426 protein-coding genes, 8 tRNA genes and 2 riboswitches (2 of these 436 only partly in view) are annotated in these 461,373 nt (G+C 71.3%); of the genes, 172 read left to right on the forward strand and 262 right to left on the reverse strand.

Features of this window, described 5'->3' with window-relative positions; translation table 11 throughout:
• Positions 1–97 carry the 3' end of a hypothetical protein gene (locus tag EDF24_RS10570; RefSeq protein WP_132050389.1) on the forward strand. 1,094 nt of this gene lie to the left of the window's left edge, so 97 of the gene's 1,191 nt are visible here — the last part of the coding sequence; its start codon lies beyond the left edge, outside the window; the stop codon is at positions 95–97.
• 33 nt (positions 98–130) lie between these two features.
• On the opposite strand, the gene EDF24_RS10575 is transcribed toward EDF24_RS10570, so the two are convergent.
• The 5 genes from EDF24_RS10575 to EDF24_RS10595 form a co-directional block, all read right to left on the reverse strand.
• The gene (locus EDF24_RS10575) at positions 131–1,051 is read right to left on the reverse strand and encodes an FAD:protein FMN transferase (protein ID WP_123702788.1); all 921 of its coding nucleotides are present in this window, start codon (positions 1,049–1,051) and stop codon (positions 131–133) included.
• A gap of 2 nt (positions 1,052–1,053) precedes the next feature.
• Positions 1,054–1,320: a hypothetical protein gene (locus tag EDF24_RS10580; RefSeq protein ID WP_123702790.1), complete on the reverse strand. Its 267-nt coding sequence runs from the start codon at positions 1,318–1,320 to the stop codon at positions 1,054–1,056.
• A gap of 112 nt (positions 1,321–1,432) precedes the next feature.
• Entirely contained in the window at positions 1,433–2,056 is a 624-nt protein-coding gene (locus EDF24_RS10585) for a CE1759 family FMN reductase (protein ID WP_123653907.1), read from the reverse strand.
• A gap of 154 nt (positions 2,057–2,210) precedes the next feature.
• Positions 2,211–2,480 carry a 30S ribosomal protein S15 gene (gene rpsO, locus EDF24_RS10590; protein WP_123653908.1) on the reverse strand — a complete coding sequence of 90 codons (270 nt, stop codon included), beginning with the start codon at positions 2,478–2,480 and terminating at the stop codon, positions 2,211–2,213.
• A 119-nt stretch (positions 2,481–2,599) separates the two neighbouring features.
• Positions 2,600–3,046 (reverse strand): VanZ family protein, encoded by a 447-nt coding sequence (locus tag EDF24_RS10595; RefSeq protein WP_165931566.1) that lies wholly within the window; start codon positions 3,044–3,046, stop codon positions 2,600–2,602.
• Positions 3,047–3,156: 110 nt separating this feature from the next.
• Between EDF24_RS10595 and EDF24_RS10600 the strand changes: the two genes are divergently transcribed.
• From EDF24_RS10600 to EDF24_RS10610, 3 genes are all read left to right on the forward strand, one after another.
• Positions 3,157–4,218 (forward strand): glycoside hydrolase family 6 protein, encoded by a 1,062-nt coding sequence (locus tag EDF24_RS10600; protein WP_123702793.1) that lies wholly within the window; start codon positions 3,157–3,159, stop codon positions 4,216–4,218.
• 63 nt (positions 4,219–4,281) lie between these two features.
• Positions 4,282–5,334: a M4 family metallopeptidase gene (locus EDF24_RS10605; protein ID WP_123703457.1), complete on the forward strand. Its 1,053-nt coding sequence runs from the start codon at positions 4,282–4,284 to the stop codon at positions 5,332–5,334.
• Positions 5,335–5,354: 20 nt separating this feature from the next.
• Positions 5,355–5,627 carry a protealysin inhibitor emfourin gene (locus EDF24_RS10610; RefSeq protein ID WP_123653912.1) on the forward strand — a complete coding sequence of 91 codons (273 nt, stop codon included), beginning with the start codon at positions 5,355–5,357 and terminating at the stop codon, positions 5,625–5,627.
• A gap of 135 nt (positions 5,628–5,762) precedes the next feature.
• On the opposite strand, the gene EDF24_RS10615 is transcribed toward EDF24_RS10610, so the two are convergent.
• From EDF24_RS10615 to EDF24_RS10625, 3 genes are read right to left on the reverse strand one after another with little or no spacing between them, the layout of a single operon-like run.
• On the reverse strand, positions 5,763–8,006 hold the full coding sequence (locus EDF24_RS10615; protein WP_123702796.1) for an ATP-binding domain-containing protein: 2,244 nt from the start codon (positions 8,004–8,006) through the stop codon (positions 5,763–5,765).
• Positions 8,007–8,065: 59 nt separating this feature from the next.
• Positions 8,066–8,920, reverse strand: a complete 855-nt coding sequence (locus EDF24_RS10620; protein WP_123702798.1) for an aldo/keto reductase — start codon at positions 8,918–8,920, stop codon at positions 8,066–8,068.
• Complete coding sequence (locus EDF24_RS10625) at positions 8,920–9,291, reverse strand: FKBP-type peptidyl-prolyl cis-trans isomerase (protein WP_123653915.1); 372 nt, start codon at positions 9,289–9,291, stop codon at positions 8,920–8,922. Before EDF24_RS10625 ends, EDF24_RS10620 begins: the two co-directional genes overlap by 1 nt.
• A gap of 48 nt (positions 9,292–9,339) precedes the next feature.
• Here EDF24_RS10625 and EDF24_RS10630 point away from each other — a divergent pair, with 48 nt between their 5' ends.
• Both EDF24_RS10630 and EDF24_RS10635 read left to right on the forward strand, forming a co-directional pair.
• The gene (locus EDF24_RS10630) at positions 9,340–10,656 is read left to right on the forward strand and encodes an MFS transporter (protein ID WP_123702800.1); all 1,317 of its coding nucleotides are present in this window, start codon (positions 9,340–9,342) and stop codon (positions 10,654–10,656) included.
• A 136-nt stretch (positions 10,657–10,792) separates the two neighbouring features.
• Entirely contained in the window at positions 10,793–11,872 is a 1,080-nt protein-coding gene (locus tag EDF24_RS10635) for a YihY/virulence factor BrkB family protein (protein WP_185021638.1), read from the forward strand.
• Between the two features lie 4 nt (positions 11,873–11,876).
• On the opposite strand, the gene EDF24_RS10640 is transcribed toward EDF24_RS10635, so the two are convergent.
• The 3 genes from EDF24_RS10640 to EDF24_RS10650 form a co-directional block, all read right to left on the reverse strand.
• Entirely contained in the window at positions 11,877–13,364 is a 1,488-nt protein-coding gene (locus EDF24_RS10640; protein WP_123653918.1) for an aspartate ammonia-lyase, read from the reverse strand.
• A gap of 141 nt (positions 13,365–13,505) precedes the next feature.
• Entirely contained in the window at positions 13,506–13,802 is a 297-nt protein-coding gene (locus EDF24_RS10645; protein ID WP_123653919.1) for a hypothetical protein, read from the reverse strand.
• Entirely contained in the window at positions 13,802–15,058 is a 1,257-nt protein-coding gene (locus EDF24_RS10650) for an inorganic phosphate transporter (RefSeq protein WP_123653920.1), read from the reverse strand. Before EDF24_RS10650 ends, EDF24_RS10645 begins: the two co-directional genes overlap by 1 nt.
• A 117-nt stretch (positions 15,059–15,175) precedes the next feature.
• On the opposite strand from EDF24_RS10650, the gene EDF24_RS10655 reads away from it, so the two are divergent.
• The 3 genes from EDF24_RS10655 to EDF24_RS10665 all read left to right on the forward strand — a co-directional run bounded on the left by EDF24_RS10655 (position 15,176) and on the right by EDF24_RS10665 (position 18,775).
• The gene (locus EDF24_RS10655) at positions 15,176–16,864 is read left to right on the forward strand and encodes a sodium:proton antiporter (RefSeq protein WP_123653921.1); all 1,689 of its coding nucleotides are present in this window, start codon (positions 15,176–15,178) and stop codon (positions 16,862–16,864) included.
• Between the two features lie 116 nt (positions 16,865–16,980).
• On the forward strand, positions 16,981–18,471 hold the full coding sequence (locus tag EDF24_RS10660; protein WP_123653922.1) for an ABC transporter permease: 1,491 nt from the start codon (positions 16,981–16,983) through the stop codon (positions 18,469–18,471).
• 19 nt (positions 18,472–18,490) lie between these two features.
• The gene (locus tag EDF24_RS10665; RefSeq protein WP_123702804.1) at positions 18,491–18,775 is read left to right on the forward strand and encodes a hypothetical protein; all 285 of its coding nucleotides are present in this window, start codon (positions 18,491–18,493) and stop codon (positions 18,773–18,775) included.
• Between the two features lie 332 nt (positions 18,776–19,107).
• On the opposite strand, the gene EDF24_RS10670 is transcribed toward EDF24_RS10665, so the two are convergent.
• Together EDF24_RS10670 and EDF24_RS10675 are read right to left on the reverse strand one after the other, a co-directional pair.
• Positions 19,108–21,879, reverse strand: coding sequence for a non-ribosomal peptide synthetase (locus tag EDF24_RS10670; protein ID WP_123702806.1), 2,772 nt, complete (start codon positions 21,877–21,879; stop codon positions 19,108–19,110).
• A gap of 138 nt (positions 21,880–22,017) precedes the next feature.
• Positions 22,018–22,533 (reverse strand): 8-oxo-dGTP diphosphatase, encoded by a 516-nt coding sequence (locus EDF24_RS10675; protein WP_165931564.1) that lies wholly within the window; start codon positions 22,531–22,533, stop codon positions 22,018–22,020.
• 64 nt (positions 22,534–22,597) lie between these two features.
• Between EDF24_RS10675 and EDF24_RS10680 the strand changes: the two genes are divergently transcribed.
• Positions 22,598–22,948: a tryptophan synthase subunit alpha gene (locus EDF24_RS10680; protein WP_123653926.1), complete on the forward strand. Its 351-nt coding sequence runs from the start codon at positions 22,598–22,600 to the stop codon at positions 22,946–22,948.
• Between the two features lie 19 nt (positions 22,949–22,967).
• A complete protein-coding gene (locus tag EDF24_RS10685; protein WP_123653927.1) occupies positions 22,968–23,858 on the forward strand; it encodes an aminodeoxychorismate lyase in 891 nt (296 codons plus the stop codon).
• 29 nt (positions 23,859–23,887) lie between these two features.
• Here EDF24_RS10685 and EDF24_RS10690 read toward each other — a convergent pair whose 3' ends face one another.
• Positions 23,888–25,087, reverse strand: a complete 1,200-nt coding sequence (locus EDF24_RS10690; RefSeq protein WP_123703461.1) for an amidohydrolase — start codon at positions 25,085–25,087, stop codon at positions 23,888–23,890.
• 206 nt (positions 25,088–25,293) lie between these two features.
• Here EDF24_RS10690 and EDF24_RS10695 point away from each other — a divergent pair, with 206 nt between their 5' ends.
• Entirely contained in the window at positions 25,294–26,382 is a 1,089-nt protein-coding gene (locus tag EDF24_RS10695) for a Fic family protein (RefSeq protein WP_260233417.1), read from the forward strand.
• A gap of 9 nt (positions 26,383–26,391) precedes the next feature.
• On the forward strand, positions 26,392–28,563 hold the full coding sequence (locus EDF24_RS10700; RefSeq protein WP_123702810.1) for a S9 family peptidase: 2,172 nt from the start codon (positions 26,392–26,394) through the stop codon (positions 28,561–28,563).
• Positions 28,564–28,706: 143 nt separating this feature from the next.
• On the opposite strand, the gene EDF24_RS10705 is transcribed toward EDF24_RS10700, so the two are convergent.
• The gene (locus EDF24_RS10705; protein WP_123702812.1) at positions 28,707–30,236 is read right to left on the reverse strand and encodes a CYTH domain-containing protein; all 1,530 of its coding nucleotides are present in this window, start codon (positions 30,234–30,236) and stop codon (positions 28,707–28,709) included.
• A 59-nt stretch (positions 30,237–30,295) separates the two neighbouring features.
• Here EDF24_RS10705 and EDF24_RS10710 point away from each other — a divergent pair, with 59 nt between their 5' ends.
• Positions 30,296–30,568: a mycoredoxin gene (locus EDF24_RS10710; protein WP_123653932.1), complete on the forward strand. Its 273-nt coding sequence runs from the start codon at positions 30,296–30,298 to the stop codon at positions 30,566–30,568.
• A gap of 172 nt (positions 30,569–30,740) precedes the next feature.
• Here the strand turns inward: EDF24_RS10710 and EDF24_RS10715 are convergent, their stop codons facing one another.
• Together EDF24_RS10715 and EDF24_RS10720 are read right to left on the reverse strand one after the other, a co-directional pair.
• On the reverse strand, positions 30,741–32,867 hold the full coding sequence (locus EDF24_RS10715) for a DEAD/DEAH box helicase (protein ID WP_123702814.1): 2,127 nt from the start codon (positions 32,865–32,867) through the stop codon (positions 30,741–30,743).
• 514 nt (positions 32,868–33,381) lie between these two features.
• Complete coding sequence (locus EDF24_RS10720) at positions 33,382–34,626, reverse strand: aminoglycoside phosphotransferase family protein (protein WP_123702816.1); 1,245 nt, start codon at positions 34,624–34,626, stop codon at positions 33,382–33,384.
• Positions 34,627–34,706: 80 nt separating this feature from the next.
• On the opposite strand from EDF24_RS10720, the gene EDF24_RS10725 reads away from it, so the two are divergent.
• Positions 34,707–35,816, forward strand: a complete 1,110-nt coding sequence (locus EDF24_RS10725; protein ID WP_123702818.1) for an aromatic acid exporter family protein — start codon at positions 34,707–34,709, stop codon at positions 35,814–35,816.
• A 269-nt stretch (positions 35,817–36,085) separates the two neighbouring features.
• Here the strand turns inward: EDF24_RS10725 and EDF24_RS10730 are convergent, their stop codons facing one another.
• Positions 36,086–36,409: a hypothetical protein gene (locus EDF24_RS10730; protein WP_123653936.1), complete on the reverse strand. Its 324-nt coding sequence runs from the start codon at positions 36,407–36,409 to the stop codon at positions 36,086–36,088.
• A gap of 227 nt (positions 36,410–36,636) precedes the next feature.
• Here EDF24_RS10730 and EDF24_RS10735 point away from each other — a divergent pair, with 227 nt between their 5' ends.
• The gene (locus tag EDF24_RS10735) at positions 36,637–37,314 is read left to right on the forward strand and encodes a response regulator transcription factor (protein WP_123653937.1); all 678 of its coding nucleotides are present in this window, start codon (positions 36,637–36,639) and stop codon (positions 37,312–37,314) included.
• Positions 37,315–37,334: 20 nt separating this feature from the next.
• Entirely contained in the window at positions 37,335–38,804 is a 1,470-nt protein-coding gene (locus tag EDF24_RS10740; protein WP_123702820.1) for a HAMP domain-containing sensor histidine kinase, read from the forward strand.
• A 25-nt stretch (positions 38,805–38,829) separates the two neighbouring features.
• Here the strand turns inward: EDF24_RS10740 and EDF24_RS10745 are convergent, their stop codons facing one another.
• The 15 genes from EDF24_RS10745 to rplU form a co-directional block, all read right to left on the reverse strand.
• Positions 38,830–42,285, reverse strand: a complete 3,456-nt coding sequence (locus tag EDF24_RS10745; RefSeq protein ID WP_123702823.1) for an error-prone DNA polymerase — start codon at positions 42,283–42,285, stop codon at positions 38,830–38,832.
• Positions 42,286–42,298: 13 nt separating this feature from the next.
• Complete coding sequence (locus EDF24_RS10750; RefSeq protein WP_123702825.1) at positions 42,299–43,918, reverse strand: DNA polymerase Y family protein; 1,620 nt, start codon at positions 43,916–43,918, stop codon at positions 42,299–42,301.
• Positions 43,915–44,736 (reverse strand): hypothetical protein, encoded by an 822-nt coding sequence (locus EDF24_RS10755; RefSeq protein ID WP_260233418.1) that lies wholly within the window; start codon positions 44,734–44,736, stop codon positions 43,915–43,917. Before EDF24_RS10755 ends, EDF24_RS10750 begins: the two co-directional genes overlap by 4 nt.
• 70 nt (positions 44,737–44,806) lie before the next feature.
• Complete coding sequence (locus EDF24_RS10760) at positions 44,807–46,348, reverse strand: anthranilate synthase component I family protein (protein ID WP_123702827.1); 1,542 nt, start codon at positions 46,346–46,348, stop codon at positions 44,807–44,809.
• Complete coding sequence (locus tag EDF24_RS10765) at positions 46,327–47,247, reverse strand: aldose 1-epimerase family protein (protein WP_185021639.1); 921 nt, start codon at positions 47,245–47,247, stop codon at positions 46,327–46,329. The genes EDF24_RS10760 and EDF24_RS10765 overlap by 22 nt, the downstream gene beginning before the upstream one ends.
• Before the next feature lie 80 nt (positions 47,248–47,327).
• Positions 47,328–47,403, reverse strand: a tRNA-Ala gene (locus EDF24_RS10770).
• A gap of 108 nt (positions 47,404–47,511) precedes the next feature.
• Positions 47,512–47,901, reverse strand: coding sequence for a ribosome silencing factor (gene rsfS, locus EDF24_RS10775; protein WP_123703464.1), 390 nt, complete (start codon positions 47,899–47,901; stop codon positions 47,512–47,514).
• Between the two features lie 116 nt (positions 47,902–48,017).
• Entirely contained in the window at positions 48,018–49,583 is a 1,566-nt protein-coding gene (locus tag EDF24_RS10780) for a hypothetical protein (protein WP_123702831.1), read from the reverse strand.
• Positions 49,580–50,179 (reverse strand): nicotinate-nucleotide adenylyltransferase, encoded by a 600-nt coding sequence (gene nadD, locus EDF24_RS10785; protein WP_123653945.1) that lies wholly within the window; start codon positions 50,177–50,179, stop codon positions 49,580–49,582. The genes EDF24_RS10780 and nadD overlap by 4 nt, the downstream gene beginning before the upstream one ends.
• A gap of 11 nt (positions 50,180–50,190) precedes the next feature.
• Positions 50,191–50,391 (reverse strand): hypothetical protein, encoded by a 201-nt coding sequence (locus EDF24_RS10790; protein ID WP_123653946.1) that lies wholly within the window; start codon positions 50,389–50,391, stop codon positions 50,191–50,193.
• Positions 50,392–50,432: 41 nt separating this feature from the next.
• Positions 50,433–51,698 carry a glutamate-5-semialdehyde dehydrogenase gene (locus EDF24_RS10795; protein ID WP_123702833.1) on the reverse strand — a complete coding sequence of 422 codons (1,266 nt, stop codon included), beginning with the start codon at positions 51,696–51,698 and terminating at the stop codon, positions 50,433–50,435.
• A gap of 49 nt (positions 51,699–51,747) precedes the next feature.
• Positions 51,748–52,566 carry a glutamate 5-kinase gene (proB, locus tag EDF24_RS10800; RefSeq protein ID WP_123653948.1) on the reverse strand — a complete coding sequence of 273 codons (819 nt, stop codon included), beginning with the start codon at positions 52,564–52,566 and terminating at the stop codon, positions 51,748–51,750.
• A 7-nt stretch (positions 52,567–52,573) separates the two neighbouring features.
• On the reverse strand, positions 52,574–54,133 hold the full coding sequence (gene obgE, locus EDF24_RS10805; protein ID WP_123653949.1) for a GTPase ObgE: 1,560 nt from the start codon (positions 54,131–54,133) through the stop codon (positions 52,574–52,576).
• An 86-nt stretch (positions 54,134–54,219) separates the two neighbouring features.
• Positions 54,220–54,471 (reverse strand): 50S ribosomal protein L27, encoded by a 252-nt coding sequence (gene rpmA / locus EDF24_RS10810; protein WP_071298800.1) that lies wholly within the window; start codon positions 54,469–54,471, stop codon positions 54,220–54,222.
• 14 nt (positions 54,472–54,485) lie between these two features.
• Positions 54,486–54,794 carry a 50S ribosomal protein L21 gene (gene rplU / locus EDF24_RS10815; RefSeq protein ID WP_123653950.1) on the reverse strand — a complete coding sequence of 103 codons (309 nt, stop codon included), beginning with the start codon at positions 54,792–54,794 and terminating at the stop codon, positions 54,486–54,488.
• Between the two features lie 190 nt (positions 54,795–54,984).
• Here rplU and EDF24_RS10820 point away from each other — a divergent pair, with 190 nt between their 5' ends.
• On the forward strand, positions 54,985–55,257 hold the full coding sequence (locus EDF24_RS10820; protein ID WP_123702835.1) for a DUF4031 domain-containing protein: 273 nt from the start codon (positions 54,985–54,987) through the stop codon (positions 55,255–55,257).
• Positions 55,258–55,364: 107 nt separating this feature from the next.
• On the opposite strand, the gene EDF24_RS10825 is transcribed toward EDF24_RS10820, so the two are convergent.
• On the reverse strand, positions 55,365–56,204 hold the full coding sequence (locus EDF24_RS10825; protein ID WP_123702837.1) for a hypothetical protein: 840 nt from the start codon (positions 56,202–56,204) through the stop codon (positions 55,365–55,367).
• A gap of 2 nt (positions 56,205–56,206) precedes the next feature.
• Positions 56,207–59,131: an Rne/Rng family ribonuclease gene (locus EDF24_RS10830; protein ID WP_123702839.1), complete on the reverse strand. Its 2,925-nt coding sequence runs from the start codon at positions 59,129–59,131 to the stop codon at positions 56,207–56,209.
• A 336-nt stretch (positions 59,132–59,467) separates the two neighbouring features.
• Between EDF24_RS10830 and EDF24_RS10835 the strand changes: the two genes are divergently transcribed.
• Entirely contained in the window at positions 59,468–60,067 is a 600-nt protein-coding gene (locus EDF24_RS10835; protein WP_243698419.1) for a vitamin K epoxide reductase family protein, read from the forward strand.
• A 94-nt stretch (positions 60,068–60,161) separates the two neighbouring features.
• Entirely contained in the window at positions 60,162–61,016 is an 855-nt protein-coding gene (locus EDF24_RS10840) for a thioredoxin domain-containing protein (protein WP_123702841.1), read from the forward strand.
• Positions 61,017–61,370: 354 nt separating this feature from the next.
• Here EDF24_RS10840 and ndk read toward each other — a convergent pair whose 3' ends face one another.
• From ndk to ileS, 4 genes are read right to left on the reverse strand one after another with little or no spacing between them, the layout of a single operon-like run.
• Positions 61,371–61,790, reverse strand: coding sequence for a nucleoside-diphosphate kinase (gene ndk / locus EDF24_RS10845; RefSeq protein WP_123702843.1), 420 nt, complete (start codon positions 61,788–61,790; stop codon positions 61,371–61,373).
• A 34-nt stretch (positions 61,791–61,824) separates the two neighbouring features.
• Positions 61,825–62,229, reverse strand: coding sequence for a DUF4233 domain-containing protein (locus EDF24_RS10850; protein WP_123653956.1), 405 nt, complete (start codon positions 62,227–62,229; stop codon positions 61,825–61,827).
• Positions 62,226–63,704, reverse strand: coding sequence for a folylpolyglutamate synthase/dihydrofolate synthase family protein (locus tag EDF24_RS10855; RefSeq protein WP_123702845.1), 1,479 nt, complete (start codon positions 63,702–63,704; stop codon positions 62,226–62,228). Before EDF24_RS10855 ends, EDF24_RS10850 begins: the two co-directional genes overlap by 4 nt.
• A complete protein-coding gene (ileS, locus tag EDF24_RS10860; RefSeq protein WP_123702847.1) occupies positions 63,701–66,967 on the reverse strand; it encodes an isoleucine--tRNA ligase in 3,267 nt (1,088 codons plus the stop codon). The genes EDF24_RS10855 and ileS overlap by 4 nt, the downstream gene beginning before the upstream one ends.
• 238 nt (positions 66,968–67,205) lie before the next feature.
• On the opposite strand from ileS, the gene EDF24_RS10865 reads away from it, so the two are divergent.
• A complete protein-coding gene (locus EDF24_RS10865; RefSeq protein WP_123702849.1) occupies positions 67,206–68,237 on the forward strand; it encodes a cation diffusion facilitator family transporter in 1,032 nt (343 codons plus the stop codon).
• Between the two features lie 191 nt (positions 68,238–68,428).
• Here EDF24_RS10865 and EDF24_RS10870 read toward each other — a convergent pair whose 3' ends face one another.
• Positions 68,429–69,028, reverse strand: coding sequence for a TetR family transcriptional regulator (locus EDF24_RS10870; RefSeq protein WP_123702851.1), 600 nt, complete (start codon positions 69,026–69,028; stop codon positions 68,429–68,431).
• Positions 69,029–69,060: 32 nt separating this feature from the next.
• On the opposite strand from EDF24_RS10870, the gene EDF24_RS10875 reads away from it, so the two are divergent.
• The 4 genes from EDF24_RS10875 to EDF24_RS10890 are packed head-to-tail and all read left to right on the forward strand — an operon-like array spanning position 69,061 to position 74,160.
• Positions 69,061–70,692, forward strand: coding sequence for an ABC transporter substrate-binding protein (locus tag EDF24_RS10875; protein WP_123702853.1), 1,632 nt, complete (start codon positions 69,061–69,063; stop codon positions 70,690–70,692).
• On the forward strand, positions 70,677–71,648 hold the full coding sequence (locus tag EDF24_RS10880; RefSeq protein WP_260233419.1) for an ABC transporter permease: 972 nt from the start codon (positions 70,677–70,679) through the stop codon (positions 71,646–71,648). The genes EDF24_RS10875 and EDF24_RS10880 overlap by 16 nt, the downstream gene beginning before the upstream one ends.
• The gene (locus EDF24_RS10885; RefSeq protein ID WP_123702855.1) at positions 71,645–72,520 is read left to right on the forward strand and encodes an ABC transporter permease; all 876 of its coding nucleotides are present in this window, start codon (positions 71,645–71,647) and stop codon (positions 72,518–72,520) included. The genes EDF24_RS10880 and EDF24_RS10885 overlap by 4 nt, the downstream gene beginning before the upstream one ends.
• Positions 72,517–74,160, forward strand: a complete 1,644-nt coding sequence (locus tag EDF24_RS10890) for an ABC transporter ATP-binding protein (protein ID WP_123702857.1) — start codon at positions 72,517–72,519, stop codon at positions 74,158–74,160. The genes EDF24_RS10885 and EDF24_RS10890 overlap by 4 nt, the downstream gene beginning before the upstream one ends.
• A gap of 157 nt (positions 74,161–74,317) precedes the next feature.
• Here the strand turns inward: EDF24_RS10890 and proP are convergent, their stop codons facing one another.
• On the reverse strand, positions 74,318–75,898 hold the full coding sequence (gene proP, locus EDF24_RS10895; RefSeq protein ID WP_123702859.1) for a glycine betaine/L-proline transporter ProP: 1,581 nt from the start codon (positions 75,896–75,898) through the stop codon (positions 74,318–74,320).
• Positions 75,899–76,180: 282 nt separating this feature from the next.
• Here proP and valS point away from each other — a divergent pair, with 282 nt between their 5' ends.
• Positions 76,181–78,775, forward strand: a complete 2,595-nt coding sequence (gene valS, locus EDF24_RS10900) for a valine--tRNA ligase (RefSeq protein WP_123702861.1) — start codon at positions 76,181–76,183, stop codon at positions 78,773–78,775.
• 44 nt (positions 78,776–78,819) lie between these two features.
• Positions 78,820–79,071, forward strand: coding sequence for a hypothetical protein (locus EDF24_RS10905; protein WP_123702863.1), 252 nt, complete (start codon positions 78,820–78,822; stop codon positions 79,069–79,071).
• Between the two features lie 141 nt (positions 79,072–79,212).
• On the opposite strand, the gene EDF24_RS10910 is transcribed toward EDF24_RS10905, so the two are convergent.
• Positions 79,213–80,052, reverse strand: a complete 840-nt coding sequence (locus EDF24_RS10910; RefSeq protein ID WP_123653967.1) for an alpha/beta fold hydrolase — start codon at positions 80,050–80,052, stop codon at positions 79,213–79,215.
• A 129-nt stretch (positions 80,053–80,181) separates the two neighbouring features.
• Here EDF24_RS10910 and EDF24_RS10915 point away from each other — a divergent pair, with 129 nt between their 5' ends.
• Complete coding sequence (locus EDF24_RS10915; protein WP_123703466.1) at positions 80,182–80,760, forward strand: TetR/AcrR family transcriptional regulator; 579 nt, start codon at positions 80,182–80,184, stop codon at positions 80,758–80,760.
• Positions 80,761–80,773: 13 nt separating this feature from the next.
• Entirely contained in the window at positions 80,774–82,798 is a 2,025-nt protein-coding gene (locus EDF24_RS10920) for a M3 family metallopeptidase (protein WP_123702865.1), read from the forward strand.
• A gap of 310 nt (positions 82,799–83,108) precedes the next feature.
• Here the strand turns inward: EDF24_RS10920 and clpX are convergent, their stop codons facing one another.
• Positions 83,109–84,389, reverse strand: a complete 1,281-nt coding sequence (gene clpX / locus EDF24_RS10925; RefSeq protein WP_123653970.1) for an ATP-dependent Clp protease ATP-binding subunit ClpX — start codon at positions 84,387–84,389, stop codon at positions 83,109–83,111.
• A gap of 202 nt (positions 84,390–84,591) precedes the next feature.
• Between clpX and EDF24_RS10930 the strand changes: the two genes are divergently transcribed.
• Positions 84,592–85,323 (forward strand): YcnI family protein, encoded by a 732-nt coding sequence (locus EDF24_RS10930; protein ID WP_123653971.1) that lies wholly within the window; start codon positions 84,592–84,594, stop codon positions 85,321–85,323.
• Positions 85,324–85,388: 65 nt separating this feature from the next.
• Positions 85,389–85,985 carry a copper resistance protein CopC gene (locus tag EDF24_RS10935; protein ID WP_123653972.1) on the forward strand — a complete coding sequence of 199 codons (597 nt, stop codon included), beginning with the start codon at positions 85,389–85,391 and terminating at the stop codon, positions 85,983–85,985.
• A 178-nt stretch (positions 85,986–86,163) separates the two neighbouring features.
• On the opposite strand, the gene EDF24_RS10940 is transcribed toward EDF24_RS10935, so the two are convergent.
• The 5 genes from EDF24_RS10940 to EDF24_RS10960 form a co-directional block, all read right to left on the reverse strand.
• The gene (locus tag EDF24_RS10940) at positions 86,164–86,823 is read right to left on the reverse strand and encodes an ATP-dependent Clp protease proteolytic subunit (RefSeq protein WP_071298779.1); all 660 of its coding nucleotides are present in this window, start codon (positions 86,821–86,823) and stop codon (positions 86,164–86,166) included.
• A gap of 26 nt (positions 86,824–86,849) precedes the next feature.
• Positions 86,850–87,479, reverse strand: a complete 630-nt coding sequence (locus tag EDF24_RS10945) for an ATP-dependent Clp protease proteolytic subunit (RefSeq protein WP_123653973.1) — start codon at positions 87,477–87,479, stop codon at positions 86,850–86,852.
• A gap of 179 nt (positions 87,480–87,658) precedes the next feature.
• A complete protein-coding gene (gene tig, locus EDF24_RS10950) occupies positions 87,659–88,966 on the reverse strand; it encodes a trigger factor (protein WP_165931435.1) in 1,308 nt (435 codons plus the stop codon).
• A 37-nt stretch (positions 88,967–89,003) separates the two neighbouring features.
• Positions 89,004–89,080 (reverse strand) — tRNA-Pro (locus tag EDF24_RS10955).
• A gap of 57 nt (positions 89,081–89,137) precedes the next feature.
• Positions 89,138–89,452, reverse strand: coding sequence for a hypothetical protein (locus EDF24_RS10960; RefSeq protein WP_148070877.1), 315 nt, complete (start codon positions 89,450–89,452; stop codon positions 89,138–89,140).
• 47 nt (positions 89,453–89,499) lie between these two features.
• On the opposite strand from EDF24_RS10960, the gene EDF24_RS10965 reads away from it, so the two are divergent.
• A tRNA-Gly gene (locus EDF24_RS10965) sits at positions 89,500–89,573 on the forward strand.
• Here the strand turns inward: EDF24_RS10965 and EDF24_RS10970 are convergent.
• Complete coding sequence (locus EDF24_RS10970) at positions 89,562–90,464, reverse strand: phosphotransferase (protein ID WP_148070878.1); 903 nt, start codon at positions 90,462–90,464, stop codon at positions 89,562–89,564. The genes EDF24_RS10965 and EDF24_RS10970 overlap by 12 nt on opposite strands.
• Before the next feature lie 140 nt (positions 90,465–90,604).
• Here EDF24_RS10970 and EDF24_RS10975 point away from each other — a divergent pair, with 140 nt between their 5' ends.
• Complete coding sequence (locus EDF24_RS10975) at positions 90,605–90,928, forward strand: hypothetical protein (protein WP_123653976.1); 324 nt, start codon at positions 90,605–90,607, stop codon at positions 90,926–90,928.
• A 115-nt stretch (positions 90,929–91,043) separates the two neighbouring features.
• Entirely contained in the window at positions 91,044–91,196 is a 153-nt protein-coding gene (locus EDF24_RS19175; protein ID WP_165931436.1) for a hypothetical protein, read from the forward strand.
• Here EDF24_RS19175 and EDF24_RS10980 read toward each other — a convergent pair.
• From EDF24_RS10980 to EDF24_RS10995, 4 genes are all read right to left on the reverse strand, one after another.
• A complete protein-coding gene (locus EDF24_RS10980; protein WP_123702871.1) occupies positions 91,169–92,017 on the reverse strand; it encodes a DMT family transporter in 849 nt (282 codons plus the stop codon). The two genes, EDF24_RS19175 and EDF24_RS10980, sit on opposite strands and share 28 nt — an antisense overlap.
• Entirely contained in the window at positions 92,014–92,676 is a 663-nt protein-coding gene (locus tag EDF24_RS10985) for a response regulator transcription factor (protein ID WP_123702873.1), read from the reverse strand. Before EDF24_RS10985 ends, EDF24_RS10980 begins: the two co-directional genes overlap by 4 nt.
• 28 nt (positions 92,677–92,704) lie before the next feature.
• A complete protein-coding gene (locus EDF24_RS10990; RefSeq protein WP_123653979.1) occupies positions 92,705–93,106 on the reverse strand; it encodes a hypothetical protein in 402 nt (133 codons plus the stop codon).
• 92 nt (positions 93,107–93,198) lie between these two features.
• The gene (locus EDF24_RS10995; protein WP_123653980.1) at positions 93,199–94,620 is read right to left on the reverse strand and encodes a sensor histidine kinase; all 1,422 of its coding nucleotides are present in this window, start codon (positions 94,618–94,620) and stop codon (positions 93,199–93,201) included.
• Between the two features lie 83 nt (positions 94,621–94,703).
• On the opposite strand from EDF24_RS10995, the gene EDF24_RS11000 reads away from it, so the two are divergent.
• Together EDF24_RS11000 and EDF24_RS11005 are read left to right on the forward strand one after the other, a co-directional pair.
• Positions 94,704–95,297, forward strand: coding sequence for a hypothetical protein (locus EDF24_RS11000; protein ID WP_123653981.1), 594 nt, complete (start codon positions 94,704–94,706; stop codon positions 95,295–95,297).
• A 9-nt stretch (positions 95,298–95,306) separates the two neighbouring features.
• A complete protein-coding gene (locus tag EDF24_RS11005) occupies positions 95,307–96,167 on the forward strand; it encodes a helix-turn-helix domain-containing protein (protein ID WP_123702877.1) in 861 nt (286 codons plus the stop codon).
• A 268-nt stretch (positions 96,168–96,435) separates the two neighbouring features.
• Here EDF24_RS11005 and EDF24_RS11010 read toward each other — a convergent pair whose 3' ends face one another.
• The 7 genes from EDF24_RS11010 to EDF24_RS11040 are packed head-to-tail and all read right to left on the reverse strand — an operon-like array spanning position 96,436 to position 104,969.
• Positions 96,436–98,097, reverse strand: coding sequence for an ABC transporter ATP-binding protein (locus EDF24_RS11010; protein ID WP_123653983.1), 1,662 nt, complete (start codon positions 98,095–98,097; stop codon positions 96,436–96,438).
• 1 nt (position 98,098) lies between these two features.
• Positions 98,099–98,659: a GbsR/MarR family transcriptional regulator gene (locus EDF24_RS11015; protein WP_243698287.1), complete on the reverse strand. Its 561-nt coding sequence runs from the start codon at positions 98,657–98,659 to the stop codon at positions 98,099–98,101.
• Positions 98,656–100,074 carry a serine hydrolase gene (locus tag EDF24_RS11020; RefSeq protein WP_260233420.1) on the reverse strand — a complete coding sequence of 473 codons (1,419 nt, stop codon included), beginning with the start codon at positions 100,072–100,074 and terminating at the stop codon, positions 98,656–98,658. Before EDF24_RS11020 ends, EDF24_RS11015 begins: the two co-directional genes overlap by 4 nt.
• Positions 100,075–100,126: 52 nt before the next feature.
• Positions 100,127–101,017, reverse strand: a complete 891-nt coding sequence (locus tag EDF24_RS11025) for an ABC transporter permease (RefSeq protein ID WP_123653985.1) — start codon at positions 101,015–101,017, stop codon at positions 100,127–100,129.
• Positions 101,014–101,955 carry an ABC transporter permease gene (locus EDF24_RS11030; protein ID WP_123702882.1) on the reverse strand — a complete coding sequence of 314 codons (942 nt, stop codon included), beginning with the start codon at positions 101,953–101,955 and terminating at the stop codon, positions 101,014–101,016. Before EDF24_RS11030 ends, EDF24_RS11025 begins: the two co-directional genes overlap by 4 nt.
• Complete coding sequence (locus EDF24_RS11035; protein ID WP_123702884.1) at positions 101,955–103,358, reverse strand: M14 family zinc carboxypeptidase; 1,404 nt, start codon at positions 103,356–103,358, stop codon at positions 101,955–101,957. The genes EDF24_RS11030 and EDF24_RS11035 overlap by 1 nt, the downstream gene beginning before the upstream one ends.
• 18 nt (positions 103,359–103,376) lie before the next feature.
• A complete protein-coding gene (locus EDF24_RS11040; protein WP_260233421.1) occupies positions 103,377–104,969 on the reverse strand; it encodes an ABC transporter substrate-binding protein in 1,593 nt (530 codons plus the stop codon).
• A gap of 158 nt (positions 104,970–105,127) precedes the next feature.
• Between EDF24_RS11040 and EDF24_RS11045 the strand changes: the two genes are divergently transcribed.
• Entirely contained in the window at positions 105,128–105,778 is a 651-nt protein-coding gene (locus EDF24_RS11045; RefSeq protein ID WP_123702886.1) for an FMN-binding negative transcriptional regulator, read from the forward strand.
• Positions 105,775–107,244, forward strand: a complete 1,470-nt coding sequence (locus tag EDF24_RS11050) for an amidohydrolase (RefSeq protein ID WP_123653989.1) — start codon at positions 105,775–105,777, stop codon at positions 107,242–107,244. Before EDF24_RS11045 ends, EDF24_RS11050 begins: the two co-directional genes overlap by 4 nt.
• A gap of 9 nt (positions 107,245–107,253) precedes the next feature.
• Here EDF24_RS11050 and EDF24_RS11055 read toward each other — a convergent pair whose 3' ends face one another.
• From EDF24_RS11055 to EDF24_RS11065, 3 genes are read right to left on the reverse strand one after another with little or no spacing between them, the layout of a single operon-like run.
• Positions 107,254–108,183 carry an Fpg/Nei family DNA glycosylase gene (locus tag EDF24_RS11055; RefSeq protein ID WP_123702888.1) on the reverse strand — a complete coding sequence of 310 codons (930 nt, stop codon included), beginning with the start codon at positions 108,181–108,183 and terminating at the stop codon, positions 107,254–107,256.
• Positions 108,184–108,206: 23 nt separating this feature from the next.
• A complete protein-coding gene (locus EDF24_RS11060) occupies positions 108,207–108,695 on the reverse strand; it encodes a ribose-5-phosphate isomerase (RefSeq protein ID WP_123653991.1) in 489 nt (162 codons plus the stop codon).
• A 10-nt stretch (positions 108,696–108,705) separates the two neighbouring features.
• On the reverse strand, positions 108,706–109,314 hold the full coding sequence (locus EDF24_RS11065) for an XRE family transcriptional regulator (protein ID WP_123653992.1): 609 nt from the start codon (positions 109,312–109,314) through the stop codon (positions 108,706–108,708).
• Between EDF24_RS11065 and EDF24_RS11070 the strand changes: the two genes are divergently transcribed.
• Complete coding sequence (locus tag EDF24_RS11070) at positions 109,313–109,849, forward strand: GNAT family N-acetyltransferase (protein WP_123653993.1); 537 nt, start codon at positions 109,313–109,315, stop codon at positions 109,847–109,849. The two genes, EDF24_RS11065 and EDF24_RS11070, sit on opposite strands and share 2 nt — an antisense overlap.
• A gap of 42 nt (positions 109,850–109,891) precedes the next feature.
• On the opposite strand, the gene EDF24_RS11075 is transcribed toward EDF24_RS11070, so the two are convergent.
• The 3 genes from EDF24_RS11075 to EDF24_RS11085 all read right to left on the reverse strand — a co-directional run bounded on the left by EDF24_RS11075 (position 109,892) and on the right by EDF24_RS11085 (position 112,145).
• Entirely contained in the window at positions 109,892–110,350 is a 459-nt protein-coding gene (locus tag EDF24_RS11075) for a hypothetical protein (protein ID WP_123702890.1), read from the reverse strand.
• A 240-nt stretch (positions 110,351–110,590) separates the two neighbouring features.
• Positions 110,591–111,376 carry a hypothetical protein gene (locus EDF24_RS11080; RefSeq protein ID WP_123702892.1) on the reverse strand — a complete coding sequence of 262 codons (786 nt, stop codon included), beginning with the start codon at positions 111,374–111,376 and terminating at the stop codon, positions 110,591–110,593.
• 115 nt (positions 111,377–111,491) lie between these two features.
• Complete coding sequence (locus EDF24_RS11085; protein WP_243698290.1) at positions 111,492–112,145, reverse strand: DsbA family protein; 654 nt, start codon at positions 112,143–112,145, stop codon at positions 111,492–111,494.
• A gap of 119 nt (positions 112,146–112,264) precedes the next feature.
• Here EDF24_RS11085 and pepN point away from each other — a divergent pair, with 119 nt between their 5' ends.
• The 3 genes from pepN (at position 112,265) to EDF24_RS11100 (ending at position 116,447) form a co-directional block, all read left to right on the forward strand.
• Positions 112,265–114,844: an aminopeptidase N gene (gene pepN / locus EDF24_RS11090; protein ID WP_123653994.1), complete on the forward strand. Its 2,580-nt coding sequence runs from the start codon at positions 112,265–112,267 to the stop codon at positions 114,842–114,844.
• A 74-nt stretch (positions 114,845–114,918) separates the two neighbouring features.
• Positions 114,919–115,980 carry a mechanosensitive ion channel family protein gene (locus tag EDF24_RS11095; RefSeq protein ID WP_123702896.1) on the forward strand — a complete coding sequence of 354 codons (1,062 nt, stop codon included), beginning with the start codon at positions 114,919–114,921 and terminating at the stop codon, positions 115,978–115,980.
• A complete protein-coding gene (locus EDF24_RS11100) occupies positions 115,977–116,447 on the forward strand; it encodes a globin (protein ID WP_395867903.1) in 471 nt (156 codons plus the stop codon). The genes EDF24_RS11095 and EDF24_RS11100 overlap by 4 nt, the downstream gene beginning before the upstream one ends.
• 206 nt (positions 116,448–116,653) lie before the next feature.
• Here the strand turns inward: EDF24_RS11100 and EDF24_RS11105 are convergent, their stop codons facing one another.
• Entirely contained in the window at positions 116,654–117,496 is an 843-nt protein-coding gene (locus EDF24_RS11105) for an NAD(P)H-binding protein (protein ID WP_123702900.1), read from the reverse strand.
• Between the two features lie 135 nt (positions 117,497–117,631).
• Positions 117,632–118,333 (reverse strand): hypothetical protein, encoded by a 702-nt coding sequence (locus EDF24_RS11110; protein WP_123702902.1) that lies wholly within the window; start codon positions 118,331–118,333, stop codon positions 117,632–117,634.
• An 81-nt stretch (positions 118,334–118,414) separates the two neighbouring features.
• Between EDF24_RS11110 and EDF24_RS11115 the strand changes: the two genes are divergently transcribed.
• Positions 118,415–119,272, forward strand: a complete 858-nt coding sequence (locus tag EDF24_RS11115; protein WP_123703472.1) for an acyl-CoA thioesterase II — start codon at positions 118,415–118,417, stop codon at positions 119,270–119,272.
• Between the two features lie 64 nt (positions 119,273–119,336).
• Here the strand turns inward: EDF24_RS11115 and EDF24_RS11120 are convergent, their stop codons facing one another.
• Positions 119,337–119,819, reverse strand: a complete 483-nt coding sequence (locus EDF24_RS11120; protein WP_123653999.1) for a thioesterase family protein — start codon at positions 119,817–119,819, stop codon at positions 119,337–119,339.
• A 4-nt stretch (positions 119,820–119,823) separates the two neighbouring features.
• Positions 119,824–121,509, reverse strand: a complete 1,686-nt coding sequence (ettA, locus tag EDF24_RS11125; RefSeq protein WP_123654000.1) for an energy-dependent translational throttle protein EttA — start codon at positions 121,507–121,509, stop codon at positions 119,824–119,826.
• Positions 121,510–121,736: 227 nt separating this feature from the next.
• Between ettA and EDF24_RS11130 the strand changes: the two genes are divergently transcribed.
• Positions 121,737–122,459 (forward strand): hypothetical protein, encoded by a 723-nt coding sequence (locus EDF24_RS11130; RefSeq protein ID WP_123654001.1) that lies wholly within the window; start codon positions 121,737–121,739, stop codon positions 122,457–122,459.
• 125 nt (positions 122,460–122,584) lie between these two features.
• On the opposite strand, the gene EDF24_RS11135 is transcribed toward EDF24_RS11130, so the two are convergent.
• The 3 genes from EDF24_RS11135 to msrA form a co-directional block, all read right to left on the reverse strand.
• On the reverse strand, positions 122,585–123,223 hold the full coding sequence (locus EDF24_RS11135) for a single-stranded DNA-binding protein (RefSeq protein WP_123702904.1): 639 nt from the start codon (positions 123,221–123,223) through the stop codon (positions 122,585–122,587).
• Between the two features lie 143 nt (positions 123,224–123,366).
• Complete coding sequence (locus EDF24_RS11140; RefSeq protein ID WP_123654003.1) at positions 123,367–123,603, reverse strand: methyltransferase; 237 nt, start codon at positions 123,601–123,603, stop codon at positions 123,367–123,369.
• 37 nt (positions 123,604–123,640) lie between these two features.
• Complete coding sequence (msrA, locus tag EDF24_RS11145) at positions 123,641–124,168, reverse strand: peptide-methionine (S)-S-oxide reductase MsrA (RefSeq protein WP_123702906.1); 528 nt, start codon at positions 124,166–124,168, stop codon at positions 123,641–123,643.
• Positions 124,169–124,381: 213 nt separating this feature from the next.
• On the opposite strand from msrA, the gene EDF24_RS11150 reads away from it, so the two are divergent.
• On the forward strand, positions 124,382–124,648 hold the full coding sequence (locus tag EDF24_RS11150) for a hypothetical protein (RefSeq protein WP_123654005.1): 267 nt from the start codon (positions 124,382–124,384) through the stop codon (positions 124,646–124,648).
• Positions 124,649–124,757: 109 nt separating this feature from the next.
• The gene (locus EDF24_RS11155) at positions 124,758–125,903 is read left to right on the forward strand and encodes a hypothetical protein (RefSeq protein WP_123702908.1); all 1,146 of its coding nucleotides are present in this window, start codon (positions 124,758–124,760) and stop codon (positions 125,901–125,903) included.
• 62 nt (positions 125,904–125,965) lie between these two features.
• Here the strand turns inward: EDF24_RS11155 and EDF24_RS11160 are convergent.
• The 4 genes from EDF24_RS11160 to EDF24_RS11175 all read right to left on the reverse strand — a co-directional run bounded on the left by EDF24_RS11160 (position 125,966) and on the right by EDF24_RS11175 (position 127,599).
• A tRNA-Arg gene (locus EDF24_RS11160) sits at positions 125,966–126,038 on the reverse strand.
• 14 nt (positions 126,039–126,052) lie between these two features.
• The gene (locus tag EDF24_RS11165; RefSeq protein ID WP_123702909.1) at positions 126,053–126,613 is read right to left on the reverse strand and encodes an AAA family ATPase; all 561 of its coding nucleotides are present in this window, start codon (positions 126,611–126,613) and stop codon (positions 126,053–126,055) included.
• A gap of 402 nt (positions 126,614–127,015) precedes the next feature.
• Positions 127,016–127,279, reverse strand: a complete 264-nt coding sequence (locus tag EDF24_RS11170) for a thioredoxin (RefSeq protein ID WP_123702911.1) — start codon at positions 127,277–127,279, stop codon at positions 127,016–127,018.
• A gap of 29 nt (positions 127,280–127,308) precedes the next feature.
• Positions 127,309–127,599 carry an oligoribonuclease gene (locus tag EDF24_RS11175; RefSeq protein ID WP_123702913.1) on the reverse strand — a complete coding sequence of 97 codons (291 nt, stop codon included), beginning with the start codon at positions 127,597–127,599 and terminating at the stop codon, positions 127,309–127,311.
• 61 nt (positions 127,600–127,660) lie between these two features.
• Here EDF24_RS11175 and EDF24_RS11180 point away from each other — a divergent pair, with 61 nt between their 5' ends.
• The 5 genes from EDF24_RS11180 to EDF24_RS11200 all read left to right on the forward strand — a co-directional run bounded on the left by EDF24_RS11180 (position 127,661) and on the right by EDF24_RS11200 (position 131,047).
• Positions 127,661–128,095 (forward strand): MarR family winged helix-turn-helix transcriptional regulator, encoded by a 435-nt coding sequence (locus EDF24_RS11180; RefSeq protein WP_123702915.1) that lies wholly within the window; start codon positions 127,661–127,663, stop codon positions 128,093–128,095.
• Positions 128,092–129,342 carry an MFS transporter gene (locus EDF24_RS11185; RefSeq protein WP_123654011.1) on the forward strand — a complete coding sequence of 417 codons (1,251 nt, stop codon included), beginning with the start codon at positions 128,092–128,094 and terminating at the stop codon, positions 129,340–129,342. The genes EDF24_RS11180 and EDF24_RS11185 overlap by 4 nt, the downstream gene beginning before the upstream one ends.
• A 408-nt stretch (positions 129,343–129,750) precedes the next feature.
• On the forward strand, positions 129,751–130,458 hold the full coding sequence (gene orn, locus EDF24_RS11190; protein WP_260233422.1) for an oligoribonuclease: 708 nt from the start codon (positions 129,751–129,753) through the stop codon (positions 130,456–130,458).
• A gap of 64 nt (positions 130,459–130,522) precedes the next feature.
• A tRNA-His gene (locus EDF24_RS11195) sits at positions 130,523–130,598 on the forward strand.
• Between the two features lie 104 nt (positions 130,599–130,702).
• Positions 130,703–131,047, forward strand: coding sequence for a metallopeptidase family protein (locus EDF24_RS11200; RefSeq protein WP_123702917.1), 345 nt, complete (start codon positions 130,703–130,705; stop codon positions 131,045–131,047).
• A gap of 32 nt (positions 131,048–131,079) precedes the next feature.
• On the opposite strand, the gene EDF24_RS11205 is transcribed toward EDF24_RS11200, so the two are convergent.
• The 5 genes from EDF24_RS11205 to EDF24_RS11225 all read right to left on the reverse strand — a co-directional run bounded on the left by EDF24_RS11205 (position 131,080) and on the right by EDF24_RS11225 (position 135,414).
• Positions 131,080–131,712: an ATP-binding protein gene (locus EDF24_RS11205; RefSeq protein WP_260233423.1), complete on the reverse strand. Its 633-nt coding sequence runs from the start codon at positions 131,710–131,712 to the stop codon at positions 131,080–131,082.
• Positions 131,705–132,424 carry an energy-coupling factor transporter transmembrane protein EcfT gene (locus EDF24_RS11210; protein WP_243698292.1) on the reverse strand — a complete coding sequence of 240 codons (720 nt, stop codon included), beginning with the start codon at positions 132,422–132,424 and terminating at the stop codon, positions 131,705–131,707. The genes EDF24_RS11205 and EDF24_RS11210 overlap by 8 nt, the downstream gene beginning before the upstream one ends.
• 83 nt (positions 132,425–132,507) lie before the next feature.
• Positions 132,508–134,295 (reverse strand): ABC transporter ATP-binding protein, encoded by a 1,788-nt coding sequence (locus EDF24_RS11215; protein ID WP_123702921.1) that lies wholly within the window; start codon positions 134,293–134,295, stop codon positions 132,508–132,510.
• Positions 134,292–134,948, reverse strand: a complete 657-nt coding sequence (locus tag EDF24_RS11220) for an ECF transporter S component (protein WP_123702923.1) — start codon at positions 134,946–134,948, stop codon at positions 134,292–134,294. Before EDF24_RS11220 ends, EDF24_RS11215 begins: the two co-directional genes overlap by 4 nt.
• Positions 134,945–135,054, reverse strand: a riboswitch (TPP riboswitch). Its footprint overlaps the gene before it by 4 nt.
• Positions 135,055–135,090: 36 nt before the next feature.
• Positions 135,091–135,414, reverse strand: a complete 324-nt coding sequence (locus EDF24_RS11225) for a hypothetical protein (RefSeq protein ID WP_123654016.1) — start codon at positions 135,412–135,414, stop codon at positions 135,091–135,093.
• Between the two features lie 115 nt (positions 135,415–135,529).
• On the opposite strand from EDF24_RS11225, the gene glgX reads away from it, so the two are divergent.
• From glgX to treZ, 3 genes are read left to right on the forward strand one after another with little or no spacing between them, the layout of a single operon-like run.
• Positions 135,530–137,776, forward strand: a complete 2,247-nt coding sequence (gene glgX, locus EDF24_RS11230; RefSeq protein WP_123702925.1) for a glycogen debranching protein GlgX — start codon at positions 135,530–135,532, stop codon at positions 137,774–137,776.
• A complete protein-coding gene (gene treY, locus EDF24_RS11235) occupies positions 137,773–140,280 on the forward strand; it encodes a malto-oligosyltrehalose synthase (RefSeq protein ID WP_123702927.1) in 2,508 nt (835 codons plus the stop codon). The genes glgX and treY overlap by 4 nt, the downstream gene beginning before the upstream one ends.
• On the forward strand, positions 140,277–142,031 hold the full coding sequence (gene treZ / locus EDF24_RS11240) for a malto-oligosyltrehalose trehalohydrolase (RefSeq protein WP_123702929.1): 1,755 nt from the start codon (positions 140,277–140,279) through the stop codon (positions 142,029–142,031). The genes treY and treZ overlap by 4 nt, the downstream gene beginning before the upstream one ends.
• Before the next feature lie 153 nt (positions 142,032–142,184).
• Here treZ and EDF24_RS11245 read toward each other — a convergent pair whose 3' ends face one another.
• The 8 genes from EDF24_RS11245 to EDF24_RS11280 all read right to left on the reverse strand — a co-directional run bounded on the left by EDF24_RS11245 (position 142,185) and on the right by EDF24_RS11280 (position 151,256).
• The gene (locus EDF24_RS11245) at positions 142,185–142,979 is read right to left on the reverse strand and encodes a polyprenol monophosphomannose synthase (RefSeq protein ID WP_123654020.1); all 795 of its coding nucleotides are present in this window, start codon (positions 142,977–142,979) and stop codon (positions 142,185–142,187) included.
• A 46-nt stretch (positions 142,980–143,025) separates the two neighbouring features.
• On the reverse strand, positions 143,026–143,706 hold the full coding sequence (locus tag EDF24_RS11250) for a class F sortase (protein ID WP_185021640.1): 681 nt from the start codon (positions 143,704–143,706) through the stop codon (positions 143,026–143,028).
• Between the two features lie 65 nt (positions 143,707–143,771).
• Positions 143,772–144,929 carry a glycosyl hydrolase family 8 gene (locus EDF24_RS11255; protein ID WP_123702933.1) on the reverse strand — a complete coding sequence of 386 codons (1,158 nt, stop codon included), beginning with the start codon at positions 144,927–144,929 and terminating at the stop codon, positions 143,772–143,774.
• Between the two features lie 132 nt (positions 144,930–145,061).
• A complete protein-coding gene (locus EDF24_RS11260; RefSeq protein WP_123654023.1) occupies positions 145,062–145,886 on the reverse strand; it encodes a DUF4397 domain-containing protein in 825 nt (274 codons plus the stop codon).
• Between the two features lie 195 nt (positions 145,887–146,081).
• A complete protein-coding gene (locus EDF24_RS11265) occupies positions 146,082–148,070 on the reverse strand; it encodes a glycosyltransferase family 39 protein (protein ID WP_123702935.1) in 1,989 nt (662 codons plus the stop codon).
• Positions 148,067–149,563: a glycosyltransferase family 2 protein gene (locus tag EDF24_RS11270; protein WP_123654025.1), complete on the reverse strand. Its 1,497-nt coding sequence runs from the start codon at positions 149,561–149,563 to the stop codon at positions 148,067–148,069. Before EDF24_RS11270 ends, EDF24_RS11265 begins: the two co-directional genes overlap by 4 nt.
• Positions 149,560–150,075, reverse strand: coding sequence for a GtrA family protein (locus tag EDF24_RS11275; RefSeq protein ID WP_123702937.1), 516 nt, complete (start codon positions 150,073–150,075; stop codon positions 149,560–149,562). The genes EDF24_RS11270 and EDF24_RS11275 overlap by 4 nt, the downstream gene beginning before the upstream one ends.
• Positions 150,076–150,251: 176 nt before the next feature.
• Positions 150,252–151,256: an aldo/keto reductase family protein gene (locus EDF24_RS11280; protein WP_123654027.1), complete on the reverse strand. Its 1,005-nt coding sequence runs from the start codon at positions 151,254–151,256 to the stop codon at positions 150,252–150,254.
• 323 nt (positions 151,257–151,579) lie between these two features.
• Here EDF24_RS11280 and EDF24_RS11285 point away from each other — a divergent pair, with 323 nt between their 5' ends.
• From EDF24_RS11285 to EDF24_RS11300, 4 genes are all read left to right on the forward strand, one after another.
• A complete protein-coding gene (locus EDF24_RS11285; RefSeq protein ID WP_123654028.1) occupies positions 151,580–152,512 on the forward strand; it encodes a hypothetical protein in 933 nt (310 codons plus the stop codon).
• 129 nt (positions 152,513–152,641) lie between these two features.
• On the forward strand, positions 152,642–153,202 hold the full coding sequence (locus tag EDF24_RS11290) for a YceI family protein (protein WP_123654029.1): 561 nt from the start codon (positions 152,642–152,644) through the stop codon (positions 153,200–153,202).
• A gap of 716 nt (positions 153,203–153,918) precedes the next feature.
• Positions 153,919–154,485, forward strand: coding sequence for a TIGR03086 family metal-binding protein (locus EDF24_RS11295; RefSeq protein ID WP_123702942.1), 567 nt, complete (start codon positions 153,919–153,921; stop codon positions 154,483–154,485).
• A 2-nt stretch (positions 154,486–154,487) separates the two neighbouring features.
• Positions 154,488–155,471 carry an aldo/keto reductase gene (locus tag EDF24_RS11300; protein WP_123703477.1) on the forward strand — a complete coding sequence of 328 codons (984 nt, stop codon included), beginning with the start codon at positions 154,488–154,490 and terminating at the stop codon, positions 155,469–155,471.
• Positions 155,472–155,543: 72 nt separating this feature from the next.
• Here the strand turns inward: EDF24_RS11300 and EDF24_RS11305 are convergent, their stop codons facing one another.
• Positions 155,544–156,479: an oxygenase MpaB family protein gene (locus tag EDF24_RS11305; protein WP_123702944.1), complete on the reverse strand. Its 936-nt coding sequence runs from the start codon at positions 156,477–156,479 to the stop codon at positions 155,544–155,546.
• 59 nt (positions 156,480–156,538) lie between these two features.
• Here EDF24_RS11305 and EDF24_RS11310 point away from each other — a divergent pair, with 59 nt between their 5' ends.
• A complete protein-coding gene (locus tag EDF24_RS11310; RefSeq protein WP_123702947.1) occupies positions 156,539–158,224 on the forward strand; it encodes a long-chain-fatty-acid--CoA ligase in 1,686 nt (561 codons plus the stop codon).
• A 31-nt stretch (positions 158,225–158,255) separates the two neighbouring features.
• Here the strand turns inward: EDF24_RS11310 and EDF24_RS11315 are convergent, their stop codons facing one another.
• The 4 genes from EDF24_RS11315 to EDF24_RS11330 form a co-directional block, all read right to left on the reverse strand.
• Positions 158,256–159,230: an EamA family transporter gene (locus tag EDF24_RS11315; protein WP_123702949.1), complete on the reverse strand. Its 975-nt coding sequence runs from the start codon at positions 159,228–159,230 to the stop codon at positions 158,256–158,258.
• The gene (locus tag EDF24_RS11320) at positions 159,227–161,128 is read right to left on the reverse strand and encodes an amino acid transporter (protein ID WP_395868108.1); all 1,902 of its coding nucleotides are present in this window, start codon (positions 161,126–161,128) and stop codon (positions 159,227–159,229) included. Before EDF24_RS11320 ends, EDF24_RS11315 begins: the two co-directional genes overlap by 4 nt.
• Positions 161,129–161,293: 165 nt before the next feature.
• Complete coding sequence (locus tag EDF24_RS11325) at positions 161,294–161,566, reverse strand: hypothetical protein (protein WP_123702951.1); 273 nt, start codon at positions 161,564–161,566, stop codon at positions 161,294–161,296.
• 11 nt (positions 161,567–161,577) lie between these two features.
• Complete coding sequence (locus EDF24_RS11330; protein ID WP_123702953.1) at positions 161,578–162,915, reverse strand: PspC domain-containing protein; 1,338 nt, start codon at positions 162,913–162,915, stop codon at positions 161,578–161,580.
• A 114-nt stretch (positions 162,916–163,029) separates the two neighbouring features.
• On the opposite strand from EDF24_RS11330, the gene EDF24_RS11335 reads away from it, so the two are divergent.
• Together EDF24_RS11335 and EDF24_RS11340 are read left to right on the forward strand one after the other, a co-directional pair.
• Positions 163,030–164,271 carry an ATP-binding protein gene (locus tag EDF24_RS11335; RefSeq protein ID WP_123702955.1) on the forward strand — a complete coding sequence of 414 codons (1,242 nt, stop codon included), beginning with the start codon at positions 163,030–163,032 and terminating at the stop codon, positions 164,269–164,271.
• The gene (locus EDF24_RS11340; protein ID WP_123654038.1) at positions 164,268–164,933 is read left to right on the forward strand and encodes a response regulator transcription factor; all 666 of its coding nucleotides are present in this window, start codon (positions 164,268–164,270) and stop codon (positions 164,931–164,933) included. Before EDF24_RS11335 ends, EDF24_RS11340 begins: the two co-directional genes overlap by 4 nt.
• A 3-nt stretch (positions 164,934–164,936) precedes the next feature.
• Here EDF24_RS11340 and EDF24_RS11345 read toward each other — a convergent pair whose 3' ends face one another.
• Genes EDF24_RS11345 through EDF24_RS11355 form a run of 3 tightly spaced genes read right to left on the reverse strand, consistent with a single transcriptional unit; the run spans position 164,937 to position 167,580 of the window.
• Positions 164,937–165,785 (reverse strand): ABC transporter permease, encoded by an 849-nt coding sequence (locus EDF24_RS11345; protein ID WP_123654039.1) that lies wholly within the window; start codon positions 165,783–165,785, stop codon positions 164,937–164,939.
• A complete protein-coding gene (locus EDF24_RS11350; RefSeq protein WP_123654040.1) occupies positions 165,782–166,789 on the reverse strand; it encodes an ATP-binding cassette domain-containing protein in 1,008 nt (335 codons plus the stop codon). The genes EDF24_RS11345 and EDF24_RS11350 overlap by 4 nt, the downstream gene beginning before the upstream one ends.
• 59 nt (positions 166,790–166,848) lie before the next feature.
• Entirely contained in the window at positions 166,849–167,580 is a 732-nt protein-coding gene (locus EDF24_RS11355; RefSeq protein ID WP_123702957.1) for a hypothetical protein, read from the reverse strand.
• Between the two features lie 134 nt (positions 167,581–167,714).
• Here EDF24_RS11355 and EDF24_RS11360 point away from each other — a divergent pair, with 134 nt between their 5' ends.
• Both EDF24_RS11360 and EDF24_RS11365 read left to right on the forward strand, forming a co-directional pair.
• Complete coding sequence (locus tag EDF24_RS11360; RefSeq protein WP_123702959.1) at positions 167,715–168,146, forward strand: helix-turn-helix transcriptional regulator; 432 nt, start codon at positions 167,715–167,717, stop codon at positions 168,144–168,146.
• 10 nt (positions 168,147–168,156) lie between these two features.
• A complete protein-coding gene (locus EDF24_RS11365; protein WP_123702961.1) occupies positions 168,157–168,561 on the forward strand; it encodes a VOC family protein in 405 nt (134 codons plus the stop codon).
• Between the two features lie 85 nt (positions 168,562–168,646).
• Here the strand turns inward: EDF24_RS11365 and EDF24_RS11370 are convergent, their stop codons facing one another.
• The 5 genes from EDF24_RS11370 to EDF24_RS11390 are packed head-to-tail and all read right to left on the reverse strand — an operon-like array spanning position 168,647 to position 174,315.
• On the reverse strand, positions 168,647–170,218 hold the full coding sequence (locus EDF24_RS11370) for an inositol monophosphatase family protein (RefSeq protein WP_123702963.1): 1,572 nt from the start codon (positions 170,216–170,218) through the stop codon (positions 168,647–168,649).
• Complete coding sequence (locus EDF24_RS11375; RefSeq protein WP_260233424.1) at positions 170,215–171,276, reverse strand: ABC transporter ATP-binding protein; 1,062 nt, start codon at positions 171,274–171,276, stop codon at positions 170,215–170,217. The genes EDF24_RS11370 and EDF24_RS11375 overlap by 4 nt, the downstream gene beginning before the upstream one ends.
• Positions 171,277–171,302: 26 nt before the next feature.
• Positions 171,303–172,115, reverse strand: coding sequence for an ABC transporter permease (locus tag EDF24_RS11380; protein WP_123702967.1), 813 nt, complete (start codon positions 172,113–172,115; stop codon positions 171,303–171,305).
• Positions 172,112–173,161, reverse strand: a complete 1,050-nt coding sequence (locus tag EDF24_RS11385) for an ABC transporter permease (protein WP_243698294.1) — start codon at positions 173,159–173,161, stop codon at positions 172,112–172,114. The genes EDF24_RS11380 and EDF24_RS11385 overlap by 4 nt, the downstream gene beginning before the upstream one ends.
• Positions 173,158–174,315 (reverse strand): extracellular solute-binding protein, encoded by a 1,158-nt coding sequence (locus EDF24_RS11390; RefSeq protein WP_123702969.1) that lies wholly within the window; start codon positions 174,313–174,315, stop codon positions 173,158–173,160. The genes EDF24_RS11385 and EDF24_RS11390 overlap by 4 nt, the downstream gene beginning before the upstream one ends.
• Positions 174,316–174,503: 188 nt before the next feature.
• Here EDF24_RS11390 and EDF24_RS11395 point away from each other — a divergent pair, with 188 nt between their 5' ends.
• Complete coding sequence (locus EDF24_RS11395; protein WP_123702971.1) at positions 174,504–174,986, forward strand: DUF3054 domain-containing protein; 483 nt, start codon at positions 174,504–174,506, stop codon at positions 174,984–174,986.
• Positions 174,983–175,996 carry a LacI family DNA-binding transcriptional regulator gene (locus EDF24_RS11400; protein WP_123702973.1) on the forward strand — a complete coding sequence of 338 codons (1,014 nt, stop codon included), beginning with the start codon at positions 174,983–174,985 and terminating at the stop codon, positions 175,994–175,996. Before EDF24_RS11395 ends, EDF24_RS11400 begins: the two co-directional genes overlap by 4 nt.
• 33 nt (positions 175,997–176,029) lie before the next feature.
• Here EDF24_RS11400 and EDF24_RS11405 read toward each other — a convergent pair whose 3' ends face one another.
• Together EDF24_RS11405 and EDF24_RS11410 are read right to left on the reverse strand one after the other, a co-directional pair.
• Positions 176,030–176,677: a spermidine/putrescine ABC transporter substrate-binding protein gene (locus EDF24_RS11405; RefSeq protein ID WP_123702975.1), complete on the reverse strand. Its 648-nt coding sequence runs from the start codon at positions 176,675–176,677 to the stop codon at positions 176,030–176,032.
• 35 nt (positions 176,678–176,712) lie between these two features.
• Positions 176,713–177,627 carry a DUF3097 domain-containing protein gene (locus EDF24_RS11410; RefSeq protein WP_123702977.1) on the reverse strand — a complete coding sequence of 305 codons (915 nt, stop codon included), beginning with the start codon at positions 177,625–177,627 and terminating at the stop codon, positions 176,713–176,715.
• A gap of 93 nt (positions 177,628–177,720) precedes the next feature.
• Here EDF24_RS11410 and EDF24_RS11415 point away from each other — a divergent pair, with 93 nt between their 5' ends.
• The 7 genes from EDF24_RS11415 (at position 177,721) to EDF24_RS11445 (ending at position 186,121) form a co-directional block, all read left to right on the forward strand.
• The gene (locus EDF24_RS11415; RefSeq protein ID WP_123702979.1) at positions 177,721–178,770 is read left to right on the forward strand and encodes a zinc-binding dehydrogenase; all 1,050 of its coding nucleotides are present in this window, start codon (positions 177,721–177,723) and stop codon (positions 178,768–178,770) included.
• A 235-nt stretch (positions 178,771–179,005) separates the two neighbouring features.
• A complete protein-coding gene (locus tag EDF24_RS11420; protein WP_123654053.1) occupies positions 179,006–180,247 on the forward strand; it encodes an ROK family transcriptional regulator in 1,242 nt (413 codons plus the stop codon).
• 157 nt (positions 180,248–180,404) lie between these two features.
• Complete coding sequence (locus EDF24_RS11425; protein WP_243698295.1) at positions 180,405–181,745, forward strand: extracellular solute-binding protein; 1,341 nt, start codon at positions 180,405–180,407, stop codon at positions 181,743–181,745.
• The gene (locus EDF24_RS11430) at positions 181,745–182,788 is read left to right on the forward strand and encodes a carbohydrate ABC transporter permease (RefSeq protein WP_207909605.1); all 1,044 of its coding nucleotides are present in this window, start codon (positions 181,745–181,747) and stop codon (positions 182,786–182,788) included. The genes EDF24_RS11425 and EDF24_RS11430 overlap by 1 nt, the downstream gene beginning before the upstream one ends.
• Positions 182,788–183,681 (forward strand): carbohydrate ABC transporter permease, encoded by an 894-nt coding sequence (locus tag EDF24_RS11435; protein ID WP_123702981.1) that lies wholly within the window; start codon positions 182,788–182,790, stop codon positions 183,679–183,681. The genes EDF24_RS11430 and EDF24_RS11435 overlap by 1 nt, the downstream gene beginning before the upstream one ends.
• Before the next feature lie 8 nt (positions 183,682–183,689).
• Positions 183,690–184,991 carry a 6-phospho-beta-glucosidase gene (locus EDF24_RS11440; protein ID WP_123654056.1) on the forward strand — a complete coding sequence of 434 codons (1,302 nt, stop codon included), beginning with the start codon at positions 183,690–183,692 and terminating at the stop codon, positions 184,989–184,991.
• Positions 184,979–186,121: an N-acetylglucosamine kinase gene (locus EDF24_RS11445; RefSeq protein WP_260233425.1), complete on the forward strand. Its 1,143-nt coding sequence runs from the start codon at positions 184,979–184,981 to the stop codon at positions 186,119–186,121. The genes EDF24_RS11440 and EDF24_RS11445 overlap by 13 nt, the downstream gene beginning before the upstream one ends.
• 81 nt (positions 186,122–186,202) lie before the next feature.
• On the opposite strand, the gene gap is transcribed toward EDF24_RS11445, so the two are convergent.
• The 11 genes from gap to mnmA all read right to left on the reverse strand — a co-directional run bounded on the left by gap (position 186,203) and on the right by mnmA (position 201,119).
• Positions 186,203–187,234 (reverse strand): type I glyceraldehyde-3-phosphate dehydrogenase, encoded by a 1,032-nt coding sequence (gene gap / locus EDF24_RS11450; RefSeq protein ID WP_123702983.1) that lies wholly within the window; start codon positions 187,232–187,234, stop codon positions 186,203–186,205.
• Between the two features lie 116 nt (positions 187,235–187,350).
• A complete protein-coding gene (locus EDF24_RS11455; RefSeq protein ID WP_123654058.1) occupies positions 187,351–188,301 on the reverse strand; it encodes a GlxA family transcriptional regulator in 951 nt (316 codons plus the stop codon).
• A gap of 117 nt (positions 188,302–188,418) precedes the next feature.
• Complete coding sequence (locus EDF24_RS11460; protein ID WP_260233426.1) at positions 188,419–189,141, reverse strand: methyltransferase domain-containing protein; 723 nt, start codon at positions 189,139–189,141, stop codon at positions 188,419–188,421.
• Positions 189,138–190,265: a type III polyketide synthase gene (locus tag EDF24_RS11465; protein ID WP_123654059.1), complete on the reverse strand. Its 1,128-nt coding sequence runs from the start codon at positions 190,263–190,265 to the stop codon at positions 189,138–189,140. Before EDF24_RS11465 ends, EDF24_RS11460 begins: the two co-directional genes overlap by 4 nt.
• 92 nt (positions 190,266–190,357) lie before the next feature.
• Complete coding sequence (gatB, locus tag EDF24_RS11470; RefSeq protein WP_123702985.1) at positions 190,358–191,860, reverse strand: Asp-tRNA(Asn)/Glu-tRNA(Gln) amidotransferase subunit GatB; 1,503 nt, start codon at positions 191,858–191,860, stop codon at positions 190,358–190,360.
• Complete coding sequence (gene gatA, locus EDF24_RS11475; RefSeq protein ID WP_123702988.1) at positions 191,860–193,407, reverse strand: Asp-tRNA(Asn)/Glu-tRNA(Gln) amidotransferase subunit GatA; 1,548 nt, start codon at positions 193,405–193,407, stop codon at positions 191,860–191,862. Before gatA ends, gatB begins: the two co-directional genes overlap by 1 nt.
• A complete protein-coding gene (gene gatC / locus EDF24_RS11480; protein WP_123654062.1) occupies positions 193,404–193,703 on the reverse strand; it encodes an Asp-tRNA(Asn)/Glu-tRNA(Gln) amidotransferase subunit GatC in 300 nt (99 codons plus the stop codon). Before gatC ends, gatA begins: the two co-directional genes overlap by 4 nt.
• A gap of 22 nt (positions 193,704–193,725) precedes the next feature.
• Positions 193,726–195,996 (reverse strand): transglycosylase domain-containing protein, encoded by a 2,271-nt coding sequence (locus EDF24_RS11485; protein WP_123702990.1) that lies wholly within the window; start codon positions 195,994–195,996, stop codon positions 193,726–193,728.
• A 78-nt stretch (positions 195,997–196,074) separates the two neighbouring features.
• On the reverse strand, positions 196,075–197,442 hold the full coding sequence (locus EDF24_RS11490; protein WP_123702992.1) for an alpha/beta hydrolase: 1,368 nt from the start codon (positions 197,440–197,442) through the stop codon (positions 196,075–196,077).
• 182 nt (positions 197,443–197,624) lie between these two features.
• Complete coding sequence (gene ligA / locus EDF24_RS11495; protein ID WP_123702994.1) at positions 197,625–199,976, reverse strand: NAD-dependent DNA ligase LigA; 2,352 nt, start codon at positions 199,974–199,976, stop codon at positions 197,625–197,627.
• A 36-nt stretch (positions 199,977–200,012) separates the two neighbouring features.
• Positions 200,013–201,119 carry a tRNA 2-thiouridine(34) synthase MnmA gene (gene mnmA, locus EDF24_RS11500; protein WP_123702996.1) on the reverse strand — a complete coding sequence of 369 codons (1,107 nt, stop codon included), beginning with the start codon at positions 201,117–201,119 and terminating at the stop codon, positions 200,013–200,015.
• A gap of 56 nt (positions 201,120–201,175) precedes the next feature.
• On the opposite strand from mnmA, the gene EDF24_RS11505 reads away from it, so the two are divergent.
• From EDF24_RS11505 to EDF24_RS11515, 3 genes are all read left to right on the forward strand, one after another.
• Positions 201,176–202,456: an MFS transporter gene (locus tag EDF24_RS11505; protein WP_123702998.1), complete on the forward strand. Its 1,281-nt coding sequence runs from the start codon at positions 201,176–201,178 to the stop codon at positions 202,454–202,456.
• A 94-nt stretch (positions 202,457–202,550) separates the two neighbouring features.
• Positions 202,551–202,631 (forward strand) — tRNA-Leu (locus EDF24_RS11510).
• Between the two features lie 168 nt (positions 202,632–202,799).
• Positions 202,800–203,471 (forward strand): DedA family protein, encoded by a 672-nt coding sequence (locus EDF24_RS11515; protein WP_123654068.1) that lies wholly within the window; start codon positions 202,800–202,802, stop codon positions 203,469–203,471.
• A 129-nt stretch (positions 203,472–203,600) separates the two neighbouring features.
• Here the strand turns inward: EDF24_RS11515 and rdgB are convergent, their stop codons facing one another.
• Genes rdgB through murI form a run of 3 tightly spaced genes read right to left on the reverse strand, consistent with a single transcriptional unit; the run spans position 203,601 to position 205,833 of the window.
• Positions 203,601–204,191 carry an RdgB/HAM1 family non-canonical purine NTP pyrophosphatase gene (gene rdgB, locus EDF24_RS11520; protein ID WP_123703000.1) on the reverse strand — a complete coding sequence of 197 codons (591 nt, stop codon included), beginning with the start codon at positions 204,189–204,191 and terminating at the stop codon, positions 203,601–203,603.
• Positions 204,188–204,919 carry a ribonuclease PH gene (gene rph / locus EDF24_RS11525; protein ID WP_123654070.1) on the reverse strand — a complete coding sequence of 244 codons (732 nt, stop codon included), beginning with the start codon at positions 204,917–204,919 and terminating at the stop codon, positions 204,188–204,190. Before rph ends, rdgB begins: the two co-directional genes overlap by 4 nt.
• 50 nt (positions 204,920–204,969) lie before the next feature.
• Positions 204,970–205,833: a glutamate racemase gene (gene murI / locus EDF24_RS11530; RefSeq protein ID WP_123703002.1), complete on the reverse strand. Its 864-nt coding sequence runs from the start codon at positions 205,831–205,833 to the stop codon at positions 204,970–204,972.
• Between the two features lie 79 nt (positions 205,834–205,912).
• On the opposite strand from murI, the gene EDF24_RS11535 reads away from it, so the two are divergent.
• Positions 205,913–207,199, forward strand: a complete 1,287-nt coding sequence (locus EDF24_RS11535) for a nicotinate phosphoribosyltransferase (RefSeq protein ID WP_123654072.1) — start codon at positions 205,913–205,915, stop codon at positions 207,197–207,199.
• Positions 207,200–207,203: 4 nt separating this feature from the next.
• Here EDF24_RS11535 and EDF24_RS11540 read toward each other — a convergent pair whose 3' ends face one another.
• The 3 genes from EDF24_RS11540 to EDF24_RS11550 all read right to left on the reverse strand — a co-directional run bounded on the left by EDF24_RS11540 (position 207,204) and on the right by EDF24_RS11550 (position 210,574).
• Entirely contained in the window at positions 207,204–207,467 is a 264-nt protein-coding gene (locus tag EDF24_RS11540) for a DUF3039 domain-containing protein (protein WP_071299074.1), read from the reverse strand.
• A gap of 120 nt (positions 207,468–207,587) precedes the next feature.
• Positions 207,588–209,162: an ABC transporter permease gene (locus EDF24_RS19180; protein ID WP_185021643.1), complete on the reverse strand. Its 1,575-nt coding sequence runs from the start codon at positions 209,160–209,162 to the stop codon at positions 207,588–207,590.
• Positions 209,138–210,574 (reverse strand): ABC transporter ATP-binding protein, encoded by a 1,437-nt coding sequence (locus EDF24_RS11550; RefSeq protein ID WP_260233427.1) that lies wholly within the window; start codon positions 210,572–210,574, stop codon positions 209,138–209,140. Before EDF24_RS11550 ends, EDF24_RS19180 begins: the two co-directional genes overlap by 25 nt.
• A gap of 298 nt (positions 210,575–210,872) precedes the next feature.
• Here EDF24_RS11550 and EDF24_RS11555 point away from each other — a divergent pair, with 298 nt between their 5' ends.
• The 4 genes from EDF24_RS11555 to EDF24_RS11570 all read left to right on the forward strand — a co-directional run bounded on the left by EDF24_RS11555 (position 210,873) and on the right by EDF24_RS11570 (position 213,624).
• A complete protein-coding gene (locus EDF24_RS11555) occupies positions 210,873–211,568 on the forward strand; it encodes an NTP transferase domain-containing protein (RefSeq protein WP_123654074.1) in 696 nt (231 codons plus the stop codon).
• 41 nt (positions 211,569–211,609) lie between these two features.
• Positions 211,610–212,434: an ABC transporter permease gene (locus EDF24_RS11560; protein ID WP_123703004.1), complete on the forward strand. Its 825-nt coding sequence runs from the start codon at positions 211,610–211,612 to the stop codon at positions 212,432–212,434.
• Positions 212,434–213,204: an ABC transporter ATP-binding protein gene (locus EDF24_RS11565; protein WP_185017179.1), complete on the forward strand. Its 771-nt coding sequence runs from the start codon at positions 212,434–212,436 to the stop codon at positions 213,202–213,204. Before EDF24_RS11560 ends, EDF24_RS11565 begins: the two co-directional genes overlap by 1 nt.
• A 117-nt stretch (positions 213,205–213,321) precedes the next feature.
• Positions 213,322–213,624 (forward strand): hypothetical protein, encoded by a 303-nt coding sequence (locus EDF24_RS11570; protein WP_123703006.1) that lies wholly within the window; start codon positions 213,322–213,324, stop codon positions 213,622–213,624.
• 13 nt (positions 213,625–213,637) lie between these two features.
• Here EDF24_RS11570 and EDF24_RS11575 read toward each other — a convergent pair whose 3' ends face one another.
• From EDF24_RS11575 to EDF24_RS19520, 5 genes are all read right to left on the reverse strand, one after another.
• A complete protein-coding gene (locus EDF24_RS11575; RefSeq protein WP_123703008.1) occupies positions 213,638–214,870 on the reverse strand; it encodes a CDP-glycerol glycerophosphotransferase family protein in 1,233 nt (410 codons plus the stop codon).
• A gap of 25 nt (positions 214,871–214,895) precedes the next feature.
• On the reverse strand, positions 214,896–215,804 hold the full coding sequence (locus tag EDF24_RS11580) for a glycosyltransferase family 2 protein (protein ID WP_123703010.1): 909 nt from the start codon (positions 215,802–215,804) through the stop codon (positions 214,896–214,898).
• Positions 215,801–216,628 carry a CDP-alcohol phosphatidyltransferase family protein gene (locus EDF24_RS11585; protein ID WP_123654079.1) on the reverse strand — a complete coding sequence of 276 codons (828 nt, stop codon included), beginning with the start codon at positions 216,626–216,628 and terminating at the stop codon, positions 215,801–215,803. Before EDF24_RS11585 ends, EDF24_RS11580 begins: the two co-directional genes overlap by 4 nt.
• A gap of 5 nt (positions 216,629–216,633) precedes the next feature.
• Positions 216,634–217,677: a glycosyltransferase family 2 protein gene (locus tag EDF24_RS11590; protein WP_123703012.1), complete on the reverse strand. Its 1,044-nt coding sequence runs from the start codon at positions 217,675–217,677 to the stop codon at positions 216,634–216,636.
• 516 nt (positions 217,678–218,193) lie between these two features.
• Positions 218,194–220,206, reverse strand: coding sequence for a S1C family serine protease (locus tag EDF24_RS19520; protein ID WP_123703014.1), 2,013 nt, complete (start codon positions 220,204–220,206; stop codon positions 218,194–218,196).
• 182 nt (positions 220,207–220,388) lie between these two features.
• Between EDF24_RS19520 and EDF24_RS11600 the strand changes: the two genes are divergently transcribed.
• Positions 220,389–221,615: an aminotransferase class I/II-fold pyridoxal phosphate-dependent enzyme gene (locus EDF24_RS11600; protein ID WP_123703016.1), complete on the forward strand. Its 1,227-nt coding sequence runs from the start codon at positions 220,389–220,391 to the stop codon at positions 221,613–221,615.
• Positions 221,616–221,661: 46 nt separating this feature from the next.
• On the opposite strand, the gene EDF24_RS11605 is transcribed toward EDF24_RS11600, so the two are convergent.
• Positions 221,662–222,465: a carbon-nitrogen hydrolase family protein gene (locus EDF24_RS11605; protein ID WP_123703018.1), complete on the reverse strand. Its 804-nt coding sequence runs from the start codon at positions 222,463–222,465 to the stop codon at positions 221,662–221,664.
• A gap of 37 nt (positions 222,466–222,502) precedes the next feature.
• Positions 222,503–223,111 (reverse strand): TetR/AcrR family transcriptional regulator, encoded by a 609-nt coding sequence (locus EDF24_RS11610; protein ID WP_123703020.1) that lies wholly within the window; start codon positions 223,109–223,111, stop codon positions 222,503–222,505.
• Positions 223,112–223,217: 106 nt separating this feature from the next.
• Between EDF24_RS11610 and EDF24_RS11615 the strand changes: the two genes are divergently transcribed.
• A complete protein-coding gene (locus EDF24_RS11615; protein ID WP_123703022.1) occupies positions 223,218–224,156 on the forward strand; it encodes an aldo/keto reductase in 939 nt (312 codons plus the stop codon).
• Positions 224,157–224,780: 624 nt separating this feature from the next.
• On the opposite strand, the gene EDF24_RS11620 is transcribed toward EDF24_RS11615, so the two are convergent.
• From EDF24_RS11620 to EDF24_RS11630, 3 genes are all read right to left on the reverse strand, one after another.
• Positions 224,781–224,857 (reverse strand) — tRNA-Met (locus tag EDF24_RS11620).
• 61 nt (positions 224,858–224,918) lie between these two features.
• Entirely contained in the window at positions 224,919–227,993 is a 3,075-nt protein-coding gene (locus EDF24_RS11625; RefSeq protein WP_395867942.1) for a UPF0182 family protein, read from the reverse strand.
• Positions 227,994–228,172: 179 nt separating this feature from the next.
• Complete coding sequence (locus EDF24_RS11630) at positions 228,173–229,282, reverse strand: PDZ domain-containing protein (protein ID WP_260233428.1); 1,110 nt, start codon at positions 229,280–229,282, stop codon at positions 228,173–228,175.
• 151 nt (positions 229,283–229,433) lie between these two features.
• On the opposite strand from EDF24_RS11630, the gene EDF24_RS11635 reads away from it, so the two are divergent.
• Together EDF24_RS11635 and EDF24_RS11640 are read left to right on the forward strand one after the other, a co-directional pair.
• Positions 229,434–230,840 carry a zinc-dependent metalloprotease gene (locus EDF24_RS11635; RefSeq protein WP_123703026.1) on the forward strand — a complete coding sequence of 469 codons (1,407 nt, stop codon included), beginning with the start codon at positions 229,434–229,436 and terminating at the stop codon, positions 230,838–230,840.
• A gap of 231 nt (positions 230,841–231,071) precedes the next feature.
• A complete protein-coding gene (locus EDF24_RS11640) occupies positions 231,072–231,929 on the forward strand; it encodes a TOMM precursor leader peptide-binding protein (protein WP_123703028.1) in 858 nt (285 codons plus the stop codon).
• Here the strand turns inward: EDF24_RS11640 and EDF24_RS11645 are convergent.
• Positions 231,814–233,559: an ATP-dependent helicase gene (locus EDF24_RS11645; RefSeq protein WP_123654089.1), complete on the reverse strand. Its 1,746-nt coding sequence runs from the start codon at positions 233,557–233,559 to the stop codon at positions 231,814–231,816. The genes EDF24_RS11640 and EDF24_RS11645 overlap by 116 nt on opposite strands.
• Positions 233,556–234,491, reverse strand: coding sequence for an NAD(+) diphosphatase (nudC, locus tag EDF24_RS11650; protein ID WP_123703030.1), 936 nt, complete (start codon positions 234,489–234,491; stop codon positions 233,556–233,558). Before nudC ends, EDF24_RS11645 begins: the two co-directional genes overlap by 4 nt.
• An 87-nt stretch (positions 234,492–234,578) precedes the next feature.
• On the opposite strand from nudC, the gene EDF24_RS11655 reads away from it, so the two are divergent.
• Complete coding sequence (locus EDF24_RS11655) at positions 234,579–235,577, forward strand: phosphotransferase (protein ID WP_123703032.1); 999 nt, start codon at positions 234,579–234,581, stop codon at positions 235,575–235,577.
• A gap of 96 nt (positions 235,578–235,673) precedes the next feature.
• Here EDF24_RS11655 and EDF24_RS11660 read toward each other — a convergent pair whose 3' ends face one another.
• Together EDF24_RS11660 and EDF24_RS11665 are read right to left on the reverse strand one after the other, a co-directional pair.
• Positions 235,674–238,925 (reverse strand): ATP-dependent DNA helicase, encoded by a 3,252-nt coding sequence (locus EDF24_RS11660; protein WP_260233429.1) that lies wholly within the window; start codon positions 238,923–238,925, stop codon positions 235,674–235,676.
• On the reverse strand, positions 238,922–242,077 hold the full coding sequence (locus tag EDF24_RS11665; RefSeq protein WP_185021645.1) for a UrvD/REP family ATP-dependent DNA helicase: 3,156 nt from the start codon (positions 242,075–242,077) through the stop codon (positions 238,922–238,924). The genes EDF24_RS11660 and EDF24_RS11665 overlap by 4 nt, the downstream gene beginning before the upstream one ends.
• 153 nt (positions 242,078–242,230) lie before the next feature.
• Here EDF24_RS11665 and EDF24_RS11670 point away from each other — a divergent pair, with 153 nt between their 5' ends.
• Positions 242,231–242,452 carry a DUF3107 domain-containing protein gene (locus EDF24_RS11670; protein ID WP_123654093.1) on the forward strand — a complete coding sequence of 74 codons (222 nt, stop codon included), beginning with the start codon at positions 242,231–242,233 and terminating at the stop codon, positions 242,450–242,452.
• A 7-nt stretch (positions 242,453–242,459) separates the two neighbouring features.
• Complete coding sequence (locus tag EDF24_RS11675; RefSeq protein WP_123703036.1) at positions 242,460–242,777, forward strand: hypothetical protein; 318 nt, start codon at positions 242,460–242,462, stop codon at positions 242,775–242,777.
• 45 nt (positions 242,778–242,822) lie between these two features.
• Here EDF24_RS11675 and EDF24_RS11680 read toward each other — a convergent pair whose 3' ends face one another.
• Positions 242,823–243,539 carry a ferritin-like domain-containing protein gene (locus EDF24_RS11680; protein WP_260233430.1) on the reverse strand — a complete coding sequence of 239 codons (717 nt, stop codon included), beginning with the start codon at positions 243,537–243,539 and terminating at the stop codon, positions 242,823–242,825.
• Positions 243,540–243,622: 83 nt separating this feature from the next.
• Here EDF24_RS11680 and EDF24_RS11685 point away from each other — a divergent pair, with 83 nt between their 5' ends.
• Positions 243,623–245,116: a DEAD/DEAH box helicase gene (locus EDF24_RS11685; protein ID WP_123654095.1), complete on the forward strand. Its 1,494-nt coding sequence runs from the start codon at positions 243,623–243,625 to the stop codon at positions 245,114–245,116.
• Between the two features lie 93 nt (positions 245,117–245,209).
• Here EDF24_RS11685 and EDF24_RS11690 read toward each other — a convergent pair whose 3' ends face one another.
• Positions 245,210–246,082, reverse strand: a complete 873-nt coding sequence (locus EDF24_RS11690) for a PHP domain-containing protein (protein WP_123654096.1) — start codon at positions 246,080–246,082, stop codon at positions 245,210–245,212.
• 68 nt (positions 246,083–246,150) lie between these two features.
• On the opposite strand from EDF24_RS11690, the gene EDF24_RS11695 reads away from it, so the two are divergent.
• Positions 246,151–247,635, forward strand: coding sequence for an aminopeptidase P family protein (locus EDF24_RS11695; protein ID WP_123654097.1), 1,485 nt, complete (start codon positions 246,151–246,153; stop codon positions 247,633–247,635).
• Between the two features lie 9 nt (positions 247,636–247,644).
• A complete protein-coding gene (locus EDF24_RS11700; protein WP_311316800.1) occupies positions 247,645–248,136 on the forward strand; it encodes a GNAT family N-acetyltransferase in 492 nt (163 codons plus the stop codon).
• 626 nt (positions 248,137–248,762) lie between these two features.
• On the opposite strand, the gene EDF24_RS11710 is transcribed toward EDF24_RS11700, so the two are convergent.
• Positions 248,763–249,686 carry a general stress protein gene (locus EDF24_RS11710; protein WP_123703040.1) on the reverse strand — a complete coding sequence of 308 codons (924 nt, stop codon included), beginning with the start codon at positions 249,684–249,686 and terminating at the stop codon, positions 248,763–248,765.
• 149 nt (positions 249,687–249,835) lie between these two features.
• On the opposite strand from EDF24_RS11710, the gene EDF24_RS11715 reads away from it, so the two are divergent.
• The 4 genes from EDF24_RS11715 to EDF24_RS19635 all read left to right on the forward strand — a co-directional run bounded on the left by EDF24_RS11715 (position 249,836) and on the right by EDF24_RS19635 (position 254,313).
• Positions 249,836–251,152 carry a magnesium transporter MgtE N-terminal domain-containing protein gene (locus tag EDF24_RS11715; protein ID WP_123654099.1) on the forward strand — a complete coding sequence of 439 codons (1,317 nt, stop codon included), beginning with the start codon at positions 249,836–249,838 and terminating at the stop codon, positions 251,150–251,152.
• Complete coding sequence (locus EDF24_RS11720; RefSeq protein WP_123654100.1) at positions 251,136–251,678, forward strand: DUF1003 domain-containing protein; 543 nt, start codon at positions 251,136–251,138, stop codon at positions 251,676–251,678. The genes EDF24_RS11715 and EDF24_RS11720 overlap by 17 nt, the downstream gene beginning before the upstream one ends.
• 13 nt (positions 251,679–251,691) lie before the next feature.
• Positions 251,692–252,837: an Mrp/NBP35 family ATP-binding protein gene (locus tag EDF24_RS11725; protein WP_123703491.1), complete on the forward strand. Its 1,146-nt coding sequence runs from the start codon at positions 251,692–251,694 to the stop codon at positions 252,835–252,837.
• A 171-nt stretch (positions 252,838–253,008) separates the two neighbouring features.
• Positions 253,009–254,313: a carbohydrate-binding protein gene (locus tag EDF24_RS19635; RefSeq protein ID WP_221181375.1), complete on the forward strand. Its 1,305-nt coding sequence runs from the start codon at positions 253,009–253,011 to the stop codon at positions 254,311–254,313.
• A 95-nt stretch (positions 254,314–254,408) separates the two neighbouring features.
• Here EDF24_RS19635 and EDF24_RS11735 read toward each other — a convergent pair whose 3' ends face one another.
• The gene (locus tag EDF24_RS11735; protein ID WP_123703044.1) at positions 254,409–254,777 is read right to left on the reverse strand and encodes a twin-arginine translocase TatA/TatE family subunit; all 369 of its coding nucleotides are present in this window, start codon (positions 254,775–254,777) and stop codon (positions 254,409–254,411) included.
• Between the two features lie 61 nt (positions 254,778–254,838).
• On the opposite strand from EDF24_RS11735, the gene EDF24_RS11740 reads away from it, so the two are divergent.
• On the forward strand, positions 254,839–255,471 hold the full coding sequence (locus tag EDF24_RS11740; protein WP_123703493.1) for an O-methyltransferase: 633 nt from the start codon (positions 254,839–254,841) through the stop codon (positions 255,469–255,471).
• Here EDF24_RS11740 and EDF24_RS11745 read toward each other — a convergent pair.
• Entirely contained in the window at positions 255,468–256,196 is a 729-nt protein-coding gene (locus tag EDF24_RS11745) for an AAA family ATPase (protein WP_243698303.1), read from the reverse strand. The two genes, EDF24_RS11740 and EDF24_RS11745, sit on opposite strands and share 4 nt — an antisense overlap.
• A 104-nt stretch (positions 256,197–256,300) precedes the next feature.
• Positions 256,301–256,471: a DUF3117 domain-containing protein gene (locus EDF24_RS11750; protein WP_017887054.1), complete on the reverse strand. Its 171-nt coding sequence runs from the start codon at positions 256,469–256,471 to the stop codon at positions 256,301–256,303.
• A gap of 127 nt (positions 256,472–256,598) precedes the next feature.
• Between EDF24_RS11750 and EDF24_RS11755 the strand changes: the two genes are divergently transcribed.
• A complete protein-coding gene (locus tag EDF24_RS11755; RefSeq protein ID WP_185021646.1) occupies positions 256,599–257,750 on the forward strand; it encodes an AI-2E family transporter in 1,152 nt (383 codons plus the stop codon).
• Here the strand turns inward: EDF24_RS11755 and EDF24_RS11760 are convergent.
• Both EDF24_RS11760 and dapE read right to left on the reverse strand, forming a co-directional pair.
• Positions 257,729–258,997 (reverse strand): hypothetical protein, encoded by a 1,269-nt coding sequence (locus EDF24_RS11760; RefSeq protein WP_123654105.1) that lies wholly within the window; start codon positions 258,995–258,997, stop codon positions 257,729–257,731. The genes EDF24_RS11755 and EDF24_RS11760 overlap by 22 nt on opposite strands.
• Positions 258,982–260,064 carry a succinyl-diaminopimelate desuccinylase gene (dapE, locus tag EDF24_RS11765; RefSeq protein WP_123703048.1) on the reverse strand — a complete coding sequence of 361 codons (1,083 nt, stop codon included), beginning with the start codon at positions 260,062–260,064 and terminating at the stop codon, positions 258,982–258,984. The genes EDF24_RS11760 and dapE overlap by 16 nt, the downstream gene beginning before the upstream one ends.
• Positions 260,065–260,189: 125 nt before the next feature.
• Here dapE and dapD point away from each other — a divergent pair, with 125 nt between their 5' ends.
• Positions 260,190–261,158 (forward strand): 2,3,4,5-tetrahydropyridine-2,6-dicarboxylate N-succinyltransferase, encoded by a 969-nt coding sequence (gene dapD, locus EDF24_RS11770; protein ID WP_123703050.1) that lies wholly within the window; start codon positions 260,190–260,192, stop codon positions 261,156–261,158.
• Positions 261,159–261,320: 162 nt separating this feature from the next.
• Here the strand turns inward: dapD and EDF24_RS11775 are convergent, their stop codons facing one another.
• The 6 genes from EDF24_RS11775 to EDF24_RS11800 form a co-directional block, all read right to left on the reverse strand.
• Positions 261,321–262,619, reverse strand: a complete 1,299-nt coding sequence (locus EDF24_RS11775; protein WP_123654108.1) for a citrate synthase — start codon at positions 262,617–262,619, stop codon at positions 261,321–261,323.
• A 169-nt stretch (positions 262,620–262,788) separates the two neighbouring features.
• Positions 262,789–263,907: a succinyldiaminopimelate transaminase gene (gene dapC / locus EDF24_RS11780; RefSeq protein WP_123703052.1), complete on the reverse strand. Its 1,119-nt coding sequence runs from the start codon at positions 263,905–263,907 to the stop codon at positions 262,789–262,791.
• 13 nt (positions 263,908–263,920) lie between these two features.
• Positions 263,921–264,238 (reverse strand): ferredoxin, encoded by a 318-nt coding sequence (gene fdxA / locus EDF24_RS11785; RefSeq protein ID WP_123654110.1) that lies wholly within the window; start codon positions 264,236–264,238, stop codon positions 263,921–263,923.
• 37 nt (positions 264,239–264,275) lie between these two features.
• Entirely contained in the window at positions 264,276–265,508 is a 1,233-nt protein-coding gene (locus tag EDF24_RS11790) for a PIG-L deacetylase family protein (protein WP_123703054.1), read from the reverse strand.
• Between the two features lie 33 nt (positions 265,509–265,541).
• Positions 265,542–266,087: a hypothetical protein gene (locus EDF24_RS11795; RefSeq protein WP_123703056.1), complete on the reverse strand. Its 546-nt coding sequence runs from the start codon at positions 266,085–266,087 to the stop codon at positions 265,542–265,544.
• A 142-nt stretch (positions 266,088–266,229) separates the two neighbouring features.
• Entirely contained in the window at positions 266,230–267,423 is a 1,194-nt protein-coding gene (locus EDF24_RS11800) for an amidohydrolase (RefSeq protein ID WP_185021647.1), read from the reverse strand.
• A gap of 109 nt (positions 267,424–267,532) precedes the next feature.
• Between EDF24_RS11800 and EDF24_RS11805 the strand changes: the two genes are divergently transcribed.
• Positions 267,533–268,396, forward strand: a complete 864-nt coding sequence (locus tag EDF24_RS11805) for a hypothetical protein (RefSeq protein ID WP_123703060.1) — start codon at positions 267,533–267,535, stop codon at positions 268,394–268,396.
• 79 nt (positions 268,397–268,475) lie between these two features.
• Here the strand turns inward: EDF24_RS11805 and typA are convergent, their stop codons facing one another.
• Positions 268,476–270,398 carry a translational GTPase TypA gene (gene typA, locus EDF24_RS11810; protein ID WP_123654115.1) on the reverse strand — a complete coding sequence of 641 codons (1,923 nt, stop codon included), beginning with the start codon at positions 270,396–270,398 and terminating at the stop codon, positions 268,476–268,478.
• 122 nt (positions 270,399–270,520) lie between these two features.
• Between typA and EDF24_RS11815 the strand changes: the two genes are divergently transcribed.
• From EDF24_RS11815 to EDF24_RS11825, 3 genes are all read left to right on the forward strand, one after another.
• On the forward strand, positions 270,521–271,270 hold the full coding sequence (locus EDF24_RS11815; protein ID WP_123703062.1) for a CPBP family intramembrane glutamic endopeptidase: 750 nt from the start codon (positions 270,521–270,523) through the stop codon (positions 271,268–271,270).
• Between the two features lie 64 nt (positions 271,271–271,334).
• Positions 271,335–271,814: a peroxiredoxin gene (locus EDF24_RS11820; RefSeq protein ID WP_123703064.1), complete on the forward strand. Its 480-nt coding sequence runs from the start codon at positions 271,335–271,337 to the stop codon at positions 271,812–271,814.
• A 234-nt stretch (positions 271,815–272,048) separates the two neighbouring features.
• Entirely contained in the window at positions 272,049–272,618 is a 570-nt protein-coding gene (locus tag EDF24_RS11825) for a PH domain-containing protein (RefSeq protein WP_123703066.1), read from the forward strand.
• A gap of 335 nt (positions 272,619–272,953) precedes the next feature.
• Here the strand turns inward: EDF24_RS11825 and EDF24_RS11830 are convergent, their stop codons facing one another.
• Positions 272,954–274,666, reverse strand: coding sequence for an ABC transporter family substrate-binding protein (locus tag EDF24_RS11830; protein WP_185017187.1), 1,713 nt, complete (start codon positions 274,664–274,666; stop codon positions 272,954–272,956).
• A 259-nt stretch (positions 274,667–274,925) separates the two neighbouring features.
• Here EDF24_RS11830 and EDF24_RS11835 point away from each other — a divergent pair, with 259 nt between their 5' ends.
• The 3 genes from EDF24_RS11835 to EDF24_RS11845 are packed head-to-tail and all read left to right on the forward strand — an operon-like array spanning position 274,926 to position 279,015.
• Positions 274,926–275,909, forward strand: a complete 984-nt coding sequence (locus tag EDF24_RS11835; protein ID WP_123654120.1) for an ABC transporter permease — start codon at positions 274,926–274,928, stop codon at positions 275,907–275,909.
• Between the two features lie 3 nt (positions 275,910–275,912).
• Complete coding sequence (locus EDF24_RS11840; protein ID WP_123654121.1) at positions 275,913–276,851, forward strand: ABC transporter permease; 939 nt, start codon at positions 275,913–275,915, stop codon at positions 276,849–276,851.
• Entirely contained in the window at positions 276,844–279,015 is a 2,172-nt protein-coding gene (locus tag EDF24_RS11845) for an ABC transporter ATP-binding protein (protein WP_123703068.1), read from the forward strand. The genes EDF24_RS11840 and EDF24_RS11845 overlap by 8 nt, the downstream gene beginning before the upstream one ends.
• A gap of 93 nt (positions 279,016–279,108) precedes the next feature.
• On the opposite strand, the gene EDF24_RS11850 is transcribed toward EDF24_RS11845, so the two are convergent.
• From EDF24_RS11850 to gcvT, 8 genes are all read right to left on the reverse strand, one after another.
• The gene (locus EDF24_RS11850) at positions 279,109–279,603 is read right to left on the reverse strand and encodes a PH domain-containing protein (RefSeq protein ID WP_123703070.1); all 495 of its coding nucleotides are present in this window, start codon (positions 279,601–279,603) and stop codon (positions 279,109–279,111) included.
• Positions 279,604–279,665: 62 nt separating this feature from the next.
• Positions 279,666–281,408 (reverse strand): ABC transporter ATP-binding protein, encoded by a 1,743-nt coding sequence (locus EDF24_RS11855; RefSeq protein ID WP_123703072.1) that lies wholly within the window; start codon positions 281,406–281,408, stop codon positions 279,666–279,668.
• Positions 281,405–282,355 carry an ABC transporter permease gene (locus EDF24_RS11860; RefSeq protein WP_123654125.1) on the reverse strand — a complete coding sequence of 317 codons (951 nt, stop codon included), beginning with the start codon at positions 282,353–282,355 and terminating at the stop codon, positions 281,405–281,407. The genes EDF24_RS11855 and EDF24_RS11860 overlap by 4 nt, the downstream gene beginning before the upstream one ends.
• Entirely contained in the window at positions 282,345–283,274 is a 930-nt protein-coding gene (locus EDF24_RS11865; protein ID WP_123703074.1) for an ABC transporter permease, read from the reverse strand. Before EDF24_RS11865 ends, EDF24_RS11860 begins: the two co-directional genes overlap by 11 nt.
• A gap of 213 nt (positions 283,275–283,487) precedes the next feature.
• Positions 283,488–285,125 carry an ABC transporter substrate-binding protein gene (locus EDF24_RS11870; protein ID WP_185017189.1) on the reverse strand — a complete coding sequence of 546 codons (1,638 nt, stop codon included), beginning with the start codon at positions 285,123–285,125 and terminating at the stop codon, positions 283,488–283,490.
• 723 nt (positions 285,126–285,848) lie between these two features.
• A complete protein-coding gene (gene gcvP / locus EDF24_RS11880; protein ID WP_123703078.1) occupies positions 285,849–288,767 on the reverse strand; it encodes an aminomethyl-transferring glycine dehydrogenase in 2,919 nt (972 codons plus the stop codon).
• Complete coding sequence (gcvH, locus tag EDF24_RS11885) at positions 288,764–289,141, reverse strand: glycine cleavage system protein GcvH (RefSeq protein WP_123654129.1); 378 nt, start codon at positions 289,139–289,141, stop codon at positions 288,764–288,766. The genes gcvP and gcvH overlap by 4 nt, the downstream gene beginning before the upstream one ends.
• Positions 289,142–289,146: 5 nt before the next feature.
• The gene (gcvT, locus tag EDF24_RS11890) at positions 289,147–290,262 is read right to left on the reverse strand and encodes a glycine cleavage system aminomethyltransferase GcvT (RefSeq protein WP_123703080.1); all 1,116 of its coding nucleotides are present in this window, start codon (positions 290,260–290,262) and stop codon (positions 289,147–289,149) included.
• A gap of 70 nt (positions 290,263–290,332) precedes the next feature.
• A riboswitch (glycine riboswitch) is annotated at positions 290,333–290,453 on the reverse strand.
• Positions 290,454–290,652: 199 nt separating this feature from the next.
• Here gcvT and EDF24_RS11895 point away from each other — a divergent pair.
• From EDF24_RS11895 to EDF24_RS11910, 4 genes are read left to right on the forward strand one after another with little or no spacing between them, the layout of a single operon-like run.
• Positions 290,653–291,027, forward strand: a complete 375-nt coding sequence (locus EDF24_RS11895; protein ID WP_123654131.1) for a BlaI/MecI/CopY family transcriptional regulator — start codon at positions 290,653–290,655, stop codon at positions 291,025–291,027.
• Positions 291,028–291,040: 13 nt separating this feature from the next.
• Entirely contained in the window at positions 291,041–291,778 is a 738-nt protein-coding gene (locus tag EDF24_RS11900) for a M56 family metallopeptidase (RefSeq protein ID WP_123703083.1), read from the forward strand.
• 40 nt (positions 291,779–291,818) lie between these two features.
• Positions 291,819–292,301, forward strand: a complete 483-nt coding sequence (locus EDF24_RS11905) for an FBP domain-containing protein (RefSeq protein WP_123654133.1) — start codon at positions 291,819–291,821, stop codon at positions 292,299–292,301.
• The gene (locus tag EDF24_RS11910; RefSeq protein WP_123703085.1) at positions 292,298–292,552 is read left to right on the forward strand and encodes a hypothetical protein; all 255 of its coding nucleotides are present in this window, start codon (positions 292,298–292,300) and stop codon (positions 292,550–292,552) included. The genes EDF24_RS11905 and EDF24_RS11910 overlap by 4 nt, the downstream gene beginning before the upstream one ends.
• Positions 292,553–292,601: 49 nt before the next feature.
• Here EDF24_RS11910 and EDF24_RS11915 read toward each other — a convergent pair whose 3' ends face one another.
• A complete protein-coding gene (locus tag EDF24_RS11915; RefSeq protein ID WP_123703087.1) occupies positions 292,602–293,483 on the reverse strand; it encodes a LysR substrate-binding domain-containing protein in 882 nt (293 codons plus the stop codon).
• A gap of 68 nt (positions 293,484–293,551) precedes the next feature.
• Between EDF24_RS11915 and EDF24_RS11920 the strand changes: the two genes are divergently transcribed.
• From EDF24_RS11920 to EDF24_RS11935, 4 genes are all read left to right on the forward strand, one after another.
• The gene (locus tag EDF24_RS11920) at positions 293,552–294,040 is read left to right on the forward strand and encodes a GNAT family N-acetyltransferase (protein ID WP_123703089.1); all 489 of its coding nucleotides are present in this window, start codon (positions 293,552–293,554) and stop codon (positions 294,038–294,040) included.
• Positions 294,041–294,110: 70 nt separating this feature from the next.
• Entirely contained in the window at positions 294,111–294,455 is a 345-nt protein-coding gene (locus EDF24_RS11925) for a hypothetical protein (protein WP_123654137.1), read from the forward strand.
• 4 nt (positions 294,456–294,459) lie between these two features.
• Complete coding sequence (locus EDF24_RS11930; RefSeq protein ID WP_123703091.1) at positions 294,460–294,915, forward strand: GNAT family N-acetyltransferase; 456 nt, start codon at positions 294,460–294,462, stop codon at positions 294,913–294,915.
• Positions 294,916–294,948: 33 nt separating this feature from the next.
• The gene (locus EDF24_RS11935; protein ID WP_123703093.1) at positions 294,949–295,152 is read left to right on the forward strand and encodes a hypothetical protein; all 204 of its coding nucleotides are present in this window, start codon (positions 294,949–294,951) and stop codon (positions 295,150–295,152) included.
• Positions 295,153–295,181: 29 nt separating this feature from the next.
• Here EDF24_RS11935 and EDF24_RS11940 read toward each other — a convergent pair whose 3' ends face one another.
• The gene (locus tag EDF24_RS11940; RefSeq protein WP_123654140.1) at positions 295,182–296,369 is read right to left on the reverse strand and encodes a MalY/PatB family protein; all 1,188 of its coding nucleotides are present in this window, start codon (positions 296,367–296,369) and stop codon (positions 295,182–295,184) included.
• Between the two features lie 111 nt (positions 296,370–296,480).
• Between EDF24_RS11940 and EDF24_RS11945 the strand changes: the two genes are divergently transcribed.
• From EDF24_RS11945 to EDF24_RS11955, 3 genes are all read left to right on the forward strand, one after another.
• Complete coding sequence (locus EDF24_RS11945; RefSeq protein WP_123703095.1) at positions 296,481–297,272, forward strand: isocitrate lyase/phosphoenolpyruvate mutase family protein; 792 nt, start codon at positions 296,481–296,483, stop codon at positions 297,270–297,272.
• A 77-nt stretch (positions 297,273–297,349) separates the two neighbouring features.
• Entirely contained in the window at positions 297,350–297,967 is a 618-nt protein-coding gene (locus EDF24_RS19185) for an HD domain-containing protein (protein WP_185021648.1), read from the forward strand.
• A 240-nt stretch (positions 297,968–298,207) separates the two neighbouring features.
• Positions 298,208–298,495 (forward strand): hypothetical protein, encoded by a 288-nt coding sequence (locus EDF24_RS11955; RefSeq protein WP_123654142.1) that lies wholly within the window; start codon positions 298,208–298,210, stop codon positions 298,493–298,495.
• Between the two features lie 114 nt (positions 298,496–298,609).
• On the opposite strand, the gene EDF24_RS11960 is transcribed toward EDF24_RS11955, so the two are convergent.
• Positions 298,610–298,939: a hypothetical protein gene (locus tag EDF24_RS11960; RefSeq protein WP_123654143.1), complete on the reverse strand. Its 330-nt coding sequence runs from the start codon at positions 298,937–298,939 to the stop codon at positions 298,610–298,612.
• 387 nt (positions 298,940–299,326) lie between these two features.
• On the opposite strand from EDF24_RS11960, the gene EDF24_RS11965 reads away from it, so the two are divergent.
• Both EDF24_RS11965 and EDF24_RS19190 read left to right on the forward strand, forming a co-directional pair.
• Positions 299,327–299,791: a helix-turn-helix domain-containing protein gene (locus EDF24_RS11965; RefSeq protein WP_123703097.1), complete on the forward strand. Its 465-nt coding sequence runs from the start codon at positions 299,327–299,329 to the stop codon at positions 299,789–299,791.
• Positions 299,792–299,877: 86 nt separating this feature from the next.
• Positions 299,878–300,168: a HepT-like ribonuclease domain-containing protein gene (locus EDF24_RS19190; protein ID WP_185021649.1), complete on the forward strand. Its 291-nt coding sequence runs from the start codon at positions 299,878–299,880 to the stop codon at positions 300,166–300,168.
• 3 nt (positions 300,169–300,171) lie between these two features.
• On the opposite strand, the gene EDF24_RS11975 is transcribed toward EDF24_RS19190, so the two are convergent.
• On the reverse strand, positions 300,172–300,438 hold the full coding sequence (locus tag EDF24_RS11975; protein WP_123703101.1) for a helix-turn-helix domain-containing protein: 267 nt from the start codon (positions 300,436–300,438) through the stop codon (positions 300,172–300,174).
• A gap of 68 nt (positions 300,439–300,506) precedes the next feature.
• Between EDF24_RS11975 and map the strand changes: the two genes are divergently transcribed.
• A complete protein-coding gene (map, locus tag EDF24_RS11980; RefSeq protein WP_123703103.1) occupies positions 300,507–301,277 on the forward strand; it encodes a type I methionyl aminopeptidase in 771 nt (256 codons plus the stop codon).
• 18 nt (positions 301,278–301,295) lie between these two features.
• Here map and EDF24_RS11985 read toward each other — a convergent pair whose 3' ends face one another.
• Positions 301,296–301,757 (reverse strand): phage tail protein, encoded by a 462-nt coding sequence (locus EDF24_RS11985; RefSeq protein ID WP_123703105.1) that lies wholly within the window; start codon positions 301,755–301,757, stop codon positions 301,296–301,298.
• Between the two features lie 352 nt (positions 301,758–302,109).
• Between EDF24_RS11985 and EDF24_RS11990 the strand changes: the two genes are divergently transcribed.
• Positions 302,110–302,427: a hypothetical protein gene (locus tag EDF24_RS11990; protein WP_123654149.1), complete on the forward strand. Its 318-nt coding sequence runs from the start codon at positions 302,110–302,112 to the stop codon at positions 302,425–302,427.
• On the opposite strand, the gene EDF24_RS11995 is transcribed toward EDF24_RS11990, so the two are convergent.
• From EDF24_RS11995 to EDF24_RS12055, 13 genes are all read right to left on the reverse strand, one after another.
• Entirely contained in the window at positions 302,424–302,816 is a 393-nt protein-coding gene (locus EDF24_RS11995; protein ID WP_123654150.1) for a DUF2746 domain-containing protein, read from the reverse strand. The two genes, EDF24_RS11990 and EDF24_RS11995, sit on opposite strands and share 4 nt — an antisense overlap.
• A 2-nt stretch (positions 302,817–302,818) precedes the next feature.
• Positions 302,819–303,436 (reverse strand): hypothetical protein, encoded by a 618-nt coding sequence (locus EDF24_RS12000; protein ID WP_123654151.1) that lies wholly within the window; start codon positions 303,434–303,436, stop codon positions 302,819–302,821.
• Positions 303,437–303,445: 9 nt separating this feature from the next.
• Complete coding sequence (locus EDF24_RS12005) at positions 303,446–305,191, reverse strand: hypothetical protein (protein WP_123703107.1); 1,746 nt, start codon at positions 305,189–305,191, stop codon at positions 303,446–303,448.
• Complete coding sequence (locus EDF24_RS12010; protein WP_123703109.1) at positions 305,188–306,147, reverse strand: carbohydrate binding domain-containing protein; 960 nt, start codon at positions 306,145–306,147, stop codon at positions 305,188–305,190. Before EDF24_RS12010 ends, EDF24_RS12005 begins: the two co-directional genes overlap by 4 nt.
• On the reverse strand, positions 306,144–306,380 hold the full coding sequence (locus EDF24_RS12015) for a hypothetical protein (protein ID WP_148070880.1): 237 nt from the start codon (positions 306,378–306,380) through the stop codon (positions 306,144–306,146). Before EDF24_RS12015 ends, EDF24_RS12010 begins: the two co-directional genes overlap by 4 nt.
• Before the next feature lie 20 nt (positions 306,381–306,400).
• The gene (locus EDF24_RS12020; protein ID WP_123703113.1) at positions 306,401–306,703 is read right to left on the reverse strand and encodes a hypothetical protein; all 303 of its coding nucleotides are present in this window, start codon (positions 306,701–306,703) and stop codon (positions 306,401–306,403) included.
• On the reverse strand, positions 306,700–307,038 hold the full coding sequence (locus EDF24_RS12025; protein ID WP_123654161.1) for a hypothetical protein: 339 nt from the start codon (positions 307,036–307,038) through the stop codon (positions 306,700–306,702). The genes EDF24_RS12020 and EDF24_RS12025 overlap by 4 nt, the downstream gene beginning before the upstream one ends.
• A 355-nt stretch (positions 307,039–307,393) precedes the next feature.
• Entirely contained in the window at positions 307,394–308,656 is a 1,263-nt protein-coding gene (locus EDF24_RS12030; RefSeq protein WP_123654162.1) for an AAA family ATPase, read from the reverse strand.
• The gene (locus EDF24_RS12035; RefSeq protein WP_123654163.1) at positions 308,653–308,919 is read right to left on the reverse strand and encodes a hypothetical protein; all 267 of its coding nucleotides are present in this window, start codon (positions 308,917–308,919) and stop codon (positions 308,653–308,655) included. The genes EDF24_RS12030 and EDF24_RS12035 overlap by 4 nt, the downstream gene beginning before the upstream one ends.
• Positions 308,916–309,260, reverse strand: a complete 345-nt coding sequence (locus EDF24_RS12040) for a hypothetical protein (protein WP_123654164.1) — start codon at positions 309,258–309,260, stop codon at positions 308,916–308,918. Before EDF24_RS12040 ends, EDF24_RS12035 begins: the two co-directional genes overlap by 4 nt.
• Before the next feature lie 195 nt (positions 309,261–309,455).
• Complete coding sequence (locus EDF24_RS12045) at positions 309,456–310,724, reverse strand: recombinase family protein (RefSeq protein WP_185017197.1); 1,269 nt, start codon at positions 310,722–310,724, stop codon at positions 309,456–309,458.
• A gap of 16 nt (positions 310,725–310,740) precedes the next feature.
• Positions 310,741–311,811 (reverse strand): redox-regulated ATPase YchF, encoded by a 1,071-nt coding sequence (gene ychF, locus EDF24_RS12050; RefSeq protein WP_123654166.1) that lies wholly within the window; start codon positions 311,809–311,811, stop codon positions 310,741–310,743.
• 11 nt (positions 311,812–311,822) lie between these two features.
• Positions 311,823–312,365 carry a hypothetical protein gene (locus tag EDF24_RS12055; protein ID WP_123703118.1) on the reverse strand — a complete coding sequence of 181 codons (543 nt, stop codon included), beginning with the start codon at positions 312,363–312,365 and terminating at the stop codon, positions 311,823–311,825.
• Positions 312,366–312,394: 29 nt separating this feature from the next.
• Between EDF24_RS12055 and EDF24_RS12060 the strand changes: the two genes are divergently transcribed.
• The 4 genes from EDF24_RS12060 to EDF24_RS12075 all read left to right on the forward strand — a co-directional run bounded on the left by EDF24_RS12060 (position 312,395) and on the right by EDF24_RS12075 (position 314,984).
• The gene (locus EDF24_RS12060) at positions 312,395–312,856 is read left to right on the forward strand and encodes a hypothetical protein (RefSeq protein WP_123703120.1); all 462 of its coding nucleotides are present in this window, start codon (positions 312,395–312,397) and stop codon (positions 312,854–312,856) included.
• 82 nt (positions 312,857–312,938) lie between these two features.
• Positions 312,939–313,574 carry an exonuclease domain-containing protein gene (locus EDF24_RS12065; RefSeq protein ID WP_243698304.1) on the forward strand — a complete coding sequence of 212 codons (636 nt, stop codon included), beginning with the start codon at positions 312,939–312,941 and terminating at the stop codon, positions 313,572–313,574.
• A gap of 94 nt (positions 313,575–313,668) precedes the next feature.
• Positions 313,669–314,145: an SRPBCC family protein gene (locus EDF24_RS12070; protein WP_123703122.1), complete on the forward strand. Its 477-nt coding sequence runs from the start codon at positions 313,669–313,671 to the stop codon at positions 314,143–314,145.
• Positions 314,146–314,225: 80 nt separating this feature from the next.
• On the forward strand, positions 314,226–314,984 hold the full coding sequence (locus EDF24_RS12075) for a GntR family transcriptional regulator (RefSeq protein WP_123703125.1): 759 nt from the start codon (positions 314,226–314,228) through the stop codon (positions 314,982–314,984).
• Between the two features lie 18 nt (positions 314,985–315,002).
• Here EDF24_RS12075 and EDF24_RS12080 read toward each other — a convergent pair whose 3' ends face one another.
• From EDF24_RS12080 to iolC, 10 genes are all read right to left on the reverse strand, one after another.
• Complete coding sequence (locus EDF24_RS12080; protein WP_123654172.1) at positions 315,003–315,410, reverse strand: tautomerase family protein; 408 nt, start codon at positions 315,408–315,410, stop codon at positions 315,003–315,005.
• Between the two features lie 137 nt (positions 315,411–315,547).
• Complete coding sequence (locus EDF24_RS12085; RefSeq protein WP_207909608.1) at positions 315,548–316,660, reverse strand: transaldolase family protein; 1,113 nt, start codon at positions 316,658–316,660, stop codon at positions 315,548–315,550.
• The gene (locus tag EDF24_RS12090; protein ID WP_123654173.1) at positions 316,657–317,526 is read right to left on the reverse strand and encodes a sugar phosphate isomerase/epimerase; all 870 of its coding nucleotides are present in this window, start codon (positions 317,524–317,526) and stop codon (positions 316,657–316,659) included. The genes EDF24_RS12085 and EDF24_RS12090 overlap by 4 nt, the downstream gene beginning before the upstream one ends.
• A complete protein-coding gene (locus EDF24_RS12095) occupies positions 317,526–318,578 on the reverse strand; it encodes a Gfo/Idh/MocA family protein (protein ID WP_123703127.1) in 1,053 nt (350 codons plus the stop codon). Before EDF24_RS12095 ends, EDF24_RS12090 begins: the two co-directional genes overlap by 1 nt.
• 40 nt (positions 318,579–318,618) lie before the next feature.
• On the reverse strand, positions 318,619–319,572 hold the full coding sequence (locus EDF24_RS12100) for a sugar phosphate isomerase/epimerase (protein WP_123703129.1): 954 nt from the start codon (positions 319,570–319,572) through the stop codon (positions 318,619–318,621).
• 31 nt (positions 319,573–319,603) lie between these two features.
• Complete coding sequence (iolD, locus tag EDF24_RS12105; RefSeq protein WP_123703131.1) at positions 319,604–321,508, reverse strand: 3D-(3,5/4)-trihydroxycyclohexane-1,2-dione acylhydrolase (decyclizing); 1,905 nt, start codon at positions 321,506–321,508, stop codon at positions 319,604–319,606.
• Positions 321,505–322,419, reverse strand: coding sequence for a 5-deoxy-glucuronate isomerase (iolB, locus tag EDF24_RS12110; protein WP_123703133.1), 915 nt, complete (start codon positions 322,417–322,419; stop codon positions 321,505–321,507). Before iolB ends, iolD begins: the two co-directional genes overlap by 4 nt.
• 14 nt (positions 322,420–322,433) lie before the next feature.
• Positions 322,434–323,945: a CoA-acylating methylmalonate-semialdehyde dehydrogenase gene (locus tag EDF24_RS12115; RefSeq protein ID WP_123703135.1), complete on the reverse strand. Its 1,512-nt coding sequence runs from the start codon at positions 323,943–323,945 to the stop codon at positions 322,434–322,436.
• A complete protein-coding gene (locus EDF24_RS12120; RefSeq protein ID WP_165931447.1) occupies positions 323,942–324,886 on the reverse strand; it encodes a class I fructose-bisphosphate aldolase in 945 nt (314 codons plus the stop codon). Before EDF24_RS12120 ends, EDF24_RS12115 begins: the two co-directional genes overlap by 4 nt.
• Positions 324,879–325,871 (reverse strand): 5-dehydro-2-deoxygluconokinase, encoded by a 993-nt coding sequence (iolC, locus tag EDF24_RS12125; RefSeq protein ID WP_123703137.1) that lies wholly within the window; start codon positions 325,869–325,871, stop codon positions 324,879–324,881. The genes EDF24_RS12120 and iolC overlap by 8 nt, the downstream gene beginning before the upstream one ends.
• Positions 325,872–326,047: 176 nt before the next feature.
• On the opposite strand from iolC, the gene EDF24_RS12130 reads away from it, so the two are divergent.
• Entirely contained in the window at positions 326,048–327,298 is a 1,251-nt protein-coding gene (locus EDF24_RS12130) for a DNA recombination protein RmuC (protein WP_123703147.1), read from the forward strand.
• A 157-nt stretch (positions 327,299–327,455) separates the two neighbouring features.
• Here EDF24_RS12130 and glpX read toward each other — a convergent pair whose 3' ends face one another.
• On the reverse strand, positions 327,456–328,445 hold the full coding sequence (gene glpX, locus EDF24_RS12135; protein ID WP_123654181.1) for a class II fructose-bisphosphatase: 990 nt from the start codon (positions 328,443–328,445) through the stop codon (positions 327,456–327,458).
• A 90-nt stretch (positions 328,446–328,535) separates the two neighbouring features.
• Here glpX and fbaA point away from each other — a divergent pair, with 90 nt between their 5' ends.
• Both fbaA and EDF24_RS12145 read left to right on the forward strand, forming a co-directional pair.
• Positions 328,536–329,564, forward strand: a complete 1,029-nt coding sequence (fbaA, locus tag EDF24_RS12140) for a class II fructose-bisphosphate aldolase (RefSeq protein ID WP_123654182.1) — start codon at positions 328,536–328,538, stop codon at positions 329,562–329,564.
• Between the two features lie 67 nt (positions 329,565–329,631).
• On the forward strand, positions 329,632–330,894 hold the full coding sequence (locus EDF24_RS12145; protein WP_123703150.1) for a M18 family aminopeptidase: 1,263 nt from the start codon (positions 329,632–329,634) through the stop codon (positions 330,892–330,894).
• A 99-nt stretch (positions 330,895–330,993) separates the two neighbouring features.
• Here the strand turns inward: EDF24_RS12145 and EDF24_RS12150 are convergent, their stop codons facing one another.
• Entirely contained in the window at positions 330,994–331,662 is a 669-nt protein-coding gene (locus EDF24_RS12150; RefSeq protein ID WP_123654184.1) for a DUF6264 family protein, read from the reverse strand.
• Positions 331,659–332,723: a 4-hydroxy-3-methylbut-2-enyl diphosphate reductase gene (locus tag EDF24_RS12155; protein ID WP_395868008.1), complete on the reverse strand. Its 1,065-nt coding sequence runs from the start codon at positions 332,721–332,723 to the stop codon at positions 331,659–331,661. Before EDF24_RS12155 ends, EDF24_RS12150 begins: the two co-directional genes overlap by 4 nt.
• 90 nt (positions 332,724–332,813) lie before the next feature.
• On the opposite strand from EDF24_RS12155, the gene xseA reads away from it, so the two are divergent.
• From xseA to EDF24_RS12180, 5 genes are read left to right on the forward strand one after another with little or no spacing between them, the layout of a single operon-like run.
• Positions 332,814–334,052: an exodeoxyribonuclease VII large subunit gene (gene xseA, locus EDF24_RS12160; RefSeq protein WP_123654185.1), complete on the forward strand. Its 1,239-nt coding sequence runs from the start codon at positions 332,814–332,816 to the stop codon at positions 334,050–334,052.
• Between the two features lie 36 nt (positions 334,053–334,088).
• Complete coding sequence (locus EDF24_RS12165) at positions 334,089–334,322, forward strand: exodeoxyribonuclease VII small subunit (protein WP_123654186.1); 234 nt, start codon at positions 334,089–334,091, stop codon at positions 334,320–334,322.
• Entirely contained in the window at positions 334,319–334,957 is a 639-nt protein-coding gene (locus EDF24_RS12170) for a DUF4245 domain-containing protein (RefSeq protein ID WP_165931448.1), read from the forward strand. Before EDF24_RS12165 ends, EDF24_RS12170 begins: the two co-directional genes overlap by 4 nt.
• Before the next feature lie 37 nt (positions 334,958–334,994).
• Positions 334,995–335,609: a carbonic anhydrase gene (locus EDF24_RS12175; protein WP_123703152.1), complete on the forward strand. Its 615-nt coding sequence runs from the start codon at positions 334,995–334,997 to the stop codon at positions 335,607–335,609.
• A gap of 38 nt (positions 335,610–335,647) precedes the next feature.
• Positions 335,648–337,060, forward strand: coding sequence for a class II fumarate hydratase (locus EDF24_RS12180; protein WP_123703154.1), 1,413 nt, complete (start codon positions 335,648–335,650; stop codon positions 337,058–337,060).
• A gap of 253 nt (positions 337,061–337,313) precedes the next feature.
• On the opposite strand, the gene EDF24_RS12185 is transcribed toward EDF24_RS12180, so the two are convergent.
• From EDF24_RS12185 to EDF24_RS12195, 3 genes are all read right to left on the reverse strand, one after another.
• Positions 337,314–338,636 (reverse strand): PhoH family protein, encoded by a 1,323-nt coding sequence (locus EDF24_RS12185; protein WP_243698327.1) that lies wholly within the window; start codon positions 338,634–338,636, stop codon positions 337,314–337,316.
• A gap of 301 nt (positions 338,637–338,937) precedes the next feature.
• The gene (locus EDF24_RS12190; protein ID WP_123654190.1) at positions 338,938–340,071 is read right to left on the reverse strand and encodes an aminotransferase class V-fold PLP-dependent enzyme; all 1,134 of its coding nucleotides are present in this window, start codon (positions 340,069–340,071) and stop codon (positions 338,938–338,940) included.
• A 107-nt stretch (positions 340,072–340,178) separates the two neighbouring features.
• On the reverse strand, positions 340,179–340,964 hold the full coding sequence (locus EDF24_RS12195; RefSeq protein ID WP_185017199.1) for an isoprenyl transferase: 786 nt from the start codon (positions 340,962–340,964) through the stop codon (positions 340,179–340,181).
• Between the two features lie 75 nt (positions 340,965–341,039).
• Here EDF24_RS12195 and EDF24_RS12200 point away from each other — a divergent pair, with 75 nt between their 5' ends.
• Complete coding sequence (locus tag EDF24_RS12200; RefSeq protein ID WP_123654191.1) at positions 341,040–341,744, forward strand: hemolysin III family protein; 705 nt, start codon at positions 341,040–341,042, stop codon at positions 341,742–341,744.
• Between the two features lie 360 nt (positions 341,745–342,104).
• Here EDF24_RS12200 and EDF24_RS12205 read toward each other — a convergent pair whose 3' ends face one another.
• Both EDF24_RS12205 and mca read right to left on the reverse strand, forming a co-directional pair.
• A complete protein-coding gene (locus tag EDF24_RS12205; protein WP_123654192.1) occupies positions 342,105–342,383 on the reverse strand; it encodes a hypothetical protein in 279 nt (92 codons plus the stop codon).
• Complete coding sequence (gene mca / locus EDF24_RS12210) at positions 342,380–343,270, reverse strand: mycothiol conjugate amidase Mca (protein ID WP_123654193.1); 891 nt, start codon at positions 343,268–343,270, stop codon at positions 342,380–342,382. Before mca ends, EDF24_RS12205 begins: the two co-directional genes overlap by 4 nt.
• A 33-nt stretch (positions 343,271–343,303) precedes the next feature.
• Between mca and EDF24_RS12215 the strand changes: the two genes are divergently transcribed.
• Positions 343,304–343,795 (forward strand): DUF4307 domain-containing protein, encoded by a 492-nt coding sequence (locus tag EDF24_RS12215; RefSeq protein WP_123654194.1) that lies wholly within the window; start codon positions 343,304–343,306, stop codon positions 343,793–343,795.
• A 74-nt stretch (positions 343,796–343,869) separates the two neighbouring features.
• Positions 343,870–344,358, forward strand: coding sequence for a transcription elongation factor GreA (gene greA, locus EDF24_RS12220; RefSeq protein WP_123654195.1), 489 nt, complete (start codon positions 343,870–343,872; stop codon positions 344,356–344,358).
• An 80-nt stretch (positions 344,359–344,438) separates the two neighbouring features.
• Here greA and ilvA read toward each other — a convergent pair whose 3' ends face one another.
• Both ilvA and EDF24_RS12230 read right to left on the reverse strand, forming a co-directional pair.
• A complete protein-coding gene (gene ilvA / locus EDF24_RS12225; protein WP_123654196.1) occupies positions 344,439–345,683 on the reverse strand; it encodes a threonine ammonia-lyase in 1,245 nt (414 codons plus the stop codon).
• Positions 345,684–345,728: 45 nt separating this feature from the next.
• Positions 345,729–347,018: an AI-2E family transporter gene (locus tag EDF24_RS12230; RefSeq protein ID WP_243698305.1), complete on the reverse strand. Its 1,290-nt coding sequence runs from the start codon at positions 347,016–347,018 to the stop codon at positions 345,729–345,731.
• A gap of 92 nt (positions 347,019–347,110) precedes the next feature.
• Here EDF24_RS12230 and EDF24_RS12235 point away from each other — a divergent pair, with 92 nt between their 5' ends.
• A complete protein-coding gene (locus EDF24_RS12235; protein WP_123703156.1) occupies positions 347,111–348,418 on the forward strand; it encodes a winged helix-turn-helix domain-containing protein in 1,308 nt (435 codons plus the stop codon).
• Here the strand turns inward: EDF24_RS12235 and EDF24_RS12240 are convergent.
• Together EDF24_RS12240 and EDF24_RS12245 are read right to left on the reverse strand one after the other, a co-directional pair.
• Positions 348,415–349,317 carry a M48 family metalloprotease gene (locus EDF24_RS12240; RefSeq protein WP_123703158.1) on the reverse strand — a complete coding sequence of 301 codons (903 nt, stop codon included), beginning with the start codon at positions 349,315–349,317 and terminating at the stop codon, positions 348,415–348,417. The two genes, EDF24_RS12235 and EDF24_RS12240, sit on opposite strands and share 4 nt — an antisense overlap.
• Positions 349,318–349,339: 22 nt before the next feature.
• Positions 349,340–349,906: a LemA family protein gene (locus tag EDF24_RS12245; protein ID WP_123654707.1), complete on the reverse strand. Its 567-nt coding sequence runs from the start codon at positions 349,904–349,906 to the stop codon at positions 349,340–349,342.
• 221 nt (positions 349,907–350,127) lie between these two features.
• Between EDF24_RS12245 and EDF24_RS19195 the strand changes: the two genes are divergently transcribed.
• Together EDF24_RS19195 and EDF24_RS12255 are read left to right on the forward strand one after the other, a co-directional pair.
• Positions 350,128–352,494 carry an Ig-like domain-containing protein gene (locus EDF24_RS19195; protein WP_185021650.1) on the forward strand — a complete coding sequence of 789 codons (2,367 nt, stop codon included), beginning with the start codon at positions 350,128–350,130 and terminating at the stop codon, positions 352,492–352,494.
• A 200-nt stretch (positions 352,495–352,694) separates the two neighbouring features.
• A complete protein-coding gene (locus tag EDF24_RS12255) occupies positions 352,695–354,374 on the forward strand; it encodes a class I adenylate-forming enzyme family protein (protein ID WP_123703160.1) in 1,680 nt (559 codons plus the stop codon).
• A 42-nt stretch (positions 354,375–354,416) separates the two neighbouring features.
• Here EDF24_RS12255 and EDF24_RS12260 read toward each other — a convergent pair whose 3' ends face one another.
• Together EDF24_RS12260 and EDF24_RS12265 are read right to left on the reverse strand one after the other, a co-directional pair.
• Entirely contained in the window at positions 354,417–355,736 is a 1,320-nt protein-coding gene (locus tag EDF24_RS12260) for a threonine/serine exporter family protein (protein ID WP_260233432.1), read from the reverse strand.
• Positions 355,737–355,784: 48 nt separating this feature from the next.
• Positions 355,785–356,066 (reverse strand): hypothetical protein, encoded by a 282-nt coding sequence (locus EDF24_RS12265; protein ID WP_123654201.1) that lies wholly within the window; start codon positions 356,064–356,066, stop codon positions 355,785–355,787.
• A 169-nt stretch (positions 356,067–356,235) separates the two neighbouring features.
• Between EDF24_RS12265 and EDF24_RS12270 the strand changes: the two genes are divergently transcribed.
• Positions 356,236–357,339: an acyl-CoA desaturase gene (locus EDF24_RS12270; RefSeq protein ID WP_123654202.1), complete on the forward strand. Its 1,104-nt coding sequence runs from the start codon at positions 356,236–356,238 to the stop codon at positions 357,337–357,339.
• Positions 357,340–357,439: 100 nt separating this feature from the next.
• Here EDF24_RS12270 and EDF24_RS12275 read toward each other — a convergent pair.
• The 7 genes from EDF24_RS12275 to EDF24_RS12305 form a co-directional block, all read right to left on the reverse strand.
• A tRNA-Leu gene (locus tag EDF24_RS12275) sits at positions 357,440–357,513 on the reverse strand.
• A gap of 116 nt (positions 357,514–357,629) precedes the next feature.
• On the reverse strand, positions 357,630–359,108 hold the full coding sequence (locus tag EDF24_RS12280) for an NAD(P)/FAD-dependent oxidoreductase (RefSeq protein ID WP_123654203.1): 1,479 nt from the start codon (positions 359,106–359,108) through the stop codon (positions 357,630–357,632).
• A gap of 44 nt (positions 359,109–359,152) precedes the next feature.
• Entirely contained in the window at positions 359,153–359,701 is a 549-nt protein-coding gene (locus EDF24_RS12285) for a DUF501 domain-containing protein (RefSeq protein ID WP_123703162.1), read from the reverse strand.
• A gap of 56 nt (positions 359,702–359,757) precedes the next feature.
• On the reverse strand, positions 359,758–360,294 hold the full coding sequence (locus tag EDF24_RS12290) for a septum formation initiator family protein (RefSeq protein ID WP_185017203.1): 537 nt from the start codon (positions 360,292–360,294) through the stop codon (positions 359,758–359,760).
• 192 nt (positions 360,295–360,486) lie between these two features.
• Positions 360,487–361,770, reverse strand: coding sequence for a phosphopyruvate hydratase (gene eno / locus EDF24_RS12295; protein WP_123654205.1), 1,284 nt, complete (start codon positions 361,768–361,770; stop codon positions 360,487–360,489).
• A gap of 99 nt (positions 361,771–361,869) precedes the next feature.
• Positions 361,870–363,114 carry a histidine--tRNA ligase gene (gene hisS / locus EDF24_RS12300; RefSeq protein WP_123703164.1) on the reverse strand — a complete coding sequence of 415 codons (1,245 nt, stop codon included), beginning with the start codon at positions 363,112–363,114 and terminating at the stop codon, positions 361,870–361,872.
• A gap of 292 nt (positions 363,115–363,406) precedes the next feature.
• The gene (locus EDF24_RS12305; RefSeq protein ID WP_123703166.1) at positions 363,407–364,090 is read right to left on the reverse strand and encodes a MazG family protein; all 684 of its coding nucleotides are present in this window, start codon (positions 364,088–364,090) and stop codon (positions 363,407–363,409) included.
• A gap of 83 nt (positions 364,091–364,173) precedes the next feature.
• On the opposite strand from EDF24_RS12305, the gene nhaA reads away from it, so the two are divergent.
• Complete coding sequence (gene nhaA / locus EDF24_RS12310; RefSeq protein ID WP_185021651.1) at positions 364,174–365,352, forward strand: Na+/H+ antiporter NhaA; 1,179 nt, start codon at positions 364,174–364,176, stop codon at positions 365,350–365,352.
• Between the two features lie 310 nt (positions 365,353–365,662).
• On the opposite strand, the gene mfd is transcribed toward nhaA, so the two are convergent.
• From mfd to EDF24_RS12390, 16 genes are all read right to left on the reverse strand, one after another.
• Entirely contained in the window at positions 365,663–369,256 is a 3,594-nt protein-coding gene (gene mfd, locus EDF24_RS12315) for a transcription-repair coupling factor (protein ID WP_123703168.1), read from the reverse strand.
• A 77-nt stretch (positions 369,257–369,333) separates the two neighbouring features.
• Entirely contained in the window at positions 369,334–369,918 is a 585-nt protein-coding gene (gene pth / locus EDF24_RS12320) for an aminoacyl-tRNA hydrolase (protein ID WP_123703170.1), read from the reverse strand.
• Between the two features lie 30 nt (positions 369,919–369,948).
• Positions 369,949–370,578 (reverse strand): 50S ribosomal protein L25/general stress protein Ctc, encoded by a 630-nt coding sequence (locus EDF24_RS12325; protein WP_123654210.1) that lies wholly within the window; start codon positions 370,576–370,578, stop codon positions 369,949–369,951.
• Between the two features lie 389 nt (positions 370,579–370,967).
• Positions 370,968–372,368 carry an RbtT/DalT/CsbX family MFS transporter gene (locus EDF24_RS12330; RefSeq protein ID WP_123703172.1) on the reverse strand — a complete coding sequence of 467 codons (1,401 nt, stop codon included), beginning with the start codon at positions 372,366–372,368 and terminating at the stop codon, positions 370,968–370,970.
• Positions 372,369–372,971: 603 nt separating this feature from the next.
• Positions 372,972–373,937 carry a hypothetical protein gene (locus tag EDF24_RS12335; protein ID WP_123703174.1) on the reverse strand — a complete coding sequence of 322 codons (966 nt, stop codon included), beginning with the start codon at positions 373,935–373,937 and terminating at the stop codon, positions 372,972–372,974.
• Positions 373,938–373,945: 8 nt separating this feature from the next.
• A complete protein-coding gene (locus tag EDF24_RS12340; protein WP_123703176.1) occupies positions 373,946–374,596 on the reverse strand; it encodes a response regulator transcription factor in 651 nt (216 codons plus the stop codon).
• Positions 374,593–375,822, reverse strand: a complete 1,230-nt coding sequence (locus EDF24_RS12345) for a sensor histidine kinase (RefSeq protein WP_123703178.1) — start codon at positions 375,820–375,822, stop codon at positions 374,593–374,595. The genes EDF24_RS12340 and EDF24_RS12345 overlap by 4 nt, the downstream gene beginning before the upstream one ends.
• A 76-nt stretch (positions 375,823–375,898) precedes the next feature.
• Complete coding sequence (locus EDF24_RS12350) at positions 375,899–376,810, reverse strand: hypothetical protein (protein ID WP_123703180.1); 912 nt, start codon at positions 376,808–376,810, stop codon at positions 375,899–375,901.
• Between the two features lie 24 nt (positions 376,811–376,834).
• Positions 376,835–378,202, reverse strand: coding sequence for a D-mannonate dehydratase ManD (manD, locus tag EDF24_RS12355; RefSeq protein ID WP_260233433.1), 1,368 nt, complete (start codon positions 378,200–378,202; stop codon positions 376,835–376,837).
• A complete protein-coding gene (locus EDF24_RS12360; protein ID WP_123703182.1) occupies positions 378,199–379,470 on the reverse strand; it encodes a mannitol dehydrogenase family protein in 1,272 nt (423 codons plus the stop codon). The genes manD and EDF24_RS12360 overlap by 4 nt, the downstream gene beginning before the upstream one ends.
• On the reverse strand, positions 379,467–380,354 hold the full coding sequence (locus tag EDF24_RS12365; protein WP_123654217.1) for a sugar phosphate isomerase/epimerase: 888 nt from the start codon (positions 380,352–380,354) through the stop codon (positions 379,467–379,469). Before EDF24_RS12365 ends, EDF24_RS12360 begins: the two co-directional genes overlap by 4 nt.
• On the reverse strand, positions 380,351–381,556 hold the full coding sequence (locus EDF24_RS12370) for a Gfo/Idh/MocA family protein (RefSeq protein WP_123703184.1): 1,206 nt from the start codon (positions 381,554–381,556) through the stop codon (positions 380,351–380,353). The genes EDF24_RS12365 and EDF24_RS12370 overlap by 4 nt, the downstream gene beginning before the upstream one ends.
• Positions 381,553–382,389: a sugar phosphate isomerase/epimerase gene (locus EDF24_RS12375; RefSeq protein WP_123703186.1), complete on the reverse strand. Its 837-nt coding sequence runs from the start codon at positions 382,387–382,389 to the stop codon at positions 381,553–381,555. The genes EDF24_RS12370 and EDF24_RS12375 overlap by 4 nt, the downstream gene beginning before the upstream one ends.
• Before the next feature lie 128 nt (positions 382,390–382,517).
• Positions 382,518–383,468: a carbohydrate ABC transporter permease gene (locus tag EDF24_RS12380; RefSeq protein WP_243698308.1), complete on the reverse strand. Its 951-nt coding sequence runs from the start codon at positions 383,466–383,468 to the stop codon at positions 382,518–382,520.
• Positions 383,465–384,472 carry a carbohydrate ABC transporter permease gene (locus EDF24_RS12385; RefSeq protein ID WP_123654220.1) on the reverse strand — a complete coding sequence of 336 codons (1,008 nt, stop codon included), beginning with the start codon at positions 384,470–384,472 and terminating at the stop codon, positions 383,465–383,467. The genes EDF24_RS12380 and EDF24_RS12385 overlap by 4 nt, the downstream gene beginning before the upstream one ends.
• Positions 384,472–385,812, reverse strand: a complete 1,341-nt coding sequence (locus EDF24_RS12390; protein WP_123703188.1) for an ABC transporter substrate-binding protein — start codon at positions 385,810–385,812, stop codon at positions 384,472–384,474. Before EDF24_RS12390 ends, EDF24_RS12385 begins: the two co-directional genes overlap by 1 nt.
• 171 nt (positions 385,813–385,983) lie before the next feature.
• On the opposite strand from EDF24_RS12390, the gene EDF24_RS12395 reads away from it, so the two are divergent.
• Together EDF24_RS12395 and uxaC are read left to right on the forward strand one after the other, a co-directional pair.
• Entirely contained in the window at positions 385,984–387,027 is a 1,044-nt protein-coding gene (locus EDF24_RS12395) for a LacI family DNA-binding transcriptional regulator (protein WP_123654221.1), read from the forward strand.
• Between the two features lie 80 nt (positions 387,028–387,107).
• On the forward strand, positions 387,108–388,538 hold the full coding sequence (gene uxaC, locus EDF24_RS12400) for a glucuronate isomerase (protein ID WP_123703190.1): 1,431 nt from the start codon (positions 387,108–387,110) through the stop codon (positions 388,536–388,538).
• Here the strand turns inward: uxaC and EDF24_RS12405 are convergent.
• From EDF24_RS12405 to EDF24_RS12420, 4 genes are all read right to left on the reverse strand, one after another.
• Positions 388,535–389,413 carry a sugar phosphate isomerase/epimerase gene (locus EDF24_RS12405; protein WP_123703192.1) on the reverse strand — a complete coding sequence of 293 codons (879 nt, stop codon included), beginning with the start codon at positions 389,411–389,413 and terminating at the stop codon, positions 388,535–388,537. The two genes, uxaC and EDF24_RS12405, sit on opposite strands and share 4 nt — an antisense overlap.
• Positions 389,414–389,486: 73 nt before the next feature.
• A complete protein-coding gene (locus EDF24_RS12410) occupies positions 389,487–389,864 on the reverse strand; it encodes a type II toxin-antitoxin system death-on-curing family toxin (RefSeq protein ID WP_123703194.1) in 378 nt (125 codons plus the stop codon).
• A gap of 46 nt (positions 389,865–389,910) precedes the next feature.
• Positions 389,911–390,618 (reverse strand): response regulator transcription factor, encoded by a 708-nt coding sequence (locus EDF24_RS12415; RefSeq protein ID WP_123703196.1) that lies wholly within the window; start codon positions 390,616–390,618, stop codon positions 389,911–389,913.
• The gene (locus EDF24_RS12420; protein ID WP_123703198.1) at positions 390,615–391,892 is read right to left on the reverse strand and encodes a sensor histidine kinase; all 1,278 of its coding nucleotides are present in this window, start codon (positions 391,890–391,892) and stop codon (positions 390,615–390,617) included. Before EDF24_RS12420 ends, EDF24_RS12415 begins: the two co-directional genes overlap by 4 nt.
• Positions 391,893–392,107: 215 nt before the next feature.
• On the opposite strand from EDF24_RS12420, the gene EDF24_RS12425 reads away from it, so the two are divergent.
• Positions 392,108–392,347 (forward strand): SHOCT domain-containing protein, encoded by a 240-nt coding sequence (locus EDF24_RS12425; protein WP_123703200.1) that lies wholly within the window; start codon positions 392,108–392,110, stop codon positions 392,345–392,347.
• A 3-nt stretch (positions 392,348–392,350) separates the two neighbouring features.
• Here the strand turns inward: EDF24_RS12425 and EDF24_RS12430 are convergent, their stop codons facing one another.
• The gene (locus EDF24_RS12430; protein WP_123703202.1) at positions 392,351–392,878 is read right to left on the reverse strand and encodes a gluconokinase; all 528 of its coding nucleotides are present in this window, start codon (positions 392,876–392,878) and stop codon (positions 392,351–392,353) included.
• A gap of 112 nt (positions 392,879–392,990) precedes the next feature.
• Here EDF24_RS12430 and gndA point away from each other — a divergent pair, with 112 nt between their 5' ends.
• The gene (gene gndA, locus EDF24_RS12435; RefSeq protein WP_123703508.1) at positions 392,991–394,448 is read left to right on the forward strand and encodes an NADP-dependent phosphogluconate dehydrogenase; all 1,458 of its coding nucleotides are present in this window, start codon (positions 392,991–392,993) and stop codon (positions 394,446–394,448) included.
• Between the two features lie 302 nt (positions 394,449–394,750).
• Here gndA and EDF24_RS12440 read toward each other — a convergent pair whose 3' ends face one another.
• Positions 394,751–395,434, reverse strand: a complete 684-nt coding sequence (locus EDF24_RS12440; RefSeq protein WP_123654230.1) for a hypothetical protein — start codon at positions 395,432–395,434, stop codon at positions 394,751–394,753.
• A gap of 159 nt (positions 395,435–395,593) precedes the next feature.
• Here EDF24_RS12440 and EDF24_RS12445 point away from each other — a divergent pair, with 159 nt between their 5' ends.
• Complete coding sequence (locus EDF24_RS12445; protein ID WP_123703510.1) at positions 395,594–397,096, forward strand: molybdopterin-dependent oxidoreductase; 1,503 nt, start codon at positions 395,594–395,596, stop codon at positions 397,094–397,096.
• A gap of 41 nt (positions 397,097–397,137) precedes the next feature.
• On the opposite strand, the gene EDF24_RS12450 is transcribed toward EDF24_RS12445, so the two are convergent.
• From EDF24_RS12450 to EDF24_RS12495, 10 genes are all read right to left on the reverse strand, one after another.
• Positions 397,138–397,917 (reverse strand): putative protein N(5)-glutamine methyltransferase, encoded by a 780-nt coding sequence (locus tag EDF24_RS12450; RefSeq protein ID WP_123703204.1) that lies wholly within the window; start codon positions 397,915–397,917, stop codon positions 397,138–397,140.
• 8 nt (positions 397,918–397,925) lie between these two features.
• Entirely contained in the window at positions 397,926–398,903 is a 978-nt protein-coding gene (locus EDF24_RS12455; RefSeq protein WP_123654232.1) for a ribose-phosphate diphosphokinase, read from the reverse strand.
• A gap of 91 nt (positions 398,904–398,994) precedes the next feature.
• Entirely contained in the window at positions 398,995–400,422 is a 1,428-nt protein-coding gene (gene glmU / locus EDF24_RS12460) for a bifunctional UDP-N-acetylglucosamine diphosphorylase/glucosamine-1-phosphate N-acetyltransferase GlmU (protein ID WP_123703206.1), read from the reverse strand.
• A 259-nt stretch (positions 400,423–400,681) separates the two neighbouring features.
• On the reverse strand, positions 400,682–402,052 hold the full coding sequence (locus EDF24_RS12465) for an MFS transporter (protein WP_123654234.1): 1,371 nt from the start codon (positions 402,050–402,052) through the stop codon (positions 400,682–400,684).
• Positions 402,053–402,194: 142 nt separating this feature from the next.
• The gene (locus EDF24_RS12470) at positions 402,195–403,262 is read right to left on the reverse strand and encodes an NAD(P)-dependent alcohol dehydrogenase (protein WP_123703208.1); all 1,068 of its coding nucleotides are present in this window, start codon (positions 403,260–403,262) and stop codon (positions 402,195–402,197) included.
• Complete coding sequence (locus tag EDF24_RS12475; RefSeq protein WP_260233434.1) at positions 403,259–404,419, reverse strand: ROK family transcriptional regulator; 1,161 nt, start codon at positions 404,417–404,419, stop codon at positions 403,259–403,261. Before EDF24_RS12475 ends, EDF24_RS12470 begins: the two co-directional genes overlap by 4 nt.
• Positions 404,420–404,556: 137 nt before the next feature.
• Positions 404,557–405,582: a sugar phosphate isomerase/epimerase gene (locus EDF24_RS12480; RefSeq protein ID WP_123703210.1), complete on the reverse strand. Its 1,026-nt coding sequence runs from the start codon at positions 405,580–405,582 to the stop codon at positions 404,557–404,559.
• Positions 405,583–405,637: 55 nt separating this feature from the next.
• Positions 405,638–406,741, reverse strand: coding sequence for a Gfo/Idh/MocA family protein (locus EDF24_RS12485; RefSeq protein ID WP_123703514.1), 1,104 nt, complete (start codon positions 406,739–406,741; stop codon positions 405,638–405,640).
• Positions 406,738–407,433, reverse strand: coding sequence for a ThuA domain-containing protein (locus EDF24_RS12490; protein WP_123703516.1), 696 nt, complete (start codon positions 407,431–407,433; stop codon positions 406,738–406,740). The genes EDF24_RS12485 and EDF24_RS12490 overlap by 4 nt, the downstream gene beginning before the upstream one ends.
• Positions 407,434–407,453: 20 nt before the next feature.
• Complete coding sequence (locus EDF24_RS12495) at positions 407,454–408,635, reverse strand: Gfo/Idh/MocA family protein (protein WP_123703212.1); 1,182 nt, start codon at positions 408,633–408,635, stop codon at positions 407,454–407,456.
• A 97-nt stretch (positions 408,636–408,732) separates the two neighbouring features.
• Between EDF24_RS12495 and xylA the strand changes: the two genes are divergently transcribed.
• The 3 genes from xylA (at position 408,733) to EDF24_RS12510 (ending at position 412,457) form a co-directional block, all read left to right on the forward strand.
• Positions 408,733–409,926 (forward strand): xylose isomerase, encoded by a 1,194-nt coding sequence (gene xylA, locus EDF24_RS12500; protein ID WP_123654240.1) that lies wholly within the window; start codon positions 408,733–408,735, stop codon positions 409,924–409,926.
• Positions 409,927–409,987: 61 nt separating this feature from the next.
• Positions 409,988–411,451 (forward strand): xylulokinase, encoded by a 1,464-nt coding sequence (xylB, locus tag EDF24_RS12505; protein ID WP_123703214.1) that lies wholly within the window; start codon positions 409,988–409,990, stop codon positions 411,449–411,451.
• A 13-nt stretch (positions 411,452–411,464) separates the two neighbouring features.
• Complete coding sequence (locus EDF24_RS12510; protein WP_123703216.1) at positions 411,465–412,457, forward strand: acetylxylan esterase; 993 nt, start codon at positions 411,465–411,467, stop codon at positions 412,455–412,457.
• Between the two features lie 3 nt (positions 412,458–412,460).
• Here the strand turns inward: EDF24_RS12510 and EDF24_RS12515 are convergent, their stop codons facing one another.
• A complete protein-coding gene (locus EDF24_RS12515) occupies positions 412,461–413,069 on the reverse strand; it encodes a DUF308 domain-containing protein (protein ID WP_123654243.1) in 609 nt (202 codons plus the stop codon).
• A 137-nt stretch (positions 413,070–413,206) separates the two neighbouring features.
• On the opposite strand from EDF24_RS12515, the gene EDF24_RS12520 reads away from it, so the two are divergent.
• The 7 genes from EDF24_RS12520 to EDF24_RS12550 all read left to right on the forward strand — a co-directional run bounded on the left by EDF24_RS12520 (position 413,207) and on the right by EDF24_RS12550 (position 420,264).
• Positions 413,207–413,803, forward strand: coding sequence for a DUF308 domain-containing protein (locus tag EDF24_RS12520; RefSeq protein ID WP_185021652.1), 597 nt, complete (start codon positions 413,207–413,209; stop codon positions 413,801–413,803).
• Positions 413,800–415,287: a basic amino acid/polyamine antiporter gene (locus EDF24_RS12525; RefSeq protein WP_123654245.1), complete on the forward strand. Its 1,488-nt coding sequence runs from the start codon at positions 413,800–413,802 to the stop codon at positions 415,285–415,287. The genes EDF24_RS12520 and EDF24_RS12525 overlap by 4 nt, the downstream gene beginning before the upstream one ends.
• 34 nt (positions 415,288–415,321) lie before the next feature.
• A complete protein-coding gene (locus EDF24_RS12530; RefSeq protein WP_123703220.1) occupies positions 415,322–416,602 on the forward strand; it encodes an arginine deiminase in 1,281 nt (426 codons plus the stop codon).
• Positions 416,599–417,702 carry a S1C family serine protease gene (locus tag EDF24_RS12535; RefSeq protein WP_123703222.1) on the forward strand — a complete coding sequence of 368 codons (1,104 nt, stop codon included), beginning with the start codon at positions 416,599–416,601 and terminating at the stop codon, positions 417,700–417,702. The genes EDF24_RS12530 and EDF24_RS12535 overlap by 4 nt, the downstream gene beginning before the upstream one ends.
• A 36-nt stretch (positions 417,703–417,738) precedes the next feature.
• A complete protein-coding gene (locus EDF24_RS12540) occupies positions 417,739–418,611 on the forward strand; it encodes a universal stress protein (RefSeq protein WP_123654248.1) in 873 nt (290 codons plus the stop codon).
• A complete protein-coding gene (locus EDF24_RS12545; RefSeq protein ID WP_123703224.1) occupies positions 418,608–419,354 on the forward strand; it encodes a hypothetical protein in 747 nt (248 codons plus the stop codon). Before EDF24_RS12540 ends, EDF24_RS12545 begins: the two co-directional genes overlap by 4 nt.
• 70 nt (positions 419,355–419,424) lie before the next feature.
• Positions 419,425–420,264 (forward strand): leucyl/phenylalanyl-tRNA--protein transferase, encoded by an 840-nt coding sequence (locus EDF24_RS12550; protein WP_123703225.1) that lies wholly within the window; start codon positions 419,425–419,427, stop codon positions 420,262–420,264.
• Positions 420,265–420,580: 316 nt separating this feature from the next.
• Here the strand turns inward: EDF24_RS12550 and EDF24_RS12555 are convergent, their stop codons facing one another.
• The 9 genes from EDF24_RS12555 to EDF24_RS12600 form a co-directional block, all read right to left on the reverse strand.
• Positions 420,581–421,087: a hypothetical protein gene (locus tag EDF24_RS12555; RefSeq protein ID WP_148070881.1), complete on the reverse strand. Its 507-nt coding sequence runs from the start codon at positions 421,085–421,087 to the stop codon at positions 420,581–420,583.
• 95 nt (positions 421,088–421,182) lie between these two features.
• Positions 421,183–421,482 (reverse strand): hypothetical protein, encoded by a 300-nt coding sequence (locus EDF24_RS12560; protein ID WP_148070882.1) that lies wholly within the window; start codon positions 421,480–421,482, stop codon positions 421,183–421,185.
• A gap of 38 nt (positions 421,483–421,520) precedes the next feature.
• A complete protein-coding gene (locus EDF24_RS12565; protein WP_148070883.1) occupies positions 421,521–422,018 on the reverse strand; it encodes a hypothetical protein in 498 nt (165 codons plus the stop codon).
• Between the two features lie 101 nt (positions 422,019–422,119).
• Positions 422,120–424,021, reverse strand: coding sequence for an alpha/beta hydrolase (locus tag EDF24_RS12575; protein WP_123703230.1), 1,902 nt, complete (start codon positions 424,019–424,021; stop codon positions 422,120–422,122).
• Positions 424,018–424,350, reverse strand: a complete 333-nt coding sequence (locus EDF24_RS12580; RefSeq protein WP_123703231.1) for a hypothetical protein — start codon at positions 424,348–424,350, stop codon at positions 424,018–424,020. Before EDF24_RS12580 ends, EDF24_RS12575 begins: the two co-directional genes overlap by 4 nt.
• Positions 424,351–424,438: 88 nt before the next feature.
• Positions 424,439–426,898: a glycoside hydrolase family 3 N-terminal domain-containing protein gene (locus EDF24_RS12585; protein WP_123703232.1), complete on the reverse strand. Its 2,460-nt coding sequence runs from the start codon at positions 426,896–426,898 to the stop codon at positions 424,439–424,441.
• Positions 426,895–427,779, reverse strand: coding sequence for a carbohydrate ABC transporter permease (locus tag EDF24_RS12590; RefSeq protein WP_123654257.1), 885 nt, complete (start codon positions 427,777–427,779; stop codon positions 426,895–426,897). The genes EDF24_RS12585 and EDF24_RS12590 overlap by 4 nt, the downstream gene beginning before the upstream one ends.
• Positions 427,776–428,798 carry a carbohydrate ABC transporter permease gene (locus EDF24_RS12595; RefSeq protein WP_123703233.1) on the reverse strand — a complete coding sequence of 341 codons (1,023 nt, stop codon included), beginning with the start codon at positions 428,796–428,798 and terminating at the stop codon, positions 427,776–427,778. Before EDF24_RS12595 ends, EDF24_RS12590 begins: the two co-directional genes overlap by 4 nt.
• Positions 428,799–428,806: 8 nt before the next feature.
• Positions 428,807–430,102, reverse strand: coding sequence for an ABC transporter substrate-binding protein (locus EDF24_RS12600; protein WP_123654259.1), 1,296 nt, complete (start codon positions 430,100–430,102; stop codon positions 428,807–428,809).
• 159 nt (positions 430,103–430,261) lie between these two features.
• Here EDF24_RS12600 and EDF24_RS12605 point away from each other — a divergent pair, with 159 nt between their 5' ends.
• Complete coding sequence (locus EDF24_RS12605; protein WP_123654260.1) at positions 430,262–431,290, forward strand: LacI family DNA-binding transcriptional regulator; 1,029 nt, start codon at positions 430,262–430,264, stop codon at positions 431,288–431,290.
• A 185-nt stretch (positions 431,291–431,475) separates the two neighbouring features.
• Here EDF24_RS12605 and EDF24_RS12610 read toward each other — a convergent pair whose 3' ends face one another.
• Entirely contained in the window at positions 431,476–432,417 is a 942-nt protein-coding gene (locus EDF24_RS12610) for a helix-turn-helix transcriptional regulator (RefSeq protein WP_185021653.1), read from the reverse strand.
• 119 nt (positions 432,418–432,536) lie between these two features.
• On the opposite strand from EDF24_RS12610, the gene EDF24_RS12615 reads away from it, so the two are divergent.
• Positions 432,537–432,995: a MarR family winged helix-turn-helix transcriptional regulator gene (locus EDF24_RS12615; RefSeq protein WP_123703235.1), complete on the forward strand. Its 459-nt coding sequence runs from the start codon at positions 432,537–432,539 to the stop codon at positions 432,993–432,995.
• A 155-nt stretch (positions 432,996–433,150) separates the two neighbouring features.
• Positions 433,151–433,300, forward strand: a complete 150-nt coding sequence (locus tag EDF24_RS19200; protein ID WP_185017210.1) for a hypothetical protein — start codon at positions 433,151–433,153, stop codon at positions 433,298–433,300.
• 139 nt (positions 433,301–433,439) lie between these two features.
• On the opposite strand, the gene EDF24_RS12620 is transcribed toward EDF24_RS19200, so the two are convergent.
• Positions 433,440–434,456 (reverse strand): LacI family DNA-binding transcriptional regulator, encoded by a 1,017-nt coding sequence (locus EDF24_RS12620; RefSeq protein WP_260233435.1) that lies wholly within the window; start codon positions 434,454–434,456, stop codon positions 433,440–433,442.
• Positions 434,457–434,589: 133 nt separating this feature from the next.
• Here EDF24_RS12620 and EDF24_RS12625 point away from each other — a divergent pair, with 133 nt between their 5' ends.
• Genes EDF24_RS12625 through EDF24_RS12645 form a run of 5 tightly spaced genes read left to right on the forward strand, consistent with a single transcriptional unit; the run spans position 434,590 to position 439,660 of the window.
• Positions 434,590–435,825, forward strand: coding sequence for an ABC transporter substrate-binding protein (locus EDF24_RS12625; RefSeq protein ID WP_123703236.1), 1,236 nt, complete (start codon positions 434,590–434,592; stop codon positions 435,823–435,825).
• Positions 435,826–435,827: 2 nt separating this feature from the next.
• Positions 435,828–436,811 (forward strand): carbohydrate ABC transporter permease, encoded by a 984-nt coding sequence (locus tag EDF24_RS12630; RefSeq protein ID WP_123703237.1) that lies wholly within the window; start codon positions 435,828–435,830, stop codon positions 436,809–436,811.
• The gene (locus EDF24_RS12635; RefSeq protein WP_123703238.1) at positions 436,804–437,685 is read left to right on the forward strand and encodes a carbohydrate ABC transporter permease; all 882 of its coding nucleotides are present in this window, start codon (positions 436,804–436,806) and stop codon (positions 437,683–437,685) included. Before EDF24_RS12630 ends, EDF24_RS12635 begins: the two co-directional genes overlap by 8 nt.
• A gap of 35 nt (positions 437,686–437,720) precedes the next feature.
• Positions 437,721–438,557: a ThuA domain-containing protein gene (locus EDF24_RS12640; protein WP_260233436.1), complete on the forward strand. Its 837-nt coding sequence runs from the start codon at positions 437,721–437,723 to the stop codon at positions 438,555–438,557.
• 35 nt (positions 438,558–438,592) lie between these two features.
• On the forward strand, positions 438,593–439,660 hold the full coding sequence (locus EDF24_RS12645; RefSeq protein WP_123703520.1) for a Gfo/Idh/MocA family protein: 1,068 nt from the start codon (positions 438,593–438,595) through the stop codon (positions 439,658–439,660).
• 148 nt (positions 439,661–439,808) lie between these two features.
• Here EDF24_RS12645 and EDF24_RS12650 read toward each other — a convergent pair whose 3' ends face one another.
• The gene (locus EDF24_RS12650) at positions 439,809–440,273 is read right to left on the reverse strand and encodes a MarR family winged helix-turn-helix transcriptional regulator (protein WP_165931453.1); all 465 of its coding nucleotides are present in this window, start codon (positions 440,271–440,273) and stop codon (positions 439,809–439,811) included.
• Between the two features lie 166 nt (positions 440,274–440,439).
• On the opposite strand from EDF24_RS12650, the gene EDF24_RS12655 reads away from it, so the two are divergent.
• Together EDF24_RS12655 and EDF24_RS12660 are read left to right on the forward strand one after the other, a co-directional pair.
• Positions 440,440–442,593, forward strand: a complete 2,154-nt coding sequence (locus tag EDF24_RS12655; protein ID WP_185021654.1) for an MDR family MFS transporter — start codon at positions 440,440–440,442, stop codon at positions 442,591–442,593.
• Between the two features lie 4 nt (positions 442,594–442,597).
• Complete coding sequence (locus tag EDF24_RS12660; protein ID WP_123654268.1) at positions 442,598–443,179, forward strand: TetR/AcrR family transcriptional regulator; 582 nt, start codon at positions 442,598–442,600, stop codon at positions 443,177–443,179.
• A 45-nt stretch (positions 443,180–443,224) separates the two neighbouring features.
• Here EDF24_RS12660 and opgC read toward each other — a convergent pair whose 3' ends face one another.
• The 4 genes from opgC to EDF24_RS12680 form a co-directional block, all read right to left on the reverse strand.
• Complete coding sequence (opgC, locus tag EDF24_RS12665) at positions 443,225–445,720, reverse strand: OpgC domain-containing protein (RefSeq protein ID WP_123703239.1); 2,496 nt, start codon at positions 445,718–445,720, stop codon at positions 443,225–443,227.
• Complete coding sequence (locus tag EDF24_RS12670) at positions 445,708–446,124, reverse strand: ATP-binding protein (protein WP_165931455.1); 417 nt, start codon at positions 446,122–446,124, stop codon at positions 445,708–445,710. The genes opgC and EDF24_RS12670 overlap by 13 nt, the downstream gene beginning before the upstream one ends.
• On the reverse strand, positions 446,121–448,076 hold the full coding sequence (locus EDF24_RS12675; RefSeq protein ID WP_260233446.1) for a glycosyltransferase: 1,956 nt from the start codon (positions 448,074–448,076) through the stop codon (positions 446,121–446,123). The genes EDF24_RS12670 and EDF24_RS12675 overlap by 4 nt, the downstream gene beginning before the upstream one ends.
• Positions 448,077–448,284: 208 nt before the next feature.
• Positions 448,285–449,031 (reverse strand): TetR/AcrR family transcriptional regulator, encoded by a 747-nt coding sequence (locus EDF24_RS12680; protein ID WP_123654272.1) that lies wholly within the window; start codon positions 449,029–449,031, stop codon positions 448,285–448,287.
• 129 nt (positions 449,032–449,160) lie between these two features.
• Here EDF24_RS12680 and EDF24_RS12685 point away from each other — a divergent pair, with 129 nt between their 5' ends.
• Positions 449,161–450,099: an NAD-dependent epimerase/dehydratase family protein gene (locus EDF24_RS12685; protein ID WP_123703241.1), complete on the forward strand. Its 939-nt coding sequence runs from the start codon at positions 449,161–449,163 to the stop codon at positions 450,097–450,099.
• A gap of 191 nt (positions 450,100–450,290) precedes the next feature.
• On the opposite strand, the gene EDF24_RS12690 is transcribed toward EDF24_RS12685, so the two are convergent.
• On the reverse strand, positions 450,291–452,054 hold the full coding sequence (locus tag EDF24_RS12690) for a DEAD/DEAH box helicase (RefSeq protein WP_123654274.1): 1,764 nt from the start codon (positions 452,052–452,054) through the stop codon (positions 450,291–450,293).
• A gap of 77 nt (positions 452,055–452,131) precedes the next feature.
• Here EDF24_RS12690 and EDF24_RS12695 point away from each other — a divergent pair, with 77 nt between their 5' ends.
• From EDF24_RS12695 to EDF24_RS12710, 4 genes are all read left to right on the forward strand, one after another.
• Positions 452,132–452,761: a GntR family transcriptional regulator gene (locus EDF24_RS12695; RefSeq protein WP_123654275.1), complete on the forward strand. Its 630-nt coding sequence runs from the start codon at positions 452,132–452,134 to the stop codon at positions 452,759–452,761.
• Between the two features lie 183 nt (positions 452,762–452,944).
• On the forward strand, positions 452,945–454,378 hold the full coding sequence (locus EDF24_RS12700) for an MFS transporter (protein ID WP_243698310.1): 1,434 nt from the start codon (positions 452,945–452,947) through the stop codon (positions 454,376–454,378).
• A gap of 82 nt (positions 454,379–454,460) precedes the next feature.
• Positions 454,461–455,363, forward strand: a complete 903-nt coding sequence (locus EDF24_RS12705; protein ID WP_185021655.1) for an ABC transporter substrate-binding protein — start codon at positions 454,461–454,463, stop codon at positions 455,361–455,363.
• A complete protein-coding gene (locus EDF24_RS12710) occupies positions 455,360–456,385 on the forward strand; it encodes an ornithine cyclodeaminase family protein (RefSeq protein ID WP_123703243.1) in 1,026 nt (341 codons plus the stop codon). Before EDF24_RS12705 ends, EDF24_RS12710 begins: the two co-directional genes overlap by 4 nt.
• A gap of 33 nt (positions 456,386–456,418) precedes the next feature.
• Here EDF24_RS12710 and EDF24_RS19640 read toward each other — a convergent pair whose 3' ends face one another.
• Positions 456,419–457,471: a helix-turn-helix transcriptional regulator gene (locus tag EDF24_RS19640; protein WP_123703244.1), complete on the reverse strand. Its 1,053-nt coding sequence runs from the start codon at positions 457,469–457,471 to the stop codon at positions 456,419–456,421.
• A gap of 191 nt (positions 457,472–457,662) precedes the next feature.
• Between EDF24_RS19640 and EDF24_RS12720 the strand changes: the two genes are divergently transcribed.
• The 3 genes from EDF24_RS12720 to EDF24_RS12730 are packed head-to-tail and all read left to right on the forward strand — an operon-like array spanning position 457,663 to position 459,894.
• Positions 457,663–458,478, forward strand: coding sequence for an AraC family transcriptional regulator (locus tag EDF24_RS12720; RefSeq protein WP_123703245.1), 816 nt, complete (start codon positions 457,663–457,665; stop codon positions 458,476–458,478).
• Complete coding sequence (locus EDF24_RS12725; RefSeq protein WP_123703246.1) at positions 458,471–459,184, forward strand: GAF and ANTAR domain-containing protein; 714 nt, start codon at positions 458,471–458,473, stop codon at positions 459,182–459,184. Before EDF24_RS12720 ends, EDF24_RS12725 begins: the two co-directional genes overlap by 8 nt.
• Complete coding sequence (locus EDF24_RS12730; RefSeq protein WP_123654281.1) at positions 459,181–459,894, forward strand: GAF and ANTAR domain-containing protein; 714 nt, start codon at positions 459,181–459,183, stop codon at positions 459,892–459,894. Before EDF24_RS12725 ends, EDF24_RS12730 begins: the two co-directional genes overlap by 4 nt.
• Here the strand turns inward: EDF24_RS12730 and EDF24_RS12735 are convergent, their stop codons facing one another.
• Both EDF24_RS12735 and EDF24_RS12740 read right to left on the reverse strand, forming a co-directional pair.
• Positions 459,895–460,848 carry a manganese catalase family protein gene (locus tag EDF24_RS12735; protein ID WP_123654282.1) on the reverse strand — a complete coding sequence of 318 codons (954 nt, stop codon included), beginning with the start codon at positions 460,846–460,848 and terminating at the stop codon, positions 459,895–459,897.
• A 263-nt stretch (positions 460,849–461,111) separates the two neighbouring features.
• Positions 461,112–461,373, reverse strand: partial view of a hypothetical protein gene (locus EDF24_RS12740; protein ID WP_123703247.1) — the 3' end only. 335 nt of this gene lie beyond the right edge of the window; only the last 262 of its 597 coding nucleotides appear in the window; the start codon falls outside the window, past its right edge — the gene reads right to left on this strand; the stop codon is at positions 461,112–461,114.

Consider the following 461,373-nt stretch of genomic DNA (forward strand, 5'->3'; position numbering starts at 1 on the left):
CCAGATCAACTGGGGCCTGGCCTACATCAAGAGCTCCTACGGCAGCCCGTGCGGCGCGTGGAACCACGAGATGAGCGTCAACCCGCACTGGTACTGAGCGACAGCGCCCGAGCGGCCGCCAGCGCCTCGTTCAGGCGACCTCGCGCTCCTCGGGCCAGCCGCCCACCCGGATGACCTCGCCGTCCGCGGCGACGAGCCGGGCGGCGACACCGTGCTCGCGGAGCATCGGCAGCGCCCGGTGCCCACGGACCACGGCCGCGGTGGTCATCGTGTTCGCGGCGACACAGGACGGCGCGACGACCGTGACGCTCCGCCACACCGGGTCCGCCGGCAGTCCCCAGCGCGGGTCGAGGATGTGGTGCCGGGCCGTCCCGTCCTGCTCCCACCGGCGCTTCTGCGTGCTCGAGGTCGCCACGGACCAGCCGGCACCGAGGGTGATCCGGTCCTCGGGGTCGTCGTCCAGGTCCCGCACGCGCACCTGCCACCCGCCGCGCGGCTCCGGGCCGGCGGTGGCGACGTCCCCGCCGAGCGCGACGAGCACGCCGACGCCGAGCCGGGCGGTGACGCTCGCGGCGGCCAGGTCGGCGGCCACGGCCTTCGCCGTCGCGCCGAGGTCGAGGACGACGCCGTGCGGCACCCGCAGGAAGGTCCCGGAGAGCAGCACCCGTCGCCACGCCGGACGTCCGTCGAGCGCCGCCGCGAGTTCGGCGGGCTCCGGGACGACCCGGGCGTCGGCGAACGCGGCGTCGTAGCCGAGCGACACCATCCGGGCGCCGAGCGTCGGGTCGACGTCGCCGGACGTGGTCTCGGCTGCGTCGAGCGCCTGGTGGACGAGGCTGGCGAGGAGCGGGCTGACCACGGCGCCGCGCTCGAGCTCCCCGGCCCGCGCGAGCAGTTCCGAGTCCGGCCGGAACCGGCTGCACGCGGCCTCGACGGCTGCGGTGACCTCGCGCACGCAGGACTCGGCGGCGGCGAGGTGGCGGCGGTCCCGGTGGTCGAGGACGACCGAGGCGGTGGTGGTCCAGAGGTCCCACGACGTGCTGGCGCGCATGGTCACGACCCCGTCGTCATCGCGTCGGAGTTGCCGGCACGGCCCGGGGCGACACCCGAGTCGGCGGCCGCCAGGGTCACAGTCGCCTGAGTCGCAGTCGCCTGAGTCGCGTCCGCCAGGGTCGCAGTCGCCTGAGTCGCGTCCGCCAGGGTCGCGTCCGCCTGGTGCCCGACCCAGAACCCGCCACCGGTGACGAGCGCCACCGCGAGCCCGCCCGCGCCGACGATCGCCGTCGTGGTCCGTCCGGACCGTTTGCCGTTGGTGTCCATCGTTCCTCCTCGCCGTCACCACGAGGTTGGCAGCCGGGACGATGGATTCCCCGGGCGGGTGCTGCACCCGGGCCCGGGGATCCCTGTGTCGGCGATGAGAGCGCCGGTCGGACTAGTGCCCGAGTCCGCCGAGCAGGCTCGCGAAGTCCGCCACCTCCGGCAGGGCGTCCGCCTCCTGTGGGTTCCGACGGGAGGCTCCGATCGCCCAGGCCAGGTCGGCCCCGGCCCGGCGGATGCGTCCGTCGAGTGCCGCCTGGTCACCTCGGGTGCCCCAGTCGTCGGTCGCGGCGAACACGCCGGTGGGCACGACGGCTGCGCGGAGGTACGCGAACACGGGACGCATCGCGTGCTCGATCGCCAGCGAGTGGCGGGAGGTGCCACCGGTCGCCGCCAGGAGGACCGGCATGTCGGCGAGGGCGTCCTTGTCCATCACGTCGAGGAACGACTTCGCGAGCCCGCTCATCCCCGCGGTGAAGATCGGCGAGACGAACACGAGCGCGTCGGCCTCGACGACCGCGGCGGTGGCCGCTGCCAGTGCCGGCGCCTGGAACCCGGTGAGCATCGCGTCGGTGATCTCGTGGGCCAGCGGACGCAGGTCGACGTGCACGACGCGGGGCGAGCCTCCCGTCCCGGTCGTCTCGATGGCGGCGACGGCGGACTCGGCCAGCCGGTCGGCGAGCAGTCGGGTCGACGACGGCTCGGAGAGCCCGGCGGAGACGACGGCGATGGTGGTCATGGTGACTCCCGATCTTTCAATGCGTTTGCATGAACATCGTAGCCAACCGAGGAGGGAACGCAAGCATTCCCGGCAACGGAGAACGCCCCGGTCCTCAGCGAAGAGGACCGGGGCGTTCGATCAAGCCGTGTGTTCGTCGACGAGCGGCGATGCCTTAGCGGCGCAGGCCGAGGCGCTCGATGAGCGCACGGTAGCGAGCGATGTCGACGTTGGAGAGGTAGCCGAGGAGACGGCGACGCTGACCGACCATGAGCAGCAGACCACGACGCGAGTGGTGGTCGTGCTTGTGCTCCTTGAGGTGCTCGTTCAGGTCGTTGATACGACGCGTCAGAACGGCGACCTGGACCTCGGGGGATCCGGTGTCGCCCGGGTGGGTCGCGTACTCTTCGATGATCTCCTGCTTGACCTGTGCGTCAAGTGCCATTGGTGATCCCCTTTCGATCCGTTGCGCGGTGCTCATGCCTGATGCATGGGCGCTCTTTGTCCGCGGCCGTTCTACGGCAACCGCACAAGACTACCAGAGCGCGAGCGGCACCAGGGGCGTCAGACGGTCCGTGCCCGCAGGCGTCGCCGCCGGGGTGCTGGCATCAGGCTGCGCACGAGGCCGACGAGCGTGGCGCCGAGCAGGCCGCCCATGCCGTTCGACAGGACGTCGCGCGGGTCCGAGACACGGTTCGGCAGCAGTGCGCCCTGCGCGAGCTCGATGCCGCCGGACAGGCCGACCGCGATCAGCACGCCGAGGAACCACCAGCGGCGCGGGAGCCACATCGCGGCGATCATCCCGACGGGCACGAACATGGCGATGTTGGCGAGGAACTCGGTGCGGTCGTAGGTCAGCCACGAGCCGTGCGGCAGGTGCTGCGCCCAGGCGAGCGCGTGCAGGACGAGGGAGTTCTCGGCGGACGTGAACACGTGCGGCGTCAACGTCATCCGCCAGATCACCCAGGCGTACGCCGCCGTGAGGGCGAGCAGGAGGAGTTTCCGGAACATCCCGACAGTGTGGGTCATCTGCCTGCCAGAGTCCTGGAGCGCTCCTGGGGAGATCCGTACGATGGTGACGACGAGCCCGACGGGACACGGTCAGATCAGGAGCACCGCCGATGCCGGACCAGGACACGACGAAGCACCGACATCGACGACGGCTGTCGAGCGCTGCACGCCAGTGGGTGCTCATCGGCGCGGTCGCCGTCGTCGTGGCCGCGGTCGTCGTGACCGTCTCGGTGTGGCTGCCGAACCGCCCGAACGGGCCCGACGGGCGCCGGATCGTCGAGCGGGCGACGGCCGCGCAGGCCTTCCCCGGCGGCCTCGCCCGGCAGCCGGCGAGCGAGAACCAGCCCGGCATGCGCGAACGGGTGGCGCGCCAGGACGGCGAGGACACCACCGCCGACCGCATCGCCGAGATCGCGGACCAGCCGATCGCGACCTGGCTGACGAACACCTCGGTCACGAAGACCCGCGCCACGATCCGGCAGGTGGTCGCGAACGCGGCGTCGCAGGACAAGACGCCGGTGTTCGTGCTCTACAACGTGCCCGACCGCGACTGCGGCAGCTACTCCAAGGGCGGCACGACGGCGTCGGAGTACCTGCCCTGGGTGCGCTCGGCCGTGCGTGCGATGGCGGGGTCGCACGCCGTGGTCCTCGTGGAGCCCGACGCCATCGCGCAGATCCAGGTCTGCAAGCGCCTGCTCGACTCGCGGCTGCCGCTGCTCCGGAAGGCGGTCGGTGAACTCTCCGGACACGGGCTCACGGTGTACCTCGACGGCGGGAACGAGAACCGTGTCCCCACCGCGAAGATGGCCGGCTGGCTGCGGAAGGCCGGGATCGACCAGACCCAGGGCTTCTTCACCAACGTCTCGAACTTCTACCGGGTGGACCAGGAGCGGACGTACGCGGACGGCCTCGCGGACGCGATCGGCGGCGACCCGCACTTCGTCATCGACGTCTCCCGGAACGGCCAGGGCTGGCGCGGCACGTGGTGCAACCCCGACGGCGCGGGGCTCGGCCAGGATCCGCACGTGGCCGCGGGGTCGTCCCGGCTGGACGCGCTGCTCTGGGTGAAGACCCCAGGGCTCAGCGACGGCACCTGCAACGGCGGCCCGGCCGCGGGTCAGTGGTGGGAGTCGTACGCGCTCGCGCTGGTCGAGAACCGCAAGGGCAGCTGAGGACATCCGATCGGGAGGCTGAACCGGCGTCCGATGTCGGTGCCCGGGGGTTGCATGGGCACCATGACCGCCGCCCAGCTCCGATCCGTCGTCCCGCCGTACCTGCTGCGCGCCATCGCGGACGCGCCCACCGACGCGTTCCCCCGCGCCACCCCGGCGGCGCGCACGGCGCTCGCCTCCCTCGAGACCGTCCAGGCACCCAAGCGCGAAGCCCGGCTCGGCGTGCGTCACCCGGCCACGGCGCCGGACCGCTCACCACAGCGGAGCATCTTCGACGCGAAGGGGTCCACCACGCTGCCGGGCACGCTCGTCCGGAGCGAAGGGGGCCCCGACTCCGGCGACGCCGCCGTGGACGAGGCGTACGCCGGCCTCGGGGCGACGCACGCGTTCTGGCTCGACGTGTTCGGCCGGGTGTCGATCGACGGCGCCGGGCTCCCGCTCGACGCCAGCGTGCACTACGGGCAGGACTACGACAACGCGTACTGGGACGGAACCCGGATGGTCTTCGGCGACGGTGACGGCGAGGTGTTCAACCGCTTCACGATCGCGCTCGACGTGATCGGCCACGAGCTCACGCACGGCGTCACCCAGTACACCGCGGACCTGACGTACCAGGGGCAGTCCGGCGCGCTCAACGAGTCGATCAGCGACGTGTTCGGTTCCCTGGTCGCGCAGTACACCGCGGGGCAGACCGCCGAGCAGGCGACGTGGCTGATCGGCGAGGGGCTGTTCACCGCCGCGGTGCACGGCGTGGCGCTGCGGTCCATGAAGGCCCCGGGGACCGCGTACGACGACCCGGTGCTCGGGAAGGACCCGCAGCCGGGGACGATGGCCGGGTACGTGGAGACCACCGACGACTCCGGCGGCGTGCACACGAACTCGGGCATCCCGAACCACGCCTTCTCCCTTGCGGCGACCGCGATCGGCGGGGACGCGTGGGACGGCGCCGGGGCCGTCTGGTGGGACGCCCTGACCTCGCCGGACGTCACCGCGTCGATCGACTTCGCCGGCTTCGCGCGGGTCACGGTCGCCGCGGCGGACACCCGCTTCGGGTCCGGCTCGTCGCAGTCGGCCGCGGTGACCGAGGCATGGCGGAACGTCGGCGTCCTGGCCTGAGAGCGCGTATTTTCGGGAGCATGCACATCGTCGTCCGCCGCAGTGGTGGCTTCGCCGGCCTCACCAGGGGCTGGCGTGTGGACACCGACGCGTGCGACGACCCCGACGGCTGGTACGACCTGGTGGGGTCACTCCCCCGCGAGTCGCCGCCGCGCCGCCGGAACTCCGTGCCCGACGACTTCGAGTGGACGATCACCGTCGCCCGCACCACCGTGCGGATGCCGGGCAGCCAGCTCGACGGACCGTGGGCCGCGCTCGTGGACCGGGTGCGCGCCGAGGGCGAGCCGACCTGACGGACGGGCTCCGCGCCTCCCGTCCGGTCGTGACGCGACGCCGCTGCCGGATCGCGCCCCCGCAGCGGCATCGCGCCCCGGCATGACGGGGCGCGACGTTCGCACGAGAGCGCAACCGGAACTGCGCGCGCCCGGTCAGGTGACGTCGATGACCGTCAGGCGACGGGTGGGGCGTGTCATCGCGACGTAGACCGCCGCGGCGGCACGGGCCGCGTCGGCACCGACGCCGTCGGGGTCGACGAGCAGGACGCCGTCGAACTCGAGTCCCTTCGCGTCCGCACCCGTGAGGACCGTCACGGAGCCCGGCCGCGGCGATCCGAGCGACCGGACGTCCACGTCGGCTCCCGCCAGTCGCTGTCGGACCGCCTCGACCTGCGCGTCCGGGACGATCACGCCGGTGGTCCCCGCACCGATGTGCTCGCGCTCGCGCACGACGGTCGCCGCGATGGCGTCGAGCACGCCGGCACGTGGCACCCGGAGGCGCACGACGGGGTCGCCGTCGCGGACCGCCTGGTTCGCGGTCACCGTGAGCCCCGCGGCCGCGGCGAACTCGCCGGCTGCCTCGACGATGGAGCGCGGCGTGCGGTAGTTGACGGTGAGTTCCTCGACGCGGTGGTCGAGCGGGACCTGGGGCGCACGGCCACGACGGCGGCGTGCGAGCGCCCCGATGACGTCGTCCCACGTGCGCGCGGCGCCGGGCGACGAGCCCTGCGCCATGTCCCCGACGATCGTGAACGACCGGAGCGGGTTGCGGCGGGCGAGCACGCGCCACTGCATCGGCGAGAGCTCCTGCGCCTCGTCGACGACGATGTGACCGTACGTCCACTCGCGGTCCTCGGCGGCACGCTCGGCCGTCGTGCGCGGGTCCCCGCCCTCGGCGAAGGCCCCGGCGACCTGCTCGGCGGAGACGATGCCCTCGACACCCATGTTCTCGATGGCCTGGCGGGCGTTCTCGATGTCACGGTTCCGGCTGGCCTTCGCCTGCCGCTTCGCCGCGCCGCCCGTCGGGTCGAAGGTGCCGAGGAGCTCGGCGGCCTCGTCGAGGAGCGGGACGTCCTCGACGGTGAAGCCCGCACCGCGCTCACGGGTGAGCAGCGCCCGGCGCTCCGGGGACCAGTTCGGGGTGAGCGACGCCAGCCAGTTCGGGCGGGCGTAGAGGTCCTCGATGAGCTTCTCCGCGGGCAGCGGGAGCCACGCGGTGTTCAGCAGCACGCGGGCGTCGTACGAGGACCGGATGTCCTCGCGGAGGACCTTGATGTCGGCGTCGTCGACCGTCGTGCCACGCTGGCGCAGCTGCTCGGCGAGGAGCTTCGTCATCGCGTCGAGCGCGGACTTGTTGAACGAGACGCGGGCGGCGTTGTGCGGCTTCCCACGGTCCTGCGCACGGTGCATCGCGTCGGCGACGAGCTGCGGCGGGACGACGAGCCGCTCGCCCTCGACGTCGAGCGTGACGGACTCGGTCGGCACGACCTGGCGTGAGCGGACCGCACGGCGCAGCAGGTCGGCCATCTCCGCCGAGCCCTTCACCGCGGCGACGTCCCGGCGGTCGTGCCTCGCGGTGTCGATCCCCGGGTACAGCGATCCGAGGGACGCCATCACGACGCCGGTCTCGCCGAGGGACGGCAGGACCTGCTCGATGTAGGTGAGGAACGCCGGCGACGGACCGACGACGAGCACGCCGGAGCCCCGGAGGCGCTCGCGGTAGGAGTAGAGCAGGTACGCGGCCCGGTGCAGCGCCACGGCGGTCTTGCCGGTGCCGGGACCGCCCTGCACGATGAGCACACCCTCGAGCGGGGAGCGGATGATGCGGTCCTGTTCGCCCTGGATCGTCGCGACGATGTCGGTCATCCGACCGGTGCGCTCCGCGGTGACGGCGGCGAGCAGTGCGCCCTCGCCCTGCAGGTGGGTGCGCTCGTCGTCGTAGAGGGTCGCGTCGAAGACCTCGTCCTCGACACCGACGACGCTGCGGCCCTCGAGCGAGAGGTGGCGACGGGCGCGCATCCCCATCGGGTGCGCCGCGGTCGCCTGGTAGAAGGCGCTCGCACCGGGGACGCGCCAGTCCAGCAGGAGCGGGCGGTGCTCGGCGTCCCGCAGGCCGACGCGGCCGATGTAGCGGAAGGCGTCCTCACCGGCGGGCGGGTCGGCGACCTCGAGCCGGCCGAAGACCAGACGGTCCCCGACACGCTCCAGCGTCTGGATCGTGTCCTCGTACAGCTTCGCGAACGCGTCGCGCTCACTGCGGCTCTGGTGGTTCCCGCCGACCGCCTGACGACGGGTCTCGGCGAGACGCTGCTCGGCCTCGGCGGTCAGTTCGTCGAGTCGGGCGAAGAGCCCGTCGACGTACGCACGCTCACGGTCGATCTCGGTCGGTTCGGACACACGCCACCCTTCGGGACAGGGGTATCCAGTGTAGTCCCCTGTCCCTCCGGGCGATGCCGCTACATCTCTTCGTGCGTGTCCGGGTCGCCGTCCCACAGCCGTCCGCGCTCGAGGCCGGAGATCGCCGCCACCTCTTCCTCGGTCAGCGTGAACCCGAACACGTCGAGGTTCTCGCGCTGCCGGTCCGCGTCGCCGGACTTCGGCACCGGGATCGCACCGAGCTGGGTGTGCCAGCGGAGCACGACCTGCCCCGGGGTGACCCCGTGGGCGGCGGCCGCGGCGGTGATCGGCTGCTCGGTGAGGAGCTCCGAGCGCTTCGCGAGCGGGCTCCAGCTCTCGGTGACGATGCCGAGGTCCTGGTGCACCTGACGGAGCGCACCCTGCGGGAAGTACGGGTGCAGTTCGACCTGGTTCACGGCCGGGGCGACCCCGGTCGCCTCGATGATCCGGTCGAGGTGCGCCGGCGTGAAGTTCGAGACACCGATCGAGCGGACCTTGCCGCTGTCCCGGAGGTCGACGAACGCCTTCCAGGTGTCCACGAACTTGTCCACCGAGGGGTTCGGCCAGTGGATCAGGTAGAGGTCGACGTAGTCGAGGCCGAGGTTCCCCAGGGTCTCGTCGATCGACCGGTGCGCCTCGTCCCAGCCGTGGTGGCGACCCGGGAGCTTCGACGTGACGAAGAGCTCCTCGCGCGGCACGTCCGAGTCGCGCACGGCACGGCCGACCGCGTCCTCGTTGCCGTAGTTGAGCGCGGTGTCGAGCAGCCGGTAGCCGCTCGCGATCGCGGTGCCGATCGCCGCGGCGCCCTCGTCGCCGTCGAGCGAGTAGGTGCCGAGACCGAGGACGGGCATCTGGTGCCCGTCGTTCAGCTCGACGGTCGGAGCGGTCGGGACGCTCGGTTCGCCGGTCGGCATCAGCGCACGCCCAGCAGGTCGATCACGAAGATCAGGGTCTTGCCGGAGAGGAAGTGGCCGCCGCCGGCCGGGCCGTAGGCGAGCTCCGGCGGGACGACGAGCTTGCGGCGCCCGCCGACCTTCATGCCGGGGATGCCCTCCTGCCAGCCGCGGACGAGCGCCGCGAGCGGGAAGTCGATCGGCTCGCCACGGTTCCAGGAGCTGTCGAACTCCTCACCGGTCTCGTACTCGACGCCGGCGTAGTGCACCTTCACGGTCGAACCGGCGCTCGCTTCGTCGCCGGAACCCTCGACGATGTCGGTGATGACGAGGTCGGTGGGCGCGGGGCCCTCGGGAGCGTCGAACTCGGGCTTGCTGTTCAGGTCAGTCATGCCGCAAGTCAACCAGAGACGGCGGACAGGCCCCAGAATGGTTCCACCGTGACACGATCCCCCCAGCAGCAACGCCGCCGTCTCTTCGCCGACCTCACCCCGCTCCGCCGCTCCCCCGCGTTCGCACGGCTCTGGGCCGGCACCGCGATCGCCGGCATCGGCACGCAGATGACCACCGTCGCGGTCGGCCTCGAGGTGTACGAGATCACGCACTCCACCTTCGCCGTGGCCCTCGTCGGCGTGATCGCGCTGCTGCCGATGGTCGTCGCCGGGCTCTACGGCGGGATGCTCGCCGACGCATTCGACCGCCGGACGGTGGCACTGGTGTCGAGCATCGTGGCGTGGGCCGCGGTCGCCCTGATCGCCACGCACTCCTGGCTCGGGCTGCACAGCGTCGCACTGCTCTACGTCCTCGCCACGGTCAACGCCGTGGCCGCGACCGTCAGCAACGCCTCCCGCTCGGCGATCGTCCCCCGCCTGGTCGGCACCGACCTCCTGCCGGCGGCGAGCGCCCTCGGCGGGATCGCGTCCGGCTTCCAGGTCACCGTCGGCCCCGCGATCGCCGGTGTCCTCATCGCGAGCGTCGGGTTCGCCGCGACCTACACGATCGACGTGGTGCTCTTCACGTTCGCGTTCGCCGGGGTGTTCACCCTGCCGCGGATGGCCGCCGACCACGACGCCCTCCGGCCGGGGCTCAGCTCGCTGATCGAGGGTGCCCGGTTCCTCCGGCGCTCGCGGAACATCACGATGACCTTCGTGCTCGACATCATCGCGATGACGTTCGGGCAGCCGCGCGTGCTCTTCCCCGCGATCGGCGCGCTCGTGATCGGCGGCGGGGCGATCACCGTCGGCACGCTCACCGCCGCGTACGCGATCGGGGCGCTCCTCTCGAGCGTGTTCTCCGGACCACTCGGCCACGTCCGTCGCCAGGGCGAGGCCGTCGGCTGGGCGATCACGGCCTACGGCGCCGCGATCGCCGCGTTCGGCGTGGTCGTCGCGCTCGCACACGTGCTCGGCGGTCGCGCCGGAGAGTCGTTCAGCACGGCGATCCTGCCGGCACTGGGCTTCGCTTCGCTGTTCCTGGCGCTCGCGGGCGGCGCCGACAACGTCAGCTCGGTGTTCCGCAACACGATCCTGCAGGCGGCGTCCCCGGACGGGATGCGCGGACGGTTGCAGGGGATCTTCATCGTCGTGGTCACGGGCGGCCCGCGCCTCGGCGACCTCTACGCCGGTCTCGCCGTCGCGGTCGGGTTCGCGTTCCCGCCGATCCTCGGTGGCATCGCGATCATCGGCCTCGTCGCACTGCTCCTGCGGCTCGTCCCCTCCTTCCGCCGCTACGACGCCCTGCACCCGCACGCGAACTGACGGGCGCACCACGCGCCGTGGTCGCGACCACGACCGGACGGGAGGAGCGGTGCCAGCCCGACCCGGGCCTCCCGTCCGGCACCGAACCGGCCCACCGCGCGCCGGGAGACGACAGGTGACCGGTAGATTCATGTGCATGCCGGAACGTGGGACGCGCGACCTCCAGCGGACCGGGGTCCGCGCCGTCGCGCGTCGTACCTACCACTCGGTGATCCGGCACCGCGTCGTGGACGCCGCCGCGTCGCTGACGTTCTTCGCACTACTGACCGTGTTCCCGACCGCGCTGACCGTCGTGTCCGGCCTGTCGATCGTGGACCGGCAGGGCGACAGCCTGTCGGACATCATCGAGATCCTCGGGTTCATCGTCCGCCCGGAGACCGCGGCGCACCTGGAACAGCCGCTCCGCCAGCTGCTGACCCTCGACAACCCGGGCCTCGGGTTCGCGATCGGGATGGTGCTGACCCTCTGGTCGCTCTCCGGCTACGCGACCGCGTTCGGCCGCGCGATGAACACCGCGTACGAGGTCGAGGAGGGACGCCGGATCTGGAAGTTCCGCAGCATGATGCTCCTCGTCACGCTGCTCGTCATGGCGGGCGGTGCGATCGCGATCGTCATCCTGCTCGGCACCCCGACGATCGCCGCGGCCGTGGTCTACCAGCTCGGCTGGGCGAACTGGATCGACGACCTCTGGAACATCGCGAAGTGGCCCGTCCTGGCGGTGGACCTCGTCGTGATGGTCGCGGTGCTGTACTACGCGACGCCGAACGTGAAGGCCCCACAGCTCCGCTGGGTCTCCGCGGGCGCGGGCTTCGCCATCGGCACGTGGGCGGTCGCGACGTTCGGCTTCGCGCTGTACGTGGAGACGATCGGCGGCGGCAACAAGGCATACGGGTGGCTCGGCGGCGCGCTCCTGCTGCTCGTCTACCTCTACATCTCGAACTTCGTGCTCGTCGTCGGCGGTGAGCTCGACTCCGAGGTGATCCGGATGCGGCAGCTCCTCGCCGGGATCGACGCGGACGAGGCGATCCGGCTGCCGCTCCGCGACGTGACCCGCAACTTCACGCTCGCCCGGTGGCGGGACGCCGACGTGGCGGCCGCGCACGCCGTCCGGACGGCGGCGCAGGAGCTCCCGCGGGAGGAACCGCCCACACCGCGCGAGGAGCATCTGCGCGACGTGGCCACGCAGGTGCGCGTCGGCGAGCCGCCGCTCCCCTGAGCGGTCAGCGCTTGCGGTTCGCCTCGGCGTCCAACATCTCCTCGGTGATCACCGGGATCGCGCCCGTCGCGAGCTCGATGCCGGACAGCCGCGCCGGGCTCAGCACGCGCTGCACCTGGTCCTCGTCCATCAGTCCCGCCGCGGTGACGAGCGTCGAGATCGGCGTCGAGGTCGTCAGCGCCGTGTGCGCGATCGAGGCGGCGGCCGCGTAGCCGATGTACGGCGTCAGGGCGGTGACGACGCCGACGTTCGTGTCGACCTGCGCGGCGAGCTTGGCCTCGTTCGCCTCGATGCCGGTGATGCAGTGCTCTCGGAGCGTGGCGCAGCCCCGGGTCATCCACTGCAGCGACTGCATGATCGAGTGCGCGATGATCGGCTCGAAGGCGTTCAGCTGGAGCTGCCCGGCCTCGGCCGCCATCGTGACGGTGGTGTCCGCGCCGGCGACCGCGAACGCGATCTGGTTCACCACCTCCGGGATCACCGGGTTCACCTTGCCCGGCATGATCGACGACCCGGCCTGTCGCGCCGGGAGCGTGATCTCACCGAACCCGGCCTGCGGCCCGGACGCGAGGAGCCGGAGGTCGTTGCAGATCTTCGAGAGCTTCGCGGCGCTGCGCTTCACCGTGCCGGAGAGGGTCATGAACGAGCCGGCGTCGCTCGTCGCCTCGATGAGGTCCGGCGCGGTGACGACGTCGATGCCGCTGGCGTCCTGCAGCTGCCGACGGACCTCGTCGCGGTACAGCGGGTCCGCGGTGATGCCGGTGCCGATCGCCGTCGCGCCGAGGTTCATCTCCGCGAGCAACGGCGTGACGCGGCGGAGCAGCACCGCGTCTTCCTGGATGGTGTGCGAGAAGCCGGTGAACTCCTGCCCGAGGGTCATCGGGACGGCGTCCTGCAGCTGGGTGCGCCCGACCTTCAGCACGTCGGCGAACGCGGCACCGCGCTCGGCGAAGGCCTCGGAGAGCTGCTCGAGCTGGTCGATGAGCCGCCGGACGCCGAAGATCATCGCGAGCTTCACGCTCGTCGGGTACGTGTCGTTCGTGGACTGGCTGCGGTTCACGTGGTCGATCGGGTGCAGGTACGCGTAGTCGCCCTTCTCGCGCCCGAGCAGCTCGAGGGCCCGGTTCGCGAGCACCTCGTTCGTGTTCATGTTCGTGCTGGTGCCGGCGCCGCCCTGGACGACGTCGACCACGAACTGGTCACGGAGGGCACCGTCGCGGACTTCCTGCGCGGCACGGTCGATGGCGTCGGCGCGCTCCTCGTCGAGCACGCCGATGGCCTTGTTCGCACGGGCGGCGGCCTGCTTTACGGTGACGAGGGCCTCGATGAGGTCCGGGTACACCGCGATCGGGACGGACGTGATCGGGAAGTTCTCCAGCGCCCGGAGGGTGTTGATCCCCCAGTAGGCGTCCGCCGGCACCTCCCTCGAGCCCAGGGAATCGGTCTCGGTGCGGGTACCAGCACTCACGTGCGCCTCCTCGTCGTGGTTCACGTGACGAGGCTAGCCCAGTCCGTCTGGCCGGTCCGGGAGCGCGCGGTGCGCGACGCGGGTGGCGCCGGACGGGAGGCACGGGTCAGCACCGACCCGAGCCTCCCGTCCGGTCCGGAACCGGCCCGGCGTCGACGGGACGTCTCAGTGGAACTGCGGGACGATCAGGTAGATGCCGTAGAGGACGACCGCACCGCAGACCGCGAAACACAGGACTGCGAGCGAGCGGAACGCCCGGACCGCGGCGGTCGCGCCCTGCGGGTTCGGGAACCCGACGGTCGCCGGGCCGATCGTGCCGTCGTCCTTCACGGTGAACTTGCCGGCGCGGGTGTCGGCGGCGCTCCAGAAGCGGAGGCCGACCGAGTACACGGCGACGACGAAGCACGAGGAGACCACGGCGACGAGCGCCACGGTGACGAATGCGAGCCAGTCGATGCCCATCAGCGACGGCCTCCCTTGCGTGCGGCCATGCGCCGCAGTGTGCGCTCGCGGCTCAGTTCGGCGCGGCGCGCTGCGACGTTCTCGGCGCGCTTCTTGCGCTGCAGGTCGCGCAGCTCCTTGCGGGTGTACACCGCGTTCGCGGCGACGTCGATCTCGATCGCGGCGGCCTGCTCGTGCGGCTTCCGGAGGGACCAGAGGTAGAGGCCGAGGATCACGACGGCACCGATGACGGCGTCGAGGACCAGGCCGACGATGCCGAAGCGGGCGAGTCCGGACGCGACCGCGCCGACCGCGGCCGAGGCCGGCAGGGTGATGAACCAGGCGATGACGATCTTGCCGGCGGTGGACCACTGGATCTTCGAGCCGCGGCGTCCGAGGCCGGCACCGATGATCGAGCCGGACGACACCTGCGTGGTCGACAGCGCGAAGCCGAGGTGGCTCGACGCCAGGATCGTGGCGGCGGTGGAGGCTTCTGCGGCGAAGCCCTGCGTCGCGCGGATCTCGGTGATGCCCGAGCCGAGCGTGCGGATGATGCGCCAGCCACCGGTGTACGTGCCGAGGGCGATCGCGAGCGCACAGGCGACGACGACCCAGAGCTGCACACCGCTGTTCGAGCTCTGCGCGCCGGACGCGATGAGCGTCAGCGTGATGACGCCCATCGTCTTCTGCGCGTCGTTCGTGCCGTGTGCGAGCGACACCATCGACGAGGTGAAGATCTGGCCGATGCGGAAGCCGCCGCGCTCGTTCGGGAACACCGGGCGCTTCGTGATCCGGTACGCGATGCGCGTCGACAGGAACGACACGAACGCCGCGATGACCGGGGACAGGAACGCCGGGATGATCACGACGGTCATCAGCGCGAGGTAGTTCACCGAGTCGAACCCGGCACCGACGATCGCGGCGCCGATCAGCCCGCCGAACAGCGCGTGCGAGGACGACGACGGCAGCCCGCGCAGCCACGTGATCATGTTCCAGACCACCGCACCGATCAGCCCGGCGAAGATCATCTCGGGGCTGATGGCGACGCCACCCGGCCCCTCGTTGATCAGGCCGTGCGAGATCGACGTCGCGACGGCGGTGCTGAGGAACGCACCGACGAGGTTGAGCACCGCGGCGACCGTGACCGCCACCTTGGGCTTCATGGCCCCGGTTGCGATCGGTGTCGCCATCGCGTTGGCGGTGTCGTGAAAACCGTTTGTGAAGTCGAAGAAGAGGGCCAACGCGATGACCAGGACGACTATGAGTGTGATGTCCACCGCGGGCCAGTGTTCCGCATCCGGGGGCTTCCGAGCAAACCTGATCGAGAACTCGTCCCGGGCTCCCCCTGCAGACTCGTTCAGTTTCGGAAGCATGCCGATGGGAGAATGGGTCCCATGGACACCGTGGAGCTCCTCATCCTGCTGATCGGATCGCTCGCGGTGACCGGGTTCGCGCGGGCCAAGGGCCTCCCGGCACCGCTGCTCGTCACCGCGGTCGCGCTCGCGGCGTCCTTCCTGCCGGGGCTGCCGCACATCGAGATCGACTCGGAGATCATCCTGACGGTGGTCCTCCCGCCGCTGCTCTACTCGGCGGCGCTCGACGTCTCGTGGCAGAGCTTCCAGACCTCCATCAAGCAGATCCGCCGCCTCGGCATCCTGCTCGTGATCGTCACCGCGCTCGCGGTCGGCGCCGCCGCCTACTTCCTCATCCCGGACATGACCTGGCCGGCCGCGATCCTGCTCGGCGCGATCGTCGCCCCGCCGGACGCCGTGTCCGCTGCCGCCATCGGGCGGAAGCTCGGGCTCCCCCGCCGGGTGATGACGGTGCTGTCCGGGGAGAGCCTGATCAACGACGCCGCATCGCTGACGCTGGTCCGGGTGTTCACCCTGATCATCGCCGGTGCCTCGTTGACCATCTGGCAGGACCTCGGGATCTTCGCGCTCGCGATCGGCGTCGGGCTCGTCGTGGGCATCGTGCTCGGCGTCCTCGTGCACTGGATCCGGATGCGGATCAACGACCCCGTGGTCGAGACGATCATGAGCATCCTGCTGCCGTTCGTCGCCTACGTCCTCGCCGAGGACCTCTCCGGCTCCGGCGTGATCGCGGTCGTCACCGCCGGGCTCTACATCGGCTACAACTCGCCGAAGGAGGGCTACGCCACCCGGCTGCAGGAGCGCCCGCTCTGGACGAGCATCGACGTCATCCTCGAGGGGTTCGTCTTCGCGCTCATCGGGCTGCAGCTCAACAGCGTCGTGCAGGACCTGGTCGAGAGCGAGCGCAGTCTCGGGCAGGTCGTCACGGCAGCGGCCGTGGTCCTCGCGGTGGTGATCCTGGTGCGGCCGGCGTTCGTGTTCGAGTCCTACGTGCGCAACCGCTTCAACGGCCGATGGCTCAGACCGCTCCGGATCAAGCTCTCCCGCGGGCATCGGTCACTGCGGTGGATGCGTGGTTCGGCGGAACCCAAGCTGAACTGGCGCGAGCTCACCGTCATCTCGTGGACGGGGATGCGCGGCGTGGTGACGCTCGCGGCCGCGGTGTCGGTCGTCGCGAGCCCGACGAAGATCCCGGCGCAGGACACCATCTTCGTGATCGCGTTCTTCGTCACGGTCGGCACGCTGCTGCTGCAGGGCCTCACGCTGCCGTTCGTCATCCGCGCCCTCAAGGTGCAGGACCCGGCCGAGGGCGAAGAGGACATCCGGAGCGAGATGCGTCTCAACCAGCGCACCACCGAAGCGGCGATCGAGCTGCTCGACAAGCGCCGCCCGGACTGGGCGCAGCAGTTCGGGCAAGAGGCGGTCGACACCGTCGTCAACCGCTTGAAGCTCCGGCTCGAGCGCCAGGCCGAGACCTTCCGGCGCGACGCCGAGGAAGAGGAGTCCGAGGAACGGAACGCCCCCGTGCGGCTCCGCGGCTCGCAGATCCAGGACATCCGGCGCGAGCTGCTCGACCGGCGGCGCGAGATCGTCCTCGAGGAGCGTGAGCGCGGCAACCTCGACGAAGAGGTGATGCGCCGCGTGCTCGTGACGCTCGACGCGGAGGAGCTCGCGATGGACTCCGCGCAGGCCTCCCGCAGCCGCTCGTAGCGGGCTCCGGGCAGCGCCGATCAGCGCCTGCCCGGGCGTGCGCTCCCCCGGACCGCGGTCAGTCGTGCGGCGTATCCTCGACTGACCCGACACGAGAACCAGGAGCACAGCGCCGAGTGAGCACGCCGCGGAACGACGTCCCGAAGCACACCGACACCCCGGAACGTCCCGGGTCGTCGGCACCGAAGTCCGCGCCGAAGCAGCGCAGCACCAGGCCGTCGGCCCGCGGGACGAAGCCCCGTCGCGGCGCGAAGGTCGCTGGCTCGAGCCGTCCGACGCCCCGCCGGCAGGCCCCGGTCCCCGCACCGCAGAAGATCAGCGCGTACCGCCGCTGGTACGGCACCCTGCACCCGTCGCTGCAGCTCATCGGGCTGCAGCTCTGGATGCCGCTCTTCTTCATCGTCGGCTTCTGCCTCTGCTACGTCTTCGCGTTCCACGCCCCGCACCCGCACGACGTCCCGATCGCCCTGGTCGGCAGCGACCCGACGTTCATCGCCGCGGTGCAGAAGGCCCTCCCCGGGGAGTTCGTGTTCCACACGTACGACTCGCTGATCGCGGCCAAGCGTGACGTGCTCGCCGGGTCGATGGCGGTCGCGTACGACCCGTCGACGAACGAGTTCTTCAAGGCGAGCGCGCACCAGTTCCAGGTCGCGAGCCTGGTCCCGGCGACCCTGTCCGCGGTGCTCACCGGCATCGGCGTCGCGACGCCGAAGGTCACCGAGCTCGCGGCACTGCCCTCGTACGACGAGTACGGCACCGTGGCGATGTACGTGATGCTCGCCTGGTGCATCGGCGGCTACATGGTCGCGATGTTCATCGGCATCATGGGCGGCCCGCTCCGGCACCGCACCCGCATGACGGTGATCGTCGTCGGCGGCCTGGTCATCTCCCTCATCACGAACACCCTCGCCGGCCCGGTCGTCGGTGCGATCCACGGGCACTGGATCGAACTGGTCCTCATCGCGTGGGGCTGGATCGTCGCGATCGGCCTCGCCGTGAACGGCCTGAGCTACTTCGTCGGCCGGTTCATCGCCGCGCCCGCGATGATCTGCTTCGTCTTCCTGTCGATGCCGTCCTCCGGCGGCGCGTACCCGAAGTGGTTCATGCCGGAGCCCTTCGCCTGGCTCAACAACGTCGTCGTCGGGTCGAGCATGGTCGACATGATCAAGCACCAGATCTACGGCGTCGGCCCCGGCCCTGCCCGTGGGCTGATCACGATGGCCTGCTACGCCGGCGCCGGCCTGGTGCTGATGTACTTCGGCAAGATGTGGTGGGAGCGCCGCCGCATCCGCGCGATCGTCACCGGGCGCACCACGATGTTCCAGGACGCCCAGACGGCGAACCGCGAGTTCCTCGGCAGCCAGCGCGACGCCGAGCTCGAGCGGCACGGGCTCTCGTCGACCGAGACGGGGACGCTGCAGGTCCTGCGCGAGTCCGACTGGGAGGACGAACGCGCCGGCGGGGACGTCTTCACGGGCGGTCGCGACGGCCTCGAGAACGAGCCGCTGACGACCGGCCGGATCCCGGTGATCCGCCAGCAGCCGCCGCAGCGCTCCACCGAGCAGCGTTCCACGGAGAAGCCGCACAGTCGGCACGCCGCACGCTGAGCGGTATCCTGGGCCGATCATGACCCGTTCCGCCTGGCACCGCCTGCTCATCACCCTCGTCGTCGTCCTGCTGGCGCTGACCGTGGTGCTCTACGTCGCGAGCGTCGTGCTCGCACCGGCGGACGGCCGCAACACCGCCGGGCTCTTCGTCGGCTGGGCGATGTTCGCGATGGTCGGCGCGATCGTGTTCGGGATCATCGACTTCTTCGTGCGCCCGCTCGGTGGGCGAAGCGGCGACGCCGACGTGATGGCCGCCGCCGAACAGGCGCGAACGGGCAGCACGCGCACCCAGCAGCCCCGCTAGAGCCGGCGCGCGGGCTCGCGCGCGCCCGCTCGCGGGCTCGCGCCCGACGAGACGCCGCTCGGTGCGCGAGACGCCGCCGCTTCCGGCGGCGTCTCGCGCGTCGAGCGGCGTCTCGGGGACTCAGCGGCGTCTCGCGCCGCACCACGGGACGGACGGGAGGCCCGGTGCCAGCTGGCACCGGGCCTCCCGTCCGTTCCTTCCCATGACGACCGCGCTGGGAAGGTGATTCGCGCGCGGGAGGTGGAAACTTCCGACCCACTACGCGCGAAACGACTCCCTACGCGCGTTTCGACAGGCGCAGGCGCGCCGGGCGGGCGCGCGAACGCGGCGCGCTAGCGCGACAGCGCGGCCGCGACGTCGGCGACGTGCGGTTCGCGGAGCACCGAGCTGTGCTCGGAGTGCACACGGACCTCGTCGACGGCGCCGGTCAGGAACGGCGCCCACCGTGCCGCGCCGGTCTCGTTGCCGTCCGCGATCACGAGCGTGACGTCCCCGGCGTAGACCGTCGGGCGGTGCCGGCGGGACACGACGAGCGCGTGGTCGAAGAACGCCCGGAACTGGCGCTGCCCCTTCCAGCTGAAGACCCCCGCTCCGTAGGCACGTGCGTGACGTCCGAGCTGGGCAACGGGCGTGACGGCCCGCTTCCGGAACGCCGCGGTCCGGTCGGCGAGCGCCTTCCCGATGCCGGGGAAGGCACGCCGCGTCGACTGGCCGAGGTCCAGCTCGCCGAACTCGACGCGGTCCGCCTGCTCCGCGGACTGCTCCGGCAGGTAGGTGTCCAGGAGCACCACGCGGCGCACCTCCTGCCCGGCCGCGGTGAGGATCGCGGCCATCTCGATCGCGACGAGACCACCGAAGGAGTGCCCGATCAGGGTGTACGGGCCGCGGGGCTGCACGACGCGCATGAGCTCGACGTAGCGGCGGGCCATCGCGTCGATGCTCCAGTCCGGGACGGACCGGCGCTCGAGGCCGTGCTGCTGGAACGCGTACACGGCACGGCCGCCGAGCCGACGGGTCAGCGGGACGTAGGTCAGGCCGAGCGCGCCGGCGCCGGCGACGCAGAACAGCGCCTCCTCGGTGCTGTCCGCGCCGTCCGAGAGCGTCACGATGTCGGGGTGACTCGGGACGGCGGCGGCGCCACGACGCGTGCGGGCGGCGAAGGTGCGGACCGTCGGGTCCTCCAGGAGCGCGGAGGACGGCAGGTCCGCCCCGAGGCGGTCCTGCACGGCGGCGAGCATCTCCTCCGCGGAGAGCGAGTCGCCGCCGAGTGCCGCGAAGTCGTTGTCGAGCCCGACGGCGGGGAGCCCGAGCGGGCCGACTGCGGGGAGCCCGAGCACCTCGGACCAGATCTGTGCGACGGCGAGCTCCCACTGGTCGTAGGTGTCCTCGTCGATCCCGGCACCGCCGTCGGCGCCGATGGTCATCGCGAGCGACGGCGCCTCCGGGAGCTTCGCCCGGTCGACCTTGCCACGCTCGTTGCGGGGCAGCACGGTCATCGGCACGATCGCGGTCGGGACCATGTAGTCCGGCAGCAGGTCGCGCAGTGCCTTGCGGATCGCTGCGGGCGACGGGGCACGGCGCCCCGGCCGGGTGACGAAGTACGCGACGAGGCGTGTCGGCGCCGGCGGTGCCTTCACCGCGATGACCGCGGCTTCCTGCACCGCGTCGACGGTGCGGAGCGCGGCTTCCACCTCGCTCGGCTCGACCAGGTACCCGCGCACCTTCACGGCGTCGTCGGCCCGGCCGAGGAGCGTGAGCCGTCCGTCCTCGTCGAAGCGGCCGAGGTCGCCCACCGACCACGTGGGAGTGCCGTCCTCGGTGACCCCGGCGCGCGCCGCGGTGACCTCGGGCGCACCCCAGTAGCCGGTCGTCAGGGCGTCGGAGACACAGACGATCTCGCCGGTCTCGCCGACGTCGGCGACGGTGCCGTCGGGTCGGCGGAGCACGACGCGCTTGCCGGCCACGATGCGGCCGGACGGGATGTTCCGCTCCGGGATCGGGTCGCCGGCGGCGATCTCGTTGACGGCGTAGACGTTCGTCTCGCTCGAACCGGTCCAGTTGAAGAACGACGCGGTCGACCCGAGGAGCGGTCGGAGGGCGGCGATGTCCGCGCCGGTGATGGCCTCGCCGACGGTCGCGACCATCCGCAGGCCGTGCAGGCGGGTGTCGGCGGGGTCGAGTGCTGCCACCACCGACCGCACCAGGTGCGGCGTGGTGTGCAGCGTCGTCAGCCGGGCGTTCTCGATCCAGGCGAGCAGACGGTCGATCCCGGTCCGTCGGGGGTCGACGACGTGCACGGACGCTCCGGTGAGGAGCGTGGAGAGGACGAGCATGAACCCCGCCGCGAACCCGTGCGGGAGCACCGAGGCGATCCGGTCCTCCGGCACGAGGCGGAAGAGCTCACGTTCCGCCACCGTGTCGACGAGCGCCTGTCGGTGCGTCGTCACGACCCCCTTCGGGGCACCGGTGGAGCCGGAGGTGAAGATGATGTCGAGTGCGTCACGCCCGCCGCGTTCCGCAGCGCCGGGCACCGCGGGGATCGCCGCGTCGGTCGCCGCGACGGCGCGGGCCTCGGTGAGCAGGGCGCCGAACGGGAGGACCGTCCCCGGCTCCGTCACCAGGGCCTCGGCCTGCGCGGTGTGCGTCTCGTCCGCGATCACGTCGACGATGCCGGCCAGCGTCATCACGTGGTGGAGCCGCGCCTCCGGCAGGAACGGGTCGAGGGCGACGATGATCCGCCCGGCGTGCACGAGCCCGAGCAGTGCGACCACGGACCCCACCCCGTGCGAGACCATCACGCCGACCGGGACGGAGGCGCCGTGCTGTTCGGCTCCCACCCCGCGGCCGCTGTGGTCGTCCGGAGTCAGCCGGTCGTGCAGGAGCGCCCCCAGCGCCCGTGTCACGCGGTCGAACTCCCGGTGCGTCATCTCGGTGTGCTCGTCGGCGACGGCGAGTGCGTCCGGCGTGCGCGAAGCGACTGCGGCGAGCCCGGCGAGCAGCGACGACGGCGGGACCGGTGCCCCGGCGTGGTCCGAGCGCGCGGCCGTGTACGGCGTCGTGGGCGGCGTCGCGACGACGGGAATGGATTCGGTCGAGCTGAGCACGTGGTCCCCTTACCATGCTGGACTTTGATCTGCACCAGACGGTAACTCGGGTCCTCTGCGGGTCGGCGCGCAGGCAGGGGCACCTGCGGGAACCCGCGCGACTCCTGCGACAAGCCGCAGGTGCCCCGTGCGGTGCCGCTACGGTGCGTCGACCCCGACCCCGGTGAAGCCGGCGACGGTCGCGTCGTCCTCGGCGAACGTGAAGCGCGCGTCCACCGTGCCGCCGTCCAGCACGGCCGGCAGCCAGTACTTCGCGTCGTCCCACATCGCCGCGTAGGGCACCGCGTCGACGGGGATCCACCGCGGCTCGAGCTCGTCGCTCGCCGTCGGGGTGCCGGACCAGTGCCGGCAGACGAACACGTCCGAGACCTGGGACCAGGACGGCCGGTACGGGAACCGGTAGTCCAACGTGCCACGAGCCTCCAGATCGGCCGGGTCGAGCCGCAGGCCGACCTCTTCAGCCACCTCGCGCACGGCGGTCTCGACCGCCGCCTCCCCCGGCTCACGCTTGCCGCCGGGCCCCACCAGCCGACCGGTCCCGAGCCCGCGGCGCTTCTCGCCGAGCAGGACCTCAGGGCCCTCGGCGCCGTCCCGCAGCAGGTACACGACGACCACGCGGGGGTGCTGGTTCTTCGTCTCGTCGCGCTCGCTCACGTGTCCAGTGTGGCCGATCATCTGGCGTACGCTCGTTCCATGGCAGGCGTGCTGCGGGGGCACCATGGCTGAGCACCGGCGATTCGGGCGCAGCCTCGAAGTGCTGCGCGCGGAGGCCGCCGAGGAGATCTCGATGATCGTCGAGCACCGCTCCCGGCAGGGCGACGACCCGTGGGACTTCATGCCGATGCTGCCGACCGTCGACGAGCAGGTCGTGCTCATCCTCCGCGCCGAGGCACTCGAACTCGACGCGGCGATCGGCCAGCGCAGCGCGCAGTGGTCGATGCACCCCGCGTCCGGACACGGCACCCAGCTCGGCGAGGAGTACCACCGCCTGCGCCGCATCGCGCTCCAGCACCCGGAGCTCACCGAGGCGGTCTGGAAACTGATGGGCGCCCTGCCGAAGCAGCAGTGACGTGGGGTTGGATGGGTGCATGACCGAAACCGTGCTCGCCGTCCTCAACCAGCCCTCCCGTGACGCCGCGCCGCACGACCCGTCCGCCGACGCGTTCACCTTCGCCGCCCCGCTCGAGGAACACGTGCAGGTGCAGGACCTCGGGATCATCCGCGGCGACGGGGTCTTCGAGACGATCACGGTCGTCGACGGCCGGCCGCAGGCACTCGAGGCGCACCTCGACCGGTTCGTCCGCTCCGCACGCATGCTCGACCTGCCGCTGCCCGACCTCGACGCCTGGCGCCGCGCGATCGAAGCCGTCTGCGCCGAACTGGACCCCGTGCACGAGGCGTTCGCGAAGACCGTGCTGACCCGCGGCGTCGAGGGTTCGGACCGGCCGACGGGCTGGGTGTACGCGGCCGCGTCCGGGGACTCCACCGCGGCACGGACCCGCGGGATCTCCGTCGTCACGCTCGACCGCGGGTACCGGCACGACGTCGAGCGGACCTCCCCGTGGCTGCTGCAGGGCGCGAAGACGCTGTCCTACGCGGTGAACATGGCCGCCCTCCGCGAAGCGGTCCGTCGCGGGGCGGAGGACGCCCTGTTCGTCTCGACCGACGGCTACGTGCTCGAAGGGACCCGGGCGAACCTGATCCTGTCGGTCGGTGGCCGGCTCGTGACGCCGCGGACCGACATCGGGATCCTCGCCGGGACGACCCAGGCGGACGTGTTCCGCTTCGCCGAGACCGAGGGCATCGAGACCGCCTACGAGCTCGTCACGCTCGACGACCTCCGGGCCGCTGACGCCCTGTGGCTGGTGTCGAGCGTGCGGCAGGCGGCGCCGATCCGGCTCGTGAACGGGGACGAGCGGGCGATGGACCTGCCGCTCACGGAGCGGATCAACGAGTTCCTGCTGTCGCGCGAGTCCTGACGGGGCGCGGGGTGCGGGTGCGGGCGCCGCTACCAGCGCGGGGTGGTGACGCCGACGCCGTCGGCCCACTCGAACACCTGCCGGCCGTCGATCCACACGCGGTTCGCGCGGCTCGTCGCGTCGAGCGGATCGCCGGACCAGAGCACGAGGTCCGCGTCGTACCCGGCCTCGAGCCGGCCGACGCGGTCCCCGAACCCGAGGAACGTCGCCGGGTTCGTCGTGAGCGCTTCGAGCGCCGTCTGACGCGGGAGTCCGTCCCGCACGGCCATGGTCGCCTGGGTGACGAGCATGGCGATCGGGACGACGGGTGCGTCGGTCGTGATCGCCACCCGCACCCCGGCTGCGGCGAGCGCCGCGAGGTGCGGGATCCCGCGGTCCCGGAGCTCGACCTTCGACCGGCTCGTGAACAGCGGGCCGTAGATCACCGGGATGTCCTTCGCCGCCAGCACGTCGGCGATCTTGTGCGCCTCGGTGCCGTGGTTCACGACGAGGCGGTAGCCGAACTCCTCGGACAGGCGGATCGCGGTCGCGATGTCGTCGTGGCGGTGGGTGTGCTGGTCCCAGGCGAGCTCGCCGTCGAGCACGCGGGCGAGCGTCTCCTTCGTGAGGTCACGCTCGAACGGCTCGCCCTTCGACTCCGCTGCGGCGCGGGCCTTCCGGTAGTGGTCGGCGGCCGCGAACGCCTCTCGGATGACCTTCGCGACGCCGAGCCGTGTGGACGGTGTCTGGCCCTTGTCGCCGTAGACGCGCTTCGGGTTCTCGCCGAGGGCGCTCTTCACGCTGACGGCGTCGGAGATCAGCTGCTCGTCGATCGTGCGGCCGCCCCACGTCTTGATCGCGACGGACTGCCCGCCGATGGGGTTGCCCGAGCCCGGCTTCACGACGATGGCCGTGATGCCGCCGGACAGGGCGTCCCGGAAGCCCTCGTCGTCGATGTCCACGGCGTCGATCGCGCGGACGGCCGCCTGGTTCGGGCCGGTGAGCTCGTTCGTGTCGTTGCCGGCCGGGCCGTTCGCTTCCTCGTGGATGCCGACGTGCCCGTGCGCCTCGACGAAGCCGGGCAGGAGCCACGCGCCGGCGGCGTCCACCACGGGGACGCCGGGCGGCGGGACCACGTCGGGCCCGAGCGCGGTGATGCGACCGTCCTCGACGACGACCGCTCCGCCGTCGAACTCCGGAGAGGTGACGGGGACGACGTGGGCACCGGTGATCGCGAAGGAGTTCGTCATGTCGTCCACCGTATCGAGGGGATCCGACACGGAGCCGGAATGCGAAATACAGACCGTTGGCGCCCCGCGCTCGTTCGTGCCTACGGTTCTGGGAACAGGAGGCGGACATGGACCGGACCGGACACGATCGACTGGCAGAGGTGCCACGACACACCACGACCGAGCGACCCTGGCGAAGCGCGCTCCGGGGACCGCGGGCCGACCGGATGACGACGTCCGTCACGGCGTCGGTCCCACCCCGGATCGCCGAGCTCGTGGTCGCGCCGCTGCCGGACGACCTCGCCCTGCTCGACCGCGCGGCCGATGCGCTCCGGACCCTGGACGACGACCACGGCGCCCGGCTCGCGCCACTCGCCGGCCTGCTCGCCCGCACCGAAGCGGTGGCGTCCTCCCGGATCGAGGACGAGCTCGCGGATCTCGACGACTACGCCCGCGCCGTCGTGGGCATCCGCGCGAACACGAGCGCCACCCTGATGGTCGCCGCGACCGCGGCCGTTCGTCGGCTGAGCGCGGACGCCGGGCGCGGCGCCATCACCGAGCGATCGATCCTCGCCGCACACCACGAGCTCATGCGGGACGACCCGGTGGACGGCCGGGCTGCGGGCTCCTACCGGACGGTGCAGAACTGGATCGGCGGTGGCAGCACCCCGCGGCTCGCGACCTACGTCCCGCCGCCTCCGGAGCTCGTCAGCGACGCGATGGCCGACCTGCTCGCGTTCCTCGCCCGCGATGACGTGCACCCCATCGCACAGGCAGCGATCGCGCACGCCCAGTTCGAGTCGATCCACCCCTTCACCGACGGCAACGGGCGGATCGGCCGGGCGCTGATGGGCGCAGTCTTCCGCCGGCGCGGGCTGACGACCACGTTGACGGCACCGGTCGCGACGGCGTTGGTCGCCGACCGGGCGCGGTACTTCGACCACCTGGTGCGGTACCGCTTCGGGTCCGTGCACGACTTCGTCGCCGACCTGGCGATCGCGGTCGGCACCGCCTGCGACGAAGCATCGGTCACGGCGCTGCTCCTCGGCGAGCACACGTCGGACGACGGCGGGGACGGCCTGCTCGACGACCCGGTCCTCACCGAGGACCGGGCGCTCGAACTCGCTGCGGCGGCCGGCGTGACGACCGACGACCACGTCGACCGTCTCATCCGTGCCGGCGTCATCCGTCCGGTGACCACCCGACGCCGCAACCGCGCGTGGCTGGTCACCGGCGTCGCGACAGAGCTCGACGCGTTCGCCGAGCGGGTGCGCGCAGCGGTGCTGCGCGGGGAGCCGTACGGGGATGCGGCCTAGGCTGGACCGGTGAGCAGCGAGCACGAAGCGACCACCCCGCCGACCGCCGAGAAGCGTCCGGTGACCCGAACGCACCACGACATCGACTTCGTCGACGACTACGAGTGGCTGCGTGACAAGGAGTCCCCGGACACCATCGCGTACCTCGAAGCGGAGAACGCCCACACCGAGGCGTCGACGAAGCACCTCGCCGCACTGCGGGAGCGCATCTTCGGGGAGGTCAAGGGCCGCGTGCAGGAGACCGACCTCTCCGTTCCGGTGCGCATGGGCGAGTGGTGGTACTTCACCCGCACCAGCGAAGGCAGCCAGTACGGGGTCCAGTGCCGCGCACCGATCAGCGGCCCGGACGACTGGACACCGCCGACGCTCGACGACGGCGCGGCGACGCTCCCCGGCGAGCAGGTCGTCCTCGACGGCAACGCACTCGCCGACGGCCACGACTTCTTCTCGCTCGGCTCCTACGACATCACCGACGACGGCACCCGGCTGGTGTACGGCGTCGACGTCGCCGGTGACGAGCGGTACACCCTGCACATCCGTGACCTCACCACCGGCAACGACCTCCCCGACGTGGTCGAGAACACCGGCTCCGGTGCCACGTTCGACCCCTCCGGCCGGTTCGTGTTCTACCCGACGGTGGACGAGTCCTGGCGCCCGGACCGGATCTGGCGGCACACGGTCGGCACCGCGGCGACGGAGGACGTCGTCGTGTTCGACGAGCCGGACGACCGCTACTGGGTCGGTGTCGGCGTGACCCGGTCCTCGCAGTACATCGTCATCGAGCTGGGCTCGAAGATCACCTCCGAAGCGTGGATCCTCGACGCGGCCGACCCCACCGGTGAGTTCCAGGTCGTCTGGCCCCGCCGGGACGGCGTCGAGTACGAGATCGAGCACGCCATCGTCGGTGGCAGCGACCGGCTGCTCATCCTGCACAACGACGGCGCCGAGAACTTCGAGCTCGTGGACGTCCCCGCCGACGACCCGACCTCCGAGACCGACCGCCGCATCGTCGTCGCGCACCACACCGAGCGCCGCATCGAGTCGGTGGACGCGTTCGCCGGGCACCTCGCGCTCGAGTACCGGGCCGAGGCGCTCCCCCGCGTCGCGATCATCCCGATCGACGGTGACGGCTACGGCGACGCGAACGAGGTCCACTTCGACGAGGCGCTGTTCTCCGCCGGCCTCGGCGGCAACCCGGAGTGGGAGCAGCCCACGCTCCGCATCGGGTTCACCTCGTTCGTCACGCCGTCGGAAGTGAGCGACCTCGACCTCGCGACGGGCGAGGTCACGGTGCTGAAGCGCCAGCCCGTGCTCGGCGGCTACGACCCGGCCGACTACGTGCAGGAGCGGGACTGGGCCACGGCGGAGGACGGCACCCGCGTGCCGGTCTCCCTCGTCTGGCGCCGTGACGCCGTCGATGCCGACGCACCGTCACCGCTGCACCTGTACGGGTACGGCTCGTACGAGCACTCCATCGACCCGGGCTTCAGCGTGATGCGCCTGTCGCTGCTCGACCGCGGCGTCGTGTTCGCGGTCGCGCACGTCCGCGGCGGCGGCGAGATGGGCCGGCACTGGTACGAGAACGGCAAGACCCTCACGAAGAAGAACACCTTCACGGACTTCGTCGCGGTCGCCGACCACCTCATCGCCACCGGCCGCACCACCGCGAACCGGCTCGTGGCCGAGGGCGGCAGCGCCGGCGGACTCCTGATGGGCGCCGTCGCGAACATCGCCCCCGACCGGTTCGCGGGCATCGTGGCGGCAGTCCCCTTCGTCGACGCGCTGACGAGCATCCTCGACCCGGACCTGCCCCTCACGGTCATCGAGTGGGACGAGTGGGGCGACCCCCTGCACGACGCCGAGGTCTACCGGTACATGAGCGAGTACACGCCGTACGAGAACGTGCGCGACGACGTCCGGTACCCCGCGATCCTCGCCGTCACGTCGATCAACGACACCCGGGTGCTCTACGTCGAGCCGGCGAAGTGGACCGCCAAGCTGCGGGAGGTCGGGGCGCCCGTGCTCCTGAAGACCGAGATGGCTGCCGGCCACGGTGGTGTCAGCGGCCGGTACGCATCGTGGCGGGAGCGGGCCTTCGAGCTCGCGTGGATCCTCGACACGCTCGGGCTGGCCGAGGTCTCCCCCGCGGCGGCCACGGCAGCCCCGATCGCCGCCGGCTGAGCCGGGCCAGGCCCGGGCCCGGCCTGGCCCGGGCGGGCGGGCGCGGTCGAGTGCGCAGAAATGGGCTCCCAGCACCCCTTCGCGCGCATCGTCTGCGCACTCGATCGACCGGCGACCCGCGCCCGCGGCCCGGGGCCCCGCCGTCACACGCGGTTGAGCGCGTGCACCGCCTCGTCGTAGGACTCCTCGGCGAGACGCACGCGGTCCCCCGCGAGCACCCCGTACCCGAACGTGCCCTCGCCACCACGCTCCGCGATCCCGGCGTTCGTCCGCAGCGCGTCGAGCGCGTACAGGGACCGCACCCGCTCGGTGAGCACGTCCGCCGCGGTCCCGATGCGCTTCCAGAGCGCGTGCGGGAACGCGTCGTCCCCGAGCACGTCCATCGCGAGCCGCGCCCGCATCGTGCCCTGCCACGCACGCTCGGTGGCCTCGCGATCGGCGGTCTCGCGCTCGGCGGCCGTGTCCGAGGTGTCGTCGGCGACGGCGTCGCGGACGAGCTCCCGCACGTGCGGCTTCACCGTCGCGGAGACGTCCTGCGCGACCTTCTTCGGCGACCGCAGCGCCCACTCCGTCGGCGCGGGACGCTCGACCGCGTCGTCGAGGGCGTCGAGCAGCTCCAGGAACGGCTCGCCGTGCAGGGCCGCTACGACGTCGCGCACGGCCTGGTCGCGCCGTTCGCGCGTGGCCGCGAGGATCCGCTCACGCGTCATCGCGTCGACGAGTGCGTCCTGCGCCGGGGTCGAGGCACGCGGCAGCCGCTCGATCAGGTACTCGGCGAGGGCGGCGCGAGCGGTGACCCCGGCGAGGTCGTCCGCCGCTGCCGCTGCACGGTCCACTGCTTCGGTCGTGGGGAACGCCGGACGGTACGCACCGAGGATCGCGGCGATCTCGAGGGTGGTCGCGGCCGTCTGCCGGAGTTCCGCGTTCTCACCGGACCGCAGCCGGGCCTCCTGGCCGAGCAGCGCGGAGCGCAGCTTCCGGAGTCGCTTCGTGAGGATCCGTGCGGTCGTGCCCTTCTCGGGTCGGTCGACCGTCTGGAGGCGCGGTGCCGGTGCTCCTGCCAGCCCACGTGCCAGCTTGGACGCGACGGCGGCGGGGCCGGCCCCCACGGCCTGGAAGCGGCCGTCCAGCGATGCGAAGAACTCGTGGGCGATCTGCGGGTCGACGCCCTCGACCGTCTCCACCTCGACCTCGCGCCAGGTGCGCGGGTCGGCGGGGGCGTCGTCGTCGAGGCGCTGCGCGCTGACGCGGTCGTCGGCGAGCTCGGCGATCTGGTCGCCGTCCTCGTCGAGGAGCCTGGTGACGGTCCGGGTCGTGGTGATCCGGACGACGGGGCGGAGGCCACGGCCGCGGCGTTCGGTGAACAGCGCGGCGAGGACGTCCACCGGCACGGTGTCCGGGTCGTCGGTCAGCGGGAAGTGCTGCTCGTGCCGGACCGTGTCCGACTCGGCGCGCTTGATGTGCCACCCGGCGTCGGGTCCACCGGTCCGGCGCCGCACGGTCACCCGGGAGGCGACGAGGTCGTACCGCTCGGTGTCCCAGTAGGTGGCGTCGAGCTCGAAGGGCTCCTGGCGGTCGAGTTGCAGGATCCCTCCGGCGCCGATCAGGTCGGGGAGGTCGGCCCCGTCGGGCAGGTCGTACGTGCGCTCGATCTCGAGGTGCGTGTCCGTCACACGCTCTTGTCTACCAGGCCGTGCGGGGAGCTCCGAACCACGCGGGTTAGCCTGAGCGCATGAGCGAGACGATCACCCGCGACGCGTTCGTGCCGGAGGCCGGCGCCGTCACGATGTTCACGACCACCTGGTGCGGCTACTGCGCCCGCCTGAAGAACCAGATGTCGAAGGCCGGCGTGCCCTTCCGGGAGGTCGACATCGAAGCGACCCCCGGCACCGCCGAGCTCGTCGCCGAGGTCAACGGCGGCAACCAGACCGTGCCGACCCTGGTGTTCCCGGACGGCAGCACCGCGACGAACCCGTCCCTCGCCGAGGTGCAGTCCCGCATCTGACGCGGCGGCGCCCGCGGGACGCCGACGCCGGCGCCCGGCCATTGCACAACAGAAAGCAGTCCGCACCACGCGATCACGTGGTGCGGACTGCTTTTGGTTGTGCGGGAGCGAACGGCACCGGGCACCGGCGCGGGCGCCGGCGCAGCACGCCGGCGCCGGCGCGGCCGCCGGGTCAGCCGCCGAGCGCCTCCGTCAGCATCGCCGCCATCGCGTCGAGCTGGATGTCGCCGGAGTCGACGAGTTCCTCGTCGGAGCCGTCGAGCGCACGCGCTGCCAGCCCGGCCTTGGAGTCGATGAGCTCCGCGATCTTCGTGTCGATCGTCTGCGCGGCGATGATCCGCCACGCGGTGACGGGCTCTTCCTGCCCGATGCGGTGCACGCGGTCGATCGCCTGCGTCTGCTCGGCGCTCGTCCACGACAGCTCGGCCAGGACGACGTTGGACGCCACCTGCAGGTTGAGGCCGACGCCCGCCGCGGTCAGCGAGCAGACGATGACGGCCACGTCCGGGTCGTTCACGAACGAGTCGATCTCGGCGGTGCGCTGTGCGGGCGTCTGGTCGCCGCGGACCGTCGCGGTGCGGAGGCCCCGGCGTGCGAAGACCTCTTCCGCCTGGTCCATCACGTCGAGGTGCTTCGCGAAGAACACGACCTTGCCGACGTTCGAGGCGAGCTGCGCGGCGTAGTCCGCCGCGAGCTGGGCCTTGGCGCGGCCGATGCGCCGGACCATCGAGAACACGTTCTCGCCGGTCGACGATGCGTCCTGGTCCTCGAGCTCCCAGCGGGCGACCTGCCGGACGAGCCGGTGGTCGATGCCCTCGACCGGGTCCTGCCCGGTGCGGGCGTCGAGCGCCTGGTGGTAGCGCTTGACCAGCTTCGCGGTGAGCTCGCGCTCGGCGTCGCGGATCGAGCGGCCCTCTTCGCCGTCGAGCTCGACGGGGATGTCGGCGATCCGACGGGCGGGGATGTCCGCCGCGACGTCGACCTTGCGGCGTCGGACGATGCCCATGTCGATCACGGCGCGCCGGGCCTCGACGAAGAAGCCCTGGTCGGCCGGGGTGAGCCCGATGTCCTCGAGCTCGTTCATGAGCTTCGCACGGGGCTTCTTGTCGTCGATCCAGCCGAGGTACTCCCAGATGGTGCGGAAGTCCTCGACGGAGTTGATCAGCGGGGTACCGGTCAGCGCCATCAGGAGCGGCGACGAGGACCGCGAGCGGATCTTCTCCGCGAGCTGCAGCACGAACTTCGATCGCTGCGAGTCCTTGTTCTTGATGAAGTGCGCCTCGTCGACGACCATGCCCTTGAACCCGAAGGCACCGAGCCAGCCGAAGTGCCGGTCGAGGATCTCGTAGTTCACGATGACGATGTCGGCGAACCCGTCGAGGTCGTCCCCGTCGCCGTGGATCACGGTCGCGCGGCGGTTCGGCACCCAGCGCTCGGCTTCCCGTGCCCAGTTCGTCTTGACGACGTTCGGGACCACGACGAGCAGCGGGTACGCGCCGGCGGCCTCGGCGGCGAGCAGCGACTGCGCCGTCTTGCCGAGTCCGGGCTCGTCGGCGAGCAGGAACGTCCGGTGCCCCTGTGCGGCCGCCGCGACGAGCTCCGCCTGGTGCTGCATGAGGTTGGTGCCGGACAGCGTGCTGAGCGTCGACGGGTCGGGCAGCGGCATCGTCGCCGCGCCACCACCGGCGCCGTACTCGAACGACTTGAACAGCGGGCCGAAGAGCTCCCAGTTCGCCAGGCGCCGCGGGTGTGCGACGGGCTGGTCCGCGAGCGCGAAGTCCGGCGGCAGGAACGGGTTCGCGAGCTGCCGCTGCACGACGGCCTGCGGGACGACCGCGCGTTCCTGCGTGGCGGCGACCGGTGCGGGCTCGGCTGCGATGACGAGGTCCTGCGGCTGCATCTCCATGCCGCCGGCGATCATCATGTCCCGCTTGACGGTGCGCGTCGCCTCGGAGACGGACGCTTCCTCGGCGAGCAGCTGGATCACGCTGGTGTCGCGCGCCGCCGTCTTCGCGAGGATCTGCGCCACACCGTCGAGCCGCTTCATCTGCTCGGCGCGCTGCGCGTCGGTGAGCTCCGTGTCGGCCTTCACCCGGGCGCGTTCCTCGCGCATGAGCAGGGCGACCGCCTGGAACTTCGTGCGGTTCGTCGTCTTCAGCGGTCCGCGTTGCGCGGCCGCCTCGACCTCGCGCACGGCGCGGGCGAGCACCGGGATGACACCGTCGTTGTCGAGCGGCCGGGTCCGGCGCGACGCGGTCCGCGTCCCACCGGCTGCACGCCGCGTGCCTGATCGAGCCAAGGCTCCTCCTGTTCCACCCCGCGACCGGGGCGAGCCGCCCGTGCGGGCGGAAGTCTCGTCGGTGCGTCCGTCGCACCGTTCGCCGGCGGCGGGCCACCGTGGCCCGCCGATCCCCGCGACGTGGTGTGCGACCGTTCGCATCGGAGACACCCGGGTGGTGTCCGTGGCCGATGCCGTGGTCTGCGCGGAGGATCCGGCGCCGTCGCACGCACGCGATGCTCGGGACTGTGTCGTCCCAGGGCGGTCGCGGACCCGGTGCTCGCGTCCTTCAAGTGAACGACTGTCGTGTCCGGAATCGACGCGACGCGCGAGCACGCGGTGCGTGCGCGCCCAGTTTACTCCCGGACCACCGACGGAGGCGAGTCGGCGCACCCCGCGCGAGTCGAGCCTCCCGTCCGGTCCGTGGGTTGCTCCGTGTATGGGTTGCCGAAACGCGCGTTGGTGGTCCTTCCTTCCGGCCCCCGACGCGCGATCCCGCTTTCCAGCGCGCGTGGCATGGGCTGGAACGGACGCCTCAGACGCGCGGTGCGGACCGCGGACGGGCCGCTGGGTCGGACGGGAGGCTCGGTGCCGGTTCCACGAGCGCGGCACGTGTCGCCGCCAGCAGCTGTTCCGCGGTGGCGATCCCGTTCGCGGAGCCGGTGGTGGCCTGGCCACCGGCGTGCGCCAGCAGCTGGGCGCCGATCGCCGGTCCGAGGCGCTCGGTCTCAGCCGGGTTGCGAGCCGCCCAGTCCCGGGCGATCGCGTCGGCGAGCCGCTCCGCGGCGGCCCCACGGTCCGCATCGCCGCGGGACCGGTGCCAGAGTCCGGTCACCACCAGGTGCGCGACGACCGCTCCGATGTCCCGGACGGGGTAGCCCCAGCCGGCGGTGTCGATGTCGAGGAGCCCGGAGATGCGCCACGGCTCGGCCTCGTCGACGAAGACCTGCTCGAGGTGCAGGTCCCCGTGCACGACCTGCTTCGTCGCCGCGGCCCACCCGATCGACCGGCGGCCGATCGCGTCGTAGAGCTCGTCGATCTGCTGCGCGTCCTGCGGGAGCGCGGCGACGAGCGTCTTCCGGTGCCAGTCCGCGTGGTCCATCGCGTCCGCGCGGGCCTGCCGCGTCATCGGGACCGTCGCGATGCGCCCCGTGAGCGCCGCGAGCGAGGCGACGAACCGCGGGTCGTCGGCGATCTCGAGGATGCGGCTGCCCGCCGGCACGCCGCGGATCCGCTCGAGGACGAGCAGCCCGTCCCCACGGCTCGACAGCACGCGCGGCACCGGGAGCCCGGCGGCGACGAACTGCTCGTGGGTCTTCACGATCGGCGCGACCCGGTGCGGACGGACGACCTTGAGGAACAGGGTCCCCTCCGGCGCGTCCACACGGACGACCGCGCGCTTGCCCGGCCGGTACGCCGCGACCGTCAGGGTCGGGTTCGTGACGGGCATGCCGAGGGTGGTGAGGAGCTCGGCGACCGCGTCACGGTAGGTGACCTGCGGCAGCACCGGCAGGCCCGGGTCGTTCGGGTACGCCCACACCGAGACCGGCTCGTGCGTCGCCGGGTCGGTGACGAGCGCGCTGTTCTGGTCGTGGGTCCCGCCGGTGTCCACGTAGGTCAGGACGGTGGCGCGCTGGCCGTTCCGGTCGACGGTGTCGACCTCGTACCCGTAGAGGTAGCCGTTGCCCGACGGTTCCACCGAGTGGGCGCGTGCGGCCACGACGGTGGTCCCGGAGCCGACGAAGGCCTCCGGGATGACTCGCTCGTGATTCGGCCACACGACACCAGTCAACCGTGTCCACGGGCTTTCGTCGCCTTCGTGCACGGCTCGGCGTGCGTCCGGTGGCTAGCGTTGACGACGTGAACCCGGTCGCGCGCCTCCGCAGTTCGAGCCGCACGCCGTTGCTGCAGGTCGTGAAGACCGCGGTGGCGGTCGTGGCGGCCGTGCTGCTGTGCCAGGTGGTGATCAACGGGCCGTTCCCGACCTTCGCGGCGATCGCCGCGCTGCTGGTCGTGCAGCCGAGCATCAACCAGTCGTTCGTGAAGGGGCTCGAGCGGAGCGCCGGGGTCGTCCTCGGGGTGCTGCTCGCGACCGGGCTGCACTTCCTGCTCGGCGACTCGGTGTGGGTCGTGCTGCTCGTCATCGTCGTCGCGATCCTCATCGCGTGGGCGCTCCGCCTCACCCCGACCTCCGCGACGCAGGTCGGCATCAGCGGGATGCTCGTCCTCACCGCCGGGGTCGTCACCCCGAACTACTCGGCGGACCGGATCCTCGAGACCGTGCTCGGCGCCGCAGTGGCGCTCGTCGTGAACGCCGTGATCGTCCCGCCGGTGCTGCTCCGGCCCGCGCACCTCGCCGTCGCGCGGCTCGCCCGGGACACCGCGGTGGCCTTCGAGCGGGTCGCGATCGGCCTCACCGAGGGGTGGGACCACGACCGCTGGCACGACGCCCTCGTCCGCGCCAGGGCCCTGCGGCAGCAGCATGCGAAGGCGGAGGCGGCGCTCACCTCGGCGCAGGAGTCCCTCACCATGAACCCCCGCGGCGGGCGGCACCGGACGATCCTCGAGCGGGACGTCGTCGTCGCGGAGCACCTGCGGGTCCTCGTGACGCGGGTCACGGGCATGACGCGGGCGATCCGGGACAACACCGCGCCGGACCTCCGGGCTGATCCGATGGTGGGGCGGATCGCGACGGAGGTGGCTCGTATCGGGGCGGACCTGCGGGCGCTCGGGGCGCGGGTGGAGGCGCCGGCGAACGGTGGTCCCGGCGTCCTGGACGCGGGTCCCGGCCCCGGGCCGGATGCCGGCGCGGGTCCGGGGTCGGGTTCGGGTTCGGGTCTCGACGCCGAGCCCGCGCTCACCGCGCCGCTCGAGGTCATCCGGCCGAACTCACGGCACTGGATCCTGATCGGCGCGCTGCTCGAGGACATCCGGCGCGTCCGTGAGGAGCTGCTCGGCGAGGACGACTGACGCGCGGCTCCCCCGCCGCCCGCGCGCGCTGCTCCTTCGGTGCGTGTTCCTCCGCCGTTGCGCGTTCCCCCGCCCCTGCGCGTACGTCCGCCGCTGCGCGATCCTTCCCACACCGCACGCTGTGGAAAGTGGTTCCGCGCGTGGGAGGTCCTTTCTTCGGGCCCCCTACGCGCGATTCGACTGCCGACGCACGATTCGACTCGCCTGCCACGGGCAGGCGCAGGCGCGCGCGGGCGCAGGCGCGCACGGGCCAGAGCAGGCGCGCGCGGTCAGGCGCAGGCGGAGGCGGGGGCGGCCGCCGCGGCCTCGGCAGCCGTGCCGATGATCTCGCCCCAGATCGTCCGGGTCGGGACCGCGGGGTCCGAGGTGACCACGTCCGCATCCGCGAACCGTGCGATCTCGGCGACCACGGCCTCCTGTCCGGCCTCGCGCGCGGCGCGGCTGGCGACGTCCGGGACGGCCGCGCGGAGTTCGGCGACGATCCGGTCGCGGCGGTCACGGTCCATCTGTCCCAGGGCGCCGATGCCCTTCCACGCGGCGTCGAGTTCGGCGCGCAGGCGGATGATGGCCGGGTGGTCCGGCTGGTCGTTCATGGGTCCCCCAGAGACAGGACGTTCTGTCGGGTACAGCGTCCGGCCGGGAGCCTATCAACGAAGCAAGCAGTGCTCATGTCCCTAGATCACGGGCCACGGGCGGTGCGCCCGGGCGCGTCCGACGTGCCGAGCCAGCCGCGCTCGCTGTGACGAGATTCAGTCAGGATGCCCGTCGGTGCACCCTCCGGGCGTGGTTCGATGCCACGATGGGTCGCAGGAGGTCCACTATGCGGTTGTTGGTGGTCGAGGACGACGACGAGATGCGCGCGCTCATGGAGCGCGGACTCGCGGCCGAGGGGTACCGCGTCACCGCGGTCGAGAACGGTGTCGAGGCGCTCATCGCGCTCGGAGAACAGGCGTTCGACCTCGCGGTCGTCGACGTGATGATGCCCGGCATGTCCGGCTTCGAGCTCGCCCGGCGGATCCGCGAGCGTGAGGACCCCGTTCGCATCCTGCTCGTCACCGCGCGCGACGCCGTCGACGACCGGGTCTTCGGGCTCGACGCCGGTGCGGACGACTACCTCACGAAGCCCTTCGCCTTCGCCGAACTCACCGCCCGCCTGCGTGCACTCGGCCGGCGCGAGGCCACCGGTGCCCCCCGCACGATCGAGGTCGGGGACGTCTCCATCGACTCCGAAGCCCGCCGGGTCTCGATCCAGGGTCAGCGCGTCGCCGTCAGCCCGACCGAGTTCGCGCTCCTCCGGCTGCTCGCCCGCTCCGTCGGCACCGTCGTCGACCGTCCCAAGATCCTCGAAGAGGTCTGGGACGGGTCGCAGCACGTCGACCCCAACGTCGTGGAGCAGTACATCTCGTACCTCCGCAAGAAGCTGACGGCGCACGACGCGACCGTCGCCATCGCCACCGTGCGTGGCCGGGGCTACCGCCTCGACCTGCTCGGCTCCTGACGCCGGGGCCCGTCGTACCGATGCGCTTCTTCAGGCCGCTCCGGCTGCTCTCGCTCCGGTCGCGGATCACGATCGGGTCGACGGCGATCGCCGCGGTCGTCATCGTGCTGCTCGTCCTGGTGATGCGGTTCCAGGTCGTGAGCGTCGTCGCGTCGGCCACCAGGACCCTGCTCGACGCCGATGCCGACCCGTACGTCGCGACGCTCGAGGTCGACAGCGACCCGGACCTGTCGCCGCCCGGCAACGCGCAGCTCGTCGCGGTGGTCTCCCCCGCCGGCGACATCGTGCTCTCCACGATGCCGACCCGGGTCGAGCGGGCACTCGGCAGCCTGACGACGACCTCGGCCGGCACGAGCGTCATCGACGTGTCCGGCTCCCAGTACCGCGTCGTCGTGGAGCACCCGGTGAACGGTGCCGGTCGCTGGACGGTGGTGGCCGCCCGCAACTCGCAGGCCGAGGCGATCGTCGTCGACGACCTCACCACGACCCTCTCGATCACCGGCCTGGCCATCCTGGTCGCGTTCGGCATCGCGTCGTGGGTCCTGGCGACCGCCGCGCTCCGCCCCGTGAACCGGATGCGCCGCGAGGCTGAGCGCCTCTCCGTCGCACCCGAGCGCGCCGAACTGCCCGTCGGACCGGCCCAGGACGAGCTGGCGTCCCTTGCGACCACCCTCAACGCGTTCCTCGCCAGGACCCGCCAGGCGACGGAGCGGGAACGCCAGATGGTCTCCGACGCCAGCCACGAGCTCCGCACACCCCTGGCGATCCTCACCACCCAGCTCGACCTGGCATCGCTCGACGCCGACGACGCCGCAGCCCTCGCCGGCCACATCGAACGAGCGAAGAACAACGTGGCGCGCCTGTCCCGCCTGGCGAACGACCTGCTCACGCTGTCACGCATCGAGGAGTCCGAACGGCGCTCCGAAGACGGCGACCAGCGGCCGCTCACCGCGTGGTCGGACCTCGGTGACGAGGTGATGGCCGCCGTCGACCGCGTCCGGCTCATCGCGAGCGCGAAGGACATCACCGTCGACTTCGACCTCGAGCCGCCCGTCGCCGTCGGCGGTTCCGGTCCGGGCATCGGCGGCGGGACCGTCGAGCCGCGGTACCGGCTCGACACCGGTGGCATGGCACAGCTCGTGACGAACATCGCCGGCAACGCCGTCGCCGCGCTGCCTCGGGGCGGCGGGATCCTGGTGACGTGGCGGACGGCCGGGAACGCCGGGGAGCTGCAGGTCACCGACGACGGCCCCGGGGTGCCGGAGTCGTTCGTGCCCGTCGCGTTCGACCGCTTCACCCGGCCCGACGAGGCCCGGAAGTCGCGACCGAACCCCGACCCGGCGACCGGCGGGATCCCGGTGCCGGGTGGCTCCGGCCTCGGGCTCGCGATCGTGCGGGCGGTCGCGGAACGCGCGGGAGGCACGGCGTCCCTCCGCAACGTCCGCTCCGGTGGCCTCGAGGTCACCGTGCGCATCCCCGAGGCGCAGTAGCGCTGGCACGCGCCGCCCGCCGCGCTCACTGGAAGTCCCGGGAGCGGGTCCGGACGGACAGGGACAGGTGCTCGATGCGGTCCGCGACCACGTTCACCACGCCGTCCGGCGACCGCTCGAGGATCCCCCGCACGATCACCGCCGGCGACTCGCGCGCCACCCGCCGGTAGCGCCCCCACACCCCGACACTGCAGATCACGTTCACCAGACCGGTCTCGTCCTCGACGTTCATGAACGTGATGCCCGACGCCGTCGCCGGTCGCTGGCGGTGCGTCACGATGCCGCCGACCTCGATCCGCCGCCCGGTCTCCGCCGTCGCGAGGTCCCCCACGCTCAACACCCGCTTCGCGACGAGCCGGCCCCGCACGTGGCGCACCGGGTGGTCATCCGTCGTCATGCCCGTCGACCACATGTCCGCGATGAGGACGTCGCCGCTGGTCATCTGCCCGAACAGCGGCGGCTGCACGACCACCTGCGTGTCCGGGAGCTGGTCGGCCCGTTCCGCAGCTGCCTGCGCGGCGGACCACATGCCGCCGCGGCGGTCCACACCGAACGGCGCGAACGCATCGGCGGCGGCGAGTGCCTCGAGCTGCGCCGTCGTCAGGCCGACCCGGCGGGCGAGGTCGGACATGTCCACGAACGGGCCGTTCGCGTCGCGCTCGGCGACGATCCGCTCGGCGCTCTTCCGGCCGAGGGACGCGACCTCGGCAAGGCCGAGGCGGACCGCGAAGGCCCCGTCGCGACGGTGCCGGGCGGTGTCGTCGGGCAGCGCCTTGTCGAAGGGCAGCACGGGGTCCTGCTCGGTGGCGAGACAGGCGTCGTCCCCGAACCCGTGTCCGTGCCCGTCCGCGTGCCCGTCCGCGACGGGATCGGCACCGGCAGGCGCCCCGGCCGGTTCGAGCGTCGCGTCCACGCCGGAACGCAGGATGTCCGGCCGGAGCACCGTCACCCCGTGCCGCCGGGCGTCGGCGACGAGCGTCTGCGGCGAGTAGAAGCCCATCGGCTGCGCCCGGAGCAGCGCCGCGAGGAACGCCCCCGGGTAGTGCAACCGCATCCACGCGCTGGCGTAGACGATGAGCGCGAAGCTGATCGAGTGGCTCTCCGCGAAGCCGAAGTTCGCGAACGCCTGGATCTTCGCGTAGATCGCGTCCGCGTCCTCGCCGTGGATGCCGTTGTCGGCCATCCCCGCGTAGAGCTTGTCCCGGAGCCGGTCGATCTTCTCGTGACCGCGCTTGGACCCCATCGCCCGCCGGAGCAGGTCGGCGTCGTCGCCGGAGCAGTTGCCGACCGCGATCGCCATCTGCATGAGCTGCTCCTGGAACAGGGGCACCCCGAGGGTCCGTTCGAGCACGGGTTCGAGCGACGGGTGCATGTACGTGATCGGCTCTTCGCCGGTGCGCCGACGGATGTACGGGTGCACCGCGCCACCCTGGATCGGCCCCGGGCGGACCAGCGCCACCTCGATCACGAGGTCGTAGAACCGCCGCGGGAGCAGCCGGGGCAGCGTGCCCATCTGCGCGCGCGACTCCACCTGGAACACCCCGATCGTGTCCGCCCGGCAGAGCTGGTCGTAGACGCCCTGTTCCTCCTTCGGGATGGAGTGCATCTCCCAGCGCTCCCCGCAGTGCTCCGCGGCGAGGTCGAAGGAGTACTGCAGCGCCGCGAGCATCCCGAGCCCGAGCATGTCGAACTTCACGAGCCCCATGTAGGCGCAGTCGTCCTTGTCCCACTGCAGCACGGTGCGGCCGTCCATCCGGGCGTGCTCGATCGGCACGACTTCCCCCACGGGGCGGTCGGTGAGCACCATGCCGCCGGAGTGGATGCCGAGGTGCCGCGGGAAGCCGAGGACGTCGCTGGCGAGCCCGACGACACCCGCCGGGATGTCGTGGTCCTCGCTCTCGGTCACGGAGCCCCACCGCTCGACCTGCTTCGACCAGGCGTCCTGCTGCCCGGGGCTGTGGCCGAGCGCCTTCGCCATGTCCCGCACGGCGCCCTTCGGCCGGTAGGTGATGACGTTCGCGACCTGTGCGGCGTTGTACCGGCCGTACTTGTCGTAGACGTACTGGATCACTTCTTCCCGCCGGTCGGAGTCGAAGTCGACGTCGATGTCGGGTTCTTCGTCGCGCATCGCGGAGAGGAACCGCTCGAACGGCAGCCCGTACCGGATCGAGTCCACCGCGGTGATCTCCAGCAGGTAGCAGACCGCCGAGTTCGCCGCGGACCCCCGGCCCTGGCAGAGGATCCCCCGCCCGCGGGCGTACTGCACCATGTCCCGCACGATGAGGAAGTACCCGGGGAAGTTCTTCTCCTGGATCACCGACAGTTCGCGTTCGATGCGCTCCCGCTTGTGTGGGTCGACGCCGTCGGCGCTGCCCGGGTACAGCCGTCGCGCACCGTCCCAGGTGAGTTCGCGCAGCCACGACATCGCGGTGTGCCCGTCCGGCACGTCGAGGTCGGGCAACCCGGGCTTGACGGTCTTCAGCTGGAACCCGAGCTCGTCGGCGAGCGTGACGGTGTGCTCGATCGCCCCCGGGTACCGCGCGAACCGCCGTGCCATCTCGGCGCCGGAGCGCAGGTGCGCGGTGTCCGCCGCCGGCAACCAGCCGTCGATCTCGTCGAGGCTCCGCCTGGCCCGGACCGCGGCCAGCGCCGTCGCCACCGGGAACCGGTCCGGGGTGGCGTAGTGCACGTTCCCCGTCGCCACGACCGGCAGCGTGTGCTGCGCCGCGAGGGCCGCGAGGACGTCGTTCCGGGCGCTGTCGAGCGGATCACCGTGGTCGAGCAGCTCGACGATGACGTTCCCGGTGCCGAAGCGGTCGAGCAGCGCGCGGAGGGCGGTCTCCGCCGCGGACTCCCCGCCCTGCTCGAGGGCACGGCGGACGGTACCCTTCCGACACCCCGTGAGCACCCGCCAGTGTCCGCCCGCCCGTGCGGCGAGGTCGTCGAGGTCGTACCGCGGCCGGCCCTTCTCGGACCCGGCGGCGAGGTGCGCGCTCGTCACCGCCCCCGCGAGCCGGTGGTAGCCGTCCTGGCCGTCGGCGAGCAGGAGCAGGTGCGAGCCCTCGGGGTCGGGGACGCCGTTCTGTGGCTCCGTCAGCCCGAGGGAGAGCTCGGTGCCGTAGACCGTGCCCACGCTCGGGTAGGCCTCTGCCACCTCTGCCATCCGGGCGGCACCGTAGAAGCCGTCGTGGTCGGTGAGCGCGAGGGAGTGCAGCCGCAGCCGTGCCGCTTCTTCGAACAGGTGCTCCGGCTGGCTGGCGCCGTCGAGGAAGCTGAAGGTCGAGTGCGCGTGCAGCTCGGCGTACGGGACCACCGGCCCGGTGTCACCGTCCGGCAGTCCTGCGGGCTGGTACGGCGCACGCTTCCGCGACCACGCCGGACTGTCACCGCCGTCGCCGTCCGTCGCCGTCCCCGGGCTCCGCTTGTCGGAGAGGGCACGCTCGAACTGGGACCACGGGATGGGTGGGTTGCTGTAGCCCATCAGGCTGCTCCGTTCACGTCGCCACGGCTTCCGCCCACCACCGGTGGTCCGCGAGCACCAGGTACCAGGCCCGCCCGTCGGCGTCGACGAGCTGCAGGCGGTGCAGTCGTCGGCCGCCGGCATCCCACCACCGCACGACGAGGGGCCACGGGCCCGCCCACGCCGTGACCGCGGCGAACCGGCCGCCACGGTCACCATCGGCGCGGAACCGCTCCGGCGCCCCGGAGAGCACCCCGCGGTCGTCGACGTCCACGCTGCCGCCGTCCCCGGCGACGACGTCCACCGGCCGCGGGCGTTCGAGCACCGTGGCCGGCGGCGGCCCCGGGAGCTTGCCGGGCCACGGGCGGTCGCGCACCGCGGCGAGGTCGGCGGGTGGGGCGTCACCCCACGGCACGAGCACCATCCGCTCGGACAGCGTGCGTCCGCCGCCGATGCGCGGGGTCACGACGCCGTCGTGGCCGACCATGCCCTGCACCCGGGCGAGACCGTGGTGCACGCGTTCGTCCGGCCCCGAGCCCCAGAGCCCGCGCTCGTGGTTCGCCATGTCGTCGACCGCGACGGGCTCGAGCACGACCGAGGTCACCGGCGCTTCGAGGCCGGTCGGGTCGACCCCGCCGGCGAGCTGCCAGCGCACCCGGTCGACCACGTCGGCGGCGTCGAACCAGCGCGGGTGCGTCCAGGTGCGTTCGAGCAGGATGTCCCGCTCGTCGACGATCCCCACCCGGATGCTCGTCGCGACGAGCCCCGCGGCACGGAGCCGTGCGGCGAAGTCGTCGGCCGAGCGGCGGAACGCGAACGCGATCTGGTCGGCACGGTCGAGTGGCGGCTCGAAGGAGGCTTCGATCCGGAGTTCCGGCGGCACGTCGCGCGCGGAGATCTCCCGCGGGTCGCGTCCGCTCGCCAGCCGGTGCAGGAACGCCCCGGCGACGCCGAACCGGTCACGGACCTGTTCGTCGCCGAGCGCGGCGAACTGCCCCAGCGTGACGATGCCGAGGCGGTCGAGCACCGATGCGAGGTCGGGGTCCCCGAGCACCCCGAGCGGCAGCCGCGCGAGGAAGTCCGCCGAGCCCGACACCGGCACGATGCGCACCCGCTCCCCCGGGCGCACCGGCCGGGCACGTGCTGCCTGCTCCGCCGCGAACGGGGTGTCCGCCACCCCGGCCCGCACTTCCGGGGCGCCGTGGTCGGCGGCGATCCCTGCGAGGGTCGCCGCGGCGGCGCGTTCACCGCCGTAGTACCGCGCCGGCCCCCTGGACCGCAGCGCGAGGGTGCCGGGCCGCACGACTTCGACCCCGGGGACCGCGGCTTCCACCGCGCGGATGACCGGCTCGAACGCCCGGTGGTCGAGGGCGTCGTCGTAGGGCTGCACGACGAGTCCCGGGCAGCGTGCCTGGGCTTCCCGGACGCGGAGCCCGCGGGCGACGCCGTCCTGCCGCGCGGACGCCGAGCACGCGAACACCAGCCCCTTCACGATCAGGGCGAACGGCTGTTCCGGCGGCGCACCGGCGGCCCGGGCCGCGGCGATCACCGGCCAGTCCGGGCACCAGAGCACGATGGTCCGGGTGGGCGGTGGCTCGGGCAGCGCACCGCCCCGGGCGACCGCGTCCGCACGGACGCGCCCCGACGCGATCACGACGCCACCGCCACGGGACGGAGGTCCCTGCGGAACCCGTGGCCGTCGCCCGGCAGCTGGACCGGCACCGGCGACGCTGCCCGGACCGCGCCGTCCGCAGCGGGCAGCAGCAGCTCGGCGGTCGTCGGGCGCACCGCACCGGCACGTCCGGTCGCCGTCACGGTCGCCCGACGCTCGGTCAGGTGCCCGTGTCCCTGCCCGATCCCGCTCCACTCCGACGCGGTGACCCGCAGCGTGACGTCGGCCCCCGGCCAGGAGCCGAGCGCCACGAGGGCACCGCCGCGCTGCCGCAGCCGGGCCGAGAGCCGTGCGACGTCGCCGGGGACGACCCGGCCGAGGGGCCGGGTGAGGACGATCTGGGCGACGTCGGCCATCGCCGCCGTCACCGCGAGCCACTGGTCGCCCGGGTCCGGCACCAGCACGAGCCGCTCGAGGTCGATGCCGGCCGCCGCCGCGGCTTCCACCCCGAAGGACGGCACCCCGACCACCGCGCACCACGCCCCCGCCGCCGAGGCCGCCTGCAGCATGGTCATCGCGAGCAGCACGGACTCCGGGACGGCGTAGGTGCCCCCGACGCGGATCGCGCCACCGGGCAGCAGGGGTTCCAGCGCGGGCGCCGTGGGGAGCCCGGCGGTGTCCACCCGGGTCGACTCCATGTCGGCGACCCGGGAGCGCAGCGACGTGATCCGGTCGAGCGCAGCACGGGCGTCACCGATGTGGTCGGTACCGGCAGCGCGCGCACCGGGTGTCCGCCCGACCCGATCCGGGCCGGACGACCGGAGTGCCGTCGCCGTCTGCATCCCCTCATATTCGAACATGTGTTCGATGATGTCAATCGGCACCGACATCGCGTGGACAACCGGGTCGAACACCCGTTCGATCCACAGGTCACCAGCGGGCGACGGCCCCCAGACTGCCGAGCACCGAGCGCGTCTTCGTCTCGACCTCGGTCGCCTCGTCCGCCGGCACCGACGACCACGTCACTGCCCCACCGGCCCCGAGCGTCCGCGAACGGACCACGGCACCAGCACCAGCACCAGCATCAGCATCAGCATCAGCATCAGGCCCGACCACCGTCACCAGTGTGCGGATCACCACCGACAGATCGACCGCCCCGCTCGCCGAGAAGTACCCGATCACCCCCGAGTAGACCCCGCGCGGTGCCCCCTCGAGCCGGTCCGCGATCGCCATCGCACTGATCTTCGGCGCTCCCGTCATCGACCCCGGCGGGAACGCCGCCCGCACGACGTCGGCACGGGAGACCCCCGGCGGCAGCGACGCACCGATCGTCGACACCATCTGGTGCACGCTCGCGTAGGTCTCCACGTCGCACAGCCGGTCGACGTGCACCGATCCGGGCACCGCCGTCCGGAGCAGGTCGTTCCGCAGCAGGTCGACGATCATCACGTTCTCCGCGCGGTCCTTGACGCTCGCCGCGAGTTCGTCCCGGACCGCCGCGTCAGCCGCAGCGTCGGCGAGTCGTCGCCTGGTCCCCTTGATCGGTTCGGCGAGGACGGACCCGTCCGCGTCGATCCGCAGGAACCGCTCCGGCGACCGGCTCGCCACGCGGAGCGGTCCGAGCCGCAGGTACGCACCGAACGGGACGGGGTCCGTCGCGCGCATCCGCAGGTACTCGTCGAGCTGCGGGTCCGCACCGGGGCCGACCCGAGCCTCCCGTCCGGTGCCGGGGAGGGCGAAGGCGGTGGTGAGGCAGACCTGGAACGCGTTGCCGTCGCGGATCTCCGCACGGCACGCGTCGACCGCGGACTCGTGGGCGGCTCGCGTGACGCGTCCGGTCGCCTCCACGCCGGACGGGAGGCTCGGGGACACGTCGCGGACGTCGGTGGCCGCTGCCAGGGTGGCCACCGAGTCGAGCCACGCCCGGTTCGCGGACGACGCGTCCGGTTCCGTGTCCACCACGAGCGCCAGCGCCCACGACGCCCCGTCGTCACGGACCACGACGGCCCGGTCGACGAACCGCACGTCGGCGTCCGCGTGGCCGTCGGCGGTCCGGTCGGGGCCGCCGGACTCCCGACCGAGTTCGTACCCGAGGAACCCGACCCAGCCGAGTGCGAACCCGAGCCCCTCGATCGGTCCGTCCAGTGCCGGGGTGGCGGCGAGGAGCTCGGCGAGCACGGTGAAGGCCGGTTCGTCCGCAGCACGACTCGCGCCGAACCATGCCCGTGCGGGCATGGACACGTCCAGGACGGCTCGCCGGTCCTCGTGCCGGAACCGGGCCGCGAACGGGCCGTCGCACGGTGTGAGGATCGACCACCGGGCCCGCGCGTGCGCAGCCGACGGAGCACCGTGCGGCACGGCCGAGTCGAGCCAGACGAACTCGTCCCGTTGCGCTCGTGCGAGCCGGCGCAGGTCGATCCCGTCCAGCCGGCGGGACTCGATCCGCGGGGTCAGACCGCCTGGATCGTCCACGATGCGGGGAACGAGGCACCCGGGTCGAGCACGACGAGTCCACGCTCGGCACCCGCGTTGAAGGCGTCTGGGGCGCACGTCATCGGCTCGACCGCGAGCCCGGCGCGGTGGTACTCCGGCACGACGTGGTCGGCGGTGTGGACCTGCGCCCAGGCGCATTCGTCGCCGAAGACCATCCGGACACCGTGACCGTCGGCCGCGGTGAGGGTGATCGCCGCGGTGCCGTCCGCGCGGTCGAAGCCGGTGAACGCATGGTCGATGAACCGCGCACCGATCAGCGTCGGCGTGCGGAGGTCGAACTCGTCGTGCACGGGCACGAGCGCCGTGGGGACCAGCCGGTCCTCGGTGACCTCGAGCACCTCGGCCGCAGGCAGGGTCAGCGTCCAGTCGTCCACGGTCCCGGCGCCGGCGGAGAGGTACGGGTGCGGGCCGGTCCCCCACGGAGCCGGCCGGTCCCCGGTGTTCGTGCCGGTGACCGTCGTGTGCAGCCCCTGCTCGTCGACGCGGTACTCCACGCGCACGACCACACGGAACGGGTATCCCTCCTGCGCCGCGATCGTCGTCGTCAGGACGACACGGTCCGGCGCGACGGACTCGACGTCGAAGTCGGTCCAGCCGACGAGCCCGTGCAGGGCGTGGGAGCGCTTCGGTTCGGTGAGCGCGAGCTCGTGGTCCTGGCCGTCGAACGTGTAGCGACCGTCGACGACGCGGTTCGGCCACGGGGCGAGGACGGCGCCGCGGAACACCGGGCGGACCTCGTCGGCGGCGAACGGCACGACGAGGTCACGGTCCTGGTGCTGCAGGCTCCGGAGCGTGGCCCCGACGGTCGCGATCTCGGCCGTGTAGCCGGCCGCGGCGATGGTCAGTTGCGTTCCGGACAGCGGGGCGTCGTTGCTCATGCGCTCAGCGTAGCGAACCGCTCGAATCGATCGGCGGACACGGAAAAGCCCCGCCCTTCCGGAGAAGAGCGGGGCTTCGTTGGTGGATCTGAGGGGACTCGAACCCCTGACCCCCTGCATGCCATGCAGGTGCGCTACCAGCTGCGCCACAGACCCAGGTCGTTGCTGCTTTCGCGACTCCGGCTTCCCGGAGGCACCATAGAAGCGTACACCATCGCCGACCCGGGGAACGAAATCGAACCCGCACCCCGGGCGCGTCGGGGCTTACGCCGAGTGCTCGGCTGCGGCCGCCGCAGCAGCGACGTCGAGCGGGATGGTCGGGCAGTCCGACCAGAGGCGCTCGAGCGAGTAGTACTGGCGGTCTTCTTCGTGGAAGACGTGCACGACGACGTCACCGAAGTCGATGAGGACCCAGCGGCCTTCGCTCCGACCTTCACGACGGAGGGTCTTCGCGCCCGCCTGGAGCATGCGGTCCTCGACCTCGTCGGCGATGGCCATCACGTTGCGCTCGTTGCGCCCCGTGGCGAGCAGGAACACGTCGGTGAGCTGCAGGGGGCCGGTCACGTCGAGGGCGACGAGGTCTTCGGCCTGCTTGGCGTCGGCCGCACCAGCGGCGACCTGCACGAGTTCCAGTGCGCGTGTGGAGGCGGTCACGGAGTCCTTCCGGTTGTCATCCAGCACGGTGCCGGATCGGACACGATCATAAGCCACGCCACCGACGGCGGCGAGGGCGGGGCGCGACGGGGAGTCGGCCCCTCGGGAGAGCGGGGTCAGCCGCCGAAGAAGTTCGTCGACACCAGGGCGACGACGATCACGGCGGCCGCGGCGACGCAGACGCTGCCGACGGTCACGGCGAGCACGACGGGTACACGCGATTCCTTCGGCTTCGCGGCGGCGAGCACCACCTGCCGGGTCGAGGTGTGGCTCGACACGGCACGACTGGCACGCACGGGGCTGGCGTCGGTCTCGGGCTGCTCGTCGTGCTGCTCGAGGAGGCGGTCGACCTCGGCGCCGTCGATCGGCCGGTGCGACCCGGTCGAGGACAGCGAGGCGGGCAGGTCGATCGATCCGGTGAGGATGACCTCGCCGGTGGCGTTCAGCGCGCCCGTGGGGTCGGCCAGGGCGGAGTTCGGCAGGATGATCGCGTTCGTCCGGGTCTCGGCGATCCGGCGCGTGCCGGTCTCCTCGTCGTGGACCTCGGTGTCGTGCGAGTCGTGCGCCTGCGTGGACCAGTGCCCCACCGGCGGTTCGAAGGCGGTCGTCAGCGGCTTCGGCTCGGGCGTGCGGCGGAACGCGACACCGGGAGCGTCGTCCGCCGGCTGCGGGGCGCTCTGGACGGGGACCTCGTTGGTGTCGTCGTCCTCGGCGTCGAGCGAGAGCGGGAACACCCCGGGGGTGGCTGCGGCAGCGGCGGTCGGAGCCGGCGGGACCGTGGCGATCGGCGCAACGTCAGCAGGCGCTGCGTCGACCGGCGCTTCGTCGGCAGGCGCTGCGTCGGCCGGTGCGGCATCGGCCGGTGCGGCATCGTTCGTCGCAGGTTCTGCAACGGGGGTCGGCTGCTCGACGGCGGACTGGTCGTCTGCGGACTGGGGCGCCCACGTCGAACGGTGCCGGCGCGGTTCCTCGGCGTGCGCGGCTGCTTCCTCGAGCGGCTCGAGCGCATCCGGTGACCCGTCGGCGGAGGTCGCCTGTTCGACCGCGGCCTCGTCGAGCCGTGTGGTCTCGGGGGTGGGTTCCTGCCAGTCCGACGGCGCGGCGTGCGGCTCGGGAGCGGACACCGGCGCACCGGATGCGGGCGACCCGACCGATGCGGCAGCGGGCCCGGCAGCAGGCGCAGGCGCGGGCGTGCTCGGACCGGCGAACCCGGACGGGGCGGTCGGCGGGGTGGTCTGCTCGTCGTCGTCCTCCAGCGACGCGACGGTCCCGAGGACGTCCTGCACGGTGCGGTCCGAGGACTGCGGCGTGGGGTTCTGGAGCGGGACCGGTCGGACACCCTGCCCCTCGGCCTCGCGCATCTGCCGGATCTGGCGACGGGTGAGTCCACCGGTGCCCGGGACGATCTCGGTCGCGGATGCCGGCGGCTGCTCGGGCACACCACCGGCGGGGAACTGCACCGGCACGGACCCGGGCGCGGATGCGATCGGCGCAGCGGACTGCGCCGGCGCGGGTGCAGCCGGCGCGACGTGCGAACCGGGTCGGCGACGAGCGCCGGGCTCCGGGGTGGTGGAGGGGACGGTCGGCGGCGGGGTCACGGGCTGCGCGCCGCCCGAGGCGGCGCGCTCGCGCTCGCGCGCCTGACGCCGCGACAGTGGCGGCTGCGCGTCGGACGGACTCATGCAACGCTCCGATACAGATGGTGCTTGGTGATGTACTGGACGACACCGTCGGGGACCAAGTACCACACGGGATTCCCGCGTTTCACCCGGTCGCGGCAGTCGGTCGACGATATGGCCAGCGCGGGGACTTCGAGCAAGCTTACGTCGCGCTCGGGCAATCCGGTGATGCTCAAGTTGTGCCCTGGGCGGGTCACGGCGACGAAGTGCGCGAGGTCCCAGAGGCCATCATGGTCTTTCCAGTCGACAATCTGCTGGACAGCGTCTGCGCCGGAGATGAAGACGAGCTGTGCGTCGGGGCGCTGATCGTGCAGGTCCCGGAGCGTGTCCACCGTGTAGGTCGGGCCGGGACGGTCGATGTCCACGCGGCTGACGGTGAACATCGGGTTCGATGCGGTCGCGATGACCGTCATCAGGTAGCGGTGCTCCGCGTCGGTCACACCGGACTTCATGTACGGCTGTCCGGTGGGGACGAAGACCACTTCGTCGAGGTCGAACGACTTCGCGACTTCGGACGCGGCCACGAGGTGACCGTGGTGGATGGGGTCGAACGTCCCGCCCATCACACCGATGCGCGGTCGCCCCGAGCTCTCGAGCATCGAGCAGTGCGTCAGATCTTGGTGTGGCCGAACTCGTCCACACCGGTCTCGTGGGTGCGGGTGGCTTCGAACTTGTTCGAGTGGCGGTACGCGACGTCACGGAAGGACCACGTGACGAACCCGAGGAACGCGAAGAACGCGGCAGCCACGACCGGGAAGATGAACGCGGGGACCGACGAGGCGTGCTCGGCGGCTTCAGCGAGGAGGGTCATGGTGCGATGCTCCGATCGGTCGAGGAAGGCTGCGGACCAGTCTAGCCGCGGATCTGGCCCTGTCCGCGCACGACCCACTTCGTGCTGGTCAGTTCGGGCAGCCCCATCGGCCCCCTGGCGTGCAACTTCTGCGTGGAGATGCCGACCTCGGCGCCGAAGCCGAACTCGCCGCCGTCGGTGAAACGCGTCGACGCGTTCACCATCACGACCGCCGAGTCGACCGCGGCGAGGAACCGCTCCGCCGTGTCGACGTCGTTCGTGACGATGGACTCGGTGTGGTGCGTGGACCACTGCGCGATGTGCGCCATCGCGGCGTCGACGTCCGGCACGACGCGGATCGACAGGTCGAGGTCCATCGACTCCGTGGCCCAGTCGACGTCCGTGGCCCGGAGCACGCCCGGCACGATCGCCCGGGTCTCGTCGTCCCCGCGGAGCGTCACGCCCGCGGCACGGAGCCGGGCGGCGAGCGTCGGGAGGAGCCGTTCCGCGGCGGACCGGTGCACCAGCAGCGTCTCGAGGGCGTTGCACACGCTCGGGCGCTGCACCTTGCTGTTCAGCACGATGTCGACGGAGCGGTCGAGCGGCGCGGACTCGTCGAGGAAGACGTGCACGACGCCGGCGCCGGTCTCGATCACGGGGACCTGCGACTCGGTGACCACCGTCTGGATGAGCGACGCGCTGCCCCGCGGGATGAGCACGTCGACCAGCCCGCGGGCACGCATCAGTTCGGTCGCGCCCTGCCGCCCGAACTCGTCGATCGTCTGCACGACCGCCCGCGGGAGCCCGACGGACTCGACGGCGTCCTGCAGCCGGGCGACGAGCACCGCGTTCGTGCGCTCGGCAGCGGACCCGCCGCGGAGCACGACCGCGTTGCCGCTCTTCAGGGCGAGGCTGGCGATGTCCACCGTGACGTTCGGACGCGCTTCGTAGATCGCACCGACGACCCCGAACGGGACCCGGACCTGGGAGAGCTGCAGGCCGTTCGGCAGGACGGACCCGCGGACCGACTGCCCGACCGGGTCGGTGAGACCGACCACGTGCTCCACCGCGACCGCGAGCGCTTCGATCCGGGCGGGGTCGAGCCGCAGCCGGTCGAGCAGGCCACCGGAGAGCCCGCTGTCCTCACCGGCGACGAGGTCACCGTGGTTCGCGGCGACGATCTCGTCGGTCGCGGCCCGGACCGCTCGGGCGATGGCTCGGAGCGCGCTGTCCTTGACCGCGGTGGTCGCCGTCGCGAGTGCGGCGGCCGCAGCGCGTGACGCGACGAGCTTGTCCGTGAGGGTCGGTGCGGGTGCGGTCAGCGACATGGCTCGATTGTAGGTCGGCCACCAGCACCGTGACGGTGCGCGACGCCCGTCAGGGACGTGGGGCCGCGTGGAACCAGGTGCCGACGGGCTCGCCCGCCAGTGCCTGCTCCACGAGCGCGGTCGCCGTCACGAGGACCGACGTGCCCGCCTCCGCGGCGAGCCGGGCCGCGGCGACCTTCGTGCCGGCTCCCCCGGTGCCGACCCCGGACTTGCCCACCGATCCGAACGTGACCCCGGCGAGCTCGTCGCCGAACGGGACCTCGTCGATGCGGGTGGCCCCCGGCAGCTCCGGCGGCCGCGTGTACAGGGCTTCGACGTCGGAGAGCAGCACGAGCGCGTCGGCGCCGAGCAGCCGCGCCACCAGGGCCGCGAGCCGGTCGTTGTCGCCGAAGCGGATCTCGTGCGTGGCGACCGTGTCGTTCTCGTTGACGATCGGGAGCACCCGGAGCGCGAGCAGCCGGTCGATCGCACGCTGCGCGTTCACCCGGTGCGTGGGGTTCTGCAGGTCCCCCGCGGTCAGCAGGATCTGCGCCGCGACGACGTCGTGCCGGTCGAGCTGCTGCTGGTACCGGAACATCAGGACGTTCTGCCCGGTGGCCGCCGCCGCCTGCTGGGTGGCGAGGTCGTCGGGTCGGCCCTCGAGCCCGAGGAACGGGAACCCGGTCGCGATCGCCCCCGAGGAGACGAGCACGACCTCGGTCCCCCGCCCGTACGCTGCGGCCAGGGCGTCGACGAGGGCACCGATCTGCCCGGTGTTCTCACCGCTGACCGACGAGGAACCGACCTTCACGACGATCCGGCGGGCGCGCGGGATGTCCGAGCGCTCCCGGACGGTGCCGAGCGCGGTGCGGTTCGTCGTGTCGGTCATGCCCGGATCAGTCCCTGCTGTCGCTGCCGTCGTCGCCGGCCGCGCTGCCGCTGGCCGCGCTGTCTCCGTCGTCCGCCCAGAGCCCGGAGACGCGCTCCTGCTCGAGCTCGGCACGTGCTGCGGCCTTGGCGTCCATGCGCTCGAAGTACTCTTCGCGACGCTGGTTGCGGGTCGGGCGCATGTTCATGTCGACACGGGCATCCGTTCCGCGGGCGCTCGTGATGAGCTCCGCGGTGGACGTGAGCGTCGGCTCCCAGTCGAAGATCATGCCGCCGTCGCCGCCGATGACGACGGTCGACCCCGCGACGGCGCCGGCCTTGAACAGGCCGTCCTCGACGCCGAGCTTGGCGAGCCGGTCGGCGAGGTAGCCGATCGCCTCTTCGTTCTCGAAGTCGGTCTGCTGCACCCAGCGCTCCGGCTTCGACCCGCGGACGCGGTAGAAGCGGTGCTCCTCGCCACCCTCGGCCTTGACCGTGAACCCGCCCTTGGCATCGACGGCCTTCGGACGGATGATGATGCGCTCGGCTGCGGGCTCGGACGCCTTCGCCGCGCGGGCCTGCTCGACGATGCCACCCAGCGCGAACGAGAGCTCGCGGAGGCCCTGGTGGGACGCGGTCGAGATCGCGAAGACGCGGTAGCCGCGGGCTTCGAGCTCGGGGGTGACGAACGCGGCGAGTTCCGCGGCGTCCGGGACGTCGATCTTGTTGAGCGCGATGAGCTGGGGGCGCTCGAGGAGCGGCACCTGCCCCTCCGGCACCGGGTACCGCTCGAGCTCGCGGAGCAGCACGTCGAGGTCGCTGATCGGGTCGCGGCCCGGGTCGAGCGTGGCGCAGTCGATGACGTGCAGGAGCACCTCGCAGCGCTCGACGTGGCGGAGGAACTCGAGGCCGAGGCCCTTGCCCTCCGATGCGCCCTCGATCAGCCCGGGGACGTCGGCGACGGTGAAGCGCACCTCACCGGACTCGACGACGCCGAGGTTCGGGGTGAGGGTCGTGAACGGGTAGTCCGCGATCTTCGGCTTCGCGGCGGAGATCGCGGCGATGAGCGAGGACTTGCCGGCGCTCGGGTACCCGACGAGTGCGACGTCGGCGATGGTCTTCAGCTCGAGCCGGACGTCGCCGCCTTCGCCTTCGGTGCCGAGGAGCGCGAACCCGGGGGCCTTGCGCTTCGTGGTCGCGAGTGCGGCGTTGCCGAGACCACCCTGACCGCCCTGGGCCACGACGACGCGCATGCCGGGCTCGGTCATGTCGGCGAGCAGGTCGCCGTTGTCCTCGTACACCACGGTGCCGACGGGCACGGGCAGCTCGAGGACCTCACCGGAGACCCCGCTGCGCATGTCGCCCATGCCGGGCTGACCGTTCTTGCTGGAGCGGTGCGGCGACCGGTGGTAGCCGAGCAGGGTCGTGACCTGGGGGTCGGCGACGAGGACGATGTCCCCACCGTCACCGCCGTTGCCGCCGTCCGGGCCGGCAAGCGGCTTGAACTTCTCGCGACGAACGGACACGCAGCCGTTGCCGCCGTTCCCCGCGCTGAGGTGCAGGATCACGTCGTCGACGAACGTCGCCATCGGGTGTCACTCTTTCGTAGAAATGGGAAGGAGGGGCAGGCACTCGGCCTGCCCCTCCTCCTGAAGTACTGCGTCGTCAGTGGTGCTTACGCGTTGACGATGTTGATGACCTTGCGGCCACCCTTGGTGCCGAACTCGACCGAGCCGGCTGCGAGGGCGAACAGCGTGTCGTCGCCACCGCGACCGACGTTCGCGCCCGGGTGGAAGTGCGTGCCGCGCTGGCGGACGATGATCTCACCGGCGTTGACGACTTCGCCACCGAACCGCTTCACGCCGAGGCGCTGTGCGTTCGAGTCGCGACCGTTGCGAGTGGAACTCGCACCCTTCTTGTGTGCCATTGTCTACTCCCGCCTTACGCGATCTTCGTGACCTTGACGCGCGTGAGTTCCGCGCGGAAGCCCTGGCGCTTCTTGTAACCGGTCTTGTTCTTGAACTTCTGGATGATGACCTTCTTGCCGCGGAGGTCCTCGAGCACCTCGGCGGTGACGGTCACCTTGGCCAGGTCGGTCGCGGCGGAGGTGATGTTGTCACCGTCCACGAGGAGCACGGGCGCGAGCTCGATGTTGCCCTTGTCATCGGCCTTGGCGCGATCGATGGTGATGATCGTGCCGACCTCGACCTTCTCCTGACGGCCGCCGGCGCGCACTACTGCGTAAACCACGTGGAAATCCTTACGTAACTCTGCTTGAGGGAAGTCTCGGGTGCCCAGGCGCGATCTGGCCGGTGGGAACCGGTGATCGGCGACACAGGCAGCAGGGCCGATTGACCAGACCGCACAGTGACACCAGGGATCGAGAATACTCGATGGGCATGGGTCCGGTCAAACGGCGACACGCACGTAGCATGTCTGAGTGACCGTGTTGATCGACCCGCCGACGTGGCCCGCACACGAAACCGTGTGGTCGCACCTCGTCAGTGACCTATCGTACGCGGAACTCCACGACTTCGCGGCACGTGCCGGTGTGCCACGCCGTGCGTTCGACCACGACCACTACGACGTGCCCCTCGCGCGCTACGAGGAACTCGTGTCGCTGGGGGCCACGCCGGTCACCGGGCGCGAGCTGGTCCTGCGGCTCATCGCCAGTGGGCTGCGGGTCGCGCAGCGCGACAAGCGCGCGCACTGACGGCGCGCGTACTGACGACCGGCCTGGAGGCGCGGCTCGGCCCCGGCTCGCGGGTGCGGGCCGGGAGACGGCGGGTCGACCGCCGCGCTCCGGCCCCCGCGGTGCGCTCAGCGCGCGGCCGGCGGTCCCCACGGGTTCGCGGGCGGCGCGGACTGCTGCGGCGCCTGGGGTGCCTGCTGCTGCTGCGTCTGCTGCTGCGCCTGCTGCTGCTGCGGGGGCGCGAAGCTCGTCGCAGGCACCGCGTCCGCCGGGCGGACCGTGCCCGGGGTGCCGGGAGCGCCGGCACCGGGACGACCACCACGAGGGCGGCCGAGCCACAGCCACGCCACGGTGGCCGTCGCGAGGAGCATCACGGTCAGCGGGATGCCGCGCTGCACCGGGGAGGTGAGGACGTCGATGACGAGCCGCTTCGGCCCGGACCCGATCGCCCCGTACGCCCCCGTGAAGACCCCCACGAGCGCCAGCGCGACGGTCCCCGCGGCACCGCCGAGCACGGCGCGGAGCAGCACGACGGGCAGCGGGCTGCGTCGGGTGATCGGCGTCAGGAAGGCCAGCCCGAGGAAGGCCCCCGCGTAGAACGGGAAGGGGCTGAGGAACACCGCGGTCGCGAAGCCGAGCACCACGCTCTGGCCGCCGTAGGACCCGAACGGCCCGATGTACAGGCTCGTCCCGATCATCCCGACGAGCCCGGAGGCGGCCTGGACCGCCAGGACCGCGACGACGGCGATCGCCGCACCGGCAGCGGCGGATGCCGAGGCTCCCGGCGCGAACACCGTGGTCGGGCTCCCCGGCGCACGCGGCGTGCGGGGCGGCCGCGGGGGTGCGTACGGCCCGGTGCCGTACCCACCACCCTGCGGCTGCTGTGCGGGCGGCTGCTGCGGCTGCTGCTGCCACCCGGCGCCGTAGTACCCCCGGTCGTCCCCCGGACGCTGCTCCGGACCGCTCACGCTCAGTTCCCCAGGATCACGGGGCCGTCGTCGGTCGGGGTCTCCCCCGAGGTCGCCGGAGCGCTGATGCTGCCGGACGACACCCGACGCGAGCGTGCTCGGCCCTGACCGGGCTGCTTGGGCTCCGGGAGCGCCTGCAGCACCGAGTCGAGGAGCGAGTCGGCGTCGGGCGCCTTGCGGGGCTCGCGCTTCGTCACCGCGACCGGGATGTCGAGGATCGCGACGGTGGTGTCCGTCGGGGTGACCGGCGCCGAGGACGAGACACGACGGCGCGTCGGCGCTGCCGGGGCCGTGGCCTCGGGCGCGACCGCCGGCGTGGCGGCAGCAGCCGGCGCGGCGGCCGGAGCAGCGGCGGCCGGAGCAGCAGCAGGCGCGGCAGCCGGTGCGGACACCGTCAGGATGCCGTCGTCGGTCGTCGGCGCGGACTGCTCGGAGCTCGCACGGCCACCACGACGGCGGCGGCGCTTCGACCCACCGGAGGACTCCCCCTGCGGCTCGGACGCCTCGGGCGACGACGAGGAGGGCGCTGACACCGGGGACTCGACCGTGGCCGGGGACGAGGGCGCCGAAGCGGCGGCCTCTTCCTCGTGCGCGAGGGTGGACGCGGCGATCCGGGACAGCGCGTTCTTCACGTCGTCCGTGATCTGGTGCGCCTGTGCCGACTTCGACTCGCCACCGTTGTGGCCGCCGGCCCCGGACCCGCCGTTGCCGCGCGAGGCGTTCCCGTTGGAGCCGTTCCCGTTCCCGGTGGAACCGTTGCCGTTCGACCCGTTGCCGTTCGACCCGTTGTCGGACCCGTTGCCACGACCCTTGCGGCGACCCTTCGAGGGGCCGGCGTCCGCGTTGTTGTCGTTGACCTTGGCGTTGACCTCGTCGAGCGACTCGCGGAGCCCGACGCCGATCTTCTTGCGGGTCATCTGCACGAGGCCGAGCGAGGTGACCTCGGCGACCTGGTGCTTGGTGCGGTCGCGGCTGAGGCACTCGACGAGACGACGGAGCACGAGGTCCCGGTTCGTCTCGAGCACCATGTCGATGAAGTCGACGACGATGATGCCGCCGATGTCGCGCAGGCGGAGCTGACGGACGATCTCCTCGGCGGCCTCGAGGTTGTTCTTCGTGACGGTCTCCTCGAGGTTGCCCCCGGAGCCGACGAACTTGCCCGTGTTGACGTCGATGACCGTCATGGCCTCGGTGCGGTCGATGACGAGCGAACCACCGGAGGGCAGCCAGACCTTGCGGTCGAGCGCCTTCTCGATCTGCTCGTTGAGGCGGTACTCCTCGAATGAGTCCGGGCCGTCGTACAGCTCGACGCGGTCCTTGAGGTCCGGCGCCACGGCGGTGAGGTACTCGTCGATGGTCTCGCGCGCGGCGTCGCCGTCGATGATCAGCTTCGTGAAGTCCTCGTTGAAGACGTCGCGCACGATCTTGACGAGAAGGTCCGGCTCCGAGTGGAGCATGACCGGCGCGTGACCGTTCTCGACCTTCTTCTGGATGGCTTCCCACTGCGCGGTGAGGCGCTGGACGTCGCGGGTGAGCTGCTCCTCGGTCGCACCTTCGGCAGCGGTGCGGACGATGACGCCCGCGTGCTCCGGCAGCACTTCCTTGAGGATCTTCTTCAGGCGGGCACGCTCGGTGTCCGGGAGCTTCCGCGAGATGCCGTTCATCGAGCCGTTCGGCACGTACACCAGGTACCGGCCGGGCAGCGAGACCTGGCTGGTCAGCCGGGCGCCCTTGTGGCCGACCGGGTCCTTCGTGACCTGCACGAGGACCTTGTCACCCGGCTTCAGCGCGGCTTCGATGCGACGACCGTGGTTGCCGGTCTCGACGGAGTTCCAGTCGACCTCACCGGCGTAGAGCACGGCGTTCCGGCCGCGGCCGATGTCGACGAACGCGGCTTCCATCGACGGCAGGACGTTCTGCACCTTGCCGAGGTAGACGTTGCCGATGAGCGAGACGTTGTGCGACTTGGTGACGTAGTGCTCGGCGAGGACGTTGTCCTCGATGACACCGATCTCGATCTTCTGCGCGCTCGAGCGGACGATCATCTGGCGGTCGACGCTCTCGCGGCGGGCGAGGAACTCGTCCTCGGTCACGACCTGGCGCCGGCGTCCGGCATCGCGGCCGTCACGGCGGCGCTGCTTCTTCGCCTCGAGGCGGGTGGAGCCCTTGATGCGCTGCGGCTCGGTGATGAGCTCGACCTCGCGGCGGCGCGGCTCCTGGTGGTCACGGGGCTCGCGGTGGTCGCGCGGTTCGCGGTCGGCGCTCGAGCCACGACGGCGGGTCCGGCGACGGCTGCCGCCCTGGACGTCGTCGTCCTCGTCGTCCCAGCGGTCGTCGCGCTCTGGGCGGGCGGCGCGGGTGGGCAGCTCCGGCAGGACCGGCGCGTGGAAGATCAGGCTGAGCGTCGAGGTCGCCTTCGGCGTTTCCGGCTCGGGCGCCGCGGGCGTCTCGTCCGGCTGCTCGGCGACCTCGGCCTCGGCCTCGGTGTCCTGCGCGGCGGACTCGGCGACGGCGGTCGCCTCGGCAGCAGCGGCGGCGCCGGCATCAGCGGCACCGGCGTCATCGGGCTCGGCCTCACCGGGCTCGGCGACGACCGGCAAGTCACCGGTCAGTGTGCTGACGTCGCTCGGCGCGTCCGTCGTCGCGGTCGCGACCGACACCTCGACGGAGACCGTCGCGTCGGTCGCGGTGCCGTCCTCGACCGGACGGGAGGCACTGCTCGCCTCGGGCGTCGCGGTCTGGTCGGTCTGCGCGACCGTCTCGGTGCCCTGGTCGGTGACCGTGTCGACCGCGTCGGTCGACTCGGTCGACCCGCCACGGGCCTCCTGGCCGGACCGGGCGCGGCGACCGCCGAACAGGCGGCCCCGTCGCTTCGGTGCGGCGTCGTCGTGGTTGTTCGTTCCGTTGTTCTCGTTCTGCTCCACCATGGACTGGTGCACTCCTCGGCCCCGCTCCCACCCCGAGGGGCGGCGGGAATTCTGTAGTTGTGGCGGGCGGCGGCGACGCCACCCACACTCGCTGGTCAGTGACCGTCCGGCGTCGACATCTTGTGCGGTCCGCGCTCGTTCCGTGCGGAGCACCCGGCCCCGCTCGGCTCGGCGTCGGAGTGACGCGTCGTCCGGTCACGGCACGCTCTCACCGTGCCTGATCGTCCGGGCTGGTGCCCGGAAAGCTCTCGTCGTCGGGTGGATCTCCCACCCGACCCTGTGATTATCGCACGCGACGCCCGGGAAGGCGCGGAGCCGTCGTGTCATGATGACGCTGTGAGTACGACTGCACCAGCCACCCGTCGCCCGGTCGCCATCGCGGTCCTGCTGCTCGTGACCGGCGCGGTCGCCTTGTACGCGGCGTTCCGGCTGGTGCTCGACGAGTTCGAGAAGTACGCGAACCCGGACGCGGTCCTCAGTTGTGACGCCAGTCCGTTCATCAGTTGCTCGGACGTGATGGCGAGCTCGCAGGGGCACCTGTTCGGCTTCCCGAACCCGCTGCTCGGGCTGATGGGCTTCGTCGCGCCGATCGCCGTCGGGGTGGTCCTGCTCGCGGGCTTCCGCGGGACGCGGTGGTTCTGGATCGTGTTCAACGCGGGCGTGTTCCTGGCCTGGGTGTTCGTCACGTGGCTCTTCACACAGACCGTCTGGTCCATCGGCGCGCTCTGCCCCTGGTGCATGCTCGTCTGGGCGATGACGATCCCGATGTTCTGGGTCTTCACGGTCTGGAACATGTCCCGCGGCACGTTCGGTGCCCGCGGTCAGCGCATCGGGAAGGCACTGTTGCCGTTCTGCTGGGCGATCCCGCTCGCGAACTACCTGGTCATCGTGGTGGTCGTCCTGATCATGTTCCCGACGGTGCTGACCTCGCTCTGAGCCGCCGCAGTTCGGTGACACGTCACCTGATTCCTGGACTCTTCTCAGCCAGGAGGGCCCGTCGGCGCGTCGTCAGCCGTTACGCTCGTTCCCGATGAGCGACAACGAGAGCAGCAAGAAGGCTCGCCGGAACGCCGCACGGGAACGTGCCGCCGCCCAGCGCGAGAAGGAGAAGTCCCGCCGGCGCCGCAACCGCACCCTGACGATCAGCGGCATCATCGTCGGTGGTCTCGCCGTGATCGCGGTCGTCGTGCTGGTGATCGCCAACTCGATCCAGCCCGCGGGCCCCGGACCGAAGAACATGGCGAGCGACGGCATCCTCTTCCAGGGCGAGAACAGCCAGATCGTCCCCGTGACGACGAAGGCCATCCCCGAGGGCGGCAAGCCGACCGCCACGAAGCAGGACGACTCCCTCGCGAACATCACCGTGTACGAGGACTACATGTGCCCGTACTGCAACCAGTTCGAGACCGCGCAGATGACGCAGATCAAGCAGTGGGTCCAGAGCGGGTCCGCCACGCTCGAGATGCACCCCTTCAACCTGCTCGACCGCTCCTCGCTCGGCTCGAAGTACTCCACCCGGGCCGCTGCGGCCGCCGCGTGTGTCGCGAACTACCAGCCCGACGCCTTCCTCGACGTGAACGCCGCGTTCTACGAGAACCAGCCGTCGGAGAACACCCGCGGTCTCTCGAACGCGAAGCTCGCCTCGATCGCGAAGAAGGCCGGCGCGACGGACAAGGACATCGCGTCCTGCATCACCGACCAGAAGTTCGCCGGGTGGGTCGGTGACGCCACGAACCGGGCGCTCACCGAGAAGATCCCGAACTCGTCGCTCGACAAGCTCACCGGCACCCCGCTCGTGCTCGTCAACGGCAAGCAGTACAGCGGCACACTGACCGACACCGACGCGTTCGCCGCGTTCGTCGAGCAGAACGTGAGCGCCAGCTAGCGCGAGCGAGCGAGCGCCAGCGTCCGCGGCGCGAACGCGCGCCGCACAACCAAAGACGGCCCGCACCACGAGATCACGTGGTGCGGGCCGTCTTCCGTTGTGCGGATCCAGACGGAACCGCCTGGAGGCCCGGTGCCGGTCCGGCGGACCGGCACCGCGCCTCCAGGCGGTCACCGACGCGGCCACGCGCGGGCGCGGGCGGGCGCGCGGGCGCGCGCGCGGGCGGCCTGCACCGGCGCACAACCGAGAGCAGCCCGCACCACGGGAATCCATGGTGCGGGCTGCTCTCGGTTGTGCGGACCGCCAGCGGCCGCGGGCCGCGGGCCGCAGGCGGTGCGGGTCAGGCGGCGCGGGTCACGCGAACCAGAGCGCGAGTTCGCGTGCAGCGGACTCGGGGCTGTCCGAGCCGTGCACCAGGTTCTGCTGGACCTTGAGGCCCCAGTCGCGACCGAGGTCACCACGGATGGTGCCCGGCGCGGCCGAGGTCGGGTCGGTGGTGCCGGCGAGCGAGCGGAAGCCCGCGATCGCCGCGTTGCCGGCGACGCGCACGGCGACGACCGGACCGGACTGCATGAACTCGACGAGCGGCTCGAAGAACGGCTTGCCCTGGTGCTCCTCGTAGTGCGCGTCGAGCAGGTCGCGCGGCGCGGTGATCATCTTCAGGTCGACGATCTCGTAGCCCTTGGCCTCGATCCGGCGGAGGATCTCACCGGTGAGCTGGCGGGCGACGCCGTCGGGCTTGACGAGGACGAGGGTCTCTTCGAAGTCGGACACAGCGGTACTCCCTGAGGTTCGGGGGTGGATGTGGTCAGTCCTCGGCAGCGGCGCGACGGGCGGCGTTCTGGCGGTCGAGCTGACCGCCCTTGACGAAGCAGAAGATCCACAGCGCCAGGAACACCAGGCCCACCACGAACATGAACGGCTCGATGAAGCCGGTGGCGAGGATGGCCGCCTGCAGCAGCCACCCGAACCATACACCGGCGCGGGTACCGGTCAGACGCGACGCGAGCGCCAGCACGATCATCGCGCCGATGCCCCCGCCGAACGCCCACCCGGCGGGCAGCGTGTGCTTGCCGAAGACGACGAGCATCGGGAAGAAGAACATGATCGCCTCGAGCACGAGGGCGATCGAGGTCAGGCTCTCCTGCGCGCCACGCTCACGTCGCTGCCGCGGCTGACGACCCGGCCTGGAGGCTCCGCGCGCGTCCGTCACTTCGCCTCACCCTCTCCGTGGACCAGGTCCATGACCGCACCCACCATCACGATGGAGCCGGCGACGAGCACCATGGCGTCCTCGGCTTCCGCCTCGTCGGCCAGGTCGCGCGCTTCCTGCAGCGCCTGGGTGAGCGAGGGCTCGACGACCACGCGGTCGTTCCCGACCTCGTCGACGACGATCCGGGCGAACTCGTCCGCGTCGAGCGCACGCTCCCCCGGCGGCTGCGTGACCACGAACGTCGCGATCGTGTCCTTGAGCGCGCGGACGAACCCGCGGGCGTCCTTGTCGGCGAGGATCCCGACGACACCGACGACGTGCTCCGACGGGAACGCGACGGGCAGCGCGTCGGCCAGGGCCTTCGCGCCGTGCGGGTTGTGTGCGGCGTCGACGACCACGGTCGGGTCCTGCGCGATGGGCTGCAGGCGGCCGGGGCTCGTGGCACCGGCGAGGCCCTCGCTGAGGACGTCCTCGTCGAGGGCCTGGGTCCCGCGGCCGATGAAGGACTCGACGGCGGCGATCGCGACCGCGGCGTTGTGGGCCTGGTGCACGCCGAACAGCGGGAGGAACAGGTCGTCGTAGCGACCGGCAACACCCTGGACGGTGATGAGCTGTCCACCGACGGCCGGGGTCACGTCGACCACGGAGAACCCGGTGCCCTCGACGGCGAGCGTCGACTCGGTGAGCTCAGCGGCACGCACGAGTTCGGCGAGCGCCTCGGGGACCTGCGCGCTCGACACGACGGCCGAGGACGGCTTGATGATCCCGGACTTGGTGCGGGCGATCTCGGCGACGGTGTTGCCGAGCTGCTTCGCGTGGTCGATCGCGATCGGGGTCAGCACCGCGACCTGGCTCTGCACGACGTTCGTGGAGTCCCACTCGCCGCCCATGCCCACCTCGATCACGGCGACGTCGACGGGCGCCTCGGCGAAGCACGCCAGCGCGAGCACCGTGAGCGCCTCGAAGAACGTCAGCGGGAGTTCGCCCTTGTCGGCGAGCTCCTGGTCGGTCATCGCCAGGATCGGGGTGATGTCGTCCCAGTTCTCCACGAACCGGTCCGGAGCGATCGGCTGCCCGTCGATGACGATGCGCTCCCGGATGGACACCAGGTGCGGGCTCGTCATGAGTCCGGTGCGCAGGCCGTGCGCGCGGACGATGCTCTCGGTCATCCGGGCGGTCGACGTCTTGCCGTTCGTCCCCGTGACGTGGATCACCGGGTACGCCAGGTGCGGGTCGCCGAGGAGCTCGACGGCACGACGGGTCGCGGTCAGGCGGTGCTCGGGTGACTGCTCGCCGATCCGGGCGTACAGGGCGGCCTCGACGCGGCGGACCTCGTCGTCGTCGCCCCCGTAGGGCACGGCGTCGCCGGGGTCGGTGTCCCCGGCCGGTCCGACCGGGATCTCGATCCCGTCCGGCGTGGTCTCCCCGAACTCGTCGCGGTCGTCGCGGTCGTTGCTGTCGTAGCTGTCGCTCATGCGCGCTCCACCTCCACGGTCACCTTGGCACCGTCGCCGACCTCGGTGGCCGGGTCTTCCTTCGCGAACACCGCTGCCACGAGCTGCAGGGTCGTCGCCAGGGTCTCGTTCGCGATGAGCTCCTGGTGCGCCTGCACCGCTGCCTCGGCCGTCTCGTCGGCACGGAGCGTCAGGACGATGCGGTCGCTGACGTCCAGGTCGGCGTCACGGCGGGCCTGCTGGACGGCACGGACGACGTCACGGGCCAGCCCCTCGGCCTCCAGCTCGGGCGTGGTCACGGTGTCGAGCACCACGAAGCCGCCGCCGTCGAGGAAGGCCACGGCGTTCGACGCGTCGGCCACGGTGAGGTCGAGCGTGAACTCGCCCTCGACGAGGTCGATCCCGCCGACGGTGACGCCGGTCTCCGTCGCCGCCCAGTCGCCACGCTTGGCGGCCGGGATGACCTGCTGCACGGCCTTGCCGATGCGGGGTCCGGCGGCGCGGGCGTTCACGGTGAGCTTCCGCTCGATGCCGTACTGCGCCAGGGACTCCTCGGCCTGGGTCTCCAGGACGACGCGCTTCACGTTGAGCTCGTCGCGGAGGATGTCCGCGAACGGCTCGACGGCGGCGGTGTCCGGCACGACGAGCGTCAGCGTCGCGAGCGGCAGCCGGACGCGCTTGCCGGTGGCCTTGCGGAGCGCGAGCCCCTTCGACGCCACGTCACGCACGCGGTCCATCGCGGCGACGAGGGCGTCGTCCGCGGGGAACTCCTCCGGGCTCGGGAAGTCCGTCAGGTGCACGCTGCGGTCGCCGGTGAGACCCTTCCAGACCTCCTCCGAGACGAGCGGTGCGAGCGGTGCGGCGACCCGGGCGAGGGTCTCGAGCACGGTGTACAGCGTGTCGAACGCGGCCTTCGCCGAGTCGCTCGACTCGGCGCCGAGCCAGAACTTGTCCCGCGAGCGTCGGACGTACCAGTTCGTCAGCACGTCGGCGAAGTCGCGGATCGCCTGGGCGGCGAGCGGGGTGTCGAGCGCGTCGAGGTGCGTCGTCACGTCGGTCACGAGCACGCGGGTCTTCGCGAGCAGGTACCGGTCGAGCACGTCGGTCGAGTCCGTCCGGCGCGACGCCTGGTAGCCATCGGGCCCCGACGCATTCGCGTACAGCGTGAAGAAGTAGTACGTCGACCAGAACGGCAGCAGGAACTCGCGGACGCCCTGGCGGATGCCCTCTTCGGTGACGACGAGGTTGCCGCCACGGATCACCGACGAGGACATCAGGAACCAGCGCATCGCGTCGGCACCGTCGCGGTCGAACACCTCGGAGACGTCGGGGTAGTTCCGGAGCGACTTCGACATCTTCTGCCCGTCGGAGCCGAGGACGATGCCGTGGCTGATCACGTTCGTGAACGCGGGCCGGTCGAACAGCGCGGTGGAGAGCACGTGCATGACGTAGAACCAGCCGCGGGTCTGCCCGATGTACTCGACGATGAAGTCGGCCGGGTTGTGGCTGTCGAACCACTCCCGGTTCTCGAACGGGTAGTGCACCTGCGCGTACGGCATCGACCCGGAGTCGAACCAGACGTCGAACACGTCGGAGATCCGGCGCATCGTGGACTTCCCGGTGGGGTCGTCCGGGTTCGGGCGGGTCAGGTCGTCGATGAACGGACGGTGCAGGTCGACCTCACCGTCGCCGTTCAGCGGCAGCCGGCCGAAGTCGCGCTCGATGTCCGCGAGCGAGCCGTACACGTCGGTGCGCGGGTACTCGGGGTCGTCGGAGACCCAGACCGGGATCGGCGTGCCGAAGTAGCGGTTGCGCGACACCGACCAGTCGATGGCGTTGCCGACCCACTTGCCGAACTGGCCGTCCTTGACGTTCTCCGGCACCCAGGTGATGTCCTCGTTGAGCTCGCCCATCCGGTCGCGGAACTCGGTGACCCGGACGAACCAGGACGACACGGCCTTGTAGATGAGGGGCCTGCGGCAGCGCCAGCAGTGCGGGTAGCTGTGCTCGTACGAGGCCTGGCGGAGGAGCCGTCCGGCGTCCTTCACGGCCTTCGTCAGCGGCTTGTTCGCGTCCGACCAGAGCTGCCCGGCGACGAGCGGGAACTGCGACGTGAAGACACCGCCCTCGTCGAGGGAGAGCACGACCGGGATGCCGGCCGCCGCGCAGACCACCTGGTCGTCGGCGCCGTACGCCGGGGCCTGGTGCACGATGCCGGTGCCCTCGCCCGTCTCGACGTAGTCGGCGACGAGGATCTGCCAGGCGTGCTCCATGCCCTCGGTCTCGGCGAGGAAGTCGAACAGGCGCTCGTACCGGACGCCGTCGAGCTCGGAGCCCTGCAGCTCGCGCGTGACCGCCGCGACAGCGGCCTCCGCCGATTCGTAGCCGAGGTCCTTCGCGTAGGCCGCCACGGTGTCGGCGGCGAGCATGTAGGAGACGGAGCCGGCGGCGCCACCGTCAGCCGAGCCTCCCGGCCCGGCGGGCAGCACCACGTACGAGACCGCGGGCCCGACGGCCAACGCGGCGTTCGTCGGGAGCGTCCAGGGGGTCGTCGTCCAGGCGAGCGCACGCACGCCGTCGAGCCCCAGCTCCGCAGCGCGCGCGCCCTCGAGCGGGAACGAGACCGTCACGGACTGGTCCTGACGCATCTGGTAGACGTCGTCGTCCATGCGCAGCTCGTGGTTCGACAGCGGGGTCTGGTCGTTCCAGCAGTACGGCAGGACCCGGAAGCCCTCGTACGCCAGGCCCTTGTCCCACAGCTGCTTCCACGCCCAGAGGACGCTCTCCATGAAGGTCACGTCGAGGGTCTTGTAGTCGTCCTCGAAGTCCACCCAGCGCGCCTGGCGGGTGACGTACTGCTGCCACTCGTCGGTGTACTGCAGCACGGACTTCTTCGCGGCGGCGTTGAAGACGTCGACGCCCATCTCGTCGATCTGGTGCTTCTCGGTGATGCCGAGCTGGCGCATCGCCTCGAGCTCGGCGGGCAGCCCGTGGGTGTCCCAGCCGAAGCGACGGTGCACCTGCTTGCCGCGCATCGTCTGGTAGCGCGGGAAGACGTCCTTCGCGTACCCGGTCAGCAGGTGCCCGTAGTGCGGCAGGCCGTTCGCGAACGGCGGGCCGTCGTAGAAGACCCACTCGTCGCAGCCGTCACGGCGGTCGATCGACGCCTGGAAGGTGTCGTCGCCCTTCCAGAAGGCGAGGATGCCCTGCTCGACGTCAGGGAAGGACGGCGAGGGGGTGACGCCGGCAGCGTCGACTGCATCGCGGTTCAGTGGGTATCGCACCGGTTGCTCCTGTGGGTTCGGTTGCTCTCCACGAGGACGGAGCACGCTCCGCGGTACCACCTCGCTTGCCGCACACGCCGGTGCGACCGCTCGTCGTCGGGGATGGTGACGGTCCCGAACCCGTCCGGCTCTACTGACGATCCGCTCGCGCGTCCCGCGTTCTTCCGGAAGCTCCCCGGTGATGGCCGGATCGGTGCTCTTGGAACACGAGTTTAGCGGACGAGAGCATGCTTGAGAGATGCCCTCGTCTGAACAGCAGGACCGTCCCGAGTCCTCCCTCACCGTCGTCATCGCGTTCGGCGCGAACCTGCTCGTCGCGATCGCCAAGACCATCGCCTCGATGCTGTCCGGATCCGCGTCGATGGTCGCGGAGGCGGCGCACTCGTGGGCCGACACCGGGAACGAGGTCTTCCTGCTCGTGGCCGAACGACGCGGTGCCCGGAAGCGGGACAGCGCGCACCCGCTCGGGTACGGGCGGGAGACCTACATCTGGTCGATGTTCGCGGCGTTCGGGCTGTTCACCGCTGGCGCGATCGTGTCGATCTACCACGGCATCAGCGAGCTCGGGGACACCGGGCCCGCCGACGACGTCCTGCTGAACTACATCGTGCTCGCGCTGTCGTTCTGCCTCGAGGGGACGAGCTTCCTGCAGGCGTACCGGCAGGCCCACGGCGCCGCCCGGAAGCGCCGGGTGCCGGTGCTCCGGCAGGTGCTGCAGTCGTCGAACCCGACGCTCCGGGCCGTGTTCGCCGAGGACGCCGCCGCGCTGATCGGTCTCGTGGTCGCGTTCCTCGGGGTGTTCCTCCACCAGATCACGGGGCTGGCGGTGTTCGACGCGATCGGCTCCATCGCGATCGGTGTCCTGCTCGGGGTCGTGGCGATCATCCTGATCGACCGCAACCGCCGGTTCCTGCTCGGCGAGAGCACGTCGCCGGAGCTGGAGAACGCGGTGCTCGTCGAGCTGCTCGGGCGCCCGCAGATCGACCGCGTCACGTACCTGCACCTGGAGTTCGTCGGGCCGTCCCGGGTGTACCTCGTCGCGGCGATCGACCTCATCGGCAACGAGGACGAGTCGCACGTCGCGGTCCGCCTGCGCGAGGTCGAGAAGTCCCTCGAGGAGAGCCAGTACATCGAGGAGGCCGTCCTCACCCTGAGCCTGCCGGGCGACGAGTCGCTGATGCCGACCGACGGCGACGTGCCCGAGGTCGTGCGGGACGGCACCGTGGAGGACGTGGCGTCCGGCGGGGCCGGCACGCTCCGCACCGACTAGCGCGGCGGCGCGGCCGCCCGCGGTGTCGCACGGCGCAGCACAACGGAAACCGGCTCGAACCACGCACGTCCGCGGTTCGAGCCGGTTTCCGTTGTGCGACGCCGGTCCGCACCGCGGAGCGCGGGCGCCGCGTCAGCGGGCGGGAGCGGGCGGGAGCGGGCGGGAGCGGGCGGGAGCGCGCGGGCGTCGCGTCAGCGGGCGTCGAGTCCGGCAGCCACCGGGGTCAGCGCGGCGCCGACGTACTCGACGAGCGGCCGGCGGGCCACCCCGTCGGCGACCCACACCCCGAACGCCGCAGCGGCCGCGCCGAGCATCGCGCCCGACACCGTCTGCGGCCAGAGCGACCCCGGGTACTCCCCCGTGCGGCGCGCGACGAACGCGGCGACCGCGTCGTGCTGCGCCGTCACCCGCGCGGCGACGCTCGCGACGAGCTCCTGCCCGATGCCCATCACCTCGGCCTGTGCGACCGCCCACGGCACGCGCTCCGGATCGTGGGCGCGGGCGGCGGCGAGGAGCGCCTCCTCGACGGCGCGCACGGCCGACGGCTCGGCGGATTCCGCCAGCAGGGCCGGCAGCGCGGCGACGGCGGCGTCGAGCTCGAGCCACATCACGTCCGACTTCGCCGGGAAGTAGTTGAAGAACGTCGCCCGGCTGACCCCGGCGCGCGCGGCGATGTGGTCCACGGTGGTGCCGGCGTAGCCCTGCTCGAGGAACAGCTCCGCGGCGGCGTCCGCGAGCACCTCGGCACTCGAGCGTCGCGGCCGTCCCCCGCGGCGGATCGGTTCGTCCATGGTCCCCAGTAAACAGCTAGACTCGTCCAGCCATGATCTTGGACCCAGTACAGAAACGCCGTACCCGAGCCGCGGGCCTCGTCGCGGGTGCCACCGCGCTCCTCCTCGCCCTGACCGCGTGCACCGGCGCCGGCACGAGCACGACGAGCAGCTCGCCCGTCACCGGCGGCACGCTGACGTACGCGTCCGGTGACGCCGAACCGACCTGCCTCGACCCGCACGTCGGCGGCAACTACCCGCAGGCGCTGCTGTCGACCCAGTACATCGAGGAACTCGTCGGACTCGACGACGGCAAGCCGACCCCGTCCCTCGCCACGAAGTGGACGACGAGCGACGACGGGAAGACCCTGACGTTCACGCTCCGCGACGACGTCACGTTCACCGACGGCACCCCGTTCGACGCCGCCGCGGTCGTGGCGAACATCGAGCACGTGCAGGACCCGGCGACGGCGTCGAGCACGGGGTACCTCGCCCTGCAGTCCATCGAGAAGGCCACCGCGACCGACGACCACACCGTCACGCTGTCGCTCAGCCGTCCGGACAGTGCGCTCCTCGAGTCGTTCTCGCAGCCGTGGGTGGGCATGGAGTCCCCGAAGGCGCTCCAGCGCACGCAGGCGGTGAACTGCGAGTCGCCCGTCGGCACCGGCCCCTTCACGATCACGAACTGGAAGCACGGCGACCGCGTCACCCTCGCGGAGAACGACGACTACTGGGGCACGACGAAGCCGCGGCTGTCCGGCATCACGTGGCGCTTCCTCCCCGACTCGACGTCCCGGTACGCGGCGCTGCAGTCCGGGCAGGTCGACGTCATCGACAACGCCCAGCCCGACCAGCTCAAGGCCGCGTCGGCGAAGTCCACGATCCGCGACCTCGACGCCCCGCGCCCCGGCGCCTCGAACCGCCTCGAGCTGAACTCCGGCCACGGCGTGTTCCAGGACGAAGCCGTGCGCAAGGCGTTCATCGCCGGCGCGGAGATCAACCCGGGCGTGCAGTCGCTGTTCCTCGGCACCGCGAAGCGCTCGTACTCGGCGCTCTCCAGCGTCGAACCGTTCGGGTACTCCGACAAGAGCCTGTTCCGGTACAGCCCGAGCACGGCGGAGCAGCTCCTCGACGACGCCGGCTGGAAGGTCGGCTCGGACGGCATCCGGCAGAAGGACGGCAAGCAGCTCACGGTGACGTTCCCGGTGTCGACCAACCAGTCGGTGCCGGCCGAGCGCAGCCTGTTCCAGCAGATCCAGGCATCGGAGGCGAAGGTCGGCATCAAGGTCCAGCTCGAGGAACTCGACCTGTCCAGCTGGTACGCCGCCCTCGCGAAGAACCAGTACGACGTCGTCAGTGCCCCGTACACGAAGGTCGGGGCTGACGTGCTCCGGATCCTCTACGACTCCGCGAGCATCACCCCGGCGCCGTCGGGGTACTTCGCGAACCTCGCCCAGCTCGACGACCCGAAGGTCGACGCGCTGCTGGAGCAGGCGGCGCAGACGTCCGACACCAGCACACGCGGCAGCCTCTACGAGGAAGCGCAGCAGCGGATCCTGGAATCCCGGACGGTGCTGCCGCTCTACGACCAGCAGAACCACTTCCTGTACCGCTCGGCCGTGCACGGGATCCGGACGACCGCCGTCTCGACGCCGTGGTTCGGCACCGCATGGATCGACCGCTGAGCTGGGTCTGGTGGGCACTCCGCCGACTGCTCGGCGGCATCGGGGTGCTCTGGGCCGTCGCGACGATCGTGTTCGTCGCGATCCGGCTCATCCCCGGCGACCCCGCGCTCGCGGTCCTCGGCGGCCCCGGGTCGCAGGCCTCGGCCGCGGCGGTCGCCCAGGTCCGCGCGGACTACGGGTTCGACCGACCCGTCATCGTGCAGTACGCGGTGTTCCTCGGACGCCTGGCGACCGGACAGCTCGGTGACTCGTACGCCTTCCGGACCCCGGTCGCGACGCTGCTCGGCCAGCAGCTGCCGGTCACGCTGACGCTCGCGGTCGCCGGGCTCGTCGTCGCCTGGGTGCTCGCGATCGTCGCCGCGTGGTGGTCGACCCAGCGCGGCAGGGTCGCCGCGACCCTGACCAGCGCGATCTCCGTGACCGCGAGCGTCACCCCGCACTTCTGGCTCGGCAGCGTCCTCATCGTGGTGTTCGCGAGCGCGCTCGGCTGGGTGCCCGCGGTCAGCGACGGCAGCGTCCGCGGATGGGTCCTGCCCGTGCTGACGGTCGCGGTCCCGGTCGCCGGCTACCTCGCCGAGACCGTCCGGGACGGCGTGGTGGACGCCCAACGCTCGGCGTTCGCGCTCGCCGCCCGCGGCCGTGGCGAGACCCGCGCGGGGCTCTTCGGCCGGCACCTGCTCCGGCACGCCGCGCTCCCCGGGATCGCGCTGTCCGCCTGGGCCTTCGGGTCGCTCGTGTCCGGCGCCGTCGTCGTCGAGTCGGTCTTCGCGCTGCCCGGCATCGGCCGGGCGCTCGTGACCGCCGTCACCCAGCGGGACATGCCCCTGGTTGCCGGGATCGCACTCGTCTCCGCGGCGGCCTACGTCGTGGTGCTCGCGGTCGCCGACCTCGTCGAGCGCGCCGTCGACCCGCGCACGAGCCAGCGCGGTCCCGGCCACGGGGCGGACGCGCGATGAGCGGGATCGCCGAGCCGAGCCTCCAGGCCGGTGCGACCGCGGCAGACCCGCCGACGCGACCCGGACGCACCCGCGCCCTCGGCCCCGCCGGCACCGTCGCCGCCGCCGTCGTGGCGCTCGCCGTCGTCGCAGCCGCGTGGCCGGCGCTCCTCGGCGGCGCACACCCGCTGGCGGTGCACCCGGCCGAGGCGCTCCTGCCACCCGGCGCCGGGCACCTCTTCGGCACCGACGAGTCCGGCCGGGACGTCCTGGCCCGGGTCGTCGCCGGCACCCGCGCGAGCCTCCTGGTCGGCGTCGTCGCCACCCTCGTCGGCGGAGGCGTCGGCATCGTGCTCGGCGTCGTCGCCGGACTCGGGGGCCGCATGGTCGACGCCGTCGTCGGCCGCGTGACCGAGGTCGCGTTCGCCCTCCCGCTGCTCCTCGTGGCGCTCGTCGTCATCGCCGTGACCGGCCCCGGTCCGGTGCCCGCGATGCTCGCCGTCGGGTTCGCGACCGCTCCCGGCTACGCGCGCATCGTCCGCGGGCTGGTGCGGACCGCGCGGTCCTCGCAGGTGGTCGAGACCGCCGTGCTGCAGGGTCGCTCCCCCGCGCGCATCGTCCTCCGGCACGTCCTGCCCGCCGCGCTCTGGCCGATCGTCGCCGTGGGCACACTCGGCGTCGGCCAGGCGATCGTCTGGGCCTCCGCCCTCAGCTACCTCGGCGTCGGCACGCCACCACCGGCCCCGGAGTGGGGCGCGATGCTCGCCGACGGCCGGACCTACCTGCAGACAGCACCCTGGATGAGCACCTTCCCCGGCCTCGCGATCGTCGTGCTCGCGACCGCGGTGACGGTGCTCGGCCGGGCCCTCCGACCCACTGGAGCAACCCGATGAACGTCGTCGAAGCACGAGGACTCTCCGTGGCGGTCGGCGGCACACCGCTCGTCCGGGACGTCGCCCTCGCCGTCGCCGCCGGCGAGTGCGTCGCCCTGGTCGGCGCGTCCGGCTCGGGCAAGACCGTCACCGTCCGCGCGCTCCTCGGCCTGTCCGCGCCCGGTTCCGCCGTCCGCGCCGACGGGCTCGAGGTCGCCGGCCTCGACGTGCGCGCGTTCTCCGACCGACGGTGGCGTTCGGTGCGCGGCGCACGTGTCGGATACGTCGGACAGGAGGCCCTCGGCGCGTTGGACCCGCTCCGTCCCGTCGGGCGCGAGGTCGACGACACCCTCCGGCTGCACACCGCGATGAGCGCACGTGAGCGCGTGGACGCCGTGCGCTCCGCGCTCGCCGGGGTCGGTCTCGACCCGGCGATCGCGTCCGACGGACGGCTCGCGGGGACGCTCTCCGGGGGGATGCGGCAGCGGGCACTCATCGCCGCCGCCACGATCGGGTCCCCGGCGCTCGTGATCGCGGACGAGCCGACGACGGCGCTCGACGCGGGGATCGCCGTGCGGGTGATGGAGCAGCTGCGGGCGGCGCAGGAGCGCGGCGCGGGGCTGCTCGTCGTGACGCACGACCTGGGGCTCGTCGCGGGGTGGGCGGACCGCGTCGTGGTGATGGACGCGGGGCGCGTCGTGGAGGAAGGAGCCGTCGCGGCGGTCCTGCGGTCCCCGGTGCACGCGGCGACGCGGGCGCTGGTCGCGGCGGCCGGCGCAGGTGCCGGGTCGCACGGTGCGAGGGGCGCCGCGGGTGCCGGGTCGCACGGTGCGAGCGCGGGCGCGGGCGCGGGTGCCGGGTCGCACGGTGCGAGGTCGGGCCACGCGGTGCTCGAGGCGCGGGAGCTGTCGAAGTCGTACGACCGGGTGGACGCCGTCACGGGCGTGTCGTTCACGCTCGAGCGTGGCCGCTCGCTCGGCGTCGTCGGCGCGTCCGGCTCCGGCAAGACCACCCTCGTCCGGATGCTGCTCGGCCTCGAGGCGCCCGACGCCGGCACGGTCACGCTCGACGGCGAACCGTGGGCGCCGCTCCCCGAACGGGACCGCCGTGCCCGCCGCACCCGGGTGTCCGCCGTGGTGCAGGACCCCGGCGCGACCTTCGACGAGCGCTGGAGCGTGGAGCGGGTACTCGCGGACGCGTTCACCGACGGCAACGCCCGGCGGGCGACGGGCGAGCTCGGGGACCGGGTGGACGCCGCGCTCCGGCAGGTCGACCTCGACCCGGCGCTCCGCGACCGGTCACCGCTGACGCTCTCCGGCGGGCAGCGGCAGCGACTCGCGATCGCCAGGGCGCTGGCGACCGACCCCGCGGTGCTGGTGCTCGACGAACCCGTGACGGCACTCGACGCCACCGTGCAGGACGCGGTGCTGACGCTGCTCGAACGGCTCAGGGACACCACCGGGGTGGCGATGGTGTTCGTGTCGCACGATCTCCGTGCGGTGCGGCGCATCGCCGACGACGTGCTGGTGATGCACGAGGGCGCGGCCATCGAGCACGGACCCGCCGCCGACGTGTTCGCACACCCGGAGCACCCGGTGACGGCGGAGCTCCTCCGCGCCGCCGAACGGCTGTCGGCTGGCCCGGCCGCGGCCGCGGCGTAGCGACGGCGCGCAGCGCGCGACCGCGCTCCGCGCGAGACGCCGCGCTCCCCGCGAGACGCCCCACTCACCGCGAGACGCCGCCACCTCCCGCGGTGTCTCGCGGGGGTGACGGCGTCCCGTGTGGTGAGTCGGGCCTCCAGGCCGGTGCCGGAGCCGGTCAGCTGCCGGACGTGGCCTTGTCGTTGTCCGACGAGGCGCTCGCCGAACTGGAGATCACCGGGATCTCGCTCGTCGAGAACTCCTTCGCCCAGTCCGACTGCGCGAACTCCGACGACGGGTCGTTGTACTCGTCGATGACCTGGGCGACCTCTGCCTCCGAGGCGACCGTCGGGCCGGAGCCCATGAGCGGCGTGCTCGCGGTCTCCTTCGTGAAGTACACCGCCACGAGCCCGATGAGCGCTGCGGCCATCAGGTAGAACGCGGGGATGTCCTCGGCCCAGCCGAAGCCCGCGTCCTTCGCGCCGTTGATCAGCGCGGCGGTCGCGAGCGGGGTCGTCCCACCGAAGAGCGACACCGACACGTTGAACGCGATCGCCAGGGCGCCGTAGCGGATGATCGTCGGGAACAGCGCGGGGAGCGTCGAGGGCATCGTCGAGGTGAACGTGACGAGCACGACACCGAGGATCAGCAGGCCGAAGAACACGCCGACGCCGGTACCGGTCTGCACGAGCTGCAGAGCCGGCCACGAGAACAGGAAGAAGCCGATGCAGCCGGCGGCGAGCACCGGACGACGCCCGAACTTGTCGGACAGCCGGCCGCCGAAGGTGATCACGACCATCATCAGGATCATCACGATGACGATGAGGATCAGCCCGAACGTGGCGTTCTGCCCGAGGTTCTGCTCGAGGTAGGTCGGCATGTACGACAGCAGCATGTAGTCGGTCACGTTGAAGACCAGGACCAGGCCGATGCAGATGATGAGCGCACGCCAGTTCTCCGCGAAGAGCTTGAGGAACGGCGTCTTCTGCGACTCGCGCTCGGCCGCTTCTTCCTGCTGCTTCTGGAAGGCCGGGGTCTCCTCGAGCTTCAGACGCAGGTAGAGCCCGATCAGACCGAGCGGGCCGGCGATGATGAACGGGATGCGCCAGCCCCAGCTGAGCAGGGCGTCCTCGGAGAGGCCGAACTGCAGGCCGGTGACGATGGAGGCACCGAGCACGTACCCGGCGAGCGTGCCGAACTCGAGCCAGGAGCCCATGAACCCGCGGCGCTTGTCCGGGGAGTACTCGGCGATGAACGTCGCGGCGCCGCCGTACTCACCACCAGTCGAGAAGCCCTGCACGAAGCGGGCGACGAGGAGCAGCACCGGTGCCCAGAACCCGATCGAGCTGTACGACGGGATCAGACCGATCATGAGCGTGCCGGCGGCCATCAGGATCATCGTCAGCGCGAGGACCTTCTGGCGGCCGATCTTGTCGCCGATCGGGCCGAACACCGCGCCGCCGATCGGACGGACGATGAAGGCCGCGGCGAAGAAGCCGAACGTGGCGACGAGGTTCGCGGCCGGGTCGCCCTCGGGCAGGAACACCTTCGAGATGGTGACCGTCAGGTACGCGAAGATGCCGAAGTCGAACCACTCCATCGCGTTGCCGAGCGCTGCTGCGGCGACGGCGCGCTTGAGGAGCGACTCCTCGACGACGGTGACGTCGCCCGTGGTGAGCTTGCGGCGTGCGCGCTTCGCGGCGCCCTTCGACCGGACCGGCCGGTCGCCGTGCGGGTGGGGTGCGTTGTTCGGTGCCAAATCGTCCTCCGGTTGCTGTGGCTGCCTTCGGGAGTCCGACGAGAAGAGCGACATCGCAGGACTGCGAACACCGACGGCTCGCCGAACAAACTCCGACAGACTACCAGCTGCCCGCTCTTCATGGAATATCAGGTGTGATCCGCCTTGTCCGCATCCCGCGAACAGGCCGACCCACGCCGGATCCAGCCGCCCGGTACGATTGCTGCACCGCGCGTCACGCGTGGACACTCAGGCACCTCATCACGGACTCGGTGCCGCACATAGCGATCGAAAGGCGCAGCCATGACCAAGCCCATGCCCGACAAGCCCACCGTCGACGGACTCGAGCAGGTCTGGGGCCCCGTCTGGGACCAGGACGGCACCTACCGCTTCGATCGCTCCGCCGCCGCGGACCGCAGCCAGGTCTACTCGATCGACACGCCGCCGCCCACCGCCTCCGGCTCGCTGCACATCGGGCACGTGTTCTCGTACACGCACACCGACCTCAAGGCCCGGTTCGAGCGCATGCGCGGCAAGCACGTCTTCTACCCGATGGGCTGGGACGACAACGGTCTCCCCACCGAGCGTCGCGTGCAGAACTACTACGGCGTCCGCTGCGACCCGCAGCTCCCCTACGACGGCACGTTCGTCCCGCCGTTCGAAGGCGGCGACAACAAGTCGAGCAAGGCGGCCGACCAGGTCCCGATCTCGCGCCGCAACTTCATCGAGCTGTGCGAGCGCCTGACGGTGCAGGACGAGCAGCAGTTCGAGCACCTCTTCCGCACGCTCGGCCTGTCGGTCGACTGGACGCAGTCGTACCGCACCATCGACGACACCTCCCGCGCGAGCGCCCAGCGCGCCTTCCTGCGGAACCTCGAGCGCGGCGAGGCCTACCAGGCCGACGCCCCGACGCTCTGGGACGTCACCTTCCGCACCGCGGTGGCGCAGGCCGAGCTCGAGGACAAGGAGATGCCCGGCGCGTACCACGGCATCGCGTTCCACAAGTCGGACGGCAGCGGTGACATCGTCATCCAGACCACCCGCCCCGAGCTCCTCCCCGCCTGCGTCGCCCTCGTCGCGCACCCGGACGACGAGCGCTTCCAGGACCTCTTCGGCACCACGGTCCGCTCCCCCCTGTTCGACGTCGAGGTCCCGGTGCTCGCTCACCACCTCGCGCAGAAGGACAAGGGCGCCGGCATCGCGATGGTCTGCACCTTCGGTGACACCACCGACGTCGTGTGGTGGCGCGAGCTGCAGCTGCCGAACCGCGCCATCATCGGCTTCGACGGCCGCGTCCGCTCGGACGAGCCGTCGTGGATCGAGTCCGAGGGCGGCAAGGCCCTCTACGCCGAGCTCGCCGGCAAGACCGTGTTCTCCGCGAAGAAGGTCGTCGTCGACGCCCTCACCGCGTCCGGCGAGCTCGTCGGCGACGTGAAGACGATCCAGCACCCGGTGAAGTTCTTCGAGAAGGGCGACAAGCCGCTCGAGATCGTCTCGACCCGCCAGTGGTACATCGTCAACGGCGCCCGCGACGAGTCGCTCAAGGCCACGCTCCGGCAGCGCGGCGAGGAGATCGCCTTCCACCCGGACTTCATGCGGGTCCGCTACGACAACTGGGTCGGCGGCCTGTCCGGCGACTGGCTGATCTCCCGCCAGCGCTTCTTCGGCGTGCCGCTGCCGGTCTGGTACCCGCTCGACGCCGACGGCAACCCGGTCTTCGACCAGCCGATCGTCCCGACCGAAACGCAGCTCCCCGTCGACCCGGCGTCCGAGCCCGCCCCCGGCTACACCGAGGACCAGCGCGGCGTCCCCGGCGGATTCCAGGGCGAACTCGACGTGATGGACACCTGGGCGACCTCGTCCCTGACCCCGCAGCTCGCGGGCAAGTGGGAGACCGACCCGGAGCTCTACGGCCTCGTCTACCCGTACGACGTCCGCCCGCAGGCCCAGGACATCATCCGCACGTGGCTCTTCACGACGGTCCTCCGCAGCCAGCTCGAGGCCGACGTCGTGCCGTGGAAGCACGCCTCGATCTCCGGCTTCATCGTGGACCCGGACCGCAAGAAGATGTCGAAGTCGAAGGGCAACGTCGTCACGCCGCTCGCGATCCTCGAGCAGCACGGCGCCGACGCGGTCCGCTACTGGGCCGCATCGTCCAAGCTCGGCACCGACGCGGCCTTCGACCCGCAGAACCCGAAGCAGATCAAGGTCGGCCGCCGTCTGGCGATCAAGGTCCTCAACGCGGCGAAGTTCGTCTACGGCTTCGAGCTGCCCTCCGGCGCCACGCGCGTCACCGAGGCGCTCGACATCGACATGCTCGCCGCGCTCCGCACCACGCTCGAGCAGGCCACCACCGCGTTCGAGGGCTTCGACCACGCCCGCGCACTCGAGGTCACGGAGCGGTTCTTCTGGACCTTCTGCGACGACTACCTCGAGCTCGTCAAGGAGCGTGCGTACGGCACCGCGCCGGACTCGACGCACGAGACCCAGGCGAGCGCCGTCCTGGCGCTGCGCGCCGCCATCGACGTGCTGCTCCGTCTCCTGGCACCGTTCCTGCCGTTCGCGACGGAGGAAGTGTGGGCGTGGACCCACGACACCAGCGTGCACCGGGCCTCCTGGCCGACCGCTGCCGACCTGCCGGTCGACGCGGCCGAGACCGGTCTGCTCGCCGCCGTCGGGCAGGCGCTCATCGGGATCCGTGGCGCCAAGACGGCCGCCAAGGCGTCCCAGAAGACGCCGGTGACGCGTGCCGTCGTCGCGGCCCCGGCCACGACCCGCGAGCTCGTCGAGCGCGCGGCGGTCGACCTGGCGGCCGTCGGCCGCATCCAGGACCTGTCGTTCGTGGACGGTGACGTGCTCGAGGTGACCGAGATCGAGCTGGCCGAGCAGCCCGCGTAGGGTCGCGTTCGTCTCGGTTCACCATCGACGGCCAGGAGGCTCGGATGCAGTTGGGTACGCGCTGGAACGTGGGTGCGTCGGCACCATCACGGCTCGATGCAGCGTTGGTCGTGGCGGTGCGGTCCGTCGAGGACGAGTTGGCCGCGGAGTCGGTCGACACGACGGGGTGGGGGTGGACGCTCACCTACCTGGAGGGCAAGCCCCGGGTCGAGCTGGACGACGGCACGTCGATCCACCTCGACGACGCCGGGCACGCCCAGGTGACGAACCCGGACGACGCCCCCGAAGAGGACTGAGGCGCGCGGCGGCGCGCGCGCGGCGGCGCTCGCTCGCGCGCTGGCCCGCTCGCGCGGCGGCGGTGCCGCTCGGCGGCGCACAACGAAAACCGGCTCGAACCACGGAGTTCCGCGGTTCGAGCCGGTTTCGGTTGTGCGGGGTCAGGCCTGGGCGAGCCAGCCGAGCAGGACCTCGTTCACCTCGGCGGTGTGCGTGGTGAGCAGGCCGTGGGGTGCACCCTCGATCTCGACGTACTGCGCGTGCGGCAGGGCCTTCGTGAAGCGGCGGCCGGTGGCGTCGATCGGCAGGATGTTGTCCGCCGTGCCGTGCACGATGAGCGCCGGGACGGTGACCTTCGGGATGTCCTGACGGAAGTCCGTCGGCCAGGTCAGGGGTGCTGCAGCGGATGCGATCGCACCGGAGCCAGCGGCGACGTTCCACGCGTTGCGGACGGCTTCCTCGGAGATCCGGCTGCCGAGGTTCTCCGACAGGTTGAAGAAGTCCTGGTAGAAGTTCGTGAAGTACGCGTACCGGTCCTTCTCCACATCCGCGGAGACGCCCTCGAAGAACGACATCGGCGCGCCACCGTCGGGGTTGTCGTCCGTGATCGCCAGGTACGGCTCGAGGGAAGCCAGGAACGCGACCTTCGCGATCCGGTCCTCACCGTGGCGGCCGATGTAGCGGGCGATCTCGCCGGTGCCCATCGAGAAGCCGACCAGGATCACGTCGTGCAGGTCGAGGGTCTCGAGGACCGTGTGCAGGTCGTCGGCGAACGTGTCGTAGTCGTACCCGGTCGACGGCTGCGAGGACTGGCCGAACCCGCGACGGTCGTAGGTGATCACGCGGTAGCCGGCGTCGAGGAGCGGCGGGACCTGGCCTTCCCACGAGTTGCCGTCGAGCGGGAAGCCGTGGATCAGCACGATCGGCTGCCCGGTGCCCTTGTCCTCGTAGTGCAGCTGGATGTCGACGCTGTTCTCGGTCCCGACGGTGATCTCGCCCATGGTCTTGCCTTCCTTCGGCATTCGTTCCGGTCGGAGAACGGTCGTTCTCCACGGTGTCCGCTACACTAGAGAACGATCGTTCCCAGCGCAAGTCGGCGCGGTGGACGGGCAGTGGAGAAGGGATGCACCATGGCAGTCACCATCGAACCGGACACCCGGGCGCACATCGTCGACGTCGCGGACGAGCTCTTCTACACGCGCGGGATCCAGTCCGTCGGCATGGACGAGATCCGGACCGGCGCGGGCGTCTCGCTGAAGAAGCTCTACGCCGCCTTCCCCGGCAAGGACTCCCTCATCGCCGCGGTGCTCGCCGGCCGGCACGAGTACTGGGAGCACGGCCTGGCCCAGGCGGTCGACGCCGCGACGACCCCGCGCGACAAGCTCCTCGCGATGTACGACTTCCTCGAGTCCTGGTTCGGCGACGCCACCTTCCGCGGGTGCGGCTTCATCAACGCCTTCGGGGAGCTCGGCGCGACCTCCCCAGCGGTCGCGGAGATCGCCCGCGCACACAAGGAGTCATTCCAGCACTACGTCGCCGGACTCACGCGGACGGCGGTGTCGGATCCGGCCCTCGCCGAGGAGCTCGCCGCGCAGCTGGCCCTGCTGGCCGAGGGGGCGCAGACCACGGCGGCCATCGCCGGAGACGCGGCCCCCGCCCGGCACGCACGGCGCGCGGCGGCCACGCTGATCGACGCCGCAACCGCGTAGCTAGGGTGGGGTGATGACGACGCCGTTCGACGAACCGAGCACCCTCCCCTACGCACTCCCCCCGTTCGACCAGGTCCGGCTCGAGCACCACCGTCCGGGCTTCGACGCCGGGATCCGAGCGCAGCGTGCCGAGGTCGAGGCGATCGCCACGAACCCGGACGCCCCGACGTTCGAGAACACGCTCGTGGCGCTCGAGCGGACCGGGCAGCTGCTCTCCCGCGTGAGCATGGTGTTCTTCACGCTCTCCTCGGCGGACTCCACGCCGGAGCTGCACGACATCGAGGCCGAGGTCTCACCGCTCCTCGCAGCCCACCGCGACGCGATCACCCTCGACTCCCGGCTCTACGAGCGCGTCGGGGCCGTGCGCGACAGCGCCCCCGAGACCGGGCTCGAGGGAGAGGACCTGCGCCTCGTGGAGCGCACCTTCACCGAGATGACCCTGGCGGGCGCCGGCCTCGACGACGCCGGCAAGGAGCGCCTCACCGCGATCAACCAGGAGCTCTCCACCCTCACGACCACGTTCGAGCGCAACCTGCTCGACGAGACGAACGACCTCGCGGTGCACGTCACGTCGGAGGAGTCGCTCACCGGCCTCGACGACGGCGCCAAGTCCGCCGCCGCCGGTGCCGCAGCCGACCGCGGCCTGGACGGCTGGCTCATCACGTTGCCGCTCTACACCGGCCACCCGTGGCTGGCGTCCCTGGCCGACCGCGACCTCCGCGAACGCATCATGCGCGCCTCGCTCTCCCGCGGTCGCCGTGGCAACGAGCACGACAACCGGGACGTCCTGCTCCGCATCGTCCGGCTCCGTGCCGAGCGTGCCGAACTGCTCGGCTTCCCGAACCACGCCGCCGTGGTCACCGCCGACGAGACCGCCGGCACTCCCGAGGCCGTCGACGGGCTGCTGTCCTCGCTGGTCGGTGCCGCTGCGGCGAACGCCGACGACGAGCGTGCCGTCCGCTCCCAGACCGTCGGCTTCGACGTCGAGGCGTGGGACTGGGCGTACGCGACGGAGATCCTCCGCGGCGAGCAGTTCGCGGCGGACAGCTCGGCCACCCGCCCCTACCTCGAGGCGGACCGGGTCCTGCACGACGGCGTCTTCTTCGCCGCGAACGCGCTCTACGGGCTGAAGTTCGCCGAGCGCCCGGACCTCCACGGGTACAACGACGAGGTCCGCGTGTTCGAGGTCACCGACGAGGACGACACCCCCGTCGGCCTGTACCTGCTCGACCTCTACACGCGGGACGGCAAGCGCGGTGGCGCCTGGATGAACCCGGTCGTCGAGCAGTCGGCACTGATGGGCACGCTGCCCGTCGTCGTGAACAACCTCAACGTCGCCAAGCCCGCGGCCGGTTCCCCGACGCTCCTCATCCAGGACGAGGTCGAGACGCTCTTCCACGAGTTCGGCCACGCGCTGCACGGTCTCATCGCCCGGACGACCTACCCGCGCTTCTCGGGCACGAACGTCGAGCGGGACTTCGTCGAGTTCCCGAGCCAGGTCAACGAGATGTGGGTCTCCTGGCCGGAGGTCCTGGCGAACTACGCCAAGCACCACGAGACCGGTGAGCCGATGCCGCCGGAGCTCGTCCTCGGGCTGAGCGACTCGGCGGGCTTCAACGAGGGGTTCGGCACCACCGAGTACCTCGCCGCGGCTCTGCTCGACCAAGCCTGGCACCGGCTCTCCAAGGCTGAGGCCGACGCCGTGACCGACGTCGAGGCCTTCGAGCGCCAGGCCCTCGCGGACGCCGGCATCGACGTCGCCGCGGTCCCGCCGCGCTACTCGTCGACGTACTTCGCCCACACGTTCTCCGGCGGGTACGACGCCGGCTACTACGGGTACATCTGGAGCGAGGTGCTCGACGCCGACACCGTGGAGTGGTTCCGCGACCACGGTGGACTCGACCGCGCTGCCGGGCGTCGCTTCGCCACGATGGTGCTCGGAGTCGGCGGGTCGAAGGACCCGATCGAGGCCTTCCGCGAGTTCCGCGGCCGCGACGCCGAGGTCGGCCCCCTGCTCCGCCGCCGCGGCCTGCAGTAGCGCGGGCGCGGGGGCGGGGCAGTTCCCCGCGTAGGAAGTTCACCGCGTGGGCAGTTCCCCGCGTAGGCAGTCGAATCGCGCGTAGGCGGTCAGAAGTTCTGGCCCCCTACGCGCGATTCGCCTTCCCACAGCGGGCGTGATGGGAAGGAACGCACGCGAACCCCGCGGTCGGCACCGCGCGCGAACCCCGCGCCCGGCACCGCGCACGCGAACCCCGCGCCCGCCGCCGGCACCGCGCACGCGCACCCGCGCCACACAGCAGAAGGGCCCACACCGACACGGTGCGGGCCCTTCGTGCGTGGCGGAACGCCTACGCGGACTTCTCGACGCGCTTCGCCCGCGGCCGCGGCACGATCGTCGGCGCCGCGTTCTCGAGCACCGACTCGCGCGTGACGACCACCCGGGCGACGTCGTCGTCCGAGGGCACGTCGAACATGATCGGCCCGAGCACTTCTTCCATGATCGCGCGGAGACCACGAGCACCGGTCTGCCGCAGCACGGCCAGGTCGGCGATCGCTTCGAGCGCGCCCTGGTCGAACTCCAGCTCGACGCCGTCGATCTGGAACATCCGCTGGTACTGGCGGACGAGCGCGTTCTTCGGCTCGGTGAGGATCTGCATGAGCGCGGACTGGTCGAGCTGCGACACCGTGGTGACGACGGGGAGACGACCGATGAACTCGGGGATGAGCCCGAACTTGTGGAGGTCTTCCGGCAGCACGTCGGCGTAGAGGTCCTGCTGGTCGAGCGGGCTGTGCAGCTGCGCACCGAACCCGATGCCGCGCTTGCCCACGCGGGAGGACACGATCTCTTCGAGCCCCGCGAACGCACCGGCCACGATGAACAGCACGTTCGTCGTGTCGATCTGGATGAACTCCTGGTGCGGGTGCTTCCGGCCACCCTGCGGCGGCACTGAGGCGACCGTGCCTTCGAGGATCTTGAGCAGCGCCTGCTGCACGCCTTCGCCGGAGACGTCGCGCGTGATCGACGGGTTCTCCGCCTTGCGCGCGATCTTGTCGACCTCGTCGATGTAGATGATGCCCGTCTCGGCCCGCTTGACGTCGTAGTCCGCGGCCTGGATGAGCTTGAGGAGGATGTTCTCGACGTCTTCGCCGACGTACCCGGCTTCGGTCAGGGCGGTGGCGTCAGCGACCGCGAACGGCACGTTGAGGCGCTTGGCGAGGGTCTGCGCGAGGTAGGTCTTCCCGCAGCCGGTCGGCCCGATGAGCAGGATGTTCGACTTGGCGATCTCGACGTCGTCGCGGTCTTCGGCTGCGGTGATCTGCCCCTGTGCGCGGATGCGCTTGTAGTGGTTGTAGACCGCCACCGCCAGGGCGCGCTTCGCCGGGTCCTGCCCGATGACGTACTCCTGCAGGAAGTCGAAGATCTCGCGCGGCTTGGGGAGTTCGAACTCACCGCTGCCGGTCTCGTCGCTGGCTTCCGCCAGACGCTCTTCGATGATCTCGTTGCAGAGTTCGACGCATTCGTCACAGATGTAGACGCCGGGACCGGCGATCAGCTGTTGTACCTGCTTCTGGCTCTTGCCACAGAAGGAGCACTTGAGGAGGTCAGCGCTCTCTCCGATGCGTGCCATGCTCCGGCCTTCCCTGGTCGACGTGCACGCCGGTTCGCGTCCACGAGGTCGTCGTGTTGTCGAGCCTAACCGCAACCGGCGACACTCACGGCGACGCCGGGCGCGTTTCCGGCGGCGCGTTCGCCCAGGGCGTTCGGTCCTGCTAAGTTGTCCTCGGATCTTCTACAAGTTGTAGAGCACGCGTCCCGGAAGGAACCACCCCATGCAGAAGCGTCTCGCCGTCGGCGGAGCAGCGACCCTCGGCGTCGTGGCCGCCATCGTCCTCGGCACCGCCGCATCCGCGAGCGCCCACGTCGAGGCGACGAGCACCTCCACCGCGGCGGGCTCCTACACGACGGCCACGTTCTCCGTCCCGCACGGCTGCGACGGCTCCCCCACCACGACGCTGCAGTTCCACGTCCCGTCCTCCGTGATCGAGGTCACGCCGACGGTCAACCCGAACTGGGACCTCACGAAGACCACGGAGCCGTACACGAGCCCGTCCGCCTCGGCCGACGACGAGTCCGCCGAGGACGCCGGTGAGCGCGTCACGAGCGTCACCTACACGGCGAAGACCCCGCTCCCCGCCGACGAGCGCGACACCTTCTCGCTCTCCTTCTCACTGCCGGACGGCAAGGCCGGTGACGTCGTCGCCCTCCCCGTCACGCAGACGTGCGAGAAGGGCTCCACCGAGTGGGACCAGGTGCAGAAGGCCGGTCAGGCCGAGCCCGAGCACCCGGCGCCCTCGATCACGCTGACCGCCGCGTCCACCGCCGCCGACGGCGACGACGAGCCGGCAGCAGCCAGCGACGCGGCGACCACCGCCGCGGCCGCCCCCTCCACCGGCACGCAGCCCGACCTGGTCGGCCGCTTCCTCGGTCTCGGCGGCCTGGTCCTCGGCGCTGCCGGTCTGGTCGTCGCGGTGGCGGCGACCCGCCGGCGCAGCACCAAGTGACGGCCGCTCGGGGACGGGTGACGTCCCGTCCGGACCGGCGCCGGCCCCACCCGGCCTGGAGGCTCGTGGCCGCGTCCGCCACGACCCTCGCCATCGCGGGTGGTGCCGTCCTCGGGCTCGCCGGCCCGGCCAGCGCGCACAACTACATGATCGCGTCGACGCCGAAGGTCGACGGCACACTGACGTCCCTGCCGGACGCGTTCGAGATCACCACGAACGACAAGCTCCTCGACATCGGCGGCTCCGGGTCGGGCTTCGCCTTCCGGATCGTCGGGCCCGACAAGCGGTACTACGAGAACGGCTGCGTCGACATCGACGGCCCCTCGATGACCACGAAGGCCGCCCTCGGCGCCTCGGGGAAGTACGAGGTCGAGTGGCAGATCGTCTCCGCCGACGGGCACACCGTCTCGGACGAGTACGCCTTCACGTGGAAGGCCCCGGCCGGGTTCACCGCCGCGAAGGGCTCCGCGACCCCGCCGACCTGCGCCACGAGCGGTTCAGCGAGCGAGGCGGCCACGACGGGCACGGCCTCGGGCGACACCGACTCGTCGACCTCCGACGCGATCTGGATCGGTGCCGGCGGCCTGGTCGTCGTCGCCGCGATCGTCGCGGTCCTGCTCCTGGTCCGCCGCCGTCCCGCCGAGGACCCCGACGACGAGTGATGCGCTCCCGGCGAGGTCCGTCCTGCCGGTGAGATCGCAGCTCGTGTCGCTCCACGTGACCCGATGTGACACCGAATGCGATCTCACGGACGCGATGCGACGCCCCGGACCCCGACGAGCACTAGCCGGAACGACGAAGGGCCCCACACCATCCGGTGTGGGGCCCTTCGCGTGTGCGCTACTTGACGAGGGCCGGGAGGTTCTTCCGGCTCGTCAGCACCTGGTCGATCAGGCCGTACTCCACGGCTTCCGCAGCGGACATGATCTTGTCGCGCTCGATGTCGTGGTTGACCTGCTCGGCCGTCTTGTTGGAGTGCTTCGACAGCGTCTCCTCGAGCCAGGTGCGCATGCGGAGGATCTCCGCCGCCTGGATCTCGATGTCGGACGCCTGACCGCCACCCTGCTGGGTCGCGGGCTGGTGGATGAGCACACGGGCGTTCGGCAGCGCGAGACGCTTGCCCGGCGTGCCGGCGGCGAGGAGCACCGACGCGGCCGAAGCGGCCTGGCCGAGGCACACCGTCTGGATCTGCGGGCGGATGTACTGCATCGTGTCGTAGATCGCCGTCATCGCGGTGAACGAGCCACCGGGCGAGTTGATGTACATCACGATGTCGCGGTCCGGGTCCATCGACTCGAGCACGAGCAGCTGGGCCATGACGTCGTCGGCCGACGCGTCGTCGACCTGGACGCCGAGGAACACGATGCGGTCCTCGAACAGCTTCGCGTACGGGTCCTGACGCTTGTAGCCGTAGGCCGTGCGCTCTTCGAAGCTCGGGAGGATGTACCGATCAGTGGGAGCCGGGACGTTCTGCGCGCCACCGAGCATGGGGAGATGCATTCTCGTTTCCTTTTCTTCGGTGGGGATCAGGACTGGGCGTCGGGGTCGGCGGCCGGCGTGGGGGTCTCGCCGTCGTTGACGGTCCCGCCACCACCGATGACCTCGGCCGACGACGCACGGAGGTGGTCGACGAAGCCGTAGTCCAGGGCTTCCTGCGCCGTGAACCAGTTGTCGCGGTCGTTGTCCTTGAGGACCTGCTCGATCGACTTGCCGGTCTGCTCGGCGGTCAGCTCGGCCATGCGCTGCTTCATGTCGAGGATGACCTTCGCCTGCGTCTGGATGTCCGCGGCGGTCCCGCCGAAGCCACCGGACGGCTGGTGCAGGAGCACACGGGCGTTCGGGGTGATGTAGCGCTTGCCGGGCGTGCCCGACGAGAGCAGGAACTGCCCCATCGAGGCGGCGAGGCCGATGCCCACGGTGACGATGTCGTTCGGCACGAACTGCATCGTGTCGTAGATCGCCATGCCCGCGGTGATCGAGCCACCGGGCGAGTTGATGTAGAGGTAGATGTCCTTCTCAGGGTCCTCGGCGGCGAGCAGCAGCAGCTTGGCTGCGATCTCGTTCGAGTTGTCGTCGCGGACCTCGGAGCCGAGCCACACGATCCGGTCTCTCAGAAGGCGGTCAAAAACACTGGGGTTCAGTGTTGCTTCGGCCATGGAAAAGCTCCCGTTCAGTTGTCGCTTGATGTCGAACTTATCGGTTGCAACGCAGCAGTTCGCGCCTGTTCGCTGTCGGCAATGCGGGTCGCGGTGAACGAGGCAGAAACGGACGGGAGGCACGGTGCCGACTGGCACCGTGCCTCCCGTCCGAGACGCTGCTCGCGTCGACTGCCGGACTACTCCGCGTCGACCGTGGCCGGCTGGGCGACACCCGCGGTGAACGCGGACAGGTCGACCGGCTCGCCGTTGGAGTCCTTCACCGTGACCTGCGCGAGGACCGTGGCGACGGCCTTCGAGCGGGCGACCTCGCCGACCATGCCGGGGATCTGCCCGTTCTGGTCGATGACCTTGATGAACTCGCCCGGCTCCATGCCGTACTGCGCGGCAGCCTGGATCAGGTACTGCGTGAGCTCTTCCTGCGAGACCTGGATCGACTCCTTCTCGGCGATGGAGTCGAGGAGGATCTGCGAGCGGAAGGCCTTCTCGCTGGACTCGGCGACCTCGGCGCGGTGCTCGTCGTCCTCGAGGCGGTTCTCCTGCTCGAGGTGACGGTGCACCTCGTCCTCGATGAGCTTCTCCGAGATCGGGATGTCCACGTCCTCGAGGAGCTTCTCGACGAGCTTGTCGCGAGCAGCGGCGCCCTGACCGAAGGTCTTGGACTTCGCGATCTGCTCCTTCAGGTCCGCCTTGAGCTCGTCGATGGTGTCGAACTGGCTGGCGATCTGCGCGAACTCGTCGTCGGCCTCGGGGAGCTCGCGCTCCTTGACGGCGGTGACGGTCACGGCGATCTGAGCGGTCTCGCCTTCGCGGTCGCCACCGACGAGCTTGGACTCGAAGGTGGTGGACTCGCCGGCGGTGAGGGACTCGAGCGCCTCGTCGATGCCCTCGAGCAGGTCGCCCGAGCCGAGCTCGTAGGAGACACCCGTGGCGGAGTCGACCTCGTCGTCACCGATGGTGGCGGTGAGGTCGATCTGGGCGAAGTCGCCCTTCGTCGCCGGGCGGTCGACCGTGACGAGCGTGCCGAAGCGGGTGCGCAGGTTCTGCAGCTCCTCCTCGATCTCCTCGTCGGAGACCTCGACCGCGTCGACGGTCAGCTCGTAGGAGCTGTAGTCGGGGAGGTCGAACTCGGGACGCACGTCCACCTCGAAGGTGAGGACGAGGTCGCCGGTGAAGTCGTTGACGTTCGGCAGCTCGGAGACGTCGGCCTCGGCACGGCCGAGGATGCGCAGCTCCTGCTCTTCGACCGCCTGGCGGTAGAAGGTGTCGATGGCGTCACCGACGGCGTGGTTCAGGACCTCGCCGCGGCCGACACGCTGGTCGACGATCGCCGGCGGGACCTTGCCCTTGCGGAAGCCGGGGATGTTGATCTGCTCTGCGATGTGCTTGTACGCGTGGTCGATGCTCGGCTTGAGCTCTTCCGGCGTCACGTTCACCGTGAGCTTGACGCGGGTCTCGCTCACCTTGTCGACGGTGCTGTTGGCCAAGGGGGATTCTCCTGATGGTTGGCGGTGGTGTGGGTCCTGGTCGGGGCGACAGGAGTTGAACCTGCGACCTCCCGCTCCCAAAGCGGGCGCTCTACCAAGCTGAGCTACGCCCCGTTTGCATGGGCCAGGGTGCTCGCGCACACCGGTGGGGCGCATGCGACGCCGATGAGTCTAGCGGTCCGCGGGTGTCCGGTTCCCGGGAGCTTCACCGGTCTGTCGCAAGCCGCGGCGCCACTGCACCCCGACGAGGACCTGGACACCGAGCGCGGCGAGCGCCAGCACGATGCCGAGGACGATCCGCCACACGTGCAGGAGCGCGTGCCACGGCTGTGCCTGCGGGTCCCCGAACAGGTCCGGACGCAGGGAGAGGACGACCGCGGCGAGGGCGACGAGCACGTACGAGAGAACCCGTGAGCGCTTGATCGTGCGCTGCGACGACTCGTCCGGTCGCGGCAGGATCACGAGGGCTGGTCCGTCCGCTTGCATGTCGTTCGTCCGCTACAGTGGTGGGGCTGCGCCTCGAGCGCAGGCGCGGGGATGTAGCTCAATGGTAGAGCCCCAGTCTTCCAAACTGGCTACGCGGGTTCGATTCCCGTCATCCCCTCCACGATTCCAGACCGGCGCTGCGTCGATCCTCGATTCCCGTCATCCCCTCCACGAGGGTCTCGAGCCACTCCCGCGGAGCGCTCCGGTAGCTCTCGGGCATCTCGTCCCCCGACGCGTCGATCGCCCGCTGCCAGCTCAGCACCCGGGACACGACCCCGAGCGTCGTCGCGAGCCCCACGATGTGCTGCACGTCCGGGTCGTCCGCCGCGCCCGGTTCGCCGAAGAACGTCTCGAGGTACGCCTCGACCCCACCAGGCGCACCGTCACGCCCCGCGACGAGCAGGCTGAGGAACGGGTGCGACACGCAGGCATCGCCCCAGTCGAACGGGACGGCTCCGCGCACGAACGCGTTGCCCACGTGCAGGTCGCCGTGCTCGAGCGTCGTCATCGGCATGAGCTCGTCGAGCTCGACGGCCGCGTCGGTGAGCAGCGGCACGATCCCCCGGTGCTCCGGCGCCCAGCGCGCGACGAGTTCGGCGGCGACGCCGGGCAGCACCGGCAGCCGGAGGTCCGGGACGCCGGCCACCACGAGGTCCGCGGCCGCGGCGGGCTCGGTCGCCCACTGGACCTCGGCGTAGTGGCGCATCACGTCGAGCCACACGGTGTCGCGGTCCGCGGCGAGCCGGACGATCGGTCCGCCGTCGGGCAGGAGCACGTGCCGCCCCGCCGCCGCGACCGGACGCTGCACGTGCGGGACGCCGTGGAGTGCGAGGACGTCGAGCAGCGCCGGCTCGGCCGCGACCCCGTCCGGCGCGGTCTTCAGGAAGAGGTCGCCGTCCGCGGTGGACACGCGCCAGATCGTGCTCCACGCGCGTCGTCGGACCTCCTCGACCCCGAGGACGTCCGTGCCCCGCTCCGCGAGGACCGACCGCGCCCATGCCACCGCATCCATCCCGTCACCGTACGGCAGCGGGCGGAGCCGACCCGAGCCTCCAGGCCGGGTCGCACGACACGCGGACCCGTGCCGACGCGACCGGCGCAGCCGTCCGGCGGACTTGACGAACCATTCGAACACACGTTCGAATACGTCTCGTGGGACGGCGTCGCGAGAACCGGTGGCAGCCCCCGGAACACCCGGAGGTCGAACGTCCGCGCGCCTACTCACTGTCCGAGGACGCCCGCGGCCCGGACGTCTGCCACGCGGTCACCCCGATGGCCGTCTGGGCATGGATCCAGTTCCCGACCTTCCACGTGCGGGTGAAGGCCTTCGCGAAGAGCTGGACGCGCGACGCGGTGCTCGTCGAGTGGGCGCAGTTCGGGCAGCAGGCCGAGGCGTGGGTGTGGCGATCGGCCGTCAAGCACCGGGTCCTGCGCGCGGAACGAGCGGACCGGGACCGCACGGGGCAGTCCAGATGACGCATCCGATTGACTCTCGACGACCGGCACGAGATCGTTCAATGAGTCCCGGTCCACGAAGAAACTCGACAATCAAGACATCCGTCCGCGAGTGTCACAACCGGAAGGAGGCACCATGAAAGCCCATGACGTGCCGTCCTGGGTGGCACACGTGCTCACCCCGCCCGAGGTCATCGCCGCCTACGTCGATCGACGTGTGAACGACCCGTCACTGCTGTCGGGCGACCAGCACGAACCCACCTACGCGGACTTCCTCCGCGAGGAGTAGACCGTCACCCCGACGCTCGCGGCGGTCACGCACGCGAGCGCCACCACCTCGACGAGCGACAGCGCCTCGTGCAGGACCAGGAGTCCGGCGAGTGCAGCGACGGCCGGGCCGAGACTCTGCAGCACGCCGAACACCCGCGTCGGCATCCGGCGGAGCGCGAGCATCTCGAGGGCGTACGGCAGCACGCTCGAGAGCACGGCGACGGCGCCGAACACGATCAGGAGCGTCGGGTCCGCCACGACCCCGGCGACCGCGGTGCGCAGCCCGAACGGCAGCGAGACCAGCATCGCCACGAGCATCGACACCGCGAGCCCGTCGACGCCCGGGATGATCGCACCGACGTGGCGGTTCATCACGATGTAGCCGGCCCAGCACACGGCAGCGGCCACGGCGAACGCGACGCCGCCGAGTTCGGTCACCGCGGACGGGCCGATCCCGAGCAGCACGACGCCGGCCAGCGCGAGTGCCGCCCAGAGCGCGTCGCGCCACCGGCGCGTGTGCGCGAGGGAGAGGGCGAGCGGCCCGAGGAACTCGATCGTCACGGCGACACCGATCGGGATCGACGCGAAGGCCAGGTAGATGAAGACGTTCATCCCGCCGAGCGCGAGCCCCAGTCCGATCGCGCCGGACCACTGCGCACGGTGCCAGTGCCGGACACGAGGACGGACCACCAGCGCCAGCACGAGCGCGCCGATCACGAGCCGGAGCGTCGCGGCCCCGACGGAGCCGACCTCGTCGAAGCGGGTCTTCGCGATCGCGGCGCCGAGCTGCACGGAGACGATCGCGGCGAGCGCCAGGAGCGGCGCGGGGACACGCGTCATCCGAGGTACGCGAGGACGGCGAGCACGCGGCGGTGGTCCTCGCCGGTGTCCTCGAGCGCGAGCTTGGCGAAGATGCTCGAGACGTGCTTCTCGACGGCGCCGGTACCGATCACGAGCGCGCGGGCGATCGCCGCGTTCGTCCGGCCCTCGGCCATCAGCCCGAGGACCTCACGCTCGCGGGGTGTCAGCGCCGCGAGCGGGTCGCGGCGGCGGCTCATCAGCTGCGTCACGACCTCGGGGTCGAGCACGGTCCCGCCCGAGGCGACGCGGCGGACGGCGTCGTCGATCTCCTCGAGCCGGGTCACGCGGTCCTTGAGGAGGTACCCGACACCGGAGGACCCGGACGCGAGGAGGTCCTCGGCGTAGGTCGCCTCGACGTACTGCGAGAGCAGGAGCACGCCGGTGCCCGGTGCGAGTCGGCGGGTCTCGACGGCGGCGCGGACGCCTTCGTCGGTGAAGGTCGGCGGCATCCGGACGTCCATGATGACGACGTCAGGCGCCCCCGCGGGCAGGGTCGCCAGGAACGAGACGGCGTCGGCGTGCTGCCCGACCACCTCGATCCCGGCTTCGCGCAGGACGCGGGCGAGCCCTTCGCGGAGCAGGACCGCGTCGTCGACGACGACGGCCCGGATGCGTGCTGCATCCGGGCCGTCGCTCATGCCCACAAGACTAGTGCGGGCGGGGGGCTCACACGTCGGGCAGCATCACCCAGACGTCGACCGTCTCGGAGTCGATGCCGTCCATGAACTGCGTCACGTGCACCTTGCTGATCGCGGACGGCAGGTCCTTGACGGTGCCGGACCAGTTGCCGTCGGCATCGGCGAAGACGACGGACCCGGCACCGGTCTCCGCGATGGTGAGGTCGATGGCGGCACCGGGGGTGGCCGTCCCGGAGAGCACCGCGGTGCGCGCTTCCGTGTCGACCGAGTCGACGTTCACCGTGAGTGGCGACTGCGCCGCGGTCGAGCTGGCGGAGGCGGCGGTGGTGACGGGTGCCGCGTTCGCGGCCACCGTCCCGAACCCGATGCCACCGATGATGGTCGCGGCGGCGACTGCGGTCGCCGCGGCGGTTGCGAGCTTCTTCTGCATGTTCGTGTTCTCTCTTCTCGAAGGATCACTGTCAGGTGCACGGCCGTACGAGAAGAACGTAGCACTCGTATTTCACATACGGAACATTGACATCATCGAGTCGTCGGGACCCCGTTGAGGGCGCCGAGCGGGATCCGAGCGGTCGCTTCGGTCGGGCCTCCCGTCGGGCTCGACACCGTGAGCTCTCCGTCGAGCGCCCGCATCCTGCCCATCAGCCCCTCGATCCCGTGGCCCTCCTGCACGCTGGCACCCCCGATGCCGTCGTCGGTGACGCTCACGGTGAGGTACCAGACCGAGGAGGCGTCCACGACGAGCCCGAGGTAGACCCCCGCGGCCCGGGCGCCGGCGTGCTTCGTGGTGTTCGTGAGGAGCTCGGAGACCGTGAAGTACACGTTGCGCTGGATCTCGGTCGCGAGTTCGAGGCCGTCCGGCAGGCGGATCTCCAGCCCGACCGGGATCGGCGTGCGGGCGACGAGGGCCTCGAGCGCGGCGACGAGTCCCCGGTCGAGCAGGATCGGCGGCGCGAACCCGCGGGACAGGGCACGGAGTTCGTCGAGGGCGTCCTTCGCGTGCTCGGACGCTTCCCCGATGAGCTGCTTCGCCGCCGCCGGGTCCTTCTCGAACGCTCGCTCGGCCGCCGACAGGTCCATCCGGAGCCGGACGAGGCGCTGCTGCGGACCGTCGTGCAGGTCGCGTTCGATCTGTCGGAGCGCCTGCCCCTCGGCCGTGACCGCCCCGGCACGGGAGGCCTGCAGCCCCGCCACGCGCTGCTCGAGCACCTCGGCGCGGAACCCACCGAGCAGCCCGAAGTCGATCCAGTAGTGCGCGATCACCGAGCCGCGCGCCCAGAGCGGGAACAGCACGACCGAGGCCGCCATGCTCACTGCGCAGGCGAGCGCCCCGAGGATCCACGCCCAGTTCGAGTCGATGCTGTTGAGCATCAGCCACTCGTTGATCTGCCAGCCCCAGCGGAGCGCGGTGAACCCGGCGACGATCGGCCCGAAGAACCCGGCGATGAGGACCGCGCCGGCCCCGACCGTGACGAGCGCGGCGAGCGGGTAGACCACGGCTGCGTGCAGCAGGTACAGCCAGTAGTGCGGGTTCGCCACGGCCGAGCCGGTGCGCGCCCACCAGTTCTGCTGCCAGCGCGGCGTCCAGTCGACGGGGCGGATCGGCCGCGGGTCGGCCCACGAGATGCGGAGCCGCTCGAACTGGCCGAGCCACCGAGCGACGAACAGCGCGATGAAGAACATCAGCAGGACGAACGGGTTGAACAGGTCGCGGAACCCACCGCCGAGCACCGCGGCCGGGAACGCGAAGTACAGCGTGCAGAGGAGCACCGCCGTCAGCGCCATGTACCCGAAGTCCCGCGGCAGGCGCTTCCACGCGTCGCGGTAGAACTCGCCCGCGGTCGGGGTCGGCGGCTGCGCGGGCATGGGCGTCGTGGCTCCTGGCGGTACTGCGTCGTCCAGCGGCACGGTGGGTGCCTGGTCGAGACGGTCGGTGTCGGTCATGACTCAAGCCTCGTGAACACGGGACTTCTCCCCAATACTGCCCGCTCCCGGATCGGGGGTGGGGTTACCCCTACCCTGAACCCATGGACGCTGCTGTCAGGGATCGATGGATCGCACTCGCCGCGGTGGTCGCCGCGCTGGCACCAGCGCTCGGCCCGGTCGCCGGACAGGTGGTGCTGACGCAGTGGGATCCGGGACAACCGGTCCTCGTCGGAGCCGCCGTCGTGGGCGGGCTGGCGGCGGTCGTGGTGGCCGTGTCCGCATGGCGCCGCGGTGACCGCACCTCGCTCGGGTTCGCACTGTCCGCGCTCTGCTCCGCGCTGTCCTGGGCACCGCTCGGTCCGCTCTCGTTCCCGATCACGACGATCCTGCTCATCACCTCGGAAGCCCTGCTCATCACCTTCGGCGTCATGGTGCTCCGCCGCGGCACCGGCGCCTCGCGAGTCGCGGGCTGGGTCATCGCGGTCGGCGCGTTCGTCTGGCTGTTCGGCGGCCTCGCGATCTGGCTGGGCACCCTGCCCGGGACCCCGCAGAGCATGCTCACCGTGCTCTTCGCCATCCCCGCGATCGGCCAGTTCGCCGCGTTCGTGGCCGCGGCGCTGCTCTTCGTCGGACCACTGCTCCGTCCGGTCCGCGCGGGCGCGCGGTACCTCTGGTCCACCGCCGACGTGCGCTGACGGTGGCCGGTGGGTGACGCGCTCCGCGCGATGTACGGTGCGGTCGGCATGCGGGTCACCTACGGCGCCGGACTGGAGGCCGATCTCGCCTCCGCCTGGACCCACGACTTCCCGACGGGCCGGGTCCACCACACGTGGATCGCCACGGAGATCGAGCGCGTCTGGGTGGGACGCGGCGACGTCGACGAGGTCCTCGAACCCGGCGGCGTCGCGGTCCTCGCCGGCTGCGCACCGATCTGGGTCGGCACCCGCAGTGCGCGGAACCCGCCGCCCCGTGTCGACGACCCACTGTTCCCGGCGGTCGGGGTGCACCACGGCGAGGTCGCGTTCGGCCCGCTGATGCCCGAGGTGCTCGGCCTCCCGGAGCTGCTCACCACGATGCAGCCGCAGGACAACGGCTGGGACACCGGCTCCGACGTCGTCCTGACCCTCCGGCACCTCGGCTCCCTCGTCGGGCAGCGGTGGCCCGGCCCGCCCCAGGACGCGCTGGCCGAGATGGTCGTGACGACGGCGCTCAGCACCTGGCGGCCGCCCGTGCTCCGTGACAACAGCCTGACCCGCTGCATCAACGCGATCGCCGACCCCGGGCCACCCCCGACGGTCCCCGAGCTCGCGGCCCTCGCGAACACCTCGGAACGCACGCTCCGGCGCCGTTTCCGCACCGAGACCGGACTCGGTCCCGACGAGTTCTCGCGGTGGTTCCGCACCCTGCCGGTCCGCCGGGACCTGCTGGCCGGCGCCGATCCGGCCGAGGTGGCGGCCGGCTCCGGGTTCCCCTCCGTCCGGGCGATGCGTCGGACCCTCGATCGCGTCGAGTCGTCCCTGCCGCGCCTGCGGGGCACGGAGACACGTTTTCGGATTCTCGATTGACCGATCCGGTGCACGAACCCCGGGGTTCGTGAACCGGATCGGCCAAATTGGAAAACGAAAACGTCCTCGCCGCGGACCGGCGGGGGGGGCGGCGAGCCCGGTCAGCCTGGCGCCGGTGAACGGGGTCGGCTGGTGGGCGGCTGTGTGGGGGGCGGGATCCGGTTGTGAACGGCGGGACGGAGTCCGGAGGCGGCGGGACGGCGGGACGGCGGGACGGGCCAGGCGGCGCGGCGGCGGGACGGGCCAGGCGGCGCGGCGGCGGGACGGGTCAGGCGGCGCGTGTCGCGAGGCGCGCGGCGCGGCGGGTGGCCTGCTCCTCGGGGTCGGGGACCGGGGCCGCCTGGATGAGTCGGCGGGTGTACGGGTCCTGCGGGGCGCGGAGGATCGCGTCGCACGTGCCCTGCTCGGCGACGCGGCCCTGGTGCAGGACGACGACGCGGTCACAGAGGGTGTCCACGACGGCGAGGTCGTGGGTGACGAAGAGGCACGCGAACCCGAGGCGCTCCTGGAGCTCGCGGAACACGTCGAGCACGCGGGCCTGGACCGACACGTCGAGGGCGCTCGTCGGCTCGTCCGCGATGAGGAGCGCCGGGTCGAGTGCCACGGCGCGGGCGATGGCGACGCGTTGGCGTTGGCCTCCGGAGAGTTCGTGCGGGAAACGCTCCCGGTACCCGCCGTCGAGGCCGACGTCGGCGAGCAACCGCTCGACGCGTTCGCCCGTCTCCGCGGCGGAGAGCCGGAGGATCTGGCGGAGCGGCTCGGCCACCGTCTGCCCCACCGTGTAGCGCGGGTTGAGGGAACGGAGCGGGTTCTGGAAGACGACCCCGACGCGGCGGCGCATCGTGCGGCGGTCGGCACGGCTCGCGCCGGACACGTCCGTGCCGTCGACGGCGATCGTGCCCGCGGTGATCGGGGCGAGGCCGACGGCTGCCCGCCCGATGGTCGTCTTGCCGCTGCCGGACTCCCCCACGAGGCCGACGATCTCGCCGCGTCCGACCGTGAACGACACGTCGTCGACCGCGCGGAACCGGCGACGCAACGCACCGCCGTACTCGACCACGAGGCCCTGGACGTCGAGGACCGTCGACGGGCGCGGCGTCGCGGGGGCGAGCCGGTCCTCCGACCCGTGCGGGGTCATGCGTGGGACCGCAGCGAGCAGTTCCCGCGTGTAGTCCGCGTCCGGGGCCGCGAAGACGGCGCTCGCGGTGCCGGACTCGACGACCTGGCCGCGGCGCATCACGACGACGCGGTCCGCGATGTCCGCGACGACACCCATGTCGTGGGTGATCAGGAGGATCGCGGTGCCGGTGCGCTCCCGGAGCGCGCGGAGGACGTCGAGGACCTCGGCCTGGACGGTGACGTCGAGGGCGGTCGTCGGCTCGTCGGCGATGAGGAGCTCGGGGTCGGCGGCGAGCGCCATCGCGATCATCACGCGCTGGCACTGCCCGCCGGAGAGCTCGTGCGGGTACTGGCCGAGCCGCCGTTCGGGCTCGGGGACCTCGACCGCGCGGAGGAGGTCGAGGGAGCGCTCGCGGACGGCCGAGCGGTCGAGGGACGCGTCGGCGCGCCGGACGGCCTCGGCGAGCTGGAAGCCGATCGTGAACACCGGGTTGAGGGCCGCGGACGGGTCCTGGAAGATCATCGAGACGCGGCGGCCGCGGACCTCGCGGAGACGCTGCTCCCCCGCGGTGAGGACGTCTACGCCGGCGAGGCGGATCGTGCCGGACGCCCGCGCTCCCTCCGGGGCGATGCCCATCGCCGTCATGGCCGTCATGCTCTTGCCCGAGCCGGACTCGCCGACGACGGCGACGACCTCACCGCGCCCCACGGTGAAGGACGCGTCGTCGACGGCGCGGACGACCTCACCCTCGACGTCGAACGTCACGGTGAGGTGGTCGACCACGAGGACGTGCTCGCGCGGCTCGGTCATGTCAGTCCGTCCCTGGTGCGTCGTCGCCCGTGTCCCGGGCGGCCTTGAACGCCTCCCAGTCCTCGAGCATCTTCCGGTGGTGGCCGTTGAGCCACTGCATGTAGTCGCGGCCGTTGCGGAGGCGCTCACGGACCGGGGCGTCGACGTCGCCGTCGCCGGTGTGGCCGTCCTGCTCGACGACCGCGAGCCCGCGGGCGATGATGTCCCGCTGCCGGTCGAGGTACTTCCGCTCCCCGGCCAGCCAGCTGCCCCACACGTCGGTCTCGGCGCGGAAGAAGTGGCTCCGCTCCCCCGGCACCGTGACGCGCTTCACGAACCCGGCGTCCGCGAGCCGCCTGGTCGCCGTCGACACCGAGCCAGAGCTCGCGCCGAGCGCGGCCTGCAGATCCGCGGACGACGAGGACGGCGCGCGGGTCATGATCAGGTAGCCGAGCACCCGAGCGTCCGTCAACGGCATGCCCGCACCGTCGGCGAGCATGATCGCGAACTCCTCGACGAACGCCTGGCGCTCCGGTTCGAGGTGCAGGTCGTCGCGCGCGTCCCCCGCCTGCGTGGTGCTCACGCCAGGCCTGCCGCGACGTCGGGGGTCTCCTCCGGGATCGACCACGGCTCCTCGCTCATCCCGCCGCTGCCGCGGATGCCGGTGACGGCGCCCTCGGCGTCGCGGGTGAACGTGATGTCCTCGTCGACGGAGCCGAACCGGTTGCCGTGCGTCATCCGGAGGGTGTCGGCGTCGACGGGCTCGAGGCGCGTCGGGGACTCCAGCGGGTCCGGGCCGGACGGGTCGATCGCGAGGAGACGGTCCCCGACGCGGGCGACGTCGGTGACGCCCCACGGGTTCGCGTACCGACCGGTGTAGCGCGCGGCGACGGCGTCCTCCGTGACGGCCGCCCCGGGTGCCGCGGTGTCGGCCGCGGCGTCGAGGAGGTGCAGGATGCCGGTGGCGAGGAGCGTCGCGGGGCCGGCGGCCGAACTCGTCATCACGGACACGACCAGCGAGGACGCCGGGTCGAACAGGGACTGGGTGATGTGCCCGGGGAAGCCGCCCGAGTGGCCGCGGACCTCGCGGCCGTCGATGCGGTCGACGATGAAGCCGGCACCGTAGCCGCGGGCTGCCGGGTCCTCCTCGGTCGCGCTCCACGACTTCCGCTGCGCGAGGCGCTTCGAGTGGTCGCTGAGCAGGTCGCCCTGTCCGAGGACGTGGGCGGAGAAGTACCGGACCAGGTCGGACGCGGTGCCGTGGAAGCCGGTCGCCGCGGCCATCGCGCGGGTGTCGACGTGCGCGATCCGCTGCCGGGTGCGCGCCACGTGGAAGCCGGAGTACCCGATGACGAAGTCGTCCTCGCGCGATGGGTCCCAGTCCGGGCCGGTGTTCCGGAGGCCGAGGGGTTCGACGATCGCCTCGCGGACGAACTCGTTGTACGTCCGCCCGGTGACCGCGGCGATGACGAGCCCGAGGAGCGAGTACCCGAGGTTGGAGTAGTTGAACGAGGACCCGGCTGGGACCTTCTGTCCGCGGTCGAGCACGAGCGCCAGGAGTTCGGACTCGTCCGGGAACGGCCGCTTCAGGGACCAGTAGTCACCGTCGTGCCCGTCACGGATCACACCGGCACCCATCTCCATGAGCTCCCGGATGGTGGCGTCCGCGATCGGGGACCCGCCGTCGACGAGCGCCGGGACGTACGTGCCCACGGTGTCGTCGAGGCGCAGGGACCCACGCTCGGCGAGGAGCAGCAGCGCGGTCGACGTGAACGTCTTCGAGTGCGAGGCGATCCGGAACAGGTCGTTCGTCGTCAGGCGGCGGCCGGCCTCGACGTCGGCGTAGCCCCACGCCTCGGAGAACAGCTCCTCGCCCTGGAACCCGATCGCGACCTGCACGCCGGGCACCCGCAGTTGCCACACCTTGTACGCCACCCAGTCACGGATGTAGGGCAGGGTCTTCCGGTACGCGTCGAGCGCGACGGCGGTGTCGGTCACAGGGTGTCCTTTCGAGAACGGGTCACAGGGGTCACAGGGGTCAAGACTGCCGTCAGCGTCGACGCGGGTCGAGTGCGGCGCGCAGGGTGTCGCCGAGCGCGATCACCGCGAGGACGGTCACGGCGAGGAACGTCGCCGGGGCGATGAGCATGTGCGGTGCACGCAGGAACTGCGACGTCGCCGCGGAGAGCTGCAGCCCCCAGGAGATCGCCGGGCTCTCCAGCCCGATGCCGAGGTACGTCAGCGACGACTCGGAGACGATCACGCCACCGACGGTGATCGTGGCGAGGACGAGCAGCGGCGAGACCGACGACGGCAGCACGTACCTGGTCGTGATCCGCCACGTGGAGAGCCCCATCGTGCGGGCGGCCAGCACGAACTCGGCGTTCCGGACGCCCCGGACGCTCGAGCGCACGAGCCGCGCCATCGTCGGCCAGCCGAACAGCGCCAGCACGAGGGACACCGTCAGCACCGAGCGCTCGCCGACGCTGTTGAGGACGACGACGGCGCCGAGGAGGAACGGGAACCCGAGGAACACGTCGGTGAGGCGGGCGAGCACCGCGTCGACCCACCCGCCGACCATGCCCGCGACGGTCCCGACCACGAGGGCGACCATCCCGGCGAGCACCGTGGTGAGCACCGCGACCGAGATGGACGACCGCGTGCCGTAGATCACGTTCGCGTACACGTCGCACCCCTGCAGGTCGAACCCGAACGGGTGCCCGGCGGACGCGGGGTCCCCGCTCCGGCCGAGGTCGCACACCCGGGGGTCGCCGTGCCCGAACAGCCCCGCGAAGAGCTGCGGGAACGCGGCGATCGCCAGGATGACGACGAGCACCGCTGCCGGCACCCAGAAGCCGGGCGTCCGGGCCGCGGCGGCGAGCGGGCGACGCCGGGCGGCGATGACGGGTTCGACGGTGGCGCCGATGGCGGAGGTGGTCATGCGGCGGCTCCCGATCGGACGCGCGGGTCGAGGGCGGCGTGCAGCAGGTCGACGAGCACGCTCGTGACGAGGAACACCAGGATGAGGGCGGTCGAGATCCCGACGACCACGGCTCCCTCGTGCGACCGGATGCCCTGGAACAGCAGGTTCCCGACACCCGGCAGGTTGAAGATGCCCTCGATGATGACGGTGCCGCCCATCAGGTACCCGAGGTCGGTCGCCAGGTAGGTGGCGGTGGGGATGAGCGAGTTGCGCATCACGTGCACACCGACGACCCGGCCGGGCGTGAGCCCCTTCGCGCGGGCGGTCCGGACGTAGTCGGCGTCGAGCGTCTCGATCATCGACGTCCTGGTCAGCCGGGACACCGCGGCGAGGCCGAACAGTGCGATCACGAACGCGGGCAGGACGTACGCGGTCGGCCACCCCGCGGTGGCGCCCGCGACCGGGAACCAGTGCAGCCGGACGGAGAACACGAGCTGGAGGGCGACGCCGAGGACGAACACCGGGACCGCTCCGACGACGATCGTGCCGACGAGGACGGTCTTGTCGAGCACGGTGCCGCGCTTCAGCGCCGAGAACACCCCGAACCCGATGCCGAGGACGATCTCCAGCGCCCACGCGGTCAGCGCGAGGGTGATCGTGACCGGCCACCGCGACGCCATCTGCGCGCCGACGGACTGGCCGTTGAAGTCGGTGCCGAAGTCGCCGCGGAACAGTCCACCGAGGTACTGCACGTACTGCAGCCACAGCGGCTGGTCGAGGTGGTACTCGGCGCGGAGTGCCCGCACCACCGACTCGGTGAGCGGCCGGTCCCCGCCGAGCGCCCGGATCGGGTCGCCTGGCAGCGCGAAAGTCATCGCGTAGATGAGGAACGTGACCCCGAGGAACACGATCGCCAGGCCGCCGATCCGGCGGCCGACGGCGAGCGCCGGACGCATCACGAGCCTCCCGGCTGGTTCGTGGTGACCAGACGCGGACGGGAGGCGCGGGTCGGCTCCGCGACGTGGCTCGCGCAGGCGAGGATCGCCCCGTACTGCACCCCCACCAGCTTGCGCACCGGGATCGGTGCGGCGTCGCTCACCGCGTCCGCCTGCCAGAGCGCGTACCGCTCGGCCAGCCGGTCGCGGAGGCGCCGGAGCGGCGCGGACGCCGTGCCGGCGGTCGTCTCCGCCTCGAGCGCCCGGAGCAGCATGCCGCCGTAGCGGAGCCGGAAGCAGCGGACGAGGTCCTCGCAGCCGAAGCGTTCGGCGACGGTGGCCATCCGGTCGGCGGGTTCCCGGTCGGCCCGGGCGTGGTCCGTCTCCGGCGTCGACACGAGCATCGGGATGAAGGCGCGGGAGCCCTCGAGGAACGGCGTCTCGATGGTCAGCATCGGCGACGCGGTGTCGAGGATCTCCTGCAGCTCCGTCCCCGACGCCCCGAGCTCGTCGGCGCACCGGCGGAGCAGGTCGGCGTACGACTCGTCCGTCGGGGTCTGGTCGTCGGCGTCCGGGTGACTCCAGTACGGCAGCTCCGCGACCATGCACAGTGCGCCGTGCCGGAGCGCCCACGATGCGCTCGACGCCCCGTGGATGTGCTCCCCCGGGTCGACGCCGAGCTCCTCGAGGTAGTCGTACGCCTCCTCGATCCCGTCCATCGCGAACACCGCCGGGGCGAGCTCGCGGAGGAAGGGCGACTCCGGCTCCCCGGTGTCGAGGGGCAGCCCGAGCGCGGCCGGCACCGCGTGCAGGACGTCGATCACGTCCGGCAGGTCCTCGGAGAGGTAGTAGTAGACGCCGCCCATCTCGCCGTTGTGCAGCGAGACGAGGAGGTCCGGTTCGGTGTCGTCGATGAGCCGCATGAACGCGAGCGTCTCCGGCAGCACCTGGTCGAAGTACACCGACTTGTAGCTGTTCGGGAACGTCCACTCCACCTGGCTGTCCGGGGCCGGCCGGTAGAAGTGCCGCGAGTAGAACACCCGGTCGTGCGGGTCGTGGAACCACGCCTCGTTGAGCCGCATGCCGTCCGGGTCGATCGTCGGCACGATGTGCCACGTCGTGTCGAGTGCCGCCGCAGTGTCCGGGTCCTCGGCCATCGTGGTGGCGAGGTGGAGCGCGGTCCACGAGCCGATCGGTTCGTTGGGGTGCACGCCCCCGACGATCACGGCCGTGTGCGACCCCGCCCCGACGCGGTACGCGTTGAGGGGTTCCCCGAGCCGGCTGGTCCCGATCCGGGTCACGGTGACCCGGTCGGGGTGCGCTGCGGCGAGCGCGTCGAACCGTGCGTGCAGGTCGTCGACGAGCGGGAAGCCGTCGTGGTCGGGGACCTCGGCGACGAGCCGGAGGATGGTGTCCTTGTCCATGCGGTGGTGCCCCTGCCCCTACTTCACGGCGATCTTGGCGATGACCGGGCTGCCGGCGACCGCGGGGAGCTTCGTGACCTTGTCGCTCGTGACGTAGGAGTACTTGTCGAAGAACGTCGGGACGATCGGGAAGTCCTTGAGCACGGCCTCCTGCGTCTGGTTGTAGTACTCGTTCGCCTCGGACTGCGACCCGGCCGAGTCCGCCTTCGCGAGCAGCGAGTCGACGGTGTCGTCCTGGTAGTAGCCCGTGCAGGCGGCGCAGCCACCGGCGGTGGTGAACAGGGCGCGGAGGGTGTTCTGCTGGCTGATGTAGAGCGCACCCCAGTGGCCGAAGTGCGGGCCCTCGATCTTCTTGTCGGTCAGCTCGGAGTAGTACGAGGCCCAGTCGGTGGTGGCCTTCGCCTCGGCGTCGACCCCGAGGTTCTGGCGGATCTGGTTGGCGTACGCCTCGTACAGCGAGTCGAGGCCGTTGCCGCCCGGGTAGACGAGGGTGATGGTGCCGTCGAAGCCGCCGGCGCTGGCCAGGAGCTTCTTCGCGGCTGCCGGGTCGAACTCGCACGCGTCACCGCAGATGCCCTCCTGCGTGCCGGACATCGACGGCGGCGTGAGGGCGGTGGCGGGGTCGTACAGGCCGCCGTAGATCGCCTTGTTCACCTGCTCGCGGTTGATCGACATCGAGATCGCTCGACGCACGTCGGCGTTGGAGTAACGCTCGTCCCAGAGCGGGAAGCCGATGTAGTCGATGCCGGGGGCGTCGAAGGAGTGCAGCTTGTCGCCGAAGTCCGACTTCGCGCTCGTCATCTTGTCGGTCGGCAGGAAGAGCACGTCCGCGTTCCCGGCGAGGACGTCGGTGTAGGCGGTGTTCATGTCGGAGTAGCTGCGGAAGGTGACGTTCGTGGTCGTGGGCTTCGTGCCCTCGTAGCCCTTCCACGCGGTGACGGTGAACTCCTGGTTCGCCTTCCACGCCTTCGTCATCTCGTACGGGCCGTTGCCGATCGGCTTCTTGTCGTACGCCTTGATGTCGTCGTACGCGGCCGCGGGCATCGGGTAGAACGCGGTCTGCGCCTGGCTGAGCTGCAGCGGGAACTGGCTGTCCGCGTGGGTGAGGGTGACCGTGAAGGTGTCGTCGCCGGTGACCTTCAGCCCGGACATCTCCTTCGTCGTCGGGGTGCCCTTCGCCGGGTTGAGGTCCGAGTACCCGACGATCGACGCGAGCTGGCCGCTGTTCTCCCACGCGTTCGGGCCGTAGGCGACGTAGTTCCACGCCTTCACGTAGCTCTCCGGCGTGACCTCCTCGCCGTTCTGGAACTTCCACCCGTCGCGGAGCGTGATCGTCCACGTGGTGGCGTCGTCGCTCTCGACGCTCTTCGCGGCGACGTCGTGGAGCGTGCCCTTCGCGTCGGTCTGGGTGAGCGGGGCGAACAGGCTCATCACCTGGTCGAACGCGACCGTCTGGCGGCCGGGCGTGAGGTGGTCGGGCTCGCCGGTGGCGTACACGAGCGTGCTGCCCGAACCGGAGGCGGAGTCGGCGTTCCCGCTCGAGGAACACCCCGTCGCCACCAGTGCCAGCGTGGCCGCTGCGGCCAACGCGGCCATCGTCCTGCGTCGCATGATCTCTCCTCGGGTCGTCGTTGAGAAGTGAAGCTAGGCCCGCTCGGTGCTCCGAGGCAATAGTTCTTTCAATGCGCTCTGAAACATTTACCGTTCCGAAACACCGGGGAAACGGCAGCCCTCGCGCTCGCCGGAGGTCCTGTGCCACGCTGACGTGCATGCGACACACGCCCCACTTCCTGATGACCGAGGCCGACGAGGTCAAGCGCCTCGTGGACGGCAACCCGTGGGCCACGATCGTGTCGCACACCGCCGCGGGGATCGTCGCGTCGCACTACCCGTTCCTCCTCGAGACGACCACGGACGACGAGATCGTCCTCGTCTCGCACGTCGGCCGGCCCGACGAACTCGCGCACGAACTCGGCCAGCACGAGGTGCTCGTCATCGTGCAGGGACCGCACGGCTACGTCTCCCCCGCCTGGTACCCGGCGTCGCAGTTCGTGCCGACCTGGAACCACGTCACCGCGCACCTCTGGGGCGTCCCGGAGATCCTCACCGACGAGGAGAACTTCCGGGTCCTCGGCGAACTCGTCGACCACTTCGAGCGGGAGATGCCCGAGCCGGTGTCCCTCGACGTCGACGAGGACACCGCCAGGCGGATCGCGAAGGGCACCGTGGGGATCCGCATCCGGGTCACCCGGTTCGACGCCCGCGCGAAGCTGTCCCAGAACAAGGCCCCCGAGGTGGTCGACGACGTCATCGCGGGCCTCCGCGGGGACGGCCCGTACGCGTCGCCGGCGCTCGCCGACGAGATGGAGCGGGTCCGGTCCGCCTCCCCCGACGACCAGGGCGGACGGGAGGCCTGGTGACCGAGATCCTGCTGCGCACCGTCCGGCGGGTGGGCACCTCAGGGGCCCCTGCCGACGTGCTGGTCCGGGACGGTGTCGTCGTCGAGGTCGCACCGGCCGGCACGCTCGACGCGTCCGGTCCCGACACCGACGTCGTCGAGGCCGACGGGGCCTGGCTCGGCCCGGCCCTCCGCGACCACCACACCCACTTCGACCAGTGGGCGCTCGTCCGCCGCCGGGTCGACGTCTCCGCGTGCGACTCCGCCGAGGCCACGGCAGCCCTGCTGGCCGAGGTGGCGCGCACCGGTGTCTCGGATCCGGTCCTCATCGGACACGGCTACCGGGACGGTCTGTGGCCGACCCCCGCCCGACGTGCGCTGCTCGACGGGGCCGCACCGGGCCTCCCGGCGGTCGTCATCAGCGGCGACCTGCACGCCGTCTGGTGCAACGCGCTCGCCCTCGCGCACTTCTCCGGGATCCTCGGCCGCCCGCTCGCCGCCGGCGAGGACGGCGTCCTCCGCGAACAGGACGCGTTCGACGTGACCGGTGCCCTCTCGCAGGTCCCGGACGCGGTGCTCGACGGCTACGTCGCCGACGCGGTCGAGGCGGGCGCCGCCCGGGGCCTCGGGAGCATCGTCGACCTGGAGATGCGCTTCGGGCTGGACCGGTGGGTCCGCCGGATCCACGGCGGCACAGACGCGCTCCGGGTGTCCTCCGGGGTGTACCCGGCGGAGCTCGACGCCGCGATCGACCGTGGGTTGCGCACCGGGGACGTCATCGACGGCACCAGGGGACTCCTCACGATGGGGCCGTTCAAGGTCGTCACCGACGGGTCGCTCGGCACCAGGACCGCGGCACTGCACTCCGGCGAGGGCGTGCTCGCCTGGCCGTTCGAGGACCTCGTCGCCATCACGCGCCGGGCCGTCCTCGCCGGGCTCACCCCCGCGATCCACGCCATCGGCGACCGGGCCAACACCCTGGCGCTCGACGTCTTCGAGGCCGTCGGCACCCGGGGCACCATCGAGCACGCGCAGCTCCTCGTCGACACCGACGTCGAGCGGTTCGCGCGACTCGGGGTCGCGGCGTCGGTGCAGCCGGAGCACGCGATGGACGACCGGGACATCGCCGACCGCCACTGGGCGGGGAACACCGACCGGGCGTTCGCGTTCGCGTCGCTCGCCCGGGCCGGGGCCCGCGTGCTCCTCGGGTCCGACGCCCCGGTGGCGCCGCTCGACCCGTGGGTGTCGCTCGCCGCGGCGGTCGGGCGCGACCGGGACGGGCGCGAGCCGTGGCACCCGGCGGAGCGGCTCTCCGCGCTCACCGCGTGGACGGGGTCGACCGACGGACGGGTCGGCGTGTCCGTCGGGGACGTCGCGGACCTGGTGCTCGTCGCGGCCGACCCGCTCGCTGCGTCCTCGGCGTCGCTCCGGACGATGCCGGTGCTGGCGACGGCGGTCGCGGGGCGGTGGACGTACCGGGACCTGTAGGCGCCGCGGCTACTTCTGGTCCTTGGGGCACCAGTAGAGCTTCCGGCCGGCCATCTCCGCCATCCGGATCTCGGTGCCGCACACCCGGCAGGGCTCGCCGGTGCGGTGGTAGACCCAGTGCCGGTCCTTCCGGGACTTCTGCGCCTTCTTGTACTCCGCCTCGGACAGCCCGTCCATCGTCATCATCAGGCCGTCCCGGACTCCGTCGTGCAGGAGCTTCGACCAGTCCGCCCAGAGCGCCTTCGCCTGCTTGACGGTGATCTTCTTGCCGACCTTGTACGGGTCGATCCGCTGCCGGAACAGCAGCTCGGCGCGGTAGATGTTGCCGATGCCGCTCACCACGGCCTGGTCCATGAGCAGCTGCCCGATTGCGACGTTCCGCTTCCGGACGTTGTCCACGAAGATCTTCTCGGCCTCCGGACCGTCGTCGTTGATCGGATCGGGGCCGAGCTTGTCGAGCGCCTGCTGCACCTCGGTCGGGTTCTCGACCACGCACGCGGTCGGGCCGCGGAGGTCGGCGACGGTGTCCTCGGTGAGGAGCCGCACGCGCACCTGGCCCACCGGGTCCGGCGGGAACGCTTCGATCGGGTCCTCGACCTTCTCCTGCTCGGCCATCCGGTACCGCGCCAGGCGGGGTGCGCCGATCGAGGTCAACGACTCCTCGCCGTCGGCGTCGGAGGACAGCGCGGTCGCCGTCGAGAGGTCCCCCGCGAAGTCCCACGCCCCGTAGAGCCCGAGGTGGACGCGGAGGAACAGGTCGCCCTCGAACTCGAGGAACATCTGCTTGCCGACCGCGCGGGCCGCGATCATGCGCTTGCCGTCGAGCTGCGCGGCGCCCGCGGCGAACCGGCCCTGCGGACTCGACACCTCGCAACGCTTGCCGACGAAGTGCCGGGTGAACTGGTTGGCGATGCGGTGGACGGAGTGACCCTCGGGCATGGGACCTGTGTACTCGTCGTGCCTTACGCGTCGATCTGCTTGCCGGCGATGACACCGGTCTGCTCGTACTCGGCGAGCTGCGCGATCCGGCGGGCGTGGCGCTCCTCACCCGAGAACGGCTCGGCGATGAACAGGTCGACGAAGTCGATGACCTCGGCCTCGGTGTGCTGGCGCGCACCGATCGAGATGACGTTCGCGTCGTTGTGCTGGCGGGCCAGGAGCGCGGTGGACTCGTTCCACACCAGTGCGGCCCGGATGCCGGTGACCTTGTTCGCGGCGATCTGCTCGCCGTTGCCCGAACCGCCGAACACGACGCCGAGCGCCTGGACGCCGGCCAGCTGGTCCTGCACGACGGCGTGCGCGGCGTTGATGCAGAACGAGGGGTAGTCGTCGAGCGCGTCGTACTCGGTCGGACCGTGGTCCACGACGTCGTGACCGGCGTCGGTCAGGTGGGCGGCGAGGGTCTTGCTGAACTCGAGGCCGGCGTGGTCCGTTCCGAGGTGGATGCGCATGGTCCCGATCCTATTCCCGACCGCGGGTGCCCCTGGCCACGATGACGACGTACCGGCAGTCGTCGTCGCCGGGGTTCCGGTAGGTCACCTCCGCCGGGTCCCCCAGCTCGATGCGGTCCCCCGCTGCGAGCGCGACGGGTTCCCCGCCGACGACGAGCTCCAGCTCGCCCTCGACCACCCAGATGCAGTGCCGCAGGAACGCGTACGCGGACGCCGGGTACGTCACGGAACGACCGGCCGGGAGGCGCACCTCGGTCACGTCCACGGGGAAGTCCGCGCTCGACACGGGACGGCGGCGGTACCCGGTCTCGGGATCGGTCCAGTGGTCGGCGGTCGCGCCGCGCTGGACGCCGGTCGCGTCCTCGGGGGTTCCCGGCTCCGTGTCGCGGTGGTGCCCCTGGCCCTCGTCGAGCAGTTGCGAGATGGTCATCCCGAAGGCACCCGAGAGGCGTCCGAGGATCGTCGCCGTGGGGCTCGAGACACCGCGTTCGACGCGGTTGATCATCGCGCGGGAGACGCCGGACTCCTCGGCGAGCTCGGTGAGGCTCCACCCGCGTTCGGTGCGGAGGGACTGGAGCCGTTCGCCGAGCAGCCGCTCATCGTCTACGATCTGAGACATGGCGACAGCATATGCGACGAATGGTCGGTCCTCGGAGCCGGACGTGCTCGTGCGCGACTGCGAGCCGCGCGACCTCGACGTCGTCCACGCGCTGCACGTCGATGCCGTCCTGCACACCACCGCGATCTGGCAGGACGTCCCGAACCCCCGCCCCTGGTTCGACACCTGGCTCGCGGACCGTCGCGCCGCGGGACTGCCGGTGTACGTCGCCGAGGTCGACGGGGTCGTCGCCGGCTACGTGACGTACGGCCCGTTCCGGCCGCACCCGGGGTACCGGCACACCGTCGAGCACAGCGTGTACGTGGTCCCGGCGTTCCGCGGGCGCGGGATCGCCTCGGTGCTCATGCGCGCGCTCGTGGAACACGCCCGGGCGCAGGACCTGCACGTGATGATGGCCGGGATCTGCAGCGCCAACACCGGGTCGATCGCGCTGCACGAGCGGCTCGGGTTCGAGGTCGTTGCCGTGCTGCCGGAGGTCGGGCGGAAGTTCGACCGGTGGCTCGACCTGACGTTGATGCGGTTGCCGCTGGACTGACCGCGCCGGGGCCGCGGACGCGGGTCGGCGCGGGCTTTGGCGTCAGAGCACGATCTCGTCGCCGTGCGCCTCGATGACGTTGCCGTCCTGGTCCCAGATACCGTCGTCCCTCGCCATGGGATCGAGACCGGCAGCGATCCGACGGGCGCGCTCGGATTCGAACAGGGCATCGCCCTTCGGGGTGTCCATGATGTAGCAGGGCCAGAACGGCACCTCGACTTCCCCCGTCTCCAGGGTGTAGATCGCAGCGACTCGTTCGACGATCTCGTCAGGAGTGCCCTGCCATTCGTCCCAGCCTGCACGTCCGGGTCCGTCCGGCTCGTAGTTGCCCACGGACACGAGCCCCTCAGCGAGCAGATCACGAAGGTTGTCGAGGATCCATTCGCGCGTCTCTTCGCGGGGCCGGTGTCGCTCGATCTCGAAGGTTGCCGTCCAACCCCAGAGGTTCTCGCCCGTACCACTGTGGGTCGTCGCAAGGACGTAGTAGGTCAGTTCGTTCAATCGAGTCCCTCTGGTTTCGCGTCATCGGGCAGATCGTGGGCGTCCGCCCCCTTGGGCATGTGCAGTTTGACGGGCTTCGCGCCATGGCGCTGGACTTCGACGACCGGACCACCGGACCTGCTGTCTCGTCGATACTGGACGCGAGTCCCGTCCGGAAGCACCACTGCGATGCGATCCGGCGTGGAGTCCGCTGCGACCTTCCCCCCGCGGCTGATGTCACGCCAGGCCTGCACGACTTCTTCAGGCGTGTCCACCTCTCGGTGGGGAGCGCTGTCCCCGTTTCGTGTCACCGCTGAGTCCGAACAGGATGCCCAACGGACCCAGCGCCGAGAGACCGCCGGCAGCGCTCCCCGTGCCCGCAGCAGCGCCGCCGGCTGCACCGAGCCACGGCCACGGGAACTGGAACGGCGTTGACGGGAAGCCCGGAAGGGGGATCGGCGCCACGAGGCTCGCGGTCCGGACGTCGGTCCCGTCCGTTGCGAGACCGGCAGTCGTCTCTCCCCCGGCGATGCGCCGGACACGAGAGGCGAGGCGTTGCTGCCAGTCACGCCAGTGCTCGTTCCACGAGTCAACGGCATGGGTCAGGGCAGCGTTCTCGACTGCGAGCGCCTCTACCTGTGGCCAAGGCGTGGGTACGACCGGCGACTCTGGCAGAGCTCCGTCGTGGTGAGCCACGGCGGAGCCCACCTCGGACGTGAACGACTCGATCCGCTCGACGAGCGCAGCCCGCCTGCTCTTGAGCTCGGTGAACTCGAACGACGCGGCGTCGAGCACTCCGTGCAGGGAGTCTGCGCTGTCCGCGAGCGCCGCGGCGACCGCCGACGAGCGACGAGTCATCAACGGCATCGCACTGCTGACGCCGGGCATGTCGAAGCCTGCCGGCATGGTGGACCACGAACGATCGCCTTCCTCCGAGCCCGTGGCGACCTCACCCGCCGCGGCGCGGAGCGCATCGGCGGCCGCGAGCAGCGCGCCCATGTCCAGGCGGACCTCGTCGAGCGCCGCGGGCGAGACGAGCGAGCTCATCCGTACGTCCGATCGGTGTTCGCGGCCCCTGATACTTCACCGGACGGGAGGAACACTACCAGGGCGCGGAGGACGCTTCCGCAGGGTGTCTGCCGGACGGGCGCCGGGCCTCCCGTCAGTCGACGGTGTCGAAGACCGGGCCGACCGTGCGCGAGCGCTTGAGTTCGAAGAAGCCCGGGTAGCGGGCGGCGGCGACGACGCCGTCCCAGAGGTCGAGGGCCTGCTGGCCCTTCGGGGCCGGCGAGATGACCGGACCGAAGAAGGCCGTGCCCTCGACGGCGATGACGGGGGTGCCGACGTCCTGGCCGACGCGCTCGATGCCGTCGCGGTGGCTCGCACGTGTCGCCGCGTCGACCTCGTCGCTCCACGCGTACTCGGCGAGGTCGGCGTCCAGGCCGAGTTCGGCGAGGACGGCCGGGACGACCTCCTCCGGGTTCTTCTCCTGGCGGTGGTGGATGTGCTCGCCGAGCGCGTCGTAGAGCGGCTTGACGATGCCGTCGCCGAGCCGGAGCTTCGCCGCGGTCACGAGGCGCGGGTAGACCTGGCCGGCGGCCAGGCGCTCCTGGTACTCCGGCGGGACGTCCTGGTCCTCGTTGAGGACGAAGAGGCTCATCACCTTCCAGGTCACGTCGAGCGGACGCTGCGCCTCGACCTCGCCGACCCAGCGGCTCGTCATCCAGGCCCACGGGCAGTTCGGGTCGAACCAGAACTCCACAGGGGTCGTCGTCGGGCTGGTCGCGGTCGGGTTGTCCACAGTCGTCTCGGTCACGGTGCGAGCGTACGCGCGCTCGCTAGGCTGGCTCTCACACGTCCCGCCGGTGCACGACGCCATGCGGGAACACCGATGCGCGGACATCGACCGTCCGCGCCAGCAACCATGGAGCGTCCGTGCCAGGAGAGAACCTCACCCGTATCGAAGCCCAGGAACGTGCCGCGATCGTCGACGTGCAGTCGTACGACGTCGAGCTCGACCTCACCCGTGGGGCCGAGTCCTTCGGCAGCACCACCCGGGTGCGCTTCACCGCGACGCCCGGTGCGTCGACCTTCATCGACGCGATCACGAAGGCCGTGCACTCCGTCGAACTGAACGGCACCGCGCTCGACGTCGCGGCCGTGAACGACGGCGTCCGCATCCAGCTCGCCGACCTGCAGGCCGAGAACGAGCTCGTGGTCGTGGCCGACGCCCTCTACACGAACACCGGTGAGGGCCTCCACCGCTTCGTGGACCCCGTCGACGACGAGGTCTACCTGTACTCCCAGTTCGAGGTGCCCGACTCCCGCCGGATGTTCGCGGTGTTCGAGCAGCCCGACCTCAAGGCCGAGTTCACCTTCACCGTCACCGCACCGTCGCGCTGGCAGGTCGTCTCGAACTCCCCCACGCCCGAGCCCCGCGTCGACGGCGAGATCGCCACGTGGGCCTTCCCGCCCACCACCCGGATCTCGAGCTACATCACCGCGCTCGTCGCCGGTCCGTACGAAGTCGTCCGCAGTGAGCTGACCTCGAGCGACGGCCGCACCATCCCCCTCGGCATCTTCGCGCGGAAGTCGCTCGCCGGGTACCTGGACCCCGAGTACGTGTTCGACATCACGCGCAAGGGCTTCACCTACTACGAGGACAAGTTCGACGTCCCGTACCCGTTCGAGAAGTACGACCAGCTGTTCGTGCCCGAGTTCAACGCGGGTGCGATGGAGAACGCCGGCGCGGTGACCTTCACCGAGACCTACGTCTTCCGCTCGAAGGTCACGGACGCCATCAAGGAGCGCCGGGTCGTCACGATCCTGCACGAGCTCGCGCACATGTGGTTCGGCGACCTCGTCACGATGAAGTGGTGGAACGACCTCTGGCTGAACGAGTCCTTCGCCGAGTGGGCGTCGACGATCGCCACCGCTGAGGCCACCGAGTGGACCGAGGCCTGGACGACGTTCCAGGCGATGGAGAAGTCCTGGGCCTACCGCCAGGACCAGCTCCCCTCGACCCACCCGATCGTCGCGACGATCAACGACCTCGAAGACGTGCAGGTCAACTTCGACGGCATCACGTACGCCAAGGGCGGCTCCGTCCTGAAGCAGCTCGTGGCGTGGGTCGGCATCGACGCGTTCTTCGCCGGGGTGTCCGCGTACTTCAAGAAGCACCACCACTCCAACACCGAGCTCAAGGACCTGCTCGTCGAGCTCGAGACCACGAGCGGCCGTGAGCTCACCGAGTGGTCGAAGCTGTGGCTCGAGACCGCCGGGGTGAACACGCTCCGCCCGGAGATCGAGACCGACGAGTCCGGCGTGATCACGTCGTTCGCGGTGCTGCAGGAAGCACCGGCGGACTACCCGACGCTCCGCCCGCACCGCCTCGCGATCGGCGTTTACACGTTCCAGCAGGACGCCGACGCACCGTTCGGCGCTGACACCGCGTCCTCCGGCGGCAAGCTCGAGCGCATCCACCGCGTCGAGATCGACGTCGACGGTGCCCGCACCGAAGTCCCCGAGCTCGTCGGCCAGCACCGCGGCGACCTCGTGCTCCTCAACGACGACGACCTGGCGTACGCCAAGATCCGTCTCGACGAGCAGTCCCGCCGCACCGCGATCGAGCACCTCGCCTCGATCGCGAACCCGCTCGCGCGTTCGATCGTGTGGGGCGCGATGTGGGACGCCACCCGCGACGCCGAGTCCCCCGCCAGCGACTACGTCCGCCTCGTGCTCGGCAACATCGCGACCGAGACCGAGTCGACGACGATCCGCACGACGCTCTCGCAGCTGCTCCTCACCGCACGGAACTACGTCGCACCGGCGAAGGCCGACGCCACGATCCGCACCGTGGGCGAGACGCTCTGGCAGCTCGCGGCCTCGGCCGAGGCCGGCTCGGACGCACAGTTCCAGTTCGTGAAGTTCTTCGCGCAGATCGCCTCCACGCCGGAACACGTCGCGACGCTGTCCGGGCTCCGCGACGGCTCGGTCACGCTGAGCGGGCTCGAGATCGACACCGACCTGCGCTGGGAGCTCCTCGAGGGCCTTGTCCTCGCGGGTGCCGCCGGCGACGCCGAGGTGGATGCCGAGCTCGCGGCGGATCGCACCGCCTCGGGCGAGCAGGCCGCCGCTCGGGCACGCGCGACGATCCCCACCGCCGAGGGCAAGCTCGCGGCGTTCTCCTCGCTCGTCGACTCGGACGCGCTGCCGAACGCGATCGTGCGCCAGACGACGGTCGGGTTCCAGCACGCGAACTCGCCGGTCGTGCTCGAGGGCCTCGTCGCGAAGTACTTCGACGTGCTGACGCGCATCTGGGCCGAGCGGAGCTACCACATCGCCGACACGATCGTCACCGGGCTCTACCCGGCGCCGCTCGCATCGGTCGAGCTCCGTGACGCCGCGACCGCATGGCTCGACGCGCACCCGGAGACCCCGGCGCTCCGTCGCATCGTGACCGAGAACCTGGCGGGCACCGAGCGTGCCCTGCGGGTCCAGGCCGCGGACGCCTGAGTCTGAACCCGATCGGCGGGGCCTTGGCGTTCATCCAGGAGCGCCAAGGCCCCGCCCTTTAGCATCGACCGGATATGACCTCCGCTGCAGACGACACCTCGAAGCTCATCTCGAACGCGTTCACCCAGTTCGTGGAGACCTGGCACGTCCCGATCGTGATCGTCATCACGATCCTCGCGGCGATCATCCTCCGGGTGATCCTCCGGCACTCGATCAAGGGCATCGTCGACCGCGTCGTGAACGGCGTGAAGAAGCGCCAGGGAGCGACGGACACGCAGGCGCTCATCGCCTCGCCCGTCCAGACCGCGCGTGTCGTCCAGCGCACCCGGACGCTCGGCAGTGTGCTGGAGAACCTCGCGACCGTGATCGTGGTCGTCATCGCGCTCGTCATCATCATCCCGCAGGTGATCCCGAACGCCGCGGTCGGCATCGTCGGCGGTGCCTCCCTCGTCGCCGCGGGTCTGGCCGTCGGTGCGCAGTCGATCGTGAAGGACCTGCTCTCCGGGATCTTCATGATCCTCGAGGACCAGGCCGGCGTCGGCGACGTCGTCGACACCGGGCAGGCGACCGGCGTGGTCGAGAACGTCGGGCTGCGGGTCATGCAGATCCGTGACGTGAACGGCATCCTGTGGTTCGTCCCGAACGGGCAGATCCTGCGCGTCGGCAACCTCTCGCAGGGTTGGTCGCGGGTGCTCGTCGACATCACCGTGCCCTACGACACCGACGTCGACGCGGTGCAGGACGCCCTGCTCGCGGCGGCCGTCCGGATGTCCCAGGAGCCCCGCTGGCGGCAGCGCATCGTCGAGAAGCCCGAGATCTGGGGGCTGCAGTCCATCAGCGACACGGGCATGGTGTTCCGCCTGGTCGTGAAGACCCGCGCGTCCGAGCTCGACGTCGTCGGCCGTGAACTCCGCATCCGCCTGAAGCAGGCGGTCGACGAGATCGGCATCACCCTCCCCGCGATGGCGATGATCATGCCCCAGGGCTGGGAGAACGCGACCTCCATCAACGGGTTGCGCGCCGTCAGGACCCAGCCGACGCCGGCACCGACGAAGCCCCGGCGCGGCAAGAAGACGAACGTGTACGGGCAGCCGATCGAGACCGACCGGACCGAGCCCCGGAAGGACGACCGATGACCGACACTCCTGCCCCGGGTCTGCCAACCGGCCCCGGCGGCGTGCCCGCACAGCCGATCACCCTCCGGGTGGGGATGGGCGGCGCGTCGGCGACCGGATCCCTCTTCGAGCGCATCGGCGGTGCCCCGACGTTCGACCGCCTGGTGCGCCGCTTCTACGACGGCGTCCAGACCGACGACGTGATCTGGCCGATGTACCCACAGGACGACCTCGAGGGCGCGATCTCACGCCTGTCGCTCTTCCTGCAGCAGTACTGGGGCGGCCCCGGCACCTACAGCGAGGAGCGCGGCCACCCGCGCCTGCGCATGCGGCACATGCCGTTCCGCATCACCTCGGAGGCGCGGGAGCGCTGGCTGCACCACATGCGCGAAGCGGTCGAGTCCCTGGGGCTCGCGCCGCTCGACGAGGCGGAGCTGTGGGCGTACCTCGACCGCGCCGCGCACGCGATGACCAACGCGTTCGACTGACGGACGATCCGGGCGCACGCCCGCAGGGACGGGAGGCCCGGTGCCAGCTGGCACCGGGCCTCCCGTCCGTCATCCGGTCACGTCCACGGTGCCGCACCCGCGTCGAGACGCCGCCCCGCCTGCGATGCGCCGTTCTGTGGCCGAGACGCCGCCTGATCCGGCGGCGTCTCGCCGAGTGTGCGGCGTCTCGCCGCGAGTGCGGTGTGTCAGCGCGCGTAGGAGCCCGTGGCCAGGTCCTCGAGCAGGCTCGGACGCGTCGGCTGCCAGCCGTAGGCGGCACGCGCATGTGCGCCCGAGCACTCCTGGTGCATGAGGAGCGCGTCCGCGTACTCGGTACCGAGCCGCGCACGCGACTCGTCGACGCTCTCCGCCACCACCGGCGAGCCGTGCGCCGCCGCCTCGGCGATCTCCCGGACCGTCGGGTTGTCGCCCGTCGCCGCCAGGACGTAGCCGTCCTGCTCACCGCGCTCGAGCGCGAGCACGTAGAGCGCGCCGAGGTCGTCCGTGTGCACCGTCGCCCACCGCTCGGAGCCGTCCCCGACCAGGCGGACCTCGTGCTCGCCGTCGCCGACGAACATCGCCGGGATGCCCGCACCGTGCCCGTACACGATGCCGGGAGCGACGATCGTGGTGCGCACGGAGCTCGCGCGGACCACGGCCTCGTTCGCACCGCGCCACGCCGTCATCGCGGGCGGTGACGCCGGGGACTGCTCGGAGATGTCGGTCGAGTTGCCGAAGGTGAAGATGCCACCCGTGTGGACGAAGGGCTTCGGGGTACCCTCCAACGCGCCGAGCACGGTGGCGATGAAGGCCTCGTCGACGTCCTTCGCACTCGCGGTGTGCACGACGGCGTCGGCCTCGTGCGCGAGCCGCTCGACCACGTCGGTGTCGGTGACGTCCTCGACGAGCGCCCGGCCGCCGGCGTCACGGACTGCCTGCGCCTTCTGGTCGGAGCGGACGATCGCGGTGACGTCGTGCCCACGGGCGACGAGTGCGCGGAGGACGGAGGACCCGATGTAGCCGGACGCGCCGGTCAGGAAGACGTGCATGGTCCCAGCCAACCACGCGCTGGTCCGGCGCTGGTGGGTGCTCGGCGGTCGGTGCTCGCCGGTCGCTGGTCAGTGCTCGCCGGTCGCTTGTCGCCGGTCGGTGCTCGTCGGTCGCTGGTCGGTGCTCGGTGCTCGTTAGGAGGCGAGGGTCCAGGCGCGACGCTTCACCAGGACGTGGCCCCGCGACGTCGTCAGGCGGCTCCACGGGCCGGTCTCGAACAACCGCACCGGGTCGTGCCCGAGGAACCCGAGGCTCTCCCCCGCGAAGCCCGCACCGGCCGGGACGTGCTCGATGCCCGGGATGGGCGCACCCCAGACCTCGGAACGGACCTTGCGGACGATCGCTTCTCCGGCATTGGTCGGGACGGCGTCGGCGACCTCGGCGATGCCGGCCTTCGCGGCACGGCGGAGGAGCTCGGCCGAGATGTCCGGCAGCGGGATCCAGCCGCCGCGGGGCGGGGAGATCGCCGCCCAGGTGACCGTGTGGACCTCGTGCGGGAGCTCGACCTCGATCGGGGTGGCACGGGTGGGGTCCGCGCCTTCGGCGTGCTCGGCGTCCTGCGCCTCGGCGAGCAGCCGGAGCCGTTCCTGGAACGACGCCAGCGGCACGACCGCGTCGATGGACGCGGGCTGCGTCAGCGAGAAGGTGCGCAGGCCGAGGACGGTCGGGAGCTCGTCGAGCAGGCCGATCGGGTACATGATCGCCGTGTAGACCGCGAGCACCCCCGAGTCGGCGATGAGTCGGACGGAGCCGTCCTCGACGCGCGCAGCACGTCCGAGGTACGTGCGGAGGTCTCCCAAGGAGGCGGCGTCGGGCAGCGTGAACGAGGTGCTCATGTCGTCGCCGATCCTACCGGGACGCGCTGTCAGCTCGGGGTCCGCGCGGCGCGACCCGGTCGTTCGTAGACTGCGGGAGTGGTGAACGGCGAACCGGACTTCCTGCGGACCCTGCGACTCGAGGACACGGGCGCGTCGACGCGCGAGACGATCCTGACCGGGGCGAGCCACTGGTCCCCCGGCGGACGGGTCTTCGGCGGGCAGGTCCTGGCACAGTGCATCGTCGCGGCGCAGTCCACCATCGAGGACCGGGCCATCCACTCGGTCCACGGGTACTTCCTCCGCCCGGGCGACATCGAGACGCCGATCACGTTCGGCGTCGAGCGCATCCACGACGGCCGCTCCTTCGCCGCACGTCGAGCGCAGGCGTACCAGAACGGTGTGCCGATCTTCTCGATGATCGCGTCGTTCCAGACCGAGGACGACGGGGTCGAGCACCAGGACCCGTTCCCCGTCGACACGCCGTCACCGGAGTCGCTCCCCTCGGCCGCGTCGATCCTGTCCGCGATCGACCACCCCGTCGCCCGTGCCTGGGCCGAACGGTCGATCGACCTCCGGCACGTCGAGGGCCCGGTCTTCGTCGACGTCCAGGGCGAACACGTGCCGCACCAGGCCGTCTGGTTCCGGGTGCAGGGCGACCTCCCCGCGGACCCGGCACTGCACCGAGCGGTCCTGGCCTACGCGAGCGACCTGTCGATCCTCGAGCCGATCATGCGCCGGCACGGCGTCGCCTGGGGAACTCCGGGGGTCAAGAGCGCGAGCCTCGACCACGCGATGTGGTGGCACCGGGACGGCCGGGCCGACGAGTGGATCCTGTACACGCAGGAGTCCCCGAGCGCGCAGGGCGGCCGGGGACTCGCGTTCGGTCGGATGTTCTCCCGCGACGGACGCCTGCTGGCGAGTGTCGCGCAGGAGGGGATGATGCGCATCCCGCGCTGAGGCACGGGATTGCTCCGCCGTTCTACGGACGGGAGAAGACCACCGGGTCCTCGCTCCGGCCGTTCTACGGACGGGAGAAGACCACCGGGTCCTCGACGTACGGCTCACACGCTGCACGCTCGGCCGGGGTGAGTCGCCGCGGGCGGTTCGTCGTCGCGTCCACCATCACCAGCGCCGTCGTCGCCCGCGTGTACAGCTCCGCGGGCTCGTGACCCGCAGGGGACCAGACCTCGTACGAGATGTCGAGGCTCGCGCCCCCGATCCGCCCGATCCACAGCTGGATGTCCAGCGGACGCCGGAAGTACGGGGTCGACGCGAGGTACTCGAGCCGCTGCGCCGCGATCACGGTCATCGTGCCCGAGCCGGGGCGCCCGTCGATGATCGGCTCCGGCGCGGACCCCGACTCGTCGACCTCGTCGGGGTCCGGCGCCCAGAACGCGAGCACACGGGCTTCTTCGAGCAGGCGCAGCATCGCCGAGTTGTTCACGTGCCCGTAGGCGTCGATGTCACTCCAGCGGATGCGGACCGGCGCGTGCAGCCTCGCCACGGGGTCAGTCCCGCGTGAGCTTGCGGTACGTCGCGCGACCCGGCTTCGCGGCGTCGGCGCCGAGACGCTCGATCTTGTTCTCCTCGTACGCCTCGAAGTTGCCCTCGAACCAGTACCAGTTCGGCGTGCCGTCCTCGTTCAGGCCTTCCCACGCGAGGATGTGGGTCGCGATGCGGTCGAGGAACCACCGGTCGTGCGTGATCACCACGGCACAACCGGGGTACTCCAGGAGCGCGTTCTCGAGGCTGCCGAGGGTCTCGACGTCCAGGTCGTTGGTCGGTTCGTCGAGGAGCAGCAGGTTGCCGCCCTGCTTGAGCGTGAGCGCGAGGTTCAGACGGTTGCGCTCACCACCCGAGAGGATGCCCGCACGCTTCTGCTGGTCCGGACCCTTGAACCCGAACTGCGACACGTAGGCGCGAGAGGGGATCTCGGTCTTCCCGACCTGGATGTAGTCGAGCCCGTCGGACACGACCTCCCACAGGTTCTTGTTCGGGTCGATGCCGCCACGGCTCTGGTCGACGTAGGAGATGTCGACCGTCTCGCCGATCTTCAGCGTGCCGCCGTCGAGCGGCTCGAGGCCCACGATCGTCTTGAACAGGGTCGTCTTGCCGACGCCGTTCGGGCCGATCACCCCGACGATGCCGTTGCGGGGCAGCGTGAACGACAGGTCGTCGATGATGACGCGCTCACCGAACTGCTTGTGCAGCTTCTCGGCGTCGATGACCTGCGAGCCGAGTCGGGGGCCGACCGGGATCACGATCTCCTCGAAGTCGAGCTTCCGCGTGCGCTCGGCCTCGGTCACCATCTCCTCGTAGCGGGCGAGACGGGCCTTGGACTTCGCCTGGCGGCCCTTCGTGTTGCTGCGCACCCAGTCGAGTTCGGAGGACAGGCGCTTCGCCAGCTTGGCGTCCTTCTTGCCCTGGACTTCGAGGCGGGCACGCTTCTTCTCGAGGTAGGTCGAGTAGTTGCCCTCGTACGGGTACAGGCGACCGCGGTCGACCTCGGCGATCCACTGCGCGACGTGGTCGAGGAAGTACCGGTCGTGGGTCACGGCCAGGACGGCACCGTGGTACTGCTGCAGGTGCTGCTCGAGCCACTGCACGCTCTCGGCGTCGAGGTGGTTGGTGGGCTCGTCGAGGAGGAGCAGGTCGGGCTTCTGGAGCAGGAGCTTGCAGAGCGCGACGCGGCGCTTCTCACCACCGGAGAGGTGCGTGACGAGCTCGTCCCCCGGGGGGCACTGGAGCGCGGCCATGGCCTGCTCGAGCTGCGAGTCGAGGTCCCACGCGTCAGCGGCGTCGATCTCTTCCTGCAGGGTGCCCATCTCGGCGAGGAGCGCGTCGAAGTCGGCATCCGGCTCGGCCATCAACGCGGAGATCTCGTTGAAGCGGTCGAGCTTGTCCTTGATCGGGCCGACGCCTTCCTGGACGTTCTCGAGGACCGTCTTGGTCTCGTCGAGCTCGGGCTCCTGCATGAGGATGCCGACGGTGAAGCCCGGCGTGAGCTTGGCCTCACCGTTGGAGGGGGTGTCGAGCCCCGCCATGATCTTGAGGATCGTCGACTTACCGGCACCGTTCGGTCCCACGACGCCGATCTTGGCACCGGGGAGGAACGACATCGTGACGTCGTCGAGGATCAGCTTGTCGCCGACCGCCTTGCGGGCGCGGACCATCTGGTAGATGTACTCAGCCAAAACGTGAAAACCCAATCCTGTTCGTCGAGCGACTCAGCGGACCAGCCTACCGGCCGTAGTGCCCTGTCCGCTCAGCGCCGTGTCGCGCCGACGGGGGGTGTTCATCTCGCGGTGATCGACGTAGCGTGACTTCGCCCTGCTCCGTGAGACCCACCCCCTCGCGGCCGGACGACCCCCAGGAACCTCGTCCGGCACACCCGACGCGAACTGACCGAAGGAACACGTTCATGTCGACCACTCGACTTCGTCGCATCGTCCTGCCCGCCGTCGGGGCACTCGCCCTCTTCGTCGGTCTCGTCGTCCCCGGTGGCGCGTCCGCGTCCGCCGCCACCGTCGCCCCGCACGGGACGCCGTACATGGTGTACTCCGCCAACATCTCGGAGAACGGCTCCGGGACCGGGTACTCGTCGTACATCAACGTGCACGACGCCCACAACAACGCCTTCGCGGTGGGGATCCAGTCCGACAAGGGCTCGGCCACGAGCAAGGGCAACCCGCGCTACATCTGGGAGCGCGTGCAGAACGGGAAGTTCACGTACGGGTACCTGGGCGCGGCGTCCCACAACCTCACCCCGGTGCAGATGCGGTGGTACCAGAACGACGTCGCCACGTTCCTGGTGAACGGGCACACGATCGCTGCGGTGTCGATGAAGCTGCAGGGCCGGTTCTTCTTCAACGCCGAGGGCAACGCGCGGCTCAACGGGGACGTCGTGCACTCGTCGATCCGCGACGTGAAGATCACGGTCGGCGCGCACCCGGGCCAGATCGGTCTCGCCGGGACCTGGAACACCGGGTTCTCGTTCCACGGGCTGAAGGCGCGGCAGTTCAACTCCGCGAAGAACCAGGGTGCGAGCTTCTGGATCGACGGCCGGGTCACCGGGCTGCCGAAGGGCGGCAACTGGGACACGACCGAGGTGGCCGGCATCGCGATGATCGCGCAGGCGTACTAGGAACGGGCGGTCCGCTCCGCGGATCAGTCCGCGCATCAGTCCGCGGAGCGGTCCGCGGAGCAGCGCCCCGAGCAGCCCGCTGCATGCGAGCAACCTGCGCCCCAGCGTGACCGCCGACCCGACGCTCATGCGACGTCGAGGTCGGCGGGCGGCGCGAAGACGGGATGCACGTCGTCGCCGTGCAGTGCCTCCGTTGCGGCAGCTGCCGCAGCGGCTTCGGGCAGTTCGTCGTGATGGCCTCCGCCGAGGTGCGCGTCGGCATCGCGCTGCGCGTCGGCATCGCGCTGCGCATCGGCATCCCGCGATCCGACCTCGGCACGCGGTCCGGCGTCGGCTCCGCCGACCTCTCCCGTGGCGAGGTTCACCCGCGGACTACTCCCCGGCGCCGCCGATGCTTCCGAGGCGTGGCGCGGGACCCGGATCCAGTTGCTGATCCCCCACGCCAGGTCGTGCCCGAGGCCCTCGGCGTCGATCTCGATCGAGGTCCCGCCGCGGCCGTCGCGTTCCCACGTCCGGATGCGGACCCGCCCGGTCACGATGATGCGGTCGCCCTTCTTCAGCGACTTGTGCGCGTTCGCGGCGAGGGACCGGAAGGCCGTGACGGTGAACCAGTTGGTCGGACCGTTGGTCCAGGTGGCGTTGGCACGGTCCCAGCGACGGGACGGCGATGCCAGACGCATGCTCGTGATGGCGATGCCGGTCTCGGTGACGAGGTGACGCGGCTCGGTCGCGACGATGCCGCAGATGGTGATGGTGTCGTTCATGCACCGATCGTCATCGAGCCCCGGACCGCCGAGGCGGGCCGAGGCTCGATGTGTGGGGTGTTGACCCGATCAGGTGACCTGTGGAGGAGGAGTCCCCCGAGCCTCCAGGCCGGTCCTGCCGGGACGCACCGGACCGTCACCGGTCAGTGCGCGTGGAACTCCGGACGCGACGCGAGCGGTCCGAGTGCCGCGTGGACCGCGCCCTTCGCCGTCTCCAGGGTCGGGTACGTCCCGCTCCTGGCGCCACGGTGACCGTAGAGCTCGACCCGGAAACCGTCCGGCGCGCGATGGATGCTGCCCACCGCGCCCGCCGGTCCGACCGCGACCCACGTCCCTGCCGTCGTCGTGTCGTTCGTCGTCGTCGTCGTGTTGTTCGTCATCGTGCGACCACCTCCTTGTGGCCCCGACGCCCGTGGTTCAGGACGCCAGGATGTACTGACTGTAGGCCTTGCGGACCTTGTTCACCTTCGGCAGCGCCACCGCGAGGCAGTAGCCCTGGCCGGGGTTCTTCGCGAAGAAGTCCTGGTGGTAGTCCTCCGCCGGGAAGAACGTCGTGAGCGGCTCGATCGTCGTGACGATCCCGCCGTCCCAGATGTCCGACGCGCGCTCGATCGCCTTCTCGAACAGTGCGCGCTGCTCGTCGTCCGCGGGGAACATCGCCGAGCGGTACTGCGTGCCGACGTCGGCACCCTGCCGGTTGAGCTGGCGCGGGTCGTGGAGCGTGAAGAAGACGTCGAGGATGACGTCAGCGGGGATGACCGACTCGTCGAAGGTCACTGCGACGGCTTCGGCGTGCCCGGTCCTGCCGGTGCACACCAGCTCGTACGAGGGGTCATCGACGGTCCCTCCGATGTAGCCGGACACGACGTCCTGCACACCCTGGAGCGTGCGGTACACGGCGTCGAGACACCAGAAACATCCACCTGCGAGCACGAACGTGGTCATGGGCACAACCTAGCCTTCCTGGGCTCCGGAGAGCTCCGAGTTGGGGGACACCTCCTCCACAACACACTTCGGGTCCGCACTGTTCCCCGGTCGTCCAGCTGACCTCCAGCGTGTCAGTGGTCGCCCGTACCGTCGTCACCACACCGACCCGAACGTCACCGACCTCGGCGTCGACGACACGAACGTCACCGACACGGAACAGGAGGCACCACGATGCAGACCACGATCGAACCCAGCCTGCGCATCCGCACTGCGCACCCCGTCGCCCGCTCCCGCGGCGACCTCCGGATCCTCGACGTGCGGGACGACCTCGCCCGCGTCACCCGTGCGAACGGCGAGATCGTCGGCTACGTCGACCGCGTCGACGTCGCAGGCGACACCGCCTACCGGGCGCGTCGGTACGTCGCTGCCGAACGCCGCTTCGTCGAACTCCCCAACGTGTGGTCCGCGGACGACGCTGTGGACTGCCTCCGCTGGTGATCCTGACGCCTCTCGCATGATGTTCCACATTGGAATCAAGTGCGACCGGATGGACGGAACGCCGCCCGATCTCCCCTGGAACCGACCCACACGTGGATATGGTGCGCGCATGGACTGGTGGAACGACTTCATCGACTGGACCGCGTCGGACACGGGCTGGCGCGTGATCTCCGGAGCGCTGATCCCCTTCGTGGCGATCATCGTGGCCGGTGTCGTCGCGGCGCTCATCGGCCGCGGCGCCACCAAGCGCGTCGTGTCGCTGCAGGAGCGTGAATCGAAGAACGCGGCGGTCGCCGCGATCATCTCCGCCGCGCGCAAGGCCGCGACGTGGGGCACGCTCGGGCACGACGAGCGGAACTACGCCGACCACCTCGCCGAGGACGCCGACATCCGTCTCCGACTCCTGCCGATCGCCGGCGCGCCGCTCGCGGCGAACTGGGCGCAGCACGAGATCGCCGACATCAAGAAGAACTCCTCGACCTTCAGCTTCCAGGCGGAGCAGTCGCTCGCGGAGTTCCGTGACCGCCTCCTCGACTGGCAGGCCCGTCCCGGTCGCGCCCGCAAGCTGTTCAAGAGCGACCTCGAGCGCTGGAAGTTCGAGTCGCCCGACCCGGATGCCGACCTGATCAAGCGTCAGCAGGACTGGAGCGCCGACCAGACGGACGCCAAGCGTCCGGCAGCGGCACCGACGACGCCCGCCCCGACTCCCACGACGACGTCGCTCCGCCCCGCTGCACCCCGCCCGGGAGGCACTCCCTCCCCCGCCCCGCAGGGCACCCCCGCAGCCGCCGCGTCCACGGCCGCGGTCGCGCCGGCCGGGGCCGCTGCGTTCAGTGCCACCCGGAACGCCGACACCCCGGTCCGGACGACGGATCCGAACGCGACCACTCCGATCTCGGACGGTCAGACGCGGTCGTACGGCGACGGGGTGACGCGTCCCTACGGCGACGACCAGACCCCGGTGCGCCCGGCGCTCGGGTCCCCCCGGTCCCCGGCTCCCACGTCGAACCAGTCGGATGACGACAACACCGATGTGGTGGACGACGCGCCCCGCAACGACGTACGAGGCGACGAGCCGGGCAAGCTCACCGCGGGCCCCATCGACGCCGCCGCAACGCCGAACACCACCTCGGTGCCGACTCGGATCGCGGACGCGCCCGTCGAGCCCGCCGATTCGAACGAGACCTCCGAAGCGACGCACACGCAGCCGATCAGCGCGAACGAGCTGCGTCGCCGCGCGGAGGACGACGAGTAGTCGATCCGTTCCAGCTCGACACGAGGGCCGCCATCCGATCGGATGGCGGCCCTCGTCGTCGGTGCCCCCGGCAGGAATCGAACCCGCGGCACGGTGGGTAGAAACCACCTGCTCTATCCACTGAGCTACGGAGGCGGACGCCCACGATTCTATTCCGACGGGCGCGGCAGGCGATCGACCCACGCGTCGACGTCCGCTCGGGAGCGGAGCCGCACGATGCGCAGGTGCGGTGCCGTCCGTTCCACCGCCGGGACCATCTGCTGCATCTTCCGCCGTGTGCGCATCCCCCAGCGGATGATGTGGTCGCGGTTCGTGAAGAAGGTCCAGAGCGGGGGCTCGACGTTCCCGTTCCACAGCTCGATCCGGCGGACCCGACGACGGACCGTCCGCCGCAGCAGCCGCCAGAACGCCACCGGGACCGGCAGGTCGAGCCAGACGAGGGTGTCGGCCCGGGCTGCCAGCATCGCCCGTACCTGGCTGTACTGCCACTCGGTGACCCAGGCAGGTTCGGCGGAGTAGGCGTCGACGTCCGCCTCGAACGTCGGACGCGGCTCCCAGTCCGGTCCGTGGAAGAGGCTGTCGATCTCGGTGTGCGGGATGCCGAGCGCCCGAGCGATCCGCCCCGCTGTGGTCGTCTTGCCGACGCCGGTGGTCCCGGCCACGAGCACACGCCGCGGCGGTGGGTCGAGGACGTCTTCCGCTCCGAGCACCTGACGACCCTACCGATCGAGCCGCGCTCCCCGCGGTGAGCTCGCACACCGTTACTCCGCCGACCTCGGACCCGCCCGCCCCGTCGAGCGGGCGAAACACCCTGGTCGCCCCGGCCGCGGACCCGGGCATTTCGCCCGCTCGACCGGCGCACGCGCGACCCGCGCTCACCCCTGTCGCGAACCGGGTGATTCGCCCGTTCGGTCGAGCGGGCGAAACACCCTGGTCACCCCGGCCGCGGACCCGGGCATTTCGCCCGCTCGACCGGCGCACCCGCGCACGCGCGCACGGCGACGGTCACGCGCTCGCGGTGACCACCGTCGGGCGGTCAGCGCGTGGGAAAGGTGATCCGAGCCTCCCGTCCGGCCCGTTTGGAACGCAACCAGCCGCGACCAGCCGAGCCGTCAGTCGACGGCGCGCGCGACCGCCATCAGCAGCTGATCGCGCGAAGGGACCCCGGGAGAACGGAAGACCTCGGCTCCGTCCGCCCGCCGCACGATGATCGTGGGGGTGGACCGGATGCCGAGGTCTTCTGCGTCGTCCGGGTGTGCCGCGACGTCACGCTCGACGACGTCGAGCCCCGGGACGAGCCGCGCTGCGTCGGCTGCCACCCGGCGGGCGGCGGCGCACGGCGCACAGAAGGCGGAAGTCCAGAGGTCGAGCTGCATGTCGTCCTGCAACGTCGGGGCGGGTCGGACTACTCCCGGTCGAACTCGCCGCTGCGGTCGCCGCGGTCCTGCAGGTCGTCGACCGGGTCGGACTCGCTCGGGACCCAGGTGTAGTCGACGGAGGTCTGGTCGAGGACCTGACGGGTGTGCGTGGCCTTGTAGGTGAAGGCGGTCTGCAGGCCTTCGACGTCCGCGAACACCGTGACCTCGTCCTCGACCGCGTCGCCGGTGGCGGTGCGGGTGTCCGTCGTCCCGTCGAAGGGGCCCTGGTGGAAGATGGCGGTGTACTCGTCGCCCTCGTGGATGGTGATGTCGCTCATGCCTCTTGTCTACCAGGGGCGACCTGTTGCCTGATTCATAGCAACGCTATATAGTTCTGCTATGGAAACATCGCGCGAGCAGACGATCGAGACGCTCCTGGTGTCCGTGAACCGCCTGATCCGCACCGCCGTCCAGTCCACGGGGAACACGACGTCCCCCGCGGTGTGGCGCACGCTCGGCATCCTCGAGACCGACCAGCCGCTCCGGCTCGGCGAACTCGCGAAGGCGTCCCGCGTGTCCCAGCCCACCATGACCCGCCTCGTCGCCGGCATGCTCGCCGACGACCTCGTCTCACGGTCCGTCGACCCCGGGGACTCCCGCGGCCAGCTCATCGAGATCACCGACGCGGGGATCGCCCGCCTGGCGGAGTGGCGCGTCACCCTGACGCGCACCGTCGGCCCGGTGTTCGCGGACCTCGACGACGACCAGTGGGACGTCCTGCACGAAGCATCGGCCCTCATCGCATCGAGGACCAGAACGGAGATCACCGCGTGAACGCGCACGCCCCTGCCCACGCTCCTTCGCAGAAGGGCAGCATCCTGAAGCAGTCCAAGGCGGTCTGGGCGATCGCGTTCGCCTGCGTCGTCGCCTTCATGGGCATCGGCCTGGTGGACCCGATCCTCCCGGCGATCGCGGCGTCCCTCAAGGCGACCCCGGCACAGACCGAGCTCCTGTTCACCAGCTACCTCGCCGTCACCGGCGTCGCGATGTTCTTCACCAGCTGGGTGTCGAGCCGCATCGGCGCGAAGAAGACCCTGATGATCGGGCTCGCCCTCATCGTGGTGTTCTCGGTGCTCGCCGCGGTGTCGAACGACGTGTGGACGATCATCGACTTCCGCGCCGGCTGGGGACTCGGGAACGCGCTGTTCATCTCCACCGCGCTCGCCACCATCGTCGGCGCCGCTTCCGGCGGCACGGCCTCCGCGATCATCCTGTACGAGGCCGCGCTCGGCCTCGGCATCGCGATCGGCCCGCTCGTCGGCGGCCTGCTCGGCTCGATCAGCTGGCGCGGTCCGTTCTTCGGCGTCACGACCCTGATGGCCGTCGCGTTCATCGCCATCGTCGTCCTGCTGAAGTCCTCCGGCCTCGAGAAGCCCACCCCGACGAAGCTCTCCGCGCCGTTCCGTGCCCTCGCCCGGCCGGCACTCGCCGCACTCGCCGCGACCGCGCTGTTCTACAACATCGGGTTCTTCGTCCTGCTCGCCTACACGCCCTTCCCGCTCGGATTCGGGGCGCTCGGGATCGGGTTCACGTTCTTCGGCTGGGGCGTCGGCCTGGCGATCACCTCGGTCTGGGTCGCGCCGATGCTCACCGCCCGGCTCCGTCGGACGACGGTGCTGCGGATCGCGCTGCCCCTGCTCGCGCTGGACCTCTTCGCCGCCGCGATCGTCGTGCGGTCGCAGGTCGGGCTCATCATCTGCGTGGTCATCGGCGGACTCGTGCTCGGTGTCCTCAACACGGTGCTCACGGAGTGCGTGATGGAGGCGACGGACCTCCCCCGCTCCGTCGCATCGAGCGCGTACTCGGCCGTCCGCTTCATCGGTGGCGCGATCGCCCCGCCGGTCGCCACGCTCCTCGCTGACGCGTACTCACCCTCGGCTGCCTACGTGTTCGCCGGGGCGTCGGTCACGGTCGCGTTCGTCGTCACGCTGGTGACCGCTCGGGTGCTGCGGCGGGTCGACGACGGCGCGGAGGCGGAGCCCGTCGAGGCCGAGGCCATCGGCGCGGGCGAGATGGCGTAGGGCGCGGGCGGGCGGCGCGGCGCGGGCGCGGGCGCGGGCGCGGTGCCACGTTCGGGTCCCGTCCGAACCGCGTGAGCGCGCGTTCCGTCCAACGGGCGAAATGCCCGGGTCCACCACGAGGTCGACTCGGGCATTTCGCCCGTTCGTCGTCCCGGAGGACGCGATCGGCCCGGGGCGCGAGCGCTGCTGGCGGGCGGGCGCACGAGCGGGCGAAATGCCCGGGTCCGCCGAGCGGGCCACCCGGGCATTTCGCCCGTTCGACGAGGCGGGCGGGCGAGCGCAGCCGGGCCGCAGGCCCGGCAGCGGGGCGGCGACCGCCTGGAGGCCCGGGCGGGCGCGGCGGGCCGACACCGGGCCTCCAGGCGGTCGGGTCCAGGGCCGCGCCCGGCCGGGAATAGGATCGATGCCATGGCAACCGCGAATGACCGCCTCGTCTGGATCGACTGCGAGATGACGGGCCTCGACATCGAGGTCGACGAACTCGTGGAGGTGGCCGTGGTCATCACCGACTTCGACCTGAACCCCGTGCACCCCGGGTTCGACATCGTGATCAAGCCGGACCAGTCGGCGCTCGACAACATGAACGAGTTCGTGACGAACATGCACGTCAAGTCGGGCCTCATCGAGGAGATCCCGAACGGCGTGTCCCTGGCGGACGCCGAGTACCAGGTGCTCGAGTACATCCTCGCCCACGTCCCCGCCGAGGGCTCAGCACCCCTGGCCGGCAACACCATCGGGACCGACCGTGCCTTCCTCGCGAAGTACATGCCGCGGGTCGACGGGCACCTGCACTACCGCAGCGTCGACGTGTCGAGCATCAAGGAGCTCTGCCGCCGCTGGTTCCCACGCGTGTACTTCAACGCGCCGGAGAAGCACGGTGGGCACCGGGCGCTCGCGGACATCCTCGAGTCGATCCGCGAGCTCGAGTACTACCGCCGCGCCGGGTTCGTCGCGGAGCCCGGGCCGACCACGGAGGACGTGAAGGCGATCTCGGCCGAGGTGGTGGAGTCGTGGGCACCCCGCCTGGCGCCGCAGACCGCGGACGCCAGCGCGGAGCAGAGCGCGGACACGAGCGCACAGACCGCGGACGCCGGCGCGGAGCAGACCGCCGAGTAGTGTCCCGAGGACCCTCCTGCGTGTACTACTATTGAGTGGTTGCCCGGCACGCCGGGCGGACATGGTGGGTATAGCTCAGCTGGTAGAGCGCCTGGTTGTGGTCTAGGAGGTCGCGGGTTCGAGCCCCGTTACTCACCCCAATGTTCATGAGCACGACCGAAGTGCATGAACACGCCCGAAGGCCCTCGTCGCGAGACGGGGGCCTTCGTCGTCGTCCAGGCGGATGTGCCACGATCGTGCCGTGATGGAGATGTCCGCCGACGCGTTCGAGGCCCTCGTGACCGACGAGCTCGACCTGCTCCCCGACGAGATGGTCGACGGCCTCGACAACGTGGTGTTCGTGGTCGAGGACGAACCGGAGGACGGCTCGGAGCTGTTCGGCATCTACGACGGCGTCGCCCAGACCGAGCGCGGGCAGTACGGCTTCGGCGAGCTGCCCGACCGGATCGTGGTGTTCCGGAAGCAGCACCTGGCGGAGTGCGACACCGAGGAAGAACTCCGCGACGAGGTGCACACCACCCTCGTCCACGAGATCGGCCACTGGTACGGCATCGACGACGAGCGCCTGCACGAGCTCGGCTGGGCGTAGCGAGCCAACCAGACCGCAACGCCACCGGACCGCTACGTCCCGAGCACCACGTCCGCCGATGCGCGCGGGTCCTCCGCCGCGATGAACGCGTCCTCCTGGAGTGCCCACCGCTCCCACTCCGCCGCGAACACCGCGCCGTCCCGGTCGAGCGCCCGCCGCTTGCGCAGCCCGTCCTCGGCGGTCATCCACACCCGGAGCGTGGCGAGCGGTGCCGAGGCGCGGGACAGGGACCCGCACCCCTCGATGACGAGCGGCGCGCCGGGTTCGAGCGACACCCACCCCGCGGGCGCCGACGTCTCCCAGTCCCACCGCCGGTACCCCGACGGCGGTCCGAGGACGTCGCGGACCACGGCCTCGGCAGCGTCGGCGAGGCCGTCCCAGCCCGGGTAGAGGTCGTCCAGGTGCACGACCCGGCATCCGAGCGCGTCGCCCAGGGCGTTCCCGAGCGTGGTCTTCCCGGTCCCGGAGCGCCCGTCGACCAGGACGACGGACCGGCGGCCGGATGCCCGAGCAGCCGACCGTGCGCGCGAGGCGAGTTCCGTTGCGGGGTCGGGGCGAGCCTCCAGGCCGGTGTGGACGGGGCAGACGGGCCCGACGGGACCGACGGGGCCGACGGGGCCGGTGCGGCCGGTGCGGCCGGTGCCGCCCTCGCGCGATTCAGCCACGCCACGTCCCCGCAGCGACCGACACCGCGATCGACACCAGGCCGATCCCGACCAGGACCGCGATCATCGCCCACTCGCGCCCGCCGAACCCGGCTGGCCTGGCCCACGTCCGACGACCGGGCGCACCGAACCCGCGCGACTCCATCGCGACCGCCAGGGTCGTCGCCCGTCGCAACGCCAGCACCAGCAGCGCGAACGCCATCGAGGCACCACGCCGCAGCCGCCCGGTGTCCGCCAGTCCCCGTGCCCGCCGGGCCATCGCGAGCTGCCGCCAGTCGTCGACCAGGAGCGTCATCATCCGGATCGCCGCCAGCGCTCCGAGCACGAAGCGGGCCGGCAGCCGCAGGATCTGTGCCAGCCCGTCCGCGAGGTCCGTGGGATCCACCCGGATGAACAGCGCGATGCTCGGCACCCCCACCGCGAGCACACGGAGCATCGTCGCGACCGCGAGCAGCAGGGACCCGTCGGTGACGTGGACGAAGCCGAGGTCGAGCCACTCCCGTCCGGAGGCCCGCCCGTAGAGCGCGATGCTCACGCCGGTCAGGGGGACCGCGAGGAGCACCGGAGACGTCCGGAGGAGCAGCGTCCGCACCGGGATGCGGAGGATCGGCAGCAGGGCGAGCTCGAGTCCCAGCGCGACCGCGGCGGACACCACGTCGAGGCTCAGCACCAGGCACAGGCCGAGGCCGAGCACGCCGAGGAGCGTGGCCACCGGTTGGACGGCGCGCACGCCTCGGACGGGCCGGACGGGAGGCTCGGCTCGGCTCGACGGGGCCGCCTGCGTCGCGGGGGCGGTCACCGCGGGACCTCGGACCGGGGTCGGGTGGGCGCGGTCGCGGTCGTCGCGGTCGTCGCGCTCGTCGCGCTCGTCGCGCCCGTCGCGCCCGTCGCGCCCGTCGCGCTCGTCGCGCCCGTCGCGCTCAGGACGAGTTCGTCCGCGTCCAGGGCCCGGACCAGGTCGCGGTCGTGGGTCACGGCGACCACCGCTGTCCCGGCGTCCGCAAGGGCTCCGAGCCGGTCGACCACCGCCTGCCACGTCGCGCGGTCCTGCCCCGAGGTCGGTTCGTCGAGCACGATGACCGGGGGCCTCGTCGCGACGACGGTGCCGATCGCGAGGCGCCGAGCCTCCCCACCCGAGAGCGTGAAGGGGTTCGCGTCCGCGAGGTGCCGGAGCCCGAACGCGTCGAGCAGTTCGTCCACGCGCTGGTCCGTGTCCGGCATGCCGAGGGCCCTCGGGCCGGCGGCGAGTTCCTCGCGGACGGTGCGGGCGACGAACTGGTGCTCGGGGTCCTGGAAGACGGTGCCGATGCGGGCGGCGAGCTCGCGGCTGGACCAGGCGTGCGGAGCGGTCGTGGCGGTGGTGGTGCTCAGGGCCTCGGTCGCACGGAGGGTGCCGTCGGCGGGGCGGAGGAGTCCGGCGAGCGTGAGGCCGAGCGTGGACTTGCCGACGCCGTTCGGCCCGGTGATCGCGAGGACCCGGCCGGCGCGGACCCGGAGGTCGATGCCGCTCCCGACGCGCTGCCGTTTGCCCCGCGCGGTCCCGAGTCGCTCCGCGACGAGGAGCGCCGCGTCGGGCGCTTCGCGCGGGCCGCCCTCGTCCTGCGGGCCGCCCTCGGCGAGCGGGCCGCCCCCGTCGAGCGGGCGAAATGCCCGGGCGGGGGCCTCGGCGGACGCCGGTATTTCGCCCGCTCGACCGGGCGCGGACTCGAGCGGGCGAAATGCCCGGGTGAGGGCCGCGGCGGACCCGGGTGTTTCGCCCGCTCGACCCGGAGTGCGAGCGGGTGTGCGCGCGGAACCCCTCGCGGGTTCGGCACCGGGGACCCACACGCCGGCCGCGGTCAGGGCGGCGCCGTGGGCCACGAGCACCTCGGCGGGCGGCCCGTCGGCGACCACACCTCCGCCGGGCTCGAGGAGCACGAGACGGTCGACCAGGTCGAGCCAGGTGCCGATCCGGTGCTCAACCACGAGGAGGGTCGCGCCGGTGTCGGCGAGCAGGGCCTCCACGGCGTCGTGCACCTGGGTGACGCCCGCGGGGTCGAGGTTCGCGCACGGCTCGTCGAGGACGAGGGCACCCGGGCGCATCGCGAGCACCCCGGCGAGCGCAAGCCGTTGCCGCTGCCCGCCGGAGAGCATGGTGGTGGACCGGTCGAGCGCCAGGTCGAGCCCGACGACGTCGAGTGCCGACCGGACCCGCTCCCACGTCTCGCCACGCGGGACGCCGGTGTTCTCGCACCCGAACGCCACGTCGTCGCCGACGCGGGACATCACGGTGTGCGCCTCGGGGTCCTGCATCACGAGTCCCACGCGGCCGCGGACGGACTCGGGTGCCGCTCCGTCGACGAGCACGGTGCCCTGCGCGGCGGCGGCGGTGTCGTCCTCGGGGTCCGGCTCGTCCGGCAGCACCGCGGCGACGGCCCGGAGGAGCGTCGACTTCCCGGCGCCGGAGGGGCCGACGATCGCGACGCGCTCCCCCGGCTCGACGACGAGGTCGACGCCGCGGACGGCCCAGGCGTCGCGGTCGGCGTACCGCCAGCCCCAGTCGTGGAACGCGATCCGGGCCGGGTGCACGCCCGGCGTGCTCACGCTGCCGAGGAGCCGGGACGGCGTCGGGTGTGCTCGCGACCGACCGCGAAGGAGGACAGCACCCCGGTGCGCGCGAGTGCCCGGACGATCAGCCACGACCCGATGCCGGCGATCACGGCACCCGAGATCGTGCCGCAGACGATGTAGACGGTCTTGAACGCGGCGTCGTACCCCGCGTACCAGAGCACCGAGTCGTTGATGCCCATCGCGAGGCCGGCTGCGGCTCCGGCGAGGACGACCACCGGGAGGCGGTACACGCGGTACAGGAACAGCGCGAGCACGATCTCGGCGCCGAGGCCCTGCACGAGGCCCGCTTCGAGGGTGCTCCAGCCCCACTGCGTCCCGAGGAGCGCCTCGACGCTGGCCGCGACGATCTCGGCGAAGAGCGCGGCGCCGGGCTTCCGGACGACGAGCGCGACGATGGGTCCGGCGAGGAGCCAGACGCCGCCGAAGAGCGCCTGGGTCCCGGGGAGCAGCAGGGCGACCGCTGCGGAGAGGGGCTCGTAGCCGAACTCCCAGAGCTTGAAGACGACGCCGACCGCGACGGCGAGCACGCTCGCCACGACGATGTCGACGACCCGCCAGCGGAGCGACCGCTTCGGCGCGGCGGACGTGGGGGTGGTTCGGACGGTGGACGGCGTGCTCGTAGGCATCTGTCAGGACTCCTCCCTGCGCCGGCATGACCCGGATCAGGTTCGACGGTCGGAGCGCTGCTCGCTCCCTCTCAGCCCGGCGATCCCGGACTCCCGTGTGTGTCCTGGCAGTGTACCGCTGCCCTCGGCCCTGTGACGGGGGCTACTTCTTCAGGACGCGGACGAGCTTCCGGAGCACCGTGCCGGTCACCCAGACCAGCGGGATGCTGACGGCGACGAGCGAGATGAGGTTGGGCTCGAACTCGAGGTCCTTGCCCGGGCGACGGATGTACGCGCCGATCGGCACGGAGACGCCGCCGCCCCCGCCGCCACCGTTGTCGTCGCCGTCCCCGCCGCCCCCGAAGCCGAACCACCCGAGGGACACCGGGATGAGTGTCTGGTCGCCGACCTCGACCGGTTCCCCGTAGTTCGTGGAGACGCCGATGGGACGGACCTTGTCTGCGATCTGCGTGACGATGTTGGCCATGCCGGCGACGCTACTCCGCTGTGGATGGACGCCGTTCGCCCACAGACCTGCGTGCGCGGCGGACAGCACAGGGACCCGTCGATACCTTTGGCAGGACCCATCTCAGGAGGATCGTTTGCACACCTGGCCCGGCAACCCCTACCCGCTCGGCGCGACCTACGACGGCAGCGGCACGAACTTCGCGCTGTTCAGCGAGGTCGCAGAGCGCGTGGAGCTCTGTCTCTTCGACGAGGACGGCAACGAGGAACGCGTTCCCCTCGTCGAGGTCGACGCGTACGTCTGGCACGCCTACCTGCCGAACGTCGGCCCCGGACAGCTCTACGGCTTCCGCGTCACCGGTCCGTACGACCCGGCGACCGGCGCACGCTGCAACCCGGAGAAGCTCCTCCTCGACCCGTACGCGAAGGCGACGAGCGGCGAGATCGACTGGGACCAGTCCCTCTTCTCGTACACGTTCGGCGACCCGGACTCCCGGAACGACGAGGACTCCGCGGCGCACATGGTCAAGGGCGTGGTGATCAACCCGTTCTTCGACTGGCAGGGCGACCGCGCACCGCGCACCCCGTACGGCGAGACCGTGATCTACGAGGCCCATGTGAAGGGCCTCACCGAGACGCACCCGGCAGTTCCGGAAGACCAGCGCGGCACCTACGCCGGCGTCTCCCACCCGGCGGTCATCGAGCACCTGCAGCGACTCGGGATCACGACGCTCGAACTGATGCCCGTGCACCAGTTCGTGAACGACTCGACGCTGCAGGACAAGGGCCTCTCGAACTACTGGGGCTACAACACCATCGGGTTCTTCGCGCCGCACTCGCACTACTCGTCCTCGGGCGACCAGGGCCAGCAGGTGCAGGAGTTCAAGACGATGGTGCGCGAGCTCCACCGTGCGGGGATCGAGGTCGTCCTCGACGTGGTCTACAACCACACCGCCGAGGGCAACCACATGGGCCCGACCCTGTCGTTCCGCGGCATCGACAACGCCGCGTACTACCGCTTGATGGACGACGACAAGCGCTACTACATGGACTACACGGGCACCGGCAACTCGCTCAACGTGGGACACCCGCACTCGCTGCAGCTCATCATGGACTCGCTCCGGTACTGGGTGACCGAGATGCACGTCGACGGCTTCCGCTTCGACCTCGCGTCGGCGCTGGCCCGTGAGTTCTACGAGGTCGACCGGCTCTCGGCCTTCTTCGAACTCGTCCAGCAGGACCCGATCGTGTCCCAGGTGAAGCTGATCGCCGAGCCGTGGGACGTCGGCCCCGGTGGCTACCAGGTCGGCAACTTCCCGCCGCAGTGGTCGGAGTGGAACGGCAAGTACCGCGACACCGTGCGCGACTTCTGGCGGGGCGAGTCCTCGACCCTCGGCGAGTTCGCCTCCCGGATCTCCGGCTCCGCCGACCTCTACGAGCACGACGGCCGCACCCCCAAGGCGAGCATCAACTTCATCACCGCGCACGACGGCTTCACGCTGTACGACCTCGTCGCCTACAACGAGAAGCACAACGAAGCCAACGGCGAGGACAACAACGACGGCGAGAGCCACAACCGGTCGTGGAACTCCGGGGTGGAGGGCCCGACGGACGACGAAGCGGTGAACGCGCTCCGGCTGCAGCGTCGCCGGAACTTCATCGCGACGCTGCTCCTCAGCCAGGGCGTCCCGATGATCGCCCACGGTGACGAACTCGGCCGCTCGCAGTCCGGCAACAACAACGTCTACGCGCAGGACTCCGAGCTGAGCTGGATCGACTGGGACACCGCGGACGACGACCTCATCCAGTTCACGGCCGACGTCACGAAGCTCCGGCACGACCACCCGACGTTCCGTCGCACCCGGTACTTCAACGGGCGCCCGGTGCGCCGCGGGCAGGACGAGCCGCTGCCGGACGTCGTGTGGCTGACCCCGTCGGGTGACGCGATGGAGCCCGAGGACTGGGACTCCGGATTCGGCAAGAGCGTCGGCATGTACCTGAACGGCGAGGGCATCCGCGGACGTGACTCCCGCGGGGACCGGGTGACCGACGTCGCGTTCATCACGTACTTCAACGCCCACGACGACGTCGTGACGTTCACGCTGCCCCCGGAGGAGTACTCGCCGGGTTGGACCGTGCGGATCGACACCGCCGACCCCGGTGCCCGCGAGGAAGTCCTCGGCGCCGGCACGCCGCTCGACGTCCCGGCCCGCTCGATGATCGTGCTCCGCGCCGAGCCCGACCACGAGGTCACGGTCACCCCCGCGGAGACCCAGACGGCCGGCGCCCCGGCACCGCGCGCACCGCAGGACGCGGTGACCCCGGCGAACCCGGCCGGTTCGACGGCTCCGAGCGGCACCGCGCAGGGTGGGACGACCCGATGACCAGCCGTGTGCCGGTGTCGACGTACCGGCTCCAGGTCTCGCCCGACTTCGACCTGGCCGCGGCGGCCGACGTCGTCGATTACGTGCGGGACCTCGGCGCCGACTGGCTCTACCTCTCCCCCGTGCTGCAGGCGGAGCCCGGTTCGAACCACGGCTACGACGTGGTCGACCACACCCGGATCGACGCCGAGCGCGGCGGGGACGACGCCTTCCGCGCGCTGACCGAGGCGGCCCACGCGGCGGGCCTCGGCGTGCTGGTGGACGTCGTCCCGAACCACGTCGGCGTCGCGACGCCGGAGAGCAACCCGTGGTGGTGGTCCCTGCTCGAACAGGGCCAGGGCTCCCCGGTCGCGCCGGCGTTCGACGTCGACTGGCAGGCCGGCGACGGCAAGATCCGGATCCCGGTGCTCGACGACCGGCTGCTGGATGCCGTCACGCTCGACACGACCCGGCAGCCCGCCGTGCTCCTCGTCGGCACGACCGCGTACCCGACCGCACCCGGGACGGTGCACGACGACGACAGCGGCCCGGACGCCGTCGCCGCGGTGCACGCCCGGCAGCACTACGAGTTCGTGCACTGGAAGCGCGCCGACCACGACCTGAACTACCGCCGGTTCTTCGCGGTGAACACCCTCGCCGCGATCCGCGTCGAGGACCCCGAGGTCTTCGCGGCCTCGCACGTCCTCGTCGGGGAGTGGTTCCGGGACGGCCTCGTCGACGGCCTCCGGATCGACCACCCGGACGGGCTGTACGACCCGGCCGGCTACCTCCAGGACCTCCACGAACTGACCGACGGTGCCTACACGCTCGTCGAGAAGATCCTCGAGCCGGGTGAGGAGCTCCCGGCGAGCTGGCCGGTGGACGGCACCACCGGCTACGACGCGCTCGGCATCGTCGACCGGCTGTTCGTCGACCCCCGTGGTGAGGAACCGCTCTGGGCGACCGTGGACGCCGAGCCCGCCGACTGGCAGGCGCTGACGCACGACACCCGGCGCGGGATCGCCGAGGGCATCCTCGGCAGTGAGGTCGAGCGGCTCGCGCGGCTCCTCGAAGCGGACGGCACGGCGCAGGACCTCGACCACGCCCGCGTCGTCGATGCCCTCGCCGAGGTCATCGCGTCGTTCGACGTCTACCGCACCTACCTCCCCGAGGGCGCGCACCACCTCCTCACCGCCCTCGAGCTCGCCGCCGAGACCCGCCCCGACCTCGACGACGTCATCGACCGGATCGCCCCGGCGCTCGTCGACCCGTCGAACGCCGCCGCGATCCGGCTCCAGCAGACCAGCGGCATGGTGATGGCGAAGGGCGTCGAGGACACCGCCTTCTACCGCACCGCGAAGCTCAGCTCCCTGAGCGAGGTGGGCGGCGACCCGAGCATCTTCTCGGTCGGTCCGGACGAGTTCCACGCCGCGCAGCGCGAGCGCCTCGCCAGCTGGCCCCACACGATGACGACGCTCACCACCCACGACACGAAGCGCAGCGAGGACACCCGCGCCCGGATCGCGGTGCTCGCCGAGCTCGGCGACGAGTGGACGGAGACCTTCCAGCGACTGCACGCCCTCGCCCCGCTCGAGGACGAGGTCTTCGCGAACCTGCTCTGGCAGGCGATCGTCGGCGCCCGTCCGGCCTCGCGCGAACGACTGCACGCCTACGCCGAGAAGGCCGCGCGCGAAGCGGGGAACAGCACGACCTGGACGGAACCGGACGAGGACTTCGAGGGCCGCATGCACGCGCTCGTCGATGCGTCCTTCGACGATCCCGCCGTGGTCGCACTGCTCGACGACCTGGACCAGCGGATCGATGCTGCCGGCTGGTCGAACGGCCTCGGCGTGAAGCTCGTCCAGCTCACCGCGCCCGGCGTCCCGGACGTCTACCAGGGCACCGAGCTCTGGGACCGCTCCCTCGTCGACCCGGACAACCGGCGCCCGGTGGACTACGCCGAACGCCGGCACCTCCTCGCCGAACTCGACGGCCCCGACGACGACGGGCCCGAGGTCCTGCCGTCCATCGGCATCGACGGCGCCGCGAAGCTCCTGGTCACCAGCCGTGCCCTGCGCCTCCGCCGTGACCGGCCGGAGCTGTTCACCCGGTACCTCCCGATCGAGGCCACCGGCAGCGCGGCCGACCACGTCGTCGCGTTCGACCGCGGCGGCGCCGTCACGGTCGCCACCCGACTCCCGATCGGGCTGGCACGGGTCGGCGGGTGGGGCGACACGCTCATCCACCCGGCTCCCGTCGACCGCGTCGACCTCCTGACCGGGAGGCCCGTCCCGGCCTCCAGGGGCATCGCACTGTCCGAGCTGCTCACCACCTACCCCGTGGCCCTGCTGGTCCCGGCGGCGGACGTGGACGAGACCGGCCACGTCGCCGACGCGGCGACCGGGGCGGACGCGGGGCGCGCCTCCCGTCCGGCTGAGACCGCACCGACGCCGGATCCGAGCCGGACCGACTCGACCGAGACGCCCGAACAGGCGGAGATCGACATCCTGGAGGGCCACGCATGACCGCACCCGACCGCTACGCCGTGTGGGCGCCGGACCCCGAGCGGGTCCGCCTGGTCGTCGACGGCACCGAGTACCCGCTGACCCGGGGCGACGACGACTGGTGGCGCACCGACGAGATCGTCCCCGTGGTCGGTGCCCGGTACGGGTTCCGCATCGGCGACGACGACGCCGTCCGCTCCGATCCCCGCAGCCGGTACCAGCCGGACGGCGTACACGGTCCGTCGGAGGTCGTGGACCCGGCGCGGTTCGCGTGGACCGACGAGTCGTGGACCGGTCGGCCGGCCCGCGGCGCGGTGATCTACGAGATGCACGTCGGCACCTTCACCCCCGAGGGCACGCTCGACGCAGCCGCCGAACAGCTCGACCACCTCGTGGAGCTCGGTGTCGAGTTCGTCGAGCTCCTGCCGGTGAACGGCGTCAACGGCGAGTGGAACTGGGGCTACGACGGCGTCGCCTGGTACGCGGTGCACGCACCGTACGGCGGCCCGGACGCCTACGACCGCTTCGTCGACACCGCGCACGCGCTGGGCCTCGGCGTCATCCAGGACGTCGTCTACAACCACCTCGGACCGAGCGGCAACTACCTGCCGCTGTACGGGCCGTACCTGGTGCAGGGGCTCGCGAACACGTGGGGTGACTCGGTGAACGTCGAGCACCCGGAGGTCCGTCGGTACGTCCTCGACAACGTGCGGATGTGGTTCCGGGACCACCACGTCGACGGGCTCCGGCTCGACGCGGTGCACGCGATCCGGGACACCTCCCGGCCGCACGTGCTGGCCGACATGGCGTCGGAGACGGATGCGTACGCGTCCTTCGTCGGCAAGCCGCTCTCGCTCATCGCGGAGTCGGACCTCAACGACCCGGTCATGTTCCGGCCTCGCGAAGCCGCGGGGTACGGGCTCGTGGGGCAGTGGTCCGACGACTTCCACCACGCCGTGCACGTGGCGCTGACCGGGGAGACGAACGGCTACTACGCCGACTTCGCCCCGCTGTCGGCGCTCGCGAAGGTACTGCGGGACGGCTTCTTCCACGACGGCACGTGGTCCTCGTTCCGCGGCAAGCGGCACGGGCGGCCCATCGACCGCGGCACCTCCCCCGCGACGGCACTCGTCGTCGCGAACCAGAACCACGACCAGATCGGCAACCGCGCGGCCGGCGATCGTCTCGCCGCATCGTTGTCCGACGAGGGCCTGGTCATCGCGGCGGCCCTGACGCTGCTCGGCCCGTTCACGCCGATGCTCTTCATGGGCGAGGAGTTCGCCGCGACGACCCCGTGGCAGTTCTTCACCTCGCACCCCGAGCCGGAACTCGGCAAGGCCACCGCAGAAGGACGGATCGCGGAGTTCGCGGAGCACGGCTGGGACGAGTCGGTCGTGCCGGACCCCCAGGACCCGTCGACGTTCCAGAACTCGAAGCTCGACTGGTCCGACGTGACGTCGGACCGGGGCACGGCGATCCTCCGCGCCTACCGGGTCCTCGTCGCGCTGCGGCGTACCGACGAGGCCTTCGTCGACGACCGCCACGAGGCGAACGCCGTCCGCATCAGTGAGGAACGGCGCTGGCTCGTCCTCACGCGCGGGCTCCTCGGGCCGACCGCAGCACCGGTGCACGTCGTGGTGAACTTCCTCGACGACGCGGCCGAGGTCCCGGTGCCCGGCGCGACCGGAGAGGTCCTGTACGCGTTCGGTGAGGCCTCGGTCGCGACCGACTGCGTCCGGTTCACCGGCCGCGGGGTGGTCGTGCTGCGGTAGTCACGCTCCGTGCCGCTCGAGCGAGGGGCCGGAGTGGTGCGCGAAAGCGACAGTGCTCGACCGGAATCCGGCCGAGCACTGTCGCTTTCCGGGACCACTCCGGCGGAAACTCCGCAGCGCGAGCGCAGCGCGAGCGCCAGCGCCGCGCGCTCGTCAGTGGATCGGGTTGGACACCGCGTGCGCGTTGCGGCGCACCGACGGCAGCGGCTTGTGCTCCTTGGCGAGCGCCCGGGCCTCGCGGAGGCGCCGGTCGATGCCCCACTTCGTGACCAGGGTCAGGCTCTCCCGGACGATGTTCCCGCTCATCTTCGAGACGCCGAACTCCCGCTCGGTGAAGGTGATCGGGGTCTCGACGACCTGGAGCCCGGCCTCGAGGGCGCGCCAGCACAGGTCGACCTGGAAGCAGTACCCCTTCGAGGCGATGCCGTCGAGGTCGATCCGCCGGAGCGCCTCGGACGTGAACACCCGGAACCCACCGGTGGCGTCCCGGACCGCGATGCCGAGTGCGAGTCGTGTGTAGAGGTTGCCGCCGCGGGACAGGAGCTCCCGGTACCAGGGCCAGTTCTCGACCTCGCCGCCCTTGATCCAGCGGGACCCGAGGACGAGGTCGTTCGTGTCCGCCAGCTCGATCAGCCACGGCAGGTACTCCGGGTGGTGCGAGCCGTCGGCGTCCATCTCGACGAGCTTGTCGTACCCGTGTTCGAGGCCCCACGCGAAGCCGGACAGGTACGCGCCGCCGAGGCCGTCCTTGACGGTGCGGTGCAGCACGTGGACACGATCGGTCGAGGCGGCGATCGAGTCCGCGATGTCGCCGGTGCCGTCGGGCGAGTTGTCGTCGACGACGAGCACGTGAACCGTGTCGTCGGTCGCTGCAAGGGTACGCGACACGATGGGGCGGACGTTCTCCGCCTCGTCGTAGGTCGGGATGATGACCAGGGTCTCGCTCATGGTGCTCCTCGAAGTTCCGTGTCGAAGGTATCGGTCGGGTGCTGGATCAGCTGTCGGACAGGGATGCGAACACGATCAGGTTGTCCGTGTAGTGCCCGGTGGCCGTGTCGAACGTGCCGTCGCACGTGATCAGGCGGAGTTGCGGGGTGGGGGTGGTGCCGTAGACGTCGCTCGTCGGGAAGGCGGACTTCGAGGCCCGCTCGGTGTCCTGGACGGTGAAGGTCCGGGTGCTGCCGTCGGACATCGCGACGTGGATCTCGTCGCCGGACACGAGTTCGTCGAGGCGGAAGAACACCGCGGCGCTCGTGGGGCTGTCCACGTGTCCGGCGATGACCGCGGGGCCGACCTCGCCGGGGACGATCCCGTCGCTGAACCACCCGGCGTTGTCCCAGCCCTTCGGCGGGTCCAGTTCGCCGGCGGATCCGCGGTGCAGGTCCTCGAGCGAGGCGTCCACGCCGATCGCCGGGATCGTCACGCGGGTCGGGGTGGCGTCGGACTTCGCTGCGGGTGCGGCCGGGTCCTGGAACCCGGTCGTGTCCCGGTCCCCCGCGGCAGCCGAGGCCGACGAACCGGACGACCCGGCCCCAGACGACCCGGCCCCAGACGACGCCGACGACGACGACGCCGCCGACGCACCCGCGACCGGGCCGGAACCCGATCCGGAGGCGAACGCGACCCCCGTCACGACGGCCCCCGCGATGACGACCGCAGCAGCGGCAGCCCCCACGGCCACCCACCGACGCCGAAGACCGCGAACCGGACCAGCAGGCCCACGCGCCGACCGCCGCCCGGTCACGACGCGCCTCCGGCCGAGGTCGCGCACCCGCCGAGCACGTCGGAGGTGAGCATCGTCGCCCCGAGCGCCGCCCACGCGTCGCCGTAGTACGTCGGCGTCGTCGCAGCGGTCCGGTCGGCCCGGTCGACGTCCTTCGCGGCCGCAGCGGTGGAGCCGGCGGCCTGCTCGGCAGCGGCACGCGCGACGTACGCCAGCGCACTCCTGTCCCCGGTCACGGCCGTGCCGCCCAGGTCGAGCTGCGCCGCGAGCTGCGTCGTCCGGCGGAGCGTCGGCGCGATCGACGCCGCGAGGGAACGGTCGGCGCTCGTGCACGCCTCGGCGTACCGGAGCGGCATCCGCATCGCGTCGTAGCCGTACAGCACCCGGGCGTCGTTCCCGGTCGCCGGCATCGGGTCGACGCTGCCGTCGGCGTGCACCTGCGACCAGTCGCTCGGCAGGTCGGACTTCTCGAGCACGGCCTTCGTGACGGCCCGGGAGCCCGCTTCGAGCCCCTTCCAGCGGTCGTCCCCGGTGGCGGATGCGAGCACCCGGTAGGCGGCGGGCGACGCGTACGAGGCGTCGTACCGGTACGGCTCCGAGTCCGCCCACGGCCCGGGCAGCAGGATCCGCCCGAGGTCCGTCGTCGCGGTCTCGTGCTCGAGCACGGCGGCGGCCATCCGCTTGCCGGCCTTCGTGTAGGTGTCGTTCCCCCACGACGACCCGGCGAGCACGAGGGCCCGGGCGGTGTCGAGGTCGGCGTCGCTCGCGGACTGCCCGTCGGCGATGCCGCCGTCGGTCGTCCAGCGCCATGCGAGCAGGTCGTCGTCGGTGAGCATGTGCTTCGCCGTCCACTTCCAGATGTCACCGAAGCGCTCACGGTCACCCGAGGCGTAGGCGATGAGCAGGCCGTACGCCTGCCCCTCGCTGACCGTGTCGTCGCCCTGGTCGGTGCGGACGATGCGGCCGTCCTGCTCGTACCGGTCGAGGAACGCGGCACGCAGCTCGGCGGCGGAGCGGGTGCCGTCCGGCGCGGTGGTCGAGGTCGGGGTCGACGCGCCACCGGCGTCCGATGCGGGGTCCGACCAGGGTCGGACCGCCGCGACGGCGATGCCGCCGGCGACGAGGACCGCGGCGAGGCCGACGGCGGTGACGGGGATCCAGTTCCTGCGGGTCATGCTGGCCTGCTCTCTGCTGGTTGACGTGGACGACGGGCTGGTCGCCGTGGACGACGGGCTGGCTGGGGCAGCGGACGGGAGGCTCGGATCACGTCAGCGGATCGGCGGCGGCGATCCGGGCCTCCGTCCGGATCAGTGGAACAGTCCGCGGAACACGCGCACCACCGCGTGCAGGAACCCCGTTGCCGGGCGGTCGGCGGCCGTGCCGCCACCGCCGGTCTGGACCCCGCCCTTCGGCGTCGCCGCGGTGGCAGCAGCGTCGGTCACGGGCACGATCGTCAGGTCGCCCGCGCTGTTGTCGAGGACGAACAGGGTGGAGACGGTGTTGCCCTTGAGGTCGACGTCCGCGGTGCCGGTCTGGCCGCTCCCCGCGATGTCGAGGTCCCACTTGCCGGCGTCCACGGTGGCGTACTCGGTGGCGGTACCGAACGCGGCGTTCGTGGCGACGTCGGTGCCGTCCGCGGTGACGTCGACCTTCTTCGCCGTGGTCGCGGCCTGGACGAGCCGGAGCTTCGCCTTGCCGTCACCGGGCTGGGCGAGGTCGTCGGAGAACGCCGCGGTCTTCAGCGACTTGTTCTTGCCGTACGCGACGACGGTGCTCGCGTCGCCGCCCTGCACCGTGACGTCGGTGGAGATCACCGGGGTCGAGTCCGGTGCGTCCGAGGCGCGCATCGAGAGCACGTAGGTGCCGGCGGCGAGCTCCTGGTACGGGCTCACCTGGCCGTAGGTGACGTCGTCGAGCTCGAAGACCTTCTTGCCGCCGGACAGGCTCGACAGTTCGACGTCGACGCCCTTCGTGTCCGGGGAGAGGTGGCCGACGCGGAGCCAGCCCTCGTCGGCGGTCGCGGCGCTGGCGGCCTGGGGTGCGGCGAGGCCGACGGTCGCGGCGACGAGGGTCGCGGCCAGGGCGCCGACGACGGCGACGCGACGGCGGGAGGTGCGTGCGGTGGCGTTCATGGTGGTGCTCCTTCGGGTCGGGTGGTGCTGGTCGTTCCGGGTCAGGGCCGCGCGCGCTCCGCGAGCGGGCGAAATGCCGGGGTGGTCGTGCCGCCGACCGTGGTGTTTCGCCCGCTCACGGGAGCCCGCGCACGGGGCTAGTGCACGGGAGCCCGCTCACGGGGCTCGTGCACGGGACGCACACGGGGGCGGCGGTCACGATGCGCTGACCGCGGTGCTCGTCGGGTCGGTCGTCGGGAAGACGATCGTCAGGGTGTCGCCGTCGCGTTCGACCGAGGTCGGGCGGAAGGCGCTGGACATGGCCTCGAGGGTCTGCTCGGTCCGGCTCGCGGTCTGTGTGCTCGACGCGTGCAGGACCACGCGGCGGAAGGCCTGGCCGGTCTCGCCGGTCATCGGGGTGAAGCGGTCGACCCGCACGGACCGGTCGGCGAGGACCTGGCCGAGCGCGATCATCGCCCGGGAGTCGACCTGGCCGGCGCGGAACTGCGACTTCGTCCCGGAGTCGGCCTCGAGTGCCGGGTTCTCGGCGAGCTGCGTGCCGAGCGTCTTCCGCTGGTCGGTGGCCTTCGTGATCTCCTGCTTCGCGGTGGTCTCGCCCTGCGGGTGGATCTGCCGGACGTCGACGGCCTGGTTGCCGGTACCGAAGGTCGCGACGCTCGTGGAGTTCGCGATCGCCTGACGGACGTCCGAGGACGAGTTCCCGCCGGTGCGCATCGAGTCCGTCGTGACGACGTAGTCGGAGTCCTTCCAGCCGTTGGGCGACTGCTTCTCCACGGCTCCGTCGGTGTCGAGCTTGTAGTACCAGACCACGTTGTTCCGGGCGAAGCCGTCGTTCACCAGGTCGACCCACATCGCGTCGTCGACGAGCATCCGGGAGCGCTTGTCGACGTTGTCGCCGATCCAGTTCTCCGCCTGCGCCATCGGCTTGTCGAGGTCGGTGACGAGGAACCCGCGGAGCTGCGAGCCCCAGAGCGGCACGGCGGCCACGAGCGCGGCGACGGTGACGAGCGCCCACGCACCGCCGAGGGCGCGACGCGAGACCCCGCGGAAGCGGGTCCGGGCGCGGAAGGCGGTGATCCCGCTCAGGGCGAGGACGGCCCGCTCGCCGACGTAGGCGACGAGGAGCGCGGCGAACGGCACGAGCATGATCACGTACGGCACGGGCAGGTACCCGTTCGGACGGAACATCATCGCGAGGAGGAACACGAGCATCGCGGCGATCGGGCGGACGCGGCGCAGGAAGACCCCGACGATCGCGGCGGCCGAGCCGAGCACGATGAACACCGGGTCGAGCGCCCACCACTGCGACGCCGCCTCGTTCGCCAGGCTGCCGCCGGTGAAGAGCGACCCGCTCGCCTCGCGGCTGCCGAGCTGGTAGGTCACGCCCTCGAGCAGGCTGACCTTGCCGGCGCTCGGCAGGAGCTCGCCCTTCACCGCGGCGAGCAGGATGTACCCGCCACCGATCACGGCGAGGACCGCGCCGGCGACGCTGAGCGTGTACCGGCGGGTGCTCGGGTCGGCACGGCGGAACGCCATCCAGACCAGGAACGGCAGCGCCAGCAGGTAGGTCTCCTTGCTGAGCACCGCGACGCCGAGGCAGGCGGCCGCGCCGACGAAGCCCGCGAGCTGCTGCCGGCGGCTGAGCACCAGCACGAACGCGGCGAGGAGCCACGGGGTCGCGACGTTGTCGATGTAGACCGTGCGGTGGTACTGCAGCGCGAGCGGCGACAGGCCGAAGACGAGCACCGCGATCGCGGCGGTCGGACGGGCGGTGCCGAGGCGTCGGGCCAGCACGAACACCAGCACCGCGGAGACGGCGGCGAAGAACACCATCGCCTCACGCGCGGCCTCGACCGCGAACGGGTACCGCGCGAACGCTCCCGTCAGCGACGTGTAGCCGGCGATCTGGATCCAGCCGAGCGGCGGGTGGTCGTACCAGTACGTGTAGTGGGTCAGTTCGCCGAGGTGGGTGATCGCCCACGCCTGGGCGGTGTACGTGCCCTCGTCGTCGATGCGCTGCGGGATGCCGCCCATGTTCCAGGCCTGCACCACCGCGGCGATCGCCACGACGGGGAGGAGCCACGCGAGGCTCCGGGCGTGCACCTGGAACCAGAGGCGCACACCGGTGGCGGTGGTGGTCCCCCGGACCGGGATGCCGGTCGTGTGGGTGATGCTGGCGGTCATCGGGTACCTCCGGCGCTGGTCGACGAGCCGGCGGTCGCGAAGACCGGCTCGGGGCTGGTGACGGCGGACGGGAAGCCGACCACCTCGGGCTGCTGCACCGGGGTGCGGTGCTGCCCGGTGTGCTCCGTCTTCTCCCAGCCGTTCTGCTTCCGGGCGTGCCGGATCACGGCTCGGACGGCCGCCGCGGCGAGGAAGACCTGGTACGGGATCAGGCCGAGGACGAGCTTCACGTAGTCGCGGATCCGGACCTTCTCCTTGTAGAGACGCCCGAACTCGCCGAGCCCGGCGATCTCCACCGCCAGGAGCATCAGCGTCGGGGCGAGCGGGATGAACGAGACCAGGGCGATCGCCGTCGGGACCTTCACGAACGCGATCATGACCACGCTGAGCGGGATGAGCAGCCCGGTCGCCGCCTGGATGAACGGCATCGTGAGCAGGTAGCGGGCGAAGAAGCGCTGCTTCAGCGTCGGGAGCTTCTTCCACTCCCCCTTCTCCAGGACCTGCAGGAAGCCCTGGTTCCAGCGGGTGCGCTGCTTCAGGAGGGACGCGAAGGTCGGCGGGGTCTCCTCGCGGGTGACCGCCTCCGGGCTGTACGCCACGACGACCTTGGCGCCGTCGGCGGAGAGCCGGACTCCGAGCTCGCAGTCCTCGGCGAGGCAGTGCGCGTCCCAGCCGTTCGACCAGTCCAGGCGCTCCTTCGTCACGAAGACGGTGTTGCCGCCGAGCGGGATGAACTTCGACTCGGCGTGGAAGTGCAGACGCGAGCGGAACCAGAAGTAGTACTCGAGGACGTTCCGGAGCGACCACCAGCTGGACTTGAAGTTCATCAGCTGCACGCCGCCCTGCACGACGTCGGCGCCGGTCTCCTGGAACCGGGAGTCGACCAGGGTGAGCAGGTGCGGGTACACCTCGTCCTCCGCGTCGAACACGCCCACGACGTCACCGGTGGCGTGCTGCAGCGCCAGGTTCATCGCCTTCGGCTTGTTCTTCGGCAGGGTGTCGTCGACGACCACCTTGATCAGCCCGGGGTGGCGGGCAGCGGCCTCGCGGACGACCCGATCGGTGCCGGGGTCGTCCTCGCCGACGATCGCGATGATCTCGAAGTCGGGGTGGTCCTGCGTGGCGAGCATGTCGAGCGTCTGCCCCATCACGTCCTCCTCGTGCCGGCCGGGCACCAGGAGCGTGAAGCGGTGCGCCGCGGGACGCGGCGTCTGGCTGAAGCTCGTCGCGCGGAGCGCGGAGCGCGAACGCCAGGCGTGCAGCATCCACCACAGGGTGGACAGCGCGACCAGCGTGAGCAGGACGGAGATGGCGATGAGGGCGCTGTAGCCGATCCACTCGCCCACCGACCAGGCGGCGTGCGGGACCTGACCCGAGCCTCCCGTCGGGACGTCCGTGGTGCCCCGGTTCGGGACGTTCCCCGACGTGCCGGACTGGTCCTTCGGCTGCAGCAGTGGCCCCGCAGCGATGGTCAACGTGCTCAGCGGTGTCATTCGAGGATCTCCTTCGTGCGACGTGCGTCCCGGGAACGGAAGACGAGTGCCTTGTACGCGGCGAACCGGAACGCGGTGCCGAGGACCAGGCCGACCCCGTTGCCGGCGACGTTGTCGGCGAGGGTGGAGGTGAATCCGAGGAGGTAGTGCGAGACGTAGAGGCACCCGGCGGCGATGCCGAGGCCGATCAGGTTCGTGAGCGCGAACAGCAGGCCCTCGCGGATCGTCTCCCGACGTCCGGTGGTGCGCTCGGCGCGGAACGTGATGAAGCGGTTGAGGACGTACGCGACGGCCGTCGAGACGACGGCCGAGGCGACCTTCGCGCCGATCGGCTTGTCGTCGAGCACCGTGGCGCGCAGCAGGTTGTAGACGCCGAGGTCGACGAGGAAGCAGAACGCGCCGATGGCGCCGAAGGACACGAGTTGGCGGGCGGTCGCGATCAGGGTCGCGAACCGGCCTGCGGGTGTCACCCGTTCAGGTGGCACCACAACGAGGGTGTCGGTCGAGGTCATGCCCCCGATTCGGGGGGCTTCTCGTCTGGGTTTGGGCGGGGTACGTACTTACCCAGGGGTCTGCCAGACGCGCGACACGCATTGTTCATCCGGGGTACGCGTGGTGCGGTCCGCAACTGCGGACGGGAGGCACGGTGCCAGCTGGCACCGTGCCTCCCGTCTGCAGTGGGTCGCGTCTACGCGGGGCGCGAGGTCGGGCTCACGCTCTTCGAGGAGTCGCGTTCCGGGATGTCGCCGAGCGCTTCGTCGATGGCACGCAGTGCATCGGCGTCGAGCGTCACGCCCGCGGCCTTGACGTTGTCCGTGACCTGCGACGGACGGGAGGCCCCGACGATCGCGCTGGCCACGTTCTCGTTCTGCAGCGTCCACGCGATCGCGAGCTGGGCGAGGGTCAGGCCGGCCTGGTCGGCGACCGGCTGCAGGCGCTGCACGGCCTCGAGGACCTCGTCGCGCATGAACCGCTTGATCATGTCCGCGCCGCCCTTCTCGTCCGTGGCGCGGGAGCCCTCGGGCAGCGGCTGGCCGGGCTTGTACTTGCCCGTCAGCACACCCTGCGCGATCGGCGACCAGACGATCTGGGACAGGCCGAGCTCCTTCGAGGTGGGGACGACCTCGCCCTCGATGACCCGCCAGAGCATCGAGTACTGCGGCTGGTTCGAGATGAGCTGGAAGCCGAGCTCCTTCGCGAGCGACGCGCCCGCGCGGATCTGCTCCGCGGTCCACTCGGAGACGCCGATGTAGAGCGCCTTGCCCTGTCGCACCACGTCGGCGAAGGCCTGCATGGTCTCTTCGAGCGGGGTCTCGTAGTCGTAGCGGTGCGCCTGGTAGAGGTCGACGTAGTCCGTCTGGAGGCGGGTCAGCGAGCCGTTGATCGACTCCATGATGTGCTTGCGGGAGAGGCCGACGTCGTTGTGCTGCTTCGGGCCGGTGGGCCAGTAGACCTTCGTGAAGACCTCGAGGCCGGCACGACGCTCCCCCTTGAGCGCTTCGCCGAGGACCGTCTCCGCCGCCGTGTTGGCGTATGTGTCCGCGGTGTCGAACGTGGTGATGCCGGCGTCGAGCGCTGCCCGGACACACTGGGTGGCGACGTCGTTCTCGACCTGCGAGCCGTGGGTGAGCCAGTTGCCGTACGTGATCTCGGAGATCTTGAGGCCGGAGTTGCCGAGGTACCTGAATTCCATGCTCCGACGCTACCGCGCGCGCCCGGCGCCGCGGGAGGCCCCCGCGGGGCCTCCCGCGGGGCGCGCCGCGCGGCCGCGCCGCGCGCCGCGGCCGCGCTCCCGCGGGAGGGGGAGGTCGAGCGGGAGGGACGGGGGAGGTCGAGCGGGAGGGACGGGGGGGAGGTCGAGCGGGCGAAATACCCGGGTCCGTCCGCCGTCGGACACTGGCATTCCGCCCGCTCGACTTCCGGGGCGCCTCCTCCACAAGCGAGTGACGGTCTCGACGATCCACCGTGGAGGCTCGACTCACCACCTCGACTGCAGTCCCCCACGAGCATGTGGAGATGACCGCCAGACGTCGACTCCCGTCGGCACTCCGCAATGCCTCGTTCCGCGTACGCAACGCACTCCACCGAGGGGTTCCCCGAGGCCGACTCGACGCGCGAGACCTCGTCCGTCCGTACCACGGGGTGCGCTCCCCGGCGCCGCCAGGAACCACCGAGGAACGTGCTCGAGCGCTCGCCCCGCGGCTGCGAGCAGACCAGGTCTTCAGCCATGTCACCGCTGCGGCGATCATCGGCGTCCCGCTCCCCCGACGGATCGAACGGGATCTCCGGCTGCACGTCACGACGATCGGCGTCGACCAGGCACTCCGCGTCCGTGGTGCCGTCGGACACCGCGCGCGGTACGGCACGGTGCGCTGGTCACACGCGCGCGGGGTGCCGATCAGTCATCCGGCCGACACGTTCGTCGCGCTCGCGACCCTCCTCACCCTCGACGAGCTCATCGTCGCCGGCGATGCACTCGTGGGCTGGCTCGGATGGCTGACCGTCGACGAGTTGACCGCAGCGGTTCGGCGCCGTCGACGGATCAGGGGCATCGTGAAACTGCGCGCGGCGCTCCTCGAGATCCGGGTGGGATCGCGGTCCCCAGGAGAGACCAGAACGCGACTCGCACTCGTTCGCCGTGGACTCCCCGAACCGGCCCTGAACCACGACGTCGTGGTCGACGGAGTCTGGATCGCCTGCGTCGATCTCGCGTACCCGGAAGCCCGAGTGGCGATCGAGTACGAGAGCGACCTCCACCGAACCGATCCAGGCACGTTCAAGAAGGACCTCACCCGTGGTGAACACCTGAAGGACGTCGACTGGTGGCTGGTCCGATCGACCGCGGACGACCTCGGACGGAACGTGGACCGCTTCGTCTGGCGCATCCGTCGGCTGCTCGACGTCGGTACCGCTGGACGCCACGACACGCGGTCGACGGCGCTCCGATGAACATTGGTTGACGCTTCAACCAATTGGGTGCACAATGGCGTAGCATCAACTTCGATGCGGGCGCATGGATCGGGGCTCCGGTTCGCTCGCGTCGCACCACGAACTCCGTCGTCCCGGAAGGACACCACCATGACGCTCACCGCTGACACCGTTCCCGGCTACCAGACCGGCACCTGGAAGATCGACCCGACCCACTCCGAGGTCACCTTCTCCGTCCGCCACCTGGCGATCAGCAAGGTGAAGGGCAAGTTCGAGAACTTCGACGCGACCGTCGTCACCGCTGAGAACCCGCTCGAGTCGACCGTCGAGGCGAACATCGACGTCGCGTCCATCAACACGGGCCAGGAGCAGCGCGACCAGCACCTCAAGACGAGCGACTTCTTCCTCACGGAGGAGCACCCGCAGCTCACCTTCCGTTCCACCGGCATCGAGGCCAAGGGCGACAACCTGCACATCGCCGGTGACCTGACCCTCCGCGGCGTCACCAAGCCGGTCGTCCTCAAGGCCGAGCTCGGCGGCTTCACGACCGACGGCTACGGCCAGGTCAAGTTCGGCGCCGAGGCGACGACCAAGATCGACCGGACCGAGTTCGGCGTGAACTGGAACGCAGCGCTCGAGGCCGGCGGCTTCACCCTCGGCAACGACGTCACCATCAACCTCGACGTCCAGTTCGTCCTCCAGGCGGCCTGACCCTCGAACGACAACCGCTGCCTGACTGCGGCCCCGAGCCGCACGGCAGCCCTCCCCCTAGTCGAAGCCCCGACGCCATCCCGGCGCCGGGGCTTCGTCGTGCCCGGCGTCCGCAACGCACGCCCACTCGAGCGGGCGAAACACCCGGGCCGCCCGCCCCGTGCACCGCGGCATTTCGCCCGCTCGGCACCCCCGGCGCCCCCGGCGCGCGCGGGCGGTCGGACGAGGACGCCGCTCGACTCCGCATCCACTCGAGCGGGCGAAACACCCGGGCCGCCCGCGCGATGCACCGCGGCATTTCGCCCGCTCGGCGCCCCCGGCGCCCCCGGCGCGCGCGCGGGCGGTCGGACGAGGGCGCCGCTCGACTCCGCATCCGCTCGAGCGGGCGAAACACCCGGGCCGCCCGCCCCGTGCACCGCGGCATTTCGCCCGCTCGTGCACGGTGGGGCGGGCCGCGGGGCGGGGCGCGCAGCGCGTACGGTGGGCAGCACGGCGGCACGCCGGGAATCCCGGGCATCGTGCGCCGGTTCACGCACAGCACCAGCACGCACGCAGCGCACAGCACCAGCACGCACGCAGCACACAGCACCAGCACGCACGCACGCACGCAGCACGCACGCACGCCCGCACGCCCGCACGCACGCACGCACGAGCACCCAGCACGCGCAGCACGCACGCAGCACACACGCACGCCCCCTCGAACAAGGAGCACCACCATGGCCACCGACTGGATCGCGTTGCAGGCCCTCGCCGCAGCCGAGTTCGGCCGCCGCGTCGCCGCCGTCACCGAATGGGACGCGCCGACGCCCGACTCCGAGTGGACCACCAGGGACCTCGTCGCCCACGTGGTCGACGAGCAGCGCTGGATCCCGCTCCTCCTCACCGGGTGCGACTACGCCCAGGCCGAGGCCGACCTGGAACCGATCGGCGACGACCTCGTGACGGAGTGGCAGCGCTTCGCCGGCGCCGCCACCGAGGCCTGGCAGCGCGCCCCGAAGGACACCCCGGTGCACCTCGCGACGGACGTCGTGACCGCGGGCGAGTACCTCGCGGAGCAGACGAGCGACATCACGATCCACACGTGGGACCTCGCCCGTGCCACCGGGAGCGACGACGCGCTGCCCGACGAACTCGTCGAAGCCGTCTGGAGGCACTTCGAACCGCAGATCGAGTCCCTCGCGGCCACCGGCCTCTACGCGGCCCCCGTCGAGGTCGGCGAGGACGCACCGCTGCAGGTCCGCCTGCTCGCCGTCACAGGCCGCGATGCCAGAGTGGCTGCATGAGCATCAGCACGACCCGCCTCAGTGGCACCGGCCTCGAGATCAGCAACGTCGTCCTCGGGATGATGTCCTACGGCGACCCGACGAAGGGCTCCCACGAGTGGAGCGTCGGCATCGACGAGGCCCGCCCGTTCGTCCGTCGGGCCTTCGACGCCGGCATCACGACCTTCGACACCGCCAACGTCTACTCCGACGGCTCCAGCGAGGAGATCACCGGCACGCTGCTCCGCGAGCTCGGCCCGCGCGAGGACGTCCAGGTCCTCACGAAGGTCTTCAACCGGATGCGTCCCGGCCGAAACGGTGCCGGGCTCTCCCGCGTCGCGATCATGCACGAGATCGACGCGTCCCTGACCCGCCTCGGCACCGACTACGTCGACGTCTACCAGATCCACCGCTTCGACCCGAACACCCCGGTCGAGGAGACGATGGAAGCGCTCCACGACGTCGTCAAGTCGGGCAAGGCGCGCTACATCGGCGCGAGCAGCATGTGGGCGTGGCAGTTCGCCGAGATGCAGCACACCGCCGAGCTGCACGGGTGGACGAAGTTCGTGTCCATGCAGGACCAGTACAACCTGCTCGAGCGCGAGGAAGAGCGCGAGATGCACCCGTTCTGCGAGCACACCGGTGTCGGGGTGATCCCGTGGAGCCCCCTCGCCCGCGGCAAGGTCACCCGCCCGTGGGACGCGCAGGGCTCGGGTTCCCGTGCCGACACCGACCAGTTCGGCAAGACCCTTTACCGCCAGGACGAGGACGCCAACCGCGCGATCGTCGGCACGGTCGAGCAGATCGCCACGGACCGCGGCGTGAGCATGGCCCAGATCGCCCTCGCGTGGGTGGCCGGCAAGAGCGCCGTGTCCGCGCCGATCGTCGGCGCGACGAAGGAGCACCACATCGACGACGCCGTCGCAGCCGCGTCGATCGACCTCACCGAGGACGAGGTGACGCGGCTCGAGTCCGCGTACACGCCCCGGGTGCCGTCCGGTTTCTGACGTCACCACGTGACGGACGGGAGGCCCGGTGCCAGCTGGCACCGGGCCTCCCGTCCGGTCGTGAGCCGGGTCCTACCCCACCGGGTCCGCTGGTGACGCGGCCGAGCGCTCCAGCCGCGCGATGCGCACGAGCGCTGCGCGCTCGCTGCCGGTCTGGTTGCCGAGCACCGCGCCGATGCCGTCGAGGACGAGGCCCGTCGTCCGCCCGACCGGGAACTCGAGGGGGCCGAGCGAGGGCGCTCGCAGCCCGAGCATCGACCGGTGCCGCGGGTCGAGCGTCGACGCGGCGCCCTGGAACAGCGCCTGGTAGCCCGGCCGGAGCATGCGCGCGAGCGGCGGGTTCCTGATGAAGCGGACGACGTCCCGGGTGCGCGGCGTCACGGCGAGCTCCCCGCGGTCGAGGTACCCGTTCATCTGGCCGCGGAGCTCCGCCTCGGACTCCGGCGGGTCCTCGACACGCATGAGCCGTCCGGCGATGGCCCATTCCCGGACGTAGGCGTCGGCGCCGCCCGGGATGGGGTCGCCCCACTGCTCGGCGGCTCGGAGGAAGGCGTCGGTGAAGGCGAGGTGCACCCAGCGGGCCAGGTCGGGGTCGTTCGCGGTGTAGTCACGCGTGACACCGTGGCCGTCGACGTACTGCCCCCGGACCTTCTCGTGCAGGCGCAGGACCCACTCGCTCGCGCCACGGGCCGTCGCGGTGTCGCCGTGGGAGACGGTGTAGATCCAGCGGATCGTGCCGGCGAGGCGGCCGAAGGGGTCCTCGCGGTAGCGGGAGTGGTCGGCGACGCCGGCGAGCGCACCCGGGTGCAGCGCCTGGACGAGGAGCGCCCGGACGCCCGCGACGATCGTCTGCTTGCCGCCGTGCACCGCCCAGGTCGCGGAGCCGGGGCCGAAGAAGCCCGCGTCGTCGCCCTGTTCGAGTTCGTCCACCCACGCGGGACGCTCGGTCGCGCCGCCGGTGAACGTGGTGTTGAGCCGGGAGCGGAAGGCGTCGGTGACGAAGGACATGCGCCCATCGTCCGTCGTGCTCCTGACATTGCCCCGGGCACGCCAGCTAGGTTGGACGGGTGAGCATCGACACGCCCCGTCCCTGGCTTGCCGCCTACGCCCCCGGCGTCCCCCACGACATCGAGGAGCCGACCGGTTCGCTCGTCGACCTGGTGGAGCAGTCGGCGAAGCGGTTCCCGAAGAAGGTCGCCCTCGAGTTCTTCAAGCGCACGACGACGTACGCCGAACTCGAGGACCAGATCGTCCGCGCGGCGAACGGGCTCCGGAAGCTCGGCGTCACGGCCGGTGACCGCGTGGCCCTGGTGCTGCCGAACTGCCCGCAGCACGTCGTGGCGTTCTACGCGGTCCTGCGGCTCGGCGCGATCGTCGTCGAGCACAACCCGCTGTACACGCCGCGGGAGCTCCGCCACCAGTTCGAGGACCACGGCGCCCGGGTCGTCATCGCGTGGGACAAGTCCGTCGCCACGCTGCAGGAGTTCCCGTCCGACGTCCGGCTCGACGCGATCGTGTCGGTCGACCTGACGAAGGCGATGCCGCGGAGCACCCGGCTCGCGCTGACCCTGCCCGTTGCGAAGGCCCGGGAGTCCCGCGCGAAGCTCACGACGAAGGTCCGTGGCACCACGAAGTGGGACGACCTCGTCGCGTCGCGGCGGCTGCCCCGGAAGCACCCGCGTCCGGCGACGACGGACACCGCGCTCATCCAGTACACCTCCGGCACGATGGGCACCCCGAAGGGCGCCGTGCTCACGCACCGGAACCTCATCGCGAACGCCGCGCAGGCCCGGGCCTGGGTGCCGCAGATCCAGCCCGGCGACGGCAGCGTCGTCTACGCGATCCTGCCGATGTTCCACGCGTACGGGCTGACGCTCTGCCTGACCTTCGCGATGAGCATGGCCTCCCGGCTGGTGCTGTTCCCGGCGTTCGACCCGGACCTCGTGCTCACCGCCATGAAGCAGCACCCGCCGACGTTCCTGCCGGCCGTGCCGCCGATCTACGCCCGGCTCCAGCACGCCGCCGACTCGAAGAAGGTCTCCCTGCAGGGGATCGAGATCGGGATCTCCGGCGCGATGCCGCTGTCGCAGGACATCGTCGAGCCGTGGGAGGCGCGCACCGGCGGGTACCTCGTCGAGGGCTACGGGCTCTCCGAGTGCTCCCCGGTCATCATGGCGAACCCGGTGTCCGACGCCCGGCGGCTCGGGACGATCGGGCTGCCGTTCCCCTCGACCGAGGCCCGCGTCGCCGACCCGGACGACGCCACCCGGGTCCTCGGCGTCGACGAGTCCGGCGAGCTGCAGGTGCGCGGGCCGCAGGTGTTCAGCGGGTACTGGGGCAAGGCCGAGGCCACCGACGAGGTCTTCACCCCGGACGGCTGGTTCCGCACCGGGGACATCGTCGCGATCGACGCGGACGGGTACGTGCGGATCGTGGACCGGCTCAAGGAGCTCATCATCACGGGCGGCTTCAACGTCTCGCCGTCCGAGGTCGAGGACGCCCTGGTCAAGCACCCGAGCGTCCGGGAGGTCGCGGTCGTCGGCATCACCCAGGCGGGCAACGAGCAGGTCGTCGCCGCGGTGGTGCCGCGTGACCCGGCCTCGTTCGACGCCGACGCGCTGCGGGCCTACGCCCGGGAGCACCTGGCGGCGTACAAGGTGCCGCGCCGGGTCGTCGTCGTGGAGGACCTCCCCCGCTCGATGATCGGCAAGGTGCTGCGCCGCAAGGTGCGCGACGCGATCCTCGAGGGGTAGCGCGCGCGGGTCCGTCTGCAGCGTGCGCGCGTCAGCGCCGCGCGCGCCGCGCGGGCAGCGCCAGCAGCGCGAGCCCGAGCACGACGAGCACGATGCCCGCCCAGCCCACGGCACCGAGGTGCTCGCCGACCACGAGCACGGCGAGCACCGCGGCCACGACGGGCTCGAGCAACGACAGCAGCGTCGCGCCCGAAGCGCTGACCGTCCGGAGCCCGAGCGCGTACAGCGAGTGCCCGAGGACCGTCGGCACGAGCGCGAGGTACAGGAACACCGGCCAGTTCCCGGCGACCACGAGCGCGTCGTGCCCGACCACCACCGCGAGCACCACGAGCGGGACCGCGGCGAGCCCGAACACCGCGCCGACGAGGCCCTGCTCGCTCGGCCGCGCCCGCTCCGCGATCTCGACGCCCGGCCCACCGGGAAGCGTCCCGACGGCACCCGACGCCGCGCCCATCCCCCGTGCGATCGCCCACGAGTACAGCGCGTACGTGAGGCCGGCCACGAGCGCGCACGCCAGCCCGACCGGCAGCGCCCCCGAGGCGCCGTTGCCCCCGGGCCGCGCGAGCGTCACGACGACCATCCCGACCACGCTCACGAGCGTCGCCACACCCCAGCGCAGCGTCGGCCGCCGGTGCTCCGCCGCCCACTCGACGAGTCCCGCGAACACCGGCGACGACCCGATCGCGACCGTCGTGCCGAGCGCCACCCCCGCGTCGGCCAGCGCCGCGTAGAACGTCACCGCGTACACGGCGAGTGAGGCCGCCCCGAGCCATGCCCAGCCCCTGGTGCCGCTCGCGGTGAGGGCGCGGATCGTGCCACGCCCGGCCGCGGCGGCGAGCACGAGGCCGCCGAGCCCGAACGTCACGGCGCCGAACACGGACGCCGGCACGCCCGGCGCGAAGTGGGTCGCGGTCCCGGTGGTCCCCCAGACGACGGCGGCGACCGCGATCGCGGTCACGCCGGCGAGCGGACGGGAGGCTCGGCTCGCCTCGACCGCGCCGGTCACGACACGTGGACGCTCGGTCGCCGCGTCACCTCGGGTTCCGCTTCGCGCAGGACCTCGCGGGTCACCGGTGCGACGTCCCCGACGCCCGTGAACACGAAGCGGATCGCGTTCCGGATCGGGGAGCCCTCGTTCCACTCGAAGTAGATGCTCGGGACGACCCCGGCGATGTCCCGGATCGCGAGGAGGGTCGAGGCGATCGTGTTCGGGACGTTCCCGGAGCGCACCTTGAGCACGCGGAACCCGTGGATGACGTGCCCCTCGACGACGAGGTCCTCCTCGAAGTCCGACGAGTCGGCGGGCAGCACCTCGAGGAACATCGTCGGGACCCGGGCGGGGATGCCGGAGTCGCGACGTTCCTCGCGCCCCTTCGACCGGTACGCCTCGGCGGTCCCGGCGCCCGGCTCGTTCGCGATGATGCACACGGCGCTGAACTGGTCGGCGTCGGCCTCGACGAACTGCCGGGCGGTGGCGTCCAGCTCGATGGAGGACGCGCGGAGTTCGAACGACCGCCGGACCCGGGACACCAGGGACACGACGACGATCGCGACGATGAACACCGTGGCGATCCGCACGCCGTCGGGCCGCTCGAAGACGTTCGCGATGGTCGTGTAGATGAACACCAGCGCGATCACGGCGTACGCGACCATCCGCTTCCGCTGCTGCCGGCGTCGGGCGGAGAGGGTCACCGCGACCGCGGCGCTCGTGATGAGGACGAGCACCCCCGTGGCGTACGCGCCGCCCTGCGCGTCGACGTTCGCCTGGAAGATGATCGTGATGAGGAAGGCGATGAGCGTGAAGATGATGACGAGGGGCCGGGTCGCCCTGGCCCACTGCGGCGCCATGCCGTAGCGCGGCAGGAACCGGGGCACCAGGTTCAGCAGCCCGGCCATCGCACTCGCGCCCGCGAACCACAGGATCGCGACCGTCGAGAAGTCGTACACCGACCCGAACACGCCCCCGAGGTACTCGTGCGCCAGGTACGCCAGCGCACGACCGTTCGCACCGCCGCCCGGCTGGAACTCGTGCTGGGGGATGAGGAAGGTCGTGACGATCGAGGAGGTGATGAGGAACGTGCTCATGATCACCGCCGCGACGGTGAGCAGCCGTTTGGTCCCGCGGATGCGGCCCTCCGGTCGGGGGCCGGTGGCGTCGTCGGCGTCGCCCCGCACCTGCGGCATCACCGCGACACCGGTCTCGAACCCGGACAGGCCGAGCGCGAGCTTCGGGAACACGACGAGCGCGATCCCGATCATCACGAGGGGGTTGCTGTGCTCGGCCGTCAGGCCGCTCCACCAGTCGCTCGCCACGGTCGGTCGCTCGAACACGTGCCAGAGCGCGACGACCACGACGACCGCGTTGAGCACCAGGTAGACGGCGACCAGTCCGACGGCGATGCCGATCGCCTCCTTGAAACCGCGGAGGAACACGACGCCGAGCAGGAGCAGCAGCGCCAGGGTCAGCGGCACCGGGATCTCGGTGAACCAGTGCGGCGTGAACGGGTTCTCGGCGATGTGCGCCGTGGCGTCCGCGGCGGAGAGGGTCATCGTGATCATGAAGTCCGTCACGGCGAACCCGAGCAGCACCAGCACGAACAGCTTGCCCGCCCACCACGGCAGCAGCTTCTCGAGCATCATGATCGATCCGGCACCGCGGAAGCTGTCCTGGGCGACGCGGCGGTAGACCGGCAGCGCACCGAACAGCGTGACGAGCACGAGCACGATGGTCGCGATCGGTGACAGGAGTCCCGCGGCGAGCGCCGCGATGGCGGGCTGGTACCCGAGCGTGGAGAAGTAGTCGACGCCGGTGAGGCACATGACCCGCCACCACGAGTGGGTCTTCTCCACCTCGACCTGGTGCGGCCCCTGGTGGGACGCACCCTGTTCGGAGCCGTGGAGCATCCAGCGGCGCATGCGAGTGCCGCGGTCCGGGGCGGGGCCAGTCGCGTCGCGTTCCGCGGCTCGCTCGGCGTCTGTCGCGGTCACGGTCACGATGGTAGGCCGTGGCGCATCGATCCGCGTGCCGGCTGGACGATCAGCGCTCGGTCGACCGGCGCGGCCGGTCGATCAGCGCTTCGGCCTGGCGATCACCGATGCGATGCCGGCGACCACGAGCAGCACCCCCGCGGCGATGCAGGCGCCCAGCGCGAGCGTCGTCGGGTCCACCGAGAACCACGGGAGCGCCGTGACCGCCATCGCCGCGGCGAAGACGAGGAGCAGGACGCCCCAGAAGATCGTCCCGAAGCGTGCCGAGGGTCGGGGTCGCGGTGCCGGGACCGGGGTGGACGTGGTCGGGTCGTCGTTCGTCAAGTGCTCGTTCGTCATGTGCTCGTTCGTCATGTGCTCGTTCCTCACTGGTCCACTCGGACGGCGCGGGGCACGTCGACGCCCCCGCCGACGATCCACACCTGCACGGTCGTGACGTCGGCGGCCGCCGCCGTCCGCGCCGCCCGGTTCTCGACGGTCGTGGTCCCGAGGACGCCGCCCAGGTCGTCGTCCCCGTCCCCGTCCGTGTCGGTGTCGGTGTCGGTGTCGACGCCGTAGCCGACGCCGCTCACGTGCACCCGCACCGGGGCGTCGGCCGGCAGCAGGACCTCGGCTCCCCCGGCTCCGAGCCACAGGGTGACCCGCCCGCCCCCGTCGGCCTCGTCCAGCCCGCGCAGGTCGAGCGTCGGACCACCGACGAGCATCGCGTAGTTCCGCTCGACGCCCTGCCCGACGTCGTCGACCCGCCAGGTCGTCCCACCGATCACCGTGACCTGCGTGCCTCCGGGCAGGATCCCGGTGACGACCAGCGCCACGACGCCGACGGTGGAGAAGAACCCGAGCCCGCCGCTCTCCCGTCCGCGGACGCCGGCGACGATCGTCGCGACGGCGAGCACGGCGACCGCGGCGGCGATGCCGAGCACGGCGATCGGCAGGTCCGTCTGCTGGGCCCAGACCGCGACCCCGGCACCGGCCACCAGGGCGATGCCGATGCTCACGGCGACGAACGGTGCGCCCGGCTGGCGCTCCGCACGCTCCGTGCGCCGCTCCGCCGCTCGCGCCCGCTCGGCCCGCACCCGTTCCTGGTGCTGACGGCTCCGGTCCGCCTCGGTGGCGGGCGCGGTCCACCGCCAGGAGGCATCGCTCGCGTCCGCCGTGGACGGCTCGTCGGCGCTGGTCCAGATGTCGCGTCGCGTGGCGGCTCCGGCGGTGTCCTGTCCGTCCGGTGGCCGTGGGCCACGACGGGCGAGCACCACGACGAGCCACACCGCGCCACCGACCAGGACGATCGTCCACGCGGTGCCGAGGGTCGCCGAGAGCCAGTCGGGCATGCCCCACGCCACCGGGACGCCCTGCCACCAGATGCCCTGCACGGCCGGCACGAAGGTCAGCACCACGAGGACGCCGATCGCGACGACGGCGGGGTCGAACACCCCGCGGACCAGTCGCTCGGCGTGGATCCGTCCCTCGGTGTCGGGCAGGAGCGCCCAGCCCGCGGCGTAGGCGAGGAACACCGGTCCGCCGAGCAGCGCGACGACGATCGCGACGCCACGCACGACGAGCGGGTCGAGCCCGGTGCGCTGGGCGACGGCGCCGCAGACGCCGGCGAGCCAGCGGTCGTCCGAGCGGACGACGTGGACGCCCCGGATCCAGTCGAAGAAACGTGTCGCCGACGCGGGGCCGCCGGTCTCCTGCTGTGTCATGGGCACCAGCCTCGTGCCACCGGGACGTCGACGCCATCGGGGTTCGCCCTGATCGTCCCCTGATCCCTGCCCCGAGGACGACGGTCCCGGTGCCCGTGGTGCCAGGATTGCCCCATGCCGACCGCCAGCATGTCCCGACCGGCCCTCCGGGTCGTCGGTGGCGTCTGCGCCGGGTTCGCCGCGCACACCGGGATCCCGGTCGGCACGGTGCGCCTGGCCACGGCCGTGCTCGCGGTGTGCGGCGGCGCGGGGGTCCTGCTCTACGCGTGGCTCTGGGCGACGACCCCGACGCAGGGACCGGCGACACCGACGGCCCGCACGGCGATGCTGACCGAGCCGGCGACGGCCGCTGATGCGCACCGACGACGGGCACCGGTGGTGGAGATCCTGCTCGGCGCCGCCCTCCTCGCCGCCGGCGGGGCGATGGTCGCTGCCCGGCTCGGTGTGGACGTGCCGCTGGAGTTCGTCGTGCCCGGGATCGTCGTCGCGACCGGTGCCGCGCTCGCCTGGCGGCAGCTCGACGCCCTCCGGGACGTCCGCTCGGCGGGGTCCTCCGCGGTCGTCGTCCGGGCCCTCGGCGCGCTCGTGCTCGTCGTGCTCGGCATCCTGCTCTTCTTCACCTCGAGCACGCACCCGAACGTGTGGACGGTGCTGACCGCCGCCACCGCCGTCCTGCTCGGTGTCGCCGTGGTGGTCGCACCGTGGGTGGTCCGACTGGTCAGGGACCTCGCGGAGGAACGCGCGGGCCGCGTTCGCGAGGTCGAACGCGCCGAGATGGCCGCGCACCTGCACGACTCGGTGCTCCAGACGCTGGCGCTCATCCAGCAGCGGGCCGAGCCGGGCTCCGACGCCGCTCGACTCGCCAGGGCCCAGGAACGCGAGCTGCGCTCCTGGCTGTTCACGGACCAGGAAGAGCCGACGAGCGACCTCGGCGCGCAGCTCCGCGCGGTCGGCGCCGAGATCGAGACCGAGTACCCGGTGCGCGTCGAGGTGATCGCGATCGGGCCCGCCCGCTCCGACCTGCCGGACGGGCTCGTCGCCGCCGCGCGCGAAGCCGTGCTGAACGCCGCTCGGCACGCGGGCGGCACCGTGAGCGTGTACGCCGAGACCGCGGCCGACCGCGTCGAGGTCAGTGTCGGCGACCGCGGACCGGGGTTCGACGCGACGGCGATCCCGGAGGGCCGGTACGGCGTCCGTGAGTCGATCATCGGTCGGATGCGCCGGCTGGGCGGGACGGCGACCATCGGGCCGGGTCCTGGACGCACCGGGGCCGAGGTCCGGCTCACGCTGCCACTCCCCCACGGCGATGTGCGCGCCCACCCCGCCGAGGACCGTGCGACGAAGGAGACCCCGTGACCGAGCACGCCAGCCCGCTGACCGTCGCGATCGTCGACGACCACTCCATCTTCCGAGCCGGCGTGCGCGCCGGACTGCCACCGAGCCTCCAGGTCGTCGGTGAGGCCGCGACGGTCGACGAGGCGGTCGACCTCGTCGCCACGACCGCGCCGCGCGTCGTCCTCCTCGACGTCCACCTGCCCGGCGGAGCGGGCGGTGGCGGCGCCGAGGTGATCACGCGGTCCGCGCCGGGGCACCCGGACACCCGGTTCCTCGCCCTGAGCGTCTCCGACGCGGCCGAGGACGTCGTGCGGGTGATCCGAGCCGGAGCCCGCGGCTACATCACGAAGAGCTCCTCGAGCACCGACGTCGCCGAGGCGGTCCGCCGGATCGCCGAGGGGGACGCCGTGTTCTCGCCGCGGCTCGCCGGGTTCGTCCTCGACGCGTTCGGCGCGGTGAGCGGGGAGACCGCGCAGGTCGACTCCGAGCTCGACCGGTTGTCGGCGCGGGAACAGGAGGTGATGCGGCTGATCGCCCGCGGCTACGCGTACAAGGAGGTCGCCGGAGACCTGTTCATCTCCGTGAAGACCGTCGAGACGCACGTCTCGAAGGTCCTGCGGAAGCTCCAGCTGTCCAACCGCCACGAGCTGACGGCGTGGGCACTCCAGCGGAAGCTGCTCTGAGCACTACTTCGAGCTGATCCGCGTGTACTTGTTCACCGACCACGGCACGAAGACGACGAGCATCACCGCGATGCCGATGAGCACCGTCGTGATCGGGTGCTGCATCGTCCAGATGTCCGGCACGGGGGCCGATCCGACGTTGCCGAACAGCTGTCGAGCCGCCTGCACCAGGGAGGACACCGGGTTCCACTCGGCGAACACGCGGAGCACCAGCGGCAGCGTGTCGCTCGGCACGAACGCGTTCGAGATGAACGTCAGCGGGAACAGGATCATGAACGACGCGTTGTTGATCACCTCCGGTGTCTTCACGCTCATGCCGAGCAGCGCCATCACCCAGCTGAAGGCGTAGCTGAAGAGCAGCAGCAGTGCGACGCCGGCGAGGAACTCCAGCGGCGACGAGTTCACGCGCCACCCGACCGCCACGCCGGTGAGCATCATGATGACCATCGAGATCGTGTTGAGCACGAGGTCGCTGTTGGTCCGGCCGACGAGCACCGCGGACGAGGACATCGGCAGGGTGCGGAACCGGTCGATGAGCCCTTCCTTGAGGTCCTGCGCCATCGCGGAGCCGGAGAACGTGGCGCCGAAGACGACCGTCTGGGCGAAGATCCCCGCCATCAGGAACTGCGTGTAGTCGGTGCCCTCGACCGAGATCGCGCCGCCGTACACCTGGCTGAAGAGCAGGACGAACATGATCGGCTGCAGGACCGCGAACACGAGCATGTCCGGCGACCGCTTGAGCTTGATCAGGTTCCGCTTCGTGACGGTCCAGCCGTCCTCGAACCAGACGGCGACCGGTGAGGTGACGACGACGGGCAGCTGTCGGCCCGGCGCGGTGATCGTGGCGGTCATCGTGCCGCCTCCTTCTGCTTCGACTGCTTCGCGGGGGCGGCGTCGCCGTCGTCTTCCGTCGCGGCGTGCCCGGTGAGCCGGAGGAACACGTCGTCGAGGGTCGGCCGGCGCATCCCGGCGTCGTGGAGGTCGATGCCCGCGTCGCCGAGGTCGGCGAGCACGCGCTGCAGCGCCGACGGACCGGCGTCGACCGCGATGGCACGGGTGCGGCCGTCGCCGGAGATCTCCACCTCGCCGACGCCGTAGCGGCGGAGGACCGTCGTGGTGGCGTCGCCGTCGCTGTCGTCGACGAGCGTGACCACGACCCGGTGCCCGCCGACCTGGGCCTTGAGGTGGTCGGAGGTGCCCTCGGCGATCACCGTCCCGTCGTCGATCACCGCGATGTCGTCGGCCAGCCGGTCGGCTTCCTCGAGGTACTGCGTGGTCAGCAGCACGGTTGCTCCCTCGGCGACGAGGTCCTCGATGATGCCCCACAGCGCCAAGCGGCTCCGCGGGTCGAGTCCGGTCGTCGGTTCGTCGAGGAAGAGCACGCTCGGGTTCATCACGAGCGCGCCCGCGAGGTCGATCCGTCGCCGCATGCCGCCGGAGAAGCCCTTCACGGGACGGTCGCCGGCCTCGGACAGGTCGAACACGTCGATGAGTTCGCGGGCCCGCTGCCGGGAGGCCTTGCCACCGAGGTGGTAGAGCCGGCCGATCATCTCGAGGTTCTCGAACCCGGTGAGGTTCTCGTCGACCGCGGCGTACTGCCCCGAGACACCGATCGAGCGCCGGGTGGCCTGCGGGTCCGCGACGACGTCGATCCCCGCGATGGACGCCGAACCGCTGTCCGGCTTGATGAGCGTCGTGAGCACCTTGACCGTCGTGGTCTTGCCGGCCCCGTTCGGTCCGAGCAGCGCCTTCACGGTGCCCTGCGGCACCGAGAGGTCGAGTCCGGCGAGCGCGTGGACGGGTCCCGACTTCGATCGGTAGGTCTTGGTCAGCCCTGAGGCTTCGATGATGGCCATGCCGCTCCCTTGTCGAACATGGAATGTATCAGTATTCCGGTTCGGAGCAGACCGCGGGATCAGACGTCGAAGCCGCCGCCGAAGTCACCACCGAAGTCGTCGAAACCACCACCGCCACCGCCACCGAAGTCAGAGCCGGAGCCGCTGTCGTCCCACGACGCGTTCTCGGCCCCAGTGTCCCCCGAACCACCGTCACTCGCATCCCCCGATGCGTCCGTACCACCGTCGAAGGAGGACGGATCGGGCAGGAAGGCGCTCATCAGGGTCGACCCGATGACGTAGCCGGCCACGGTGCCGAGGATCGAGGCGCCGATCATGCTGCCGAACGACGGCCCCTGACGCTGCCCGAAGCCGCCGCCCATGCCACCGTTCGTCCCGCCGTTCATCCCGCCGAGCGACCGTTCCATGAACCCGGGCTGGCGGATCTCCGAACGGGTCGCCGACTGCGCGAGCGAGCGGGCGTCGTCACCACGGGGCGCGTCACCGGGCGGCGCGGTGCGGGTGAACTCGTCGTAGACCATCCGGCGCTGCTCGGGGGTGAGTCGCTCGAAGGCCTCGGCGTGCACTTCCTCGATGCGCTCGGGCGGGGCCGTCCGGAGCAGGTAGCGGTACCGGTCCACGGCCTGCTGGTCCTCGGGGCGAGCCCCGGCACCACCCCCGGCCGGCGCGGCGTCGTACGACTGCTGCCCGTACCGGTAGCCCTGCGGCTGCTGCGCGTTCCAGCCCTGCTGCTGCTGCTGCTGCTGCTGCGATCGGTCTTCACGGCCGAGCAGACGGTCGAGGAATCCCATGGTGATGCTCCTTCGGGTGCGGGCACGATGTCCGTGGCTGCCACAGTAGGGTCGCCGATCGACGGGTGACTGAGTGCCCGCACAGAGTTCGCCCCAGAACACGAGGGCCACGCCACGAGGAGGAGGATGCCACCATGACCGCCGACGTCGAGGAGCTCCGTCGCCTGCGCCGTGCCCGCAGCCGGATGGACCGCGAGTACGCCGAACCGCTCGACGTCCCCGCGCTCGCCGCCGGGGCGTTCATGTCGACCGCGCACTTCAGCCGCCGCTTCCGCGACGCGTACGGCGAGACCCCCTACGCGTACCTGATGACCCGACGGATCGAACGCGCCCAGGCACTCCTCCGCGCCGGGGACATGAGCGTCACCGACGTCTGCGTGGCCGTGGGCTGTACGAGTCTCGGGTCGTTCTCGTCCCGGTTCGCGGAGCTCGTCGGCATGACGCCGACCGAGTACCGCGCCGCCGACCACTCCGACCTCGCCGGGGTGTGGAGCTGCCACGCGATGGTCGTCACCCGGCCGGTCCGAGCAGTTCTGGAGAAGCGCGCCGCCCCCGCCGGGACCTAGTGTCGCTCGCATGACGATCCAGATCAGCGGCGTGCACGTGCTCGCCGACGACATCGACGCCGCCGTCGCCTTCTACCGCGACGCGATCGGCTTCTCCGTCCGCAACGAGGTCGAGAACGGCGGGTTCCGCTGGGTGACCCTCGTGAGCGACACGCACCCGGACCTCGAGCTGGTGCTCTCCGAACCGCACGCCGGCCGGTCCCAGGCGGACGGCGACGCGATCGCCGCGCTCCTGGCGAAGGGGGCGCTGTCGATGCTGCAGCTCCGCGTCACGGACCTCGACGCGGTCTTCGACCGGATCACGGCGAGCGCCGACGCCGAGGTGCTGCAGGAACCCACCGAGCAGTTCTGGGGTGTCCGCGACGCCGCGGTCCGCGACCCCGCCGGCAACATGGTGCGGATCGCCCAGGCCTGACCGCCCCGCCGCCGCAGCGGCCGGTCACCCGCCGCCGCAGCGCCCGGTCACCCGCGGCCGGTCACCCGCCGCCGCGGCGCCCGGGTCACCCGCGCAGCGCGTCCACCCACACGGCGTGCAGCTCGTCGGCCGCCCCGGGGTGCGCCACCAGGAACGGCACCCCGACCGGCGGGAACCCGTCGACCGGGCCGTCCGCCGTCATCACGACGCCGCCGGCCTCGTGCACGAGGAGCACCGCGGCCCCGTGGTCGACCGGGTCGAACGCCGACACGCACCCGCCGATCCCCCGGCCCGCCGCGACCTGCGCGATCGTGAGCGTCCCGGAGCCGAGCACCCGGAGCGTGCAGGAGCGGGCGGCGAGCGCATCGAGGAACGTCCCGAAGCCCGGCCACGGCAGGTGCCCGTCGAGTTCGGTCCCGACGACGGCGCCGGCGAGCGGCCGCGGGGTGTCGTCGAGCCGGAGCTGCCGGTCCCGGATCGTGGCACCGCGTCCACGCCGTGCTTCGAGCACCTCGCCGCGCCACGGGTCCGCGACGACGCCGACGACCGGGTGCCCGCTCCGCGTGAGGCAGAGCGACATGCTGGTCCACGGGATGCCGTTCGCCAGGTTCGTCGTGCCGTCGACGGGGTCGAGGTACCACCGGTGCTTGTCCCCGGGCGCCGCGCCGTACTCCTCCCCGGTGAAGCCGTGCGTCGGGAACACCGCGCGGACCCGGCCGCGGACGTGCTGTTCGACGAGCCGGTCGACGTCGGTGACCAGGTCCGCGACGTGCGCCTTCGTGGTCACGGAGCCGACGGGGTGCTCCCGTGTGAACGCGATCACCTCGTGCGCGATCCGGTGGGCGAGCGCCTGCGCGCGCGACGCCACCTCGGCCTCGGTCGGCTCGCGGACGGCGTCCGGCCACCCGTCTCGCTCGGCCGCCTCGAGCGCGGCCCGCACCGGGCCGACGTCGTTCGTCGTGATCGAGTCGACACCGAGCCGCGCCGCCCAGATCGCCGGCTCGACGTCGTCGACGGTCCACACGGACACCTGCAGACCGAGCTCGTGCGCCGCCCGCACGGTGGCCGGGGTGAGGAACGCCACGTCGAGGTTCAGCGTCGCCGGCGCGAGCCCGACCATGTCCGCCGGCGTCGGCGGGTCGAGCGACTCCCACGCCAGCCACACGTCGGCGTCCGGCAGCACCGACCGGACCGCGATCATCGCCTCGGGCGCACCGCACCACGCCACCGACACGGCGCCGGCGAACGCAGCGACGGTGTTCGCCGCCACCAGCGCGTCCGCCGCCGAGGTCAGGTCGACGAGGAGCGTCGACCGGCATCCGTCGAGGCGCTCCAGCACGGCGTCGAGCCGCGGGATCCGGTCGAGGCCGTTCCCGAGCCGCGCCACGTCGCACCAGGACACGTCCGCGATGCGCCGCGCGTCGCCCCACATCCGGCCGAGGGTCTCGTCGTGCAGGAGCACCGCGACCCCGTCGGCGGTGCGCCGGACGTCGACCTCGATCGCGTCGGCGCCGAGCGCCTCGGCGACCGCGACGGCGGGCAGCGTGTTCTCCCGGCGGACCCGCGGCGCACCGCGGTGCGCGACGAGCCGTGGCGGACGCACACCGGGCCTCCCGTCCGGGGTGACGGCGACCGCCTGCACGACCTCCGCGCTCATCGCGTGCCCCCGACCAGGACGCCGGAGCGGTAGACGAGGACGGCACCGATCCGGACACCGGTGGTGCTGCCGACCACCGGTGGCGGGCCGGTGACGAAGGAGCGGAGCTCCGCCTCGCCGGCCGTGAGGACGACCTCGGCGAAGTGGCCGCGCATGAGCACCCGGGACACCGTCGCGGTGACGGGGCCGTCCGCGACCAACGTCACTGCTTCCGGGCGGACCAGGACCTCGTCGCCCGCGGCGGACGGCGTCGTGACCGCGGCGAGGAACGCGCCGGAGACCGTGCTGGTCGAGCCGATGAACGACGCGACGAAGCGCGTCGCCGGAGCCGCGTAGAGGTCCGCCGGCGCCGCGACCTGCTCGATCCGTCCGTCGTGCATCACCGCGATCCGGTCCGAGACACTGAGCGCCTCGTCCTGGTCGTGGGTGACGATCACGGTCGTGATGCCGAGGCGCTGCTGGATGCGCCGGATCTCGTCGCGCACGCTCACCCGGAGCTTCGCGTCGAGGTTCGACAGCGGCTCGTCGAGGAGCAGCACGTCCGGCTCCTGGACGATCGCACGAGCGAGCGCGACGCGCTGCTGCTCGCCGCCGGAGATCGCCGTCGGCTTCGAGGTCGCGTGGTGCGTCAGCCCGACGAGGTCGAGCGCCGCTCGCACCCGGTCCGCGATCTGCGCCTTCGGCACACGACGGGTCCGGAGCGGGAAGGCCACGTTCTGGGTCACCGTCATGTGCGGCCACAGCGCGTAGTTCTGGAACACCATCGCGCTCGGACGGCGTTCCGGCCCGAGCGGGGTGACGTCGCGGCCGCCCATGGCGACCGTGCCGCCGTCCACGGCGAGGAAGCCGGCCACCATGCGGAGCGTGGTCGTCTTGCCGCAGCCGGACGGCCCGAGGAGCGAGACCAGCTCGCCCTTCGCGACGTCGAGGTCGATCCCGGCGACCACGTCGCGGCCGCCGAGTGTCTTCCGCAGACCGCGCAGCGCCAGTCCGTCGGTGGTCGGGATGTCGGTCTGGAGGCTCGGTGCGGGTTCCGCGACGAGCGTCGTGTCCGTCATGGGGTCGCCTTTCGTGCTGGTGAGGGTCATCGGATCTGGAAGCCGTCCGCGAGGCGGCCGCCCATGATGTGCTTCCGGGCGAGCGTCATGAGCACCACCGACGGGATGCTCAGCGCGATCGCGAAGACCGCCGAGACCTGTCGTGGCGAGTTCAGGACGAGGGAGTACATCGCGGTCGGCATCGTCATGTAGGTCGGGGCGCCGACGAGGTACGTGCCCTGGGCCTCGTCGAAGGACGCCAGGAACGACATCACCGCGGCGACGAGGATCCCGGGCCAGGCGATCGGGAAGGTCACGCTCCAGAACGTCCGCCAACGGCTCGCCCCGGCGTCGCGAGCCGCTTCCTCGAGCGACCGCGGAACCGCCGAGAACGCCGCGGCGGGCAGCCACGTCATGAACACCACGCACCCGAGGACGTGCACGATCAGGATGCCGGTGACGGTGTTCATCAGGTTCAGGGCCGTGAACATCGCGGACATCGTCACGAAGAGCCCCATCTTCGGGAACGCGTTCGTCGCGAACAGCCCGACGAGGACGATCCGCCGCCCCGGGAACTCGATGCGGCTGATCGCCCAGGCCGCGGGGAGGCAGATCACCGCGGCGATGAGGACCGTCAGCGGCGCGAGCACGAGCGAGTTCTGCACCGCGACGCCGAGGGACGGGTCCTCGAAGACCGTCCCCCACCACTGCATGGTCCAGCCGTCCGGCAACAGGTTCGGGTACGTCCACGACGTGGCGAACGCGCGCGCGGCGAGCCACAGCAGGGGGCCGGCGATGAACACCGCGAGCACGACCGCGGTCGCCCAGACCAGGGTGGTGCCGGTGAGTCGCTTGATCACGAAGGCTCCTTCTGCAGTTCGCCCGCGTTCGAACGCACCGTCGAGCGGAGGTAGAAGACGCTGGCCGCCGCGGCGAACGCGAACACGATGAAGGCCATCGCGGTCGACTGCTGCGGTCGGTTGTACGCCTGGAAGTACTTGGAGATGTCGACACCGAGCATCGTCGGGGCGTTCGGGCCGGTGAAGTACGGCACCGTGAACGAGCCGAGGACCCCGATGACGGTGAAGGTCACGGCGATGACGATCGGCGTCGTCGCCATCGGCAGGAGCACCTGCCAGACCACCCGCCACGTGCTCGCGCCGGCGTCCTTCGCGGCCTCGATGAGGGCGTCCGGCGTCCCCTGGAGGGCACCGGCGATCATCAGCACCGCGAACGGCAGGCTCGTCCAGACGCTGCCGAAGACGACGGCGACGAGGGTGTACCCCCAGACCGGGAAGTCCATCCCGAACTGCGCCGCGATGCTCCGGAGGAAGCCCTGCGCGTCGGTGAACGTCAGGATCGACCAGCTCGCGATGACGACCGGGACGAAGATCGGCACGACGGCCAGCACGCTGAGCGTCTTCCCGACGACGCCGCCGCGGAGCCGCAGGATCACCGCGACGACGACCGCCAGCGCGATCGTCAGGCCGGTGGACAGCGCGGTGACGCCGAGCGTGGCGGCGAGGTCACGGAGGAACACCGGGTTGCCGAGCAGCGTGCCGTAGACCGCGAGCGAGAAGCCGTGCACGGTGTCCTGGCCGATGTCCGCGAGTGCCTGGTTCAGGCCGCCGGTGAACCCGAGGCTGAAGAGCGCGGCGTTCACCACCGGGACGCCGACGAACAGGACCACGACGAGGACCGGCGCGGCGACGAGGGCGATGCCCTGGACCCGCCGACGGCGGCCGGTCCGCTCCTCGGCCCGGCCCGGCTGTCCGGGCGTGCTCCGGCCGGGCTGCCCGGGCGTGCGCTGGCTCGGCTGCCCGGGCGTGCCCTCGACGCGAGCGGGGACGGGCGGGAGGCCCGTGGCGGAGTCGCCGCGGGCCTCCCGGTCGGTGATCTGCGTCACTGCGGGACCTTCGCGTCCCACGCCGCGTTCATGTCGGCGGCGAAGTCGCTCTGGAACCCGAGGCGGAGCTTCGACGGGTTCGCGTCCGCGAACTGGTCCGCGACCGACTTCGGCAGCGAGTCGAGCGGGATGACCGGGTAACCGGAGACGGCACTCGCGACGAGCTGCTGGCCCTTCGAGCTCAGGACGAAGTCGGCGAGTTCTTCGGCAGCGGCCTTCTTCGCCGCCGGCTCCGTCTTCGGGATGCCGAGGAAGCTCGCGCTGCCGGTGAACGACGGGTCGGCGATCTGGATCGCCTTGACCGTCTTCGGGATCACGCCGGTCTTCTGCGAGGTGATGAACTGGTCGCTCCAGACCGGCGCCATCGAGATCTGGCCGCTGCCGAGGAGCTGCACGACCTGGTCGTTGCCGTTCGGGTAGACGCCCTTCTGGTACATCGAGGAGCCGAGGGCCTCGAGCTTCGCGAAGCCCTCGTCCCACTTCGACTCGAGCGACTTGTCGTACGTCGTCTGCATCGTCTCCTGCTCGGACGCCGACAGGTACTTCGCGAGGACCGTGGCGACGAACGAGCCGCCGGAGCCACCCGAGGACGGGGAGTTGTACGCGAACTGGCCCGGGTTGGCCTTGATCCAGGCGAGGAGGTCGTCGAGGGTCTCCGGGGCGTCCGTGACCTTCGTCGAGTCGTAGGCGAGCAGCACGCTCGAGGCCCGGTACGGGATCGCGCTCGTGCCGCCCTGCTCCTTCGTCGCCTCGGGGACGTCCTCGAGGTTCGGGATGCTGCTGTCGCTGACCTTCGCCATCAGGCCGGCCTTGCCCGCGGTGGTGACGAAGCCGGCGTCGACCAGGTCGTACGCGACGGACTTACCGGCCTTGACGGCGGTCGCGAGGTTCGCCTGGGTCTGGGCGTCGTGCTCGCCGTGCAGGTCGATGCTCGTGCTGACGTGGATCTTCGGGTTCGCCTTCTCGAAGGCGGGGATGAGCGACTTCTCCCAGAGGTCCTGGACGTTCGTGTCGCCGCTGATGAACACGGTGAGGTTGACTGTGCCGCTGCTGGAGTCGGCGGCGTTCGAGGCGTTGGCGCTCTGCACGCAGCCCGACAGTGCGACGGTCGCGGCGGCCGCGATCGCGAGGCCGGCGAGGACTCGGGTCTTCACGTCGATGTTCTCCCTGGTTCGTGGGGTGGGGGTGATGTGGTGCGGGTGGTGGTGCGGTGTGGTGCGGGAACGTTCCCGCACCGTGGTCGAGTGTGGCGCTGCCCGGTGAACGGCGGGTGCCCCGCCCGTGCAGCCCCGGTGAACGCTGCGGTGCGCGCTACGTCGAGGAGGGCTGCGAGAATGGCGTCGTGACCGATCGCACCTGGGGCTGGCTCGCAGCCGTCATCGACGTCGTGCTCATCGTGGTGTTCGCCCTCATCGGGCGTTCCTCGCACGGGGAGACGAACTCCATCGGCGCGCTGTGGACCACCGCGTACCCGTTCCTCGCCGGCTGGGCGATCGCCTACGTCACGAGCGGGGCATGGGCTCGACCGCTGAAGACCTGGCCGACCGGGGTCGTCGCGTGGATCCTGACCGTCTTCGTCGGCATGGCGATCCGGGTCGCGACGGGACAGGGCGTCGTGGACGGCAACCCGCTCCCGATCTCGTTCCTCATCGTCGCCACGGTCGTCCTCGGGATCTTCCTGCTCGGTTGGCGGCTCGTCGCCCGCGGCGTCCTGCGCGCGGTGGCCGCACGGAGGAGCACATCCGCCCCCGCCCTCGGCGACCCGACGAAGGGCGACCCGGCAGCGGACCCGTCGAACAGCCCGGGCGTCACTCCCGGCACGTGAACGGCACACGGGGAACGCAACCGACGATCCTCGACGTCGCGGCACGAGCCGGCGTGTCGAAGTCCGCAGTGAGCCGCGTGCTGTCCGGTTCCGGCCGGTTCTCCGACGAGACCCGTGAACGTGTCGAGCGCGCGGTCGCCGAGCTCGGCTACGTCGCGAACGCGATGGCCAGGGGTCTCGTCAGCGGACGGACCAACACCATCGGCATGCTCGTCCGTGACGCCTCCTCGATGCTCTACACCGCCCTGCACGCGGTCATGGAACAACGGGCCTCCGAGCTCGGGTACCGCGTCGTCACCACCACCGGTGTCGGACGCGTCGAGGACGAGAAGTCGGCGCTCGCAGCCCTGGTGTCGATGCGGGTCGACGGGCTCGTCGTCTGCAGCGGCCTGCTGCCCTCGTCTGACATCGCCGAGTTCGCACCACGGATCGCGACCGTGGTGGCCGGTCGACCGGAGCTCCATCCGGCCCTGTCGAGCGTGTACTGCGACGAGGCCGACGGTGGCGCACGGATCGCCGATGCCGTTGCCGACGCCGGACACCGGAAGGTCGTCGTGCTCACCGTCCCCATCGACAACGCACTCACGCAGCATGCTCGTTCCCGCGCGATGGTCGGACGGTTGCGCGAACGCGGCATCGCGACGGTCGACATCGACGCGAGCTTCGTCCGTCCCGCCGACGACATCGCGGCTGACGTCATCGAGACGATGGAACTCTCCGGCACGACCGCGGTGATGTGCCCGACGGACCGGATGATGCTCGACGTGTGCGATGCCCTCGCGAAGCGCGGCATCGACGTCCCCGGTGACGTCTCGGTGACCGGTTTCGACGGCGTCTACCCGCTCGCGAACGACTGGATCGGGTTCACGACGCTGCAGCAACCCGTCGACCGCATCGGGCGGGAGGCCATCGACCTCGTCATCGGCCGCATCGACGACCCGACACGGCCGGTGGAGCACCGCTCCCTCCGAGGAACGGTCGTCCCGGGACGGACGCTCGTCCGCCGGTAGCCACGAACGGCGGGCACGACGCGCGGCCCTCCGTCAGAACAGGCCTCCGCGCGACCCCTCCCCGTCGAGCCCGCGGAACATGTCCGACACCAGTGCTTCGATCTGCGGCTCGACGAGACGCTCCACGGCCTCGGTGATCCGCGGTCTGTGGTCGATCAGCGCGAGGCACACGGCAGTGCCGGTCGACCGTGCGCACTCGTCGGAGAGGTCGATCTCGTGACGGAGCGCCGCCTTCGCCTCGTCCGACAGCGGTTCGCGCGGCGCGGCCTGTGACGCCCCGGTGCCCGCGAGCCCCTCGAGCGTGAAGAGGAACGGCGCTCCCTCTTGCGGCTGCGGATCGACGTCGAGCCCCTGGAACTCGGGCGAGAGCCCCTCCGCCGGCTGGTACCCCTCGTGCCGCTTCCGTGCTGCGGCGCGCTCGAGCTCACGCTGCAGCAGCGGCAGGTTCTTCGCGGTGTAGTCGTCGACCGAGTCCTCGATGATGGTCGAGATGCGGCCGATCAGGGCGTGCTGCACGGGGTGCGGCACGTCCGGTCCGAACCCCGCGGCGCTGGCGATCGGCGACCCGGTGCACTTCCGGCAGATGCGGGTGCGCGGTCGGGCGGTGCCGATCTGCCACCGTGGGAGCCACCGCAGCCAGACGTCGACGGCGTTCCGCACGCGCCCGTCGATGCCGTCCATGGTCCAACGATACGGACTGCGCGCCCGGAGCGGCGCTATGCGGTCGGCTCGGTGACGAAGTCGATGAGCTCCTCGACGCGCCCGAGCAGCGCCGGCTCCAGGTCGGCGAAGGTCCGCACCTGCCCGAGGATCCGCTGCCAGGCCCTGGCGATGTCGGCCTGCTCGGCGTTCGGCCACCCGAGCGCCTGGCAGATCCCCTTCTTCCACTCGATCGACCGCGGGATCGTCGGCCAGGCCGTCAGCCCCACCCGCGCGGGCTTGACCGACTGCCAGACGTCCACGAAGGGGTGCCCCACGACGAGCACGTGGGCTCCCCACTTCCCGCGCATCACGGCGTCCGCGAACCGGGACTCCTTCGACCCGGGGACCAGGTGGTCGACGAGCACCCCGACGCGACGCTCCCGTGACGGCCGGAACTCGTCGAGCACCTCCGCCAGGTTGTCGACGCCGGACAGTTCCTCGACGACGACGCCCTCGACGCGGAGGTCCGCTCCCCAGACCTTCTCCACCAGTTCGGCGTCGTGCTTGCCCTCGACCATGATCCGGGAGGGCAGCGCGATCCGCGCGCGCTGCGACTCGACCGCGAAGGAACCCGAGGCGGTCCGGAGCCGACCACCGTCGGACGCATGTCTGACCGTGGGACCGGCACCGGGCCTCCTGGCCGGCGGAGCAGCTGCGGCAGACCGCCCGACCGGCGCCTGCGGCCGACCCAGCGTGACGAGCTCGCCCTCGAGCAGGAACTGCCCGTCGAAGGGGAAGGCGCGGGTGCGGCCCTTCCAGTCCTCGAGGAAGACGTTGCCGGCCTCGAGCCCGACGACGGCGCCGGCCCACCCGGATGCCGGGTCCTCCAGCACCATGTCGCGTTCGAGCGGCACCTGCCGCACCTTGTTCACGCCCTTCGAGCGCCAGTCGCCCGAGAGCACGTCGCTGCCGTACCGGTCGTCGTCCACCCGCACGAGGGTACTGTCGAGTGGTCCCGCAACGGCGCTGGCGGACGGCGCGTTCCCGCGCCCGAACGAACCACAGAACGGAAAGGCACGCCCGTGCGCGCAGCAGTCATCCACGCCCCTCGCGACATCCGCGTCGAGGACCTCGACCAGCCCGAGCTGATCAGCCAGCGCGACGTCGTCGTCAAGGTCGCCGCAGCCTGCGTGTGCGGGTCGGACCTCTGGCCCTACCGCGGAGTCACCGAGACCAAGCACGCCCGACCGATCGGCCACGAGATGGTCGGCGAGGTCACCGCGGTCGGGGCCGAGGTCACCGGCATCGCGGTCGGCGACTTCGTGATCTCCCCCTTCACCATGAACGAGGGCACCTGCCAGGCGTGCCGCAACGGCATGACCTCCGGCTGCGAGCACCTCTCCGGCTTCGGCGGGAAGGACGCCTACGGCGACCCGGTCGGCGGCGCGCAGGCGGAGTACGTCCGCGTCCCCGACGCCTCGGCGACCCTGGTCGTCGTCCCCGGACCGGTCGACCCAGCGCTCGTCCCGTCGCTCCTGACGCTGTCCGACGTGTTCTCCACCGGGCACCACGCCGCGGTCTCCGCGGGCGTCGGCCCCGGCAAGACCGTCGTCGTGGTCGGTGACGGCGCCGTCGGGCTCTGCGCGGTCCTCGCGGCGAAGCGCCTCGGCGCCGAGCGCATCATCGCGATGAGCCGGCACGCGGACCGGCAGGCGCTCGCACGGGAGTTCGGTGCGACCGACATCGTCGAGACCCGCGGCGACGAGGGCGTGCAGGCGGTCCGGGACCTGCTCGGCGGCGACCTGGCGGACTGCGCGGTCGAGGCGGTCGGCACCGAGCAGAGCATGGACCAGGCACTGCACGTCGTCCGGCCCGGTGGCGCGCTCGGCTTCGTCGGCGTCCCGCACGGGGTGCCGACCATCGGGATGCGGTACCTCTTCGACACGAACATCACCGTCGGCGGCGGGATGGCCCCGGCGCGGGCGTACATCCCGGAGCTGCTGCCGGACGTCCTGTCCGGCGCGATCGACCCCGGCAAGGTCTTCGACCTGGAGCTCCCGCTCGACGAGGCCGCTGAGGCCTACGCCGCGATGGACGAGCGCCGCGCGATCAAGGTGCTGCTGCGCCCGTAGGTGCACCGCGCGTTCTCACCCATGACGCTTGCGGTGGGAAGGTGAATCGCGCGTGGGAGGTCGGAACTTCCGACCGCCTACGCGCGATTCGACTCACCACGCGCGATTCGACCCGCTGACCCCGCCACGCCACGCCCCGCCCCGGACCCCCGGCGTGTTTCGCGGAACGGAACGCGTGTTTCGGAACTGTGAACAAACCTTTCAGTAAAGAAGGTTGTCCGTTACAGTCCTCGACATGACCACACGAGGACGCACCCCCGGGCAGCCCGCCCTGCTGCGCGTGCTCAACGACCGCGCCGCCCTCGGCATGCTCCTCGACGACGGCCCGATGACCCGGAACGAGATCGCGCAGCGCACCGGGCTGAGCAAGCCGACCGCCGCCGAGATCATCCGCCGGCTCGAAGCGGCCGGGCTGATCCACGAAGCCGGCACCGAGACCCAGACCGGCCGCCGCGGCCCGAGCGCCGTCGTGTACGGCGCGACGACCGACCGGGACCTCGCCGTCGCCGTGGACGTCCAGCTCGTCGACGTCCGCTCCACCGTGGTCGACGCCACCGGGCGCACCTACCCCGTGGCCGAGCACCGGATGAGCGACGCGGAGGTGCGCGCCCCCGGCGAGGACATCGTCGCCGCCGCGGTCGGCCGCGCCGCAGCAGCCGCCGGCGTCGACCCGGACCTGGTCACCGCCGTCGCCGTGGGCGTCCAGGCGTCCGTCGACCACGCCACCGACACCCTCATCTTCACCGACGGGCTGCCCGGCTGGCCGCGCGAACAGGTGTCGGCCACGCTCTCCAGGGCGCTCGGTGTGCAGGTCGTCGTGGAGAACGACGCGAACCTCGCCGCGATCGCCGAACGGAACATGGGCGCCGGCCGCGCGCTCGGCTCCTTCGCCCTGCTGTGGATGGCGGAGGGCCTCGGCATGGCCCTCGACCTCGGCGGCCGCCTGCACGCCGGAGCATCCGGCGCCGCGGGTGAGATCGGCTACCTGAGCGTGCCCGCCGACGCGCTCCCCCTCGACCCGACGGCCACGATCGTCGCGGACCTCATCTCCGAGACCGCGATCACCGCGCTCGCCGCCGAACACGGGATCACCGCACCGGACGGCACCGCTGCCGACTGGCGCCAGGTGCTCCCGCAGCTGCCCGGCCTCCCCGAGCAGCACCCCTTCACGACCGCCCTCGGCGAGCGCGTCGGGCACAACGTGCTCCCCGCGCTCGCCGTCGCCGATCCCGAGACGGTCGTCCTGCACGGCCCGACCGGGATCGCGGGCGGTCCCGCCCTGGCCGCCGCCGTGACCGCCTGGCTCCGGACCCGCTCCCGCTGGTCCACCGCCGTGGTGGCGCCCGGTGTCCCCGACACACCCGTCCTGCACGGCGCACGTCACGTCCTCATCGACGTCGTGCGCACCGCGCTCGCGGACCGGCTCGACCGCATCAGTGACGATGCGACCGAACCGGATCCCGTCCAGCGCGCCTGAGCCAGCACCAACCGCCAGCTCCACCTCCTGTACCGGCACCACTCGAGCCACACCCCAGCCCTGCCAGAGGGCTCTTCGGCGCGCCCGGAACCGGCGCCGCACGTCCGTGCGGCGTCCACCGGACGCCTCGGAGCGAGACCAGAGAGCGAGTCATCCCGTGTCACTCCCCCGCACGCACCTCAGGCGGATCCTCACCGCCACCGCCGTCGCCGCCACCGGCGCGCTCGTCGTCGCCGGCTGCAGTTCCGGCAGCAGCGCGGCGTCCATCGACGAGAGCGCCCCGAAGACCCTCAAGGGCACCGTGTCCCTGTGGCACTTCTTCACCGGCCGTGAAGCCGGCGTCGTCAAGAAGGCCGTCGCCGGCTTCGAGAAGGCGAACCCCGACGTCACGGTCGACATCCACGCCGGCCAGGACGACGAGAAGCTGCAGAAGGCGATCTCGTCCGGGCAGAACATCGACGTCGGCCTGTCCTACTCGACCGCGATCGTCGGGAGCTTCTGCTCCTCGGGCGCCTTCCGCGACCTGTCGCCGTACATCAAGCGCGACAAGGTGGACCTGTCCGACATCCCGAAGGCCGTGCAGGGCTACACCGAGTACAAGGGCACCCGGTGCACGCTCCCGGCCCTCGCCGACGTCAGCGCGCTGATGTACAACAAGCCCGCCATGCAGGCCGCCGGCATCAGCACGCCGCCGAAGACGCTCGACGAGCTCAAGACCGACGCGCTGAAGATGACGACGTACAACGCGGACGGCTCGATCAAGCAGCTCGGCTTCAACCCGCTCATCGACTTCTACGAGAACTCGCCCGAGCACTGGGCACCGATGATCGACGGCACCTGGCTGGACAGCAAGGGCAACAGCGAGATCGGCACCTCCGCCGCCTGGAAGAAGCTCATCGAGTGGCAGAAGGGCTTCGTCGACGCGATCGGCTACGACAAGCTCAAGGCGTTCACGTCCGGCCTCGGCCAGGAGTTCGCCGCGGACAACGCGTTCCAGACCGGGCAGGTCGCGATGCAGATCGACGGTGAGTACCGCACCGCGTTCATCAAGGACCAGAAGCCGGACCTGGACTACGGCACCGCGCCGACCCCGGTGATGGACGGGCTCGGCAACTACGGCTCGACGTACATCGCGGGCAACGTCGCGGGCATCGCGAAGGGCTCGAAGAACCCGGAGCTCGCCTGGGCGCTGCTGGAGTACCTGTCCACGAACACGGACGCGCAGGTCACGATGGGCAACGGGCTGAAGAACATCCCGACCCTCACCTCCGCGCTGACCTCCCCCGACCTCGAGGTCGACGCCAACTACAAGACCTTCGTCGACGTCGCCGGGAACAAGGACACGATGACCTCGCCCGCCACGGCGGACGGCGCCGCGTACATCGGCACCTTCACGAAGTTCTGGCAGGCGTACCAGGAGAACGGCGGCGACCTCGACGCCAAGCTCAAGAAGCTGGACTCCGACATCGACAACGCGAACCAGCTGGCTGGTCCGTGATGAGCGTCCCCACCAAGACCGTCTCCGGCCGGGAGGCGCGGCTCGCCCGTTCCTCCCGGCCCGCGGGCCCGACGGGGTCGGGTCCGGTGCCCGCCACGGCTCCGCCCCGTCGGCGCCGCTCCGCCGACTCCCGCCGCCGACTCGTCGCGCTGACGATGCTCGCGCCGGCTCTGCTGGGCCTCGTGGTGTTCTTCGCGTACCCGCTGGTGGCGTCGATCTTCTACTCGTTCACCCGCTACAACCAGCTGCAGGAGCCGCAGTTCGTCGGCCTGCTGAACTACCGGTTCCTGTTCACCCAGGACCCGCAGGTCGGCGCAGCGGCCCTGAACACGCTCTGGTTCGTCGTCATCCTGGTGCCCGTGCGGATCGTGTGCGGGCTCCTCGTCGCCGGGCTGCTCAGCCGGGCGAAGACCGCGACGGGGTTCTGGCGGACGCTGTTCTACCTGCCCGCCCTGGTCCCGCCGGTCGCGAGCGTCGTGGCGTTCGTGTTCCTGTTCAACCCCGGCACCGGGCCGGTCAACCAGATCCTCCGGGTGTTCGGCATCGACGGTCCGCTGTGGTTCAACGACCCGTCGTGGTCGAAGCCCTCGCTCGTGATCATGGGCGTCTGGGTGATGGGCGACATCATGATCATCTTCCTGGCGTCGCTCCTCGACGTGCCGCGCGACCTCTACGAGGCGGCGTCGCTCGACGGGGCGAACGGCGTCCAGCAGGTGCGGCACATCACGCTGCCGACGATCGCCCCGGTGATCGGCTTCGCTGCGGTGACGGGGGTGATCGCGGCGCTGCAGTACTTCACGGAGGCCGCGGTCGCCTCGGGTGTCGCGAGTGGCAAGGCCACGATCGGCGGTGGGACGGCGGCGCAGCTCGGGTACCCGGGCACGTCGCTGCTGACCTACACCGAGCTGCTCTACCAGCACGGGTTCGCGAACTTCCAGTTCGGCTACGCGTCCGCGATGGCCGTCGTGCTGTTCGTGATCACCGCGATCGTGCTCGTGTTCACGATGCGCCGGATCAGTGTGTTCCGGCCGGAGGAGTCCTGATGACCGCCGTCTCCCAGTCGCCGCTCGCCCGGGCACCCCGTGGCGCAGCGCCCGGAGCAGCCCGCGGGCCGCGTCGCAGCCTGCTGCTCTGGATCGCCGAGCACGCCGCACTCGTCGCGCTCGGTGTCGTCACCCTCGCCCCGATCGTCTTCGTGATCCTGACCTCGCTGATGTCGAGCAACCAGGCGCTGACGGCGTCGATCCTGCCGCGGCCGTTCGACTTCTCGAACTACGCCAGGGTCTTCACCGAACTGCCGCTCGCGCAGTGGTTCGGCAACTCGGCCCTCTACGCCGTGCTCGCGACCGCGTTCATGCTCGTCAGCTCGGTGCCGGCCGCGTACGCGCTGGCGCAGATCAAGTTCAAGGGCGCGAACCTGATCTTCACGGTGATCATCGTCGCGATGCTCCTGCCCCCGCAGGTCACCGCGGTGCCGGTCTACGTGATGTGGTCGCACCTGCACCTGACGGGCACGCTCTGGCCGCTGATCCTGCCGAACCTGCTCGGGGACGCGTTCAGCATCTTCCTGCTCCGGCAGTTCTTCATGACGATCCCGAAGGAGTACGGCGACGCCGCACGGATCGACGGCTGCGGTGAGTGGCGCGTGCTCTGGCGCATCATCGTGCCGATGGCCCGGCCCGGCATCGCATCAGCGGCGATCTTCATGTTCTTCAACTCGTGGAACGACTACTACGGCCCGCTCCTCTACGCGTCCGAGAACCAGGCCGCCTGGCCGGTGGCGTACGGGCTCGCCACGTTCCGCGGGCAGCACGGTACCGACTGGTCGATGACGATGGCGATGACCGTCGTCGTCATGGTCCCGGTCGTCGTCATCTTCTTCTTCGCACAGAAGGCATTCGTCGAGGGCATCGCGCTCACCGGCGTGAAGGGATAAGCACCACAGTGAAACTCGCAGTCATCGGTGGCGGTTCCACCTACACCCCCGAACTCGTGGACGGCTTCGCCCGGCTCCGCGACCAGCTCCCCATCGACGAGCTCTGGCTCGTCGACCCCGACCCCGTCCGCCGCGAACTCGTCGGCGGTGTGGCGAAGCGCATGTTCGCACACGCCGGGCACCCCGGCACCGTGCACGTCACCGACGACGTCGTCGCCGGGGTCAGCGACGCCGACGCCGTGATGTTCCAACTCCGCATCGGCGGGCAGGCTGCACGGCAGCAGGACGAGACCTGGCCGCACGAGGCCTGCTGCATCGGACAGGAGACGACGGGGCCGGGCGGGTTCGCCAAGGCGCTCCGCACCGTGCCCGTGGTCCTGGAGTACGCCGAACTCGTCCGGAAGCACGCCAAGCCGGACGCCTGGATCGTCGACTTCACGAACCCGGTCGGCATCGTCACCCGCGCGCTCCTCGAGGCCGGGCACCGCGCCGTCGGGCTCTGCAACGTCGCGATCGGCTTCCAGCGCCGGTTCGCCGCGGAGTTCCAGGTCGCACCGTCCGCGGTCCGGCTCGACCACGTCGGGCTGAACCACCTGACGTGGGAGCGCGGCGTGCACGTCACCGACGCCGACGGCCGGACCCGTGACGTCCTCGACGACCTGCTCGGCGCCGACGCCCTCGACCGCACCGCCGAGAGCGTGCACATGCACCCGGACCTGCTCCGCCTGCAGCACGCGATCCCGTCGTACTACCTGCGCTACTTCTACAGCCACGACATCGTGCTCGAGGAACAGCTCCACGAGCCGACCCGCGCCGAGGCCGTGATGGCGACCGAGCGTGCCCTGCTCGCGAAGTACGCCGACGAGTCCGTGGTCACGAAGCCCGCCGAGCTCGAGCAGCGCGGCGGTGCGTACTACTCGGAGGCGGCGATCGACGTGCTGTCCTCGATCCTCGGCGACCGCGGTGACGTGCAGGTGCTCAACGTCCGGAACGACGGCACCTTCCCGTTCCTGCCCGACGACCACGTGATCGAGGTCCCGGCCCGCGTGACCCGGCAGGCGATCACCCCCCTGCCGGTCGCGCCGCTCGACGCGGACATGGTCGGGCTCGTGTCGCACGTCGCCGGGTACGAGCGGCTCGCGCTCGACGCGGCCGTGCACGGCGGACGCGACCGCGTGCTCCGCGCGATGTGGGCGCACCCCCTCGTCGGACAGGTGGACAAGGCCGAGAAGCTGACCGACCTGCTGCTGGCCGCGAACGCGGAACACCTGCCGTGGACGCGATCGGAGCAGGTGACGTGGGCGGGCTGAGCCGCGGCGGCGGGGCGAGGGTGACCCCGGCCTCCAGGCCGACCCGCGACACGACGGACGCGAGCGGCCCGTCGGACGTGGGCCGTGCGCCGGACGGGGGCGCCACGGACGCCGGCCGTGCGCCGGACGTGGTGCTCGCCGTGGACGGCGGCGGCAGCAAGACCGACGTCGTCGCGATCGCCCTCGACGGCACCCTCGTCGGCCACGCCCGCGGGCCCGGGTCGAACCCGCAGACCCGCGGGTGGGAGCTCGCCGGACCGATCCTCGACGACGTCCGCGGGCGGGTCGTCCACGCGCTCGACGGTGCGCGCGTCCTGACCACGCACGTGTACCTCGCGGGGCTCGACCTGCCCGACGAGATCACCGCGGCCACGGCGGCGCTGCAGCACTGGGCGCAGGACGGCGGGGCGCCGGACGTCCTCGACAACGACCTGTTCGCGCTGCTCCGCGCCGGCACCCTGTCGCCGGACGCCGCCGCGGTGGTGTGCGGCACCGGCATCAACGCGCTCGCGGTGCGGGCCGACGGTGCGACCTCGCGGTTCCCGGCGATCGGGGACGTGTCCGGCGACTGGGGCGGTGGCGCGTACCTCGGCAACCGGGCGCTCTGGCACGCGGCCCGGGCGGAGGACGGCCGCGGACCGGCGACGGCGCTGACGGCTGCGGTCCCGGCAGCACTCGGGCTCGGCACCGTCCGCGAGGTCACCGAGGCCGTCCACTTCGGCCGCCTCGACCAGAGCGTGTTCAACCGGCTCTGCCCCGTGCTCTTCGAGGTCGCCGCCACGGGCGACCCGGTCGCCGCCGGGGTCGTGGCGCGGCAGGCGGAGGAGATCGTGCTGCTGGCGTCGGTCGCCCTCGGGCGGCTCGGCCTCGGCGCCGCCGGTTCGTCGGTCCCCGTCGTCCTCGGCGGGGGCGTGCTCGCCGCCCGGCACCCGCTGCTCGTCGACGCGGTCGTCGGCGGGTTGGCGGCCCGCGTGCCGGGCGCGGTGCCCACGTGGGTGACCGCTCCCCCGGTGCTCGGTGCGGGGCTCGCGGCGCTGGAGTCCGTCGGCGCGGAGCCCGCGGCGCTCGAGCGGTACCGGGCCGCGGTGCTGTCGCGGTCCTTCGCGTCCACGACGGCGCGCATCGCGTAGCCGCGGCCGGTCTGGTCGCGGAAAGCGACAGTGCTCGCCCCGGAGACGGGCGAGCACTGTCGCTTTGCGCGACCGCTCCGGCTAGACCGCCGCCGCCGGCGCGCCCGCGCCCGCGCGCGCGAGCATCCCGAGCGTGTCGACGACCCGGTTCGAGAAGCCCCACTCGTTGTCGTACCAGGCGACGACCTTCACGTGCCGCCCGCCGTCGACCCGGGTGAGCAGGGAGTCGAACACGCTCGACTCACTCCGCCCGGTGATGTCCGTCGACACGATCGGGTCCGCCGTGAACGCCAGCACCCCGGCGAGCGGCCCGGCAGCAGCGGCCCGGTACGCCTCGTTCACCTGCTCGACGGTGACGTCCCGCGCGACGACGGTGTTCAGCTCGACGATCGACCCGACGGGCACCGGCACGCGGATGGCGTCCCCGGACAGCTTGCCGTCGAGTCGCGGGAGCACCAGACCGATCGCCTTCGCGGCACCGGTGGTGGTCGGCACGATGTTCACCCCGGCCGCACGGGCACGGCGCAGGTCGCGGTGCGGTCCGTCCTGCAGGTTCTGCTCCTGCGTGTACGCGTGCACGGTCGTCATGAACCCGTGCTCGATGCCGGCGAGGTCGTCGAGCACCGACGCCAGCGGTGCGAGCGCGTTCGTGGTGCAGCTCGCGTTGCTGATCACGGTGTGGACCGCCGGGTCGAAGGTGTCCGAGTTCACGCCGTAGGCGATCGTCGCGTCCGCACCGGTCGCGGGCGCGCTGATCAGCACCCGCTGCGCGCCGGCCGTCAGGTGCGCGGCGGCGGCGTCCCGGGCCGTGAAGCGGCCGGTGGACTCGAGGACGACCTCGACGCCGAGGTCACCCCACGGCAGGTCGGCGGGCTCGCGGGAGGCGAGGACGCGGATCCGTCGGCCGTCGATCACGAGGGCGTCGCCGTCGACCTCGACGGTGCCGTCGAAGGGTCCGAGCGCGGAGTCGTAGCGGAACAGGTGAGCGAGGGTCTCCGGTGCGGTCAGGTCGTTGACGGCGACGACGTCGAGGTCGTCACCGCCCCGGGCGATGAGTGCGCGGAGGGTGTTGCGGCCGATCCGGCCGAAGCCGTTGATCCCGATGCGGGTCATGGGGGTTCCTTTCGTTCCGCTGACCATGCTCACGGGCCTGGAGGCACGGCTCCAGTGGCAGGACAGCCAGGGTCCGCAAGGATCTCGCCACCATCTCCGAGGCCCTGGCGGGTGCGTCAGTCCTGGAACGTGCGCCGGTACTCCGTCGGCGAGGTCCCGAGCACGCGGCGGAAGTGGGTCCGCAGGTTCGCGTCGGACCCGAGCCCGGCCCGCGCCGCGACCTGGTCCACCCCGAGGTCGGTGCGCTCCAGCAGCTCGCGCGCCAGGTCGACCCGCGCCCGCAGCACCCACTGCATCGGCGTGTACCCGGTGTCGTCCACGAAGCGGCGTGAGAACGTGCGCGGCGACACCGTGGCGTTCCGGGCGAGGACATCGAGCGTGAGCGGGTCGGCGAGGTGACGGAGTGCCCACTCCCGGGTCTCCGCGAAGACGTCCCCGAGGGGTTCCGGGACGCTCCGCGGGACGTACTGCGCCTGCCCGCCGCTCCGGTACGGGGCGCTGACCAGCCGCCGGGCGACGTGGTTCGACAGCGCGACGCCGTGGTCCCGCCGCACCAGGTGCAGGCACAGGTCGATCCCGCTCGCGGCGCCCGCGCTCGTCAGGACCGTGCCGGCGTCGACGAAGAGCACGTTCTCGTCGACCTCGACGGCGGGGTACCGGTCGCGGAGGACGCGGGTGTAGTGCCAGTGCGTCGTCGCCCGGCGCCCGTCGAGCAGCCCCGCGGCCGCGAGTGCGAACGCTCCCGTGGAGATCGCCGCGATCCGGGTCCCGCGCTCGTGCGCCCGGACGAGTGCCGCGACGACGGAGTCGGGTGGCGGCGTGTCGGCCGGGTACCGGTAGCCGGGCACGAACACGGTGTCCGCCCAGTCGAACGCCTCGAGCCCGTGGTCGACGGCGTACGCCATGCCGTCCCCTCCGGCGACCCGACCGGCACGCGGACCGCACACCCGGACCTCGTACGGCATGCTCGGCCGGTTCGAGAACACCTGCGCCGGGATCCCGACGTCGAGCGGCTTCGCTCCGTCGAGCACGAGCACCGCGACCCGGTGGAGGCGAGGGGACACCATGCCCCGACGCTAGCCGACCCGCACCCCCATGAGTTCTCCACAGGTCAGCGGCTGCCGACCTCCACGCCGAGCTCGTGCGCCAGGCGGTGCCGAACGGGCCTGACCAGCGTCCGCCCCTCAGGCGTCGCGGATCGCGAGCACCCGGTGCGGTGCCGCCGCCTCCGCCCGCCACCCCGTGGGCAGCGCCGCGTGCAGCTCCGGCAGCGTGAAGCTCCGCCGGATCGAGCGGAGCCCGTCCACGCGCACGAAGGTCCCTGCGGCCACCAGGGCCGACCCGAGCGCGTACGCCCGGTAGGCCGCGGGCGACCGCCGGATGTCCGAGTGCAGGCTCCGCGTCGTCGCGAGCCGCTCGGAGTCGGCCAGGAACCCCGCACGCTCCTCGTCGCCGAGGTGGTGCAGCACGTGGTTCGAGACCACCACGTCGAACCGCTCCCCGGCCGCGACGAGGTCGCCGCTCGACTGCTCGCGGAAGGTCACTCCGCGCGGCGTCGAGCGCGTCGCCGCGGCGATGGCACGGGGATCGGGGTCGATGCCGACCACCTCGACGTCGAACCCGTCGCTCGCCGCCCAGCGCACCAGCGCGCGGGCGAGGTCGCCGCCGCCACAACCGAGGTCGAGCACACGGCCGCGCCCGTTCGCCGGCAGCGCCGGGACGACGTGGGTCCGCCACGCGGCCCGCCATCCGCTGACGAGCGAGTTCACGACGGCGAACCGCCGGAACGTCCGCGCGAGGGCGCGCGGGTCACAGTCCGGGTCGTCCATCAGCTCCCGCAGCTCCAGGTCGCGGGTGCGCAGGTCGACGGCCGGGAGGCCCGGTCCGGCCTCGGTGCGTCGCCTCACCGGTACTCCACGGCCAGGTCCGGAGCCGCGATCGCCTCGGCGACACGGGTCCCGACGGCGGTCAGGCGGGCGCTCTCGACGGTGAGGCCCGGCCCGAAGGCGAGCGCGACGACAGAGGCCCCGTCCTCGATCCCGGCGTCGAACGCGTCCCGCAGCACGAAGAGCACGGTGGCGCTCGACATGTTCCCGTGGTCACGGAGGACGGCACGGCTGCTCGCCATCGCGGCGTCGGGCAGGGCGAGGGCGTCCTGCGTCCGGTCGAGGATGGCGCGTCCGCCCGGGTGCACGGCCCAGATCGGGACGTCCGCGGCTGGTCCGTCGAGGAGCGGTGCGACGGCCTCCGCGACGGTGGCGCCGACGAGCTTGGGGACGGCGGTGCTGAGGACCATCTCGAAGCCCTCGTCGCCGATGTTCCACGCCATCTCCGACGCCCCCTCGGGGACGACCGTGGTCGCGAACCGGTCGAGCCGGAGCCCGGGGCCCTCCGCCGTGACGACCGCCGCGGCCGCGCCGTCACCGAAGACGCTGTTCGCGACGATCTGGTCCGGGTCGTCCGACGCCCGGACGTGCAGCGTGCAGAGCTCGGCGCAGACCACGAGCACGACGGCGGTCGGGTCGGACTCGGCGAACGCGGCAGCGATGCGGAGGGCGGGGAACGCGGCGAAGCAGCCCATGAAGCCGACGTGCTGCCGGAACACCGTGCGGCGCAGGCCGAGTTCCTCGACGATCGCCAGGTCCGGGCCCGGTTGCGTGAACCCCGTGCAGGACACGGTCACGACGTGGGTGACCTCGGCCGGGTCCACCCCGGAGCGCTCGAGGGCGTCCCGGGCGGAGGCGACGAACAGCGGCGGCGCGAGCTCGCGGTACCGGTCGTTGCGGGTCCCGGTCGACGGCGAGTGCAGGACCCCGTCGGCGTCGCGGAACGCGCCGGGCGCTCCGGCGGGGTCGAGGTCCGTCAGGACGGTGTGCCGGTGCTCCACCGCCGAGGCGTCGAAGGCCGCTGGGACGATGCGGCGACCGAGCCGACCGAGGTCGGGCTGCGCGGTGAACAGGTCGCGCACGGCGGCCTGGTCGAGCGTCGTCGGGGGGACGGCGGTGCCGATGGCACGGATCGTTGCGGACACGCCTCATCCTGTCACCGGGCCGTGGACGTGTCCCCAGGAACGACGGGAGGCACGGTGCGGACCCGCACCGTGCCTCCCGTCCGCTCTGGTCGCTACGCCTGCGCGCGCTCCAGGACCAGCTCACGGACGCGCGCCGCGTCCGCCTGGCCCTCCATCGACTTCATGACCGCACCGATGATCGCGCCGGCGGCCTGGACCTTCCCGTCGCGGATCTTCGCGAGCACGTCCGGCTGCGCCGCCAGTGCCTCGTCGACGGCGACGGTGAGGGCGGAGTCGTCCGAGACGACCTTGAGTCCGCGCGACTCGACGACGGCTGCGGGCGAACCCTCTCCGGCGATGACGCCCTCGAGCACCTGGCGGGCCAGACGGTCGGTCAGCTCGCCGGACTCCACGAGGGTGATGAGTTCGGCGACGTGTGCGGGCGACACCAGGTCGCCGGGGGCGGCGTCCTGCGTGTTCGCGACGCGGCTGATCTCGCCGGTCCACCACTTGCGCGCGGCCTGGGCCGGGGCGCCGGCGGCGACCGTGGCCTCGACCTCGTCGAGGAGCCCGCCGTTCACGACGTCCTGGAACTCGAGGTCCGCGAACCCGAACTCGCCCTTGAGGCGACGACGACGGGCGACAGGGGCCTCCGGCAGGGACGCGCGGAGCTCCTCGATCATCGCCTTGTCCGGGATCACGGGCAGCAGGTCCGGCTCCGGGAAGTACCGGTAGTCGTCGGCGTCCGACTTCGGACGGCCGGCCGACGTGCGACCGGTGTCCTCGTGCCAGTGCCGGGTCTCCTGCGTGATCGTGCCGCCGTCCGCGAGGATCGCGGCCTGACGCTGGATCTCGTAGCGGATGGCACGCTCGACGGCGCGGAACGAGTTGACGTTCTTCGTCTCGGTGCGGGTGCCGAGCTTCTCCTGGCCCCACGGGCGGAGCGAGATGTTCGCGTCGCAGCGCAGGTTGCCACGCTCCATGCGGGCCTCGGAGACGCCGAGCGCCCGGACCAGGTCACGGATGACCTGGACGTAGGCGGCACCGAGCTCGGGGGCACGGTGCGCGGCGCCGAAGATCGGCTTCGTGACGATCTCGACGAGCGGGACCCCGGCGCGGTTGTAGTCCACCAGGGAGTACTCGGCGCCCTGGATGCGACCGGTCGCACCGCCGACGTGCGTCAGCTTGCCCGCGTCCTCTTCCATGTGGGCACGCTCGATCGGCACCTGGAACAGGGTGCCGTCGGCGAGCTCGACCTCGACCTCCCCCTCGAAGGCGATGGGCTCGTCGTACTGCGAGATCTGGTAGTTCTTCGGGTTGTCCGGGTAGTAGTAGTTCTTCCGGGCGAACCGCGAGGACTCGGCGATCGAGCAGCCGAGCGCGAGCCCGAGGTTGATCGAGAAGCGCACGGCCTGCTCGTTCACCACGGGGAGCGACCCGGGCAGCCCGAGGTCCACCGGGGTGACGTTCGTGTTGGGCTCGCCGCCGAAGAAGTTCGGGGCGTCGGAGAACATCTTCGTCTTCGTCGCGAGCTCGACGTGCACCTCGAAGCCGAGGACCGGCTCGAAGCGCTCGAGCGCCTCGTCGAAGTCCATGAGTGCGTCCTTGGCGGCCATCAGACCACGCCTTCCTCTGCTGCCGACTGCTGACTTGCGTCGAGGTCCGGGATCCGTTCGATGAGCGGGGCACCCCACTGCTGCTCGAGCAGGCGCTCCAGCGCCGCGCCGTAGCGGTACAGGCGGGCGTCCTCGCGCTGCGGCGCCATCAGCTGCACGCCGGTCGGCAGGCCGTCCTCGGGCGCGAGGCCGTTCGGGATGCTCATGCCGGGCACGCCGGCGAGGTTCGCCGGGATCGTGGTGAGGTCGTTGAGGTACATCGCCAACGGGTCGTCGAGCCGCTCGCCGAGGGGGAACGCGGTCGTCGGGGCCGACGGGCTGATGAGCAGGTCGACACGCTCGAACGCCTTGTCGAAGTCCCGCTGCACGAGCGTCCGGACCTTCTGCGCGCTGCCGTAGTAGGCGTCGTAGTAGCCGGCGCTGAGCGCGTAGGTGCCGAGGATGATGCGGCGCTTGACCTCCGGCCCGAAGCCGGCTTCGCGCGTCGCGGCCATCACGTCCTCGACGGTCGCACCGCCCTCGGGCGTGACGCGGAGGCCGAACCGGACCGAGTCGAACTTCGCGAGGTTCGAGGACGCTTCTGCCGGCAGGATCAGGTAGTACGCGCTGATCGCGTAGGCGAAGGAGGGGGCATCGATCTCGACGACCACCGCACCGGCGGCCTCGAGGATCGCGACCGTCTCCTGGAAGCGCTGCGTGACGCCGGCCTGGAAGCCGTCCCCACCCGCGAGCTCCTTGACCACGCCGACGCGCAGGCCCTTCAGCGTGTCCGCCTGCAGGCCGTCACGGGCGGCTGCCGCGAACGACGGCCACGCCTCCGGGATGGACGTGGAGTCCTTCGGGTCGTGCCCACCGATGACGTCGTGCAGGAGCGCGGCGTCGAGGACGGTGCGGGCGACCGGGCCGACCTGGTCGAGGCTCGACGCCAGCGCGATCGCGCCGTAGCGGCTGACCCCGCCGTACGTCGGCTTCACGCCGACGGTGCCCGTCACGGCACCCGGCTGACGGATCGAGCCGCCCGTGTCGGAGCCGAGGGCGAGCGGTGCTTCGAACGCGGCGACGGCAGCGGCAGAGCCACCACCGGAGCCGCCGGGGATCCGGCCGAGGTCCCACGGGTTGTGCGTCGGGCCGTACGCCGAGAACTCGGTCGTCGAGCCCATCGCGAACTCGTCCATGTTGGTCTTGCCGAGCGGCACCATGCCGGCCCGACGGAGCTTCAGCACCGTGGTGGCGTCGTACGGCGGCACCCAGCCCTCGAGGATCTTCGAGCCGGAGGTCGACGGCATGTCGATGGTGCAGAGGACGTCCTTGATGGCGACCGGCACACCGGCGAGCGCGCCGAGGTCGTCGCCGGCCGCACGACGGGAGTCGATCGACTTCGCGACGCCGATGGCGTTCTCGTTGACGTGCAGGAACGCGTGCACGTCGGGGTCGACGGCCGCGATGCGGTCCAGGTGCGCCTGGGTCGCCTCGACGCTGGAGACGTCGCGCGCCACCAGGGCGTCGGCGAGCGCGGCCGCGCTGAGGCGGGTGATGTCGTCGGTCACTGCTCTTCTCCCAGGATCGCCGTCACGCGGAACCGTTCGCCGTCCGTGTCGGGCGCCCCGGAGAGCGCCTGCTCCTGCGTCAGCGTCGCGCCGACCACGTCGGGTCGGAGGACGTTCGCGAGGGCGACCGGGTGGCTGGTGGCGGGGACGTCCGGCGTGGCGACCTCGGTCACCTTCGCGACGCTGTCGACGATGTGCGACAGCTCCCCGGTCAGCTTCTCGATCTCGGCGGGCGTGAGGGCGATACGTGCGAGGTTCGCCAGGTGGGCGACCTGCTCGCTCGTGATGTCAGGCATGCCGACCAGTCTACCGAGCGCGTCACTTGCCGCTGTCGCCGCCGCTGGTGCCGCCGCTCGTGCCGCCGCTCTTCGTGGTGCTGCCGCCGCTGTTCGTCCCGGTGGCGCCGCCGGTGGTGCTGCCGCTCGTGGTGCTGCTGGTGCTGCTGCTGCTCTTCGACGACGCGCCGATCATCGACTGGCTCGGTGTCGGCAGCGCATCGCCGCCGTACTGCGCGTCGAGGTAGGTCATCATCGACTTCCCCACCCCGAACTTCGCGCTGTACCCGGTCGTCCCCTGCAGGAACGGCCAGTTCGCGAGGCGCACGTTGCCCTGCACGTTGCCGATCCAGGTCGCGTTCGTGTACTTCGTCGACGACGCGACGAGCCAGTTCTGCACGTCGCCGTCGGTGGTGCCCGTCTTGGCGAACTTCGGCGTCGCGTCGCCGGGGTTCGCGCTCGCGGCCGTCCCCGCACCGGTCAGCACGGACTGCAGCGCGTAGTCGACCGTGCCCGCGACGTCGGAGTCCACGCCGCGCGTGCAGGACGCGGGCGTCGGGGTGATCTTCGTGCCGTCCGCCTCGGTGACGGAGTCGATCGCGGTCGGGGTGCACACGATGCCGCCGTTCGCGAAGCCCGCGTAGGCCTCGGCGAGGTCGATCGGCGACAGGTTGTTCGTGCCGAGGATCATCGACGGCACGGAGCTGATCGCCTTCCCCGCCGCGGTGTGGATGCCCATCGACTCGGCGAGGTTCGCGATCTCGCAGAGGTCGAGCTGCTTGCCCATCGCCGCGAACGCGGTGTTGATGGACTCGGCGGTGGCGGCCTGCACCGTCATCGAGGCCGGCACCGACTCGGCGTTCGCCACCGACCAGTCCGGGCCGGCGATGTTCGCGCACGAGTTCGTGAACTCGGACGTCGGGTAGTCGTGCTGACTCGTCGCCACCGACTGGGAGAGGGTGTGCCCGGTGGCGAGCCACTCGGCGAGGGTGAACACCTTGAACGTGGACCCGGTCTGGAACCCGCCGGAGTTGCCGTACGCGGTGTCCGCGCTGTAGTTCACCGCCGTCGTGCCGGCCGCGGTGCTGTCGCCCTGTGTGTACGTGGTGTTCTGCACCATCGACATGATCCGGCCGGTGCCGGGCTCGACCGTCACGTTCGAGCCGCCCGCGTCGACGCCGGCCATCGAGGTCGGCACGTACGACGACAGCGCGTTCTGCGCCTGGGACTGCAGGTCGAGGTCGAGCGAGGTGTGGATCTCCAGGCCCTTGGTGTCGAGGGTGGCGATGCGCTCCGCGGAGGTCTTGCCGAACGCCGGGTCCTGCAGCACCTGGTCGCGCACGTAGTCGCAGAAGTAGCCGGCGTCGTAGTTCGTCGCGGCGGAGGAGCAGCCGTTCGCCGTCTCGGTGATCTTCGGCTGCACCGGGGTCGCGATCGCCGCGGTCTCGTCGGCCTTCGTGATGGAGTGGTGCGCGTACATCCGCTGGAGGACGTAGTCACGACGGGCCTTCGTCGCCGCGTACCCGTTCGCCGTGCCGTTGTCGGCGTTGCTCGGCTGGTCGATGCGCAGGTTCGAGGGGTTGTTGAGGATCGCGACGAGCGTCGCCGACTGCACGAGCGACAGGTCCTTCGCGTGGACGCCGAAGTAGTACTCCGCCCCGGCCTCGGCGCCGTAGACCCGGCCGCCGAGCCCGACGATGTTGAGGTAGCCGGTGAGGATCTCCGACTTGGAGTACTTCTTGTTCACGGCGATCGCGTACCGCATCTCCTGGAGCTTGCGCTGCGGGGTGACCCCGGCGGCGTCCTCGTAGCAGGCCGCGATCTTGGCCTTCGTCGCTGCGGCGTCCTTGCCGGTGAGCTGCTCGCACTGCTGCACGAGGACGTTCTTGACGTACTGCTGCGTGATGCTCGACCCGCCCTGGACGTCGCCGCCGACGACCGTCGCGGCCGCGCCGCGCAGGGTGCCGATGACGTCGATGCCGCCCTCGTCGTAGTACCGCGGGTCCTCGGTGTCGATCGCCGCCTGCTTCAGGGTCGTGGCGATCGCGCTCGAGTCGACGTTCGTGCGGTTCTCGGCGTAGAAGGACGCGATCTTGACGTCCTTGCCGCCCTGCTTCGCGTAGACGGTGGAGACCTGCTGCGGGGTCTGCACGTCGAGGTAGCTCGGCAGGTCCTCGAAGAACGCGGCGGCACCGGAGGCCCCCTCCCCGGCCACGGCGACGGCCGGGGTCACGGCGACGGCGACGAGGAGCCCGGCGAGCACGGACATCACGACGAACATCAGGAGGGCGCCGGGCCACCGCACTACACGCATGGGAGCACGGTAGGGAGCCGCCCTGGGTCGAGACCGCTCCGACCGCCGCAGAAGCTGCACCGGTCCTCAGGTTCACACTCAGTCGCGTGGCTGCAGGTCCTGCGGTCGGACGAGGTACATGTCCGGGGACGCCCCGACGACGCCCTCGCCGCGGCCGTTGCCCTGGCGGATCCCGTCGCGAACCATGTCGCCACGGCCGACCGCGATCAGCGCCACGTCGTGGAGCGACGCGGTGCCGGGCTTCAGGTAGTCGTTGTGCCCGACCGGTCGGCGGAACAGGTCCCCGGCGTCCTCCGGGTCGACACCGCCGGCGAGGTCGAGGACCGTCGAGCCGAAGCCGGCGACGCCCGGGTCGGTGCCGAAGTACCCGGAACCGGCGATCGGGTCCCAGTGCGCGCCCCCGACGAACACCTCGCCCGAGGACACCGCGAGCTCGGAGGCGTTCGTGACGTCGCTGCCCGGTGACCCGAGCACCGTCAGGCTGTCCGCGCTCATGTGCCCGGACGCCAGGGCCATCAGCGCCGTCGTCGAGCCGTAGGAGTGCGCGACGATCCCGAGCCGCGGCTGCTGACCGTCACGGAGTTCGCGGATGCCGTCGACGGTGCGCTCGAGCCGGGCCGCACCGGTCTTCGCGAGGTCGAGCGAGAGGATGTTCGACAGGTCCGGCGTGCGGTACCCCATCCAGGCGACCACCGCGACACCCGTCCCCGACGCCGGTGCGGCGACCGGCGCGAGCGTCGCCTGCTCCGCGTACAGGTCCCCGGCGGTCGCGGTGAAGTCGACCATCTGCCCGGTGACCGTGAAGAACATCCCCGGGACGACGACCGTCACGTCCGCCGCGGTGTCGAGGTCGCCGATAGCGATCGCGGCGCGACCGGCGCCGCGGGTGTCGAGCGTGATCAGCGACTTCGGCGGGGTGTCGGCGACGCGGCGGAGGGACTCCCGGACCTGCCCGAGCATCGCGGATTCCGACGCCGCGGTGTGCGGGTCCGCGAGCCCGGCGGCGAGCACCGCCCGGTTGACGTGGTCGCGCACCGTGTACGGCACGCCGTCCAGGTTGCCGACGACCACCGGGGCGTCCCGTTCGAGCCGTGCGCGATCCGCGGACGCGAGACCGGACCACCAGGTCGTGACCTCGGCGGCGGTCGGCGGGTGGTCCATCGCCGTCGCGACCACGTCCGCCTCCGTGGCCGCGTGCGCCAGGCGGTCCGGGGCGATGGCGACGAGGTCGTCGAGGAACGTCCGCCCCCTGGCCGCCCGGAGATCGGCGGTGTCGACCGTGTCCTGTCCCCCGGTCATGACCGGTCGGGAGGCCGTGGCGGGGTCGTGGACGATCGCGGCGGTCCGGACGATCGCGACGGATGTGGTCGCGGGCGCGACCGGCGACTCGACCACTCCGAGCGAGTGCATCGAGGCGGTGATCAGAGCAGCGGCGACGAGCAGCAAACCGGTCTCCCCCGGGAAGGCCTTCCCATCGTCCCCCTGCAGACGACAGGTGATGCTCTGTCGAGTGTAAGGAAGACGGGCCGGAACCGGTCGTGCTCGATGCAACTTGCCCCCTGAACTGGGTGCAAGGAGCAGCGAGTCGCGGTGTGCGGACAGACCGTCGGCGTGCTCATGGACCGGTGTCAGTCCGCGGCCGGCGCCTCCGGCGCATCGGCCGTCGCCGTCGGTGGCTCGGGCAGGGCGTCCGGTCCCTCGGTCACGAGGAGCCGGAACTGCTCGGCGTCGATGATCCGCACGCCGAGCTGCTCGGCCTTCGTCAGCTTCGATCCGGCACCGGGACCGGCCGCAACGAAGTCGGTCTTCTTGCTGACGCTCGATGCCGCCTTGCCGCCGGCGGCGATGATGGCCTCCTGCGCACCTTCCCGGCTGTACCCCTCCAGCGAGCCGGTCGCGACCACCGTGAGGCCGCTGAGGACACCGCCCTCGGTGCTCGCCGCGCCCGGCCCCGGGTGCCCCGGGGTCGTGAACTGCACACCCGCCGCGGTCCAGCGGTCGATGATCTCGCGGTGCCAGTCGACCTCGAACCAGTCGAGGAGGGCGTCCGCGATGATCCTGCCGACCCCGTCCACCGCCGCCAGGTCCTCACGCGACGCGGACCGGATCGCGTCGAGGGAACCGAAGTGGTTCGCGAGCGCCCGCGCGGCGACGGGCCCGACGTGGCGGATGCTCAGGCCGACCAGGATGCGCCAGAGCGGCTTCGTCTTCGCGGCGTCGATGTTCGCGAGCATCTCGAACGCGTTCTTCGACGGGTACCGGCTCGGTTCGCCGGTGTACTCGGCCCCACGGGCAGCGGCGTCGAAGGGCGGGTCGGTCTTCTTGCGCGCCCGGCTGAACGGCGTCACGCGCTTCGGGGTGCCGTCGTCGTCGGTCTTCTCCATGCCGGTCTCGGCGTCGCGGACGATCACCTCGATCGGGACGATGTCCTCCATCGTCAGGTCGAACAACCCCGCTTCGGTGACGAGCGGCGGGACCTCCGGGTGGAGCGGTTGGGTGAGGGCTGCCGCGGCGACCTCACCGAGGCCCTCGATGTCGAGCGACCCGCGGGAGGCGATGTGCTCGACGCGCCCCCGGACCTGGGCGGGGCAGCTGCGGGCGTTCGGGCAGCGGAGGTCGATGTCTCCTTCCTTGGCGGGGGCGAGCGTGGTGCCGCACTCCGGGCACGCGGTCGGCATCACGAACTCGCGTTCGCTGCCGTCCCGCAGTTCCACCACCGGGCCGAGCACCTCGGGGATGACGTCCCCGGCCTTCCGGAGGACGACGGTGTCCCCGATGAGCACGCCCTTCGCCTTCACGACCTGCTGGTTGTGCAGCGTCGCCTGCCGCACCACCGACCCGGCCACCTCGGCCGGGGCCATCACGGCGAACGGCGTGGCCCGACCGGTCCGCCCGACGCTCACGACGATGTCGAGGAGCTTCGTGTGCACTTCTTCCGGCGGGTACTTGTACGCGATCGCCCACCGTGGTGCGCGGGACGTCGAGCCGAGTTCCTCGTGCAGGCCGAGGTCGTCGACCTTGATGACGATGCCGTCGATCTGGTGCTCGACGGACGCGCGGCGCTCCCCGTAGTCCTTGACGAAGCCGAGCACGTCGTCGATGGTGTCGAACACCCGGTGGTGGGTCCCGGTCGGCAGCCCCCAGGTGTGCAGGAGCTCGTAGACCTCGGACTGGGAGCGCACGTCGGTGTCGCGCTCGAGTTCGCGCACCGGCCACGCACCGATGCCGTGCACGAGCATCCGCAGGCGCCGCAGCCGGTCGACCATGAGTTCACGCTTGGCGGCGGACTTGCCCTCTTCCTTCTGCCGGAGGGAGCCCGCTGCGGCGTTCCGCGGGTTGGCGAAGAGGCGCTCCCCCGCTGCGAGCTGCTTGGCGTTCAGCTCGTCGAACTGCTCGACCGGGAAGAAGATCTCGCCCCGCACCTCCACCAGGGGCGGGTGGCCGGAGCCGGACAGACGGTCCGGGATGGTGCCCATCGTGCGGACGTTGCCGGTGACGTCTTCCCCGACGACACCGTCACCGCGGGTGGCCGCCGTGACGAGGCGCCCGTTCTCGTAGCGGAGGTTGATCGCGAGACCGTCGATCTTCAGCTCGGTGAGGAACCGGACACGCTCGGCCCCCGCGTCCCGCTGGACCTTGATCGCCCAGTCGGTGAGTTCTTCCGGCGAGAAGACGTTGTCGAGCGAGAGCATGCGCTCCGCGTGCTCGACCGGGGCGAACTGCGTGGTCTCGGCCTGCCCGCCCACCGTCTGCGTCGGGCTGTCCTCGGTGAGGAGTTCCGGGAAGCGCCGCTCGATCGCGTCGAGACGGTGCACGAACGCGTCGTACTCGGCGTCCGAGGCGGTCGAGGCGTTCCCCTCGTAGTAGCCGTGCCGGAGTTCGTTGATCGTCGAGCGCAGGCGGTCGACCTCACGCGCGGCCTGGGCGGCGTCGAGCCCCTCGGGGTCGATGGTCTCGAACGTGGCGTCGGTCTCGCTCATACCCACAGTTCTACCGTGGACCACCGACCCGGGACGTCAGGCGTCGACCGGGACCGCGCTGACCGTGGTGTCGATGGTGCACTGCCCGAGGACCCGGGTCCCGACGTACACGACGGCCGTCTGCCCGGGTGCGACACCGTGCAGCGGCTCGTCGACGTCGATCACGAGCGTGCCGTCGGTCACCCGGGCCGTCGCGGGCACCGGGTCGGCGTGCGCGCGGATCTGCACGTCGCAGGAGAACGGCGTGGCGGGGTCGGCCGGGGCCGCACCCGCCCAGGTGAACCGCGACCCGGACATCGAGGAGACGGCGAGCGCCTCCTTCGGTCCGACGACGACGGTGTTGTCCTTCGGGCGGATCTCGAGCACGAAGCGCGGCTTGCCGTCCGGTGCCGGGCGGCCGAGTGCGAGTCCGCGGCGCTGCCCGACGGTGTAGCCGGTCGCGCCCTCGTGCGTGCCGACGACCGTGCCGTCGCGCTCGACGACCTCACCCGGGGCGGTGCCCACGCGGTCGGCCAGCCACCCGCGGGTGTCGCCGTCCGGGATGAAGCAGATGTCGTAGGAGTCCGGCTTCTGCGCGACGGTCAGTCCGCGTGCAGCGGCCTCGGCGCGGACCTCGTCCTTGGAGGGGGTGGCCCCGAGCGGGAACATCGCGTGCTGGAGCTGCTCGGCGGTGAGCACGCCGAGCACGTACGACTGGTCCTTCGCCCACGCGGCCGAGCGGTGGAGCTCCCGCGAGCCGTCCGCCAGGGTGACGATCGAGGCGTAGTGCCCGGTGCAGACCGCGTCGAACCCGAGGGCGAGCGCCTTCTCGAGGAGCGCGGCGAACTTGATGCGCTCGTTGCACCGCATGCAGGGGTTCGGGGTCCGGCCGGCCTGGTACTCGGCCACGAAGTCGTCGACGACGTCTTCCTTGAACCGGGCCGAGAAGTCCCACACGTAGTACGGGATGCCGAGGGCCGAGGCCGCGCGCTGGGCGTCCATCGAGTCCTCGATGGTGCAGCACCCGCGGCTGCCGGTGCGGAGGGTCCCGGGCATCCGGCTCAGCGCCAGGTGCACCCCGACCACGTCGTGGCCGGCGTCGACCGCCCTGGCCGCGGCCACCGCCGAGTCGACACCACCGCTCATCGCCGCCAGAACACGCATGCGTCAAGGGTAACCCGCCGTGCAACCGGTACCGCTGGCGTACGGTTGATCGCGCGATGGCCACGACCGAGAACGACTCATTCGACTTCCGGTCCGTCCTGTTGTCCGGGTTCCTGCCTGCTGCGCTCTTCGCCATCGGCGAGGGCGCCATCATCCCGATCATCCCGATCGCCGCGGACTCGCTCGGTGCGAGCCTGGCGATCGCCGGGTTCGTCGCGTCGCTGATCCTCGTCGGGGAGCTCATCGGCGACGTGCCCTCCGGCGTGGTCGTCGCCCGGATCGGCGAGCGCAACGCGATGATCGGCGCCGCACTGGTCTCGGTCGTCGGCCTGCTGGTGTGCACGGCGGCGCCGAACCCGGTGGTGCTCGCGATCGGCGTCTTCCTGGTCGGTGTCTCCACCGCGGTGTTCGCGCTCGCCCGGCACGCCTACATGACCACCGCGATCCCGGTCCGCATCCGGGCCCGCGCGCTCTCCAGCCTCGGCGGCGTGTTCCGCTTCGGGTACTTCGTCGGCCCCTTCATCGCCGCGGGCGTCGTGCACCTGACCGGCACGACGCAGAGCGCCTTCTGGATCCACATCGTCTGCTGCATCGCGGCGGCGGTGACCCTCGTCGTGCTGCGCGACCCCGCGACGGGCGTCCGCGGTCTGCGGTGGCCGAGCCGGGCCTCCCGTCCGGACGGCGACGCCGTCGACGCGACCGACACCGGCGCGATCCTCGTGCAGCAGGAGTCGCACGGCCTCTTCCGCACGATCCGGGCGAACCGGAGCGTGCTGCTCCGACTCGGGAGCGGCGCCGGCCTGATCGGCGCGATGCGCGCCGGGCGACAGGTCATCCTGCCGCTCTGGGCGGTGAGCGTCGGCCTCGACGACGCCACGGCCGCGTTGATCATCGGCATCGCCGGCGCCGTCGACTTCGCGCTCTTCTACACGAGCGGCCAGATCATGGACCGCTGGGGACGGCTCGCGAGTGCGCTCCCCTGCATGCTCGGGCTCAGCGTCAGCTACTTCCTGCTCGCGTGGAGCGGGCACCTGGACGCCCGCGTCGGCTGGTTCGTCGGGATCGCGATGGGCATGTCGCTGGCGAACGGCGTCGGGTCCGGGATCCTGATGACGCTCGGGGCGGACCTCGCACCACGGGACGACCCGGCGCCGTTCCTCGGCGCGTGGCGGTTCACCGGCGACTTCGGGCAGGCGGCGGCACCGCTCGTCATCTCCGGCATCACCGCGGTGGCGTCGATCGCGATCGCCAGCGGGGTGATGGGCGTCCTCGGCCTCGTCGGCGCCGGCGTCCTCATCCGCTACGTTCCCCGGTACCTGCCCCGCCGCTTGCGCTGAGCGCGCGGCGCTGCGCGGTTCACGGCCGGGAGGCCGGGGGCGCCCCCGCCACGCACGCCGCGGTGGCGGGGCGGCCGGTACGATGTCGGTGCTCGCGGGAGTGGTGGAATCGGTAGACACGCAGGATTTAGGTTCCTGTGCCCCAGGCGTGAGGGTTCGAGTCCCTCCTTCCGCACCGAGGACGCACGCACACTCGCACGCTGGCCGCCACACGCAGGCCGCCGCACCGAGCCTGCGTGCTCGCGCATGTCATACCGCCGGAGGACGGCCCGTCCGGACCCGCACGGTACTCTCGTCGTGCGGGTGACCTTCCCGTCACCGCACCAGCACGACCGGAAGAAGCATGCACTCCGTCGCACTCGCCCTGATCCCCTGGCTGGATCCGCAGTACATCCTCGACCACTTCGGGGCCGTCGCCGTGCTCGTCGTGTGCGCGATCGTCTTCGCCGAGACCGGCCTGCTGATCGGCTTCATCTTCCCCGGCGACAGCCTGCTCGTGATCACGGGCCTCTTCGCGTTCGACCGCGGCGGGGAGATCGGCGGCATCCCTGTCTGGGTCGCAGCGCTGATGATCGGCGCCGCGGCGTTCCTCGGCGGCGAGCTCGGGTACTACATCGGGAAGAAGGCCGGTCCGCCGATCTTCGAGCGCAAGGAGAGCGGTCTGTTCTCCAAGGCGAACGTCGACCGCACAAACGCCTTCTTCCACCGGTTCGGCGCCCTCGCCGTCATCCTCGCCCGCTTCGTGCCGGTCGTGCGCACCTTCGCGCCGATCGCCGCGGGTGTCGGCCGGATGGACTACAAGAAGTACTCGCTCTACAACGCCATCGGCGCCGTGGTCTGGGGCGTCGGCGTGACGTTCCTCGGCTACTTCATCGGGCACATCCCCTTCGTGGCGCACATCGTCCGCGAGTACATCGACGTCATCCTGCTGCTCGCGGTCGTCGTGACCGTCGTGCCGATGGCGCTGACGTACCTCCGCAACGCCCGCAAGGCGAAGAAGCAGTCCGCCGAGTAGCCACCTCGGCCAGGAGCCGACGCCCCGCACAACCGAAAGCACCTCGCACCACGGGATCCCGCGGCGCGAGGTGCTCTTGGTTGTGCGGGAGCAAGCCGCACCGCGGGCGGCCGCACGGGCGACCCCGCGCTACGCGCCGAAGTACTCGCGCACGATCGGGGCGATCCCGCGGAACGCCTTCGCACGGTGCGACAGCGCGTTCTTCTCCGCGCGCGTCAACTCCGCCGACGACCGATCGGCGTCGTCCGGCTTGAAGACCGGGTCGTACCCGTGGCCACCGTCACCGCGACGCTCGGTCAGCACCTCGCCGTTCCACACGGCCTCGACCACGTGCTCCACACCGGCGGGCGTCACGAACGCGGCCGCGCACACGAACGCCGCGGTCCGCTCCACGACACCGTCCAGGTTCCGCAGCAGCAGGTCGATGTTGTCCGCGTCCACCCGGGTCCCCGCGTAGCGCGCGGAGTTGATGCCGGGGGCGCCGCCGAGCACGTCGACCGCGATCCCGGAGTCGTCCGCGAGTGCCGGCAGCCCGGTGTGCACCACCGCCGCACGCGCCTTGATGAGCGCGTTCGCCGCGTAGGTGTCGCCGTCCTCGACGGGCTCGGGGCCGTCGTAGCCCTGCAGCTCCACACCGGATCCGAGGGCGTCGCCGAGGATCTCCCGCAGTTCGACCACCTTCCCCTTGTTGTGGGTCGCCAGGACGACGGTGCCGGTCACGCGAGCCCCAGTGCGTCGCGCTGGATCGCCGCCAACGAGGCGTTGCCGGCGAGCCCGAGGTCGAGCAGCACGTTCAGCTCGTCGCGGTCGAACGGCGCGTGCTCGGCGGTGCCCTGCACCTCGATGAACTTGCCGGAGCCGGTCGTGACGATGTTCATGTCGGTGTCGGCGGCGGAGTCCTCGGTGTACGCCAGGTCGAGCATCGGCACACCCCCGACGATGCCGACCGAGATCGCCTGCACGCTGTCGACCAGCGGCGTGGCCTTCTTCGCGATGAAGCCCTTGCCACGGCCCCACTCGATCGCGTCCGCCATCGCGACGTACGCGCCGGTGATGGACGCCGTGCGGGTGCCGCCGTCGGCCTGCAGCACGTCGCAGTCGAGCACCAGGGTGTTCTCGCCGAGGCCCTTCATGTCCACGACGGCACGGAGCGAGCGCCCGATCAGGCGGGAGATCTCGTGCGTGCGACCGCCGACCTTGCCCTTGATCGACTCGCGCTGCATGCGCTCGTTCGTGGAGCGCGGGAGCATCGAGTACTCGGCGGTGACCCAGCCGGTGCCCTTGCCGGCCATCCAGCGCGGGACGCCGTTGGTGAAGGACGCGGTGCAGAGCACCTTCGTGTTGCCGAAGGAGATGAGGGCGCTGCCCTCGGCCTGGGTGCTCCAGCCACGTTCGATGGTGACGGGACGGTGGTCGGTGGTCGTGCGACCGTCGATGCGGGTGGTCATGGGGTCCTTTCGATCCGGCCTGGAGGCTCGGTGCGGGTTGTCGGAGCTGGTCACGCCGAGCGGCTGGTCGCCGCGGGGTCGTGGGGACGTGGCAACGTGATGGCGCCGGTCTCGAGGTGGCCGACGCTGACGATCTCGGGGCCGAGGAACCGGCGGGCGAGCCGGAGGAACCCGGCCTTGTCGTCGCCGGTCGCCTCGAACGCGTAGGTCGGGGGTTCGGTGGTGGTCCGTTCGAGGCCGTGCTCGACGAGCCGGCGGTAGACGTCGCTCGCCGTTTCCTCCGCGCTGGACACCAGCGTGATGTCCGGGCCCATCACGTACTGGATCGCCGCGGACATCAACGGGTAGTGCGTGCACCCGAGGACGAGCGTGTCGACGTCGGCGGCCCGGATCGGCGCGAGGTACCCGGCGGCGATCTCACGGAGCTCGGGTGAGGAGGTGTCCCCGGCCTCGACGAACTCCACGAACCGCGGGCACGCGGCGAGCGTCAGCGACACGTCGGAGGCCACGGCGAAGGCGTCCTCGTAGGAGCGCGACCCGATCGTGCCGACCGTGCCGATCACCCCGATCCGCCCGGTCCTGGTCTGCTTGACGGCCGCGCGGGCGGCGGGCTGGATGACCTCGACCACCGGGATGCCGTACGCCTGTTCGTAGCGTTCGCGGGCGTCCCGGAGCACGGCGGAGGACGCGGTGTTGCACGCGATGACGAGGGCCTTGACGCCCTGCTCGACGAGGTCGTCCATCACCTGCAACGCGTAGCGGCGGACGTCCGCGATGGGCTTCGGGCCGTACGGCGAGTGCACGGTGTCGCCGACGTACCGGATGCTCTCGCGCGGCAGCTGGTCGATGATCGCCCGGGCGACCGTCAGGCCGCCGACGCCGCTGTCGAAGACTCCGATCGGTGCATCCGTCACGGGACCAGCGTACCGACGCACGCCGACAGGTCCACGTCAGCACAGCCTCCAGGCCGGTGCCCTGACTAGTGTCGGAGACGTGACCAGCGCGCTCCTGACGGACCAGTACGAACTCACCATGGTCGACGCGGCCCTGAAGGACGGCACCGCCGACCGCCGCTGCGTGTTCGAGGTGTTCACCCGACGGCTGCCGGACGGGCGCCGCTACGGCGTCGCTGCCGGGCTCGGCCGCTTCCTCACCGCCCTCACCGACTTCCGCTTCGGGGACGAGGAGATCGGGTTCCTGCGGGACCGCGGCGTCATCGACGCCGGTACCGCGACCTGGCTCGCCGACTACCGGTTCACCGGCGACGTCCGCGCGTACCGCGAGGGCGAGGTCTTCTTCCCGAACTCCCCCGTGCTGCAGATCGAGGGCACCTTCGCCGAAGCCGTCGTCCTCGAGACCCTGGCCCTGTCGATCTTCAACGCCGACTCCGCGATCGCCTCGGCGGCTGCACGGATGGTGTCCGCCGCCGACCACCGCCCGCTCGCCGAGATGGGCTCCCGCCGCACGGGTGAGTGGAACGCGGTCGCCGCTGCCCGCGCCGCGTACATCGCCGGGTTCGGCGCGACGAGCAACCTCGAGGCGGGCCGCAGCTGGGGCATCCCGACGATGGGCACCGCAGCGCACGCCTTCACGCTCCTGCACGACTCCGAGGAAGCGGCGTTCCGCTCGCAGCTCGACGCGCTCGGCGACGGCACCACGCTCCTCGTCGACACGTACGACATCGAGGCCGCCGTCGACACCGCCGTGCGGCTGACGAACGGCAAGCTCGGCGCGGTCCGCATCGACAGCGGCGACCTGCCGTCCGTCGTCGCCTCGGTCCGCGGCCAGCTCGACCGGCTCGGCGCGACGAACACCAAGATCACCGTGACGAACGACCTCGACGAGTACACGATCGCGGCACTCCGCGCGGCCCCCGTCGACTCCTACGGTGTCGGCACGTCCGTCGTCTCCGGGTCCGGACACCCGGCCGCCGGCATGGTCTTCAAGCTCGTCGCCCACCACACCGCCGCCGGCGAGTGGGTGTCGGTGGCGAAGAAGTCCGCCGACAAGGCGTCGATCGGCGGCCGGAAGGACGCCGGGCGTCGCCTGCGCAACGGGATCGCCACGGCGGAGGTCGTGCGGACCTCCGGCTCGGTCGGGCCGGACGAGCGGCCGCTGCTGGTGCCCGTCGTCACCCACGGCGAGGTCGACCCGGCGTTCCTCGGGGTCCGCGGGGTCGAGGCCGCACGCGCACACCACAAGGGCGCCAAGGCCGAGCTGCCGGCGGACGCGTCGCGGATCGGGCGGGGCGACCCGGCGATCCCGACGCTCATCGTGTGAGCGGCTACTCGGCCTTCATCTTCTCGTAGATGGCCTTGCAGTCCGGGCAGACCGGGAACTTCTCCGGGTCACGGCCCGGGATCCACTTCTTGCCGCACAGGGCCTTCACCGGCTTGCCGCTCAGCGCGGACTGCAGGATCTTGTCCTTCTTGACGTAGTGCGAGAAGCGCTCGTGGTCGCCGGGCTCGATCGCCTCTTCCTCGAGGAGCTTCTCGAGCTCGCGGTCCATCACGTCGAGTCCGCCGCCACCGGGTTCCGTCATGCTCATGACACCAGGGTACGTCGGGTCCGGCTCCCTTGCGTGCTGCTCGCTGCGTGCTGCTCGCGTCTCGTTCCGCTGCGCCGCGGCGGTGCGCGTCTTGTTCCGCTGCGCCGCGGCGGTGCGCGTCTAGTTCCGCTGCGCCGCGGCCAGCAGGTCCGGCCCGTGCCGGTCGAAGAGCTTCCCGCCCGCGACCACGCCGATGCCGAGCACCACGATGCCGACACCCGCGCCGACCACCAGCGTCAGGACCGCCCACGGCTCCGCACCGTCGGAGAGCGCCAGCACCCCGAGCCAGCCCGCCGGGACCGAGAACAGCAGGATCCCGATGATCGTCGTGGACTGCGACACGGTGGAGACCACCCCGGCGGCCTGCGGCTGCTGGAACGGCCGGTCCCCCGGGCGGACGGTCGGGTAGGGCAGCAGCACGGACACGACGCTGGAGATGCCGAGTCCGGCGAAGAGCGCGGCCACGCAGACGCCGATGAGCACCGGGAACGCGACCCAGTCGCCGAACAGCCACGCGGACAGCGCCGACCCCGCGACGATCGCGGGGACGCCGACGACGATCACCGGGGTCAGCCGGCCGAGACGGTCGCTCCACCCGGGCGCACCGGACGCGACGTGCAGCCACACCGCGGTGTTGTCGTACGAGACGTCGTTGTGCGGGAGGAACCCGGCGATGACGGCCATCAGCGGCAGCGGGATGAGCGCCGTCCAGTGCCACGGCACCCCGGCGACCCCGAGCGGGACGACCACGATCGGCACGAACAGCAGGATCAGGTACGAGGTGCGGTACCGCGGGTCACGCCCCCAGTAGGTCAGCGCACGGGCGGCGACCGCGGCGACCGGGGTCGCCCCGAGCCGGTCGAACCAGCCGAGCGTCCGGTAGCTCCGCACCGCGGTGCGGTCGTCGACGGTGACGAGCATCCGGCCGACGAGTCCCCACCACGCGGCGACGAGGAGCCCGAGGACCACCAGCGCGAGGAGCAGCTTCACGATGCCCTCACCGGTGTGCCCGGAGGCGACGTCGGCGGGGACCGCCCACGCGGCACCCCACGGGGTCCACCCGGCGATGTCCGCGATCCGCTGGAGCTCGGCGCTCCGGGGGTTCAGCCAGTCGACACGGAGCAGCAGCGAGACGGTCGGGATGACGAGCACGACGACGACCAGGGCGACGAGCCAGCCGGCGTCACGGCTCGGCCGGTGTGACCCGATCAGCCACGAGCCGACCGTGCAGCCGACGCGGACGAGCAGCCCACAGGTGGCGATCACGATCAGCGCCGCGACGACGCCGAGCACACCCGTGCCGGCACCGCGCATCCACGCCACGGACTGGGACACCGCGACGATCGCGACCCCGACGACCGGGACCCCGACCAGCCCTGCCACGGCGAGACCGATCGCCAGGTCGCGGCGACCGACGCCGAACACCGCGAACCGTCGCGGGTCGAACTGGTCCGCACCGCCGACGGCGAGCGGGATGATCGTGAACCCGACCGTGATCAGGGTGCCGACCGGGACGATGGCGGCGCGCGCCACCGCGGGATCGGCCGTGCGCAGGGACGACATCGCGATTCCGATGAGCACCGCGGCGACGAGTCCGGCCAGACTGCCGACGACGACGAGGACCGAACGCCTGGCGCTCCCGCGGACCTCGCCCGCGAGCAGGTCGGCCCTCAGCCGGAGAAGCTGTGCAACCATTCCATGCTCTCCGCGACGACGCGGCCACCCGCGAGTTCGACGAACTTGTCCTCGAGGCTCTTGCGGCCACGGACCTGGGCCATGGTGCCCGACGCGAGCACCTTGCCCCCGACGATGATGGCGACCGAGTCGCAGGTGCGCTGGACGAGCTCCATCGAGTGACTCGACAGCACGACCGTGCCACCGCCCTGCGTGTAGCGGCGGAGGATCTCGGTGATGGTCGCCGCGCTGACCGGGTCGACGGACTCGAACGGTTCGTCGAGCACGAGCACGCGCGGCGAGTGGATCAGCGTGGCGGCGAGGGCGATCTTCTTCGCCATGCCGACGGAGTAGTCCGCGACCGGACGGCCGAGCGCGTCGCCCAGCCCGAACGCCTCGGCGAGGTCGGAGCTGCGGGCCCTGGCGGTCTTGCCGTCGATCCCGCGGAGCGTCGCCGAGTAGAAGAGCAGCTGCGCGCCGGTGAGCCGGTCGAACAGCCGCAGCCGGTCGGGCAGCACCCCCATGGACCGCTTCGCCGCGGCGGGGTCCGCCCAGACGTCGTGGTCGAGCACCGTCGCCGTGCCGGCGTCCGGGCGCAGGAGGCCGGTGAGCATCGACAGGGTCGTGGTCTTGCCGGCGCCGTTCGGGCCGACGACGCCGAAGATCGAGCCCTGGCGGATCTCGAGGTCGACCTCGTCGGCGGCGAGCGTCTGCCCGTACCGCTTCACGAGGCCGCTCGCACGGAGGACCACCGGCTGCTGCTTCGGGGCCTGCTTGGGCGCCGTGGTGCGGGCCTTCTTCTTCGGTGCCGGCTTGGTCTGCGTGGTCGCGTCGGCGCGGGGCTCGGCGGTGCGGGGCTCGGCGGTGCGGGGCTCGGCGGTGCGGGGCTCGGCAGTGCCTGTTCCGTCGGCACGGACGGGAGGCTCGGTGTCCGTCACGACGTCACCCTGCGTCGTGTCGCTGGTCGCGCTGGTCGTCTTGTCCGTGCCGGCCGTTCCCGCGGCCGCGGCGCCCTGCGGGCGTGTCGCGCGGCTCGGGCGTTTGGCGCGGGGCTTCTTCGCCGTGCTCGGCTTCGTCGTGGTCGACGCTGCGGCCGCAGGCAGAGCTCCCGTCCCCTCGGTCGCTCGCGCGTCGTCGCCGGTCGAGGTGTCGTCGACCCTCGTCCGGTCGTCGGTCCTGGTGGTGCTGTCGTCCGTCATGCCGTCCTGGTCGGGGCGGTCGTCCGCATCGCTGTCCCCCGTGTCGCGGTGTGTCGAGACGCCGGCCGTGTCGTCGGCCGTGTCGTCCCCGTCGTCCTGGTCGTCCTGGTCGTCCTGGTCGTCTTGATCGGTGTCGTCGAGCTCGTCGAGCTCGTCCACCTCGTCGTCGACCTCGGTGAGCCACGCAGCGTCGGACGTGGCGTACACGTCCTCGTCGTCCCCTGCTGCAGCCACGGCCCAACCGTACCAACGCGGTGGGGACATCGGCGGGGGCGGACACCCAGTGTCACGAAATGACTACGAACCCGCTCAGCACGTACCCCGGCGCGGGGTCGTTCCGTATGATTCACCGGGACACGACGGAGTGTTCACCACTTGGAAACCTGCTCGGACCGTGCACACGGCCGGGGTTCTCCGCCGTCCACGACGTGACGGTGGCGCGACTCTCGGCTGATTCGGATCGACTGCGAGCAGACTCGACGTGGCCTGTCCGTGCCCAAGGGCGCGCGGGCGGACACCGGAAGGGACCAGTATGACCACGCAGATCGTCATCCTCGCAGCGGGGATGGGCAGCCGCCTCGGGCGCAGCCTGCCGAAGCCGCTCACCGAGCTCAGCGACGGCCGCACCATCATGCAGCAGCAGTTCGAGAACATCCGGGCCGCGTTCGGTTCGAGCGCCCGCATCACGGTCGTCGTCGGCTACAAGTCGGAGTACATCGTCGAGGCGTTCCCGGAAGCGAACTTCGTCTACAACGAGTCCTACGACTCCACCAACACCTCGAAGAGCCTCCTCCGTGCGCTGAAGGCCACGGGCAAGGGCGGGGTCCTCTGGATGAACGGCGACGTCGTCTTCGACCCCCGTGCGCTCGTCCGTGCGGCCGACATGATGGACCAGGACCGGTCCTTCGTGAGCGTCAACACCGAGAAGGTGTCCGACGAAGAAGTCAAGTACACCGTCGACGCGGAGGGCTTCATCCACAAGCTCTCGAAGCAGGTCGTCGGCGGCCTCGGCGAAGCGGTCGGCATCAACTACGTCTCCTCGGCCGACAAGCAGGCCCTGATCCGTCAGCTCGGTCGCGTCGACGACCAGGAGTACTTCGAGGGCGGCATCGAGGCTGCCATCGGTGAGGACGGGCTACGCTGGACGCCGATCGACATCTCCGACCTGTACGCGGTCGAGATCGACTTCGCCGAGGACCTCGAGCGCGCGAACAACCTGTTCGCCTGAGCAGCCGGTCTCCTCTCGGCGATCCAGGCCGGAAGGACCCCATGACGACAGCGAGTGCGCCGACCGCGCCCGTGGCCGCCGCACCAGCGGCGACCCGGAGCTCCGGTCGGCGCTATCGTCATGCGCTCTGGTTGCTGACCAAGCGCGACCTGCGGGTGCGGTACTCGACCTCGGTGCTCGGCTACTTCTGGTCGATCCTCGACCCGCTGGTGATGTCGGCGATCTACTGGTTCGTCTTCACCCAGGTCTTCCACCGTGGATCGGTCGGCGAAGAGCCCTACATCGTCTTCCTCCTCGCGGCACTCCTGCCGTGGATGTGGTTCACCGGCGCGGTCTCCGACTCGACCCGGGCCTTCATCAAGGAGTCGAAGCTCATCCGGTCGACCACGATCCCCCGGAGCATCTGGGTCCTGCGGATCGACGCGTCGAAGGGCATCGAGTTCCTCCTGAGCATCCCGGTCCTCGCGATCTTCGTGATCGCGACCGGAGCACAGGTGCACTGGCAGGTCGTGCTCTACCCGTTCGCGATCGTGCTGCAGGCGGCGCTGGTCTACGGCATCGGCCTCATCGTCGCCCCGCTCGTGGTGTTCTTCCGCGACCTCGAACGCGCCGTGAAGCTGGTGCTCCGCTTCGCCTTCTACGCGTCCCCGATCATCTACGGCCCGAGCGCGCTGCCGGACACCCTCCACGACCTGGCGGCGATCAACCCGCTGACGGGCATCTTCGGCATCTACCGCTCCGCGTTCTTCCCGAGCCAGCTCGACTGGTTCCAGGTCCTCGCCTCCGTCGTGACCACGGCCATCGTGGTCACCGTCGGGCTCCTGGTGTTCCAGCGCAGCGAGCACCGCGTCCTCAAGGAGCTCTGATGACCGCCACGCAGTCGACCGGTCAGACGAAGACCGTGGCCCCGGTGATCTCCGTCACGGACGCCGGCATCCGGTTCAAGCGGAACCGGCGTGCCAGTCGCAGCTTCAAGGACCTGTTCGCCGGCAGCAACCGCCGGAAGCGCGGCGACGAGTTCTGGGCCCTGCGGCACGTCTCGTTCGACGTCCGCCCCGGAGAGGCCATCGGCGTCGTCGGGCGGAACGGCCAGGGCAAGTCGACGCTCCTGAAGCTCGTCGCCCAGGTGATGCTCCCCGACGAAGGCCGGGTCCGCGTCGGCGCGGGCGTCGCTCCGCTCATCGAGATCACCGGCGGGTTCGTCGGCGACCTGACCGTCCGGGACAACGTCTACCTGACCGCCGGGCTGCACGGGATGTCCCGAGCGGAGATCCGCGACAGCTTCGACGAGATCATCGACTTCGCCGAGATCGGCGACTTCGTCGACACCCCCTACAAGCACCTCTCCAGCGGCATGAAGGTCCGGATCGCGTTCGCGGTGATCTCGCGCCTCGACGAGCCGGTGATCCTCGTCGACGAGGTCCTGGCGGTCGGCGACAAGGCCTTCCGCGAGAAGTGCTACAAGCGCATCGAGGAGCTCCTCGCGGGCGGTCGGACGCTCTTCTTCGTCTCCCACAACGACAAGGACCTGCGCCGGTTCTGCCAGCGCGGCCTGTACCTCGACAAGGGCCGGTTGCAGCTCGACGGGCCCATCGAGGAAGCCCTGAAGCGGTACAACGCGGAGTACGGCGTCTGACCCCGGGGTGTCCCCGTCCCACCACAACCACGCCCGCCAGGACCCCCCTCCACAGGCCGAGGTCCCCCGGGCGAATCCCGGCCCCCAGCGTCGGACCCTCCCCCTAACGTTCCCCCCATGCACCCAACACCCACCGCCTACGCGGTCCCCTTCGCGGTCGACCGTACCCATGCGCCACACCGATACGACCTCGTCAACATCAGCGATGAACCGATCGACGGCCTGAGCCTCACGCACCTCGGGACGGGCTACTGTCCGCCGCTCGTCGTCCGCCACCTCGACCCCGGACGCAGCATCGCGATCGCGGTCTTCGGCGTCTCCTTGGAAGAGACGGGCGTCGTCATCGTCCGCTGGCGCCGTCCGGATCGATCCGAGTACCTCTGGCGGATGTCCCTCGCCGGCCCCGGTCTCGCCCCGTGACGTCCCGCCGACCTCAGCGCCCCTGACGCTCCCGGGCGACCTCGTGCCAGCGCGCGAGCAGCCGCTCGATCGCGTCGTGGAAGCGGGCCGTGGCCGTTCCCGGTGTCGTGTCGCCGAAGTACCGCGTCGCCCAGTGCTGCAGCTGCGCCAGTTCATCGGCGTCGTGCGCCGCCGCGTCCACCCGGGCGACCACGTCGTCGGCGTCGGGTGCCAGCAGCCAGTTCGCGGCTGCCAGGTACCCTCGCTCGTCGACGTCCGCCTCGGGGGCGACCGGCCGGGTCACGATGAGCGGCTTGCCCACGGCCAGGCGGTCGTAGATCATGGCGCTGATGTCGGTGATGGCGACGTCGGCGTCGGCGAGCTGCCAGCCGAGTTCCGCCCCGTCGTCGAACACGTGGTGCGCGGACGGATCGGCCGTGTTCGCCGCAGCGATGGCGGCGACGATGCGCTCGTGGGCGGCCTTGTACTCCGCATCCCGAACGCCGCTCCGCGGGTGCGGCCGGTACACCAGTCGGTGCCGGGGCGACGCGAGCACGCGCTCCGCGATGGTGGTGCCGTGGCTCGCGATCGACCCGTAGGCCGCGGCAGCGCGGTCTCCCTCCCACGTCGGCGCGTAGAGCACCACTGTGCGATCGTCGTGCGGGTACGGCGGTTCCCCGGCGAAGTGGTCGGCCTGCGGACGGCCGATCGCGATCGCGCGCCGATCCAGGTCGTAGTCCCACAGGGCCTCGTCCAAGCGGTCACGAGCGGCGTCACCAGCGATCAGGGCGTAGTCGTACGCCTTGAACTGGTTCGTCGTCATGTACATCTTGTCGCTCTCGCCGTGGTTGACGAAGACGTGCCACATCCGCCCGTACCGCATCATCTGGAAGTTGCGGGCGTTCTGGTTGACGTAGAGCACCACCTTGGGTGCCTGCTCGTCCACGAACTGCTCGAGGTCGACCACCTGACGGGCGTACACCGACCGCACGGGTGCTTCGTCGAGCAGCGTCAGCATGGTGCCGGGGCTGCGCGAGACGATCGCGACCGGGTGCGTGCGGGACAGCTCGGCGAGCGGTGCGTACCACTGCCGGACCTGGTACATGTTCACGGGGCCGTCGGCGAAGTACACCGCGATCTCGATGCTGCCGGGTACCAGGGGCTGCTCCGCCGACAGGCGCCGGGTCAGCTGGCGTCGCTGGCTGCGCGAGCGCAGGAGCCGACGGGCGAGGCGGAACGCCGTGCGGACGTCGTTGGTGATCGGCATGCGGACCTCTCTCTCGTGGTGGGGCTCAGACGATCGGCGGGCGACCGGCGATGGTCATCCGGCCGATCGTCAGCCAGCCCATGGGCGTCGCCGGACCGCAGTCGGTGCTCCAGCCTTCGCGGACGCCACCGATCCAGACCCGCAACCGTGCCGGGTGCCGCCACCAGCGGGCGGTCTGGATCGCGGCCCACGAGCCGACGTAGAGCGGGCGCAGCAGCGGTGGCAGGTTGCGGCGGGCCAGCCAGACCCGGTTCCGGGCGTTCAGACGGTAGTACTCGGTGTGCCGTGCCGGGTCGATCGCGGGGTGGTGCGCGATGAGGTCCCCGGCGTACCAGGCCCGTCGTCCGGCGTCCCACACCCGCCATGCGAGCTCGATGCCCTCGTGCGCGTAGAAGTACGGCGCTCCCCAGCCGCCGACGACGCGGTACACGTCCATCGGCAGCACGACCGCGCCCTCCCACACCGAGAAGACCGGCGACGACTCCGTCGGGTCGCCCTTGCGGATCCGGGGCACCCAGCGGAGCGGACTCGCGGCGCCGGACGGATCGACCACGCGGGGCTGCACCAACCCGAGGGACGGGTCCCGCTCGAACAGGGCGATCGCGTCGCGCAGGAACGTGTCCGAGGGGACGGACGCGTCGTCGTCGAGGAAGAACACGTAGTCGCCGTCGACGACCGCAGCGCCTGCGTTCCGACCGGCGGGGATGCCGACGTTCTCCGGCAGCGCCAGGGCCCGGACACCCTCGGGCAGGCCGACGGGCTCCCAGCCGTTGCCGACGCAGACGACGTCGAGCTCGACGTCGCGCTGTGCGAGGACGCTCTCCAGCCCGCGGCGCAGGTCTTCCGGACGCGTCCCCTGGGTCAGGCTCACGACGGCGACGCGCGGGCGCTCTCGGTGCGGGACCGCGTTCCGGCGGACCGTGCCCGGCGTCATGCCCGCACCCGCTTGGAGGAGATGATCGCCAGGAAGTGCCCGACGGTCGCGATCACGGCCAGCGGCAGCAGGACCCCGACGAGGATCCGGTCTGCCAGGGGATCGCCGATGACGAGCCCGAGCAGCGCGAACACGAAGGCGAGCATCGAGAGCTCGACGGAGTGGTACAGACGGTGGAACGGCAGGAAGCGCGCGATCCGTCGCAGGGAGGCCAGGCGTCGACCGGACGGTGCGGTCGAGGCGTCCCGACGATCGACGAGCTTGTCGAGCCCGGAGTTCGCGCGAGCCACGTGGACCATGTCGTTCAGCGCCTTGTTCCAGACGATCACCAGGCCGAGTGCGCAGCCGATCGTGGTCCACATCCAGTCCGCGTCGTGGATCGGCCAGGTGGCCGCCCGGATGCCGAGCGCGACCGGGATGAGTCCCTCGGTCGTGTAGTGCCCGACCTTGTCGAGGAAGACCCCGGCCGGCGAACGGGTCCCGCGCCACCGCGCGACCTCGCCGTCGGAGCAGTCGACGAGCATCTGGAGCTGCCCGAGCACGAGCGCGAGCGCCGCACCCCAGATCCCCGGGATGAGCAGCGCCGCGGCGACGGACCACCCGACCAGGATCATCAGGCCGGTGACCTGGTTCGCGCTGATCCGGGTCTTCAGGAGCACCCACGTCAGGTACGGGGAGATGTCCCGCAGGTACAGCGACGCCGTCCAGTGCTCCGCGTTGGCGCGGGACCGGACCTCGTCCGGCTGTGCCACGGCACGGAGCTCGGCGATCGAGGTCGGGTGGGCGTAGCCGCGCTCGGCGGGTTCGGGCTGGAGGTCGGGCAAGGAGGTCACCGTCCGGTGTGGGTCGTCAGCTCGGAGGTCCGCGTCAGGAACCCGACGATGAACCCGACCCCCCAGCCGATGTGGATGCAGGGCAGCACGACGAGCAGCCAGCCCAGTGTGGCGGCGTCGGATCGCCGCGAGACCGCGACGGTGCCCACGACGACGAAGAGCAGGTAGACCGCTGGCACCGCGAACCCGAGCATCGCCCAGGCGGCACCGCTGTGGAACAGGGCGCCGATCACGCCGACGATCCCGGCGACCAGGCCGAGTCCGACCGCGGCCACCATGGCCGGCGGGACGAAGTACCGGAGGCCGTTGTTCGCGGGGAACCGTCGAGCCAGTTCACCCCGCCAGAGGCCGGTCGCCACGAACTGCCGGATCAGGCGTTTGAGGCTCGGCCGCGGGCGGTAGGTCACGACGAGTTCCGGCGTGAACCACACCGTGCCGCCGGTCGTGCGCAGCCGCCGGTTGAGTTCCCAGTCCTGGCCGCGCTTGATGCCCTCGTCGAAGAGACCGACCGCGAAGAGCCGGTCTCGGCGGAATACGCCGAGGTACGCGGTCTCGGCCGGTCCCGCCTGTCCGCCGACGTGGTGCGGGGTGCCGCCGAGGCCGACGCGGCTACCGTACGCGAGCGCCACGGCCTTCTCGAACGGCGTGCGGCCCTCGGCGCGCATGATGCCGCCGACGTTGTCCGCACCGGACTCCGTCAGGGTCCGCACCGCGATCCGCGTGTACTCCTTGGGCAGCACCGAGTGCGCGTCGACACGGACCACGATCGGGTGCTCGGACGCGCGGATCGCCACGTTCAGGCCGGCCGGCGTCGAGCCGACGGGGTTCTCGACGGCGCGGATCCGGGGGTCGGCGGCACTCATCTCGGCGACGAGTTCGTTCGTGCCGTCGATCGAGGGTCCGAGTGCGAGGACGACCTCGAACGGCCCGGCGTAGTCCTGCTCGAGCAGACTCGCGACGGCGGCCCGGACCTCGGTGACCTCGTTGAGGACGGGCATCACGTACGAGACGCCCGGCAGGGGCTGTCCGTCTGTCTGCATGCGTTCCTCGGGGTCCTGGCGGTGAGCGACTCGCAGCCTATCAAGAGGCCGAGCGCCCCACCTGCGCGCTCCCCCACCACCGCCCGCCCCCGCCGAGCGGGCGAAACACCACGGTCCGCCCCGCACCCCACCCGGGCATTTCACCCGCTCACCACACACACGAACGCCCACTCCGCCGAGCGGGCGAAACACCACGGTCCACCCCGCACCCCACCCGGGCATTTCGCCCACTCACCACACACACGAACGCCCGCCCCGCCGAGCGGGCGAAACACCACGGTCCGCCCCGCACCCCACCCGGGCATTTCGCCCGCTCACCACACACACCACCGCCCGCCCCGCCGAGCGGGCGAAACACCACGGTCCGCCCCGCGCCCCACCCGGGCATTTCGCCCGCTCGTGCGAGAGCGAGCGAGCGCGCGGGGCGGGGTCGGCGGGGCGGTGCTGCGGGGCTGACGACGGACGGGAGGCCCGGTGCCGACTGGCACCGAGCCTCCCGTCCGATCTGGGGTTGCGTCAGCTCTTGCTGTCGTAGGTCCCGAGGGTCACGTCAGCCTCGTGGGACTGGCCGTTGCGCACGTAGGTGATCGTCGTCTTCGCGCCACCGGCGAAGTACCGCACCTGCGCCGTGAGGTCGGTCGCGTCCGAGACGGTCGCGTTGCCGATCTTCGTGACGACGTCGCCCTTCTGCAGGCCCGCTCCGGAAGCCGCGCCGCCGGAGGACACCGACTTGATGAGCGCACCCATCTGGGTGGCCTTGGCGTCCTCGTTCGCGTCGCCGACCGTCGCTCCGAGCAGACCGTGCGTCGCCGAGCCGTTGTCGATGATCTCGTTCGCGACCCGCTTCACCAGGTTCGCCGGGATCGAGAAGCCGACGCCGATGCTGCCCGACTGGGAGTCGGACGAGTCCGTGCTGCCGGCACTCGCGATCGCGACGTTGATGCCGATCAGCTTGCCCTTGGAGTCGAGCAGCGCGCCGCCCGAGTTCCCCGGGTTGATGGACGCGTCGGTCTGGATGACCGGGAGCGACACCGTGGCGGTGGTGCCGGTGCTCGAGCCGTTGTCGCCGTTGCCCCAGAAGTCGAACGGGCCGTTGCCGTTGTTGCCCTGGCCCTCGTTCGAGTCGCCGCCGGCGTTCGGGTCGCTCGAGGTGACCTGGATGCTGCGGTTCAGGGTCGACACGATGCCGTCGGTGACGGTGTTCGACAGACCGAGCGGAGCGCCGATCGCGACCGCGGTGTCGCCGACGTTGAGCTTCGAGGAGTCCGCGAACGACATCGGCTTCAGGTCGCTCGCGTCGATCTTGATCACCGCGAGGTCGACCGTCGGGTCGGTGCCGACGAGCTTGCCGGCGTAGATCTTGCCGTCCGACGTGGTGACCTGGATGGTCCCCGTCGAGCTGTCGCCGTCGAGCGTCACCACGTGGGTGTTCGTGACGATGTAGCCGTCCTTGCTGAGGACCACGCCGGAGCCGGTGCCGGCCTCGCTCGAGGACGACACGTTGATCGTCACGACCGAGGGAGTGGCCTGCGCGGCGACCGCGGTGACGACCGTCGCCGAGTTGTAGTCGTTGACCGTCAGGTTGCCACCACTGGAGCTCGAGGAGCTCGAGGAGGTGCCGCCGTTCGAGGTCGCCGCCACCCAGCCACCACCGGCAGCCCCGCCGACGAGCGCGCCGACGATGAGGCCGCCCACGAGGGGCAGGACGATGCGGGAACGCGTGGACTTCGGCTTCGTGGCGGTGTCCGTGGCAGCGCCTGCACCCGCTCCGGTCGCTGCTGCGCCGGAGAAGTAGTAGCCGTTGGTGCGGTCGGAGCCGTCGGGTCGCTGGTCGTCGCCGAAGGAGGACGAGGGAGCCTGGGCGGACTGGCCGTACTGCTGCTGGCCGGCGGGCTGGGAGTACGACTGCTGTCCGTAGGACTGCTGGCCGTACTGCTGCTGCCCGTACTGCTGCTGGCCGTAGGCGGACTGGTCGTACTGTGGCTGCCCGGAGGGCTGCTGTCCGTAGGCGGACTGTTCGCTCGCGGACCCCGGCGCCTGCGACGACGCCGGCTGCGCGTACTCGCCGTACCGAGGACGGTCCTGCTGGCCGTACTGGCTGGTCTGGCCGTACTGGCTGGTCTGGCCGTACTGGCTGGTCTGGCCGTACTGACTCGTTTGGCCGTACTGACTCGTCTGGCCGTAGTCGCTCGCCTGGCCGGACCCTGCGCCGTAGGGCGAGTGGTCCTGGCCGTAGCCGCCCTGCTGGCCCTGGCCCTGGTCTTGGTCGTACTGCGTCGTGGGGTACGGCGCCGTGTACTGGTTCGTCTCGTTCGCCGGCACCGGATCGATCACGTCGGTGTGGTCGGCATCAGCGTGACGCGCGTGCTCGTCGGGGCTCCCCGTCCCGGTCGCGGTGGTCTCGGAGTCGCTCGGCGTCGACGCACCAGCGTCGCCCGCCTGCTGCGCGGCATCGTCGGCGGCGACCTCGGGGGTCGTGTCGTCCGGACGGTTGTCGTCGCCGTGCCCGTTGGGCGTGGTGTCGGTCATGCTGGACGTGCTCCTTTCAAGCTCGTGCAGTCTGTCGCACGCACCTGGGCAGTGCTCCTGACGGCCCTGCGAGTGCACTATGGCGATCTTATGCGTCGGCTGTGGATCGACTCCCGGGCCCGCGCGTCGGCACGCACTAAGTTGGGGTCCGTTCAGCGTGAGCGCTCGTCGGAGGGAACCACATGCGGCAGTCAGGACCCTGGTTGCGCGCCGCGGAGGGCGCGATGCTCCTCGGCCCGGACGGCGTCCCCGCGCCGACGGTGTTCGCCGAGATGAGTGCCCTGGCAGCGCGTACCGGCGCGATCAACCTCGGGCAGGGCTTCCCCGACGAGGACGGCCCCGCCGAGGTCCTCGACGCTGCTGTGCGCGCGATCCGCGACGGCGTGAACCAGTACCCGCCAGGGCGCGGTACTCCCGATCTGCGCCTGGCGATCGCAGAGCACCAACGCCGGTGGTACGGCATCGAGGTCGATCCCGATCGAGAGGTCCTCGTGACCGCCGGTGCGACCGAAGCACTCGCCGCGACGCTCCTCGCCCTCGTCGAACCCGGCGACGAGGTGATCACGTTCGAGCCCTTCTACGACGCGTACGGGGCGCTGATCAGCCTCGCGGGCGGCACACACGTCACCGTCCCGCTCACCGCACCCGACTTCCTGCCCGACGACGACACGCTCCGTGCGGCGTTCTCGGACCGGACACGCGCCGTCCTCGTCAACACCCCGCACAACCCGACCGGCCGCATCCTCCCCACCGAGGTGCTCCGGAGGGTCGTCGAGCTCGCGGCACGGTACGACGCCCTGGTCATCACCGACGAGGTCTACGAGCACCTGACCTTCGACGTCCCGCATGTCCCCATCGCCACGCTCCCGGGTGCTCGGGAACGGACCGTGACGATCTCGAGCGCTGGGAAGACCTTCAGCACCACGGGCTGGAAGATCGGCTGGCTCACGGCTCCTCCGGCCCTGGTCGACGCGATCACATCGGTGAAGCAGTTCCTGACGTTCGTCAACGGCGCCCCGTTCCAGCCCGCGGTCGCGGCCGGACTGCGTCTCCCTGACGAGGTGTTCGCCGGGATCGCGGCGGATCTCGCGGCGAAGCACCGGGTGCTGGCCGCGGGGCTGACCGCCGCGGGCTTCGAGGTGATGCGCCCCGACGGCGGGTACTTCGTCATCGCCGACACAGCGCCCCTCGGGTACGAGGACGCGCGGGCGTTCTGCCTCGAACTCCCCACCCTCGCCGGGGTCGTCGGTGTGCCGGTCTCCGCCTTCGTCCGACCCGACCACGCCGCCGGGTACCGCTCGCTCGTGCGCTTCGCGTTCTGCAAGCGTCGATCGGTGCTCGAGGACGCGGCCGGCCGGCTCGCGGGGCTCGGCGCCCGTCACCTGACCGGCGGCTCGCAGCGCTCCTGACGGACCGGGCCCGATGCCCGTGACCTGATGGCTGGCCCGGGTGGCCTCAGCGCTCCGTGACGTCGTAGCGACGCAGTGACAACGAGGGGTTGACCCGCCGGACCTCGTCGGTGACGGCCGTGTCCACCGTCGCGACGAGCATGCCGGGGGCCGCACCGAGTGCCGCGGTGGCCACGCCAGCCGGGTCCAGCACCACCGATCCCCCGATCCCCACCGGCGGTGCCTGCCCGACGCCGACGACCCAGATCGTGTTCTCGATCGCCCTGGCCGTCAGCAGCGTGCGCCAGTGGTGCTCCTTGCCCGGACCGCGGACCCATTCAGCGGGGAGCAGCACCACGTCCACCGACGCCGCGGCCAGTCGCCGTGTGACCTCCGGGAAACGGAGGTCGTAGCACGTCTCCAGCCCGATCCGCACGCCGCCGAGTTCGAACACGGGGAGCTGTGACGGGTCGCCGGGCTCGATGCGGTCGGACTCTCGGGAGCCGAACGCGTCGTAGAGGTGCACCTTCCGGTACGTCTGCAGGACGGCTCCGTCTGCACCGATCGCGACGAGGGTGTTCCGGAAGCGCTCCGGTCGGTCCGTGGCCTCCGCGGTGCCGACGACGAGCGCGACGCCGGTGTCCCGGGCGACCTGTCGGAGGCCGGTCACGAACGGGCCGTCCATCGGCTGGGCAGCAGCCACGAAGTCGTCGTCGATCTCCGCGGTGAAGTACGACGTGTACTCGGGTGTGACGAGCAGGTCGGCGCCACGTGCTGCGGCCTCGACCGCGGCGTTGCGAACCGTCTCGAGGTTCGCCACCGGGTCGTCGACGGGGGCGAACTGCTCGGCTGCGATCGTCAGGGTCGTCACGGAGCAAGGCTAACCGGCCGACACCGGACCGGCCCGGTCAGCTCCGTCGGACGTCCAGAACGTCGAACGCCCGCCGCAGGATGCCGACCACATCGTCGTCGGCCTCGGTCGCCCACGTGGTGATCGCGACGTCGAAGCACCCCAGCGCTGCCTGCACGATCGTCCGCGCACGCAGGTCGAGGTCATCGTCCGTGCCGTCGATGCGCCGGGCGACCAACGGTGTGAGGACGTCCGCCCATGCCTGGTGCTTCTCGAGGTTCCTGGCTCGGAGGGACGGCGCGCTCGTCATCACACGGACGGAACGTCGCCCCGTCTCGGAGTCCTCACCGCCACGAGCGACCATCTGCACGAACGCTTCACGGAGCGCGGTCCACACCGGCTCGTCCGACGGTCGTGCGCGGAACGCCTCGGCGAGGGCTCCGCGATGGCGCGCCGGGTCGCCGATGACAGCGTCCTCCTTCGCGGGGAAGTACCGGTGGAAGCTCCGCGCGGAGATCCCGGCTTCGGCAGCGATCTGTTCCACGGTGACGCGCTCGAACCCGTCGGCGTCGAACCGGGCGATCGCGACGGCTGCGATACGCGCGCGCACGGCGTCGCGGGTGATGTCCCGCAGACCAGGGCGCGGTTCCGTGCTCGTGTCGCTCACGCTTCGAGTCTAGCGACCTGGCAGCAAACGCCAGTTGTGTCACCCTCTGCCATTTCCGGCGTACAGTGCCACCTGTACCGCTCTCCATGTCTCGAAAGGACAGCACATGCAGCAACGCACCCTCGGCCAGCAGGGGCTCGTCGTCGGCTCGATCGGCTACGGCGCCATGGGCACGACGTACGCCTACGGGCCGGGCGACGACACCGAGTCGATCGCTGCCATCCGCCGCGCCCACGAACTCGGGGTCACCCACTTCGACACCGCCGAGCTCTACGGATGGGGAACCGGTGAGCAGCTCCTCGGCACGGCCCTGGCACCGATCCGTGACGAGGTCACCATCGCGACAAAGTTCGGGTTCACCCCGGAGACCTACGCGCCGAACTCGCAGCTCGACCACATCCGCGAGGTCGTCGACACGAGCCTCCGCAACCTCGGCACGGACTCGATCGACCTGCTCTACCAGCACATCCACGACCCCGCGGTCCCGATCGAGGACGTCGTCGGCGTCATGCAGGAGTACGTCCAGGCCGGCAAGGTCCGGTTCCTCGGGCTCTCCAACACCGACGCCGAGAGCATCCGACGCGCGAACGCCGTGCACCCGATCTCGGTGCTGCAGACGGAGTACTCGATCTTCTCGCGCGAGTCCGAGGACCTGTTCCCCGTCGTCGACGAACTCGGGGTCGGCCTGGTCGCGTACTCACCCCTGGCACGTGGGTTCCTCAGCGGCGCGGTCGGACCGCGGAGCGCGTACGCCCCGGACGACATCCGTCAGTTCCTCGACTGGTGGGCGCCGGAACACTACGACGCGAACGCCGGCGTCGTCGCCGGACTGACCGAGCTCGCGGCCGCGAAGGGGATCTCGCTCTCCCAGCTTGCCCTCGCGTGGATCCTCGCGCAGCGAGATGACATCGTCCCGATCCCGGGATCGCGGAACCCCGGACGCGTGGCCGAGAACGTCGCCGCCGCCGACGTGACCTTCACGCCGGAGGAACTGGCCCGGATCGACGCACTCGGCCACGGTGTCCGTGGCAAGCGCGCCGGCTGATCGCGACCGCATCCGGACGGGAGGCCCGGCGCACGCCCGCCCCGGGCCTCCCGCCCGCCCCGCCCCGCGCCTCGCAGCGCCGCGCCTCGCAGCCGAGCGGGCGAAATGCCCGCGTTCCCCGCGAGCCCACCCCGCCATTTCGCCCGCTCGACCCGCGAGCCGCCGAGCCCACGACCCGACGAGCCGACGAGCGGGCGAAAGACCAGGCCCCGCCGGGCGGACACCGCGGCATTCCGCCCGCTCAACCACCCGGGGGCCGAGCGGGCGAAAGACCAGGGTCCCGGCGCATGGGCACTCTGGCACTTCGCCCGCTCGGCGCAGGCAGGGCCGAGCGGGCGAAATGCCCGGGCCCCCGCGGTGGGTACCGCGGCATTTCGCCCGCTCAACGCAGCCGGGCCCGAGCGGGACTGGGACGGGCGCGGCACGGGCGGACGGAGCGGCGCGACGACTCCGGTACCGGCGGTGCGGCGGCGGCGTCTGCGGACTCGGCGACGGCGGGCGGCGGCGGCGGCGGCGGCACCAGGCACCAGGCGGCGGGCACCAGGCGACGCCAGGCGACGGGCACCAGGCGCCGGGCACACGAAGAAGCCCCGGTCCGTGAGGACCGGGGCTTCTGTGTCGCGTTGGTTGCGGGGGCAGGATTTGAACCTACGACCTCTGGGTTATGAGCCCAGCGAGCTACCGAACTGCTCCACCCCGCGGCACGTTGATAAGCCTACACGGGTACGGGCGGGGCGCCAAATCGAGCGCCCCGCCCGTGTGTCAGTTGCCCGAGCTGCTGTCACCCTCGGCGTCGATCGCGGCCTGGATGGCCTCCTGCAGACGCTTGTCCGCCTCCGCCGCGGCGACGAGGTCGTTGTCCGCGTAGGCCTGCGTCCGGTCCTGCAGCGCAGCGTTCGCGTCCGACAGGGCCTGCTGCAGCGCCGGGCTCGGCGTGGTGCCCGTGCCCGTCGAACCGGAGGACCCGGAGGACCCGGAGGACCCGGTCGACCCGGAGTCGGTCGACCCGGAGCCGGAGCCGCTGTCCGAGGACCCGGAGTCGGAACCGGAGCCCGAGGACCCGGACCCGTTCGCCGCGCCCTGGTCACCCGCGGCCGCACCGGAGTCACCACCGAAGAGCTGGTTCAGCGCCTCGTCGAGGGTGTCCTCGAACGCGATCTTGTCACCGAAGGCCACGAGGACCTTCTGCAGCAGCGGGTACGAGCCACTCGACGTCGACTGGACGTAGACGGGCTGGACGTAGAGGAACCCGCCACCGACCGGCAGCGTGAGCAGGTTGCCCTGCTTCACGGTGCTGTTCCCGCGTTTCAGGATGTTCAGCTCCTGCGACACGGTGGTGTCGGAGTTGAACAGGTTCTGCACCTGGAGCGGGCCGGGGATGTTGTCCGTCTTCGGGATCGTCAGCAGTGTGAGCTTCCCGTAGCCGGACGAGCGTTTGCCCTTGCCGGCCCCTCCGGCGTCGGAGTCGACGGCGAGGTACCCGGTCAGCACGTTCCGCGCGTTCGACCCCGTCTGCTGGGGTATGTACGTCGTGTAGAGCGTGTAGGCGGTCCCCTGCCCCGGTACCTTCATCGTCAGGTAGTACGGGTCCTGTTGGTCGGCCTTGGCGGTCGTCGTCTGGGTCCCGAGCGCGTTGGTCGTCGTCGTGGAGTCGGTCGCGGTGGTGTCGCTGTCGTTCGACCCGCTGGTGGGGTCGGACGGTGTCGTCCACGCGTCGTCTCCGGAGTAGAACGAGTTCGCGTTGGTGACGTGGTACGTCCCGAGGATCGACCGCTGCACCTTGAAGAGGTCGGTCGGGTAGCGCACGTGGTCGAGGAGCTCGGCGCTCATCGAGGACACGGACTTCATCGACGTCGGGAAGATCTTCTGCCACGTCTTCAGCACCGGGTCCTTGGTGTCCCACGTGTAGAGGGTGACCTTGCCCGTGTAGGCGTCGACGGTGGCCTTGACCGAGTTCCGGATGTAGTTGACCTGGTCGGTGCGGTAGGTCGAGGACTCGGTGCCGTTGATGCTGTCCGACAGGCTCTGGCTCTGCGAGTACGGGTACGCGTCACTGGTCGTGTAGCCGTCCACGATCCACTGCAGCCGGTGGTCGACGATCGCCGGGTAGGCGTCGCTGTCCAGCGTCAGGTACGGCGCGACCTTCTTCACGCGGGTGATCGGGTCACGGTCGTAGAGGATCTGCGAGTCCTGGTTCACCGCGTTCGAGAGCAGGATCTGCTCCGACTGGAACTTCGCCGCGTAGACGAGCCGGTTGAAGAAGTTCCCGATGCTCGGGCCGCCGTTGCCCTGGTAGGTGGTGGTCGCGTTGCCGCCGTTGGCGTCGTTCGAGTCGTCGGAGCCGGACGGGTAGTCGAGCTCGACGTTCTTCGAGCCCTTCGGCGCACCGACGATCGAGTACGGCGGCGAGGTCTCACCGAAGTACACGCGCTGCTGGTAGTCGCCGAGGGCACCGGTGGTCGGGATGCCCGACTCGAGGAACACCGGCTTGCCGTCGCTGGCGCGCTGGTTGCCGTAGGCCGCCGTGACGCCGAAGCCGTGGGTGTAGACGAACGTGCGGTTGTACTGCGTGTTCGCCGCGGCGCTGAGGCCGTCGAGGTCGATGTCGCGGACCGCGATGACGGTGTCCTCGGTCTGGCCCTTGATGTCGTAGCGGTCGACGTCGAGCTCGTCCGGGAACTGGTAGTACTGCCGCGACTGCTGCAGCTGGCTGAACGTGTCCGACACGATCTTCGGGTCGATCAGGCGGATGTTCGTCGTGGTCTGGGCGTCTTCCGCCAGGGCGCCGGTGGCCGTCTCAGTGGTGGCGTCGTAGTTCGACTCCTTGACGCCGGCGACCCCGTAGGCGTCACGGGTGGCGTCGATGTTCCGCTGGATGTACGCGGACTCGAACGAGCGCTCCGACGGCGCGACCTGCAGACGCTGGACGATCCACGGGTAGATGCCGCCGATCACGATGGCGGAGACCAGGAGCAGCCCGGTGCCGACGATGGAGATCCGCCAGCGGCCGATGATCGCGGTGACGATGAACAGGAGCGCGACGATCGCGGCGATGCCCGCCATGATCTCGCGGCCCGGGATGGTGGCGTTGACCTCGGTGTACTGCGCACCGGTGATCAGCGAGTTGCTCTTCGTGAGGGCCGCGTACTGGTCGAGCCAGAGACTGACGGCCTGCAGCGCGATGTAGACGGCGGCGGTGATCGCGAGCTGGACGCGGGCGGCGCGCGAGATGCGGACCTCTCGCCCACCGAAGCGCATGGCGCCGTAGAGGTAGCACGCGGCGAGTGCGGCGAGGCCGGCGATCAGCACGACCGCGGACGAGTACGCCACGACCGAGCGCCAGAACGGCAGCTCGAAGACGTAGAACCCGATGTCGAGTCCGAACTGCGGGTCCTTCTGGCCGAACGGGGTCCGGTTGAAGTACTCGAGCACCATGCTCCAGCGCGGCGCCGTCGCGAGCCCGGCGAAGATGCCGAGGACGACCGGGATGCCGATCATCACGACGCGGCGGAGCGGCTCGATGACCTGCTGGTAGCGGTCCAGCTGCGAGCCGAGCTTCGCGTAGACCGGCCGGAACCGGAACGCCAGCAGGATGCTCAGGTACACCGGGACGGCCATGCCGAGGAACCCGGCGAAGAACATCGCCGTCCCTGCGATCCACCTGGTGGTCAGGACCTGCTGGAACCCGAGCTGCGCGAACCACGCGTAGTCGGTGTACAGGCTGGCGAAGATGAAGAAGGCGATCACCAGTGCAGCGAGCACGATGATCGTGACCACGATCGGGACACGCGGCGAACGCCGTCCCGCGGTGGACGAGGTGGACGAGGCAGTCGTCACGTGATGTGCTCCAGACGTGTCGGACCGGCGGCCCGGCGCACCGGGCCGTCAGTGCTCACGATCCTATTGGACCGGACCGACTGCGAACCTGTACCCGATCTCAGGATGACGGCCAGGGCCTCCCGTCCGGTGCGGTGACGACCACCCCGGGAACGCGAGCCGGGTCGACGCCGACCGTCTCAGGAGCCGCAGGTGGCGAGACCGGCCGTGCTCTTCCCGCTCGCGATCGTGTCGAGGTCGGTGACCGCCTGGTCCAGCGTCTTCACGGCGTAGACGTCGAGCCCGTCCGGGACGTGCCCGACGACCTCGTCACAGTTCGACGCCGGCGCGAGGAAGACGGTCGCTCCCGCGTCCTTCGCGCCGTACAGCTTCTGCCGGATCCCGCCGATGGCCCCGACCTCGCCGTCCGCGGTGATGGTGCCGGTGCCGGCCACGTGCTTGCCGCCGTTGAGCTTGCCCGGTGTGATCTCGTCGATGATCCCGAGCGCGAACATCATGCCGGCGGAGGGTCCGCCGACGTCCTGCAGCTTGATCGAGACGTCGAACGGGAAGTCGTAGTGCTCGACGACCCCGACGCCGAGGAGCGCGGTGCCGCTCTGCTCGCGCGGCGTGACCTGGACGTCCTCGGACTTCCCGTCACGGGTGATCGTCACGGTCGCCGGCGACGAGGTGCCGTGCTTGCCGACCAGGTCGCGGAGCGTCGTCGCGTCCGCGTTCGTCGTCAGCGAGGTGCCGTCGAACGCCGTGATCACGTCGCCCTTCTCGATCACGCCGTCGGCCGCGGTGTCCTTGCCGACCGTCCCCACCTCGAGCTCCGTGGGGATCGTCGTCCCCTGCTGGATCAGGGCAGCGGCCACGGCGGACTGCTGCGAGTTCGTCATGTCGGCGGCGTCCTGCTCGTTCACCTGCTCGGTCGTGGTGCCGGGTGGGTAGATCGCCGAGGCGGGGACGACGGCCTGCGACTTGGTGAACAGCGCGCGGATCACGCTCGTCCACGCCGGACGCTGTGTGGCCGTGCCCTCGACGCTCACGGTGAGCATGTCGAGCGCGCCGGACGTCGGGTACGTCGGGTGCCCGTCGACCTGGATCAGCTTGACGTCCTTCGCGTCCTTGCCGGTCCCCTGCTGCTGCGTGCCGATCGTGTTGAACACGGGGCCGGGCAGCTCGATGACGTACGGGCTCGGCAGGACGCTGGCGATGATCGCGAGCACGACGGCCCCGATCACGAAGGCCCAGCCAACGGTCCGGGTGCGGGAGCGACGACGGGGCGCGGGCGCGAAGAGGGTCAACGGGGTCCTTCCGGAGGGACGCATGCGGGCCGACCGCCCACCTGCTCGCCCTTCCTGCCGGAGGGGCTGTTCGCCCTCGGCGCAGCCGGATGGGCGTTCCCACGGGGCCGTCCCAGGTCCGGTCCCACGAGCGGGGATTAGCGTAGTCGGCATGCCTGATGAACCGCAGCCGGGGCCGGACGACGACTTCCAGGAGATGCTCCGCAAGCTCCTCGCCGGCGAGGGGCAGATCGACCCGTCACAGCTCGCCGGTGCCGCCGGTCTGCCCAACGACCCCGCCTTCGTCGCGAACCTGATGAGCCAGCTCCAGCAGGCCGCCCAGAACGGCGGCGACGGCATCGACTTCTCGGTGACCGCCGAGCGCGCGGTCGCGATCGCCAAGGACGGCGCGCACGGTGTCGACCCGGCGACGAGCCAGGCGAGCGACCAGGCGTTCCAGGTCGCGGCGCTCTGGCTGGACGAGGTCACGAGCGTCGCCGAGCTCACCGCGACGCCGAGCCTGTACACGCGGGAGCAGTGGGCGAAGGCGACCGCGCCGGTCTGGTCGCAGATCGCCGAGCCGGTCGCGGCGAGCATCGCCGACGCCCTCACCGAGGCGATCGACCAGCGCGCGCCGGAAGAGCTGAAGGCCATGCTCGGTGACGTCTCGAAGGCGATGCGCGGCGTGGGCGGCGCACTCTTCGCGATCCAGCTCGGCCAGGTCGTCGGGCAGCTCTCGAAGGAGGTCGTGTCCGGCGGCGACGTCGGGATCCCGCTCCTCGACGAGCAGGTCGCGGCGCTCCTGCCGCAGAACGTCGCCGAGTTCGCCGAGGGCCTCGACGTCCCCGTGGACGAGGTCCGGATCTACCTCGCGGTGCGCGAGCTCGCGCACGCCCGGCTGTTCCGGTCGGCGCGCTGGCTGCGGCTGCACATCATCTCCTCGATCACCGAGTACGCCCGCGGCATCCACATCCCGTTCGACCGGGTCGAGGAACTCGCGGCCGACATCGACCCCACCGACCAGGAGCAGCTCCGCGACGCCCTGGCGTCCGGTGCGCTGATCCCGCCGCGCACCCCCGAGCAGGACGCCGCGCTCGCCCGCCTCGAGACGATGCTCGCGCTCGTCGAGGGCTGGGTCGACACCGTCACCGCCGCCGCCACCGCGCGGCTCCCCCGGTCCGGTGCGATCGCCGAGACCGTCCGCCGCCGCCGTGCCGCCGGTGGCCCCGCCGAGTCCGCGTTCGCGACGCTCGTCGGGCTGGAGCTGCGCCCCCGCCGTCTCCGTGAGGCCGCGGCGATGTGGCAACGGGTCACCGACGAGCTCGGTGCCGAGCAGCGCGACGCGCTCTGGGAGCACTTCGACCTGGTGCCCGTCTCCGATGACATCGACGCACCGGACGCACTGGTGGCGCGGCTCCGGAACCCGGGGCAGACGCCGGAGGACGACGAGTTCGACCGTGCGCTCGAGGACCTGCTGAACGACTCGACGGGGTCGCGTCCGCGGGAGGACGAGTCGGGCGGGGTGTCCGACGATGACGGTCCCGACGCCGGTCCGGCTCCCGAGGACGGCCCCCGCTAGTCCCGTCCGGCCGACGGGCCGCGGTGGTGGTCCCGTCCGGCCGACAGGTCGCGGTGGTGGTCCCGTCCGGCCGACGGGCCGCGGTGGTGGTCCCGTCCGGCCGACGGGCCGCGGTGGTCCGGCCTGGAGGCTCGGATCGCCGCCGGCACCCGACCGGCTGTGGGCAACGTGGTTGTCCACAGATCCGACGGTCGCGCCCCGACGCCCGGTCCCGTCCGCCACGGTGGACCCATGGGCATCCGCATCGATCCGACGCTCGAGTTCGTCTGGCGTGACCCGGTCACCGTGCAGCTCGGCGTCGACCCGCCGCGCGCCGTGGTCGGCGTCCCCACCACGGCCGAGGAACGCTTCCTCCTCGCACTCCGGCGCGAGACCGGCCGGGACGCCCTCGCCGGGGTCGCGGGCAGCGTCGGGTGCCGGCCAGAGGTCGCGGCACGGGTCCTCGGCGCGGCGAGCCCGGCGGTGCTCGACATGCTCCCGGAACCCCTGGTCCGCGTCGAGGTCCACGGGGTCGGCGCACTGCCCGACACGCTCGACACGTTCCTGACCGGGGAAGGTGTGACCGTGGTCCGGACCACGGCCCGGCGCGGCGGTCCGGTCACGGTGCCGGACCCGGAACCGAAGACCGCGGTCGTGGTGGCCGACCACGTCGTCGACCCGGCGCTCCGTTCGGCGTGGACCCGTCGCGGCACCCCGCACCTGCCGGTGGTCGTGAGCGACGGGCGCATCCGGGTCGGCCCGTTCCTGGTCCCCGGCGCGGGGCCGTGCATGCAGTGTCTCGAGTACGCGCACGTCGACGACGACCCGACCTGGCCGGCGATCGCCGCGCAGGTGTGGGGGCGGCCGGCCGCGCCGCTCTCGCCGTACCGGGTCGGCGCGGTGGCCGCAGCGGTCACCCGTCTCGTCGTCGAGCGGTTGCCGCGGCGCGCCTCCGTCCCCGGCGACGACCAGCTCGTCTTCGACCGCGACGACCTCAGCGTGTCGCGTCGGCCGGCGCGGCCGCACCCCCGGTGTGCGTGTCGATCGCTGCCAGGAACCGGCTCGGAGCGCGCGCTCCGCCCCGAGTGGACCCCTGTCGTGACCACGTGATCGTGACCGTCCGGCGGGCTCGGGTGAGTCCGACGTAGAACAGCCGGCGCTCTTCGTCGACCTCGGCGTCGGTGGTGGCGTGCGAGATCGGGAGCAGGCCCTCGGCGGCACCGGCGATGACGACGTTCGGCCACTCCAGGCCCTTGGACGAGTGCAGCGTCGCGAGTGTGACGGCGTCGAGTTCGGGCTCGTGGTGGGTCGCTGCCCGGTCGACCAGGTCCTGGGTGAACTGCTGCATCGTCGTGCCCGCGGGGGCGTCCTCGGCGAGGCCCATGATCGCCTGCAGCGCGTCCCACTGCTCGCGGACCGCGCCGGTGCCCTCCGGCGGGGTCGGGGTCCACCCACTGACCTGCAGCACCAGGCCCACGCGCCGGGTCAGTTCGTCGTCGGTCTGCCGGATCGCCTCACCGCGCATGTGGTGCACGGCGAGCTTCACCTCGGGACGGTCGAAGAACCGGGTGCCGCCCTGCACCCGGTACGGGATCCCGGACCGGCCGAGGGCCGCCTCGAGCGCTGCGGACTGGGCGCCGACACGGAACAGGACGGCGCAGTCGCCGTAGGCACCGCCCTCGCTGACCAGGTCCGTGATCCGGCGTGCGATCGTCGCAGCCTCGTCGCCGTCGTGCACGCAGGGCACCACGACGGGCTCGGGGCCGGGCACCGGGTCCTGCGCCGCGAGGTCGAGTGCTCCGGGTCGGCCGCGCATCAACGCGTTGGCGGCGTTGACGACCTCTCGCGTGGACCGGTAGTTCCGCTCGAGCCGCAGCACGGACCCCCGCGGGAACTCCGACCCGAAGCCGAGCAGGTACTTGCTGGACGCGCCCGCGAAGGAGTAGATCGTCTGGCTTGCGTCGCCGACGACGCAGAGGTCCTGCCGATCGCCCAGCCACGCCCGGAGCAGGTCGTGCTGGACGGGCGAGACGTCCTGGTACTCGTCGACCACGAAGAACCGGTACTGCTGCCGGACGTAGCTGGCGACGCGCGGTTCGGTCTCGACCATGCCGAGGGTGGCGAGCAGGACGTCCTCGAAGTCCATCTGCCGGCGGTCGTCCTTGAGCCGCTCGTACGCGCGCATCAGGTCGATGACGCGCGCCGGACTGGTCTCGCGCGGCATCACCCGGTCGACGGCCGCCGCCTCGTACTCGTCGAGGGTGAGCCGCTGGACCTTCCGCCACTCCACCTCGGCCGCGAGGTCCCGGAGCACCGGCTTGTCGACGTGCATCCCGATCGTGTCCGCGGCGTGCGCGATCATCCGCGCCTTGGACTCGACGATCTTCGGCGCGTGGCCGCCGACGGTGTCCGGCCAGAAGTAGCTCAGCTGCGACATCGCGGCGGCGTGGAAGGTCCGCGCCTGCACGCTCCCGGCGCCGAGCGCGCGGAGGCGGGACCGGAGTTCACCGGCCGCCCGGGTGGTGAACGTCAGTGCGAGGACGTGCGCCGGCGAGTAGGTGCCGGTGGCGACGCCGTAGGCGATCCGGTGCGTGATGGCCCGCGTCTTGCCGGTCCCGGCGCCGGCGAGGACGGCAACGGGGCCGAGGAGGGTCGTCGCGACGGTGCGCTGCTCCGCGTCGAGCGCTGCGAGCAGCGCCTCCGGGGAGGGTGGTGTCGGCCCGGCCGGGGTGGTGCTCACGGCAGGTCCAGCGGGCCGCCGTACCACTCCTCGATGATCGCCCGGGCGATCGACGTCCGTCCGGGCAGGAGCAGGGTGTCGCCGGCACGCTCGCGGATGTCCTCACGAGAGAACCAGCGGACGTCGAGGATCTCCACGCCGTCCGGGCGGGCGGTCGACGGGTCGCCGTCCACCGCACGGGCACGGAACCCGACCATCAGCGACGCCGGGAACGGCCACGGCTGGGATCCGAGGTACTCAGGCTCCTCGACGTGCACGCCGGACTCCTCGAACACCTCGCGGCGGACGGCGTCCTCGAGCGACTCCCCGGGCTCGACGAACCCGGCGAGCAGCGAGTACCGGTCCTGGTCCCACGCGGCGTTCGACCCGAGCAGGATGCGGTCGTCGGCGTCGACGACACCCACGATGATCGCGGCGTCGGTGCGGGGGAAGAGCTCGTGGCCCTGGTCGTCGCGGCGGACCCAGCCGCCGGTGACCACCTCCGTGCTCGAGCCGGTGCGGGGCGAGAAGCCGTGCACCGCGTGCCAGTTCGCCATCGCCACGGCCTCGACCGCGAGGCCCTGGTCACGCGGGGACAGCTCGGTGCCGAACATCCGGAGGCTCTCCCAGGCGGCGTCCTCGGGCTCGATCCGCGCGGCGGTGTCGGCGTCGACGAGGACCGCGGCGAACCGGGTGCCGGCCGGAGCGTCGGCGGCGTCGGACACGGAACGGCCGAGGTAGACCAACGGTGCCCCCTCGGGCACGTCGGCCGCGGCGACGAACCGCAGCGTGCCGTCCGGGTTCCGGAGCATCGCGGCGCCGTGCACCGGCAGGAAGCGGGTCGCCTCGTCGTCGCGCAGCACCCGTCCGAGGCCGGGCGTGCTGCGGTACTCGGCATCACGGTCGAGCTCGTTGCGGGCGAGCGGCAGCCGGGCGGCGAACTCCACGGTCACGGATGACTCCTCGGGTCGGTGTCGTGTCGGGACCGGACCAGCGTGGCGCGCACCGATCCAGACGTCGGCGGACCTACCCTGTGGGGCATGGCGGGATCCCAGTTCACTCTAGCGGCGTTGGCGACGACGGCCGTGCCCGGACTCGTCGTCACGGGCACGCGCACCCTCGGCTCGGTCGCGGCCGGTGACTACGAGTCGGCGGTCCTCCGCGACTCGGACGGCATCGAGTCGGCGATCCGCCGCCCCCGGAACCAGCGGGCCGAAGCGCGGCAGTCGGCCGACCTCCTCGCGATCCGTGCGCTGAGCGCCGGGATCAGGTCGCGCCTCCCGTTCGCGGTCCCCGAGTACCGCGGTCAGGCGCCGATCGGCTCGACCCGCGCCATCGTGACCGGGTTCGTCCCCGGCAGCCACCCGTCGCTCGGCGCCCTCGGCGAGCGTCCGGACCTCGCCACCAGCGTCGGTCGTGCCATCGCGGCGATCCACCTGCTGCCGACCAGCTTCGTGACCGACGCCGGCCTGCCCTCCCTCACCCCCTTCGAGGTCCTCCGTTCCGCCGTGTCCGTGATGGACCGTGCCGTCGCGACCAAGCTCGTGCCGGCCGCGCTGCAGGACCGCTGGGAGGGCGCCGCGCGCGACCAGCAGCTGTGGCAGTTCACGCCGACCGTCGTGCACGGTGCACTCGGCCCAGACGTCCTGCTCGTGCAGGGCGACGACGTCACCGGTGTCCTCGGCTGGGGCGAGCTCCGACTCGGCGACCCGGCGAAGGACCTGGCGTGGGTGCTCGCCGGCCGTCGCGACGCCTTCGACACCGTGCTCAGCGCCTACGAGGCGAACGGTGGCGGCCGAGACCGCCAGCTCGCCCAGCGGGCCCGGGTCTACCACGAGCTCGAGACGGCGCAGTGGCTCCTGCACGGCGTGCAGGCGAAGAGCACCTCGGTCGTCGACGACGCCGTCGCGATGATGCACCGTCTCGTCGACGCGGTGCACGCACCGTCGGCAGCGCCGCTGCAGTCGGTGTCACCGGAGACGATGGAGATCGGCGAGGTCGAGCAGCTGCTGTCGTCGACCGAACGTCGGCACGGCTGACGCGGCCGTTCCGGCATTCTCGGCTTCTCCGGCTTTTCCGGCTTTTCCGGCATTCGCGGCCTGGAGGCACGGTGCGGGTCCGTCCCGCACGTCGCGTCAGCCGATCGCGGCGTCCCAGGCACGTTCGAGCCCCGCACGGTCGAGCAGCTCCGCCGGCCGGATCTCCAGGTCGTCCGCCACGAAGTAGAACACCGCGTCGACGTCCGCGATCGGGCGCCCGGTGAACTCGGCGTAGGCGACGCGGTACAGCGCGAGCTGCAGCTGCCGGCGTTCCAGGTCGGTCGCTCCGGACGGTGCCTTGCCGGTCTTCCAGTCGACCACCTCGATCCGCCCGTCGATCTCGTAGACGGCGTCGAGCTTGCAGACCACGCTGTGCCCGAGGAACGGGATGTGGATCTCCCGCTCGACCTCGACCGGGGTCAGACCCGCCCAGCGTGACCGGGCGAACGTCTCCTGGAACTCGCCGAGACGCCGCGCGTCGTCGTCGCTGACCGCCGCATCGGGAGCGGCCGACTCGTCCGGGTCGGCGTCGAGCTCGCCGTCCCACACGTCGAGCAGTTCCGGCGATCCGAGCGTCTCGAGCGCCCCACCGGAGCGCGCACGGAGCTCGACCCACTGGTGGAACAGGGTGCCGAGCCGGGTGGCGCGGTAGGGGCGCTCGGGCATCGGCCGGCGCAGGCGTTCCGCGACGGCGTCGGGCTCGGTGAGGTAGTCCTTGAACCCGGACGCCGGCACCCGGTGCGGGACCACCACGCGGTGCTTCGCGGACCGGGCAGCGCGGCGCTCCGCGAGCAGCAGGTCGATGTCCGCGGCGAAGCGTCCGGCCGCACCGGGGTTCGCGTTCCGGACCCGGTCGGCCGCGGCGGCGACGCGCGGCGCACGGTTCCCGAACGGGACGTGCGGCCACTCCTGGGTCGCGCCGGCGTCGCCGAGGGGGTTCTCCTCGTGCTCGGTGGTCTCCGGGATCCGGTCGGCCGCGACCACGCCGGCGTCGACGAGGTCCGCGAGGTACCGGCTCGGCTGCATCGGCTTCACCCCGCCGGCCCAGAACGAGCCACTCACCAGCAGCTCGTGACGTGACCGGGTCAGCGCGACGTACGTCAGCCGGCGCTCCTCTTCCTCGTTGCGGGCCTTCACCTCGTCCTTGAATGCCTCGATCGCGAGCGTGACGTCCTTCTGGGCGTCGTGCCCCCGCCAGTCCAGGCGCGGGAGCTCGTCCGCGTCACCGCGGAACTCGTACGGGAGGCGTCCGAACCCGATCCACCCCGATGACCCTTCCTGCGGGCGGGCGGGCAGCGCACCCTCGACCATCCGGGGCACCGCGACCGCGTCCCACTCGAGCCCCTTCGAGCCGTGGATCGTCAGGATCTGCACGGTCCCGGCCTCGGGCTCCTCGGATCGGGGACCCATGTCGTCACGGCGCGCTGCGGCGTCGATCCAGCCGAGGAACGCGCCGAGGTCCGCGCGGTCGTCCGTCCCCACGAACCCGGCGAGTTCGTCGACGAAGGCGTCGAGGTACGCACCGCTCCCCTGCTCGTGCGCGGCGACCTCGATGTCGAGGTGCATCTCCTGGATCACCAGGGTGACGAAGTCGACCAGGTCCCCGGCGGCACGGGACCGGAGCGCGGCGAGCTGCTGCCCGAGGCGGCGCATCCGGTCGCGGCCGGCCGGGGTGATCCCCTGCAGGGCGCCGTGCTCGTCCGGCGCGACCGCGACGAAGTCCAGGGCGTCCACGACCGAGCCGTGCTCGCCGACCGCGACCGACGCGCGGAAGGCGGCGGTCACCTCGTCGTCGAGGCGCTGCTGCGTGTGGTCCCGCTTGAACAGCCACTGCGCCAGGCCGTGCAGCGCGACGACGTCCGCCGCACCCACCCGCCAGCGGGCCCCGGCGAGGAGCCGGATCAGGTCGTTGCCGGCGGCCGGGTCGTGGAGCACCCGGAGGCACGCCACAAGGTCGACGATCTCCGGACGCTGGAGCAGTCCCCCGGTGCCGAGCACGTGGTACGGCACTCCCCGCTGCCCGAGTGCCCCGGTGAAGGCCGCGAGGTCCTTCCGGGCACGGAGGAGCAGCGCCATCGAGCCGCCCGGGTTCCGGCGGCGGTGGTCCTCGAACCAGGCGGCCACGGCGGCCGCTTCTTCGGGCAGGGTCTCGGTGAAGACGGCGTGCACGACACCGGCGTCGGCGCCGGGCCGTGGTGACAGGCGCTCCACGTCGACCTCGGACGCCTCGGACAGGGGCGCGACGACGGCGTTGGCCCCGGCGAGGACGTCGACCGGGTTCCGCCAGCTCGTCGAGAGGGCGAACGTGCGCGGAGCGGCGGCGCCAGCGTCGCCAGCGTCGCCAGCGCGTCCGAAGTCCCGCGGGAACCGGGCCAGGTTCGCCGCGCTCGCGCCGCGGAACCCGTAGATCGATTGGTGCGGGTCCCCGACGGCCATCACCGGGTGGTCGTGGAACAGCCGTGCCAGGAACCGGGTCTGCACCACGGAGGTGTCCTGGTACTCGTCGAGGAGGACCACCCTGAACCGCCCCCGGAGGTCGTCGACCACGCGCGGTGCGGCCTCGGCGGCGGCGAGGGCCAGCGCGATCTGGTCGGAGAACTCCACGAAGCCGCGGTCGACCTTCTGGCGGCGGAACTCCTCGACCAGGTCGGTCAGCGGCTCCAGTGCCCCGATCGCCGCCACGGCCGCGGTGATCGCGGCGTACGGCTTCCCGCGGTTGCCGGGGAGCTCGAGCAGCTCGGAGAACTCGATCGCGAAGCGCCGCAGCCGCTCGGGCTCGACGAGGTGCTCCGACGCTGCTCCGGCGAGCGCGACGACGGCCGCGGTGATCGTGTCGACGTTGCGGTCGAGGCCGGCGAGCCGGTCGTCCCGGGCGGCGACCACGACCCGGCGTGCCAGCTGCCACGCGGACGGTTCGGTGAGCACCTGGGACTCGCCGTCGCGCCCGACCAGCAGCGCGTTCTCGCGGAAGACACTGTTCGCGAAGGCGTTGTAGGTGGACACGGTCGGGGCTTCGAAGGCGTCGCCGGCAGTGATCAGGCCGGCGTCCTCGAGCGCCCGGATCCGGTCGTTGATCCGGATCGAGAGCTCCCCCGCCGCCTTGCGGGTGAAGGTGAGTCCGAGGATCTCGTCCGGGCGCACGTGGCCGTTGGCGAGCAGCCAGACGACCCGCGACGCCATGGTCTCGGTCTTGCCGCTGCCGGCGCCGGCGACGACGAGGGCCGGTGCGAGGGGTGACTCGATGACGGCGCGCTGCTGCTCGGTCGGGCGCGGACGGCCGAGTGCGTCGGCGATCGCATCCGCGCCGTGCCGGACCAGGACGTCGTCCTCGAGCAGTTCGTCGGTCACCACGTCACCTCTCCCACCACGTGGATCCGGCACTCGACACCGGTGCGTGCCTTCTCGCAGTGGTCGTCGACGTTGGCGACGAACGTGCGGCCGGCCATGCCCCTGGCGACCTCGTGCAGCCGTTCCCGGTAGGACTCGCGCGCGTCGGGGTCGAACGCGTGCTGGGTCCGCTCCGAGTAGGCGTGCCCGCCCTTCGGGTTCTGCACGAAGACGAGCCGGGCATCGGTCATCGGCGACCCGGCCGGGACGCCCTCGACCGCGCCGTCCTCCACCGCGAGCTGGTAGGCACCGAGCTGCGGGTGCTCGGGCATGTCGTTCTTCTCGCTCGGCATGCTCCGGCCGGTCTTCAGGTCGACGACGCTGACGCGGCCGTCGGGGTCGATCTCGATGCGGTCGATGCTGCCGCGCACCCGTGCCGGGCCGGTGACGAGGGCGAACGAGGTCTCGGCGCCGAGCAGCTGCCGTCCGGCGCTGGCGAACGTGCGCAGGTAGTCGCTGAGCCCCTCGATCATCCGACGCGTCCTGGCGCGTTCACGGTCGCCGATCCACGGGGACTCGAACGTCAGCTCACCCCACCGGGACTCGACCCGTTCCCACAGCGACTCGACGTCGATCTCGGTCGCGTGCTCCATCGCCTCGTGCACGATCGTGCCGATGCCCATCGCCGGGCTCGGTGCGCCGCCACCGAACGTCTGCACGAACCAGTGCACGGGGCACTCCTCGAAGGTGCCGATCCGCGACGGGGAGACCCCGACGGTGGGCGGGACGAGCTCGCCGCTGACCGGGTCCTCGACGGCGGCTCCGTCCAGGTCGACGAGCGGGTCTTCCGTCGTCGGCTCGGCGGTGCCGTACCAGTCGTCGGGCGATGCGCCGGGGACCTCGGCCTCGGCCAGGCGCGCGAGTGCGGAGGCCGCCTCGTGGTCACCGGTCGCCACCACCCGACGGCGGAGCGAACCCGCGAGTCCCCGGAGTGAGAGCGGGTGCGCGGTGGGCTGGCGGTCCGGCGGCACGGGCACGAGCCGGACGAACGGGGACGGGGACTCGTCGTCGTTGGCGATCGTCCCGATGACCACCTGGGTCGTGGCGCGGGAGACCGCCCGGGCGAACAGCCGGAGCTCGTCGGCGATCACGGCGGCGCGGTCGTCCACGACGTCGTGGTCGGTCCCGGCAGCGGCGCGGACCAGTCCGTCCGGGTCGAGGAGGCTGCCCCGGACCCGGGTGTTCGGCCACACGCCGTCCTGCAGGCCGAGCACCACGACGACGTCGCACTCGAGCCCGATCGTCGCGGACGGGGTGAGCACGCGGACACGCCCGGCGGTCCGGTCCGGGCCGATGCTGTCCTCGGGCAGGTCGGCTCCGAGCAGGTCGTCGACGAAGACCCGCGCGGGGGCGTCCGGCGTGCGCTCGACGAAGCGCTTCGCCGCGGTGAACAGCCCGACCACGGCGTCGAGGTGCCGGTCGGCCTCGCCGGCACCGACACCACCCGCGAGCGACTGGCCGCCCCAGATGCCGGCGAGACCGCTGCGCTCCCAGAGGCCCCAGAGGATCTCCTCGATGCTGGCACCGGACTCGGCGTCGGCGCGGGCCTGGACGAGGCTCCGGGCGAGGCGGGTGGCACGGCGGGCGAAGGCGGCGTCGACGGTGACGAGCCGCTCCGGAGCCCCGAGCGCGTCGACGAGCAGTTCGTCCGCGGTGCGGGTGCCGCCGCCGGCCAGTTCTTCACGCCGGAGCGCGAGCCGGAGCCGCCGCATCGCGAGCGTGTCGAGCCCGCCGAGGGGCCCGGTCGCGAACGCGGTCGCGAGGTCGGCGTCGAGCGGCAGCACCCCCAGCGAGACCGCCGCGGCGTCGATCAACGACCGGGCGGCGGAGTCGTCGCGGGGTCGGGTCGGCGCGGCACCCGCGGTGGCGGGGACCTCGGCGACGGAGAGGGCACGGACGAGTTCGGGGATGGCCGCGCCACTGCGCGTCACGACCACCATGCGGTGCCACGGGACGCCGTCCATCAGGTGGTGCTCGCGCAGCCGACGGGCGACGGCGACCACGAGCGCGGAACGACTGCCGCCCTCGAGGTGCAGCACGGAGTCCGGCCGGCCGTCGGTGTCGCGGGCGAGCGCGGTCCGCTGCCGCCCCGCCGCGGCGGCCCCGACGCGTCCGGTGATCCCGCTGACGAGCGCCCGGATCGGCGCGGGGTGCCGGTGCACGGTCCCGAGCACGACGTCCTGCACGTGCGCGACACCGAGCCGGGACGCGAGCCGGCCGAGGACGTCGGGCTCCGCACCGCGGAAGGCCGACGCCGCGATGTCCGGATCGCCGAACGCGACGACCTGGACGCCGGAGCGAGCCAGCGCACCGAGGAGCGCGATCTCCCCCTCGACGAGTTCCTGCGTGTCGTCGACGACCACGAGCCGCAGTGCGGCCACCGCGGGCGGGAGCTCCCCGCGGAGCACGGCGGCGGTGGCGAAGGCGACGAGCTCCGCGGCGTCGAGGCTCGTCGTCCGGAAGGCGGTCAACGCGGCCCGGTACTCGTCCACGAGGTCACCGACCGCCCGCCACTCCGGCCGGCCCTTCTCGTCCGCGAGCTCGCGCATGTCGTCCGGTTCGACGCCGGCGGCGACCGCGCGCATCATCACGTCGCGGAGTGCGGTCCGGAACCCGGCGCGTTCCCGGACGACGGCGGTGATCGGCTGCGGCCAGTCCGGGCCGGTGCCGTCGGTCTCGTGGCCGGCGAGCAGGTCGGCGAGGATCCGGTCCTGTTCGCCACCGGTGAGGAGGGTCGGCGCGGACTGACCCTGGGCGGCCGCGGCGAACGCGACGATCTGGAAGGCCAGGGAGTTCACGGTGCGGGCGAGCGCGCCGGGCGTGACCCGCTCGACCGTCACCGCGAGGTGGTCGCGGAGCGCGGTCGCCGCGGTGCGCGAGGAGGTCAGGGCGAGCACCGTCGCGTGGCCGTCGGGGGTGATCGCGTCGGGACGCCGGAGCCGGGTGGCGACGAGGCGGGCGAGCGTCGAGGTCTTGCCGGTTCCGGGTGCGCCGATCACCGCTGCGTGCACACCGTCGGGCAGCGCGAGGACCGCTGCCTGCCCGGGGTCCGCGACCAGCGCGCGGGACCCCTGCGTCGGCGCGGGTGCTGGCGTCAGCGTGGTCGTGGGCACGTCCGTACCGTACCGAGGGCGACCGACATCTCCGGTGACCGACCGGCGGTGCGCCGGACGCCGCACTCCGCACGCCGCGCGCCGGACGCCGTGCGCCGTGCGCCCAAGGCGAACGGAGGGTCCCGCCGAACACGGCTCGGATATGGTGAGCACGTGGACATCAAGATCGGCATCATCAACAGCCCGCGCGAGATCGCCTTCGAGACGAAGCAGACCGCGGAAGAGATCGAGAAGGCCGTCTCCGAGGCGCTCGCATCCCAGACGCACCTCGCACTGCAGGACGAGAAGGGCCGCAAGTACGTGGTCGCCGCCGCAGCGCTGGCCTACGTCGAGTTCGGCTCCGAAGAAGCCCGCCGCATCGGCTTCGTCGCGTAGCACCGGCGTGGAACTCCTCTTCGCGATCCTCGGCGGCCTGATCTGCGGTGCCATCGCGCACGTGCTGCTGCCGTTGCGCTCGACGCGTGGTCAGCTGCTCGGCCCGACGGTCGGCGGGATCACCGCCGCCGTCCTCTGGGAAGTGCTGACCTGGGCCGGCTGGCAGTACGACGCCACCTGGATCTGGGTCGTCGCACTCGTCGGCGCGGGGGTCGTCGCTCTCGCCGCGGAGTGGCTGCTCGGCCGACGCCGCACCGCGAACGACGCCGCCTTCTACGAGTCGGTCAAGAACCGCGGCGGCGCCGGAGCGACACGCCGCGCCTGAGCAGGCCGGACACTGCCCGCGGCGCTGCCAGCAGCAGCGCTGCCCTCAGGCCGTGAGCCCGAGGGCGTCCATCCGCCGGGTGTGCGTCGCGATCAGCTCGGTCCAGACCGGCTCCAGCCGCGATTGGTCCTCGCGCGCGTGCGACGCCAGCGCCGACCGTGCGACGAGCAACGTGTCACCCACGAGCCGTCGTCCCCACATCGCCAGCCGGGACGACACCTGCGGTTCCTCGTCGATGCGCGCGCTGAGCTCCTCGACGACGGCCGCTTCTTCGCGCGCGTCGAACACGCCCTGCAGCCGCTGCTGCACGTCGTTCGGCAGTGAGCGCAGCAGGTTCGCGAAGAGGTCGTTGAGGATGCCGGCGGTGACGTAGCCCGTCAGCATCGACTCGTACCAGTCCGCACCGCTCGTCCGGTCGAGGAACAGGTCGATGGCTTCCCGGTGCGGCGCCATCAGCTCGGCCGGGTCGGCTCCGGTCCGCTCGATCTCGGCGACGATCGACCGGTGCCGGTCGAGCGCGGTCGTGGCGAGCACGCCGGTGACCAGCCGTCCGGACAGGGTCGGCGCCGACGCTCCGGCGCGGCCCATCGTCTCGTACAGCGAGAGCTGGAGGTAGGCGGCCTGCCCGAGGTAGACGTCGAGCTCGGGGCTGACGTCGTCGAGCTGCAGGCGCTCCACCTGCGCGGGGTTCTTCGGGTTCCGCGACGCGAGCCATGCTGCTGCGAGCTGCGCCGCGCGCTTCCGGTTCCACCACGACACCACGCCTCCAGCATAGGGGGAAGGACCCGTCCGCTCCGCGCGCCGGTAGACTGGTTCGGACTCCCCGATAGGACAGGGTGACCTTTTTGACTTTCTCAGACCTCAACATCGAGCAGGACATCGTCGATGCGCTCGCCGGCAAGGGCATCATCGAGCCCTTCCCGATCCAGGAGCAGACGATCCCGCTCGCCCTCACCGGCCAGGACATCATCGGCCAGGCCAAGACCGGGACCGGCAAGACCTTCGGGTTCGGCCTCCCCCTCATCCAGCGTCTCGGCGCCGACCCCGCGCACGGCGTGAAGGCCCTCGTGGTCGTCCCGACCCGTGAACTCGCGGTCCAGGTGACCGAGGACCTCGAACTCGCGACCTCGAACCGCTCCACCACGATCGTCTCGATCTACGGCGGCAAGGCGTACGAAGGCCAGATCGAACAGCTCAAGGCTGGCGCGCAGATCGTCGTCGGCACCCCCGGGCGCCTGATCGACCTGCAGCGTCAGCGACTGCTCGACCTCTCCCACGTGCAGGAAGTCGTCCTCGACGAGGCCGACCGCATGCTCGACCTCGGGTTCCTCTCGGACATCGAGCGGATCTTCCAGGCCGTGCCCGACGTGCGCCACACGATGCTGTTCTCGGCGACCATGCCGGCGCCGATCGTCGCGCTCGCCCGTCGCTTCATGTCGCGTCCGGTGCACATCCGCGCCACGGACCCGGACGAGGGCCTCATGCAGGCCAACATCAAGCACCTCATCTACCGCGCGCACTCGCTCGACAAGGACGAGGTCATCGCCCGCATCCTGCAGGCGAACGGCCGCGGCAAGACCGTGATCTTCACCCGCACCAAGCGTGCGGCGGCGAAGCTGGTCGAGGAACTGAAGGACCGCGGGTTCAACGCCGCAGCGGTGCACGGCGACCTCAACCAGGAGCAGCGCGAGCGCGCGATGGCGGCGTTCAAGGCCGGCAAGCGCGACGTGCTCATCGCCACCGACGTCGCGGCCCGCGGCATCGACGTGGACGACGTCACGCACGTGATCAACCACACGATCCCGGACGACCCGGACACGTACCTGCACCGCGCCGGTCGTACCGGTCGCGCGGGCAAGACGGGCATCGCGGTCACGTTCGTGGACTGGGACGACCTGCACAAGTGGACGCTGATCGACAAGGCCCTCGAGTTCGGCATCCCCGAGCCCGTCGAGACCTACTCGTCGTCGCCGCACCTGTTCGAGGAACTCGACATCCCGCAGGGCACCAAGGGCCGTCTGCCCGGCTCGTCGTCGCACGCCGCCACGGCGGGTGCGCCGGAGCGCAGCAGCTCACGGCCTCCGCGCCAGCCGCGCCAGTCGGACGGCTCCGGTGAGTCCGGCGACTCGCGTCCGCGTCGTCGCACCCGGACCGGAGGCTCGGATCGCCCGGCAGCGCAGGCGGCGGACTCCGCGCCCAAGGTCGAGAGCACGGGTCCGGACAGCACCGACGGTGACGGTGCCGCGACCAAGCGTCGTCGTCGTCGCCGTCGTCGCGGGGCCGGCACCGGGGGCGAAGCGACCGCCTCGTCGCCGCAGCCGGCGTCGGACGGCGAGTAGCGCCTCCCGTCCGGTCATCCGGAAGGACTTCGTGAACGCGACAGTGCCCGTGGGTCTCACCCACGGGCACTGTCGCGTTCCGGCAGCAGTCGGTCAGGCCAGGCGCGAGCCGGGGCCGACGACCGGGGCGCTGCCGGTGGCCTGCGCGAGGATCTCGTCGAAGGCGCGCCGGGACGTCCGGTGCTCGCCGAGCCGGTTCGGCTTGCCGGTGCCGTGGTAGTCGCTGGAACCCGTGACGAACAGGTCGTAGCGGTCCGCCCACTCGAGCAGGGTGCGCTTGCCGTGGGCGAGGTTCTCGCGGTGGTCGACCTCGAGGCCACCGAGCCCGGCGTCGACGAGCTCCCGGAGGGCGGCTTCGTCGATGACGATGCCCCGTGAGGTCGCTGCCGGGTGCGCGATCACGGGCACGCCGCCGGCGCCGCGGATGAGTTCGACGCCCCGGAGCGGGGTCGGAGCCTCGTGCGGTTCGTAGTAGCCGGAGGCCGGGTGCAGGATCCCGCGGAACGCCGCACTGCGGTCGGACTCGAGGCCGCGTGCGACGAGCGCGTCGGCGATGTGTGGCCGGCCGATCGTCGCACCGGGGCTGGCCTGCGCGATGACGTCGTCCCAGGTGATCGGGTGGTCCTGGCCGATGCGCTCGACCATGCGACGCGCGCGGGCGAGCCGTCCGTCCCGGATGCGGGTGGTCTCCGCGACGAGCGCGGGGTCCTCGGGGTCGACGAGGTACCCGAGGACGTGCACGCTCCGGTACCCGACACGGGTGCTCAGCTCGAGGCCGGGGACGAGCGTCAGCGGGAGCTCGCGCGCGGCGGCCGTCGCCTCGGCCCAGCCCGACGTGGTGTCGTGGTCGGTCAGCGCGACGGCGTCGAGGCCGGCAGCGGCTGCGGCCCGGACGAGCGCGGCGGGCGGCTCGGTGCCGTCGGAGACACTCGAGTGCGCGTGCAGGTCGATGAACGGGTCGGGCACGGCACAATGCTATCCACAGGTGAGCGGGTGCACAGGCCGAGGGGCTGGCGCGGTGCGATGATGGGGGCATGGCCGACACGACTCCCCGCGCGACGAGCAACCGCTCCACCACCCCCGGCTCCTCGACCTTCAAGGACTTCATCGGGTCCCAGTGGGCCGAGCGGGACCGCCCCGTACCCGCTGCACGCGAGCAGGCGACGTTCGCCGCCGCACGCCGGGCACGCATCTCCGAGCTGCACCCCGGACGCACGATCGTGGTGCCCGCCGGGCAGGCGAAGGTCCGCTCGAACGACTGCGACTACCCGTTCCGCCCGCACTCCGCGTTCGCGCACCTGACCGGGTGGGGCACCGACACCGTCGTCGGTTCCGTCCTCGTGATGACCCCGAACGACTCCGGGCACGACGCCACCCTGTACTTCCGCGCCACCGCCGGGCGCGACTCGGAAGAGTTCTACGCGAACCCCGAGATCGGCGAGTTCTGGGTCGGGCCGCGTCCGTCGCTGGCCGAAGTCGCTGCGGACCTCGGTCTCGCGACGGCCGACCTCGGTGACTTCGCGGGTGTCTCGGACGCCCTCGACGACTCCGTGCTGGTCGTCCGCGACGCCGACGCCGACCTCACCCGCGCGCTCGACGACCGGATCGGCTCCCCTGTCGGTGGCCTGGCCGAGTCCGACGACGCTCCCGCTTCCGACGACGTCCTGGCCCGCGACCTCTCCGAGCTCCGTCTCGTGAAGGACCCGTTCGAGGTCAACGAGCTCCGCAAGGCAGTCGACGCGACCAAGCACGGCTTCGACGACGTCATCGCCGACTTCGACGCGGTGCTCGCCCACCCCCGTGGGGAACGCATCGTCGAGGGAACGTTCAACCGCCGAGCACGCGCCGACGGCAACACAGTGGGGTACGACACGATCGCCGCGTCCGGGCACCACGCCTGCATCCTGCACTGGACCCGGAACGACGGCGCCGTCCAGCCCGGCGACCTGATCCTCATCGACGCCGGCGTCGAGGTCGACTCGTTCTACACGGCCGACATCACCCGCACGCTCCCGGTCAGCGGGACGTTCACCGACGTGCAGCGCCTGGTCTACGACGCCGTGCTCGAAGCCGCCGACGCCGCGTTCGCGATCGTCAAGCCGGGCATCACCTTCCGGCAGGTGCACGCCACCGCGATGGACGTCATCGCGCGGAAGACCGCCGAGTGGGGCTTCCTGCCGGTCTCCGCGGAAGAGTCGCTGCAGCCGGACAACCAGTTCCACCGCCGTTACATGGTGCACGGCACGAGCCACCACCTCGGCCTCGACGTCCACGACTGTGCGAAGGCCCGTCGTGAGATGTACATCGACGGCGTCATCGAGCCCGGCATGGTGTTCACGATCGAGCCCGGTCTGTACTTCCAGCAGGACGACCTGACCGTCCCCGAGGAGTTCCGCGGCATCGGCATCCGCATCGAGGACGACATCCTCGTGACCGCCGACGGTGCCGAGAACCTGTCGATCGGCATCCCCAGGACCCCCTCGGAAGTGGAGGGGTGGATCGCCCGCACCGGGCGCTAGCCTGAGCGGGTGAGCACACCCGAGGCGACACCGCAGAGCACCTCCCCGCAGCAGATCGCGATCGACGTCGAGCACTTCGACTCACCGGACGCCATGCGGCTGCGCGCTGCCCAGCGCATCGAGATCGACAGCACCTACGGCGGGGACACCGAGCCGGGTGCGAAGCCGACCGCGGAGTCCATCGCGGTGTTCTTCGTTGCGCGGGACGCCGACGGCACACCGCTCGGGTGCGGGGGCCTGCGCGTCGTCGAGGACGGCGTGACCGAGATCAAGCGGATGTACGTGCGGCGGGAGTCCCGCGGTGCGGGTGTCGCGACGGGGATCCTCCGGCGCCTGGAAGAAGCGGCGCTCGACCTCGGGTCACCGGCGCTCGTGCTCGAGACCGGCACGGAGCAGAAGCGCGCGATCCGGTTCTACGAGCGCGAGGGGTTCACCCGCATCGCGAACTTCGGCCCCTACGTCGGCGCCCCGCTCTCCGCCTGCTACTCGAAGGTCCTCTAGCGCCGGCCGCTTCGCCGATCCCGTGCCCCTGCCGACCGGTCGCAACACCCCGCGCTCCCCTTGCCGACCGGTCGTGAACCATCGACCAGCACCCACGCGCAGGACGACTCGTGACCACTCGGCGGTCGGCTCCGGGGTGTCGTGACCGCTCGAACTCGCGGGCCGTCCCGCACCCGCCGTCTCGTACGCGCCACAGCGCACGTGAGATCGCACTCCGCGTCGGGTCCCCGAAGGGGAAGCGACACGGAGTGCGATCTCGGCGGGAGCGCGGAGCGCGGAGCGCGGAGCGCGGAGCGCGGGCGTCGCGGGGCGCCGTCAGCGCCACAGCGCACGTGAGATCGCACTCCGTGTCGGGTCCCCGAGGGGGAAGAGACACGGAGTGCGATCTCGGCGGGAGCGCCAAGCGCGGGGCGCGGAGCGCGGGGCGCGGGCGTCGCGGGGCGCCGTCAGCACCCCAGCGCACATGAGATCGCACTCCGTGTCGGGTCCCCGAGGGGGAAGCGACACGGAGTGCGATCTCGGCGGGAGCGCGGCGCGGGGCGCGGAGCGCGGAGCGCGGAGCGCGGAGCGCGGAGCGCGGAGCGCGGAGCGCGGAGCGCGGAGCGCGGAGCGCGGAGCGCGCCGCGTCAGCGCTTGTCGTCGGGGGACGGGGCCTCGGGCGCGGAAGCGCCGGGCGCCTGCGCGTCGGGGGACGACGCCGGCGCCGGAGGCGTCGCGCCCGGGACCCGCTCCCCGTAGCGCGGGGGCTCGTCGGCACGCGGTGCGGACGGCGCAGCCGGCTGCTGCGACGCGACCGGCTGGGCGGCCTGGCCGGGCTGACCCGGCTGCGCGACCTCGCCGTAGCGCGGACCGTCGTTGGTGCCGTAGCGCGGCTGCGCACCCGTGGCGGGGGCGGCGGGGCCGGACTGCGCCGGGCCTCCAGGCTGGTTGTGGGGTGTGGAGTGCCCACCGTAGGGCGACCCCTGGGGCGGACCCGGACGCCACGACTGCTGCTGCGGCGGTCCCTGGAACTGCGACCCGGGAGCACCCGACTGCTGCCCCGGGTTCCACGCGGCGTGCGGCGTCGCACCGGACTGGCCGAGGATCCGCTGCGCCTGCCCGACGAGCTGCGGGTCGACGATGATCTGGTAGTTCGTGGCGAGCACCTGGTGCACGCTCGTGAAGTCCCGCTGCCGCTTCGTGATCGCGAAGGAGACGATGCCGTAGAGCATGCCGAACGCGGCGCCGATGATGGCCGCGGCGAGGATGAGGCCGCCGGCCGTCGGTGAGAACAGCGTCAGCACGATGCCGAAGAAGATGCCGAGCCAGAGCCCGGACAGTGCACCGGCCAGGGCGGCACGGCCGTAGGTCATCTTACCGGTGACGCGCTCGACGGTCTTGAGGTCGTTGCCGACGATCGAGAGCTTGTTCACCGGGAAGTCGGACTCGGCGAGCTTCGCCACCACCGCCTGCGCTTCGGGGTAGCTGTCGAAGGTGCCGAGGACGTCTCCGCGGGGCAGCGTGGGGAAGACCTGCGCCGTGCGACCGCGGAAGGGGCTCTGAGTGCTCACACAGTCATCATCCACCGTCCCCCTTGCGATCGCACGAGAACCACCGGGGAACCGGCCGGGCCACCGCCAGGGAACCGGCCGGGCCACCACCGGGGAACCGGCCGGGCCACCGCCAGGGAACGGACCGGGTGACCGACTACGCTGAGATCGTGAGCGCCACGAAGGTCTTCGTCGCCCGCCTGGCCGGGTGCTCCGTCTTCGACCCCGCGGGCGATCGCGTCGGCAGGGTCCGGGACGTCCTCGTCGTCTACCGGCGGGCCGATCCTCCGCACGTCGTGGGGTTGATCGTCGAGGTCCCCGGCAAGCGCCGCATCTTCGTCAGCGTCGGCCGGATCACCTCGATCGGCGCCGGGCAGGTGATCACGACCGGCCTGGTCAACATGCGCCGCTTCGAGCAGCGCGGCGGCGAGGTCCGGGTGATCGCGGAGATGCTCGGGCGCAAGGTGCTCATCACGAAGGACCGCATCCGCGCCACGATCGAGGACATCGCGATCGAGGACCGTGGCCAGGGCGACTGGGAGGTGTCGCAGCTCTTCCTCCGCAAGCCGAAGACGACGCCGTCGCCGTTCGGCAAGGGCCCGACGACGTTCGCCACCTGGAACGAGGTCACCGAGGACGAGCTCCCCGGTGAGTCCCAGTCCGCCGAGCACGTCATCGCCGCGTACTCGGACCTGGTGCCGGCCGACCTCGCGTCGACGCTGCTCGACCTGCCGGCGGAGCGCCGGTTCGAGGTGGCGGAGGAACTCCCCGACGACCGGCTCGCCGACGTGCTCGAGGAGATGCCGGACGCCGAGCGGGTGGCGATCCTGTCCTCGCTCGAGGACGCCCGCGCCGCCGACGTCCTCGACCAGATGCAGCCGGACGACGCCGCCGACCTGCTGGCCGAGCTCTCCGACGAGCGGAGCGAAGCGCTCCTGCAGCTCATGGAGCCGGAAGAGGCGCAGGACGTCCGGATGCTGCTCGAGTACGAGCCGGACACCGCGGGTGGCCTCATGACGACGGAGCCGGTGATCGTCTCCGCGGACGCCACCGTGGCCGAGGGGCTCGCGTTGATCCGCCGGCACGAGCTCGCACCGGCGCTCGGCGCGAGCGTCTGCGTCACGCTCCCGCCGTACGAACCGCCGACCGGCCGGTTCCTCGGGCTGGTGCACTTCCAGCGCATGCTCCGCTACCCGCCGAACGAACGCCTCGGCACGCTCATCGACCAGCAGACCGAACCGGTCCGTGTCGATGCCAGTGCGGCGGAGGTCACGCGTGTGATGGCGACCTACAACCTCGTGTCCGTCCCCGTGGTCGACGACGCCCACCGTCTGGTCGGGGTGGTGACGATCGACGACGTGCTCGACCACGTCCTGCCGGACGACTGGCGAAGTCAGGGCGACGGTGAACCCGCACGCCCCCGCACCAAGAGCCGTAGGACCCCCGTGAGCGCGGGGAGGAGGACCACACGTGGCACGAACGGATGAGAACACCCGTCTCGACTCCCCCAAGGGCATGCGCACGCGCGTCCTGCCGACCCGTCGGCGCTCGGGCCGCGGTGACGCGTTCGGTCGCGCGACCGAAGGCATCGCACGCGCAATGGGAACGCCCTGGTTCCTGGTCGGCCTGACCCTCTTCTGCGTCGTCTGGATGGCCTGGAACGTCTTCACGCCGAAGCAGCTGCAGTTCGACTCCGCGGCCATCGGCTTCACGGCGCTGACGCTGGTGCTGTCGCTGCAGGCCTCGTACGCGGCGCCGCTGATCCTCCTCGCGCAGAACCGGCAGGACGACCGCGACCGGGTGCAGTTCGAGCAGGACCGGCAGCGCGCCGAGCGGAACCTGGCGGACACCGAGTACCTCGCCCGAGAGGTCGTCGCGCTCCGCCTGGCGATGCGGGACATGGCCTCGAAGGACTTCATCCGCGCGGAGCTGCGCTCGCTGCTCGAGGAACTGGACCGTCGCGACGCGATCGACGACGGCGACCCGGAGCGCGCGGTGGACGTCCGTGGCTGACGCCACGCACCCGGTGGACGACGAGGCGCTCGGCGCGCGGGTCCTCACCGCGCTCGGGCGCGTCATCGACCCGGAGATCCGCCGGCCCGTCACGGAGCTCGACATGATCCGTGGTGTCGACGTCCAGCCGGGAGGCACGGTGCGCGTCGACCTGCAGCTCACGATCGTCGGGTGCCCGGCCGCCGACACGATCGAACGCGACGTCCGCACCGCCGCCGGTTCGGTGGACGGGGTGTCGTCGGTGTCCGTGGACGTGTCGGTGATGGACCCGGCGGTCCGTGCGGCCCTGACGGCGCGGCTCCGCGAGGGCCGGCCGAAGGGTGTCCAGTTCACCCCGGACTCGCTCACCCGCGTGATCGCGGTGACGAGCGGCAAGGGCGGCGTCGGCAAGTCCACCGTCACGGTGAACCTGGCCGTCGCGCTCGCCCGTCGCGGGCTCCGGGTCGGGATCGTCGACGTCGACGTGCACGGGTTCAGCGTCCCCGGGTTGATGGGCCTCACGGACGAGCGCGGCGTCGCACCGCGCCCGACCCGGGTGGACAGCATGATCCTGCCGCCGGTCGCCCACGACGTGAAGGTCGTCTCGATCGGGATGTTCGTCGACGACGCCTCCACCGCGGTGTCCTGGCGCGGGCCGATGCTGCACCGCACCGTGAACCAGTTCCTCACCGACGTGTGGTTCGGCGACCTCGACGTGCTGCTCCTCGACATGCCGCCCGGCACCGGGGACGTGGCGATCTCCGTCGGGCAGCTCCTGCCGCACGCCGAGGTGCTCGTCGTGACGACCCCACAGGCCGCGGCGGCGGACGTCGCCGAGCGGAGCGGCATCGTGGCGCGACAGACCGGGCAGCGGGTCATCGGCGTCGTGGAGAACATGGCAGGGCTCGTGCAGCCCGACGGCACCGTGCTGCACCTGTTCGGTGAAGGCGGCGGTGCGGAGACCGCGGCCCGGCTCTCCCGCGGGCAGGACTCCCCCGTGCCGGTGCTCGGCAGCGTGCCGCTCTCGGTGCCGCTCCGGCAGGGTGGCGACGCCGGCGAACCCGTGGTGCTCGGTGCCCCGGACGACCCGGCCGCCGTGGCGCTGACCGGGATCGCCGACCGGATCGTGGCGCTCGGACGCGGGCTGTCCGGCCGGAAGCTGGGACTCTCCCTGTCCTGAGCCGAGTGCTCCGGCCCCGCTCCGCTTCCCGCTCCCTGTACGTCTCTTCATGGACGCCGACTGTTGTCGAGAGCAATATGCAGGGACATTCCACAATGCTCCTGCGGAATCAGGGCGCAGGGGCATCCACCGTGCCGACATCGACGTCGGCCGAAGAACTGGAGCACTCAGGTGAACAGGAACACCAGGATCCGGATCGGCGTGATCGGCGCCGTGGCAGCAGCGGTCGTCGGGGGAACACTCGCGGCCGTCCCCGCCACCGCCGCGACCACCACCACCTGCGCGACCGCGTGGGCATCGGGGACCGCCTACAACGGCGGCGCCACCGTCAGCGAGAACGGCACGAACTACACCGCGAACTGGTGGACGCAGGGGGACGACCCCGCGACCCACTCGGGCGCGACCGGCAGCGGGCAGCCGTGGACCTCGACGGGCGCCTGCACGGGCGGCAGCACCGGGGGCGGCGGCACGGGCGGTGGGACCGGCGGCGGGACCACGACGCCCGGCAACGGCAGCACGGGCACGGCGAGCGGGCTGGTCTTCAGCCCGTACAAGGACGTCACGGTGAACCTCGACTGGAACACGAACGTGATGAACACCGCCGTCACCGGCACCCGCATCCCCGTCGTCGGCTCGTCGAACAGCCTCGTCTCGACCAAGGAGCCCGGCCTGAAGGCCATCACCCTCGCCTTCGCGACCGGGACCTGCGGCAGCGAGAACTGGGGCGGGGTCGCCGCGGACGCGTTCGCGAGCGCCAACATCCCGAAGCTCGACGCCGCCGGGGTGAACTACATCGTCAGTACCGGCGGGGCGGCCGGGTCGTTCAAGTGCTCCGGCACCGCACTGCAGAGCTTCATCGCGCGGTACGCCAGCCCCCACATGATCGGCGTCGACTTCGACATCGAGAGCGGGCAGTCCGCGGCCGACGTGCAGAACCTCGTGAGCGCGGCGGCACTGGCCCAGGCGAAGTACCCGGGCCTGCGCTTCTCCTTCACGCTGGCGACCCTCGCCGCGTCGGACGGCAGCTTCGGCGGGCTCAACAGCACCGGGGACGCCACGGTGAAGGCGATCACGGCCTCGACGCTGACGAACTACACCGTCAACCTCATGACGATGGACTTCGGACGCGCCACCACCGCGAACTGCGTGGTCGTCGGCTCCACCTGCGAGATGGGACAGTCCACGATCCAGGCGGTGACGAACCTGCAGCACACCTACGGGATCGCGGCGTCGAAGATCGAGGTCACGCCGATGCTCGGCGTGAACGACGCCTCCGACGAGGTCTTCACACTGGCCGACGCCGACACGGTCTCCTCGTACGCGAAGGCGCACGGACTCGCCGGGGTGCACACCTGGTCGCTCGACCGCGACACCCCCTGCGCCACCCCGACGAGCACCGCGTCCGCCACGTGCAGCTCGGTGACGGGGACGGCCGCCCTGGCCTGGACCGACCGCTTCCTGGCCGACCTTCGGTAGTCGGGACCCGCTGCACGACGGGAGGCCCGGTGCCAGCTGGCACCGGGCCTCCCGTCCGTCGTCCTGGCCGCGTGTCGGGCCGGAACGGATCGTTCCTAGGTGGACTCGGCGTCGTACGGCGCCTGCTCGCCTGCAGCGAGCGGGACCACCGGCGCCGACGCCCGCACCTTCGACGCGGTGACCTGGACCGTCTCTGCCGCTCCCGCACCGGTGGCGGAGTCGAGCAGCGCGTCACGGATGATCCGGCGCGGGTCGTACTGGCGCGGATCGAGCTTCTGCCAGTCGACGTCGTCGAAGTCCGGCCCCATCTCCTCGCGCATCCGGTCCTTCGCGGTGTCCGCGAACCGTCGGACGGCCTTCACGAACTCGGCGAGCTTCTGCGCGTACATCGGCAGGCGCTGCGGGCCGAGCAGGAGCACGGCAATGATCCCGATGATCAGGATCTTGTCGAGCGGGATGTTCACGGAGCGAGCCTAACCCGAACCGACCGTGCTGCGGCCTAGAGTTGTCGTCCGAGGAGTGTGCGTGTCAGAGAAAGAGTCGAACTGGAAGTTCGCGGAGGACATCGTCTCCGAGTCCGAGGTGATCGCTCGCGCGCGTGAGCACTCCCTGGAACTCGGCGTCGAGGCGATCTCGCCAGCGATCGGTGCCCAGATCGGTGTCGTCGCCGCAGCATCCCGAGCCACCGCGATCATCGAGATCGGGACGGGGCTCGGCGTGTCCGGGCTGTACCTGCTCGGCGGCGCGCCGAAAGCCACCCTCACCACGATCGACATCGAGGTGGACCACCAGCAGTACGCCCGCGACGCCTACATCGCCGCCGGCACCGCACCGTCCCGGGTGCGGCTCATCCCCGGACGCGCGAACCAGGTGCTCCCGCGGATGAACGAGGCGTCCTACGACGTCGTGCTCGTCGACGCGGACCCCGAGCACGTGATCGAGTACGTCGAACACGGGCTGCGCCTGGCACGGCTCGGTGGGACCGTCCTCGTCCCGCACGCGCTCTGGCGCGGACGCGTCGCGGACCCGGTGAAGCGGGACCGTGCCACCACCGACTTCCGGCTGCTCCTGACCGAGGTCTCGACGTCCGGTGCCGTCATCAGCGCGCTGTCCCCGGCCGGCGACGGGCTGCTGCAGATGACCAAGGTCACGAACTAGTCCGCTCCGAGGTGGCGCAGGTAGCGCTCCGGGGACGCCAGGAACGACCGCTGATTCCGCACCAGGTCGAGGTCGTCCCAGGAGCTGCGACGGATGCCCCACTCCCCCACCTCGTGGATCGTGGCGCCGGGGAACGCCGCGAGCACCGGTGAGTGCGTCGACAGCACCACCTGCCCGAGGCCGTCGTCGATGATCGCCTGCAGCAGCCCGATCAGCGTCAGGCACCCCTGGAACGACAGCGCCGACTCCGGTTCGTCGAGGATCCAGAGGCCTGGCCACTGCGACCGGTCGATCACGAAGTCGAGGAACGACTCGCCGTGGCTGCGCTCGTGGAACACGGGCTCCGGGCGGGCACCCGGGTGCTCCTCGAGGTACGTGAAGAACCCGTGCATCGTCTCCGCACGGAGGAAGAACCCGCCCTTCGGCGCACCAGGCTCACGGTGCAGGGCGATGTGCTCCCAGAGCTGCGACTCACTCGGTCGGGTGCTGTGCCCCGAGTTCGTCGACCCGCCCTCTGGGCTCATGCCGTAGGCGAGCGCGATGGCCTCGACCAGGGTCGACTTGCCGGCACCGTTCTCGCCGACGAAGACCGTGACGGTGTCCAGGTCGATCCCCTCGTCGAGGAGCTGCCGGACCGGGGCGAGCGTCGACGGCCAGACGTCGCGGGGCATCGGGTCGGCCGGGTACTCCTCGACGCGACGGACGGGGCGGCGGGATCGTGGCACGGGGCCATCATGCCGACGACCCCCGACAGCACCCGGGACGACAGCAGGCCCGGGACGAGTATCCCGGGCCTGCTGGCTGGTGCCTGTTGTGGTGCGTCGACGAACTAGGCCGAGACGACCTCGGCGAGAGCGTCGTGGAGTTCCTTCGCCTCGGCATCGTTGACCGAGACGACAAGGCGGCCTCCACCTTCGAGCGGAACCCGCACGATGATGAGTCGACCCTCCTTAACAGCCTCCATCGGCCCGTCACCGGTCCTCGGCTTCATGGCTGCCATCAGATGTCCCCTTTCGTGCAGTATGTGCACGCCCATTATCCCGTACCAGGGGGCGAACTGCGAAACCGCCCAGGTTGGGGGGTGCGGATCCCGTCGTCTTCGCGGCTCGGATTCCTAGTCTGTGGACGTGCCGACCGTTCCCTCCACGCGCCGTCCGAGCCCGCCGGACCCCTCAGCCGACCCCGTAGCCGACGCCGTCCCCGTCGGTCTCCGCATCGCCGGTGCGTTCTCCTGGCGGCTGCTCATCGTCGCCGCAGCACTCGCCGTCGTGATCGCGCTCGTGGTGGTGCTGCAGGACATCATCGTGCCGTTCCTCATCGCGCTGCTGCTCTGCGCGCTGCTCGCCCCGATGTCCTCGTTCCTGCAGCGGCACCGGTGGCCGAAGTGGACGGCGGTGCTCTCGAGCCTGGTGTGCGTCGCGCTGGCGATCGGCGCGCTCGCGCTCGTGGTGACGGCGCAGATCCGGTACGACCTGCCGTCGCTCGAACGGCGCCTGCACCACAGCGTCCGGTCGCTGCAGACCCTGCTCGACAGCGAACCGTTCGGGATCACGGCCAAGGACGTCAACGGGTGGATCTCGGACGGCTTCGACTACCTGCAGTCGCACGTGGCATCGATCCTGTCCGGGTTCCAGGCAGCGGGGACCGGTGCGGTGCACGTCCTCGAGGGCCTGTTCATCGTCGTCTTCACGACCCTCTTCGTGCTCATCGACGGCCGCCGGATCTGGACCTGGGTCCTCCGGCTCTTCCCCCGGCGTGCCCGGCCGCGGATCGGCGTCGCAGGCGAGGCGGGCTGGCACACCCTGACCAGCTTCATCCGGGTGCAGCTCGTCGTCGCGATCACGGACGCGCTCGGCGTGGTGGTCGGTGCGCTGATCCTGCAGGTGCCGCTGGCGATCCCGATCGGCGTGGTCGTGTTCCTCGGCGCGTTCGTCCCCGTGGTCGGCGCGATCGTCGCCGGGAGCGTCGCGGTGCTCATCGCGTTGGTGTTCAACGGATGGGTGCCGGCGCTGTTCATGCTCGGCATCGTGGTGCTCGTGCAGCAGCTCGAGAGCCACGTCCTGCACCCGTTCCTCACCGGCAGCGCCGTGAAGGTGCACCCGCTCGGCGTCGCACTCGGCGTCGTCGCGGGCACCACGATCGCCGGGGTCGTCGGGGCGTTCTTCGCGGTGCCGTTCATCGCGACGGTGAACGCGATGGTGCTCGCAGCGGCGAACTGGCGGCCCGACGTGCCACCGTCCGCGTCAGCCGATGCCGATCACGGTGGGGTCCAGTCGTAGCCGTCGACCCACCAGCAGTAGTACATCCACACCCACTGCAGCACCACGCAGAGCACCACCACGAGCACGCGGTAGGCGCGGGACCTGGGCAGCGCCACGATCCCGAGCAGCGGCGCGATCGGCAGCAGGATGCGCCACGTGCTCGACTGCGGGAAGAAGACCGCGAGCAGGTAGACGAGGTACGCGACGGCCCACAGCCGGAGCTCGAGGCCGATCCGGCGTGCGGGCGGCATGAACACGAACGCCGCGAAGCCGATCAGCACGACCACGAGCAGCACCGACCCCGCGGGCTGCCGGAACCACCACCCGAACCCCTGGATCCACGGGGCGAAGGGCACGAGGTCCTTCCATCCGATGTACGACGAGCGCCATGCGAGCTCGGTGTCCGTGTACGCCCGCGGCACTCCGGTGACCGCCCACGCGACGGCGGGCCACGCGAGCCCCACCAGGCCGGACACCACCGCGACGACAGCCGGTGCGACGAGCTGTCGGATGCTGCCCAGCGGCGCGAGCCGGATCCATGCGGGGCGGACGACCCACACCGCGATGACCATCACCATCAGGAGCGCGAACGCCAGCCCGGTCGGCCGCGTCATGCCGAGCAGCAGCACGACGGGGAGCATCGTCCAGAACCGACGCTCGACGAGGAGCAGCAGCGCGACGAGGAGCAGGCACAGCCCCATCGACTCCGCGTAGGCGACCTGGAACATCACCGAGAGGGGGGCGACACAGAGCAGCACCGTGGCGAACGTCGCCCGGGCCGGGTCGAGGAAGCGCCCCATCAGCCGCCGGAACACCAGCGCCGACCCCCAGCCGAAGAGCAGTGACACCGAGATCGCCACGAGCTCGAACGACGCCCCGGTCAGGGTCATCAGCGCCCGGACGAGGAACGGGTACGCCGGCATGAACGCCCACGCGTTCTCCGTCACGTGCCCGGCGGCGTCGACCGGCAGCGTCGACGGGTACCCGTTCGCAGCGATCACCCGGTACCAGGCGCCGTCCCAGATGGACGCGAACGACAGGTAGTGCGGGTGCTGCAGGGTGAACGAGTTCGCCGACTGGATGCGCGCGAACGACATGAGCAGCGCGCCCGTGACGATCCGGGCGAGCACGTACACGACCGTGATCCGCAGCCACCACGGGACCACCCGGTAGCGCGCACGCCACCGAGCCGCACCCGGGCGGGGCCGGCGCACCGGCACGGCGCCGGTGTCCCGGGACGAGCCGGTCGTCAGGCCGTCAGCCACCGACGCAGACCGTCCTCCACCGCGGTGATCTGCGCCACGGGGACCTGCTCGTCGTCGTGGTGCGCGAAGACCGGCTCGCCGGGGCCGTAGTTGACCGCGGGCACGCCGAGCGCGGAGAACCGTGCGACGTCGGTCCAGCCGTACTTCGGGCGAGGGGCCGGGCCGCCGACGGCCTCGACGAAGTGCTGCGCGAGCGGGGCGTCGAGCCCGGGGCGGGCGCCGGCGGCGAGGTCGACGATGTCCACCTGGTAGCCGTCGAAGAGCTCGCGGATGTGGGCGACCGCTTCCTCGGCGGAGCGGGACGGTGCGAACCGGTAGTTCACGTGCACCATCACCTCGTCGGGGATGATGTTCCCCGCGATCCCGCCCGTGATGCCGACCGCGTTGAGGCCCTCGCGGTACTCGAGCCCGTCGACCTCGACGGTGCGCGGCTCGTACGCCGCCAGGGTGGCCAGGATCGGGGCTGCCTTGTGGATCGCGTTGTCGCCGATCCAGCTGCGAGCGCTGTGGGAGCGCTTGCCGAACGCCCGGACCTCGGCGCGGAGGTTGCCGTTGCAGCCGCCCTCGATCTGGGCGCCGGACGGCTCGCCGAGGATCGCGAAGTCCCCGGTCAGGAGCTCGGGACGGGTGCGGGCGAGGCGGCCGAGGCCGTTCAGCGCGTCGGACACCTCCTCGTGGTCGTACCAGACCCACGTGACGTCGACCGACGGGTCGGTGAGGTCGTACGCGAGCTTCAGCTGGACGGCGCACCCGGCCTTCATGTCGACGGTCCCACGACCCCAGAGGATCTCGGTGCCGTCCTCGGCCGTCCGGAACTCCGTCGGCAGGTTGTCGTTGAGCGGCACGGTGTCGATGTGCCCGGCGATGACGACGCGGCGGTCACGGCCGAGATGCGTCCGCGCGACGATCGCGTCGCCGTCGCGGATCACCTCGAGGTGCGGCAGCGGCGCGAGCACCGCCTCGATCGCGTCGGCGAGGGCCTTCTCGTTGCCCGACACCGACTCGATGTCGCAGATGGCACGGGTGATGTCGATGGACGAGGCGGTGAGGTCGAGCGGCTCCGGCATGCCGAAAGCCTACCGGCCGCCGCACGCCGGGACCCGGGCGCCGCACGCCGGGACCCGGGCGCCGCACGCCGGGACCCGGCCGCCGTACGCCGAAACCCGGGCGCACCCCTCGCTACCCTGGAACCGTGACCGAGACGACCGACACCACCGACCGCCCCACCTCCGCCTGGGGCCACGGCCTCGCGACCGTCGCCGCCGACGGCACCGAGCTCGACACCTGGTTCCCGGAGACCCATCTCGGCGCACTGCCCGCCGACGCGGCCTTCCCACTCGAACTCCAGGAGCACATCGGCGAGGACCCCCGCCGCGGCGTCAGGATCGAGGCCGTCACGGTCGAGATCGACATCGATGCGGCACCCGCGAGCACCCCGGACGCCTACCTCCGCCTGCACCTGCTCAGCCACCTGCACGTGCGCCCGAACACGATCAACCTCGACGGCGTCTTCGGGCACCTGCCCATCGTCGCGTGGACGAACGCCGGGCCCGTGCTCCCCGCCGACCTGACGCGCCTGCGCCCGTCCCTGCAGCGCGCGGGCATCGCGGTGCACGCGATCGACAAGTTCCCCCGCCTGCTCGACTACGTGACGCCCGAGCGGGTCCGCATCGCGGACGCGAACCGGGTCCGGCTCGGCGCGCACCTCGCGCCGGGCACCACGGTCATGCACGAGGGCTTCGTCAACTTCAACGCGGGCACCCTCGGCGACGCGATGATCGAGGGCCGCGTCTCCCAGGGCGTCGTCGTCGGCAACGGCACCGACATCGGTGGCGGCGCGTCGATCATGGGCACGCTCTCCGGCGGCGGCACGCACCGGGTGTCCCTCGGGGAGCGCGCGCTCCTCGGGGCGAACGCCGGCCTCGGCATCTCACTCGGCGACGACTCCGTCATCGAGGCGGGGCTCTACGTCACCGCCGGCACGAAGGTCGTGCTCGTCGGGGCCGCGCCGAACCCGGACGGCACCCCCAGGACGGTGAAGGCCGCCGAGCTCTCCGGGGCCCCGAACGTCCTGTTCCGCCGCAACAGCCTGACGGGTGCCGTCGAGGCGCTGCAGCGCAAGGGCGAGGGCATCCAGCTCAACACCGCGCTGCACGCGTAGCGCCACCGCGGCCCGCCGCCGGCCCTCGGTCCGCCCGCCGGTTGCGCCTCCGCCCGTCCGGACCCCGCACAACCGAAAGCACCCCGAACCACGTGATCGCGTGGTGCGGGGTGCTTTCGGTTGTGCGAAGGACGCCCTCGCGCCGGGGCGCCCGCCGCAGCGTCAGCGCTCGGGCAGGTCCCGCTTCGGCGAGCCGACGTAGAGCTGCTGCGGGCGACCGATCTTGTTGAGCGGGTCGTTGTTGAGCTCGCGCCACTGGGCGATCCAGCCCGGCAGCCGCCCGATCGCGAACAGCACGGTGAACATCCGCGGCGGGAAGCCCATCGCCTTGTAGATGATCCCCGTGTAGAAGTCGACGTTCGGGTAGAGCTTGCGCTCGATGAAGTACTCGTCGGAGAGTGCGATCTGCTCGAGCTCCTTGGCGATGTCGAGCAGGTCGTCCTGCACGCCCAGGGACTCGAGGACCTCGTCCGCCGACTCCTTCACGAGCTTGGCGCGGGGGTCGTAGTTCTTGTAGACGCGGTGCCCGAAGCCCATCAGCTTCACCCCGCGCTCCTTGTTCTTCACCCGCTCGACGAAGCGCTGCACGGGCTCGCCGGAGTCCTTGATCTGCTGCAGCATCTCGAGCACGGCTTCGTTCGCACCGCCGTGCAGCGGGCCGTACAGGGCGTTGATGCCGGCCGAGATCGAGGCGAACATGTTCGCCTTCGTCGAGCCGACCAGCCGGACGGTGGCGGTGGACGCGTTCTGCTCGTGGTCTTCGTGCAGGATCAGCAGGCGGTCCAGCGCCTTCGAGAGCACCGGGTTCGGCTCGTAGGTCTCGGCCATGGTGCCGAAGTTCAGCCGCAGGAAGTTGTCGACGAACGACAGGGAGTTGTCCGGGTAGAGGAACGCCTGACCGATGGACTTCTTGTGCGCGTACGCGGCGATGACCGGGAGCTTCGCGAGGAGCCGCACGGTCTGCAGCTCGACCTTCTCCGGGTCGTCGACGTCCATGTCGTCCTCGTAGTACGTCGACAGGGCGCTGACGGCGCTGGAGAGGACGGACATCGGGTGCGCCGAGTGCGGGAGGGCGTCGAACAGGCGACGGAGGTCCTCGTGCAACAGCGTGTGCCGGCGGATGCGCGCGTCGAAGTCGGCGAGCTCGGCGTCGTTCGGGAGCTCGCCGTAGATCAGGAGCCAGGCGACTTCGAGGAAGGTGCAGTTCGAGGCCACCTGGTCGATCGGGTACCCGCGGTAGCGCAGGATGCCCTGGTCGCCGTCGATGTAGGTGATCGCGCTCTTGGTGGACCCGGTGTTCACGAACCCGTAGTCGAGCGTGTTCATCCCGGTCTGCTTCTTGAACGTCGAGATGTCGACCGTGGACGCACCGTCGACGCTCGGCAGGATCGGGAACTCCGCCTGGCCGCCCGGGTACGTCAGCGTCGCGGTCTCCGTCGCCTGCTCGGCTTCGGGACTCACGGGGACGGGCGTCGTTGGCGGTGTGGCCGTCGTCTGAGCGTCATTGGCAGTGTCAGTCACACCAACAGCCTAATCGCGCCGTCTGTCGCTCGTGCACACCCAGGTCCCTCGAACTTGGTGGGAGTCACGACTAGCGGTCGACCGGTTCGGTGGTCGGCGCTCCGGTGGTTCAGGACGAAGCGAGCCGGTGACCGCTGGTCAGACGCTGCGCCGCCGCCGCGATCCGCTCGTCGGTCGCGGTGAGCGCGATCCGCACGTGCTGCCCGCCGGCCGCGCCGTAGAAGGTCCCCGGGGCGACGAGGATGCCCCGGTCCGCGAGCCACGCGACGGTGTCGAGTGCCGGTTCGCCGCGCGTTGCCCAGAGGTACAGGCCCGCTTCGCTGTGGTCGACCCGGAAGCCGGCGCCCTCGAGCGCACGGCGGAGCATGCCGCGACGGGCACGGTACAGCGCCTTCTGCTGCTGCACGTGCGCGGTGTCCTCGAGCGCCACGATCATCGCCTGCTGCACCGGCAGCGGCGGCATCATGCCGGTGTGCTTGCGGACGGCGAGCACCTCGGCGAGGACCGCGGCGTCACCGGCGACGAAGGCGGCCCGGTAGCCGGCGAGGTTCGACTGCTTCGAGAGCGAGTACACGCTGAGCACACCGTCCAGCGAGTCCCCCCCCACGCGGGAGTCGAGGATGGTCGGCGTCGGCGTGACGTCGTAGGGCGGCTCCCAGCCGAGCTCGGCGTAGCACTCGTCCCCGACGATGACCGCGCCGAGTTCCCGGGCGCGGGCGACGGCGACGCGGAGTTCCTCGACGGAGAGGACGCGGCCGTCGGGGTTGCCCGGCGAGTTCAGCCAGATGAGCTTCGTGCCGACGGGCCACGCGGCGGGGTCGTCCGAGGCCAGCGCGGTGGCACCGACGAGCGCGGCGCCGAGTTCGTACGTCGGGTACGCGGCGGCCGGGAACACGACGGTGTCGCCGCGGCCGATGCCGAGCCAGAGCGCGAGCCCGGCGATGAACTCCTTCGAGCCGATCGTCGGCAGGGTCTGGTCCTCCCGCAGCGCGACCCCGTGCCGGCGGCCGTACCAGTCGGCGATCGCCTGACGGAGCGCGGGGGTCCCGGCGACCTGCGGGTAGGCGTGTGCGTCGGTGGCCTCGGCGAGGGCGGCGCGGACGAGCGCGGGCGTCGGGTCCACCGGCGAGCCGACGCTCAGGTCGACGATTCCGCCCTCGTGCTCCGCTGCGCGCTGCTTGAACGGGACGAGCTGGTCCCAGGGGAAGTCGGGGAGGTCGAGGGCCACGTGCGTGTCCGGCTCAGCCGCGCGGCGGTTCGGCCGCGACGACGGGGTGGTCCTTGTGGATCACGCCGACCTTCGCCGCTCCGCCGGGGGAACCGACCTCGTCGAAGAACTCGACGTTGGCCTTGTAGTAGTCGGCCCACTGGTCCGGGAGGTCGTCCTCGTAGTAGATCGCCTCGACCGGGCAGACCGGTTCGCACGCACCGCAGTCCACGCATTCATCCGGGTGGATGTAGAGCGAGCGGTCACCCTCGTAGATGCAGTCCACGGGGCATTCGTCGATGCACGCGCGGTCCTTGACGTCGACACAGGGCTGGGCGATCACGTAGGTCACGGTCGGGGTGCTCCCTTCGGAAACGAGCGCTTCGAGTCTACTCGCGGGGTGCGGCCGACCCTGACCGTCCGGCGACACCCGTCGCCGCGTCGCCCGCGGCTGGGCGCGCCGCCCGCAGTCCGGACAGGTCCGGCCAGGCGAGCGCGAGCATCGCGACGATCGCCGGCCCGAACGTCCACACGTACCCGGCGGCGTTCGCGAGCACCAGCGGGGAGCTCTGCCCACCGACGGACACCAGGACCTGCGTGGCGACGATCACCCCGATGCCGACCGCCGCGACCATCGCGCGGGACCGGTAGAGCAGCCGCACGCCGACGACCAGGCCGACCACGATGAGCGTGGTGAGGACGATGCCGATCGGGAACGCCCCGAGCGTCTGCTGGTGGGTGATCGTCCCGAGGCCACCGGCGAGCAGCCCGACGACGAGGGCGACCACGACCGCGGTGACCTTGCCCGCCGGGGACATGTCCGCGTACGTCTCGGGAGCGGCCGCGGCGGGCGGCTCGTCGTGCCGGAAGCCCTCGGTCGCCGCCGCGTGCTGCCGGACACCGTGCGGCATCACCCAGGACAGCGCGGTCGGGTCGGCGGGGTCCACCGGGTCGACGGCGACCTGCGAGCGGTACTGCTCGATCGCCGCGCGGACCTTCGCCCGCACGGGCAGGACGTCGACGGTGACGTCCGCCTCACCGGAGTCGGGGTCGACGATCATCGAGAACGGCACGTCCTCGGCCTTCGCCGCGTACCGGGCGGCGTTGTGCACCCGCACGTGGTCCGGGTGGCCGTAGCCGCCGTCGTCCGCGTAGCTGATCACCGCGTCGGCGCGGGTCGACCGGATCGCGGCGCGGACGTCGTCGACGACCTCGCCGAGGTCGGCCATGGTCAGCGAGTCGGCCGGGGCGTCGTCCGCCGCGACGGCGCGGCCGTCCGGGCCCCACTGCATGCCGGAGTCGGAGTAGCGCCGCTCGGGCAGGTCGGTCGGACGGGCTCCCGGCCCGCCGAGCCACAGGTGGGCCGGACGCCCGAGCGCGGCCAGCGCGCCGGCGATCTCGGTCTCCCGGTGCGCGGCGACGCGGCGACCGTCACCGAACAGCGGCGCGAGTTCCGGCGTGAGCATCTCGCCGCGCTCGCCCCGGGTCGCCGTGAGGACGGTGACCTCGGCGCCGAGCTCGAGGAGCGTGGCGATGGTCCCACCGGACGACAGGGTCTCGTCGTCGGGGTGGGCGTGCACGAAGAGGACGCGCTCGGGGCGGGTCGCGGGGGCCTTGGACATCGTCTCCCAGGGTACGGGACGCGCCTCGGTCGGCTACCGCGGGGTGACGATGTACGTCGCGGTCGCGCCGGCGTCGGACTTCGAGAACGTGAGCACCACGCGGTGGTCGTCGCTCCGGAAGATCCCGAACGCGCTCGAGGAGTCCGCACGCTTCGCCGACTCGGTGAACCCGGCGTCCGTGAGCTGCTGTGCCGCGGTCCCGAAGTCGTCCACCGATGATGCCTGCACCTGCACGACCCAGCCGGAGCCGTTCGGGCCGGAGCCGCCACCCAGGACCGTGCCGTCCACGAGCGGGACGGCCGACGTCGGGAAGCCGTCGGGCACCTTGCCGTCCGAGGTCACGTTCGTGCCCTTGAGGGCGGTGTCCAGCGCACCGTCGATGCCACCGGCGATGCTCGACATGCCCTCGCTGATCGCCGATCCGTCGATGCCCTTGACGCTCTCGCTGACGTCCGAGGCCACCGAGGACCCGAGGTCCGTGGCCTGCTTGACGGCGTCCGAGGAGCAGCCGGTGAGACCGGCCAGGGCGATGCCCGCTGCCACGGCGGCGATGAGCGGGGAACGGAGGGCGTTGCGCATGCGGGCACCGTAACCGACCAGCCGGGAGGCTCGACGCGAGTTCCCTGGGAGTCTCACCTGTCCGCCGGGCCCGGCCAGGGCCTCCAGGCCGTCATGCGCGTCAGCGCACGTCCGTCAGCGCACGTCCGTCAGCGCAGGTCCGTCAGCGCAGGTACGCGCGCACCGCCGCGACGAGCGCGTCGACGCCGACCGGGATCGCCGTCTCCGCCTGCGGCGCGTAGAAGGGCGAGTGGTTGCTCGGGATCTCCTCGCCCCGGCGGAACAGCTCCGGGTCCGTGATGCCGGTGAACCAGTAGACGATCGGCACACCGGCGGCGGTGGCGAGCTGCCCGACGTCCTCGGACGCCATCGCGAGCCCCGACTCGAGGTCGACGGCCTTCGGCACCGCGGCGGCGATCGCCTCGAGGACACGCGCGGCGTGCTCGGGGTCGTTCACCAGGACGTCGGCACCGGGCCAGCGCTCGATCGTGGGTTCCGGGAGTCCGCCCGCGTCGCTCTCGGCACGGACGATGCGCTCGATGGAGGCGATGATCCGGTTCCGGGTCTCCTCGTTGCGGGCCCGGGTGGAGATCTCGATGACGGCCTTGTCCGGGATGATGTTCGCCCGGGTGCCCGCGTGGAAGCTGCCGATGGTGACGACGCCCGCGTCGCTCGGCGACACCTCTCTCGAGACGATCGTCTGCAGCCGGACGACCGCGGACGCCGCGGTGACGACCGGGTCGAGCGAGGCCTGCGGCGCCGAACCGTGCGCGCCCCGGCCGTTGAACGTGATCGTGAACCGGTCGCTCGACGCCATCACGGGGCCGGAGCCGACCGCGACCATGCCGACCGGGGCCGGGGCGGAGTGCTGTCCGAGGACGATCTCGGGCTTCGGGAACCGGTCGACCAGGCCGTCCTCGACCATCGCGCGGGCGCCGGAGATCACCTCTTCCGCTGGCTGGAAGACCGCGACGACGGTGCCGGACCAGGCGTCGCGGGTGGCGAGGAGGCGCTCGAGGGTGCCGAGCAACCACGTGACGTGGATGTCGTGGCCGCACGCGTGCATCGTCGGGACGTCGGTGCCGGTCTCGTCGGTGCCGCGGTGCTCGCTGGCGTAGGGCAGGCCGGTCCGTTCCTCCACCGGGAGGCCGTCCATGTCCGCGCGGAGCCAGATCACCGGGCCGTCGCCGTTCGTCAGCACCCCGACGACACCGGTGCCGCCGACGCCTTCGGTCACGTCGATGCCGCCCAGTTCGTGCAGCTTCGCGGTGATGACACCGGCGGTGCGGTGCTCCTGGAACCCGAGTTCCGGGTGGGCGTGGAGGTCCTGGTACAGCGAGAGGAGGTCGAGGGTCACACACACCACGGTAGCGCCGCCTGTTCACATGTGCGCCATGCGCGTGCAGCACACGGCGACTAGAACTGGGTGCATGACATTTCACACAACGGTTTCCAGAGTCCTCCTCGTGCTCGGTTCGACCGCCCTCATCGCGGTCCCCGCGGAGCAGGCGGCCGCCGCACCTCCCGCACACTCGTCGCCGACACCCTCGGCGCAGGACATGCCGTCGGTCACCAGGACCGTTTCCTGCTCGGCGGGCGGGATGACGGGCGAAGCAGTCCTCAGCCTGGCGAGCGACGGGACGCGATGGCGCACGACGGTCGAGCGCTACAAGATCTCCGCGAACGGACGGAGCAAGGGCAACGTCAACCCCTACGTCTGGGGTCAGAACTTCGTCGGCCAGGTGACCCTCGACGAGCGCGTCTCGTCCAGGGACGCCATGGTCCAGGACGGGCAGTGGCACGATCTCGGCCTGCAGCTGAACCGATCGAGCCTGCCCTGGGCGGCGATGTCCCAGGCGTCGAGCACCGGGGTCGAGTTCGTGTTCGACAAGTCCGGCTCGGATCCTCGCTGCTCGGCGGGGATCTCGTCGAGCAACCCACGACGGACCGTCCAGCACCTCGCAACCACCCCTGGCCGGATCGACAAGCTCCACCCGCTGGCTTCGTGCTACGTCCTCAGCGACGGGGTCACGTGCAGCATCGCGGAGTCCAGGACAGCGACGAGCTCGGTCAACCTGACCGGCGCGGTCACGCCGACGGGAGAATCGCTCAAGTGGATCACGGGCAACATCAACGCGTCGTGGACGGCCTCGCGGACCGTCGACGTCCGGTGCACGTCACCGGTCATGCGCAAGGGCGAACTCTTCGTCGCGTACCCGACGGGTGTCGACACACAGTTCCGGGTTCAGGTCGACGCGTTCGGCGTGCACATCGACGGGCCCGGCACGGCGTTCGAGGTCGCGAACGGCATCGCCTGCGAGGTCTCCTGAACGCGAAGGACGAACCGCGAACGGCCCGGCCACCTCGACGAGGTGACCGGGCCGTTCGACGAACGCGGGAACTGACCCGTTACGCGTCCTGGCGCTTCAGGCGAGCGTAGGAGCGCTGGCGGGCCTGCGCGTCGAGCTCGACCTTGCGGATGCGGACGGCGGCGGGGGTGACCTCGACGCACTCGTCCTCACGCGCGAACTCCAGGCACTCCTCGAGGGAGAGCTGGCGCGACGGCGTCATCGACTCGAAGGAGTCGGCGTTCGCCGAACGCATGTTCGTGAGCTTCTTCTCCTTGGTGATGTTCACGTCCATGTCGTCGGCGCGCGAGTTCTCGCCGATGACCATGCCCTCGTAGACCTCTTCGGTGGGGTTGACGAAGAACGTCATCCGCTCCTGGAGGTTCGTGATGGCGAACGGCGTGACCACACCGGAACGGTCGGAGACGATCGAGCCGTTGATGCGGGTCTGGATCGGGCCGGCCCACTCGTCGTAGCCGTGCGAGATCGCGTTGGCGATGCCGGTGCCGCGGGTCTCGGTGAGGAACGACGTGCGGAAGCCGATCAGGCCGCGCGACGGGACGATGAACTCCATGCGCACCCAGCCGGTGCCGTGGTTCGTCATGTTCTCCATGCGGCCCTTGCGGGCGGCCATGAGCTGCGTGATCGCGCCGAGGTACTCCTCCGGCGTGTCGATCGTCATGTGCTCGTAGGGCTCCTGGAGCTTGCCGTTCTCGTCACGCTTGGTGACGACCTGCGGCTTGCCCACGGTGAGCTCGAAGCCCTCGCGACGCATCTGCTCGACCAGGATGGCGAGCGCGAGCTCACCACGGCCCTGGACTTCCCACGCGTCGGGGCGCCCGATGTCGAGGACCTTGAGCGAGACGTTGCCGACGAGCTCGCGGTCGAGGCGCTCCTTGACCATGCGGGCGGTCAGCTTGTGGCCCTTGACCTTGCCGACGAGCGGCGACGTGTTCGTGCCGATCGTCATCGAGATCGCCGGGTCGTCGACCGTGATGGTCGGCAGCGGACGGACGTCCTCCGGGTCGGTGAGGGTCTCACCGATGGTGATCGTGTCGAAGCCGGCGACGGCGACGATGTCGCCGGGGCCCGCGGACTCGGCCGGGTAGCGGTCGAGCGCCTTGGTGATGAGGAGCTCGGTGATGCGGGCGTTGACGACGGTGCCGTCGTGCTTGACCCACGCGACCGTCTGGCCCTTCTTCATGGTGCCGTGGAAGATGCGCAGGAGCGCGAGGCGACCGAGGAACGGCGAGGCGTCGAGGTTCGTGACGTGCGCCTGCAGCGGGTGCTCGTCGTCGTACTTCGGGGCCGGGACGTGCTGGAGGATCGCTTCGAAGAGCGGCTCGAGGTCGTCGTTGTCGGGCAGCTCGCCGTCGTTCGGCTTGTTGCGCGACGCGGCGCCGTTGCGGCCAGAGGCGTAGACCACCGGGACGTCGAGGATCGCGTCGAGGTCGAGGTCGTCGACCTCGTCGGAGAGGTCGGACGCGAGGCCGAGGAGGAGGTCCTGCGACTCGGAGACGACCTCGTCGATGCGGGAGTCCGGGCGGTCCGTCTTGTTGACGAGCAGGATCACCGGGAGCTTGGCGGCGAGCGCCTTGCGGAGCACGAAGCGGGTCTGGGGCAGCGGGCCTTCCGACGCGTCGACGAGCAGCACGACACCGTCGACCATGGAGAGGCCGCGCTCGACCTCACCGCCGAAGTCGGCGTGGCCGGGGGTGTCGATCACGTTGATGGTGATGGGGCCGTCCGAGCCGAACTCGGTCGCGTGCTTGCCGTTGTAGAGCACCGACGTGTTCTTCGCGAGGATGGTGATGCCCTTCTCGCGCTCGAGGTCGTTCGAGTCCATCATGCGGTCTTCGCCCTCGAAGTGGGCGTCGAACGAGTTGGTCTGCGTGAGCATCGCGTCGACGAGCGTGGTCTTGCCGTGGTCGACGTGTGCCACGATGGCGACGTTGCGCAGGTCGGACCGGGTGGCGAGCGCCATACAGGACATCCTTCAAATTCTGGGAGAGTGTCGGGCCAGTGTTTTTGACGGCACCGCACCCGTGGGCAGAACGCCCGACACACCAGTCTACCGGTAGTTCGCAACCGACAGGAGTACAGCGCATGAGCCGACGGCGAACGTGGGTCGAGATCACGATCGTGCTCATGCTCTCGCTCGGCGGCAGCGCGCTCTACTCGGTGCTGCAGATCATCGACGACCTGTCGCAGACCACCCCGCTCGGCCAGCAGTCCACCGCGCTCAACTCCTCGACCACGACCGTCCAGTACGTGGACCTCGCCCGGCAGCTCGTCGGCATCGCGGTGGACCTGGCCCCGGTCGCGCTGGTCTGCTACCTGCTGTGGTCGACCACCCGCCCGCACCTGGCCCGGCTCGGCATCGACCGGTTCCGGGTGAAGCCGGACCTCGGCGGTCCGGTGCTCATCGCGCTGTGCATCGGGATCCCCGGGCTCGCGCTCTACTTCACGGGCCGCGCGCTCGGGTTCACCGTGAACGTGAACCCGGCGGCGCTCGACTCCTACTGGTGGACGATCCCGGTGCTGCTGCTCTCGGCGATCCGGTCCGGGCTGCAGGAGGAGGTGATCGTGGTCGGCTACCTGTACGCCCGCCTCGGCGAGATCGGGTGGGGCCGGTGGCAGATCATCCTCTCCACCGCGGTGCTCCGCGGCAGCTACCACCTCTACCAGGGCTTCGGCGCGTTCGTCGGCAACGCCGTGATGGGCATCGCGTTCGGCTGGATCTACACGAAGTGGGGACGGCTGATGCCCCTGATCGTCACGCACTGCCTGCTCGACGCCGCGGTGTTCGTGGGCTACCCGTGGGTCGCCCACGCGTTCCCGCAGCTGTTCTCCTGATTCCCACAGCCACCACACAGCGCGGCGAGGGTCGGCTCCCCTCCCCCGGCCCTACCGTGAGCACATGAGCATCCCCGCGGTCCGCGATCCGGCACCGAGGTTCACCCTGCCGGGCATGATCGTCCGCGACGGGGTGCGGACCGACGGCGAGTACGCGATCGACTCCGAGATCGGCCGGACGGTCGTGCTCGCCTTCTACCCGGGCGACGCCACCCCGGTCTGCACCGCCCAGCTCTGCAGCTACCAGGAAGAGCTCGACGAGTTCGGGGACCTCGGTGCCGTGGTGTGGGGCATCAGCCCGCAGGCGCTCGACTCGCACGAGGCCTTCGCCCGCGGTTCCTCACTCACCTTCCCGCTGCTCAGCGACACCGCCGGCTCCGTCATCCGCGACTACGGCGTGAACGCCCCGGGCATCGGCCTCCGCCGGTCCGTGTTCGTGATCGGTCCCGACGGGATCGTCCGCTGGCGGCACGTCGGACTGGTCGGATTGCGCTTCCCGAAGGCCGAGGTCATCCGCGAACAGATCGAACTGCTCGTCGGATAGGTGCATACGCATATTTCTTGTTCGTCCACGGCGTGTCGATTCTCGTTTTTTCTTCCCGTGGGGTATTGACTCTCGAAGCGGAGTCCGGGACGCTTTGTGTACGAGAGATCCTGATGGATCGGCCTCCCCGGGAAATCGGGTCGTCAGCTGGTACGCGCAAGGCGTTTCACGTCCGCTCAGCCGACGTTCCCGGGGAGGCACTCTCGCATCTCTCGCTCTCCTACGATTGAGCGCATGAGCGACTCCCCCACGCCCGAGCCCGCACGGATCGTCGCTCCCGGCATGCGGACGCTCGCGGTCGTGCTCTGGGTCGTCGCGGTCGTGCTGGTCGTGCTCGGGTTCGTGGGCCGCGGGGACACGTCCGCGTGGCTCGTCCCGGTGCCGAGCGTCTTCGTCGCGTTCGTCGCGTGGGCCGTGCTCTGGCGTCCGCGGCTCGAGCTCACCGCGGACGCACTCGTGGTCGTCGACGTCCGCCGCACCTCCACCTACGCCTGGCCGCGGGTCACCGGGGTGCGGACGAAGTACGGCCTGGAGATCCAGTCGAACGAGCCCGACCGGCGCACGTGGATCGCGCCGCGTCCCACGGCACGCCTGCGCGTCGACCGGCCGGGAGGCTCGGTGCCGGTCAGCGTCGACGCCGCGGCCGCCGAGGTGCTCGCGTTCGTCCCCGAGGCCGCCCCGCAGGACGGCCCGCCCCCGGCGTCCGTGGCCCGGCAGCCGATCACGCACCGGGTGCACGGGTGGTCCGTCCTCGCGATGATCGTCCTCGGCATCGCCGCGTCGCTCTCCGCCGCCCGCCTCTGACCCGCCCGCCGCTGGCCCGCGGGACGCGACCCCGCACCGGTCGGAGGCACGGGCCGGTGCCGCGGTGGGCACTGTGACGCGACCCCACACCGGTCCGGAGGCTCGTGGCGGCGCCGCTACGAGCCTCCCGTCCGCTGCCCACGCACGTTCCCACCCATCTCACGCGCGTTGGAAAGGCGAATCGCGCGTACCGGGTCGAAAGAACCGACCCCCTACGCGCGATTCGACTCCCTCCGCGCGATTCGACCCGCTGCACGGGACGGGGGCGGAGCAGGGAACACGGACGACGAAGGGGCGCGTCACCGTGGTGACGCGCCCCTCGCTGGTGGTGCTGGTTACTTCTTGTAGCCCACGTCCTGCCACTTGACCGAGTACTGCTGGAACTGTGCCGGACCGTAGTTCACGAGGTCCTTCCGCACACCCCAGGCGTAGGGCTCGGCGAACAGCGGGATGGTGCCGGCGACCTTGACGATCTTCTTGTCGATCGCGTTCGCGTCGGCGATGCGCTTCGTGGCGTCGAGCTCGGCGTTCGCCTTGTCCCACGCGGCACCGAGCGACGAGTCCGTCACGCCGGAGTAGTTCTGACCGGCGTCGGCCGGGTAGTAGATCGACTTCAGCGAGGACACCGGGAACGGCGTGCCCTGCCAGGCGAAGTACGTGGCGTCGAAGTCGCGGCCGTCCGTGGTGATGTACTTCGTGAAGAAGTCATCGGTCGGGACGGTGTCGATCGTCACCTTGAAGCCGGCGGCCTTCGTCTGCTGCTGCACGAGCTGCGCGATGTTGGCCGAGTTCGGGTTGTCCGAGGGGATCACGAACCGGACCTCGAGCGTCTTGCCGCCCTTGGTCGCGTAGCCGTCGGAGCCGATCTTGTACCCGGCGTCCTCGAGCTTCGACTTCGCCTTGGCGGTGCTGTAGCCGTACACGCTGGTCGCGTGGTCGGTGTAGCCCTTCTGGCCGGGCAGGTAGGTGAGGCTGTTCAGCACGCCACCCGGGCTCTTCACCGGCGAGAGGATCGCCTGCGAGAGGACCTTGCGGTTGATCGCCTGCGCGAACGCCTGACGGACGTCCTGGTCCTTGAACACGTCGGCGGTGCCGTTCAGCGTGATCTGGCGCTGCGTGGTGCCGAGCGAGCGCTCGATCTTCGAGTCCGAGCGGGAGTTCGCGGTCTTGTAGTTGTCCGCGCTGCCGTTCAGGTTGAAGGCGTCGAGCTCCTTGTTGGCGTACGCCTGGGCGACGCCGTCACGGGAGACCGTCTTGAAGATGATCGTGTCGAGCTTCGGCGCGTCACCCCACCACTTCGGGTTCTTCGCGAAGGTCACGACGCCACCGTTGGCGTCGAAGGACTTGACGATGTACGGACCACCGGAGACGTAGGTCTTGCCGTCGGCCGCGTACGGGCCCTTGGCCCACGCCTTGTTGAAGTGGTCGGGGGTGTCGACCGCCCAGGAGGGGTAGATCGAGGAGAACACCGACGGCCAGTCCGCGTTCACCTTCGAGAAGGTGATGAGGACGTCCTGCGCGCTGGAGCCCTGCTTCACCGAGTCGACGTCTTCCCAGACGTTGGTGGCGAGCGGCGCGAAGGCCGGGTCGGTGCCGTTGAGCGCCTTCCAGTTCGCCGCGACGTCCTTCTCGGTGATCGGGGTGCCGTCGGACCAGACCGCCTTGGGGTTGATCTTGATCTCGACCGTCTGGGGCGAGTCCTTCGTCAGCTTGATCGAGTCGACGTAGTCCTTGTTCGCCTCCCACTCACCGTTCTCCTTGAACTGGATGAAGCTCGGGAGGTAGGTGCCGGCGATCGTCTGGTCGTCGACGGTGCCGGAGTCCAGGTTGCTGATCTGCCAGTTGGCGGGCGCCGAGTCGATCGGCAGCGTGAGCGAGCCGCCGTCCTTGACCGAGGCGCGATCGGCGGTGCTCCACCCGGTCGACTTCAGTGACGACGACGCGACCGCCGAGCTGTCGTCACCAGCCGTCCCGCCGCCGGAGCAGCCCGCGAGCACGATGGCCGAAGCCGCCGCGACGGCGAACACGGCTGTTGCTTTGATCCTCATTCGCATGGCGAGGATTCCCTTTCGTTGTTTCGCGCGGATCGCGCTGAACACGGCGACCCCCGTCGCCGTGGCTGTTGGGAGTTGACCCTAGCCACACCTTGGCCGTTGCCGTGAATGGTCGTACGGAATCGAAACAAGTCCGTAACAGTCGTTGTCTAGCGTTGCGCCCGTCGTCCTGAGCATGACTCCGGGGCGGCTACGCTGTCCCCACCGACAGCGCCGTCCGGCCGGACGGTCAATCGACCCCTGGGAACCGCCAATGCTCGCATTCATCGCGAAACGGATCGTCAACTACGTGATCCTGACGATCGTCGCGACGACGCTGGGATACATCCTGGCCAGCACGACGCTCAATCCGGCAGCTCGCTTCTACGGACGGAACCCCCCGGTCCCGCAGAACACGATCGACGCGTCGCTCGCGAAGATCGGCGCCGACCCCGGGGTGCCCGTCCTGGTGCGGACCTGGAACTGGTGGGTCGACCTCGTCACCCACGGGTCGCTCGGGATCAGCACGCGGAACACCGAGGTGACGGCGGACATCATCGCCCGCTCCGGCACGAGCCTCCGGCTGCTCATCATCGGCGCGCTGCTCGGCGCGATCCTCGGTGTCCTGCTCGGCGTGTGGAACGCGGTGCGGCAGTACAAGACCTCCGACCAGGTGTCCACGTACCTCTCGTTCGCGGTGCTCGCGACGCCGGTGTTCGTCATCGCGGTCGTGCTGATGATCCTCGCGACCGGGCTGAACAGCGCCGTCGGGTCGCAGGTGATCCGCTTCACGGGCGAGTACACGCCCGGCTACGGAGGCGGCTTCTTCGCCAACCTCGGCGACCGGCTCGTCCACCTGCTGCTCCCGACGATCTCGCTCACCATCGGCGCGATCGCCAGCTACTCGCGGTACCAGCGGTCCGCGATGCTCGACGTCCTGTCGAACGACTTCATCCGCACCGCCCGCTCGAAGGGCCGCACCCGCGGCTCCGCGATCATGCGGCACGGTGTCCGGGTCGCGCTCATCCCGATGTCCACGTTCTTCGCGTACTCCTTCGGTCTGATCCTGACCGGCGCGAGCGTCACCGAGCTCGTGTTCAGCTGGCACGGGATGGGCGAGTACTTCGTCACCAGCATCACCAACAACGACATCAACGCAGCGGCCGGGACGATCCTGTTCACGGCGATCCTGGTGCTCATCGCCGGGACGCTCGCCGATCTCCTGTACGCGGCGCTCGACCCGCGAGTGAGGGTGTGACCCGTGTCGCTTCTCGACCCCACCACCACGACCACCGCCGGTGACCCGGGCGACGGCAACGCCGGGGTGCCCGCGCACGTCGTCGACGCCACCAGCCGACGGACGCCGTTCTGGCGGAAGGTGCTCAGCACCTGGCGCGCCCGGATCGGTGCGACGGCGCTGCTGCTCATCATCCTGTGGGCCTTCGTCGGCCCGCTGCTCTACCACTGGAACTCGGTGGACTCCGACGGGCTCGCGTTCGGCATGGGCCCGAGCGCGTCGCACTGGTTCGGCACGAACGACATCGGCCAGGACATCTACGCGCAGACCCTCGTCGGCCTGCAGAAGTCGCTGCTGATCGGCCTCATCGCCGGCCCCGGTTCGACGCTGATCGCCGGCATCGTCGGTGCGATCGCGGGGTACTTCGGCGGGTTCGCCGACCGGGCGATCGTCTGGGCGATCGACCTGCTGCTCGTGATCCCGTCGTTCTACGCGCTCGTGCTCCTCAGCCCGGTGTTCAAGAACCTCACCTGGGTGGCGCTCATCGTCGGCCTGGCGATCTTCAACTGGATGATCATGGCCCGCGTGATCCGCGGGCAGACGATGTCGCTGCGGGAGCGCGACTACGTCAAGGCAGCTCGGTTCATGGGCGTCCCGTCGTCCACGATCATCCGCCGGCACATCCTGCCGAACGTCGCCTCGCTGCTGATCATCGACGCCACGCTCGGCGTCGGCGCGATGATCCTGGCGGAGAGCACGCTGAGCTTCTTCGGCTTCGGCATCCAGGTGCCGGACGTCTCGCTCGGCACGCTGCTCGCCGCCGGCAGCCAGTCGGCGGTGACCCGGCCGTGGCTGTTCGTCCTCCCCGCCGCGACCCTCGTCGCCACCGTCCTGTCCACGAGCCTGCTCGGCGACGCCCTGCGCGACGCCATCGACCCCACCTCCGGAGCCAACCGTGACTGACCCCCTGCTCTCCGTCTCGGACCTCTCCGTCACGTTCAACGCGAACTCGCGCCCCGTGTACGCCGTCCGCGGCGTCGACTACGAGGTCCGCCAGGGCGAGTTCCTCGGCATCGTCGGCGAGTCGGGCTCCGGCAAGTCGGTGTCCTCGATGGCCGTGATGGGTCTGCTGCCCTCCTCGGCGCAGGTCGGGGGCAGCATCAAGTACGACGGGCAGGAGCTCGTCGGCCTGAACGACCGCGAGATGTCGAAGCTCCGCGGCCGGGACATCGCGATGGTGTTCCAGGACCCGCTGTCCGCGCTCACGCCGGTGTACACGATCGGGCAGCAGATCGTCGAGGGGCTCCGCCTGCACGACCGGTCGCTCACCGCGCACGCCGCCCGGACCCGCGCCGAGGAGCTCCTCCGCGTCGTCGGCATCCCGAACGCCGCCCGGCGGCTCGACGCGTTCCCGCACGAGTTCTCCGGCGGCATGCGGCAGCGCGCGATGATCGCCATCGCGATCGCGAACGACCCGAAGCTCATCATCGCGGACGAGCCGACCACCGCGCTCGACGTGACGATCCAGGCGCAGATCCTCGACGTGCTGCAGACCGCGAAGGACATGACCGGCGCCGCCGTGGTGCTGATCACCCACGACCTCGGGGTCGTCGCGGGCAACGCCGACCGGGTCGCCGTGATGTACGCCGGCCGGATCGTCGAGACGGCGCCCGTGCAGACCCTGTTCCGCGAACCGGTGATGCCGTACACGATCGGCCTGCTCCGGTCGATGCCGAACATGTCGGCGCCCCGCACGGAGCGGCTCGTGCCGCTCGAGGGCCGCCCGCCGCTCCTCACGCAGCAGCCGACGGGGTGTCCGTTCGCCGACCGCTGCCCGGCCGCGATCGACGCCTGCCGTGACGGCGAACCGGCACTCCTGGCGCCGAGCATCACGAACGCCGGCGCCGGTACCGTCGGGGAGACCGTCCCCGGCTCCGTCGCCGACCTGGCCACCGGCGCGACGGTCGCCGCCCCCGCCGTACTGCCCGACCACACCGCCGCGTGCATCCGCCGCGACGAGATCGCCGCGGGCACCCTCGAGCGCTCCGAGATCTTCCCCCGCCCGGACGACATCGAAGAGGCCGCGACGGACCACGGCGACGACGTGGTCCTGCGACTCGACGACGTCGTGAAGACCTTCCCGCTCACCAAGGGCGCGGTCTTCCGTCGGCGGATCGGCGAGGTCCACGCGGTCGACGGCATCTCGCTCGAGCTCAAGCGCGGCAAGGTCCTCGGCCTGGTCGGCGAGTCCGGCTGCGGCAAGACGACGACGATCATGGAGATCCTCGAGCTCGCGGGCGCCCAGCAGGGCTCCATCACCGTGAACGGCGTCGACACCGCCACGCTGAGCAAGCGCGACCGTCTCGCGCTGCGGAGCGACATCCAGGTCGTCTTCCAGGACCCGATGGCGTCGCTCGACCCCCGGCTCGACATCGGCTCGGTGATCGGGGAACCGCTCACCGTGCAGGGTGTCCCGAAGGCCGAGATCCGCCAGCGTGTGCAGGACTCCCTGGCGCTGGTGGGCCTCGAGCCGAGCTACATCGACCGGTTCCCGCACGAGTTCTCCGGCGGCCAGCGGCAGCGCATCGGCATCGCCCGGGCGCTCATCGTCGAGCCGAAGATCCTGGTGCTCGACGAACCCGTCTCCGCGCTCGACGTCTCGGTGCAGGCCGGTGTCATCAACCTCCTCGAGGACCTGAAGCACCGCCTGGGCCTGTCGTACCTGTTCGTGGCGCACGACCTGTCGGTCGTCCGGCACATCGCCGACGACGTCGCGGTGATGTACCTCGGTCGCATCGTCGAGTACGGCGAGGGCGACCTGGTCTTCGACGACCCGCAGCACCCCTACACGCGCGCGCTGCTGTCCGCGGTGCCCGTCCCGGACCCCGACGCCGAGGCCGCACGCGGCCGGATCCTGCTCGAGGGCGACCTGCCGTCGCCGACCGAGCGGGTCGACGGGTGCCGGTTCCGCACCCGGTGCCCGCTCTACCAGCTCCTCGACGAGACCCGGCAGGAGCAGTGCCGCAGCATCGACCCGTCCCTGCAGGCCGTGCACGGCCGTGGCGTGGCGTGCATCCAGACCGACCAGAACGACCTGCTCACGCAGCGCGCGGTGGCGGCCGTGTAGCGGCGGTCACGTCTCCACCTGACGGACGGGAGGCTCCGCACCGGACCGGTGCGGAGCCTCCCGTCCGTCAGCTGCTGACGTGACGTGCCCCGGTCAGGCGACCAGGGCGAGGACCAGCAGGAGCACCGCGACCACGCCGGAGACGACGGCCGTACGGTCCCAGGACCGGACCACTTCGCCGTCGGCCGCGCCACGGTCGCGTGCGAGCGCCCAGGCGTCGAGGACGACCGAGAGCTCGGCGGAGGTCGGCATCACGGGCCGCTCGCCGCGCCGGGCGGGCTTCGGCCGGGGCAGGGTCGGACCGCCCCAGCAGGTCAGCTTCCGCGGCTCGGTGGTCTCGACGACGATCTGGTACCGCAGCCGGACGTCCGCGACCGCGCCCCACGGCACCACCGTCACCCGGAGCGGGTTGACCACCGTCAGGCGGTCGGCGGTGACCCGGACGGACGGCTGGACCATGAGCACCCAGACGCCCCAGACGATGACCGCGATCGGTCCGACGGCGTGCAGGACCACGTCCCAGCTGCCCCGGACCGCCGCGTCGACGAGCAGGGCGAGCCCCAGGAACGCGACGAGGCCGGACGACACCAGTCCCCCGCGGCCACCGCGGAGGACGATCGGTCGTCCGGCCTCGTCGTTCGTCAGGTCGATCAGCGCCCGAACTCGAAGGACGCACCCGGGATCGCCGCGAGGAGGTCCCTGGTGTACTGCTCGCGCGGGTTGGCGAAGACCTCGTCGGTCGTCGCCTTCTCCACGATCTGGCCCTTGCGCATCACGCACACGTTGTCCGCGACGAGGCGGACGACCGCGAGGTCGTGCGTGATGAACAGGTAGGTCAGGCCGAGCTCCGACTGCAGCTCCGTGAGCAGGTCGAGGATCTGGCCCTGGACGAGCACGTCGAGGGCGGAGACCGCCTCGTCGAGCACGATGACCTCGGGCTTGAGCGCCAGCGCACGGGCGACGGCGATGCGCTGTCGCTGACCGCCGGAGAGCTCGTTCGGGTAGCGGTTCACCATCGATGCCGGCAGGGCCACCTGGTCGAGGAGCTCACGCACCCGGGCACGGCGCGAGGCCTTGTCCCCGATGCGGTGCGTGACGAGCGGCTCGGCGATGGTGTTCCCGACGTTGTACATCGGGTCCAGCGACCCGTACGGGTCCTGGAACACCGGCTGCACGCGACGGCGGAAGTCGAAGAGCTCCTTGCCCTTCAGCGCCCCGATGTCGATGCCGTCGAACTGCACGCTGCCGCTCGTGATGTCCTCGAGCTGGAGCACGAGCTTGGCGACCGTGGACTTGCCCGAGCCGGACTCGCCGACGAGCGCCATGGTGGTGCCCTTCGGGATCGAGAACGACACGTCGTCGACGGCCTTCAGCTCACGGCTCGCGAGGTTCTTGCCGCGCAGCTTGTAGACCTTCTCGAGGTTCTTCACCACGATGAGGTCCTTCGCCGGCTGGTGCTCGCGCTCCTGGGCGCGGGCGATCAGCTCGGCGTCGTCGCTGCCGGCGTCGGCGATGTCGACGTGCGCGTGCTGCACCTTGGACTGGATGCGACGGCTCGCCAGCGACGGCGCCGCGGCGACCAGGCGCTGCGTGTACGGGTGCTGCGGGTTGCCGAGGATCTCCTTCGACGGACCCGCCTCGACGACCTGGCCCTTGTACATCACGACGAGCTTCTCGGCGCGCTCGGCGGCGAGGCCGAGGTCGTGCGTGATGAAGAGGACGCTGGTGCCGAAGTCACGAGTCAGCGTCTCGAGGTGGTCGAGGATGACGCGCTGCACGGTGACGTCCAGGGCGCTGGTCGGCTCGTCCGCGATGAGCAGCTGCGGGCGGCTCGACAGGCCGATGCCGATGAGCACGCGCTGGCGCATGCCGCCGGAGAACTCGTGCGGGTACTGCTTGAGGCGGTTCGCGGCGTCGCCGAGGCCCGCTTCCTTCAGGACCTCGATCGCACGCTCGCGGACGGCCTTCTTGCCGACGGCCATGCCGTTCGCACGGATCGCCTCCTCGACCTGGAACCCGATGGTCCACAGCGGGTTGAGGTTCGACATCGGGTCCTGCGGGACGTAGCCGATCTCCTTGCCGCGGATATCGGACATCTCCTTGTCGGAGAGACCGACGAGCTCGCGACCGTTGAACTTGATCGACCCGCCGGTCACCTGGCCGGCGCCGGGCAGGAGCTTGATGATCGCCTGGGCGCTCGTCGACTTGCCGGAGCCGGACTCGCCCACGATCGCGAGGCGTTCGCCCTGCTCGAGGGTGAAGTCGACGCCACGGACGGCCTGCACGAAGCCGCTCTGGGTCTTGAAGCCGATCTGGAGCCCGGAGATCTCGAGGAGCGGGGCACCGCTGTTGCCGGCGCGACGGGCCGTCGTCTCGGTCAGAGTCTCGCTCATCGGCGGGCCCTCGCCTTCGGGTCGAGTGCGTCGCGGACCACGTCACCGAGGAGGAGGAACGCGAGCACGGTGATGGACAGGGCGGCGGACGGCCAGAAGATCGTCGCCGGGTTGGTCCGGATGGAGGACTGCGCGGCGCCGATGTCGAGGCCCCAGCTCAGTGCCGACGGCGGCAGACCGATGCCGAGGAAGGACAGCGTGGCCTCCGCGACGATGAACGTGCCGAGGGACACCGTCGCGACGACGATGACCGGTGCGAGCGAGTTCGGGATGACGTGGCGCACGAGCGTCTTGACCCGGCTGACCCCGAGCGCCGCCGAGGCGGTGACGTAGTCGGCCTGCTTCGCACTGAGCACCGCACCGCGCATGATGCGGGCGATCTGCGGCCAGGCGAAGGCCGCGAGCACCAGCGACACCGTGAGGGCGTTGCGGGCCGGGATCACGGACATGATCACGATCGCACCGAGGACGGTGGGGATCGAGAAGAAGATGTCACCGATGCGGGACACGATCGTGTCCAGCCAGCCGCCGAAGAACCCGGCCAGGGCGCCGATCACGATGCCGACGACCGAGACCAGGACGGTCGCGACGATGCCGACGATCAGCGAGTTGCGGGCACCCCAGATCACGCGGGCGTACGTGTCGTAGCCCTGACGCGTGAAGCCGAGGATGTGCCCGGCGCGCGGGCCCTCGTCGCTGTTGTTGAGGTTCGACGCACGGGGGTCGATGTGCGTGAAGAGCCCGGGGAACACCGCGACGACGATGATCAGCACGATCAGGATCGACGAGACCCAGAAGGTCGGACGGGTGCGCATGGACTCCCAGGCGTCGGTCCAGAGCGACCGTGCCTTCTCGTCCTCGTTGACGTTGTCGATCGCCTGGAGCGGCGTCTCCTCGAGCGGCGCGACGTAGTGCGTCGCCGAGCGCGATTCGGTGTTACTTGGCATAGCGGATCCTCGGGTCCAGGACGGCGTACAGCAGGTCGACCAGGAGGTTGGCGAGCATGAAGATGATGACCATGACGGCGACGAAGGACACCACGGTGGGGCCCTGGCCGAGCTTGACGGCCTGGTAGACCGTGCCGCCGACGCCGTGGATGTTGAAGATGCCCTCGGTCACGATCGCGCCGACCATCAGGTTGCCGATGTCGATGCCGAGGTACGTCACCACCGGGATGAGCGAGTTCCGGAAGATGTGCACACCGATCACGCGGCGACGCGGGAGGCCCTTCGCCGTCGCGGTGCGGACGAAGTCGGCACTCATGTTCTCCGCGATGCTCGCCCGGGTCAGGCGGACGATGTACGCGAACGACACCGATGCCAGCACGATCGCCGGGAGCACGAGCTCGGACCACGGCGCGTCACCGGAGACCGTCACGCGGAACAGCCCCAGGTTGATGCCGAAGACGTACTGCAGCACGAAGCCGACGACGAAGGTCGGGACCGAGATGAGCAGCAGCGACACGACGAGCGCGGTGGCGTCGAACCACTTGCCCTTCTTGAGGCCGGCGATGACACCGACGACGATGCCGGCGACGGCCTCGAAGACGAGCGACAGGATCGCGAGCCGGGCCGTGATCGGGAAGGCCTGCGCGAGCTGCTGGCTGACCGGGATGCCCGAGTAGGTCACCCCGAGGTCGCCGCGGAACACGCCGCCGATCCAGAGCAGGTACTGGATGATGAACGGCTTGTCGAGGTTGTACTGCGCGCGGATCTGTTCGATCACCTGCGGCGACGGCTGGTGGTCGCCGAAGAGCGCTGCGATGGGGTCCCCGGGGAGGGAGAACACCATGAAGTAGATGAGGAACGTGGCACCGAAGAACACGGGGATCAGCTGCAGGAGGCGCTTCCCGAGGTACCAGAGCATCAGATCTCCGCCTGGTTCGGAGCGAGCATGTGGATCACAGTCATTTCGTCAGGGTGGACGTTCCGTGCGGTGACACGGTTGCCCGACGCGGGGGCGGCGCCCGCTGTGGGTTGTGGGGAGGTGGTGCCGCCGCGGTACGGGGGCTCGGGAACCTGTGGCTCCCGAACCCCCGTCCGGTGGTGCTGCTGAGGCAGGATACCTGCTCTCAGTTGGTTACTTCTTGACCTCGACGTCGTAGTACAGCGGCACCGAGTCCCAGCCGAACTTGACGTTCGACACGTTGTCGGCAGACCAGACACCGGTCACGTTCGAGTACCAGAGCGGGATCTCCGGCAGGTCCTTGAGCAGGAGCTCCTGGGCCTGGTCGAAGATCTTGTTGCCGGCATCGACGCTGCTGGCCGACTGACCCTTCTTGAGCAGGTCGTTGTACTCGGTCGACGCGTAGCGCGAGTAGTTGTTCGACGAACCGGCACCCATGGTCGGGCCGAGGAAGTTGTACAGCGACGGGTAGTCGGCCTGCCAACCGGTGCGGCTACCGCCCGTGAGCTTGTCGTTCGTCTGGACGTCCAGCGCTTCCTGGAAGGTCGGGTACGCCTTGCCCTCGGCCTTGATGCCCAGCGTGTTCGAGATGCTGTTCGTGACCGCGGTCACCCACGCCTCGTGTCCGCCGTCGGCGTTGTACGAGATGGTGAGGGTGTCGTTGTACGGCGAGATCTTGTCGGCCTCGGCCCAGAGCTTCTTGGCTTCGGACTTGTTGTACTTGAGGACGTCAGCGCCGTCGAGGTTCTTCGACCAGCCGTCGATGACCGGCGAGGTGAAGTCGCTGGCCGCGGTGCGGGTGCCGTCGAAGATCTTCGAGGTGATCTGCTTGCGGTTGATCGACATCGAAACGGCCTGGCGGCGGAGTTCGCCTTCCTTGCCCTTCCAGTGGTCGAGGTAGTAGGGCAGGTAGATGCCCTGGAAGATCGCCGCAGGCTGGTTCACGTTCGAGTCGGGGAAGTCCGACTTGTAGTTCGCGAAGGCCGAGTCCGGCACGGCGTCGAGAATGTCGAGGTTGCCACCCTGCGCGTCGGAGTACGCGGTGTCCTGCGAGGTGTAGAACGTGATCGTCAGACCACCGTTCTTCGGCTTGCGCTTGCCCTCGTAGTCCTTGTTGGTGACGAGCTTGATGTCCGTGTTGTGCGTCCAGGCGCTCTTGCCGTCGAGCTTGTACGGACCGTTGCCGATCGGGTTCTCACCGAAGGCCTTGGTGTCGTCGTAGAAGACGGAGGGCAGCGGGACGAACGCCGAGTAGCCGAGCGACAGCGGGAAGTCCGACTGCGCCGCCTTCAGCGTCACCGTGAACTCGGTGTCGCTGACCGTCTTGAGGCCCGTGAGCTTCGCGTCGGCGTCGGCGTTGTAGCCCTCGATGTTCTCGAAGTAGTAGCTCGCGCCCTGGGCGTTCGACTTCTGCGCCGCCCAGTTCCACGCCTTCGTGAACGACTCGGACGTGATCTTCTCACCGTTGGTGAAGGTCCAGCCCGAGTTGAGCTTGATGTCGAACGTCTTGGAGTCGTCCGTGGTGATGCTCTTCGCGACCTCGTTCACCGGCTTGCCGTCGGCGTCGTAGGAGCGGAGGCCCTCGAAGATCGAGTTGATGATCTTGCCACCACCGGTCTCGGTGGTGTTCGAGGGGATGAGCGGGTTCTGGGGCTCGCTGCCGTTCGTGGTGACGATGCCGCTCGCGTTCGTCGAGCCGGAGCTCGAGTCACTGCTGCTGCTGCTGCCACTGTTGCTGGAGCAGCCGGCCAGGGCGATTGCTGTGGCCCCGAGCACGGCGAGGGCTGCGAGCCCAGCGCGCTTCTTGATCAAAGGTTCCTCCTGGTGCATGGGACGCGCCGGGCACAGAGGTGTCGCCAGGCGCGTTTGACCTTTGCACTGTAGGCAGTGGGCTGAGAACCCACCAAACCCTGGGCCGAACGGTTACACGCTGGTAACCAACTTGCATGATCCTTGCGAGATGCTGCAAGATACCCGCGTTTCACCACGCAACATGCTGTTTTGTTGCATGCGCATGGGTTTCGTTGCACCCCTGGAGAGTTCTTCGCAGTGTGCCACCCCTTCGGGGGTCGTGTCACGCGGGCGCGCTGCCGCGCCGTCACTGGCGTGACTCGCCCGGTGCAGTGGGTGGGCTGTGCGGTCGCTGGACGCAACGATCCATCCCCTGGACGAAACGGACCGCTCCACTGGCGCGGGGCGGGGCGGGCGGGGCGGGCGCGGGCGGCGCGGGGCGGGCGGCGCGGGCGGGGCGGGCGGCGGGGCGGGCGGCGGGCGGACTCGAAACGACGACCTCGCTGTCGTACGACAACGACCATGTCGTCCGAACGCGCACGCAAGTACCGGCGGGCACAACCGGTGACGAAGTGGTCGTCGTACGACAGCGACCATGTCGTTCGGGGTCGGCGGGCGCCGGAAGCCCGGGCTGCGCAGCGACATCGGCGGCCCGCACCGGGCGCGCGGAAGGCCCGGAGCCGAGGGGCTCCGGGCCTTCCGTGGTCGTGCGGCTGCGGCTGCGGCTGCGGCTGCGGCTGCGGCCTACGCGAACGCCTCGATCGGCGGGCACGCGCAGACCAGGTTGCGGTCCCCGTACGCCTGGTCGATGCGGCGCACCGGCGGCCAGTACTTCCGCTCCGCGATGCCCGGCAGCGGGTACACCGCCTGCTCCCGCGTGTAGGCGTGCGTCCACTCCCCCGAGATCACCGACGCGGCCGTGTGCGGCGCCCCGACGAGCGGGTTGTCGTCCGCGGGCCATTCCCCGCGTTCGACGGCGGCGGCCTCGGCGCGGATGGCGAGCATCGCGTCGACGAAGCGGTCGAGTTCGGCGAGGTCTTCGCTCTCGGTCGGCTCCACCATCAGCGTGCCGGCGACCGGGAACGACATGGTCGGCGCGTGGAAGCCGTAGTCCACCAGGCGCTTCGCGACGTCGTCCACGGTGATGCCGGTGGCGTCGCGGAGCGGCCGGAGGTCGAGGATGCACTCGTGCGCGACGAGGCCGGACTCCCCCGTGTAGAGCACCGGGAAGGCGTCACGGAGTCGTGCGGCGATGTAGTTCGCCCCGAGCACCGCGGTCTCCGTCGCACGGGTCAGGCCGTCGAGCCCCATCATGCGGACGTAGGTCCAGGTGATCGGGAGGATGCTCGGGCTGCCGTACGGCGCCGCCGAGACGGGACCGCCGGCGTGCGCCAAGCGCCCGCCCGAGGTCGACCCCGGCCGGCGGTCCTCGTCCTGGGCCATCGGGTGACCGGGCAGGAACGGCGCGAGGTGCGCCTTCGCCGCGACCGGACCGACGCCCGGGCCGCCGCCGCCGTGCGGGATGCAGAACGTCTTGTGCAGGTTGAGGTGCGAGACGTCGCCGCCGAAGTCCCCGAACCGCGCGTGCCCGAGGAGTGCGTTGAGGTTCGCCCCGTCGACGTAGACCTGACCGCCCGCGTCGTGCACCGCGTCGCAGATCTCGCGGATGTCGTGCTCGTACACGCCGTGGGTCGACGGGTACGTGATCATCAGCGCGGCGAGTGCGTCGGCGTGCTCGGCCACGCGGGCGCGGAGGTCCGCGAGCTCGACGTTGCCGTTCTCGTCGCAGGCGACCACGACGACCTTCATGCCGGCGAGCACCGCCGACGCGGCGTTCGTGCCGTGCGCGCTCGACGGGATGAGGCAGACCGTTCGGGCCTCGTCGCCACGGGACCGGTGGTACCCGCGGATCGCGAGGAGCCCCGCGAGCTCGCCCTGGCTTCCGGCGTTCGGCTGGACGGAGACGGTGTCGTACCCGGTGACCTCGGCGAGCCAGGTCTCGAGGTCGCTGATCATGCCGAGGTAGCCCTCGACGTCGGAGCGCGGGGCGAACGGGTGGATGTTCGCGAACTCCGGCCAGGTCACCGCCGCCATCTCGGTCGCGGCGTTGAGCTTCATCGTGCAGCTGCCGAGCGGGATCATGCCGCGGTCGAGCGCGTAGTCCTTGTCGGCGAGGTGCTTGAGGTAGCGCATCATCCGGGTCTCGCTCCGGTGGGAGCTGAACACGGGGTGCGTCAGGTACTCGCTCTGCCGCAGCAGGTCGGACGGGAGGCTCGGGGTCGCGTCCGCCACGGCGGTCTCGACCGCACGCTGGTCCGGACCGGTGCCACCGGCGAGGAGGCTCGCCAGCACACGGACGTCGTCGGGCGTGGTCGTCTCGTCGACGGAGACCAGCACGGTGTCGGCGTCGACGAGGTGGAGCAGGTAGCCGGCGTCGTGGGCAGCGCTGACGACCGCCTCGGCCCGCCCGGGCATGCTGAGCGTGACGGTGTCGAAGAACGCGTCGTGGACGACACGCACGTCGGCGGCACGAGCGGCATCGGCGAGCGCCGTCGCCGTGCGGGCCACGCGGTTCGCGATGAACCGCAGCCCTTCGGGCCCGTGGTAGACCGCGTACATCGAGGCCATCACGGCGAGGAGCACCTGCGCGGTGCAGATGTTCGAGGTCGCCTTCTCACGGCGGATGTGCTGCTCGCGGGTCTGCAGGCTGAGCCGGTAGGCCATCCCGCCGGCAGCGTCGAAGGACACCCCGACGAGGCGGCCGGGCAGCTGGCGCTCGAGCCCGGCGCGCACGGCGAGGTACCCGGCGTGTGGGCCGCCGAAGCCGAGCGGGACGCCGAAGCGCTGTGACGTGCCGACGGCGACGTCCGCGCCGAGGTCGCCCGGGCTCGCGAGGAGCGTCATCGCGAGGAGGTCCGCCGCGACCACAGCGATCCCGCCGCCCGCGTGGACGCGCTCGATGGTCGAGGACGGGTCGACGACGTGTCCGGAGGCGCCCGGGTACTGCAGCACCACGCCGAACGCCCCGTCGAGCTGGTCGTCGGACGGTCCGGCGACGGCGTCGAACGCACGCAGGGTGATGCCGACGGCCCCCGCGCGGTGTTCGAGCAGCGCGCGCGTCTGCGGCAGCAGGTCGGTGTCGACGAGGAACGCGTCGCCCTTCACCTTGGACGCGCGCCGGGCGAGGAGCATGCCCTCGACCACGGCCGTGCCCTCGTCGAGCATCGAGGCGCCGGCCGTGGCCATGCCGGTCAGGTCGGCGACCATCGTCTGGAAGTTGATGAGCGCTTCGAGGCGCCCCTGCGAGATCTCCGGCTGGTACGGCGTGTAGGCCGTGTACCAGCTCGGGTTCTCGAGCACGTTGCGCTGGATCACGGCGGGCGTGTGGGTGCCGTAGTACCCGAGGCCGATCATCGCGCGGTGGACGGTGTTCCGGGACGCTGCCGTGCGGAGTTCGGCGAGCGCCTCGGTCTCGCCGATCGCCGCCGGGATCGACGACGACGCGACGGGTGCCGCGTGGATCGCGGCCGGGATCGCGGCGCGGACGAGTTCATCGAGCGAGCTGTGCCCGACGGTCTCGAGCATGACGCGCTGGTCGGCCGGGGTGGTCCCGATGTGCCGGTCCGCGAACGTGGTCTGGAGGTTCAGGTCGGTGTCCGTCATGCGATGGACGCCCGGTACGCGTCGTGGTCCATCAGGTCCTCGGGGAAGGAAGTGCCCTCGACCTTGATCTTCACGAGCCAGCCGGCGCCGAACGGGTCCTGGTTGACCGTGTCGGGGGCGTCGACGACGGCGTCGTTGACCTCGATGACCTCGCCCTCGATGGGGGCGAAGAGCTCACCGACGCTCTTGGTCGACTCGATCTCACCGAGCTGGTCCCCGGCGGTCGCGGTGGTGCCGACGGCGGGCAGCTCGACGTAGACGACGTCACCGAGCTGCTCGGCGGCGTGGTCGGTGATGCCGACGGTGACGACGTCACCCTCGACGAGGAGCCACTCGTGGTCCTTGGTGTACTGCAGAGCGGTCTGGTCGGTCATGGGGATCAGCCTTTCGCGGGGCGGCGGTAGAAGGGGAACGCGGTGACGGTGGCGGGGATGGCCGTTCCGCGGACGTCGATGTGGAGGAGTTGTCCCCCGGTGGCCGCGGACGGGTCGACGAACGCCATCGCGACGGGGTGCCCGAGCGTCGGCGAGAGCGCGCCGGAGGTCACGGAGCCGACGACCGTGCCGTCGAGCAGTACCGGGTACCCGGCGCGGGCGGCACGGCGGCCCTCCATCACGAGGCCGACGAGCACGGGGGCGTCGTCCGCGGGTTCGACACCCGACGAACCGACGAACGCCCCGTCCTTCGCGACGACCCGGCCGAGTCCGGCCTGCGCCGGGCGGGTGGACACCGTGAGCTCGTGCCCGTAGAGCGGCATCCCGGCCTCGAGGCGCAGGGTGTCGCGCGCGGCGAGCCCGGCGGGCACCACGCCACGCGGCGCACCGGCGTCGAGCAGCGCGTCCCAGATCGCCGGCGCGACGTCGGGGTCGCTGTAGATCTCGAAGCCGTCCTCGCCGGTGTACCCGGTCCGGGCGACGAGCACCTCGGCGCCGTCGAACATCGCGTGCAGCACCCGGTAGTAGCGGAGCTCGTCGAGCGGCGACTCGGGCTGCAGCCGGTCCTCCACCACGAGTTCGTCGAGCGTCCCGGCCGCCGCGGGGCCCTGGATCGCGACGAGCGCGGTGGTGTCGGAGTCGTCGCTGACCTGCACGTCGAAGCCCGCGGCGCGTTCCTGCAGCGCGGACACGGCGACGGCACGGTTGGCGGCGTTCGCGACGACGAGGTACGAGTGCTCGGACACCCGGTAGACGACGAGGTCGTCGAGGATCCCGCCCGTCTCCTCGAGCAGGAGCGAGTACTTCGCGCGGCCGACGGTCATCGCGCCGAACGCCCCGGCGAGCGCGTGGTCGAGGAAGGCCACGGCGTCGGGGCCGGTGACGCCGATCTCCGCCATGTGCGAGAGGTCGAAGACACCCGCGGCCTGGCGGACGGCGTGGTGCTCGGCGAGGTCGGACGAGTACCGGACCGGCATGCGGTAGCCGGCGAAGTCGGTGAACGTGGCACCGGCCGACTCGTGCGCCGCTTCGAGCGGGGACGAACGGAGGGATGAGGACATTGCGGAGTTCTCCTGGCGTGCGCAGGGCCCGGCCAGCGCCGGGCGGCACCCGACGACGATCGCCGGGTGGAACTCCCCCTCTGTCATGGGCCTGAGAGTTTCACCGCGGCCCGTGAGGTCCGCGGCTTTCACCGTGGGCGAGACGACCGGCCCCGATGGAGCACGGGCGTCTGCTTTTCAGAGTGGCCTGTCCGCTGCGGTGTTGGACCTGAGAGATTGGCGGGGAGGATGCTCCTTCGGTGCCGCTCGGCCGTCGGCGAGCGACGGCGGGCGGCGTCTCCCGCGGCGGGTGATCGGCCTCGATGTTCTGTTGTCCGCGGAGATCTTACCGAGATCGCGTTACGGGCATGTGAACCGTGCCACCGGTTCGACATCTCGTAGAGTGGCCACGTGGCAGGACAGAGACAGCGCCCCCGCGGGCAGCTCGAGCAGGCGGTGCTCGATGCGCTCTGGTCCGCCGACGGCGGACTGACGGCACGACAGGTGCTGGATGCCTTCCCGGAACCCCGTCCCGCACTCACGACCGTCCTCACCGTGCTCGACCGCCTGGGCCGCAAGGGCGCGGTGGAACGGCAGGAGCACGCGGACGCCGCACTGACGTTCCGTGCCACCCACTCGCGTGAAGAGCAGACCGCGTCGTTGATGTCGACCGCTCTGGCGGCCGCCTCCGACCGGGAAGCCGCACTCCTCCAGTTCACGGGTTCGCTGGCCTCGGACGACCTCGACGTCCTCCGCCGCGCCCTCGACGCCCGCGCCCGCTCCTGACGGTCCCCCTCCCGTGGTGGTCACCGGCGTCGTCCTCATCGTGCTCGCGCTGGCGGTCGTCGCCCTCGCGCCACGGATCCTGACGAGGTCCGCCTGGACGATCGACCGGCCGCGCACCGCGCTGGTCTCGTGGTCGCTCGCGGTCGTCCTCGGCGCGCTCGGGTTCGTCGCGGGCATCACGCTCGTGGTGACGGCGAACCGGCCGGTCACCGATCCGTTCGCGCTCGGCGACTCCCCCTCGCACGGCCTGAACATCGGGGTCGCGCTCATCGCAGTCCTGGCGTTCGTCATCGCCGTGCGGGTCCGCCCCGGTTCCGAGCACCGGGCCGTCAAGGAGGCGATGCGCTCCGGTGCCGCCCCGCACCGGGAGATCGACGGCACCCTCGTCGCCGTGGTGGAGGCCGAACACGCCCTGGCCTGCGCAGTGCCGGGGCGAAGTGGTGGCGTCCTCGTCAGCTCCGGTCTCGCAGACCGGTTGCGGACGGACGAACTGGAGGCCGTGGTCGCCCACGAACGAGCGCACCTGCACCAGCGCCACGCGGCCGTCGTCGCGGTCGCGGAGTCGATCGAGCGCGCGGTCCCGTGGATCCCGGGTGCACGCGCCATGGCGCGCTCGACGCGCGTCCTCGTCGAGTTCGCGGCCGACGACGCGGCCGCACGCCGCATCGGACGTGACGCGGTGCGTCGGGCCGTGCTGGTGGCGGACGAGACGAGCGCGCTCGCGGCGATCCGAGCCTCCCGGCTGAGGTGAACGGACACCTGTCGGAGGCGAGGCATATGGTGTTCTCACCGTGAAGCCACTGACCGAAGCAGACATCCGTTCGTCGTTCGTCAACGCCACCCAGGACGAACTCGCGCAGCTCCCGATCCCCGGACTCCACGAGATGCTCTGGGACGACCGCGAGTTCCTCGGCTGGCGGGACCCGCAGGCCGCGCGCCGCGGGTACATCGTGTCCTGGATCGACGGACGAGCCGTCGGCATCGTCGTGCGCTCCGCCGGTGGATCGCTCCGCCCCGGGATCGCCGCGATGTGCTCGTTCTGCCACTCCCCGCAGCCCGCGACCCAGGTGCGCCTGTTCTCCGCGGCGCGTGCCGGTGAGTCCGGCCGGAACGGCAACACGATCGGCACCTACATCTGCGAGGACCTCGGCTGCCCGCTCCTCATCCGCACCGCGCCGCCCCACCTGAACCCGCCGGCGACGATCGCGATGCGCGGCGAGGCCCTGCTGCAGCGTGTCCAGAACTTCACGGCCGACATCATGAAGACGGCGTGACCGGACGCTTCAGCACGGCACGCTGGGTCGTCGTCGAGGAACAGGGTGACGGGCGCTGGCGCCTCGCCCTGCACGATGAGGCCGATGATGAACTCGGGGCGTTCGGGATCGGGGTCGAAGGGCCGTGGGACCCGGACGTCGAGCCGCACGTGTCGTTCGCGCTGACGCAGCTCGGGCTCGCGCTCACCGGGGCACGACCGTGGCGCGTCGACGAGCTCGGCGACCACCGCGCACCGGTCCTGCCGGTGTAGCCGGGGCGCCGGTCAGCCGGTCCGCCGGTCGGCCGGTCCGCGGTGCCGCTCAGTCCGCCGCGGCGACGAAGTTACGGAGGATCTCGCGGTCGTCGTCGGCACGCGCCGCCCAGCAGAGTTCGCTGCGGTGCTCCCCCGTGAGCGGCAGGAGCACGACCGTCTCGGGCGCGGCCAGGGTCGCACTCGCCGGAGCAACTGTGACGCCGAGACCAGCGCCGACCAGGTGGAGCACCGTCGCCCAGGTCGTTGCCTCCTGCACGACATCGGGCACCCGGCCGTCCCGGACCACCGGCGCCAGGTTCCGCTCGGTCGCGACGGCCCCGGCCTCGGCGGGGAAGAACACGAACGGGTCGTCGAGCAGTTCCCACCCCGCGATCGAGGCCCGGTGGGCGAACCGGTGCCCGAGCGGGACCGCGGCGACGAACGGCTCGCTCCGGAACGGCCGCAGCCGCACGCCCTCGGTCGGGTCGGGGTCGCGGACGATCGCCAGGTCGAGCTCGCCGCGGACGATGCGCGCGAGGAGCCGGGACGTGTAGCCCTCGGTGAGCTCCACGCGGACCAGCGGGTGGCGCTCCCGGAACCGTTGCACGCGCTCGATCGGGCCGAGCGGCAGCGCCGAGACGACGAAGCCCACGTCGAGCCGACCGGCTTCCCCGCGCCCCACCCGCACTGCCTCGTCGAGGTCCCGCTCCACCTGGGCGAGGAGCGAGCGCGCGCGGCCCTGGAGCACGCGCCCTGCCGGTGTCAGCGCCACGCTCCTGGACGTCCGGGCGAACAGGTCGACGCCCAGCGCGCGCTCGGTGCGCCGGATCTGCTGCGAGAGCGCGGGCTGGGCGATGTGCAGGGCCTCGGCCGCGCGGCCGAAGTGCAGCGCGTCGGCGACCGCGAGGAACGCGCGGAGCTGGCGGAGGTCGACGTCCGGGTGATCCATGCATCCAGCGTATCGATGGTCGCGAACGAGTATTGGACGTGACTTCGTGGTGGACCGAGGATGGGACCATGCCCGACACCGCATCCGTCACCATCAGCGACATGGCCTCGGCCGCCGACGCCGACGCCTTCCGGACACTGAACGAAGCGTGGATCGAACGCTTCTTCACGCTCGAGGACGAGGACCGCAAGCTCCTCGGCGACCCCGTCGGCCAGATCGTCGAACCCGGCGGCGCGGTCTTCGTCGCCCGGATGGACGATGCCGTCGTCGGGTGTGTCGGCATCATGCCCGTCGGTGACGGCGACGGCGAGTACGAGCTCGTGAAGATGGCCGTCGCGGCCGACCACCAGGGTCACGGCACCGGCCGTCGACTCATCCAGTACGCGATCGACCGCGCCCGCGCCGTGGGTGCGCGACGGCTCGTGCTCGAGACGAACTCCGCGCTGGCGAGCGCCGTGCACCTCTACGAGACCACCGGGTTCCGGCACCTCGGCCCCGAGGAACGGCATGCGAGCCCGTACGTCCGCGCCGACGTCGCCATGGCGCTCGAACTCTGACCACCCCCGGGCTCGGCCGTCCCCCGGGCTCGGCCGTCCCTCTGGCTCGTCCAGCCCGTAGGGTGAGCGCATGGGGATCGTCGGGGTCGTGCTGTTCGCCGTCGCTGGGCTGGCACTGCTGAACGGCATGCCGCACTTCGTGGCGGGCTCGGCGGGGCTGGTGTTCCGCACCCCGTTCGGCCGGTACTCGTCCGCACGGACGAACGTGGTCTGGGGCATGGCGAACTTCGTCATCGCGATCGGACTGCTCTTCGGACGCACCGCCGTCGCCAGTCCGACCAGCGGTGACATCGTCTGGTTCGTCGTCGGGTCCCTCGTCTCGATCCTGCTGTTCGCGTTCCGCGCCGCCGACTTCTTCGACGACCGATCCGACCGTCCTGCTGACGGATCGCAGGAGTCGGCCGACAGTGCCTGAGGACATGCGGATCACCGAACGCACCGACGCCGACCTGGACACCCTCGTCGAGGTGCTCTGGCGCGTCCACACCGACGGCTACCCGGCCACCTGGCCCGACGACCCGCGCGCGTGGCTCTGCCCCGAGGGCCTCCTCGGCGCCTGGGTCGCGGTCGAGGACGACCGCATCGTCGGCCACGTCGGCATCGCCGTCCCCGGCCCCGGGCGGATGCCCGAGGTCACCCGGCTCTTCGTCGATCCCTCGCACCGCTCCCGCGGGCTGGCCGACGGCCTGCTCGACGCCGCCGAGCGGTTCGCGCCGGGTCCGCACATCCGGCTCGACGTCACGGAGGAGACACCCGCTGCCTGGCGCCTCTACGAGCGGCGCGGCTGGCGGCTCACCGGCACCGGGCTCGCGGACTGGTCGAAGCCGTCGGGCGAGACGCCGCTGCTGCGGTTCTACGCCAAGCGCGTCGGCTGACCCCGCCGCGGGTGCGCTTGCTACGCTCGGCGCATGGCGACGCACGAGGTCCAGGCCGTCCGCGACGAGGGCATGTGGCAGGTGTTCATCGACGGGTTCCTCGTGACCCAGGTCACCCGCTGGCCCGCCGTGGGCTTCGTCGCACGTGAATGGGTGGCCCTCACCGAAGAGGTGCCGTCCCGCGAGGTCGACATCCACATCCGGGTCGTCGGCCGCAACCAGTACCTCGACGCCTGACGGCCCGCTCGCCCCTCAGCGCGCCGCGGTCAGGCGACGTGCCAGACCACGGCCTCCTGCGCGCTCGACGGGTAGGCCGCCGCGATCCGCAGCACCGCCTCGCGCAGGGTGTCCGGCGAGCACGCCAGGTTGATGCGGGCGAAGCCCCGCCCCTCGGACCCGAACGGCACCCCGGAGTTCAGCGCGACGAACGCGTGCTCCCGGAGCTGCACGGCCGGGTCGTCGCCGAGACCGATCCCGCGGAAGTCGAGCCACGCCAGGTACCCCGCGCGCGGCCGTGCGTACACGACGCCGGGCAGGTGCTCGGCGAGGAGCTTCGCGAGCAGCCGGTCGTTCGCCACGATCCGGTCGATGACGTCGTCGAGCCACCCGACGGCGAGCGAGAACGCCGCGAGGTTCGCGTGCAGCCCGAGGATGCTCGTCCGGCAGGCAACCTCTTCCCAGAGGGTGTCGAGGAGTTCGGCGGTCGCGGCGTCGCCGGCGACGATGACGGAGCACTTCACGCCGGCGAGGTTCCACCCCTTGCTCGCCGAGGTGACGCAGACGCTCCGCGCCCCCGCCTCGGAAGCGATCGACGCGAACGGGGTGAACTGCACGCCCGGGTGGGTCAGCGGCGCGTGGATCTCGTCCGAGACGACGAGCACGTCGTACTTCGCGGCCAGCGAGGCCAGGGCCTCCAGGTCGGACCGGTCGTGGACGAGCCCGATCGGGTTGTGCGGGTTGCAGAGCAGGAAGACGCGGACGCCGGAGGCGAAGGCACGCTCGAGCCCCTCGAGGTCGAGCCGGTAGACGCCCCAGCGCTCCGTGAGCGGGACCTCTTCCACCTGACATCGGGCCTCTTCGATGAGCTCGAAGAACGGCGGGTACACCGGCGGGGTGATCGCGACGCGGCCGCCGTCGGGCAGCGCGAGCCGCAAGGTCTCCACGATGCCGACGCTGACATCGGTGGCGAGGTACACGCGGGCGGGGTCGACGTCCCAGCCCCAGCGATCCCGGGCGAACGCGGCGAAGGCCGGTGCGAGCGGGCCCGGCCCGTCGAGGTACCCGAGGTCGGACTGCTGCACGCGCTCGACGAGCGCCTGCCGGATCTCCGGAGCGACCTCGTGGTCCATCTCGGCGACGAACAGGGGCAGCACGTCGGGCGCGTACCGCGTCCACTTGATGCTCGTCCGGACCCCGCGGAGCGTGCCGACCGGGTCCTCCTCGTCGTTCGCCATGCCCTCAGGATGCACCGACCGGGAGGCGCGGCGCGAGTCCGGATGTCATCGAACGTCGTCTGCGGCCCGCGCTGGGGCCGGTGGCCACCCCGTCGGCCTACTGTCGGTCCCATGACCAGCAGCACAACGAGCAGCAGCACCGCCGACAAGGCGTCGACGCTGCAGACCCTCCACCAGGCACCCGAGATCCTGCGCGTCGTGAACGTGTGGGACGCGATCAGCGCGAAGACGCTCGCGGCGCTGCCGGAGACCAGGGCCATCGCGACCGCCGGGCACTCGATCGCCGCGTCCTACGGGTACGAGGACGGCGGGATGCCCCTCGACCTGGCGCTCCAGGGCGCCCGGATCGTCGCCGAGGCCGTCGACCTGCCGGTGTCCGCCGACCTCGACGACGGGTACGAGGACCCGGCGGAGACGATCCGTCGTGCGATCGGCTTCGGCATCGTCGGCGCGAACGTCGAGGACCGCCTCCGCCCGTTCGACGAGGCCGTCGCCCGTGTCGCCGCCATCACGAAGGCCGCGGAGCAGGAGGGCGTGCCGTTCCAGCTGAACGCCCGCACGGACGCCATCGCCCGCGGCGGGGACCGCCCGATCGACGAGAGCATCGCGGACGCGATCGCCCGCGGCAAGGCGTTCCTGGACGCCGGCGCACCGCTCGTGTTCGTCCCGGGTGCGATCCAGCGTGACGTCGTGGAGCGGCTCGTCGAGGGACTCGGCCGCGGGAAGCTCTCCGTGATCGGCCTGCCCGGCGCCCTGCCCGCGGCCGAGTACGAGGCACTCGGCGTCGCCCGCATCTCCTACGGGCCGCTCACCCAGCGCGTCGCGCTCCGAGCACTCCGCGACCTGGCGACCGACCTGTACGACGGTGGCGTCGTGCCGGAGGACACCCCGACCCTGAACTGAACCAGCAGACGGACGGGAGGCCCGTGGCGGAGTCGCCACGGGCCTCCCGTCCGATGTGTGACCGGTACGGTCGGCCCATGGGTCTCGATGTCGACGCGCTGCTCACTCCCCCGTCACCCGTCGCCGCACGGGCGCTCGAGGTCGCGCGTGCCTGGTGCGCGCCGGCGCTCGTCAACCACTGCCTGCGCTCGTGGGCGTGGGCATCCCTGCTGGCCACGGCGGAGTCGCTCGACCCGGACCGTGAGCTGCTCTTCGTCGCGACGATGCTGCACGACCTCGGCGTGACGCAGTCCTTCGACGCCCACACCGTCCCGTTCGAGGACGCGGGCGGCGCCGTCGGCAGCGTGTTCGCAGTCGGTGCGGGCTGGAGCGGCGAACGAGCCCGTCGTGTCGGCGAGGTCATCGAGCGGCACATGTGGCCCTCCGTCGACCCGGTACTCGACCTCGAGGGGCACCTGCTCGAGGTCGCCACCTCCCTCGACGTCTCCGGCGCCGGCTTCCCGCGCTGGTCACCCGCCGATCTCCGCGCGGTCACGGCGGCCGTTCCGCGGCTCGACTTCTCCGGGTCGTTCCACGCGCTCGTCCACGATCAGGCCGTGCGCAAGCCCGGGTCGGCGGCGGCTCGGCTCGACCGATCGGGCAACGTCCTTGCCGGTGACGATCGGTGGATGGACTTCCTGCGGGACGTCGTGTAGAGTTCTTGTTTGGTGAATTGCAGCGAACCCATCTGACTCGCGCACACCGAACCGTCTCGAAGCCGACTCACCCGAGTCGCATTCCCACGAGACCACCGCTCCGCCGCACGTCCGTACTCCGGACCAGGCCGAGCAGCACGTCGAATGCCGACGTGCGCGTGCCCAACACACGCGACCGACGCGACTCAGTCGTCCGTCGGACCGCAGCGTGGGCCGCCAGAAGACGAGAAAGCAACAACCATGACCAGCAACGAACGAATCACCATCCTCGGGACCGCCACCGCGGCACCCGTCATCTCCCCTGACCGCATCGCAGAGTTCCCCGTGCGGGACGCCGGCACCCAGCGCGAGTACCTCGTGCGCGTGCCCGTCGACGTGCTCGACCTCTTCGTCACCCCCGGCACGCGTGTCGAGGTCGACGGCGAGGCCGGCTGGACCGTCCCCGGCCGCCCGTGGCTCGGCGAGTCGAGCCGCACCCTGCTCCAGGCGGCGAGCATCCGTCGTTCGGAGCTCGCGCTCGCGGCCTGACGCCTGGCACCTCATTGGCCACGAGACGCCGCTGAACACACGAAACGCCGCCGATTCCGGCGGCGTTTCGTCGTTCGTGGGGCGTCTCGATGCGATCGGGGTAGCCACCGCGGCTCAGGGGCCGTCGGCTCCTTCGAACGGAGTCCGGCCGTCGGCGTTGAGCGGGCGATCGGGGCCCGCTCCCGCTGCGGCGTCGCGGAGCCGCCGGATGAACGCCTGGTCCTCCAGGTCGAGTTCGTCCTCCGGCGCCGGAGTCAGGACGAGCTCACTCGCGGGGCCAACCAGCACCGTCGTCGTCTCGATCGCGCCGTCCGCTCCGACCGTGGGCACGTGGACCGTGTCCGTGCGCCCGTTCGCTCCGAGTACCGCCGCGTAGTCAGCGAGCGCTTCGGCGATGAGGTCGCCGGTCATGATGACGCTGCCGTCGTAGTTGATGTACTTCACGTTCCACCTCCCCACGTGACGGTATGCACGGCGGTTCCGTGCACGCCCAGTGGATGCGTTCGGTGGATGAGGTGGGGTGGGCTGCGCTGCGCTGCGCTCCGGGCCGGCGGGTGTGCGTGTGCGGCGGTGCGGCGGTTCGGGTCTCGGCGAGGAAAGCGACAACCCCCAGCCAATTGCGCAACGCATTCGGCAGCGGGATGTCGCTCGATGCGCACGAATGCCTCGGGGCGACATCACGCAGGCGAAAGCGCAGCGCAAACGTGTACGTACTGTCGCATCCCCAGCGAGGGCTGGGGCACGACCGGTCTCGATCTTCCGCGACGGTTGCATCCGGCGGCACTCCGGCAGTTTCGGTCGGATATAGTCCTCGGCTATAGGGAGGCGCGTATGTTGCTCGACCGGTCATCTGAGCTCATCAAGTTCGCTCGTGAGGACATCGGCATGTCCCAGACGGACCTCGCACGCGCCGCCGGCATGCAGCAGCCGACCATCTCGGCGTACGAGAGCGGACGGAAGCGTCCGCGACCGGAGACACTGCAGCGACTCCTGACCGCAGCCCGCCTGCGGCCGAGCATTCCCTTGGAGCTCTTCGCTGATGTGATCCGTGCAGAGGCAGGACGGTTCCACCTGTCGAACGTGCGCGTGTTCGGATCGACTGTCCGCGGCGAGGACAACGAGCACAGCGACATCGACCTGCTCGTGTCGCTGGAGCCGGGGGCATCGTTGTTCGACCTCGGGGGCTTCGCGGATGCGGTCGAGCAGCTCACCGGGTTCGAGGTCGACATCCTCACCGAGGACCAGACCTTCGACGAGCACTTCTCCCACGTCCGAGACCAAGCGGTCCCCCTGTGACCGGCTCCTTCACGAGGAGACCGCGGGTCGGCGCCGGAACCGACTCCGCGGCGCCCGACCGCTGGCCCGCACTCCAGGAGATCTTCGTGGACCTGCTCTCCGAGTGCGCACAGATCGTCGAGCTCGGACGCGATGCCTTCAGCGCACCACGGAGCCTCACCTACCGGGCAGCAGAAGCGGTGATCATCCACTTCGACGACTTGCTCGGTCGGCTTCCGGATGACCGCGCGGCACGGCTGCCATCCGCGCTGTCACTCGCCGCGGTCCGCAAGACTCGGAACATCCTGTCGCACGACTACCGTTCCGCACGCGCGGAGATCGTCTGGGACGTGATCGAACAACGGATACCGCAGGTCATCCTCGCGGTGATCGATTGACCGTCAGGAGGCGAGTGCAGAGCGCGACGCAGCGCTGATCTCGGTCCACACCTCGTCGAGGGAGAGCCCGAGGACGTCCGCGATCGCGGCGATCGTCGGGAAGGCCGGAGTGGCCACGCGACCGGTCTCGATCTTCCGCAACGTCTCCGGCGAGACTCCCGCGTCGATCGCGACCTCGAGCATCGACCGCTCACCACGAGCCCGACGGAGCAGTGCACCGAGGCGCTGACCGCGTTCGACGTCAGCGGGAGTGAGCGGCAGGCGGACCATGCGACCGATACTAGTACCGGTATAGTCTTGCCGGGATAGTTATTGGCAGCACGGACGGAACGCAGCACATGATCGAGATCTTCACGCCGGACGAACTCCACCGCGCACGAGCCGTCGGTGCCCTCGTCGGCCGGATCCTGCACGCACTCCAGGGGCGGGCGCAGGTCGGGACGAACCTCCTCGACATCGACCGGTGGGCGAAGGCGATGATCCTCGAGGCCGGCGCGGAGTCCTGCTACGTCGACTACGCGCCGTCGTTCGGCCGGGGTCCCTTCGGCCACTACATCTGCACATCGGTGAACGACGCGGTCCTGCACGGGCTCCCCCGCGACCAGGTGCTCCGCGACGGAGACCTGCTGACGCTCGACCTCGCGGTCTCGCTCGACGGCGTCGTCGCGGACTCCGCCGTCAGCTTCGTCGTCGGGAGGGCAGCGGTGCCGGAAGACCTCGCGATGATCGAGACCACCGAGCGGGCCCTCGCCGCAGGCATCGCCGCCGCAGTGCCCGGCGCGAAGATCGGCGACCTGTCGTCGGCGATCGGTGCGGTCCTGCACGAGGCCGGCTACCCGATCAACCTGGAGTTCGGCGGCCACGGTGTCGGCTCGACCATGCACGGCGACCCGCACATCGCGAACGACGGCCGCCCCGGACGCGGCTACACGCTCCGACCAGGGCTCCTGCTCGCGCTCGAACCGTGGGTGATGGCGGACACTGACGTCCTCGTCACGGACGACGACGGTTGGACCCTCCGGAGCGCGACGGGCGCACGGACGGCGCACAGTGAGCACACGATCGCGATCACCGAGGACGGCGCCGAGATCCTGACGCTCCGAGGCTGACCGGCGCGAAACCGCTGATCAGTACGTGCCCTTGACGACGAAGTAGGAGCCGCGGATCTCGCCCGCGAGCTTCGACCGCTGCCGCGCGAACTTGAACGCCGACAGCTCCTCGGGCACGTCCATCCCGAGCGAGAGCTTGAACCCGACCGCACGCTTGCCACCGTCCTCGATGGCGTACATCACGTTGATCGCAAGGCCGGACTCGTAGAAGACGTAGGCCATGCGGAGTCCCCCGACCTCGAAGGCGGAGACCTCGAGTGCCGGCGACGCGATCACGATGCCGCGCTCGTCGTCGAGCACCTTCGCCACGTACGCCACGACCTCGGGCGCCTCGCCCGCGGTGCTCGTGACGAACACGTGGTCGTACTTGTTCTTGTAGTACCGGGCCTCGTTCGCGCGGAGGCCGGCGAGCGCTTCGGCGACCGGGGAGGTCTCGAGGCCTGTCGTGGAGACATCGACGAAGTCGACCGTGTACGTCATGGCGCAACGGTACCGCCGATGCTGACGATTCAATCGAACCGGCAGGCGCCGACCCCGAAGTGCTCGTGCGCAGCCACGGGTCAGTTGTTGAAGCGGAACTCCACCGCGTGTCGTCACCGTTAGACCTCAGTTACCGAAACGTTACCCGCGGTATCGGTGGTCGTGTGGAGACTGCGGACATGAGCGAAACTCTCTGCCCCACCCACCATGTCCCCGTCTCCCTTGCGGAGCGAAGCGATCCGCGGCTCTCGCTGTCCAGTCACCGGCAACTCGACTACTTCTGCCCCGCTGGACGGCCTCGCGGGCACTGGATCAACCGGACCAACCTCGACCGATCGACGGGAGTCGAGTCGTGACGAGCATCGAACGCAAGCCCGCGCGGAAGTACGACGGCCCAACACGGAAGTTCCTGAAGGAGCGCGGGTGGTACTCGCCGGACTTCGTGATCGCATTCGCGACTGGCGCGAACCGGCAGGCCGGCTGGTGGGACCTCGACGACATCATTCTGAACGTCGTGAAGGCTGACGGGTTCGAGCCCGTGAGCATCTTGAACGACAGCCGACACATCATCCCCGCGAAGTACCTCGACGCGATCGTGGACGAATTCGAGAGCCGCGGAGAGCTGAAGCGTCTGGGAGTCCAAGACCTACCGACGCTCGCGGACCTCTAGCCGTCGCGGTGCCGGCCGGCCTGGAACGGGCGCCCGGGGGTCGTGTCCTCCAGCGTCGTCACCCGGCCGGCCAGCACCCCGACCGACTGCTCGATCGCTTCGGCCTTGTCGTAGACCCGGCCCAGCGACTCCTGCATGGTCGCGATCATCCGGAGCGCGGTGTCGAGCTTCCCGCTGTTCTCCTCGTGGCGCTCGTCGGACTCGACCCGGAGGTTCGTCTTGTGGTCGTTCTTGACCTCGTGCTTCACCACGCCCAGGTCCTCGCCCAGCGCCCGGAACCGCTTCCGGAGGTACAGGAACACGAGCACCGCGAGCACGACGGCGAAGATCACGAGGGCGACCCACCGGCTGAAGGGGTCGTCCACGAGCTTCCCGACGACGTCCCACATGGTCACAGCTCGTCCACCCACACGACGTCGAACGTCAGGTCGAAGGCCCAGTGCCCGAGGGTGACGGTGTTGCTGTCCACGTTCTCCTGCATCGTGTAGCACCGGAGGAGGTCGCCCGCGTTCAGCGGCACGAGGAGCCGCTGCGCGTTCACAGCCGTGTTGATGCTGTAGCCGGTCGTCGGCCGGTCGCCGCCCCACGCGTCGGCGGCGATCGTGGCCGTCGTGTCCACGCTGGTCGAGTTGCGAGTGACCTCCGCCTCCGCCTTCGCGAAGTCGTTCGAGCGGTACATCGCGTGCAGAAGCACCTGATAGACCCCGGCGCGCGGGATCGTGAGCACGCCGCCGCTCCAGGTGAACCCGCCGACGTTCTTCGTCGGGCTCGCCCACGCGCCCGCGGTGAGCTGCGTCCAGGTCGCGTGCGCGATGTTCTGCCCGTTGGTCGAGCGGGTGACGGCGAACTTGGGGGTCTTGATCGCCGCCTTCTCCAGGGCGGTCAGCCGGGTCCGGTCCGCGGCGATGTCGTCCCCGCGCTGGTTCAGGGCCACGTCCATGTCCGTCACGAGGAGCGAGTCCGCGTACGTCTTCAGCCCAGCCGCGCCAGCGGCGTCTCCTACTGCCATGATCTGCTCCTAGTTCGTGTAGCCGGCGATGGTGGTCGTGGGGCCGACCGAGCCGATGGTCTGTCCTGCCGGGGCGTTCCCGATCGAGCCCGACGTGACGGCGATGAGGGCCTTCGTCGTGACGGTCATCTCGTCTGCGCCGAGGTCCCACGTGATCGCGTCCACGTAGCCGGTCTGCACGCCGCCGTCGAGCGTGGTGATCACCGCGTCCTGCCCGGGCCGCGCGTTCACGTCGATCGCGCCGACGACGACGAGCTGACGGGTGCGCGCCTTCAGCCGACCGAGGAGGTAGGCCGCGCGGCCGGCGCCCGGGAACGGGGTGTCGGTCAGCTCCAGGACGTAGGGCTTCGTGAACCCGGCCGGCGCTGCGATGTCCGAGGCGGTCTTCGTCGCCCCGGTGATCGAGTCCTCCCACGTGTACCGGAGCACGACGGCGTCCGCGAAGAGCGGGAGGTCGTCGGTCTGCGAGGCGGTCCGGCTCACGAGGTCCGTCGCCCGGTACAGGTTGTAGCCGTAGGCCACGCGGGTCTGCTGCGACACGTCCCGGTAGCCGTTGTCCGCGAGCTTCCACGCGCCGCCGATGTCTTGGAAGAGCCGGAGCCCGACGGTCTGGAGGATCGGCTGCAGGAACTCCATCGCGTTCGTCCCGGGCTGCCAGACGAGCGTGTCCGCCTCGCGCTGCACGAGGGCGGTCCGGGTCGAGGAGGACAGGCCGGCGTCCCCGTCCCAGTCGTAGCGGTACTCCGCCGTGTCCGGGGTGTCGCCGTCGAAGTAGACCAGGGCGGTCCCGTTCGTGTCGGTGCCGTCGCCCTCGAAGATCGTGACCGCGTCGAAGTAGACGAGGTTGTTCGCGCTGGAGTTGGTCGCGCCGTTGATCAGCCGGACCGTCGAGGACTCGGCCAGCGCGGGCACGGTCCAGGTCATCGTCAGCACGCTCGTCGTGTTCAGGGTGTTCGTCCCAGCGTTCGAACGCGCCACGATCCGGGTCGCGCCGCTCAGGGTCGCCGTCGCCTGGAGCTTCAGCGCGTCCCCGTTCAGGGTGCCGGTGAGCGCGACCCCGACGCGGAGGTAGGCCTGCATCGTGTAGGTCTGCCCGGGCGTGAGGTTGAGCGCGAGCGAGGCGTAGGAGCCCGTGGCCGTGCTGTTCGGGGTGATCCGGAGCGAGTAGGTGCCGGTCTGCTTCCACGTCGTGACCTGCGCGAGGGTGCAGGCGACCGCCGTCCACTGCCCGCTCGAGACCTCGAAGTTGCCGTTCGGCATGAGGTTCTGCGCGTCGGCGTAGGCCTTGAACGGGACGTCCGCGCCGGACACGACGGTCGCCGTCGTCGTCACGCCGAGCGCGACGGTCAGCACCCGGTTCACGATCGCCCGGACGGACGCCTGGTAGGTGCTCGCCACGAGGCTCTGCGGGCTCGCGGGGCTGTAGTCCTGAAGGCGCGCCTCGTCGTTCGCGATGTTCAGGCCGACCTCGCCGCTCTCAGCCACGATCTGCCGCGCGGTGAGGTTCAGGGTCATGGTGACCGTGCCCGACGCGTCACCGCCCTGCACCGCCGTCAGCGTGACCGTGCGCCGCGGCGTGGGAGTCGGGTCGATCAGCGCCATGATCGTCAGGCCCGGGTGCGCGATCGTCAGGGTCGCGGAGACGTACGGGCTGAACCCCTCGTCCACGGTGATCGAGGCGGTCTTCACGTCGAGCGGGTACTTCGCGGCCCCGACGTTCAGGACCGCGGTCGGGGTCAGGGTCCGGATAGTCACTGGACCTCCATGTAGGAGAAGGTGACGGCCCACACGGTCCGGTCCTGATCGTCCTGCTGCACGGTGATCTGCCCGTTCGCCAGGAACCGCATCGTCGGGAACGAGGTCGAGTCGTCCGAGAAGGTCACTACCGTCGTGCCGGTGAGCATCGTGTAGAGCGCGACCGCGTCGTCCTCGTTGTCGAAGATCGCGGCCATGGTCCCGGAGCGCGGGCCAGCCGGCTGCACGGTGACGTCCGGCCACGGGTTGCCGAGCACTTCGTGCACGATGTGCCGGGTCGTCGCGCTCGCGTTCCACTGCGTCACGAGGCGCGGAAGGATCACGCCCTGCGCCGCTCTCGCGACCGAGTTGCCGTCGAAGTAGTCGAGCGCCGTCGAGCCCGCCTGGAGGATCACGTCATCGACGTAGATCACCTCCGCGACGGTGGCCTTCGTGCTCAGCGAGTTGAGGAGCGAGAAGGTCATCTTCGCGGCGTTCGCGGGCACCGCGAGGGCGACGGACACACGCGTCCAGTCGGTCGCGGTCGTGAGCTGCGTCGGAGCGTACTGGACCGAGAGGTAGGTGCCGGCCGCGTCGTAGTAGTTCACGGTCATCGTGTAGGTCGCGGTGAGGTCTGCGGGGATCATGGCCCAGAAGCTCAGGCTGTAGGCCTGTCCCGACGCAATCGCCGGCATTGCTCCGGTGTAGGACAGGCCGATCGCCTGCGTGCCAACCGGCGCGACAAACTTCGCCCCAGCGGCGCCGGAGTGGAAGACCGTGCTGTCGCGAGTCACCGCGCCGTACGTGGTCGACGTGCTCCACGAGGTCAGGTTCGCCTCGAAGTTCGGGTTCAGGATCAGGTTCCGACGAGACTCGACGCCGTTGACGTACTCGATCGACTGCGAGGCGTTCGCGGTCCCCGCCCACGCGTACGTGCTCGCGAGGATCGCGTCGTCGGACGTGAAGCTGCTGCTCACGGCACACCCATTCCCTGGCGAGTCCCGCCCATGTTGTCTGTGTAGGCCCTGATGTGGACTTCCCGCTGGCGGGTCGCGTAGGCCATGTCCGCGTTGAACGCGGAGAGGTCCGCGGTCACGTTGACGGTCTTGCTCGCCGGCCCCTGACGGTTCAGGCCGGACTGGAGGCCAGAGCCGAACGAGTCAGACGACGTGTTCCCGAGGCGGTCCCAGAGCGCCGCGAGAGGAGTCACGTCATTCTCAAAACCTACGGTCACCACGGTCGAATCCCTTTCGTCGCGTCGGACTTCGCCCGTCGTCGGTTGTTCGTGATCTTCGCGCCGTCCTTGCCACCGGCTCGGCGGTTGCAGCTCTTGTGCGCGGGCTTGATCAGGTGGTCGGGGTAGGGCTGGTGCTCGGGCCACCCGACCAGGGCCACGAGGTGGTCCGCCTCCCACTCGTCGGTCGGCAGCACGGGCCGGCCGCACCGGCAGCACGGCTGCGGCAGCGTGCGCTCCAGCCGTGCGCGCTGGCGCTTGCCCTCGCCGTTGCGCCACTTCTCGTGGTGCCGGCTCACGGCTCGCTCACCGCCCCGCTGTCCGGCTCCTGCCCGCTGTCCTCCACGGGCTCGACCACGGGCTCCGGGTCCGGCTCCACGACCACCGTGTCCCCGGGCTCCGTGCCCGCGAGCATCGCGGCCTGGAACCGGGTGAACACGTCGCGGTCCTCCTCGCGGAGCACCCACTGGTCAGCGGGCCGCTGCCGCGCCTCGTCGCTGGCGTTGTTCCACGCCGCCACGAACTGGTCCCGCTGCGCTGCGAGGAGCGGCCGGATCGCCGTCGCCAGTCCGTCCGGCACACCGCCCAGCTCGTCGGTCAGCGCTGCTGCCAGCTTGATCGTCACGATCGCCATGTCGTCCTACCTCTCGTCTGCGGTGCCCGTTCGCACCTGTCGCTTGTAGTGGAGCGCGCACAGCCCGTGCGCCTCGTGCCGCCGCGTGCAGCCCTGCACGGTGCAGCCGACCGGCTCCTCGCCGCATCGACCGCACAGCCCCTGCTCCTCGAACCACACGAACCGCACGCCGCACTCGGCGCACAGCGGTGGTCGCTTCGGTCCTGAGGGGCCAGGAGCACGGCCTGCCTCGACACCTGCTCTTGCCCTGCTCTCCCGGGTGCTCCGTGCTCCTCCTCCCTTAGGGTCGGAGGAGCACAGGAGCACTCCCGGGCCTGCTCCTGAGGAGCACTGAGGAGCGCTCCCGGAGCACTGGTCAATCACGGCTCGACCGCCACTCTCGAAGGGCGTCGAGGGCTCGGTCGCTGCCCCACTTCATGCGGGTCTGCACGTCCCGCTGCGAGGTCGGCGGCGGGGTCAGGCCGTCGAGGAGCTGCGCGTCGGCGCTCACCCGGAGCGACTTCATCTGGTCCGGGGTCAGGGTCTGCCCCGGCACCGCGAAGTGCCACGAGCCGTCCGCCGCGTCGATCACGAACGAGGTCACGACGGGCTCGCGCACGCCTGCCGACGTCGCGGATGCGAGGTCACGCACGGAGCCGTGCCGGTCCTTCAGGAGCCGAAGCGTCGCCGTGCCGCCCGTGGTCGGGGCGAAGGGCGTGGTCGCCTCCACGCGGTAGAGCGCGCCGTCGACCGCCCGTTTCTTCGCCACGGTGCCCGTGCCACCGAAGGCTCGAGAGTCGGCGCCCTTCGCCAGGTGGTCGATCGTGAGCACCGCGATCCCGGCCTTCGCGACCCGGGCCGCGACCTGCCGGTTCACCTTCGTGTACTCGTCGGCGCTGTCCGAGCTGGCGCCGAACATCGGCAGAAGCTCACCGATCGAGTCGATCACGAAGAGCGAGTAGTCGTCGGCGTGCGCCACCACGTACTCCACGAGCGCCAGCACGCCCTCGCTGTCCTCGGGCTGCGCGAAGCTGAACCCCAGGAGGTCGAGCTTCGTCGCGCCGAACGAGTCAAGCCGGCCGCGGAACGCACGCGCCCCGTTGTGGTCGAGGTCGAGCCACACGACGCCCCGGTCCTCGTCCGCGTGCACGGTCTGGAGCGCGAGCGCGACGGCCACGAGGCTCTTGCCCTGCTCCGGGTCACCGATCAGGCCGTTCACCGCCCCGGCGTACAGGAGCCCCGGGCCGTCCACACGAGCGCCCACCGTCGCGAGCACGGGGTCGCTGGTGTCGATGTCGGTCAGCTCGATGAACATGGGCGTGGGCTCGTCGCTGCCCTCCTCGGCCGTCGCGACCGTCGTCCGGCCCGTGCCGTAGGACTCGTTGTCCCACGCCTCGACCCGGGCGTTTTCGGCGCGGAGCGCGTCCCAGAACGAGGCCGGCTGCGCCTTCCGCTCGGCCGGGGTCATCTCGTCGTACAGGTCGAGGATCGTCGTCGCCGGCCGCGGCGGGCGCTGCGCCGGCTGCACGAAGTCCTCGACCGTCGCGTTCTCGAACGCGCTCAGGTCAATCTCGATCGAGCCGTAGTGGTCCTCGGCTCCTGAGTCCTCGACGTCCCACTCGTTACTCATCAGCGTCATGTCCTGTCCTCGTCGTCGGGCGACCACACGTCGTGACCGGCCAGCACGGGCTCGAAGCGCTCGGCGTAGCTGCCCGGGTGCCGGCTGCTCAGGCAGTCCAGCTCCATCGGGGTCAGCGGGCGACGGCGCCACTCCTCGAAGTCGCGCTCGCCACCTGCCGGCACGTAGCCGTGCACGAACACGTCGGTGTCGACGTCCTCGCACAGCGCCTGCCAGCCGGCCTCCTGCTCGGCGGTCCAGCCCTCAGGGCGCTCGGCGGTCATCGGGTCGCCGCCTTCGCGGCTGCGAACTCCGCCTGCACGGCGTCGGCTTCTGCGAGGACGGGCGCCACGTCGTCGGCCCAGTCGGCCATGCGGTCACGAAGCTCGTCGGAGACGTGAAGCACGGTCGGCTGCGCGCCGTCGATGATGCGGTGGAGGCGGTCGCGCTGCTCGCTCGTGAGCGGCGGGGCGTCGGCCACGGCGCGCTCGATGGCAGCGGTGATCTTCGCTTCGGCCAGCTCGCGCTGCGCGGCTGCGATCTTCTCGGCGCTGCCGCCGGATCGGCGCAACCCGCCCAGGCGGCGGGACGCGACCTGCGGCGCGGTCATGGTGGTTTCGGTCAAGGTCGGTTCTCCTCGAATGAGGTCGAACCGTCGGTTTGCGAACCGTGCCTTCCGCTGCCCAGTCCCCTGACGGTGGGCCTTACGCGGGTCGGATTCTTCGCCTGACGCGGTGCGGGATGTTCCCGCTGGTGACTAGCTAAGCATGACTGCTAGCAGACTGTCTATAGCCAATATGTAGCACTTTTGTAGTACAGATCAGCGCCACTCGAGCGTGACCGTGTCGGGGTCGAACCCGCGCCGTCCGCGCACCCCGCGGTGCAGCGTCACGACCAGGAGCGCGTCGATCAGCGCCCGCTGCCGGTCGAGCGAGAGGCCGGCGACGTCCGCGGCGCCGGACTCCGCGAGCACCCGCGAGGGGCCGGCCGCGGCGTCGATGCGGCGCTCCACGTCCTCGATCTGAACGGTCAGCGCGGAGGCCTGCTCCTCGACGGCGTCGAGCCCCATGAGCCCGCGAGCGAGGAGCGAGGCCAGCCCGTCCCGGCGCTCACGGAGCGAGCGCGCCTCCTCGTGGAGCGGTGCCGCGTCGTCGGCCGGACGCTCGGCATCGGGCTGCTGGAGGCGGCGCTGGAGGACGCGGAGCACGAAGTCGTCCACGGGTGCCATCGTCCGCACGAGGCCGCACGAGGGGCACCAGTACCGGCCCCCGGAGCCCGCGGTACGGACGGTCCCGCCGCACTCGCACCGGAAGAGGCTCGTGCCGAGCGCCTTCCGCGCGGTCGAGCCGGTGCGGTTCGTCTGCCGGCGCGGGTCCGCGAGGCGGCGCTGCACGAGGTCGAAGGTCGCGCCGTCCACGATCGCGTCCCACGAGCCCGTGCCGACGACCTCACCCTTGTAGACCCGGCGCCCCGCGTAGCGCGGGTTCGTCAGGATCGTCCGGACTGTCGAGGGCGTGCGGTCGTGCTCGCGCGAGAGCGAGCGGAGCGTGTCCCCGGCAGCGAAGCCCTCGAAGAGCGCGCGCACGACGCGGCCCTCGTCCTCCACGACCGAGCCGTCCGTCGCGTAGCCGGTCAGGCGGACGCCCTTCGGCACTCCCCCGCCCGCGGCGCGCTGCGCGTTCGCCCGGGTCTGGCGCTCGCCCTTGCGGCGGACCTCGAAACGCGCGATCGACGCGAGCATGGTCGCCCGGAACTCGCCGTCGGCGGTCGTCAGGTTCAGCTCGCCGTCGACCGTGATCACTTTCGCCCCGGTGTCGATCAGGACGTTCAGGTCCCGGGTCGTCCGGAGGAGCCGGTCGAGGTCGAGCGCCACGACGACGTCGAACACCCCTGCCGTCGCATCCGCGAGCATCCGGCCCCACGCCGTGCCGGCGCCCCGCGCCTTGCTCGCGCTGACGTCGTTGTCCTCGTACTCGCCCACCACGGTCCAGCCGCGGTCCTCGGCCAGCTGCCGCGTGCGCTCGCGCTGCCGGTCGATGCCGGCCTCGCTGGACTTGGACTGACGGAGGTACAGAGCTGCGCGCTTCACAGCTCCGACAATAGGTCTAGCTGTGACGGAATTCCACCACGTCGCCGTCCTGCATGACGTAGTCCTTGCCCTCGATGCGGGCCTTGCCGTGCGCACGCGCCTCGGCGATCGACCCGGCCTCCATCAGGTCGGCGAAGGAGATGACCTCCGCCTTGATGAAGCCCTTCTCGAAGTCGGTGTGGATGACGCCGGCCGCCTGGGGAGCCTTCCAGCCCTTGCCGATGGTCCACGCGCGCGCTTCCTTCGGCCCGGCAGTGAGGTAGGTCTGCAGTCCGAGGGTGTCGAACCCGATGCGTGCGAGCTGGTCGAGCCCCGACTCGGTCTGGCCGGTCGACTCGAGCAGCTCTGCGGCGTCCTCGGGGTCGAGGTCGATGAGCTCGGACTCGATCTTCGCGTCGAGGAACACCGCCTGCGCCGGGGCGACGAGTGCGGACAGCTCGCCCTTGCGTGCCTCGTCGGTGAGGATCGCCTCGTCGACGTTGAAGACGAAGATGAACGGCTTCGCACTGAGGAGGCCGAGCTCGGCGATCGGCGACAGGTCGATCTTGGTCGCGGAGAGCAGTGTGCCCTGCTCCAGGGCGGCGCGCGCTTCGCGAGCGGTCTCGAGCACGATCGGCTCGGCCTGCTTCAGCTTCACGGTCTTCTCGTAGCGCGGGAGCGCCTTGTCGATGGTCTCGATGTCGGCGAGGATCAGCTCGGTGTTGATGACCTCGAGGTCGTCGGAGGGCGAGACCTTGTTCGCGACGTGCACGACGTCGTCGTCGGCGAATCCGCGGACGACCTGCGCGATGGCGTCGGCTTCGCGGATGTTGGCAAGGAACTTGTTGCCGAGCCCCTCACCCTCGCTCGCACCCTTGACGATGCCCGCGATGTCGACGAACGACACCGGCGCCGGCACGGTCTTCTCCGAGTTGAACAGCGTCGCGAGCTGGTCGAGCCGCGAGTCGGGCAGGTTGACGACACCGATGTTCGGCTCGATGGTGGCGAACGGGTAGTTCGCCGCCAGGACCTGGTTCTTGGTGAGGGCGTTGAACAGGGTCGACTTGCCGACGTTCGGGAGACCGACGATTCCGATGGTGAGAGCCACGGGAGTAGAGCCTAACGGTGGAGGGCCTGGACGGCTGCCGCGACCGTCGCGAAGACCTCGGCCTGGGCCCGCTGCGATGCGCGCCACCCACCGGTCACCTCGAGCGAGTGGTCGGCGCCGGCGACGGTCTGGAGGCTCGCAGCCGTCCGCGAGACGCGTTCCGGCCGCCACATGCCGTCGTCCGACCCCCCGATCGCCACGTGCGTGTCCGGTGCGGTCGCCAGCGCGGCGACCACGTCGTCGTTCGTGAGCACCGGCGTCAGCCACACGCCGCGCACTCCGTGTCGCACTGCCCAGGGCAGCGCGAAGCACCCGAACGACTTGGCGATGACGAGGTCGGGCGCGCGTTCGCCGATCGCCGACCGGACGGCCGTCTCGACGAACGCGACGGGTGCACTCGACGCAGCCTCGTCCACGGTCCAGGTCGGCGCGATGACCTCGCATCCGGCGTCGGCCGCGATCTTCCGGGACCACCACAACAGCGGCGCCTGCTGTCCGTACCCGGCGCCCTGGAGCAGCAGCACGAGTGGGCGTCGCATGGTCTCGTTCGCCATGTCCCAACTGTACGTGGCAGCCTGGCTGCATGTGGTTCGAACGCGATCGGCTGGGCGTGCACTCGATGGGGCACGATGCCCGAGGACAGCGGCGGTACTTCACCCCCGACACGATCGACGCGCTCGGGGCGTTGCCCCCGCGAGAACTCGAGGACTTGCACGACGTCCTCGCGCAACTCGAAGCCGACGTCCTCGTCGAGTACGACCCGGAGGACGCGTCGATCGACCACGACGACGAGGACCGGCACCGACTCGTGACGCTCCCGGTCGACTTCGCGTTCCCGCCGACCACCACCGACTTCGCCGCGGCGTTCACCGCACACGTCCAGAGCGTCCCGCTCCGCTGGCGTCTCGACGTCGCAGCGGTCGCGTTCGAGCTCGTCGGGACCCTCCTCGACCCGTACTGGGCGGAGCAGCGGGCGCGCCGGACGGCGACGTGGCGCATCACTGCACGACGCCGTCGCGGCTCCCGGCGGTCCCGACGCCGCTGAACCGCGCCGTCGAGGAGCTCGCGCCGGCGCAACGCCGTCCCGCGTTCCGGCGATGTCGGCGCCCCGTGCGACGATCGGTTCCGTGCCGTTGAACTTCACCGCGATCGACTTCGAGACCGCGAACAGCTCGCCCGCCAGTGCGTGCTCGGTCGGACTCGTCAAGGTCCGGGCCGGCAAGGTCGTCGAACGGGCGTCGTGGTTCATCCGACCGCCGTTCGGGCACGACGCCTTCCTCGAGTGGAACACCCGCATCCACGGCATCGTCGCCGAGGACGTGGTCCGCGCGAAGACGTGGGAGCAGCAGTACCCCGACCTCGTCGCGTTCGCCGAGGGGGACGTCCTGGTGGCGCACAACGCCCGGTTCGACATGGGTGTGATCGCAGGCGGCTGCTCGGCGACCGGCATCGAGCTCTCCGAGCACCACTCGATGTGCTCGCTGCAGGTCGCCCGGCGGACCTACACGCTCGACTCGTACCGGCTGCCGGTCGCGGCGATGGCCGCCGGCTTCGAGGGCTTCCAGCACCACGACGCCGCGGCGGACGCCGAAGCGTGCGCGGCGATCGTGATCCACGCTGCCGGACGGCACGCCGCGGACACGGTCGAAGCGCTCGGCGCCGCGACACGGGTGACGATCAACCCGGTGCGGATCCGTGCCGAGAAGCCGAAGGCGGCGAACCAGCCCCGGCTCTCGAACCGCCCGATGATCTTCGCGGACTGACCAGGCCGGACCGAACCAGGCCGGACCGGGCCTGACCGGACCGGACCGACCGACGGACCTCCCGGCCGGGCCGCCACAGCGCTACGCTCACCGCATGGCGACCCCCAGCACGATCCAGCGCGAGACGGTCATCGCCGCGCGCCCGTCCGAGATCGTCCCGTACCTCGCGGACCTGCACCGCTGGGTGGAGTGGTCGCCGTGGGAGGGGCAGGACCCGGCCCTGCAGCGCGAGTACGGCGGCACCCCGGGCACGGTCGGGTCCACGTACGCGTGGAAGGGCAACCGCAAGGCCGGTGCCGGTTCGATGGCGATCACGAAGGTCGCCCCGGCAGAGGTCGACGTCGACCTGCAGTTCACCGCACCGTTCAAGTCGTCCAGCGCGGTCGCGTTCCGGTTGACGGACGTGAGCGATGCCGACCACGCGGATGCGGCCACACGCCTCGTCTGGTCGATGACGAGCCCGCAGAACCTGATGTCCCGCGTGATGGGCGTCTTCGTCAACATGGACAAGTTCCTCGGCGGCGACTTCGAGAAGGGGCTCGCGAAGCTCAAGGCGGCGGTGGAGCGCTGACGGAACGGACGCCGATGGTATTGTCACGACAATCCCACGCGGCACCGATGCCGTGCACCCGCACCTCCTGAAGGACCCAGATGACCAACGAAGGCCAGCTGCCGTCCGACCTGTTCATGGACCTGGACCGGTCGGGCCCGATGCCCCTCTACTTCCAGGTCGCCTCGCGCATCGAGGAGTCGATCCGCTCCGGCGCGATGCCTCCCGGCGCCCGCCTCGAGAACGAGATCGCCCTCGGTGAACGGCTCGGCCTGTCCCGCCCGACGATCCGACGCGCGATCCAGGACCTGGTCGACAAGGGCCTGCTCGTCCGCCGCCGCGGCATCGGCACGCAGGTCGTGCACGGCCCGGTGACGCGCAAGGTCGAGCTCACGAGCCTCTACGACGACCTGGCGCAGGGTGCGCAGAAGCCGGCGACGACGCTGCTGGAACGGAACGACGTGCCGGCGCCGGACGTCGTGGCCGAGGCGCTCAGTGTCGAGCCGGGGACGATCGTCGCGCACATCCGCCGGGTCCGGTTCGCCGAGGACGTGCCGATGGCCATCCTCGAGAACTACCTGCCGCCGGAGTTCCTCGACATCACGGAGACCGACCTGCAGGCGCACGGGCTCTACCAGCTGCTGCGTGCCCGCGGCGTCACGATGCGCGTCGCGAAGCAGCGGATCGGCGCACGGGCGGTCACCGACGAGGAGGCCGGGCTCCTCGAGATCGAGGACGGCGACCCCGTCCTGACGATGAGCCGCACCGCCTACGACGCCTCGGGCCGAGCGGTCGAGTACGGCGTGCACTGCTACCGCCCGGACCGCTACTCGTTCGAGGTCACGCTCGTCGACAAGTAGGCCGTCGTCCGCTGCGCCTCACGCCAGTGCGGGCACCCCGAGCTCGCCGGTGACGTACTGCGCACGCCCGAAGCCGAACGACCAGTCCTGCGGGCCGTTCTCGACGTAGCCGATGAAGACGTCCTCCGATGCGACGCCGATCCCGGCGAGCGCGTCGTGGATCGCCGCGTAGAGCGTGGTCTTCGCCTCGTCCGTGCGGCCGCGCTGCGTGAACACCTGGATCATCACGACGCCATCGGTGCGCTCGAAGCCGAGCCCCGCGTCCTCGGCGATGATCTGCTGCGCCGGGTGCTCGGTGATGATCTGGAACCGGTCGCGCAGCGGGATCCCGTAGACGTCGACGATGGCGGTGTGGATCGCGTCCGCGACGGCGCGGACGGCTTCCGGGCTGCGCCCGGTGGCGAGGTCGATACGGACGAGCGGCATGGCGCCTCCTGCAGTCTGGGACTTTGTCCTGACAAACTAACATGGATTGACCGGCGACACCACGACGGCCTGGAGGCTCGGTGCCAGCTGGCACCGAGCCTCCAGGCCGGTGGGGTGTCGCGTCGGACGCGCGCTGCCTAGACGGCCGGCACGATGATGTCGCGCACCAGCGCGTCGAGCTGCGCATCGGCGTCCAGGAACTGGCGGAGCGTCGTCACGGTCGCGCCGAACCGCTCGAACTCGTCGATGGTCATGCCGTCGACGTCGTAGCCGCGGGCGAACTCCGGCGTCGCCTTCCGCAGCGCGTCGAGCACGTGCGCCGGGACCTCGTCGTCGATCGCGTCCGGCCGGAACGGGAACGCGTTCGCGTTGATGTCCTTCGACCACTGGAAGGGCGGGGAGACCACGAGGTCGCCGCCCTGGAACTCGGACCACTGCAGGGCGTTGCGGAACGCGGCGACGAGCACACGGGATCGGAAGCCGCGCTCCCGGAAGACCCGGTACGCGTTCTTCACCGCCGCGACGCCGGCCCACTCGAGGTACCCGGGGTCGATCATGACGTGGTCGCGCTTGACGACCGTCTTCAGCCAGTCGTCGAGGCGACCCGCCATCAGCGTCACCACGTGGCCGAACTCCTGCTCCGGCAGGCCGTCGGCGGCGCGACGGTCGAGCGCGCGCTCGATCGCCTCTCCGACGGCGACGACCTGGGCGACCGAGAACGACACCGTCGCGTTGATCGAGACACCGCGGTAGGCCGCTTCCTCGATCGCGGCGATGCCGGTCTTCGTCGCCGGGATCTTCACGATGATGTTCGGCGCGAGCCCGGAGAACCGCACCGCCTGCTCGACCAGTGCGTCCTGGTCGCGGTGGAAGCGCGGGTCGGTCTGCATCGAGAGCCGGCCGTTGCGCCCACCCGACGCCTCGAACGCGGGCAGCAGCTGTGCGGCCGCGGCGATCGAGAGCTCCTCGACGGCCTTCCAGCCGATCCAGGACTCCCCCGCGGTCGGGTGCTCGGCTGCGATCTGCCGGATCCGCGGCACCCAGGTCTCCGGGTCCTGCTTGATGCAGGTGTAGGCGATGACCGGGTTGCAGGTGGCGCCGACGGCTCCGTACTCGGTGATCGCGGTGGCGAGCTCGCGCGGGTCGGCGGAGTCGTTCCACAGCGCGGTCGGGGTCTGCTCCGCCGCCTGGCGGGTGACCGGGCGGGCGTCGGTCTCGGTGGTGACCGGTGTGTCGAGGGTGTTCGTCATCGGTGCAGTCCCTTCGTGATCGTGTCGAGTTGGAAGCGCGAGACCTCGTCGGCGTTCTCGTCCTCGGCGAAGACGCTCGACACGGCGACCGTGTCCTCCCGCGCGGTGAACCCCACGCGGTCGAGCGCGGCCCAGAACCGGTCGAAGTCGACGTCGCCCTGGCCCACCGGGAGGTGCTGGTGGACACGCACGGCGTTGCCCGGCGGGTTGGTGATGTACCGGAGGCCGTGCGACCGGTTGTGGTCGAAGGCGTCGGCGACGTGGACCAGCTGGAGCGAGTCGCCGGCGGCGTCGATGATCGCGTCCATGTCCCCGCCGTAGTGGAAGGTGTGGCACGCGACGTAGACGAAGCCGACGTGCTTCGAGTTCAGCCCGCGGATGACGCGGAGCGCTTCGAGGCCGTCCTCGACGAAGTCGTCCGGGTGGGGGTCGATCAGCACGCGGAGGTCCGCGTCCTCGATGATCGGCAGGAGCTCCTCCATGGCCCAGTAGAACTGCGCCTCGGACTCCTCGGCACGCTCGGGACGGCCGGAGAACTCGGTGTTGATCGTGTCCACACCGAGGCGCTTCGTGATCTCGATGACGCGCTTCCACTGCTTGACCGCGGTCTCGCGGGTCTCACGGTCGGGGCCCGACCAGCGGAGCACCGGCAGGACGCTCGCCACCTGGACCCCGGCGTCCGTGCACGCCGCGGCGAAGGCGTCGACGAGGTCGTCGTCGGCCTTCGGGTGGCGGAAGAACGGGATGAAGTCCTTGTGCGGGGTCAGCTGCAGGTACTCGTAGCCGAGGTCCGCGACCTTCTGCGGGAACTCCAGCAGCGACAGGTCGTGGTGGAAGGGGGTCGGGTCGAGGGCGATCTTCGGCATCAGGCCCCCGCGAGTGCGTTCGCACCGGCGTCGTAGAACGCCGGCTTCGCGGTGGCGTAGGTGACCGACTCGAGTGCGCCGGACTGCTGCGCACGGACCGCGACCTCGGCCACGACGGATGCCGTGTAGCCGTCCCAGGCGCTCGGGCCGTCGATGCCGCCCTGCTTGGCGGCGTCCACCCAGCGCTGGACCTCTTCGTCGTAGGCCGCACCGAACCGCTCGACGAACGACGGGGTCACGCCCTGGCCGGAGACCCCCTGCGACACGAGGTTCAGCGAGGTCTCCCGCCCGATGTACGCCACGCCGGACTCGAAGACGGCGTCGGTCGTCACCTGGTAGCCGAACTGGGCGTTCACGTTGATCTCGACGATCGCCATGGTGCCGGACTCGGTGGTGAACAGGACGAACTGCGGCTCGGGCAGGTCGGCCGGGGCCAGGGAGTTCTTCCGCGGCTTCTTGACCTCCACGCTCGTGATCGCCTCGCCGGTGATGAACGGGATGATGTCGATCTCGTGGATCACCGAGTCGTGGATGAGCATCGACTCGCTGAAGTTCGGCGGCGTGGTCGGGTTCCGGTGCGCGTGGTGCAGCGCGAGGAGAGCGCCGTTCGAGCCGGACTCGCGGAGCGCCTTGAGCTCCTGGTAGCCCTTGTCGAAGCGGCGCATGAAGCCGACCTGGATCTTCGGGCGGTCCGCCGTGGCCTGCTCGAGCTCCACGATCCGGAGGGAGTCCTCGGCGCTCGTCGTGAGGGGCTTCTCGCAGAGCACGGCGAGGCCGCGCTCGAGCGCCGGCACGAGAACCGGCTCGTGCAGGAAGCCCGGCGTCGCGACGATGACGGCGTCGATCCCGGTGGCGTCGAGCGCTTCCTCGAAGGAGGCGGCGGTGATCGCGCCGGGGGCCTTCGCGGCGGCGGCCGTGGCGCGCGCCGTGTCCGGGTCGACGATCGCGACGACGTCGGCGCCCGCGATGGTCGAGGTGATGCGACGGATGTGGTCGCTGCCCATCGCGCCCGCGCCGACGACGGCGACGCGGAGGTTGTCAGTGGTGCTCATGGTGTGCTCCTGCGGTGGTGGAGTGCTGCTGGTGGACGGCTCAGGACGCGCGGGCTGCGGACGTCGAACCGAGGATGTGCTGGAAGGTGCGGTCGGCGATCGGGCCGGGGGCGTCGACCGAGCAGCCGTACATGTCCTGCTCGACGATGCCGAAGACGTCCGGGTTGATCGCCGCGACCGCCTCGATGATCGGCGCGAGCGCGGGGACGCCGTGCGGGGGCTCGGTCATGATGCCCTGGGACACGGCGGTGGCGAACGGCACGTCGTTCTTCAGCACGTCGAAGAGCAGGTCGGTGTCCACCTGCTTGAGGTGCAGGTAGCCGATGCGCTCGGGGTGCTCCGCGATCAGCTTCAGGTTGTCGCCCCCGTAGTAGGCGAAGTGCCCGGTGTCGAGGCAGAGGTTCGTGTACTCGGGGTTCGTGACCTCGAGGAAGCGCACCGTCTCCTTGTACGTCCCGACGTGGCTGTCCGCGTGCGTGTGGAACTGCTGGTGGACGCCGTACTCCTCGAGCAGCGCCTTGCCGAGCTGGTCGTGTCCCTTGCCGAGGCGCTCCCACTGCTCGTCGGTCAGCGTGCGCGACTCGAGCACTTCCTCCGTCGCATCGGAGCGCCAGAGGTCCGGGATCGTCACGAGGTGTTCCGCGCCGAGCTTCGACGCGAGGCCGGCGACCGCCACGGCCTGGTCCCACGCGCGCTGGAACTGGTCCTCGCCCTTGTGGAACCCGGTGAAGACCGTGCCTGCCGAGAGCTCGAGCCCGCGGGACTCGAGCTCGTCGGAGAGCTGGGCGGGGTCGGTCGGCAGGTACCCGTACGGGCCGAGCTCGATCCACTGGTAGCCCGCCGCGGCCGCCTCGTCGAGGAAGCGCTGCCACGGGACCTGCTTCGGGTCGTCGGGAAACCAGACGCCCCACGAGTCCGGCGCGGTGCCGATCCGGATGGAGGCCGGCGCTGCGTCCGTCGAGGGATTGCCGATGGGGGTGGCGGTGTCGGTCATGACGTCGCTGTCGCTTTCTGTGTCGGAGGGGTCAGCCGAGCAGGGGCCGCTGGTTCGCGACCTGCTGCTCGTAGGCGGTGCGGGCGGCCTGGGTACTCGGCAGCGTCGAGGTCTGCGCGACCGGGACGTCCCACCAGCCGGCGCCGTCGGGGGCGTAGACGAGCGGGTCCGAGTTGACGTGCACGAGCGTGGTGTGGTCGTTCGCCTTCGCCTGGCGCACCGCGGCCTTGAGGTCCTCGATGGCGTCGGGCCCGGGCTGGACCTCGATCACGTCGACGCCGTAGGAGCGCGCGTTCGCCGCCAGGTCGACGGGCAGCGGCTCGCCGTTCTCGAAGGACTCGGTCTCGTCGAGGTAGCGGTACTTCGTGCCGAAGCGCTCGGACCCGACGGTCTCGGACAGGTGCCCGATCGACGCGTAGCCGTGGTTCTGGATGAGCACGACGATGATCTTGATGCCCTCGGCCACGGCCGTGACGAGCTCGGTGTGCAGCATCAGGTAGGAGCCGTCGCCGACCATCACGATCGCGTCCCGGTCGGGGGCGCCACGGCGGACGCCGATGCCACCGGCGATCTCGTAGCCCATGCACGAGAACGCGTACTCGACGTGGTAGCCGAGCTCGTCCCGCACGCGCCACAGCTTGTGCAGGTCGCCGGGCAGCGAGCCCGCGGCCTGGATCACGACGTCACGCGGGTCGGAGACCTCCTGCACCGCGCCGATGATCTCCGGCTGGCCGGGCAGGGCGTTGCCGGACGGCGCGAACGCGGCGTCCACCAGGGCGTCCCAGTCCTGCTTCCGCGACGCGATCTCCGCGGCGTACTCCGCGTCCACGGTGAACGCCGGGTCCGCGAGCGACGCGGTCAACGCGACCAGGGCCTCCCGGGCGTCGGCGACCAGCGGCAGCTGCGTGCCGTGCTTGTACGCGTCGAACGCGGCCACGTTCACGTTGACGAACGTGACGTCCGGGTCCTGGAACGCGGTCCGCGACGCCGTCGTGAAGTCGCTGTACCGGGTGCCGATCCCGATCACCACGTCTGCGGAGGCGGCGATCGCGTTCGCGGCGGCCGTGCCGGTCGCACCGATGCCGCCGAGGTACTGCGGGTGGTCCCACGTGAGCGAGCCGCCACCCGCCTGCGAGGTGCCGACCGGGATGCCGGTCGCCTCGACGAACGCGGCGAGCTCGGGAGCAGCGTCCGCGTAGAGGACCCCGCCACCGGCGACGATCACCGGGCGCTTCGCGTCCCGGATCGCCGCGACCGCACGGGCCAGGGGTCCGTGCTCCGGCAGCGGACGACGGATGTGCCACTCCCGCGACTGCAGGAACGCGACGGGGACGTCGAACTCCTCCGCCTGCACGTCCTCCGGCAACGCGATCGTCACCGCGCCGGTCTCCGCCGGGTCGGTGAGCACGCGCATCGCGGCGAGCGCGATCGAGAACAGCTGCTCCGGACGCTCGACGCGGTCGAAGTAGCGGGACAGCGGGCGGAACGCGTCCGTGACCTGGATCGAGGTGTCGTGCGGCATCTCGATCTGCTGCAGCACCGGGTCGGTGGTGCGCGTCGCGAAGGTGTCGGACGGCAGGAGCAGCGCCGGCAGGCGGTTCGTGGTCGCGAGGGCGGCCGCGGTGAGCATGTTCGCGGCACCGGGCCCGACCGACGCCGTCGAGGCGAAAGTCGCACGGCGGCGGTGCATGCGCGCGAATCCGACGGCCTCGTGCACCATCGCCTGCTCGTTGCGGGCCTGGTGGTACGGCAGGAGACCGGGCTGCTCGACGTGGAGCTGCTTGATCGCCTGTCCGAGACCCGCGACGTTGCCGTGCCCGAAGATCCCGAAGATCCCCGGGATCGTCCGTTCGCGGACGTCGCCGTCGACGGTCCACTGGTTGGCGAGGAACTCGACGAGTGCCTGGCCGACCGTCATCCGACGCGTGGTCGTCATCGGACTTCCTCCTTGCCGTACGGCAGGCGCGGGTCGAGCGTCTCGCTCGCCCACACCTGGCGGACCCAGCCGTGGGCGGGGTCGTCGGTGATGTTCCAGACGCGCTCCGGATCCGGCCCGGCCATCACGTTGAGGTAGTACATGTCGTAGCCAGGGGCCGCGACGGCCGGACCGTGCCAGCCGTACGGCACCAGGGCGATGTCGCCGGTGCGGACCTCGCGGAACTCGTCGATCGCGCGGTCGTCCGAGGCGTAGGTCCGGTGCAGGGCGAACGGGTCGGCGGTCTCCGGCGCCACCCCTTCCGCACCGCGGGTCACCGCGGACTCGTAGTAGTAGATCTCCTCGAGGTTCGACTCCTCCCCCGGCACGTTCGTGTCGTGCTTGTGGGGCGGGTACGACGACCAGTTGCCGGCCGGCGTGATCACCTCGCACACGATGAACTTGACCGCGTCGAGTGCTGCCGGGGTGCCGAAGTTGTGCACCTGGCGGCTCGACTGGCCGGCGCCGCGGAGCTCCACGGGCACGTCCTGCCGGGGCAGGTACGTGGTGGGCTTGACCGTGTCGGTGGGCGCTTCCGCGACCGCCACGCGACCTGCTCCGGTGATCCGCGCCTCCGTCCCGGATCCGAGGTAGAGGACGTCGGTCGGACCGTCGAAGACGCTGGCGCGTCCTTCGAGGGTCTGCACGCCGCCGCCGTACGTGACCGTGAAGCTGCCGGCCAGCGGCACGACGATGCGTTCCACGGCGTCGGCCGGGAGGCGCAGCTCGCCGCCGTCGGTCAGCGTCCCGGTCCGGAGACCGGTGTGCGCCCACCCCTCGATGCGACCGTCGACCACGTCGGTCCAGCCCGCGTCGGGGCGGCTGCCCCGCGGGACGAACCAGGAGTCCTGCTGCTGCTGTTCCTGCGTCATCGCCTTCGTCCGGGTCAGTTGTTCGACGGGAAGCCGAGGTTGATGCCCCCGTGCGACGGGTCCAGCCAGCGGCTCGTGATCGCCTTCTGGCGGGTGAAGAAGCTCACGCCGTCGGCGCCGTACGCCTTGTGGTCGCCGAACAGCGAGTTCTTCCAGCCGCCGAACGAGTAGTACGCGACCGGGACCGGGATCGGCACGTTGATGCCGATCATGCCGACCTGCACGTCGCGCTGGAAGCGGCGGGCGGCGCCACCGTCGTTGGTGAAGATCGCGGTGCCGTTGCCGAACGCACCGCTGTTGATGAGCTCGAGGCCCTCTTCGTAGGTGGCCACGCGGACGATCGACAGCACCGGGCCGAAGATCTCCTCGGTGTAGACGCGGCTGGTGGTCGGCACCTGGTCGATCAGCGTCGGGCCGAGCCAGAAGCCGTTCGCGTCACCGTCGGGCTGCACGTCGCGGCCGTCGACGACGACCACCGCACCGTCCTGCTCGGCGACCTCGATGTAGGACGCGACCTTGTCGCGGTGCTGCTTCGTCACGAGCGGACCCATGTCGCAGCCGCGACGACCGTCACCGATCCGCAGCGTGGCCGCGCGCTCCGTGATCTTCTCGATGAGCTCGTCGGCGACGGGCTCGACGGCGACGACGACGGAGATCGCCATGCAGCGCTCACCGGCGGAGCCGAAGCCCGCGTTGATCGCGTTGTCCGCGACGAGGTCGAGGTCGGCGTCCGGCAGCACGAGCATGTGGTTCTTCGCGCCGCCGAGCGCCTGCACGCGCTTGCCGTGCTTCGTGCCGGTCTCGTAGACGTACTGCGCGATCGGGGTCGAGCCGACGAACGAGATCGACTCGACGTCCGGGCTCGTGAGGAGCCCGTCGACGGAGGCCTTGTCGCCGTTCAGCACGTTGAAGACGCCGTCCGGGAGCCCGGCTTCCTTGAACTTCTCGGCGAGCCAGATGGCGGCGCTCGGGTCCTTCTCGCTCGGCTTCAGCACCACGGTGTTGCCCGCCGCGATCGCGATCGGCAGGAACCACAGCGGGACCATCGCCGGGAAGTTGAACGGGCTGATGATGCCGACGACGCCGAGCGGCTGACGGATCGAGTACACGTCGATGCCGGTCGAGACCTGGTCGCTGAACTCGCCCTTGAGCAGCTGCGGGATGCTCGTCGCGAGCTCGACCACTTCCTGCCCGCGGGCGATCTCGCCGAGCGCGTCGTCGATGACCTTGCCGTGCTCGCTGGTGATGATCTCGGCGAGCTCGGCCTTGTCGCGGTTCAGGATCTCGCGGAACGCGAAGAGGATCTGCTGGCGCTTGGCGAGCGAGAGGTTGCCCCACGCCGGGAACGCCGCCTTCGCGCTGGCGATCGCCGCCTGGATCTCGTCCTCGTTCGCGAGGGCGACCTGCTTCGTGGCGACGCCGATCGCCGGGTCGTAGACCGGGGCGGCGTTGCCCGAGGTGGACTCGACGCGCTTGCCGTCGATCCAGTGGCCGATCGTCGTGGTGACGGTGTCCGAGATGGTCATGCGTTGGTTCCTTCGAGAGTGGTGGTGGTCACGTCTTCGTGGTGGGTGCTCGTGCCGGTGTGGACGAGGCCCGCGGCGACGTCCACCGCGGCGGCGACGTCCCCGTCCGGCGGGTACAGCAGGGTGCGGCCGACGACGAGGCCGCGGACGCCGGGCAGGGCCAGAGCGTCCGCCCACTTCGCGTACGTCTCGAGCGGCTTGCTCGACGGGTCGCCGCCGAGCAGGAGCGTCGGCAGCGTCGTCGCCGCCATCACCCGCTCCATGTCGTCGACGACGGGGATCTTCAGCCAGCTGTAGGCGCTGGTCTCGCCGAGGCCCGCGGCGATGGCCATCGAGGTGATCACGGCGTCGGCGGTCAGGTCGTTCACGACCTTGCCGTCCCGCCAGGTGGACATGAACGGCTCGAGCATGATCGGCAGGCCGTTCGCCGCCGCCTCGGTGACCGCCCGTGCCGTCGCCTCGAGCGTCGGTGCCGTGCCGGCATCGGCGAGGTTGATCCGCACGAGCAGCTTGGCGAAGTCGAGGCCGGCGTCCTTGATCGAGCGCGCCGAGTACGCGGTGTAGCGGTCGTCCATCTCGAACGACGCCCCACGGAGCCCGCCGCGGTTCATCGAGCCGACGACGACCTTGTCGTCGAGGGCGCCGAGGAGCGCCAGGTCCTCGAGGATGTCCGGCGTGCCGAGCACCCCGTCCACGCCGGGGCGGCTGACGGCGACCACGAGCCGTTCGAGCAGGTCGTACCGGTCCGCCATCGCGGACTCGTCGTCCCGCACGGCCAGGGCACCGCGTGCCGGGTGGTCGGCGGCGACGATGAAGAGCTTGCCGTCGTCGGCGAGCAGGTCGCGCTTGCGACGACCGTCGAGCGCGGCCTGCACCCGCTCCGGGTGGGCGGCGCGGACGTCGCGCAGCCGGGCGAAGTCAGCGTGGCTGATCTCAGGCATGGATGGCCTCTTCCGTCGGGTTCTCCTGCAGGAACGTCTCGATCTCGTCGCTCGTCGGCATCGCCGTCGAGCACTCGAACCGCGTGGCGACGATGGCACCGGCCGCGTTCGCGAAGGCCAGGATCCGCTCGAGGCCCCAGCCCTGCAGCAGGCCGTGGGTGAGCGCCCCGCCGAAGCCGTCGCCCGAGCCGAGCCCGTTGACGACGTCGATGTGGTGCGGGCGGAGCTCGACGAACTCGTCCCGGGTCTTCGCGAGGACGCCCTTCGGCCCCTGCTTGACGATGGCGATCTCGACGCCGCGCTCGAGCAGGGCGTCGGCCGCGCGGACCGGGTCGGTCTCGCCGACGGCGACCTCGCACTCCTCGCGGTTGCCCACGGCGACGGTGGCGTGCTCGAGGGCGACCGCCACCTCCCGCGTCGCGGCTGCCGGCGAGGACCAGAACATCGAGCGGTAGTCCAGGTCGAGGACGGTGTGGAGGGCTGTCGGGGCCTTCGCCTCGGTCCGCGCCTGGAAGGCGACGTGGTGCGCGCTGCGGCTCGGCTCCTCGCTGAGGCCGGTCACCGTGGTCCAGAACACCTTCGCGCGCTCGATCTCGTGCAGCGGGAGGGACTTCGCGGTGATCATCAGGTCCGGCGCCTTCGGGGCCCGGTAGAAGTAGAGCGGGAAGTCGTCCGGCGGGAAGATCTCGCAGAAGGCGACGGGGGTGTTCAGCCCCTCGACGGTGTCGATGAACGCGTTGGCGACGCCGAACTCCGGGAGCGTGCGGGCGATGTACCGACCGAACGGGTCGTTGCCCGTGCGGGTGATGACGGCGGCGTCGGCGCCGTGCCGGGCTGCGGCGATGGCGACGTTCGTGGCGCTGCCCCCGACGGACTTCGAGAACGTCGCGACGTCCTCGAGCGGGCCCGTCTGCTGGGGGTAGATGTCGACGCTCACGCGACCCATCGTGATCACGTCGTAGGCGTGGGGAGCTTCGTTCGTCATGCGACGTGAGGGACCTTCCGTGCGGCTTCATCGGCGGACGATCACGACTGTACACCTTCCTTGGCTTAATGTCATGACATGGTTTCGGACGCCGTCTCGACGGCTGCACCGGCCGGCCTGGAGGCTCGCCCCGCGTCCTGCCAGCGGGTGTCGGTGGGTCCTGGGAAGGTCTGGTCATGGACTTCCCCGCCCTGCTCATCGGCCTCCTGATCGGCGCGCTCGCGGGCGCCGCCGTCGCGTGGTCGTCCGCCCGGAGCCGCGCCGGCGCCGCCTCCGCGACGGCTGATGCGCTCCGCGCTCGGTTGGAAGAGGTCCGTCGCGACGCCGACGACCGCCTCGACGCGCAGGACACCCAGTACCGGCGACAGGTCGACTCGCTGGAACGGCGGGCGGCCGAGCTCGAGCACCTCGTGCAGCGCATGCACGGCGCCGAGTCCGCCCGGGCGCAGGACGAGTCGAAGGTGCTCACCGCGCTCAGCCCCGTCGCGGACACCCTCGACGTGATGCGCGCCAAGATCGCCGAGCTCGAACGCTCCCGCAGCGAGCAGTACGGCGCGATCTCGACGCAGCTGCGATCGGCCGCCGAGTCCGAAGAGCGTCTGCGAGCCACCGCGGAGACGCTCGCGAGCGCACTCTCCGCCAACAACACCCGCGGGGTCTGGGGCGAGACGCAGCTCCGGAACGTGGTCGAGGCGGCGGGACTCCTGGAACGCGTCGACTTCGACGTGCAGTCCTCCGTCACCACGTCGGCCGGCGCCGCACGCCCCGACATGATCGTGCACCTGCCCGGCGGCAAGAGCATCGCCGTCGACGCCAAGGTGCCGTTCAGCGCCTACCTGCAGGCGATGGAGATCCCCGCGTCCGCCGTCGGCGCCGAGGGAGCCCGACGCACACAGCTGATGGCGCAGCACGTCAAGGCACTGCGCGCCCACGTGGACGCCCTCGCCGCACGGGAGTACTGGTCCGGGTACGACGCCTCGCCCGAGCTCACGGTGGCGTTCATCCCGTCGGAGTCGCTCATCGCGAGCGCCCTGGCCGCCGACCCGGGGCTGCTCGACCACGCCTTCCGGAAGCGGGTCGCACTCGCCTCGCCGGTCACGCTGTGGTCGGTCCTCAAGACGGTGGCGTTCTCCTGGCAGCAGGACGTCGTCACCGCTGAGGCCCGTGAGCTCTTCCGGGTCTCGCGGGAGCTCTACGGCCGCCTGTCGACCATGGCCGGCCACGTGGACAAGCTCGGGCGGGCGATCCGGGGCAGCGTCGTGGACTACAACCGGTTCGTGGGGTCGCTCGAACGCCAGGTGCTGCCGAGCGCGCGGCGGCTGTCACTGCTCGACGAGTCGAAGGTGATCGCGGACCCCACCACGATCGAGGACGAGCCGCGCCTGCTCACCGCGCCCGAGCTCGTCGGCGCCGACCGCGACGACTAGCGACGGCGGGCACCGTCGCGCGCCGGCGTGCCCGCCCGCCGCGCGCGGTGCGGATCGCTCCCGCACAACCAAAACCGAACTGAACCACGTGTTCACGTGGTTCAGTTCGGTTTTGGTTGTGCGGGATTCGCCGGCGGCGCGCGCCGGCGTCAGCGGATCAGAACCACTTCTCGGCGCGGTGGTCCGCCTGGATGCGGCGGATCGTGTTCGAGCGCGAGCGCAGCACGAGCGAGTCGGTGTGGATGACCCCGCGCGAGCGGCGGACACCGTCGACGAGCACGCCGTCGGTGACACCCGTCGCGACGAAGAACGTGTTGTCGCCCGTGACCAGGTCGTCCTGGTCGAGGACCTTGTCCAGGTCGTGGCCGGCGGCGATGGCGCGCTCACGCTCCTCGTCGTCCTTCGGCTGGAGCTTGCCGAGGATCACACCACCGAGCGCCTTGATCGCGCACGCCGTGATGATGCCCTCGGGGGTGCCGCCGACACCGACGCACATGTCGATCGGCGAGCCGGGCAGCGCCGCGGCGATGCCACCGGCGACGTCACCGTCGAGCAGCAGCCGGGTACCGGCACCGGTCGCGCGGATCGCGCGGATCAGCTCGTCGTGACGAGGACGGTCGAGCACGGCGATGACCATGTCCTCGAGGTCCTTGTGCTTCGCCTTCGCCAGCGCACGGATGTTCTCCCCGATCGGCTTCTCGAGGTCGAGGACACCGCGGCCATCGGGCCCGGCGGCGATCTTGTCCATGTAGAAGACGGCGGACGGGTCGTACATCGAGCCGCGGTCCGAGACGGCCATCACGGAGATGGCGTTCTGCCGGCCGGCGGCGGTGAGCGAGGTGCCGTCGATCGGGTCGACCGCGATGTCGCAGGCCGGGCCGTGCCCGTTGCCGACGTGCTCGCCGTTGTAGAGCATCGGGGCGTTGTCCTTCTCGCCCTCACCGATGACGACGACGCCGTCGAAGTTCACCGTGCCGAGGAACTTGCGCATCGCGTCGACGGCAGCGCCGTCCGCGAGGTTCTTCTCGCCACGACCGACCCACGGCTGCGCCCGGATCGCCGCTGCCTCCGTCGCACGCACGAGTTCGAGGGCCAGGTTGCGGTCGGGCTGGAGGAACAGGGAGCCGGTCTCAGTGGTGGGAGTCACGCCCGCCAGCCTACTCAGCGGTGCCGGGGTCACACACCGGAGCGGCTGACTACGATCGGTTCGGACGCCACCGAGTCGAAGGAGATCCACGTGCCCATCGCAACGCCGGAACAGTACGCCGAGATGATCGACCGCGCGAAGGCCGGCAAGTTCGCCTACCCCGCGGTCAACGTGTCCTCGTCGCAGACCATCAACGCGGTCCTCCAGGGCCTCACCGAGGCCGGCTCGGACGGCATCCTGCAGGTCACGACGGGTGGTGCCGACTACTTCGCCGGCCACACCGTCAAGAACCGTGCCGCCGGTGCCCTCGCGATGGCCAAGTTCGCGCACGAGGTCGCCAAGAACTACCCCATCACGGTGGCGCTGCACACGGACCACTGCCCGAAGGACGCCCTCGACGGCTTCGTCCTCCCGCTCATCGCGGCGAGCGAGGAAGAGGTCCGCCACGGCCGCAACCCGATCTTCCAGTCGCACATGTGGGACGGCTCGGCCGTGCCCCTCGACGAGAACATCGAGATCGCCCGCACCATGATCGAGAAGACCCGCAACATCAACGCCATCCTCGAGGTCGAGATCGGCGTCGTCGGCGGCGAGGAGGACGGTGTCGAGCACGAGGGCACGAACGACGCCCTGTACACGACCTCCGGTGACGTGGAGCGCGTCGTCGACGCCCTCGGCCTGGGCGACAAGGGCCGCTGGATCGCCGCCCTCACCTTCGGCAACGTGCACGGCGTCTACAAGCCGGGCAACGTGAAGCTCCGACCCGAGCTCCTCGGCGAGATCCAGGCAGCGGTCGCGGCGAAGCACGGCACCGGCGAGAACCCCCTCGACCTCGTCTTCCACGGCGGCTCCGGCTCGACCGACGACGAGATCTCCGAGGCGGTCCGCAACGGCGTCATCAAGATGAACATCGACACCGACACGCAGTACGCGTTCACACGCTCGATCGCCGGGTCGATGTTCACCAACTACGAGGGCGTCCTGAAGATCGACGGCGAGGTCGGCAACAAGAAGCAGTACGACCCGCGCGCATGGGGCAAGGTCGCCGAGACGGCGATGGCCGCCCGCGTGGGCGAGGCCGCGAAGATCCTCGGCTCGGCCGGTCACAGCCAGAGCTGACGTCCAGAGCACCATCCGGGAGGGCCGGGGCGCGTCCGCAGGGCGCGTCCCGTGCCACGATGGTCGGGTGACCGTCGACGCCATCGCCTCCGAGTTCGCCCACTTCGTCACCGAGTCGCCGACGGCGTTCCACGCCGCGGCCGTGACCCGCGACCGGCTCGTCGCCGCCGGCTTCGCCGAGCTCGCCGAGCAGGACGCCTGGCCGACCGAGCCCGGCGCGTACGTCGTCGTCCGTGACGGCGCGGTGATCGCCTGGCGCGTCCCGACCGGGGCGACCGCGACCACCCCGTTCCGCATCCTCGGCGCGCACACCGACTCCCCCGGCTTCCGCATCAAGCCGAACCCCGTCGTCCGTGTCGGCGGCTGGGAGCAGTTGAACGTCGAGGTCTACGGCGGTCCGATCCTGTCGACGTGGTTCGACCGGGACCTGCGGATCGCCGGCCGGGTCGTCCACGCCGACGGCACGGTCACGCTGCTCGACACCGACGCCGTCGCCCGGATCCCGAACCTCGCGATCCACCTCGACCGCGGCGTCAACGCCGGGAACGAGATCGACCGGCAGCGGCACACCCTTCCCGTGGTCGGCACGGACGGCACCGCTGCCGGCGGCGTCGACGCGCTGCAGTGGCTCCGCGGCCGCGTCGGGGAGACCGCCGTCTCGTGGGACCTCTTCCTGGCCGACACGCAGGCTCCCGCGCGGGTCGGGATCGACGGGTCGTTCCTGGCGTCGGGCCGGATGGACAACCTCACCAGCGTGCACGCCGGACTCCGCGGGATCATCGACGCCCCGACCGACGGTGAGCACATCCCGGTGTTCGCGGCGTTCGACCACGAAGAGGTCGGCTCCGCGACCCCGTCCGGCGCGGGCGGCCCGTTCCTCGAGGACGTCCTCGGCCGCGTGCAGGAGGGCCTCGGCGCCACCCGCTCCGAGGCCGCCCGGGCGTTCCGCGCCTCGTGGCTGCTCTCGAGCGACGCCGGGCACCTGGTGCACCCGAACTACGCGGAGAAGCACGACCCGACCAACCGGCCGCGGCCGGGCGGCGGTCCGCTCCTCAAGATCAGCGCGAACCAGCGCTACATGACCGAGGCGAAGGGCGAAGCCGTCTTCGCTGCGGCCTGCGACGCGGCCGGGGTGGCGTACCAGCCGTTCGTGAACGTCAACACGATCCCGGGCGGCTCCACGATCGGTCCGATCGCGGCGACCCGGCTCGGGATCCCCACGGTCGACATCGGCGTCGGGCTGCTCTCGATGCACTCGGTCCGCGAACTCGTGCACGTCGAGGACCTCGCGGCGCTGCACGGCGCCGTCACGAGCTTCCTGGCGGGCTGACGGCGGCGGGCCCTGGCTCGGCGGCCCTCGGCTGGGCCCGGGCCTGGGCTTGGGCCCGGGCCATGGCCTCGGCCTCGGCCTTGCCGGTCTGGGTCCCGGTCAGGAACCGGCGTGCTGCACGAGCCACGCCATGAAGTGGCCGTCCTGCATCACGACGGTGAGGAACGCCGACATCGTGACCACGGTCGCGACGACGCCCCCGAGGAGCGGCACCCAGACGGTGCGCTTCCGGCGGCGGAGACGGACGATCGACCACCAGGCGACGAGGACGAACACCACGACGCTGCCGAGGGCGCTCACGATCGCCGCCGTCGTCAGCTCACCCGGGTCGGACAGTGCCGTGTACCGGAGCTCGAGCTCGCGGGCGACGCCGGACGCCACGGTGCCGACGGACAGCGACTGCACGACCGAGACGAGCCCGAACGCGAGCAGCATCACGGAGAGCAGGAAGTCGGCGGGCGATGCGCCGAAGCGGGCGGCGACGGGGCCGTCGGCCGGTGCCTGGTCCCGGGCCGGAGCGGGCGTCCGGGACGCTGTGGTCGTCGGTGGCGCAGTGCTCGTCCGGGGTGCCCCGGTGGCGGCTGCCTGCTGTGCGGCGCGGGCCTGTTCGCGGCGTTCCTGCTCCGCGAGGACCGGGTTGACCCAGCCGTCGGGGGCGTACTCGCCGTACTGCGGGGCCGGACGACCCTGGACGCGGACGTCCGCCGTGCCGGCGTGGTCAGGAGCCGCGCGGTCCGGGACCGCGGACCACCCGTCGTCGGCGCTCACCGGTTCCGCCCGCCCAGCGCGCGCGTCGGGTTGCCCGCCGCGTCGGTGCGGAGTTCCTTGGGCAGGGAGAACATCAGGTCCTCGTGCGCGGTCACGACCTCTTCCACGCTGCCGTAGCCCGCGTCCGCCAGCTGCTCGAGCACCTCGTGCACGAGTACTTCGGGCACCGACGCACCGCTCGTGACGCCGACGGTCAGCACGCCGTCGAGCCACTCCTGCCGGATCTCCTCCGCGTAGTCCACGCGGTGGGCCGCACGTGCGCCGTGCTCCAACGCCACCTCGACCAGGCGGACGCTGTTCGACGAGTTCGCCGAGCCGACGACGATCACCAGGTCGGCCTGCGGGGCGACCTTCTTGATCGCGACCTGCCGGTTCTGCGTGGCGTAGCAGATGTCGTCCGAGGGCGGGTTCTCGATGGTGGGGAACTTCTCGCGCAGGAGCCGGACGGTCTCCATCGTCTCGTCGACGCTCAGCGTGGTCTGGGAGAGCCACACGAGGTTGTCGGGGTCGTCCACCACCAGGTCGGCGACGTCCTCGGGTCCGTTCACCAGGATCGTGCGCTCGGGTGCGTGCCCCATCGTGCCCTCGACCTCTTCGTGGCCGGTGTGCCCGATGAGGATGATCGTGCGCTCGGCCTTCGCGAACCGGGTGGCCTCGCGGTGCACCTTCGTGACGAGGGGGCAGGTCGCGTCGATGGCGTGCAGGTCGCGCTCGGCGGCACCGGCGACGACCGCGGGCGAGACGCCGTGGGCACTGAACACGACGTGCGATCCGCGGGGCACCTCGGCGACGTCGTCGACGAACACGGCACCGCGCTGCTCGAGCGTCGACACGACGTGCACGTTGTGGACGATCTGCTTCCGGACGTAGACGGGTTCGCCGTACTGCTCCAGGGCCTTCTCGACGGCGACGACGGCGCGGTCGACCCCGGCGCAGTACCCGCGGGGCGCTGCGAGCAGGACCTTCTTCGTCCCCGTGACCGGGTCGTTCCGCAGCCGCCCGCGCGGCGCGGGGCTGCGCGGCGGGGCGAGTGGGACCGAGTGGCCGTTGGTGATCGTCACGTCCCCGATGATAGGTGAGCGGGACCGACACCGGCTGGGCGCACGTCAGCGGTGTCCGGCACGATGGGACCGCACCACCAGGAGGAGCGCATGGCGATCGAACAGGGACCCCCGACGGCCGACAACCCGTGGCCCGTCGCGCTGCTCGGCGCGAAGATGCGGGACTGGATCGACCGCCTCGGCACCGCCTGGGTCGAGGGCGAGATCACGCAGTGGAACGTCGCCGGCGGCAACGTCTACGGCAAGCTCAAGGACGTCGAGGTCGACGCGACCGTGTCGTTCTCGATCTGGTCGAGCGTCCGCTCCCGGGTCCCCGCCGACCTGAAGCAGGGCGCGCGGGTCGTCGCGGCCGTCAAGCCGAACTACTGGGTCAAGGGCGGCTCGCTGACGATGCAGGTCGTCGAGATGAAGCACGTCGGCCTCGGTGACCTCCTCGAGCGTCTCGAACGCCTGCGCCGGACCCTCGCGGAAGAGGGCCTCTTCGACCCCGCGCGCAAGCGTCGGCTGCCGTTCCTCCCCCACCGCATCGGGCTGGTCACCGGCAAGGACTCCGACGCCGAGAAGGACGTCAAGCGGAACGCCCAGCTGCGCTGGCCGCAGGTGGAGTTCCGGACGATCCACGCCGCGGTGCAGGGCGAGCGTGCCGTCGCCGAGGTGACCGCCGCGATCCAGGAACTCGACGCCGACCCCGAGGTCGACGTCATCATCATCGCCCGCGGTGGCGGCGACTTCCAGAACCTGCTCGGCTTCAGCGACGAAGGACTCGTCCGTGCCGCTGCCGCCGCGACGACCCCGATCGTCTCGGCGATCGGGCACGAAGCCGACCGGCCGATCCTCGACGAGGTCGCGGACCTCCGGGCGTCGACCCCGACCGACGCCGCAAAGCGCGTGGTGCCCGACGTCGCCGAGGAACTCGCGAACGTCCGGCAGGCCCGGGCCAGGCTCGGGCTGCGGCTCTCGCACACCCTCTCGGTCGAGGCGGACCGGATCGCGGCGCTCCGCTCCCGTCCGGCGCTCGCCTCCACCGCCTGGCTCGTCGACACCCGCGCCGAAGAAGTGGCGCGCGACCTCTCCCGCGCCCGGGAACTCCTCGACCGCCGCATCGAGCGGTCGCACTCGGACGTCGGACACCTGACCGGCCGACTCCGGGCGCTCTCGCCGCGCGACACCCTGCGTCGCGGCTACGCCATCGTGCAGACCACGGACGGCGCGGTCGTCCGTGCCGCGGCCGACCTCGACGGCCGGGCGGACGTCCGGGTCACCCTCGGCGCCGGCACCGCGACCGGAACGCTCGAGTCGGAGGGCCCGGGCCCCGACGGCGAAGGCTGATCCGGAGCGTCGGTGGACCCTCGGTAGGATCAGGGGGTGTCATCCGAGGAACAGTCCGAGTCCGACGTCCGGTCCCTGAGCTACGAGGCCGCGCGCGACGAACTCGTGCGCGTCGTCGCCGAGCTCGAGCAGGGCTCGGCCACGCTCGAGCGCTCGCTGTCGCTCTGGGAACGCGGTGAGGCGCTCGCCGCCCGCTGCGAGGAGTGGCTCGTCGGCGCGCGCGCCCGACTCGACGCCGCCCGTGCCGCAACCGAGGACGCCGACCGGTGACCGACCCCGAGACCGGCCGCCCGATCGTCGCGGAGCTCGGCCGCCCCGAGACCGCCGAAGAGACCTGGGCCCGCAAGGACACCGCGCGCCGCGCCCGTCGGCAGCACCAGACCGCGTTCAACCTCGTCCTCGCGCTGATCGCATCGCTCGGCATCGTGGTCTTCCTCGTCGCCGTCGTCGCACGCCCCGACAGCACCGTCGACCGTGACGTCGACTACCGTCAGGTCGCCTCGCAGGCGGACGTCCCCGGCGTCACCCTCGCGGCGCCGGCGCTCCCGAGCTCGTACACGTCGAACCGTGCGGACTACAAGGACCGGGCCGCGGACGGCGTCGACGTCTGGACGGTCGGCTTCCTCACCCCGGACGACCAGTTCGTCGGCCTGCAGCAGGGCATCGGCGCGAACCCGACGTGGGTCGCGAACCAGCTCGACCAGCACGCCGCGACCGGCAGCCGCACGATCAGCGGCACGAAGTGGACCGTGTACGACCGCCGCGACGAAGGCAAGGACGCAGGCAACCAGGCGTACTCGCTCGTCGCGACCTTCGGCAAGAGCACCATCGTGCTCGCCGGCACGGCGGACGAGAAGTCCTTCACGACCATCGCCACCGCCGTGGCGAAGCAGCTCGGCGCCTGAGCGCGCAGCACCACCCGAACCCGAGGAGCAGGACCCCATGACCGATCGCGCCGCGTCCACCCCCGCCGAGGCACTCCGTCTCCTCGTCGAGGGGAACGCCCGGTTCGCCGCCGACAAGCGACGCACCGGCCGCATCGACCCCGAGCGTCGCAGCGAACTCGCGGGCTCGCAGTCCCCGTTCGCCACGGTCCTCGGCTGCTCCGACTCCCGCGTGCCGTTCGAGCACGTGTTCGACGCCGGCATCGGTGACGTCTTCGCCATCCGCAACGCCGGCCAGATCGTCGACGACGTCGTCCTCGGCTCGATCGAGTTCGCGGTCGTCGCGCTCGGCACCCCGCTCGTCGTGGTCCTGCGGCACACCAAGTGCGGCGCCGTCGCCGCGGCCCGTTCCGGCGAGCCGGTCCCCGCACCGCACCTGCAGGTCCTCGTCGACGCGATCGCCCCGAGCGTAGAACGGGTGCGCGCGACCGACGCCGACCTGCCGCAGGAAGCCATCGGAGCCGCCCACCTCGAAGCCACGCTCGCCGCCGTGCTCGAGCGCTCCGGTGCCGTGTCCGACGCCATCGCCGAGGGTAGATTGGCCGTCGTCGGTGCGACCTACGACCTCACCACGGGCGAAGTGTCGATCGACACCGTCGTGGGCGACGCCTGATCCACGACATCAGCCCCACCAGGAAGGACCACGACGACGTGACCGACACCACCACGCAGCCCGCGACGACCGACTACCGGATCGAACACGACACGATGGGCGAGGTCCGCGTGCCCGCGTCCGCGCTCTACCGCGCGCAGACGCAGCGCGCCGTCGAGAACTTCCCGATCTCCGGCACCGGGCTCGAGTCGGCGCAGATCGTCGCCCTGGCCCGTATCAAGCGCGCCGCCGCGATCGTGAACGGCCAGCTGGGCATCGTCGACGCCGCCGTCGCGGACGCCATCGTGCAGGCCGCCGACACGATCATCGCCGGTGAGCACCACGACCAGTTCCCGGTCGACGTCTACCAGACCGGCAGCGGCACATCCTCGAACATGAACATGAACGAGGTCCTGGCGACCCTCGCGTCGCGGAGCGGCACGGACGTGCACCCGAACGACCACGTGAACGCCTCGCAGTCCTCGAACGACGTCTTCCCGACCTCGGTCCACGTCGCCGTGACGGACGCGCTCATCCGGTCGCTCGTCCCTGCGCTCACGCACCTGGCCGAGTCGCTCGAGGCCAAGTCCACGCTCTGGGCGGACGCGGTGAAGTCGGGCCGCACGCACCTGATGGACGCCACCCCGGTCACCCTCGGCCAGGAGTTCGGCGGGTACGCGCGCCAGATCCGTCTCGGCATCGAGCGTGTCAACGCCACGCTCCCCCGCGTCGCCGAGGTCCCGCTCGGCGGCACCGCCGTCGGTACCGGCATCAACACGCCCACCGGCTTCCCGCAGCGGGTCATCGCCCAGCTCGCCGAAGACACCGGCCTGCCGATCACCGAGGCGCTCGACCACTTCGAGGCGCAGGGCGCACGTGACGCCCTCGTCGAGGCGTCGGGCGCGCTCAAGGTCCTCGCCGTCAGCCTGACCAAGATCAACAACGACCTGCGCTGGATGGGTTCCGGCCCGAACACCGGCCTCGGCGAACTGCACATCCCGGACCTGCAGCCCGGCTCGTCGATCATGCCCGGCAAGGTGAACCCGGTCATCCCGGAGGCCACCCTGATGGTCGCCGCGCGGGTCATCGGCAACGACGCCACGGTCTCCTGGGCCGGTGCGTCCGGTGCCTTCGAGCTCAACGTCGCGATCCCGGTGATGGGCACCGCGCTGCTCGAGTCGATCCGCCTGCTCGCCAACAGCTCCCGCGTGCTCGCCGACAAGACCGTCGACGGGCTCCAGGCGAACCTCGAACGCGCCCGCGCCTTCGCGGAGTCGTCGCCGTCGATCGTGACGCCACTGAACCGGGTCATCGGCTACGAGGCCGCGGCCAAGGTCGCGAAGTACGCCGTCGCCGAGGGCATCACCGTCCGCGAAGCGGTCGTGGCGCTCGGCCACGTCGAGCGTGGCGAGGTCACCGAGGCCCAGCTCGACGAGGCCCTCGACGTCCTCAGCATGACCCACCCGAACTGAGCCGACGCGCGTCGCCACCACGACGGCTGACGCGACCACACGGCCGACGGGAGGCCCGGTGCCAGCTGGCACCGGGCCTCCCGTCGGTCCCGGCGTCCCCACGTCGGCCAGCGCGTTCTGGCGGCGCACAACGGAAACCGCCTCGAACCACGGACGTCCGTGGTTCGAGGCGGTTTCCGTTGTGCAAGTCCGGCCCGCACCAGCCGCCGCGGCGGGCGGCGCGGCCGCGGCGGGCGGCGCCGCGGGCGCGGCGCTACACCAGGTCGGGCGAGTCGAGCATCTCCGTCACCAGGGCTGCGATCGCCGAGCGCTCGGACCGCGTCAGCGTGACGTGTGCGAACAGCGGGTGTCCCTTGAGCCGCTCGATGACCGACGCGACCCCGTCGTGCCGACCGACCCGCAGGTTGTCGCGCTGGGCGACGTCGTGGGTGAGCACGACCCGCGAGTTCTGCCCGATGCGGGAGAGCATCGTGAGGAGCACGTTGCGCTCGAGCGACTGCGCCTCGTCCACGATCACGAAGGCGTCGTGCAGGGAGCGACCACGGATGTGGGTGAGCGGGAGCACCTCGAGCATGCCGCGCTCGACCACTTCGTCCAGCACGTTGTCGGAGACCAGTGCGCCGAGCGTGTCGTACACGGCCTGCGCCCACGGGTTCATCTTCTCGCCCGCGTCGCCGGGCAGGAAGCCGAGCTCCTGGCCGCCCACCGCGTAGAGCGGCCGGAACACCATGATCTTCTTGTGCTGCTGCCGTTCGAGCACCGCCTCGAGACCGGCGCACAGGGCGAGCGCCGACTTCCCCGTGCCGGCGCTGCCGCCGAGGGACACGATGCCGATCTCCGGGTCGAGGAGCGCGTCGATCGCGAGACGCTGTTCGGCGGAACGCCCGCGGAGGCCGAACACCTCACGGTCGCCGCGGACCAGGGCGACGGAACCGGCGGTGTGCACCCGACCGAGTGCGGATCCGCGCTCGGAGTGGATGACCACGCCGGTGTTCACCGGGACGCCGGCCAGCTGCGCGGACGCGATCTCCTCGCGCTCGTAGAGGTCGGACATCTGCTCGCCGGACACCTGCAGCTCGGCGATGCCCGTGTAGCCGGAGTCGACGGCGAGTTCGGCGCGGTACTCCTCGGCGGCGAGGCCGACGGACGCCGCCTTGACGCGGAGTGGGAGGTCCTTCGAGACCACCACAACGTCGAGGCCGTCGTTCGCCAGGTTCATCGCGACCGCGAGGATCCGCGAGTCGTTGTCGCCGAGCTGGAGCCCGGACGGCAGGACGGACTGGTTGGAGTGGTTCAGCTCGACGCGGAGCGAACCGCCCGCGCCGACCGCCACCGGGAAGTCGAGCCGCTCGTGTTCGACACGGAGCTCGTCGAGGATGCGGAGTGCCTGCCGCGCGAAGTACCCGATCTCCGGGTCGTTGCGCTTGGACTCGAGTTCACTGACGACCACGACGGGCAGCACCACGGCGTGCTCGTCGAAGCGGAACAGGGCCCGCGGATCGCTCAGCAGGACCGAGGTGTCCAGCACGTAGGTGCGCTGCGCGGTCCTGGTCGACGCGTCGACCGAAGCCGACACCGACGCTGCTGACGAGGTTCCGTGGGAGACGTTCTGAGAGGTCACGACCACTCCATCCCCGGGCCGCGAACGACCCGGTCCTTGTCCTCGACACGGCCACGGAGCGGGTCCCGAAGCACCGACTGTGGCCGCTTCGATCGGGCGCGGTGCCCGATGCGGCAAAGCTACGTCCGGCCACCGACAGGGTCGCCACCGACACGCGGATCGCTCGGTTACGTTCGCGTGAACGGGACCTGAGAGCGAGCGGCGCCGCAGGTGGGCGAGCCGGCCCCACGGCGGGCGAGCCGGCCCCGCCGCGCGACTAGAAGGAGGTGGCGTAGGAGATGCAGGCGTCCCGGAACATGTCGAGCGTCTCGTCCGTCGTCGACGCGAACACCGACACACGGACGGTCCCGAGCCGGGTGCTGGTCGTCACCCCGTGGTTGTGCAGCGCGGCGGACAGCGCGGTGAGGCGCCCCTCGGCCGGCCGGAGCACCACGATGCCGGCACGCTCGGCCGGGTCGCGGCTCGACTCGACCTCGAGCCCGAACTCGTCGGCGATCGCGAAGACCCGCTCGACCCGGTCCGCGACGCGCTCCTGCACCGCCCGGACCCCCACGGCCGTGAGGCGCTCGAGCGAGACCGCGAGCCGTGCCTGGGCGACGGGGTCGATCCGCGTCATCGTGAACCCGGCGGCACCCGGGCGGACCGAGGGCACCTCGACGGGCCAGCCGGTGGTGCCGTGCGGGCCGGAGAGCGCCGGCTGGAGGCGCTCGAGCGCGCGGTCACTGAAGGCGGTGAAGCCGGTGCCCCACCCGGCGTGCAGCCACTTCTGGCCGCCGGTGGCGACGACGTCGGCGACCTCGTAGGGGGCGTCGACCACGCCGAAGCCCTGGATCGCGTCGACGATGAGCAGGCGGTCGCCGATCACGTCGCGGATCCCGGCCAGGTCGGCGAGGTACCCGGTGCGCCAGTCGACGAGCGACACGGCGACGGCGGTGATCGCGTCCTCGGGCGAGGCGGGGGTGGCTGCCAGCCAGGACTCGACGAGGGACGGCGTGACCCAGCCGGCACCGGACTCGATGACGACGGGACGGACGCGGCCGCCGGTGGCGGACGCGGCGCTGGCGAGTGCGAGCGGCATCGACGGGTACTCGTCCGCGGCGACGAGCACGCCGCCGGTGAGACCGAACGCGGTGTGCAGGAGCCCGGGGGTGGTCGCGGTCTGCGAGACGACCTGGTCCGCGCGGCGACCGACCAGGCGCGCGGCGACGGCGCGGACGCGGGCGTCCTGCTCGTCGAGCGTCTCCATGGCGCCGAAGCGCATGTGCTCCTGGATGGTGCCGAGGACCCGCTGTTCCTCGAGCACGGCGGTCTGCACCGGGCCGAACGCGGCGTGGTCGAGGTACCCGGGTTCCTCGGCGAAGCCGGCGACGTACTCGTCGATCTCGATCACAGTGGTGCACCTTTCACAGAAGCAGAACCCTGTGAGTGTACTGGGACCCGACCCGGCCGCCGAACCGGAGCGATCGGCGCGTCAGCCGAACCGGAGGGCCCGACGCGTCAGCCGCCGAACCGACGCGACCGCAGCCCGAAGTCACGCACGGCCCGGAGGAAGTCGACCTCGCGCAGGTCCGGGTAGAACGCCTCGACGAAGTAGAACTCGCTGTGCGCGCTCTGCCACAGCATGAAGTCCGACAGGCGCTGCTCCCCCGAGGTCCGGATCATCAGGTCCGGGTCCGGCTGGCCCTGCGTGTACAGGTGGTCGCCGATGAGCTCCGGCGTCAGGACCTCGGCGAGGGTGTCGAGCGTGCCGCCGCCCTCACCGTGCGCCCGGACGATGCTCCGCATGGCGTCCGCGATCTCCCGCCGGCCGCCGTACCCGACCGCCAGGTTGATGTGCAGCCCGGTGTGGTCGGCACTCCGTGCCTCGGCCTCGGACAGTGCGGTGACGAGCTCCTCGGGCAGGCCGTCGTTCGACCCGACGTGCTGCACGCGCCACGACCGGTGGTGCGAGAGGCGGTCGGCCAGCGCGGCGATGATGCCGATGAGCTGCTCGAGTTCGTCGCCGCCGCGGCCCTTGAGGTTGTCCGCGGAGAGCAGGTAGAGCGTGACGACCTGGACGCCGAGGTCGTCGCACCAGGACAGGAACTCGGGGATCTTCGCCGCGCCGGCCCGGTGGCCGTGCGCCGCGGTCTCGAGCCCGAGCTGCTTCGCCCAGCGGCGGTTCCCGTCGACGATCATCGCGACGTGCTTCGGCTTCGGTGCGTCCTCGATCTGGCGACGGATGCGCTGCTGGTACGCGCGGTAGAGGATCCCGCGTCCCGCCCAACCCAGCTTGCCCGTCACGCGACGAGCGTAGTGCACCGGACCTCGGTGCGGACTCCCAGCCGTCGGTCTGCCGGCCCTCCGTATCGTCGGAGCATGCAGCAGGACCTGGACACCGGAACCCTCCCCCACGTCCCGTTCACGGAAGAAGCGGCGACCGCCGTCGACGAGCGGCCCGCCTGGCGTGGGTGGATCCACCTCGGCACGTTCCCGTTCGCCGTCGCGATGGGGATCGTCCTGGTCACCCTCGCCGCCTCACCCGCCGCGAAGGCCGGTTCAGCGGTGTTCATGGCGACGTCGCTGATCATGTTCGGCGTCTCCGCGACCTACCACCGCTTCCCCTGGGGGCCGGTCGTCAAGCGCGTCCTGAAGCGCATCGACCACACGAACATCTTCCTGCTCATCGCGGGGACGTACACGCCCGTCGCGGTGTGTGCGCTGCCGCACACGCTGATGCTCGTGGTGCTGTGGGTGATGTGGGGCGGCGCGCTCCTCGGCATCGCCTTCCGGGTCTTCTGGATCGGCGCACCCCGGTGGCTCTACGTGCCGCTGTACCTCGCGCTCGGCTGCGCGGCCCTCGGGATCCTGCCGCAGCTCTTCGCCGCGAGCGTCCCGATGACGGTCCTGGTCCTGTCCGGTGGACTCGCGTACGTCGTGGGCGCGCTGGTCTACGGGTTCAAGCGGCCGAACCCCTCGCCGACGTTCTTCGGCTTCCACGAGGTCTTCCACGCACTCACCGTCGCCGCCTTCGCGGCGCAGTGGGCGGGCATCCTGTTGGTGGCGCTGCACCCGGTGCGTTGACGCTCGGCCCCGGTTCGCCCGGCGGCGCACCACGCGCGTTCCTTCCCATGACGCCCGCACTGGGAAGTCGAATCGCGCGTAGGTGATGGAAAGACAGCACCCCCTACGCGCGATTCCACTCCCTACGCGCGATTCCGCTCACCACGCGCGATTCGACTCACCACGCGCGGGTCGACCCACCACGCCGGATTCCACCCACCACGCGCGAGTCAACCCACCACGCGCGGGTCGACCCACCACGCGCGATTCCGCTCACCACGCGCGGGTCGACCCACCACGCGCGAGTGAGCGCACCGACAGGGCGGACGGGAGGCCCGTGGCGGGACCGCCACGGGCCTCCCGTCCGCCGATGGGTCGCGTCTACCCGCGTTCCGTGTCGTCGCCGACGTCGGTACGGCCCGGCTCGTCCGTGGGGACGGTCTCGCCACGCGCCTCGGCTTCCAGGCGCTCCCGGATCTCGGCGCGGTAGCGGGTCCGTCGGATGCGGCGGGTCATGTCGATGACGAGCAGGATCGTCACGACGGCGACGAGGGCGATCGCGATGAACCCGACGACGCCCGGTGTGACGTCCACGTCCGGGACGGTCGAGGTCGGGCTGGGGCTCGGGGTGGCGGCGAGTACTGCCGCGATGGTGCTCACGCGTTGACGTCCTGTTCCGGTGGGATCCCCGCGAAGAGGTCGGACTCCGGCAGGTCGGTGGGCACACGTGCCTCCACCAGCTGGTAGTCCTCGGTCGGCCACACCGTCGCGAGGAGGTCGTTCGGCCAGTAGAAGAAGGGGCTGTCGGGCGGCACCTGGGACGCGTGCGCACGGAGCGCTGCGTCCCGGGCGTCGAAGTACTCGTGCACGTCCACGTGCGTCGTCGCGAGGTCCGGGCGGTCCGCGAAGCGCTCCACCCACTCGCCGAGCTGCGGGACCAGGGGGCTGTCCGGGTCGCGTTCCTTCAGGGCCTCGTAGAAGGCGGTGAAGCGGCGCGGGTTCATGGTGCGCTCGTAGTACAGCTTCGAGATCGCCCAGGGTTCCCCGGCGTCCGGGTACTTGTCCGGGTCGGCGGCGTCGCGCCAGGCGGCCACCGAGACCTCGTGCGTGCGGATGTGATCCGGGTGCGGGTAGCCACCGTTCTCGTCGTACGTGACGAGCACGTGCGGGCGGAACCGGCGGACCACGCGGACCAGTGCTTCGGTCGAGAACTCGAGCGGGACGGTCGAGAACGTGCCCGGGCGGACGGTCTCGCCCTTCTCCGCGTCCGGCAGGCCGGAGTCGTGGTACCCGAGCCAGAGGTGGTCGATCCCGAGCGCCGCCTGTGCCGCCGCCATCTCCCCGCGGCGGAAGCCCGCCATGTCGCGGTGCGCTCGACTGGTCGCGGGTTCGCCGAGCTGGTCGTTGAGGATGTCGCCGGCTTCGCCGCCGGTGCAGGAGACGACCAGGACGTCGTCGCCCGCGGCCGCGTACTTCGCCGCGGTGGCCGCTCCCTTGCTCGACTCGTCGTCGGGATGGGCGTGGACGGCCATCAGACGGTGTGGCACGGGGATCCTCACGGTTCTCGATCGGGGACGCGGGTGATCCACGGAGACCGTGAACTACCCTGGGATCAGGATAATCACCCCGGGAGCCCCGAACTGTCCGAACAGCACAACCCGAGCACCACACGAACCACCGCAGCCGCCCTGGACGACCGCTACGGGCGGACCGCCGGCCGTACCCGCCGGACCCGGACGATCGCGATCGCCGCGGCCGCCGCGATCGTCGTCGTGTTCGGTGCCTGGGTGATCTGGGCGGGCCCCGGCCAGACCTCGCACGGCATCGACAGCGACGACGTGGGCTACGAGATCCTCTCGGCACACCGCGCGGTCGTGCACTCGCAGGTGTCGGTCGACCCGGGCACCGAGATGGACTGCGCCATCCAGGTGCTCGACAAGTCGTACACGATCGTCGGCTGGAAGGTCGTCTCGCTCCCCGCGGTGACCGAGCGCACCCGGTCCATCTCAACCGAGGTGAACACCACGACACGCGGCGTGACCGGCTTGATCCACACCTGCTGGGTTCCCTAGACTGCCGTGATTCGCCTGACGAGACCGACCGCTCCGGTCGGTCTCGTTCTTTCATGGCCGAAGGGATGACTTCCATGAGCAACGACACGCAGGCCATCTGGCTCACGCAAGAGGCACACGACCGTCTCACCGCTGAGCTCGAGGAGCTGAGCGGCGAAGGCCGTGCCGAGATCGCCCGCCGCATCGAAGCCGCGCGCGAAGAAGGCGACCTCAAGGAGAACGGCGGCTACCACGCGGCCAAGGACGAGCAGGGCAAGATCGAGGCGCGCATCCGCGTCCTCACCGAGCTCCTCAAGCACGCCACGGTGAGCGAAGCCGAGTTCGACGGCACCGTCGAACCCGGCACCGTCGTGACCGCGACGATCGCCGGCGACCCGTCGACGTTCCTCGTCGGCAGCCGCGAGATCGTGGCCGAGGGCTCGGACCTGACCGTCTACAGCCCGGTCAGCCCGGTGGGTGCCGCGATCGTCGGTCTCCGTGCCGGTGACACCGCGACGTACACCGCGCCGAACGGCAAGGAGATCACCGTCGAGGTGACGGACGTCGAGCGCTACGAGCCGTAGGGCCCGCACCCCACACCGACAGGAGGCCCGTGGCGGGATCGCCACGGGCCTCCTGTCCGTCGTCGGGAGAGCCGACCGCCTCAGTGCAGCAGCTGCTCCGGGCGGAAGCCCGCCTCGTGGAGTCGCTGGATGACCTCTTCGGCGTGCTCGGGGCCGCGGGCCTCGATCGAGAGGTCCAGGGCGACCTCGCTGATCACGAGCCCCTGGCCGTGGCGGGTGTGCAGGACCTCCACCACGTTCGCGCCGGCGTCGGAGATGACCTGCGAGACCCGGGCGAGCTGCCCCGGACGGTCCGGCAGCATGATCCGGATGCCGATGTAGCGCGACGCGGCGACGAGCCCGCGCGTGATGACCCGCTCCATCATGAGCGGGTCGATGTTGCCGCCGCTGAGGAGCACCACCGTGCGCCCGGTGTCCCGCACCGCGCCGGCCATGATCGCCGCGACGCCCACCGCACCGGCGGCTTCGACCACGAGCTTCGCGCGCTCGAGGAGGACCAGGAGGGCCCGGGCGGTGTCGTCGTCGGAGACCGTGACGATCTCGTCCACGAGGTCGCGGATGATCGGGAAGTTCAGTTCGCCGGGGCGGGCGACCGCGATGCCGTCGGCGATGGTCGGGCTCGTGGTGATGGTGACCGGTTCGCCGGCGTCGAGCGAGTCCGGGTACGACGCTGCGTTCTCGGCCTGCACACCGATGACCCGGATCGGCCGCCCGAGACGCTCGGCGAGGCCCTTCACGGCGATCGCGATGCCGGAGATCACACCGCCGCCGCCGATCGGCACGACGACCGTGTCGACGTCGGGGACCTGGTCGACGATCTCGAGGCCGAGCGTGCCCTGCCCGGCGATCACGTCGGGGTGGTCGAACGGCGGGATGAACACGGCGCCGGTCCGGGCCGCGAAGTCCTTTGCGGCCGACAGCGCTTCTTCGACGGAGTGCCCGCGGAGCACGACCTCGGCGCCGTAGTGCCGGGTGGCCTGCAGCTTCGGCAGCGCCACCCCGACCGGCGTGAAGATCGTCGCCGGGATGCCGAGCTCCCGAGCGGCGAGGGCGACGCCCTGCGCGTGGTTGCCCGCGCTCGCGGCGACGACGCCCTTCGCGCGCTGCTCGGCGGTCAGGGCGGAGAGCCGGTTGTAGGCGCCCCGGACCTTGTACGCACCGGTGCGCTGCAGGTTCTCGCACTTCAGGTGCACCGGGGAACCGAGGACCTCGGCGAGGAACTGCGAGGTCTCCATCGGGGTGACCCGAGCCACGCCCGCAATCGTCACGCGCGCCCGCTCGATGTCGTCGATGGTCGGGATCGTCGGCGCAGTGGTGTCGGTCACGGTCCCATCATCGTCGGTCCGGCCCGTCCTGACGAACCCGTGACGTCAGTTCGTGCTGGCGGTTCCCGGAGCGGCAGCCGGTTCCTTGTCGCTGCCGGGAGCCGGGACGTCGTCACGCGTGGTGTGGCGGCGTCGGCGCAGCAGCTGCAGCTGCCCGTGCTGCCCGCGCTTCGGTGTCGCTTCGAGGACGTGGTCCGAGTCGAGCCGGCGCCAGCGACCGCTCGCGATCGTGGTGACCATCGCGTTCAGGGTGGCGATGAGCGGCACGGCGAAGAACGCGCCGGCGATGCCCGCGAGACCGGACGCCGCGGTGACGCCGAGGACGACCGCGAGCGGGTGCACCTTGACCGCGTTGCCCATCACGAGCGGCTGGAGGATGTGCCCCTCGATCTGCTGGACCAGCAGGACGACCGCGAGCACCAGGACCGCGGCGACCGGCCCGTTGAAGATCAGGGCGACGAAGACGGCCAGGAAGCCGGTGACGATCGCACCGACGACGGGGATGAACGCGCCGAGGAACACGAACGCCGCGATCGGGATCACGAGCGGCATCCCGCCGAAGAACAGCCCGACGATGAACGCACCGAGGCCGATGCCGACCGCGTCGACGAACGCGACGAAGATCTGCACCCGGATGAAGCTCGTCAGGGTGATCCAGCCGGCCACGCCGGCACCGTCCACCGCGGCACGGGCCTTCTTCGGGAAGAGCCGGACGGTCCAGCGCCAGACGTTCTTGCCGTCGACGAGCAGGAAGATCGTCGTGAACAGGATGATGAACAGCGCTTCGAACGCGTGGGTCGCCCCCGAGCCGGCGCTCGCGACGCCGGACAGGATCGACGCCGAGTTGTCCTGCAGCCACTTCGTGCCGTCGTCGAGCCACCCGTTGACGTCGCTCTGGGTGATGCCGAGGCCGGAGTTCAGGACGAGGTCGCGGATGTTCGCGTACTGCGACACCGTGCGGTCACGGAGCGACGGGTACGACGCGATGACCTGGTCGACGACGAGCCACAGCAGCGCACCGATGGCCGCGAGACCGCCGAGCAGGCTGATCACGATCGCGAGCCACTTCGGCACGTGGTGCCGCTGCATCCAGTTCGAGATCGGCACGAGGAGCGCCGAGACCACGATGCCGACGAGGAACGGGATCAGGATCTCGCTGAAGATGGTCATCAGCCAGATGAAGAGCGCGATCACGCCGACGACGACGAGGACCCGCCAGGACCACGCGCCGGCGATCCGGATCCCCGTGGGCACCGACTCCTCGACCACGGGGTCGGGGTGCGACTTCCGCTCCACGACCACTGGTTCGACGACCGTCTTCCTGCCCCATGCCATGGCTGGAGTGTATCTGCGCGGCGGCCGACGTGTTCCAGATGCGGCATATGACCAGAGCGTCGCACGTCGGCGGTGCTCAGTAGGGTCGAGTCGTGCCCAGGACCACGCTCTCCGCCGCCGAGGCCCGCCGCGTCGCACTCGCCGCGCAGGGATTCGGACGGCCGCCGCTCGACACCGTCCCGACCCGGGGCATCAGCGCCGGGATCGGTCGGCTGGGGCTGCTGCAGATCGACTCGGTGAACGTCTTCGAGCGCAGCCACTACCTGCCGCTCTTCGCCCGGCTCGGCGCCTACGACCGGCAGGCCCTCGACCGCCTCACCCTGACCAAGCGCGGCTCGCACCTGGAGTACTGGGCCCACGAAGCGGCGTTCATCCCGCGCGACGACCTCCGGCTGTTCCGCTGGAAGATGGACGCGTTCCGGGTGCGTGACGCCGGCCCGACGCGGATCGACGGCGTCACCCGCACCGAGGCGGTCCGGCGCGAGCTGCACGCGCTCCTGGCGAGCGAGGGCCCGATGCCGGCGAGCGCGGTCGAGCACGAGTCGAACGTCCGGCGCGGTCCCTGGTGGGACTGGAGCGACGTGAAGCTCGGGCTCGAGCAGATGTTCCGCTGGGGCGAAGCGGTGAGCGCCGGCCGGTCCGGGTTCGAGCGCGTGTACGCGCTGCCCGAACAGGTCCTGCCCGCCGGGTTCCTGGACACCGCACCGGCACGCTCCGACGCCATCCGCGAACTCGTCGCCCGGGCGTCCCGCGCCCTCGGGGTCGGCACGCGGGCGGACATCGCCGACTACTACCGGCTCCGGTCGGACGACACCGGCACGGCGATCGCCGAACTGCAGGACGCCGGCGTGCTCCTGCCCGTCCAGGTGGAGGGCTGGCGCGAGCGCGCGTGGATGCATGCCGAGGCCCGGGTGCCGCGGGCGCTCACGACCGACGCGGTCCTCAGCCCGTTCGACCCCGTCGTGTGGTTCCGGCGGCGGGCCGAGCGGATGTACGGCTTCCACTACCGGATCGAGATCTACACACCGGCGCCGAAGCGGGTCTTCGGCTACTACGTGCTCCCGGTGCTGCAGGACGACGCCCTGGTCGGTCGTGTCGACCTCAAGAGCGACCGGCAGCGCGGGGTCCTCCGCGTGCGGACGGCATGGGAAGAGCCCGGCGCCACGCTCGACCCGGAGCGCCTGGCCGCGACGATCCGCCGGGCCGCCGCGTGGCAGGGGCTCGACGACATCGAGGTGACCGACCGCGGCACCGCAGCCGCACGGCTCGCCGGAGCGCTGGCCGTCCCGCTCGTGCCCCACGTCGAGGCGGACGACGCCGACGCGCCCGAACCTGCCGAGGGCGACCCGCTCGAACCGGCCGGGCTCGCGGCACAGGACGCCGCGCAGGACGTCGGCTAGAAGCGGTCCTGGATGCCGCGGAGCCGCGCGATGCGGTCCGGCAGCGGCGGGTGCGTCGAGAAGAGCCGGTCCATCACACCCGGCTTCATCGGGTCCGCGATCCACAGGTGCGCCATCGAGGAGTTCTGCGTCCGCATCGGCCGCCCGTAGGCGCCGAGCTTCTCGAGCGCCCGCGCCAGCCCCTCGGGGTGCCGGGTGGTGAGCGCCCCGGTGGCGTCGGCGAGGTACTCGCGCTGCCGGGACACCGCCGCCTGCACGCCCATCGCGGCGATCGGTGCCACGATCACGGCGACGATCCCGGCGATGAGCAGGATCGGGTTCGCGCCGCCGCCGTTGTCGTTGTTCCGGTTCCGCCCGCCGGACAGTCCGCTGAAGATCGAGATGCGCAGGAGCACGTCGGCGATGAGCCCGACCGCGACCACCAGCCCGAAGACCATCGTCGACACCCGGATGTCGTAGTTCCGGACGTGTCCGAGTTCGTGCGCCATGACGCCCTCGAGCTCCTGGTCGTCCATGATCTCGAGCAGCCCGGTCGTCGCGGCCACGACCGCGTGCTCCGGGTCCCGGCCGGTCGCGAAGGCGTTCGGCGACGGATCGCGGATGACGAAGACACGGGGCATCGGCATGCCGGTGGCGATCGCCAGGTTCTCCACCGTCCGCCAGAGCCGCGGCTCGGTGTTCCGGTCGATCTCGATGCCGCCCGCGATGGCGGTGGCCTGCCGCGCGGCGGTGAAGTACTGCAGCACGGCGTACCCGAGTGCGACGACGAGGACGATGACGCCGATCGAGACGTTCCCCGCCAGGTACCCGCCGAGGAACCCGAGCGCACCGATGATGACCAGGAACACCAGGACGATGACGACGGTGTTGCGCTTGTTCCGCGCGATCGCGCTGTACATCAGCGGCTTCCGGGACGGTGGGTCAGAACTGGACGCGCGGCGGTTCGGCGATCGCCGAGGGCTCGGCGGTCTCGAAGAAGGACGCTTCGCTGAACCCGCGGCGCTTGGCGAACGTGGAGTTCGGGAAGACCTTGATCTTCGTGTTGAGCTCGCGGACCCCGCCGTTGTAGAACCGCCGGGCCGACTGGATCTTGTCCTCGGTGTCGACGAGCTGGGTCTGCAGCTGCAGGAAGTTCTGGCTCGACTGCAGCTGCGGGTAGCCCTCGGCCACGGCGAACACGCTCTTCAGCGCCTTCTGCATGTGGCCCTCGGCGGCTGAGGCGGCGTCCGCGTCCCCGGCGCTGAGCGTCTCCGCACGGGCCTTCGTGACGTCGGTGAAGACGGCCTTCTCGTGGGTGGCGTACCCCTTCACCGTGTCGACGATGGTGGGGATCAGGTCGGCGCGCCGCTTGAGCTGCACCGAGATGTCACTCCACGCCTCGTCCACGCGGACCTTCAGCGTGACGAGCGAGTTGTACGTGACCCAGAGGTAGATCCCGACGATCACGAGGACCACGACCACCACGCCGACGACGATCAGGGTCGTGATGAGTCCGGTGTCCATGCGGGAGTGCTCCTCGTCGGGTCGGGTTCGGCCAGGTCAGGCCATCGACGATTCTAACGACGCTGCGTGCGCCTGCCGCGCGCGAGCGGTGGTTCACGGGCGATTCCCCAGGCACGCACACCGGGCATCCGGACAGGGGCCGGATCGCGCGGATCATCCGCGAGGTGTATTGACCGATGGGCCGTCGTCACGTGGGATGGAGGGGCATGAACACGCACGGGGACGACGTGGACACCAGGGCAGTCGGGGGCGACGGCCCCGTTCGTCGTGCCCGCGTGGGGGTGCTCGGCGGCCTCACCGCAGCCCTCGCGGCGGCGCTGCTCGCGCTGAGCGTCGCGCCCGCCGCGGCCGCGACGGGAGCCACCACTGCCGCGGCGGCGAACGGCGCCACCGCAGCCGCAGTCCCCGCGACGCCGACACCGACACCGGCGCCCACCCAGTCGCTGACCCGCCCGAGCGCCGCACCGACCGGCACCCCGACGTCGACCCCGAGCACCCCGCCGACCGGCCGACCGCCCGTCGACCCGACGATCGCCGACCCGGGCGACCTCACGAGCGCCACGGGCCGCTTCCACGGCACCGCGACCCCCGGCCACCGGGTCCGCGTGATCGATCCGAGGGTGACGAGTTCCTCGGTCTGCACGGCGACGACGAGCACCACCGGCGCCTGGTCCTGCTTCGGCCGCGTGCACACCGGCGCACAGCAGGTCTTCACGGTGCAGGACGTCTCCGACACCTCGCGCCACACCGCCGACGCTCCGGCCGCCGACGTCGTCGTGCCGCCCACCATCACCACGCGGGACCCCACCACCGGCACGGTCGTCGGCAGCGGCGACACGGGGACCACCGTGACCGTGTCGGTCTCCGGCTCGCCCGCGGTCCGCACGGCCACGGTCGGGTCCGACGGCCGCTGGGTCGTGTCCTGGTCGACCGGCGCGGCACCGCACCCGAGCGGCACGGTCACGATGACGGCCACCCAGACCGTCAGCACCGCGCGGGGCTACCGGTCCGACCTCCGGAGCGCCGCGTCCGCCCCGGTCTCGGTCACGTTCGACCGGACGCCACCGGCAGCGCCTCGGATCACCGCCCCGCGGACCGGACAGCGCGTCGCCGGCCAGCCGCTCACCGTGCGCGGGACCGGGGAGCCCGCGGCCGCGGTGACGGTCTACGTCGACCGTGCCCCCGTCTGCGGTGCGACCGTCGGCAGCGACGGTGCGTGGTCGTGCTCGGCCCGGGGCGTCCCGCTCGCCGCGGGCGCACGATCGGTCACCGCACTGCAGCACGACGCCGCGGGCAACCACTCGGCGTCCTCGACCGCCGTCGTGGTCCGGGTCGCCGGCGCATCCGGCAGCACCCCGGGTGCCACCGCCACCGGTCCGGGCAGCACCGCGTCCGGCAACACGACCCCCGGCGGCCCGACGGCCGGCGGGACGACCCCGGACCCGGGCGGGAACGGCAGCAGCACGGGTGCACCGGGCACGGGCACGGGCGGCTCCGGTGGTGGCGCGGGCGGGAACGGCTCCGGCGACGGCAGCGCAGGCGCCGGCGCGGGTTCGAGCGGTGGCGCGGGCCACGGCATCGACTGGTCCGGTCCCGCCGGCGACTGGTCCGTCGCGACGACGTTCGACCAGACCGTCCCCACGATCCAGTCCTCGTTCTCCTGGCGCACCCTCCTGGTCGCCGCGGCCGTCGCAGCGGCGTTCCTCCTCCTCGTCGCGGGCCCGGTCCGACTCGTCGCCCGGTCGCTCCGCGGCCGCGTGTCCCTGCGACTCGCCTCGTTCACCGGCCGGAACCGTCCGCGTTCCGAGCGCCGCCGCGGGGACGACTCCCTGCCCGGGTGGGTGTCGGTCGGCATCGCCGTGGTGCTCGCCACCGTCCTGACCCTGCTCGGGGTCGGCGTCGAACTCGAGGCGCGCTACGTCCGCCTCGCCATCGCCGTCCTCCTCGGTACCGCGGTGCTCACAGCAGGGGTGGTCCTGGCGACGCGGTGGGCCGCCGGAGCGGACCGGCACATGGTCGGCTACCGGGTCTCACCGTGGCTCGTGCTCACCGCCCTCGTGGCCTGCGCCGTCACCCGTACGGCGGACCTCTCCCCCGCGGTCGTGGTCGGCGTGCTGCTCGTCCCGGTCGGCCGGACCGACGTCGACACCGGCGCGATGCGCCTCAGGGCCGGGGTCGCCGCCTGCGCTCGGAGCGCCACCTGGCGGTCCGCCGCGCTGCTCGTCCTCGCCGCAGCGGGGTGGGTGCTGCACAGCCTCACGCTCGGCTCCGGGTTCTGGGTCTCGCTCGTGTCGGAGTTCGCGATCACGCTCTGCGTCGGTGGCCTCGGCTCGTTCGTGGTCACCCTCCTCCCCCTGCCCGGCTCGGCGGGCGGCGCGCTCTGGGCGCACTCGCGGACCCGGTACGCGTCGATCGCCGCCGTGGGCGTCGCGCTCGGTGCCGCCGTGTACTCCGGCACCGCCGGCACGCACGTCTCCCCCGTCGTGATGGCCGTCGTCGCCTGCGGGTGCGTCGCTGTCGCGGCCGCCACCTGGGTGTGGGTGCGCGTGCTGGAACCGGACACGCGCGCCTGAGCCGAGCCGCGCCTCCCGACCGGGTGCACGTCCGGCAGAGCACCGGACCGGACCAGCCTGGAGGCTCGTCCCACCTCCGCCACGGCGACCCGCGTCGCCGACGCGGCCGGTCTCCGAGCGCGGCGCGTGCCACCCGGATCGGCGCGCGGATACGCTGACGGACGGTGCGACGGCAGCACCGGACGAGCCAGGGAGCGACGATGACCGAGACCCGATCCGACTACGACCCGACCCGCTTCCGCGAGGTCTTCGAGGGCAGCTACACCTACGCCAACGGCTTCGCGCGGAACACGCACCGCTTCGCCGCGCGGCCGGCCCTCCGAGACCCGGACTCCGACCGGTCGTGGACGTACGCCGAGCTCGGCGACGTGGTCGACCGGGTCGGCGGCTGGCTCGTCCGGCACGGGGTGGAGCGCGGTTCGGTCGTGATGGTGGAGCTGTTCAACTCCCCCGAGTTCGCGATGCTCTACCTGGCCTGCCACCGGATCGGCGCGGTGTTCTCGCCGACGAACTTCCGGCTCGCACCCGACGAGGTCGCCTTCATCGTCGACGACTCCGCCCCCGTCGTGCTCGTGTACGACGCGGCACGCGCGGAGGACCTCGCAGCTGCCCGCACCTCGGCGTCGCACCGGCCGGCACACGTCGTCGTGGTCGGCTCCGGTGATCCCGCGGTCGGCTCCGACGTCCCGTTCGCCGACCTCCTCGCCGACGAGCCCGTCACTGCCGACGAGCTCGCCGCCACCGAGCCGCGCTCCACGTACGACGAGACCACCCGCCTGTACACCTCGGGCACCACGGGACGGCCGAAGCCGGTTCCGCTGCCGAGCCTGGTGGAGGTGCTCAGCGCGCACGACGTCATCATGCACTTCCCGCTGAGCCCGTTCGACAAGACGCTCAACATGTCGCCGCTGTTCCACCGTGGCGGTCTGTACTCGGGCGGTCCGAACCCGGTGTTCTACGTCGGCGCCGAGCTCACCACGCTCCGGCACTTCGACCCGGACCGGGTGCTCGACCTCGTCGAGTCCGAGCGGCTGACCTTCCTGATCGGCGCGCCGCCGAACCTCGTGCAGCTCGCGAACGCGCAGGAGCGCCGACCGCGAGACCTCTCCTCCCTGAACGGCATCGTCACGATGGGCGCACCGCTCGACCGGGCAGCGGCGCTCCGCTACCAGGAGCTGCTCTCCCCGCGGATCTTCAACGGCTACGGCACCACCGAGACCTTCTGGAACACGTTCCTGCGCCCCGAGGACTTCCCGGACGGTGCCGGCTCGACCGGCCGCGCCTCCACCGACGACGACGTCGCCGTGGTCCGGGTGTACACGGACAAGCTGGCCGACCCGAGCGACACCGTGCCGAAGGACGGCAGCGAGATCGGCGAGTTCGCGGTGCGCACCGTGAAGTCCGGGTACTCCTACCGGAACCCGGGGCTCGAGGCGGAGAAGTTCGCGAACGGCTGGTTCTACCCGGGCGACCTCGCGACCTGGGACGAGCACGAGCGCGTGACGATCGTCGGGCGCAAGGACGACATGATCATCTCCGGCGGCGAGAACGTGCACCCGGTGCAGGTCGAGGCCGTGCTGCAGGAGCACGCGGGCGTCGCGGACTCCGTGGTGGTCGGGGTGCCCGACGACCGCTGGGGCGAGGTGGTCGTGGCGTTCGTGATCCGCGCGGACCAGGGGCTCCCCGCCAACGACGTGGCCGCGGCGGCGGCGCTCGAGGAGTGGACCGGCACGCACCCGGGGCTCGCGCGGTACAAGCGGCCGCGGCGGTACCGGTTCGTCACCGAGCTGCCGTACAACGCGACGGGCAAGAAGGTGCACTACCTCGCGAAGGCGACCGCCGCCGAGGACCAGGCCGCCGGCCGCTTCATCGAGCCGTAGGGGCGCTGGTCGCGCGACCAGGAGGCGCTCTCGTCGCGCTCGTCAGTGTGTCGGCGTGCGGCGGGCGAAGAGGCCGGGCAGCAGCCCGCCGATCTTCGTGCCCACACACAGGCTCACGAACGTCGCGAGGGGCGTGGCGAGCGACTCCGGGTCGAACGTGGCGACGGCGACGAGCCCGACGGTCCCGGGCACGAGCAGCAGGAAGGCCGGCAGGAACGACACCGTCGCGGGGATCACCGGCACGAGCCGCTCGAGCCACCGCGTCGCGACGAACAGCACGGCCGCCGCGATGCCCGTCGCGACGACGCTCCCGACGAGCGGCGCGAGGCCGGACACGAGCGCGTAGGCCAGCACCATCACCACGATCGACGCGGCCGTGAGCTTCCAGCCGGCGCCGAACACCAGCCCGATCCCGATGGCGAGCACCCCGACGGCGACCCAGGACAGCCAGTACGGCGGGACGGACTCCCAGCCCGCCAGGTCGTTGCCGACCCCCGCGACCTCCCCCACCAGGGCGGCCGACGTCGGGTCGACGTGCAGGCCGGTGACGGCGCTGCCGGCGGCGATCCCGGCCGCCATGAACCCGAGGATGATGAGCCCCTGCATGAGCCGGGCCGACCCGGTCACGATGTCGGCCGCGGTGAGCTCGAGGAGCGCGTTCGTGATGAGCGCGCCGGGGACGAAGACCGCGACGGGCGCGCAGACGGCGAACAGCGGAACGTGGTCGAACCCGGTGCCGGCGGCCACGAGGCCGACGACCGCGGTCGAGACGAAGGCGGCGAGGAACGGGACGACGGCGACGGCCTCGCGGTACCGGCGGAGCAGCAGCCCGATGACGCCGACGACCGCGCCGACGCCGAGCGCGACGAGGATCGCCCACCACGGGCACCGGAACACGACGGCGAGCCCCGCCGAGGTCAGCGCGTTCCCGAGCACCCACGGCAGCGGTGCTGGCGGCCGGGTGCCGTCGCGGATCGCCCGGACCCGCGCCGGGATCTCGGCGAGGGCGATCGACCCGCTCTCCAGCCCGAGCACCAGGCGGTTCGCCCTGGCGGCCTGACGGAAGGAGAGCTCGACGCCCTCGGCGTTCACGATCGTGGCAGCACCCGTCGAGGTCTCGCTCACGATCACCAGCGCGGGGAGCACCCCGACCGCCAGTTCCGGGCCGATGCCGGCGGCGTCGCGGGCCTTCTCGAGCGCCGAACGGACGTCGGTGACCGAGCTGCCGGCGTCGAGGAGGAGGGTGCCGAGCGTGCCGAGGAGCATCCCGACCGGGACGGTCTCGCCGTCGACGACCTCGACGTGCGCCTCCGGCTGCCGGAGGACTCCACGGAGGTTCGCGATCGCACTGCCGAATCCCACCACCGGAGCATGCTAACGGTCGCGGGTCACCCCGATGAGCACGGGCGCTCAGCCGGTCGTCTGGACCGCCTGGGTCCGCAGCCGCATCTCGGTCGTGAACCCCTCGGTCTCCGGGTGCAGCTCGTCGTCCGGCGCGGACTGCACGAGCACCCCGATCGCCGGCGCGAGGAGGATGCTCGACGTCGTCGCCATGCCCCATCGGTCAACGGTCGGGACGTGCACGGTGTCGGCCAGACCGGCCTGGGCGAGGGCGGCGGCGTACTCCAGCACGGCGTACGCGGCGTCGTCCGTGGTGAGCACGGACGCAAGGCCGTAGATGATGTGTTTCACGGGCGGGGACCTCCCGGCCCGGAATCGCCACGAGACGGGGGACGACCTCGGCCGAACGGTACGCGCACTCCACGGTGCTTGCCCAGGTTCAGCCCATAGGTTTCGGGGAACCGCAGTTGCGGGAACTCTGAGTTCGGCCGAAGGGCTGTTCCTGATGGAAGCAGCCTCCATGCCGTCTTCATCGACCCTGTACCGACCCACCACCCCGCGTGCTCCGGGCGCCACCTCCGGCACCTCCACGTACAAGGACCTCCTCGAAGAGGTCCGCTCGGCTGGCCTCCTGGAACGCCGTGTCGGCTTCTACTGGACCGTGTTCGCCGTGCTCGTCGGTCTCGTCGCCGTCTGCTGGGCCGCCGTCGCCATGCTCGGTGGCTCGTGGTTCCAGCTGATCCCCGCCGCCGTCCTCGGCGCCCTGTTCACCCAGTTCGCGTTCCTGGCGCACGAAGCCGCACACCGGCAGGTGTTCGCCTCCCGCAAGTGGAACGACCACGCCGGCCGGGTGCTCGGCACCTTCCTCGTGGGGCTCTCCTACACGTGGTGGATGAACAAGCACAACCGTCACCACGGCAACCCGAACACCATCGGCAAGGACCCCGACATCGCGCAGGACACGGTGTCCTTCATCGAGGAAGACGCCGCCGAGCGTCGCGGACTGCTCCGCTACCTCACCCGTGTGCAGGGCTGGGCGTTCTTCCCGCTGCTGACGATGGAAGGCGCGAACCTGCACTTCCTCGGGGTCCGCGCACTCGTCACCGGCCAGCACATCAAGGGCACCGGGCGTGACCGCATCATCGAGGCCGTCCTGCTCGTCGCACGCTTCGCGCTGTACTTCTGGGCGATCTTCACGCTGATGCCGCTCGGCGTCGGCTTCGCGTTCCTCGGTGTCCAGCTAGCCGTCTTCGGTGTGATGATGGGCGGCTCGTTCGCGCCGAACCACAAGGGCATGCCGATCATCGCGGAGGGCGCCCGCATCGACTTCCTCTCCCGCCAGGTCCGCACCTCCCGCAACATCACGGGCGGCATCTGGGCCGACCACCTCTTCGGTGGCCTCAACCACCAGGCGGAGCACCACCTCTTCCCGAGCATGGCGCGGCCGAACCTGCGCCTCGCGAAGCCGATGGTGAAGGCGCACTGCGAGAAGCACAACATCCCCTACACCGAGGCGAGCCTCGGCAAGTCGTACGGCATCGTCGTCGCCTACCTCAACCGGGTCGGGCTCGCGGCGCGTGACCCGTTCACCTGCCCCATGGTCACGGGCTACCGCCTGCACTGAGGCGCGCACGGAACCACGAGACGGAAACAGCACCGCGGGATCCCCGCGGTGCTGTTTCGTTCCGCGGTGCTGTCGCAGCGCCGGAGTCGCTCGGTATCGGTACCCCCGGAGGGACTCGAACCCTCAGCTCAGCGATTTTAAGTCGCGTGCCTCTACCGATTGGGCCACGGGGGCGGGCTGCAACAGCCTAGCGACCAGCGCACACGCCTCGAACGGCTCGAACGCGAACGCCTCGAACGCCGAAGGGCGGCCACCCGGTGGGGTGACCGCCCTTCGGCGTGAGCGGAGTGCTACTTCGCGGTGGCCTTCTCACCGTCGACCGGAGCGGCGTCCTTCGAGACGTCCTCGGCCGGGGTGGCGTACGCCGGACCGGCAGCGCCGGCGGGCGTGCCCGCTTCCGGAGCCGGAGCGGCAACGGCCGCGGGCTCCTCGGTCGCGGCGGGCTTCGGACGGGACGCGAACGCCTCGAACGCGGCGCGCGGGGTCTCACGGTCGTCGAGGGACGCGATGTCGCGGCCCAGGAAGAAGCCGCCGACCCAGTCGCCGATGACGCGCCACTTGCGCTCCCACGACGGCATCGCCATGCCGTGGTAGCCACGGTGCGCGCCCCAGGCGAGGAAGCCCTTCATGGCGAACTTGCCGGACTGGAAGACACCGATGCCGATGCCGAGACCCGCGACGGCGCCGAGGTTCTCGTGCTTGTAGTCGACCGTCGCCTCGCCGCGGAGCGTCGCGACGAGGTTCTTCGCGAGCTGCTTGGCCTGACGGACCGCGTGCTGGGCGTTCGGCACGCACATGCCGCCGACGCCACCACCGGTGAGGTCCGGCACGGCTGCGACGTCGCCACAGGCCCAGGCGTCCGCGATGACCGTGTCCTCGTCGACGACGCGGAGGTCGGGCTGCACGGTGATGCGGCCGCGCGGCTCGAGCGGGAAGTCGGTGCCCTTGACCATCGGGTTCGCCATCACGCCGGCGGTCCAGATGATGAGGTCGGACTCGACCGTCTGGATCGACTCGTCCTTGGCCTTGAGCTGGCAGACGCCACCGACGGCCGAGGCGAGCTGCGTGTCGAGGTGCACGTTCGCACCGCGCTGCGCGAGGTTCTTGAGCACCCAGTGCGAGGTCTCGAGCGAGACCTCGGGCATGATTCGGCCCATCGCCTCGACGAGGTGGAAGTGCGTGTCGTCGAAGGACAGCTCCGGGTAGCTCTTCAGCAGGTCGGTGACGAACGAGCGGAGCTCGGCGAACACCTCGATGCCGGCGAAGCCACCACCGACGACGACGACGGTGAGCAGGCGGTCACGCTCGGGACCGGCCGGCAGGTTCGACGCCTTGGCGAAGTTGGTGAGGACCTTGTCGCGGATCGCGGCGGCCTCTTCGATGGTCTTGAGGCCGATCGCCTCGTCCGCGACGCCCGCGATGGGGAACGTGCGGGAGACGGCACCGGCGGTCATCACGATCTGGTCGTAGGACTCTTCCCACGGCTCGCCGATCTCCGGCGTGATGGTCGCGGTCTTCGTGGCGTGGTCGACCTTCGTGACCTTCGCCGTGACGACGCGGGTCTTCTTGAGGTGACGACGGTGCGAGACGACCGCGTGGCGCGGCTCGATCGAACCGGCAGCCACCTCCGGCAGGAACGGCTGGTACGTCATGTACGGCAGCGGATCCACCATCACGACCTCAGCTTCGCCCTGGCGAAGGTGCTTCTCGAGCTTCCAGGCGGTGTAGAAGCCGGCGTAACCGCCGCCGACGACGAGGATCTTGGGCACGGGGAATGGTCTCCTTGGAGTGGGGGTGGTTGCCGGGCGGCTGGTCAGACTTCGCCGCCACCCGCCCCGACTCCAGCGTCTGCACCCTCATCATACGCCCGGCATTCGCACCGGTCGGGCGACCACGATGCGCGTTCGAGCGCGAGGTCGCCGATGGGGTTCACGCCGGGTCCGGCAGCGAGTGAGTGACCGACGAGGGCGTGCAGGCACTTCACGCGGACGGGCATGCCGCCCGCGCTGATGCCGTCGATCTCGTCGACGTGCTCGATGGACTCGCGGTCCGCGAGGTAGGCCTCGTGCGCCGCGCGGTAGCGCTCGGCGGTGTCGGGGGCATCGAGCAGCGCGGCGAGCTCGGGCATGACCCCGGTCGCCTCGAGTGTGCTGACGGCAGCGGTGGCCGCCGGGTGGCACAGGTAGTACAGCGTGGGGAACGGTGTGCCGTTCGACAGCCGCGGCTTCGTGGCGACCACCGTCGGGTTGCCGCAGACGCAGCGTGCCGCGATGCCGACGACGTCGCGAGCGGGGCGGCCCAGCTGGGCCGACACCACCTGCACGTCGTGGTCGGACGGCGGGTCGAACGGAGGGGTCGTCACGGGTACAAGAGGCTACCCGAGTTCCGCGGCTCCCCGCACCGTGTGACGACGGGCGGTCAGTTCGAGGAGTTCCCCGTGCCGGAGACGTCGGGTGCGACGAGCTCCTGCGTGGTCTCCTCGGACAAGCCGGACTTCAGCACGGACGACATCATCGCCTGCACCCAGTCCACCTTCGGCGTCTGCACCTTCGCGCTCACGGGGGTCCCGGAGTCCGTCGTCGGGGAGTCGTCGGAGGTGCTCGTGCCCTCGCCCATCACCAGGAAGCTCTGCTCCCCCGGGTACACGTAGAGCAGCCGGTCACGGGCCTGCGCCTCGATGTAGGCGGGGTCGTCCCAGCGCGCGACGTCCTTCTGCTTCTGCGCGACGTCGGACTTCTGTGCCGCCACCTCACGCTGCTGCTGCGCGATCTGCTCCTGCTGCTGGATGAGCGTCCGGAGCGACGGGGCGAGGACCACGACGAACAGCACGATGATCGCGAGCATGAGCAGGCTGAACCCGGAGAACCGGATCGAGCGGTACCACGGCTGCTCGGCCGTGCCGCCCTCGGGCATCGCCACGGGGACGCGGCGGACGCGGGGCTTCTGGCTGGGCACGTCACGACGATAACCCGGCCGTCGGCATGGTCCGCGCCGCCGCGCCTGCGTTTCGGCCCCTTCCCAGCCGGGCGCACGGGACGACACGCAGACGCGCCCCGTGCCGTGGTCCGGATGAGCGGACGGGAGGCACGGGGCGCGTCGGGTGGACGACCTGCGTCCGGTGTGCTGCTCGCTAGAGGGTCTGTGCCCCTACAGCGCTGCGGCGCGCGGGAACGCGGTGCGGCCGGCGTAGACCGCGGCGTCGCCGAGCTCTTCCTCGATGCGGAGGAGCTGGTTGTACTTCGCGACGCGGTCCGAGCGGGCCGGGGCGCCGGTCTTGATCTGGCCACCGTCGACAGCCACCGCGATGTCCGCGATGGTGGTGTCCTCGGTCTCGCCGGAGCGGTGCGAGAGGATCGCTGTCATGCCGTGGCGCTGCGCGAGCGACACCGCGTCGAGGGTCTCGGTCAGCGTGCCGATCTGGTTCACCTTGACCAGGATCGAGTTGCCGGCCTTCTCGTCGATGCCCCGCTGCAGGCGCTTCGGGTTGGTGACGTAGAGGTCGTCGCCGACGATCTGCACCTTGCCACCGAGCTCGGCGGTGAGGTGGGTCCAGCCTTCCCAGTCGTCCTCGGCCAGCGGGTCCTCGATGGTGACGAGCGGGTAGTTCGCGACCAGGTCGGAGAAGTAGCTCGTGAACTCCTGCGAGGAGAGCTGCTTGCCCTCGAAGTTGTACTTGCCGTCCGCGAAGAACTCGGTGGAGGCGACGTCGAGCCCGAGCGCGATGTCCTTGCCCGGGGTGAAGCCGGCCTTCTCGATCGCGGCGACGAGGAAGTCGAGCGCCGCACGGTTCGACGCGAGCTCCGGCGCGAAGCCGCCCTCGTCGCCGAGGCCGGTCGCCAGGCCCTGCTTCTTCAGCTCGCCCTTGAGGGCGTGGTAGGTCTCGACGCCCCAGCGGAGCGCTTCGGAGAACGACTCGGCGCCGTAGGGCACCAGGAAGAACTCCTGGATGTCGACGTTGGTGTCGGCGTGCGCGCCACCGTTGACGACGTTCATCAGCGGGACGGGCAGCGTGTGCGCGTTCGGGCCGCCGAGGTACCGGAAGAGCGGCAGGTCGGCCGAGTCGGCGGCGGCGCGGGCGACGGCGAGCGAGGCGCCGAGGATCGCGTTCGCACCGAGGCGCGACTTGTTCTCGGTGCCGTCGAGCTCGATGAGCGCGGCGTCGACGAGACGCTGGTCGGTGGCGTCGAAGCCCTCGAGCGCGGGGCCGATCTCGTCGAGCACCGCCTCCACTGCCTTGAGGACGCCCTTGCCGCCGTAGCGGGATGCGTCTCCGTCGCGCAGCTCATATGCCTCGAAGGCGCCGGTGGAGGCACCGGACGGGACGAGCGCGCGCGAGACGACGCCGTCGTCGAGGAGGACCTCGACCTCGACCGTCGGGTTGCCTCGGGAATCGAGGACTTCGCGTGCTCCTACGGCATCGATCACGGCCACGGGGTACTCCCTACACGTTGCGGTTGTGGTTCTTGCGGGGTCGATCCTACCGACGACGGGTGAACGGTTTCGCGCCGCGTCGGACGGACTGTGGAGAACTCAGGCGAGCGGGCGGAACTCCACACCCGCGAGCGAGGTGGTGTCGGCGTACACGGTGGCGAAGGCGCCGAAGCCCTGCGCCGCCAGCCCCGCGAGCAGGTTCTTCGTGTTCTTGGTCCGTCGTTCGAGCCGGACACGCTGGTGCTGCTCGAGCGCCTCGCCCTTGAGCGCCGCGAGCCGCACCGGGTCGACGTCCTTGTCGTACACGAGCACCACGGCGTCGGAGGTCGCCGCTTCCGGCAGGGTCACGAGGTCCACGAGCCGCTCGAAGCCGAGCGAGAAGCCGACCGCCGGGACGTCCTGGCCGAGGAAGCGACCGATCATGCCGTCGTACCGGCCACCACCGCCCAGGCTGTAGCCGAAGTCCGGGTGCGCCACCTCGAAGATCGTCCCCGTGTAGTACCCCATGCCGCGCACGAGCGTCGGGTCGAAGCGGAGGTCGACGCCCGGCAGCGCCTCGCGCAGTCGGAGGAGGTCGGCGAACGCGTCCGCGTCGAGCCAGGGCGCGCCGGTCACGCTCGCCCAGTCGGCGTCCTCGAGTGCACGGATCGTCTGCTCGAGGTCGGGGACGTCGACGCCGACGGAGTCGACGAGTTCGCGGGCGACGCCGTCCGGGCCGATCTTGTCGAGCTTGTCGATCGTGATGAGCGCCCGGTCCGCCGCGGTCGGGTCGGTGACGCCCCACGAGGCGAGGAGCGCGATGAGGATGCGCCGGTCGTTGATGCGGATCGACGTCCCGGTGATCCCGAGCGCGTCGAGTGCGGCCGTCGTGGCGCGGATGAGCTCGATCTCCGCGAGCTGCCCCGGCTCGCCGAGGATGTCGATGTCGCACTGCACGAACTGCCGGTAGCGCCCCTTCTGCGGACGCTCGGCACGCCAGACCGGGGCGATCTGCACGGAGCGGAACACGGTCGGCAGCTCCGCGCGGTGCGAGGCGTAGAACCGGGCGAGCGGCACCGTGAGGTCGAAGCGGAGCCCGAGGTCGGCGAGGTCGAGCGGGGCCTCGGCGCTCCGGAGGTCCTCGATGGTGAGGCCGCGCCGCATCACGCCGAACGCGAGCTTCTCGTTGTCCCCGCCGAGCCCGGAGTGCAGCCGCGCGGCGTCCTCGACGACGGGGGTCTCGATCTCGTCGAAGCCGTGCCGCGCGTACACGCCACGGATCACGCCGAGGACGTGCTCGCGACGCGCCTTGTCCGCGGGGAGGAAGTCACGCATGCCACGGGGTGCCGTCACGGTCGTCGCCATGGGTCAATCCTGTCAGATCGGCGACGCGGGCTTGCGGACCATCCGACCTACTGACATACTGGATCCAGAACCTCGGTTCATGAAGCGCCTGATCCGCTTCCGAACCGATCGCGTGGGCAACGTGCTGCAGTGTGCCCCGCGGTTCGAGCGGGCTTCCCTGCCGGCGCCACTATCCCTGGTGGCGTCGTCTGCCCGCTCGCGGGCGTCCTCCTTTTTTCGGGTTGGGAGGACGCCCGCACTCTCGTCTTGCTCGTCGACGGTCGGGCCTCGGCTCGTCGCTGTCCGACGCTGGTCAGGCCTCGGCTGCTGCGCGCCCCTCGGTCTCCAGCAGCCGCACCGCCGCGCGGAGGCTCTCGATCGCATCGATCCCGTCGCGCTCAGCGGCCGCGATCGACGCGAGCATCGACACGCCCCACGCGACGTCGGACGTGGCGACCGGACCGCCGGACGCACCGACGGGCGTGGCACCAGCCCCGGCCAGCTCCACGACGGACGCGACCACCGCGTCGGCGGACCCACGTTCCTCCAGGCGTTCCAGCAGTTTCACCGCCCGCTCCAGCGGCGGCATCGCGCGCGGCACCCCGTCGAACGCACTCGTCCGCGACGACTTCTCGGCCGCCTTCGCGGCACGCCAGACCCGGACGACGTCCTCGACGGTGTCGGCCCGCTCGTCGCCGAAGACGTGCGGGTGCCGGCGGACCATCTTGTCCCGCACGGACGCCGCCACGTCCTCGAGGTCGAACTCCCCGGCACGTGCGGCGATGCCCGCGTGCAGGACCACCTGGTACAGCACGTCGCCGAGCTCCTCACGGAGTTCGCCGACGTCCTCGTCCTCGATGGCGTCGACGAGTTCGTACGCCTCCTCGACCGCGTACCGCGCGAGGGTGCGGTGCGTCTGCTCGCGGTTCCAGACGCATCCGCCGTCCGGGTCCAGCAGGCGGTCGACGACGGCGATGAGGTCGGAGACGGCGGTCATCGGGCCAGTATCCGGTATCGTTGCGGGTGGCGTGTCGGGAAGTCTGGTCGACGGACCGTTTCCCGACCCTCGTACGGAGTCCCATGCTGGCAGTCGTCCGCTCCCCCCGCTTCAGCGCCGTCGCCCTGCTCACCGCGGCCGTGTTCGGCCTCGTCCTGGCGAACACCCCCGCCGGCCCGGGCCTCGAACACCTGCTGCACCTGCACGCACCCTGGGGTGCGGTGGGCCTCGACCTCTCGGTGGCGCACTGGATCAGCGACGGACTCCTCGCGGTGTTCTTCCTGCTCGTCGCGATCGAGCTGAAGCACGAACTCGTCGTGGGCGAGCTGTCGAACGCGAAGACCGCGATCGTCCCCGCGATCGCGGCCGTCGGCGGTGTGCTGGTCCCCGCCGGCATCTACCTCGCGGTGACCGCCGGCACGCAGTACACGCACGGCTGGCCGATCCCCACGGCGACCGACATCGCGTTCGCGCTCGGGGTCCTCGCGATGTTCGGGCGCGGGCTGCCGTCGACGCTCCGGGTGTTCCTGCTGGCGTTGGCGGTGCTCGACGACCTCATCGCGATCGTCATCATCGCCGTGGTGTTCGCGCACGACACGCACTTCCTCGCCCTCGGCGGTGCCGCCGTCGTCCTGGTCCTGTTCTGGCTGCTCGGACGCATGCTCCGTCCCGGTCGACCGGGACAGGCCTGGATGATCGCGGCGATGGTCGTGCTCGGCGTCCTGACCTGGTGGCTCGTGTACCACTCGGGCGTGCACGCGACGATCGCCGGGGTCGCGCTCGGGCTCGTGCTGCCCCGGCGCCCTGGGCACACCCTGCACGAGCGCGTGGAGCCCTGGTCGAACGCGATCGTCCTGCCGGTGTTCGCCTTCGCGTCGGCTGCGGTGATGATCCCCGCCGTCGGCATCAGCGAGCTCTCCCCCACCTTCTGGGCCGTCGTCCTGGCGCTGCCCGTGGGCAAGGTGATCGGCATCACGCTGTTCGGGTCCGTCGCCACGCGGATCTTCCGCGGTCCGGGGCGTCCCTCGCTGTCGTTCATGTCGATCGTCACCGTCGGGGTGCTCGGCGGCATCGGCTTCACCGTCTCGCTGCTGATGAACGAGCTCGCGTTCGCGTCGAACGAGGAGATCGTCGACGAGGGCGTGCTCGCGGTCCTGGTGGGCTCGGGCATCGCGATGGTCGCCTCGGCGATCGTCGTCAGCATCCGGGCGCGCCAGTACCGCGCGCGCCGCGAGCTCTCCGAGGCCGAGTCCACCGAGTAGCGCCGCGGGGTGCCTCCGCCACGACCCGCCACACCCGGCGCCCGCGGACTCGGACTCGGACTCGGACTCGGACTCGGAACGACACCCTCGTTGTCGTACGACAGCGGTCTCGTCGTTGCTTGCGGACGCAACGATCTCGGCGGAGTCGGTACGTCAGGGTCGCTGTCGTACGACAACGGTCTTGTCGCTGGTTGCGAGCGCGCGCAGACGCGAGCGCGCGCAGACGCGAGCGCAGTGAGCGCGAGCAGCGCCGGACGGGAGGCCCGGTGCCAGCTGGCACCGGGCCTCCCGTCCGGGGTGGCGCAGCGTGCTACGCGGCCGGCGCCTCCGCCGGGGCGGCCGCGCCGTAGACCGCGGTGAGGATGCTCTCGACCCACTCGATCAGGCCGTCGTCGGGCAGGGCCTCGCCGTGCGGGCGCGGCATCGGGATGCTCGACGCGTTCTGCTGCGGGAACCACTTCGCGCCGGGGTACATCCGCTTGAGGCGGACCTGGGACGAGTCGGCGAGCTCCTTGCCCGCGACGCGCAGGTTCGACCCCATGACGACCACGTCGGAGAGCCCGACCTGCTGCGCCATCCGCCGGAGCCGGGAGACCTCGACCAGGGTCTGGACAGCCTGCGGCGGCTGCCCGTACCGGTCGGTGAGCTCGTCCAGCACCATGTCGATCGCGTCGTGCTGCGCCGTCGGGGCGGAGGCGGCGGAGAGCTTCTGGTATGCCTCGAGCCGGAGCCGCTCGGACTCGACGTAGTCCTCGGGGATGTGCGCGTCGACGGGGATCTCGAGCCGGAGCTCGGTCTGCCCCTCGGCGACGTCCCCGCGGAACTGGGACACGGCTTCGCCGATCATCCGGAGGTACAGGTCGAAGCCGACGCCCGCGATGTGGCCGGACTGCTCACCGCCGAGCAGGTTGCCCGCACCGCGGATCTCGAGGTCCTTCATCGCGACCTGCATGCCCGCGCCGAGCTCGTTGTTCGCCGCGATGGTCTCGAGGCGGTCCTGCGCGGTCTCGGAGAGGGGCTTGTCGGCGTCGTAGAGGAAGTACGCGTACCCGCGCTCACGTCCACGACCGACACGGCCACGGAGCTGGTGCAGCTGCGACAGCCCGTACTTGTCGGCGCGGTCGATGATGAGCGTGTTCGCGTTCGCGATGTCGAGGCCGGTCTCGATGATGGTCGTCGAGACGAGCACGTCGAAGCGGCGCTCCCAGAAGTCGACCATCACCTGCTCGAGGGTCTGCTCGGACATCTGCCCGTGCGCGACGGCGATGCGGGCGTCCGGGACGATCTCGGCGAGGTGCGCCGCGACCGACTGGATGTCCTTCACACGGTTGTGCACGTAGAAGACCTGGCCCTCGCGGAGCATCTCGCGCCGGATCGCCGCGGCCACCTGCAGGTCGGACTGCGGGCCGACGAAGGTCAGGATGGGGTGGCGGTCTTCCGGCGGGGTGGCGAGGGTCGACATCTCACGGATGCCCGTCACCGCCATCTCGAGCGAACGCGGGATCGGCGTCGCGGACATCGCCAGGACGTCCACGTTGGTCTTGAGCTTCTTGAGCTGGTCCTTGTGCTCGACGCCGAAGCGCTGCTCCTCGTCGATGATGACCAGGCCGACGTCCTTGAACTGCACACCCTGCGAGAGGATCCGGTGCGTGCCGATGACGATGTCGACGGTGCCGTCGGCGAGGCCCGCGAGCGTCTCCTTCGACTCCTTCTCGGTCTGGAACCGGCTGAGCGCGCGGAGGTGCACCGGGAACCCGGCGAAGCGCTCCTGGAAGGTCTCCATGTGCTGGCGGACGAGGAGCGTCGTCGGGACGAGCATCGCGACCTGCTTGCCGTCCTGCACGGCCTTGAACGCGGCGCGGATCGCGACCTCGGTCTTGCCGTAGCCGACGTCGCCGGAGAGCAGGCGGTCCATCGGGATCGGGCGCTCCATGTCGCGCTTGATCTCGTCGATGGTGGTGAGCTGGTCGGCGGTCTCGGCGAACGGGAACGCTTCTTCGAGCTCGCGCTGCCACGGGGTGTCCGGGCCGAACGCGTGCCCCTTCGAGGCCATGCGCGCGGAGTAGAGCTTCACGAGGTCGACGGCGATGTCACGGACGGCCTTGCGGGCCTTGGACTTCGCGGCGGACCAGTCGGAGCCGCCCATCTTCGACAGGGTCGGGGACTCGCCGCCGACGTACCGGGAGAGCTGGTCGAGCTGGTCGGTCGGCACGAAGAGCTTGTCGCCCGGGTACCCGCGCTTCGAGGGCGCGTACTCGAGCACGAGGTACTCGCGCTGCGTCTTCACCGCGTTGCGCCCGCCGCTCGACACCTCGCGCGAGACGAGCTCGACGAACTTGCCGATGCCGTGCGTGGCGTGCACGACGACGTCGCCCGGCTTGAGCTGCAGCGGGTCGACGACGTTCTTGCGGCGGCTCGCGAGCTTCTTGACGGTGCGGGCACCCTGCTGCGCGGTGCGGCCGTAGAACTCGGCCTCGGACAGGACGGCGATGCGGGGGTCCGGGATGGAGAACCCGTGCTCGACCACGGCGGTCGTGACGATCGCGATGCCGGGCTGCGGCGGCGCGGTGACCGCTTCGGCGCGGGCCGCGACCCCGGCGTCGGCGAGCACCTGCACGGCGCGCTCGACGAGGCCCTGCCCCTGTGCGGTGACCACGACGGCCCAGCCGTCGTCGGTGAGCCCCTTGACGTGCGCGATGGCCCCGTCGGCGCTGCCGGCGAAGCTCGGGACGGCGTCGGCGCGGACGCGGACGTACTCCCCCGCCTCGGCCGCGGCGTCGGCGTCGCTCAGCGGTCCGTCGAGGCCCGAGTCGAACGGCGAGACCGTCCACCAGGTGCGGTCGCCCCGCGTGGCACGGAGCTGCGGGACGGTGAGGAAGTTGCCGGCGTCGAGGTCGATCGGCGCCTGGGCCCCGGCGACCGCGGCGCTCCACGCGGCCTGCAGGAACTCCTGGTTCGTCTCGGCCAAGCTGTGCGCACGGCCGCTCACCCGCTCCGGCGAGAACACCGCGATGGTGGCGTCCGCGGGCAGGTAGTTCGTCATCGGGACGAGTTCCTCGACCAGGGCCGGTGCGAGGGACTCCATGCCCTCCACCGGGATGCCCTCGGCGACCTTCGCGAGCATCTGCGACAGGTTCGGGAACTCGTGCAGCATCTCCCGCGCACGCTGGCGCACGTCGTCACTGAGCAGGAGTTCGCGCGAGGCGGTCAGCTCGACGGAGCCGAGGTCGTCCTCTGTCGAGCGCTGGTCCGCGACGGAGAACGCCTTGATGCCGTCGATCTCGTCGCCGAAGAAGTCGACGCGGACCGGGTGGTCGGCGGTCGGCGGGAAGACGTCGAGGATGCCACCGCGGACGGCGAACTCGCCACGACGGGTGACCAGGTCGACGCGGGCGTAGGCGAGGTCGACCAGCTGCGCGGCGATCGCCCCGAGGTCGTTGCCCCGCGACCCGGTGCGCAGCACGACGGGTGCGAGCGCGGTGAGGTTGCCGGCGATGGGCTGCAGCGCTGCGCGGACGCTGGCGACGACGACCGTGGTCGGCCGGTCGGCGGCGGGGGCGTCGTCCCAGGCCTGGAGCGCCCGGAGCGTCGCGATGCGCGTGCCGACGGTCTGCGCGCTCGGCGACAGGCGCTCGTGCGGCAGGGTCTCCCACGCGGGGAACTCGAGGACCTGCGCCTCGGGGAGGTAGCTCGACACGGCACCGCGGACCGCCTCGGCTTCACGACCCGTGGCCGTGATCACGAGGACGCACTGCGGGCCCTTCCGCTCGGCCATCAGCGCGGCGAGCAGTGGCACACGCAGGCCGTCGACCACCGAGAAGTCGGCGTCACGGGGTGCGGCGCGGAGGACGCGATCGAACGCGGAGGCGCGCGAGAGCGCAGGGATGATGCCCGAGATCGTCACTCAGGACATGGTACCGGCGACGTCCGACAAGGACCGCCCGGTGCGCGACGGGCGAACGGAGCGCCGGGCGCCAGAGGTCAGGACGGCGCGTGCACGCGCTGCTGCGCGGCGACGAGCCCGAGGTCCACGATCGCCTCGACCGCGTCCGCGGCGTCGCCGATCAGGATCGGCAGCGACTTCTTCTCCGTCGGGGAGAAGTCGCGGAGGACGTAGTCGGCCGGGTCCTGACGACCGGGCGGGCGGCCGATGCCGACGCGCACCCGGGCGAACTCGTTCGTGCCCGTGGCCTTGATGATGTCGCGGAGCCCGTTGTGCCCGCCGTGTCCACCGTTGCCCTTGAGCCGCACGGTGTCGAACGGCAGGTCGAGCTCGTCGTGCACGACGATCAGGTCGGCAGCGGTGGCGCCGTAGAACCCGAGCACCGACGACACCGGGCCGCCGGAGGTGTTCATGAACGACCCCGGCTTGGCGAGCACCAGGCGGGGGCCACCCGGCACCAGGCGCCCCTCGGCGACCTGGTTCGGGGTCTTGTGCTTCTTGAAGCTCGCGCCCATGCGGGCAGCGAGTTCGTCGAGGACCATCTGGCCGACGTTGTGACGGTTGCCCGCGTAGTCGGGCCCGGGGTTCCCGAGCCCGACCACGACGTGCAAACGATCAGTCACCAGCGTCGACCAGACGTCCCGAACGGGGTGTTACTCGGAGACCGGCTCGGAGCCGCCCTCGGCACCGGACTCGGCGCCGGCCTCAGCCGATGCCTCGTCCGCGGCGTCGTCGTCGGCGGTGCCGCGCGGGGTGACGATCGCGACGACCAGCGCCTCGGCGTCGGTCTCGAGCTCGGCGCCCTCGGGGAGGGTGAGCTGCGATGCGTGGATCTGCGTGCCGTCCTCGAGGCCCTCGACGTCGACGACCACGTGCTCGGGGATGTCCGTCGCGAGGACGAGCAGCGAGATCGTGTTGAGGTCCTGCACGTGGATGGTGCCGGAGAAGGACTCGCCCTCGATGACGACGGGGACGTCGACGGTGACCTTCTCGCCACGGCGGAGGACGACGAGGTCGATGTGCTCGATGATCTGGCGCACCGGGTCACGCTGGACGTCCTTGACGAGGGCGAGCTGCGCGGTGCCGTCGATGTCGAGGTCCACGACCGCGTTCGCGGTACGGACGAGCAGCATGGTCTCGTGACCCGGCAGCGAGATGTGCACCGGCTCGGTGCCGTGGCCGTAGACGACCGCGGGGATCTTGTCGCTTGCACGGATCTTGCGCGCAGCGCCCTTGCCGAACTTGGTGCGGACTTCCGCTGCGAGCTTGGTGTAGTCGGCCATGGTGCCTCCTGGTGTGGGGAACGACACCGGGATGCCGGCATCGTGGGGTCTGTGGTGTTGCAACTCGAACGCGTGCACGCGTGAGGAACGTTCCCAGAGGTCAGCCGGGTCTCCCACCGCGTCGATCACGGCCGCGCGTACGCGACCCTCGCCGAAGTCGTCCGCAAGTCTAGCAGGACCCATCCGGGCGTGTCGCACACGGCCCGGGCGTGCCCGGAGTCAAATCGCGCGTAGGGGGTCGAATCGCGCGTAGGGGGTCGGTTCTTTCGACCGCCTACGCGCGTTTTGACTTTCGATCGCGCGCGCGATGGGTGAAAACCCGCATCCACGGCGGACGGGAGGCCGGGTGCCAGCTGGCACCGAGCCTCCCGTCCGCCCTTCGGTCCGGCCTAGTGCCCGGACGCCTCCGCCTCGCGTGGCACCTTGAGGAAGCACAGGACCGTGAACGCGAGTGCGTAGAGGACGACGAACGTCCAGACCACGCCGCCGGCTCCGCCCCACGGCAGGACCGCGCTGACAACGGCGTTGCCGAGGAAGGTGGCCCCGCCAGCCGCGGTCGCGTACATCGCCATCGCCGCGCCGCGACGCTCCTCGCCCGCGAAGGCCGGGACGATCGCGCCCATCGGCGTGAAGCCGGCGAGCATGATGCCGAAGACGGTGCCTGCGGCGGTCGCGAGCCAGAAGCCCCACTCCGAACCGGCCGGGACGAGGTGCGGGACGTACCACCAGGCCAGCAGGCCAACGGCCGAGGCGGCGATGCCGAACCACTTCACGGTGCGGATCCAGCCGATGCGGTCGCCGAGTGCGCCGAAGAACGCGTTGAAGACGATGTTGCCCGCGTAGACGATGACGGTCATGGTGAGCCACTTCGACTGCCCCCAGCCGAGCTCGGTGCCGATGATGGCCGGCATGATCACGAACATGCCGAACTCCGGCGCCGTGTTCACGAGGCGGATCACGACGGCCAGCAGGACCTTGGGGCGCGTGATGCAGACCTCGATGCCGCTCGCGATCACCCTGGCGGCGGAGTGCTCGCGCGGGGCGATGCGCCCGAGGCCGGTGCGCTCGTGCACGCCGAAGCGGACGAACACCCACCCCGCGACGACGAACAGCAGGGAGAGCGCCATCGACCAGGTCTCCCCCGTCGCCCCGCCGCCGAACGCGGGGATGCTGCCGATCGCGATGAGGGAGCCGAGCGTCGGCAGGCCTCCCGTGAACACCACGTAGAACCAGCCGACGGCGGTGGCGTTCCGCTCGCGGGCGACGGTGTGGTTCACCCAGCAGAGGAACGAGAACGCGAACAGCGGGAAGCCGAGACCGCGGAGGAAGTACGTCAGCGCGATGAGTCCGACGGACCCGGTCGGCAGCGCCGCGAGGAACGTGACCTGGAACACGACCCAGAGCGCCGCGCCGATGGTCATCACCCGGCGCGGTCCCCAGAGTTCGGAGAGCACGCCCGCGAAGTACGAGGCGACCAGGACGGCGACGCCGTAGATCCCGATGACCATCGCGGCGCTGTCGGTGCCGCCAGCCCCGAGGGCACCCGCGATGTGCGGGGCGATGAAGTTCGACTCGATGCCGTCGCCGGTCATGAACACGAGTACCCCGAGGAAGCCCCAGCGGAGCGGGTGCGGGATGCCGAGGCGGGCGAGGAGGCCCTCCCGGGAAGCGACGGCGTCGCCGGGACCTGCGGATGGCGCCTCGTTCGGTGCCGGTGTGTCGTTGGGTGGGGCGGTGACCCCGTTGGGCGGCGTGAGTGTGGCAGCGCGGTTGCGGTTGACGTCCGACATGCGTCGTCTCTCTGGTGTGCCCCGGAGTGCTCGACCCGGCATCGCGGCATGTCTCCGGGGTGCGCCGCGCGCCGTTCCGCGCTGCCCGCGCAGTGGCTGCGGGCAGCGGGAGGTCGGCGATGATGCGAGTCCTGTACCCGGGGCTCGGCCCCGGCGGACCATCGCCGGCCCGAAGCATGGTGTCAGAGATTAGACCGCTCCAACGGGGTTCGTCAAAGACGACAACTGTTGGGTAACGATGTGCGGTGCGGGGTGTGCGGGGCGGCCGTTCCGCGCGTAGTGGGTCGAATCGCGCGTAGGGGGTCGAAACGCGCGTAGGGGGTCGGTTCTTTCGACCTCCTACGCGCGATTCGTGTTCCCAGTGCGCGCGTGATGGGTGGGAACGCGCGTGGGTGCCGGGCGGGAGGCTCGGTGCGCGCCGGCACCGAGCCTCCCGTCCGGTGGTGACGCACGCCGGGCGCGGGGCGCTCCCCCCATGGCAGCTCCCCACCCCCGACGCGCGGCGCCCGACGCCCGGCACCCGGAGCGCGGCGCGTCGCGGCGCGCGTCAGTCGACGTCGGCCGGTGCGGCCGGCGCGAGGCGCCGGATCGTCGCGGCGCGCGTCAGTCGACGTCGGCCGGTGCGGCCGGCGCGAGGCGCCGGATCGTCGCGTCGAGTCGGCGATCGACGGCGAGCTGGTCCGCCTCCGCCTTCCGGAGCACGGACGCGTCGCTCGCCGTGACGTGCCGGAGGCGGCTCCACTCCGCGTCGTACAGCGCACTCCGGTAGCCGGAGGACTCCTGGCAGGCGACGTCCCGCTTCGCGATGGTGATCTCCGGGTCCTGCACGGGCGTCGAGGAGATGTTCGTTCCGTAGTCCATCCGGATCGACTGCGAGGGCATCCCGTTCGGCGACGCCGGGAGGTCCGCGAGCCCGGCCGGCGCCATGCACGCGTGCCACTTCGCGGCTGCTGCGACGACGGTGTCGTCCTCGCGGGCAGCGGTCGCGGCGAGGTACGTCAAGCCCTTCGCCACGATCGAGGCGCTCTGCACGGCGCCGCTCGCGTCGTCGGTGCCGAGCGTGCGGTAGCCCTGCCGGAAGCACCGGGTGGTCTCCTGCTCGGAGGCGTCGGCGAACGCCGCGTTCCGCTTCGGGTCCTCACCCCACGCCTTCATGCCGTCCTCGTTCGCGCCGACCGTCGACGGGCCGTGGTAGCCGCGTGTCCGAGCTGTCTCGGCGTCGAGCGGTTCGCTCCAGGCGAGGGCGGGTGACGTGTTGCCCCGCTCCGGTGTCTCGTCCTGGTCGGAGACCGCGTCGAGCCCGGCGATCGTCGCCCACGGCACCGGGAAGTCGATGCCGGCCGCGCGGAGACACGGCTGGATGACCAGGTTCAGTGCGTAGGTGTCCTTCCGGCCACCTGGCTGGACGTAGCCGTCGAGGGGCATCGTCCAGGCTCCCGGGTCCCGTTCGGTCGTCGGCGAGACGGCGACGTCGGCGGGCTCGGGCAGGCCGTGCACGACGCCGGCGGCGAGGCCGATGACGACCAGGGCGAGCGTGCCGGTCTTCGCGGCGCGACTGGTGATCTGCATGGTTCCCCCTAGGCGCGGACGAGGCCGCGTTCGTGTGCGGTGATGACGACCTGGATCCGGTTCCGGAGGCCGAGCTTCATCAGCACGGCGCGGACGTGGGTCTTCACGGTGGCCTCGCTGAGGAACACGCTCGCGGCGATCTCCGCGTTGCTGAGGCCCTTCGCGACGAGCAGGAACACCGCGCGCTCGCGGGCCGTGAGGGCGTCGAGGACCTCGTCCCGACGGTCCGGCTCGACAGGGGTTCCCTGCGCACGGAGGAGTTCGAGGGCCTCGGACTCAGTCGGCGCCGGCCTGCCCTCGTGGACGTCCCGGATGGTGGCCGTCACGACCTCGGGGAGCGCGTCCTTCGTCAGGAACGCGGCGGCTCCGGCGCGGAGGGCGGCGAGGACCGCGTCGTCGCGGCGGATCGTCGTCAGGGCGACCACGCGGGGCCGGTCGTCGTCCGCAGCAGCCAGGCGAGTGAGGGTCTCGATGCCGTTCATCACGGGCATCCGGAGGTCGAGCAGGAGCACGTCGGGGTGCTCGGCGGCACAGAGCTCGAGGGCCTCGGCGCCGTCGGCCGCGGTCCCGACGCAGGTCATGTCGTCCTGGGCGTCGACGAGCATCCGCATGCCGGAGGCGAAGAGTCGCTGGTCGTCGACGACGGCGACGCGGATCACCGTGCGACCTCGAGCATCGGCGCCACGGCGGGGGCATCGACGGTCGGCAGCCACGCCGTCACCACCCACTCGTGCTCCGCGTCACCGGTTCCGGCGCGCAGCCACCCGCCCGCGAGCCGTGCCCGCTCCTGCATCCCGGCGATCCCGGAACCCGCGCCGTCGAGTTCGACGAGCGGTGCGCCCCCGGTCGACGTCACCACGACGCCGAGGCCCGGACCGCGCCAGTCGAGGACCACACGGGCGGTGGCGGTCCGGCCCTGGTGCTTGAGGACGTTCGTCAGGCTCTCCTGGACGATGCGGTGCACGGCGGAGCCGACCGCCGGAGCCACGGCGGACGGTGCGCCGTGCTGCTCGAACGACGCGGTCATCCCGAGCTCGCGCATGTCCTCGACCAGGGGCGGCACGTCCTCGAGACCATGCCGTGCGTCGTCGCCCGCGCCCTGGATCCGTTCCACGAGTGCGCGGACGTCCCCGAGTGCCGAGCGGCTCACATCGGCGATGTCCTGCAGCGCCCGCGCCGCGTGCTCGTCCCGCACAGCGATCGCCGCGGCCCCCTGGGCCTGCGACACGACGACCGCGAGCGAGTGCGCCAGCGAGTCGTGCACGTCCCGGGCGATCCGCGCCCGCTCCTGCTCCGCGTGGAGTTCACCGGTCGTCACCTCGGTCTCCCGCTCGGCCTCGACGACGCGCACCCGAGCGAGCCCGATCCGCCACGTCGCGCCGATCGCGACGCCGATCGCCCACCCGATGCCGCTCGCCCCGGCGATGGCCAGCGCGATGAACGCCAGGTTCGTGCGGGTCCCGGTCGACGAGCCGACCCAGAGCCCCCACACGTCGGGGTCCGCGACCGTGGGGACGACCATCGCCCAGGCTGCGGCGACACTGGCGACCGCGAGGACGGGCACCGCGAGCCATCGCAGGAGGTCCGACCGTCCGGCACCCACGATGCCGACGACGATCGCGATGGCCAGGTACTCCGGCCAGGTCGTGTCGGTCGGCCGGTGCAGCAACCGGAACGCCTGCAGGAGCGGCACCACGACGACCAGCCCGAGGGCGGTCGACGGCATCCAGTTCGCCAGACCGATCGCCACCGCGAGGGCGGACACCACGAGGACGTGGTCCGCGAGCCCGGAGCGGCCGGCCTCGGCGACGATCCAGAGCACGAGGTACACGGCGCCGGCAGCGGGTGCCAGGAGGTGCCGGAACCGGCGGAGGGTGGAGGTCATGACGCCGAGCGTATGGGGACGCTCGGGCGGTCAGCGAGCGGCGGTGGCGCTTTTCATCCGAGGTGATGAGGGACGGTCAGCGGCCGAGGTCGCGGCGGTGCCGTTGCGCGGCGGCGAGGAGTTCCCGCGCGCTGTCGCTCGCGGCCTCGGCGTCGTCCCGAGCGTGTTCGAGGCGCTCGATCTCGGCGGTCGCGCGCTCGAGGTCGCGCTGGAGTTCGGCTCGGCGCTCCTCGGCGGCCTCGAGGTCGGTCTCGGCCGCGTCGAGTGCCGCGTCGGCATCGCGGGACTCCGCCCGCGCGGCGGTCTCGGCCTGGCGGGCGGCGCGGCGGTCGGCAGCGGGGTCGCGCCTCGGTTCGGGTTCCGGGGTCGGCTGCGGCTCGTCTCGGGGCTTGGGCCGGGAGGCTCGGGGCGGCTTGTGCTTGCGTCTCCCCTCCGAGATGGGGATGGGTGGGGCATCGCTGCCGGACCAGGCATCGGGGACCGCGTCCGGCACCGCGAGCGCGCCGTCCAGGTCGACGTCGTCGAACCCCGCGCTCTCGAGCGGCTGGACCAGGAGTCCCGAGCGGACCGCCGCCCCCGCGTGCGGATCGGCCATCGCGGCCTCGATCGTGGCGCGGACCTGGTCGAGCACCGCTGCGGTGACCTCGTGTCCCGCTTCGGACGCGAGGTCCGCGCCGGCCTGCGCGAGGGCGCCGACGACGCTCGACCGTTGGCGCCGGAGGGCCGCGATCTCCTTCGGGTCGGCGTTCGCCTGGGCCTCGCGGATCGCGGGGCCGAGGTCGACCGCCTCGTCGAGCGAACCGTCCGCTGCCAGGAGGTCGATCACCCAGGCGGCCGGCGCGGGCTTCCGGAGCTTCCCGATCGCTGCCGCGAGGTCCCGGTCGTCCTTCCGGGCGGCCCGCTGCCGTGCGGTGCGTTCGGCGACGAAGTCCGCGGGCGCGCTCCGGAGGAGGTCGCGGGCTGCCTCCGCGAGCGTGTCGATGTCCACGCCCCGGAGGCTACCCGCGCCCGCTCACCAGTCGTGGACGGTGCCGTCGGCCAGGCGGTTGAACGGCAGGTACGCCTGCTCGTAGGGGTACTTGCCCGCTTCGTCCACGTCGAGCGAGACACCGAGACCCGGCTGGTCGCCCGGGTGCAGGTAGCCGTCGGTGAACGTGAACGTCTGCTGGAAGACCTGGTTCGTGCGGTCCCCGTGCTGCATGTACTCCTGGATGCCGAAGTTGTGGATCGCCATCCCGAGGTGCATCTGCGCCGCGAGCCCGACCGGCGAGATGTCGGTCGGCCCGTGGAACCCGGACTTGATCTGGTACATCGCGGCGTAGTCCATCGTCTTCTTCAGCGGGGTCACGCCGCCCATGTGGGTGACGGCACCGCGGACGTAGTCGATGAGCTGGTCGCGGATGATGTCCTTGAAGTCCCAGACCGTGTTGAAGACCTCACCGATCGCGAGCGGCGTCGTGGTGTGCTGCCGGACGAGCTTCAGGGCTTCCTGGTTCTCCGCCGGGGTGCAGTCCTCGAGCCAGAACAGGTCGTACGGCTCGAGCGACTTGCCGAGCTTCGCGGCCTGCAGCGGGGTCATCCGGTGGTGGCCGTCGTGCAGCAGGGGCAGCTCGGGGCCGAACTCGTTGCGGACGGCTTCGAACACGGTGGGCACGTGCCGGAGGTACGCGCGGGTGTCCCAGTCCTCCATCGCCGGGAAGGCACCACGCTGCGCCGGCTCGAAGTCGTACCGGACGCCGGTGTTGCCCTCGGTGGTCTTGTTCGACGCGATGCCGTAGATCGACTCCAGCCCGGGGACACCCGTCTGCACGCGGATCGAGCGGTAGCCCTCTTCCTGGTGCGCGCGGATCGAGTCGAACAGCTCCGGGAGTTCCTTGCCGGAGGCGTGCCCGTACGCCATCAGCCCGGTGCGCGATGCGCCGCCGAGCAGCTGGTAGAGCGGCATCCCTGCGACCTTCGCCTTGATGTCCCAGAGCGCCATGTCCACGGCGGCGATCGCGGCCATCGTGACCGGGCCGCGACGCCAGTACGACGAGCGGTAGAGGAACTGCCAGGCGTCCTCGATGCGACTGGCATCGCGGCCGATGAGCAGCGGGACGACGTGCTCGGACAGGTACGCGGCAGCCGCGAGTTCACGGCCGTTCAGCGTGGCGTCGCCGAGGCCCGTGACGCCGTCAGCGGTGGTGATCTTCAGCGTGACGAAGTTGCGGTCGGGGCTGGTGACGATCACCTCGGCCTGCTCGATGAGCTGCCCGCGGTCGGCGGACGGCCAGGTGTCCGGACGACCCGATGTCGCGTCGGCGGCTCGGTCGTCCGTCGCGCCGGGGACGGGGGCCGCCGGGTTCGTGGTGCCGGTCGGGGCCTGGTCGGCGTCGGTCATGCTGGTACTCCTTCGGATGCGCGGGCACTGGCCGCGCGGATGCGGTCGGCTGCGGCGGTCACCGCGGCGACGACGGGGGTGGTGTCGAGGTCAGGGGCGATCACGGCGAGGACGTCGTGCACGTCCGAGCCTGCACCGGGAGCGCCCGGGTCGTTCACGAGCTCCGGCTGCGTGGTCACGTGCAGCCACCACGCGGCGACGAGGGTCGCGGCACCGGGGCCGATGCCGGCCGACGGGTCGCGGGCGAGGCGGTGCCGCAGGACGTCCACGACCCGGACGGGCAGCTTCTCGGAACCGCCGGAGGCGATCTGGGTGAGGGTGTGCCGGATGCGCGGGTTCTCGAACCGGTCGACGAGCGCCGCGCGGGCGTCGGCGATCTCCTCGGCGGGGAGGGGCAGCTCGAGCGCGGCTTCGTCCCAGAGCTGCTCGACCGCCGTCCGGCAGGTCGGGTCGGCCATCGCGTCGGCGACGGTCTCGTGCCCGAGCTGCAGGCCGAGGTAGGCGAGCAGGGAGTGCGAGCCGTTCAGGAGCCAGAGCTTCCGCTGCTCGTAGGGGGTGACGTCGTCGACGACGCGCGCGCCGGCGGTCTCCCACGCGGGGCGCTCGACCCCGGGGAACGCGTCCTCGATCACCCACTCCGCGAAGGGCTCGGTGACGACGGGGACGCGGTCCCCGTCGAGCGCCCCGGGCAGCGCGTCGAGCCCGGCGACGTCCGCGGCCGTGGTCGCCGGGGTGATCCGGTCCACCATCGAGCTCGGGAACGACACGTTCGCGTCGATCCAGGCGCGGAGCGCTTCGTCGGCCACGGCACCGAGGACCGCGTCGCGCAGCACCGAACCGTTGTGCGTGAGGTTGTCGAGGCTGATCAGCGCGATCGGCCCCGCTCCGGCCCGGCGTCGGGCGTCGAGACCGGCGACCAGGCGAGCCGGGACGTCGGCCCCCGACCGGTAGCCCTGCTCCGTGACCGTCAGTGTGACGATCGCGGTCTCCGGGGACGCGAGCGCGTTCGTCCAGGCGTCGGAGTCGCTGCCCGGGTGGGCGGCGACGATCGTGTCGATCACCTCGGCGGAGTCACCGTCCGCCGCCCGGGTGACCAGGGTGTACCGGCAGTCCTGCGCCGTCAGGGCATCGGCCGCGTCCGGCGAGCGCCCGGTGAACGCGGTGATCCCCCACGGCGCTCCGGACGCGTGCTCGGTGTACCAGGCGAGGTGGGCGCGCGCGAACGCCCCCACCCCGAGGTGCACGATGCCGCGACGGCGCTCGGTCATGCCGACACCGGGACGAGCGACTTGAGGTACGCCAGGTTGTCCGCGGTGCGGGCCGCGAGCGGCAGGTCGGTGGAGAAGTCCTCCACCGTGACCCAGCCGTCGTACCCGTGGGTGCCGAGCGCCGCGAAGTAGTCCGACACGGATGCCTGACCGGCACGGAGCGGTGCCCACTGGTTCTGCCAGATGGCGCTGCCGTCGGCCCGGGTGTCGCCGGTGTCGACCCAGCGGGCGTTCTTCACGTGGACGTGCGCCAGGTACGGGCCGAGGAGCTCGAACGCGGCGAGGTGGTCTTCCTGCCCCTCGATGACGAGGTTGCCGAGGTCGTGGATGACGCCGACGTGCTCCGGGTCGAGGCCGTCGACGAGCCGCAGGGCAGCCGAGGCCGACGGGGTGATCGTCATGTGGTGCAGCTCGACCAGCGCCTTCACACCGAGTTCGGTCGCGCGGGACACCGCCCACTCGAGGTCGGCGCGGGTCCGGTCGAAGACCTGTGCGTAGGTCTCGCCGGTGCGCTCCTTCTCCTGCCGGTACATCGGCATGCTGACACGGACCTGGCGGGCGCCGAGCTCGCTGGTGACGCGGAGCATCGTCTCGACGCCGTCGTGGTTCGCGGCCTGCTGGTAGCCACCGATGCCGGAGTACTCGAGCCCCGCTGCGTCCGTGATGCGGGCGATGTCGCCGACGCGGTCCTGGATGCCGGTGAACTGCCACGTGGCGTTGTTGCCCGCCCAGAAGGACTGCTCGGCCGGCACCGTGGTGCCCTCGGCCGGGCGGTCGTCGACGATGCGCCACTCGATGCCGTCCCAGCCCTGTTCGGCCAGGGTCGTCGCGGCCGCTTCCGGGGTCCAGTCCGGGGTGGATGCGGTGAACACGGAGAACTTCATCGGTTCGCTCCTTCTGCTGCGGTTGCTGCCGGGACGACGGGGACGACGTCGTCGTACTTGCCCTCGATCACGTCGTCGATGCGGACGGGCTGGCCGAGCGTCGCGCTGACGTACAGTCCGCGGACCGTGGCCAGCGAGACCAGCGCGGCGTCGACGGTCACGCCGGGTTCCCGCCCGTTGCGGATCGCGTCCACGATGTCGCTGTACTGGCGTCCGTGGCCGGCGAGGAAGTGCTCTGACTCCTGCGGGCCGCCGACGACGTGCTCCGGGGGGACGATGTCGGCCTTCTGGTCGACGGCGTCCGCGACCGCCGTGGCGTTCGCGGTCGTCGATGCGGACTCGAGGGTGGCGGCGTCCGGCGCGACGTGGAAGTAGGCCAGCCGGTCGTCGTCGACGATGGCGGACCCGTGCGTGCCGTAGATCGCGTAGCGCGCGGAGAGACCCGGGTACGCGGCGGTGGTGCAGTGGATGACGCCGAGCGCGCCGTTCTCGAAGCGGACCGTGGCGACCGCCGTGTCCTCGACCTCGATCCGGTCGTGCGCGAGGAGCCCGATCTGGGCGGAGATCTCCACCGGGCGACCGAGGGTCCACACGAGGAGGTCGACGGTGTGCACGCCCTGGTTCATCACCGCGCCGCCGCCGTCGAGGTCCCAGGTACCCCGCCAGTCGCCGGAGTCGTAGTAGCCCTGCGAGCGGTACCAGGCGACGCTCGCGAGGCCGGAGGTCACCCGTCCGAAGCCCCCGCCGTGCGCGGCCTGCGCCACGGCGACCGAGGCCGGGTCGAACCGGTGCTGGCTGATCACGCTGACGACGAGGCCGCGGTCACGAGCGGACGCGGCGAGCGCGGCGATCTGACGGGCCCGGGGCATCGTGGTGTCGAGCGGCTTCTCGATGACGACGTGTTTGCCCGCGGCGAGCGCCGCTTCGGCGAGTGCGACGTGCATGCCGGACGGGGAGCAGATCGCGACGACGTCGATGTCGGTCTGCGCGATGGCTTCTTCGATCGTCGACGTGGTGAGCGGGCGGGGTGCACCCGATGCCTCGATCTCGTCGGCGGCGCTGGTGGCGGCTTCGGGGATGGCGTCGACGAGGGCGACGACGTCGAGGCCGTCGTTCGCGAGCGCGACGCGGGCGTGGTGGCGACCGATGACGCCGGCGCCGACGACGGCGAGCTTGAGGGGTGCTGTGGTGTCTGCGGTCATCGCAGGGTCACTCCGATCTGGTCGGTGAGGGTGCGGAGGGCTCGTCCCGCGCGGCCGAACGCCGCGGGGCCGGAGAAGCCGCCGAGGGAGGTGAAGTCGCTGAGGTGCGGTTCGAGGGACGCGTACCCGGAGTACCCGGCGTCGCGCAGGGCGGTGAGGGTCTCGAGGAGTTCCCCGTCGCCTTCCCCGGCCGGGACCACCGACGAGTCGGCGGCGAGGGCGTCCTTCACCTGGAGGTACTCGACGTACGGGGCGAGCTGCGCCCAGCCGTCGGTGTACGGCTGGACGCCGCACTGGACGTAGTTCGCGTTGTCCCAGGCGAGCCGGAGTGCCGGGGAACCGACGCTCTCGACGATGTCGAGCACGCGCGAGGGGACGTCGCCGTAGATGTCCTTCTCGTTCTCGTGCAGCAGGACCACGCCTTCGCGCGACGCCAGCTCGGCGAGTGCGCGCATCCGCGTGAGGACGGCGTCACGGACGTCCTCCGGCTGGCGGCCCTCGTGGTAGAAGGAGAAGATCCGGATGTACTTCGTGCCGAGCGCGTGGGCCGCGGCGATCGCACGGCCGAGTCGCTGGAGCTCGTGCTCGACGGGTTCGTCGACGGATACCTTGCCGATCGGCGATGCGATCGCGGACACGGTCTGGCCGCGTTCTTCGAACAGGCGGTGCAGCCCGGCGAGCTGGTCGTCGTCGAGGTCGACGACGTTCACCCCCCAGGCGCTCCGGACCTCGATCGCACTGGCGCCGAGCGCCTGCAGGACCGCGACCTGGATCGCGGGGTCGGCGTCGATCTCGTCACCGAAGCCGGTGAGCTCCCAACTGAGCTGGGTCATTTCGTTCCCTTCATGAGGACCAGGGTGGCCGACGCGGCGGACGCGCGCCGGGCCTCCCGTCCGATCTGTGGACAACTCGCTACTCGACGGAGCCGGCTGCCTTGGTGGGTTCTGCCCGCCCACCAGGTTCACTTGACGGAGCCGGCGGTGAGACCGCCCACCAGGTACCGCTGGAAGATGAGGTAGAGCGCGACGACCGGCGCCGCACACACGATGGAGGCAGCCATCATCTGGCCGTAGATCGGGACGGCTCCGCCCTCCTGCGTGGTGCCGAGCACCTGCAGGACCACGGCGACGGTGCGCGTGTTCGGGGTCGTCATGATCGTGGAGAACAGGACGTCGTTCCACCCGAGGAGGAAGGCGAAGATCGCCGACACGACGATGCCCGGCCACGAGAGCGGCAGCACGATCTTCGTGAGGATCTTCGTCGACGATGCGCCGTCGATGCGGGCGGCCTCCTCGAGCTCCTTCGGCAGCCCACGGAGGTACGTGACCATCACCCACGTCGAGAACGGCAGGGCGAACGTCAGGTACGTCACGAACAGGCCCCACCGGGTGCCGATGATCTGCACGCCGGTCGCACTCGCGATGTTCGAGAACACGACGAAGACGGGCAGCAGCAGGAGCGTGCCGGGGATGGACTGCAGCGCGAGCAGGCCGCGGAGGAACGTCAGGCGCCCGAGGAACCGGAACCGGACGAGCACGTAGGCGGTCGACACGGCGAGTGCGGCACTCGCCACGGCGACGGCACCGGCGGTCAGGATGCTGTTGACCAGCCCCTCGCCGAGGGCGACCGTCGACCAGATGTCGACGTAGTTCGCGAGGGTGAACTCGGACGGGAAGTACTCGCCGCGGGCGACCGCGACGTCCGAGTTGACCGAGCCGAAGACGATGTAGAGCACCGGCACGGCGATGAACGCGATGATGACGGCGATCACGACGATGAGCAGCCAGCGCGGCAGGAGCCGGGTGACGTCGGTGTCGTACGGGCGCTTGTGGCGCTTGGTGTTGCCGGCCGAGGTGATGCTCTCGGTGAGCGTTGCGGTCGGTCGGGTCCTGGTGGCGCTGTAGCCGCTCATGCGCGTGCTCCCTCGATGTCGGCGGCGGCCGGGGCGGCGAGCGTTGCGCGGTCGGCGCGTCGCTGCTTGCGGCTGGGCCCGGCGTCGTCACCGGTGTCGAGCTGGACGGCCCGCAGGTAGACGAACAGCGGGATGGCGACGATGACCAGCGAGCAGATCGCCATCGCCGCGGACAGGCCGAAGCGGAACGACTGGAAGCTCGCGATGTACGTCAGGACCGGCATGACCTCGACGCTCGAGGGCAGCGGGATGCCGAACAGCACGAACGGCAGCGTGAAGTTGTTGATGTTGTGCAGGATCGCGATGATCACCGCGAGGCTGAGCGGTCCACGGAGGTACGGGAAGACCACGTAGCGGAGCTTGATCCACCAGGTCGCGCCGTCGAGCGATGCGGCTTCGTGGACCTCGAGGTCGACGGCCTGGAGGCCCGCCAGGCTGAGCAGGTACACGAACGGCCAGGACGTCCAGACCATGACCGCGGCGAGGGCCCAGTAGGACGCGGCACCGTTCAGCCAGAGGACGTCGGTGTGGAAGATCGCGTTCACGACGCCCTGCGGCTGCAGCATCGTCCGGAAGAACGTGCCGACGACGAAGGCGGGGAGCACGTACGGGATGAGGTAGATCGAGCGGACCAGACCGCGGCCCGGGAACCGGTTCTGGGTGGAGATCGCCGCCGCGACGCCGATCGGTACGGTGACGGCGGTGACGAGCACCGCGAGCGACGACGAGATCCAGATGGAGTGCAGGAGCGGCGAGTCCGTGATCGCCTCGGCGAAGTTCGCGAACCCGACGAACGGGGCGCTGAACCACTGGCGCAGCGTGTACTGGTCGAGGTCGAGCATCGCGATCCAGAAGCCGACGAGCAGCGGGACCACGATGATGGCGAGCATCAGCACGCCGCCGGGGATGAGCATCCAGAGCGGACGCTCGCGCTTGTAGAGCGGGGTGGTGCCGTGCGGGCGCACCTCGTGGTGCGTCTGGGGCTTGGCCTGCGTGGTCGTCATCACAGACCTCCGTTCTTCTGACGGTCGAGCGTGGACTGGGCGTCCTCCTGCGCGTCCTGCAGACGCTTCCGGAGCTGGTCGTCGGTGACCTCGCCGCTCTTCAGCGAGGGGATCGACTGCACGACGACGTCGACGAGGGCGAGCTGGATGTCGGACCACGCCCCGGTGAAGGCGGTCGGCTTCGAGAGCTTCCCGGCGTCGATGATCGGCTTGAGCTGCGGGTTCTGGTCCGCGAGCTGCTTGGCGGCGTCGACGTTCGTCGGCAGGTTGCCGAAGAGGTCGTAGTACTCGAGCTGCGCCTTCTTGGAGCTGACCTGCTTGATGAAGTCGAACGACAGGTCCTGCTTCGTGCCGTAGTCCGCGACGACGAAGTTGTCGCCGGAGAGGATGCTCGCCGCCTCGATCCCGTCGGCCGGGCGTTCGGTCGCACCCGGGGGCACGGTGGGCAGCAGCGCGAACTCGTAGTCGCCGTCCACCTTGGTGCCCTTGAAGGAGTTGATCGCCGTGGTGGTGGTCATCGGGAAGAACGCGGCCTTGCCGTCGGTGAACTGCGCGAGGGCCTGTGCGTTGTTCCAGCCGATCGCGGCCTTGTCGACGACGCCGTCCTCGGTCACCCAGTCGAAGTAGGTGCGGTAGGCGTTCTGCACGGCGTCCGCGTCGAGTTCGGCCTTGCTGCCGTCCACGATCGTGTTGCCGGCGTTCTCGGCCATGCCCCAGATGAACTTCCACGGGTCGAAGCCGTCGGCGTACGCGACGGCCAGGCCGTGCACGTCACCACTGGTGGTCGCCTTCGCGTCCGCGGTGAGCTCGTCCCACGTGGTCGGCATCTCGGTGATCCCGGCCTTCGCGAGGAGGTCCTTGTTCACCGCCATCACGAAGGGACGGCTGGCGAACGGGATCCCGATCTGCTTCGAGGCGCTCGGCCCCGAGATCCCGAAGGACGCCGGATCGAACTGGTCCTTGCCGCCGACCTCCTTCCACTCCTTCGCGCCCATCTGGACGAAGGCGCCGGTGGCGTAGGCGGTCGGGGTGAAGGTGGTGCCGATCGCGTAGACGTCCGGGCCCTGCCCGGAGATGACGCTCGTCTGGATGGCGGTCAGTTCCTCTTGTGCAGAGGAGTACGTCTCCCACTGGATGTCGGCTCCGGTGGTGCGCTTGAACTCAGCGGCCGTGTCCTGCTGCCACTGCTTGCGTTCCTTGGGGTAGGTCGTGTCCGCGCCCATCATCACGCGGAGGGTGTTCGGGTCGTCGCCGCTGCCGTTCACGATCGCGCATCCCTGCAGGGACAACGCGGCGAGGGCGACCACGACCACGGAACCGATCAGGGTCCGTGTCTTCATGGGGGTTTCCTCCTCGGAGCCTCCGTCCGGGCGGCACTGCCCGGGGTGACCACCACTGTTGCGTCCGTGGCAACATCCGGCAACCGGTTGCCACTTGTTGCCAGATCCGAATACGTTTCCGACATCGGAGCACCGCCGCTCCGCACTGTCCACCCGTCAAGGAGGCCGCGTGTGACCGAGATCGACACGTCCCGCCGGGTCACGATCCGTGACGTGGCCGACGCCACCGGAGTCGCCCCGTCCACGGTCTCCCGTGCGCTCTCGATGCCGGATCGCGTGAACCGTGCCACGCAGCAGCGCATCCAGGAAGCCGCACGCGAACTCGGCTACGTCCCGAACTCGCAGGCCCGTGCCCTGACGTCCGGGCGCACCCGCGCGGTCGCCGTGCTCGTCTCCGACATCACGAACCCGTTCTACTTCGACGTCATCCGCGGCACGCAGCACCAGCTGGCCGCCGCCGGGTGGACGCAGTTGCTCGTCGACACCGAGGAGTCCGCCGACGCCGAGACCGCCGCGCTCAGCGCCGTCGCCGCGAAGGCCGACGGCGTGGTGCTCACCGCGTCCCGCCTCTCCGACACGCAGATCGCCCGGTACGCCGAACGGATCCCGCTCGTCGTCGTCAACCGCCGCCCGGCCGGCGTGCCCTCCGTGCTGATCGACACCCCCGGCGGGGTCGAGCAGGCCGTGCAGCACCTCGTGTCGCTCGGGCACCGCGACGTCCTCTACGTCGCCGGCCCGGACAGCTCGTGGTCGAACGAGCGCCGCTGGAAGGCGCTCGTGCAGGTCGCGAAACGGCTCGACGTGCGGGTCGCCCGGATCGGACCGCACGCGCCGTTCGTCGACTCCGGTGCCGCCGCCGCGGACGCCGCCGTCAACGCCGGCGCCACCGCGTGCATCGCCTTCAACGACCTCATCGCGATCGGCATGCTCGGCCGGCTCCGTGAACGCGGCATCCGCGTCCCCGAGGACATCAGCATCGTCGGCTGCGACGACATCTTCGGCGCCGACTTCTGCAACCCGCCGCTCACCACGATGACGTCGCCGATCGAGCGCGCCGGCCGGGTCGCGATCACGATGCTGCTCGGTCGGCTCGGCGCCATCCCCGCCGAGCAGCTGCCCGGCGAACGCATGCGCGGGGCCGTCGCGCTGCCCACCCACCTGACCGTCCGCGAGTCCACCGGACCCGCGCCTTCCGCGCGTCCGCGTGCGTCTTGACCGCGCCGCCGCGCGCCTTCCATCGCGCCGTTGCGCGCCCGCCCATCGCGCCGCCGCGCGCCTTCCCTGAGGAGTCGACGATGACCCAGCACACCCCGACCGCCACCGTGCTCGCCCCGCACCCCGACCGGCTGTTCCCCGCCGACCCGGCGACGCGCACGATCGCGCGGACCGTCTACGACGCGGTCAAGGACGCCCCGATCATCTCCCCCCACGGCCACGTCGACGCGTCGATGATCGCCGCCGACGAGCCGTTCCCGGACCCCGCAGCGCTCCTCATCACGCCCGACCACTACGTGCTCCGGCTCCTCCACGCGAACGGGGTGCCGCTCGACGCGCTCGGCCGCGACCCGCAGGCGACCCCGAGCGGGCGGTCGATCTGGCACCAGCTCGCGTCGCACTGGGACGACTTCCTCGGAACCCCGGTCCGGTACTGGTTCGAGACCGAACTGCACGACGTGTTCGGCCTCGACCAGGAACCGTCCGCCGCGAACGCCGACGCGCAGTACGACCGCATCGCCGCAGCGCTCCGCGAGCCCTCGTTCCGGCCGCGCGCCCTCTTCGACTCCTTCGGCATCGAGGTCCTCGCCACCACCGACGCCCCGACGGCGGACCTCGCCGCGCACGCGCGGCTCGCCGCCGACCCGTCGTTCACCGGCCGGGTGGTCCCCACGTTCCGCGCGGACGCCGTCTTCGACCCGTCGCGACCGGACTGGAGGCACGTGGTCACGTCGATCGGCGAGGCCGCCGGCATCGACACCGCTTCCCACCACGGGCTCCTGGCAGCACTGCGCGCACGTCGCCAGCACTTCATCCAGCACGGCGCCACGGCCACCGACACCGGGGTCCTCGACGCCGGTTCCGCCCCGCTGCCCGCCGCCGAGCGCGAACGGATCCACACCGCGGCGCTCCGCGACCCGTCGTCCGTCACCACGGCGGACGCCACCGCCTACCGGCACGACATGCTCTTCCGCTGGGCCGAGATGAGCGTCGACGACGGACTCGTCATGCAGCTGCACCCCGGGGTGATCCGGAACCACCACACCCCGACCCTGGAGCGCTTCGGACCCGACACCGGACACGACCTGCCCGCCGTCGGCGCGTTCACCGAGCCCCTGCGTCCGCTCCTCGAGGCGTTCGGCACCGCACCCGGCTTCCACCTCGTGCTCTTCACCGTCGACGAGACCGTGTTCTCCCGGGAGATCGGTCCCCTCGCCGGGTTCTACCCCGCCGTCTACGCGGGCGCGCCGTGGTGGTTCATCGACACCCCGGCCGCGATCGGACGCTACCGGGGCGCCGTCACCGACTCGGCGTCGTTCACGAAGACCTCCGGGTTCATCGACGACACCCGCGCGTACTGCTCCATCCCCGCGCGGCACGACATGGCCCGGCGCGCCGACGCCGCGTACCTGGCCGGGCTCGTCGTCACGCACCAGGTCTCCGAGGAGGACGCCGTCCGCACCGCACGCCGGATCGTGTCCGACATCCCGAAGGCGACGTTCAAGCTCTAGACACGCTGCTCCGTCGTTGCCGGGTGCTCGGTCGCAGCGCGGTGCCCGGTCGCAGCGCGGTGCTCGGTCGCAGCGCGGACGAGGGCCAGGGCAGCCGCCATCCGCGGCTCCGGGTCCTCGTCCCAGCGGCACTCCAGGGAGACCAGGCCGCGGTAGCCGCCGTCGTGCACCGCCGCGAGGAACGCCGGCCACGGCCACGCCGATGCGGAGTCCCCCGGGGGCTCGCGGTCGTGGTCGGAGACGTGCACGTGGCCGATCCGCGCGGCCAGGTCGCGCACCACGTCGAAGGACTCCGACTCCGCCTGGACGTGGAAGAGGTCCGCGACGACGTCGACGTCCCCGAGGTCCTGCTCGTCGAGGAACGCCACCGCCTCGGCGATGGTGTGGACGAGGTTCGTCTCGCTGCGGTTCAGCGGCTCGAGGACGATCCGGAGGTCGTGCTCCGCGGCGGTGTCCCGCGCCGACCGGACGCCCCGGGCGAAGCGCTCGCGTGCCACCGCGACGGGCATCCCGTCCGGGGCGGTCCGGGCGGTGCCCGAGCCGAAGACGATCACCGCGCCCGGTTCCGCGACCGAGGCGACCATCGGGAGCACCTGGGCGAAGTAGTCGTCGACGCGGTCGGGCTCCGCGGTGAGGAGCGGCAGGTCCGGTGGGACGAACAGCGCGAAGGAGGGGAAGCGCTGTCCCGCGTAGAACTCGTTCCTCCGCCACCGGTCGCCGTGCTGCGCCCCGCCGTGCTGCGCTTCGCCGAGCTGCGCTTCGCCGCGCACGGCGAGGTTGCTCGTGATCGCCGGTTCGACGTGGTCTGCGCCGGCTCGTCGTGCCGCTTCCGTCAGTTCCGCTCCGGCGACGATGCCGATCCCGCTGAAGGCCATGCGCCCATGCTGCTCCGGCTCGGGAACCACCGGGCTCGTTGCCACCTGTTGCCACGCCGGCAGTCCCCGCGTGTCACGGTGCCGAGACGAACCCCTCCAGGCGCTCCGCGATCGTGTGTACGTCGTCGAGACGGCCCTCGGCGATCGCGACGATGAAGTCGTGGGACTCGCCGTTCGACATCGTCAGCGTCCGGCCGTTCACCCCGAGGAACACGACGAGGACCATCAACCCGAGTCGCTTGTTCCCGTCGACGAGGGAGCGGTTCCGGACGACGGAGTGCACGAGTGCAGCGGCCTTGTCGACGAGCGTGGGGTACGCGTCCCGTCCACCGACGGTCGCGGCGGCGCGGGCGAGCGCCGCCTCGAGGAGTCCGGGATCGCGCACCAGGACGTCGTCACCGATCGAGCGCCGAGCGATGTGGAGCGCTTCGTCCAGCGTGAGGTGGATCATCGCGTATCAAGGTTGGTATCGCGGGGCGCCTTGCAGTCGAGGAGCATCAGGCGCTCCAGCCGGGAGTGGCGAGGCCGGTCTCGTAGGCGAAGACGACGAGCTGGGCGCGGTCCCTGGCGCCGAGCTTGATCATCGCGCGGGACACGTGGGTCTTCGTCGTGGCCGGGCTGACGAAGAGCCGCTCGGCGATCTCGGCGTTCGTCAGGCCGGCGGCGACGAGTCGCATGACCTCGCGCTCCCGGTCCGTCAGGACGTCGAGTCCGGGAGCCAGCGACGCGGGCTTGGCGTGGGTCGCATAGGCCTCCACCAGGGACCGGGTGGCTCCGGGTGAGAGCAGCGACTCCCCCGCGACCACGGTGCGGATCGCCCGGAGGAGTTCGGCGGGCTCGGTGTCCTTGACGAGGAACCCCGCAGCGCCGCCGCGGATCGCCTCGAACACGTAGTCGTCCTCCTCGAAGGTCGTGAGGACGATGACGTGGACGCCCGCGAGCGCCCGGTCCGCGGAGATCCGCCGCGTGGCTTCGAGACCGTCGGTCCCCGGCATCCGGATGTCCATGAGCACGACGTCGGGTCGCTCACGGGTGACGACGTCGACGGCCGTGGCGCCGTCCGGTGCCTCGCCGACGACCGTCATGCCCGGCTCGGCGTCGACGAGCGCTCGGAGGCCGGCGCGGATCAGTCCCTGGTCGTCGACGAGGACGACCCGGATCGGCTCCGGCACGGGCGTGGTGGCGGGCGCGGTGTCACTGGTCATCCGGTCCCTGCTTCCTCGATCGGCAACCGCGCGACGACGCGCCACCCGCCGTCCGCTGTCGGCCCGGCGTCGAGGCTGCCCCCGACCGCCGCCGCGCGCTCGCGCATGCCGGTGATGCCGTTGCCGTGCTCCCTGGACGGAGCGCTCGTCCGGCGGAGCGCCGGCTCGGACGCCGTGCCGGACGCCGTGCCGACGACGGCGCGCGGTGCATCGGTCACGCTGATCTCGAGGAAGTCCGCGCCGACGTCGACGAGGACCACGGCGGAGTGCTCGGGCGCGTGCTTCATCACGTTCGTCACGGACTCCTGCACGATGCGGAAGGCGTTGCGGTCGACGACCCCACCGATGGCGCCGGGGTCGCCGTGGACATCGAGCCGGACGACGACGCCGGCATCCCTGGCCCGCGCAACCAGGTCGGGCACCCGGTCGAGCCCAGGGGTCGGATTGCGTTCGGATCCCACGGGGCCGTCGACGGCGCGGAGCACACCGAGGATCGTGCGGAGTTCGACCAGGGCCCGCCTGCTGGTGTCGCGGATGTTCGTCAGGGAGTCCCGCGTCTGCTCCGGGCGCTCGGCCCCGAGGTGCAACGCGACCCCGGCCTGCAGGTTGATCAGGGACATGCTGTGCGCGACGGAGTCGTGGAGTTCCCGGGCGATCCGCACGCGTTCGTCGTCCGCACGCTGGCGTTCGGCTGCGGCGCGGGCATTCCGGGCATCTACGGCACGGGCGACCCGGACACGGACCAGTTCGGTGATCGCGATCGTCGCCGTGAGCCACGCCAGGCTCAGCGTCATCGTGGTCACCGTCGGGAACGGCGCCCGACCCATCAGGGTGTCCGCCGTCGGCAGGAGCACCTGGGCGATGCCCGCGGCGACGTAGACCGGGATGCGGTGCCCGCGGAACCACGCGTTCGCGAGTGCCATCGTGAGCGCCGCGACGAAGGGACCGCGGGGGCTGACGACCAGCGCGAAGCCGATCGTCGTGCCGAGCGTCACCGCCAGCACCGCGACGGGCCACCGCCACCGGAACGGCAGGACGACGACGCCGGCGACGAGGAGCGCCACCGCCAGCGGACCGAGCGCCACCGCGTCGACCCCGGCACCGACGTGCCGTGCCCACGGTGGCCCGGTGCCGTCCGCGAACCCGCCGGAGAACCGGGACGCCACCAGGGTGCCGACGATCTGCACGAGGGCGATCGGGAGCACACGACCGACCCGCGCGAAGCGTCGTCGACCGGCCCAGGGGCGGTCGGACAGTGCGGTGTCGGTGGTCATGCGTCGAGCCTAGGGTCGGCACGGATCGGGGGCATCCGGCGCCAGCCGGACCTGTGGACTACTCCCCCGGGCGTAGTCGGCTGTGGAGAACCACGTGCACTACGACCGCGGGAGCAGGCGGAAGTGGGGTCCGGTGGCGGACGCGTGACGAGCCTCCAGACCGGAGCCTTGGAGGGTCGCAACTGCGACACCCGAACCGCCCCCAGGAGGCCCTCATGCTCACCACACTCGCCGTCGCCGCGCCGTACATGCACGGTGGCGGGTTCCCGTTCTTCGTCTTGCCCGCGTTCTTCTTCTTCGTGTTCCTGGTGGTGTTCCTGGTCTTCGGCGTCTTCCGCCGCGGCAGCTGGCGCGCGCTCGCCGACGCACGGTCGGTGCTCGCCGACCGGTTCGCGCGCGGCGAGATCAGCGCCGAGGAGTACCGGTCACGCCTGTCCGAACTGAGCCGGAAGTAGCAGTCAGGGCAGGACGTCGAGGATCGCCGCGACGGTCTCGTCCACGGAACCGTGGATCGGGATCGACGCGGCGGCCTCGTCGGCCTCGGGGCGCTCGAGCGTGGCGAACTGCGAGTCGAGCAGCGAGTTCGGCATGTACTCGTGGTGCCGGTGCGACTGGCGCTCGTGGATGAGCTCCTCCGAGCCGTCCAGATATGCGATGAAGAGGTCCGGTGTGCTGTCGCGGAGCCGGTCCCGGTACGTCCGCTTCAGCGCCGAGTTCGCCATCACGCAGCGCTTGCCGCCCGCCTCGACCTCGACGATCCGCGCTGCGCAGGCATCGAGCCAGGGCCAGCGGTCCTCGTCGGTCAGCGGGATCCCCTGCCGCATCTTCTCCTTGTTGGCAGTGGGGTGCAGCCCGTCGGCGTCCACGAACTCGCACGTCTCGCCCCGGTCCTGCAGGGCGGCGGCGAGCGCTTCGCCGACGGTCGACTTGCCGGAGCCGGAGACGCCCATCACGAGCACGGGCGGTCGGACGGATCGGTCGCTCATCCCTCCACCGTATGGAACTCGGTGAACAGTCTCCACAGGTTGCCGTAACACCGATGCGGTCACAGCCCGGGGACCGTAGGTTGGGCGCAAACGTCAGGACAAAGGAGTGGACGTGGCTGACAGCAACGAACAGGCGAACATCGGCGTGATCGGTCTCGCCGTCATGGGGTCGAACCTCGCACGTAACCTCGCGTCGCGTGAGGGCAACACCGTCGCGGTCTACAACCGCACATACGCACGGACCGAAGAACTCCTCAAGGAGCACGGCGACGCCGGCTTCATCGCGTCGGAGGACATCGACGGCTTCGTCGCGTCCCTGTCCAAGCCGCGGACCGCGATCATCATGGTGCAGGCCGGCAAGGGCACCGACGCGGTGATCTCGCAGCTGGCGGAGAAGTTCGAAGAAGGCGACATCATCGTCGATGGCGGCAACGCGAACTTCCACGACACCATCCGGCGCGAGCACGACCTGCGCGAGAAGGGCCTCAACTTCGTCGGCACCGGCATCTCCGGTGGTGAAGAGGGCGCGCTGAAGGGCCCGTCGATCATGCCGGGCGGCTCGAAGGAAGCCTGGGAGACCCTCGGCCCGATCCTCAAGTCGATCGCCGCGGTCGCCGAGGGCGAGCCTTGTGTGACCCACATCGGTACCGACGGCGCCGGGCACTTCGTGAAGATGGTGCACAACGGCATCGAGTACGCCGACATGCAGCTCATCGCCGAGTCCTACGACCTGCTCCGTCGCGTCGGGGGCCTCTCGGTCGAAGACCTCGTCGCGGTGTTCCAGGAGTGGAACGGCGGCGACCTGGAGTCCTACCTGATCGAGATCACGGTGGAGGTCCTCAAGCAGCGGGACGCCGACTCGGGCAAGCCGCTCGTCGACGTCATCCGCGACGAAGCGGGGTCGAAGGGCACCGGCGTCTGGACCGTGCAGAACGCGGTCGGGCTCGGCATCCCGGTGTCCGGCATCGGGGAAGCGGTGTTCGCCCGCGCGGTGTCGTCGAAGCCGTCGCAGCGTGCAGCGGTCCAGAAGTCGATCACGAACCGTCCGTCCATCGCCGAGGTACCGGACACCTTCGCCGACGACGTCCGCGCGGCGCTCTACGCGTCGAAGGTCGTCGCGTACGCGCAGGGCTTCGACCTGATCATCGCGGGGGCGAAGGAGTACGGCTGGGACATCAACCTCGGCAACGTCGCGAAGATCTGGCGCGGTGGCTGCATCATCCGTGCACAGTTCCTCAACCGCATCGTCGAGGCCTACGACAAGAACCCGTCGCTCGAGTCGTTGCTGGTCGACCCGTACTTCGCGAACGCGGTGGCCGAGGGCGAAGCCGCCTGGCGTCGCATCGTCGGCATCGCCGCGGCGTCGGGGATCCCCGCGCCCGGGTTCTCGTCCGCGCTGTCGTACTTCGACTCGCTCGCGTCCGAACGGCTGCCCGCGTCGCTGATCCAGGGGCAGCGCGACTTCTTCGGTGCGCACACGTACCAGCGGATCGACAAGGACGGCACGTTCCACACGCTGTGGTCCGAGGACGACCGTCGCGAGGTCGAACAGGAGCCGTCGACGCACTGATTCGCTGCCGCACGGAACGGGTCTCGCCATGCGGCGGGGCCCGTTCTGCGTGCTGGCGGGGTGCGGCGGCGGGCAGGCGGCGGCGGGCGCAGGCGGGCGGCCGTCGGCCGTCAGGCCGTCAGGCCGTCAGGCCGTCAGGCCGTCAGGCCGTCAGGCCGTCAGGCCGTCAGGCCGTCAGGCCGTCAGGCCGTCAGGCCGTCAGGCCGTCAGGCCGTCAGGCCGTCAGGCCGTCAGGCCGTCAGGCCGTCAGGCCGTCAGGCCGTCAGGCCGTCAGGCCGTCAGGCCGTCAGGCCGTCAGGCCGTCAGGCGACGATGCGCTCCCGTGCGAGCTCGGCGAGGAGCCGCTCGAGCTTCGGTCCGCGACCGAGCAACCGGCGTGAGCCCGGCGCCGTCCGGACGTAGAAGGTCGCGACGGCGATCGAGTCGTCGGCCCGCACGTAGTGCATGGCGATCGCGCAGGCGTTCCGGTCAGACGGGGTCGGCACGTCCTCGAGTCCGACGTGCATCACCCGGCTCCACCGGATCACGAGCAGCCGGGTCGCCCGCCGTTCGTCGAGTTCCCACAGGGACGCCTCGGTCGCCCCGAACGCCCAGGTGATGCGGTGTCCGAGCGTGACCTCGGACCGCGCTTCCTCGACCATGGTCCGGAGCTCGTTCGTCGGTGCGGCCGGGACCAGCCACACCGTGGGGTCGATCCGCCGGATGGCCAGCGCGAGCGACTCGTCCTCGCGCCGGCGGCGGAGGCCCTGCATGCGGAGCACCCCGGCCAGGATCACGCTCACCCCGAGCGCGATGACGATCACCTCGGCGATGCCGAACGCCGTGAGGTCCGCTTCGGGGGTCCGTGCGACGACGACGATCCGCGCGACGAGGAGCGCAGCCCAGACCCCGACGATGACCCAGCGCACGATCGCGAGGCGCCGAGCCGGTGACGACGTGTGCCGGGCGCGTCCGTCCCGTGGGACACGGTCGGGTCGGCTCAGCACACCCTGATCCTCGCACGCCGCACTGCACGGCGACACCGAGGAGGGGTGAACGCACGGCACCAACCGTTCACAGGACGACGGACCTACGATCAGGACGTGCCCACCAGCGGAACGTCGCTCCGGCCACGCCTGCTGGCTGCGGTCACCGGTGTCGTGGCGATGCTCGCGTTCCTCGGGGCCGCCGAACTCGGGGCGCTCGTCCTCGGCGGTGCCGGCAGTCCGCTCGTCGCCGTCGGTTCAGCCGTCATCGACCTCGCCCCGGCCGGCGCGAAGAACACCATGGTCGCGCTCTTCGGCACCGGCGACAAGGTCGCGCTCTTCGTGCTGATGGCCGTCCTGATGACCGCGATCTCCGCCGGCGCCGGGATCCTCGAGCGCGCCCGGCCACCCTTCGGTGCCCTGGTCTTCGCCGCCGGTGGTGTCCTGTCACTCCTCGCGGTGACCACACGATCGGGTGCCGGCCAGTTCGACGGCGCTCCGAGCATCATCGGCGTCGCCGCAGCGGTCGTGGTGCTGCGGCTCGTCATGGCCCGACTCCGCCGGTGGGAACTCGTCGCCGCGACCCCGACCCGCGCCGCGTCCGCCATGCCGGAACGCCGGGCGTTCATCGTGTGGTCGGTCACCGCCGGTGCGCTCGCGCTCCTCGTCGGTACCGGAGCACGACTCGGCTCGGCCGCGATGCAGCGCGCAGCGGCCATCCGACGAGCGGTACACCTCCCCGCGCCGAAGACGGCGTCCCCGGCGGTACCGGCCGGAGCCTCCCTCGACGTCACCGGGATCACCCCCTACGTCACGCCGAACGCCGACTTCTACCGGATCGACACTGCGCTCCGCGTCCCCTCGGTCGACCCGGCCGACTGGAGCCTCCGCATCCACGGCGCCGTCGAGCACGAGATCGAACTGACCTGGGACGGCCTGCTGGCACTTCCCCTCGAAGAGCACATGGCGACGCTGAGTTGCGTGTCGAACGAGGTCGGCGGGGGCCTCATCGGCAACGCACTGTGGCTCGGCTACCCGATCCGCCACCTGCTCGCGAAGGCCGCCCCGACGGGTGACGCCGACATGGTGCTCTCCCGGAGTATCGACGGATTCACCGCCGGTACCCCCCTCGACGTGCTGCAGGACGACGGGACGGCGGCGCTCCTCGCCGTCGGCATGAACGGCGACCCGCTGCCGGCGGAGCACGGCTTCCCGGTGCGGATGGTCGTGCCCGGGCTCTTCGGGTACGTCTCGGCGACGAAGTGGGTCACCGAGATGGAGGTGACCCGGTTCGCCGACGCGCAGGGCTACTGGACGCCGCGCGGGTGGTCGGAGCGCGGGCCGGTGAAGCTGGAGTCCCGCATCGACACCCCGGCAAACGGTGCGACCGTGCAGGTGGGCGACCGCGTCCCGATCGCCGGCGTCGCCTGGCAACCGCACACCGGCGTGAAGGCCGTGCAGGTCAAGGTCGGAGCCGAGGACTGGCAGGACGCCGAACTCGCCGACTCGGTCTCCGCCGACACCTGGCGGCAGTGGGTCTACCGGTGGACCGCCACGAAGGGCTCGCACGAGGTGCAGGTGCGCGCGGTGAGCACCGACGGTGAGGTGCAGACGAGCGTCCAGCGACCGCCGGCGCCGAACGGTGCCACCGGCTGGGACACCGTCACGCTCACCGCGCGCTGACGCGCCCGCGGCCGCGCGCGGCCGTGCGGGCGCAGCGCGGCTCAGGCCGGGAGGGTGGCCACGACGCAGGTGCCGTCGACGTCGTCGTCGTGCTCGATGCGCGCGGTGAAGCCGGCAGCGGTGAAGGCCGCGGCGGACGCCGGTGCCTGCGCCTCGGACACCTCGATGACGACCGAACCGCCTGCACGCAGCCACTCTCCCGCGCCGAGGGCGATCCGGCGGTGCAGTTCGAGGCCGTCCCCGCCACCGTCGAGCGCGACACGGTGCTCGTGGTCGCGTGCTTCGACCGGCATCGTGGCGATGGCGTCCGTCGGCACGTACGGGGCGTTCACCGCGATGACGTCGACGGCCCCGCGGAACCGGTCCGGCAGCGGGGCGAAGAGGTCGCCGCGCACCACGATCCCGCGGTCGCCGATGTTCTCCGCGGCGATGTCGACGGCGTCCGGGTCGATGTCGGACGCGACGAGGTCGAGCGCTCCGACGCGCTCGAGGAGCGCGACCGCGATGGCACCCGCACCGCAGCACAGGTCGACCACCCGGTCGTAGCGGTGCAGGAGCCGAGCGGCCTGTTCGACGACGACCGCGGTCCGGGCACGCGGGACGAAGACGCCCGGCGTCACACGGATGCGGTGCCCGTCGAACGCGGCCCAGCCCAGGACGTACTCGAGCGGTTCCCCCGCGAGTCGACGCTGGACCAGGGTGCGCAGCCGGGCGGGGTCGCCGTCGCCGGCGGCCAGGAGGAGATCGGCTTCGTCCTCGGCGAAGACGCTCCCCGCCGCCCGGAGTCGGGCGGCGAGGGCGTCACGCGCAGGGTGTGGCACGGGAGCCGTCAGGCGGCGCCGTCGAACATCGAGGTGACCGAGCCGTCGTCGAAGACCTCGTGGATGGCGCGGGCGAGGAGCGGCGCGATCGGCAGGATCTCGAGGCGGTCCCAGCGCTTCTCCACCGGCACCGGGAGCGTGTCCGTGACGACGACTCGGTCGATGAACTCACTCTGCAGGAGCTCGGTGGCGGGGTCGGAGAACACGGCGTGGGTCGCGGCGACGACGACACCGATCGCGCCGGCGGCCTTGAGGGCCTCTGCTGCCTTGGCGATGGTGCGGCCGGTGTCGATGAGGTCGTCGACGAGCAGGCACCAGCGGCCGGAGACGTCACCGACGATCTCGTGCACGCTGACCTGGTTCGGGACGAGCGGGTCGCGGCGCTTGTGGATGATCGCGAGCGGCGCACCGAGCTTCTCGGACCAGATGTCAGCGACGCGGACGCGCCCCATGTCCGGCGAGACGACGGTGAGCGTCGACGGGTCGAGGATCTGCTTGAAGCGCTCGAGGAGCACCGGCATCGCGAAGAGGTGGTCGACCGGGCCGTCGAAGAAGCCCTGGATCTGCGCGGCGTGCAGGTCGACGCTCATGATCCGGTGCGCGCCGGCGGCCTTGAACAGGTCGGCGACGAGTCGCGCCGAGATCGGCTCACGACCGCGGCCCTTCTTGTCCTGCCGGGCGTAGGGGTAGAACGGCGCGACGACGGTGATGCGCTTCGCCGAGGCACGCTTCAGGGCATCGACGATGATGAGCTGCTCCATGAGCCACTCGTTGATCGGTGCGGTGTGCGACTGGATGACGAAGGCGTCACAGCCGCGGACCGACTCGTCGAAGCGGACGTAGAGCTCGCCGTTCGCGAAGGTCCGGGCATCGGTGGGGACCAGGTCGACGCCGAGTTCCTCTGCGATCTCCGCGGAGAGAGCCGGATGTGCCCGCCCCGAGACGAGGACGAGTCGTTTCTGGCCGGTCGTTTTGATTCCGGACAAGTGCCGTACTCACTCCCTGACCCCGAGGGGCCGTGTGTCCAGGACCCGTCGCCGGGCCCTCTTGTGGCGGCGGATCGCCGTCGAGAAGGTGTCATTCGCCTCGCGCACGCCGAGCTGCCTCGGCCGCCGGCGTGCCGGGTCGGTGTTCTTCGACCCAGTCGTCGGTGTTGCGCTGTGGGGCGTAGCTGATCGCGAGCGACCCGGCCGGCACGTCCTTGCGGACGGTGGTGCCTGCGCCGGTGTACGCCCCGTCGCCAATCCTAACCGGGGCGACGAAGACGTTGTGCGAACCGGTGCGGACGTTCGACCCGACCTCGGTCCGGTGCTTGTCGACGCCGTCGTAGTTCGCAGTGATGGTGTTGGCCCCGATGTTCGAGTCCTCTCCCACCTCGGCGTCACCGATGTAGGACAGGTGCGGCACCTTGCTGCCCCGGCCGATCTTCGCGTTCTTGGTCTCGACGAAGGTGCCGATCTTGCCGCCGTCGCCGAGGATCGTGCCCGGGCGGAGGTACGCGAACGGTCCGACGGAAGCGCCGTCGCCGATGACCGCGAGGGTGGCGTCGGTGCGGTTCACGGTGGCACCCACGCCCACCTCGGTGTCGCGGAGGGTCGTGCCGGGTCCGACGACCGCCCCCGACGCGATCGCCGTCGCGCCGATGAGCTGCGTGTCGGGCAGGATCTCGGCGTCGGGTTCGATCGAGACGTCGAGGTCGATCCAGGTCGACGTCGGGTCCTGCACGGTGACGCCGGCGAGCTGGTGACGGCGGACGATGCGGTCGTTCAGCACGCGGGCGGCGTCCGCGAGCTGCGCGCGGTCGTTGATGCCGGCGAGGAGCCAGGGGTCGTCGAAGGTGACGACGTCGACGCGCCCCCCGCGCGACGCGATGAGGGCCGGTGCATCGGTGATGTACTTCTCGCCCTGCACGTTCGCCGTGGTGAGCGACGGAAGCACCGTGCGGAGGTGTGCGAGGTCGAAGGCGTAGATCCCGGCGTTCGTCTCCGTGATCGCGCGCTGTTCGTCGGTGGCGTCCTTGTGCTCGACGACCCCGGCGAACCCGCCGTGCTCGTCGCGCAGGATGCGCCCGAGGCCGGTCGGGTCCGGAGCGATCGCGCTGACGAAGGTGGCGGCGTTCGCGCCGGCGTGGTGCACGTCGACGAGGCGACGGAGCGACTCGGCTTCGACGAGCGGCACGTCGCCCGAGAGCACCACGACCGCGCCGTCGAAGTCGGCGGGCAGCGCTGCCACCGCGACTTCGACCGCGCGCCCGGTGCCGGGGACGTCGTCCTGGTCCACGACGATGGCGTCGGGCATGCGCTCCGTGACCTCTGCCGCGACCAGTTCACGCTCGTGCCGCACGACCACGGCGATGTGCGCGGGCTCGAGCGACTCGGCGGTGCGCAGCACGTGGGCGATGAGGGGCAGGCCGGCGAGCCGGTGGAGCACCTTCGGGGTGGACGACTTCATGCGCGTGCCCTGCCCGGCGGCGAGGACGACGACGGCGATCCGCTGGTCGGTCATGTCCCCATCCTGGCGCACCCGGGCCTCCGAGCACGAGCCGGCCACGGCCCTGTGCAGAACCATGCGCGGATCCGCAGCCTGTGGACGGGTCGGTGCCGAGCCTCCCGGCCGCGGGTGGGTCGATGTGCCTGCAAGAGGCGACAACGACGACGTCGTACGACAGCGAGGTTGTCGTACCGGGTCGGCCCGGAACAGCGGCGGCCGCAAGCGGCGACAACGACGACGTCGTACGACAGCGGGATCGTCGTGCCGCGTCGGATCAGCGCACGCGCCCCTCGTCCCGCACGAACGCCATCAGCACCAGGCCCGCGAGCAGCACCACCACGATGCCGATGATCCCGAAGCGCGTCGACCCGCCGATCGTCACCGCGATCCCGAACATCGCCGGCGCGATGAACGCCGCCGCCCGCCCCGTGGTGGCGTACAGCCCGAAGAGCTCCCCCTCTTTCCCTGGGGTCGCGAGCCGCGTCAGGTACGCCCGCGAGGACGCCTGCACCGGCCCGACGAACACGCACAGCGCCAGTCCGAGGACCCAGAAGCCGACGGGGGCGCTCCCGACGAAGAGCACGGCGGTGCCGCAGACGACGAGTCCGACGAGCGACACGGTGATGAGCGCGCGGGAGCCGAAGCGGTCGTCCAGCCGGCCGGAGAGGGCCGTCGCGACCCCGGCCACGACGTTCGCGACGATGGCGAACTCGATCACTCCGGACGCGCTGAACCCGAAGACCTGCGCGGCGATGATCCCGCCGAAGGTGAACACCGCACCGACGCCGTCCCGGAAGACGGCACTCGCGATGAGGAACGCGAGGACGTTCCGCCGTTCCCGCCAGAGCCGCGCGATGTCCCGGCCGAGGTCGCGGTACGCGGAGAACAGGGTGCCGGTGCGGGTGCGGTCGGCGGGGGCCTCGGGGATGACCAGGAAGAGCGGGATCGAGCTCACGGTGAGCCAGATCGCGGCGATCCCGATCGCGACGCGGACGTCCCACTGCCCCGTCGCGACGGTCGCGGGCAGGTCCAGGAGCCCGGCGGTGCCCGACCCGCCGAAGTCCTGGATGCAGAGCACGAGCAGGACCACGAGCAGCACGATGCCGCCGAAGTACCCGGCCGCCCAGCCGATGGCCGAGACCCGCCCGGTCCGGGGGCCGGAGGCGACCTGCCCGAGCATCGCGTTGTAGCCGACGCAGGCGATCTCGTACGCGACCGTGCCGATGCCGATGAGGGCTGCTCCGAGCACCAGGAACGGCTGGCTCGGCGCGACGAACACCATCGCCCCGATGGACAGCGCGATGCCGATCGTCGCGATGAGCACCGAACGTCGGCGGTGTCCGGACGAGTCCGCCAGGCGTCCGACCGCCGGGGCGACGAGCGCGACCACGATGCCGGCGATCGTCAGTGCGGCCGAGACGACGGCCGCGTTGTGGGCGAGCTCCCGTTCGACGGCCTGGCGGGCTGCTCGGGACGAGTCCTCCGCCGCGACCAGGGCCGGGTCCACGAACGCGCGGCTCGCCAGGTAGGTGCTGAACACGAACGTCGTCACGACGGCGTTGAACGCGGCCGAGCCCCAGTCCCAGAGGGCCCAGGACACGAGGGCGCGCCGGTCGGTGCGCTGCGGCGGTGGAGCGACGGTCATGCGCGAACCGTAGCGCGTCCGGGTGACGCACCGGTGGCCCCGTTCCGGGTCACGTGCCGACCGTGCGCCGGACGGGAGGCTCGGTGCCGGTGGCGAGCCGAGCCTCCCGTCCGCAGTGTGCACGCGCCGCGCGCGACGCGCGCTACGCGGCGGGGACGCCGGCCGGGTAGACGACGGACTTCAGGGACGCCGGATCGGTGTCGCTCTCGAGGGCCTCGCGGACGTCGTCGAGCCCGAAGCGGCCGGTGACGAGCGAGTCGAGGTCGACCTGCCCGGACGCGACGAGCTCGATGGCGACCGGCCACGTGTTCGTGTACCGGAAGATCCCGGTGACCGTGACCTCGAGGTTCTGGATGTGCTCGACGGGCAGCGTCATCTCGGAGTTGCCGAGCCCGACGAGGACCGCGGCTCCGGCGGGCCCGACGGCCTTGATCCCGTCGGAGACCGCGCGGGGTGCTCCGCTCGCGTCGATGAACGCGTCGACGGGGGCGATGTCGGACGCGACGGACACCACGGTCGGGTCGACGACCTCGGTCGCGCCGTAGCACAGTGCGCGCTCCCGACGCTCGGCGACGAGGTCGCTGATCACGATGCGGGACGCGCCGAAGGCCCTGGCCGCCTGCGCGCAGATGATGCCGATCGGACCGGCGCCCGCGATGAGGACCGAGGAGCCGGGGACGATCCCGGCCTTCCGGACGGCCGCGATGCCCACGGAGAGGGGTTCGAGGAGCGCGCCGGCCTCGAACGAGACGGTGTCCGGCAGCGTGTGCGCGAACTCGGCCTCGATCGTGACGTACTCGGCGAAGGCCCCGTCCACCGGCGGCGTCGCGTAGAAGCGCATGTGCGGGCAGAGGTTGTACCGGCCCGCGAGGCACTGCGCGCACCGGTGACAGGGGCGCTGCGGTTCGACCGCGACGCGCTCCCCCACGCGGCCCGCGTCGACGCCGTCGCCGACGGCGACGATCGTGCCGGAGAGCTCGTGGCCGAGGACGAGGGGCTCCTCGACGACGAAGTCGCCGATCCGGCCGTGCCGGAAGTAGTGCACGTCGGAGCCGCAGACGCCGACCGCGGCGACCTGGACGAGGACGTCGCCCGGGTCGACCGCGGGGACGGGACGGTCCTCCACGGTGAGGTCGTCCTGGCCCTGCAGGACGCTGACGCGCTGGGTGCTGCCGCGCTGGGTGTCGGAGCGCTGGGTGCTGGTGGTCATGGGGTGGTCGCTTCCTGCGAGGTGGAGGTGGGATCAGGAGTGGGAGTGGGGGCCGGGGCGAGGGTCGGGTCGTCGAGCAGGTCGCGGAACCCGAGCTCGGCTGCGCCACGGAGGAGCACGTCGGCGCCGAGCGCGGTGGGCACGATCCGGACCCGGTCGGCCATCGCCGCCATCGACTGCGCCCGGACCGCGGTGACGATCCGGTCACCGACGTGCCCGAGGAGCACGCCGAGGAACCCGCCGAGGACGACGACCTCGGGGTTGACGGTGTGGATCGCGTTCCGGAGCCCGGTCGCGAGCGCCGCGACCTGGCGGTCCACGACCCGCTCGACCTCGGGACCCCCGGCGTCCAGCGCGGCGGCAAGGGCCGGCAGGTCGTCCGCGTCGACCCCGGTCACGGCGACGAGGGCGGCTCGGGAGGCCTCGGTCTCGAGACACCCGAACGCACCGCAGTGGCACCGGATCCCGTTGTCCGCCACGAACGTGTGCCCGAGCTCGCCCGCGTAGCCGTCCGCGCCGCTCAGCGGCCGGTCGGCGCTGATCACGCCGCCACCGATGCCGCTCGCGCCGCCGTTGAGGTAGACGAGGTCGCGGACCCCGCGCCCGCTGCCGTAGAGGTGCTCAGCCCGGGCACCGAGGTTCGCGTCGTTCGCGACCCGCACCGGCCGTCCGGTCGCGACGGCGAGGGGTCCGGCGAACGGCTCGTCGCGCCAGCCGAGGTGCGGGGCGTACCGGACGAGGCCGTCCTCGACACGGACGGTGCCGGGGATCGAGACGCCGATGCCGACCGTGCGGAACGACCGCATCACGTCCTGCAGGCCGTCGAGGAGCCCGGCGACGATGCGCACGGCGTCCGCGGCGCCCGGCCGGTGGTCGGTGTGCTCGGTGACGCGGTGCCGGATGCTGCCGTCGAGACCGACGAGGGCGACCGTGACGGCGTCGATCTCCACGGTCACGGCGACGGCGACGACGTCCGGGGACGCCCGGACGACGGGGCTCGGACGGCCGACGCCGGGTGCGGCTCCCTCGGACTCGCGGACGAGCCCGAGGTCGACGAGCTCCCCGACGAGCGCCAGGGTCGTCGAGCGGTTCAGCCCGGTGCGGCGGGTCAGGTCGGCGCGCGTCAGCGGTCCGTCCTCGTGCACGATCCGGAGCACGCGGGCGGTGTTCCGCCGAGGCCGGTCCGCGCTGGGCACAGGCTCGCGAGGCACGGGCTCGCGGGGCACGGGCTCGCGAGGCACGGGCTCGCGGGCCACGGGGTCGCGGGGCACGTCTGGTGGCATCGGCGCGGCGCTCACCGCGACTGCGAGAACGCCGCGTCGAAGGCGGCGTCGGGCGGGGCGATCGTGCCGAGGCGCCGGATGAACGCCAGTGCCTCCGGGCCGCCGACGAGCCGGTCCATGCCGGCGTCCTCCCACTCGACGCTCGTCGGCCCGGTGTAGCCGATGTGGTTCAGCACACGGAACACCCGCTCCCACGGCACGTCCCCGTGGCCGGCGGTGACGAAGTCCCAGCCCCGCCGCGGGTCGCCCCACGGCAGGTGCGACGCGAGCCGTCCGTTGCGGCCGTCGAGCTGCTTCACCGACTCCTTGCAGTGCACGTGGTACACCCGGTCGGCGAAGTCGAGCAGGAAGGCGGCGGGGTCGAGGTCCTGCCACACGAAGTGCGACGGGTCGAAGTTGAACCCGAACGCCGGGCGGTCCGCGAAGACCTCGAGCGTGCGCTTCGCGGTCCAGTAGTCGTAGGCGATCTCGGACGGGTGGACCTCGAGCGCGAACCGCACCCCGACCTCCTCGAAGACGTCGAGGACCGGCGACCAGCGGTCGTGGAAGTCCTGGTACCCGGCGTCGATCATCCCGGGCGGCACGGGCGGGAACCCGGCGACCGTCTTCCAGATCGAGGACCCGGAGAACCCCGTGACGGTGTCGACACCGAGCGCAGCGGCGGCGCGGGCGGTCCACTGCAGTTCCTCGGCGGCCCGCTGCCGGACGCCCTCGGGGTCGCCGTCGCCCCACACGTGCGGCGGCACGATGTCCTGGTGCCTGGCGTCGATCGGGTCGTCGCACACGGCCTGGCCGACCAGGTGGTTCGCGATCGTCCAGACGCCGAGCCCGTTGTCGTCGAGGATCCGGCGGCGGTCCGCGACGTACTCCGGGTCGGTCGCGGCACGCCGGACGTCGAGGTGGTCGCCCCAGCAGGCGATCTCCAGTCCGTCGTACCCCCAGCCACCGGCGAGCCGGGCGACCTCCTCGAACGGCAGGTCCGCCCACTGGCCGGTGAACAGGGTGACCGGCCGGGAGGCTCGTGGTTCGTCCGTCATGCTGCTTCCTTCCGTCTCGGGCCGGTTCCCGGGCCGTGGCCGGGTCGGACCGTCGTCACCAGGTGTCCGGTCGCGCGTCGAGCGGGACCGTGGCGGCGCGCTCCGGCCGGGACGTCACGGGCACCACGGTGTGTTCCCGTGCGGCGGTCGCGACCGCTTCCATCACCTCGAGCACGTGGTACGCCAGGTCCCCGGACGCCCGGTGTGGACGGTCGGTGGCGATGGCGTGCGCCATGTCGGCGAGGCCGTACCCGCGCCCGGCGTCGGCGTAGCCCGCGCGGACGGGGAGTTCCCGCCACGTGCGGTCGTCGGCGGTGGCGATCGACGCGGTCTCGGAGAACGCGTTCGGGTCCGGGACGGCGAGGGTGCCGGCCGTGCCGTACACCTCGAACAGCGGGGAGCGCGTGGCCCAGACCTCGAAGGAGACGGTCACGGTGGAGACGACCCCGCCCTCGTGCTCGAGGATCGCGACGACGTGCGTGTCGACGTCCACCGGGATCGCGGCACCCGCGTCCGGACCGGATCCGACCGTGCGTGCACGGGCGGACCGGGTGGCGCTCCCGCTGACCCGGACGACCGGGCCGAAGAACGCGACGAGGCTGGTCAGGTAGTACGGCCCCATGTCGAGCAGCGGACCGCCGCCCGGCTGGTAGTAGAACGCGGGTGCCGGGTGCCACAGCTCGTGACCGGGTGCGCTCCACGCGACGGCCGCGCCGACCGGGTCACCGATCGCGCCGTCGTCGAGTGCGGCCCTGGCGGTCTGGATCCCGGTGCCGAGGACGGTGTCGGGCGCGCTGCCGACCCGGAGTCCGGCGGCGCGCGCCTGCTCGAGCACCGGGGCGGCCTCGGCGGTGGAGGTCGCGAGGGGCTTCTCGCCGTAGACGTGCTTGCCCGCGGCGAGCGCCGCGAGCGCGACCGAAGCGTGCGCGGCGGGGATCGTGAGGTTCAGGACGACGTCGACGTCCTCGTGCGCCAGGAGTTCGTCGACGCCGAGGGCGAGGACGCCCTGCTCCGCCGCGACGATCGCCGCCCGCTCGGTGTCGAGGTCGGCGACGGCGGTGAGCCGCAGCCCCGGCAGGGCGGGGAGGTGCTGGAGGTACTGCCGGCTGATGTTCCCGACGCCGACCATCCCGACGCGGAGCGCCGCGCCGTCGCTCATCGGGCTGCCCACAGGAGTCCCCGTTCGATGACCGTGCGGAGCGGCTGGGACTCGACGACCTCGAGCCGGTGGCCGGGCGCGGAGACGAAGACCCGTCCTGCGCCCCACTGCCGCGTCCAGATCGCCGGCGAGGTGACCGGGCGGTTCCACGCGTCGAAGTCGCGCGCGTCCTGCGTCGTGGTGGCGAGCACGTCGCAGTACTCGTCGCTCAGCACCCAGTACTGCTCGGTGACGAGGTCGAAGTCCGCGATGCCCTCGGTGACCGGGTGGGTCCGGCCGAGGTCCGTCATGTGCACCGTGTAGTGCAGGTAGTTGTCGGCCTGGTCGCCGGCGCGCTCGGCCGGGGGCTTGGCCGCGTGGTGCGCGAACTGCCCGCCGATCATGTGCAGGTAGTCGGCGTTGGCGCGGAACGAGTCCGCGATGCCGCCGTGCCACCCGGCGAGCCCGGTGCCGGCGAGCACGGCGCGCTGCAGGCCGGCGAACTCGTCGTCGGCGATGGTCGACATCGTGACGACCTGCACGATCAGGTCGACGGTGCGCATGAACGCCTCGTCGGCGTAGACGGCGGTGGAGTCCTCCACGCGGACGTCGAACCCGTGCTCCCGCAGGAAGGGGACGAACGCGTCGGTGGTCTCGACGGGTTGGTGTCCGTCCCACCCGCCTCGGACGATGAGTGCCTGGCGCTGCTGCATGGTGCCCTTCTGGTCGTCGTTCACGGGATGGCCGTCCAGCTGCTGCCGTCGGCGGCGCTGCGTTCGACGGCGTCGAGCACGCGCTGCACGTGCAGACCGTCCTCGAACGAGGGCGAGGGGTCCGTGCCGGCGACGATCGCGTCGACGAAGTCCTTCACCTGGTGGCTGAAGGTGTGCTCGTACCCGATGAGGTGCCCGGTCGGCCACCACGCGGCCATGTAGGGGTGTTCGGGTTCGGTGACGAGGATCCGCCGGAAGCCCTGCTCGCCAGCGGGGCCTGCGGACTCGTAGAGGCGGAGCTCGTTCATCGACTCGAGGTCGAACTGGATGGCGCCCTCGGAGCCGCTGATCTCGAGCGTCAGGCCGTTCTTCCGCCCGGTGGCGTAGCGCGTCGCCTCGAACGTGCCGATCGCGCCGTCGGCCGCACCGCCGCCGAGCCGGCCGATGAAGAACGCGGCGTCGTCGACGGTGACCTGTCCGCGCTCGCTCGACGCGGTGCCGGAGAGTCCGACGCCGTCGGCGAGCAGGGGGCGCTCGGTCACGAAGGTCTCGAGGGTGCCGGAGACGCTGGCGAGCTGCGCGCCGGTGACGTGTTCGACGAGGTCGATGGCGTGGGCCCCGATGTCCCCGAGCGATCCGGAGCCGGCGAGCGACTTGTCGAGCCGCCACGTCATCGGTCCGTCGGCGTCGGCGAGCCAGTCCTGCAGGTAGAGCGCGCGGACCTGCCGCACGGTGCCGATGCGGCCGGCTTGCACGAGCTGTCGTGCGAAGGCGATCGCGGGCACCCGGCGGTAGCTGAAGCCGACCATGGCGCGGACGCCGCGTGCCCGGGCGGCTGCGGCGGCGGCCGTCATCGCCTCGGCCTCGGCCACGGTGTTCGCGAGCGGCTTCTCGCACAGGACGTGCTTGCCCGCCTCGAGCGCCGCGATCGCGATCTCGACGTGCGAGGAGCCCGGGGACACGACGTCGACGACGTCGATGTCCGGGTCGGCGACGACCGCGCGCCAGTCGGTCGACGCTGCCTGCCAGCCGTACCGCACCCTGGCGGCTTCGGCGCGGTCCGGGTCACGCCCGACGACCACCGCCATCTCCGGTTCCACGGCGAGGTCGAAGAACCTCGGGGTGGTCCGCCAGGCCTGCGAGTGGGCGGCTCCCATGAAGCCGTGTCCCACCATCGCGACCCGAAGTCGTTCCTGTGCCATCCGCTCGCTCCCTTGCGATCACGTCCTTGCCACGATCCACCCTAACGCTTATGTTGGGCGCGGCAACATTTTGTTTCGACGACGAACGGTGACCATCATGGCAACGACGCCCACCCGTGCAGACAAGTTCTCCTTCGGTCTCTGGACCATCGGCTACAACGGCTCCGACCCCTTCGGCGGCCCCACCCGCCCGCAGCTCGACGTGGTCGAGGCGGTCGAGAAGCTCGACGAGCTCGGTGCCTACGGCCTGACCTTCCACGACGACGACCTCTTCGCGTTCGGCTCGACCGACGCCGAGCGTCAGACCCAGATCGACCGCCTCAAGGGCGCGCTCGAGGCCACCGGGATCATCGTGCCGATGGTCACCACGAACCTCTTCTCCGCCCCGGTCTTCAAGGACGGCGGCTTCACGTCCAACGACCGGCAGGTCCGCCGCTTCGCGCTCCGCAAGGTGCTCCGCAACGTCGACCTCGCCGCCGAGCTCGGCGCGAAGACCTTCGTGATGTGGGGTGGCCGCGAGGGCGCCGAGTACGACAGCGCCAAGGACGTGCAGGCCGCGCTCTCCCGCTACAAGGAGTCCGTCGACCTGCTCGCCCAGTACGTCACCGACAAGGGCTACGACATCCGCTTCGCCATCGAGCCGAAGCCGAACGAGCCCCGCGGCGACATCCTCCTGCCGACCCTCGGGCATGCGATCGCGTTCATCGACACCCTCGAGCGTCCGGAGCTCTTCGGCGTGAACCCCGAGGTCGGCCACGAGCAGATGGCCGGGCTGAACTTCACGGCGGGCATCGCCCAGGCGCTCTACTCCGGCAAGCTCTTCCACATCGACCTCAACGGCCAGCGCGGCATCAAGTACGACCAGGACCTGGTGTTCGGCCACGGCGACCTGCAGAACGCGTTCTCCCTCGTCGACCTGCTCGAGCACGGCTCCCCGCAGGGCGGTGTCGCCTACGACGGCCCCCGCCACTTCGACTACAAGCCGTCCCGCACCGAGGACATCTCCGGTGTCTGGGACTCCGCCGCGGCGAACATGCGCATGTACCTGCTCCTCAAGGAGCGTGCGCAGGCGTTCCGCGCCGACCCCGAGGTCCAGGCGGCCCTCTCCGCGGCCAAGGTCGACGAGCTGTCCACGCCGACGCTGAACGACGGCGAGTCCTACGACGCGTTCCTGGCCGACCGCTCCGCGTTCGAGGACTTCGACGCCGACGCCTACTTCGGCGGCAAGGGCTTCGGCTTCGTCCGGCTGCAGCAGCTGGCCGTCGAGCACCTCATGGGCGCGCGGAATTGAGAGCGGACGCGCCAGCGGCCGCATTCCGCGCGCCGAGGCGGCCTACCGCCGAGGAGAGCTGATGACACTGGTGGCAGGGGTCGACTCGTCGACCCAGTCCTGCAAGGTCACGATCCGTGACGCCGACACCGGCGCCGTGGTCCGCGACGGGCGCGCGTCCCACCCGGACGGCACCTCGGTCGACCCCCGCCACTGGTGGGACGCCCTCGGCGCCGCCGTGGCGGACGCCGGTGGGCTCGACGACGTGGCGGGCATCGCGATCGCCGGCCAGCAGCACGGCATGGTCGTGCTCGACGCCGACGGACGCGTCGTCCGCGACGCGCTCCTCTGGAACGACGTCCGCAGCGCGGACGCGGCCGCGCAGATGGTCGAGGAACTCGGACGGGAGGCATGGGTCACCCGGACGGGTCTGGTCCCGGTGGCGTCGTTCACCGGGACGAAGCTGCGGTGGCTCCGCGACGCCGAGCCGGAGAACGCACGCCGGGTGGCGGCCGTGGCACTCCCCCACGACTGGCTGTCCTGGCGGCTGCGCGGGTTCGGCCCCGCGGGCGAGAGCCCGCTCGGACCCGACCTCGACGCGCTCGCGACCGACGGCTCGGACGCCAGTGGTACGGCGTACTGGGACCCGGCGCGCCGGGACTACGACCCGGCGCTGTTCGAGCTCGCGTTCGGGCGACGGATGCGCACGGCGACGACGGGCGACGAGGACGCCGTCGTGGTCCCCCGCGTCGTCGCACCGGACGAGGCGATGGGCACGCTGTCGGCGGACGTGACACTCCCCGGCGGCGCGGTCGCCCGCGCCGGGCTCGTCATCGGGGCCGGCACCGGCGACAACGCCGGAGCCGCGCTCGGCCTCGGACTCGCCGCAGGCGACGTCGCGGTGTCCCTCGGGACCAGCGGGACCGTCTTCGGCGTGACCGACACCGGGCTCGCCGACCCGAGCGGGACCGTGGCGGGCTTCGCCGACGGAACCGGGTCGCGCCTCCCGATCGTCACGACACTCAACGCGGCCCGCGTGCTCGAGGTGATCGGCGGCCTGCTCGGCGTCGACCACGGCGAGCTCGGGCGCCTCGCGCTCGAGGCGCCGACCGGTGCCGACGGTCTCGTGCTCGTGCCGTACTTCGTCGGCGAGCGCACACCGAACCGACCGGACGCGACCGCGTCCCTGCTCGGCATGACGCCGGCGACGACCGACCGGGAGCACCTGGCCCGGGCTGCGTTCGAGGGCATGCTCTGCGCGCTCGCGGACGGCCTCGCCGCCGTCGAGGCGTCCGGCGTCAGAGTCGAACGCCTGCTGCTCATCGGCGGCGCCGCGCGGAACGAGGCGGTCCGCACGATCGCTGCGCAGGTGTTCGGCCGCGACGTGCACCTGCCGGAACCCGGCGAGTACGTCGCCGCCGGGGCGGCGCGTCAGGCAGCATGGGCACTGACCGGGTCACTGCCGACGTGGGAGGTCGCCACGACGACGGTCCCCGCCGACCCGCACCCCGAGGTGCTCGAGCGCTACCGCGCCGCCGTCCGCTGAGGAGGACCCCACGATGCCGCTGACCGACCTGCCCCTCGACGAGCTCCGCACCCACCGGCCGGGGGTCCGCTGTCCGGACGACTTCGACGCGTTCTGGGCGGACACGATCGCGTCGGCTCGGGCGGCGGCGGAACGTGCCGGTGCCGTGCCGGTCCTGACGCCGGCGGTGACGCCGGTGACCGCGCTCACCGTGGAGGACCTCGTCTTCCCCGGCTTCGCCGCCGACCCCGTCCGCGCCTGGGTGACCAGGCCGGCCGGGGCCGGCGACGAGCCGCTGCCGGCCGTCGTCGAGTTCCTCGGGTACAACGGCGGACGGGCCCTCCCCGGCGAGCGCGTCGCCTGGGCCCTCGCCGGGTACGTACACGTCGTGATGGACACCCGCGGCCAGGGCAGCGGCTGGGGCGGCGGCGAGACCCCGGACCCGCACGGCTCCGGCCCGCACATCGGTGGGTGGATGACGCGCGGGATCGAGGACGCGGCCGACCACTACTACCGGCGCGTGTACACCGACGCGGTGCGGTTGGTCGACGCCGTCCGGACCCTGCCCGGTGTCGACCCGGCGCGGATCGCGCTGACCGGCGGGAGCCAGGGCGGCGGGATCACGATCGCGGCGGCGGCACTGGTGGAGGCGCACGTCGGGCCGGTTGCCGCGGTGATGCCGGACGTCGCGTTCCTCTGCGACTGGGAGCACGGGGCACTCGTCGCGACGAGCGACCCGTACCAGGAACTCGTCCGCTACCTCGCCGTGCACCGGGACGCGGCGGAGACGGTGTGGACCACGGCGTCGTACCTCGACGGCGTGAACTTCGCGGCCCGGATCACGGCGCCGGCGCTGTTCTCCGTCGCGCTCATGGACGACGTGGTGCCACCGCGGACCACCTTCGCGGCGTACAACGCCCTCGCGTCGACCGACAAGCACATCGAGGTCTACCCGTACAACGGTCACGAGGGCGGCGGCTTCCGGCAGTGGGAGCGGCAGGCGGCCTTCCTGGCGGCTCGTCCCTGACGTTCACCGAGGACGTCCCGGTGCGCTGCGGGTCTCGTAGCGCGCCGGAACCCAGGTGAGGACACCCTCGAAGAGCTGGGCGGCGGAGAACAGCACGAGGAAGACGGCGCTGGACGCGGTCGACGCGCGCACCCCGATCACCGGGTACAGGAGCAGCGCGACGGCGATGCAGACGCACAGGACCGCGGCGACCAGGGACAGGGAACGCGCGGACGAGAAGGTCGAGCCGGTGAGCACCACGCCGGCCTCGAGGACCCAGGCGATCGCGATCACGACCACCCAGGCGCTGAGCTCCCCCGGCGGGTGCACGACCGCGGCCACGCCCGCGACCAGGACGAACGTCCCGAGGACGCCGTGCACGACGCGCCGGGGCATCGCCATGCCGTCGCCCGCACCGGCCCGACCGATGCGCAGGAGTCCCGCCATCACCATGTACGAGCCGAGGAGGTGCACCTCCGCGTCGATCGCGGCGGGGGGACGGGTGAGGACGAGGACCGCCACGATGAACCCGACCACGCCGAGGACCACGAGCACGGCGCCCTGCCGTGCTCGCCGCGCCGCCGGGCGGGGACGCTGACCCGACCAGTCGGCCGGCACCGGTTGCTCTGTCATGGCCGCGACCCTGCCCCCGATCGGCGTCACCGGATTCACCCGCAACGGATGAACCCGCCCGGCCCGAGCGGATGTAGTCCTGTCATCGGCGCGGCACGGATCACGACGACCATCGCGCGGAGAGGGCAGTGGGGATCGTGAGTGGTGCAGGCGCGGGTGCAGGGGCGCCGGGGCAGGAGCCCGTCGTCGTCCCGGACGACGCGGCGGAACGGCGACTGCGCATCGCGCTCGCCGTCGTCGGCGTGGTCGCGGTCCTCGCCGGCGTCACCGCCCTGGTCCTCCCGCACGCGACGGTGGTCGCGGTCGTCTGGGTGTTCGGCATCCACCTGGTGGTGTCCGGCGGAGCGATGCTCGTGCGCGCGGTCGCCGTCGGCGGGTCGTCCGGATGGCGGCGGATCGCGCTCGTGGTCGTCGGCCTGCTCGTCGTCGCCGGCGGGGTCATCGCGATCCTGCACCCGCCGGTCGGGATCCGCGTCCTCGTGCTGGTGACCGGGTTCGCCTGGGCGTTGGAGGGCATCGCGCTCCTGTACGCCCCCGGCGGCGGCCACCGCGGCCTGACCATCACGGCGGCGGTCCTCAGCGTCCTCGGCGGGGTGCTCCTGATCAACGTGCCGGCACTCGGCACGGTGTTCGCCGTCGCCGCCGTCAGCTGCGTGCTCGTCGTCTTCGGCGTCGTCCAGCTGGTCGTGGTCGCGACCTGGTCGGGCGCCTCCGAGGAGGTCGACCTGCCATGACGGTCCAGGAGCAGGAGGCACCGAGCACGCAGGGCGACAAGTCGCTCTCCGTGCTCGCGTTGGCGGCGATGGTCGTCGGTTCGATGGTGGGTGCCGGCGTGTTCTCGCTCCCCCGGAACTTCGCGTCAGGAGCCGGCGTCGTCGCGACGGTGATCGCGTGGATCGTGGCGGGCGTCGGGATGCTGATGCTCGTCTTCGTCTTCCAGGCACTCTCGACGCACCGGCCGGACCTCGACGCCGGCATCTTCGCCTACGCCAAGGCGGGGTTCGGCAACTACATCGGCTTCTTCTCCGCGTTCGGCTACTGGGCGAGCGCCTGCGTCGGCAACGTCACCTACTGGGTCCTCATCGGTTCGACCCTCGGCTCGGTGCTGCCCGCCTTCGGGGAGGGCGACACGCTCCTCTCCGTCGTCGTCACCTCGGCGATGCTCTGGGCGTTCCACCTGTTCGTCCTCCGCGGCACGAAGAACGCGGCGGTCCTCAACACCGTCGTCACCATCGCGAAGCTCGTCCCGATCCTGCTGTTCGTCATCGTCGGGGCGATCGTCGGCACGCACTGGGAGACGTTCCGGCTGAACCTCTGGGGCGGCGCGGAGCCGAGCGCCGGGGAGCTGTTCTCGCAGGTGCGGTCGACGATGCTCGTCACGGTCTTCGTGTTCCTCGGTGTCGAGGGGGCGACCGTCTACTCCCGGTACGCGCGCCGGCGCGAGGACATCGGCCGCGCCACCATCAGCGGCTTCCTCGGGGTCCTCGCCGTCTTCGCCCTCGTCACCCTCGTGTCGTTCGCCGCGCTCCCCGCCGCCGAGCTGAGCGGTCTGCGCCAGCCCTCGATGGCCGGCGTGTTCGGCGCGATCGTCGGGACCTGGGGCACGGTCCTCATCAACGTGGGGCTGGTCGTCTCGGTGCTCGGTGCGTACCTGGCCTGGACGCTGATGTCGAGCGAGGTGCTGTACCAGGCGGCGCGACAGGAGGACGCACCGCGGTTCCTGACCAAGGTCAACCGGCACGGCACGCCCTGGATGGCGCTGGCCTTCACGAGCGGGCTCATCCAGGTGTTCCTCGTCATCACGATGTTCTCCGACGACGCGCTCACCTCGATGCTCGAGCTCTGCAGTTCCCTGTCGCTGATCCCGTACTTCCTCACCGCCCTGTACGCGGTGCAGTACGGCATCCCGCGGTGGTCGCGGCGCGCGCACCGCGACGTCGACCCGGCCCTCGTGCCGAGCGGTGGGCTGTCACGTCGACAACTCGTCGCGGCCTTCGTCGCGGTCGTGTACACGGTGTTCCTCGTCATCGCGGCCGGCCCCCAGTACCTGCTGCTGTCGTTCCTGATCTACGCCCCGGCGACGGTGCTCTACGTCATCGCCCGGCGGGAGCGCACGCTCCGGGTGTTCACCGGCCCGGAGGTGGTCCTCTGCGTCGTCGCGGTCGCGGGCGCCGTCGTCGCCGTCATCGGGCTCGTCACCGGTTTCATCACGCTCTAGTCACCGCATGCACCACGCTCCAGGAGGAGGCACCATGGACAGCGAAGCCACCACGCTCGACGACCAGGAGACCGGGTCCGGACCACGGTTCGGCGCCTACTCCGAGGTCGGCACGCTCCGCCGGGTCCTGGTCTGCGAACCCGGACTGGCGCACCGGCGCCTCACACCGAGCAACAACGACGCGCTCCTGTTCGACGACGTCCTCTGGGTCGAGAACGCGCAGGACGACCACCGCGACTTCGTCAGGAGCCTGCGGTCGCGTGACGTCGAGGTGTTCGAACTCCACCAGGTGCTCGCGGAGACGCTCGCCGTCCCCGGCGCCCGCGACTGGTTGCTCGAGCGGAAGATCACGCCGAACGAGGTCGGCCCGCTCCTCGTCGACGCGACGCTGGAGCACCTCGGCGGGTACACCGACCGCGAGCTCGCGGACGTGCTGATCGGCGGCCTGAACGTCGAGGACCTCGACCCCGAGGGGCGCCCGGACCACCTCCGGCTGCACGGGGACGCCTCGGCCGCCGACTACCTCATGCCGCCCCTGCCGAACATGCTCTACACCAGGGACACCACCTGTTGGATCAACGGGGTGTTCACGCTGAACCCGCTGTACTGGCCGGCACGCCACGACGAGACCCTGCTCATGAAGGCCGTCTACACGTTCCACCCCGAGTTCGCCCCGGCGCTCGACCGGCACGTCTGGGGCGACCCGGACGAGGACTGGGGCCTGGCGACCATCGAGGGCGGCGACGTCCTGCCGGTCGGCAACGGTGTCGTCCTCATCGGGATGAGCGAGCGCACCTCGCGGCAGGCGATCACCCAGGTCGCGTCGGCGCTCTTCGCGCGCGGCGAGGCGGAGCGGGTGATCGTCGCGGGGATGCCGAAGCTCCGGGCGGCGATGCACCTCGACACCGTGCTCACCTTCGCCGACCGGGACGTGGTCACCGTCTACCGCGCCATCGTCGACCACATCCACCCGTTCACGCTGCGACCGGGGCCGGACGGCGGGGTGCACGTCACCGACGAGGCCGCGCCGTTCCTCGACGTCGTCGCCGCGGCACTCGGCGTCGACGGGCTCCGGGTCGTGGACACCGGCGGCGACGAGTACGCCGCGGAACGCCAGCAGTGGGACAGCGCCAACAACGTCGTCGCCGTGGAGCCCGGCGTCGTGTACGCCTACGACCGGAACACCCTCACCAACGACCTGCTGGGCGGCGCCGGCATCGAGGTCCTGACGATCCGGGGTGCCGAACTCGGCCGGGGGCGCGGCGGCGGGCACTGCATGACCTGTCCGCTGCTGCGCGACCCGCTGCCCGCATGACCGGCGCACCGGGGTCGACCACCCGGCCGACGACCCGACAGGTCCTGGTGTTCACCGGGGTGGTCTGCGCGCTCGTCGGGATCGGCGTGGCAGCCGGGGCCGTCGGGAGCCGCGCGGGCGACCGGGGGACGACGGCCGCCGCACTCCCCGCGGGCACCGGCACGTGCGACGCCGCGCAGGTCGCCCGTCACGTGCTGCCGAGCATGGTCACGATCCGCGTCGGGTCGGCGTCCGGCGAGGGCTCCGGCAGCGGCGAGGTCATCGACGCGTCCGGCATCGTCCTCACGAACGACCACGTCATCGCGGCGGCCGACGGCGACACCGTCTCGCTCGAACTCGACGACGGCACGGAACTGTCGGCGACGATCATCGGCCGCGACCCGCGCACCGACCTCGCCGTCCTCCGCGCCGAGACCGACCGCGCGCTCACGCCGCTCGGCTGGGGCGACTCCGACGACCTCGTCGTCGGCGAGCCCGTCGTCGCACTCGGCGCACCGCTCGGGCTGACCGGCACCGTCACGACCGGCATCGTCAGCGCGCTCGGCCGGAGCGTGCCCGTCCCGACCGGGGACGGCAGCGGCACGACCGTCCTCACCGGCGCCGTGCAGACCGACGCCGCGATCAACCCCGGCAACTCCGGCGGTGCTCTCGTCGACTGCCGCGGACTGCTCGTCGGGATCAACACCGCGATCGCCACCGTGCCGAGCGCCAGCGGCGTCAGCAGCGGCAGCGTCGGGATCGGGTTCGCCGTCCCTGCCGCCGTCGCACGGCCGATCGCCGCGGCGCTCCGTGCCGACGGCCGCGTCGCACACCCGACGCTCGGCGTCCGGACGGTCCCCGTCGTGGTCCGGCACCGCGACGACGCCACCGCGGTCGGGCTCCAGCTCACCGCCGTGGCCGACGACGGCCCCGCCGCGGTGGCCGGCCTCCGTCCCGGCGACGTGGTCACCGCGATCGGCGGCGTCGACACCCTCCACCCGGACACGGTCGCCCACCTCGAGGCGACCCGTGACGCCGGTGACGACCTCCGCATCACGGTCGTCCGCGACGGCGACGAGCACGTGGTCACCGCGACCCTGGTCGCGGCCGCGACGTCCTGAACACCACACACGACAGAGAGAGGACCACTGGTCACGATGGACACGGATCGGTTCGGGAAGATCGTCGTCGGCTTCGACGGCTCGGAGGAGTCCACCGCTGCACTCCTGGCAGCGCTCACGCTGGCGGACGGCCTCGACGCGCAGGTCGACGTCGTCACGTCGTGGCGATGGCCGGTGACCTGGAGCAGCCTCCCCGTCGGGAGCTCGTGGTCACCGCTCCACGACGCCGAGGAGATCCGGCAGCAGGCGACGGAGCTGCTCGAGAACACCGGGCCGCACCGCGCGGAGGTGATGACCCGCGAAGCCGAGGGGAGCGCCGCCGACGTGCTGCTCTCCGCCGCGGTCGGCGCCGCGCTCCTCGTCGTCGGCAGTCGCGGGCGCGGCGGGTTCCGCGGACTCCTCCTCGGCTCCGTCAGCACCGCGTGCATGCAGCACGCGCCGTGCCCGGTCCTCATCCACCGCGGGGTGGAGCACCCCGAGGCAACCGGTGTCCCCACCATCGTCGTCGGGGTCGACGGATCGCACGAGTCCGGGCAGGCGCTCCGGTTCGCCGTGACCACGGCACGCCGGCTCGGCCACCGGGTCCGGGTGATCACCACCTGGCAGTGGCCGAAGGCGCTCAACCGGGACGAGGCCCCCTTCGACCACTGGTCCCCGGAACGCGATGCCCGGGCGACGGCGTCGTCCGCACTCGACGCCGCCGAGGACCTCATCGACGACGACGTGGAGGTCACGAGCGACCTCGTCGAGGGGTCCCCCGCCGAGGTCCTCATCGACGCCAGCCGGGACGCAGCACTCCTCGTCCTCGGCAACCGTGGGCTCGGCGGGTTCCGCGGGCTCCTCGTCGGATCGGTCAGCCAGGAGTGCGCCCAGCACGCGCACTGCCCGGTCGTCGTGCACCGCTCATGACCGGCCGAACCCGGGGCCGCGTCGGTGCCCGGCTCCTCTGTTCCCTCGCCGTGCTGACGTGCGTGGTCGCGACGGTGAGCGGCTGCGACCGGGCGCGGCCGGACGCGGACACGCCACGGGAGGCCGTGCAGGGCACGTGGGTCCTCGACCACGACGTCGACGCACCGGAGGTCCCGTTCGTCACCTTCGCGAAGGACCGGTCGTGGAGCGCGTCGGACGGCTGCGACCGCGTGTACGGGACGTGGCGGATCACCGCCGCCAACCGCCTGACCGTCGTCACCGGTCCGCACGCCGAACTGTCCTGCGCCGGCGCGGAGATGGTCGACGCGGTGCTCGCCGCCGACACCGCCCGGGTGCCCCGCGCGACCGAACGGCTGCAGCTCCGGGGCGGTGGGTCGACGCTCGCGCTCGATCCCTCGACCGACCCGGACGTCGGCGGCCAGGGCCGGCCGATCGGCTACTGGGTGCACGACCACTCGGCGGGGTCGCCGTACCTCTCGCTGCGGGCCGACGACTCGTACCGGCTGTCCGACGGGTGCGGCACCAGCACGGGCACGTGGAAGTTCTCCACCACCGAGCAGGTCCGGCTGTACCCGACCGACACCGCCAGCAGCACCACGTGCCAGGACGGCGACGACTCCGGGGTGGGTGCCAGCACCCGCGGCAGGGTCTCCGGGAGCACGATGACGCTGAGCACCACGGACGGCGCGACGACCGGCACGCTCCACCGGTTCGAGCGATGACCGCGACGAGCGGGTTTCTTGCGGGTTCCCGTCTGCCGTCCGCAGCGTGCTCCGCGCTAGTGTCCGGACCATGGGATACCCGAAGTCCCCTGCGCAACGTCGCGCAGGCACCGTCCTCTCCCGGCTCACCACCGGCGCCCGTTCCGTGACCGCGCGACAGCTCGGCCGGCTCCCCCACGTCGCAGCACGGACACTCGTGCGGCTCGCCAGCGGCTCCGAGACCCGTCGGATGCTGAACCAGGAGCTGCTCGGCGTCGGCGCGGCCACCCCGGCCGACGTGCTCGGCAACTACCTCCGCGGGTACGTGCCCCTCGGCCTCGAAGAGCGCCCCGACGACGTGGTGTGGTCGCTCGTCCAGCCGCGCGCCGTGATCGACGCCGAGAGCGTGCACGTGCCGGACCGGGTGCGCCGCTACAGCCGGAACAGTGACCTGACGATCGACCTCCGAGCACCGTTCGACCCGGTGATCGCCGGGTGCGCCGAGCGGGAGTCGACCTGGATCACCCCGGCGGTGGTCGCGGCCTGGCAGGAACTCGACCGCGCCGGACACGTCCGCGCGTGCGCCGCGTACCGCGACGGCGAGCTGCTCGCCGGGCTCTGGGGCATGGAACTCGGCTCGACGTTCAGCATCATGAGCATCTTCCACCGGGAGAGCCGAGCGGGGACCGTCCTCCTCGCCCGCGTGATGGGCGAGCTCGGTGCCGGCGTCGACATGATCGACTGCGGGTTCATCACCGAGCACATGCCCCGGTTCGGCGCGCACGAGATCCCGCTCGACGAGTTCCAGCGCCGCGCCGTGGACGGGCTCGTGGCGTCGGTCACCGCACCGCAGTCGGAGCCGACGCCGGGGTCGGAGCCGACACCGGACTCGACGCGACCGGCACCGGCGCCGCGGATGGCGCAGGTCTAGCCAGTCCACGGAGTCGACGCCCGGACGCCTGCTCGTTCCACTCGGTCGACGCCCGGGCGGTCCGGCATCGATGCGGACCCCCGTGCCCCGCCGTCCGGTCGCAGCGCCACCGGTCGAAGGCGCTCCGGCAGCGCGAGCCGGTCGTCGGCTGTTCGTCGTTCGGAGTGTCCTGCACGTTGAGAAGACGTACCGAGGAGCGGGATCGTCACGCTCTCCAGCAGAATGCGTCCGCGCCGCGGCACGGCACGGCAAAAGCGACACCACTCCCGACGATGCGCCGCGCATTCACTTGCGCGATGTCGCTTTCGCCGGCCGCTCAGCCCGTCGTCGCCGCCGACGGTGACGCTGAGGGCGAGGCCGTCCCGGGGATGTCCGGCGACGTGTTCGTGTGGCGTTCCCCGTACTTCTCCCGGTTGAGCGCGTCTGCGTCGCCGGGAGCGCACGGCGTCTGCATCTCGACTGTGCTCCCGTACTCCGTCGTGCCGAACTCGATGAAGAAGCCGTCGTCGAACGTTCCCGCAATCGGGTACCGCAGCTGGGTGCCGGGGGCATCGCCGCCGATGTGGGTACGCACGGGTTCGTACCCGGCGCTCCGCCACAACCGCTCGATCCGGTCAACGGTGTCCGCACGCGTGTGCTTGTCGGTCCCCGGGCCGAGGCGGGTGATCCCCCATCGCGCTCCGTCGGCCCCGCAGGCTTCCGCTGCTGAGTCGGACGCGAGCCAGGACCCGCCCACCGCATCCTGGGTCGACTCCGCGAGGGCGTTCCCCGCGGTCCAGGCGCTCTCAGCCGATCCCACGCCGGCGGTCTTCGCATCCGCCATCATCGGCTCCGTTCCCGAACCCGAACAGCCAGCAACGAGCAGCGCGAAGGCGATCGCGCTGACGACTGCCAGGTTGCGGAGGTGCTGCACAGGGGTCAGACCGAGGCTGCCCAGAACAGGAGCGCTCCGTAGAGAGCAGCCACCTGCAGGACGTACGCCCCGGCGGCCACGATCCCGACGATGCCGATCACGCGCGCTGCCGGCCGTGGTCCGGAGACACGCCGCAGCGCGACCGACACCCAGATGAGCAGGACGAGGAGCACGACGGCGCTCACGACGAAGCCCCAACCCTGCTCGAGCATGCGCTGCTCCGCGCTGAACGCCACGACGCTGAGCGCGATCGCGACCAGACCGGGGCCAGCGATCCACCAGCTCCGGCCGGGTCCATCGGTCACGTCCCCCCGCGCGTACCCGTCCGTGGGGATCCTCGAGCTCACGAGGTGCTCTCCGCCGACGGTGCCGCCGTCCCGGGGATGTCCGGTGGGGTGTTCGTGTGGCGTTCCCCGTACTTCTCCCGGTTGAGCGCGTCCGCGTCGCCGGTCGTGCACGGCGTCTGCAGCTGCAGGGTGCTCGCGTGTTCCGTGATGCCGAACTCGATGAAGAACCCGTCCGCGAGCGTGTTCCCGGCGGGGTACCGGAGCTGCTTCCCAGGGGCGTCCCCGGTGATGTCCGAACGGACGGGATCCCATCCCTTTGCGCGCCATCTGGTCTCCATGCGGTCGAGCGCGGCGTCACGAGCATCCGTGTCGGTGCTCGGGCCGAACCGCGCAATCACCCACTGGGCCCCGTTGGCGCCGCAAGATCGAGCCGCAGTGTCGGCCGAGAGCCAATCACCCCCGATGAGCGCCTGGGTCGCTTCCGCCTCGGCGTTCATCCGGTCCCACTCGCGCTTGGCGCCCGCTGAGTCCGTCCCTGATGCAGTCGATGACATTGCTGGCTCCTTCGGCGAGGTGTCGGTTGCGCAGCCCGCGACGACGAAGCCGAACGCCAGCGCCGCCATGACGACCGTGGTTGGTCGGTGACGTCGGTCGATCAAGGGATCCTCGTTCCGGTCGGGGTGTACCCGAGGCTCGTGTAGCCGGTGTTCCTGAGCGGCGACGTCCCCGCATCCAGGTACCCGTACTCGGTCACGGGCTGGCTCCGGAGCCGCGCTTCGGTCGCGGGCGTCGCCCCGTGGTCATCAGTGCCAGGGTAACGGTGCCCGTCGATGGTCTCGGTGTTCGAGGAGAACGTCCGGGCGCCCCAGCTCGGGTCGCCCGGGTTGAGCCGATGTGCGCTGTGCAGGGCGAGCACCTGACCGCGGTTCGCGGTGAAGGGGTTCCCGGTGTTGATGGGTTGGTCGCCACCGAACGCCGGACGAGCTACTTCCACGTCGCCTCGGCCGATGTTCGCGATGTAGTCCTCCTTGCCCTGGGACGCCCACACGTGGCCCCGCGGGACCTCGACCGCGTGAACGTCGGGCACGCGCGGGTCGACCCCGGCGGAAGCGAGGAGGGTGAGGTTCGCGACCGGCGTCTTGGCGACCGCGAGCGTGGCGGTCGTGGTGCCGTACGAGTGCGCCACGACGGAGAGGTGCGAGCCACCCGACCAGGAGCGGGCGCCGGAGACGCCCTCGAGGAAACCGCTGAGGTTCCGGGCTCCGGCCTCGGCCTTCGCGGACGCGAGGACCTCGGCGCTCGGCGGCATGTCGGGGGTGTCGTAGCCGATCCACGCGACGGTCGCCATCTCCTGACGCACGCCGATCTGGTCCGCCGCGAAGCGCTGCGCCAGCGAGAGGTTCTCGGCGGCACCGGCCCAGGCACGCATGCTGCCCGCCACCGTGTTCCCCATCCCCGGCACGTCCACCGTCACGTTGCTCGCGGTGTCGAGGTCACCCACCGCGACGGCAGCGAGCGGCGGCTCACCGAGCGTCAGCGCGACGATCGTCCGGGGTGCCGCCGGCGTGCTGGCGAGGAGCGTCTCGTCGAGGGCCTCGAGCGCGCCGATGCGGTCTGCGAGCCGCTGGTACTCCGCACCCTCGGCCGCGGTGAGGGGCTCCCCACGGCTGATCCTCGCGGTGAGCGTGTCGTACCGGTCACGGGCCTTCGGCAGCTCGACGTCGAGGGTGTGCTGGTTCGCACGGCCACGATCGGCGTACCCCACGCCGTTGAGGTTGCCGACGACCGCGGAGAGCCCGGTGACGAGGGCGGTGCGCTCATCGTCTCCGAGACCCGTCCACCACGCCTTCACCGAGCCGGTGCTCGGCGGGTGGTCGAGCATCCGCTGCGCTTCACCCGGATGGTCCGCAGCCCATCGGGCGAGCGCGTCCGGCCCCTTCGCGGCGAGGGCGGCGAGCATCGGGAGACGGGCGGCGTCCTGGAACGCCCGAGACGCGGCAGCGAAGTCGACCTGGGTGAGCACCGCCGGCAGGGTGTTCCCGCTGAGCTCCGGCAGCACCAGCGGTCCGCCCCCGATCTGTCCGCGGATCGCCTGCCCGAGGTCGTCCTGCGCGCTCCGCCACCGGGTGTTGAGCCGTCCGGCTCGTCCGTGGAGGTCGTCGTTCAGCGCGCGGTACTCCTCGGGCACCGCGTCGTCGCCGTCGGATGCGGCGACCTTCGCGCGGAGTTCGTCGATGTCCGCGAGCAGCGCGCGCCTGGTCCGCCGCACGCCGCCGAGTTCCTCGGCGAAGACGTCGAGCGCGGAGGCCACCGCGGCCCCCGCCGCTCCGAGTGCGTCCGCCTTCTCGGTGGCGCCGTGCATCGCGTCCGGCAGGGCGTCCGTCGCACCCGGCGACGACAGCACCCCGCCGATGCCGTGCCATCCGTCGCGAACCGCGCCGGCGCTTCGCTGCACCTGCGCGGTCGCGGTACGGAGCGCGCTCGCGCCGTCGCTGACCGGCCCCGCCGTCGGGGTGACGGTCGGCAGCGCGGACTCGTCGATCAGGCCGGCCCTCATCGGGGCACCCCTCGGGAACCGGCGCGGGGTGCGGCAGCGGTCGCCGTGTCGGCCATCGTCACGTCGGCCTCGGCGAAGGCGGCCATCACACCGGTGGCAGCGGCGATGCCCCGCTCGACGGTCCGGACGGCCGCCGTCGCGTCGCCCTGTCGTGCGCTGACGAACGCCTGTGCAGCGCCCACCGGATCGCTGCCGGTCAGCGCGGCGACCACGTCGCGGAGCGCCCCCTCGACGTCGATCGCGGCGCGCTGCATCCTCGTCCCTGCCGCGGCGGCATCGTCGATCTTCGACTGCGCCCCCGCGACGTCGACCTTCCACCCCTGACCCATGGGCCCCCGTCCGTCCCGGCAAGCGTAGCGCTTGCTACAGACGGGAGGTCGGGGGCCCGGCGACCTGTGGACGACTCCGCCCGAGCGGTCAGTCCACCGTCCAGCGCACCACGCGCGGCTCGGCGAGCGACACCTCGTGCACCGGCCCGGCGACCCGCAGGGTCGCACGATCCGTGGCCGTCCCGGGGACGGGCTCTGCAGCCGCCCCGTCGGAGACCGCGACGATCCCGCCGGAGTCGAGCGGGCCTCCCGGCCGTGATGCCGACGCGTGCGACGCGACCCACACCTCGACGTCACCGGGCTCGACCACCTTCCGCATCCGCCGGTCGGTGAACGCGAACCGCTGCACGGGGACCGTGAAGCGGACCCGGGCGGACTCCCCCGGCGCGAGCGACACCCGGGCGTACCCGAGCAGCTGGGCCACGGGGCGCGTGACGCTGGCGTGCACGTCGTGCCCGTAGAGCTGCACGACGTCGGAGCCGCTCCGGGATCCGGTGTTCCGGACCGTGACGGTCGCGGTGAACGTGCCGTCGGTGGTGACGCCGTCGTCGACGACGAGGTCCTCGTGCACGAACGTCGTGTACGTCAGCCCGAAGCCGAACGGCCGGACCGGGGTGGAGTCGGCCGCGGTGACGTCCGACGCCCCGCCGAGCCGCGGGTGCAGGTACGAGTACGGCTGTGCGCCGGCGGACCGGGGCAGCGAGACGGGCAGACGGCCCGACGGTTCCGTGGCACCGGTGAGCAGGTCGGCGATCGCGAGGCCGCCCCCTTCCCCCGGGAAGAACGCCTGCACCACGGCGGACGGACGGGGTCCGGGGCCGTCGAGCGCCCAGCCGATCGCGTACGGACGGCCGGTGAGCAACACCAGCACGGTCGGGGTGCCGGTGGCGACGACCGCCTCGACGAGCTCGCGCTGCACGCCGGGCAGGTCGAGCGACTCGGAGTCGTTGCCCTCGCCGACGGTTCCGCGGCCGAACAGGCCGGCCTGGTCGCCGATGACGACCACGGCCACCTCGGACGCTGTCGCGGCAGCGACGGCGTCGTCGAACCCGGACCGGTCGTCCCCGGTGACGGCGCACCCGGCGGCGAACCGGACGTCCGCAGCGGACAGCGCCTGCGACAGCGCCTCGGACACGGTCGGGATCGAGAAGCCGAGGGGCAGGTCCGGGTGGCTCGCGAGCACGTGGTTCGCGAACGAGTAGCAGCCCTGCAGTGCCTCCGCGCGGTCGGCGTTCGGGCCGATCACGGCGACGCGCGCGGTCGACGACGCCAGCGGCAGGACGCCGTCGTTCGACAGCAGGACGAGGGACTCCTCGGCCAGACGCCGGGCGAGCGCCTGGTGCTCCGGGGTGTCCAGGTCCACGTCGGTGGGCGGTGCGTCCGCGTACGCATCCGGGTCGAGCAGGCCGAGCCGCTCCTTCTGCCGCAGCACGCGCAGGACGGCGCGGTCGACGAGTGCCTCGTCGACGTCGCCGGCGCGGACACGGTCGACCAGCGGTGCCAGGTAGGCGTCGCCGGTGGGCAGCTCGACGTCGATGCCGGCCTCGAGCGCCATTGCAGCGGCCTCGCCCCGGTCGGCGGCGATGCCGTGCATCACCTCGAGGAACGCGACGGAGAAGTAGTCCGCGACGACGGTCCCGTCGAAGCCGAGCCGGTCGCGCAGCAGGTCCGTCAGGAGCGACCCGTTCGCGGCGACGGGCACGCCGTCGATCTCCGCGTAGGAGTTCATCACGCTGCGCGCGCCACCGTCGAGCAGCGCCATCTCGAACGGCGGCAGGAACACGTCGGCGATCTCCCGGGCGCCGGCGTGCACGGGTGCGTGGTTCCGCCCCGCCTGCGATGCCGAATACCCGAGGAAGTGCTTCAGCGTCGCGTCGACGCCGGCGCTCTGCACCCCGCGGACGTAGGCGGTGCCGACGGTGCCGACCAGGTACGGGTCCTCACCGATGCACTCGTCGACACGGCCCCAGCGCGGGTCCCGGATGACGTCGAGCACGGGTGCGAGGCCCTGGTGTACACCGAGCTGCCGCATCGAGCGGCCGATGACCGCACCGACCTGCTCGACGAGGTCCGGGTCGAACGACGCACCCCACGCGAGCGGGGTCGGGAACGTGGCGGCCTTCCACGCGGCGAGTCCGGTGAGGCACTCCTCGTGGACGAGCGCCGGGATCCCGAGCCGGGTCTCGCGCTGCAGACGGCGCTGCTCCGCCCACAGCCACGCGGCGCGCTCGTCGGGTTCGACGGGGCGGGTGCCGTAGACGCGGGTGAACTGGCCGAGGCCGTTGCGGGTGATGTCCGCGAGCGATGCCGCGGGGGCGTCGGCGTCGCTCGCTGCGGTCATCTCGCCCTGCATGGGGGCGACGAGGCCGTTCTGGTCGAGCCAGTAGCCGACGAGCTGGGCGGTCTTCTCCTCGAGCGTCATCTGGGCGAGGAGGGACTCGGGGCTGCGGGTCGCGGCGGTCGCGGTCGTCGTGTCGGTCGCGTCCGTCGTTCCGGCCTGGAGGCTCGTGGGCGCGTCCGTCACGCGGGTCGCGTCCGTCGCGGTCATCCCTTCACCGCCCCGGTCAGGCCGCCGACGATGCGTCGCTGGAACACCGCGAAGAACGCGAGCGCCGGGATCATCGACAGCGAGGTGAACGCCAGGACCTTGGCGGTGTCCACGGAGTACTGCGACGAGAACGCCTGCACCCCGAGCGGCAGCGTGTAGTTCGCCGCGTCGTTGAGGATGAACAGCGGCAGGATGTAGCTGTTCCAGCTGCCGATGAACGCCAGGATGCCGGTCGTCACGACCCCGGGCAGCGACAGGGGCACGACCATCCGGAAGAAGAACCCGATCCGGCTCGCACCGTCGATCGCAGCTGCTTCCTCGAGCTCGTCCGGGATCGCCCGGAGGAACGGCACCAGGATGATGACGGTCGTGGGCAGCGCGAACGCGATCTGCGGCAGGATCACCCCGGCCAGGCTGTTGGTCAGCCCGAGGTCCTTCACGAGCAGGTAGAGCGGCGTGATCGCGACGGTGATCGGGAACATCAGGCCGGCGGCGAAGAGCGAGTACAGCGCACCGCGGCCGCGGAACTGGTAGCGGGCGAGCACGAAGCTGACCATCAGCCCGAGCACGACGACCCCGATGGTGGTCGTGACGCCCGCGATCAGTGAGTTCCCGAGCTCCTGCCAGAACACGCCGCTGGAGAGCACGGCGCTGTAGTTGCCGAAGTTCCAGGGCGCGGGCAGGCCGGCCGGGCTCGACGTGATCTGCGCGTTGGTCCGGAAGCCGCCGAGCACGATGTACGCCACGGGGCCGATGCAGACCGCGATGAACAGCAGCGCGATGAAGTAGGTGCCGAGGTTCCGTTCCCGGCGGACCGGGCCCTCGTGCCCCCGGTTCCGGCCCTTGCGTCCCGGCGCGACGATCGATGCGGTGGCGGTCATCGTGTGGCCTTCTCGGTGAGGGCGCCGGCGGTGTCGCGGCGCAGGACGAACCGCTGGTACACGAGTGCGATGACCAGCGAGATGAGGAAGATCACCACGGCCACGGCGTTGCCGTACCCGTAGTTGCCGGAGTTCCGGCCGTTCGCGACCATGTACGTCGCCATCGTCGAGGTCCCCGCGGTGGAGGCGATGTACTGACCCCAGATGATGTAGACGAGGTCGAACAGCTGGAGCGACCCGATGATCGAGAGGAACGCCCAGATGCGCAGCGTCGGGCCGAGCAGCGGCAGCGTGATGCGCCGCTGGATCTGCCAGTAGCCGGCGCCGTCGAGCTGCGCGGCCTCGAACAGCTCCTCCGGGATGCTCTGCAGCCCGGCGAGGAACAGGATGACCGCGAACCCGATGTACTTCCACGAGATGATCGCCAGGAGCGTCCAGATCGCGAGGTCCGGGTTCGAGAGCCAGTCGTTCCGCAGGGCGCCGAGCCCGAGGGTCTGCAGCAGGTCGTTCGCCGCGCCGGCCGAGGAGAGCATCAGGCTCCACCCGGTGCCGACGATCACCTCGGAGATGACGTACGGCACGAAGATGAGCACGCGGATGAGGCCGCGGCCGCGGATCCGCTGGTTGAGCAGCAACGCCAGGATGATCGCGATCGGTCCCTGGACGAGGAGCGACCCGATGACGATGAACAGGTTGTGCCACAGCACGCCCCGGAAGTCCGGGTCGGTGAAGATGATCTTGTAGTTGTCGAGCCCGACGAAGTCCGTCGGCGCCCCGTAGCCCTGCCACTTGTAGAAGCCGTAGTACGCGGCGAGTCCGACGGGCAGGATGACGAAGGCGACGAACATGATCGTCGCGGGTCCGGCGAGCAGGGCGACCTCGACCCGCTTGCGGACGTCGGCGGCCGGCTTCCGGGGCCGGGGGGCCGGGGCCGACGGCTGCGTGCCGTCGGCCCCGGTCCGGCCCGCGTCCGCCCGCTCACCGGAGCGGGGCGGACGCGGAGCGATCGAGGTGGCCATGGGGTGCGTCAGCCCTTCGCCGCGGCCTGGTTGACCGTCGTCACGATGTCGTCGACGCTGCCCTTGCCGGCGAGCAGGTTCACGACGCTGGTGTTCAGCGCGTTGCCGACGTTCTGGCCGTACAGGGTGTCGAGGTAGTTCGAGACGAACGGTGCCTTGTTGTACGCCGCGAGGACGTTCTTCAGGTACGGCTCGGTCACGACGCTCTGCGCCGACTGGTTCGCCGGGATGGCGTTGAAGGCCTTGTAGTAGGCCTCCTGCACGTCCTTGCCGGTCATGTAGTTGAGGAACTGCGTGCACGGCACCTTCGGGGCCTTCGCGGAGCAGGAGTACCCGTCGACCGCGCCCATCATCGAACCAGGTGCACCCTTGCCGCCCGAGACCTCGGGGAAGGGGAAGAAGCCGAGGTCGGCGAGGGGCTTGCCGTCCGGGGTCAGGGAGGAGATCACGCCCGGGTCCCAGGCGCCCATGAGCTCCATCGCGGCCTTGTGGTTCGCGACGAGACCGGCGGAGCTGCCGGCGCCCTGCTGCGCTGCGGTGGTGAGGTAGCCGTCGTTGAAGGGCTTGGTGTCGAAGAACGCCTTGGTGTCCTTGCCCGCCTGCTCCCAGCAGCTGTTCGTGAACTTCAGGTCCTTCGCGGCGCCGTTCAGCGTCTTCTCGCTGCAGGCACGGAGTGCGAAGTTGTAGTACCAGTGCGCGGCCGGCCATGCGTCCTTCGCACCGACGGCCACCGGCTGGATGTCCGCGGCCTTGAGCTTGGCGATGTCGGCGTTCAGCTCGGCCATCGTGGTCGGGGTGCCCTTGATGCCGGCCTGCTCGAAGAGGTCCTGGCTGTACCAGATGCCCTCGGGGTTGACGTCGACGGGCATGGCGTAGGTCTTGCCGTCGCTCTCGTAGCCCTTGAACGCGCCGTCGCTGATCTGCGCCTTCGCGGTCTTGCCGATCGAGCCGGAGATGTCCATCAGCTGGCCCGCCTGGACCATGGCGGCCATCTTGCCGCCGCCGCGCTGCAGGAACACGTCGGGGGCGGAGCCGGAGTTCAGCGCGGTCTGGAGCTTGCCGTCGAGGTCCTCGTTCTGGATCGCCTGGATCTTGATCGTGACGTTCGGGTGCAGCTGCTCGAAGTCCTTGACGGTCTTCTCCCAGAACGCCTTGCCGGGGCCGGTGGTGGAGTTGTGCCAGAAGGTCATCGTGACCTTGCCGTCGCTGCTCGCCGCGTCACTGCCTGCAGAACAACCTGCGGCGGTGAGTGCGGTCGCCCCGATCAGCGCGATGGCTGCCGCGGCTCGGATCTTCCTCGTCATCGTGGAACTCCTCGGTGTCGTCGTTGACATGCGCGACATCGGCTGCCGCTGGAGAGAGCGTGCCAGGCGCTCACGCAACTTGTCAATCGATATCGATAACGTTTTCTAAACGGCCTCGAACCGGTCCCCACGGCGCGCTTCGAGCGGTACGGTGAGCACATGGAGACCGCTGTCGGCACGCACCCCGGCCCGGGCCGCGTGACGATCGCCGACGTCGCACGTGCCGCCGGGGTGTCGATCCCGACGGTGTCGAAGGTCATCAACAACCGCGACGGCGTGGCCTCGGCGACGATGCTGCGGGTGCAGGAGGTGGTCGAGCGACTCGGCTACGAGACCTCCCTCGTCGCGCGGAGCCTCCGGAGTTCGCGGACCGGCGTGATCGGCATCCTCGTCCCCGAGTTCGAGCCGTTCTCCACCGAGCTCCTCCGCGGTGTGTCCGCAGCGGCGATCGGCACCGGGTACGAACTCCTCGCCTACGCCGGACTCGTGACGGGCGCCAGTCAGCCGGGCTGGGAGCGCCGATCGCTGTCCCGGCTCTCCGGCACCCTCATCGACGGGGCCATCGTCGTCACCCCGACGACGGCGCTCCCGACCTCCTCGATCCCCGTCGTCGCCATCGACCCGCACACCGGCCCAGAGGGACACGCCACCGTCGACACCGACAACGAGGGCGGCGCACGGAGCGCCGTCGAGCACCTGCTCGCGCTCGGGCACACCCGCATCGCGCACATCCACGGGCGCGCCGACCTCGCCTCGGCACAGCTGCGCGAGACGGGCTACCGGGGGGCGCTCGCCGCCGCCGGCATCCACGTCGACGAGGACCTGGTCCGCGCCGGCGACTACCAGGAGGACCGGGCCACCGCCGTCGCCCGCGAGCTCCTCAGCATCCCGGACCGGCCGACCGCGGTGTTCGCCGCGAACGACTCGTCGGCGATCGGTGTGCTGCACGCCGCGGCCGCACTCGGGCTCCGGGTCCCCGAGGACCTGTCGGTGATCGGCTTCGACGACGTCCCGCAGGCCTCGACCACCACGCCCCCGCTGACCACCGTCGCGCAGCCCCTCGCCGACCTCGGTGCCGCCGCCGTGGAGATGCTCCTCACGATGCTCCGTGGGGAGCCGTCGCCGGAACACGTCCGGCTGTCCACGAGCCTCCGCGTGCGCCAGAGCACCGGCCCCGTCCCCTCTTAGCCGCGCCGTCGCGCCGTCGCGCCGTCGCGCCGCGGTGTAGGCAGTCGAATCGCGCGTAGGGGGTCCGGAGTTCCGACTGCCCACGCGCGATTCACCTTCTCAGCGCACCCGTGATGGGAAGGAACGCACGCGCCGGGCACCGCGCGCACCGCAAGCGCTGCGCGCACCGCGGGCCGCGCGCCGCGTCAGCGCCGCAGCGTCTGCTTCGGGTACTCGCCGAACCGCTCCAGGTACACCGCCGAGAACCGCCCCAGGTGCGCGAACCCCCACCGCCGCGCCACGTCCCCCACGGTCACCGACTGCGGGTCGAGCTCGAGCAGGTCCTGCCGGACGTGGTCGAGCCGGACCCCGCGGAGGTAGGTGAGCGGCGAGACGCCGAGCACCCGCGCGAAGGACTCCTGCACCGACCGCACGCTGAGCCCGCCGACGGCGGCGAGGTCCGCGACCGTGACGGTCTCCCGGGCGTGCGCGTGGACGTACTCGACCATCGTCCGGAGCCGCGCGTTCCTCGGCGCCGACAGCTCGGCGGGCAACGCATCCACCTTCGGCGGGAACATCCCGAGGAAGGCCGCGGCGACCCCGCGCTTCGCGTCCGCCCACGCCGTCGAGTCGACTCCGTCCCGGAGCGCACGGGACAGCGCCCCGAGCGCGTCGTGCCACGGGCCGAGGCCTGCGTCGTCGTCCGCCCGGGTCCGGTCGAAGCGGAGCGGCCCGTCGCCGAGGTCGTAGCGTTCCGCGGCGACGTCCCGCACCAGGGAGCGCGCGATGTGCACGAGCCGCTGGTCGTGGTCGGTCCCGCTGAACACGAACTCCTGCTCCGTCGGGGAGAGCAACGGCGCATCGTGCCACATGTCGTGCCGCTCGCCGGCGACGTCGACGACCGCCGTGCCCGACGTGATCCACTGGACGACGTAGTGGTCCCCCGGCGACACGCTGCCGCGGAGGAACCCGGTGACCCGGCAGCGCCGGATCGTCACCTCGTCGTCGCCGACCGCCGTGTACCGGTAGGAGTACGCCTCGCCGGTGCGCCGCGACGTCCACCCGCGCCCGACGTCGGCCGCCGTCAGGTCACGGATCGCCGACTCGGGGTCGCGCCCGGCGACCTCGAACCGGATGAGTTCGCTCACGCGGCTGCCCGCCACGCCGTGCCGCTGCCTGCGCGCCCCATCGCGTTATCCGGATACGCTGACCCGGTGCCCTGGGCGTATCGTGTCGCCCAGCCGACCAGCGCTGAGGAGGCGACCGGGTGACCGCCAGCGACCTCGACCTGGACCTCGATGCCGCACTCACGCGGCTCGACGGAGCGCTGGCCATGCTGCGGACCCGGCTCCGTGAAGACCTCGACGTCGCCGGTGTCGACCTGTCGCTCGTGCAGTTCGTGTCCCGTGCGGAGAGCGGGAGTCGCCCGGTCCGCGTCAAGGACCTGGCCTCGCACCTCGGCATCACCGGGCCGGCGGTCACCAGTGCGGTCGATCGACTCGAGCGGGCCGGTCACCTGGTCCGTCGCCCGAACCCGGAGGACGGCCGGAGCCGACTCATCGGCCTGACGGAGACGACACGGCGCCGCTACCACGCTGCGATGGACAGCACGAACGAGCACCTGCACGAGCTGATGTCCTCCTTCTCCGATCGTGACAAGGCCAGGTTCGTCCGCATCATCGACCGCGTGGTCACCGCGCTCGACGGCGGCGCACCCAACCCCTGAACGGCAGAGTAGAGGGCACGCGGCACCGCTCCGAACGATTGTCCACCGTGCGCAGTTGCATAAGTGTTCTACCTAATTCCGGACCGTGCAAGGCGAACCGCCGTACCGTCGAACGGGCGGGGAACACGGGGAACGGATCAGGACGGAGGACAGCCATGAGCAACTACGACACCGAACCGGGCATCGATCCGGTCCGCATCACGACGTTCCGTCGGATGCACCGCAAGTGGAAGTTCGGTGAACAGCCGCCGGAGGACCAGACGCTGTTCGACGACCTCTTCACGGAGACGACGCGTCAACGCTGACGTCGCGGACACGCGGACGAACACACGGCCGGGAGGCCCGGTGCCGGTCGGCACCGGGCCTCCCGTCGTGTGCGCGGTCCAGCTCAGTGCACGCCGCACGCAGCCGCTGCGGGCCCGCGCTGCGCGCCCCGCGCCGCGGTCAGGCGGGCGCCGGGGCCGTCGAGGCGGCGACGTGGAGCTCGCACGGGATCAGGGCGTGCGTCAGGTCGGTCGACGCACCCTCGAGCCGGTCGACGAGGGACTCGACCGCGAGACGGCCGAGCGCCGGCCCCGGTGCGTTCAGCGTCGTGAGCACGGGCTCGGTCGCGGTGCCGGCGCTGTCCGAGGACACGATCGCGATCACCGAGACGTCCTCGGGGACACGGCGCCCGCCGGCGCGGAGGCCGCTCACCAGCCCGAAGTTCGAGTCGTCCTTCATGATGACGGCCGCGGTGACGTCGGGGTCGCGGACGAGGAGCTCCGCCGCCGCGCGACGCCCGCCCTCCGCCGAGGCACCGGACGACACGACGGTGCCCGCGATGCCACGGCGGGCGACCGACGCACGGAACGCCGCCTCGGAGCGGACCTTCGGCCCGTACTCCGCCATCGCGGTGCCGTCGAGGTCCTCGACGACCAGGCCGATCCGCCGGTGCCCGAGGCCGGTGAGGTGGTCGAGCGCGTCCTCGACGGTGCGCTCGAAGTCGATGTCCACGAACGAGATCGCGGAGGGGTCGGCGGTCCGGCCGATCGACACGAACGGCACGTCCATCCGGGTGAGCTGCTCGATCCGGGGGTCGTGCATCGTGACCTCCATCACGATGACGCCGTCGGCGAGGCCACCGGAGATCAGGTCGCGGACATCGTCGGCGGTGGCGGCTGACGGCCAGAGCACGAGGTGGTACCCGAGCTCGGACGCACGACCCGCGGCGCTCGTGAAGAACTGCAGCGCCGTCTGGCCGAGGCGGTGTTCGAGCACCGGGAACAGCAGCGCGATGATCCGCGTCCGCCGGCTCGCGAGCGCGCGGGCGACGACGTTGTTCCGGTAGCCGAGCTCCCGCATCGCCGCGGTCACCCGGTCCCTGGTCGCCGGGGAGACCCGCTTGTTGCCGTTCACGACGAAGGACACCGTGGCGATGGAGACCCCCGCCCGGTCGGCGACCTGCTGCATCGTCGCCATGTCGTCTCCTGTCGTGTGCTCCGCTCACTGTACTGGGGAGCTGCTCGGAAAAAGTTCGTCTAAGCGCTTTACTATCGAAGCGCTTAGATGCTAGCTTCGGCGCACTCGGCCACCACCAGAGAAGAGCGAAGCAATGAAGCCTCGACACCGCAGGGTCGCCCCTGCCCTCACCGCCGTCGCCATGCTGGCGACCATCCCCCTCGTGCTCGCCGGTTGTTCCGGCGGGTCGTCCGCCTCATCGGGCGGCAAGGTGACCTCGATCACCGTCCTGGACTACTACAACCAGGGCAACGACAAGAAGGTCATCGGCGACTACCTCGACAAGTGCGGCGCCGCCAACGACGTCACGATCAAGCGGAGCCTGGTCCCCGGGGCCTCGCTCATCCAGAAGGTCCTCCAGCAGGCGTCGTCGAAGACCCTGCCGGACGTCCTCATGCTCGACAACCCGGACCTCCAGCAGATCGCCGAGACCGGTGCGCTCTCGCCGCTCACCGACTACGGCATCTCCACCGACGGCTACGCCAAGGGCGTGCTGCAGGCCGGCACCTACAAGGGCAAGGTCTACGGCCTCGCCCCGACCGTCAACACCATCGCGCTGTTCTACAACAAGGACGTGCTCGCGAAGGCCGGCATCACCCCGCCGAAGACCTGGGACGAACTGAAGACCGACGCGGCGAAGCTCACGACGGGCAGCCAGTACGGCTTCGCGGTCGACGCGAACGCCACGTACGAGGGCACCTGGCAGTTCCTGCCCTTCATGTGGTCCAACGGCGGCGACGAGAAGAACATCGCCACCACGAAGACCGCCGAGGCGCTCGGCCTCTGGACCGACCTGGTCAAGGACGGCTCGATGTCCAAGAGCGTCGTGAACTGGACGCAGGCGGACGTCAACGACCAGTTCATGGCCGGCAAGGCCGCGATGATGATCAACGGCCCGTGGCAGATCCCCGGCCTCAAGGCGTCGAAGGTCGACTACGGCATCGCGCAGATCCCGGTGCAGTCCGCGAGCGACACCGCGGTCGCCCCGCTCGGCGGCGAGGTGTGGACCGTCCCGAACACCGGCGACTCCGCCAAGCAGAAGGTCGCGGCGAAGGTCGTCTCCTGCATGAACGACGCGAAGAACCAGCTCGCGATGGCGAAGCTCCGCTACACGATCCCCTCGAAGACGTCGGCCGCCGAGCAGTTCGGCAAGGACGTCCCGGAGGAGCAGGTGTTCGTCGACCTGGTCGCCAGCGCCCGCGCACGCACCGGTGAGCTCGGAGCCGACTGGCCCAAGGCGGCCACGAAGATCTACACCGCCGTGCAGTCCGCGCTGACCGGGCAGGACTCCCCCGCCGACGCGCTGAAGAACGCGCAGTCGAGCAACTGAGCATGACCAGCACTGCAGAGCCCATCGCCCCGCAGCGGGCCGTCGGCGACGGGGCATCCGCCTCGTCCCGGCGGCCCGGGCGCCGGGGGCCGGGAACGCGCGGCAGGAGCCTCCGCTTCGAGCGGATCGCCCAGCTGCTGTTCCTGCTCCCCGCCGTCGTCTTCCTGCTGCTGTTCTTCGGCTACCCCGTCGTGAAGAACATCATCATGAGCTTCCAGGCGTACACGACGAGCACCTTCTACACGGGCGAGGCCCCGTGGGTCGGACTCGCGAACTACGTCTCCGTCGTCTCGTCCCAGCTGTTCGGTACCGCGCTCCTCAACACGGCGCTGTTCACGATCGGCTCCATCGTCGGTCAGTTCGTCATCGGGCTCGCGCTCGCGCTGTTCTTCCGACGGAACTTCCCGCTCTCCGGGCTCCTCCGCTCCCTGCTCCTGCTGCCGTGGCTCCTGCCGCTCATCGTCTCGAGCGCGGTGTGGAAGTGGATGCTCGACCAGGACTCCGGCGTCCTCAACCAGTTCCTCAACGTGTTCGGGATCGGCTCGGTGCCCTGGCTGACGAGCCCAGCCGTCGCCCTCATCACGGTGATCGGCGTGAACATCTGGATCGGCATCCCGTTCAACACGACGATCCTCTACGGCGGTCTGCAGGACATCCCCGCCGAGCTGTACGAGGCGGCGTCGCTCGACGGCGCCACCGGGTGGAAGGCCTTCTGGGCGATCACCTGGCCGATGCTCCGCCCGGTCGTCAGCGTCACGCTCGTGCTCGGCGTCGTCTACACGATCAAGGTGCTCGACATCATCCTCGGGTTGACGAACGGCGGCCCGGCGAACGCCACCCAGACCATCGCCACGCAGTCCTACGACCTGTCGTTCAAGCAGTTCGACTTCGGGCAGGGCGCGGCACTCAGCAACATCCTCATCGTGATCTCCGCGCTGTTCGCGATCGTGTACCTGCGCCTGAACCGGAAGGCCGTCGATGACTGAGGCAGCACGCACCACGACGCTGGGCACCCGCGCACTCACGGTCCAGGGCCGGAGACCCGCCCGCGCCACCACCCCGAAGCAGTGGATCCTGTCCGGCGTGGGGATCCTGATCCTCGCCGTGATGCTGTTCCCCGTCTACTGGATGATCAACATCTCGCTGCAGCCGGCGGGCCCGGCGATCGAGGCCGCCTGGTTCCCGATCCACGCGCAGCTGCACGGGTACGCCCAGGCGATCGCGGACCAGGGCGGGGCGCTCGTCACGAGCCTCCTGATCGCCCTGGGCAGCGTGGTCGTGAGCCTGGTGATCGCGACACCGGCGTCGTACGCGCTCGCCCAGTTCAAGGTGAAGGGCGTCGGGGCCGTCCTGTTCGGCATCCTCATCTCGCAGATGATCCCCGGCATCGTCGTCGCGAACGCGCTGTACGCGGCGTACAACGACCTCGGCCTGCTCAACACGATCCCCGGGCTGATCCTCGCCGACTCGACCGCGGGTGTCCCGTTCGCGATCCTCATCATGCGGGCGTTCATGCAGAACATCCCGCCGTCGATCATCGAGGCGGCGAAGGTGGACGGTGCCGGCAACTTCCGGGCGTTCCGCTCGGTCGTCATCCCGATCAGCTTCAACGCGCTGATCACCGCGGGGCTGTTCACGTTCCTGTTCACGTGGAGCGACTTCCTGTTCGCGCTGACCCTCACCACCACCGGTGACGTCCGCCCGATCACGCTCGGCATCTACAACTACATCGGCACCTTCACCGCCGACTGGTCGACCGTCATGGCCGCAGCGGTGATGGCGTCGATCCCCGCCATCGTGCTGCTCCTCGTGGCACAGAAGTTCATCGCCGCCGGGGCCACCGGCGGTGCCGTCAAGTGATCCCAGCACCACCACGACCCCGGAAGGCCGACACCATGACCACCACCCCGCTCCGCATCACCGTCTGGGGCGAGAACGTCCACGAGCAGGTCGAGCAGCACGTCGCGGACCGGTACCCCGACGGCATGCACGGCGCGATCGCGGACGGCATCCGGGAGAACCTCCCCGACGCGCTCGTCCGGACCGCGACGATGCAGGAACCCGAGCACGGTCTGACCGACGAGGTCCTCGCGCAGACCGACGTCCTCACCTGGTGGGGGCACGCGGCACACGCCGACGTCGACGACGCCGTGGTCGACCGGGTGCACAAGCACGTGCTCGCCGGCATGGGCCTCGTCGTCCTGCACTCCGGCCACTGGTCGAAGATCTTCGGCAAGCTGATGGGCACGACGTGCACGCTCCGGTGGCGGAGCGAGCACGACCAGGAACTCGTCTGGACCGTGAACCCGCAGCACCCGATCACCCGCGGCGTGCCGAACCCGATCGTCATCCCCGAGCAGGAGATGTACGGCGAGTACTTCGACGTCCCGACCCCCGACGAGCTCGTGTTCATCTCGGGCTTCACCGGCGGCGAGGTGTTCCGGAGCGGCATGACGTACCGCCGCGGCCTCGGGAAGATCTTCTTCTTCTCCCCCGGCGACCAGGACTTCCCCGTGTACCACCACAAGGACGTCCGTCGGGTGATCGCGAACGCGACCGAGTGGGCCCGCCCGGAGCGCGAGCGCGAGATCCCGACGCTCCGCCGCTACGACCTCGGGGAGTACTTCGAGGGCCAGCACTACCGCGGCCCGTTCGACGACGCCCCGGCCACGGAGACCGCGACCGAGACTGGCGCGGAGACCGAGACCGAACCGGCCGAGGCCCGCGCGTGACGCCCCTCCGCGTCGTCCAGGTCGGCGCCGGCGGCATGGGCCGGGCCTGGCTCGGCACGGTCGCCGCCGACCCCGAGGTCGAACTCGTCGGCATCGTCGACCTGGACCTCGACGCAGCACGCGCCGGCGCGGAGACGGCCGGGGACCCGTCGATCCCGGTCGGCACGAGCCTCACCGCACTCGCGGCGGAGACCGGTGCCGAGGCCGTCCTCGACGTCACGGTGCCGGTGGCCCACCACCCGATCACGCTCGAGGCCCTGCACGCCGGCCTGCCGGTCCTCGGCGAGAAGCCGGCAGCGCAGACGGTCGCCGAGGCACTCTCCCTCGCCGCAGCCGCCGAGTCCACCGGTGTGCTGTTCATGGTGTCCCAGTCCCGCCGCTACAACGACCGGCTCGTCGCGTTCCGGCAGCACGTCCGCGGGCTCGGCGACCTCGGCACGCTGAGCACCCGGTTCGCGAAGGCCCCGCACTTCGGCGGCTTCCGCGAGGAGATGGACGACGTCCTGCTCCTCGACATGGCGATCCACCCGTTCGACTCCGCCCGCTACGTGCTCGAGCGGGATCCCGTGTCGGTGTACTGCGAGTCGTACAACCCGTCGTGGTCCTGGTACCGCGGGGATGCTGCGGCGGCGGCGGTGTTCACGTTCGAGGACGACATCCGCTACGTCTACGACGGCTCGTGGTGCGCGCCCGGCGCGGAGACGTCGTGGAACGGCGACTGGCGCGCGTCGGGTGCGGCGGGGACCGCGCTCTGGGACGGCGACCACGACCCGTCGAGCGACCTCGACGGCACACTGGGCTCCCCCGCTGCGGCCGACGGCGTCGGCGAGGAGATCGCGGGGGCGCTCTCCTCCTTCGTCCGGGCGCTCCGCACCGGGGCCACCCCGGACGGCGAGGTCCACGGGAACATCATGAGCCTGGCGATGGTGGAGGCCGCCATCGCGTCGACCCGGTCGGGGCAGCGCGTGGTGATCGACGAGGTGCTCGACCGGGCGCACGCCGAGGCGCTCGCAGCCGAGCGCGACGACGCCGCGCGCGAGCGCCTGGCGGCGTGGGGCTCGGTCCGCAACGCACTCACCGCGGCGGTGCCGGCCACGGGGTGAGACGGCGGCCCACAACGGACGGGAGGCCCGGTGCCAGCTGGCACCGGGCCTCCCGTCCGTCTGCGGCCGGCTCCGCACCGTGCGAGGTTCCGGACACCGTGCCAGGCCGGGCGCCTGCCACACCGTCCGCGACCTCGCACAGTCCGCGTCAGCGGCGGTGGACCGCCGCCCGGAGCACGTCGTCGGCGCGGTCGTTCAGCCGGCCGAGCAGCGCCGCGAGGGCGCGCAGGTCGTCGTCGGCGAACTCCCCCACGATGTCGTCGAAGGTCTCGTCGCCGTGGGTGTCGAGCTGGTCCAGCAGGCGACGCCCCGCTGGCGCGAGCTCGAGCAGGCTCGCGCGCCCGTCCTGGGGATCCGGTGTCGTCCCGAGGTGACCGGCCGACACGAGCGATGCCACGCGACGACTCACGACCGGCCGGGACAACCCGGTCAGTTCCGCGACGGCCGTCGACCGGACCGGGCCCAGGTGTTCGACGGCCCGCAGGAGCACCCGCGCCGTCGGGTCCAGGCCGCCGCGCTCCTCGATCAGGACGGAGCGGAGCGCCTGCCGGACCCAGAGGCGGTCGAGCTGCTGCCGGAGAGCACGCTCGGAGTCGTTGCGGTCGTCGGTCACGTGGCCAAGCGTACGACCCGAATTTAGTTGCTTGCTGGAAGCATCTGGTGTAACTTTGCAGTCGCTGCAAGGTCGAGACCGGTGCCGACGCCCACCCCAGGGGTCCGCGCGCACGGCACGTCCGGTCTCCCCCGCAGCCGACCGACCGATCGAACCGAAGGAACCCATGTCAACCGCCACCGCACCCGTCCCGGTGCATCGCGGGCGTCACAGCGCCCCCGCTCCCGGCAGCGCCGGGAACGGCCAGCAGCCGCTCATGACGCACCGTCAGATCCTGCTCGTCATCTACGGCCTGATGGCGGGCATGTTCCTGTCCTCGCTCGGGCAGACGGTGTTCGGCACCGCGATCCGCACCATCGGCGACGACCTGCACGGCCTCGACCAGCAGGCGTGGGTGACGACGGCGTACCTGATCACCTCGACGATCGCGACGCCGATCTACGGCAAGCTCTCCGACATCTTCGGCCGTCGGCCGCTCTACATCTTCGGCATCGTCGTCTTCATCCTCGGCGCCGTGCTCTCCTCGATGTCCACGTCGATGCTCATGCTCGCCGGCTTCCGCGCCGTGCAGGGCATCGGCGCCGGCGCGCTGATGTCGCTGCCGCTGGCGATCATGGGCGACATCCTCGCGCCCCGCGAGCGGGCGAAGTACCAGGGGTACTTCCTCGCCGTGTTCGGCATCTCCTCGGTGATCGGTCCGCTGATCGGCGGCCTCCTCGCCGGCACCAGCGAGATCCTCTTCATCACCGGCTGGCGCTGGGTGCTCCTCATCAACGTGCCGATCGGGATCGCCGCGCTGATCATGGTGATCGTCTTCCTGCACCTGCCGAAGGTGCACGACAAGGCCGAGAAGCCGAAGGTCGACTGGTGGGGCGCGACCGCCGTCATCGTCACGCTCGTCCCGCTGCTCCTCGTCGCCGAACAGGGCCGCACCTGGGGCTGGGGCTCCGCCGCCGCCATCGCCTGCTACGTGATCGGCGTCGTCGGCCTCGTCGCACTGCTCCTCATCGAGTCGAAGATGGGCGACGCGGCGATCATCCCGCTGAAGCTCTTCCGCTCCGGCACGTTCTCGATGGCCACGGTGATCGGGTTCCTCGTCGGGTTCGCGATGTTCGGCGCGATGCTCACCATCCCGCTCTACCTGCAGATCGTCGTCGGCCTCAGCCCCACCCAGTCCGGCTTCGCGACGCTGCCGCTCGTCGGCGGCCTGATGATCGCGTCGATCACCTCCGGCCAGATCGTCGCCCGCGTCGGCCGGTACCGGATCTTCCCGGTGATCGGCACCGCGCTGGTGTCCGCCGGCTACGTCGTCCTGACGTTCATGTCGATCGACAAGCCGCTCTGGTTCCTGATGATCGGCATGTTCCTCATCGGCCTCGGGCTCGGCTCCGTGATGCAGTCCCTGACCCTCGCGTCGCAGGGGTCCGTCCAGGCACGTGACATGGGCGTCGCCACGTCCTCCGCGACCTTCTTCCGCCAGATCGGTGGCACGCTCGGCACCGCGGTGCTGCTGTCGATCCTGTTCTCGGTCATGCCGACGAACATCGTGCACGCGACCGCGAACCGCGCCGACCTCACGAGTGCGCTCGATGCGGCGCTCGACCCCACCGTCGCATCCGCTCCCGCGAACCGTGGCGTGATGCGGCAGATCTGGACGCCGATCGTCACCCCGATCGAGGAGCAGGTCGACGCCGGGCTGGCGGACGGCACGACGGCGGCGAAGCAGGCGGCCGACCAGGCCGTCACGCAGCAGGTCACCGCAGCGGTGCAGGCGCAGGTCGCGGCGGGCACCGTCCCGGCTGCGGCAGCACAGACCGTCATCGACCAGCAGGTCGCAGCGGCCACCCCGGCCGCCGAGGCCAGCGCACTCGACGCAGCCGCGTCGAAGGCGCACGCATCGGTCTCCGACGGTGCCCTCGTGGTCGACTGGTCGGACGACGCACAGCGCTCGTACTACGTCGACCAGGCCGTCCCGACGATCGTCGAGTCGCTGAACGACTCGTCGAACGACTCGAGCGCGTCGGCCACGAACGACACCTCGTTCCTGACCGGTGCCGACAGCCGCCTGACCCGTCCGTTCATGAGCGGGTTCAACGCCTCCGCCGTGACGATCTACTGGGTCGGGCTCGGGGTCATCCTGCTCGCGTTCGTCCTGACCTGGTTCTTCCGGGTGCCGCCGCTCCGTGCGCGCTCCGCACTGCAGGAGCGGGCCGACATGTCCGCTTCGGCCGAGCTCGAGGCGGAGGCCGGGATGGCCGCTGCCGAAGCCGGGTCGTTCACCGGGCCGATGACCGGCTCGACGCCGACCGTCCGGCGGTGACGTCGTGACCCCCACCGTGGCCGAGTCGGAGCCGTGCTCGCTCCGGGAGCGGAAGAAGCAGCAGACCCGGCAGGCCATCCACGACGCCGCGCTCCGGCTCGTGGCGGACTCCGGCCTCGGTGGGGTCACCGTCGAGCAGATCTGCGCGGCGGCACACGTCTCCCCGCGGACCTTCTTCAACTACTTCCCGTCGAAGGCGGACGCGGCGCTCGGGTTCCCGCCGAACACCGTGCCCGCCGCGGTCCGGACGCGGTTCCTGGCGTCGTCCGGCGCCCTCGTGTCCGACGTCTGCGCCCTGGTCGCGCACACGGTCGCCCTGCCGCAGGACCGGCACCGCGCCCGTGACCTCGTCGAGCGGCACCCCGAGGTGATGCCGACGATGCTCGACTGGATGGCCGCGACCCGGCGTGCCGTGATCCGGGTCGCCGCCGAGCGCACCGACGAGCAGACCGCCCGCACGGCGGTGACGCTCGTGATGGGCGCGCTCATCGAGCTGGCGCAGCGCACCACCGTGGCCGACGGGGACGAGCTCACCGCGGTGCTGCGGGGCGTCGTCGGCGAGATGGGGGCGCTGGCGCGGGCCTGACGCGCGCGGGCGCGGGGGGCGCGGGGGGCGCGGGGGGCGCGAGCTTCAGCGCGGGATCACGCTGAACAGGAACTTCTTCCGCACCATGTACCAGGCGAGCAGGATCAGCAGCGAGTGGGTGACGACGCCGATCCACCCGTTGCTCCAGTCGACCCCCGGGATCGACGCGATGGCCAGTGCGAAGAACACCTGCCAGACGAAGACGTAGAGACTCGCCTGCCCGATCGGGATCCACAGCCACCCGATCGCCGCCGCGATCGGCTTCCAGAACACGGTGAGGATCGCGTAGGACACGATCGCGAAGAACGCGATGTCGACCAAGCGCCCCCACTGCAGGTCCACCCGCTGGTACGCCGTGTTGTAGAGGTCGTCGTACATCGACGCCGGGAACGGCACGGGCGTGAAGCCGAAGTGGTTCGCGGCCCAGACGTAGACCAGGAACGCCGCGTAGCCGCAGATGCCGACGCCGATCAGCACCTTCCCGAGGCGTCCGGTCAGCGCACGCACGATCTGCCGGCGGTAGTAGCCGAGGACCAGGCCGTGCGTGAACACGACCTGCCAGGTGAGGAGCGGGAACACCGACTCGAACTGGGAGTTCAGCGGCCGGAACTCCGGGTGCAGCGCCTGGAAGACGTAGAGGGCCCAGCTGCCGATGAGCACCGCCCACCAGAACCCGCGCCGGATCACCCAGAGCAGCGGCGGGATGAACAGGCTCAGCACCACGAAGAGGCCCATGATGTTGAACGGCCACGGCCCCATCTCGAGCAGCAGGAACTGCCGGATGGCGTACCAGGGCGGCGGGTACGCCAGCAGTTGCATGGCGTTCGGGTACAGGTCGTAGACGCGTCCCTCGGCGCCGACGCCGCCGGTCCCGGTCCCCCGGTCCGTGAACGTCGTGATCGCGTCGGTGTTCAGGAACGGCAGGAAGCTCAGCGCGAAGACGACCGCGATCACCACCAGCGTGACGAGGTACTGCTTCCGCGCGCGCTTCCAGGCGCCGACCGCGGCCACCCACTCGCCGAACTTCTTGATCGCGAGCGGGTAGGTCATGCCGAGGACCATGCCGGAGAGGAACACGAACATCTCCGCGCCGGTGATCGCCCCGACCGCGTGCAGCGTGATGTACGAGTACGGACCACCGATCTCGATGTGGGTGATCACCACCGCCAGGATGATGAACCCGCGGAACAGGTCGAGCCGCAGGTCGCGCCCGGGCTTGCCGTCGTCGGGGTACCGCCAGCTCGGCAGGAGTCGGCCGAACAGCCCGCTCAGCAGGAACACGATCGCGAGCCCCACCGCCAACCAGACGATCCACGCCATCTGGTCGCCGCCGGTGTCGAGCTGCTGGTTCGTCGCCGCGTTGCCGTCCTGCGGTGTGACCCGCTCGGTGACGGGGCCGAACACGAACCGGTCGGTGCCCTGCAGGTCGGTGCGGAAGGAGCCCGCGATCCCCGGCACCGCGGTGTCCCGCCAGTCGGCAACGCGGTTGCCGGCCTCGGGTTCGCGCCGGTTCGTCTCGAGGAAGGTCACACCGCGGATGAGCGGGCGGTCCTCGATCGCGCTGAAGACCTGCCGCCACCACCCCTGCTTGACCGCGAGCTCCGTCGCGCCCCGGAGCGAGTGGTCGTACAGCGCACCGGTGTCCAGGAGCATCGGCCGGTCGTGTCCCACGGCGAAGCGGTCGTAGAAGTCGCTCTGCTGCTGGGCGTCGTAGCCCCAGGTCTCGTCGAACCGGGCTGCGACCTCGCCCGACACGGGGACGTCGTTCGTCGTCAGCGGGACGTCCCGACCGGCCGCCTGGGTCGCCTTCCCCTTGCCGAAGAAGAACATCGACATGCCGACCCAGTCGACGGACGAGTCGCCCGGCCAGTAGGGCTGGTACGGATCGTCGGCGGCGGTGAGCTGGCCGTCCCCGTTGGTGTCGAGCTTCGCGGTGTCCGTCGCTGACAGGTCCGCCAGGCGCCCGGCGGACTCGCCGAACGGGTACCCGGCGCCGTACGACGGGGACCAGACCATCAGTGCGTCCGACGTGCCGCCGTGCACCGCGGTCGCGAGCGCGCGGAACGCCCGCACGTACTGCGTCGGCTGCTGCCCCCAGCGCACCCACGTGCCGTTCATCTGCGGTGCGAAGCGGACGAGCACCTGCGTGTCGTACTGGTCGTGCGCTTCCTCGAACAGCGTGTTCGCGTGCCGGGCGTCCGCGGCGGTCAGCGACCGGAGCGCGGCGTCGGGCTCCAAGCTGACGACGAGGGTCGCGCCCTGGGCGGCCGCGGCCCGGGTGGAGCGCAGCAGCTGCCGTTCCGCGCTCGCGTCGACGGGGTAGTCGATCTCCACCGCGTAGCTCGAGGGCGTCGCGCCGAGCCGTCCTTCGTACCCGTCGGGGGCGTCCGATCCCCAGTCGAGGTCCGGCCCGAACCAGGTCTTCCCCGAGGACGGCGACAGCGACGCCGCCTGCGCCGGGATGGCTCCCCCGAGCAGGAGCACGCCGACCGTGACCAGGATCGCCACGACACGGACGAGCGTCCGCCTCACCGTGTGCACACCAGGGTCCAGACGTTGTGCCCGTGTTCGTGCCGGTGTTCGAGGCGGTCCAGCGCGGCGATGGCGAGTGCGAGCCCGCGGCCGCTCTCGGCGTCGAGGTCGGCCATCGTGACCGCGCTGAGGTCGATGTCGACCGGCAGCCCGTTGTCACGGAGCTCCGCGGTGAACTCGTGGTCGGTGGCGGTGAGCTCCACGGAGTAGCGGCGTCCCTGCTGTTGGTCGGCGCGAGCGGTGTGCTCGACGATGTTCGCGGCGATCTCGGCGAGCGCGGTCTCGAGCGCGAAGCGGTGCGCCATGTCGTCGACGCCGAGGCCGGCCCACCACGCGCCGAAGCGGTCCTGCACGGTGTCGAGGCTCTCCGGCACGGCGGGCACGTCGAAGGACGCGACGTCGAAGGCCGTCACAGCGGACCACCGGCCGTGCTCGACTCGTGCTCGGACTGCACGCCGGTCCCCGGGCCGCGGTACAGCACCGCACGGATCACGATGCTGAAGATGAACAGGTCGAAGACGACCCACGCGGTGTTCACGAGCGGCGCGATGCCCGACGCCTGTCCGGCGAGGTACCGGATCCCGATCAGGATCAGCGCGGCGACGAGCGCGGCCATCGCGATCAGCTGCGGCCGGACGAGGTCCCAGCGCGGCTTCTGCTCGGACTCGTCGCGGACCTTCGGGGTGACGCGGAACCCGAGGGGCTTGCCGCGGAACACGTTCTCGAACGCGCTCGTCACGCTCTCGATCCACACCGGGAAGAGCGCGAGCGAGTACTGCTGCCCGCGCCACGTCGGTCTGCCGGCCGCGACCACCCAGAACAGCAGCTGGTTGAGCACCAGGAACGGGATGAGCCGGGCGAAGAAGTCCACGCTGTAGGCCTGCACGGGGACGACCCCGAACGACAGGCAGAGCACCGGGGCCGCGATGTAGACGATGGCCGCGAAGCCGGACAGGTAGCTCCACATCGTGGAGAAGTACATCAGGCGCTGTCCGAACGACAGGCCCTTCTGCACGAGCGGGTTCTCGCGGAAGAACACCTGCATGGTGCCCTGCGCCCAGCGGAGCCGCTGTACGAGCATCGTCGGCAGGTCTTCGGGGGCGAGGCCCTTCGCCAGGATCTCGTCGTGGTACGCCGACTTCCAGCCGAGGCCGTGCAGGCGCATCGCGGTCGCCATGTCCTCGGTCACCGAGATCGTCGCCAGGGGCATGATCGCCTGGGCCTCGTCGCCGCGGTTCACGTCGACGGCGCGGGCGAGCACGGCGATCGCCTCGATCGCCGCGACCGGCGACGCGTTCCGCTGCCCGAGGACGTCGAGTGCGGCGTCGTCGAGCCCGGCGAACGTGTTGGCGTCCGTCGACATCGCGGCGAGTTCCTGCAGGTCGTTCCGCACCGACTCGAGGTCGGCCGCGGCGAACCGGAACGCGATCGCGTCGATGCCCCGCTGGAACTCGTACGTGACGTCACCGAGCGGTTCGCTGCCGGCCATCTGGTCGCGCGCGCGGTCCACCACCGCTTCGGCGTCGTCGAGGGCGCGCAGCACGCGCGGGTCCGTCTCGGTCTCGCGGGCGCGGGACAGGAGCTTGCGGGAGGTCTTGATCGTGCGCTGGACGGACGCCTCGACTTCGCGCACGTAGCGGGAGATGCCGAGCTGCATCAGGGCTTCTCGCCGGAGGATGGCGTTCGACCCGCAGAAGAACGCCGCGTTCCAGCCGTCCTTGGACTGCTGGATCGGGCCGTAGAACAGCGGCGCCTGGCTGCCGAGGAGGTCGGCGTCGGGCACGTTCTCGAACCACTGCGGTGTCTGGACGAGCGCCATCCGCGGGTCCTTGAAGTACCCGAGCGTGCGGTCCAGGATCGCCGGGTCGGGGACCTGGTCGGCGTCCAGGATGAGCAGGAACTCACCCTGGGTCGCCATCAGCGCGTTGTTGAGGTTGCCCGCCTTGGCGTGCCGCGGCCGGTCGATCCAGTCCTGCCCGCGGGTGATCACGCCGAGCCCGAGGCGCTCGGCAGCGTCGCGCATCTCCGGCCGGTTGCCGTCGTCGAGGATCCACGTGCTGTGCGGGTACGTGATCGCCTTCGCCGCGTGCGCGGTGCGCATCACGAGGTCGACCGGCTCGTTGTACGTGGTGATGAACACGTCGACGGTGACGTCGGTGCTCGGGGTCGTCGGTGGTTCGCCGCGTTCCCGGAGCTTCCAGGCACCCAACGCGAACAGCAGCGAGTCGATCACGCTGTACGTCTCGGCGAGGATCAGCGGCACCGCGATCCACCACGAGTGCCAGTTCACCGAGGCGACCCAGCGCCATGCGACGTAGTTGATGCCGGCGAGCGACGCCAGCACCGCAACGGTCCGGACGGTCACCAGGCGGCGGCGCGCCGTGCTCTGCGTGAGGCGCCGGCGGTCCTGCCGGCTGAGGTCGAGCGCCGTCACCGTCGGGCTCCCGAGCCGACGACGGCCGTCGTGGTGCGCTGCAACGTGTCTCCTGATCGCGGCGTGGTGGTTGGTCACGCCCTGTCCGTCGGGTCGGACTCGGCGTAGGGACCTGTCTACCCCAGACCCGCTCCGTCTGTCAGCCCGCCGCCCCGATCTGGGGATGGACGTCGACGGAGAAGCCGATGTCCGCCGCCAGCCGCTCCACCACGAGGTCGAAGTACGCCGCGTGGTCGGAGACCGACCCCACGTAGTGCCCGAACAGCTCGAACGACACCGTCCCGAACACGGCCGTCCAGGCCATCAGCGTGCGCATCACGGCCTCGGCGGGCGCGTCCTTCGCGATCCCCCGCGACCGGATGTACGCGGCCGCACCGTCGACCACCGACCCGACCGGCCGGGGAGCCGGGCTGACCGTGGGCGGTGGGAGGGGCCTCCCGGCCATGGCGTCGACCACGATCCGGACCAGCACCATCGTCGCGCGCGTGGCGGGCTCGATCGTCTCCTGCGGGGCCGCGTAGCCGGGGACGGGACTGCCGTAGAGCAGCGCGAAGTCGCCGGGGTGCGCGACGGACCAGTCGCGGACCGCGCGGCACGCGGCGAGCCAGCGTGCGCCGACGTCCTGCCGGTTGTGCGCGGCGTCGGCACGTTCGACGGCGTCTCCGAGTTCGTCGTAGTCCTGCACGAGGAGCGCGGTCAGCAGGTCGTCCCGGCTCGGGAAGTACCGGTAGAGCGCGGAGGACACCATCCCGACGTCCCGGGCGACGGCCCGGAGGCTGAGCTGCGCGGGCCCCTCGTCGGTCAGCCGTGCCCGTGCGGCAGCCAAGATGCGTCCCCGGATCGTCTCGCGAGCCAGGTCTCGTGCGGTCGGTGGCCGGTCTGTCATCCCTCCACCCTGGCACGCGAGAGCACTGCACACAACCGAGAGCACTGCTCTTGCGGTGGTCGGCACCGCGTGTCATGCTCATCGAACAGAGAGCACTGCTCTCGCGATTCTCGGACGGAAGGACTCCCCATGTCGGACCACCTGGTCATCGGCGCCGGCCCCGTCGGCCGGCACGTCGCCGCACTCCTCGCCGAGCGTGGCGAGCACGTCACGGTCGCCACCCGCTCGGGTCGTGACACCGGCCTGGAGGGCGTTGGTCACGTCGCCCTGGACGCTGCGGACCCCGAGGCACTCACCCGGGCGACCGAGGGTGCGGCCGCCCTCTACAACTGCGCCAACCCGGGCGACTACACGCAGTGGGAGCGGACCTGGCCGCCGCTCGCCGCCTCCCTGCTCACCGCGGCCGAGCGGACCGGCGCGGTGTACGCGATCACCGGGAACCTCTACCCGTACGGCCCCGTCGACGGCCCGATGCGCGAGGACCTGCCCGACGCGGCGACCGACCACAAGGGGATCCTCCGGGCGCGGCTGTGGCGGGATGCCCTCGACGCCCACCGCGCCGGCCGGGTCCGCGCCGTCGAGGTCCGGGCATCGGACTACGTCGGACCCGGCATCGGCGCGAACGGCCACATCACCCGTGTGCTGCCCGGTGCCCTCGCGGGGAAGACCGCGTGGATGATCGGCCGCACCGACCTGCCGCACACCTTCACGGACGTGCTCGACGTCGCGCGGACCCTCGTCGCCGCCGCCGACGACGAGTCCGCGCACGGACGCCTCTGGAACGTCCCCTCGAACCCGCCGAGGTCGCAGGTCGAGGCGCTCACCGACGTGCTCGCCGCAGCCGGGAAGCCGCCCGTGACCGTGCGGCGGCTGCCCGGTGGAGCACTACGTGCGCTCGGGTTGGTCTCGCCGATGATGCGGGAGATCGCCGACATGCGGTACCAGTGGACGGCGCCGTACGTGCTCGACGACACCGCGGCCCGGGCGCACTTCGGCATCGAGCCGACCCCGTGGGACGAGGTGTGCCGCCGCACCGCCGCCGGGGTCGCCGCGTCAGGTCGCGCGTAGGACGTCGCTCCGCGCGTTGGCAGTCGTTCCGCGCGTAGGACGTCGTTTCGCGCGTTGGCAGTCGTTCCTTTCGACCCCCTCCGCACGTTTCGACCACCCAGCGCGGGTGCGGTGGGTGAGAACGCAACCCACTGACAGACGGGAGGCCCGGTGCCAGCTGGCACCGGGCCTCCCGTCCGTGTCGTCCTGGGTCAGTAGCGCGGCTTGCGCACCGGACGCTCGTCGCGGTCCTCGCGCGGGCCACGGCGGTAGCCGCCACCGCGGCGGTCCGGCTGGATCTCGATGAGACGACCGCTGATGCGGGTGTCGCGGAGCTTGTCGAGCACGTCGCCCGGCATGTCCGACGGCAGCTCGACGATGGAGAAGTCCGGCTGGATGCGGATCGCACCGAAGTCGTCGCGACGCAGCCCGCCCTCGTTCGCGAGCGCCCCGACGATCTGGCGCGGCTCGACGCGGTGACGACGACCGACCTCGATCCGGTACGGGGTCATCGGCACCGAGCGGCGACGACGGTCGCCACCGTCGGCCTCGCGCTCGCGGCCCTTGCGGTCGTCGCGACGCTGGTCGCGCTCGACCTGGCGGCGGAGGGCGTCCTCGGCCGGGTCGAGGAGCAGCGGGGTGTCCCCCTGCGCGACGACGGCGAGGGCTGCCGCGACGTCCTGCTCGGGGACGTCGTGGTGCTCGACGTAGTGGGCGATGATGTCGCGGAACGCCTCGATGCGCTCACGCGACTCGAGTGCGGCGGTGATGGCGTCGTCGAAGCGCGTCAGGCGGGTGACGTTGACGTCCTCGACCGAGGGCAGCGTCATCTCGGTGAGGGGCTGGCGCGTGGCCTTCTCGATCGCGACGAGGAGACGACGCTCACGCGGGGTGACGAAGCTGATCGCCGCACCGCTGCGGCCGGCACGACCGGTGCGGCCGATGCGGTGCACGTAGGACTCGGTGTCGACCGGGATGTCGAAGTTCACGACGTGCGTGATGCGGTCGACGTCGAGGCCTCGGGCGGCGACGTCGGTCGCGACCAGGATGTCGAGCTTGCCCGACTTCAGCTGGTTCACGGTGCGCTCGCGCTGGGCCTGGGCCACGTCACCGCTGATGGCGGCTGCGGCGTACCCGCGGGCGCGGAGCTTCTCGGCCAGGGTCTCGGTCTCGCTCTTGGTGCGGACGAAGATGATCAGACCCTCGAAGTCCTCCACCTCCAGGATGCGGGTGAGCGCGTCGACCTTCTGCGCGTACGACACGATGAGGTAGCGCTGCGTCGTGTTGGCGGACGTGGTCGTCTTCGCCTTGACCGTGATCTCGGCCGGGTCGTTGAGGTACTGCTTCGAGATGCGGCGGATCTGCGCGGGCATCGTCGCCGAGAAGAGCGCGACCTGCTTGGTGTCCGGGGTCTCGGCGAGGATCGTCTCGACGTCCTCCGCGAAGCCCATCTTGAGCATCTCGTCGGCTTCGTCGAGGACCAGGTACTTCAGCTCGGACAGGTCGAGCGTGCCCTTCGCGATGTGGTCCATGATGCGACCAGGGGTGCCCACGACGACGTCGACGCCGCGGCGGAGCGCGGAGAGCTGCACGCCGTACGCCTGCCCGCCGTAGACCGGGAGGACGTGCACGCCGCGCATGTGCGAGGCGTACTGCTCGAACGCTTCGCACACCTGCAGGGCGAGCTCGCGGGTCGGGGAGAGCACGAGGGCCTGGGGCAGCTTGCTGCCGGCTTCCATGCGGGACAGGACGGGCAGCGCGAACGCGGCGGTCTTGCCGGTACCGGTCTGCGCGAGACCGACGACGTCACGCCCTTCGAGCAGGGTCGGGATGGTCGCGGCCTGGATCGCGGAGGGGGTCTCGTACCCGATCTCCTTGACGGCCTTGAGGACGGGCTCGCTGAGCCCCAGGTCGGCGAACGTCACCACGGGCCCCTCGTCGATGGGCTCGGTGGTGCTGTTCGTGTCGGAACTCATCCTGGTACGGTACCCGGTCCCCGGCGCAGAGCACGACCAAACGATGCGCAAGAACACGGCCTGCATAGGATTCGGGCGTGGACTCCAAAGCTGCCTCGGTCATCCGGATCCTCCGCGCGGAGATCATCGACGGCACGCTCCCCGGCGGCACCCGCCTGAAGGAGGACACCATCGGTGCCCGGTTCGACGTCTCCCGGGTGCCGGTCCGCGAGGCGCTCCGGCAGCTCGAGACCGAGGGGTTCGTGGTCTCCGAGAAGTACAAGGGCGTGACCGTCGCGTCGACCTCCACCGCGGTCGTCGTCGAGCTCATGCAGATCCGCCGCGGGCTCGAGACGCTCGCCGCCGGCCTGGCCGCCCGACGACGCGGGGGCGACCAGGCCGCCGGGTTGCAGGCCGTCGTCGCACGCGGCCGGTCAGAGGGCGAGGCCGGGCACTTCGCCGAGCTCCCGCCGCTGATCTTCGAGTTCCACCGGCTCGTGGCCAGGGCATCGGGGAACGCACGACTCGAGCAGATGATCGAGCGGCTCCTCGAACAGACCGCGTGGGGCTTCGAGCAGGAGATCGAGGACCGGGTGACCTCCAGCTGGACCGACCACGGCGCCGTCGCGGCCGCGATCCTGGCCGGATCGCCGATGCAGGCGCGCCTGCTGATGGACGAGCACATCGAGAAGGACGAGGCAATCTACCGCCGGTCCTTCCCTGGCTAGGAACGTATACAAAAATGCCGCGGTCTGAAACGATGGCCCCCGAAGTCAGCGGTACTTCGGGAACGGAATCGAGACCTTACATGCGCGAAACCAGCCGGAAACAGGTTTTCGTATACAAAAGTCATGACCTCGTGAATCCAGTCCCATCGGACTCACCCCGCGAACCCATCCGTGGAGTTACCCATGACTGCCGTAACCCGCACCACCGCCCCGACCGCCACCGTCCCGCCGTCCGGATCGCGTACCGTCGCCTCCTCGCTCGACCGGATCGGCTTCACCCGAGCCCAGTTCTGGATCTTGATGCTGATCCTCGCCGGGGAGTTCTTCGACACCCTCGAGCAGAACTCCGTCGGCGCGATGGCCACCAACATCAAGGCCTCGCTGCAGATCGGAGACGTCCAGCTCACCACGATCAACACCGCGACCGTCCTCGGCGGTCTGGTCGGTCGGTTCGTCGCCGGCTGGCTCGCCGACCGCTACGGACGCCGTTTCTCGCTCAGCCTGAACCTGCTCGTCTACACGCTGGGCGGACTGCTCAGCGCGATCTCGTTCAACTACGACATGCTCCTCGTGAGCCGCTTCATCGTCGGCATCGGCATCGGCGGCGAGTTCATGATCGGCATCGCGATGCTGTCCGAGATGGTGGCCACGCGCTTCCGCGGCGGTCTCATCGCGACGATCAACGTGGGTGCCGGCGGCGTGGGCAACTTCATCTCCTACGGACTCTTCCTGCTGCTCCTCGGCCCGCTCGCCCCGGCGCTCGGCGGCGACCACCACGTGTGGCGCTGGACGTTCGTCATCCTCGCGGTCCCCGCCCTGTTCGTCGTCCTCTACCGTCGCCGCCTGCCGGAGACCCCGCGCTTCCTGCTCTCGAAGGGCCGCGTCGCCGAGGCGAACCGGTCCCTCGCGATCCTCGCGTCGAACTCGCTGCGACCCACCGACGCGAAGCCCCCGGTGGAGCTGACCGAGGCGGACCTGCCGCCGGAGCAGCTGCACTCCTCCCCCGCCGCGGTCTTCCACCGCTCGGTCCTCCGTCGCACGATCTCGATCGGCGTCGCGTCCTGGATGGCGTTCGGGTCGCAGGTCACACTGAACTTCCTGATGCCGACGCTGCTCGTCGAGCGCGGCTACTCGGTGTCGCAGAGCCTGCTCTACACGATGATCATGAACATCGGTTCGCTCCTCGGAGCCACGACCGCGGCGCTCATCGCCAACCGCGTCGGGCGGCGGAGCGCCGTCACCGCTGCCGGTGTCCTCGGCTGTCTGACCGCCCTGGCGTTCGCGGCGTTCGGCAACAGCACTGCCGCGATCCTCGTGCTCGGTGCGCTCTTCCAGTACTTCACGATGGTGACGAACACCACGCTCGCAGCCTGGACCGCCGAGGTCTACCCGACGTCGATCCGTGCCTCGGGTGCGAGCATCGTGAACGGCATCGGCAACATCGCCGGCGCGGTGATGCCCTTCCTCGCGATCGCCCTCTACGGCTCGTTCGCCTTTGCCGGTGTCTTCGGCCTGGCGGCACTGATGTACGCGATCCTCGTGTTCGCGGCCCGCTTCGCACCGGAGACCCGCGGACGCTCGCTCGAGGACGTCAACGAGCTCGCCCTGTCCCGCTGAGCGCGTGGGCGTCGGCACTCCCGGCGCCCGCACTCCCGGCACCACCAGCACCCGTACCAGCACCGACCCCATGGAGGAACTCATGGACACCCTCACCGTCTCCGCGACCGCGAACGGCCTCAACTACCTCCCCGAGTACGTGGCGGACGTCTCCGGCATCTTCGCCGAGCACGGCCTGTCCGTGACCGCGAAGGCCTGCGACCCGTGGACCGGCGTCCTCGACGACCTCGAGTCCGGCGAGGCCGACCTCGCTCTCGGTGGCCTCTGGGTCCCCGCGATGTACGCCGGTTCGCCCCGTGCGCTGAGCGTCGTCGGGCAGCTGAACCACAAGTTCCCGATGACCATCGTCGCGCGGAACGCGACCGGGCCGGTCGGGCTGGACTGGCTCGCCGGCAAGGTGGCACTGGCACCCGGCGCGGGCGGCAGCGCTCCGTACGAGTACACGGCCGGACTGATCCGCGAGGCCGGACTCGACCCGGCGGCCACGCGCTGGGTCCGCGACCTCTCGACCGCGATGCTCATCGAGCTCTACCGCGCCGGACTCGGCGACGCGATCGTGCTCGACCTCGTCTCGGCCATGGAGCTCGAGGCCGCCGGTGACGGCACCGTCGTCTTCCGCCACCTGGACACGGGCGTGATGCCGAACAGCGTCTACTACACGCGCACCGATCGCGTCGCGGAGCTCGGCGAGAAGATCGAACGATTCGTCGCGGCGATCGACGTCGCCGAGCGGCGCATCACCGCAGGTGCAGCCGGTGCCGACATCGAGCAGGTCCTCGCCGCGCGCTGGCCCGACAAGGACCACGACCTCCTCCGTTCCGCGGCGCAGCAGATGGCGGACGGCGGCGTCTGGGACAGTGTCACGATCAACCGAGGCGCCTCGGACCGGTGGATGCGGATCCTCGACGAGGGCGGACTGGTGACGCACCGGCCGTCGTTGGAGGAGTTGCTCGGCAGCACCAGCGCCGTCGGTTCCGCCTCGTGACCCTGGTCCTCGGAGCCGACGACGTCCGCCGGCTGCTCCCCGAAGTCGACGCGATCGCTGCGGTCGAGGCCGTGCACGCCGACCTGGGCTCCGGCGCGATGGTGCAGCCCGCCCCCGTCACGCTCGGTGGCACCGACGACGCCCTGTTCCTCCCGATGGCCGTCCGGTCGGACCGGCTCGGCTTCGCGGCGGTGAAGCTGATGGCGGACATCCCCGCGAACGTCGGCACGGCCCTGCCCAGCCAGCGCTCGACGATCCTGGTGTCCTCCGTCTCGGCAGGCGAGTGCATCGCGGTCATCGACGGCGCCGGCATCACGCGGGTCCGGACTGCGGCGGCCTCGGCGGTCGCCACCCGGCACCTGGCACGGCCGGACAGTCGGGTCCTCGGCCTGGTCGGCGCGGGCAACCTGGCGATCGAGCACGTCCGCGCGATCAGCGCGGTGAGGCCGATCGAGCAGGTGGTCGTCTGGTCACGCTCGTCATCGACCGTCGAACGGTTCCGCGAACAGCTCGCGGAGGCCGGTGACGGAGCGACGGACGTGGCCGTCGTCGTCGCCGAGGACCCCCACGATGTGGTGGAACGTACGGACGTGCTCTGCACGCTCACCCCGTCCGTCGAGCCGATCGTGCGCGGTGCCTGGCTGCACCGTGGACAGCACGTCAACGCGGTCGGCGCCCGGCCGCGTCCGACGCACCGCGAGCTCGACGCGACCGCGATGGCCAGGGGCACCCTGGTGGTGGACAGCGCGGCGACTGCGCGCGCGAAGTCCGGGGACCTGGTGCTCGCGATCGCCGAGGGCGCACTCCGGACGAACGCGCGACTCGTGGAGCTGGGCGAGGTCGTCGCCGGTCTCGCGAGCGGACGGGCGTCGGAGGACGAGATCACGGTGTTCGACTCGGTCGGGCTCGCGGCGCAGGACCTTGCGGTGGCCGCGGCGGTCATCCAGCTCGCGCAGCGGCACGGGGTGGGCGAAACAGTCCACCTCTCGGCTGCCGCGTCGTCGCTCGCCCCGGTGCCCTGAGGTCCGGCGTCCCGAGGTCCGGCGTCCCGAGGTTCAGGCCGTCCGGCGCTCGCTCCGCACGCGCAGGCGCCGGGTGGGGGCGTTCCGGAGCGTCTCGGCGGGGAACTCCCCGAAGCGCTGTGCGTAGGCCGCGGAGAACCGTCCCATGTGCCGGAACCCCCAGTCGCGGGCGACGCCGCCGACCGTCACCACACCGGGGTCGGCGAGCTGGAGGACGACCCGCACGCGGTCCAGTCGCATGTCCTGGACGAAGGCCATCGGCGATCGACCGGCCTCCTGCAGGAACGCACTCTGCAGCGTCCGTGCGCTGACGTCCGCGGCGCCGCAGAGGTCGGAGAGGGTCACCGGTCCGCCGCAGTGCGCCGCTGCCCAGGAGCGCGCCGCCTCCAGGGTCCGTCGCGCAGCGCGACCACCGACCGACGGCTCGCCGACCGACGGCTCGCCGGCCTGCGCGGTGCCGAAGACGGCGAGGACCGACTCGGCGAGCTCCACCTGGAGCGACGACCGGACCAGGGCGGAGTCGTCGCCCGAGACCGCGGCCGACGCCACGGCGGCGATCGCGGCGCGGAGGCCGGGCAGTCCGTCGGATCGCGGACGCCGGTTCAGCGTCGGCACGTCGCCGAGGTCGGGTTCCACGAGTCGGCCGACGGCACGGAGGAAGGCCAGGTCGATCCGCACGAGGTGGTGCACGCCGGCGGGAGCGGAGAACGAGAACGGTCGGGCCACCGGGAACGTCTCGGGGACCCCGGGCAGCGTCACGTCCCCCTCGGCCCCGGTCCCGATGCGGGCACCGCCCGTCGCCGTCCACCCGAACACGAGCCCGTCGCCCGGGTCCACGACGCCGTGGCGTTCGGTCGACACGGCGGCGTTCAGCAGTTCGACGTGCAGGTCGCGGATCGAGCGGTGCCGCAGGCGGAACGCGGTGTCCGTCCCGAACCCGATGCACTGCGCGTGGTAGCGGTCCTCGTACAGCTGGATCGCGATCGCACGGTCGTTCGTGGCCCGGTCCGCGACCCGGTGCTCGACGACGTGTGGTCCGTCGCCGACGCGCGTCAACACGACGAGGCGGACGCCCGTGGTCCGCACACGTGCTCGAAGTCACGGTCCTGCCAGGCCCCCACCTCGGGGCCCTGACCATCGACGAATCCGCGCATGACAACCCCTCCTCGCGCTGAACGGCCCCGCACCACGCACACCTCCGCGAGACGATTCCAGTATCGCTCGGACGGATTGCGCAAGAGCAGGGGTTGACAAACCGAGATCGGTACGCTGGCGTCATGAGTGACGAGGACGTGTCACCTCCGGCGCCGGACGTCGTACAGCCGGGTTCGGCGGCGCCCACCGCACGGCTCTCGCGCAACGTGCGCGAGGCGCTGCGGTTCCTGCACGAGCACGCACAGGAGCGCATCTCGGTGCCCGATGTCGCAGCGGCCGTCCACCTGTCCCCCCGCGGCCTGCAGAAGGCGTTCCAGCGCGAGGTCGGGGTCACCCCGGGCCGGTACCTCCGCGCGCTCCGGCTCGACGGCGTGCGGCGCGAGCTGCAGTCCGCGCGACCCACTGACCACAGCACCGTCGCCGAGATCGCGCAGCGCTGGCACTTCAGCAACGCCGGGCGGATGGCGGCGGAGTACCGCTCCGTGTACGGCAGCGCCCCGTCCGCCGCGCTGCGCTACTTCGAACCCGACGACGAGCCACGTGACCGGGTCGCGGCCATCGGGGAGCCGGGCAGCACCCGGCGGCGCTTCCGCCTGGTCCTCGACTGCGAGATCGACGTCGAGGATCCAGGAGCCCTGCTCGCGAGCGCCCACCGCCGTTCCGAACGGAGTGGCGACGCGTGGCAGGGGTACCGGCCGGACGGCGGGACCGAGGACCTCGTCGCCTTCCTGCTCAACGACGCCGTCCGCGGCGCGGTCCGTGACGCCGACGGGCTCCGGCTGCTCGTGCTGAACCCGCTGCTGCGGGTGCCCGAGGCCGACGGCTCCTACGCCGCGGCGGAGCTCCCGCCGTGGACGGCCGTCCTGAGCCCACCGGGCAGTCCACGGATGGGCCCGCGGGTAGCATCGGAACCGGACCAGGAGGACGCTGATGGATGACGCAGTCGATCGTGCACTCCGCGCGATCCGGTCGACCGAGATCGCGGACGACGACCTCAGTGAGCCGTTCCAGCGCGCGGTCCCCGTGGGCGGCGTCTCCGTGTCCTCGTTCGGGTCCATCGTGGCGAGCGAGACGATCTCGGCGACCGACGACACGGCCTTCCGCGTCGACGAGATCCAGTTCGACCTCGCCGAGGGACCGTGCTGGACGGCGCTCCGGCACCGCGCCCCCGTGCTCGAGGGCGACATCGTCGGCAACCCGAACCGCGAGTGGCCTGCGTTCAACGACGCCGTCCGCGCGGAATCGGTCCGCGCGGTGTTCGCGTTCCCGATCGTCTTCGGCCCGTTCCCCCTCGGCGCGGTCGACATCTACTCGCCGCGCCCCACCGAACTCGGCGGCGCGCAGGTCGAGGCGGCCGCGGCCCTCGCCGACGCACTGGGCCGACGGGTACTCCGTCGCGCGATCCGCAGCGCCCAGGACGAGGACGAAGCACTCGTCGACCAGAACCCGTTCTCCCGTCGTGTCGTGCACCAGGCCACCGGGGTCGTCCTCGCGCAGCTCGACGTCACCCCCGAGGACGCCTACCTGCTCATCCAGGGGCACGCGTTCGCCCGCCGCACACCCATGCGGCAGGTCGCCGAGGAGATCCTCGCCGGGACCGTCCGGTTCGAGAAGCACGGGGACCTGATCGAGGAGGTCCGATGACCGCTGCCGAACGAGAAGCACGGATCGTGGAGACCTTCGCGACGCTCGCCGACACCCTGGTCGACTCGTACGACGTCGTGGAACTCCTGCAGACCCTCGTCGAGACCTGCACCGAGGTGCTCGACATCGACGCCGCCGGCATCATGCTCGCGAACGGGTGGGGTGAGCTCGAGGTGATCGCTTCGACCTCCGAGGCCAGCCGCCTCATCGAGGTGCTCCAGCTCGACGCCGAGGCCGGCCCGTGCATGGAGTCCTTCGCGACCGGCCGGACGATCACCTGCCCGGACATCACGGATGCCCCCGACGAGTGGGCGGCGTTCCAGCGTGGCGCTCTCGCACTCGGGGTCCGCTCGGTCCACGCCGTACCGCTCCGGCTGCGCTCCTCCGTCATCGGCACGCTCAACCTGTTCGGCTCGTCCGTCGGCGACCTCTCCGAGCCGGACGTCCGCATCGCGCGGGCGCTGGCGGACGTCGCGACGATCGGCATCCTGCACGAGCGGACCCTCCGCGAGCACGAGGTCGTCAGCGCGCAGCTCCAGCGCGCGATCGGTTCGCGCGAGGTCATCGAGCAGGCCAAGGGCGTGGTCTCCCACGTCAAGGGCGTGTCCATCGACGACGCCTTCGGGGTGATCCGTGCGCACGCGACCGCGACCGGCGGGCGACTCTCGGACGTCGCCCGCGCGATCGTGGACCGCACACTCCAGCTCTGATCAGGCGATCGGCCCGTACAGTGGCGTCTCCGCCTGGTCGAGTTCCAGCTCGGCCGTCTGCTGGATCAGCGCCAGCAGGTCGGCGTCGAGACCCGGCGCGAACTCCTCCAGCCGCTCCGGGGCGATGAACGAGGGCGCGCCCTTCGGCGCCTGCTCGGATGCGTCCAGGTCCGTCCCGTCCCCCGAGGGCGACGCTCCGCGGAAGATCTTCGCCGCCTCCGACGCACCGTCGAGGTCGAAGCTGTACTGCTTGCTCTGCAGGCCGAGGTCGACGAGCTCCTTGACCTCCGGGAACTGCTCGGCGTTCGTCTTCGGGATCGGCAGCAGCGACTTCCACTCGACGCCGAGCGCCTCGAGGGCCTTCGCGTAGGCGTTCTCGTGCGCCTGGTCACGGACGATCAGGTACGCCACGGTCGCCCGCGCCGTCGGGTTGTCCGTCATCTCGTAGATGCGGCACTTCTGCAGCCGGCCGGTCGACTCGAGCATCAGGTTGTAGAGCAGGTCGAGCGGCAGGTTGCCGGAGTTGTAGACGTAGCTGCCGCTCCACGGGTTGCCGGCGGAGTCCACGGGCAGTGCCCCCTGCGCGCCGACGAGGTAGTGGTGGATGTTGCCGGTGTCGAGCGCGATGCTGAGCGGCGTCGCGCCCTTCGCACCCGGCTGGTCGACCGGGTCGGTCACCTTGCCGGTGTATCCCGGTGCGCCGTCGAGCAGGCGGGAGATCGTCGTGCCGATGAGTTCGACGTGGCTGATCTCCTCGGTGCCGACGCCCTGGATGAGGTCCCGGAACGGCTTCGCGGCGGGGCCGCGGAAGTTCATCGCCTGGAAGAGGTACTGCATCATCGTGCGCATCTCGCCGAACTGGCCGCCGAGCCCTTCCTGCAGGGCGTTCGCGGCTGCGGGGTCCGGGTCGCCCGGGGCGATGTCGTTGATCCAGGTCTGTGCGTGGAAGTACATGCTGACTCCTGATCCGTGCGGCGTCGTCACCGCGCGGTGCTCACGCTCCTCGGGGCGGCCTGGGCACGGAGTCGGGTGATCCACGAGGCGCAGCGCGCCCGGCGGCGGTGCGCCGTGGCGGCGCGCAACGGAAACCGGCTCGAACCACGGACGTGCGTGGTTCGAGCCGGTTTCGGTTGTGCGGGAGCGTTCCGCACCGCGGCCGGGGCGAGCAGACGGCGGACGGGAGGCTCGGTGCGGGGCCGACCCGGGCCTCCAGGCCGTCAGGGGGTCTGGTCCGCCGCGGTGGCCGGGTCGGTCGTGGCGGTGACGGCGGGTGCGTCGGAGTCAGCTGCGTCGGGTGCGTCGGCTGTAGCCGTGGCTGCGGCGGCCGCGGCCACCGCTGCGGCCGCCAGCCGGTCCGCTCGGCGGAACTCGCCGTTGCGGGCGAGCGCGCCGGCGGCGCCCGCCGCCACCGAGATCGGGCCGAGGATGATGAACCAGTCCGGGAGTGCCACGAGCGGCAGCGCCGCCAGGACGCCGGCG

Origin of the sequence: Curtobacterium sp. PhB130 (assembly GCF_003755165.1) — a bacterium.
In the GTDB taxonomy this organism is placed as follows: domain Bacteria; phylum Actinomycetota; class Actinomycetes; order Actinomycetales; family Microbacteriaceae; genus Curtobacterium.

Coding starts and splice junctions, on each gene's coding strand:
- EDF24_RS11095 (WP_123702896.1), top strand. CDS start 114,919: ATGACCTCCGCTGCAGACGACACCTCGAAGCTCATCTCGAACGCGTTC.
- EDF24_RS10635 (WP_185021638.1), top strand. CDS start 10,793: ATGCCGGAACGTGGGACGCGCGACCTCCAGCGGACCGGGGTCCGCGCC.
- EDF24_RS11695 (WP_123654097.1), top strand. CDS start 246,151: ATGGCCGACACGACTCCCCGCGCGACGAGCAACCGCTCCACCACCCCC.
- treZ (WP_123702929.1), top strand. CDS start 140,277: ATGACCGCACCCGACCGCTACGCCGTGTGGGCGCCGGACCCCGAGCGG.
- EDF24_RS11200 (WP_123702917.1), top strand. CDS start 130,703: ATGGAGATGTCCGCCGACGCGTTCGAGGCCCTCGTGACCGACGAGCTC.
- EDF24_RS10855 (WP_123702845.1), bottom strand. CDS start 63,704: ATGAGCGACAGCTACGACAGCAACGACCGCGACGACCGCGACGAGTTC.
- EDF24_RS11995 (WP_123654150.1), bottom strand. CDS start 302,816: ATGTGGGACGTCGTCGGGAAGCTCGTGGACGACCCCTTCAGCCGGTGG.
- EDF24_RS12565 (WP_148070883.1), bottom strand. CDS start 422,018: ATGTCATCGACTGCATCAGGGACGGACTCAGCGGGCGCCAAGCGCGAG.
- xylB (WP_123703214.1), top strand. CDS start 409,988: ATGACACTGGTGGCAGGGGTCGACTCGTCGACCCAGTCCTGCAAGGTC.
- EDF24_RS11405 (WP_123702975.1), bottom strand. CDS start 176,677: ATGGACGGCATCGACGGGCGCGTGCGGAACGCCGTCGACGTCTGGCTG.
- EDF24_RS11320 (WP_395868108.1), bottom strand. CDS start 161,128: ATGCTCCACGGCTCCGAACAGGGTGCGTCCCACCAGGGGCCGCACCAG.
- EDF24_RS10680 (WP_123653926.1), top strand. CDS start 22,598: ATGGCTGAGCACCGGCGATTCGGGCGCAGCCTCGAAGTGCTGCGCGCG.
- EDF24_RS10890 (WP_123702857.1), top strand. CDS start 72,517: ATGAACGTCGTCGAAGCACGAGGACTCTCCGTGGCGGTCGGCGGCACA.
- EDF24_RS12305 (WP_123703166.1), bottom strand. CDS start 364,090: ATGACCGCCGTCTCCGACCTCATCGCCGTCGTCGACCGCCTGCTGGAC.
- EDF24_RS10665 (WP_123702804.1), top strand. CDS start 18,491: ATGACCCGTTCCGCCTGGCACCGCCTGCTCATCACCCTCGTCGTCGTC.
- EDF24_RS12075 (WP_123703125.1), top strand. CDS start 314,226: ATGACCAACGAAGGCCAGCTGCCGTCCGACCTGTTCATGGACCTGGAC.
- EDF24_RS10745 (WP_123702823.1), bottom strand. CDS start 42,285: ATGGGCTACAGCAACCCACCCATCCCGTGGTCCCAGTTCGAGCGTGCC.
- EDF24_RS11855 (WP_123703072.1), bottom strand. CDS start 281,408: ATGAGCGAGACTCTGACCGAGACGACGGCCCGTCGCGCCGGCAACAGC.
- EDF24_RS12605 (WP_123654260.1), top strand. CDS start 430,262: ATGGAGACCGCTGTCGGCACGCACCCCGGCCCGGGCCGCGTGACGATC.
- orn (WP_260233422.1), top strand. CDS start 129,751: ATGGCAACCGCGAATGACCGCCTCGTCTGGATCGACTGCGAGATGACG.
- EDF24_RS12080 (WP_123654172.1), bottom strand. CDS start 315,410: ATGCCGCTCGTCCGTATCGACCTCGCCACCGGGCGCAGCCCGGAAGCC.
- EDF24_RS11000 (WP_123653981.1), top strand. CDS start 94,704: ATGGACGCTGCTGTCAGGGATCGATGGATCGCACTCGCCGCGGTGGTC.
- EDF24_RS11590 (WP_123703012.1), bottom strand. CDS start 217,677: ATGCAGACAGACGGACAGCCCCTGCCGGGCGTCTCGTACGTGATGCCC.
- EDF24_RS11420 (WP_123654053.1), top strand. CDS start 179,006: ATGACCACACGAGGACGCACCCCCGGGCAGCCCGCCCTGCTGCGCGTG.
- EDF24_RS11045 (WP_123702886.1), top strand. CDS start 105,128: ATGCGACACACGCCCCACTTCCTGATGACCGAGGCCGACGAGGTCAAG.
- EDF24_RS12545 (WP_123703224.1), top strand. CDS start 418,608: ATGACCGGCCGAACCCGGGGCCGCGTCGGTGCCCGGCTCCTCTGTTCC.
- EDF24_RS11110 (WP_123702902.1), bottom strand. CDS start 118,333: ATGAGCACCTCGTTCACGCTGCCCGACGCCGCCTCCTTGGGAGACCTC.
- EDF24_RS11750 (WP_017887054.1), bottom strand. CDS start 256,471: ATGGCAGCCATGAAGCCGAGGACCGGTGACGGGCCGATGGAGGCTGTT.
- EDF24_RS10920 (WP_123702865.1), top strand. CDS start 80,774: ATGACGACGCCGTTCGACGAACCGAGCACCCTCCCCTACGCACTCCCC.
- EDF24_RS12055 (WP_123703118.1), bottom strand. CDS start 312,365: ATGGCGAACGAGACCATGCGACGCCCACTCGTGCTGCTGCTCCAGGGC.
- EDF24_RS11860 (WP_123654125.1), bottom strand. CDS start 282,355: ATGCCAAGTAACACCGAATCGCGCTCGGCGACGCACTACGTCGCGCCG.
- EDF24_RS11170 (WP_123702911.1), bottom strand. CDS start 127,279: ATGCAGCTCGACCTCTGGACTTCCGCCTTCTGTGCGCCGTGCGCCGCC.
- EDF24_RS12480 (WP_123703210.1), bottom strand. CDS start 405,582: ATGACGGACGAACCACGAGCCTCCCGGCCGGTCACCCTGTTCACCGGC.
- EDF24_RS12000 (WP_123654151.1), bottom strand. CDS start 303,436: ATGGCAGTAGGAGACGCCGCTGGCGCGGCTGGGCTGAAGACGTACGCG.
- EDF24_RS12725 (WP_123703246.1), top strand. CDS start 458,471: ATGGATGACGCAGTCGATCGTGCACTCCGCGCGATCCGGTCGACCGAG.
- EDF24_RS12645 (WP_123703520.1), top strand. CDS start 438,593: ATGGGCCGGGCCTGGCTCGGCACGGTCGCCGCCGACCCCGAGGTCGAA.
- EDF24_RS11275 (WP_123702937.1), bottom strand. CDS start 150,075: ATGACCTCGACCGACACCCTCGTTGTGGTGCCACCTGAACGGGTGACA.
- EDF24_RS11455 (WP_123654058.1), bottom strand. CDS start 188,301: ATGGTGTCCCCTCGCCTCCACCGGGTCGCGGTGCTCGTGCTCGACGGA.
- EDF24_RS11255 (WP_123702933.1), bottom strand. CDS start 144,929: ATGACCCGCAGGAACTGGATCCCCGTCACCGCCGTCGGCCTCGCCGCG.
- rpsO (WP_123653908.1), bottom strand. CDS start 2,480: ATGGCACTTGACGCACAGGTCAAGCAGGAGATCATCGAAGAGTACGCG.
- EDF24_RS11865 (WP_123703074.1), bottom strand. CDS start 283,274: ATGCTCTGGTACCTCGGGAAGCGCCTCCTGCAGCTGATCCCCGTGTTC.
- EDF24_RS19520 (WP_123703014.1), bottom strand. CDS start 220,206: ATGACCGACACCACGCCCAACGGGCACGGCGACGACAACCGTCCGGAC.
- gcvP (WP_123703078.1), bottom strand. CDS start 288,767: ATGACGGACACCGACCTGAACCTCCAGACCACGTTCGCGGACCGGCAC.
- EDF24_RS12375 (WP_123703186.1), bottom strand. CDS start 382,389: ATGACCCAGCTCAGTTGGGAGCTCACCGGCTTCGGTGACGAGATCGAC.
- EDF24_RS12515 (WP_123654243.1), bottom strand. CDS start 413,069: ATGACAGAGCAACCGGTGCCGGCCGACTGGTCGGGTCAGCGTCCCCGC.
- EDF24_RS12470 (WP_123703208.1), bottom strand. CDS start 403,262: ATGACCACCAGCACCCAGCGCTCCGACACCCAGCGCGGCAGCACCCAG.
- EDF24_RS11225 (WP_123654016.1), bottom strand. CDS start 135,414: ATGGCCAACATCGTCACGCAGATCGCAGACAAGGTCCGTCCCATCGGC.
- EDF24_RS12345 (WP_123703178.1), bottom strand. CDS start 375,822: ATGACCTCCACCCTCCGCCGGTTCCGGCACCTCCTGGCACCCGCTGCC.
- EDF24_RS11655 (WP_123703032.1), top strand. CDS start 234,579: ATGGCGGGATCCCAGTTCACTCTAGCGGCGTTGGCGACGACGGCCGTG.
- EDF24_RS11260 (WP_123654023.1), bottom strand. CDS start 145,886: ATGAACGCCACCGCACGCACCTCCCGCCGTCGCGTCGCCGTCGTCGGC.
- EDF24_RS11515 (WP_123654068.1), top strand. CDS start 202,800: ATGCACTCCGTCGCACTCGCCCTGATCCCCTGGCTGGATCCGCAGTAC.
- valS (WP_123702861.1), top strand. CDS start 76,181: ATGACCAAGCCCATGCCCGACAAGCCCACCGTCGACGGACTCGAGCAG.
- EDF24_RS10605 (WP_123703457.1), top strand. CDS start 4,282: ATGACCGCCGCCCAGCTCCGATCCGTCGTCCCGCCGTACCTGCTGCGC.
- EDF24_RS12365 (WP_123654217.1), bottom strand. CDS start 380,354: ATGAAGTTCTCCGTGTTCACCGCATCCACCCCGGACTGGACCCCGGAA.
- EDF24_RS11935 (WP_123703093.1), top strand. CDS start 294,949: ATGGCGACGCACGAGGTCCAGGCCGTCCGCGACGAGGGCATGTGGCAG.
- EDF24_RS11030 (WP_123702882.1), bottom strand. CDS start 101,955: ATGCGTCCGGCGCTCGCCGTCGGCCGCCGGATCGGCGGCCTGGCGATC.
- EDF24_RS12335 (WP_123703174.1), bottom strand. CDS start 373,937: ATGCAGATCACCAGTCGCGCCGCGAAGACCGGCACGCTCGCCCTGGTC.
- hisS (WP_123703164.1), bottom strand. CDS start 363,114: ATGGCGACGACCGTGACGGCACCCCGTGGCATGCGTGACTTCCTCCCC.
- EDF24_RS12730 (WP_123654281.1), top strand. CDS start 459,181: ATGACCGCTGCCGAACGAGAAGCACGGATCGTGGAGACCTTCGCGACG.
- EDF24_RS19180 (WP_185021643.1), bottom strand. CDS start 209,162: ATGGTTGCACAGCTTCTCCGGCTGAGGGCCGACCTGCTCGCGGGCGAG.
- nadD (WP_123653945.1), bottom strand. CDS start 50,179: ATGCTCGAGAGCTCGGGGCGACCGCGCATCGGTGTGATGGGCGGGACG.
- EDF24_RS11565 (WP_185017179.1), top strand. CDS start 212,434: ATGACCGCCACGCAGTCGACCGGTCAGACGAAGACCGTGGCCCCGGTG.
- EDF24_RS12270 (WP_123654202.1), top strand. CDS start 356,236: ATGCCGTCTTCATCGACCCTGTACCGACCCACCACCCCGCGTGCTCCG.
- EDF24_RS12115 (WP_123703135.1), bottom strand. CDS start 323,945: ATGACCATCTCGGACACCGTCACCACGACGATCGGCCACTGGATCGAC.
- EDF24_RS11575 (WP_123703008.1), bottom strand. CDS start 214,870: ATGCCGATCACCAACGACGTCCGCACGGCGTTCCGCCTCGCCCGTCGG.
- EDF24_RS11975 (WP_123703101.1), bottom strand. CDS start 300,438: ATGGTCCGCCTGCCGCTCACTCCCGCTGACGTCGAACGCGGTCAGCGC.
- xseA (WP_123654185.1), top strand. CDS start 332,814: ATGGCGATCGAACAGGGACCCCCGACGGCCGACAACCCGTGGCCCGTC.
- EDF24_RS11560 (WP_123703004.1), top strand. CDS start 211,610: ATGACGACAGCGAGTGCGCCGACCGCGCCCGTGGCCGCCGCACCAGCG.
- EDF24_RS11825 (WP_123703066.1), top strand. CDS start 272,049: ATGAGCGACTCCCCCACGCCCGAGCCCGCACGGATCGTCGCTCCCGGC.
- EDF24_RS12025 (WP_123654161.1), bottom strand. CDS start 307,038: ATGGCGATCGTGACGATCAAGCTGGCAGCAGCGCTGACCGACGAGCTG.
- rph (WP_123654070.1), bottom strand. CDS start 204,919: ATGACCACCCGCATCGACGGTCGCACGACCACCGACCACCGTCCCGTC.
- typA (WP_123654115.1), bottom strand. CDS start 270,398: ATGGCGCTCGCCACCCGGTCCGACCTGCGCAACGTCGCCATCGTGGCA.
- EDF24_RS12085 (WP_207909608.1), bottom strand. CDS start 316,660: ATGACGAACACCCTCGACACACCGGTCACCACCGAGACCGACGCCCGC.
- EDF24_RS11830 (WP_185017187.1), bottom strand. CDS start 274,666: ATGAGGATCAAAGCAACAGCCGTGTTCGCCGTCGCGGCGGCTTCGGCC.
- EDF24_RS12690 (WP_123654274.1), bottom strand. CDS start 452,054: ATGAGTTCCGACACGAACAGCACCACCGAGCCCATCGACGAGGGGCCC.
- EDF24_RS11350 (WP_123654040.1), bottom strand. CDS start 166,789: ATGGCCATCATCGAAGCCTCAGGGCTGACCAAGACCTACCGATCGAAG.
- EDF24_RS19175 (WP_165931436.1), top strand. CDS start 91,044: ATGAAAGCCCATGACGTGCCGTCCTGGGTGGCACACGTGCTCACCCCG.
- EDF24_RS11965 (WP_123703097.1), top strand. CDS start 299,327: ATGTTGCTCGACCGGTCATCTGAGCTCATCAAGTTCGCTCGTGAGGAC.
- EDF24_RS12635 (WP_123703238.1), top strand. CDS start 436,804: ATGACTGAGGCAGCACGCACCACGACGCTGGGCACCCGCGCACTCACG.
- gcvH (WP_123654129.1), bottom strand. CDS start 289,141: ATGACCGACCAGACCGCTCTGCAGTACACCAAGGACCACGAGTGGCTC.
- EDF24_RS12555 (WP_148070881.1), bottom strand. CDS start 421,087: ATGGCGGATGCGAAGACCGCCGGCGTGGGATCGGCTGAGAGCGCCTGG.
- EDF24_RS11130 (WP_123654001.1), top strand. CDS start 121,737: ATGTCGACCACTCGACTTCGTCGCATCGTCCTGCCCGCCGTCGGGGCA.
- iolD (WP_123703131.1), bottom strand. CDS start 321,508: ATGACGACCACGCGTCGGATGACGGTCGGCCAGGCACTCGTCGAGTTC.
- EDF24_RS10945 (WP_123653973.1), bottom strand. CDS start 87,479: ATGGCCGAAGCAACACTGAACCCCAGTGTTTTTGACCGCCTTCTGAGA.
- EDF24_RS10695 (WP_260233417.1), top strand. CDS start 25,294: ATGACGACGTCCGTCACGGCGTCGGTCCCACCCCGGATCGCCGAGCTC.
- EDF24_RS11040 (WP_260233421.1), bottom strand. CDS start 104,969: ATGCGACGCAGGACGATGGCCGCGTTGGCCGCAGCGGCCACGCTGGCA.
- EDF24_RS10910 (WP_123653967.1), bottom strand. CDS start 80,052: ATGGGCGAGATCACCGTCGGGACCGAGAACAGCGTCGACATCCAGCTG.
- EDF24_RS12200 (WP_123654191.1), top strand. CDS start 341,040: ATGCAGCAGGACCTGGACACCGGAACCCTCCCCCACGTCCCGTTCACG.
- EDF24_RS11025 (WP_123653985.1), bottom strand. CDS start 101,017: ATGACCACCTCCGCCATCGGCGCCACCGTCGAACCCGTCATCGCCGCC.
- clpX (WP_123653970.1), bottom strand. CDS start 84,389: ATGGCACGCATCGGAGAGAGCGCTGACCTCCTCAAGTGCTCCTTCTGT.
- EDF24_RS19185 (WP_185021648.1), top strand. CDS start 297,350: ATGGGTCTCGATGTCGACGCGCTGCTCACTCCCCCGTCACCCGTCGCC.
- EDF24_RS11330 (WP_123702953.1), bottom strand. CDS start 162,915: ATGACACAGCAGGAGACCGGCGGCCCCGCGTCGGCGACACGTTTCTTC.
- EDF24_RS10585 (WP_123653907.1), bottom strand. CDS start 2,056: ATGACCACCATCGCCGTCGTCTCCGCCGGGCTCTCCGAGCCGTCGTCG.
- EDF24_RS11245 (WP_123654020.1), bottom strand. CDS start 142,979: ATGAGCGAGACCCTGGTCATCATCCCGACCTACGACGAGGCGGAGAAC.
- EDF24_RS12485 (WP_123703514.1), bottom strand. CDS start 406,741: ATGAGCGACGGCGCGGCGCTCCGCGTCGGGATGGTCGGCGTCGGGAAC.
- EDF24_RS11640 (WP_123703028.1), top strand. CDS start 231,072: ATGGGCATCCGCATCGATCCGACGCTCGAGTTCGTCTGGCGTGACCCG.
- rpmA (WP_071298800.1), bottom strand. CDS start 54,471: ATGGCACACAAGAAGGGTGCGAGTTCCACTCGCAACGGTCGCGACTCG.
- EDF24_RS11555 (WP_123654074.1), top strand. CDS start 210,873: ATGACCACGCAGATCGTCATCCTCGCAGCGGGGATGGGCAGCCGCCTC.
- EDF24_RS10575 (WP_123702788.1), bottom strand. CDS start 1,051: ATGCGCGCCAGCACGTCGTGGGACCTCTGGACCACCACCGCCTCGGTC.
- EDF24_RS12585 (WP_123703232.1), bottom strand. CDS start 426,898: ATGACCGCGACGGACGCGACCCGCGTGACGGACGCGCCCACGAGCCTC.
- EDF24_RS12090 (WP_123654173.1), bottom strand. CDS start 317,526: ATGCCGAAGATCGCCCTCGACCCGACCCCCTTCCACCACGACCTGTCG.
- gatB (WP_123702985.1), bottom strand. CDS start 191,860: ATGGCCGCCAAGGACGCACTCATGGACTTCGACGAGGCGCTCGAGCGC.
- EDF24_RS12465 (WP_123654234.1), bottom strand. CDS start 402,052: ATGACCGTCGCTCCACCGCCGCAGCGCACCGACCGGCGCGCCCTCGTG.
- iolC (WP_123703137.1), bottom strand. CDS start 325,871: ATGACGAACGAAGCTCCCCACGCCTACGACGTGATCACGATGGGTCGC.
- EDF24_RS10755 (WP_260233418.1), bottom strand. CDS start 44,736: ATGTTCGAATATGAGGGGATGCAGACGGCGACGGCACTCCGGTCGTCC.
- EDF24_RS10610 (WP_123653912.1), top strand. CDS start 5,355: ATGCACATCGTCGTCCGCCGCAGTGGTGGCTTCGCCGGCCTCACCAGG.
- EDF24_RS11615 (WP_123703022.1), top strand. CDS start 223,218: ATGCAGCAACGCACCCTCGGCCAGCAGGGGCTCGTCGTCGGCTCGATC.
- EDF24_RS11355 (WP_123702957.1), bottom strand. CDS start 167,580: ATGGGATTCCTCGACCGTCTGCTCGGCCGTGAAGACCGATCGCAGCAG.
- EDF24_RS10780 (WP_123702831.1), bottom strand. CDS start 49,583: ATGAGTCCGTCCGACGCGCAGCCGCCACTGTCGCGGCGTCAGGCGCGC.
- proB (WP_123653948.1), bottom strand. CDS start 52,566: ATGACCGACACGACGAACCGCACCGCGCTCGGCACCGTCCGGGAGCGC.
- mnmA (WP_123702996.1), bottom strand. CDS start 201,119: ATGCGTGTTCTGGCGGCGATGAGCGGTGGTGTCGACTCGGCGGTGGCC.
- EDF24_RS12640 (WP_260233436.1), top strand. CDS start 437,721: ATGACCACCACCCCGCTCCGCATCACCGTCTGGGGCGAGAACGTCCAC.
- EDF24_RS10980 (WP_123702871.1), bottom strand. CDS start 92,017: ATGACGCGTGTCCCCGCGCCGCTCCTGGCGCTCGCCGCGATCGTCTCC.
- EDF24_RS10960 (WP_148070877.1), bottom strand. CDS start 89,452: ATGCAAGCGGACGGACCAGCCCTCGTGATCCTGCCGCGACCGGACGAG.
- EDF24_RS11370 (WP_123702963.1), bottom strand. CDS start 170,218: ATGAGCGCGGAGGTCGTGCAGGCGGTCGCCGTCACCCCGGACGGGAGG.
- EDF24_RS12130 (WP_123703147.1), top strand. CDS start 326,048: ATGGACTTCCCCGCCCTGCTCATCGGCCTCCTGATCGGCGCGCTCGCG.
- msrA (WP_123702906.1), bottom strand. CDS start 124,168: ATGACCACGTTCGTGCTCGCAGGTGGATGTTTCTGGTGTCTCGACGCC.
- glmU (WP_123703206.1), bottom strand. CDS start 400,422: ATGACCGACCAGCGGATCGCCGTCGTCGTCCTCGCCGCCGGGCAGGGC.
- iolB (WP_123703133.1), bottom strand. CDS start 322,419: ATGACGCAGGAACAGCAGCAGCAGGACTCCTGGTTCGTCCCGCGGGGC.
- EDF24_RS11790 (WP_123703054.1), bottom strand. CDS start 265,508: ATGTCCAAGGCCCCCGCGACCCGCCCCGAGCGCGTCCTCTTCGTGCAC.
- EDF24_RS11835 (WP_123654120.1), top strand. CDS start 274,926: ATGCTCGCATTCATCGCGAAACGGATCGTCAACTACGTGATCCTGACG.
- EDF24_RS11915 (WP_123703087.1), bottom strand. CDS start 293,483: ATGGATCACCCGGACGTCGACCTCCGCCAGCTCCGCGCGTTCCTCGCG.
- EDF24_RS11925 (WP_123654137.1), top strand. CDS start 294,111: ATGGGGATCGTCGGGGTCGTGCTGTTCGCCGTCGCTGGGCTGGCACTG.
- EDF24_RS12525 (WP_123654245.1), top strand. CDS start 413,800: ATGACGGTCCAGGAGCAGGAGGCACCGAGCACGCAGGGCGACAAGTCG.
- EDF24_RS10765 (WP_185021639.1), bottom strand. CDS start 47,247: ATGAGCAACGACGCCCCGCTGTCCGGAACGCAACTGACCATCGCCGCG.
- EDF24_RS12550 (WP_123703225.1), top strand. CDS start 419,425: ATGGGATACCCGAAGTCCCCTGCGCAACGTCGCGCAGGCACCGTCCTC.
- EDF24_RS11220 (WP_123702923.1), bottom strand. CDS start 134,948: ATGCCTACGAGCACGCCGTCCACCGTCCGAACCACCCCCACGTCCGCC.
- EDF24_RS11820 (WP_123703064.1), top strand. CDS start 271,335: ATGAGCATCCCCGCGGTCCGCGATCCGGCACCGAGGTTCACCCTGCCG.
- uxaC (WP_123703190.1), top strand. CDS start 387,108: ATGACCCAGCACACCCCGACCGCCACCGTGCTCGCCCCGCACCCCGAC.
- EDF24_RS12530 (WP_123703220.1), top strand. CDS start 415,322: ATGGACAGCGAAGCCACCACGCTCGACGACCAGGAGACCGGGTCCGGA.
- EDF24_RS12630 (WP_123703237.1), top strand. CDS start 435,828: ATGACCAGCACTGCAGAGCCCATCGCCCCGCAGCGGGCCGTCGGCGAC.
- EDF24_RS12575 (WP_123703230.1), bottom strand. CDS start 424,021: ATGAGGGCCGGCCTGATCGACGAGTCCGCGCTGCCGACCGTCACCCCG.
- EDF24_RS11080 (WP_123702892.1), bottom strand. CDS start 111,376: ATGAGCTCGCTCGTCTCGCCCGCGGCGCTCGACGAGGTCCGCCTGGAC.
- gatC (WP_123654062.1), bottom strand. CDS start 193,703: ATGCCTGACATCACGAGCGAGCAGGTCGCCCACCTGGCGAACCTCGCA.
- EDF24_RS12580 (WP_123703231.1), bottom strand. CDS start 424,350: ATGGGTCAGGGGTGGAAGGTCGACGTCGCGGGGGCGCAGTCGAAGATC.
- EDF24_RS12600 (WP_123654259.1), bottom strand. CDS start 430,102: ATGACGAGGAAGATCCGAGCCGCGGCAGCCATCGCGCTGATCGGGGCG.
- EDF24_RS10730 (WP_123653936.1), bottom strand. CDS start 36,409: ATGAACGACCAGCCGGACCACCCGGCCATCATCCGCCTGCGCGCCGAA.
- EDF24_RS10990 (WP_123653979.1), bottom strand. CDS start 93,106: ATGCAGAAGAAGCTCGCAACCGCCGCGGCGACCGCAGTCGCCGCCGCG.
- EDF24_RS10865 (WP_123702849.1), top strand. CDS start 67,206: ATGCCCTCGTCTGAACAGCAGGACCGTCCCGAGTCCTCCCTCACCGTC.
- EDF24_RS12255 (WP_123703160.1), top strand. CDS start 352,695: ATGACCGAGACCCGATCCGACTACGACCCGACCCGCTTCCGCGAGGTC.
- EDF24_RS10905 (WP_123702863.1), top strand. CDS start 78,820: ATGCAGTTGGGTACGCGCTGGAACGTGGGTGCGTCGGCACCATCACGG.
- EDF24_RS12420 (WP_123703198.1), bottom strand. CDS start 391,892: ATGACCACCGACACCGCACTGTCCGACCGCCCCTGGGCCGGTCGACGA.
- EDF24_RS11325 (WP_123702951.1), bottom strand. CDS start 161,566: ATGACGAACGAGCACATGACGAACGAGCACTTGACGAACGACGACCCG.
- EDF24_RS11345 (WP_123654039.1), bottom strand. CDS start 165,785: ATGACCGCCACGATCACCGCGCCGGGCCGACAGCTGCCCGTCGTCGTC.
- EDF24_RS12370 (WP_123703184.1), bottom strand. CDS start 381,556: ATGACCGCAGACACCACAGCACCCCTCAAGCTCGCCGTCGTCGGCGCC.
- EDF24_RS11295 (WP_123702942.1), top strand. CDS start 153,919: ATGGCCACCGACTGGATCGCGTTGCAGGCCCTCGCCGCAGCCGAGTTC.
- EDF24_RS11060 (WP_123653991.1), bottom strand. CDS start 108,695: ATGCGCATCCACCTCGGAACGGACCACGCCGGCCTCGAGTTCAGCAAG.
- EDF24_RS11505 (WP_123702998.1), top strand. CDS start 201,176: ATGGCCACGACCGAGAACGACTCATTCGACTTCCGGTCCGTCCTGTTG.
- EDF24_RS12590 (WP_123654257.1), bottom strand. CDS start 427,779: ATGACCGCCACCGCATCGATCGTCGCGCCGGGACGCAAGGGCCGGAAC.
- EDF24_RS12425 (WP_123703200.1), top strand. CDS start 392,108: ATGCTCACCACACTCGCCGTCGCCGCGCCGTACATGCACGGTGGCGGG.
- EDF24_RS12410 (WP_123703194.1), bottom strand. CDS start 389,864: ATGATCCACCTCACGCTGGACGAAGCGCTCCACATCGCTCGGCGCTCG.
- EDF24_RS11155 (WP_123702908.1), top strand. CDS start 124,758: ATGGACTGGTGGAACGACTTCATCGACTGGACCGCGTCGGACACGGGC.
- gap (WP_123702983.1), bottom strand. CDS start 187,234: ATGACCCGCATCGGGATCAACGGCTTCGGCCGGATCGGCCGCAACACC.
- EDF24_RS11270 (WP_123654025.1), bottom strand. CDS start 149,563: ATGACACCGCTGAGCACGTTGACCATCGCTGCGGGGCCACTGCTGCAG.
- EDF24_RS10625 (WP_123653915.1), bottom strand. CDS start 9,291: ATGACTGACCTGAACAGCAAGCCCGAGTTCGACGCTCCCGAGGGCCCC.
- EDF24_RS10595 (WP_165931566.1), bottom strand. CDS start 3,046: ATGTTCCGGAAACTCCTCCTGCTCGCCCTCACGGCGGCGTACGCCTGG.
- EDF24_RS11105 (WP_123702900.1), bottom strand. CDS start 117,496: ATGCACGTCTTCCTGACCGGCGCGTCCGGCTACATCGGGTCCTCCGTC.
- xylA (WP_123654240.1), top strand. CDS start 408,733: ATGGCAACGACGCCCACCCGTGCAGACAAGTTCTCCTTCGGTCTCTGG.
- EDF24_RS11930 (WP_123703091.1), top strand. CDS start 294,460: ATGCGGATCACCGAACGCACCGACGCCGACCTGGACACCCTCGTCGAG.
- EDF24_RS12035 (WP_123654163.1), bottom strand. CDS start 308,919: ATGACCGCCGAGCGCCCTGAGGGCTGGACCGCCGAGCAGGAGGCCGGC.
- EDF24_RS12120 (WP_165931447.1), bottom strand. CDS start 324,886: ATGCCTGAGATCAGCCACGCTGACTTCGCCCGGCTGCGCGACGTCCGC.
- EDF24_RS10840 (WP_123702841.1), top strand. CDS start 60,162: ATGAGCGACAACGAGAGCAGCAAGAAGGCTCGCCGGAACGCCGCACGG.
- EDF24_RS12735 (WP_123654282.1), bottom strand. CDS start 460,848: ATGTACTTCCACGCACAGACCTGGATCAACGACATCGCCCCGGGCGAC.
- nhaA (WP_185021651.1), top strand. CDS start 364,174: ATGCTGGCAGTCGTCCGCTCCCCCCGCTTCAGCGCCGTCGCCCTGCTC.
- EDF24_RS12095 (WP_123703127.1), bottom strand. CDS start 318,578: ATGAGCACCACTGACAACCTCCGCGTCGCCGTCGTCGGCGCGGGCGCG.
- EDF24_RS12385 (WP_123654220.1), bottom strand. CDS start 384,472: ATGACGACCACGCAGGCCAAGCCCCAGACGCACCACGAGGTGCGCCCG.
- EDF24_RS12390 (WP_123703188.1), bottom strand. CDS start 385,812: ATGAAGACACGGACCCTGATCGGTTCCGTGGTCGTGGTCGCCCTCGCC.
- treY (WP_123702927.1), top strand. CDS start 137,773: ATGACCAGCCGTGTGCCGGTGTCGACGTACCGGCTCCAGGTCTCGCCC.
- EDF24_RS12060 (WP_123703120.1), top strand. CDS start 312,395: ATGTGGTTCGAACGCGATCGGCTGGGCGTGCACTCGATGGGGCACGAT.
- EDF24_RS12330 (WP_123703172.1), bottom strand. CDS start 372,368: ATGTCGGACGTCAACCGCAACCGCGCTGCCACACTCACGCCGCCCAAC.
- EDF24_RS10790 (WP_123653946.1), bottom strand. CDS start 50,391: ATGACCCTCCTCGCTGAAGCCGCCGAGCACGCCTCGTCGGTCCCCGCG.
- EDF24_RS12070 (WP_123703122.1), top strand. CDS start 313,669: ATGGCGACCCCCAGCACGATCCAGCGCGAGACGGTCATCGCCGCGCGC.
- EDF24_RS10930 (WP_123653971.1), top strand. CDS start 84,592: ATGCAGAAGCGTCTCGCCGTCGGCGGAGCAGCGACCCTCGGCGTCGTG.
- EDF24_RS12540 (WP_123654248.1), top strand. CDS start 417,739: ATGGACACGGATCGGTTCGGGAAGATCGTCGTCGGCTTCGACGGCTCG.
- EDF24_RS11265 (WP_123702935.1), bottom strand. CDS start 148,070: ATGACCGCCAGCATCACCCACACGACCGGCATCCCGGTCCGGGGGACC.
- manD (WP_260233433.1), bottom strand. CDS start 378,202: ATGACCGACGCCGACCAGGCCCCGACCGGCACCACGAACCCGGCGGCC.
- EDF24_RS11945 (WP_123703095.1), top strand. CDS start 296,481: ATGACCAGCAGCACAACGAGCAGCAGCACCGCCGACAAGGCGTCGACG.
- EDF24_RS12490 (WP_123703516.1), bottom strand. CDS start 407,433: ATGCAGCAGCGCCAGGCACTCATCGTCCGAGGCGGGTGGGACGGACAC.
- EDF24_RS10600 (WP_123702793.1), top strand. CDS start 3,157: ATGCCGGACCAGGACACGACGAAGCACCGACATCGACGACGGCTGTCG.
- EDF24_RS12030 (WP_123654162.1), bottom strand. CDS start 308,656: ATGACGCTGATGAGTAACGAGTGGGACGTCGAGGACTCAGGAGCCGAG.
- EDF24_RS12705 (WP_185021655.1), top strand. CDS start 454,461: ATGGACACCCTCACCGTCTCCGCGACCGCGAACGGCCTCAACTACCTC.
- EDF24_RS11285 (WP_123654028.1), top strand. CDS start 151,580: ATGACCGCCAGACGTCGACTCCCGTCGGCACTCCGCAATGCCTCGTTC.
- EDF24_RS10970 (WP_148070878.1), bottom strand. CDS start 90,464: ATGGATGCGGTGGCATGGGCGCGGTCGGTCCTCGCGGAGCGGGGCACG.
- gcvT (WP_123703080.1), bottom strand. CDS start 290,262: ATGTCCTCATCCCTCCGTTCGTCCCCGCTCGAAGCGGCGCACGAGTCG.
- EDF24_RS10995 (WP_123653980.1), bottom strand. CDS start 94,620: ATGACCGACACCGACCGTCTCGACCAGGCACCCACCGTGCCGCTGGAC.
- EDF24_RS11335 (WP_123702955.1), top strand. CDS start 163,030: ATGCCGACCGCCAGCATGTCCCGACCGGCCCTCCGGGTCGTCGGTGGC.
- EDF24_RS11435 (WP_123702981.1), top strand. CDS start 182,788: ATGACCGCCGTCTCCCAGTCGCCGCTCGCCCGGGCACCCCGTGGCGCA.
- EDF24_RS10580 (WP_123702790.1), bottom strand. CDS start 1,320: ATGGACACCAACGGCAAACGGTCCGGACGGACCACGACGGCGATCGTC.
- EDF24_RS11940 (WP_123654140.1), bottom strand. CDS start 296,369: ATGGCGAACGACGAGGAGGACCCGGTCGGCACGCTCCGCGGGGTCCGG.
- EDF24_RS12445 (WP_123703510.1), top strand. CDS start 395,594: ATGCTCGCGTTCCTCGGGGCCGCCGAACTCGGGGCGCTCGTCCTCGGC.
- EDF24_RS12495 (WP_123703212.1), bottom strand. CDS start 408,635: ATGGCACAGGAACGACTTCGGGTCGCGATGGTGGGACACGGCTTCATG.
- map (WP_123703103.1), top strand. CDS start 300,507: ATGATCGAGATCTTCACGCCGGACGAACTCCACCGCGCACGAGCCGTC.
- EDF24_RS11375 (WP_260233424.1), bottom strand. CDS start 171,276: ATGACGGACACGACGCTCGTCGCGGAACCCGCACCGAGCCTCCAGACC.
- EDF24_RS12720 (WP_123703245.1), top strand. CDS start 457,663: ATGAGTGACGAGGACGTGTCACCTCCGGCGCCGGACGTCGTACAGCCG.
- EDF24_RS12240 (WP_123703158.1), bottom strand. CDS start 349,317: ATGTACAGCGCGATCGCGCGGAACAAGCGCAACACCGTCGTCATCGTC.
- EDF24_RS11580 (WP_123703010.1), bottom strand. CDS start 215,804: ATGACGCCGGGCACGGTCCGCCGGAACGCGGTCCCGCACCGAGAGCGC.
- EDF24_RS11920 (WP_123703089.1), top strand. CDS start 293,552: ATGCCCGACACCGCATCCGTCACCATCAGCGACATGGCCTCGGCCGCC.
- EDF24_RS11065 (WP_123653992.1), bottom strand. CDS start 109,314: ATGTCTCAGATCGTAGACGATGAGCGGCTGCTCGGCGAACGGCTCCAG.
- EDF24_RS12685 (WP_123703241.1), top strand. CDS start 449,161: ATGTCGGACCACCTGGTCATCGGCGCCGGCCCCGTCGGCCGGCACGTC.
- obgE (WP_123653949.1), bottom strand. CDS start 54,133: ATGGCGACGTTCGTCGACGACGTGATCCTGCACCTCAGCGCGGGGAAC.
- EDF24_RS19200 (WP_185017210.1), top strand. CDS start 433,151: ATGAGCAACTACGACACCGAACCGGGCATCGATCCGGTCCGCATCACG.
- EDF24_RS12620 (WP_260233435.1), bottom strand. CDS start 434,456: ATGGCGACGATGCAGCAGGTCGCCGACCGGGCGGGGGTCTCCATCGCC.
- EDF24_RS11955 (WP_123654142.1), top strand. CDS start 298,208: ATGACCAGCAACGAACGAATCACCATCCTCGGGACCGCCACCGCGGCA.
- EDF24_RS10710 (WP_123653932.1), top strand. CDS start 30,296: ATGAGCGAGACGATCACCCGCGACGCGTTCGTGCCGGAGGCCGGCGCC.
- EDF24_RS10690 (WP_123703461.1), bottom strand. CDS start 25,087: ATGACGAACTCCTTCGCGATCACCGGTGCCCACGTCGTCCCCGTCACC.
- EDF24_RS12680 (WP_123654272.1), bottom strand. CDS start 449,031: ATGACAGACCGGCCACCGACCGCACGAGACCTGGCTCGCGAGACGATC.
- EDF24_RS11140 (WP_123654003.1), bottom strand. CDS start 123,603: ATGACGAACAACACGACGACGACGACGAACGACACGACGACGGCAGGG.
- EDF24_RS10885 (WP_123702855.1), top strand. CDS start 71,645: ATGAGCGGGATCGCCGAGCCGAGCCTCCAGGCCGGTGCGACCGCGGCA.
- EDF24_RS10985 (WP_123702873.1), bottom strand. CDS start 92,676: ATGAGCGACGGCCCGGATGCAGCACGCATCCGGGCCGTCGTCGTCGAC.
- EDF24_RS11600 (WP_123703016.1), top strand. CDS start 220,389: ATGCGGCAGTCAGGACCCTGGTTGCGCGCCGCGGAGGGCGCGATGCTC.
- EDF24_RS11010 (WP_123653983.1), bottom strand. CDS start 98,097: ATGACCGAGCCGCGCGAGCACGTCCTCGTGGTCGACCACCTCACCGTG.
- EDF24_RS11180 (WP_123702915.1), top strand. CDS start 127,661: ATGGAAACATCGCGCGAGCAGACGATCGAGACGCTCCTGGTGTCCGTG.
- EDF24_RS11175 (WP_123702913.1), bottom strand. CDS start 127,599: ATGAGCGACATCACCATCCACGAGGGCGACGAGTACACCGCCATCTTC.
- EDF24_RS11290 (WP_123654029.1), top strand. CDS start 152,642: ATGACGCTCACCGCTGACACCGTTCCCGGCTACCAGACCGGCACCTGG.
- EDF24_RS10685 (WP_123653927.1), top strand. CDS start 22,968: ATGACCGAAACCGTGCTCGCCGTCCTCAACCAGCCCTCCCGTGACGCC.
- EDF24_RS11365 (WP_123702961.1), top strand. CDS start 168,157: ATGACGATCCAGATCAGCGGCGTGCACGTGCTCGCCGACGACATCGAC.
- EDF24_RS11280 (WP_123654027.1), bottom strand. CDS start 151,256: ATGGAATTCAGGTACCTCGGCAACTCCGGCCTCAAGATCTCCGAGATC.
- EDF24_RS11430 (WP_207909605.1), top strand. CDS start 181,745: ATGAGCGTCCCCACCAAGACCGTCTCCGGCCGGGAGGCGCGGCTCGCC.
- EDF24_RS11305 (WP_123702944.1), bottom strand. CDS start 156,479: ATGTCCTTCGTCACCGACGCCTTCCGCTCCCGGCTCAACACCACGTTC.
- EDF24_RS12510 (WP_123703216.1), top strand. CDS start 411,465: ATGCCGCTGACCGACCTGCCCCTCGACGAGCTCCGCACCCACCGGCCG.
- EDF24_RS11100 (WP_395867903.1), top strand. CDS start 115,977: ATGACCGACACTCCTGCCCCGGGTCTGCCAACCGGCCCCGGCGGCGTG.
- EDF24_RS19195 (WP_185021650.1), top strand. CDS start 350,128: ATGAACACGCACGGGGACGACGTGGACACCAGGGCAGTCGGGGGCGAC.
- EDF24_RS12230 (WP_243698305.1), bottom strand. CDS start 347,018: ATGGCATGGGGCAGGAAGACGGTCGTCGAACCAGTGGTCGTGGAGCGG.
- greA (WP_123654195.1), top strand. CDS start 343,870: ATGAGCAACGACACGCAGGCCATCTGGCTCACGCAAGAGGCACACGAC.
- EDF24_RS11150 (WP_123654005.1), top strand. CDS start 124,382: ATGCAGACCACGATCGAACCCAGCCTGCGCATCCGCACTGCGCACCCC.
- EDF24_RS11985 (WP_123703105.1), bottom strand. CDS start 301,757: ATGACGTACACGGTCGACTTCGTCGATGTCTCCACGACAGGCCTCGAG.
- EDF24_RS12415 (WP_123703196.1), bottom strand. CDS start 390,618: ATGACCAGTGACACCGCGCCCGCCACCACGCCCGTGCCGGAGCCGATC.
- EDF24_RS10740 (WP_123702820.1), top strand. CDS start 37,335: ATGCGCTTCTTCAGGCCGCTCCGGCTGCTCTCGCTCCGGTCGCGGATC.
- EDF24_RS11360 (WP_123702959.1), top strand. CDS start 167,715: ATGACCGCCGACGTCGAGGAGCTCCGTCGCCTGCGCCGTGCCCGCAGC.
- EDF24_RS10940 (WP_071298779.1), bottom strand. CDS start 86,823: ATGCATCTCCCCATGCTCGGTGGCGCGCAGAACGTCCCGGCTCCCACT.
- dapE (WP_123703048.1), bottom strand. CDS start 260,064: ATGCCGGAGCCGCTCGACCTCACCGCCTCGTCCATCGACATCACCCGT.
- EDF24_RS10735 (WP_123653937.1), top strand. CDS start 36,637: ATGCGGTTGTTGGTGGTCGAGGACGACGACGAGATGCGCGCGCTCATG.
- EDF24_RS12100 (WP_123703129.1), bottom strand. CDS start 319,572: ATGACCGACACCGCCACCCCCATCGGCAATCCCTCGACGGACGCAGCG.
- EDF24_RS10620 (WP_123702798.1), bottom strand. CDS start 8,920: ATGCCGACCGGCGAACCGAGCGTCCCGACCGCTCCGACCGTCGAGCTG.
- EDF24_RS10795 (WP_123702833.1), bottom strand. CDS start 51,698: ATGTCGCTGACCGCACCCGCACCGACCCTCACGGACAAGCTCGTCGCG.
- EDF24_RS12405 (WP_123703192.1), bottom strand. CDS start 389,413: ATGGCCTTCAGCGGGATCGGCATCGTCGCCGGAGCGGAACTGACGGAA.
- EDF24_RS11035 (WP_123702884.1), bottom strand. CDS start 103,358: ATGGACAAGGACACCATCCTCCGGCTCGTCGCCGAGGTCCCCGACCAC.
- EDF24_RS11635 (WP_123703026.1), top strand. CDS start 229,434: ATGCCTGATGAACCGCAGCCGGGGCCGGACGACGACTTCCAGGAGATG.
- EDF24_RS12535 (WP_123703222.1), top strand. CDS start 416,599: ATGACCGGCGCACCGGGGTCGACCACCCGGCCGACGACCCGACAGGTC.
- EDF24_RS12360 (WP_123703182.1), bottom strand. CDS start 379,470: ATGACCGAGCGCCGTCGCGGCATCGTGCACCTCGGGGTGGGGGCGTTC.
- EDF24_RS12325 (WP_123654210.1), bottom strand. CDS start 370,578: ATGGCCGACTACACCAAGCTCGCAGCGGAAGTCCGCACCAAGTTCGGC.
- EDF24_RS12380 (WP_243698308.1), bottom strand. CDS start 383,468: ATGAGCGGCTACAGCGCCACCAGGACCCGACCGACCGCAACGCTCACC.
- EDF24_RS11070 (WP_123653993.1), top strand. CDS start 109,313: ATGGCGACAGCATATGCGACGAATGGTCGGTCCTCGGAGCCGGACGTG.
- EDF24_RS10655 (WP_123653921.1), top strand. CDS start 15,176: ATGGACACCGTGGAGCTCCTCATCCTGCTGATCGGATCGCTCGCGGTG.
- EDF24_RS10915 (WP_123703466.1), top strand. CDS start 80,182: ATGGCAGTCACCATCGAACCGGACACCCGGGCGCACATCGTCGACGTC.
- EDF24_RS10875 (WP_123702853.1), top strand. CDS start 69,061: ATGATCTTGGACCCAGTACAGAAACGCCGTACCCGAGCCGCGGGCCTC.
- EDF24_RS11570 (WP_123703006.1), top strand. CDS start 213,322: ATGCACCCAACACCCACCGCCTACGCGGTCCCCTTCGCGGTCGACCGT.
- EDF24_RS12655 (WP_185021654.1), top strand. CDS start 440,440: ATGTCAACCGCCACCGCACCCGTCCCGGTGCATCGCGGGCGTCACAGC.
- EDF24_RS10870 (WP_123702851.1), bottom strand. CDS start 69,028: ATGGACGAACCGATCCGCCGCGGGGGACGGCCGCGACGCTCGAGTGCC.
- EDF24_RS12700 (WP_243698310.1), top strand. CDS start 452,945: ATGACTGCCGTAACCCGCACCACCGCCCCGACCGCCACCGTCCCGCCG.
- EDF24_RS11795 (WP_123703056.1), bottom strand. CDS start 266,087: ATGCGCAACGCCCTCCGTTCCCCGCTCATCGCCGCCGTGGCAGCGGGC.
- EDF24_RS10830 (WP_123702839.1), bottom strand. CDS start 59,131: ATGGTGGAGCAGAACGAGAACAACGGAACGAACAACCACGACGACGCC.
- EDF24_RS11815 (WP_123703062.1), top strand. CDS start 270,521: ATGAGCCGACGGCGAACGTGGGTCGAGATCACGATCGTGCTCATGCTC.
- EDF24_RS11055 (WP_123702888.1), bottom strand. CDS start 108,183: ATGCCCGAGGGTCACTCCGTCCACCGCATCGCCAACCAGTTCACCCGG.
- EDF24_RS12430 (WP_123703202.1), bottom strand. CDS start 392,878: ATGAGCGACCGATCCGTCCGACCGCCCGTGCTCGTGATGGGCGTCTCC.
- EDF24_RS12175 (WP_123703152.1), top strand. CDS start 334,995: ATGACCGATCGCGCCGCGTCCACCCCCGCCGAGGCACTCCGTCTCCTC.
- EDF24_RS12595 (WP_123703233.1), bottom strand. CDS start 428,798: ATGGCCACCTCGATCGCTCCGCGTCCGCCCCGCTCCGGTGAGCGGGCG.
- EDF24_RS10645 (WP_123653919.1), bottom strand. CDS start 13,802: ATGGGCATCGACTGGCTCGCATTCGTCACCGTGGCGCTCGTCGCCGTG.
- EDF24_RS12625 (WP_123703236.1), top strand. CDS start 434,590: ATGAAGCCTCGACACCGCAGGGTCGCCCCTGCCCTCACCGCCGTCGCC.
- ligA (WP_123702994.1), bottom strand. CDS start 199,976: ATGAGCGAGACCGACGCCACGTTCGAGACCATCGACCCCGAGGGGCTC.
- EDF24_RS11540 (WP_071299074.1), bottom strand. CDS start 207,467: ATGAGCATGACGGAACCCGGTGGCGGCGGACTCGACGTGATGGACCGC.
- EDF24_RS10880 (WP_260233419.1), top strand. CDS start 70,677: ATGGATCGACCGCTGAGCTGGGTCTGGTGGGCACTCCGCCGACTGCTC.
- EDF24_RS11135 (WP_123702904.1), bottom strand. CDS start 123,223: ATGAACGACACCATCACCATCTGCGGCATCGTCGCGACCGAGCCGCGT.
- EDF24_RS11485 (WP_123702990.1), bottom strand. CDS start 195,996: ATGCGTGTAGTGCGGTGGCCCGGCGCCCTCCTGATGTTCGTCGTGATG.